459 protein-coding genes, 22 tRNA genes, 3 rRNA genes, 1 other RNA gene, 2 pseudogenes, 4 riboswitches and 7 other annotated features (2 of these 498 running past the window's edge) are annotated in these 461,373 nt (G+C 46.4%); of the genes and pseudogenes, 375 read left to right on the top strand and 112 right to left on the bottom strand.

Annotated features, from left to right (window positions below):
• Window positions 1-500 carry the beginning of a malate sensor histidine kinase MalK gene (gene malK, locus M1E03_RS04875; RefSeq protein ID WP_023856146.1) on the bottom strand. Its footprint begins 1,102 nt before the window's first position, so the window shows 500 of its 1,602 coding nt (coding positions 1-500); it begins with the start codon at window positions 498-500; the stop codon falls past the left edge of the window.
• A gap of 187 nt (window positions 501-687) precedes the next feature.
• On the opposite strand from malK, the gene M1E03_RS04880 reads away from it, so the two are divergent.
• On the top strand, window positions 688-1,245 hold the full coding sequence (locus M1E03_RS04880) for a YufK family protein (protein ID WP_020452777.1): 558 nt from the start codon (window positions 688-690) through the stop codon (window positions 1,243-1,245).
• Between the two features lie 50 nt (window positions 1,246-1,295).
• Here the strand turns inward: M1E03_RS04880 and M1E03_RS04885 are convergent, their stop codons facing one another.
• From M1E03_RS04885 to M1E03_RS04895, 3 genes and pseudogenes are all read right to left on the bottom strand, one after another.
• Window positions 1,296-1,694, bottom strand: coding sequence for a thiol-disulfide oxidoreductase DCC family protein (locus M1E03_RS04885; protein ID WP_033155026.1), 399 nt, complete (start codon window positions 1,692-1,694; stop codon window positions 1,296-1,298).
• A gap of 31 nt (window positions 1,695-1,725) precedes the next feature.
• Window positions 1,726-3,561, bottom strand: coding sequence for a transglycosylase domain-containing protein (locus M1E03_RS04890; protein ID WP_052252271.1), 1,836 nt, complete (start codon window positions 3,559-3,561; stop codon window positions 1,726-1,728).
• A gap of 132 nt (window positions 3,562-3,693) precedes the next feature.
• Window positions 3,694-4,873, bottom strand: a pseudogene (locus tag M1E03_RS04895) (MFS transporter).
• Window positions 4,874-5,225: 352 nt separating this feature from the next.
• Here M1E03_RS04895 and kapD point away from each other — a divergent pair.
• Window positions 5,226-5,801, top strand: coding sequence for a 3'-5' exonuclease KapD (gene kapD / locus M1E03_RS04900; protein ID WP_373926117.1), 576 nt, complete (start codon window positions 5,226-5,228; stop codon window positions 5,799-5,801).
• 27 nt (window positions 5,802-5,828) lie between these two features.
• Here kapD and M1E03_RS04905 read toward each other — a convergent pair whose 3' ends face one another.
• The gene (locus M1E03_RS04905) at window positions 5,829-6,218 is read right to left on the bottom strand and encodes a kinase-associated lipoprotein B (RefSeq protein WP_023856140.1); all 390 of its coding nucleotides are present in this window, start codon (window positions 6,216-6,218) and stop codon (window positions 5,829-5,831) included.
• A gap of 67 nt (window positions 6,219-6,285) precedes the next feature.
• Between M1E03_RS04905 and M1E03_RS04910 the strand changes: the two genes are divergently transcribed.
• Window positions 6,286-6,486 (top strand): hypothetical protein, encoded by a 201-nt coding sequence (locus tag M1E03_RS04910; protein WP_020452772.1) that lies wholly within the window; start codon window positions 6,286-6,288, stop codon window positions 6,484-6,486.
• 26 nt (window positions 6,487-6,512) lie between these two features.
• On the opposite strand, the gene M1E03_RS04915 is transcribed toward M1E03_RS04910, so the two are convergent.
• Window positions 6,513-7,676: a MalY/PatB family protein gene (locus M1E03_RS04915; protein WP_458110703.1), complete on the bottom strand. Its 1,164-nt coding sequence runs from the start codon at window positions 7,674-7,676 to the stop codon at window positions 6,513-6,515.
• A 106-nt stretch (window positions 7,677-7,782) separates the two neighbouring features.
• Here M1E03_RS04915 and M1E03_RS04920 point away from each other — a divergent pair, with 106 nt between their 5' ends.
• Both M1E03_RS04920 and M1E03_RS04925 read left to right on the top strand, forming a co-directional pair.
• A complete protein-coding gene (locus tag M1E03_RS04920) occupies window positions 7,783-8,280 on the top strand; it encodes a hypothetical protein (protein ID WP_035337575.1) in 498 nt (165 codons plus the stop codon).
• A gap of 79 nt (window positions 8,281-8,359) precedes the next feature.
• Entirely contained in the window at window positions 8,360-8,614 is a 255-nt protein-coding gene (locus tag M1E03_RS04925) for a DUF1871 family protein (RefSeq protein WP_023856137.1), read from the top strand.
• A gap of 39 nt (window positions 8,615-8,653) precedes the next feature.
• On the opposite strand, the gene M1E03_RS04930 is transcribed toward M1E03_RS04925, so the two are convergent.
• Complete coding sequence (locus M1E03_RS04930) at window positions 8,654-9,475, bottom strand: alpha/beta fold hydrolase (RefSeq protein WP_023856136.1); 822 nt, start codon at window positions 9,473-9,475, stop codon at window positions 8,654-8,656.
• A gap of 204 nt (window positions 9,476-9,679) precedes the next feature.
• Here M1E03_RS04930 and M1E03_RS04935 point away from each other — a divergent pair, with 204 nt between their 5' ends.
• The 3 genes from M1E03_RS04935 to yugI all read left to right on the top strand — a co-directional run bounded on the left by M1E03_RS04935 (window position 9,680) and on the right by yugI (window position 11,946).
• Window positions 9,680-10,180 carry an Lrp/AsnC family transcriptional regulator gene (locus tag M1E03_RS04935; protein ID WP_003184796.1) on the top strand — a complete coding sequence of 167 codons (501 nt, stop codon included), beginning with the start codon at window positions 9,680-9,682 and terminating at the stop codon, window positions 10,178-10,180.
• Window positions 10,181-11,353 carry an aminotransferase gene (locus tag M1E03_RS04940; protein ID WP_020452766.1) on the top strand — a complete coding sequence of 391 codons (1,173 nt, stop codon included), beginning with the start codon at window positions 10,181-10,183 and terminating at the stop codon, window positions 11,351-11,353. It begins immediately after the preceding gene.
• Between the two features lie 203 nt (window positions 11,354-11,556).
• Window positions 11,557-11,946 (top strand): S1 domain-containing post-transcriptional regulator GSP13, encoded by a 390-nt coding sequence (yugI, locus tag M1E03_RS04945; protein ID WP_020452765.1) that lies wholly within the window; start codon window positions 11,557-11,559, stop codon window positions 11,944-11,946.
• 32 nt (window positions 11,947-11,978) lie between these two features.
• Here yugI and M1E03_RS04950 read toward each other — a convergent pair whose 3' ends face one another.
• On the bottom strand, window positions 11,979-12,215 hold the full coding sequence (locus M1E03_RS04950) for a DUF378 domain-containing protein (protein WP_020452764.1): 237 nt from the start codon (window positions 12,213-12,215) through the stop codon (window positions 11,979-11,981).
• Window positions 12,216-12,356: 141 nt separating this feature from the next.
• Here M1E03_RS04950 and M1E03_RS04955 point away from each other — a divergent pair, with 141 nt between their 5' ends.
• Both M1E03_RS04955 and M1E03_RS04960 read left to right on the top strand, forming a co-directional pair.
• A complete protein-coding gene (locus M1E03_RS04955) occupies window positions 12,357-13,520 on the top strand; it encodes an iron-containing alcohol dehydrogenase (RefSeq protein WP_065643714.1) in 1,164 nt (387 codons plus the stop codon).
• Between the two features lie 289 nt (window positions 13,521-13,809).
• Window positions 13,810-15,162, top strand: a complete 1,353-nt coding sequence (locus tag M1E03_RS04960; protein ID WP_020452762.1) for a glucose-6-phosphate isomerase — start codon at window positions 13,810-13,812, stop codon at window positions 15,160-15,162.
• A 21-nt stretch (window positions 15,163-15,183) separates the two neighbouring features.
• On the opposite strand, the gene M1E03_RS04965 is transcribed toward M1E03_RS04960, so the two are convergent.
• A complete protein-coding gene (locus M1E03_RS04965; RefSeq protein ID WP_020452761.1) occupies window positions 15,184-15,711 on the bottom strand; it encodes a GNAT family N-acetyltransferase in 528 nt (175 codons plus the stop codon).
• A gap of 74 nt (window positions 15,712-15,785) precedes the next feature.
• Window positions 15,786-16,262, bottom strand: a complete 477-nt coding sequence (locus M1E03_RS04970) for a TspO/MBR family protein (RefSeq protein ID WP_020452760.1) — start codon at window positions 16,260-16,262, stop codon at window positions 15,786-15,788.
• Between the two features lie 116 nt (window positions 16,263-16,378).
• On the opposite strand from M1E03_RS04970, the gene M1E03_RS04975 reads away from it, so the two are divergent.
• On the top strand, window positions 16,379-16,945 hold the full coding sequence (locus tag M1E03_RS04975) for a DUF421 domain-containing protein (protein ID WP_020452759.1): 567 nt from the start codon (window positions 16,379-16,381) through the stop codon (window positions 16,943-16,945).
• A gap of 36 nt (window positions 16,946-16,981) precedes the next feature.
• Complete coding sequence (locus tag M1E03_RS04980) at window positions 16,982-17,386, top strand: YugN-like family protein (protein WP_020452758.1); 405 nt, start codon at window positions 16,982-16,984, stop codon at window positions 17,384-17,386.
• Here the strand turns inward: M1E03_RS04980 and M1E03_RS04985 are convergent.
• Together M1E03_RS04985 and M1E03_RS04990 are read right to left on the bottom strand one after the other, a co-directional pair.
• On the bottom strand, window positions 17,383-18,366 hold the full coding sequence (locus M1E03_RS04985; RefSeq protein WP_020452757.1) for a potassium channel family protein: 984 nt from the start codon (window positions 18,364-18,366) through the stop codon (window positions 17,383-17,385). The two genes, M1E03_RS04980 and M1E03_RS04985, sit on opposite strands and share 4 nt — an antisense overlap.
• Window positions 18,363-18,617, bottom strand: coding sequence for a membrane-integrating protein MstX (locus M1E03_RS04990; RefSeq protein WP_020452756.1), 255 nt, complete (start codon window positions 18,615-18,617; stop codon window positions 18,363-18,365). Before M1E03_RS04990 ends, M1E03_RS04985 begins: the two co-directional genes overlap by 4 nt.
• Before the next feature lie 182 nt (window positions 18,618-18,799).
• Here M1E03_RS04990 and M1E03_RS04995 point away from each other — a divergent pair, with 182 nt between their 5' ends.
• The 4 genes from M1E03_RS04995 (at window position 18,800) to M1E03_RS05010 (ending at window position 22,105) form a co-directional block, all read left to right on the top strand.
• Window positions 18,800-19,024 carry a hypothetical protein gene (locus M1E03_RS04995; RefSeq protein WP_023856126.1) on the top strand — a complete coding sequence of 75 codons (225 nt, stop codon included), beginning with the start codon at window positions 18,800-18,802 and terminating at the stop codon, window positions 19,022-19,024.
• A gap of 98 nt (window positions 19,025-19,122) precedes the next feature.
• The gene (locus M1E03_RS05000; RefSeq protein WP_023856125.1) at window positions 19,123-19,797 is read left to right on the top strand and encodes a zinc metallopeptidase; all 675 of its coding nucleotides are present in this window, start codon (window positions 19,123-19,125) and stop codon (window positions 19,795-19,797) included.
• Between the two features lie 50 nt (window positions 19,798-19,847).
• Window positions 19,848-21,137: a hemolysin family protein gene (locus tag M1E03_RS05005; RefSeq protein ID WP_020452754.1), complete on the top strand. Its 1,290-nt coding sequence runs from the start codon at window positions 19,848-19,850 to the stop codon at window positions 21,135-21,137.
• A 182-nt stretch (window positions 21,138-21,319) separates the two neighbouring features.
• The gene (locus tag M1E03_RS05010) at window positions 21,320-22,105 is read left to right on the top strand and encodes a GH12 family glycosyl hydrolase domain-containing protein (RefSeq protein ID WP_020452753.1); all 786 of its coding nucleotides are present in this window, start codon (window positions 21,320-21,322) and stop codon (window positions 22,103-22,105) included.
• Window positions 22,106-22,187: 82 nt separating this feature from the next.
• Here the strand turns inward: M1E03_RS05010 and M1E03_RS05015 are convergent, their stop codons facing one another.
• Window positions 22,188-22,862, bottom strand: coding sequence for a YqeB family protein (locus M1E03_RS05015; protein WP_458110704.1), 675 nt, complete (start codon window positions 22,860-22,862; stop codon window positions 22,188-22,190).
• Entirely contained in the window at window positions 22,859-23,449 is a 591-nt protein-coding gene (locus M1E03_RS05020; RefSeq protein WP_016886099.1) for a TetR/AcrR family transcriptional regulator, read from the bottom strand. Before M1E03_RS05020 ends, M1E03_RS05015 begins: the two co-directional genes overlap by 4 nt.
• A 286-nt stretch (window positions 23,450-23,735) precedes the next feature.
• Here M1E03_RS05020 and M1E03_RS05025 point away from each other — a divergent pair, with 286 nt between their 5' ends.
• Genes M1E03_RS05025 through M1E03_RS05035 form a run of 3 tightly spaced genes read left to right on the top strand, consistent with a single transcriptional unit; the run spans window position 23,736 to window position 26,928 of the window.
• Window positions 23,736-25,418, top strand: coding sequence for a glycoside hydrolase family 13 protein (locus M1E03_RS05025; RefSeq protein ID WP_145930037.1), 1,683 nt, complete (start codon window positions 23,736-23,738; stop codon window positions 25,416-25,418).
• A 38-nt stretch (window positions 25,419-25,456) separates the two neighbouring features.
• Window positions 25,457-25,858, top strand: coding sequence for a secondary thiamine-phosphate synthase enzyme YjbQ (locus M1E03_RS05030; RefSeq protein ID WP_025809701.1), 402 nt, complete (start codon window positions 25,457-25,459; stop codon window positions 25,856-25,858).
• 14 nt (window positions 25,859-25,872) lie between these two features.
• The gene (locus M1E03_RS05035) at window positions 25,873-26,928 is read left to right on the top strand and encodes a nitronate monooxygenase (RefSeq protein WP_035337568.1); all 1,056 of its coding nucleotides are present in this window, start codon (window positions 25,873-25,875) and stop codon (window positions 26,926-26,928) included.
• On the opposite strand, the gene M1E03_RS05040 is transcribed toward M1E03_RS05035, so the two are convergent.
• The gene (locus tag M1E03_RS05040; protein WP_020452748.1) at window positions 26,908-27,645 is read right to left on the bottom strand and encodes a protein-glutamine gamma-glutamyltransferase; all 738 of its coding nucleotides are present in this window, start codon (window positions 27,643-27,645) and stop codon (window positions 26,908-26,910) included. The two genes, M1E03_RS05035 and M1E03_RS05040, sit on opposite strands and share 21 nt — an antisense overlap.
• A gap of 152 nt (window positions 27,646-27,797) precedes the next feature.
• Between M1E03_RS05040 and tlpB (M1E03_RS05045) the strand changes: the two genes are divergently transcribed.
• From tlpB (M1E03_RS05045) to M1E03_RS05060, 4 genes are all read left to right on the top strand, one after another.
• The gene (tlpB, locus tag M1E03_RS05045) at window positions 27,798-29,759 is read left to right on the top strand and encodes a methyl-accepting chemotaxis protein TlpB (RefSeq protein WP_438367174.1); all 1,962 of its coding nucleotides are present in this window, start codon (window positions 27,798-27,800) and stop codon (window positions 29,757-29,759) included.
• 144 nt (window positions 29,760-29,903) lie between these two features.
• Window positions 29,904-31,889, top strand: a complete 1,986-nt coding sequence (tlpB, locus tag M1E03_RS05050) for a methyl-accepting chemotaxis protein TlpB (protein ID WP_023856119.1) — start codon at window positions 29,904-29,906, stop codon at window positions 31,887-31,889.
• A gap of 133 nt (window positions 31,890-32,022) precedes the next feature.
• Window positions 32,023-34,005, top strand: a complete 1,983-nt coding sequence (gene tlpB, locus M1E03_RS05055) for a methyl-accepting chemotaxis protein TlpB (RefSeq protein WP_020452745.1) — start codon at window positions 32,023-32,025, stop codon at window positions 34,003-34,005.
• Between the two features lie 131 nt (window positions 34,006-34,136).
• Complete coding sequence (locus M1E03_RS05060) at window positions 34,137-34,661, top strand: type 1 glutamine amidotransferase domain-containing protein (protein ID WP_025809689.1); 525 nt, start codon at window positions 34,137-34,139, stop codon at window positions 34,659-34,661.
• Between the two features lie 44 nt (window positions 34,662-34,705).
• Here the strand turns inward: M1E03_RS05060 and M1E03_RS05065 are convergent, their stop codons facing one another.
• A complete protein-coding gene (locus M1E03_RS05065) occupies window positions 34,706-35,692 on the bottom strand; it encodes a Gfo/Idh/MocA family protein (RefSeq protein WP_145654511.1) in 987 nt (328 codons plus the stop codon).
• A 212-nt stretch (window positions 35,693-35,904) separates the two neighbouring features.
• Here M1E03_RS05065 and M1E03_RS05070 point away from each other — a divergent pair, with 212 nt between their 5' ends.
• From M1E03_RS05070 to M1E03_RS05080, 3 genes are all read left to right on the top strand, one after another.
• A complete protein-coding gene (locus tag M1E03_RS05070; protein ID WP_020452742.1) occupies window positions 35,905-37,050 on the top strand; it encodes an AI-2E family transporter in 1,146 nt (381 codons plus the stop codon).
• Between the two features lie 82 nt (window positions 37,051-37,132).
• The gene (locus M1E03_RS05075; protein WP_268489610.1) at window positions 37,133-37,963 is read left to right on the top strand and encodes an undecaprenyl-diphosphate phosphatase; all 831 of its coding nucleotides are present in this window, start codon (window positions 37,133-37,135) and stop codon (window positions 37,961-37,963) included.
• Window positions 37,964-38,089: 126 nt separating this feature from the next.
• Window positions 38,090-38,905 (top strand): metallophosphoesterase, encoded by an 816-nt coding sequence (locus tag M1E03_RS05080; protein ID WP_020452740.1) that lies wholly within the window; start codon window positions 38,090-38,092, stop codon window positions 38,903-38,905.
• Window positions 38,906-38,950: 45 nt separating this feature from the next.
• Here M1E03_RS05080 and M1E03_RS05085 read toward each other — a convergent pair whose 3' ends face one another.
• Window positions 38,951-39,499: a YkoP family protein gene (locus M1E03_RS05085; protein ID WP_458110705.1), complete on the bottom strand. Its 549-nt coding sequence runs from the start codon at window positions 39,497-39,499 to the stop codon at window positions 38,951-38,953.
• Between the two features lie 99 nt (window positions 39,500-39,598).
• Here M1E03_RS05085 and M1E03_RS05090 point away from each other — a divergent pair, with 99 nt between their 5' ends.
• Both M1E03_RS05090 and M1E03_RS05095 read left to right on the top strand, forming a co-directional pair.
• Complete coding sequence (locus M1E03_RS05090; RefSeq protein WP_065643706.1) at window positions 39,599-40,732, top strand: MGDG synthase family glycosyltransferase; 1,134 nt, start codon at window positions 39,599-39,601, stop codon at window positions 40,730-40,732.
• Window positions 40,733-40,748: 16 nt separating this feature from the next.
• Window positions 40,749-42,230: an alkaline phosphatase family protein gene (locus M1E03_RS05095; RefSeq protein WP_458110706.1), complete on the top strand. Its 1,482-nt coding sequence runs from the start codon at window positions 40,749-40,751 to the stop codon at window positions 42,228-42,230.
• A 20-nt stretch (window positions 42,231-42,250) separates the two neighbouring features.
• Here the strand turns inward: M1E03_RS05095 and M1E03_RS05100 are convergent, their stop codons facing one another.
• Together M1E03_RS05100 and M1E03_RS05105 are read right to left on the bottom strand one after the other, a co-directional pair.
• On the bottom strand, window positions 42,251-42,424 hold the full coding sequence (locus M1E03_RS05100; protein WP_020452736.1) for a hypothetical protein: 174 nt from the start codon (window positions 42,422-42,424) through the stop codon (window positions 42,251-42,253).
• Between the two features lie 22 nt (window positions 42,425-42,446).
• Window positions 42,447-42,656: a zinc ribbon domain-containing protein gene (locus tag M1E03_RS05105; RefSeq protein ID WP_003184724.1), complete on the bottom strand. Its 210-nt coding sequence runs from the start codon at window positions 42,654-42,656 to the stop codon at window positions 42,447-42,449.
• 293 nt (window positions 42,657-42,949) lie between these two features.
• Between M1E03_RS05105 and M1E03_RS05110 the strand changes: the two genes are divergently transcribed.
• From M1E03_RS05110 to M1E03_RS05195, 18 genes and pseudogenes are all read left to right on the top strand, one after another.
• Window positions 42,950-43,309 carry a hypothetical protein gene (locus M1E03_RS05110; protein ID WP_023856112.1) on the top strand — a complete coding sequence of 120 codons (360 nt, stop codon included), beginning with the start codon at window positions 42,950-42,952 and terminating at the stop codon, window positions 43,307-43,309.
• Between the two features lie 18 nt (window positions 43,310-43,327).
• Window positions 43,328-43,678 carry a WXG100 family type VII secretion target gene (locus tag M1E03_RS05115; RefSeq protein ID WP_020452734.1) on the top strand — a complete coding sequence of 117 codons (351 nt, stop codon included), beginning with the start codon at window positions 43,328-43,330 and terminating at the stop codon, window positions 43,676-43,678.
• 17 nt (window positions 43,679-43,695) lie between these two features.
• On the top strand, window positions 43,696-44,403 hold the full coding sequence (locus M1E03_RS05120) for a DUF5081 family protein (RefSeq protein WP_095292424.1): 708 nt from the start codon (window positions 43,696-43,698) through the stop codon (window positions 44,401-44,403).
• Window positions 44,400-44,723, top strand: coding sequence for a hypothetical protein (locus tag M1E03_RS05125; protein ID WP_003184717.1), 324 nt, complete (start codon window positions 44,400-44,402; stop codon window positions 44,721-44,723). Before M1E03_RS05120 ends, M1E03_RS05125 begins: the two co-directional genes overlap by 4 nt.
• A gap of 19 nt (window positions 44,724-44,742) precedes the next feature.
• Complete coding sequence (locus M1E03_RS05130) at window positions 44,743-45,042, top strand: hypothetical protein (protein WP_458110708.1); 300 nt, start codon at window positions 44,743-44,745, stop codon at window positions 45,040-45,042.
• A gap of 17 nt (window positions 45,043-45,059) precedes the next feature.
• Window positions 45,060-46,418 carry a glycohydrolase toxin TNT-related protein gene (locus M1E03_RS05135; RefSeq protein ID WP_458110709.1) on the top strand — a complete coding sequence of 453 codons (1,359 nt, stop codon included), beginning with the start codon at window positions 45,060-45,062 and terminating at the stop codon, window positions 46,416-46,418.
• Complete coding sequence (locus M1E03_RS05140) at window positions 46,411-47,034, top strand: hypothetical protein (protein ID WP_195536930.1); 624 nt, start codon at window positions 46,411-46,413, stop codon at window positions 47,032-47,034. Before M1E03_RS05135 ends, M1E03_RS05140 begins: the two co-directional genes overlap by 8 nt.
• 105 nt (window positions 47,035-47,139) lie before the next feature.
• A complete protein-coding gene (locus tag M1E03_RS05145; protein ID WP_458110710.1) occupies window positions 47,140-48,126 on the top strand; it encodes an ADP-ribosylglycohydrolase family protein in 987 nt (328 codons plus the stop codon).
• Between the two features lie 113 nt (window positions 48,127-48,239).
• A tRNA-Ala gene (locus M1E03_RS05150) sits at window positions 48,240-48,312 on the top strand.
• A gap of 492 nt (window positions 48,313-48,804) precedes the next feature.
• A complete protein-coding gene (locus M1E03_RS05155) occupies window positions 48,805-49,638 on the top strand; it encodes a hypothetical protein (RefSeq protein WP_128823097.1) in 834 nt (277 codons plus the stop codon).
• Between the two features lie 81 nt (window positions 49,639-49,719).
• Complete coding sequence (locus M1E03_RS05160) at window positions 49,720-49,989, top strand: hemolysin XhlA family protein (protein ID WP_128823099.1); 270 nt, start codon at window positions 49,720-49,722, stop codon at window positions 49,987-49,989.
• 15 nt (window positions 49,990-50,004) lie between these two features.
• On the top strand, window positions 50,005-50,268 hold the full coding sequence (locus tag M1E03_RS05165) for a phage holin (protein ID WP_128823101.1): 264 nt from the start codon (window positions 50,005-50,007) through the stop codon (window positions 50,266-50,268).
• Between the two features lie 40 nt (window positions 50,269-50,308).
• Window positions 50,309-51,365: pseudogene (locus M1E03_RS05170) on the top strand (peptidoglycan recognition protein family protein).
• Window positions 51,366-51,770: 405 nt separating this feature from the next.
• Window positions 51,771-52,154: a DUF6941 family protein gene (locus tag M1E03_RS05175; RefSeq protein WP_128823103.1), complete on the top strand. Its 384-nt coding sequence runs from the start codon at window positions 51,771-51,773 to the stop codon at window positions 52,152-52,154.
• Entirely contained in the window at window positions 52,147-52,689 is a 543-nt protein-coding gene (locus tag M1E03_RS05180; protein ID WP_128823105.1) for a hypothetical protein, read from the top strand. Before M1E03_RS05175 ends, M1E03_RS05180 begins: the two co-directional genes overlap by 8 nt.
• Window positions 52,690-52,704: 15 nt before the next feature.
• Entirely contained in the window at window positions 52,705-53,292 is a 588-nt protein-coding gene (locus tag M1E03_RS05185; RefSeq protein WP_411221067.1) for a hypothetical protein, read from the top strand.
• Window positions 53,293-53,788: 496 nt separating this feature from the next.
• Window positions 53,789-54,271 carry a hypothetical protein gene (locus tag M1E03_RS05190; RefSeq protein WP_243456921.1) on the top strand — a complete coding sequence of 161 codons (483 nt, stop codon included), beginning with the start codon at window positions 53,789-53,791 and terminating at the stop codon, window positions 54,269-54,271.
• A gap of 96 nt (window positions 54,272-54,367) precedes the next feature.
• A complete protein-coding gene (locus M1E03_RS05195; protein ID WP_243456966.1) occupies window positions 54,368-54,736 on the top strand; it encodes a hypothetical protein in 369 nt (122 codons plus the stop codon).
• A gap of 797 nt (window positions 54,737-55,533) precedes the next feature.
• On the opposite strand, the gene M1E03_RS05200 is transcribed toward M1E03_RS05195, so the two are convergent.
• Window positions 55,534-56,715, bottom strand: a complete 1,182-nt coding sequence (locus M1E03_RS05200) for an oxalate decarboxylase family bicupin (protein WP_458110711.1) — start codon at window positions 56,713-56,715, stop codon at window positions 55,534-55,536.
• A 324-nt stretch (window positions 56,716-57,039) separates the two neighbouring features.
• On the opposite strand from M1E03_RS05200, the gene alr reads away from it, so the two are divergent.
• Complete coding sequence (alr, locus tag M1E03_RS05205) at window positions 57,040-58,221, top strand: alanine racemase (RefSeq protein WP_020452719.1); 1,182 nt, start codon at window positions 57,040-57,042, stop codon at window positions 58,219-58,221.
• A gap of 176 nt (window positions 58,222-58,397) precedes the next feature.
• Window positions 58,398-59,315 (top strand): class I SAM-dependent methyltransferase, encoded by a 918-nt coding sequence (locus M1E03_RS05210; protein ID WP_023856015.1) that lies wholly within the window; start codon window positions 58,398-58,400, stop codon window positions 59,313-59,315.
• Between the two features lie 44 nt (window positions 59,316-59,359).
• Here M1E03_RS05210 and M1E03_RS05215 read toward each other — a convergent pair whose 3' ends face one another.
• Together M1E03_RS05215 and cudC are read right to left on the bottom strand one after the other, a co-directional pair.
• On the bottom strand, window positions 59,360-60,988 hold the full coding sequence (locus M1E03_RS05215) for a sodium:solute symporter family protein (RefSeq protein ID WP_458110712.1): 1,629 nt from the start codon (window positions 60,986-60,988) through the stop codon (window positions 59,360-59,362).
• Between the two features lie 120 nt (window positions 60,989-61,108).
• Window positions 61,109-61,663 carry a choline uptake/conversion transcriptional regulator CudC gene (gene cudC / locus M1E03_RS05220; protein ID WP_095292430.1) on the bottom strand — a complete coding sequence of 185 codons (555 nt, stop codon included), beginning with the start codon at window positions 61,661-61,663 and terminating at the stop codon, window positions 61,109-61,111.
• A 321-nt stretch (window positions 61,664-61,984) separates the two neighbouring features.
• On the opposite strand from cudC, the gene betB reads away from it, so the two are divergent.
• From betB to M1E03_RS05235, 3 genes are all read left to right on the top strand, one after another.
• Window positions 61,985-63,457 carry a betaine-aldehyde dehydrogenase gene (gene betB / locus M1E03_RS05225; RefSeq protein WP_020452715.1) on the top strand — a complete coding sequence of 491 codons (1,473 nt, stop codon included), beginning with the start codon at window positions 61,985-61,987 and terminating at the stop codon, window positions 63,455-63,457.
• 17 nt (window positions 63,458-63,474) lie between these two features.
• Window positions 63,475-64,683: an iron-containing alcohol dehydrogenase gene (locus M1E03_RS05230; protein ID WP_020452714.1), complete on the top strand. Its 1,209-nt coding sequence runs from the start codon at window positions 63,475-63,477 to the stop codon at window positions 64,681-64,683.
• A 109-nt stretch (window positions 64,684-64,792) separates the two neighbouring features.
• Entirely contained in the window at window positions 64,793-65,374 is a 582-nt protein-coding gene (locus M1E03_RS05235; RefSeq protein ID WP_020452713.1) for an MOSC domain-containing protein, read from the top strand.
• A 45-nt stretch (window positions 65,375-65,419) separates the two neighbouring features.
• Here M1E03_RS05235 and M1E03_RS05240 read toward each other — a convergent pair whose 3' ends face one another.
• Window positions 65,420-65,905, bottom strand: a complete 486-nt coding sequence (locus tag M1E03_RS05240; RefSeq protein ID WP_458110713.1) for a DinB family protein — start codon at window positions 65,903-65,905, stop codon at window positions 65,420-65,422.
• A 116-nt stretch (window positions 65,906-66,021) separates the two neighbouring features.
• On the opposite strand from M1E03_RS05240, the gene M1E03_RS05245 reads away from it, so the two are divergent.
• Window positions 66,022-66,936, top strand: coding sequence for a DMT family transporter (locus M1E03_RS05245; RefSeq protein ID WP_020452711.1), 915 nt, complete (start codon window positions 66,022-66,024; stop codon window positions 66,934-66,936).
• Between the two features lie 10 nt (window positions 66,937-66,946).
• On the opposite strand, the gene M1E03_RS05250 is transcribed toward M1E03_RS05245, so the two are convergent.
• The 6 genes from M1E03_RS05250 to M1E03_RS05275 form a co-directional block, all read right to left on the bottom strand.
• Window positions 66,947-68,266 (bottom strand): TrkH family potassium uptake protein, encoded by a 1,320-nt coding sequence (locus M1E03_RS05250; protein ID WP_026580030.1) that lies wholly within the window; start codon window positions 68,264-68,266, stop codon window positions 66,947-66,949.
• A gap of 2 nt (window positions 68,267-68,268) precedes the next feature.
• On the bottom strand, window positions 68,269-68,925 hold the full coding sequence (locus tag M1E03_RS05255) for a potassium channel family protein (RefSeq protein ID WP_020452710.1): 657 nt from the start codon (window positions 68,923-68,925) through the stop codon (window positions 68,269-68,271).
• A 123-nt stretch (window positions 68,926-69,048) separates the two neighbouring features.
• Window positions 69,049-69,696 (bottom strand): pyroglutamyl-peptidase I, encoded by a 648-nt coding sequence (pcp, locus tag M1E03_RS05260; RefSeq protein WP_020452709.1) that lies wholly within the window; start codon window positions 69,694-69,696, stop codon window positions 69,049-69,051.
• Window positions 69,697-69,775: 79 nt separating this feature from the next.
• Window positions 69,776-69,904 (bottom strand): hypothetical protein, encoded by a 129-nt coding sequence (locus M1E03_RS05265; protein ID WP_023856006.1) that lies wholly within the window; start codon window positions 69,902-69,904, stop codon window positions 69,776-69,778.
• A gap of 1 nt (window position 69,905) precedes the next feature.
• A complete protein-coding gene (locus M1E03_RS05270; RefSeq protein ID WP_020452708.1) occupies window positions 69,906-71,018 on the bottom strand; it encodes a response regulator aspartate phosphatase in 1,113 nt (370 codons plus the stop codon).
• Window positions 71,019-71,142: 124 nt separating this feature from the next.
• On the bottom strand, window positions 71,143-71,331 hold the full coding sequence (locus tag M1E03_RS05275) for a hypothetical protein (protein ID WP_003184678.1): 189 nt from the start codon (window positions 71,329-71,331) through the stop codon (window positions 71,143-71,145).
• A 179-nt stretch (window positions 71,332-71,510) separates the two neighbouring features.
• Here M1E03_RS05275 and M1E03_RS05280 point away from each other — a divergent pair, with 179 nt between their 5' ends.
• Together M1E03_RS05280 and M1E03_RS05285 are read left to right on the top strand one after the other, a co-directional pair.
• Window positions 71,511-72,506, top strand: a complete 996-nt coding sequence (locus M1E03_RS05280) for a processed acidic surface protein (RefSeq protein ID WP_020452707.1) — start codon at window positions 71,511-71,513, stop codon at window positions 72,504-72,506.
• 106 nt (window positions 72,507-72,612) lie between these two features.
• Complete coding sequence (locus tag M1E03_RS05285; RefSeq protein WP_101561539.1) at window positions 72,613-73,170, top strand: class D sortase; 558 nt, start codon at window positions 72,613-72,615, stop codon at window positions 73,168-73,170.
• A gap of 41 nt (window positions 73,171-73,211) precedes the next feature.
• Here M1E03_RS05285 and thiT read toward each other — a convergent pair whose 3' ends face one another.
• A complete protein-coding gene (gene thiT / locus M1E03_RS05290; protein WP_101561540.1) occupies window positions 73,212-73,796 on the bottom strand; it encodes an energy-coupled thiamine transporter ThiT in 585 nt (194 codons plus the stop codon).
• Between the two features lie 111 nt (window positions 73,797-73,907).
• Window positions 73,908-74,007, bottom strand: a riboswitch (TPP riboswitch).
• A gap of 161 nt (window positions 74,008-74,168) precedes the next feature.
• Between thiT and M1E03_RS05295 the strand changes: the two genes are divergently transcribed.
• From M1E03_RS05295 to M1E03_RS05435, 29 genes are all read left to right on the top strand, one after another.
• Window positions 74,169-75,269 carry a GntR family transcriptional regulator gene (locus M1E03_RS05295; protein ID WP_023856004.1) on the top strand — a complete coding sequence of 367 codons (1,101 nt, stop codon included), beginning with the start codon at window positions 74,169-74,171 and terminating at the stop codon, window positions 75,267-75,269.
• A 538-nt stretch (window positions 75,270-75,807) separates the two neighbouring features.
• A 16S ribosomal RNA gene (locus M1E03_RS05300) occupies window positions 75,808-77,357 on the top strand.
• 232 nt (window positions 77,358-77,589) lie between these two features.
• A 23S ribosomal RNA gene (locus tag M1E03_RS05305) occupies window positions 77,590-80,519 on the top strand.
• Window positions 80,520-80,652: 133 nt separating this feature from the next.
• Window positions 80,653-80,768, top strand: a 5S ribosomal RNA gene (rrf, locus tag M1E03_RS05310).
• The 16S, 23S and 5S rRNA genes sit together here, the layout of an rRNA operon.
• Before the next feature lie 699 nt (window positions 80,769-81,467).
• Window positions 81,468-81,543, top strand: a tRNA-Val gene (locus M1E03_RS05315).
• A 15-nt stretch (window positions 81,544-81,558) separates the two neighbouring features.
• Window positions 81,559-81,634, top strand: a tRNA-Thr gene (locus M1E03_RS05320).
• A gap of 81 nt (window positions 81,635-81,715) precedes the next feature.
• Window positions 81,716-81,791: transfer RNA gene (locus M1E03_RS05325), tRNA-Lys, on the top strand.
• A gap of 7 nt (window positions 81,792-81,798) precedes the next feature.
• Window positions 81,799-81,883: transfer RNA gene (locus tag M1E03_RS05330), tRNA-Leu, on the top strand.
• Between the two features lie 15 nt (window positions 81,884-81,898).
• A tRNA-Gly gene (locus M1E03_RS05335) sits at window positions 81,899-81,970 on the top strand.
• 11 nt (window positions 81,971-81,981) lie between these two features.
• Window positions 81,982-82,058, top strand: a tRNA-Arg gene (locus M1E03_RS05340).
• A gap of 8 nt (window positions 82,059-82,066) precedes the next feature.
• Window positions 82,067-82,143: transfer RNA gene (locus M1E03_RS05345), tRNA-Pro, on the top strand.
• A gap of 6 nt (window positions 82,144-82,149) precedes the next feature.
• A tRNA-Ala gene (locus M1E03_RS05350) sits at window positions 82,150-82,222 on the top strand.
• 25 nt (window positions 82,223-82,247) lie between these two features.
• Window positions 82,248-82,321: transfer RNA gene (locus M1E03_RS05355), tRNA-Met, on the top strand.
• A gap of 5 nt (window positions 82,322-82,326) precedes the next feature.
• Window positions 82,327-82,403 (top strand) — tRNA-Ile (locus M1E03_RS05360).
• 7 nt (window positions 82,404-82,410) lie between these two features.
• Window positions 82,411-82,503, top strand: a tRNA-Ser gene (locus tag M1E03_RS05365).
• A 26-nt stretch (window positions 82,504-82,529) separates the two neighbouring features.
• Window positions 82,530-82,606, top strand: a tRNA-Met gene (locus M1E03_RS05370).
• A gap of 22 nt (window positions 82,607-82,628) precedes the next feature.
• Window positions 82,629-82,705, top strand: a tRNA-Asp gene (locus M1E03_RS05375).
• A 9-nt stretch (window positions 82,706-82,714) separates the two neighbouring features.
• Window positions 82,715-82,790, top strand: a tRNA-Phe gene (locus M1E03_RS05380).
• Window positions 82,791-82,812: 22 nt separating this feature from the next.
• A tRNA-His gene (locus tag M1E03_RS05385) sits at window positions 82,813-82,888 on the top strand.
• Between the two features lie 8 nt (window positions 82,889-82,896).
• Window positions 82,897-82,970: transfer RNA gene (locus M1E03_RS05390), tRNA-Gly, on the top strand.
• A 12-nt stretch (window positions 82,971-82,982) separates the two neighbouring features.
• Window positions 82,983-83,059 (top strand) — tRNA-Ile (locus tag M1E03_RS05395).
• 6 nt (window positions 83,060-83,065) lie between these two features.
• A tRNA-Asn gene (locus M1E03_RS05400) sits at window positions 83,066-83,140 on the top strand.
• A 1-nt stretch (window position 83,141) separates the two neighbouring features.
• Window positions 83,142-83,232: transfer RNA gene (locus M1E03_RS05405), tRNA-Ser, on the top strand.
• Window positions 83,233-83,244: 12 nt separating this feature from the next.
• Window positions 83,245-83,316: transfer RNA gene (locus M1E03_RS05410), tRNA-Glu, on the top strand.
• A 184-nt stretch (window positions 83,317-83,500) separates the two neighbouring features.
• The gene (glgB, locus tag M1E03_RS05415) at window positions 83,501-85,384 is read left to right on the top strand and encodes a 1,4-alpha-glucan branching enzyme (protein WP_128823588.1); all 1,884 of its coding nucleotides are present in this window, start codon (window positions 83,501-83,503) and stop codon (window positions 85,382-85,384) included.
• Entirely contained in the window at window positions 85,381-86,520 is a 1,140-nt protein-coding gene (locus M1E03_RS05420; RefSeq protein ID WP_039072936.1) for a glucose-1-phosphate adenylyltransferase, read from the top strand. Before glgB ends, M1E03_RS05420 begins: the two co-directional genes overlap by 4 nt.
• A 26-nt stretch (window positions 86,521-86,546) precedes the next feature.
• Window positions 86,547-87,575: a GlgC family sugar phosphate nucleotidyltransferase gene (locus M1E03_RS05425; RefSeq protein ID WP_128823586.1), complete on the top strand. Its 1,029-nt coding sequence runs from the start codon at window positions 86,547-86,549 to the stop codon at window positions 87,573-87,575.
• Entirely contained in the window at window positions 87,572-89,053 is a 1,482-nt protein-coding gene (glgA, locus tag M1E03_RS05430; protein ID WP_020452700.1) for a glycogen synthase GlgA, read from the top strand. Before M1E03_RS05425 ends, glgA begins: the two co-directional genes overlap by 4 nt.
• On the top strand, window positions 89,014-91,419 hold the full coding sequence (locus tag M1E03_RS05435; RefSeq protein WP_128823582.1) for a glycogen/starch/alpha-glucan phosphorylase: 2,406 nt from the start codon (window positions 89,014-89,016) through the stop codon (window positions 91,417-91,419). Before glgA ends, M1E03_RS05435 begins: the two co-directional genes overlap by 40 nt.
• A gap of 27 nt (window positions 91,420-91,446) precedes the next feature.
• On the opposite strand, the gene M1E03_RS05440 is transcribed toward M1E03_RS05435, so the two are convergent.
• On the bottom strand, window positions 91,447-92,199 hold the full coding sequence (locus M1E03_RS05440; protein WP_023855810.1) for a TraR/DksA C4-type zinc finger protein: 753 nt from the start codon (window positions 92,197-92,199) through the stop codon (window positions 91,447-91,449).
• A gap of 108 nt (window positions 92,200-92,307) precedes the next feature.
• Window positions 92,308-93,240 carry a 1,4-dihydroxy-2-naphthoate polyprenyltransferase gene (locus M1E03_RS05445; protein WP_128823580.1) on the bottom strand — a complete coding sequence of 311 codons (933 nt, stop codon included), beginning with the start codon at window positions 93,238-93,240 and terminating at the stop codon, window positions 92,308-92,310.
• 268 nt (window positions 93,241-93,508) lie between these two features.
• On the opposite strand from M1E03_RS05445, the gene M1E03_RS05450 reads away from it, so the two are divergent.
• From M1E03_RS05450 to menC, 6 genes are all read left to right on the top strand, one after another.
• Window positions 93,509-94,933 carry an isochorismate synthase gene (locus tag M1E03_RS05450; RefSeq protein WP_075212792.1) on the top strand — a complete coding sequence of 475 codons (1,425 nt, stop codon included), beginning with the start codon at window positions 93,509-93,511 and terminating at the stop codon, window positions 94,931-94,933.
• A complete protein-coding gene (gene menD / locus M1E03_RS05455; protein ID WP_212791729.1) occupies window positions 94,930-96,672 on the top strand; it encodes a 2-succinyl-5-enolpyruvyl-6-hydroxy-3-cyclohexene-1-carboxylic-acid synthase in 1,743 nt (580 codons plus the stop codon). Before M1E03_RS05450 ends, menD begins: the two co-directional genes overlap by 4 nt.
• The gene (menH, locus tag M1E03_RS05460) at window positions 96,660-97,481 is read left to right on the top strand and encodes a 2-succinyl-6-hydroxy-2,4-cyclohexadiene-1-carboxylate synthase (protein ID WP_025810960.1); all 822 of its coding nucleotides are present in this window, start codon (window positions 96,660-96,662) and stop codon (window positions 97,479-97,481) included. Before menD ends, menH begins: the two co-directional genes overlap by 13 nt.
• Window positions 97,482-97,494: 13 nt before the next feature.
• On the top strand, window positions 97,495-98,313 hold the full coding sequence (gene menB, locus M1E03_RS05465) for a 1,4-dihydroxy-2-naphthoyl-CoA synthase (RefSeq protein WP_020452693.1): 819 nt from the start codon (window positions 97,495-97,497) through the stop codon (window positions 98,311-98,313).
• Between the two features lie 77 nt (window positions 98,314-98,390).
• Window positions 98,391-99,827: an o-succinylbenzoate--CoA ligase gene (locus M1E03_RS05470; protein WP_025810961.1), complete on the top strand. Its 1,437-nt coding sequence runs from the start codon at window positions 98,391-98,393 to the stop codon at window positions 99,825-99,827.
• Between the two features lie 12 nt (window positions 99,828-99,839).
• On the top strand, window positions 99,840-100,949 hold the full coding sequence (gene menC / locus M1E03_RS05475) for an o-succinylbenzoate synthase (protein ID WP_020452691.1): 1,110 nt from the start codon (window positions 99,840-99,842) through the stop codon (window positions 100,947-100,949).
• A gap of 161 nt (window positions 100,950-101,110) precedes the next feature.
• Here the strand turns inward: menC and M1E03_RS05480 are convergent, their stop codons facing one another.
• The 4 genes from M1E03_RS05480 to M1E03_RS05495 are packed head-to-tail and all read right to left on the bottom strand — an operon-like array spanning window position 101,111 to window position 103,941.
• Window positions 101,111-101,302, bottom strand: a complete 192-nt coding sequence (locus M1E03_RS05480) for a hypothetical protein (RefSeq protein ID WP_020452690.1) — start codon at window positions 101,300-101,302, stop codon at window positions 101,111-101,113.
• 26 nt (window positions 101,303-101,328) lie between these two features.
• The gene (locus M1E03_RS05485; RefSeq protein WP_075212789.1) at window positions 101,329-101,490 is read right to left on the bottom strand and encodes a DUF1540 domain-containing protein; all 162 of its coding nucleotides are present in this window, start codon (window positions 101,488-101,490) and stop codon (window positions 101,329-101,331) included.
• Between the two features lie 44 nt (window positions 101,491-101,534).
• Entirely contained in the window at window positions 101,535-102,578 is a 1,044-nt protein-coding gene (locus tag M1E03_RS05490; RefSeq protein WP_025810962.1) for a cytochrome d ubiquinol oxidase subunit II, read from the bottom strand.
• A gap of 37 nt (window positions 102,579-102,615) precedes the next feature.
• Window positions 102,616-103,941, bottom strand: coding sequence for a cytochrome ubiquinol oxidase subunit I (locus tag M1E03_RS05495; protein ID WP_023855818.1), 1,326 nt, complete (start codon window positions 103,939-103,941; stop codon window positions 102,616-102,618).
• A 192-nt stretch (window positions 103,942-104,133) separates the two neighbouring features.
• On the opposite strand from M1E03_RS05495, the gene M1E03_RS05500 reads away from it, so the two are divergent.
• Window positions 104,134-104,379, top strand: a complete 246-nt coding sequence (locus M1E03_RS05500; protein WP_003184624.1) for a type B 50S ribosomal protein L31 — start codon at window positions 104,134-104,136, stop codon at window positions 104,377-104,379.
• 82 nt (window positions 104,380-104,461) lie between these two features.
• Here the strand turns inward: M1E03_RS05500 and M1E03_RS05505 are convergent, their stop codons facing one another.
• Together M1E03_RS05505 and M1E03_RS05510 are read right to left on the bottom strand one after the other, a co-directional pair.
• Window positions 104,462-105,493, bottom strand: a complete 1,032-nt coding sequence (locus M1E03_RS05505; RefSeq protein ID WP_103750254.1) for a metal ABC transporter substrate-binding protein — start codon at window positions 105,491-105,493, stop codon at window positions 104,462-104,464.
• A 98-nt stretch (window positions 105,494-105,591) separates the two neighbouring features.
• Window positions 105,592-106,773, bottom strand: coding sequence for a GTP-binding protein (locus tag M1E03_RS05510; protein WP_103750253.1), 1,182 nt, complete (start codon window positions 106,771-106,773; stop codon window positions 105,592-105,594).
• 125 nt (window positions 106,774-106,898) lie between these two features.
• Here M1E03_RS05510 and M1E03_RS05515 point away from each other — a divergent pair, with 125 nt between their 5' ends.
• Window positions 106,899-107,468, top strand: a complete 570-nt coding sequence (locus tag M1E03_RS05515) for a beta-class carbonic anhydrase (protein WP_020452684.1) — start codon at window positions 106,899-106,901, stop codon at window positions 107,466-107,468.
• On the opposite strand, the gene yidD is transcribed toward M1E03_RS05515, so the two are convergent.
• Complete coding sequence (yidD, locus tag M1E03_RS05520) at window positions 107,465-107,692, bottom strand: membrane protein insertion efficiency factor YidD (protein WP_020452683.1); 228 nt, start codon at window positions 107,690-107,692, stop codon at window positions 107,465-107,467. The genes M1E03_RS05515 and yidD overlap by 4 nt on opposite strands.
• Before the next feature lie 137 nt (window positions 107,693-107,829).
• On the opposite strand from yidD, the gene M1E03_RS05525 reads away from it, so the two are divergent.
• Window positions 107,830-108,303, top strand: a complete 474-nt coding sequence (locus tag M1E03_RS05525) for an S-ribosylhomocysteine lyase (RefSeq protein ID WP_020452682.1) — start codon at window positions 107,830-107,832, stop codon at window positions 108,301-108,303.
• Between the two features lie 132 nt (window positions 108,304-108,435).
• On the top strand, window positions 108,436-108,879 hold the full coding sequence (locus tag M1E03_RS05530) for a FixH family protein (RefSeq protein ID WP_026579028.1): 444 nt from the start codon (window positions 108,436-108,438) through the stop codon (window positions 108,877-108,879).
• Here M1E03_RS05530 and ytzI read toward each other — a convergent pair.
• Window positions 108,873-109,016: a YtzI protein gene (gene ytzI / locus M1E03_RS05535; RefSeq protein WP_075212786.1), complete on the bottom strand. Its 144-nt coding sequence runs from the start codon at window positions 109,014-109,016 to the stop codon at window positions 108,873-108,875. The two genes, M1E03_RS05530 and ytzI, sit on opposite strands and share 7 nt — an antisense overlap.
• A 133-nt stretch (window positions 109,017-109,149) precedes the next feature.
• Between ytzI and M1E03_RS05540 the strand changes: the two genes are divergently transcribed.
• From M1E03_RS05540 to ytkD, 4 genes are all read left to right on the top strand, one after another.
• Window positions 109,150-109,587, top strand: a complete 438-nt coding sequence (locus M1E03_RS05540) for a Dps family protein (RefSeq protein ID WP_026579029.1) — start codon at window positions 109,150-109,152, stop codon at window positions 109,585-109,587.
• Window positions 109,588-109,736: 149 nt separating this feature from the next.
• Window positions 109,737-110,141 carry a phage holin family protein gene (locus tag M1E03_RS05545; protein ID WP_020452679.1) on the top strand — a complete coding sequence of 135 codons (405 nt, stop codon included), beginning with the start codon at window positions 109,737-109,739 and terminating at the stop codon, window positions 110,139-110,141.
• Between the two features lie 47 nt (window positions 110,142-110,188).
• Window positions 110,189-110,512, top strand: a complete 324-nt coding sequence (locus M1E03_RS05550; RefSeq protein ID WP_020452678.1) for a hypothetical protein — start codon at window positions 110,189-110,191, stop codon at window positions 110,510-110,512.
• A gap of 180 nt (window positions 110,513-110,692) precedes the next feature.
• Entirely contained in the window at window positions 110,693-111,169 is a 477-nt protein-coding gene (ytkD, locus tag M1E03_RS05555; protein WP_039072935.1) for an RNA deprotection pyrophosphohydrolase, read from the top strand.
• Window positions 111,170-111,199: 30 nt separating this feature from the next.
• Here ytkD and M1E03_RS05560 read toward each other — a convergent pair whose 3' ends face one another.
• The 3 genes from M1E03_RS05560 to M1E03_RS05570 are packed head-to-tail and all read right to left on the bottom strand — an operon-like array spanning window position 111,200 to window position 113,744.
• Window positions 111,200-112,024, bottom strand: a complete 825-nt coding sequence (locus tag M1E03_RS05560) for an ABC transporter permease (RefSeq protein ID WP_031304951.1) — start codon at window positions 112,022-112,024, stop codon at window positions 111,200-111,202.
• Window positions 112,011-112,775, bottom strand: a complete 765-nt coding sequence (locus M1E03_RS05565) for an ABC transporter ATP-binding protein (RefSeq protein WP_020452675.1) — start codon at window positions 112,773-112,775, stop codon at window positions 112,011-112,013. The genes M1E03_RS05560 and M1E03_RS05565 overlap by 14 nt, the downstream gene beginning before the upstream one ends.
• Before the next feature lie 12 nt (window positions 112,776-112,787).
• Window positions 112,788-113,744, bottom strand: coding sequence for an ABC transporter substrate-binding protein (locus tag M1E03_RS05570; protein ID WP_043054601.1), 957 nt, complete (start codon window positions 113,742-113,744; stop codon window positions 112,788-112,790).
• A 145-nt stretch (window positions 113,745-113,889) separates the two neighbouring features.
• Here M1E03_RS05570 and M1E03_RS05575 point away from each other — a divergent pair, with 145 nt between their 5' ends.
• Both M1E03_RS05575 and M1E03_RS05580 read left to right on the top strand, forming a co-directional pair.
• Entirely contained in the window at window positions 113,890-114,714 is an 825-nt protein-coding gene (locus M1E03_RS05575; RefSeq protein ID WP_458110714.1) for an alpha/beta hydrolase family protein, read from the top strand.
• Window positions 114,715-114,957, top strand: coding sequence for a DUF2584 domain-containing protein (locus M1E03_RS05580; RefSeq protein ID WP_009329422.1), 243 nt, complete (start codon window positions 114,715-114,717; stop codon window positions 114,955-114,957).
• Between the two features lie 40 nt (window positions 114,958-114,997).
• Here the strand turns inward: M1E03_RS05580 and M1E03_RS05585 are convergent, their stop codons facing one another.
• Together M1E03_RS05585 and pckA are read right to left on the bottom strand one after the other, a co-directional pair.
• Window positions 114,998-116,182: a dicarboxylate/amino acid:cation symporter gene (locus tag M1E03_RS05585; protein WP_020452671.1), complete on the bottom strand. Its 1,185-nt coding sequence runs from the start codon at window positions 116,180-116,182 to the stop codon at window positions 114,998-115,000.
• Between the two features lie 250 nt (window positions 116,183-116,432).
• On the bottom strand, window positions 116,433-118,016 hold the full coding sequence (gene pckA, locus M1E03_RS05590; RefSeq protein WP_458110715.1) for a phosphoenolpyruvate carboxykinase (ATP): 1,584 nt from the start codon (window positions 118,014-118,016) through the stop codon (window positions 116,433-116,435).
• A gap of 194 nt (window positions 118,017-118,210) precedes the next feature.
• Window positions 118,211-118,348, top strand: a riboswitch (SAM riboswitch).
• A 390-nt stretch (window positions 118,349-118,738) separates the two neighbouring features.
• Here pckA and metK point away from each other — a divergent pair.
• Window positions 118,739-119,941: a methionine adenosyltransferase gene (gene metK, locus M1E03_RS05595; RefSeq protein WP_003184586.1), complete on the top strand. Its 1,203-nt coding sequence runs from the start codon at window positions 118,739-118,741 to the stop codon at window positions 119,939-119,941.
• Window positions 119,942-120,085: 144 nt separating this feature from the next.
• A complete protein-coding gene (gene asnB / locus M1E03_RS05600) occupies window positions 120,086-121,984 on the top strand; it encodes an asparagine synthase (glutamine-hydrolyzing) (protein ID WP_023855828.1) in 1,899 nt (632 codons plus the stop codon).
• Window positions 121,985-122,025: 41 nt separating this feature from the next.
• Here asnB and M1E03_RS05605 read toward each other — a convergent pair whose 3' ends face one another.
• The 3 genes from M1E03_RS05605 to M1E03_RS05615 form a co-directional block, all read right to left on the bottom strand.
• On the bottom strand, window positions 122,026-123,162 hold the full coding sequence (locus tag M1E03_RS05605) for a glycosyltransferase family 4 protein (protein WP_026579033.1): 1,137 nt from the start codon (window positions 123,160-123,162) through the stop codon (window positions 122,026-122,028).
• 59 nt (window positions 123,163-123,221) lie between these two features.
• Window positions 123,222-123,746 carry a phosphatase PAP2 family protein gene (locus M1E03_RS05610; protein WP_026579034.1) on the bottom strand — a complete coding sequence of 175 codons (525 nt, stop codon included), beginning with the start codon at window positions 123,744-123,746 and terminating at the stop codon, window positions 123,222-123,224.
• A gap of 174 nt (window positions 123,747-123,920) precedes the next feature.
• Entirely contained in the window at window positions 123,921-124,439 is a 519-nt protein-coding gene (locus M1E03_RS05615; protein WP_020452666.1) for a gamma carbonic anhydrase, read from the bottom strand.
• Window positions 124,440-124,482: 43 nt separating this feature from the next.
• Here M1E03_RS05615 and M1E03_RS05620 point away from each other — a divergent pair, with 43 nt between their 5' ends.
• A complete protein-coding gene (locus M1E03_RS05620) occupies window positions 124,483-125,262 on the top strand; it encodes an alpha/beta hydrolase (protein ID WP_023855831.1) in 780 nt (259 codons plus the stop codon).
• A 14-nt stretch (window positions 125,263-125,276) separates the two neighbouring features.
• Window positions 125,277-126,356, top strand: a complete 1,080-nt coding sequence (locus M1E03_RS05625; protein ID WP_020452664.1) for a tetraprenyl-beta-curcumene synthase family protein — start codon at window positions 125,277-125,279, stop codon at window positions 126,354-126,356.
• Between the two features lie 40 nt (window positions 126,357-126,396).
• Here the strand turns inward: M1E03_RS05625 and gltP are convergent, their stop codons facing one another.
• The 3 genes from gltP to M1E03_RS05640 all read right to left on the bottom strand — a co-directional run bounded on the left by gltP (window position 126,397) and on the right by M1E03_RS05640 (window position 129,363).
• The gene (gltP, locus tag M1E03_RS05630) at window positions 126,397-127,647 is read right to left on the bottom strand and encodes a glutamate-aspartate/proton symporter GltP (protein WP_458110716.1); all 1,251 of its coding nucleotides are present in this window, start codon (window positions 127,645-127,647) and stop codon (window positions 126,397-126,399) included.
• A 166-nt stretch (window positions 127,648-127,813) separates the two neighbouring features.
• Window positions 127,814-128,398: a class I SAM-dependent methyltransferase gene (locus M1E03_RS05635; RefSeq protein WP_212110561.1), complete on the bottom strand. Its 585-nt coding sequence runs from the start codon at window positions 128,396-128,398 to the stop codon at window positions 127,814-127,816.
• Window positions 128,395-129,363, bottom strand: a complete 969-nt coding sequence (locus M1E03_RS05640) for a TIGR01212 family radical SAM protein (protein WP_212110562.1) — start codon at window positions 129,361-129,363, stop codon at window positions 128,395-128,397. Before M1E03_RS05640 ends, M1E03_RS05635 begins: the two co-directional genes overlap by 4 nt.
• Before the next feature lie 152 nt (window positions 129,364-129,515).
• On the opposite strand from M1E03_RS05640, the gene M1E03_RS05645 reads away from it, so the two are divergent.
• The 7 genes from M1E03_RS05645 (at window position 129,516) to M1E03_RS05675 (ending at window position 134,367) form a co-directional block, all read left to right on the top strand.
• Entirely contained in the window at window positions 129,516-129,788 is a 273-nt protein-coding gene (locus M1E03_RS05645; RefSeq protein ID WP_146873345.1) for a YtzC family protein, read from the top strand.
• Between the two features lie 126 nt (window positions 129,789-129,914).
• Complete coding sequence (locus M1E03_RS05650; RefSeq protein ID WP_256164402.1) at window positions 129,915-130,043, top strand: hypothetical protein; 129 nt, start codon at window positions 129,915-129,917, stop codon at window positions 130,041-130,043.
• Between the two features lie 41 nt (window positions 130,044-130,084).
• Window positions 130,085-130,477, top strand: a complete 393-nt coding sequence (locus tag M1E03_RS05655) for a GntR family transcriptional regulator (protein ID WP_128823572.1) — start codon at window positions 130,085-130,087, stop codon at window positions 130,475-130,477.
• Window positions 130,470-131,348: an ATP-binding cassette domain-containing protein gene (locus tag M1E03_RS05660; RefSeq protein WP_146873347.1), complete on the top strand. Its 879-nt coding sequence runs from the start codon at window positions 130,470-130,472 to the stop codon at window positions 131,346-131,348. The genes M1E03_RS05655 and M1E03_RS05660 overlap by 8 nt, the downstream gene beginning before the upstream one ends.
• Window positions 131,342-132,322 carry an ABC transporter permease subunit gene (locus M1E03_RS05665; RefSeq protein WP_128823570.1) on the top strand — a complete coding sequence of 327 codons (981 nt, stop codon included), beginning with the start codon at window positions 131,342-131,344 and terminating at the stop codon, window positions 132,320-132,322. Before M1E03_RS05660 ends, M1E03_RS05665 begins: the two co-directional genes overlap by 7 nt.
• Before the next feature lie 25 nt (window positions 132,323-132,347).
• A complete protein-coding gene (locus M1E03_RS05670; RefSeq protein ID WP_035338160.1) occupies window positions 132,348-133,046 on the top strand; it encodes an ABC transporter ATP-binding protein in 699 nt (232 codons plus the stop codon).
• Window positions 133,036-134,367, top strand: a complete 1,332-nt coding sequence (locus M1E03_RS05675; protein ID WP_026579037.1) for an ABC transporter permease — start codon at window positions 133,036-133,038, stop codon at window positions 134,365-134,367. Before M1E03_RS05670 ends, M1E03_RS05675 begins: the two co-directional genes overlap by 11 nt.
• 28 nt (window positions 134,368-134,395) lie before the next feature.
• On the opposite strand, the gene M1E03_RS05680 is transcribed toward M1E03_RS05675, so the two are convergent.
• Complete coding sequence (locus M1E03_RS05680; RefSeq protein ID WP_020452656.1) at window positions 134,396-135,076, bottom strand: sunset domain-containing protein; 681 nt, start codon at window positions 135,074-135,076, stop codon at window positions 134,396-134,398.
• 131 nt (window positions 135,077-135,207) lie between these two features.
• Window positions 135,208-135,315, top strand: a riboswitch (SAM riboswitch).
• Between the two features lie 56 nt (window positions 135,316-135,371).
• Between M1E03_RS05680 and M1E03_RS05685 the strand changes: the two genes are divergently transcribed.
• The 5 genes from M1E03_RS05685 (at window position 135,372) to M1E03_RS05705 (ending at window position 141,640) form a co-directional block, all read left to right on the top strand.
• The gene (locus M1E03_RS05685) at window positions 135,372-136,196 is read left to right on the top strand and encodes a MetQ/NlpA family ABC transporter substrate-binding protein (RefSeq protein ID WP_458110717.1); all 825 of its coding nucleotides are present in this window, start codon (window positions 135,372-135,374) and stop codon (window positions 136,194-136,196) included.
• A 120-nt stretch (window positions 136,197-136,316) separates the two neighbouring features.
• A complete protein-coding gene (locus M1E03_RS05690; RefSeq protein ID WP_020452654.1) occupies window positions 136,317-137,498 on the top strand; it encodes an MDR family MFS transporter in 1,182 nt (393 codons plus the stop codon).
• A gap of 220 nt (window positions 137,499-137,718) precedes the next feature.
• Window positions 137,719-138,048, top strand: coding sequence for a DUF4257 domain-containing protein (locus M1E03_RS05695; RefSeq protein WP_016885609.1), 330 nt, complete (start codon window positions 137,719-137,721; stop codon window positions 138,046-138,048).
• Between the two features lie 102 nt (window positions 138,049-138,150).
• Window positions 138,151-138,357 (top strand) — a binding site (T-box leader).
• A gap of 112 nt (window positions 138,358-138,469) precedes the next feature.
• A complete protein-coding gene (gene leuS / locus M1E03_RS05700) occupies window positions 138,470-140,884 on the top strand; it encodes a leucine--tRNA ligase (RefSeq protein WP_020452653.1) in 2,415 nt (804 codons plus the stop codon).
• A gap of 348 nt (window positions 140,885-141,232) precedes the next feature.
• Window positions 141,233-141,640: a VOC family protein gene (locus M1E03_RS05705; protein WP_458110792.1), complete on the top strand. Its 408-nt coding sequence runs from the start codon at window positions 141,233-141,235 to the stop codon at window positions 141,638-141,640.
• A gap of 11 nt (window positions 141,641-141,651) precedes the next feature.
• Here M1E03_RS05705 and M1E03_RS05710 read toward each other — a convergent pair whose 3' ends face one another.
• Window positions 141,652-142,545 carry a LysR family transcriptional regulator gene (locus M1E03_RS05710; RefSeq protein WP_020452651.1) on the bottom strand — a complete coding sequence of 298 codons (894 nt, stop codon included), beginning with the start codon at window positions 142,543-142,545 and terminating at the stop codon, window positions 141,652-141,654.
• Window positions 142,546-142,671: 126 nt separating this feature from the next.
• Between M1E03_RS05710 and M1E03_RS05715 the strand changes: the two genes are divergently transcribed.
• The 5 genes from M1E03_RS05715 to M1E03_RS05735 all read left to right on the top strand — a co-directional run bounded on the left by M1E03_RS05715 (window position 142,672) and on the right by M1E03_RS05735 (window position 148,167).
• Window positions 142,672-143,922: an APC family permease gene (locus M1E03_RS05715; protein WP_095290793.1), complete on the top strand. Its 1,251-nt coding sequence runs from the start codon at window positions 142,672-142,674 to the stop codon at window positions 143,920-143,922.
• 32 nt (window positions 143,923-143,954) lie between these two features.
• The gene (locus tag M1E03_RS05720) at window positions 143,955-144,842 is read left to right on the top strand and encodes a dienelactone hydrolase family protein (RefSeq protein WP_023855844.1); all 888 of its coding nucleotides are present in this window, start codon (window positions 143,955-143,957) and stop codon (window positions 144,840-144,842) included.
• Window positions 144,843-144,860: 18 nt separating this feature from the next.
• Complete coding sequence (locus tag M1E03_RS05725; RefSeq protein WP_458110718.1) at window positions 144,861-145,625, top strand: NAD-dependent epimerase/dehydratase family protein; 765 nt, start codon at window positions 144,861-144,863, stop codon at window positions 145,623-145,625.
• A gap of 141 nt (window positions 145,626-145,766) precedes the next feature.
• Window positions 145,767-146,645: a carbohydrate ABC transporter permease gene (locus tag M1E03_RS05730; protein ID WP_020452647.1), complete on the top strand. Its 879-nt coding sequence runs from the start codon at window positions 145,767-145,769 to the stop codon at window positions 146,643-146,645.
• A 16-nt stretch (window positions 146,646-146,661) separates the two neighbouring features.
• Window positions 146,662-148,167, top strand: a complete 1,506-nt coding sequence (locus tag M1E03_RS05735) for an extracellular solute-binding protein (protein ID WP_023855847.1) — start codon at window positions 146,662-146,664, stop codon at window positions 148,165-148,167.
• A gap of 31 nt (window positions 148,168-148,198) precedes the next feature.
• Here the strand turns inward: M1E03_RS05735 and M1E03_RS05740 are convergent, their stop codons facing one another.
• Window positions 148,199-150,508, bottom strand: a complete 2,310-nt coding sequence (locus M1E03_RS05740) for a helix-turn-helix domain-containing protein (protein WP_026579047.1) — start codon at window positions 150,506-150,508, stop codon at window positions 148,199-148,201.
• A 215-nt stretch (window positions 150,509-150,723) separates the two neighbouring features.
• Between M1E03_RS05740 and M1E03_RS05745 the strand changes: the two genes are divergently transcribed.
• From M1E03_RS05745 to M1E03_RS05790, 10 genes are all read left to right on the top strand, one after another.
• Window positions 150,724-151,689 carry an ABC transporter permease gene (locus M1E03_RS05745; protein ID WP_020452644.1) on the top strand — a complete coding sequence of 322 codons (966 nt, stop codon included), beginning with the start codon at window positions 150,724-150,726 and terminating at the stop codon, window positions 151,687-151,689.
• 28 nt (window positions 151,690-151,717) lie between these two features.
• Window positions 151,718-152,839: a glycoside hydrolase family 105 protein gene (locus M1E03_RS05750; RefSeq protein ID WP_368679372.1), complete on the top strand. Its 1,122-nt coding sequence runs from the start codon at window positions 151,718-151,720 to the stop codon at window positions 152,837-152,839.
• Window positions 152,836-153,324, top strand: a complete 489-nt coding sequence (locus tag M1E03_RS05755; protein WP_039072929.1) for a hypothetical protein — start codon at window positions 152,836-152,838, stop codon at window positions 153,322-153,324. The genes M1E03_RS05750 and M1E03_RS05755 overlap by 4 nt, the downstream gene beginning before the upstream one ends.
• A gap of 21 nt (window positions 153,325-153,345) precedes the next feature.
• The gene (locus M1E03_RS05760) at window positions 153,346-154,623 is read left to right on the top strand and encodes a Gfo/Idh/MocA family oxidoreductase (protein WP_095290797.1); all 1,278 of its coding nucleotides are present in this window, start codon (window positions 153,346-153,348) and stop codon (window positions 154,621-154,623) included.
• A gap of 13 nt (window positions 154,624-154,636) precedes the next feature.
• On the top strand, window positions 154,637-155,284 hold the full coding sequence (locus M1E03_RS05765; protein ID WP_023855529.1) for a YesL family protein: 648 nt from the start codon (window positions 154,637-154,639) through the stop codon (window positions 155,282-155,284).
• A 37-nt stretch (window positions 155,285-155,321) separates the two neighbouring features.
• The gene (locus M1E03_RS05770) at window positions 155,322-155,681 is read left to right on the top strand and encodes a DnaJ family domain-containing protein (protein WP_023855528.1); all 360 of its coding nucleotides are present in this window, start codon (window positions 155,322-155,324) and stop codon (window positions 155,679-155,681) included.
• A 104-nt stretch (window positions 155,682-155,785) separates the two neighbouring features.
• On the top strand, window positions 155,786-156,904 hold the full coding sequence (locus M1E03_RS05775; protein WP_195536458.1) for a response regulator aspartate phosphatase: 1,119 nt from the start codon (window positions 155,786-155,788) through the stop codon (window positions 156,902-156,904).
• On the top strand, window positions 156,901-157,035 hold the full coding sequence (locus M1E03_RS05780; protein WP_023855526.1) for a hypothetical protein: 135 nt from the start codon (window positions 156,901-156,903) through the stop codon (window positions 157,033-157,035). The genes M1E03_RS05775 and M1E03_RS05780 overlap by 4 nt, the downstream gene beginning before the upstream one ends.
• Before the next feature lie 82 nt (window positions 157,036-157,117).
• Window positions 157,118-157,432 carry a rhodanese-like domain-containing protein gene (locus M1E03_RS05785; protein WP_020452637.1) on the top strand — a complete coding sequence of 105 codons (315 nt, stop codon included), beginning with the start codon at window positions 157,118-157,120 and terminating at the stop codon, window positions 157,430-157,432.
• A gap of 165 nt (window positions 157,433-157,597) precedes the next feature.
• Window positions 157,598-157,780: a sporulation protein Cse60 gene (locus tag M1E03_RS05790; protein WP_003184510.1), complete on the top strand. Its 183-nt coding sequence runs from the start codon at window positions 157,598-157,600 to the stop codon at window positions 157,778-157,780.
• Between the two features lie 69 nt (window positions 157,781-157,849).
• Here the strand turns inward: M1E03_RS05790 and M1E03_RS05795 are convergent, their stop codons facing one another.
• From M1E03_RS05795 to M1E03_RS05805, 3 genes are all read right to left on the bottom strand, one after another.
• Window positions 157,850-158,371, bottom strand: coding sequence for a hypothetical protein (locus M1E03_RS05795; protein ID WP_103750243.1), 522 nt, complete (start codon window positions 158,369-158,371; stop codon window positions 157,850-157,852).
• A gap of 166 nt (window positions 158,372-158,537) precedes the next feature.
• The gene (gene opuD / locus M1E03_RS05800) at window positions 158,538-160,073 is read right to left on the bottom strand and encodes a glycine betaine transporter OpuD (RefSeq protein ID WP_283931703.1); all 1,536 of its coding nucleotides are present in this window, start codon (window positions 160,071-160,073) and stop codon (window positions 158,538-158,540) included.
• 230 nt (window positions 160,074-160,303) lie between these two features.
• Window positions 160,304-161,578 (bottom strand): BaiN/RdsA family NAD(P)/FAD-dependent oxidoreductase, encoded by a 1,275-nt coding sequence (locus tag M1E03_RS05805; RefSeq protein WP_105981151.1) that lies wholly within the window; start codon window positions 161,576-161,578, stop codon window positions 160,304-160,306.
• 234 nt (window positions 161,579-161,812) lie between these two features.
• Here M1E03_RS05805 and M1E03_RS05810 point away from each other — a divergent pair, with 234 nt between their 5' ends.
• Both M1E03_RS05810 and M1E03_RS05815 read left to right on the top strand, forming a co-directional pair.
• Complete coding sequence (locus tag M1E03_RS05810) at window positions 161,813-163,441, top strand: putative polysaccharide biosynthesis protein (RefSeq protein ID WP_020452634.1); 1,629 nt, start codon at window positions 161,813-161,815, stop codon at window positions 163,439-163,441.
• Window positions 163,442-163,481: 40 nt separating this feature from the next.
• Window positions 163,482-164,204, top strand: coding sequence for a pseudouridine synthase (locus M1E03_RS05815; RefSeq protein ID WP_020452633.1), 723 nt, complete (start codon window positions 163,482-163,484; stop codon window positions 164,202-164,204).
• A gap of 122 nt (window positions 164,205-164,326) precedes the next feature.
• Here M1E03_RS05815 and M1E03_RS05820 read toward each other — a convergent pair whose 3' ends face one another.
• Window positions 164,327-164,548, bottom strand: a complete 222-nt coding sequence (locus tag M1E03_RS05820) for a DeoR family transcriptional regulator (RefSeq protein WP_003184500.1) — start codon at window positions 164,546-164,548, stop codon at window positions 164,327-164,329.
• 271 nt (window positions 164,549-164,819) lie between these two features.
• Between M1E03_RS05820 and M1E03_RS05825 the strand changes: the two genes are divergently transcribed.
• Both M1E03_RS05825 and M1E03_RS05830 read left to right on the top strand, forming a co-directional pair.
• The gene (locus M1E03_RS05825; RefSeq protein WP_020452632.1) at window positions 164,820-165,527 is read left to right on the top strand and encodes an ABC transporter ATP-binding protein; all 708 of its coding nucleotides are present in this window, start codon (window positions 164,820-164,822) and stop codon (window positions 165,525-165,527) included.
• Entirely contained in the window at window positions 165,524-166,684 is a 1,161-nt protein-coding gene (locus M1E03_RS05830; protein ID WP_103750242.1) for an ABC transporter permease, read from the top strand. Before M1E03_RS05825 ends, M1E03_RS05830 begins: the two co-directional genes overlap by 4 nt.
• A 20-nt stretch (window positions 166,685-166,704) precedes the next feature.
• On the opposite strand, the gene M1E03_RS05835 is transcribed toward M1E03_RS05830, so the two are convergent.
• On the bottom strand, window positions 166,705-168,012 hold the full coding sequence (locus tag M1E03_RS05835) for an NCS2 family permease (RefSeq protein ID WP_458110793.1): 1,308 nt from the start codon (window positions 168,010-168,012) through the stop codon (window positions 166,705-166,707).
• A gap of 107 nt (window positions 168,013-168,119) precedes the next feature.
• Here M1E03_RS05835 and pepV point away from each other — a divergent pair, with 107 nt between their 5' ends.
• From pepV to M1E03_RS05850, 3 genes are all read left to right on the top strand, one after another.
• The gene (pepV, locus tag M1E03_RS05840) at window positions 168,120-169,511 is read left to right on the top strand and encodes a dipeptidase PepV (RefSeq protein ID WP_197407200.1); all 1,392 of its coding nucleotides are present in this window, start codon (window positions 168,120-168,122) and stop codon (window positions 169,509-169,511) included.
• A gap of 16 nt (window positions 169,512-169,527) precedes the next feature.
• Entirely contained in the window at window positions 169,528-170,001 is a 474-nt protein-coding gene (locus M1E03_RS05845; RefSeq protein WP_197407199.1) for a DUF2691 family protein, read from the top strand.
• Between the two features lie 100 nt (window positions 170,002-170,101).
• Window positions 170,102-170,341 carry a hypothetical protein gene (locus tag M1E03_RS05850; protein WP_231692465.1) on the top strand — a complete coding sequence of 80 codons (240 nt, stop codon included), beginning with the start codon at window positions 170,102-170,104 and terminating at the stop codon, window positions 170,339-170,341.
• 91 nt (window positions 170,342-170,432) lie between these two features.
• On the opposite strand, the gene cysK is transcribed toward M1E03_RS05850, so the two are convergent.
• Window positions 170,433-171,365 carry a cysteine synthase A gene (gene cysK, locus M1E03_RS05855; RefSeq protein WP_197407198.1) on the bottom strand — a complete coding sequence of 311 codons (933 nt, stop codon included), beginning with the start codon at window positions 171,363-171,365 and terminating at the stop codon, window positions 170,433-170,435.
• 139 nt (window positions 171,366-171,504) lie between these two features.
• Here cysK and thpR point away from each other — a divergent pair, with 139 nt between their 5' ends.
• The 5 genes from thpR to M1E03_RS05880 all read left to right on the top strand — a co-directional run bounded on the left by thpR (window position 171,505) and on the right by M1E03_RS05880 (window position 177,159).
• On the top strand, window positions 171,505-172,110 hold the full coding sequence (thpR, locus tag M1E03_RS05860) for an RNA 2',3'-cyclic phosphodiesterase (protein WP_075212772.1): 606 nt from the start codon (window positions 171,505-171,507) through the stop codon (window positions 172,108-172,110).
• Window positions 172,094-173,035: a hypothetical protein gene (locus M1E03_RS05865; protein ID WP_026579059.1), complete on the top strand. Its 942-nt coding sequence runs from the start codon at window positions 172,094-172,096 to the stop codon at window positions 173,033-173,035. The genes thpR and M1E03_RS05865 overlap by 17 nt, the downstream gene beginning before the upstream one ends.
• A gap of 52 nt (window positions 173,036-173,087) precedes the next feature.
• Window positions 173,088-174,008: a YegS/Rv2252/BmrU family lipid kinase gene (locus M1E03_RS05870; RefSeq protein ID WP_103750239.1), complete on the top strand. Its 921-nt coding sequence runs from the start codon at window positions 173,088-173,090 to the stop codon at window positions 174,006-174,008.
• A gap of 26 nt (window positions 174,009-174,034) precedes the next feature.
• Window positions 174,035-176,167 (top strand): type I pullulanase, encoded by a 2,133-nt coding sequence (gene pulA / locus M1E03_RS05875; protein WP_103750238.1) that lies wholly within the window; start codon window positions 174,035-174,037, stop codon window positions 176,165-176,167.
• A 188-nt stretch (window positions 176,168-176,355) separates the two neighbouring features.
• A complete protein-coding gene (locus M1E03_RS05880) occupies window positions 176,356-177,159 on the top strand; it encodes a phosphotransferase family protein (RefSeq protein ID WP_020452621.1) in 804 nt (267 codons plus the stop codon).
• Here the strand turns inward: M1E03_RS05880 and M1E03_RS05885 are convergent.
• A complete protein-coding gene (locus M1E03_RS05885) occupies window positions 177,154-177,432 on the bottom strand; it encodes a YtzH-like family protein (RefSeq protein ID WP_020452620.1) in 279 nt (92 codons plus the stop codon). The two genes, M1E03_RS05880 and M1E03_RS05885, sit on opposite strands and share 6 nt — an antisense overlap.
• 180 nt (window positions 177,433-177,612) lie before the next feature.
• On the opposite strand from M1E03_RS05885, the gene trmB reads away from it, so the two are divergent.
• From trmB to M1E03_RS05900, 3 genes are all read left to right on the top strand, one after another.
• On the top strand, window positions 177,613-178,254 hold the full coding sequence (gene trmB, locus M1E03_RS05890; RefSeq protein ID WP_023855521.1) for a tRNA (guanosine(46)-N7)-methyltransferase TrmB: 642 nt from the start codon (window positions 177,613-177,615) through the stop codon (window positions 178,252-178,254).
• Between the two features lie 91 nt (window positions 178,255-178,345).
• A complete protein-coding gene (locus M1E03_RS05895; protein ID WP_023855520.1) occupies window positions 178,346-179,191 on the top strand; it encodes a YtnP family quorum-quenching lactonase in 846 nt (281 codons plus the stop codon).
• A gap of 73 nt (window positions 179,192-179,264) precedes the next feature.
• Window positions 179,265-180,962 carry an NAD-dependent malic enzyme gene (locus tag M1E03_RS05900; RefSeq protein ID WP_458110719.1) on the top strand — a complete coding sequence of 566 codons (1,698 nt, stop codon included), beginning with the start codon at window positions 179,265-179,267 and terminating at the stop codon, window positions 180,960-180,962.
• A 35-nt stretch (window positions 180,963-180,997) separates the two neighbouring features.
• Here the strand turns inward: M1E03_RS05900 and M1E03_RS05905 are convergent, their stop codons facing one another.
• Window positions 180,998-181,312 (bottom strand): PepSY domain-containing protein, encoded by a 315-nt coding sequence (locus M1E03_RS05905; protein ID WP_020452616.1) that lies wholly within the window; start codon window positions 181,310-181,312, stop codon window positions 180,998-181,000.
• A gap of 136 nt (window positions 181,313-181,448) precedes the next feature.
• Here M1E03_RS05905 and M1E03_RS05910 point away from each other — a divergent pair, with 136 nt between their 5' ends.
• Complete coding sequence (locus tag M1E03_RS05910) at window positions 181,449-182,522, top strand: M42 family metallopeptidase (protein WP_103750237.1); 1,074 nt, start codon at window positions 181,449-181,451, stop codon at window positions 182,520-182,522.
• Window positions 182,523-182,574: 52 nt separating this feature from the next.
• On the opposite strand, the gene M1E03_RS05915 is transcribed toward M1E03_RS05910, so the two are convergent.
• Window positions 182,575-183,021 carry a YtoQ family protein gene (locus M1E03_RS05915; RefSeq protein ID WP_020452614.1) on the bottom strand — a complete coding sequence of 149 codons (447 nt, stop codon included), beginning with the start codon at window positions 183,019-183,021 and terminating at the stop codon, window positions 182,575-182,577.
• Window positions 183,022-183,311: 290 nt separating this feature from the next.
• Between M1E03_RS05915 and M1E03_RS05920 the strand changes: the two genes are divergently transcribed.
• From M1E03_RS05920 to motS, 13 genes are all read left to right on the top strand, one after another.
• Complete coding sequence (locus M1E03_RS05920) at window positions 183,312-183,632, top strand: thioredoxin family protein (RefSeq protein WP_003184462.1); 321 nt, start codon at window positions 183,312-183,314, stop codon at window positions 183,630-183,632.
• Between the two features lie 19 nt (window positions 183,633-183,651).
• Complete coding sequence (locus M1E03_RS05925) at window positions 183,652-184,461, top strand: DUF1444 domain-containing protein (protein WP_020452613.1); 810 nt, start codon at window positions 183,652-183,654, stop codon at window positions 184,459-184,461.
• Between the two features lie 18 nt (window positions 184,462-184,479).
• The gene (gene ytpR, locus M1E03_RS05930; RefSeq protein WP_020452612.1) at window positions 184,480-185,085 is read left to right on the top strand and encodes a YtpR family tRNA-binding protein; all 606 of its coding nucleotides are present in this window, start codon (window positions 184,480-184,482) and stop codon (window positions 185,083-185,085) included.
• Window positions 185,086-185,269: 184 nt separating this feature from the next.
• Complete coding sequence (locus M1E03_RS05935; protein WP_105981148.1) at window positions 185,270-188,176, top strand: DNA translocase FtsK; 2,907 nt, start codon at window positions 185,270-185,272, stop codon at window positions 188,174-188,176.
• A gap of 265 nt (window positions 188,177-188,441) precedes the next feature.
• Window positions 188,442-189,740: a UDP-N-acetylmuramate--L-alanine ligase gene (murC, locus tag M1E03_RS05940; RefSeq protein WP_023855512.1), complete on the top strand. Its 1,299-nt coding sequence runs from the start codon at window positions 188,442-188,444 to the stop codon at window positions 189,738-189,740.
• Between the two features lie 167 nt (window positions 189,741-189,907).
• Window positions 189,908-190,330, top strand: a complete 423-nt coding sequence (locus M1E03_RS05945; RefSeq protein ID WP_020452609.1) for a DUF948 domain-containing protein — start codon at window positions 189,908-189,910, stop codon at window positions 190,328-190,330.
• Window positions 190,331-190,333: 3 nt separating this feature from the next.
• On the top strand, window positions 190,334-190,750 hold the full coding sequence (locus M1E03_RS05950; protein ID WP_020452608.1) for a YtxH domain-containing protein: 417 nt from the start codon (window positions 190,334-190,336) through the stop codon (window positions 190,748-190,750).
• A 20-nt stretch (window positions 190,751-190,770) separates the two neighbouring features.
• Entirely contained in the window at window positions 190,771-191,097 is a 327-nt protein-coding gene (ytxJ, locus tag M1E03_RS05955; RefSeq protein WP_020452607.1) for a bacillithiol system redox-active protein YtxJ, read from the top strand.
• A gap of 149 nt (window positions 191,098-191,246) precedes the next feature.
• Window positions 191,247-191,822: a hypothetical protein gene (locus M1E03_RS05960; RefSeq protein WP_234026546.1), complete on the top strand. Its 576-nt coding sequence runs from the start codon at window positions 191,247-191,249 to the stop codon at window positions 191,820-191,822.
• Between the two features lie 211 nt (window positions 191,823-192,033).
• Entirely contained in the window at window positions 192,034-193,110 is a 1,077-nt protein-coding gene (locus tag M1E03_RS05965) for a bifunctional 3-deoxy-7-phosphoheptulonate synthase/chorismate mutase (protein WP_003184447.1), read from the top strand.
• Between the two features lie 315 nt (window positions 193,111-193,425).
• Window positions 193,426-194,427, top strand: coding sequence for a catabolite control protein A (ccpA, locus tag M1E03_RS05970; protein ID WP_020452605.1), 1,002 nt, complete (start codon window positions 193,426-193,428; stop codon window positions 194,425-194,427).
• A gap of 95 nt (window positions 194,428-194,522) precedes the next feature.
• The gene (gene motP / locus M1E03_RS05975) at window positions 194,523-195,341 is read left to right on the top strand and encodes a flagellar motor protein MotP (RefSeq protein WP_020452604.1); all 819 of its coding nucleotides are present in this window, start codon (window positions 194,523-194,525) and stop codon (window positions 195,339-195,341) included.
• Window positions 195,331-196,023 carry a flagellar motor protein MotS gene (gene motS, locus M1E03_RS05980; RefSeq protein ID WP_144499106.1) on the top strand — a complete coding sequence of 231 codons (693 nt, stop codon included), beginning with the start codon at window positions 195,331-195,333 and terminating at the stop codon, window positions 196,021-196,023. The genes motP and motS overlap by 11 nt, the downstream gene beginning before the upstream one ends.
• Window positions 196,024-196,086: 63 nt before the next feature.
• Here motS and M1E03_RS05985 read toward each other — a convergent pair whose 3' ends face one another.
• Genes M1E03_RS05985 through M1E03_RS05995 form a run of 3 tightly spaced genes read right to left on the bottom strand, consistent with a single transcriptional unit; the run spans window position 196,087 to window position 198,542 of the window.
• Window positions 196,087-197,247 carry an acetoin utilization protein AcuC gene (locus M1E03_RS05985; RefSeq protein WP_095323542.1) on the bottom strand — a complete coding sequence of 387 codons (1,161 nt, stop codon included), beginning with the start codon at window positions 197,245-197,247 and terminating at the stop codon, window positions 196,087-196,089.
• A complete protein-coding gene (locus M1E03_RS05990; RefSeq protein ID WP_458110720.1) occupies window positions 197,244-197,888 on the bottom strand; it encodes an acetoin utilization AcuB family protein in 645 nt (214 codons plus the stop codon). Before M1E03_RS05990 ends, M1E03_RS05985 begins: the two co-directional genes overlap by 4 nt.
• Before the next feature lie 21 nt (window positions 197,889-197,909).
• Entirely contained in the window at window positions 197,910-198,542 is a 633-nt protein-coding gene (locus M1E03_RS05995) for a GNAT family N-acetyltransferase (protein WP_458110721.1), read from the bottom strand.
• 155 nt (window positions 198,543-198,697) lie between these two features.
• Here M1E03_RS05995 and acsA point away from each other — a divergent pair, with 155 nt between their 5' ends.
• From acsA to M1E03_RS06020, 5 genes are all read left to right on the top strand, one after another.
• Window positions 198,698-200,416, top strand: coding sequence for an acetate--CoA ligase (gene acsA / locus M1E03_RS06000; RefSeq protein ID WP_458110722.1), 1,719 nt, complete (start codon window positions 198,698-198,700; stop codon window positions 200,414-200,416).
• Window positions 200,417-200,469: 53 nt separating this feature from the next.
• Window positions 200,470-200,710, top strand: a binding site (T-box leader).
• Window positions 200,711-200,758: 48 nt separating this feature from the next.
• A complete protein-coding gene (gene tyrS / locus M1E03_RS06005; protein WP_023855507.1) occupies window positions 200,759-202,024 on the top strand; it encodes a tyrosine--tRNA ligase in 1,266 nt (421 codons plus the stop codon).
• A 131-nt stretch (window positions 202,025-202,155) separates the two neighbouring features.
• On the top strand, window positions 202,156-202,302 hold the full coding sequence (locus M1E03_RS06010) for a hypothetical protein (protein ID WP_165395385.1): 147 nt from the start codon (window positions 202,156-202,158) through the stop codon (window positions 202,300-202,302).
• A 23-nt stretch (window positions 202,303-202,325) separates the two neighbouring features.
• Window positions 202,326-202,568, top strand: coding sequence for a hypothetical protein (locus M1E03_RS06015; protein WP_458110723.1), 243 nt, complete (start codon window positions 202,326-202,328; stop codon window positions 202,566-202,568).
• A gap of 465 nt (window positions 202,569-203,033) precedes the next feature.
• Entirely contained in the window at window positions 203,034-203,471 is a 438-nt protein-coding gene (locus tag M1E03_RS06020) for a DUF805 domain-containing protein (RefSeq protein WP_026579070.1), read from the top strand.
• Window positions 203,472-203,746: 275 nt separating this feature from the next.
• Here the strand turns inward: M1E03_RS06020 and M1E03_RS06025 are convergent, their stop codons facing one another.
• The gene (locus M1E03_RS06025) at window positions 203,747-203,977 is read right to left on the bottom strand and encodes a hypothetical protein (protein ID WP_065643623.1); all 231 of its coding nucleotides are present in this window, start codon (window positions 203,975-203,977) and stop codon (window positions 203,747-203,749) included.
• 109 nt (window positions 203,978-204,086) lie between these two features.
• Here M1E03_RS06025 and M1E03_RS06030 point away from each other — a divergent pair, with 109 nt between their 5' ends.
• The gene (locus M1E03_RS06030; protein ID WP_261379712.1) at window positions 204,087-204,212 is read left to right on the top strand and encodes a hypothetical protein; all 126 of its coding nucleotides are present in this window, start codon (window positions 204,087-204,089) and stop codon (window positions 204,210-204,212) included.
• 61 nt (window positions 204,213-204,273) lie between these two features.
• On the opposite strand, the gene rpsD is transcribed toward M1E03_RS06030, so the two are convergent.
• A complete protein-coding gene (gene rpsD, locus M1E03_RS06035; protein WP_020452596.1) occupies window positions 204,274-204,876 on the bottom strand; it encodes a 30S ribosomal protein S4 in 603 nt (200 codons plus the stop codon).
• A 331-nt stretch (window positions 204,877-205,207) separates the two neighbouring features.
• Between rpsD and M1E03_RS06040 the strand changes: the two genes are divergently transcribed.
• Window positions 205,208-206,908, top strand: coding sequence for a sensor domain-containing diguanylate cyclase (locus M1E03_RS06040; RefSeq protein ID WP_145645871.1), 1,701 nt, complete (start codon window positions 205,208-205,210; stop codon window positions 206,906-206,908).
• A 13-nt stretch (window positions 206,909-206,921) separates the two neighbouring features.
• On the opposite strand, the gene M1E03_RS06045 is transcribed toward M1E03_RS06040, so the two are convergent.
• Window positions 206,922-207,416 carry a GAF domain-containing protein gene (locus M1E03_RS06045; RefSeq protein ID WP_020452594.1) on the bottom strand — a complete coding sequence of 165 codons (495 nt, stop codon included), beginning with the start codon at window positions 207,414-207,416 and terminating at the stop codon, window positions 206,922-206,924.
• Between the two features lie 129 nt (window positions 207,417-207,545).
• On the opposite strand from M1E03_RS06045, the gene refZ reads away from it, so the two are divergent.
• Entirely contained in the window at window positions 207,546-208,184 is a 639-nt protein-coding gene (refZ, locus tag M1E03_RS06050) for a forespore capture DNA-binding protein RefZ (protein ID WP_020452593.1), read from the top strand.
• On the opposite strand, the gene hisJ is transcribed toward refZ, so the two are convergent.
• Window positions 208,177-208,989: a histidinol-phosphatase HisJ gene (hisJ, locus tag M1E03_RS06055; protein WP_020452592.1), complete on the bottom strand. Its 813-nt coding sequence runs from the start codon at window positions 208,987-208,989 to the stop codon at window positions 208,177-208,179. The genes refZ and hisJ overlap by 8 nt on opposite strands.
• 186 nt (window positions 208,990-209,175) lie before the next feature.
• Between hisJ and ezrA the strand changes: the two genes are divergently transcribed.
• On the top strand, window positions 209,176-210,870 hold the full coding sequence (gene ezrA, locus M1E03_RS06060; RefSeq protein WP_458110724.1) for a septation ring formation regulator EzrA: 1,695 nt from the start codon (window positions 209,176-209,178) through the stop codon (window positions 210,868-210,870).
• A 107-nt stretch (window positions 210,871-210,977) separates the two neighbouring features.
• Here ezrA and brnQ read toward each other — a convergent pair whose 3' ends face one another.
• Complete coding sequence (brnQ, locus tag M1E03_RS06065) at window positions 210,978-212,315, bottom strand: branched-chain amino acid transport system II carrier protein (protein WP_020452590.1); 1,338 nt, start codon at window positions 212,313-212,315, stop codon at window positions 210,978-210,980.
• 194 nt (window positions 212,316-212,509) lie between these two features.
• Here brnQ and M1E03_RS06070 point away from each other — a divergent pair, with 194 nt between their 5' ends.
• The 6 genes from M1E03_RS06070 to M1E03_RS06095 all read left to right on the top strand — a co-directional run bounded on the left by M1E03_RS06070 (window position 212,510) and on the right by M1E03_RS06095 (window position 217,634).
• Window positions 212,510-213,655 carry a cysteine desulfurase family protein gene (locus M1E03_RS06070; RefSeq protein ID WP_458110725.1) on the top strand — a complete coding sequence of 382 codons (1,146 nt, stop codon included), beginning with the start codon at window positions 212,510-212,512 and terminating at the stop codon, window positions 213,653-213,655.
• Between the two features lie 7 nt (window positions 213,656-213,662).
• A complete protein-coding gene (gene thiI / locus M1E03_RS06075) occupies window positions 213,663-214,868 on the top strand; it encodes a tRNA uracil 4-sulfurtransferase ThiI (RefSeq protein WP_023855502.1) in 1,206 nt (401 codons plus the stop codon).
• A gap of 111 nt (window positions 214,869-214,979) precedes the next feature.
• Window positions 214,980-215,192 (top strand): alpha/beta-type small acid-soluble spore protein, encoded by a 213-nt coding sequence (locus M1E03_RS06080; protein WP_003184396.1) that lies wholly within the window; start codon window positions 214,980-214,982, stop codon window positions 215,190-215,192.
• A 133-nt stretch (window positions 215,193-215,325) separates the two neighbouring features.
• Complete coding sequence (gene mbcS, locus M1E03_RS06085) at window positions 215,326-216,924, top strand: acyl-CoA synthetase MbcS (protein ID WP_458110794.1); 1,599 nt, start codon at window positions 215,326-215,328, stop codon at window positions 216,922-216,924.
• A 25-nt stretch (window positions 216,925-216,949) separates the two neighbouring features.
• A complete protein-coding gene (locus M1E03_RS06090) occupies window positions 216,950-217,378 on the top strand; it encodes a MarR family winged helix-turn-helix transcriptional regulator (protein WP_128823554.1) in 429 nt (142 codons plus the stop codon).
• 124 nt (window positions 217,379-217,502) lie between these two features.
• Window positions 217,503-217,634 carry a hypothetical protein gene (locus M1E03_RS06095; RefSeq protein WP_023855500.1) on the top strand — a complete coding sequence of 44 codons (132 nt, stop codon included), beginning with the start codon at window positions 217,503-217,505 and terminating at the stop codon, window positions 217,632-217,634.
• 17 nt (window positions 217,635-217,651) lie between these two features.
• On the opposite strand, the gene M1E03_RS06100 is transcribed toward M1E03_RS06095, so the two are convergent.
• The gene (locus M1E03_RS06100) at window positions 217,652-218,449 is read right to left on the bottom strand and encodes an NAD kinase (RefSeq protein WP_020452585.1); all 798 of its coding nucleotides are present in this window, start codon (window positions 218,447-218,449) and stop codon (window positions 217,652-217,654) included.
• Window positions 218,450-218,642: 193 nt separating this feature from the next.
• On the opposite strand from M1E03_RS06100, the gene sppA reads away from it, so the two are divergent.
• From sppA to M1E03_RS06175, 15 genes are all read left to right on the top strand, one after another.
• Window positions 218,643-219,650, top strand: a complete 1,008-nt coding sequence (gene sppA, locus M1E03_RS06105) for a signal peptide peptidase SppA (protein ID WP_079289271.1) — start codon at window positions 218,643-218,645, stop codon at window positions 219,648-219,650.
• Between the two features lie 15 nt (window positions 219,651-219,665).
• The gene (locus M1E03_RS06110) at window positions 219,666-220,184 is read left to right on the top strand and encodes an RDD family protein (protein ID WP_026579078.1); all 519 of its coding nucleotides are present in this window, start codon (window positions 219,666-219,668) and stop codon (window positions 220,182-220,184) included.
• A gap of 119 nt (window positions 220,185-220,303) precedes the next feature.
• Complete coding sequence (locus M1E03_RS06115) at window positions 220,304-220,987, top strand: DUF2953 domain-containing protein (RefSeq protein WP_020452582.1); 684 nt, start codon at window positions 220,304-220,306, stop codon at window positions 220,985-220,987.
• A 12-nt stretch (window positions 220,988-220,999) separates the two neighbouring features.
• A complete protein-coding gene (ytfJ, locus tag M1E03_RS06120) occupies window positions 221,000-221,458 on the top strand; it encodes a GerW family sporulation protein (protein WP_020452581.1) in 459 nt (152 codons plus the stop codon).
• 137 nt (window positions 221,459-221,595) lie between these two features.
• Window positions 221,596-222,099 (top strand): thiol peroxidase, encoded by a 504-nt coding sequence (gene tpx, locus M1E03_RS06125; RefSeq protein WP_023855499.1) that lies wholly within the window; start codon window positions 221,596-221,598, stop codon window positions 222,097-222,099.
• Between the two features lie 85 nt (window positions 222,100-222,184).
• Entirely contained in the window at window positions 222,185-223,171 is a 987-nt protein-coding gene (locus tag M1E03_RS06130) for a class I SAM-dependent methyltransferase (protein ID WP_020452579.1), read from the top strand.
• A 229-nt stretch (window positions 223,172-223,400) separates the two neighbouring features.
• Window positions 223,401-224,588 carry an acetate kinase gene (locus M1E03_RS06135; RefSeq protein WP_020452578.1) on the top strand — a complete coding sequence of 396 codons (1,188 nt, stop codon included), beginning with the start codon at window positions 223,401-223,403 and terminating at the stop codon, window positions 224,586-224,588.
• A gap of 98 nt (window positions 224,589-224,686) precedes the next feature.
• Window positions 224,687-225,205 (top strand): MogA/MoaB family molybdenum cofactor biosynthesis protein, encoded by a 519-nt coding sequence (locus tag M1E03_RS06140; protein WP_023855497.1) that lies wholly within the window; start codon window positions 224,687-224,689, stop codon window positions 225,203-225,205.
• 193 nt (window positions 225,206-225,398) lie between these two features.
• Window positions 225,399-226,610 carry an argininosuccinate synthase gene (locus M1E03_RS06145; RefSeq protein ID WP_020452576.1) on the top strand — a complete coding sequence of 404 codons (1,212 nt, stop codon included), beginning with the start codon at window positions 225,399-225,401 and terminating at the stop codon, window positions 226,608-226,610.
• Window positions 226,607-227,986, top strand: coding sequence for an argininosuccinate lyase (argH, locus tag M1E03_RS06150; protein WP_020452575.1), 1,380 nt, complete (start codon window positions 226,607-226,609; stop codon window positions 227,984-227,986). Before M1E03_RS06145 ends, argH begins: the two co-directional genes overlap by 4 nt.
• Window positions 227,987-228,060: 74 nt before the next feature.
• Window positions 228,061-228,204: a hypothetical protein gene (locus M1E03_RS06155; RefSeq protein WP_020452574.1), complete on the top strand. Its 144-nt coding sequence runs from the start codon at window positions 228,061-228,063 to the stop codon at window positions 228,202-228,204.
• A 165-nt stretch (window positions 228,205-228,369) separates the two neighbouring features.
• Window positions 228,370-229,131 (top strand): SDR family oxidoreductase, encoded by a 762-nt coding sequence (locus M1E03_RS06160; RefSeq protein ID WP_023855495.1) that lies wholly within the window; start codon window positions 228,370-228,372, stop codon window positions 229,129-229,131.
• Between the two features lie 32 nt (window positions 229,132-229,163).
• Entirely contained in the window at window positions 229,164-229,850 is a 687-nt protein-coding gene (locus M1E03_RS06165; protein WP_020452572.1) for a metal-dependent hydrolase, read from the top strand.
• Window positions 229,851-229,967: 117 nt separating this feature from the next.
• Window positions 229,968-230,525 carry a PadR family transcriptional regulator gene (locus tag M1E03_RS06170; protein ID WP_020452571.1) on the top strand — a complete coding sequence of 186 codons (558 nt, stop codon included), beginning with the start codon at window positions 229,968-229,970 and terminating at the stop codon, window positions 230,523-230,525.
• 92 nt (window positions 230,526-230,617) lie between these two features.
• Window positions 230,618-231,940, top strand: a complete 1,323-nt coding sequence (locus M1E03_RS06175) for a DRTGG domain-containing protein (protein WP_458110795.1) — start codon at window positions 230,618-230,620, stop codon at window positions 231,938-231,940.
• Window positions 231,941-231,968: 28 nt separating this feature from the next.
• Here M1E03_RS06175 and M1E03_RS06180 read toward each other — a convergent pair whose 3' ends face one another.
• Entirely contained in the window at window positions 231,969-232,271 is a 303-nt protein-coding gene (locus M1E03_RS06180) for a YtpI family protein (RefSeq protein WP_020452569.1), read from the bottom strand.
• Window positions 232,272-232,417: 146 nt separating this feature from the next.
• On the opposite strand from M1E03_RS06180, the gene M1E03_RS06185 reads away from it, so the two are divergent.
• Window positions 232,418-233,362, top strand: a complete 945-nt coding sequence (locus tag M1E03_RS06185; RefSeq protein ID WP_020452568.1) for a DHH family phosphoesterase — start codon at window positions 232,418-232,420, stop codon at window positions 233,360-233,362.
• A 113-nt stretch (window positions 233,363-233,475) separates the two neighbouring features.
• Here M1E03_RS06185 and M1E03_RS06190 read toward each other — a convergent pair whose 3' ends face one another.
• The 3 genes from M1E03_RS06190 to M1E03_RS06200 all read right to left on the bottom strand — a co-directional run bounded on the left by M1E03_RS06190 (window position 233,476) and on the right by M1E03_RS06200 (window position 234,608).
• Window positions 233,476-233,655, bottom strand: coding sequence for a hypothetical protein (locus M1E03_RS06190; protein WP_020452567.1), 180 nt, complete (start codon window positions 233,653-233,655; stop codon window positions 233,476-233,478).
• 111 nt (window positions 233,656-233,766) lie between these two features.
• Window positions 233,767-234,270, bottom strand: a complete 504-nt coding sequence (ytrI, locus tag M1E03_RS06195; protein ID WP_020452566.1) for a sporulation membrane protein YtrI — start codon at window positions 234,268-234,270, stop codon at window positions 233,767-233,769.
• Window positions 234,267-234,608: a YtrH family sporulation protein gene (locus M1E03_RS06200; protein WP_003184343.1), complete on the bottom strand. Its 342-nt coding sequence runs from the start codon at window positions 234,606-234,608 to the stop codon at window positions 234,267-234,269. The genes ytrI and M1E03_RS06200 overlap by 4 nt, the downstream gene beginning before the upstream one ends.
• Before the next feature lie 139 nt (window positions 234,609-234,747).
• Here M1E03_RS06200 and dnaE point away from each other — a divergent pair, with 139 nt between their 5' ends.
• The 7 genes from dnaE (at window position 234,748) to M1E03_RS06235 (ending at window position 245,135) form a co-directional block, all read left to right on the top strand.
• A complete protein-coding gene (gene dnaE, locus M1E03_RS06205) occupies window positions 234,748-238,092 on the top strand; it encodes a DNA polymerase III subunit alpha (RefSeq protein WP_020452565.1) in 3,345 nt (1,114 codons plus the stop codon).
• Between the two features lie 142 nt (window positions 238,093-238,234).
• The gene (locus tag M1E03_RS06210) at window positions 238,235-239,470 is read left to right on the top strand and encodes an NAD(P)-dependent malic enzyme (RefSeq protein WP_020452564.1); all 1,236 of its coding nucleotides are present in this window, start codon (window positions 238,235-238,237) and stop codon (window positions 239,468-239,470) included.
• Between the two features lie 362 nt (window positions 239,471-239,832).
• Window positions 239,833-240,708: an acetyl-CoA carboxylase, carboxyltransferase subunit beta gene (gene accD / locus M1E03_RS06215; protein WP_020452563.1), complete on the top strand. Its 876-nt coding sequence runs from the start codon at window positions 239,833-239,835 to the stop codon at window positions 240,706-240,708.
• Complete coding sequence (gene accA, locus M1E03_RS06220) at window positions 240,693-241,670, top strand: acetyl-CoA carboxylase carboxyl transferase subunit alpha (RefSeq protein WP_020452562.1); 978 nt, start codon at window positions 240,693-240,695, stop codon at window positions 241,668-241,670. The genes accD and accA overlap by 16 nt, the downstream gene beginning before the upstream one ends.
• Before the next feature lie 242 nt (window positions 241,671-241,912).
• Window positions 241,913-242,872, top strand: coding sequence for a 6-phosphofructokinase (gene pfkA / locus M1E03_RS06225; protein WP_020452561.1), 960 nt, complete (start codon window positions 241,913-241,915; stop codon window positions 242,870-242,872).
• A gap of 24 nt (window positions 242,873-242,896) precedes the next feature.
• Window positions 242,897-244,654: a pyruvate kinase gene (gene pyk, locus M1E03_RS06230; RefSeq protein ID WP_020452560.1), complete on the top strand. Its 1,758-nt coding sequence runs from the start codon at window positions 242,897-242,899 to the stop codon at window positions 244,652-244,654.
• Window positions 244,655-244,748: 94 nt separating this feature from the next.
• The gene (locus M1E03_RS06235; RefSeq protein ID WP_020452559.1) at window positions 244,749-245,135 is read left to right on the top strand and encodes an FxsA family protein; all 387 of its coding nucleotides are present in this window, start codon (window positions 244,749-244,751) and stop codon (window positions 245,133-245,135) included.
• 42 nt (window positions 245,136-245,177) lie between these two features.
• On the opposite strand, the gene ytvI is transcribed toward M1E03_RS06235, so the two are convergent.
• Window positions 245,178-246,293 (bottom strand): sporulation integral membrane protein YtvI, encoded by a 1,116-nt coding sequence (gene ytvI / locus M1E03_RS06240; RefSeq protein WP_020452558.1) that lies wholly within the window; start codon window positions 246,291-246,293, stop codon window positions 245,178-245,180.
• Window positions 246,294-246,394: 101 nt separating this feature from the next.
• Here ytvI and M1E03_RS06245 point away from each other — a divergent pair, with 101 nt between their 5' ends.
• On the top strand, window positions 246,395-246,859 hold the full coding sequence (locus M1E03_RS06245; protein WP_020452557.1) for a DUF441 domain-containing protein: 465 nt from the start codon (window positions 246,395-246,397) through the stop codon (window positions 246,857-246,859).
• Between the two features lie 665 nt (window positions 246,860-247,524).
• On the opposite strand, the gene bglS is transcribed toward M1E03_RS06245, so the two are convergent.
• On the bottom strand, window positions 247,525-248,256 hold the full coding sequence (gene bglS / locus M1E03_RS06250; RefSeq protein WP_025811000.1) for a beta-glucanase: 732 nt from the start codon (window positions 248,254-248,256) through the stop codon (window positions 247,525-247,527).
• A gap of 626 nt (window positions 248,257-248,882) precedes the next feature.
• On the opposite strand from bglS, the gene citZ reads away from it, so the two are divergent.
• The 9 genes from citZ (at window position 248,883) to coaE (ending at window position 260,432) form a co-directional block, all read left to right on the top strand.
• Window positions 248,883-250,001 carry a citrate synthase gene (citZ, locus tag M1E03_RS06255; RefSeq protein ID WP_026579085.1) on the top strand — a complete coding sequence of 373 codons (1,119 nt, stop codon included), beginning with the start codon at window positions 248,883-248,885 and terminating at the stop codon, window positions 249,999-250,001.
• 166 nt (window positions 250,002-250,167) lie between these two features.
• A complete protein-coding gene (gene icd, locus M1E03_RS06260) occupies window positions 250,168-251,439 on the top strand; it encodes an NADP-dependent isocitrate dehydrogenase (protein WP_023855485.1) in 1,272 nt (423 codons plus the stop codon).
• A 47-nt stretch (window positions 251,440-251,486) separates the two neighbouring features.
• A complete protein-coding gene (mdh, locus tag M1E03_RS06265; protein WP_020452553.1) occupies window positions 251,487-252,425 on the top strand; it encodes a malate dehydrogenase in 939 nt (312 codons plus the stop codon).
• Window positions 252,426-252,754: 329 nt separating this feature from the next.
• A complete protein-coding gene (locus tag M1E03_RS06270) occupies window positions 252,755-253,477 on the top strand; it encodes a response regulator transcription factor (RefSeq protein WP_020452552.1) in 723 nt (240 codons plus the stop codon).
• On the top strand, window positions 253,470-255,215 hold the full coding sequence (gene pnpS, locus M1E03_RS06275; RefSeq protein ID WP_216919799.1) for a two-component system histidine kinase PnpS: 1,746 nt from the start codon (window positions 253,470-253,472) through the stop codon (window positions 255,213-255,215). Before M1E03_RS06270 ends, pnpS begins: the two co-directional genes overlap by 8 nt.
• A 255-nt stretch (window positions 255,216-255,470) precedes the next feature.
• Window positions 255,471-258,110, top strand: a complete 2,640-nt coding sequence (gene polA / locus M1E03_RS06280; protein WP_145930148.1) for a DNA polymerase I — start codon at window positions 255,471-255,473, stop codon at window positions 258,108-258,110.
• A gap of 18 nt (window positions 258,111-258,128) precedes the next feature.
• Window positions 258,129-258,956 carry a DNA-formamidopyrimidine glycosylase gene (gene mutM / locus M1E03_RS06285; RefSeq protein ID WP_023855481.1) on the top strand — a complete coding sequence of 276 codons (828 nt, stop codon included), beginning with the start codon at window positions 258,129-258,131 and terminating at the stop codon, window positions 258,954-258,956.
• Window positions 258,957-259,176: 220 nt separating this feature from the next.
• Complete coding sequence (ytaF, locus tag M1E03_RS06290; RefSeq protein ID WP_009329359.1) at window positions 259,177-259,809, top strand: sporulation membrane protein YtaF; 633 nt, start codon at window positions 259,177-259,179, stop codon at window positions 259,807-259,809.
• A gap of 17 nt (window positions 259,810-259,826) precedes the next feature.
• Window positions 259,827-260,432 (top strand): dephospho-CoA kinase, encoded by a 606-nt coding sequence (gene coaE / locus M1E03_RS06295; RefSeq protein WP_145930149.1) that lies wholly within the window; start codon window positions 259,827-259,829, stop codon window positions 260,430-260,432.
• Window positions 260,433-260,457: 25 nt separating this feature from the next.
• On the opposite strand, the gene M1E03_RS06300 is transcribed toward coaE, so the two are convergent.
• A complete protein-coding gene (locus M1E03_RS06300) occupies window positions 260,458-261,942 on the bottom strand; it encodes a pectate lyase family protein (RefSeq protein ID WP_195536473.1) in 1,485 nt (494 codons plus the stop codon).
• 253 nt (window positions 261,943-262,195) lie between these two features.
• On the opposite strand from M1E03_RS06300, the gene M1E03_RS06305 reads away from it, so the two are divergent.
• From M1E03_RS06305 to thrS, 9 genes are all read left to right on the top strand, one after another.
• Window positions 262,196-263,218, top strand: a complete 1,023-nt coding sequence (locus tag M1E03_RS06305; RefSeq protein WP_020452546.1) for a glyceraldehyde-3-phosphate dehydrogenase — start codon at window positions 262,196-262,198, stop codon at window positions 263,216-263,218.
• Between the two features lie 235 nt (window positions 263,219-263,453).
• Window positions 263,454-263,840: an adenosylmethionine decarboxylase gene (speD, locus tag M1E03_RS06310; RefSeq protein WP_020452545.1), complete on the top strand. Its 387-nt coding sequence runs from the start codon at window positions 263,454-263,456 to the stop codon at window positions 263,838-263,840.
• Window positions 263,841-264,025: 185 nt separating this feature from the next.
• Window positions 264,026-264,418 carry a cytosolic protein gene (locus tag M1E03_RS06315; RefSeq protein WP_145654332.1) on the top strand — a complete coding sequence of 131 codons (393 nt, stop codon included), beginning with the start codon at window positions 264,026-264,028 and terminating at the stop codon, window positions 264,416-264,418.
• Window positions 264,419-264,434: 16 nt separating this feature from the next.
• A complete protein-coding gene (gene nrdR, locus M1E03_RS06320) occupies window positions 264,435-264,893 on the top strand; it encodes a transcriptional regulator NrdR (protein ID WP_020452543.1) in 459 nt (152 codons plus the stop codon).
• Between the two features lie 116 nt (window positions 264,894-265,009).
• Window positions 265,010-266,434 (top strand): replication initiation and membrane attachment family protein, encoded by a 1,425-nt coding sequence (locus M1E03_RS06325; RefSeq protein ID WP_023855478.1) that lies wholly within the window; start codon window positions 265,010-265,012, stop codon window positions 266,432-266,434.
• Between the two features lie 15 nt (window positions 266,435-266,449).
• Entirely contained in the window at window positions 266,450-267,382 is a 933-nt protein-coding gene (gene dnaI, locus M1E03_RS06330) for a primosomal protein DnaI (protein ID WP_458110796.1), read from the top strand.
• A 38-nt stretch (window positions 267,383-267,420) separates the two neighbouring features.
• Window positions 267,421-268,053 carry a TVP38/TMEM64 family protein gene (locus M1E03_RS06335; RefSeq protein ID WP_026579089.1) on the top strand — a complete coding sequence of 211 codons (633 nt, stop codon included), beginning with the start codon at window positions 267,421-267,423 and terminating at the stop codon, window positions 268,051-268,053.
• Window positions 268,054-268,130: 77 nt separating this feature from the next.
• The gene (gene ytxC, locus M1E03_RS06340; RefSeq protein ID WP_020452539.1) at window positions 268,131-268,973 is read left to right on the top strand and encodes a putative sporulation protein YtxC; all 843 of its coding nucleotides are present in this window, start codon (window positions 268,131-268,133) and stop codon (window positions 268,971-268,973) included.
• A gap of 343 nt (window positions 268,974-269,316) precedes the next feature.
• A complete protein-coding gene (thrS, locus tag M1E03_RS06345; protein ID WP_020452538.1) occupies window positions 269,317-271,248 on the top strand; it encodes a threonine--tRNA ligase in 1,932 nt (643 codons plus the stop codon).
• Between the two features lie 31 nt (window positions 271,249-271,279).
• Here the strand turns inward: thrS and M1E03_RS06350 are convergent, their stop codons facing one another.
• Window positions 271,280-272,092, bottom strand: coding sequence for an HAD family hydrolase (locus M1E03_RS06350; RefSeq protein WP_268050686.1), 813 nt, complete (start codon window positions 272,090-272,092; stop codon window positions 271,280-271,282).
• A 259-nt stretch (window positions 272,093-272,351) separates the two neighbouring features.
• On the opposite strand from M1E03_RS06350, the gene M1E03_RS06355 reads away from it, so the two are divergent.
• The 3 genes from M1E03_RS06355 (at window position 272,352) to M1E03_RS06365 (ending at window position 275,187) form a co-directional block, all read left to right on the top strand.
• Window positions 272,352-272,579: a DUF3923 family protein gene (locus tag M1E03_RS06355; RefSeq protein WP_095290822.1), complete on the top strand. Its 228-nt coding sequence runs from the start codon at window positions 272,352-272,354 to the stop codon at window positions 272,577-272,579.
• Window positions 272,580-272,705: 126 nt separating this feature from the next.
• Window positions 272,706-274,490, top strand: a complete 1,785-nt coding sequence (locus M1E03_RS06360) for a sensor histidine kinase (RefSeq protein WP_020452535.1) — start codon at window positions 272,706-272,708, stop codon at window positions 274,488-274,490.
• Complete coding sequence (locus M1E03_RS06365) at window positions 274,465-275,187, top strand: LytR/AlgR family response regulator transcription factor (RefSeq protein WP_020452534.1); 723 nt, start codon at window positions 274,465-274,467, stop codon at window positions 275,185-275,187. Before M1E03_RS06360 ends, M1E03_RS06365 begins: the two co-directional genes overlap by 26 nt.
• A 50-nt stretch (window positions 275,188-275,237) precedes the next feature.
• Here M1E03_RS06365 and M1E03_RS06370 read toward each other — a convergent pair whose 3' ends face one another.
• Window positions 275,238-276,788 carry an alkaline phosphatase D family protein gene (locus M1E03_RS06370; RefSeq protein WP_429673770.1) on the bottom strand — a complete coding sequence of 517 codons (1,551 nt, stop codon included), beginning with the start codon at window positions 276,786-276,788 and terminating at the stop codon, window positions 275,238-275,240.
• A gap of 240 nt (window positions 276,789-277,028) precedes the next feature.
• On the opposite strand from M1E03_RS06370, the gene lrgA reads away from it, so the two are divergent.
• The 6 genes from lrgA (at window position 277,029) to M1E03_RS06400 (ending at window position 280,001) form a co-directional block, all read left to right on the top strand.
• Window positions 277,029-277,442 (top strand): antiholin-like murein hydrolase modulator LrgA, encoded by a 414-nt coding sequence (lrgA, locus tag M1E03_RS06375; RefSeq protein WP_105980081.1) that lies wholly within the window; start codon window positions 277,029-277,031, stop codon window positions 277,440-277,442.
• Window positions 277,443-277,465: 23 nt separating this feature from the next.
• Window positions 277,466-278,149, top strand: a complete 684-nt coding sequence (lrgB, locus tag M1E03_RS06380) for an antiholin-like protein LrgB (RefSeq protein ID WP_075212766.1) — start codon at window positions 277,466-277,468, stop codon at window positions 278,147-278,149.
• A 135-nt stretch (window positions 278,150-278,284) separates the two neighbouring features.
• Window positions 278,285-278,417 (top strand) — a sequence feature (ribosomal protein L20 leader region).
• Between the two features lie 67 nt (window positions 278,418-278,484).
• Entirely contained in the window at window positions 278,485-279,003 is a 519-nt protein-coding gene (gene infC / locus M1E03_RS06385; RefSeq protein WP_145654358.1) for a translation initiation factor IF-3, read from the top strand.
• A 17-nt stretch (window positions 279,004-279,020) separates the two neighbouring features.
• A complete protein-coding gene (gene rpmI, locus M1E03_RS06390) occupies window positions 279,021-279,221 on the top strand; it encodes a 50S ribosomal protein L35 (RefSeq protein WP_003184267.1) in 201 nt (66 codons plus the stop codon).
• Between the two features lie 32 nt (window positions 279,222-279,253).
• Window positions 279,254-279,613, top strand: coding sequence for a 50S ribosomal protein L20 (gene rplT, locus M1E03_RS06395; protein ID WP_003184266.1), 360 nt, complete (start codon window positions 279,254-279,256; stop codon window positions 279,611-279,613).
• A gap of 124 nt (window positions 279,614-279,737) precedes the next feature.
• A complete protein-coding gene (locus M1E03_RS06400) occupies window positions 279,738-280,001 on the top strand; it encodes a DUF1294 domain-containing protein (RefSeq protein WP_020452529.1) in 264 nt (87 codons plus the stop codon).
• Between the two features lie 15 nt (window positions 280,002-280,016).
• Here the strand turns inward: M1E03_RS06400 and M1E03_RS06405 are convergent, their stop codons facing one another.
• Entirely contained in the window at window positions 280,017-280,418 is a 402-nt protein-coding gene (locus M1E03_RS06405; protein WP_023855473.1) for a hypothetical protein, read from the bottom strand.
• A gap of 173 nt (window positions 280,419-280,591) precedes the next feature.
• On the opposite strand from M1E03_RS06405, the gene M1E03_RS06410 reads away from it, so the two are divergent.
• From M1E03_RS06410 to M1E03_RS06460, 11 genes are all read left to right on the top strand, one after another.
• Window positions 280,592-281,677 carry a M42 family metallopeptidase gene (locus tag M1E03_RS06410; protein WP_020452527.1) on the top strand — a complete coding sequence of 362 codons (1,086 nt, stop codon included), beginning with the start codon at window positions 280,592-280,594 and terminating at the stop codon, window positions 281,675-281,677.
• A gap of 151 nt (window positions 281,678-281,828) precedes the next feature.
• The gene (locus M1E03_RS06415; RefSeq protein ID WP_035338196.1) at window positions 281,829-282,791 is read left to right on the top strand and encodes a glycoside hydrolase family 43 protein; all 963 of its coding nucleotides are present in this window, start codon (window positions 281,829-281,831) and stop codon (window positions 282,789-282,791) included.
• 259 nt (window positions 282,792-283,050) lie between these two features.
• Window positions 283,051-284,532 (top strand): L-arabinose isomerase, encoded by a 1,482-nt coding sequence (araA, locus tag M1E03_RS06420; protein WP_065643641.1) that lies wholly within the window; start codon window positions 283,051-283,053, stop codon window positions 284,530-284,532.
• A gap of 14 nt (window positions 284,533-284,546) precedes the next feature.
• Window positions 284,547-286,238: a ribulokinase gene (araB, locus tag M1E03_RS06425; RefSeq protein WP_041817285.1), complete on the top strand. Its 1,692-nt coding sequence runs from the start codon at window positions 284,547-284,549 to the stop codon at window positions 286,236-286,238.
• Window positions 286,239-286,253: 15 nt separating this feature from the next.
• A complete protein-coding gene (araD, locus tag M1E03_RS06430; protein ID WP_020452523.1) occupies window positions 286,254-286,940 on the top strand; it encodes an L-ribulose-5-phosphate 4-epimerase in 687 nt (228 codons plus the stop codon).
• A gap of 16 nt (window positions 286,941-286,956) precedes the next feature.
• The gene (locus tag M1E03_RS06435) at window positions 286,957-288,162 is read left to right on the top strand and encodes a sn-glycerol-1-phosphate dehydrogenase (RefSeq protein WP_095290827.1); all 1,206 of its coding nucleotides are present in this window, start codon (window positions 286,957-286,959) and stop codon (window positions 288,160-288,162) included.
• A 23-nt stretch (window positions 288,163-288,185) separates the two neighbouring features.
• Complete coding sequence (locus tag M1E03_RS06440; protein WP_095291053.1) at window positions 288,186-289,463, top strand: ABC transporter substrate-binding protein; 1,278 nt, start codon at window positions 288,186-288,188, stop codon at window positions 289,461-289,463.
• 30 nt (window positions 289,464-289,493) lie between these two features.
• Window positions 289,494-290,438, top strand: a complete 945-nt coding sequence (locus M1E03_RS06445; RefSeq protein WP_020452520.1) for a carbohydrate ABC transporter permease — start codon at window positions 289,494-289,496, stop codon at window positions 290,436-290,438.
• Window positions 290,438-291,280, top strand: coding sequence for a carbohydrate ABC transporter permease (locus tag M1E03_RS06450; protein WP_020452519.1), 843 nt, complete (start codon window positions 290,438-290,440; stop codon window positions 291,278-291,280). Before M1E03_RS06445 ends, M1E03_RS06450 begins: the two co-directional genes overlap by 1 nt.
• Window positions 291,281-291,315: 35 nt before the next feature.
• Entirely contained in the window at window positions 291,316-292,824 is a 1,509-nt protein-coding gene (gene arfA / locus M1E03_RS06455; protein WP_105980089.1) for an arabinosylfuranosidase ArfA, read from the top strand.
• A gap of 91 nt (window positions 292,825-292,915) precedes the next feature.
• On the top strand, window positions 292,916-293,194 hold the full coding sequence (locus M1E03_RS06460) for a hypothetical protein (protein ID WP_020452517.1): 279 nt from the start codon (window positions 292,916-292,918) through the stop codon (window positions 293,192-293,194).
• Window positions 293,195-293,320: 126 nt separating this feature from the next.
• Here M1E03_RS06460 and M1E03_RS06465 read toward each other — a convergent pair whose 3' ends face one another.
• Genes M1E03_RS06465 through M1E03_RS06475 form a run of 3 tightly spaced genes read right to left on the bottom strand, consistent with a single transcriptional unit; the run spans window position 293,321 to window position 295,839 of the window.
• Complete coding sequence (locus M1E03_RS06465; RefSeq protein ID WP_195257981.1) at window positions 293,321-294,769, bottom strand: PH domain-containing protein; 1,449 nt, start codon at window positions 294,767-294,769, stop codon at window positions 293,321-293,323.
• A complete protein-coding gene (locus tag M1E03_RS06470) occupies window positions 294,756-295,235 on the bottom strand; it encodes a PH domain-containing protein (protein WP_103750227.1) in 480 nt (159 codons plus the stop codon). Before M1E03_RS06470 ends, M1E03_RS06465 begins: the two co-directional genes overlap by 14 nt.
• A gap of 10 nt (window positions 295,236-295,245) precedes the next feature.
• Complete coding sequence (locus M1E03_RS06475; protein WP_023855462.1) at window positions 295,246-295,839, bottom strand: TetR/AcrR family transcriptional regulator; 594 nt, start codon at window positions 295,837-295,839, stop codon at window positions 295,246-295,248.
• Window positions 295,840-296,038: 199 nt separating this feature from the next.
• Here M1E03_RS06475 and cstA point away from each other — a divergent pair, with 199 nt between their 5' ends.
• Complete coding sequence (cstA, locus tag M1E03_RS06480; protein ID WP_020452513.1) at window positions 296,039-297,835, top strand: carbon starvation protein CstA; 1,797 nt, start codon at window positions 296,039-296,041, stop codon at window positions 297,833-297,835.
• Window positions 297,836-297,866: 31 nt separating this feature from the next.
• Here cstA and sspI read toward each other — a convergent pair whose 3' ends face one another.
• Window positions 297,867-298,079 carry a small acid-soluble spore protein SspI gene (gene sspI, locus M1E03_RS06485; RefSeq protein WP_023855460.1) on the bottom strand — a complete coding sequence of 71 codons (213 nt, stop codon included), beginning with the start codon at window positions 298,077-298,079 and terminating at the stop codon, window positions 297,867-297,869.
• A 118-nt stretch (window positions 298,080-298,197) separates the two neighbouring features.
• Between sspI and M1E03_RS06490 the strand changes: the two genes are divergently transcribed.
• The 3 genes from M1E03_RS06490 to pheT all read left to right on the top strand — a co-directional run bounded on the left by M1E03_RS06490 (window position 298,198) and on the right by pheT (window position 302,771).
• A complete protein-coding gene (locus M1E03_RS06490) occupies window positions 298,198-298,944 on the top strand; it encodes a TrmH family RNA methyltransferase (protein WP_041817275.1) in 747 nt (248 codons plus the stop codon).
• A 362-nt stretch (window positions 298,945-299,306) separates the two neighbouring features.
• The gene (pheS, locus tag M1E03_RS06495; RefSeq protein WP_003184229.1) at window positions 299,307-300,341 is read left to right on the top strand and encodes a phenylalanine--tRNA ligase subunit alpha; all 1,035 of its coding nucleotides are present in this window, start codon (window positions 299,307-299,309) and stop codon (window positions 300,339-300,341) included.
• A 15-nt stretch (window positions 300,342-300,356) separates the two neighbouring features.
• Window positions 300,357-302,771 (top strand): phenylalanine--tRNA ligase subunit beta, encoded by a 2,415-nt coding sequence (pheT, locus tag M1E03_RS06500; protein WP_429673773.1) that lies wholly within the window; start codon window positions 300,357-300,359, stop codon window positions 302,769-302,771.
• Between the two features lie 293 nt (window positions 302,772-303,064).
• Here the strand turns inward: pheT and M1E03_RS06505 are convergent, their stop codons facing one another.
• From M1E03_RS06505 to rnhC, 4 genes are all read right to left on the bottom strand, one after another.
• Window positions 303,065-303,865: a zinc-dependent metalloprotease gene (locus M1E03_RS06505; protein ID WP_020452509.1), complete on the bottom strand. Its 801-nt coding sequence runs from the start codon at window positions 303,863-303,865 to the stop codon at window positions 303,065-303,067.
• Between the two features lie 383 nt (window positions 303,866-304,248).
• The gene (locus M1E03_RS06510) at window positions 304,249-305,052 is read right to left on the bottom strand and encodes a hypothetical protein (RefSeq protein WP_095290830.1); all 804 of its coding nucleotides are present in this window, start codon (window positions 305,050-305,052) and stop codon (window positions 304,249-304,251) included.
• 25 nt (window positions 305,053-305,077) lie between these two features.
• Entirely contained in the window at window positions 305,078-305,677 is a 600-nt protein-coding gene (locus M1E03_RS06515; protein WP_095290831.1) for a hypothetical protein, read from the bottom strand.
• A gap of 384 nt (window positions 305,678-306,061) precedes the next feature.
• The gene (gene rnhC, locus M1E03_RS06520) at window positions 306,062-307,003 is read right to left on the bottom strand and encodes a ribonuclease HIII (protein ID WP_205802142.1); all 942 of its coding nucleotides are present in this window, start codon (window positions 307,001-307,003) and stop codon (window positions 306,062-306,064) included.
• A gap of 151 nt (window positions 307,004-307,154) precedes the next feature.
• On the opposite strand from rnhC, the gene zapA reads away from it, so the two are divergent.
• The 13 genes from zapA to M1E03_RS06585 all read left to right on the top strand — a co-directional run bounded on the left by zapA (window position 307,155) and on the right by M1E03_RS06585 (window position 321,920).
• Window positions 307,155-307,412 (top strand): cell division protein ZapA, encoded by a 258-nt coding sequence (gene zapA / locus M1E03_RS06525; RefSeq protein ID WP_020452506.1) that lies wholly within the window; start codon window positions 307,155-307,157, stop codon window positions 307,410-307,412.
• A gap of 8 nt (window positions 307,413-307,420) precedes the next feature.
• Window positions 307,421-307,957, top strand: coding sequence for a CvpA family protein (locus M1E03_RS06530; RefSeq protein WP_429673777.1), 537 nt, complete (start codon window positions 307,421-307,423; stop codon window positions 307,955-307,957).
• A gap of 143 nt (window positions 307,958-308,100) precedes the next feature.
• Complete coding sequence (polX, locus tag M1E03_RS06535) at window positions 308,101-309,816, top strand: DNA polymerase/3'-5' exonuclease PolX (protein WP_429673778.1); 1,716 nt, start codon at window positions 308,101-308,103, stop codon at window positions 309,814-309,816.
• Between the two features lie 16 nt (window positions 309,817-309,832).
• Window positions 309,833-312,190: an endonuclease MutS2 gene (locus M1E03_RS06540; protein ID WP_429673779.1), complete on the top strand. Its 2,358-nt coding sequence runs from the start codon at window positions 309,833-309,835 to the stop codon at window positions 312,188-312,190.
• Window positions 312,191-312,208: 18 nt separating this feature from the next.
• Entirely contained in the window at window positions 312,209-312,613 is a 405-nt protein-coding gene (locus M1E03_RS06545) for a DUF350 domain-containing protein (RefSeq protein ID WP_026579111.1), read from the top strand.
• Between the two features lie 207 nt (window positions 312,614-312,820).
• Window positions 312,821-314,500 (top strand): long-chain-fatty-acid--CoA ligase, encoded by a 1,680-nt coding sequence (locus M1E03_RS06550; protein ID WP_020452502.1) that lies wholly within the window; start codon window positions 312,821-312,823, stop codon window positions 314,498-314,500.
• A 141-nt stretch (window positions 314,501-314,641) separates the two neighbouring features.
• Window positions 314,642-315,244, top strand: a complete 603-nt coding sequence (locus tag M1E03_RS06555; RefSeq protein WP_065643649.1) for a TetR/AcrR family transcriptional regulator — start codon at window positions 314,642-314,644, stop codon at window positions 315,242-315,244.
• Window position 315,245: 1 nt separating this feature from the next.
• Entirely contained in the window at window positions 315,246-316,022 is a 777-nt protein-coding gene (locus tag M1E03_RS06560; protein ID WP_020452500.1) for an enoyl-CoA hydratase, read from the top strand.
• Window positions 316,023-316,053: 31 nt separating this feature from the next.
• The gene (locus M1E03_RS06565; RefSeq protein WP_020452499.1) at window positions 316,054-316,827 is read left to right on the top strand and encodes an electron transfer flavoprotein subunit beta/FixA family protein; all 774 of its coding nucleotides are present in this window, start codon (window positions 316,054-316,056) and stop codon (window positions 316,825-316,827) included.
• 49 nt (window positions 316,828-316,876) lie between these two features.
• Entirely contained in the window at window positions 316,877-317,854 is a 978-nt protein-coding gene (locus tag M1E03_RS06570) for an electron transfer flavoprotein subunit alpha/FixB family protein (RefSeq protein ID WP_020452498.1), read from the top strand.
• A 212-nt stretch (window positions 317,855-318,066) separates the two neighbouring features.
• Window positions 318,067-318,381: a thioredoxin gene (gene trxA, locus M1E03_RS06575; RefSeq protein ID WP_020452497.1), complete on the top strand. Its 315-nt coding sequence runs from the start codon at window positions 318,067-318,069 to the stop codon at window positions 318,379-318,381.
• Between the two features lie 145 nt (window positions 318,382-318,526).
• Window positions 318,527-320,299 carry an excinuclease ABC subunit UvrC gene (uvrC, locus tag M1E03_RS06580; protein WP_023855450.1) on the top strand — a complete coding sequence of 591 codons (1,773 nt, stop codon included), beginning with the start codon at window positions 318,527-318,529 and terminating at the stop codon, window positions 320,297-320,299.
• A gap of 64 nt (window positions 320,300-320,363) precedes the next feature.
• A riboswitch (Lysine riboswitch) is annotated at window positions 320,364-320,544 on the top strand.
• Between the two features lie 146 nt (window positions 320,545-320,690).
• Window positions 320,691-321,920 carry an aspartate kinase gene (locus tag M1E03_RS06585; RefSeq protein ID WP_458110726.1) on the top strand — a complete coding sequence of 410 codons (1,230 nt, stop codon included), beginning with the start codon at window positions 320,691-320,693 and terminating at the stop codon, window positions 321,918-321,920.
• Window positions 321,921-321,965: 45 nt separating this feature from the next.
• On the opposite strand, the gene M1E03_RS06590 is transcribed toward M1E03_RS06585, so the two are convergent.
• Entirely contained in the window at window positions 321,966-322,409 is a 444-nt protein-coding gene (locus M1E03_RS06590) for a YslB family protein (RefSeq protein ID WP_020452494.1), read from the bottom strand.
• A 301-nt stretch (window positions 322,410-322,710) separates the two neighbouring features.
• Here M1E03_RS06590 and M1E03_RS06595 point away from each other — a divergent pair, with 301 nt between their 5' ends.
• From M1E03_RS06595 to M1E03_RS06660, 14 genes are all read left to right on the top strand, one after another.
• Window positions 322,711-323,319 carry a succinate dehydrogenase cytochrome b558 subunit gene (locus tag M1E03_RS06595; RefSeq protein ID WP_023855447.1) on the top strand — a complete coding sequence of 203 codons (609 nt, stop codon included), beginning with the start codon at window positions 322,711-322,713 and terminating at the stop codon, window positions 323,317-323,319.
• A gap of 33 nt (window positions 323,320-323,352) precedes the next feature.
• Complete coding sequence (gene sdhA, locus M1E03_RS06600) at window positions 323,353-325,116, top strand: succinate dehydrogenase flavoprotein subunit (protein ID WP_020452492.1); 1,764 nt, start codon at window positions 323,353-323,355, stop codon at window positions 325,114-325,116.
• Entirely contained in the window at window positions 325,113-325,877 is a 765-nt protein-coding gene (gene sdhB, locus M1E03_RS06605; protein WP_020452491.1) for a succinate dehydrogenase iron-sulfur subunit, read from the top strand. The genes sdhA and sdhB overlap by 4 nt, the downstream gene beginning before the upstream one ends.
• Before the next feature lie 63 nt (window positions 325,878-325,940).
• Window positions 325,941-326,411: an acyl-CoA thioesterase gene (locus tag M1E03_RS06610; protein ID WP_039072903.1), complete on the top strand. Its 471-nt coding sequence runs from the start codon at window positions 325,941-325,943 to the stop codon at window positions 326,409-326,411.
• 17 nt (window positions 326,412-326,428) lie between these two features.
• On the top strand, window positions 326,429-327,127 hold the full coding sequence (locus M1E03_RS06615) for an SDR family NAD(P)-dependent oxidoreductase (RefSeq protein ID WP_429673780.1): 699 nt from the start codon (window positions 326,429-326,431) through the stop codon (window positions 327,125-327,127).
• Between the two features lie 175 nt (window positions 327,128-327,302).
• Window positions 327,303-327,527, top strand: coding sequence for a spore germination transcription factor GerE (gene gerE / locus M1E03_RS06620; RefSeq protein ID WP_003184172.1), 225 nt, complete (start codon window positions 327,303-327,305; stop codon window positions 327,525-327,527).
• 161 nt (window positions 327,528-327,688) lie between these two features.
• Window positions 327,689-328,132, top strand: coding sequence for a MarR family winged helix-turn-helix transcriptional regulator (locus M1E03_RS06625; RefSeq protein WP_003184148.1), 444 nt, complete (start codon window positions 327,689-327,691; stop codon window positions 328,130-328,132).
• A gap of 7 nt (window positions 328,133-328,139) precedes the next feature.
• The gene (gene racE, locus M1E03_RS06630; protein ID WP_096748267.1) at window positions 328,140-328,958 is read left to right on the top strand and encodes a glutamate racemase; all 819 of its coding nucleotides are present in this window, start codon (window positions 328,140-328,142) and stop codon (window positions 328,956-328,958) included.
• A gap of 152 nt (window positions 328,959-329,110) precedes the next feature.
• On the top strand, window positions 329,111-330,220 hold the full coding sequence (locus tag M1E03_RS06635) for a GerMN domain-containing protein (RefSeq protein WP_039072902.1): 1,110 nt from the start codon (window positions 329,111-329,113) through the stop codon (window positions 330,218-330,220).
• Window positions 330,221-330,345: 125 nt separating this feature from the next.
• Window positions 330,346-331,086, top strand: a complete 741-nt coding sequence (rph, locus tag M1E03_RS06640) for a ribonuclease PH (protein ID WP_020452486.1) — start codon at window positions 330,346-330,348, stop codon at window positions 331,084-331,086.
• A gap of 22 nt (window positions 331,087-331,108) precedes the next feature.
• Window positions 331,109-331,699 carry an XTP/dITP diphosphatase gene (locus M1E03_RS06645; RefSeq protein ID WP_020452485.1) on the top strand — a complete coding sequence of 197 codons (591 nt, stop codon included), beginning with the start codon at window positions 331,109-331,111 and terminating at the stop codon, window positions 331,697-331,699.
• A 16-nt stretch (window positions 331,700-331,715) separates the two neighbouring features.
• A complete protein-coding gene (locus M1E03_RS06650) occupies window positions 331,716-332,237 on the top strand; it encodes a YfcE family phosphodiesterase (protein WP_025811025.1) in 522 nt (173 codons plus the stop codon).
• Between the two features lie 119 nt (window positions 332,238-332,356).
• A tRNA-Arg gene (locus M1E03_RS06655) sits at window positions 332,357-332,430 on the top strand.
• Between the two features lie 369 nt (window positions 332,431-332,799).
• Window positions 332,800-333,291 carry a hypothetical protein gene (locus M1E03_RS06660; RefSeq protein ID WP_031304790.1) on the top strand — a complete coding sequence of 164 codons (492 nt, stop codon included), beginning with the start codon at window positions 332,800-332,802 and terminating at the stop codon, window positions 333,289-333,291.
• Between the two features lie 44 nt (window positions 333,292-333,335).
• Here the strand turns inward: M1E03_RS06660 and M1E03_RS06665 are convergent, their stop codons facing one another.
• Window positions 333,336-333,590, bottom strand: a complete 255-nt coding sequence (locus M1E03_RS06665; protein WP_020452482.1) for a hypothetical protein — start codon at window positions 333,588-333,590, stop codon at window positions 333,336-333,338.
• A gap of 398 nt (window positions 333,591-333,988) precedes the next feature.
• Between M1E03_RS06665 and gdhA the strand changes: the two genes are divergently transcribed.
• Window positions 333,989-335,371, top strand: a complete 1,383-nt coding sequence (gene gdhA / locus M1E03_RS06670) for an NADP-specific glutamate dehydrogenase (protein ID WP_023855439.1) — start codon at window positions 333,989-333,991, stop codon at window positions 335,369-335,371.
• Window positions 335,372-335,415: 44 nt separating this feature from the next.
• Here gdhA and M1E03_RS06675 read toward each other — a convergent pair whose 3' ends face one another.
• The gene (locus tag M1E03_RS06675) at window positions 335,416-335,643 is read right to left on the bottom strand and encodes a hypothetical protein (RefSeq protein WP_228119622.1); all 228 of its coding nucleotides are present in this window, start codon (window positions 335,641-335,643) and stop codon (window positions 335,416-335,418) included.
• A 455-nt stretch (window positions 335,644-336,098) separates the two neighbouring features.
• On the opposite strand from M1E03_RS06675, the gene ilvE reads away from it, so the two are divergent.
• The 14 genes from ilvE (at window position 336,099) to yihA (ending at window position 354,609) form a co-directional block, all read left to right on the top strand.
• Window positions 336,099-337,013, top strand: a complete 915-nt coding sequence (ilvE, locus tag M1E03_RS06680) for a branched-chain-amino-acid transaminase (RefSeq protein WP_023855438.1) — start codon at window positions 336,099-336,101, stop codon at window positions 337,011-337,013.
• A 4-nt stretch (window positions 337,014-337,017) separates the two neighbouring features.
• Window positions 337,018-337,279 (top strand) — a binding site (T-box leader).
• A gap of 157 nt (window positions 337,280-337,436) precedes the next feature.
• Window positions 337,437-339,161, top strand: a complete 1,725-nt coding sequence (gene ilvB, locus M1E03_RS06685) for an acetolactate synthase large subunit (protein ID WP_020452478.1) — start codon at window positions 337,437-337,439, stop codon at window positions 339,159-339,161.
• Complete coding sequence (gene ilvN, locus M1E03_RS06690; RefSeq protein ID WP_020452477.1) at window positions 339,158-339,676, top strand: acetolactate synthase small subunit; 519 nt, start codon at window positions 339,158-339,160, stop codon at window positions 339,674-339,676. Before ilvB ends, ilvN begins: the two co-directional genes overlap by 4 nt.
• Window positions 339,677-339,699: 23 nt before the next feature.
• Window positions 339,700-340,728 carry a ketol-acid reductoisomerase gene (gene ilvC, locus M1E03_RS06695; RefSeq protein WP_020452476.1) on the top strand — a complete coding sequence of 343 codons (1,029 nt, stop codon included), beginning with the start codon at window positions 339,700-339,702 and terminating at the stop codon, window positions 340,726-340,728.
• Complete coding sequence (locus tag M1E03_RS06700; protein WP_023855436.1) at window positions 340,715-342,271, top strand: 2-isopropylmalate synthase; 1,557 nt, start codon at window positions 340,715-340,717, stop codon at window positions 342,269-342,271. The genes ilvC and M1E03_RS06700 overlap by 14 nt, the downstream gene beginning before the upstream one ends.
• A gap of 27 nt (window positions 342,272-342,298) precedes the next feature.
• Window positions 342,299-343,411 (top strand): 3-isopropylmalate dehydrogenase, encoded by a 1,113-nt coding sequence (leuB, locus tag M1E03_RS06705; RefSeq protein WP_023855435.1) that lies wholly within the window; start codon window positions 342,299-342,301, stop codon window positions 343,409-343,411.
• A gap of 33 nt (window positions 343,412-343,444) precedes the next feature.
• Window positions 343,445-344,863 (top strand): 3-isopropylmalate dehydratase large subunit, encoded by a 1,419-nt coding sequence (gene leuC, locus M1E03_RS06710; protein ID WP_079289277.1) that lies wholly within the window; start codon window positions 343,445-343,447, stop codon window positions 344,861-344,863.
• A gap of 12 nt (window positions 344,864-344,875) precedes the next feature.
• Window positions 344,876-345,475: a 3-isopropylmalate dehydratase small subunit gene (leuD, locus tag M1E03_RS06715; RefSeq protein WP_035338217.1), complete on the top strand. Its 600-nt coding sequence runs from the start codon at window positions 344,876-344,878 to the stop codon at window positions 345,473-345,475.
• Window positions 345,476-345,604: 129 nt separating this feature from the next.
• A complete protein-coding gene (gene ddcA / locus M1E03_RS06720) occupies window positions 345,605-346,612 on the top strand; it encodes a DNA damage checkpoint antagonist DdcA (RefSeq protein ID WP_023855434.1) in 1,008 nt (335 codons plus the stop codon).
• A 226-nt stretch (window positions 346,613-346,838) separates the two neighbouring features.
• Window positions 346,839-348,113, top strand: a complete 1,275-nt coding sequence (tig, locus tag M1E03_RS06725; RefSeq protein WP_020452470.1) for a trigger factor — start codon at window positions 346,839-346,841, stop codon at window positions 348,111-348,113.
• Window positions 348,114-348,381: 268 nt separating this feature from the next.
• Window positions 348,382-349,647, top strand: a complete 1,266-nt coding sequence (gene clpX / locus M1E03_RS06730) for an ATP-dependent protease ATP-binding subunit ClpX (protein ID WP_145654320.1) — start codon at window positions 348,382-348,384, stop codon at window positions 349,645-349,647.
• A gap of 181 nt (window positions 349,648-349,828) precedes the next feature.
• Complete coding sequence (lonB, locus tag M1E03_RS06735; RefSeq protein ID WP_020452469.1) at window positions 349,829-351,484, top strand: ATP-dependent protease LonB; 1,656 nt, start codon at window positions 349,829-349,831, stop codon at window positions 351,482-351,484.
• Window positions 351,485-351,700: 216 nt separating this feature from the next.
• Window positions 351,701-354,025: an endopeptidase La gene (gene lon / locus M1E03_RS06740; protein ID WP_020452468.1), complete on the top strand. Its 2,325-nt coding sequence runs from the start codon at window positions 351,701-351,703 to the stop codon at window positions 354,023-354,025.
• Window positions 354,022-354,609, top strand: coding sequence for a ribosome biogenesis GTP-binding protein YihA/YsxC (yihA, locus tag M1E03_RS06745; RefSeq protein WP_025811037.1), 588 nt, complete (start codon window positions 354,022-354,024; stop codon window positions 354,607-354,609). The genes lon and yihA overlap by 4 nt, the downstream gene beginning before the upstream one ends.
• A 48-nt stretch (window positions 354,610-354,657) precedes the next feature.
• On the opposite strand, the gene M1E03_RS06750 is transcribed toward yihA, so the two are convergent.
• Window positions 354,658-355,143 carry a hypothetical protein gene (locus M1E03_RS06750; RefSeq protein WP_020452466.1) on the bottom strand — a complete coding sequence of 162 codons (486 nt, stop codon included), beginning with the start codon at window positions 355,141-355,143 and terminating at the stop codon, window positions 354,658-354,660.
• Window positions 355,144-355,331: 188 nt separating this feature from the next.
• Here M1E03_RS06750 and hemA point away from each other — a divergent pair, with 188 nt between their 5' ends.
• From hemA to ysxE, 8 genes are all read left to right on the top strand, one after another.
• Entirely contained in the window at window positions 355,332-356,693 is a 1,362-nt protein-coding gene (gene hemA, locus M1E03_RS06755) for a glutamyl-tRNA reductase (protein ID WP_020452465.1), read from the top strand.
• A gap of 5 nt (window positions 356,694-356,698) precedes the next feature.
• On the top strand, window positions 356,699-357,529 hold the full coding sequence (locus M1E03_RS06760; RefSeq protein WP_020452464.1) for a cytochrome c biogenesis protein: 831 nt from the start codon (window positions 356,699-356,701) through the stop codon (window positions 357,527-357,529).
• Between the two features lie 39 nt (window positions 357,530-357,568).
• Window positions 357,569-358,510 carry a hydroxymethylbilane synthase gene (gene hemC, locus M1E03_RS06765; protein ID WP_020452463.1) on the top strand — a complete coding sequence of 314 codons (942 nt, stop codon included), beginning with the start codon at window positions 357,569-357,571 and terminating at the stop codon, window positions 358,508-358,510.
• Entirely contained in the window at window positions 358,500-359,291 is a 792-nt protein-coding gene (locus M1E03_RS06770) for a uroporphyrinogen-III synthase (protein ID WP_026579130.1), read from the top strand. Before hemC ends, M1E03_RS06770 begins: the two co-directional genes overlap by 11 nt.
• Before the next feature lie 3 nt (window positions 359,292-359,294).
• Complete coding sequence (gene hemB, locus M1E03_RS06775) at window positions 359,295-360,269, top strand: porphobilinogen synthase (protein ID WP_020452461.1); 975 nt, start codon at window positions 359,295-359,297, stop codon at window positions 360,267-360,269.
• Window positions 360,270-360,294: 25 nt separating this feature from the next.
• A complete protein-coding gene (gene hemL, locus M1E03_RS06780) occupies window positions 360,295-361,590 on the top strand; it encodes a glutamate-1-semialdehyde 2,1-aminomutase (protein WP_161517346.1) in 1,296 nt (431 codons plus the stop codon).
• Window positions 361,591-361,738: 148 nt separating this feature from the next.
• Window positions 361,739-363,328 carry a LysM peptidoglycan-binding domain-containing protein gene (locus M1E03_RS06785; protein ID WP_458110727.1) on the top strand — a complete coding sequence of 530 codons (1,590 nt, stop codon included), beginning with the start codon at window positions 361,739-361,741 and terminating at the stop codon, window positions 363,326-363,328.
• 27 nt (window positions 363,329-363,355) lie between these two features.
• Window positions 363,356-364,378: a spore coat protein YsxE gene (ysxE, locus tag M1E03_RS06790; protein ID WP_262723585.1), complete on the top strand. Its 1,023-nt coding sequence runs from the start codon at window positions 363,356-363,358 to the stop codon at window positions 364,376-364,378.
• A gap of 18 nt (window positions 364,379-364,396) precedes the next feature.
• Here the strand turns inward: ysxE and M1E03_RS06795 are convergent, their stop codons facing one another.
• Complete coding sequence (locus M1E03_RS06795) at window positions 364,397-364,588, bottom strand: hypothetical protein (protein WP_020452457.1); 192 nt, start codon at window positions 364,586-364,588, stop codon at window positions 364,397-364,399.
• A gap of 167 nt (window positions 364,589-364,755) precedes the next feature.
• Window positions 364,756-364,988 (top strand) — a binding site (T-box leader).
• 60 nt (window positions 364,989-365,048) lie between these two features.
• Between M1E03_RS06795 and M1E03_RS06800 the strand changes: the two genes are divergently transcribed.
• From M1E03_RS06800 to minD, 11 genes are all read left to right on the top strand, one after another.
• Entirely contained in the window at window positions 365,049-367,691 is a 2,643-nt protein-coding gene (locus M1E03_RS06800; protein WP_101561158.1) for a valine--tRNA ligase, read from the top strand.
• Between the two features lie 81 nt (window positions 367,692-367,772).
• Entirely contained in the window at window positions 367,773-369,071 is a 1,299-nt protein-coding gene (locus tag M1E03_RS06805; protein ID WP_023855426.1) for a bifunctional folylpolyglutamate synthase/dihydrofolate synthase, read from the top strand.
• A 152-nt stretch (window positions 369,072-369,223) separates the two neighbouring features.
• Entirely contained in the window at window positions 369,224-369,973 is a 750-nt protein-coding gene (locus M1E03_RS06810; protein ID WP_458110728.1) for a prepilin peptidase, read from the top strand.
• Window positions 369,974-370,178: 205 nt separating this feature from the next.
• Window positions 370,179-371,213, top strand: a complete 1,035-nt coding sequence (locus M1E03_RS06815; protein ID WP_026579135.1) for an SPOR domain-containing protein — start codon at window positions 370,179-370,181, stop codon at window positions 371,211-371,213.
• A gap of 150 nt (window positions 371,214-371,363) precedes the next feature.
• Entirely contained in the window at window positions 371,364-371,936 is a 573-nt protein-coding gene (locus M1E03_RS06820) for a Maf family protein (protein WP_020452452.1), read from the top strand.
• Between the two features lie 54 nt (window positions 371,937-371,990).
• On the top strand, window positions 371,991-372,665 hold the full coding sequence (gene radC / locus M1E03_RS06825; RefSeq protein ID WP_020452451.1) for a RadC family protein: 675 nt from the start codon (window positions 371,991-371,993) through the stop codon (window positions 372,663-372,665).
• An 87-nt stretch (window positions 372,666-372,752) separates the two neighbouring features.
• Window positions 372,753-373,763, top strand: coding sequence for a rod shape-determining protein (locus M1E03_RS06830; protein WP_003184042.1), 1,011 nt, complete (start codon window positions 372,753-372,755; stop codon window positions 373,761-373,763).
• Between the two features lie 30 nt (window positions 373,764-373,793).
• Window positions 373,794-374,702 carry a rod shape-determining protein MreC gene (gene mreC, locus M1E03_RS06835; RefSeq protein ID WP_020452450.1) on the top strand — a complete coding sequence of 303 codons (909 nt, stop codon included), beginning with the start codon at window positions 373,794-373,796 and terminating at the stop codon, window positions 374,700-374,702.
• On the top strand, window positions 374,699-375,217 hold the full coding sequence (mreD, locus tag M1E03_RS06840; protein ID WP_020452449.1) for a rod shape-determining protein MreD: 519 nt from the start codon (window positions 374,699-374,701) through the stop codon (window positions 375,215-375,217). Before mreC ends, mreD begins: the two co-directional genes overlap by 4 nt.
• 53 nt (window positions 375,218-375,270) lie before the next feature.
• On the top strand, window positions 375,271-375,951 hold the full coding sequence (minC, locus tag M1E03_RS06845) for a septum site-determining protein MinC (RefSeq protein WP_023855422.1): 681 nt from the start codon (window positions 375,271-375,273) through the stop codon (window positions 375,949-375,951).
• 2 nt (window positions 375,952-375,953) lie between these two features.
• On the top strand, window positions 375,954-376,760 hold the full coding sequence (gene minD / locus M1E03_RS06850; RefSeq protein ID WP_020452447.1) for a septum site-determining protein MinD: 807 nt from the start codon (window positions 375,954-375,956) through the stop codon (window positions 376,758-376,760).
• 46 nt (window positions 376,761-376,806) lie between these two features.
• On the opposite strand, the gene M1E03_RS06855 is transcribed toward minD, so the two are convergent.
• Window positions 376,807-377,130 (bottom strand): ArsR/SmtB family transcription factor, encoded by a 324-nt coding sequence (locus M1E03_RS06855; RefSeq protein WP_023855421.1) that lies wholly within the window; start codon window positions 377,128-377,130, stop codon window positions 376,807-376,809.
• The gene (locus M1E03_RS06860; protein WP_149169228.1) at window positions 377,130-377,558 is read right to left on the bottom strand and encodes an SRPBCC family protein; all 429 of its coding nucleotides are present in this window, start codon (window positions 377,556-377,558) and stop codon (window positions 377,130-377,132) included. Before M1E03_RS06860 ends, M1E03_RS06855 begins: the two co-directional genes overlap by 1 nt.
• Window positions 377,559-377,703: 145 nt before the next feature.
• On the opposite strand from M1E03_RS06860, the gene M1E03_RS06865 reads away from it, so the two are divergent.
• The 9 genes from M1E03_RS06865 to pheA all read left to right on the top strand — a co-directional run bounded on the left by M1E03_RS06865 (window position 377,704) and on the right by pheA (window position 384,035).
• Window positions 377,704-378,495 carry a peptidoglycan DD-metalloendopeptidase family protein gene (locus M1E03_RS06865; RefSeq protein WP_025811044.1) on the top strand — a complete coding sequence of 264 codons (792 nt, stop codon included), beginning with the start codon at window positions 377,704-377,706 and terminating at the stop codon, window positions 378,493-378,495.
• Window positions 378,488-379,354: a M50 family metallopeptidase gene (locus M1E03_RS06870; RefSeq protein ID WP_020452443.1), complete on the top strand. Its 867-nt coding sequence runs from the start codon at window positions 378,488-378,490 to the stop codon at window positions 379,352-379,354. Before M1E03_RS06865 ends, M1E03_RS06870 begins: the two co-directional genes overlap by 8 nt.
• A gap of 73 nt (window positions 379,355-379,427) precedes the next feature.
• Window positions 379,428-379,502: a sequence feature (ribosomal protein L21 leader region), on the top strand.
• Window positions 379,503-379,514: 12 nt separating this feature from the next.
• Entirely contained in the window at window positions 379,515-379,823 is a 309-nt protein-coding gene (gene rplU / locus M1E03_RS06875; RefSeq protein ID WP_003184027.1) for a 50S ribosomal protein L21, read from the top strand.
• A gap of 12 nt (window positions 379,824-379,835) precedes the next feature.
• On the top strand, window positions 379,836-380,177 hold the full coding sequence (locus tag M1E03_RS06880; RefSeq protein ID WP_020452442.1) for a ribosomal-processing cysteine protease Prp: 342 nt from the start codon (window positions 379,836-379,838) through the stop codon (window positions 380,175-380,177).
• A gap of 12 nt (window positions 380,178-380,189) precedes the next feature.
• Window positions 380,190-380,471, top strand: a complete 282-nt coding sequence (gene rpmA / locus M1E03_RS06885) for a 50S ribosomal protein L27 (RefSeq protein ID WP_003184023.1) — start codon at window positions 380,190-380,192, stop codon at window positions 380,469-380,471.
• Between the two features lie 226 nt (window positions 380,472-380,697).
• Window positions 380,698-381,276, top strand: a complete 579-nt coding sequence (locus tag M1E03_RS06890; protein ID WP_020452441.1) for a sporulation initiation phosphotransferase B — start codon at window positions 380,698-380,700, stop codon at window positions 381,274-381,276.
• A 32-nt stretch (window positions 381,277-381,308) separates the two neighbouring features.
• Entirely contained in the window at window positions 381,309-382,595 is a 1,287-nt protein-coding gene (gene obgE, locus M1E03_RS06895) for a GTPase ObgE (protein WP_020452440.1), read from the top strand.
• A 117-nt stretch (window positions 382,596-382,712) separates the two neighbouring features.
• Window positions 382,713-383,156: an ACT domain-containing protein gene (locus M1E03_RS06900; protein WP_023855415.1), complete on the top strand. Its 444-nt coding sequence runs from the start codon at window positions 382,713-382,715 to the stop codon at window positions 383,154-383,156.
• Window positions 383,157-383,183: 27 nt separating this feature from the next.
• On the top strand, window positions 383,184-384,035 hold the full coding sequence (pheA, locus tag M1E03_RS06905; RefSeq protein ID WP_025811045.1) for a prephenate dehydratase: 852 nt from the start codon (window positions 383,184-383,186) through the stop codon (window positions 384,033-384,035).
• Between the two features lie 41 nt (window positions 384,036-384,076).
• Here the strand turns inward: pheA and M1E03_RS06910 are convergent, their stop codons facing one another.
• Together M1E03_RS06910 and M1E03_RS06915 are read right to left on the bottom strand one after the other, a co-directional pair.
• On the bottom strand, window positions 384,077-384,619 hold the full coding sequence (locus M1E03_RS06910; protein ID WP_020452437.1) for a transcription repressor NadR: 543 nt from the start codon (window positions 384,617-384,619) through the stop codon (window positions 384,077-384,079).
• Window positions 384,588-385,766 carry an IscS subfamily cysteine desulfurase gene (locus M1E03_RS06915; protein WP_123032350.1) on the bottom strand — a complete coding sequence of 393 codons (1,179 nt, stop codon included), beginning with the start codon at window positions 385,764-385,766 and terminating at the stop codon, window positions 384,588-384,590. Before M1E03_RS06915 ends, M1E03_RS06910 begins: the two co-directional genes overlap by 32 nt.
• A 100-nt stretch (window positions 385,767-385,866) precedes the next feature.
• Here M1E03_RS06915 and nadB point away from each other — a divergent pair, with 100 nt between their 5' ends.
• From nadB to M1E03_RS06950, 7 genes are all read left to right on the top strand, one after another.
• The gene (nadB, locus tag M1E03_RS06920; RefSeq protein WP_458110729.1) at window positions 385,867-387,441 is read left to right on the top strand and encodes an L-aspartate oxidase; all 1,575 of its coding nucleotides are present in this window, start codon (window positions 385,867-385,869) and stop codon (window positions 387,439-387,441) included.
• The gene (gene nadC, locus M1E03_RS06925) at window positions 387,422-388,261 is read left to right on the top strand and encodes a carboxylating nicotinate-nucleotide diphosphorylase (RefSeq protein WP_328038245.1); all 840 of its coding nucleotides are present in this window, start codon (window positions 387,422-387,424) and stop codon (window positions 388,259-388,261) included. Before nadB ends, nadC begins: the two co-directional genes overlap by 20 nt.
• 21 nt (window positions 388,262-388,282) lie before the next feature.
• The gene (gene nadA, locus M1E03_RS06930; RefSeq protein ID WP_025811048.1) at window positions 388,283-389,392 is read left to right on the top strand and encodes a quinolinate synthase NadA; all 1,110 of its coding nucleotides are present in this window, start codon (window positions 388,283-388,285) and stop codon (window positions 389,390-389,392) included.
• A gap of 115 nt (window positions 389,393-389,507) precedes the next feature.
• Window positions 389,508-390,560 (top strand): SafA/ExsA family spore coat assembly protein, encoded by a 1,053-nt coding sequence (gene safA, locus M1E03_RS06935; RefSeq protein WP_458110730.1) that lies wholly within the window; start codon window positions 389,508-389,510, stop codon window positions 390,558-390,560.
• Window positions 390,561-390,732: 172 nt separating this feature from the next.
• Window positions 390,733-391,368 carry a YhcN/YlaJ family sporulation lipoprotein gene (locus tag M1E03_RS06940; protein ID WP_023855407.1) on the top strand — a complete coding sequence of 212 codons (636 nt, stop codon included), beginning with the start codon at window positions 390,733-390,735 and terminating at the stop codon, window positions 391,366-391,368.
• A 124-nt stretch (window positions 391,369-391,492) separates the two neighbouring features.
• Window positions 391,493-392,215: a YebC/PmpR family DNA-binding transcriptional regulator gene (locus M1E03_RS06945; protein WP_328056280.1), complete on the top strand. Its 723-nt coding sequence runs from the start codon at window positions 391,493-391,495 to the stop codon at window positions 392,213-392,215.
• Window positions 392,216-392,353: 138 nt separating this feature from the next.
• Entirely contained in the window at window positions 392,354-392,680 is a 327-nt protein-coding gene (locus tag M1E03_RS06950) for a hypothetical protein (protein WP_023855405.1), read from the top strand.
• Between the two features lie 89 nt (window positions 392,681-392,769).
• Here the strand turns inward: M1E03_RS06950 and M1E03_RS06955 are convergent, their stop codons facing one another.
• Window positions 392,770-392,949 carry a hypothetical protein gene (locus M1E03_RS06955; RefSeq protein ID WP_003183993.1) on the bottom strand — a complete coding sequence of 60 codons (180 nt, stop codon included), beginning with the start codon at window positions 392,947-392,949 and terminating at the stop codon, window positions 392,770-392,772.
• A 403-nt stretch (window positions 392,950-393,352) separates the two neighbouring features.
• Here M1E03_RS06955 and M1E03_RS06960 point away from each other — a divergent pair, with 403 nt between their 5' ends.
• From M1E03_RS06960 to M1E03_RS06970, 3 genes are all read left to right on the top strand, one after another.
• Window positions 393,353-394,063, top strand: a complete 711-nt coding sequence (locus M1E03_RS06960; RefSeq protein ID WP_023855404.1) for a poly-gamma-glutamate hydrolase family protein — start codon at window positions 393,353-393,355, stop codon at window positions 394,061-394,063.
• Between the two features lie 59 nt (window positions 394,064-394,122).
• Entirely contained in the window at window positions 394,123-394,587 is a 465-nt protein-coding gene (locus M1E03_RS06965; RefSeq protein ID WP_026579142.1) for a DinB family protein, read from the top strand.
• A 108-nt stretch (window positions 394,588-394,695) separates the two neighbouring features.
• The gene (locus M1E03_RS06970; protein ID WP_023855402.1) at window positions 394,696-394,875 is read left to right on the top strand and encodes a small acid-soluble spore protein H; all 180 of its coding nucleotides are present in this window, start codon (window positions 394,696-394,698) and stop codon (window positions 394,873-394,875) included.
• Between the two features lie 81 nt (window positions 394,876-394,956).
• On the opposite strand, the gene M1E03_RS06975 is transcribed toward M1E03_RS06970, so the two are convergent.
• Window positions 394,957-395,079: a hypothetical protein gene (locus M1E03_RS06975; RefSeq protein ID WP_023855401.1), complete on the bottom strand. Its 123-nt coding sequence runs from the start codon at window positions 395,077-395,079 to the stop codon at window positions 394,957-394,959.
• A gap of 70 nt (window positions 395,080-395,149) precedes the next feature.
• Entirely contained in the window at window positions 395,150-395,797 is a 648-nt protein-coding gene (locus M1E03_RS06980) for a protein kinase family protein (protein WP_020452425.1), read from the bottom strand.
• A gap of 231 nt (window positions 395,798-396,028) precedes the next feature.
• Here M1E03_RS06980 and M1E03_RS06985 point away from each other — a divergent pair, with 231 nt between their 5' ends.
• From M1E03_RS06985 to yajC, 7 genes are all read left to right on the top strand, one after another.
• Window positions 396,029-396,550, top strand: a complete 522-nt coding sequence (locus tag M1E03_RS06985) for an intercompartmental signaling factor BofC (RefSeq protein ID WP_023855400.1) — start codon at window positions 396,029-396,031, stop codon at window positions 396,548-396,550.
• 123 nt (window positions 396,551-396,673) lie between these two features.
• A complete protein-coding gene (gene ruvA, locus M1E03_RS06990; protein WP_023855399.1) occupies window positions 396,674-397,279 on the top strand; it encodes a Holliday junction branch migration protein RuvA in 606 nt (201 codons plus the stop codon).
• A gap of 9 nt (window positions 397,280-397,288) precedes the next feature.
• A complete protein-coding gene (ruvB, locus tag M1E03_RS06995; RefSeq protein WP_023855398.1) occupies window positions 397,289-398,293 on the top strand; it encodes a Holliday junction branch migration DNA helicase RuvB in 1,005 nt (334 codons plus the stop codon).
• Window positions 398,286-398,486: a DUF2905 domain-containing protein gene (locus M1E03_RS07000; RefSeq protein WP_003183984.1), complete on the top strand. Its 201-nt coding sequence runs from the start codon at window positions 398,286-398,288 to the stop codon at window positions 398,484-398,486. Before ruvB ends, M1E03_RS07000 begins: the two co-directional genes overlap by 8 nt.
• Window positions 398,487-398,526: 40 nt before the next feature.
• Complete coding sequence (queA, locus tag M1E03_RS07005; protein WP_026579143.1) at window positions 398,527-399,555, top strand: tRNA preQ1(34) S-adenosylmethionine ribosyltransferase-isomerase QueA; 1,029 nt, start codon at window positions 398,527-398,529, stop codon at window positions 399,553-399,555.
• Between the two features lie 28 nt (window positions 399,556-399,583).
• Complete coding sequence (gene tgt / locus M1E03_RS07010; protein WP_458110731.1) at window positions 399,584-400,729, top strand: tRNA guanosine(34) transglycosylase Tgt; 1,146 nt, start codon at window positions 399,584-399,586, stop codon at window positions 400,727-400,729.
• A 46-nt stretch (window positions 400,730-400,775) separates the two neighbouring features.
• Window positions 400,776-401,039, top strand: a complete 264-nt coding sequence (gene yajC / locus M1E03_RS07015) for a preprotein translocase subunit YajC (RefSeq protein ID WP_085959518.1) — start codon at window positions 400,776-400,778, stop codon at window positions 401,037-401,039.
• A gap of 175 nt (window positions 401,040-401,214) precedes the next feature.
• On the opposite strand, the gene M1E03_RS07020 is transcribed toward yajC, so the two are convergent.
• A complete protein-coding gene (locus tag M1E03_RS07020) occupies window positions 401,215-401,598 on the bottom strand; it encodes a TIGR04086 family membrane protein (protein ID WP_020452418.1) in 384 nt (127 codons plus the stop codon).
• Between the two features lie 155 nt (window positions 401,599-401,753).
• On the opposite strand from M1E03_RS07020, the gene M1E03_RS07025 reads away from it, so the two are divergent.
• Window positions 401,754-402,404, top strand: coding sequence for a DUF421 domain-containing protein (locus M1E03_RS07025; protein ID WP_101561152.1), 651 nt, complete (start codon window positions 401,754-401,756; stop codon window positions 402,402-402,404).
• A 9-nt stretch (window positions 402,405-402,413) separates the two neighbouring features.
• On the opposite strand, the gene spoVB is transcribed toward M1E03_RS07025, so the two are convergent.
• Window positions 402,414-403,967, bottom strand: a complete 1,554-nt coding sequence (gene spoVB, locus M1E03_RS07030; protein WP_026579144.1) for a stage V sporulation protein B — start codon at window positions 403,965-403,967, stop codon at window positions 402,414-402,416.
• A 117-nt stretch (window positions 403,968-404,084) separates the two neighbouring features.
• Here spoVB and M1E03_RS07035 point away from each other — a divergent pair, with 117 nt between their 5' ends.
• The 7 genes from M1E03_RS07035 to dtd all read left to right on the top strand — a co-directional run bounded on the left by M1E03_RS07035 (window position 404,085) and on the right by dtd (window position 412,866).
• Window positions 404,085-404,381 (top strand): post-transcriptional regulator, encoded by a 297-nt coding sequence (locus tag M1E03_RS07035; protein WP_023855396.1) that lies wholly within the window; start codon window positions 404,085-404,087, stop codon window positions 404,379-404,381.
• Between the two features lie 36 nt (window positions 404,382-404,417).
• On the top strand, window positions 404,418-406,643 hold the full coding sequence (secDF, locus tag M1E03_RS07040; RefSeq protein ID WP_026579145.1) for a protein translocase subunit SecDF: 2,226 nt from the start codon (window positions 404,418-404,420) through the stop codon (window positions 406,641-406,643).
• 151 nt (window positions 406,644-406,794) lie between these two features.
• Window positions 406,795-407,088 carry a LapA family protein gene (locus M1E03_RS07045; protein WP_023855393.1) on the top strand — a complete coding sequence of 98 codons (294 nt, stop codon included), beginning with the start codon at window positions 406,795-406,797 and terminating at the stop codon, window positions 407,086-407,088.
• Window positions 407,089-407,159: 71 nt separating this feature from the next.
• On the top strand, window positions 407,160-409,508 hold the full coding sequence (recJ, locus tag M1E03_RS07050) for a single-stranded-DNA-specific exonuclease RecJ (RefSeq protein ID WP_026579146.1): 2,349 nt from the start codon (window positions 407,160-407,162) through the stop codon (window positions 409,506-409,508).
• A 17-nt stretch (window positions 409,509-409,525) separates the two neighbouring features.
• The gene (locus M1E03_RS07055; RefSeq protein WP_023855391.1) at window positions 409,526-410,038 is read left to right on the top strand and encodes an adenine phosphoribosyltransferase; all 513 of its coding nucleotides are present in this window, start codon (window positions 409,526-409,528) and stop codon (window positions 410,036-410,038) included.
• 169 nt (window positions 410,039-410,207) lie between these two features.
• On the top strand, window positions 410,208-412,409 hold the full coding sequence (locus tag M1E03_RS07060) for a RelA/SpoT family protein (RefSeq protein ID WP_023855390.1): 2,202 nt from the start codon (window positions 410,208-410,210) through the stop codon (window positions 412,407-412,409).
• A 13-nt stretch (window positions 412,410-412,422) separates the two neighbouring features.
• On the top strand, window positions 412,423-412,866 hold the full coding sequence (gene dtd / locus M1E03_RS07065; RefSeq protein ID WP_035338452.1) for a D-aminoacyl-tRNA deacylase: 444 nt from the start codon (window positions 412,423-412,425) through the stop codon (window positions 412,864-412,866).
• A gap of 27 nt (window positions 412,867-412,893) precedes the next feature.
• Here the strand turns inward: dtd and M1E03_RS07070 are convergent, their stop codons facing one another.
• Window positions 412,894-414,465 carry an SH3 domain-containing protein gene (locus M1E03_RS07070; RefSeq protein WP_035338449.1) on the bottom strand — a complete coding sequence of 524 codons (1,572 nt, stop codon included), beginning with the start codon at window positions 414,463-414,465 and terminating at the stop codon, window positions 412,894-412,896.
• A 142-nt stretch (window positions 414,466-414,607) separates the two neighbouring features.
• On the opposite strand from M1E03_RS07070, the gene M1E03_RS07075 reads away from it, so the two are divergent.
• From M1E03_RS07075 to M1E03_RS07095, 5 genes are all read left to right on the top strand, one after another.
• Window positions 414,608-414,772, top strand: coding sequence for a YrzK family protein (locus tag M1E03_RS07075; protein WP_023855388.1), 165 nt, complete (start codon window positions 414,608-414,610; stop codon window positions 414,770-414,772).
• Between the two features lie 54 nt (window positions 414,773-414,826).
• Window positions 414,827-415,066, top strand: a binding site (T-box leader).
• An 80-nt stretch (window positions 415,067-415,146) separates the two neighbouring features.
• Window positions 415,147-416,421 (top strand): histidine--tRNA ligase, encoded by a 1,275-nt coding sequence (hisS, locus tag M1E03_RS07080; RefSeq protein WP_023855387.1) that lies wholly within the window; start codon window positions 415,147-415,149, stop codon window positions 416,419-416,421.
• Between the two features lie 14 nt (window positions 416,422-416,435).
• The gene (gene aspS, locus M1E03_RS07085) at window positions 416,436-418,214 is read left to right on the top strand and encodes an aspartate--tRNA ligase (protein ID WP_023855386.1); all 1,779 of its coding nucleotides are present in this window, start codon (window positions 416,436-416,438) and stop codon (window positions 418,212-418,214) included.
• Window positions 418,215-418,282: 68 nt separating this feature from the next.
• A non-coding RNA gene (gene ssrS / locus M1E03_RS07090) (6S RNA) lies at window positions 418,283-418,479 on the top strand.
• 154 nt (window positions 418,480-418,633) lie between these two features.
• Entirely contained in the window at window positions 418,634-419,398 is a 765-nt protein-coding gene (locus M1E03_RS07095) for a tRNA threonylcarbamoyladenosine dehydratase (RefSeq protein WP_025811059.1), read from the top strand.
• A gap of 145 nt (window positions 419,399-419,543) precedes the next feature.
• Here M1E03_RS07095 and M1E03_RS07100 read toward each other — a convergent pair whose 3' ends face one another.
• The gene (locus M1E03_RS07100) at window positions 419,544-420,809 is read right to left on the bottom strand and encodes a replication-associated recombination protein A (protein ID WP_023855383.1); all 1,266 of its coding nucleotides are present in this window, start codon (window positions 420,807-420,809) and stop codon (window positions 419,544-419,546) included.
• Window positions 420,810-421,316: 507 nt separating this feature from the next.
• Between M1E03_RS07100 and cymR the strand changes: the two genes are divergently transcribed.
• The 21 genes from cymR to M1E03_RS07205 all read left to right on the top strand — a co-directional run bounded on the left by cymR (window position 421,317) and on the right by M1E03_RS07205 (window position 441,658).
• On the top strand, window positions 421,317-421,733 hold the full coding sequence (gene cymR / locus M1E03_RS07105) for a cysteine metabolism transcriptional regulator CymR (RefSeq protein WP_023855382.1): 417 nt from the start codon (window positions 421,317-421,319) through the stop codon (window positions 421,731-421,733).
• Between the two features lie 20 nt (window positions 421,734-421,753).
• Window positions 421,754-422,893: a cysteine desulfurase family protein gene (locus M1E03_RS07110; protein WP_079289161.1), complete on the top strand. Its 1,140-nt coding sequence runs from the start codon at window positions 421,754-421,756 to the stop codon at window positions 422,891-422,893.
• Window positions 422,894-422,998: 105 nt separating this feature from the next.
• Window positions 422,999-424,117: a tRNA 2-thiouridine(34) synthase MnmA gene (gene mnmA, locus M1E03_RS07115; protein ID WP_039072892.1), complete on the top strand. Its 1,119-nt coding sequence runs from the start codon at window positions 422,999-423,001 to the stop codon at window positions 424,115-424,117.
• 94 nt (window positions 424,118-424,211) lie between these two features.
• Window positions 424,212-424,862 carry a tetratricopeptide repeat protein gene (locus M1E03_RS07120; RefSeq protein ID WP_025811062.1) on the top strand — a complete coding sequence of 217 codons (651 nt, stop codon included), beginning with the start codon at window positions 424,212-424,214 and terminating at the stop codon, window positions 424,860-424,862.
• Between the two features lie 51 nt (window positions 424,863-424,913).
• Complete coding sequence (gene recD2, locus M1E03_RS07125; protein ID WP_458110797.1) at window positions 424,914-427,310, top strand: SF1B family DNA helicase RecD2; 2,397 nt, start codon at window positions 424,914-424,916, stop codon at window positions 427,308-427,310.
• Between the two features lie 88 nt (window positions 427,311-427,398).
• A complete protein-coding gene (locus tag M1E03_RS07130) occupies window positions 427,399-427,863 on the top strand; it encodes a PRC-barrel domain-containing protein (protein WP_023855377.1) in 465 nt (154 codons plus the stop codon).
• Window positions 427,864-427,878: 15 nt separating this feature from the next.
• On the top strand, window positions 427,879-428,070 hold the full coding sequence (locus tag M1E03_RS07135) for a hypothetical protein (RefSeq protein WP_016885531.1): 192 nt from the start codon (window positions 427,879-427,881) through the stop codon (window positions 428,068-428,070).
• Window positions 428,071-428,085: 15 nt separating this feature from the next.
• Window positions 428,086-428,217, top strand: a complete 132-nt coding sequence (locus M1E03_RS07140) for a YrzQ family protein (protein WP_003183926.1) — start codon at window positions 428,086-428,088, stop codon at window positions 428,215-428,217.
• 87 nt (window positions 428,218-428,304) lie between these two features.
• Window positions 428,305-429,363, top strand: coding sequence for an AI-2E family transporter (locus M1E03_RS07145; protein ID WP_023855376.1), 1,059 nt, complete (start codon window positions 428,305-428,307; stop codon window positions 429,361-429,363).
• A gap of 347 nt (window positions 429,364-429,710) precedes the next feature.
• Window positions 429,711-432,347 carry an alanine--tRNA ligase gene (alaS, locus tag M1E03_RS07150; RefSeq protein WP_103749538.1) on the top strand — a complete coding sequence of 879 codons (2,637 nt, stop codon included), beginning with the start codon at window positions 429,711-429,713 and terminating at the stop codon, window positions 432,345-432,347.
• Between the two features lie 83 nt (window positions 432,348-432,430).
• The gene (locus M1E03_RS07155; protein ID WP_003183920.1) at window positions 432,431-432,697 is read left to right on the top strand and encodes an IreB family regulatory phosphoprotein; all 267 of its coding nucleotides are present in this window, start codon (window positions 432,431-432,433) and stop codon (window positions 432,695-432,697) included.
• 6 nt (window positions 432,698-432,703) lie between these two features.
• Window positions 432,704-433,123: a Holliday junction resolvase RuvX gene (gene ruvX / locus M1E03_RS07160; protein ID WP_003183918.1), complete on the top strand. Its 420-nt coding sequence runs from the start codon at window positions 432,704-432,706 to the stop codon at window positions 433,121-433,123.
• A gap of 10 nt (window positions 433,124-433,133) precedes the next feature.
• On the top strand, window positions 433,134-433,418 hold the full coding sequence (locus M1E03_RS07165; protein ID WP_016885528.1) for a DUF1292 domain-containing protein: 285 nt from the start codon (window positions 433,134-433,136) through the stop codon (window positions 433,416-433,418).
• A 194-nt stretch (window positions 433,419-433,612) separates the two neighbouring features.
• Window positions 433,613-434,725: an endolytic transglycosylase MltG gene (gene mltG, locus M1E03_RS07170; protein ID WP_016885527.1), complete on the top strand. Its 1,113-nt coding sequence runs from the start codon at window positions 433,613-433,615 to the stop codon at window positions 434,723-434,725.
• Window positions 434,726-434,871: 146 nt separating this feature from the next.
• Window positions 434,872-435,534 carry an O-methyltransferase gene (locus tag M1E03_RS07175; protein WP_020452393.1) on the top strand — a complete coding sequence of 221 codons (663 nt, stop codon included), beginning with the start codon at window positions 434,872-434,874 and terminating at the stop codon, window positions 435,532-435,534.
• The gene (locus M1E03_RS07180) at window positions 435,531-436,460 is read left to right on the top strand and encodes a peptidase U32 family protein (protein ID WP_023855373.1); all 930 of its coding nucleotides are present in this window, start codon (window positions 435,531-435,533) and stop codon (window positions 436,458-436,460) included. Before M1E03_RS07175 ends, M1E03_RS07180 begins: the two co-directional genes overlap by 4 nt.
• A 14-nt stretch (window positions 436,461-436,474) precedes the next feature.
• The gene (locus M1E03_RS07185) at window positions 436,475-437,743 is read left to right on the top strand and encodes a peptidase U32 family protein (protein WP_020452391.1); all 1,269 of its coding nucleotides are present in this window, start codon (window positions 436,475-436,477) and stop codon (window positions 437,741-437,743) included.
• A 4-nt stretch (window positions 437,744-437,747) separates the two neighbouring features.
• Window positions 437,748-438,383: a uridine kinase gene (gene udk / locus M1E03_RS07190; RefSeq protein ID WP_020452390.1), complete on the top strand. Its 636-nt coding sequence runs from the start codon at window positions 437,748-437,750 to the stop codon at window positions 438,381-438,383.
• 238 nt (window positions 438,384-438,621) lie between these two features.
• A complete protein-coding gene (gene greA / locus M1E03_RS07195) occupies window positions 438,622-439,098 on the top strand; it encodes a transcription elongation factor GreA (protein ID WP_020452389.1) in 477 nt (158 codons plus the stop codon).
• 54 nt (window positions 439,099-439,152) lie between these two features.
• A complete protein-coding gene (locus tag M1E03_RS07200) occupies window positions 439,153-440,907 on the top strand; it encodes a peptidoglycan D,D-transpeptidase FtsI family protein (RefSeq protein ID WP_023855372.1) in 1,755 nt (584 codons plus the stop codon).
• Window positions 440,908-440,965: 58 nt separating this feature from the next.
• Window positions 440,966-441,658, top strand: a complete 693-nt coding sequence (locus M1E03_RS07205; protein WP_020452387.1) for a YrrS family protein — start codon at window positions 440,966-440,968, stop codon at window positions 441,656-441,658.
• A gap of 39 nt (window positions 441,659-441,697) precedes the next feature.
• Here M1E03_RS07205 and M1E03_RS07210 read toward each other — a convergent pair whose 3' ends face one another.
• Entirely contained in the window at window positions 441,698-441,901 is a 204-nt protein-coding gene (locus M1E03_RS07210; RefSeq protein WP_023855370.1) for a YrzA family protein, read from the bottom strand.
• 189 nt (window positions 441,902-442,090) lie between these two features.
• Between M1E03_RS07210 and M1E03_RS07215 the strand changes: the two genes are divergently transcribed.
• From M1E03_RS07215 to M1E03_RS07245, 7 genes are all read left to right on the top strand, one after another.
• A complete protein-coding gene (locus M1E03_RS07215) occupies window positions 442,091-442,732 on the top strand; it encodes a class I SAM-dependent DNA methyltransferase (protein WP_023855369.1) in 642 nt (213 codons plus the stop codon).
• Window positions 442,733-442,753: 21 nt separating this feature from the next.
• Window positions 442,754-443,449: a 5'-methylthioadenosine/S-adenosylhomocysteine nucleosidase gene (mtnN, locus tag M1E03_RS07220; RefSeq protein ID WP_020452384.1), complete on the top strand. Its 696-nt coding sequence runs from the start codon at window positions 442,754-442,756 to the stop codon at window positions 443,447-443,449.
• A gap of 51 nt (window positions 443,450-443,500) precedes the next feature.
• Window positions 443,501-444,424 (top strand): PLP-dependent cysteine synthase family protein, encoded by a 924-nt coding sequence (locus M1E03_RS07225; protein WP_020452383.1) that lies wholly within the window; start codon window positions 443,501-443,503, stop codon window positions 444,422-444,424.
• A gap of 1 nt (window position 444,425) precedes the next feature.
• Window positions 444,426-445,568 carry a bifunctional cystathionine gamma-lyase/homocysteine desulfhydrase gene (locus M1E03_RS07230; RefSeq protein ID WP_025811067.1) on the top strand — a complete coding sequence of 381 codons (1,143 nt, stop codon included), beginning with the start codon at window positions 444,426-444,428 and terminating at the stop codon, window positions 445,566-445,568.
• Window positions 445,569-445,655: 87 nt separating this feature from the next.
• Complete coding sequence (locus tag M1E03_RS07235) at window positions 445,656-445,889, top strand: YrhC family protein (RefSeq protein ID WP_011198155.1); 234 nt, start codon at window positions 445,656-445,658, stop codon at window positions 445,887-445,889.
• 405 nt (window positions 445,890-446,294) lie between these two features.
• Window positions 446,295-446,444, top strand: coding sequence for a YrzI family small protein (locus M1E03_RS07240; protein WP_020452381.1), 150 nt, complete (start codon window positions 446,295-446,297; stop codon window positions 446,442-446,444).
• A 172-nt stretch (window positions 446,445-446,616) separates the two neighbouring features.
• A complete protein-coding gene (locus M1E03_RS07245; protein ID WP_164468297.1) occupies window positions 446,617-446,766 on the top strand; it encodes a hypothetical protein in 150 nt (49 codons plus the stop codon).
• A gap of 96 nt (window positions 446,767-446,862) precedes the next feature.
• Here M1E03_RS07245 and M1E03_RS07250 read toward each other — a convergent pair whose 3' ends face one another.
• Entirely contained in the window at window positions 446,863-447,012 is a 150-nt protein-coding gene (locus tag M1E03_RS07250) for a YjcZ family sporulation protein (protein ID WP_003183876.1), read from the bottom strand.
• 281 nt (window positions 447,013-447,293) lie between these two features.
• On the opposite strand from M1E03_RS07250, the gene M1E03_RS07255 reads away from it, so the two are divergent.
• The 4 genes from M1E03_RS07255 (at window position 447,294) to M1E03_RS07270 (ending at window position 455,311) form a co-directional block, all read left to right on the top strand.
• The gene (locus tag M1E03_RS07255) at window positions 447,294-447,899 is read left to right on the top strand and encodes a class I SAM-dependent methyltransferase (protein ID WP_025811068.1); all 606 of its coding nucleotides are present in this window, start codon (window positions 447,294-447,296) and stop codon (window positions 447,897-447,899) included.
• Between the two features lie 170 nt (window positions 447,900-448,069).
• Window positions 448,070-451,213 carry a S8 family peptidase gene (locus M1E03_RS07260; protein ID WP_224146137.1) on the top strand — a complete coding sequence of 1,048 codons (3,144 nt, stop codon included), beginning with the start codon at window positions 448,070-448,072 and terminating at the stop codon, window positions 451,211-451,213.
• Between the two features lie 264 nt (window positions 451,214-451,477).
• Entirely contained in the window at window positions 451,478-452,053 is a 576-nt protein-coding gene (locus M1E03_RS07265; protein ID WP_023855364.1) for a TetR/AcrR family transcriptional regulator, read from the top strand.
• Between the two features lie 33 nt (window positions 452,054-452,086).
• Window positions 452,087-455,311, top strand: coding sequence for a bifunctional cytochrome P450/NADPH--P450 reductase (locus M1E03_RS07270; RefSeq protein WP_212110629.1), 3,225 nt, complete (start codon window positions 452,087-452,089; stop codon window positions 455,309-455,311).
• 24 nt (window positions 455,312-455,335) lie between these two features.
• Here the strand turns inward: M1E03_RS07270 and M1E03_RS07275 are convergent, their stop codons facing one another.
• Window positions 455,336-455,719: a YoqO family protein gene (locus M1E03_RS07275; protein ID WP_039072889.1), complete on the bottom strand. Its 384-nt coding sequence runs from the start codon at window positions 455,717-455,719 to the stop codon at window positions 455,336-455,338.
• A gap of 146 nt (window positions 455,720-455,865) precedes the next feature.
• Complete coding sequence (locus tag M1E03_RS07280) at window positions 455,866-457,083, bottom strand: MFS transporter (RefSeq protein ID WP_458110732.1); 1,218 nt, start codon at window positions 457,081-457,083, stop codon at window positions 455,866-455,868.
• 120 nt (window positions 457,084-457,203) lie between these two features.
• On the opposite strand from M1E03_RS07280, the gene M1E03_RS07285 reads away from it, so the two are divergent.
• Complete coding sequence (locus tag M1E03_RS07285; RefSeq protein ID WP_059231416.1) at window positions 457,204-458,103, top strand: LysR family transcriptional regulator; 900 nt, start codon at window positions 457,204-457,206, stop codon at window positions 458,101-458,103.
• A gap of 77 nt (window positions 458,104-458,180) precedes the next feature.
• Entirely contained in the window at window positions 458,181-459,134 is a 954-nt protein-coding gene (locus M1E03_RS07290; protein ID WP_020452372.1) for an iron-hydroxamate ABC transporter substrate-binding protein, read from the top strand.
• Window positions 459,135-459,176: 42 nt separating this feature from the next.
• On the opposite strand, the gene M1E03_RS07295 is transcribed toward M1E03_RS07290, so the two are convergent.
• Window positions 459,177-460,121, bottom strand: coding sequence for a cupin domain-containing protein (locus M1E03_RS07295; protein ID WP_059231413.1), 945 nt, complete (start codon window positions 460,119-460,121; stop codon window positions 459,177-459,179).
• A gap of 104 nt (window positions 460,122-460,225) precedes the next feature.
• Here M1E03_RS07295 and M1E03_RS07300 point away from each other — a divergent pair, with 104 nt between their 5' ends.
• Complete coding sequence (locus M1E03_RS07300; RefSeq protein ID WP_145608328.1) at window positions 460,226-461,053, top strand: uroporphyrinogen-III synthase; 828 nt, start codon at window positions 460,226-460,228, stop codon at window positions 461,051-461,053.
• A gap of 300 nt (window positions 461,054-461,353) precedes the next feature.
• Here the strand turns inward: M1E03_RS07300 and M1E03_RS07305 are convergent, their stop codons facing one another.
• Window positions 461,354-461,373: the final stretch of a peptidase E gene (locus M1E03_RS07305; protein ID WP_025811075.1), read on the bottom strand. It continues 646 nt past the right edge of the window; the window shows 20 of its 666 coding nt (coding positions 647-666); its start codon lies beyond the right edge, outside the window — the gene reads right to left on this strand; it ends in the stop codon at window positions 461,354-461,356.

Raw genomic sequence — 461,373 nt, forward strand, 5'->3', positions numbered from 1 at the left:
TGCTGGGTGATCTGCTCAATCTCGTTAAGGGTGATTCCGACCGCTACCGCTCCGACCTGGCTGCCCGTTTTATTATAGATGGGAACAAAAGCCCTCAGTGATTCACCGAGCGTGCCTTTTGCCGTACTAATGTGGCGGCGGCCTTTCAGCACTTCTTTTTCGTCCCCGCCGGCAAATTTCTTTCCGATTTTATTCGGATCCGGGTGGGTTTTACGGATGCTGTTCATATCCATGACAACGACGAATTCAGTCTCGGTGATTTTTTGAACGCGGGCGGTGTATGTTCGGAGCTCATCGTATTCGCCGCTTTCCAGCGATTGCGCCGTAATCGGAGCTTCGGCGACCATCTCCGCCGTCTGCAGGGCAATCTGCTGCTCCTGCTCCCGAATGTTCCTTGCGGTCTCGGACCCGACCATAAAAAACGCGATCAATAAAGAAATCAAAACGACGACGCAGACAAATATCGTTAATCGTGTCTGCAGTTTTAATGTTTTTTTCAACGGCGATTCCTCGCGATCTATTGATTAGTCAACACATAATACTTTACAAGTAAATGGCGAATTTGTGAAGAATCCTGCCCCTTTCTGCCGCGAACAGCAGAAATTAAAAATATGGAAAATATTCTTGTCAACAGGTCCTAAGTCGTACATAATGAATGAGGAACATATCAGAAAGGGACTTTTTTTTATGAAAAATACGTATGTAACAGGCTTTTTTCCTTTTATCGCAATTCTTCTTTTCAGTTCATCTCTTGCGATTTCTTCCGTTATCTATGCCATGGGGATACTGTCTTCTCTCGGCATTTACAAAGGAATGCTCGAATTTTTCTCTGAGAGCGGCATCCGGATGGCTTTGTTTGCTGTGTTTACGCTGATTTTTTTCATGGTATTTTCCGCTTTGAAGCTGATTGCCAATACAGTGACAGAGCTTGCCCTCTTATTTTTCGCCAAAGATCCTGAAGGAGCGAACCTGAGGAAAATCAGGGTCGGTTCTGCCGTGTATCTGGGAGCAAGCCTTTTATCCTTTATTTTTGTCCAATATGCCGCTGGAATTGCAGCGCTTTTTTTACTCGCAACACTCGTATATTTAATTTTTATTGTTTATGCGATCCACAGCACGCTTTCATTTATGTCATTAATCGGCTTTATTATGTTTGAGCTGCTGTTTTGGTTTACGTTTTTAATCGGCACGGTGTATATCGTCATCAAGCTATATAACAGCGTCATGGCGAGCCTGCCCGTTTGAGCCATGCAAAAAACCGGAGCGCGGACGTTTGTCCGGCGGCTCCGGTTTTTTTATGACAAAAATCGTTTTCTGATCTCAGGACCGGGAATGGTGCACTCGCTTTTTTGCCCAAACCATTTGTAACGGTTTTTCGCAATCACGCTGTAGATGGCGTCCCGTAGCGGTCTGGGAATGATCAAGAGGGCGGAAGCGGCCCGCCAAAGACCAGGAAGGCTTTTCACCACATGCAAGGCCGCGGTTGATTTCTGATATACCCGTCCGTTTTCGATCAAAATAAAGCTGTCAAAATGATCGGAGGGGAGCTGATATTGCTTGAGCAGCTTCCCCCCGGCATCAGATTGCAGGGAAGCGAATGAAAATAAGCCTTCTGGATCATGCTTGATGATGAATTGAACGGCTCCGTCGCAAAAGTTGCACACGCCGTCAAACAGAACGATTCGCTCAGGCATATCAGCCACTTTCAGCCACCCCTTTTTTGATTTAAGATGCGTATGCAAGCGTTCCTCTCCAGATTAAAAGTTGAGGTCCCGCGTGATGCAGATACTCGACATTGCCTTTTGCCTCTTTTCCGACCCATACACTCATTGTGTACGTATCCGTCAATCCGACAAACCAAAGGTCTCTGTACCCGTTGGATGTTCCGGTTTTGCCTCCTACATATCCGCCGCTGAAATTCGCTTTTTTCCCGGTTCCTTCTTTGACAACCGCTGATAAGAGCTGACGCATTTGGTTGTTTGTCCGCATGCTGAATACTTGCTGCGGTTTGTCTTTCCATTTGTAAAGCGTTTTGCCTTTTAAGTCCGTCACCTTTGTGATGGCATGGCTGGATGTATAGCTGCCGTTATTGCCGAAAGTCGTATAGGCATCGGCCATCTCCAGCGGTGAGAAGCCCCATGTAAATCCGCCCAGTGCAGCAGGAAGACGGTAGTCATTTTGAACGATTTTATCAAATCCGAACGGTTTTAAATAGCTGAATCCTTTTTGCACGCCGACCCGGTTCAGCATTCGTACGGCCGGTGTATTATACGAATTTTTAAAGGCTGTCTTGATCGACACGGTTCCGTATGTTCTTTCGTTGAAGTTGTTCGGACAGTATTCTTTGCTGCAAAATTTGCTTGCGTCAATCATGCTGCCTGCCGTCGCACCCGTTTCTTCAATGTACGGCCCGTAGTCAAGGAGCGGTTTAATCGATGATCCCGGCTGCCTGTATGCCTGGAATGCCAGGTTGTAATCATACTTTTTATAGTTTTTCCCGCCGGACATGGCGACGATTTGATGGGTTTGGTGGTTGATCACCACCGCTCCGCCTTGTACGCCTTCATAAGGGAGGCGATTATTCACTTGCTGGACGACCCGGTTTTGCATCCCGGTATCGAGCGCCGTATAAATTTTGATCCCGCTCGTCGTGAGGGAGCTGATGCGGTTAGACAGCTCTTTTTCGATTTTTTTCTTTTCTTCTTTTGTTTTTGCCTTTTTCAGCCGTTCGTCAAACCCTTCCGAAGCAGACACCAATTTGGTGAATTCCTCGTTGACATAAGTCGTATAGTCGGGATAAGCGTCTTTCTTTTCTTTTACATGAAGCGTAATTTTTTGCTTTACGGCTTTGCTGTATTCTTTTTCAGTGATCACGCCCGCTTTTTTCAGCCCTTCAAGCAGCCGCTTTTGGCGGGTTTTTGTGTAGTCAAAATGTTTCAAAGGATCATATAATGTAGGGTTATTAGGGATCGCGCAAATAAACGCCGTTTCGGCAAGGTTGAGAGATTTCAAAGGCTTGCTGAAATAGAAATAAGACGCGGATCCAATTCCGTAGACCCCATGATTAAAATAGATCGTGTTTAAATATTTCTCAAAAATTTCTTCTTTTGAAAGCTTTTTTTCCAGCTGATAGGAATACAGGAGCTCTGTGAACTTGCGGTCGAAGGTTCGTTCATGGTTCAAATACAAGTTTCTCGAAAGCTGCTGTGTAATCGTGCTGGCTCCCTGATCAATGCCGCCTTTTTTGACATTGGCTGCGGCGGCCCGGGCCATTCCGATAAAATCAAAGCCTTTATGCTGAAAGAAATGCCGATCCTCTGAAGTGAGAAACAGCTGCTTCACATGATCAGGGATATTTTTATAGGGGACAAATACCCGGTTTTGGTGATCTGAAACAATTTCTGAAATCAGGGCGCCGTCCCTGTCATACATGTAGCTGTTTTGTACAAGGCCGATATCTTTTATATTGATCTTCTCATCGAGCACCTGATCGAGAGGCTTCATATCCTGAGCTTCCCGGCCGGAGGCCATTAAGGTAAAGACAAATATAGGAATTAACATCAACAGAAAAATCCATCCAAAAAATGAACGCAACTTTGTCACTCTCTTTTCGCTAAATTCTAGCCATATCGTACCATTCTTTTTCGATATCGAGAAGGATAATTTGATAGATTGGCAGTTTTTTATCCGATTTCAGCTTGCTTTTGCCTCTGATTTTTTTTGCTGGGACCTTTGGAATATCAGAAGGCATGCTCCGCCGAAAAAGAGGACGGCAGTTGCGTAAAAAGCGGAAGAAATTCCGAAAAAGCTGGAAAGAACGCCGCCGAGCACCGGGCCGATGACATTGCCCAAAAATCTGAAACTTACATTATAGCCAAGCACTTCCCCTTGAATAGGCCCCGGAGATTCAACTCGGATTAAGGCGGTGATGCAGGGAATCATCCCGCCAAGCGCGATTCCGAACAGAAAGCGGAAGAACACAAGCATTTCATACTGAGATGTAAGTCCTTGCGGGATAACGCAAACCGCGGCAGCCAGCGCGAGAATCATCAATATTTTTCCATGGCCGAACCGATCGCCTAAGACGCCCCATTTTCTCGCGGCGAGAAGGCTTCCAAGGCCGGTTGCAGAAAAAGCCAGCCCTGAGAAAAATGCGAGATTGTCAGTTCCGTGCAGCTCGCTGACATATAAGGCAAGCAGCGGCTGAACACTGAAGTTTCCCACTTGAATCACAGCGGTGAGGATCATCGCCGTAATCAGCGGGCGCTGGTGCAAAATCGTCTGCAGCACCTGCTTTCTCGTATACCCGGCGGAGGCATCGCGCTTCGCCTTCAAAGGACGTTCACGCACTCCGATAAACACGAGGAAAACGGCGCTGTAAATGGCAAATGCCGTAATGAAAAACGTATATGTAAAACCGACGCGATCGGCGAGCAGACCGCCGAGCAAGGGGCCGAATAACCCTCCTGAGACCGTGCCCATCTGCAGCGTGCCGAGCACTTTGCCAGCCGTTTTTTTTCGGCGTCTGAGCCGAAATCATGGCAAGGGAAGTGGGAATGAACCCGGTTACGAGCCCCATCGCCATTCTCAAAAAAAACAGTTCGTATACGGAAGAGACAAGGGACATGAGAAGAATGCAAGTGCCGATGCCGGTGCCCGTGATCAAGAGGATTTTTTTATAGCCGTGTTTATCTCCGAACCTTCCCCAAAAAGGAGAAACCAAAAAGGCCATCAAAAATGTGACGCCGAAAACGTATCCGCTCCATTTTGCCGTAAATCCGTCCGAATAGCTGCCGAGCGTTTCGATATAGAGGGAAAGAAACGGCAGAACCATTGTAGAGCTTGCGGCCACGAAAAAATTCGCGAACCACATGATCACAAGGTTTTTCTTATAAACAGAGATGCGAATCACCTTCTTAAAAAGTTTGAATTTCCTTCATTATAAATGAAATGTGGAAGCTGTATGGAATCGCTGCTCATTGGAAAAATGAAAATTGGGTATTTGAAGGAATTTTCAACATTTTCAGAAATTAAAACCTTAAATATAGAAATATAATGATATAATAAGAGAAATATGAACGTACTTTGGAAAACATTCAGAAGGCTTTAGGCTTGGACGATTTCCATCCGCTGCGCTACATCCATAAGTTTTTTATATTGAGATAGAAAGGCAGGTGTGAAAGTTGGAAGCGAGCACCTTACTGATTATTGATTTTGAATTTACAATGCCTGAGGGAAAGTATCACCCGCAAAATTTTTTCCCGGAAATCATAGAAGCAGGGATTGTAAAGGCGGTTCATGATGAGGTGGTTGAGACATTTTCAAGCTATATTAAGCCGAAGAAGTTCCCTAAATTAACGAGGCGCTGCAAAAAATTTCTCAGCATTACGCAGGAACAGGTTGACCAAGGCATCACGTTTAACGCGTTGATTGAAAAGCTGCGGGAGCTTGATCCTGACCAAAACAGCGCCATCATTACATGGGGAAACATGGATATGAAAGTGCTGAAGCAAAATTGCATGTTCAACCATGTTCCGTTTCCGTTTAAAGGAGAGATGAGGGATCTTTCCATGGAGTACAAGGAATTCTTTGGTGACAAAACATTGACGAATTTGTGGAAAGCAGCGGAAGAGTACGGCGATTCAGGAACGGGAAAACAGCATAAAGCGCTAGACGACGCGATGACAACGTATAAGCTGTTTCGGCTCGTAGAACGGGATAAGAAGTATTTGGAAAATCCGAAACCGACGACGATCGGCGAACGGGTTGATCTTTCAAAAGTTTTTCCGCACGCCACATAAATAACCCAATCTGGCGAACAGATTGGGTTATTTGTGCGGGAAATATTCATTTTCAAGCGCATGAATAAGTTCAAGCGATTTTGCCGCGTATTCGGACGAATCGTTTTGCAGATCCGTTTTTAAACGGTTTAAAGCTGAGCGGAGCGAATCCGCATAATCCGGTACAGCTTCATCGAACGGCTTCACCATACGATGCGGGATATTTGTCTGTTCACCGAAAGCGAGCGCTTTTCGTTCATGAAAAAAAGGGACGTCTGCCTTGTTGGGATGGTGAAGATCGCCTTGCTTCGGGTGGGTCAGCACGGCGAGGATTTTGACAAGGTAGTGCATCGGTTTAACATCCGTAATTTCGCCGATGTAGACGCCTGTCTTATAAAAGCCCTTTACACGATCGCCGACTTGAAATTGGTTGTTCACTGCATCTGCCTCCTAATGGTATCATAATAAATAAATGGTAAAAAAATCATTTCAGGGAGGAAGAAAAATGGCGCCGTTTCTGATTCAGTTTATGCTCTATTTTCCTGAAGACAAAAGAGAATATATCCCTTCTTTTATTACGCTGGCCGTTTTCTTTATCATCGCAATTGTTGTATTCCGGCTGATCATTAAACATTCCAAAAAAGAAGCTGAAAAAGCGGAAAAGCTGGAAAGAGAATTGAATGAAACCATCCACAAGCGCTCTTAGAAGCGCCCGTTTTTCAGCCGGAACGCTTATGAAAAAGCGGTCTTCAGACGTCTGAGCCCGTCTTTTACAACAGAGAGCGAACATCCGACATTCATTCTGACGAATCCTTCTCCGCCCGGTCCGTACTTTGGTCCCGGCTCCAGAATCAGCTTTCCTTTATGAAGGAGAAGCCGTTTGATGTCCTGATCCGTCAATCCGAGCTTGCGGCAGTCAAGCCATGCCAAGTAAGAGGCGTCTGGCTCCATCATGCGGACCTCGGGCAGCTCCTCTGCTAAAAAGCGGCGGACTTCTTCCATATTTCGTTCGATGTAAGGGATAAGCTGATCGAGCCACGGTTCGCCTTTTGAATAGGCCGCTTCGATTGCTGCAACTGCAAATGTATTTAAAGAATGCAGTCCCTGGCGCTGCATAACTTTTGCAAAGGCGGTTCTCTTCGCCTTGTCGGGTATGATGATGGCTGAGGCCTGCAACCCGGCCAAGTTAAACGTTTTGCTCGGTGCAATACATGTGATCGAAATATCCGCGAATTCCGGAGATAAAGAGGCGAACGGCGTATGGTTCAGTCCGTTCAGCATCAGGTCTGAATGGATTTCGTCGGAAACAACTGTGACACCGTGTTTAAGGCAGAGTTCGCCCAGCGTTGTCAGCTCTTCTTTCGACCATGAACGTCCGGAAGGATTGTGCGGATTGCAAAGAATGAACATCTTCACATCCGGTTCCCCAAGCTTTTTTTCAAGGTCGGAAAAATCCATTTCATAGCGGCCGTCTTTTTCGATTAATGGATTGTGTAACACAACCCGTCCGTTTTTTTCAACAATATCAAAGAACGGCGTATATACAGGCGGCTGTACGACCACCCGCTCGCCGGGCTCTGTGTACGCCTGCACCGCTTGGGCTAGCGCTGTTACAATGCCCGGGCTGAAAGTGATAAACCCCGGTTCAGTATTCCATCCGTGCCGGCGGCTGAGCCAATCGGTGACAGCTTCGTTCGTGCCCGCGCTTGCAGATGTATAGCCGAAAACCCCGTGCTCCAAGCGCTGCTGAAGAGCGTCGATAACGGGCTGGGGGGCGCGGAAATCCATATCAGCCACCCACATTGGAAGCGCGTAATCTACACCGAATAATTCCTGTGTTAAGTCCCACTTCACAGACTGGGTCCCGCGTCTGTTATGTTCTGTATTAAAATCCATGATCTCACCTCATGTCTTTTTCATATGTTATACATTAACTGTGATAAGGATAGATTGCAATGTTTTAACCATGAAAGCTTTTATAAAGTAAAGGGAGTGGCATCCGATGGAATGGAGCAGCATGCTAGAGTGGGCTTTTCAGCGTCATCTCAACCCTATGAGCTGGTATATTCGCCCGGTCTTTCTCGTGGCGCTTGCGTATTTTTGCTATAGGCGGACTTGGAAAGGCGTCATCGTTACTTTTTTGCTGATGACGAGCAGCATGTTTTGGTTTCCCGTCCCCGAGCGGATCAATCCGGAGATGCAGGCTGTTTTGGATTACGAGCAGATGCTTTTGTCCAACCCGCTTTCTGCCGTGCTCACGCTCGCTTTTATGATGGGGTTTCTCGTGTTGATTGGCGCGGCATTTTGGAAGCGCTCCTTAGGGTGGGGACTTGCGGTATTGAATGTGACGCTGATCGGCAAGGTTGTGCTGTCAGTGATGCTGACGGGGGAAAACGGCTGGGCGCCCCTCGGAAATACCATGTTCGGATTGATTCTCGTCAACGGCATCGGGCTGCTGCTGATCGCCTGGCGGAGGAAGCGGAGACAAGCCGGCCGATAGCCTGGTGCTTTCCTTATCGACAAGCCGGCGCGTTATGATACAATAGCTTTTGAAACATTACAATGAAGCGGTGATCATGATGAAAGAAAGTCAGGCAGCAGCACAAATCATCCACATCATAAAGGAATGGGATCCGTTTCAAGCCGGACCCGATTTTTATGAAACGGAAGCGGCCGAGATTGTTCAGGCCGTCTACACGGAAAACGACGCAGAGCGGCTGGGCGAAGCTATCCAGTCCGTTTTTGAAGTATCATTTGATCAGACGCTGCCGCTGGCAAAATGCAAACAGCTGGCTGAACGGCTCCTTGCGATCAAAGACAGCAGTTCGTGCTGATCAAAATTTAAAAACCGCCAAACGGCGGTTTTTTTATATTCATGTCAAAATGAAATCGGCAATTTTGTCTGATACATAATCCGGATTTTCTTCGGGGACGAGGTGGCCGGTTTCCCGCAAGGAATAGAAAATGGAATTGGGCAAATCCTGATGAAGCCTTTTGCCGATCTGTACAGGGACAACGCGGTCCTCTTCGCCCCAGATTAAGAGGGAAGGCGTCTCGATTTTCTTCAAATCGTCCGGTAATAAATCGCCTTCCCGGTGTCTGATGAGACGCGCGAGCGCCCTGAAAATTTGATCGTCAAGAAACGGTTTCAGGTAGCCATTGATCATCTCCTGATCGATCAGAGATCTGTCGTAGACAACATTCATGAGATTTTTCAGGACGCCTTGTTTTGACAGCCAGCGCTTGATGTACAAATAAAAATAAGGAATATGGCTCCCGAAAATGAGCGGGCGGGGGGAACGCTTTAAATAGCCTGAGCTGCACAGCAGGACGACTTTTTTGAACAGTTCAGGCCTTTCCTTTATCGCATAAAGTGAAATCTGGCCGCCCATCGAATGTCCGACAAGCACGGCGTCTCTAATCCTCAGCCTTTCGATCAGTTCGATGACCACCCTGGCCATGTTTTGATAGGTATACACAAAGGTGCTGGATTTTTCTGATTGGCCGAAGGGAGGCAGGTCAACGGCGACTAAATTAAACTCATCCTTCAGAAGAGGAATGATTTTTCTGTAGCAAAACGAGGAAGAAAGAAAGCCGTGTATTAAAACGAGCGATTGCCTGCCCGGATTCTCGTAATGCTCATAATATATATTGACCCCTTGAATGGTTTCAATAGAAGGTTTTGTTAACAGCATGATCCAAATCACTCCGAATGTTTTTCTTTCATGTTCAAACAATCTGGCTGCATGTTGTCGCCTAAGTCCTGAGTACGTTATTTATCGTACCCGAAAAAATTTTTTTCACGCTTTGATTTCGCTTTTTTTACCGCCTTACATTCGTTCAAAAACGTGCTATAATATTCAGAAGATTTCTTGACATATAAAAGGTGTGATAACGAGATGAAGCTAACAGAAAAAGAAACAGAAATATTGGAAATATTAGAGGAAAACAGCCGCCTCGAACCTGAAACCATTGCTAAAATGGCGAACATTTCACAGGAAGAAACAAAAGCGATTATCGAAAAGCTTGAAAAAGAAAAGGTCATCATCGATTATTCGGCAATGATCGACTGGCGAAAAGTCGACGGCCATGAAGGCGTTACAGCGATGATCGATGTGAAGGTAACACCGAAGCGCGGCGTCGGATTTGACGAAGTGGCCGAGCGGATTTATCGTTTTCAGGAAGTTGAATCCGTTTACTTGATGTCAGGCGTATATGATCTGTCTGTTGTCATCCGCGGCAGAACGATGTCGGATATTTCGCATTTCGTGTCCGAAAAATTATCGACGCTCGAATCGGTCGTGTCGACAACCACCCACTTTATTTTAAAGAAATACAAGCATGACGGTAAAGTTTTTGACTCCGGTGATGATGACAAAAGAATCGTGGTGTCTCCTTAAATGAGGACAACTTATATTTCTAAAGCAGCCCAGCAAATCAAACCGTCGGGCATCCGCAAATTTTTTGATCTTGCGTCCACAATGGAAGGCGTGATTTCATTGGGCGTCGGAGAGCCCGATTTTGTAACGGCGTGGAATGTCAGGGAAGCGAGCATCCTTTCCCTTGAACAGGGCTACACGTCATATACGGCAAACGCGGGTCTTCTTTCTTTGCGGAAAGAGATCAGCGCTTATCTGAATAAACGCTTTCATCTGGATTATGCTCCTGATGACGAGCTGATTGTCACAGTCGGAGCAAGCCAGGCGCTTGATATTGCGGTCAGGGCGATCCTTGATCCCGGAGAAGAAGTGCTGATTCCCGAGCCTTGTTTTGTCGCTTATGAAGCGCTTGTTTCTTTGGCGGGGGGAAAAGCGGTTCACATTCACACGAACGCAGAACGCGGATTTAAAGCGAGCGCAGCCGATTTTGAAGCCGTTCTGACTGAACGTACGAAGGCCATTATCCTTTGCACGCCGTCTAATCCGACAGGCTCTGTGTATACAAAAAAAGAACTGGAAGAGATCGCGGCTTTTGCTGAACAGCATGACCTGATTGTAATAGCGGATGAAATATACGCCGAGCTGACATACGATGAAGCGTATACAAGCTTTGCGGAAATCGCCGGAATGAAGAAGCGGACGATATTGATATCGGGTTTTTCGAAAGGGTTTGCCATGACAGGCTGGCGCCTTGGATATGTCGCAGCTCCTGCATATTTAAGGGACCCTATGCTGAAAATTCACCAGTACTCGATGATGTGCGCGCCAAGCATGGCTCAATTTGCGGCGGAGGAAGCCCTTAAAAACGGTCTCGAAGACGTCGAAAAGATGAAAAAAAGCTATCGCCGCCGAAGGAATGTGTTTGTGGATTCACTGAACGAAATCGGGCTTGACTGTCATCAGCCGGGGGGCGCTTTTTACGCGTTTCCGTCCGTTAAAAAAACGGGCATGAGTTCAGAACAGTTTGCTGAGGAGCTTCTCATCGCAGAAAAAGTCGCCGTCGTCCCGGGCAATGTTTTCGGGCCGAGCGGCGAAGGCTATATCAGATGTTCTTACGCTTCCTCGCTTGAACAGCTTCAGGAAGCGCTCGTCAGAATGAAACGCTTTGTCCAGAAGACCGGTGCAGTTCAATAAAAAAATGCGCACCTAAAAGGTCCGCATCAACATAAGGGGGGGAATACTAGAAAGCCTTAGTTGTTCTTTAGTATTCCCCTTTCAGCTCGGTTTTAAACATACAATGCTTAAAAAAGTTTTTTTGCTTAATAAAGACTTGTATGATATAATTTTTTATTGCGTATAAAAAGAGTTAAATTCATATGATTTAGGAGTTGTTAGTTATGACAGCAAAATTTGAAGTAGGCAGTGTTTACACTGGAAAAGTGACTGGATTACAGGCGTACGGAGCGTTTGTTGCATTAGATGAAGAAACACAGGGACTTGTGCATATTTCTGAAGTAACACACGGTTTCGTTAAAGATATTAATGAGCACTTGGCGATCGGTGATGAGGTGCAAGTGAAGGTTCTTTCTGTAGATGAGGAAAAAGGCAAAATCAGCCTTTCTATCCGCGCTACACAGGCAGCTCCTGAACGAAAAGAAAGCAAGCCTAGAAGACAAAAGGCTGTTCAAGCCGAAGATACAGCTGCTCCACAAGGATTCAACACGTTAAAAGACAAACTTGAAGAGTGGATCGAGCAGTCCAACAGAAAAGATCTTATTAAGAAGTAAATGAAAAAACTCCGGCAAAAGCCGGAGTTTTTTTATCGCATTTCCGGCTGCTTGGCGTCTTCGCCAGCAGTCTCTTCAGCCGGTCTAAATAAAAGTCCGAGGTTGATCAGACCTGCAATTCCGACAAGCGCGTAAACGGTCCGGGCTAAAGCGGATCCTTGACCGCCAAAAATGGCTGCAACCAAGTCAAATTGAAAAAATCCTATCAGTCCCCAATTGATTGCTCCAATGATTGTTAATACCAATGCAATACGTTGAAGTGCATTCATTTGTTTTTCCTCCTTTTTGAAGTCCTATATTTCACATTTATAGATTGCGACGGATTTGGAAACATTATACGCCTGAGGAGCAGATCGCTTTACAGGGCATTCGGCGATTTCCCATAATAGTAAATAAAGGAGGAGATGTAGATGGATAATTTTACATATTGGAATCCCACGAAGCTGATATTCGGCCGGGGAGAAGTTGAAAAGCTGGCAGAAGAGGTGAAACACTACGGCCGCAATGTCCTGCTCGTATACGGAGGAGGCAGCATTAAACGAAATGGTTTATACGATCAAGTGATTTCAATTCTTGAAAAGGCAGGCGCGACCGTCCATGAACTGCCCGGTGTCGAACCGAATCCGCGTGTTGCCACTGTGAATAAAGGAGTCGCGATCTGCAAAGAGAACGATATTGACTTTCTATTGGCAGTCGGCGGCGGAAGCGTCATCGATTGTACGAAAGCGATCGCCGCCGGAGCGAAATACGACGGCGATGCATGGGATATTGTGACAAAAAAACATATTCCTGCTGATGCGCTGCCGTTTGGAACGGTTTTAACGTTGGCAGCAACAGGATCGGAAATGAACTCGGGATCTGTGATCACAAATTGGGAAACCAATGAAAAATACGGCTGGGGAAGCCCGCTCGTATTCCCTAAATTTTCAATTCTTGATCCGGTCAACACATTTACCGTTCCAAAAGACCACACGATTTACGGCATTGTCGACATGATGTCCCACGTGTTTGAGCAATATTTTCACCATACCGAAAATACTCCTTATCAGGACCGGATGTGCGAATCCCTGCTCAAAACGGTGATTGAAACAGCTCCTAAGCTCATTGAAGACCTTGAAAACTATGAGCTGCGCGAAACGATTCTCTATACAGGCACCATTGCGCTGAACGGTATGCTATCAATGGGCGCACGCGGAGACTGGGCGACGCACAATATCGAGCACGCTGTTTCGGCCGTCTACGATATTCCGCATGCGGGAGGGCTTGCGATCCTGTTCCCGAATTGGATGAAGCACACGCTTTCCGAAAATGTCGGCCGCTTTAAACAGCTTGCCGTACGCGTTTTTGACGTAGATGAAACAGGAAAAACCGATCGTGAAGTGGCGCTTGTTGGAATCGAGAAGCTGTCTAAATTCTGGACCAGCCTTGGCGCGCCAAATCGTCTTGCTGATTATGACATCACAGATGAGAAGCTGGATCTGATTGCCGACAAAGCGATGGCAAACGGCGAATTCGGCCGCTTTAAAACGCTGAATAAAGACGATGTTCTGTCTATTTTGAAGGCTTCTTTATAAGATTTCTTGACGGCTCAAGGAGGACCGCCATACCTTGAGCCGTTGTTCATTTGTTATCTTTTTGACAAAACTGCGCGTGGCGGCTGAAAAACATGCATTTTTGCGCGCCTGCCTCCATCCTCCTTTTTTTCGTCACTTGATTTAACGAAGGAGTTCATATAAAGTGAAAAGGGAAGAGGCTGTCGCCGAAAATCGACATGTTTTAAAACCCTTTGGCCCGCACTCTCATGAAAATGAAAGCGCTGGCGGGTATATGGAAGAAAACAGCTAGTACTGGAGGTTTAATAATATGACGCATGTCCGTTTTGACTACTCAAGAGCATTGCCATTCTTTAAAGAACATGAACTTACATATCTGCGTGACTTCGTGAAAGTCGCCCACCATACCATTCACGAAAAAACAGGTGCAGGCAGCGACTTTTTAGGATGGGTGGATCTTCCGACTGACTACGACAAAGAAGAATTCGCCCGCATTAAAAAATGCGCTGAAAAAATTCAAAATGATTCCGATGTTTTGCTGGTTGTTGGAATTGGCGGTTCATACCTCGGCGCAAGAGCGGCGATCGAAATGCTGAATCATTCATTTTACAATGTGCTGCCGAAAGAAAAGCGTAAAACGCCGCAAGTGATTTTCATCGGCAACAACATCAGCTCTTCTTACATGAGAGACGTGATGGATCTTCTTGAAGACGCTGATTTTTCAATCAACGTGATTTCTAAATCAGGCACAACGACAGAACCGGCGATTGCTTTCCGGATCTTCCGCAAGCTTCTTGAAGAAAAGTATGGAAAAGAAGAAGCGAAACGCCGCATTTATGCAACAACTGATAAAGAGCGGGGCGCATTAAAAACGCTTGCTAATGAGGAAGGCTTTGAATCATTTATCATTCCTGACGATGTCGGTGGCCGCTTTTCTGTGCTCACAGCGGTCGGCTTGCTTCCAATCGCAGTCAGCGGAGCCGATATCGATGAAATGATGAAGGGCGCCCGCGATGCGAGCAAAGACTTCTCCACATCAGAGCTTGAAGACAATCCGGCTTACCAATACGCGGTCGTCAGAAATGTCCTTTATAACAAAGGCAAAACGATTGAAATGCTGATCAACTACGAGCCGGGCCTTCAGTACTTCGCAGAATGGTGGAAGCAGCTCTTTGGCGAAAGTGAAGGAAAAGACGAAAAAGGCATTTATCCATCTTCAGCCAACTTCTCGACGGATCTTCACTCTCTTGGACAATACGTACAAGAAGGAAGAAGAGACATGTTCGAAACGGTGCTGAACGTTGAAAAGCCGAGACATGAGCTGACAATCGAAGAAGCGGACAATGATCTTGACGGCTTAAACTACCTTGCCGGCAAAACGGTCGACTTCGTCAATAAAAAAGCGTTCCAAGGCACAATGCTCGCGCACACAGACGGTAATGTGCCGAACCTGATCGTGAACGTACCTGAAATGAACGCTTACACGTTCGGCTACCTCGTGTACTTCTTTGAAAAGGCCTGCGCAATGAGCGGATACCTGCTCGGCGTCAACCCGTTTGACCAGCCTGGAGTGGAAGCGTACAAAGTCAATATGTTCGCTCTCCTCGGCAAGCCTGGCTTCGAAGAGAAAAAAGCAGAGCTTGAGAAACGTTTGGATCAATAAACGAAAAAACAGCCTCCGGACTTATTGTCCAGGAGGCTGTTTTAATTCATATGACGGATGCTGAAGTCCAGTAGACGGATAAAATTCGTCATGAGTGTAGACGAATCCCAATTTTTCCAGTCGTTTTTGTGAAGCTGTATTTTCAGGGTGATGTCCCGCAAACAGCTTTTTTGCCCGGATTTTGTTAAATGCGTATTCAATCATGGCCTCAGCCGCTTCAGATGCATAACCTTTCCCCCAAGCCGAACGGACGAGATGAAAACCAAGCTCGTACACATCATTTTCCGGGTCATAGGGGCGAAGTCCGCAACATCCGATGAATTCGTTGTTTCCTGTTTTAAATATCGGGAAGTATTGCACACCGTGTGTTTTGTATTGTTCGATCTCAAGCAGCAAACGATTTCTTATTTCGCTATCGGTCATAATTCCGTCTGCTGTCAGATATTTGGCCACATCTCGATTTCCCCACAATGTCTTTGCCAAATTCAAATTCTCTTTAGCCCATAAAGAAAAGCCGATGCGTGTTGTTTGCAGAAAGCAGTGCTTCATTCCATTCTGGTCCCCCTTGTAAGGCAGCTGTTCACCTTATTTTAACACGGCAATAGCCGGCGGGGCCCGTTAACCTAATGATTCATCCCGTAAATCGCAAACGCGAGATAAGTCGCGAAAAAACTCCACAACACATAAGGGACAAGGAGAAGTGCTGCTCTTTTATGAATGCGAAGTGTAATCAAGGCGAGCGCAAGAGCGGTCAAGGCTACGAAAAAGGAGTCGGCCGAGGCAGCAAGTACGTTTTTTTCCGTGAATTGAAAATAGCTGAATGCCTGGTTAAACAAATAGTTAATGATCAGCATGATCCAAAATGGCGCCGCTGCTTTTCTCAGATCATATGTGGCATACACAAGCGCCGCCGCTAATGAAATGAAGGCGAACAGCACGCTCCAGATGGTTCCGATCAAACGGCCTGACGGTGTCCAATCCGGTTTGTTTAATGACTCATACCATTCACGATCTACGGGAAATAAAACGCCCGCGAGTGAAAACAGTGCATATGTAACGAGAAACACGATCACAGCCGCTACTATTTTTTCCTTCTTCAATAGAAGTCCCTCCTCATAGTAAGCTCATACCTTTGTCTTTCCCTATTCGTTTAAATATACTCATACCGCACAAGCTTCTGATCCATACTAAAAAATAAAACGGGTGAAGTGACATCATGTTATTTGTATTGGAAACGTTGTTTCTCATCTTAACGGGTATTATTCTGCTGAGAATTTCGGGGAGAAAATCAATTTCACAGATGACAATAGCCACCACCGTCGTCATGATTTCCATCGGAACGATCATTGTTCAGCCGATCATTGAAGACAGCATTTTTAAAACGGTGGCAGCTGCATCGATCTTTATCATCGTCCTTCTGTTGATCGAGTATTTGAAAATGAAATTTGATTTTTTTGAAAGCCTGATTGCGGGGAAAGCCGTTGTATTAATCGAAAACGGCGAGCTTCAGAAGCAGAACCTAAAAAAGCACCGCCTGACTGTCGACCAGCTGGAAATGAGGCTCAGGACACAGGGGATTTCAAAATTATCGGACGTGAAAAACGTAACGCTCGAATCAAACGGCCAGATTGGCTACGAGTTATCGGATGATGCAAAGCCTTTTACTATGGGAGAGTATAAAAAATTCCTCCGCATGCAAAACAACCTGCAGCAGCCGGAGGACAATCTGTTTAAGGAAATCAATGAAGGGCACCTGCACGAACCTGATAAACAATTGCGCTAGGGCCCAGAAGTATAAAAACGAAAAAGGAGTTTTTTTATGATAAGCTTACCTTCTGAACTGGAAAACCGGTCGTTTTCTCTTTATCATCTCGAACAGACGCTTAAGCCTCTCGGTTATGTAATCAGCGGCGGCTGGGAATATGACCGCGGCTTTTTTGACTATAAAATTGATGATGAGGAAGGATACTTATTTTTGCGGATTCCGTTTGAAGCGGAGGACGGACAGCTTGATTCGCAAAATGCGACGGTCAAGCTCGGTACACCGTTTTTGCTTCGCCACGTCTATCAGGAAGCGCTGGACGACTACGTCGTTCAGGGGAATTTTCGCGCATCTTTTGACCAGTTTGCTGAACCGAAAGAAAAAGACGCCGATATTCCCGGCGTCTATGAAAAGCTTGGCCAATCGTATGTAAAAGAACTCGAAAAGGCGCTTCTTTCCTAAAGTGACAGCAGCTGGTCTGTCGGCTGAAGCTTGTACGAAAATGAAGGAGACAGCACAGGCCCGTCTTTTTGGTGAATACCGATGACGAAAATGTCTTCCTTCATGAAATGGTGAATCACTTCTTGAAAAGACGCACCTTCCATCGTCTTCGGAAGCGGAACCCGATGGACTTTGAAATGAATATCGGCTTCCTTAAATAGCGGATCAGGAAGCTGATTTTTAATGAGAAAATGCTGCAGCATTGCTGTTTTTAAAAGGTCCGCCGTACTGATGATTTGGTTCGCTCCGGCGCGCTCGGCATTTTTTTTCTGCTTTTCCGTCAAGATTTCTACAACGCAATACACCGACGGGTTCAAGCCTTTAACAGCCAGCAATGTTAAGACCGACTGCATATCTGCAGATATTTCGCTTTTATGCTGATCGGCGGTAATAAAGACGATTTCAGCTTCTTCAATATTGGCTTTTTGCAGTGTGGCATCATCCGCAGCGGGTCCTCTGATGAAATGAATGTTTTCCATCAGGGGGCCTTCCTTTAGTGTTTCATCAATGAGCACGATCGTTTTGTTTGAATCGGCGGCCTGGAGCGTCCTCATCAGCTTGTTGGATTTCTCGTTCCAGCCGATCAGGATCATATGTCCCTTGCCTCTGTAGTTGACCTTGCCTTCGGCGTAGCGCTGCTGCTTGCTAAAAGCGGCCGTCGCCATCGTTGCAAAATAGGCCGTGACAAACGCTGCCCCTATTAAAATAAGGAGCATGCCGACGGTTTTGCCGAGTGCGGTTTTAGGGACAAAATCGCCATATCCGACTGAGGACACGGTGATCAGCGCCCACCATACGCCTTCAAAAACGTTTGAAAACTGCTGCGGCTCGACGAATGTGATCAGCTGACCGAAAAGGATGATCAATAAAAGGATAATGATTGCGATGCGGACATATATCGGCCACCTCAGCCATGCGATAAATACACGGTTTGATTTCATGTTTCTTCACCGTCTTTCCGCAGGGAAAATGATAAAATCTCTTTGATGATTGCATTTAACTTTTGATTGGTGCTTACTTTCCCGTGCTGTTCAATGGCTTGTCTGATCATTTCTGCCGTTTCTTCTTCAAATTCGATCAGCTGCTCGTCTTTTTCCGATTCGTTATAGAGAAGAATGAATGCATCAAGCCCTTCATTCATTTTATCAATCGCCGTGCTTAACTGTTCTTTTTCCTGATCCGTTACTTTCACCGTGTCACCACCCGATCTCTCCTTTTTATTCAGTATATCCCTATTTTACAAAAATTTTTCAGGTAAAAATAAACCTTCGATAACCGACAATAACCGGTAGAGCTGAAGATTTTTACTGGGGCGTCATATCGGTTCCCGTCCTTCCATACACTTTTTATAAACGGATGAGGGATGGGAGCGGAATGTCCTGTTTAATGAGGCTCTTTTTCATACTGGTCGGAGTCCAGCTGATGGCGGCGGCATCCATTCAATTCATTTTTGATTTAAACGCCGTTTATCATTCCTCTGATGAGGTATTCTGGAGGGAGTTTTTCAAGGAGCTGTCCACAAGGCCGCCTTTCTACATCATGGTGTCAGGAATGGTGCTGATCTTTATCGGGGTTTGTTTACCGCGAAGAAAAAGGTAGTGCACTTTTCTGTACAAAAGGAAATCCCTCGGGATAAAATATATTTACAATTAAAATTTTAAACGACTTATCACAAGAGGGAAGATGATTGCATGAGCATGATTTTTTACTTGTTAACATTTGCTGCATTAGGTTTATCGATTTGGGCACAATTTAAAGTAAAGAGCAACTTTGAAAAATATTCAAAAGTAGAGGCGTCAAGCGGGAGAACTGGAGCCGAAGTGGCCAGACAGATTCTCGACCAAAACGGCCTTTACGATATCCCGGTTGAACCGGTAAGAGGAACCTTGACAGACCATTATGACCCGACAGCACGCGTTGTGCGCCTGTCCGAACCCGTATATTACGGCCGTTCAATTGCAGCGGTTTCCGTTGCTTCCCATGAATGCGGACATGCCCTGCAGCATCAGGAATCATACGGCGCACTTGTTTTGAGGCATAAGATGTTTCCGATCGTGAACTTTTCTTCGGGAGTGGCGCCGTTTTTGTTTATCGGCGGAATGCTGCTCGGAAGCCTGAATCTGATCGGACTCGGCATCATTTTGTTTTCGGCGGCCGTATTCTTTCAGCTTGTGACACTGCCTGTTGAATTTAACGCAAGCTCCCGGGCAAAAAGGATCATCGTTTCAGAAGGAATGATCCGCAACACGGAAGAAAGAGGCGTCAGCAAGGTGCTGGATGCCGCGGCTCTGACATATGTTGCTGCAGCGCTTGTTTCGCTGTTTGAGCTGCTGCGCTTCGTCGCAATTTTCCTGTCCGGTCGTAATGACTAACCATTCGTCTTAAGGAGGTGGCCCCTTACCATATTTGGTAAGGGCTTTTTTTGAATATCCTGAATCTCATACTCGTCATACTTTTAATTGCAGCTACGGCTTTTTTCGTTGTCGCCGAATTTGCGATCGTCAAAATCCGCGGCACAAAAATCGATCAGCTTGTTGAAAGCGGGGATAAGCGCGCGATTGCGGCCAAAAGAGTGGTGACAAATCTTGATGAATATTTGTCTGCCTGCCAGCTCGGCATTACCATCACCGCATTAGGGCTCGGCTGGCTCGGAGAATCGACATTCGAAAGGATCATCCATCCGCTTTTTGAACTATTTGGCCTGCCTGAATCCGTTTTAAGAGTGGCTTCGATTGTTACCGCCTTTGTCATCATTACATTTTTGCACGTTGTGGTCGGCGAGCTTGCGCCAAAAACGATTGCGATTCAAAAAGCGGAAGCCGTCAGCTTATGGACGGCGAAGCCGCTCATTTTGTTTTATAAAATCATGTTCCCGTTTATCAAACTGCTGAATGGCTCGGCCCGGCTGTTAACGAAGCTGTTCGGGTTCCATTCGGTTAAAGAGCATGAAGTGGCAATCAGTGAGGAAGAGCTGCGGCTTATGCTGTCTGAAAGCTATAAAAAAGGAGAAATCAACCAGTCTGAGTATAAATACGTCAACAAAATTTTTGAATTTGACAACAGACTGGCCCGGGAAATCATGGTGCCGAGAACGGAGATGGCTACCTTGTTGGCCGATCAATCCATAAAAGAAGCGATTGAAACCGTCATTAATGAACGCTATACGAGATATCCGGTCATTAAGGATGATAAAGATCATATTATCGGAATTGTCAACAGCAAGGATTTGTTTAAATCGTATTTTCTCGACGAGACGATTCCTTTAACGGACTTAATGAGGCCTGTCATCAGGGTGATTGAGAACATACCGATCCAGGAGCTCTTGATTCGCATGCAGAAGGAACGGATTCATATGGCTATTCTTGTTGATGAGTACGGTGGAACGGCAGGACTGGTTACGGTTGAAGACATATTGGAGGAAATCGTCGGGGAAATCAGGGATGAGTTTGATCAGGACGAAATGCCGCACATTATAAAAAAAGGCGAACACCATTATATTATGGACGGAAAGGCTTTAATCGACGAAGTGAATGACCTCCTTCATATCGCGATTGAAAACGAAGAAGTCGATACGATTGCCGGCTGGCTTCTGACGCAAAAGATGGAGCTGAAAAACGGTGACATCCTCAAAACTGAGGGATGCGAATTTAAAATTCTTGATGCTGAAGATCATCATATCCGTTTCATTGAAGTGAAAAAAACGGAATTTTAAAAAGACAGCTGCGGGCGACCGCGGCTGTTTTTTAGTTCGATGGCCGTTCTTTATTTCAATAAAATGGATATCTTTTCAAAGATAAGAGGATATATCTATGGAAATTCATGACTTTTTACGAATGTACTCCGTTTCGTTCTTTTTTATAATAGGGTGTATAAATATGAGGAGGTTTTCAATACGTGAGAAACAACCATTTGCTAAAAGCTATCCTGCTATGGGGAGCTGTATGTATCATGCTGCTGACGGGGCCGCTCTCAGCGCTTGCTGCTTCGTCATCAAACCCGTCGGATAAATTGTATTTTAAAAACAAAAAATACTACATATTCAACAATGTTTGGGGAGCCGACCAGGTCAGCGGCTGGTGGCAGACCATTTATCATAACAATGATTCAGACATGGGCTGGGTATGGAATTGGCCGAGCAATACAAGCACAGTAAAAGCTTATCCGTCGATCGTCAGCGGCTGGCATTGGACTGAAGGCTATACTGCGGGCAGCGGCTTCCCGACCCGATTGTCAGATCAAAAAAACATCAACACGAAAGTCAGCTATTCGATCAGTGCGAACGGCACGTACAATGCCGCATATGACATTTGGCTCCACAATACAAACAAGGCAAGCTGGGGTTCGGCTCCAACCGATGAGATTATGATCTGGCTCAATAACACAAATGCCGGACCTGCCGGTTCTTATGTCGAAACTGTTTCGATCGGCGGGCACAATTGGAAAGTATATAAAGGCTATATTGATGCTGGAAGCGGCAAAGGATGGAACGTGTTTTCATTTGTCAGAACGGCAAACACCCAACGTGCGAACCTGAATGTTCGGGATTTCACGAATTATCTTGCCGACTCCAAACATTGGCTTTCCAAAACAAAGTATGTCAGCAGTGTGGAATTCGGGACGGAAGTTTTCGGAGGCACAGGACAAATTAATATTTCCAATTGGGACGTAACAGTCCGCTGATGGATTCACACCGCTCTTTCACAAAAAGAGCGGTGTTTAATTTATTCCTAATGTTCTTTTTTAGGCGTTCGCAACTGAAATATTACGATACCATCCTTACGTATTGCCGTTTATCTTCATCCTGTATAACCACTCCAAGCTTTGCCAGGTCTTTGCGCAGAATTTTTGCTTCTTCATGTTTATTATCCAGTAAAGCTCGTTCTCTGGCTAAAAGTAGCGTATTGATATGCGAGGGAAAATCGGGGTGATCCGCAACCCAGCGTTGATACTCATTCTTAAAAGGATCTTCGTCTGCCCATTTATAGCCGTGATGTTTAAAAGCACTTTCTGCAAGGGCTCTCTTTGATTCAAGTTGTTCACGGTACAATTCAGTACCCTTATGATCAAGAACAACAAGATCCTTATTCTCAAGATAAACTGCAGAAATGTCTTTTTTCTCAATCACTTCTTCTTTCTCTTTAAACAACAGCTTCACATTTTGATCAGAGATGAACACCTGAAGAATTTCAGTGAAAATATATTGTGAAAAAAATAGGCCGGCAACGATTCCGATAACTGCAGCGATAATTGAAACCCAGAAATTGTTTAGTGATGTGATAAATTCCAAAGGCCCTTTAAAAGGAACGATTGGAATGGTCAATACCCAATCGGCTATAACAGGCAAAAACCATCCAAGAACAGCTCCTAAAACCGGTGGAATGATCCAATATAAGGTTTTCTCTATTTTAGATAATCCAATAATCGTTCCCTGATTCAAAATCTTTCACTGCCTTTCATCACATGACTGACTGCTGTTTCCCATATTTTTTTATAATCCATCTCGATTCCTAAAATCATAAAGTTACCCAAATTATCAATGATCAGGGCAAGGGAGTGTGCATTCACTTTGGTGTTTTTAGAAGAGATGACACCGAGTTCGACACCGTAAGAAAGCAAAGCTTCAAAACCTTCTAAGAATTGTTCCATGATAGATTTAAGCTTTTTCTCATATCTTGGTTTTTGTGCTGCACTTAAAACAAACTCGTGTACCACTTTTAAAGCAGGAGAGTTATGTTTATACTCTTCAAAATAGCGTATGCCGTCTGTTATTAATCGTTTTTTAAAGTTCTCCTTCGTGTACTCATTGATTGAAAAAAATTCAGAGAAATTGTGATCATCAAATACAATGTGAAATAGATAATCCACCAGCTCTTCTTTAGAAGGGAAATAATAGTAAATAGCCGGTTTAGAAATGCCGACTTCCGATGCAATCATTGAAAGGCTCGTGCCTTTTAGGCCGTGTTGGGCAATAAGAGTAAATGCTGCTTCAACAATCGCATCTTGGGTGTTCATTTTCTTTTTCATTGAAATCATCCTTAGCATAATCTGTATATTTATTTTACTTACCGATAGGTAAAAAAGCAACTGTAATTTATGCTTTACATATTCTGTATTAACAGATGCTCCGTTTCAAAAGGATTAAAGCTTCTTTCACCTACTCTTGCCATCACCCTTGCTGCCTTCAAAGGATTTATAAGCCGCAAAGCATATTTAGTATTGAGAAACGTATAATCGTTGGTATATCAAAGTTTATAGGATGTTTATGTTCGGAGTCTAAAAATATTTTATTCATACAACAAGGGGTGTTTGAATGACAAGGGCATGGTGGAAAGAGGCTGTCATATATCAAGTGTATCCGCGCAGTTTTATGGATTCGAACGGGGATGGAATCGGAGATATCAACGGGATCAGAGAGAAGCTTCCGTATATCAGGGAGCTCGGGGCAGATGCCATTTGGATTTGTCCGGTCTTTGATTCTCCCAATGCCGATAACGGTTATGACATCAGGGATTATCAAAGCATTATGCCGGAATTTGGCACGATGGACGACTTTGACGCTCTGCTGACTGAAGCGCATCAGCTCGGAATGAAACTGATCATCGATCTCGTCATCAATCATACGAGCGATGAACATCCATGGTTTATCGAATCAAGGGCAGAGCGGAATTCCGGGAAGCGGGACTGGTATATTTGGCAAGACGGAAAGGACGGGAGCGAACCGAACAACTGGGAAAGCATATTCGGCGGCTCAGCCTGGACTTATGACGAAAAAACAGAGCAATATTATCTGCACCTGTTTCACGAAAAGCAACCGGATCTGAATTGGGAAAACAGTGACATGCGAAGCGCTCTTTATGACATGATCAACTGGTGGCTTCAAAAAGGAATCGACGGGTTCAGGGTTGACGCGATTTCACACATTAAGAAAAAAGAAGGACTTCCGGATCTGCCGAATCCGGAAGGGCTCTCTTTTGTGCCTTCATTTGCTTATCATATGAATGTCGACGGGATTATAGCGTTATTGCAGGAACTAAAAGAAAATACGTTCGCCGGGTATCCCCATATCATGACAGTCGGCGAAGCAAACGGTGTCAGCGCTGAAGAAGCGGAGGACTGGGTTGGAGAATCAAACGGGATATTCAGCATGATTTTCCAATTTGAACACCTCGGTCTTTGGGGGATTGAAGGCGGAGAACTCGATCTCCCCGAACTCAAGCGGATATTGTCAAACTGGCAATCGGCTCTTGAGGGGAAAGGGTGGAACGCGCTTTTTATCGAAAATCATGATCAACCCCGGGCCGTTTCAGTCTGGGGAGATGACGGGAAATACAGAGTAGACAGCGCCAAGGCCTTAGCTGCGATGTATTTTTTGATGAAAGGCACCCCGTTTATTTATCAAGGGCAGGAAATCGGAATGACAAACGCGATTTTCTTCGATATAGATGATTATGATGACGTATCGATTAAAAATGATTACCGGATTCAAAAAGAAAAGGGCCGCTCACACGAAGACATCATGAAGGCGGTTTGGAAAAAGAGCAGGGATCACGCCCGCACGCCGATGCAATGGACGGATCGGCCAAATGCCGGCTTTACTAAAGGAGAACCGTGGCTCTGCATGAACGAAAATTACAAGCTGATCAATACGGTTCATCAGCAGCATGACCCCCGGTCAGTCTATCATTTTTATAAACGGTTGATCGCGATCAGAAAGCGGTATGACGTCTTCATCGACGGATCATATGAACTGCTCTTGCCTGAGGACCGGCAGATTTTCGCATACTTGCGAAAGCTTCGGGAAGAAACGGCCATCGTGATCGTCAACCTTAGCGCGCGCCAGGCGTTTTACCATCATCCCGCATACCCGTTATGTACGGACGGACTGCTGCTGTCAAATGCTGATATCAACGCGCACAAGTACCTTACATCTTTTGTGATGAAGCCTTATGAGGCGCGCGTTTACATGATCAGACAGGAAATCGGCGATTTATAACGAATAGAGAAAGGGTGCCAGGAAAGGAGCGGATTCGTATGTTGAAAAAAATACAGATTCAAACAAACCGGCGCGATGAAATGCTTGATATTACAAATGACGTCCAAAGATTCATTTCAGAAAATGGCGTTTCCAGCGGCACTGTTGTTGTCTACTGTCCGCATACAACGGCAGGCATTACGATTAATGAAAATGCCGACCCCGATGTTAAACGCGATATGCTGAGACGGTTCGATGAAGTGTATCCGTGGGAACATGAGCTTGACCGCCATATGGAAGGGAATACCGCGGCGCATTTGAAAGCGAGCACGGTCGGGGCATCGCAACATATGATCATTGAAGGGGGCTGGCTTGTCCTCGGGACTTGGCAGGGCATATATTTTTGCGAGTTCGACGGCCCGAGGCACCGGACATGCTATTTTAAAATCACAGCCGATTGAAAGGAGAAAATAAAATGAATCAGTTCATGGAACGTCTCTCTTTATCAAAGCCTGTGATCCAGGCGCCGATGGCGGGTGGACCGACAACACCAAGGCTCGCCGCCGCCGTATCAGATTGCGGCGGCTTAGGCAGCCTTGCATCCGGCTATTTGACGCCGGAAGTTCTTCAACGACAGATTCTGGAGACTAAAAAGCTGACATCAGCCGGGTTTCAAGTCAACCTCTTCATTCCGGAAAAACGGGAAAACGTCAGACGGGAAGAATATGAAGGGTGGAAAGAGAAGATACCTTATGCGCGTTCGGCTTCACCCGTGCCAGAAGAGAAACACGATTGGGACGATTTTTACGAGAAAATCGAAATCATTTTAAGGGAAGGGGTCAGCGCCGTTTCATTTACGTTTGGCCCGCCGCCGGCCGATGCCGTCAAAGAACTGAAAGACCGAAATTGCTGTTTAATGGGCACCGCCGTTTCGGTTGAAGAAGCCTTGATGCTTGAAGAATTGGGGATGGATGTCATCGTTGTTCAAGGAAGTGAAGCTGGCGGCCACAGGGGTGCCTTTTTGAAAACGAAGGGAGAACCCGCTGTCGGCTCGATGGCTTTAATTCCCCAAGCGGCAGATCATGTGTCGGTTCCGATTATTGCAGCGGGCGGCATTTTTGACAAAAGAGGTGTTGCGGCAGCTTTTGCCCTCGGCGCACAGGGCGTTCAAATCGGCACCGCTTTTTTGACGTGCGAAGAAAGCGGAACACACCCTGCATACAAACAAAAATTGCTCGAAGCGGTTGAAACAGACACAAGGCTGACCCGTTTGTTCTCAGGGAAGCCGGCAAGAGGCATCGTCAATCAATGGATGGAAGACAGGCGCCCGGACGAAGTTGAAGCGCTGCCTTATCCTCTGCAAAATACGCTGACGCAGCCGATGAGAAAACAGGCGAAGCTTGAAGGGAATCCGGACGGCATGTCATTGTGGTCCGGGCAGGGCGTGCGGGCCTCCGTCCGGCTAACGACGGTGAAGGAGCTGATGGATCAGCTTGCGCCTGCCGATGTGCTATCTGATCATTTGTATTAATGCAGGAATATCAACCCGTGTCACTTGAGAAAGCAGATAGGCGGACGTCTGTGCATGAGGCTTTCTCAGCCCGTTCAGTTTTTCAATGATCGTTTCGCCGCTTAAGATCCCCAGACCGTGTGCCGCATAGAGATTATTTTCAAGTAAAATAGCGTTTTCTCCGCGCCACTGCGGTCTTTCGGGATCGAATTCAGGGTTCTTGAAATACAGGCAGTCTCCCGGAAGGTAGTCGTTCCCCTTATCCGTATAGATCGGCAGCCGCTCATAATGCCAATCGTATAAAATGATTCTTTGATAATTCCGGTCAAATGTCTGATCGCCGATCGTTTTGAGGAGCGCCATATAAAAAATGATGACAATCGCAGTTGCGCACTCAAAAGCATAAAGAGAGCCGCTTTCGAAAATATTTCGAATCGCCTTTGAAGCCGGCGCTCTGTACTTCAACTCCAAAGCCCCCTCAGGCGTCACCCTCCAAAACTCTTCATTCCCGTATGTCTTTGAAAAGGTGGCAAACTTTGCTCCGCTGTTGATCAGCTCTCTGGCTGATTCGACGGTATGCACTCTGAATCTCAGCTCAAATAACAGTTCTGAGATTGAACCGTATCTATATCTGGACGGCATGGCCAGCATCCGGTTGGCAATGTCTCTTTGCGTCTGACTGACATTCAGTTTTTCGATATCCTCAGGACGGAGCCAGTAGCCCGAAACACTTATCATAGGATACACCCTTTTCCCTTTTTTATTAGCGTATGCCTGATGCTTGGGCAGGAAAACGGTCTAATTTTCCGCTTTTTTTACTTAAAAAATAGACCCCGTCTCCGATAAAAGTAGAGAAAGGGGAATCACACATGAAAAAGCTTTTAAATTGGATGAAACGGCCTTCTATTTCTAAAAAATTAATTTTTTCATTTATATTCATTTTAACAATTCCGATCTTGGTTCTTTCGGCTACTTCATATTTTACGGCCAGCAGCACGCTTGAGGATGAGATTTTGAGAAGTGCGAAAGACAATATCGATGAACTGAACGACATCATTCAGCAAGATATCGGCAGCAAGGAGACTTCTATTGCGTATTTCAGCGAATGGATTGATCAAAAAGCGTACAAAGAGAAAGGGCAGACCGCCATTAAACAGCGGTTTGAGCAATTTGCAAAACAAAATCCCGACGTCGAACTCGTATTCACCGGTTCGGAGGATAGCGTTTACGCACAATATCCGAATGCTCCATTGCCTGACGGGTATGACCCGGTAGAACGCGACTGGTACAAACAGGCTGTCCAGGAAAAAGGGAAAACGATTGTAACTGAACCTTATGAGTCTGCATCAACAGGCCATATGGTCGTCACGATCGCCAAGCAGAACAAAGACGGATCAGGCGTAGTCGCCCTTGACTTAAACATTGACAAGCTGATCAAATCGGCAAACAGCATCAGCATCGGAAAAACCGGCTATGCATTCATCATCGGCGAAGGGAAAACGTATGTCGCCCATCCGAAAATGAAAGCCGGCACAGAAGCAGAAGCCGATCTGACAGAGCAGATGTTCAGCAAAGAGAGCGGCTTGTTCACATTTAATGAAAAAGGCAAAGAAAAGAAAACGGTCTTCACGACAAATAAACTAACCGGCTGGAAAATCGGCGGAGAGATGAATACAGCAGAGATTAAAGACGCTGCACAGCCTGTGCTTCACATGGCAGTCATGACATTGGCAGGCGCGATTATTCTGGGCGGCATTCTTGTTTACTTTATTGTCCGCGCGATCAGCAAGCCTTTAAATCAACTTGTCTCTTCTGCAAAAAGCATTAGTGAAGGAGATCTGACACAAAAAATCGATGTCCGCTCCAGAGACGAATTCGGACAGCTGGGCGCAAGCTTCAACGAAATGGCTGACTCATTGCGTTCGCTGATCAGCACAATTCAGGAATCGGTCGACAATGTGGCATCTTCATCAGAGCAGCTGACGGCAAGCGCCGACCAGACAAGTAAAGCGACGGAGCACATTACATTAGCCATCGAGCGGTTCTCAAGCGGCGCTGAAAGTCAAAATGAAAAAGTCGAAGCGAGCTCACAGCGGCTCAGCCAAATGAATGACAAGCTGAATGAAATCGCAGGCGTATCGGAATCGATTACAGAATCCTCGGGTAAATCGACGGAAATTGCCGAAACAGGCGGAGAGCTCGTCCAACAAACCGTCGGGCAGATGAATTCGATCAACAAGTCCGTCAGACAGGCCGAACAGGTTGTCAAAGGGCTAGAAGCGAAATCGAAAGATATCACCGCGATCCTGCGCGTCATAAACGGAATCGCTGATCAAACGAATTTACTGGCGCTGAACGCCGCCATCGAGGCAGCGCGGGCCGGCGAATCAGGCAGAGGATTCTCGGTTGTCGCTGAAGAAGTCAGAAAGCTTGCGGCCCAATCAGCAGGATCGGCAAAAGAAATCGAAGAGTTGATTCAGGATATCGTCAAGGAAATCGAACATTCGCTCAACATGTTCAAATCGGTCAACCAAGAAGTACAGTCAGGGCTCGAAATTACGGAAGAAACGGAAACGAGTTTTAAACATATTTACGACATGACGAACGAAATCGCAGGCAAGCTGCAGACGATGAACGCCGCCGTAGAGCATTTGTCAACAGGTTCTCACGAAATATCCGACGCGGTCGAAGAGATCGCCGACGTATCGCGCGAAAGCTCCGCCGGCATTCAAGACATCGCTGCTTCAGCGGAAGAACAGCTGGCTTCAATGGAAGAAATCAGCTCATCCGCTGCGACGCTCGAACAAATGGCTGAAGAACTGCGCGACTTAACGAAAAAGTTTACAATTTGATGAAAAGAGACTGCTGGTCAGTCTCTTTTCTCAGCTCTTTTTTAAGAATCTTCAGAAATACTTTTTAAAGTTTTTTAATATGCAAAAGTAAATGAAAGCTCCGATATTAGTTTCATAATCTAGAAGCTAAAGGAGTTATATCAAATGAAAAAGGTATTGGACTGGCTTAAACGTCCGTCTATCTCAAAAAGGCTGTTTTTCAGCTTTATATTGGTTTTAACTTTGCCGATTTTGGCCTTATCCTATAGTGCGTACCAAACGGCGGGAAGCTCTCTTGAAACGGAAATCATGAGAAGCGCGCGCGATAATGTCGAACAGCTGAATGAGATCATAGACCAGAATATCGGAAAGAAAGAGCAGGCCGTCTCTTTTTTCAGCGGCTGGGTGAATGAAAAGCTTTATCAAGAAAAAGGGAACGCATCACTTGTCGAGAGATTCGAGCAGTACGCCAAGCTGAACCAGGATGTGGAAGCGATCTACACAGGTTCAAAAGACGGCAAGTTCATCCGCTATCCCGCTGAAAAAATGGCGAAAGATTATAACCCGGCGGATAGGGACTGGTATAAGCAAGCCGTTGAAAATAAAGGAAAAGTGATCATCACAAACCCTTATAAAACGGCGTCAACCGGAACGATGGTCGTTACGATTGCAAAGCAGACGGAGGACGGCTCAGGGGTTGTTGCCGTTAACATGAAAATCGATGAACTTATCAAAGCGACAGAACGCGTCAACATCGGAAAAAGCGGCTTTGCGTTTATCTCAAGCAATGATAAAAAATATGTCGCTCATCCGAAGATCGAAGCCGGAACCGAAGGCAAAGGCGACTGGGTTACAAAAATGTACGGCAGTGAAAAAGGTGATTTTCAATATACATTTGAAGGAAAAGAAAAGAGAATGGCCTTTACGACGAACAAGCTGACCGGCTGGAAAATCGGCGGAACGATGTTCACGGATGAGATATCAGAGGCTGCTCAGCCTGTCTTCCACATGGCGATCATCATTTTGGCAGCCGCGATCGTGCTCGGCGGGATTCTCATCTACTTCATTATCCGCGGAATCAGCAAGCCGTTAAGCGAGCTCGTGTCATCCGCAAAGAGCATCAGCGGCGGCGACTTGACACAAAAAATCGCAGTCCGTTCAAAAGACGAATTCGGTCAGCTCGGTACAAGCTTTAATGAAATGGCCGAATCGCTGCGCTCTTTAATCAGCGTCATTCAATCATCAGTTGACAATGTAGCTTCTTCATCTGAAGAGCTTCATGCCAGCGCAGAGCAGACAAGCAAAGCGACTGAGCATATTACAATGGCCATTGAACAGTTTTCTGACGGTAATGAAAGCCAGAAAGAAAAAGTCGAAGCAAGCTCGCATCAGCTGAATGAAATGAACGACGGGTTATATGACATGTCAAAAACTTCAGCCGCGATTACTGATGCGTCGCTGAAATCGACTGAGATTGCAGGCAAAGGGGAAGAGCTTGTTCAAAAGACGGTCGGCCAAATGAACTCGATCGATCGGTCTGTCAAGCAAGCGGAAGCGGTCGTCAAAGGGCTCGAAGCCAAATCAAAAGACATCACAAGCATTTTGCGTGTGATTAACGGAATCGCCGATCAAACGAATCTGCTCGCGCTCAATGCAGCGATCGAAGCGGCAAGGGCCGGGGAATCGGGCCGCGGCTTCTCGGTAGTGGCTGAAGAAGTCAGGAAGCTCGCCGCACAATCCGCCGGTTCGGCGAAGGAAATTGAACATTTAATTCAGGAAATCGTCAAGGAAATCGACAACTCCCTGAACATGTTCAAATCGGTCAATCATGAAGTACAGTCAGGACTTCGAATCACAGATGAAACAGAGACAAGCTTCAAAACGATTTACGATATGACCAATGATATCGCAGGCAAGCTGCAGACGATGAATGCCGCTGTCGAACAATTGACGCAAGGTTCCCGCCAAGTCGCGGGCGCGGTCGAAGAAATCGCTGATGTATCGAAAGAAAGTTCGGCAAGCATTCAGGACATCGCCGCTTCAGCCGAGGAACAGCTCGCTTCTATGGAAGAGATCAGCGCATCTTCCACCACATTGGCGGAGCTGGCTGAAGAACTGCGTGATTTGACACGGAAATTTAAGATTGAATAGCTTTAAAACATCCGGTTTTCCTCCGGATGTTTTTTTAGTTATTTTAGACTATAAAAAGTTATAAAACGCGTATAAAAACTTTTAAAAGAATCCGATATTAGAAATATAACAGAAAAGAGGAGTCAACAATTCTATGGAAAATATTATAAATTGGGTGAAACGTCCCTCCATTGCAAAGAAATTAATTCTTTCATTCTTGCTTATTTTAACCGTTCCAATCATCGTCCTCTCCTATAGCGCGTATCAAACGGCAAGCAGTACGCTTGACGGAGAAATCATGGACAATGCGCGCGAAAACGTTAATCAGCTGAACGAAATCATCAATCAGAATATCAGCCAGAAAACAAATGCCATGTCCTATTTCAGCGGGTTCATTAAAGAAAACTCTTTTAAAGGAAAAGAAAGTGACGCTTTAAAAGTGAAATTCGAACAGTTCGCCAAGCTCCATCCCGATGTTGAAGGGATCTTTACCGGATCAAAGGACGGAAAGTTCATCCGCTACCCGGATCAGGAAATGCCGAGCGGATATAATCCGGTAGAGCGGGACTGGTATAAAAAAGCCGCCGAACACAAGGGCGAAGTCATTATTACAGACCCTTACAAAACGGCGTCAACCGGAACGATGGTTATCACCATCGCCAAGATGCATGAAGACGGATCCGGCGTGGTCGCCGTCAATATGAAAATCGAAGAGCTCATTAAAGCGACAGAACGCGTGACCATCGGGAAAAAAGGCTTTGCCTTTATCACCAGCGCCGATAAAAAGTTTGTCGCCCACCCGAAACATGATGCGGGCTCAGACATCGAAGGCAGCTGGGTTGAAAAAGTATACGCCAATGACAAAGGAACAATCAAATATACGTCTGACGGCGAAAAGCAGATGGCATTCGCGACCAATAAACTGACCGGCTGGAAAATCGGCGGAACCATGTATATCACTGAACTAAAAGAAGCGTCACAGCCTGTGTTGAATGCAGCTTTGATTACGTTGGGCGTCAGCATCATCATCGGTGTGCTTCTGATGATTTTCATCATCAGGTCGATCACAGGTCCGCTCCGCGAACTCGTTTCCTCTGCGAAAAGCATCAGCGGAGGCGACTTGACACAAAAAATCACTGTCCGTTCAAAAGATGAAATCGGACAGCTCGGATCAAGCTTCAACGAAATGGCCGAATCGCTGAGCTCTTTAATCAGCGTCATTCAGACATCAGTTGAAAACGTCGCTTCTTCGTCAGAGCAGCTGACCGCGAGCGCGGATCAGACAAGCAAGGCGACAGAACATATTACATCTGCGATCGAACAATTTTCAAACGGAAACGAAAGCCAAAACGAGAAAGTGGAAGTCAGTGCGCAGCAGCTGGCTGACATGAACAGCCAATTGCATGAAATGTCCAAAGTTTCAGCATCGATTACAGAATCATCCATTCAATCGACGGACATTGCCGGTACAGGCGGAGAGCTTGTTCAAAAAACGGTCGGACAAATGAATTCCATCGATCATTCCGTTAAACAGGCAGAATCCGTCGTGAAAGGACTTGAAAGCAAGTCGAAAGACATTACGGCAATCCTGCGGGTGATCAACGGCATCGCAGATCAGACGAATTTGCTCGCGTTGAACGCTGCAATTGAAGCCGCAAGAGCCGGTGAAGCCGGGAGAGGGTTTTCAGTAGTGGCTGAAGAAGTGCGCAAACTGGCTGAGCAATCCGCCTCATCGGCAAAAGAAATCGAAGCGCTCATTCAGGAAATCGTCAATGAGATCGGAAAGTCGCTGGACATGTTCCAGGACGTCAACCGTGAAGTACAGTCGGGACTTACCATCACAGATGAAACAGATACAAGCTTTAAGCAGATTTATGACATGACAAACGAAATCGCGGGCAAGCTGCAGACGATGAATGCGGCAGTTGAAGAGCTGTCAGAAGGGTCACAGCATGTCGCGGGAGCGGTTGAAGAAATTGCAGACGTATCGCGTGAAAGCTCAGGAAGCATTCAAGACATCGCCGCTTCGGCTGAAGAACAGCTCGCTTCAATGGAAGAAATCAGTTCTTCTGCGGCTACACTTGAACAAATGGCTGAAGAACTGCGCGATTTGACGAAAAAATTTAAGATTGACTAAACATCAGGCTGCCGGCGATCCGGTAGCCTTTTACGCGGGAAAAGCATTTTTAAAAAGTGACGGGGAAGGGGATAAATAGGTTTAAACAGACTGCCATCTATCGTACACTGGTTGTACAGGAGGGATAAATCATGCGACTTGAAGGCAAGAAAGTGATCGCGCTTGTCAGCGATGACTTCGAAGATTTAGAACTGTGGTATCCAGTTTTAAGGCTGAGGGAAGAAGGTGCGATCGTACACCTCATTGGTGAAAAAGCGGATCATGAATATAAGGGCAAATACGGTGTACCTGCTGTCTCTGATTATGAGCTGAAAAGTGTGAACATTGAGGAATACGACGCAGTACTGGTTCCGGGAGGCTGGGCGCCTGACAAGCTCAGAAGATATCCCGAGGTACTGGAGATGATTCGGTGGTTCAACGAAAGGAAGAAGCCCATCGGGCAAATCTGCCATGCCGGCTGGGTGCTGATTTCCGCAGGAATATTGGAAGGCAGGAAGGTCACAAGCACACCTGGGATCAAAGACGATATGGAAAATGCCGGAGCGGTATGGGTAAATGAAGCAGCGGTCGTCGACGGTCATATCGTGTCAAGCCGCCGCCCGCCGGACCTGCCGATCTATGTCAAAGCCTTTGCCGATCTTTTGGCGCAATCCTAAAACAAATGAGCCGCCCGTTCATTCGAATCGAGGCGGCTCATTTGTTATTTTTGATCAGCGGGGAAAACGAGACCGATCTGTTTGCGGGCTTCATCCATGACCGCCAAGGTGTTGATAGAGCGTTCAAATGTGTTAAGCGAAGACTCGATCCGCCCTTGTTTAATTAAATGAATGAATTCCTCTGTTTCATAAAACATGGCCGGTTTGTCATCCGGCAGCGTAAGATGTTCAACCCGTCCGTCCCGATAGCGGATGTCGACTTTTTCAGGTCGGTGGATTTTATCGATGACGATAGAGCCTTCTTCCCCTTGAATTTCAGCAGGAGTGAAGGAATTGGAGATTTTCGAGTGCATCAAAACAGCTTCGTGCTCCTTGTATTTTAACAGCACTGTTCCTTCACCGTCCGCCCCCGACTCAAGGATCAGCCCGTTTGCTTTTACTTCGAGGGGCTTGCCGAACAGGACGATCGCGGGATGGACGCAATAGACGCCGATATCCATCAGGGAACCGTTCGATAAAGCCGGGTTAAATGCGTTTAAGATGGTTCCGTTTCTATAGGCGTCATAGCGGGAAGAGTATTGACAGTAGCTTGCTGTAAAACGGCGGACTTTGCCGATTTTGTGCAGGTTGCGTTCGATGTTTTTAAAATTCGGAAGAAATGTCGTTTTCATCGCTTCCATAAATGTCACGCGGTGTTCCTGCGCTGTTTTTACCATTTCTTCCGCTTCTTTGACATGGGACGCAAGCGGTTTTTCGCACAGGACGTGCTTTCCGCTTTTCATGAATGTGACGGCCTGTTCTTTATGTAAAGAGTTGGGACTTGCGATATATACCGCATCAATAACATCGCTCACAGCCATTTCGCCGATATCGGTAAAAACCGCCTCTGCCCCGTATTTTTGCGCGAATTCACGTCCGCGCTCCCCGCTCCTTGAATATACCGCGGTTAATTGAAAATCGCCGACCAAACGGGCCGCTTCAAGAAACCGGTCGGTGATCCAATTTGTTCCGACTACCCCGAACCGTATCATGCTATTTTCCCCTTTCGCTGTAGGATATGTTTATTATACAGTGTTTTCTTTTGCCGGCGAAAGGCAAAAAGCCGGAAACACCGGCGTATATGTATATCATCAATAAACGTTTGCAAGCGGAAAAAAAGACCAATAGCAATGGTTTTATTTTTAGTATGAGGAGTAATAGTGTACAATTTAATGTATAAAACCAATGTTAATGGAGGATCGCCATGGACTCTTTGAATATGTGGGGCGGCAGATTTAAGAAGTTTTTTTTAGACAATAAATTCGTTTTGTTTCTGCTCGTTCTGCTCTTGATCGGATTGAACATCCTTGTATTTACAAAAGCATCGTTTATTTTCACGCCTTTCATCGTCCTTGTGGAAACCATCGCTCTGCCTGTCGTACTGACAGGTGTCGTTTATTATTTGTTAAATCCGATCGTTGATTTTCTAGAGCGGAAAAATGTGAAAAGGATTTATTCGATTCTTCTTCTCTATATCGTGATCATCGGTCTGATCACGATTTTGATCGTCTCCGTTATCCCGCTGTTAAGGGAACAGATCACAAGCCTTGTCGATAATTTCCCAAGGTATGTCCACATTGTGGAAGACCAAATTAAACAGCTGATCGGAAGCCAGTTTTTTAATCAGGTCCAGCAGACGCTGAACATCAATCTGACCGATTTGGCAAGCAAATTATCCGATCAGGCCACCACAATTTTAAACAGCACATTTACCGGAGTGGGAACGTTCATAGGCGCTGTTACAGAAGTCGTGATTTCAATTGTGACCGTGCCGTTTATCCTGTTTTACTTATTGAAAGATGGTAAAAAACTGCCGCTCTTTATTTTGAAGCTCGTACCGGTCCGCTTGCGGGAACAGACGTATGTGATGATGTCCGAGATGAATCACCGGCTCAGTTCGTATATCAGGGGGCAGATCATCGTCAGCTTCTGTATCGGCTGCCTATTGTTTATCGGATATATGATCATCGGTCTTGATTACGCTTCCTTATTGGCCCTTGTGGCGGCGTGTACGAGCATCGTTCCGTATCTCGGACCGACGATTGCGATCACGCCGGCAATCATTATTGCCCTGGTTACTTCCCCGTTTATGCTTGTGAAGCTGATCATCGTTTGGACTGTGGTGCAGCTGTTTGAAGGAAAATTTATTTCGCCGCAAATTATGGGAAAAAACCTGCACATCCATCCGGTAACGATCATCTTTGTGCTGCTGACGGCAGCCAAGCTGTTCGGCGTGATCGGCGTCATTCTCGCCATCCCCGGATACGCGGTCATCAAAGTGGTGGTCACGCATTTGTTTGAATGGTTTAAACAGCGTTCACACCTTTATGAAAAAAACGAAGAAGTCTGAATCCCGCTTGCATAATCGGCTTTTAAAGGCGATATAAATAGTTTATTAGAGGACAAGTTTTATGAAGCGAAAGGAATGACATATGAACATTTGGGATATTTTTGTCGCCATCATACTCGGAATTGTTGAAGGATTAACAGAATATGCCCCTGTTTCGTCAACAGGGCATATGATCATTGTTGACGACGTCTGGCTGAAATCGAAAGAACTGCTCACGCCTGAGGCGGCGAATACCTTTAAAGTCGTGATTCAGCTCGGCTCCATCCTCGCTGTCGCCATCGTATTTAAAGACCGGATTCTCAACCTCTTAGGTGTGAAGAAAAACATGACGGAAGAGCAGAAATCGGGAAACCGCCTTTCCATTGCCCAAATCGCTGTAGGACTTGTTCCCGCCGCTGTGCTCGGCTTTTTATTCGAAGACTATATTGATCAGTACCTGTTTTCCGTACACACCGTTGCGGTCGGTCTCATCGCCGGCGCGGTGCTGATGCTCGCGGCCGACTGGATTAACCGGCGCACGGAGACGACAGATTCGGTAGACCGGATGACGTATAAGCAGGCGCTCGGTATGGGGCTGTTTCAATGTCTGGCGCTCTGGCCGGGCTTCTCGCGCTCGGGTTCGACGATTTCGGGCGGTGTTATTCTTGGCTTGAACCACAGAGCGGCCGCCGATTTCACCTTCATCATGGCGATTCCGATCATGATGGGAGCCAGCCTGCTCTCTTTAATTAAAAACTGGGCATATTTAAGTGCAGACCTGTTTCCTTTCTTTATTACAGGGTTTATCAGCGCTTTTATTGTCGCTCTTTTTGTCGTCCGCTTTTTCCTCAGGCTGATCAATAAGATCAAGCTTGTCCCGTTTGCCATCTATCGCATCGTTTTAGGGCTTCTTCTGTTCATTTTGTTTCTGTAAAATTACGAACCGATTTCCAGCTGGAAATCGGTTTTTATTATAGGTAAAAAGAATGATATTCTATTATTTCCCACTATAAAACTGCCTGCCAACTTACTATACTAGTAAGAGGGAGGAGATATTGAAATGTTTATTATCGCATGTCTATTGATTATCTTAGGTTTAATGCCTATTTTTTATAAAGCGAACCACAATACAAAAGATGTGAAAGTCAACACGATTTCGGTCGAGCGCGTCCAGGCTCCCGCTTTAAAGAAAAAGCTGAACATTCTTCATCTGTCTGATCTTCATTTAGAAAACATTTCGATTTCACCTGAACAGATTCTTGAACTTGCCAATAAAAAACGAGTGGATCTCATTGCTTTAACAGGAGATTTTCTTGATAGGAAACGAAATATACCAAAGCTTGCAAACTACTTAAAAGCTTTGCAAAAACTAAAGCCGGCATACGGGATGTACGCTGTATTCGGCAACCATGACTACGTATTGAAAGGTGAACACTTTCGGAAGCTGAAACGTGTGCTGGAAGATAACGGATGCATCACCCTTCGAAATCAGCATGTCTCGATTGAAGTGGAAGGTGAGGCACTCAACATTATCGGGATTGATGATTACAGCACGAAGCGAAGCGATATTGCCGCTTCATATAAAGAGCTGAAGGAAGGGTACAACCTTGTATTGACGCATGATCCGAACGTTGTGCTTGATATGCAGGAATTTCACTTTGACTATCTTCTGTCAGGGCACTTTCACGGCGGTCAGATTCATTGGCCGAAGCCTTATCATCTTCTGAAGATGGGAAAGCTTGTGCGAATGAATATGATTAAAGGTCTTCACTATCATCATGACAAACCGTTTTATATCAGCGAGGGATTGGGCCAGACGGGAGCGAATATCCGCATTGGAAGCCGTCCGGAAATGACGTTCCATCACATTTCATAAAAAGAAGAGGCTGTTCCTGTTTTGAGGGATCAGTCTCTTTTTTTGTTATTTCTGCAGATAGGACTTGAACAATTTTTCTTTCGAGATAAACAAATATTGGGAAGGAGGAATTTTACGAAGAGAAAATTGCTTTGTTGTTAAATATAAAATCGGAATCTGCGTCAGTTTTTTAAAGACTCTGTAAAACTGGTTTGCGGGCTCAACGGCTTCAAAACCGAGCCTTTCAACGCCTTTATGCAGTGTCGTAATGCCGATGATGCCTTTGATTTGGTCTGTCCGGTGATGGTTTTTAACATATTCGGCCAGGATCGGCATTGAAAAGTACGCCTTTTGATAAATGAGGATGCCTCTTCTGACAGCGCTCTCAATATTTTGAAGCTCTTTGACCAGCTTAATATTATGCAGATGAATTTTGATCAGAACATCGTTCTTCTTAATAACCGTCCCATCGTTTAACACCACATCGATCCCTTTGTACCTTGTGAGACGGACGCGAAAAATGCTCGATTTCGTTTGATCAATGAGTGTCAGTCTTGAAAAAAAATAATAAAACGGGTCAATTACACTCCAAATCGACAAAAAACAGTTTCTCAAGTCGCCACTTTCCTTTCCTGAAAAAATACACTTATATTTTGGCTGGATATTTGAAAAATATAAATGGAAAACATTTTTCTTCTGAAATGGAGGATGGAGATGACAAAGATTCTGATTTTCCCTTTTTTAAGCATTTCCACCGGTCATCATCACGTTGCCGATTCACTGCAGGCAGAACTGCTTCTCAAATCCCATCAATGTGAAAAAATCGACATTTTTTCACATGCTTATCGGCGGCTTGAAAAAGCCTCTTCTGCGGCGTATTTGTCATGGATTCAGTATTTTCCGAAAGTCTACAGCTCGGTCTATCATCTCCTGGCGTGCGGGCGCCATCAAACCGCAAAGCGCCACCTCTTGTACGAGCTGATCTTTTTGAAGGATATGCAGCAGATCATTGCGGAAAAAAAGCCTGATATCGTGTTCTGTACGCATGCATTGCCCTCCTATTTGCTGAACCGCTTAAAAGGCCGATTTCCCGACATGAAAGTGGTCAATGTCTATACCGATTTTTTCGTCAACCGAATTTGGGGAAGAGAAAAGATTGATTATCATTTTGCGCCGATCAAAGACATCAAAGAACAGCTGATCGCAGAAGGCGTTGATGAAGAGAAGATTTTTTTGACCGGAATACCCGTGCATCGTTCCTATAAAATGGAGAGAAAGCCTGGGCAGAACGGGGACAAAAAAGCGGTGTGCAACATCCTCATAACCGGCGGAAGCATGGGGGTGGGCGGCATTTTTAAGCTTGTGCAGGAGCTGTCGCCGAATGGGGATGTCGCATACCAAATACTATGCGGAAAAAACCGAAAGCTCTACCGGTATGTTCATGATTTAAACAATCCATACATTACAGCGCTGCCTTATATCGAAAGCAAAGCAGAAATGAACCGTTTATACGAGGAGGCGTCGGGCATCATAACGAAGCCCGGCGGCGTCACGATCAGCGAGTGCATTGAAAAACAGCTTCCGGTATTTATCTACCATGCGCTGCCCGGACAGGAAGAGATGAATCTCGATATTCTGAAAAAGAAAAACCTTGTCATTGAACTGAATCAACAAAAACAGGAGCCGATTGAACAGCAGCTGCTCTCCTTTTTCCGTTCGGAAGAAGACATCAGACGCTATCAAATGAGCGTTGGTCAATATTTGCGTGAAAAATCGGACCGGGATATCAGCGACATTTTAGACGGGATCATTCATAACCGGAGCGGTTTAGGGAATGCTCACGTATAAGGAAGGAGGAAGAACGATGTCTGAGAGCCGCAAGAAATCAGTCGTCATGTTGCTGATTGATTCATTAATGGATGAACCGCTTCAAGAAGCCGTGAAAACCGGACAGGCTCCTGGTCTGCGATATTTTCTGGAAAACGGGCGCTATGTCCCTGATATGATCAGCCCTTTTCCGACGATGTCCGTCAATGTTGACAGCACATTGCTTACAGGGGCGAGCAGCAACCGCCATAAAGTTCCGGGTCTTGTGTGGTACAACGCGAAGGAAAAACGGATCATCAATTATGGCAGCCATATTCGAGAGCTTCTGAAATTAGGCATCAAACAATCCTCCAGAGACGTCTTTTACAATTTGAATCAGGTTCATTTAAGCCAACAGGTGAAGACGCTTCACGAAGAGCTTGATGAAAAAGGAATTGAAACGTGCTCGATCAATGCACTTTTGCACAGGGGGAGCCGGGACGGCTATTTACAGGTTCCTTTTCTTTTTTCAATGATTTCCGGGTTAAACCAATCAGTCAAAATCAACACGTCCCAGCTGTTCTCGTACGGCGGTTTTTCCAAAGTGAATCCGGCAAACCTCTCGCTTTTCAAAAAATTCGGCTTTAATGACCGGTTTTCTGCGAATGAATTGGTTCATCTGATCAAAACAAACAAAGTGCCGCCTCTTACACTCGTCTATTTTCCCGATCTCGACCAGCACGTACATAAACACGGGAGAAACGACGCAGCAGGGGTCGCGAAAGCAGACCGGCATGTTCAAAAGATTTTAGACAGCTTTCCGTCATGGGAAGCCGCTTTAAAAGATCACATTTGGATCGTGATGGGGGATAACGGACAGGCCTGGATCAGCGGCAATAAAAAAGAAGCATTGATTGATTTGAGAAGTCTTCTGGACGCCTTTCGCATTGTGAAATTAAAGAAAGGCGTGGCGGACGATGACGACATCGTTCTTGCCGTTAACGAAAGAATGGCGTTCATCTATTCGCTCGATAAAGCGAAGCTTCCGTTCGCGAGGATCGCGGATATTCTGCAACAGGACGAGAGGATCGACATCATCGGCTGGAAAAATGAAACGGATTCAATTGAGGTCGTTTCGGGGGAGCAGCACGGGAAGCTCACATTTCGGCCGGGAGGCAAATACACGGATGAATTTGGACAAACGTGGACGCTGGAAGGGGATGTAAACATTCTCGATTTGACGGTCGAGCAAAGCAGCATGACATACGGAAAGTTTCCCGATGCGCTGGCCAGACTGTACACTTCATTTTTTTCGCATGAAGGCGACTTTTTGATCGCCAATGCAAAGCCTGGATACGAATTTATCGGCGAAGGGTCGCCGACGCACGTCGGAGGAGCCAGCCACGGTGCATTGCACAAGCAGGACTCCCTCGTATCCATGATCATCACCGGAACCGATACAAAGCCGGCATACAATCGCCTTGTCGACGTGAAAGAATGGATTCTCGATTTAGTCAAATCACTGGGAACGGGGCAATGACTAACCCCCTCTCCCAGTGATTATGACGGCTGTCTGATGCCTTTGACAAATGCTGCAAGCGCCGAAGCGATCATCACGAATAGTGAGACTGTTTTTATGATCGCCTGTAAGAGTGCATGTTCTACGACGATATTGGAGTGCACACATAAAGCCAAAATAAATATGGCAATCAATAATCCGTATTTTTCTCTCATAACCGTTTCTCCTTTCGGGCCGTCATCCTCCAAAGAACAGGTCGAGAATGTTTCCGGCGGTTGAAGATTGTTTGTTGTACAGTTCCGAATACCCGCAGTTTTTGCAATAAACGACGAGAAAACGGTTATGCTGCACATCGAACAATTTTGACAGGCCGGTGCCGGTCGTCGCGATTTCTTTTTGCCCCGCATCTGTGCTTCCGCACTTGATACATCCTTTATGTTCACGCATAGCGCTTCTCCTTTCATGATGTAAAATCCAACCAACTTCATTATAATGGAATGTTCTTCAAAAGAAAATATTTCTCAGGAAATGACCGGTCGGAAAAGAGGGGAAAACAGACTGATCCTTTTTACTTATAAAAATCTCTAGAAGACCGGTTATTTTATTTTTTCGTCGAAAAAAACAATCCTTTTAACCTATTCATTCGCCTAGGACCATCCTGTAAGATAAACCTATTACAATATCATCCACTACAGGAAAATAGTTTTTATTGACTAGGATAAATGAAAGGGGCAGCTGCTTTGAGCGAAGGTTTTTGGGATTCAGTAGGCAACTTTTTGCACATATCCTACACGGAAAATGAACGAAAACGCGACGAGTATAAAAATTTATACGACTTTTTATCTGATAAAGAAAGCGATGTTAAGACGAAATTAGCAGAAGTTGATGCAAGTTTGAAAGCATACAACAGCAATCTCCCGGACTTGAAAATCCCTTCCCACGAATTTGAGGATACACGCCATGAAAAGGATGCCAAGCTGAAGGAATTGGTCAAGCATTTTAAAGATATGGTCGATGACATTCAAAGCGCCAAGTCGAAGGCGAAAAGCAAGTGGGAGTATTATAAAGCAAAAGCTGAAGCTGAAGAGAAAAAGGCGTAGAGGAGGAACAGCCGAGTCATGGACGGATATGGATACTACAACTATCAAGCGGCCAATCCGAAAGTAAGCGGAGAGACTGTGAAAATTTCACATAATGGAACAATAAAAGCGCATTCCCATGCGAAAGCGATCGAAAAACATGTTGGCGACTCGCTGAAAAAAGCAAAGGAATTGAAAGCGTATGTTGAAAGCGGAAAATGGAGCGGAAAAACCCGCGACGCATTTTTAAGCTACCTTGAGCTGATTATCGAATTGAATGCCGATATGAAAGACGCCTTGAAAGATCATACGGCTGCATTAGATGCACTGCAAATGCACATCGACGATTTTTCAAAGCTCAGTGAAGTGCAGGAAATCAAAAACTTATAACAGGGAAGGAGAATGACATGCAGGTGAAAGCAGATACGCTGTCGGCGGCAGAACTTTATGTTTTAGCAGGAGCAGCCGGAGTTACCTACATATTCGGTCTTCCGGAACGCGAACAGCTGGCCTTGGCTGAGCCGGATTGTGCAGTAAAAGCAAAAGAGAGCCTGATTGAAAAAGGCATCCTTTTAAAGGAAGGCAAGCTGACCAAGACCGCTTTTTTTCTGATTAAGCTGCTGAAGCAATATCAAGAAAGCGAAGAATTCGTGCGCTTTAATAACGTCATGTGCGCATTTTTGCCGAACGATGAGGAGCGCGTTGTCGCTCTGACTGAAAGAAGCCGGGGCAAAGGCTACACATTAGATTATTTGGAAAAGCGCGAAGTTTATTTATCGCTTATTTCCAACGTGTCATTTTTAGTAAGAGAGCCGCGTGATCAAGACCTCGCTTTTTTGACAAAACCGATGAGCGCCGCTGAAAAAGCCGAAGTCAGGGCAATGGATCTTGATCAAAAAGAAGTTCTTGCTGTGGAAACGTTCAAGCTTGCCTCGCAGCAAAAACCGGCAGACACCGGTTTCCAGACGACAACACTTTACTTTACAAAAGGCGAAGATTTCATCTCGGTTGATCCTTTAAATGATCGATATGAATGGATCAGCCTTTATATTATGAACAACCGGATCTATGACGCACTGCACATCAATTTCAGAGCAGGGAGGGCGATGCTATGAATGCAGAAGGCGGAGCAGGAGGCGGCGGTACAAACATCCATCTCGAGTTTGAAGAAATGATCACCATTTCCAATAAGCTGAAAAGCATCTGCGATATTTATACAGAAGGGGTTCAGAAAGAAATCAAAAACCTTTCAGAATCCGATTTTTATAAAGCCGGACAGGCATCAAAAGCGATTGAAAGCTACGCGGATATTCTCGGGAAGACGATGGAGCTGTTTGATAATTACTGTATAGCTTCCCACATTGTCAGTTATGCGATGGAGAAAATGTATGAAACAGATAAAGAGCTTCAAAAACTCTACAAGATTCAGAAATAGAAATGAGGCGATCATCTAAATGGATGTGAAATACGTACCGGAAGAATGGCAGGGCATGAAAGACGGGCTCGATGCGCCGACGGGCGGACCATATGGCGGCGGTATGAAAGCCGGCCTTATCAAACTCAACGATCTCTTGGAAGATATCGAATCCAAAATCAAAGACAAGGACAGCGACAGGGCGATCAGCTTTACCCACACAAGCAAAAAAAGCAAGATCGAGGAACTGTTTAAGGATTATCAAAAGCTGGCTGACTTTTGCATGAAAGCCGGCAGTTTGGTGGAAGATCACATTGACAGCCCTTTTTATAAAAAATAGACGCGTTCGCCGAAAAAATGCGCGGACTGACGATACATAATTACACGACCGCGAACCGGATCGGCTCCAAGGAAACCACTTACGTCGGATACGGCATGTCCAAACAAGCGGTCGAAACCGACAAAGCGAAAGTGAGCGTAAATGATATCTTCAAAGACTCGGAATCGTTTGATCACGTACTGAGCAAAGAATTTGAAGAATTCCAGATCAACCACCCCGACATCGAATTATCGTATGAAGAATACATGAAAGCGATTGCCTCTTCCCGCGGATTTGAATACGAATCAATCGGAGATGTCCAAAAGAATCAGGAATTGTGGCGGGATCTTCTGGCCGGTGCAGGCATCATCGTGCTCACCATCTTTTGTGCACCGGCAGGTCTCACGGTGGCCGTCGCCTACGGAGGAGCCAATATTTCGAGCGCCGCAACCGGAAAAGACTGGATGACACAACGGGAGTTAAACACAGACGAAAGGTTTGAAAGAGGCGTGTTCGGCGCCCTTGACATCATCCCGGGGGCAGCCGCGGCAAAAGGTACATTTAAAAGCGCAGCCACAATCGGCCAAATTTCAAGCAAAACAGAACATATGGTACAATCTTTTAAAGACAGCAAAAACATCTGGGCGAACCGCATGAAGGTGAATGGGCTGAAAGCTCAAGACCGACTCAACGACGCAGGCTTCGCCATCAAAAAACAATTCGCCAAAAGCGCCGACGCTTTGAGCGATATTGCCCGCGGTGCAGAAGCAGGAGCCGGCGGCACCCTCGTCCGAAAAGGGTCCAATTACTCCGCCCACGTCAACGACGCCCATAAAGCGTCGAAAGCGAAGATGCAGGATTCGATTCAGCGGGTTGAGAAGGAGATTGAGGCTGGGACCGGAAAAGCCGTTAAAGAAATAAGTAAAGCAGATAAGGCAAAACTGGAAGGCTGGTCTTATCCTCCAAGTGAAGAGAAATATTTAAAATACAAAGAAGTTTACGATAATCCCAAATACTATAATCAAGAGACTGGAGACATCAATTGGCCGCCAAATAACGGATTTGATGGTGAACCTGTGAAAATGAAATTGCAGAAAGGCATGCTGATTGACAGATTTGGAGGACCAGGAGGGAGCTTCTTTTCTCCAGAAGGAATTCCTTATGAACAAAGAGCTCTGGCGTTACATAGTGACGAGGTAGATTACTATGTTTACGAGGTAATAAGGCCTTTGGAAGTAGATGGAGGGAAAATAGCTCCATGGTTTGACAGGCCAGGTGGCGGAACTCAATATATTAAATACCACGAAAATGGAGAAGCATATTCTATAAATGAATTAATAGATGAAGGTTATATAAGAGAAGTTTCAGTTAGAAAAGGTGGTTTGAAAAATGAATGATTTGCTAAAAGAAAAGCTTGGTGAGAATTATGCAGTTATAAGTCAATTTAAAGATAATAAAATAAGGGTTCATCAAAAAGCTAAAGATCATATTTATCAAGAAACATTTGTTGAACTTCAAGAAAACACGGAAAACAATATATATTATTTAATATTAAATCAAAGAGGGAATGAATTTATTAAAGAGCAATTTGATAATAAAGAAGAGGGAATTTGTGCACTCGGTATTTATGCGGTTTCAATTTTAGGTGATCGTATTCGAGATATTGAAACACAAGATAAAATATTAGAGTTAGAAGATAATGAAATAAAATCTTTAAATAACTTATTAGATTTGAAAATTGGTGAGAATTTTTTTTCAATTTTTAAAGAAAAAAAGATTTCTGTTAACTTAGAACAAACAAAAAATGGATTATATAATATTTTTTATATGACTCCTGACTTCAAAAAAGTTTATTTAATTAAAGATAGAGAAGCTCCAAGTGCATTTCTTGTATTGTATAACTTTTCCTTGAAATTAAAAGAAGTTATCTCTCTTTTAAATCTATGGAAAAACGATTTCAATATAAATATGCAGTTTGAAGAGAAGATAAGAAGATTGATTTTAGGAAAATAATATTTGATGTATAATTATTTTTAAATGAATATGATTTAAAACTAAAACGCATGGAAATCGATCTCCATGCGTTTTCAAGATGAATCAACAAAGCGGGTGTGCCAAATGAAAAGAAGAATAATATCGTTTCAGTGGAACGATGATAACCATATCTCACAATTTAAAAAAAGACTGTACTCCACTATCCTTGGCGGGGTTATCGGTGATGCGCTGGGCGTCCCTGTGGAATTTAAAGCTAGAAACTTAAATATCACTGGAATGATAGGGTACGGGACTTATAATCAACCGCCTGGGACATGGTCAGATGATACATCACTCACTTTGTGTTTAATGGAGAATCTGATCGAAGAAAAAGATGAGACCGAATTGATGAAAAAGTTTGCTGCGTATCGGGAAGGGTACTGGACTCCATACGGCAGCATGTTTGATATTGGCAGAGCGACTGATGATGCAATCGAGCGCTTCAAAAGGGGCGTTCCAATTGAACAATGCGGCGGAGCGTCTGAGTTTGATAATGGAAACGGAGCATTGATGAGAATATCTCCGTTGGCTTTTATGCTATGGAACGAATCAAATTTTTCAAAAAGACAAGCTGAGATCGAAAGGTGGGCATTTATTACACATCGTCATCCCCGATCTACGCTGGGATGTATTATTTATATAGAATTCTTAATAAACTTGTTTGATCATTCTCCTAAAGAGGCGTATAAACAAGCAGTCCATTCTTGTGTGGAGAATTTGAGAGGAACCGAGTATGAAAATGAGTTTTCTTCGTATAAGAGGATACTCAATGATGACATTGCGAGTGTTAAAAGAGAAGACATCATGTCAGACGGCTATGTCGTGCATTCTTTAGAAGCGGCATTGTGGTGTTTCCTCAATTCAAAGCGCTATTCTGATGCTGTATTGGAAGCAGTGAACCTGGGGGAAGACACAGATACAATTGCCTTTATTACAGGTACGATGGCTGGAATGTATGATCAAATGGAAAGCATCCCGGAAGAATGGATCACTGCCTTGGCAAGGAAAGAAGACATTCTGGATTTGTCTGAAAGGTTCACTCAGTTCTGCTTTGAAAAATCAAAGCAATAGCTTGTCTATATGAAAAAGAAAATGCCGGCTGACAAAGCATTTTCTTTTTCACATCAAAAACCACTTGCTTTTCTCCAAAATTCCATCTATAATAAATCATGTCTCAAATATACGGGGCATTAGCTCAGCTGGGAGAGCGCTACACTGGCAGTGTAGAGGTCAGCGGTTCGAGCCCGCTATGCTCCATCTTGCGAATAAACAGCGCTATATCAACGATGACTAAACGGTGACTTACACGATGACTAAACGCAGTGTAACGCACCTAATTTTGACAGTGTAGCGCATCGATTATCAATCGTCTTCTAAACGAATTTAGGAGGCGATTTTTTTATGCATTGAGAACGGCGGAAGGGTAAACGAGTTAAAAACGGAAGGTCTTTAACGAAGACTAAACGCAGTGGTATTTATTCGATAACAACGATGTTTGAAAAACTATGCGACGCAAAGAGAGCGGAAAATAGGGCTCCCGAAACAATCGATCGGTATATGCGTGCCTGTCGTGATTTACTTGAGTACGCGAAGATGATCGGTGTAGGCGATGATATACGAGATATCGATGTTGACTTTGCTCGCGGATTCGTATCATGGCTCCTGCATGAGCGTGTATCTATGGGCGCGTGCTTCATCCATTCGATTAGCCAGATTAAAGAGATATACAAAACCAGAGGAGGATGAACATTGGCAAAATACAATTTTTTGTTTCCGTTGGATGCTGATTCAAGACCAGGTGCGGTGAAACCATTTCGGGAGGGGGATACGGATTTTACAGTTCCTAATATGGATGTCAGCGGCAGTGCAGAGCTGTTGACCAATCTGCCTCTTAAAGCTACAGAGGTTTATAACCAATATGGCCAGGACCGGCTGGGAGATGTACTTATTTCTAAAGTAAGGGGCCATGCTTTTGCAGATAAAGCCGGGTCATTATATGTAGAAGAAAGTGACGACGGGAATTCTTGGGCCACAGTGAAATCTATCGATGTATCAGAACATGCTTTAGGTGACACAGGATGGGTTTATTTATCTAAAAGGTATTATCGTTTCCGATATGTCAACGGCAACTTGGAACAGGCTGATTTTGCCCTATACCAATCACTTGGATCCGGGGAACAGGATGTACGGGTTTCAGGAGGATTCGAGGCTCCTTCTTTAGACATTCCAGCTGATGGCCTCCCTGTAAAAGCACTGAAAACTATTACTTCAGAAAGCTTTTTAGAAGAGCAAGTTATCAAAGCTGGAGAGTCTATCTATCTTAATATCGATGCGGCAGGTCATCAGCTTGGGCTTGCGATTTATCTATATGAAAAGACGAATCTGAGTGTTCGGATGACTTACATTATCCCGGGAACAAGCAACTATACACTCAAGGGTTATGAAGATGTCATTGTATTAGAAAATAATGACCGGGACGCTCAGAAGGTTGATCTATTAGCTGCCTCTCCGCGGCTTATGTTGACCAATAACGGAGAAACAGACGTGAAAATTAAAAACCTTGTGGTTACTCATTTCTTGTAAGATCACACCGTAAAAAAAACGGTGTCTTTATTTTGCCTCGGAGGAGGTGAAAACGATGTGAGAACGGGAGGATTTAGGGAGATGTCGCAAACAAACGAATACGAAGTATTCCAGAAAGAGATCAGAGAGATCAAGGCGGATCAAAAAACGCTTGAGAAGCGTGTCAGTACCCTGGAAAGAACATCAGAACGCCATGATCAGCAGATTATATCTATCAATGAAAAGCTGAACAAGATCGAGGAAAACACAACTTGGATCAAGCGCAGCATCACCGGCGCGATCATTACAGCGGTCAGCACTGGCATCATCGGCGGCGCAATCGCTGTATTTTATAATCTACTGCAGAAATAAAGAGGTAAACACAATATGAAAAGCTTAGACAAAGGCACGGTCATCAGGACGGTGCTTCTTTTTATTGCATTGGTAAACCAGACATTGATCATGTTTGGAAAGTCAGCTTTGCCGATTAGTGAGGACCAGGTCAATACGCTGGCCGACTCTTTGTATTTGGCCGGCTCTACGATTTTTACAATCGTCACGACGTTGGTCGCTTGGTATAAAAACAACTATGTCACCGGTAAAGGTAAGCAGCAAAAAGAAGTTCTAAAACAAAAAGGATTAACAAAATGAGGTTGTCGGCGGGCAGCCTTTTTAAATTGGAGGGGTTCAAATGGTTAAAGTCGTGAAAAATTTTGTGAAAGTCAATCAATATACTCGGCCAGGGTTGAAGTTGGCAGGAGTGAAAGCGATCGTTATACACTGGACGGCTACTCCCGGCGCATCGGCTCTGAATGAGCGGAATTATTTCAATGGCACGTGTATCGCTGATAAACGTTATGCGTCAGCCCATTATTTTGTGGACCGTAAAGAAGCGCAGCACATCATCCCTGAAAATGAAGTCGCATACCATGCACATGATAAAAACCGCTGTTATGTGAGTTTCCTTAAACCGAACGCTAACACAAAGTCAATCAGTGTTGAAATGTGTGTCGAAAAAGACGGCAAGATTCACAGTGAAACGGTTCAGAATGCAGCTGAATTGGTCACCGATCTGTGCAAGCGTCACGGCCTTTCTAGAGACAAGATCGGGCGGCACTATGATGTGAGAACAAAAACTGTCCGGCTCCGTGGGTGAGCGATTCCAGCCAGCTGGCGGCATTCAGGAAAAAAGTTAATGCTCTGCTTGGGAATAAAACTGTGTCTAAGACAACATCCTCCACGAGCCAGTCAAGCAAATCCACAGGGATCATTCTGAAAAAAGGGTCGTCCGGTTCGAAGGTCAAGGCGCTACAGAAACGCTTGATTGCCGCTGGCTGAAATATGGAGCAGATGGGTCTTACGGAGATGAAACGGTGCAAGCTGTCAAAGCGTTACAAAAGAAAGCGGGTATCGTGGTTGATGGAATTTACGGACCGGCTACAGAAAGGCGCTTGTAGCTATTGAAGCGAAAAAGAAAAAGCCTTCCTCAAGCAGCAAAAAATCATCCTACCCGCTGCCGTCTGGCATCTATAAGGTAAAAAGCCCGCTGATGAGAGGGACTGCCGTCCGGCAGATTCAGGAGGCTCTATTTCTATCCGGACAAAGGGGCAAAGAATAACGGCATAGATGGCTACTACGGGCCGAAAACAGCGAACGCGGTCAAACGGTTCCAGCTGATGCACGGGCTGTCTGCCGACGGAATTTACGGGCCAAAAACGAAAGCGAAATTAGAATCATTATTGAAATGAGGCCTACATCCATTAAGACGATACAAGCATGGAATGGCATCAAGAATTCAAACAAGATCTATGCTGGACAAAAAATCCGTGTAAAATAAAACTTCCTGAGGTCTCTTCGCATGTTAGAGGCCTCTGTTTTGTCATACGTTTGCCACCTATAGATGAAGGAGGATTTGTATGCTTTAGTGGATCCAAACTGCATTAATACGAGCAATTTGATCTTTTTATGTTTAATTTTGTCCAAGATAAGGTTATAATCATCTTAAATAATCTAAATCATTTCTAATTCGTTTTTAAATGTTTGTGAATGCTTCTCAATAATCTTGAATAATTCTAAACGATTCCAAGTGATTCTAGATAATCACATTTTTGAACATACAGAACAAATACTTCATGTGAAAGGGGGAACCGGGTATGCCAAGCATTTCTTCATTTATATATTGTTACAGTAATTCAGAAAAAAAGATGATTACTTTTGTCGAACCAGATTTTATACCCGGAAACTTTACTTTTAATGCGGACTTTTCAATTGTTGACCTTAATCCAAGTCAAACATACACTTTGAGAATTGATTTTAAGGGCCCCGAGGATGAAGTCATTTTTAAAACAGATGACCAACAGATTCAGAGTCCTGACGAAGCAAAAGAAAAGAAACGTATAGGTGTATTAATTAACTTTGAATTTAAAAACGTGCCTTTGAAGACAGAGGGGTTATACAAAACTTCTGTGTACTTGGACAACGTATTATTAGGGACATTTGCGATACCCGTAATGAGAGGAAGTGATCAAAATGAGTAATATTACAATGACTCAAATTCCACTCGAAGATAGAAAAACTAAAAATAGCCGAAGGTTTGTATTGGCCGCAATAGTCGCGGGCATATCTGCAACTAACGGGATAAACGTAACATATGATTATAATTTTAGTTACAACAAAGAAACGGATAATACAAATTTAGCCCACATTAAACGCTTTTCTTTTGCATATGATAATGCGGAACGAGGGTTACCTTTAAATTCTCCAATAAAGGAGGATGAATTTGTTTTGGATAAAATACAGTTTTCTGCAGATTTTGAAAATCAAAAAATATTTTCATTTAAAGAGCCTCTAAATCGTACAAAGTCTGTAGATGATTTTAATGAGGTCAGCTCGGAGAATTTTACACAAGTCGAGTACAGTTCTCCGTCACAATCATTAAATAAAGAAAAGGCTTTTTCCTTTAATAAACCAATGGTATTTACTAAAGACAATTCAAAATTTGACGAGGTTCTTCCTGATAATTTCTCGAAAATTGAATTATCAACAGAAAAAGAGGACGATGGTACGGTATAATAGGGGGAGTAGCAATTGCAATTGGATTTTCCTTGGTACAAAATAAAAAATAAAGATGAAGATATAACACAGGGGGACATTATATTATCATGTCCTGTTCCTGTCATTGATTATGATGAAGACTATCCTTATTTCAAACCTCAATATATGTTACAAGATGTAATAGTTATGACCCAAGCATGTGATTTGGAAAATAATAAAGTTAGAAACGTTACTTTATGTAAAATTGGTTCATTAGAAAAGCAGGTAAAAGAACATTTTGACTATCGGAATAAAGATAATAAAGGTTATAATTATGAAACGATAAGTCCAAGATCAAAATTTAAATATGCTAAAGAAATAATACAAGGTAAATATTTAGATTTATATTTCCTTAATAAATTTGATAATGGACAATACAAGGTTCCGTATAGATTAGTTTATTTAAGAGATTCATATAAAATACCTGTTCATTCCCTTAAGAAGTTTATTGAGTCCAAAGAAGATTCGGAAATATTAAGTTTATTGCCACCATATAGAGAGCATTTATCTCAACATTTTAGCTTTAATTTTTCAAGAATTGGGTTACCTGTTAATATTGCCTTGTCTGAAGAAGAGTTTTAAGCCCACCAAATAGGTGAGCTTTTTATTTTGCCTCTACATCCAACAACATCCTCAAATTTAATTAGATGGGTATCTCCTTTTGAATCCACAATATGAAACTTTGTACATCTGATTTAGTGGCAATTTGTAAATTCGTCCTTCCTAAAAAAACATTGCATGCAATGTTAAGTAAGAAAATCAAGTCAAGACATTGTCGATATGACTCGGAAGGAGTACAATAAATAAGAACAGGTGACAAACTGTGTGTTTAAATGTATAAAGAATTTATATCAAGTAAGTAGATTGAGAGCTTGTTTTTTCCTTATCCTTTTCATAGCTTATTTTTCCTCTGAATTCTTTTTAGATAGGGTTCATTAGTGTTCCTTTTTGTTTTGTCAAAAGATATTTATAGGAATCAAACCTTAAAATTACCTTAAAATTCAAATGTAACAATGGAAAAGTCTTCTTATAAATGTATAATAAATGTGTTTAATACATAATAAGGAGATGTTTTATATTGTTTAAATTTGTTAGGAAACCTCTTATTTTTATGATGATTTTCACTTTTAGTTTTACTGTTTTTTCAACTACTATGAGTCAATCAGCCCAAGCGGCTTCAAGTGAATGGGTAGGTATAAGCGGTGATTATAAAGCTCGTTTTGATAGTCCACATGAACCTAAAACTGGTAAGTGGCATGTTCATGTTTATAAAGGGAAGAAGGAAATAGGTAGTTTAAATATGGATGGTTCAGTACATGATAAAAGAAAAGGTGGATTCTCAAAAGTACCGAAGTCTATAGTTAAAAAACTAAAAGGAAAATCACAGTGGAAAAAGTACGAAAAGAAACAAAAGAAGGTTGCTGAAGCTCGTAAAAAAGTTCAAGGAAAACCTCTGTGGCAGATAGCTCTTGATCCATCAGCTATTTTCGCATTAGTTGCAGCACTTGGAATGACTATTGGTAAATTCACAGTATGGCAATGGTCAAAAATTTTTGCTTAGGGTAAACTAATCAAGAAGAAGGAGATTCGTGGAATGGGACTTTTAAATACTAGTTTTAAACGATTGTTAAGATTACGAGAAATTGAATTTTACCAAGTGGAATTGAGTGACGATGAAAGATGTTGTTATTTATTGATTTATGACAAAGGTTTATCAGATGTTGATAAAGGATTGCGTAATTTTGATGAAGGTAATTTGATTAATGCTTATATCATAACAAATTTTGAATTACCTGATCCGGCCTATCAAGATGTGCTATATTTTGTTGATGATATGTTAGGAATGAAACACAATTGTACACATTACATAGATACTTTATATGTTAAGGAAGAATTTGATTTTGATTTTCCTTTTGATATGCTTGCTATTCGTAAATATGTACAAGAAATACTTTCTTTATTGGGAATTGATAAAGAGCTTCCAGACTTTAAAGAGACTGCTTTTAATTATTTATCGCAAGATTAATATCCAGGTGTGATTAAGTTTTGAAAAACAATCGTTTAAATTTATTGTTAAGTTTCTTTTTACTAATAATCGTCCTCAGTGTAGGGATTTTTTTGAGAAGTAAAGGGGTTCCTCAATATGGATTGGAATTTTCTGTTTATTCATTAGGGCAATTAATCCCCCTCTTTTCTTCTTTATCATTATCTTTTGGATAAAAATTATAACGTTAAAGAGTAGGACATTCATCCTACTCTTTTTCTTATAGAACTTCCTCCATAATGGACAGCTGATGTAGTTTTGTGTATAGACAGAATTCAAATATTTACTTTCCGTAAATATGAAAAAATCGCTAATCCAGAAAGATTACCGGGAATATTAATGGTCAAAAAAAGCCCAACAGGGTGGCAAATACGATTATTTTTCCTTTTTTTGATTTGTCTAAACGTGTTGAGCTTCAATGAAACCCATTATATAATGGGCTTCGCCTTTTAAACCTTTTTCAAAATTTTTAATGACCTGTTTCATGTTAAGGAAAAAGTCAAAGGTACGAGTTTGTTTGGAAGCCTTAAATCAACACGATGATTTGATGAGTTTGTTTCGATGTAATAAAAAGAAAATTGTTGGCGAATTGTTGTCCAACTCTGCCAACAATTATCGTTTTCATTCAGAAGTCATCAGAAGTAAAATTCAATAGCCCTTAAAATAAAAGGGATGGTCAGAATCGAACATATTTGTTCAGAAGATGTCAACTACACTGGCAGTGTACAAGGGTTTTTTTGTTGCCTTTTTTACGCGATCCATTTTTGCGGATGGATAGCCTATCTGTCCGTACGGTATTTGACGACTGGCCATTTTTCTTTTCGCAGAGCGTTCATCAGCTCTGGTCCTACATGCAAATGCTCTTCAATCAGCTCTCTTGGAGTCAGCGCCATCCACTGATTTAATGAAATGTCTGCAAAGCGGCTGCTTTTGAATATTTCTAAAAACCACAGGCTTTCGCTGCCTGTATTTTGAATGTAATGTCCCATGGCAAACGGGACATATCCGACATCCCCCGCCCGGTAATTAAAGGTGCGGGCAGTCCCGTTTGCCGCAAATACTGTCATTCGCCCGGTTCCTGAGATATAGTACTGCCATTCATCGTTGTTCGGGTGCCAATGCATTTCCCTCATTCCGCCGGGCTTGACTTCGACGAGTGCGGCGGCGATCGTTGTCGAAATTGGAAAGTTTGAAGAATCAACAATTCGCACCGTTCCGCCGGGTGTTACGATAGGTTTTTGTGCAAACAACCTGTAAGCGAAGCTTTTTGGTACGGTTCCATACGGGTCGGGCACTTTTTGGTTTTCGAGCGGTCCCGGCGCTTTTGCTTGGAAGATGTATCGCTGTTTGTCGGGGATGCGGGCGAAGGCGCTTTCGTGTACACCGAAATTCGCGGCCAGAATATCTTTCGGTGTGTGTGCGAACCAATCTGTAATCGTGAAGGTATCGAACTCGGAGAAGTTCCCGTCGTCAAAAACGAGGAGAAATTCGCAGCCGTCCTCAAGCCCTTGAATCGAGTGCGGTATTCCGGCGGGAAAGAACCACAAATCCCCGGGGCCGACATCGGCGATAAAGTTTCGGCCGTCCTGATCGACGGCGGTAATGCGCGCATGGCCCAAAATCATGTAAGCCCATTCCGATTGCTTATGCCAATGCAGCTCGCGCACCCCGCCTGGCGTCAGCCGCATGTTGACGCCGGTAATGGTCGTTGATACCGGCAGCTCCCGGACAGTTATTTCGCGCGACCAGCCGCCATGATTTAACTGCATATGTGTGTCTGAAAAAGAAAACTTTAAATTGGGGATTGCTCCGGCATCTGTTTTTGGAGGAACGAACATGTCGGGATTCTCTAAATCCCGCATCACGTCGCGGGGCCCAAAATCAGTCGCGCCCGCACCATCGTGTCTTATTGGATGAGGCACGCGATTGTACCAAGCTGGAGTCCCGGCTGTTCTTTTCATGTAAAAAGCTCCCTTCACAGGTCGTGTATACCGAAATTTATGACAGGGACGCTTAAAATATATCAAATCGAAAAAAATCGGAGCCTTATTAAGACGCTTTTAAAAAAACTAGATGGACAGATTTGCATTTCCTTTGGCAGCAGAAGAAAACCTTCGATTTAAAGTCTGCACGGCACGGGCTCCTGCTGTTTGCCTTCCACCGCTAACGATTACTGACTGAATGATTTCGCCCGAAGCTGAATAAGAATGAGATAGAAAGCATCCGGGCAATTTTCGAACGGCTACATGAATGAATACTATGTGACAAGAAAGAAGGGAGCGTTGATGAAAAAGCTTTGCCGGGAAGTCTGGGTAGAGGTAAACCTTGATGCGATTAAAAAAAATTTACGCGCATTTCGGCGGCATATTCCGAAGAGGAGCAAGATTATGGCTGTCGTAAAAGCGAACGCTTATGGTCACGGCTCGGTGGAAGTGGCACGCCATGCACTGGAAAACGGCGCGAGTGAGCTCGCCGTTGCCTCGGTGGAGGAAGCGGTCGTTTTGCGAAAAGCGGGGATTGACGCACCGATCCTTGTGCTCGGTTTCACCCCGCTTAGCTGTGTGAAAGAAGCGGCAGCTTGGAATATATCGTTATCAGCATTTCAAGTTGACTGGATTAAAGAAGCGAACGAGATATTGGAAACAGAAGCAACCCCTGACCGGCTGTCTGTTCATATCAATGTGGATACCGGCATGGGGCGTTTAGGTGTACGCACAAAAGAAAGGCTTTTAGCAATTGTGGAAGCGCTGGCGGCAAGTGAAAACCTCAGATGGGAAGGGATTTTTACGCATTTTTCCACAGCTGACGAACCGGATACTGAGCTAACCATGATTCAACACGAAAAGTTTATCAGCTTTCTCCGCTTTCTGAAAGAACAAGGCTTTAAGCTGCCTACGGTGCATATGAACAACACGGCCGCGGCGATCGCTTTTCCGGAATTCAGCGCTGATATGATTCGCTTAGGTATCGGAATGTATGGATTATATCCTTCCGATTATATCAGGCAGCTCAATCTCGTTAAGCTTGTGCCTGCACTAAGCTTGAAGGCGCGCATCGCTTATGTGAAAACCATGTTGACAGAACCGCGGACCGTTAGTTATGGCGCTACATATGTTGCGGAGCGCGGGGAAGTGATTGCCACGATTCCGGTCGGCTATGCTGACGGTTATTCCCGTGAACTTTCCAATCGCGGATTTATTCTACACCGCGGAAGACGGGTGCCGGTGGCGGGAAGAGTAACAATGGACATGATAATGGTCAGTCTGGGAGAGAGCGAAGGTAAACAAGGAGAGGAAGTCGTGATTTACGGCCGGCAAAAGGGAGCTGAAATTTCCGTTGATGAAGTTGCGGAAATGCTTGATACGATCAATTATGAAGTGGTATCTACAATAAGCTGGCGCGTCCCCCGCTTTTATATAAGAGACGGCAAGATTTTTAAAAAGTCGACCCCGCTGTTATACGTATAGTTTTCCCATACTCACAGGCTGTTTTCTCGATCATTGATAAAATAGGAAAAGTGCAAATTCTTGACAAAAAAATTTATTTATGCTATAATTTACTAATTGAATATTGGTGTGTATAATAGGATTCTCCTGGCCGGGAGAATCCTATTTTTTTTGCGTTTGATGAAGGAGTGTACGACATGAAAAAAGATGAATCAAGTGTAACGTCTCTTATTTCGGCTTTTGGCAGAGCTTATCACAGCCAATATGATGAACCAAAAATTTTTGATGACAATCTAGCCAAAACGCTCATTTCCCAACAAGAATTTTCTGATATTAAAAACAGTTTCATTCAAGGTATACAGTTCTTCAACAAAGATATAGCGGAAAAATACGAGGGAGACGATGAAGAAATATTAAAATGGGTCACACAAATTCAGCTCTCTCCGACGCCGCTCGCGCGTGCCGCATATTGCGAAAGCGTGCTGCACCATGAGATTCGGTTTGGAGCAGAACAATACGTGATTCTTGGGGCAGGGCTGGATACTTTTTGTTTTCGGAACCTAGAGTTAAAAGGCAAAATTGATATCTTTGAAATTGACCATCCAGCGACACAAAAATGGAAAAAGGAAAGGCTGGACAAAGCCGGTTTTCACATCCCGGCCCACCTTCATTTTATTCCTTTGGACTTTGCCAAGGCATTTTCTTATCAAGAATTGGCTGATAAGGGTTTTCATTTTAACAAAAAAACGTTCTTTAGCTTTTTGGGCGTTTCCTACTACTTAACAAAGGAAGAAACCGAAAAATTGCTGAGACAATTAATGGCTGATCTTCCTTCAGGAAGTTCGATCGTTTTTGATTATGCGGATGAAAACCTGTTCAAAGAAAAAGGTTTCTCCAACAGGGTGGAAAATATGGTGAAAATGGCAGCGGCAGGCGGAGAACCGATGAAGTCATGCTATTCGTATCAGGAAATCCAGCATATGCTGGAGCAATCCGGACTGCTCGTTTATGAGCATTTGTCACCGTCAGATATTCAAGAGCGTTATTTTAAAAATCGAAAAGATGATCTGTCAGCCTTTGAAACGATTCACTACATTCATGCCGTGAAAAATTAAACACGAATCAAGAAAAACGCCCGGGGCCGGGCGTTTTTCCTATTTTAAGCCGTGCGATCGCCTTTCTGTTTTTCTTGGGGGAGTACAAGCTGTTTAGGAGGGCATTTGCGCTGCGTCAATTCGGACACAGCGAAGATCGTCATAAATGCTGTAACCGCAGCCAGCGTCCGGAAAGGAAAGAGGACTGTGCCGTCTTCAATCATCGGATACGGCAGAAGCGGCGGGATGCCGAATGCGGGTTCACCGCCGCCCAGCCTCAGAATGACCGCAACTGCAAATCCGGAAATTGACCCGTACAGGTTTGCTCTTTTATAAAAGAGGGCCATTGTTAACTGGGGAAAAAGAATGCAATAAACTAAATCCGATGCCAAATACCATAAAGTATAAACGCTTTTGACATTCAGCGCGATGATCGCTGCTCCCGCGCCGAACAAAATGATTGAGCGTTTGACGACTTTTTGCAGCTGTTTTTGGGTGGCCTTCGGCTTGATCAGCGGACGGTAAATATTCCATGCGGCCATTGATGATGCCGATAGAATCGATGAGTCCATGCTTGACATAACGGCAGCTGCAATTGCACCCAAACCGAGGCCAGCGATAATTCCCGGCGTTAAATACGCAAGCGTTTGCGGCAAAATCATCGCCGGGTTATCCGGAGCGCTCGCTCCGAACAGGCTCCAATCCGCACTGTTTCCGGCAGCTCCGATGATCACGCACGGAATGGCGGCAATGATACAGATCACTCCGGCAATAATCGACTGCCACATGGCGGCGTTTTCCGATTTTGCCGAAAGAACGCGCTGAAAGTACACCTGCCATGCGATACCACCGAAAATTAAGAGGAGCGCATTATCCCACCAGTTCCAAAACAGGTTTCCCCATTCAGGATTTTTCCAGCCGTCCAACGGCGGAAACAGATTGGCGCTGCTGCCGAAATCGTGCCTGTAATTTGCCCATACGATATCGAATGAACCGACATTTGACAATACAAATGGGACGACTAAAAACAGCCCGAGCAAAATGATGATCATTTGGAAGACATCTGTGAAAGCGACTGCCCACATGCCTCCGGCCACCGTATAAGCGATGGCGATCATCGCCGAAAGAATAATCGACGTTTGGAAATCGATATTCAGAATCATTCCGAAAGTCGTGCCCAATGCCGTTAAGATCGCGGCGCTCCAAAACAATTCTCCTAACAGCGCCGGTATATATAAAACACCGGCCATCCGCTTACCGAAGCGCTGTTCGAGAGGATCGATAATGGTCATAAATTGATGACGGCGCATTTTTCTGGCGAAGAAAATACCGCCGATAATCAGGCTTAATGCGTAGCCCCAGGGTGCCTGGGCCCAGATGAGACCGTCGCTGTAAGCCGATTCGGCCGTTCCGTTAATATATCCGCCGCCGACCCATGTTGCGGCCATTGTCACCATTCCGACTAAAAACGGCATGCTCCTTTTTGCCACGATCATATCAGAAAAAGAATTTGATTTCTTTGCTGCGTAAAAAGCGCCTAAATAATAGGTGAAAGCAAAGAATATCATCATCGAGATAAAGCCGCCCCAATGAATGTCTGCATTCGAAATGCCGATATACGTGAGTAAGCCTCCCGCAAACAATACAAAAATACCTAATTTGATCCAGTTTTTTTTCTTCTCAGCATAATTCATGTATGCACATCGCCTCCGGTGATAATTTTTCGAATTTTCTTGAAATTAAAATGTGAAAAAAGGTTTTGCGCCACTCTGGGAAGTATGCAAACTGCTGACTTCAGAGCGGATAAAACCTTTTTATTCCTTGTTATCAATCGGTATAAACTCAAAAATCTCTCCGGATTGGACAGATTTCGCGAGTCTCAGCAGCCAGTCATAATACGGTTTTGACTGTTCCAACTGGTCATAAAGAGTTCTCGCTTCTTCTTTTATACTTTCGTCAAGCCCATCGCTTTCGACGATGTCCCCCAATGCTTTTTGAGCGTCTTGAATGGCCATGAGATTCACTTTGACTTCCCTTTCCCATTTTTGCGGGAAAAAGCTTGTGAAAAATTTGAAGAAATCCTTTTCAGCAACAAAGCTGTGTTTTCTTCTTCCTCTATGGAATGTCTTTTTGACGACGTTTAAGTCTTGGAGTTTTTTTACGCTTGTGCTCATGCTGGGCTTGCTCATTTGCAGTTCTTCCCGCATTTCGTCCAGTGTCATTTCATCCGAAAGGTACATGGTTCCGTACAAAATACCCGCACTCCGGGTAATGCCGTACAGATCCATCGTTTCTGCGATTGAATCAATGACAAGATCTTTTGCCTGTGCGATCGCTTCTTTTGCTGAAAGATCACGGGGATTGTCCATTACTTGCCTCCTTTCACAGGAGCGGAACATCAGCATTGCAGATTCAATGCCCCGGAAAAACGGGGATTAATCTGAAATCCGCGTTAAGTTTGTTAAGTTATTTCTGTATGTTCTTTATCTTAACGAAAGAAATTCAAATGTCAAAATCAAAATTTTTTTTCAAATGGCCTCAGCCCGTGTGAGTACTGCGTTCATATAAAATTCAAAAAAAATAATCAGCCTGATTTTCTTTGACACAAAAAATGGCACATGATAAATTCAAAGTGTTCAAAACGTTAAATTTTTATTTAACAAACTTTGCGTAATGAGGAGGCTGCTTTTATGAGTCAAACACTTTTCATTGACGGAAAGTGGGTGGGCGCCAAAAAAGGCGAAACCCGCCAAATTATCAACCCTTACAATCAAGAGCATATTGAAACCGTCAGTGAAGGAGACAGAGAAGACGCTGTTCGGGCGATTGCCGCAGCGCGCCGCGCCTTTGACGACGGCGAGTGGGCGAATACGCCGGGTCTTGAACGAGGCAACATCGTATTAAAGATCGCCGAACTGATCAGACGCGACCACGAAGAGCTGGCAGAGCTTGAATCGCTTGACACCGGCAAGACGCTTGAAGAAAGCAGAGCCGATATGGATGATATTGCAAACGTATTTCAATATTATGCAGGGCTTGCGGATAAAGATGGCGGAGAAGTCATTTCTTCACCGATTCCCGATTCTAAAAGCGAAATTGTCAGGGAGCCGGTCGGTGTCTGCGGGCAGATCACCCCATGGAATTATCCGCTCCTGCAGGCAAGCTGGAAAATCGCTCCGGCTTTGGCGGCGGGCAACACAATCGTTGTCAAACCAAGTGAAATCACACCGTTGACAACCATTAAGATCTTCAAGCTGATGGAAGAAGCCGGTGTGCCTAAAGGGGTTGCCAACCTTGTTCTCGGCCCCGGGGCCACTGTCGGTGATGAACTTGCCAGAAATACAGACGTCGACTTAATTTCTTTCACCGGCGGAATTGAAACCGGAAAGAAAATCATGCAGGCTGCAAGTACGAATGTGAAAAAAATTGCGCTTGAGCTTGGCGGGAAAAATCCGAATATTGTGTTTAAAGACGCAGATTTTGACGTAGCGGTTGACCAGGCGCTGAATGCGGTATTCTTCCACGCAGGACAGGTTTGCTCCGCGGGTGCTCGTCTTCTCGTTGAAAAATCCATTCATGACGAGTTTGTCGCAGAGCTTGTCAAACGTGCGAAAAAAATCAAGCTCGGCAACGGATTCCACGAGGAGACACAGAGCGGTCCGCTCATTTCAGCTGAACACCGCAGCAAAGTTGAAAAATATGTGGAAATCGGCCTGCAAGAAGGCGCCAAGTTGGAAACAGGCGGAAAGCGTCCGGAGGACCCTGAACTTGCAAATGGATTCTTCTATCTGCCGACGATCTTCTCGGGCTGTACATCAGATATGAGAATCGTTCAGGAAGAAGTATTCGGTCCTGTATTAACAGTTGAATCATTCAAAACAGAAGAAGAAGTGGTCTCACTTGCAAATGATACGATTTACGGCTTAGCCGGCGCCGTTTGGTCAAAAGACATCGAAAAAGCGGAACGCGTCGCTTCCAAACTGCGCATGGGAACCGTCTGGATCAATGATTTCCACCCGTATTTCGCACAAGCGCCTTGGGGAGGTTACAAGCAGTCAGGCATCGGCCGCGAGCTTGGCCGCATGGGCCTTGAAGAATACACGGAAGTGAAGCACGTCTACCGCAATACGAAACCGGCGGCTGTCAATTGGTTTAAAGCATAAGAAGGAGGAAATGATTCATGACTTTAAATATGAAAGTAGAAGCGATGAACAAATTCCACACGTTTGAAATCCCGACCGTCATTAAGCACGGAATCGGAGCCGTTAAACATGTGGGCGAAGAAGTGAAAAAACTTGGCGTTTCAAAAGCGCTGCTTGTCACAGACCCCGGCATCTACAAAGCAGGTGTAACAAACCCGGTCGTTGAATCCCTTCAGGAAGCAGGCGTTGAAGTTGTCGTCTTTAATAAAGTCGAGCCGAATCCGCCTGTCCGTCTTGTCGCTGAAGGTTCCAAACTGTATGCTGAAGAAAACTGCGACGGCCTTGTAGCAGTCGGCGGCGGAAGCTCAATGGATACGGCGAAAGCGATCGGAGTCGAAGCCACTCATGAAGGCTCGGTTCTTGACTATGAAGCGGCAGAAGGAAAGAAGCCTCTTGAAAACCGGATTCCTCCGCTTACAACGATCCCGACGACTGCCGGAACCGGTTCAGAAGTTACACAATGGGCGGTTATCACAGATGAAGAGCGTGAATTTAAATTCAATACGGGCGGCCCGCTGATTGCTGCTCACTTGACAGTTATCGATCCTGAATTGCATGTATCAATGCCTCCGCACGTCACAGCGATGACCGGCGTTGACGCTTTGGCTCACGCCATCGAGTGCTATACGATGAAATTTGCTCAGCCGATAACTGACGCGGTGGCCCTTCTTGCCATCGAATACGGCGCACATTACATCCGCAGAGCGTTTGCCGATGGGGAAGATCTTGAAGCGAGATACGGCATGGCGCAGGCGGCTATGCTTGCAGGCCTTTCTTACGGAAGCGAATCTGCAGGCGCTGCTCACGCGATGAGCCAGACGCTCGGAGGAATCATTCCTGTCGCGCACGGCCAATGTGTGGCGGCGATGATGGGTCCTGTAATGGAATACAACTGGAAAGGCTACCCTGAAAAATTTGCCCGCATTGCAAAAGCGTTCGGCATTGACACAAGCGGCATGTCTACAGTGGAAGCGGCTAAAGCTGCAGTGAACTGGATGTATCAGCTTGTGGAAGACTTGGAGATTCCTAGTCTTGAAGAGCAAGGCGTATCACCTGACATGATCGACCGCCTTTCAAAAGAAGCGATGAAAGATCCGCAAACGGTCGGAAACCCGAGAGACCTGAACGAAAAAGCGTACAATTGGATTTACAAACGCTGCTTTAATCTAACCCCGAAAACTGTATAAAGAAATGCATGAAGCCCGCTGTGTGAACGCACAGCGGGCTTTCTCAATTTGAGAAAAAAAGGGATGCATTGTAAAATAAATCACATCTTGAAAAAAGGGGATGGGTTGAATGTGGAAAAAGCACACGGCTGTTGCAGAGAACGTATACATAGCGGACACACCGTCATTTGTGACAGAGAAACAAGAAAAGATTGTGATTGATTACGGGGGAATACCGGGTGATCTGCATTTTGGACTGACGAAAAAAGCGGGAGCAAGGGAGCCGATGTATAAAAGAGGGACGGAGATTTTCAACAGGAGGCAGATTTCAATTGTCTCGGTCGAAGAGTGTCTTGAGATTGCCGGACGGCTGAACGTTCCTGCGGTCCTTCCGGAATGGCTCGGGGCTAATATCGCATTAAGCGGACTGCCTGATTTAACTTCATTAAGAGAAGGAAGCAGAATCGTTTTTCCAAGCGGCGCCTCTCTGTTGAGCGAGGGTGAGAACGAGCCGTGCATTCAGCCCGGAGAAGTCATTCAGGAGCAGTTTCCCGACAAACCGAAGCTTGCTTCGCGCTTTGTGCGCCATGCGATCGGAAGAAGGGGAATCGTCTGCGTCGTCGAACGCCCCGGCTTGATCCATCAAGGCGACCAGGCAGAAGTGTGGGCGTATTCGCCTGCTGCCACGAAAGACGCCAGGTCGTTTGCCTGAGCGGATGAAAAGCCCCGGGCCTCTAAAGCCGGGGCTTTCCGTGTATTATAATAGTTTCTGTTTGATTTCCTTGATCTGTTTAATATGTCTTCTTTCATGATGGCCGATGAAGTCGAGCCACTGTCTGACCGTAAGCTCTTCGAAAACCGGATGCGGCAGCACCCTTTGAAAATCTTCATCATGAAAGGCGGCGATGACTGAAGTTAATTGTGTTCTGACATTGTCGAGCTCAGCTTTGAGGGTTAAAGCATCCGCCGTTTTTCTTTCAGGCTCTGCATATGTGGGCGCCTTTCGCTTGGAGCTTCTGTCTTCCGACTGATGCACCGGTTTATCTTCGATTGTTTTGACCGGTGCATGCTTGATTTGTTCCTTTAGGATTTGAAGTGCCATCAGGTCGATTTTTTTCAGGTGGTCGATCACTTCTTGAATGCTCCATTCGTCCTCCGAGGGCCTTTTATTCAGCGTTTCGTCTGACAGGCCTTGAATCTCGCTCCAAAGTTCTTTTCTCGCTTCATTAAAAATGCTCATCATATCCCCTCCTGTTTTTACTGTACCATATCGCAGGCTGGTAAAATAACCAAAAAACACTCGATTTTCGCATCGCCATCGGATATGCTTAAGAAAAATGAATAGAAGGAAGGATTTATTTGAGAACAACATTGTACCCGTATATCGCATTAGTGGTCGGGGTGCTGGCTGTGTCTTCCTCCGCCATCTTTGTCAGACTGTCAACGGCTGACGCTGGAATCATCGCTTTTTATCGTCTCTTTTTTTCCGCTTTGCTGATCTTTCCTTTTTTCTGGGGAAAAAGAAAAGAAGTCTTGAGTTTTTCGAAAAAGGACTGGCTGTTTTCAGCGGCAGCGGGGTTCTTTTTGGCATTTCATTTTATTTTATGGTTTCGTTCGCTTGAATACACCTCAGTGGCGAGCTCGGTTGTTCTTGTGACGCTGCAGCCGATTTTTTCTTTTATCGGTACATACTTTTTATTTAAAGAAAGAGTGTCGTTCGCTGGAATCATCAGTGCGCTTCTCGCGATCGGCGGAAGCGCGTACATCAGCTGGGGGGATTTCAAAGTAAGCGGCCAGGCGCTCTACGGCGACATTCTTGCACTATTGGCGTGTGCGCTTGTGACGGCATATTTGCTGTTTGGCCAGCATGTCAGAAAACGCCACAGTTTGACCGTTTACACGTTTATTGTGTATGGAATCAGCGCCATCACTTTATGCCTGTACTGTCTGTTTTCGGGCGCCGCCTTTTTTTCTTATCCTGCGTCAGATTGGGGGTATTTCTTTCTGCTTGCCGTCATTCCGACTTTGCTCGGGCACTCGCTGTTTAACTGGGTGCTGAAATGGCTGAGCACAAATATGATTTCTGTGGCGATTTTATTTGAACCTGTCGGAGCGGTTGCGCTGGCGTATTGGATTTTAGACGAATCCGTCATGATGACGCAGGTGATCGGCGGAGCGGTCATTTTTTCAGGTATTATCTTGTTCATGGCCTCGCAAAGCATGAGGAAAAACACCGTCCCGTCCGTGAAAGGGAAAACACATAAGGCGCTTTAAAGTTTGCACCTTATCCGGTCAAAATATCTTCGCTTGAATAGCGGATGTTTTCCTGTTCAGGTCTGGCCAGGGAAAACGCCAATGTGAGCGGTCCGAGTTTTCCGAGAAACATAATGAAAATAATCAGTATCTTTCCGACAGGGGTCAGGTCAGCCGTAATCCCCATTGACAGGCCGACCGTGCCGAAGGCTGATACGACTTCAAACAAAATCGCCAAAAACGGCTTAGGTTCTGTCATATTTAAAATAAAGACAGCCGCTAAAATCAACAGCACACTGATAGTCGAAATAGCGAGCGAACGAATGATCAATTGGTCTTTCAGCGTTTTTTTTGCTATCGAAATATGTTTTTTGCCTTTTAAAAAAGTGATAACCGACAGGAGAATGACAAGAAACGTCGTCAGCTTGATTCCTCCGCCGGTGGATGCACTCCCCGCTCCGACAAACATAAGAAGGAGCAAAAGTGTGATCGTGCTTTCGTGCAGGCTTCCGATATCTGTCGTGTTAAACCCGGCTGTTCGCGGGGTCACGGCCTGAAAATAGGCGCCCCAAAGTTTTTCAGCTGGCGGAAGCATGCCGAGCGTTTTTTGATTTTGATACTCCAGCAGAAAAATAAAGATCATGGCTGACAAATTGATGATAAACGTACCGTATATCATCAATTTCGAATGAAGGCTTAACTTTTTCAAGCTCCGCTTATGCCATAGATCAGACAATACGGTAAACCCTATCCCGCCGATGATAAACAAAAAACTGATCACCAAGTTGACGAGCGGATCGCTTTTATACCGTATTAAACTGTCCGGCCAAATGGAAAATCCCGCATTGTTAAAGGCGGAAACCGCGTGGAACAGGCTGTAGTAGACACCGCGTGCGAAACCGTATTCAGGAACCCATTTGACAGCCAGTATGACCATGGCCAGCATTTCAATTGCGAAGGAGTAAATAAACAAACTCTTGATGAGCTTAATGATCCCGCCTAAAGAAGTTTGATTGAGAGACTGTTGAATCAACAGCCGTTCTTTCAGGCCGATTTTTTTCCCGAGCATGATAAAAATGAGCACTGCAAATGACATGATGCCGAGTCCCCCGATCTGGATGAGAACGAGGATCATGAGCTGACCGAACAACGTATAATCCGTGCCTGTATCAACGACGGCTAGGCCGGTAACAGTCATCGCCGATGTCGATGTAAAAAGCGTATCAATCCAGCCTATGGGTTTAGACGTCGCTGCCGGGGTCTTCAATAAAAGAGTTCCTAATATGATGAAAAATAAAAACACCAGCACGAGCAGTTGGGACGGGCTTAATTGAATCTGTTTAAACTTCACGGTTAATCGCCCTTTTTTTCAAAGGTCTCAATATCTTTGTTTTGCCCGATCACAATCAAAATATCGTTTTCGTATATCAAGTCATCAGCGCTCGGTGCGATGATGAAATGCCCGTCTCTTTTTATGCCGACGATGTTGCAGCCGAAGTTGGCGCGTACATCGATATCCCCCAGGCTTCTTTTGTCCAGCTTTTTTGTTGCCACAATTTCGACGATGCTGTAATTTGGCGACAGCTCAACAAAATCGATCATCTTTTCCGAGGTGATATGGCTGGCTATCCGCTTGGCCATATCTTTTTCGGGATGAATGATACGATGGACGCCGATTTTATGGAGAACCTTTTGGTGATAGTCATTTTGCGCTTTCGTCCATACTTTGGGAACGCCCATTTCAATCAGCAAAAGCGAAGTCAGAATGCTTGCTTCAATGTCATCGCCGAATGATACAAAGGCGTGATCGATGTTGCGTATTCCGATTTGTTTCAATGTATTTTCATCAACGGCATTGGCGCAAATGGTGTAGGTTGCATAAGCAGAATATTCGTTTACTTTTTCTTCGGATTTGTCGATGCCTAAAACTTCCGCCCCTTTTGCGTGGAAGGCTTTGACAAGACTGCCGCCGAACTGACCGAGCCCGAAAACGGCATAAGATTTCTGCATCCGTGTTCACCCTTTTATCTGTTTTTCTTATAGTGTTTACTTTTTTAAAAGAAAAACACACAGGGATGTACAAGAATCCGGAAGTGTGCGAATCCGGAGAGCCGCCTTGAGGCGGCTTCGGTTTCAGCTGAGCGAGCCTCCGGTTTCGCGAATGTCTTTTTCGTGAAGGGCAGAGACGACGGCGGCTAGCCTCAGCCCTTCGACGATCGTTTCAAGGCTGAGGCTCGGCTCGTGCTTATCGACTGTTTGTTCGGGGAGATACGGAATGTGGATGAACCCTCCGCGGATGTTTGCCGAGGTGCGGTCTATACGGTGCATTAACTGGTAAAAAAGATGGTTGCATACGAATGTTCCAGCTGAATTAGAGACGGAGGCCGGGATTCCGTTTTTTCTCAACTCTTTCACAACGAGTTTGATCGGAAGCGCGGACCAGTAAGCTGCAGGCCCGTCTGCCGCGATCGGTTCATCGATCGGTTCCCGTTTTTCATTATCCGGAATGCGGGCGTCATCGATGTTGATTGCGATGCGTTCCGGAGTAATGTGAGCCCGGCCGCCTGCTTGTCCTACACAAATGACGATATCGGGATGGTGCTTTTCGATCGCTTTTTCCAAAACGGCCGCTGAATGATGAAAAACGGTCGGGATCTGCTCCGCCACGATAGAGACGCCTTCGACTTTTTCTCCGTTCAGCCGTTTTACAGCTTCCCAAGACGGATTGACCGTTTCTCCCCCGAAGGGGTCAAAACCTGTCAGCAGTACTTTCTTTCCCATATCGATCCCTCCTGAATATGAATATAAAGTGCAAAATACCCATTCAGAAGATGTCTGAATGGGTATTTTTTAAAATATTTTATGCTCCTGATCCCCGGGATGCCAGAAGTACCTGATCTCCTTGAGAAGCCGCTTCCGGTGCATGGTTTACGAATGAAAAGCTGATAACTGCGCCTAATACAACTGCTGTTAATAATACTTTTTTCATTTTATTCTCCTCCTCTTCCAGCGAGCTTGCTCGCCTTGTCTGTTTTAATGTAAAAGTATATGGCTTCTTCATATAACTTTTCTCGCCTGTAGTAATTCGCTACATCCATCAATAATTCCTCCAAATCTACCCAGGCTTTTTCATTTTCTAACTGGTGAACATAGTCCTTGATTATTTCCAGTTTATTCTGTGTATCAGAATATAATGTATATAAAATTTTGAATTTCAATTCGAAAATTTCGCTGTTCATTTCCCGGGATTTTTTAAAGCCCACTTCGATCCATTTAAATGCTTGTTTGTGTGCGTTGGTTTTGAAAAGAGACCTTGTGTTTTCATAAACGCAAAGAAGGTAAGCATACTTGGCTTTCGTTTCAAAATCTTTGATTGCAAAAGCTTTATTGTAATACTTTAGCGCTTCCTCCTGCTTGTCTTCCTTACTCTTCAAAAAGCCCATATTATAGTAGGTACACGGTAAAAGGAATTGGTCGCCGATTTTTTCGGTTTTTTCGATCGCTTCTTTTAATAATACTTCACTTTCGGAGAACTTAAATTGGTCAATATAATTGAGCCCGATCAGCATTTTGCAGTTGATGACCCGCTTGGCATACCCGTCATACCCTTGAAAGATGCCGGAGGCAATGTTGATGTGATGAATCGACAGCCATGTCGCTTTTAAGTTGTAATACAAAACACCGATTTTATAATGAAATTCAGCTTTTTCAATTTCATTTTGAATGACGCTCAGTCTTTTTTCCGCTATTCTGAAAAAATTGAGCGCTTCTGTATGGTTTTGCTTGTAGTCCTCATAAATCCCTTTAAACAGGTAAAAATAATAATTCAGCTTGTCGTCCGTACTTTTTGGATCTTTGTCTTGAAAACTGATGGCCTCCAATTTTTCGGTGGAAGATTGGGAGATATCTTCAAGAAGGAGCCTTAAGCGAAAATCGAGCATTTGATAATAGAGTAGAACGTCATGATCTTCTTCCATTTTTTCAATTGCTTTATCTATGTCATCTTTCATTTCGATTGAGCCTGAAATGTCTCTTTTTTTCATCAGTATGTACCAGTCGTTGAGCATATTGGCGACTTCTTGTGAAGCCACGGCTTTGGCCATTCTCTTCCCTCCAATCTTTGTGAATTTTTTGTAAATTGAAGTTCTATTAATCATAGCATAAACTGCTGCCGTCTGTGAATAACGCTGAAATGCAAGTTCGCCGGTGAAAAGTTCATTTCTGAAATTAAATCGTCATTTTCCAAAAAAAGTGCGCGAAAAAAGCGAAAACCGCGCCAAGCGGAATACAGGAGATCATTGCGGTTCCGTTGACCAGCCCGTCAGCTCCGCTTATTTTCAGGGCTTCCCGGTAGCCTATTAAAAAGTGGATGATCGATAGGACGTAACATAAGAGCATCATATAGTAAGGGTTCATTTGCATACCTCCTCTATTCGCTTTACTATATTACATTCAATAGAGGCGAAGATTATGCCTGTTTAAACAGGAAAAAGAACAAAATATTATAGACGAAAAGATTTTCAATTACAATACATGTTTTTAAAAATATTTCCACTATAATCAAAATGAAAGATAAATTTAGGGGGTCATAAGAAATGAAAAAAAGGCTGATGTCACTATTGGTCTGCATCCTGGTTTTAGTGCCGGCAGCTGGTGCTTTTGCCGCGCCGAAACAGGCCGAGCTTCAAGAGTATCTTGAAGAAATAGGAATGACAGAAAAAGAATTGGAAGCTTATTTACAGGATACATATGATGAAAGTTTAAAAGATTTTGAGTCGGTGGAAGAGTTGAAAGATTTTTTAGGGGAAAGACTGACTAATCAACTTTTGGCATCCTATTTAAAAGAATACGGATTGAGCGAAAAAGAAGCGGCTGACCTTTTTGTTGAAAATGGCTATATGGAAAGCGGCCAAAACATTCTCGACGTGTTTATGTTTGAATACGAATTGGACGATGCGCTTTTCACTGTGACATATGAAGAAGACGATTTTCAGATCGGGAACCTGTTTCAAGAATTGGGTGTGGATGATCAGGAGTGGGAAAGGCTCGTGAATCATCTCCGAAAGGTGCGCGATAAAAATCCAAACCTTGAAAATGATTTGATGGCTCTTGGAGAACGTCTTGAAGCGGTAGCCGATTTCGAGTCTGTATCAGAGCTCTCAGCTCAGGATATCGCTGAAATGCTATCCATTTTAAACGATCTTCAGAAGACGCTTGAAGTGAAAACAAAATACTATCTTGTTAAAGACGGAAAGAAAAAAGAAGTGTCTTTGACAACGCTTGTCAGCGCGGAAGATCTGAAGGGAGCAAGCCTTCTGGTGGAAGTATACGATCTGCAAGGCAACTTCATTTTGGATGTATTGCTGACGCCTGACATGATCGGATCTGATTTAATTCATGATACAGGGTCAAAAGTGAAGCAAACCCAAACGGCTGTCAAACATGATTCAAAGCCATCTCATGTGAAAAAGACGGTTAAAGGTGCAAAGCTTCCAAAGACAGCCGGGCATTACGCGGAATGGTCGATCTTAGGCGCCGTTCTGATGTTTGGCGGATTCTTCATGATCAGAAGGCTTCGCAAAGCGGCTTAACATGTCACTTCCCATTCTAATTATGTAGAGAATGGGAAGTTTTTATAAGGAGTGAAAGGAAATTAAGGCACATCGAAAAAAAATCATCTGGCTCGCAGCTATTGTGATGGTTGTGTGCGGCGCTTATTTTACAACAACGAATGTGTTCAAGTTAATGCACGGCTACGCTCTTTTTTCATTTCAGCAGATGAAAGAAGAAGAAAAGCCTGAAAGACCTCCGATTCAGACGGCGAAAAAAGAAAAAACGGTGATTGATCAAACATTTGAAACCGGGGAGAAAATCGGCGATCTTGTCATTCCGAAAATCAATGCAAGGATTCCTATATATCACGGGACAGATGAAGACGAGCTGCAAAAAGGCGTGGGCCATTTCGCTGGTTCCGTTCTGCCTGGAGAAGATGACAACTCGGTTTTATCAGGCCACCGGGATACGGTTTTCCGAAAACTCGGCCGAGTGGGGAAGGGCGATCAGTTAATTGTTGAAGCTTCCTACGGAACTTTTACATACAAAGTGAAAAAGGTGCGGATCGTGGATGCGGATGACCGGACGGTGATTGTACCAAAGCCGAGAGCAACATTGACGGTTTCCACCTGCTATCCTTTTGACTTTATCGGTTCAGCACCGGAGCGGTATATATTGGTCGCAGATTTGATTAAATCATAAAAAAACAGCGGAATCTCAGGCGAGTCCGCTGTTTTTTTATGCTATCTCATGTCTGATCTGTTTTCCAGGAGTTTTGGCGCGGTTAGCAGCAGTAAACAAAGGACAATTGTGCAGACAATGAAAGACGGAAGCATATATGTTCCATTATATACCAAGGAATAAATCCATACCGGAGTGCCTTCAGGCGCATAGTTTCCAAAAAAGACAGCGCCGCTGATGACATGAGCGAGAAATTTCAGTCCGCTTCCGAGAAAGACGGCCAGCGTAACATAGAAAATGATCTTTCCTTTTTGTTTCTCGATTGAAGCGTTTCTGATCGATCCGGCAAAAAAGCCGCCGATACCCGCGGCCGTAGGCGCGATAAAATAATCAAGAAGAAGCTGCAGAGGATGATAAACGTAAAATCCTCCAGTGACAAACTGAAGCAATCCGGCTAAAAACCCGGTTGCCAGCCCTGCCTTCAGCCCCCATCTAAAGGAAATCAGGAAGATCGGAATCATCATGACTGCGATTGAACCGCCTTGAGGCATTTTTAAAAACATTCCGGACACCATATCAAGTATAAGTGCTATTCCTGTCATAAACGCAATTTCAATCAGCTGTACAAGTTGTTTAGATTGATTCATCATAACCCTCACTTTTGATGAACAAAGGGATACTGGACTTCTTTCCCAATAAAAAAAGCAATGCGGGGAAGGAGTAGGAAAGTTTTCCACGCACTGCTTTGGATGCAATTAGAAATGACTTTGCCACATCCCTACGCCAGCGTTAACTAACAGGTTCAAAGGGTCAGAACGGTCGTTCACTCTCAGCCTCGAGGCTCCCCTTGTGGTCATCAAGTTATTTAGTTATATTCTACTATACTAAAAAAAGAAACGGACGACAAGCTGATTTTTCGAAAAATTTTGCTTAATTTCTCCAATATGTAGCAATGCAAACATCTTTTCCTTTATAATAGAACGTATTCGTACGTACAAGATCAGTAAAGGGTTGATCTGATGAGTGAACCTACAAAATACAGCATGGTGAAAAATAAAATTAAATCGTGGATATATGAAGGCAAAGTGAAGCCGGGGGAAAAAATTCATTCGGAAAACGAATTGATGAAAATATTTGATGTAAGCAGGCACACGATCCGGCAAGCGATTGGCGACCTTGTTCATGAAGGGCTTTTATACAGAGAGCAGGGCTCAGGGACGTATTGCTCTCACCGTCTTCAGCTTTCTGAAAAAGGAAGGGAAAGAAATAAGATGATCGGGGTTATTACGACTTACCTTTCAGATTACATTTTTCCTTCTATTATAAGAGGAATCGAATCGTCACTGTCCAGCGAAGGATACACCCTTGTCGTCGCGAGCACCAATAATGACATTGAAAAAGAAAAACAATGCCTTGTGAATATGCTCGATAAAAAAATTGCTGGGTTGATCGTGGAGCCGACGAAAACAGGAAGCTTTAACCCGAATTTAAGTTACTATCTGACGCTTGAACAACATCATATTCCGTATTTGATGATCAACCAATTTTATCAGGAGCTAAATCCGCCCCATTTCATTTTGGATGATGAACACGGCGGCTTTATCGCCACTGAGCATTTGATTAAACTCGGCCATGAAAAAGTGTTCGGTTTCTTTAAACAGGACGATATGCAGGGCGCCAACCGGATGAAAGGATTTATCCGTGCTTTCAGAGAAAACGGCTTGTCGTTTTACCCTGAAATGGTCGTGACGTACACAACAGAGAACAAAAAACAAAAAACGATAGCTGAAGCCAGGAAGCGGCTTTCTTCATCAGACCGTCCGACTGCCATATTCTGCTATAATGACGAGATAGCGCTTTTGGTGTTGGATGTCGTGAGGGAATTCGGTTTGAAAGTGCCGGAAGACATTTCGATTGTCGGATATGACAACTCACATTTGAGCGAGGCATCTGAAGTGAAGCTGACGTCAGTCACTCATCCGAAAATGCAGATGGGGATTGAGGCGGCAAAATGGATGATTGCCAAAGTTGAGGGACGCAACACGAATCAGCTTGAACATTCCACCGTCTACAAACCTGAACTGGTTGTCAGACATTCGACCGCCAAGCTGAAAAGGTAGGCTGCACAATCTTTATCCGCCAACCAGCGTGAATGAAAATGAGAAGAATATATATTCTGTTACAAAGCTCCGGAATGAGGAGCTTTTTATTCAAGTAAAAGCTGATAACGGAGAGTTTAATGTCATCCTCGAAGCTTTGGACCATGTGCAGCTTTAGTAAATCAATTTTTAAAGACCGCTGTATACTTTTATATAGAAGAAAGCAGTAAGAAGAAATAAATGCTGTCAACTGCCTGAGGTCGAGATGATCAGGAATCATCTGAGTCCAAATCATTTGATTATTATTTTTTTAAAAAAGCTATTGTGAAAAACGAAAATAGATGTTATATTAGTATCCGCCCCTAAAAAGGAGGCTTTATAAAAACAACTTCGAAAATCTTTTGAAAAAAGTTGTTGACATTCACGATGATAGAATGTTATATTAGTAAAGTCGCTTCTTCGAGAGGCGGAAATGATCTTTGAAAACTAAACAAGACAAAACGTACCTGTTAATTCATTAAATAAATCGCACACATGTTGTGCGTAGTCATTATCAAACTTCATGGAGAGTTTGATCCTGGCTCAGGACGAACGCTGGCGGCGTGCCTAATACATGCAAGTCGAGCGGACAGATGGGAGCTTGCTCCCTGATGTCAGCGGCGGACGGGTGAGTAACACGTGGGTAACCTGCCTGTAAGACTGGGATAACTCCGGGAAACCGGGGCTAATACCGGATGCTTGATTGAACCGCATGGTTCAATTATAAAAGGTGGCTTTTAGCTACCACTTACAGATGGACCCGCGGCGCATTAGCTAGTTGGTGAGGTAACGGCTCACCAAGGCGACGATGCGTAGCCGACCTGAGAGGGTGATCGGCCACACTGGGACTGAGACACGGCCCAGACTCCTACGGGAGGCAGCAGTAGGGAATCTTCCGCAATGGACGAAAGTCTGACGGAGCAACGCCGCGTGAGTGATGAAGGTTTTCGGATCGTAAAACTCTGTTGTTAGGGAAGAACAAGTACCGTTCGAATAGGGCGGTACCTTGACGGTACCTAACCAGAAAGCCACGGCTAACTACGTGCCAGCAGCCGCGGTAATACGTAGGTGGCAAGCGTTGTCCGGAATTATTGGGCGTAAAGCGCGCGCAGGCGGTTTCTTAAGTCTGATGTGAAAGCCCCCGGCTCAACCGGGGAGGGTCATTGGAAACTGGGGAACTTGAGTGCAGAAGAGGAGAGTGGAATTCCACGTGTAGCGGTGAAATGCGTAGAGATGTGGAGGAACACCAGTGGCGAAGGCGACTCTCTGGTCTGTAACTGACGCTGAGGCGCGAAAGCGTGGGGAGCGAACAGGATTAGATACCCTGGTAGTCCACGCCGTAAACGATGAGTGCTAAGTGTTAGAGGGTTTCCGCCCTTTAGTGCTGCAGCAAACGCATTAAGCACTCCGCCTGGGGAGTACGGTCGCAAGACTGAAACTCAAAGGAATTGACGGGGGCCCGCACAAGCGGTGGAGCATGTGGTTTAATTCGAAGCAACGCGAAGAACCTTACCAGGTCTTGACATCCTCTGACAACCCTAGAGATAGGGCTTCCCCTTCGGGGGCAGAGTGACAGGTGGTGCATGGTTGTCGTCAGCTCGTGTCGTGAGATGTTGGGTTAAGTCCCGCAACGAGCGCAACCCTTGATCTTAGTTGCCAGCATTCAGTTGGGCACTCTAAGGTGACTGCCGGTGACAAACCGGAGGAAGGTGGGGATGACGTCAAATCATCATGCCCCTTATGACCTGGGCTACACACGTGCTACAATGGACAGAACAAAGGGCAGCGAAGCCGCGAGGCTAAGCCAATCCCACAAATCTGTTCTCAGTTCGGATCGCAGTCTGCAACTCGACTGCGTGAAGCTGGAATCGCTAGTAATCGCGGATCAGCATGCCGCGGTGAATACGTTCCCGGGCCTTGTACACACCGCCCGTCACACCACGAGAGTTTGTAACACCCGAAGTCGGTGAGGTAACCTTTTGGAGCCAGCCGCCGAAGGTGGGACAGATGATTGGGGTGAAGTCGTAACAAGGTAGCCGTATCGGAAGGTGCGGCTGGATCACCTCCTTTCTAAGGATATTATACGGAATATAAGACCTTGCGGTCTTATAGACAGGTGCGTTTAGATCTTGTTTAGTTTTGAAGGATCATTCCTTCAGACATAGGAGCACCTGCTAAATGCGCCACATCCTGTGGCAACGCATGTGTTAGCACATCCTATGCGTTGTTCTTTGAAAACTAGATAACAGTAGACATCACATTCAATTAGTAAGCAAGATATCACGTAGTGATTCTTTTTAACGGTTAAGTTAGAAAGGGCGCACGGTGGATGCCTTGGCACTAGGAGCCGATGAAGGACGGGACGAACACCGATATGCTTCGGGGAGCTGTAAGCAAGCTTTGATCCGGAGATTTCCGAATGGGGAAACCCACTGCTCGTAATGGAGCAGTATCCATATCTGAATTCATAGGATATGAGAAGGCAGACCCGGGGAACTGAAACATCTAAGTACCCGGAGGAAGAGAAAGCAAATGCGATTCCCTGAGTAGCGGCGAGCGAAACGGGAACAGCCCAAACCAAGAGGCTTGCCTCTTGGGGTTGTAGGACACTCTGTACGGAGTTACAAAAGAACGAGGTAGATGAAGAGGCCTGGAAAGGCCCGCCATAGGAGGTAACAGCCCTGTAGTCAAAACTTCGTTCTCTCCTGAGTGGATCCTGAGTACGGCGGAACACGTGAAATTCCGTCGGAATCCGGGAGGACCATCTCCCAAGGCTAAATACTCCCTAGTGACCGATAGTGAACCAGTACCGTGAGGGAAAGGTGAAAAGCACCCCGGAAGGGGAGTGAAAGAGATCCTGAAACCGTGTGCCTACAAGTAGTCAGAGCCCGTTAATGGGTGATGGCGTGCCTTTTGTAGAATGAACCGGCGAGTTACGATCCCGTGCAAGGTTAAGTTTGAAAAGACGGAGCCGCAGCGAAAGCGAGTCTGAATAGGGCGCATGAGTACGTGGTCGTAGACCCGAAACCAGGTGATCTACCCATGTCCAGGGTGAAGTTCAGGTAACACTGAATGGAGGCCCGAACCCACGCACGTTGAAAAGTGCGGGGATGAGGTGTGGGTAGGGGTGAAATGCCAATCGAACCTGGAGATAGCTGGTTCTCTCCGAAATAGCTTTAGGGCTAGCCTCAAGGTAAGAGTCTTGGAGGTAGAGCACTGATTGGACTAGGGGCCCCTACCGGGTTACCGAATTCAGTCAAACTCCGAATGCCAAAGACTTATCCTTGGGAGTCAGACTGCGAGTGATAAGATCCGTAGTCGAAAGGGAAACAGCCCAGACCGCCAGCTAAGGTCCCAAAGTATACGTTAAGTGGAAAAGGATGTGGAGTTGCTTAGACAACCAGGATGTTGGCTTAGAAGCAGCCACCATTTAAAGAGTGCGTAATAGCTCACTGGTCGAGTGACTCTGCGCCGAAAATGTACCGGGGCTAAACGTATCACCGAAGCTGCGGACTGTTCTTACGAACAGTGGTAGGAGAGCGTTCTAAGGGCTGTGAAGCGAGACCGGAAGGACTCGTGGAGCGCTTAGAAGTGAGAATGCCGGTATGAGTAGCGAAAGAGGGGTGAGAATCCCCTCCACCGAATGCCTAAGGTTTCCTGAGGAAGGCTCGTCCGCTCAGGGTTAGTCGGGACCTAAGCCGAGGCCGAAAGGCGTAGGCGATGGACAACAGGTTGATATTCCTGTACCACCTCCTCACCATTTGAGCAATGGGGGGACGCAGGAGGATAGGGTAAGCGCGGTATTGGATATCCGCGTCCAAGCAGTTAGGCTGGGAAATAGGCAAATCCGTTTCCCATAAGGCTGAGCTGTGATGGCGAGCGAAATATAGTAGCGAAGTTCCTGATTCCACACTGCCAAGAAAAGCCTCTAGCGAGGTGAGAGGTGCCCGTACCGCAAACCGACACAGGTAGGCGAGGAGAGAATCCTAAGGTGATCGAGAGAACTCTCGTTAAGGAACTCGGCAAAATGACCCCGTAACTTCGGGAGAAGGGGTGCTCTGTTAGGGTGCAAGCCCGAGAGAGCCGCAGTGAATAGGCCCAGGCGACTGTTTAGCAAAAACACAGGTCTCTGCGAAGCCGTAAGGCGAAGTATAGGGGCTGACGCCTGCCCGGTGCTGGAAGGTTAAGAGGAGCGCTTAGCGTAAGCGAAGGTGCGAATTGAAGCCCCAGTAAACGGCGGCCGTAACTATAACGGTCCTAAGGTAGCGAAATTCCTTGTCGGGTAAGTTCCGACCCGCACGAAAGGCGCAACGATCTGGGCACTGTCTCAACGAGAGACTCGGTGAAATTATAGTACCTGTGAAGATGCAGGTTACCCGCGACAGGACGGAAAGACCCCGTGGAGCTTTACTGCAGCCTGATATTGAATGTTGGTACAGCTTGTACAGGATAGGTAGGAGCCTTGGAAACCGGAGCGCCAGCTTCGGTGGAGGCATCGGTGGGATACTACCCTGGCTGTATTGACCTTCTAACCCGCCGCCCTTATCGGGCGGGGAGACAGTGTCAGGTGGGCAGTTTGACTGGGGCGGTCGCCTCCTAAAAGGTAACGGAGGCGCCCAAAGGTTCCCTCAGAATGGTTGGAAATCATTCGCAGAGTGTAAAGGCACAAGGGAGCTTGACTGCGAGACCTACAAGTCGAGCAGGGACGAAAGTCGGGCTTAGTGATCCGGTGGTTCCGCATGGAAGGGCCATCGCTCAACGGATAAAAGCTACCCCGGGGATAACAGGCTTATCTCCCCCAAGAGTCCACATCGACGGGGAGGTTTGGCACCTCGATGTCGGCTCATCGCATCCTGGGGCTGTAGTCGGTCCCAAGGGTTGGGCTGTTCGCCCATTAAAGCGGTACGCGAGCTGGGTTCAGAACGTCGTGAGACAGTTCGGTCCCTATCCGTCGCGGGCGCAGGAAATTTGAGAGGAGCTGTCCTTAGTACGAGAGGACCGGGATGGACGCACCGCTGGTGTACCAGTTGTTCTGCCAAGGGCATCGCTGGGTAGCTATGTGCGGACGGGATAAGTGCTGAAAGCATCTAAGCATGAAGCCCCCCTCAAGATGAGATTTCCCATTCCGCAAGGAAGTAAGATCCCTGAAAGATGATCAGGTTGATAGGTCTGAGGTGGAAGTGTGGCGACACATGGAGCTGACAGATACTAATCGATCGAGGACTTAACCTAAATGTTTGTGAATCGTCTGACCGTTATCTAGTTTTGAGAGAATGCTCTCAGAAAGCCAAAGGCAAGGAAACTCGGCTAAAGGCCCTCACATCCTGTGAGGAACGCCCAGTACCTTCGTCCTGAAGGCAAATAGTTTGGTGGCGATAGCGAAGAGGTCACACCCGTTCCCATGCCGAACACGGAAGTTAAGCTCTTCAGCGCCGATGGTAGTTGGGGGCTTCCCCCTGTGAGAGTAGGACGCCGCCAAGCACTTAAAAAGACCAGCTGATATCAGCTGGTCTTTTTTATTGATATAGCGCTTTTAACCCTTCAGTGATGCGCGAAACTGCGAAACAATAGGCAAACTTGCTTTCACCTCTTCAGGCTCGCGATCTGGCGGTTCAGTGCGAATTCCATAGGGAAATAGCGAAATATGGAGTCAATCAACACATGGGCATGTATAAGATCAGTGATGTAAGGCAGTGAAACTCATGCAAATAGAGGAGCAAAAGATGGATGTTCCGGAAAAGGGATTTTGAGGTATTGAGGCAGTTTTAAAATTGACAAATGAAGGCATATATTTTGAGCCGTACAACACTCATTTTCAAAACACGCCGCTTGGTATTAAGAGTTGGGATAGAGAGAGTCGAGAAGCCAAATACATTGCTTATCGCTCGAAAAGGACTTAAAATTGTTTTGAAAAATCAATTCGAATACAAATTTGCTATGGGGAAAAGACAGGAATTCACGGAGCGTCTGAAGAACCTATTATAAGCAGTACATAGGGATAAATGTTGCTCTGAAGCTTTTGATGCAATATACGGATTAAGCGGAACGATGTGTGCACATTCGTCTTGTTATGATAGAATAAACTGAAAATAAAATTTTTTTAATATAGCCTTTACAAATGGGTGTATTCCCGTATATAATAGTCCTTGTCAGATCGAGAGTTACTCCAACAACTGACGAGGAGGATTAGCTCAGCTGGGAGAGCATCTGCCTTACAAGCAGAGGGTCGGCGGTTCGATCCCGTCATCCTCCACCATTCATTTTGGAATGGGCCGGTGTAGCTCAATTGGTAGAGCAACTGAATCGTAATCAGTAGGTTGGGGGTTCAAGTCCTCTTGCCGGCACCACGATTTTATGATACAATATAAAAGTTGCTGAAAAAAGACAGATAGCTTTCGAAAAAGTCTTCAGCTTTAATTGCAGTATTGGAGCCATTAGCTCAGTTGGTAGAGCATCTGACTTTTAATCAGAGGGTCGAAGGTTCGAGTCCTTCATGGCTCACCATTTTCATGCGGATGTGGCGGAATTGGCAGACGCGCTAGAATCAGGCTCTAGTGTCTTTTAAAGACGTGGGGGTTCAAGTCCCTTCATCCGCATTGCCAATCTATTTTGCGGAAGTAGTTCAGTGGTAGAACACCACCTTGCCAAGGTGGGGGTCGCGGGTTCGAATCCCGTCTTCCGCTTGATCATATATGCGCCCGTAGCTCAATTGGATAGAGCGTTTGACTACGGATCAAAAGGTTAGGGGTTCGACTCCTCTCGGGCGCGCCATTATATAACGGGAAGTAGCTCAGCTTGGTAGAGCACATGGTTTGGGACCATGGGGTCGCAGGTTCGAATCCTGTCTTCCCGACCATTATTTGGGGCCTTAGCTCAGCTGGGAGAGCGCCTGCTTTGCACGCAGGAGGTCAGCGGTTCGATCCCGCTAGGCTCCACTTTGTTATCTTTAATATTCACCATGGCGGTGTAGCTCAGCTGGCTAGAGCGTACGGTTCATACCCGTGAGGTCGGGGGTTCGATTCCCTCCGCCGCTATTAAAGGACCTTTAGCTCAGTTGGTTAGAGCAGACGGCTCATAACCGTCCGGTCGTAGGTTCGAGTCCTACAAGGTCCACCATTGTTACGGAGGAATACCCAAGTCTGGCTGAAGGGATCGGTCTTGAAAACCGACAGGGGTGTCAAAGCCCGCGGGGGTTCGAATCCCTCTTCCTCCGCCATATATCTATATTATTGTTTTGATCATCGCGGGGTGGAGCAGTTCGGTAGCTCGTCGGGCTCATAACCCGAAGGTCGCAGGTTCAAATCCTGCCCCCGCAACCAAATTTAAATTCATTGCCAAAATGGTCCGGTAGTTCAGTTGGTTAGAATGCCTGCCTGTCACGCAGGAGGTCGCGGGTTCGAGTCCCGTCCGGACCGCCATTTAATAAAGGCTCGGTAGCTCAGTTGGTAGAGCAACGGACTGAAAATCCGTGTGTCGGCGGTTCGATTCCGTCCCGAGCCACCATTTTACAATTTTATATATTGCGGCGGTTGTGGCGAAGTGGTTAACGCACCAGATTGTGGCTCTGGCATTCGTGGGTTCGATTCCCATCAACCGCCCCATGCGAAATGCGGGTGTAGTTTAGTGGTAAAACCTCAGCCTTCCAAGCTGATGTCGTGGGTTCGATTCCCATCACCCGCTCCATTTGTATATCATGGGCCTGTAGCTCAGCTGGTTAGAGCGCACGCCTGATAAGCGTGAGGTCGATGGTTCGAGTCCATTCAGGCCCACCATGATATTCCGCAGTAGCTCAGTGGTAGAGCTATCGGCTGTTAACCGATCGGTCGCAGGTTCGAATCCTGCCTGCGGAGCCATGGAGAAGTACTCAAGTGGCTGAAGAGGCGCCCCTGCTAAGGGTGTAGGTCGCGTAAGCGGCGCGAGGGTTCAAATCCCTCCTTCTCCGCCATTTTTTTAATAAGGCCCGTTGGTCAAGTGGTTAAGACACCGCCCTTTCACGGCGGTAACACGGGTTCGAATCCCGTACGGGTCATCATGTTAAACTCTGCATCATTATGATGCGGAGTTTTTTTATGCCTGTATGACTTCAGTCAATGTTCAAAAAGGATATTGTTGAACTTTGTCAATAAAAAGAAGCGCTTTCATAAAAGGGATCAAGCCATATTATGCGAATAAAAGAGTAATCTTTAAATATAGTGGCAGAAAGGATGAAATCAATGGCTGGTGTGAGTGCCTCGGATATTAAAGCGCATCTCTTTCATGAAGGTCGGCTTTATGAATGCTACAGATTTTTCGGCGCTCATCAAATGGAACAGGACGGCCGCCAAGGTTTTCGCTTCTGTGTTTGGGCCCCTCATGCGAAGGAAGTTCGAATCGCCGGAACGTTTAACGGCTGGTCCGGTGCCCGGCATCAAATGGAGAAGCGTCATCAGGAAGGCATATGGGAACTGTTTATCCCCGGCATAGGAGAAGGGGAGCTGTATAAATATGAAATGATCACAGCCGCAAATGAAACAAAATTGAAGGCCGATCCCTATGCTTTTTTTTCTGAAGTCAGGCCGAAAACGGCATCGATCACTTATCAATTGGCCGGATACCCATGGGGCGACCGAAAGTGGCAAAAGAAAAAGAAACAAAAAAACGTATATGAAAAACCGATTTCCATCTACGAGCTTCATGTCGGTTCGTGGAAAAAGAAAGCGGATGGGCGTTTTTTCACATACCGGGAACTGAGCGAAACAGTCATTCCTTACGTTAAAGAACACGGATTCACACATATCGAGCTGATGCCGTTGACAGAGCACCCGTTTGACCGTTCATGGGGCTATCAGACAACGGGGTACTACAGTCCGACGAGCAGATATGGCGAACCGCATGACTTGATGTATTTTATCGATCAGTGCCATCAGCATGAGATCGGCGTTATTATGGATTGGGTTCCCGGCCATTTCTGCAAAGATGACCACGGCTTGTATTTGTTTGACGGTATGCCGCTGTATGAATATTCACATGAGCATGACAGGGAAAATTGGGAATGGGGGACCGCCAATTTTGACCTCGGAAAACGAGAAGTTCGCAGTTTTTTAATCTCGAATGCGTTGTATTGGATCGAGATGTATCATATAGATGGATTTCGAGTCGATGCAGTTGCAAACCTCCTGTATTGGCCAAACCGTCCTCAGGCTGAAGCGAACGGCTTTGCCGTCGAATTTATTCAAACTTTAAATGAACAGGTTTTTGCAAAAGATCCCCACTTTTTAATGATTGCTGAGGACTCCACAGACTGGCCGCTTGTGACGCATCCGACCTATGCAGGCGGTCTCGGGTTTAATTATAAGTGGAATATGGGTTGGATGAACGATGTATTAACCTATATGGAAGCTTCCCCAGAACAAAGAAAACACCTGCATCATCTTGTTTCATTCTCCTTAATGTATGCCTACTCAGAAAATTACATCCTGCCGTTCTCCCATGATGAAGTGGTATACGGCAAAAAGTCTCTGCTTCATAAGATGCCCGGCGATTACTGGCAGAAATTCGCCCAGTACCGCCTGCTGATCAGTTATTTTACGCTACACCCGGGAAAAAAACTTCTCTTTATGGGCGGTGAGTTTGCTCAATTTGATGAATGGAAAGACGAAGAAGAGCTCGATTGGTTCTTGGACGATTTTGACATGCACCGCAAGGCCCGGATGTTTACAAAGGAGGCTCTTCACCTCTACAAAAAAAGCCGTATTCTGTATGAAAATGATCATCGGCAGCAAGGATTCGAGTGGATTGACGTCAACAATGCGGAACAGTCGATTGTATCGTTTATCCGCTATGGAAAACAGCCCGGTGAAGCGCTAATTATCGTCTGCAATTTTACGCCTTCCGTTTATCACGAATATCAGGTCGGCGTCCCTTTTCAAACCGAATATATCGAAGTGCTTAACAGCGATGATGCAAAATACGGAGGTTCACACCAAATCAACCCGAAACGCCTTCAAGCAAAAGCAGGCGTTCTGCACGGCAAACCATACAGCATCAGCATGACAGTCCCTCCGCTGGGAGCTGCGGTTTTCAGAGCAGTCAAAAAGAGAGGAGCGAAAAAGGGATGAAAGAACAATGTGTGGCTATGCTTTTGGCTGGCGGCAAGGGAAGCAGGCTGAATGCCTTAACGAAAAACCTCGCAAAACCGGCCGTTCCATTTGGCGGCAAGTACAGAATCATCGATTTTGCCCTCAGCAACTGCGCCAACTCGGGAATTCATCATGTCGGTGTGCTGACTCAATACCAACCGCTTTTATTAAACTCATATATCGGCATCGGCGAGCCATGGGATCTTGACCGCAATGACGGCGGGGTCTCCATTTTGTCCCCTTATGCAGAAGCGTCAGAAGTGAAGTGGTACAAAGGAACGGCAAGCGCGATTTATGAAAACCGCCATTTTTTAAAAGAGCTTCAGCCTGAACATGTACTCATCCTATCAGGAGATCATATCTACAAAATGGATTACGGAAAAATGCTCGAATACCACGTGGAGAAACAGGCTGACGCCACCATTGCCGTCATCGAAGTGAGCTGGGCAGAAGCCGGCCGTTTCGGTATCCTTCATACGAATGACAAGATGGAGATTACAAGCTTCGAGGAAAAGCCGAAATACCCGAAGAGCAACTTGGCATCGATGGGTGTCTACGTTTTCAAATGGAGCGTGCTTGAAGAGGCGCTTGAACGCGATGAAAAAAAATCCGGCTCAAGCCACGATTTCGGTAAAGATATCATACCGGCTCTTCTCGAGGAAAAGAAGCAGCTGAACGCTTATCCGTTTAAAGGGTACTGGAAGGATGTCGGTACGGTCAGAAGTTTATGGGAAGCTAATATGGATCTGCTTGGAGATCATCCTCCACTTGACCTGTTCGAACGGAACTGGCGGATTTATTCCGTCGCTCCGAACCTACCGCCGCAGTTTGTTGCCGAGCAGGCGGACATCAAAGAATCGCTCATTAGCGAAGGGTGCGCCGTATATGGGGCTGTCATCCGTTCGGTTATCTTTCAGCGCGTTGCAATCGGCAGACATTCCGCAATCAAACGTTCAGTCGTGATGCATGACGTTTCAATTGGAGAGCATGTTGAGATCGAAAATGCTATTGTATCGGCAGGAATACGAATTCCGGACGGTTTTCACGCGAAGGCGGAAGATGGCGAAGTCCTGCTGATCACAGAGGAATATGTCAAAAAACATAAGGTTGTTTAAACAACACGGAGAGGCGGATGGTGCCAATGAATAAACAAATGCTGGGGATTATTGATGCAGCTGTCAACCAGCACTCTCTTCAGGATTTAACGGCCGGACGTTCGATCGGAGCCGTTCCGTTTGCAGGAAGGTACCGGCTGATCGATTTTGCGTTGTCAGGCATGGTTCATGCAGGCATTCGGAGTGTCGCTGTATTTTCCAAGTCTCCGTACCGTTCCTTGATGGATCATTTAGGATCGGGAAAAGAGTGGGATTTAAACAGGAGAAGGGACGGTCTTTTCTTTCTTCCGTCTTCGATTCCCTATGACGAGCATGTCGGGCTTGGTTCGTTTCGGCAATTTGCCGAGCATCTCGATTATTTTCAAAGAAGCACTCAGCCATATGCTGCTGTGGCAAACAGCTATACGGTCTGTCACATTCCTTTTCAAGAAGTGCTCAAACAGCACCTTGAATCCGGGTGTGATCTGACTGAAGTTTGTCAAGAAGGAAAACCTTTAGGTTTGTATGTCACGAAAAAAAGTCTGTTGAGGGAGATGGTTGAAGGGCATTGCGCCGGAGGAGCGCAATCTTTTGAGGAAGTCTGCCGGAAAGAGCGTGGTTCGCTATCCGTCAACAGCTATGAGCATTCGGGGTATACCGCCGTGATCGACTCTCCTGAAAGCTACCTTTTTCATAGTTTGAACCTCATCCAGCCTGTGTTTCGGGAGCAAGTCTTTCATATGAGCCAGCCTGTCTACACAAAAATAAAAAACGATCCTCCAGTAAAATACGCTAAAAACAGCAGGGTAAAGCAATCGATTATCGCTAACGGCTGCGTCATCGAAGGCGAGGTTGAAAATTCGGTCTTGTTCAGAGGAGTTCACGTAGGAAAAGGAACGACCATTAAAAACAGCGTGATTATGCAAAAAACAAGGATTGGAGAAAACTGCCGACTGGAGCACGTCATCTGCGACAAGGATGTCAAAGTCGGCCATCATATCGAAATGTCCGGCACTATGAGCCTCCCTTTCATCATAAAAAAAGGAGCCGTACAAGGAGCGCTGATGAACTCTTGAAAGTCTTATTCGCTGTCTCTGAATGTGTGCCGTTTGTTAAATCAGGCGGGCTCGCCGATGTCGCCGGTGCGCTCCCGAAAGAACTCGCCCTTTTAGGAATAGAAACGGCTGTCATGATGCCGAAATACAGCTTGATTGCGGAAGATTTCAGAAGAAGGATGGTTAAAACGGCTGAATGCGAAGTTCGCGTCGGGTGGCGCAGGCAGTTTTGCGGCATTGAACACCTTGAACATGACGGAATTTCTTATTATTTTCTAGATCATGAGTATTATTTTAACCGGGATTCCCTCTACGGCCATTATGATGATGGAGAACGGTTTGCTTTTTTCTCGCGGGCCGTTTTGGAAGCATTATACGCGCTGAATTTTGATGCTGATGTCATCCATACCCATGATTGGCACGCAGGGATGATCAATTATTTATTAAAAGAGGAATATCAAAAAAAACCGTTCTATCAGCGCATGAAAAGCGTATTCACCATTCATAACCTTCAATTTCAGGGAATTTTTCCGAAGGAAGCGGTCCATGACTTGCTCGGCCTTGACATTTCCCACTTCACAACGGAAAAGCTCGAGTTTTATGGACACATCAATTATATGAAAGGCGGCATTATTGCCGCTGATCAGGTGACAACGGTCAGTCCGACGTACAGCAATGAAATTTTGACTCCATACTACGGCGAGCGGCTTGAAGGGGTGCTGGCAGACAAGAAGGATGTGCTGACCGGCATTTTAAACGGGATTGATGATGAGCTGTACGACCCTTTAAATGATCCTCACATCGATTATCATTACGATGCCGTCAACCGTGACGGAAAACGGAAAAATAAAGCTGTGATCCAGAAGACATTCGGTCTGCCGGTGAATGAAGACATTCCGCTCATCAGCATGGTGACAAGGCTGACGAAGCAAAAAGGCATCGATTTGATCAAGCGGGTATTGCACGAACTGTTTCAAGAAGAAGACATGCAGCTGCTCGTTTTAGGAACCGGAGAAGCGGAATATGAAAATTATTTTCGCTATATGGAGCAGGCTTTTCCGGAGCGGTGCAAGGCGTATATCGGTTTTCATGAACCGCTCAGCCGCAAGATTTATGCCGGCAGCGATCTTTTCCTGATGCCTTCAAAATTCGAGCCGTGCGGTCTTGGGCAGCTGATTGCCCTTAGATACGGAGCGGTTCCGGTTGTCAGGGAAACAGGCGGGCTTCACGATACAGTGACCGCTTACCAGGAAACAAACGGTGAAGGCAACGGTTTTACGTTCGCCCATTTTAACGCCCATGATATGAAGTATACGATTAAAAGAGCACTGTCTATATATCACCGGAAAGAAGAATGGGGCAGTATCGTTCAAAAAGCCATGACACATGATGTCAGCTGGGCTTTGTCAGCCCGTCAGTATCAGCAGTTATACAGCCGGGAGATAAAGGGGGAAGCGCCATGTTCTCGTGTAAAGAAAGCTTTAAACAATGCTTTTTGAAGCGTCTTGAACGGTTGTGCGGAAAAAGCTTTCGGGACTCTTCTACGCTTGACCAGTATCAGACGCTCGGCATCATGGTCAGGGAACATATCAGCGCAAACTGGATCAGGACCAATGAAAGGAGCCGCTCCAACCAAAATAAACAGACCTATTATTTATCGATTGAATTTCTTCTGGGCAGACTGCTCGGCCAAAACCTGCTCAACCTCGGCGTCCGTGAAGTTGTCCAAGAAGGTCTTTCCGAGCTTGGCATTTGTCTTGAAGACATCGAAGAGGCCGAAATGGATGCAGGCCTTGGCAATGGCGGATTGGGCAGGCTCGCGGCGTGCTTTTTGGATTCACTGGCTTCGCTCGACCTTCCCGGGCATGGGATGGGGATTCGCTACAAGCATGGCTTTTTCGAACAAAAAATCGTTGACGGTCATCAAGTCGAACTGCCTGAACAATGGCTCAAACATGGGTACGTCTGGGAAATCCGCAACGCCGATCAGGCTGTTTGTGTTCGTTTCGGCGGGCGGGTCAAGATGGCGCAGGAAGGAGGGCGCCTCCGCTTTTGGCAGGAAGAAGCGGAAGTGATGACAGCCGTGCCTTACGACATTCCGATCATCGGCTATGAGACCGAGACGGTCAATACCCTCCGGCTGTGGAATGCGGAGCCTTGCTCGCTCCATCATGAACCGAATATTTTGAAGTATAAGCGCGAGACAGAAGCTGTATCTGAATGCCTGTATCCGGATGACACGCATGACGAAGGCAAGATTCTCCGTTTGAAACAGCAATATTTTTTAGTATCGGCAAGCCTGCAAAGCATTGTGAAATGCTATAAGAAAAATCACCCGTCACTCCATGATTTTCATCAAAAAGTTGCGATCCATATCAATGACACCCACCCCGCTCTGGCTGTGCCGGAATTGATGAGAATTTTGCTTGATGAAGAAAAAATGACGTGGGATGAAGCGTGGCATGTTACCGTACATACGATTTCATATACGAATCATACGACGCTTGCCGAAGCGCTGGAAGAATGGAGGATCGATTTAATTCAACCGCTTCTGCCGAGAATTTTTATGATCATTGAGGAGATCAATGAGCGGTTTTGCGGCTGGCTGTGGGAAAAATACCCGGGTGAATGGGGAAGGATCGAAAAGCTAGCCGTCATCGCCCACGGCGAAGTGAAAATGGCCCATCTGGCGATCGTCGGCAGCTACAGTGTTAACGGCGTAGCCAACATTCATTCAACCATATTAAAAGAGCGGGAAATGAACGACTTTTATTCTGTATTCCCTTTTAAATTCAATAATAAAACGAATGGCATCTCACATAGAAGGTGGCTGTTAAAGGCAAATCCGCCGCTGGCGAACTTGATAACTGAAGCGATAGGAGACAGGTGGCTGAAAGAACCGGAAAGCCTCTTGGATCTTCGTCCGTTTGCGCACGATTCCGCGTTTCTTGAAGCGTTTCAGCGCATCAAAAGGGAACGAAAGCAGCTTTTGGCAGACATGGTGAAAGGCAGCATCGGATTCGCCATTAATCCTGACAGCATCTTCGATGTTCAAGTCAAGCGTCTCCACGCTTATAAGCGCCAGCTTTTAAATGTGCTCCATATCATGTACTTGTACAACAGGCTGAAGGAAGACAAAGGCTTTGCCATTTATCCGCAAACATTTATTTTCGGGGCAAAAGCATCGCCGACTTATCATTATGCCAAAAAGGTCATTAAACTGATCCATTCAGTCGCAGATAAAATCAATCATGATCCGGATGTCAGACAATCGATCAATGTCATCTTTCTGGAAAATTACCGGGTATCAACCGCCGAGCGTATCTTTCCGGCGTCAGATGTCAGCGAGCAAATATCTGCGGCAAGCAAAGAAGCCTCCGGTACAGGAAACATGAAGTTCATGATCAATGGGGCTTTGACGATCGGCACGCATGACGGCGCCAATATTGAAATGCTTGAGAGGGTGGGGCACGAGTGTATTTACACGTTCGGTTTAAAGGCGGATGAAGTGCTGAACTACACTGAAAAAGGCGGCTATCTGTCAAGGGAATACTATCAGCATGATGCAAGGATCAGACAGACGGCCGATCAGCTGATCAATGGTTTTTTCGAAGGGGAAGCCGGCGAATTTGAGCCGATTTATGACTCGCTGATCGCTTATAATGATGAATACTTTGTTTTAAAAGATTTTGCTTCTTATATTGAAGCGCAGGAACGGATTCAAAAAGACTACTTGAATAAGCGTCTTTGGGCCGAAAAAGCCGTCACAAACATCGCGCATGCCGGATATTTTTCAAGTGACCGCACGATCAGGGAGTATGCGGAAGACATTTGGGAAATTGAGCCGTATCACCGCCGAATTTAAAAACGCTAAGCCCCTGACCCGCGGGGCTTAGTCTTCTTCAGTATAAGGATCCTTTTCATAAGCCGGGAGATCACCGAAAGAGGTCATGATGCCTTCTTCATCAAGAAGGTCTTCATATTTTTCGTGTTCTTTCGTCGGGTAGACGGTTACTTCTTTTCCGGTAATGTCTGTTGCGGCATAGTTTTCGTAATCTTCGACATATCCGAGCGGCTCTTCATATTCCATGTACATCTGGCTGTATGAAAGCGGCGGAACGGCCAGATCCTGAGGTGTTTCAGAATTGCCGTAGCGTTCGACGTCCTGGTAAGCGTCTTCTGAATCGTATGCGACGTTTTCGTCGTCTTCGTCTTTTTCAAAATGTCCGAACGGGGGGTTCAGCACTTCTTCTTCAATCGGACGGTCTTTTGAAACGGAGACGGTTGACGAATGTTCGCTGCACGTCGTTGCGGTTGGCAGTACGGACAGCCTTTCATACGGAATATCCTTTCCGCATACCTCACAGCGGCCGTATGTTCCTTTTTCGATCAAAGCCAGAGCATGTTCGATATCGTGCAAATGCTCTCTTTCATGTTCAAAAAGAGCAAGATCTTTTTCGCGTTCGTACAGTTCTGTACCTTCATCTCCTGGATGGTTGTCATAAGCCGAAAGATCGCCCGTCGAGTTGAACGGATGCGTCACATCGATGCCAAAATGTCCATTTTCTTTAAAGCGGCTGACGATCTGTTCTTTCCCGGCTTTCAGTTCATTTTCGAGTTTTGTCAACTGTTCTTTTGTTAGCACATGCATCGCCTCGTTTCTTTAAAGTGCTCGCGTTTTTAGTATGAACGAATTCAAACAGAACTTTCTTGTAAATAAAAGCAAAAAAAAAGAGCCATAAAGGCTCCTTTTTTAAAAAATATACTGAATGAGCAGGGCAATGGCGAGCAAAAGGCCGAAAAAGGTGTTCGTCTGCGCCGTTGATTTCATGGCGACCATCAGATCCGCCGGTTTTTCTTTTTCCTTGAACTCCTGGATGGCTTTAATCGGCTTCGGCAGGCTTAATAGAACAATGCAGCTCCACAGAGAAACGATCTCAAAGCCGATGTATATACCGATCAATATATAGGAAACAGCAAAAACCCAGCTCAAAATCTGCACGGCATTTTTTCTTCCAGCCAAAATCGGCAGCGTCTTCCTTCCGTTTTCTTTATCTCCGACCATATCGCGGATATTATTGGAAAGATTGATGCCTCCGACTAAAATCGTAATCGGAAGGGAGATCAGAAAGACGTTCCAAGTCAACCCGCCAGTCTGAATATAATATGAAATCAGAATGATGACCATTCCCATAAAAACGCCCGACATAATTTCACCGAACGGCGTATAGGAGATTGGAAACGGTCCGCCCGTATAAAGATAGCCGACGGCCATGCATATCAATCCGATCAACGCAAGCCACCAGCTTGAAGAAGCGCAGATGTACAGGCCGAGTAAAACGGCTGCTCCAAACAGTCCGTATGCCAGGTATAATACCGTCTTTGGCTTCATTCCATAGCGGACGATAGCACCGCCGATGCCGACCGAGTTTTCATTATCAAGTCCTCGTACAAAATCAAAATACTCATTGAATAAGTTCGTTCCGATTTGAATTAATATTGATGCGGCCAGCATAGCTAAAAACAGCCAGATATCAATTTTTCCCGATTCAAGGGACATTACGGTCCCGAGCGTTACAGGGACAAAGGCTGCTGTCAGTGTATGGGGTCTTGTTAACATCCACCATACGCGCCATTTTTCCGGCTTTATTTCAGAAACACTCCCTGAAAGTGATTGATGCTGCATATAGTATGACTCCTTTAGTTTTAATACGTACACGTCCATACTAAGTTTAGAAAAAGTTAAAAAAGGTGTCAATATAATGGGTGATATTGTTAGAAAAAAAGCGGCCGTCCAGCAATTCAAAAATATTAAATGACCTTGTCTTTTTCAATCGGCCGATTACGTTTATAATAGGTAAGGGCAGTTGTTAATAAAGTGTCGTTTTGTTGACACATACCGTTCACAGGTGTATGGTTATAAAAGCATTTTACGGATTTTGGAGGAATGTATCATGGTGACAACAGTGCAGCGCACTTTCCTAAGGGAAGCGCCTGAAGCATTAAACATCGTCAAAAAAGTCAACCATGCTGTTTTAATAAGTTATTCCAGAAAAATTGAGAGCATAGATGCTCTTTCCTTTTTCATAAATGGGGAAGAACAATTTGCCGGGAAACGGTTCTTCTGGTCTGATCCCGACGGCGGACTGACGCTTGTCGGATTGGGAAAGGAAATTTCGGTTTCCACAGACCTGAAGGATGCCGGACGTTATCAGGCTGTACATGAAAAATGGGAGCGCTTAAAAGAGAAAACCTTTCACTTCCACGAAGATCAATGCACGAGTCAGGCAGCGGTGGGGCCATTGCTGTTTGGCGGTTTTTCATTTGATCCGCTGGAAGATCGCAAGCAGCATTGGAACGGCTACCAGGAAGGCGCTTTTTTTATTCCTACCGCTATGCTGACACAGGACGGAGAGGAAACGTTCATTACGGTCAATAGATGGAAGGCTCCTGAAGAGGATGTGCGCAAAGTACTTGAAGAAATAAAGGGCGCTGCTTCACAGCTGATCAAGGCGGACGCTTCCCGTTATCCCGAAAACGGTCATGCGCGATTTACCGCCAAGGAGGAGCTTGATGTTCCTGAATGGCTTGAAGCGGTCCGGCGGGCGACTGACGACATTAAAAACGGGAAGTACGATAAAGTTGTGCTCGCCAGAGAGATCCTTTTAACGTTCGACCAGCCAGTCGAACTTCACAGAGTATTATTCAATCTGATGTCTGAACAAAAAACGAGCTATATATTCGCTATTGAAGAAAACGGCAAAAGTTTTGTCGGCGCGTCACCTGAACGACTGGTCAAAAAAGACGGAGACAACGTGCTGTCGACCTGCCTTGCCGGTTCAATCAAGAGAGGCGAAAGTGAGCAGGAGGACCGGATGCTCGGTCTTGAGCTGTTAAACGATGAAAAAAACCTTATCGAACACGACATTGTCGTCAATATGATTCATCATGCGCTATTGTCAAATTGCAGCAATATCAAAAAGCCGGCTAAGCCGGGACTGTACAAAACAAAAAATGTGCAGCATTTGTATACGCCGATTGTCGGCAAAATGAATGCGGAGTCCTCGCTTTTTGATTTAATCGAGAAGCTTCATCCAACTCCTGCACTTGGAGGAGCGCCTCAGCAAAAAGCGATTGAGGTCATCAGAGTGTTGGAGCCGATGTCAAGGGGCTGGTATGCGGCACCGGCGGGCTGGATCGACATGTCCGGCAATGGGGAATTTGCGGTGGCGATCAGGTCAGGACTTATCGATTCAAAAGAGGCCAGAATTTTTGCCGGCTGCGGGGTTGTGGCTGATTCCGATCCTCATATGGAATACGAAGAAACGCAAATTAAGATGAAGCCGATGCTGTCTGCACTTGGAGGCGATATCCGTTGACTGAAAATCCAATTACAAAATATATAGGGAATTTTATTGATGAGCTTTCTCTTGCAGGCGTGACAGAAGCGGTCATCTGCCCGGGATCAAGATCGACGCCCCTTGCGATTTTGGCCGCGAGTCATCCGGACATCAATGTTCATATTCATGTGGATGAAAGATCCGCTGCGTTTTTTGCAATGGGCATGGCAAAAGCTATGCGGAAGCCTATCGCATTGATCTGTACATCCGGAACAGCTGCGGCGAATTTCTACCCGGCTGTGATCGAAGCTCATTATTCAAGAATACCGCTTATCATCTTAACGGCTGATCGGCCGCATGAACTGAGAGAAGTAGGAGCACCTCAGGCGATTGATCAGCAATTCTTATTCGGAAACTTTGTTAAGTTTTTCACAGACTCGGCTTTGCCTGACAGTCATCCCGAAATGCTGGCGTACATCCGTTCTTTGGCAGCACGCGCAGCCGGAGAAGCCAAAAAAGCGCCGCGCGGACCCGTGCATATCAACTTTCCGCTGAGAGAGCCGCTCATGCCGAACCTTGAGGATGACCCGTTTCAAAGGTTGAGAAACGGCAGTCATGTGGCGGTTGAAAGCGGCCGCTTTCGTGCTGACCGGCATCAGCTTGAAGCGCTGAGCGCTCTGATCAAAGAGACGGAAAAAGGCATGATCGTCTGCGGAGAGCTGCAAGATGATAACGCCAAAGCACATATTGTATCTCTCTCTCAGGCAGCGGGGTATCCGATTTTGGCTGACCCGCTTTCAAACTTGAGAAACGGCAGCCATTCAAAAGAAACCATCATCGATGGATACGATTCATTATTGAAAGAAGAACAGCTGAAACGGGAGCTCATGCCTGAGCTAGTCATCCGCTTCGGCGCGATGCCGGTTTCAAAGCCGCTTTTTCAGCTGCTAAAGCAAAATCCGAGCATCAGGCAAATCGTTGTTGACCCAGATGGAGGGTGGCGCGATCCGACTCAGCTCAGTGCACATATGCTGCATTGCGCGGAAGAAGAGATTGCGGCTGCTGTGGCTTCCGCTGTCCATTCAGAAAAAAGATCAGACAGCTGGCTGGAGAAATGGCGGTTTGCCAACAGCCGCTTCCGAGCTCTTTTAAGAAATCTTGAAGCTGAGGATCTTACCTTTGAAGGAAATATCTACCGGAACCTGCAGCATTTGATTCCGGAAAACAGTTCTCTGTTTGTCGGAAACAGCATGCCGATCCGCGATGCGGATACATTTTTTGAAAATCAGGAGCGATCATTTCGGATTTTCGCCAATAGAGGGGCAAACGGGATTGACGGCGTTGTCTCGACTGCGCTGGGCATATATGCCGCAACGAAAGAACCGGTAACTCTTGTCATTGGCGATCTGTCTTTTTATCACGATTTAAACGGCCTTCTTGTCAGCAAAACGCTCGACATTCCGCTGACTGTCGTTCTCGTCAACAATGACGGCGGCGGCATTTTCTCATTTCTTCCCCAATCTGCTGAAGAAAGGTACTTCGAGCTCTTGTTCGGAACGCCGACGGGGCTCGAATTCGAGCATGCCGCCAAGCTGTATGGGGGACGCTATGTATGCCCTGAGTCATCCGCTCATTTTGCCGATGCGTATTTGTCCTCCGTCAACCGCCGCGGCTTGGATATCATTGAGGTGAAAACGAAGCGCGATGATCGTGTAGAGCAGCATCGCCGAATGCTTGATTCCGCAATGTATGAAATAAGAAAAGAGTGGCCGTTTTGAAATTAACACTGAAAGACGGCGTTTCCTATAAAATAGAAGACAATGGCCTGTCTGCGGAAAAAACGGCGGTGTTTTTGCATGGCTTTACAGGAAGTGCGGCAACATGGGACGGGATAGACGGCTATTTTCAGGGGCTGCGTCTGATCAAGCTGAACCTGCTCGGACACGGCGGAACAGACTCGCCGGCAGACAGCAGCCGCTACACAACAGAGAAGCAGGCAGCCGATCTGATCGAGATTTTTGATCAGTTAAATGTGAAACAGGCTTACCTCATCGGTTATTCAATGGGCGGCCGGCTTGCCTTATCAGTGGCGATGATTCATCCGGAGCGTGTGTCCGGTCTTGTGCTGGAAAGCAGTTCTCCAGGGCTTGATTCGCCGGAAGAAAGAAAAATGCGCAGGGAGCAGGACAGCCGGCTCAGCAGACGGATACTTGAAGAAGGAATCGAGTCTTTCGTAGATTATTGGGAAGGCATTCCGCTGTTTGCATCTCAGCTGTCAATGGACCCTTCGAAAAGAAAAAAAGTGCGTGAAGAACGTCTGAACAACAATCCGGTCGGGCTTCGAGGCAGCTTAATCGGAATGGGAACCGGATCCCAGCCGTCCTGGTGGAACAGATTGAGCGGAATCGATGATCCGGTGCTTCTCATTGCGGGGAGCCTGGATCGGAAATTTATCGCGATCAATGAAAGCATGGCAAAGCGAATTCCAACCGCCCGCCTCGAGATTGTTGAACATACCGGTCATGCGGTTCATGTGGAAGAGCCCGATTTTTTTGGTAAAATAGTAAGTGAATTTATTTTAAAATAGGAGGTACACATCTATGACTGTAGAATGGAAAAGCGAACGTCAATACGAAGATGTATTATATGAAACATATAACGGCATCGCCAAAATCACGATCAATCGCCCTGAGGTACATAACGCATTTCGTCCAAAAACGGTTTCGGAACTGATCGATGCGTTTGCATATGCGCGGGATGATGCCAATATCGGTGTCATTATCCTTGCAGGGGCCGGCGATAAAGCGTTTTGTTCAGGAGGAGACCAGAAGGTAAGAGGACACGGCGGCTATGTTGGCGAAGACGAGATTCCACGTCTGAACGTTCTTGATCTTCAGCGGCTGATCCGCGTCATTCCGAAGCCTGTTGTTGCGATGGTGTCAGGCTATGCGATCGGCGGCGGCCATGTGCTCCACATCGTATGCGATTTGACGATTGCTGCAGACAACGCAATTTTCGGACAAACAGGGCCGAAAGTCGGCAGCTTTGATGCAGGCTACGGATCAGGCTATCTGGCGCGTATCGTCGGTCATAAAAAAGCGCGTGAAATCTGGTATCTGTGCCGTCAATACAACGCTCAGGAAGCTAAGGAAATGGGCCTTGTCAATACGGTTGTACCGCTTGAAAAGCTTGAAGAAGAAACGATTCAATGGTGTGAAGAAATGCTTGAGAAAAGCCCGACAGCACTCAGATTTCTTAAAGCGGCCTTTAATGCCGACACGGACGGGCTTGCAGGCATCCAGCAGTTTGCCGGAGATGCGACACTGCTTTATTACACAACAGATGAAGCGAAAGAAGGCCGCGATGCGTTTAAAGAAAAACGCCGTCCAGATTTCGGACAGTTCCCGCGTTTTCCTTAAAAGACGGAAGAGAGAAACAGCTTAGTGCGACTGAGCTGTTTCTTTTATCATTCAAGATATTTTTTGGAGATGATGATATGCTGATGGACCATCCGAATTGGCTTAAACAGCGAGCAGAGCTGACTCCTGACAGGATGGCTGTGATTCAGGGGGATCACAAGCTGACTTTTAATCAATTGTTTCATGAAGCAAAAAAAACGGCCGGGCAGCTGAAGAGCTTTGGTCTGAGGAAAGGGGATACAGCGGCTGTACTTCTCACCAACCGGCTAGAGATGGTTATCGCCGTCCATGCCTGTTTTATTCTCGGAGTTCGCATCGTTTTGCTGAATACGAAGCTGTCAATGGCCGAACGAACATATCAAATTGAACACTCGGAAGCAAAGCTATTGCTTACAGAACAGCCTTTCCTGGAAGAGCATAGAGAGGGCAAGCCGGCCCGCGCTGTTGACATTGAAGACGTTCAAAACGCCGCCGGCCCTCCGGTTACGGAAATCGAGAGCATTCATTTGGACGATGCAGCCACAATTATGTATACGTCCGGAACGACAGGACGGCCGAAAGGGGTTATGCAGACATTTGCCAACCATTATTTCAGCGCGGTTTCATCCGCTTTGAATTTGGGGCTCCAAGAACACGATCGCTGGCTGATCGCCTTGCCGCTTTTCCACATCAGCGGCTTATCGGCTCTTTTTAAATCGGTCATTTACGGAATGACAGTTGTTTTACATCAAAGGTTTGACGCGGAAGAAGTTCTCCGTTCGATCAAAGACAATCAAGTAACGATTGCATCGGTCGTTCAGACGATGCTGTCAAGGCTTGCGGCAAAAGTCGACAGCTGCCCCGAATCATTAAGGTGCCTGTTACTGGGCGGAGGGCCTGCTCCGCTTTCTCTCCTTGAGGAATGCAAAAGAAAGAGGCTGCCTGTCGTACAGTCATACGGAATGACTGAAACGTGCTCACAGATTGCCACCCTCGCCCCAGAATACTCGATTGAAAAGCTCGGTTCAGCCGGCAAGCCGCTGTTTGCATCAAGCATTAAAATCGAAAAGAACGGCACGGAATGCCAACCCGGAGAACATGGAGAAATAACCGTAAAAGGGCCGACCGTTATGAAGGGCTACTTAAAAAATGAGGCGGCAGACAAAGCCTCATTCAATGATGGCTGGTTTAAAACCGGTGATATCGGGTATCTTGACGTTGACGGATTTTTATACGTGCTGGACAGGCGTTCAGACTTAATCATATCAGGGGGAGAAAACATCTATCCGGCTGAAGTCGAGGCCGTTCTTCTGTCACACCCCAAAGTTGCGGAAGCGGGGGTAAAAGGGGTCGATGACAAAACTTGGGGAAAGGTTCCCCACGCCTATCTTGTCGCCGCCAGCCCTGTTGATGAAGAGGAGCTGAGCGACTTTTGCAAAGAACGGCTTGCTTCCTATAAAGTGCCTAAAGCCTTTCATTTTGTCGGCAAGCTGCCGAGAAATGCTTCGAATAAACTGATGAGACATCAATTGTAGAAGGAGAGCGCCATGATTCAAATCAAACAGCTGACATTGTACCATCTCAGCATGCGGCTGAAAAAGCCTTTTAAATCAAGCTTGGAAACCTTTCAGGATCGCAAGTTTATCATCATAGAAGCTGCTGACCGGGAAGGGGTGACAGGCTGGGGGGAAGTATCCGCTTTTTCATCTCCGTGGTACACAGAAGAAACAACGGAGACATGTTACCACATGCTAAAAGATTTTTTGATTCCGGCTGTGCTGCGCGAATCATTCACACACCCTTCAGAAGTGCCCGAGACGCTTCGCGGATTCAAAGGCAACAGAATGGCAAAGGCCGGCCTTGAAGCCGCCTTTTGGGACATTTACGCCAGGAAAAAAGGGATCTCTTTAAGAGAGGCGCTGGGCGGAGTAAAAACAGAAGTTCCTGCCGGGGTCGTCGTCGGTCTTGCTCCATTGGATGATATGCTTGAGGAAATTGAACAATATGTAAAAGAAGGTTATCAAAGAATAAAAATCAAAATTCAGCCGGGGCAGGATATAGAGCTTTTAAAGGAAATACGCCGGCATTTTCCGAAGGTGCCGCTGATGGCGGATGCCAACTCTTCTTATGAATTAAAAGACATCAGCCGGATTAAAGAGCTTGACGCATTTAAATTAATGATGATCGAACAGCCTTTGGCGGATGATGATATCGTAGACCACCGCCATCTGCAAAAACATATCAAAACATCAATTTGTCTTGACGAAAGCATCCGTTCTGCTGATGATGCGCGAAAGGCAATCGAGCTCGGCAGCTGCAAAATTATCAATATTAAGCCGTCCCGAGTCGGCGGTTTGACAGAAGCTCTGAAAATCCATGACATCTGCAAAGAACATCAAATGCCTGTCTGGTGCGGCGGCATGTTTGAAACCGGTATTTCAAGAGCACACAATCTTGCGCTGAGTTCTCTTCCGCAGTTTTTGATTCCCGGGGATCTTTCTTCATCCTCAAGGTATTGGGAAGAGGATATCGTAAAACCGGAAATCCGCATCGAAGGCGGTTATATTCAGGTTCCAAGCCGACCGGGAATGGGCTTTGAAGTGGATACTCATGTTTTAAGAAAGAATTCATCTAAAATAGATGTTTTCAAACAGTAAAGGCTGTTATAAACGCTGATTTCCAGATTTTCAAGCTTTGTTAAATGGACGGCCTCTCATGTATAGTAAAGCTGTACATTATTCCCTTCTCGTTTGGACCGGCTTTCAAGCCGGTTTTTTTAAAAATATGAAAAGAGCTGCCTTTATGACAGCCCTTTCCTTTAATCGCCCAAAAGCAAATCTTCGTGTACGATCTGTCCGATCAGCCGGTCCGCTTGATCCGGCAGCCCGTCCAGACATCCGTATTCATAATCCCATAAGTTCATGAAGGAGCAGGCGGCTTTTTGAAATGCGGTTTCGTCCGCCCCGTGGATTTCCTGATAAAAAGCCTGTAGCAGCGACTCTTTATTCATGACTGTCCCTCCTTCATTCATCCGCTTTAATGATGTTCAGGTTTAAATGTTTTACAATCCGTTTCTTTGCTATTAGAAGCTTTTTCACCTTCAGCATGGCTGACGACATAAATGGCGTCGGCTGTACACTTGTTTCCCTGGCCCCAATAGGTGCAGTTGCTGACTTCACACAGTATTTTTTGTTCCATATCATATTGGCCCCCTTTAAAAGTTGTACACATTTAGCTTAACCTTATTCATGCTGTTTGATGTACCTCTTGTCCTTCATGAACAATTTCCAGAAATAATAAAAGCCGGGGAATAAAATAATAAAACCGACGATATAGGAGATGAACAGCGCCCTGAATGTCTCCGGCGCGGTGAAGCCTGATTGAATCGTGACATCAGGATAGACCATGTAAGGAAGGTGCGCTCTCCCGTACACATAGCTCGCCGTAAAATACTGCAGTGTAATGGCGATGACGGCGAGGCGAGGCTTTCCCTGCCGGTCGCTGTTATGTCTGTTTGGCAGAAACAAAGCCGCAAATGCGACGAGAAACAGCAAAAACGATAAAATCAGCCACGGAAGCCCGTCCATCATTTTTGTATAAAGCCAGCGGGCTTCCGTCCTCATGGTCATCATGATGCTGAATGACATAAGCAAAGCGAGCGGGCCGGTGATTAAAGCGTTTCGGCGGTAGACCTGATACGCGTCTTTTTCTCCGGCTACATTTGAAAAATCAGCCAGCAGCAATGAAGACAGAAACAGCGTGCTGAAAATGGCAAAGCCCATAAAAGAATAGGCATGAGGGCTTAAAAACAAATTAATAAAATCCAATTGGTGGTTTCCGTCTACCTGATATACGAAGTTGCCGTGTGTCACGGGCAAGACAAGGATTAAAACAGCCGGAATGATAAAGCCGCTGATCCCTGAAACGTAAGTCAACGCCCTTTCATAATCTTTTGCAGCGTGCGAAAAGACCAAAAATCCGCTTCGAATCGCCAAAAGCAATAAAATAATGCTGCCGGGAAGCAAAAGCACCGTTCCCAGCACAAAAGTGCCGCCCGGGAAAAAGCTGAAAAGGGCCACGACGATTCCGACGATGAAAACATTGGTCACTTCCCAGGTCGGGGAAAGGTAGCGGTTTGCAATATTGGTTGCTTTCAGCTGTTTTTTGTTCATATAGATCATCGACCAAAATCCCGCTCCAAAATCCATTGACGCCATCACAGCGTAGATAAATATAAATCCCCAGACGATCGAAATAGCCAGCAGGGCATCTGTTGTTCCATCCAGTTGCATCATATGACTTCCCTTCTGTTTTTTTGTGCATTCAGCTGCTTTTTAAATCTTCTTCGACAGGGTGGCGTTTAAAGTAATATTGCAATACGAACACCACCGCTGCTCCTAAAATGATGTAGACGATAAAGAACAAAAGAAACAATATGCCGATCGAGCCGGAGGATGTCACTACTTCGGACGTTTTCTGCATATGGTAAATAACCCAAGGCTGCCTTCCGGTGCAAGCGAAAACCCAGCCCAATTCGATTGCAAGCAAAGCGAGCGGGCCGCCGGTTATAAACACGGCCAGCATCCAGCGGGGAAAGCGGTCTTTTTTCATGACTTTTCTCCAAATAAAACCGACAGCGGCATAAACAATTAAAAGGCTGCCGATAAAAACCATGCCGTTGAACAAAGTATGAATGAACAGAGGAGGCCACTCATCCCTTGGAAAGTCATTCAGTCCTTTTACAACGGTGTCAAAGCGGTTGTCGGCCAAAAAGCTTAAAGCCCAAGGAATCTCAATCGCCCATTTGACCGATTGCGTCTTTTCATCAGTAAATCCGCCGATCGCAAGTGGAGCGTGGGACTGAGTTTCAAAAAGCCCTTCTGCGCCCGCCAGTTTTTCAGGCTGGTAGCGGTGAAGAAGCTGTGCGGATTCGTGACCGCTCAGAGCCGTGACCAGAGAAAACGCTCCTCCGACAATCAGCCCGAGCAGCAGCGCTTTTCTATGAAGGGCGTAGACTTTTTCATCACCGCGGTTTCGGAGCATTTTGTAAGCGGCTATCGTCGCAATAATAAACGCGCCCGTCATAAAAGCGGAGACGACAACGTGTCCTGCTGTAGCCACAAAACTTTTGTTGAAGAACGCCGTCCACGGCTGAACATCTGTAATTTCGCCGTTTACGATTTTGAAGCCTTCAGGCGTTCCCTGGAAAGCGTGCACATTTGTAATTAAGATGGCTGATGCGGCTGCTCCGATAACGATAAAAATGACAGCTGTAATTCTCATAAGAGGAGTCAGCCGATCGGCTGCGTAAACATAAATGGACATAAATAAAGCCTCAATAAAAAAAGCGTAGATTTCAATTTGAAATGGGAGGGACATGACTTTCCCGATCACTTCCATGAATCCCGGCCAAAGCAAGGCGAGCTGCGTTCCGGCAATGGTTCCGGTCGGTATGGCGACCCCGAGCAACACGGCCTGTGCCTTCGTCCATCTTTTTGCCATAATGGCGTAGTGGGGATCTTTCGTTCTTTGATAGATCAGCTCGGCCAGCAAAATCATTAAAGGAATTCCGACACCGAGCGAGGCGAAAATAATATGGAACCCCATCGTTGTTCCGAAAAGGCTTCTTGCAAAAATCAAGTCATTCATCCGGAAAACCACCTTTCATTTACACCATTTTGCTTTTTATTGTTTACCGCCTTTTTTAGATTATTCTTCCTGTGAGCGGTTAAAATGGATAAGGTGATCAAAACATGGCAAATGAACATTCATTTTTGACACAAACATATGAAAGGTATATAATAAAACGTAATTATTACGTTTTGTTAGGAGGAATGGCATATGAAACCAAATATTCATCCGAAAACTTATCAAGTGATCTTTCAGGATGTAAACAGCGGGTACCGTTTTTTAAGCCGCTCAACTAAAACTTCCGATGAGACGGCCGAGTGGGAAGACGGCAAGACGTATCCCGTTATAAAAGTTGAAGTAAGCTCAGACACCCATCCGTTTTATACCGGAAGACAGAAATTCAACGAAAGAGGCGGAAGGGTCGAACAGTTCAAGAAAAGATTTAATATGGATTAAATGAAAAAGACCGGATGTTTCCGGTCTTTTTTCGTCCATATAAAAAAAACAAGCGCATGAGGTCTCATGCGCTTGATCTTTGTTATTTGTTTGATAAAGCTTTTTTCAAGACGGTCAGGTTTTCTTTCATGATGGTAGTATAATCTTTGCCGCTTTCAATGTCTTCTTTTGTTACAGATTCAAGGTTTTTCATCGTCAGACTTTCGGCTCCGATTTCTTTTTTGATGATCTCGGAGATTTTGCTGCTGACATTGCTTTCAAAAATGACGTATTTAATATTATGTTCTTTCGCTGTTTTAACAATGTTTTCAAGCTGCTTTTGTGAAGGTTCCTCAGTAGGCGAAAGGCCGAGAACGCTTATTTGTTTAATGCCGTAGCGTTTTTCCCAGTAGCCGTAGGCGGCATGTGAGACGAGAATTTCTTTTTTATCAGCTTTGTCAACGGTTTGTTTAAAGTCTTTGTCAAGCTGCTCCAAATCTTTTTTTAGAGACTCATAGTTTTTCGTAAACGTTTTTTCGTGTTCCGGATCTAATTTTACGAGTTGGTCTTTAATGTTTTCGGCCATTTTTTCAGCAAGGACAGGATCAAGCCATACGTGCGGGTCATGATCTCCATGGTCGTGATGATGATCATGGCCTTCGGCTTCTCCGTGTTCATGTTCTTCTTCGTGAGCATGCTCATCGTGGTCACCATGTTCTTCTTCATGTGCATGGTCATCGTGTTCGCCTTCTTCTTCACGTGACAGAAGGTCAATGCCCTCTCCGGCTTTGACAATTTTGACGTTGCTGTTTTTTAATGTGTTTACAGCTTTGTCTGCGAATCCTTCTACACCGACTCCAGAGTATATAAAGGCATCCGAGTCGGAAATTTCCGCCATCGTTTTTGAGCTTGGCTCGTAAGTGTGCGCTTCAACGTTTGGTGGGTAAACACTTTTGACGTTCACATATTCTCCGCCGACCTTTTTGGCGAAGTCTTCAAGCGGATAAATGGTTGTATAGATATCCAGCGTGTCTTTATTTTCTTTTTGTTCACCGGAAGTGCCATTGCTTGAACAACCGGCTGCTAATCCGGCAGCAAGAATGAATGCAGATGCTAATCCGAATGTTTTTTTCATGGTATTTCTCCTCTCAATGTAAAACTGTAATGGTTCCGATTTAATGGTCCTGTATCATTGTATCGTAATAATTACGATTTGAAAAGAGGAAATGATAGTTAAATATACTCAGGCAGTGAATCATGGAAGGCCGACCAGTCTGAATTCATTTCTTTATCTGTAAGAAGGGTCTGATCCAGGGAGCGGATCACGTCTTCCTGATTCATGTCAATGCCGATAAAAACGATTTCCGTTTTCCGGTCTCCGTATGTTTCATCCCAGTCCGTTTTTAAATGGGGATCCTCTTCAAACGCGAGCTTTTGTTCTTCCTCGGGAGACGCTGCAATCCAGGGGCCTGCGCTTTGGAACATCAGAGAAGAGCCTGCCTGGGACAGAAGGCCTGCTGTGTCATTTCGAGAAGCAAGCCAGAAGAAGCCTTTTGCTCTGATAATATGAGGCGGCCAGTTTTCAAGCCAGCGCTTCAGTCTTTCAGGATGGAAAGGCCTTTGTTTTTGATAGACGAAGGAAGAAATTCCGAATTCCTCTGTTTCAGGTGTGTGCTCTTCATTCAGTTCTTTGATCCACCCCGCTGATTGACTCGATTTTTCAAAATCGAACGATTTCGTATTCATGATGGCCGAAATCGGCACTTTTGCGAATGTCGAGGAAATGATTCTGCAGTCCGGATTCAGTTTTGTCAGAGACCAGAAAAGCTTTTCTTGCTCTTTTTTATTGAGTAAATCAGTTTTATTCAAAATGAGGACATCGGCAAATTCGATTTGCTCAATTAAAAGATCGGCCACTTCACGGCTGTCTGTTTCATCTGCCGCCTGTTTCCGTTCCAAAAGGCTTTCCCCCGAAGCGAAGTCCTCAAAAAAACGGCTGCCGTCGACGACGGTGACCATTGTATCAAGCCTGCAATATTTGCTTAAATCAATATCCAGCTCCTCATCTTTGTAAGTAAAGGTTTGGGCCACGGGAATCGGCTCGCTGATACCGGAAGATTCGATGAGAATATAATCGATTCCGCCGTTCTCCGCCAGCTTTTGGACTTCGATGAGCAGATCGTCTCTCAGCGTACAGCAAATGCAGCCGTTCTGCATTTCGACAAGCTTTTCATCCGTGCGGATAAGATCCCCTTTTTTCACGAGGGAGCCGTCGATATTAATTTCACTCATGTCATTGACGATCACGGCGATTTTCATGCCGTGCGCTTCATGCAGGACATGCTGCAGCAGCGTCGTTTTCCCGGACCCGAGATAGCCGCTTAAAACAGTGACAGGAATCAGGTTTTGCGTCATGTTTTCACTTCCTTTAAAACGTAATTATTTCGATTTGCACAATGGAAATCTTACTTGACTTATGAAAAAAATACAAGAAATATGTTATATTTAGATATAAAAAGCGTTTAGAAAGGAAATGAGCCATGAAACTTTTGGAGAACATTCTACAGTTCAATCAACAGTTTGTTGAGCGGCAGGACTATCAAAAATACCAAACAAGCAAGTTTCCCGATAAGAGAATGGTGATTCTGTCTTGCATGGACACAAGGCTTGTCGAGCTGCTTCCTCATGCCATGAATATGCGGAACGGGGACGTGAAGATCGTTAAGAGCGCGGGTGCACTCGTGGCTCATCCTTTCGGGAGTATTATGCGGAGCATTCTCGTTGCGGTATACGAACTGAACGCTGATGAAGTATGCGTGATCGGCCACCATGACTGCGGAATGAGCAAGCTGAGCTGCGACAGCTTTTTGGATAAAGTCGTTAAGCGAGGCATTCCAAAAGAACGGATTGAGACGCTTGAGTACTCCGGCGTCGATTTTGAACAATGGCTGAAAAGCTTTGATTCTGTAGAGGACAGCGTCAGGGATAGTGTAAGCGTGATTCGAAACCATCCGCTGATGCCGGAGGAAGTACCTGTTCACGGACTTGTCATCAATCCGGAAACAGGCAGACTGGATCTTATTGTCAACGGATATCCGGAAGAACGTTAATCCTTTTGCTTTTTTTCCGGAACGGGATCTATCCCGCCGGGATGGAACGGATGGCATTTCAGAATCCGCTTAATGGTGAGCCACCCGCCTTTACATGCGCCGTGCTTTTCGATCGCTTCACGGCCGTAATTGGAGCATGTCGGATAAAAACGGCATGTCGGCGGAAGAGCCGGTGATATCCATTTTTGATAAAAGCGGATGAGCAGCAGGAATAAGGTTTTCATGTTTTTCGCACCTTTTTTGTTTTGACCTTATTATAATATAAGCAAAAAACTCATAAAAAGGAAAAGCATTGACCTGAAAACTTATCGGTAAAGTATGATATAATACAAAAAGACCGATTAGAGGGGAGAGAGGAACCATGCCTTCAGTTGAAAGTTTTGAACTTGACCATAATGCAGTAAAAGCGCCTTACGTCAGACACTGCGGCGTCCATAAAGTGGGATCGGACGGCGTCGTCAACAAGTTTGACATCCGTTTTTGCCAGCCGAATAAACAGGCGATGAAACCTGATACAATTCATACTTTGGAGCATCTTCTTGCATTTACGATCCGCACGTATGCGGAAAAATATGACCACTTTGATATTATCGACATTTCGCCGATGGGCTGCCAAACAGGCTATTACCTGGTGGTGAGCGGTGAACCGAAAGTGGAAGAAATCGTTGATTTGCTTGAGGATACGTTCAAAGAAGCCGTTGAAGTGACTGAAATTCCGGCGGCTAACGAAAAACAGTGCGGCCAGGCAAAGCTTCACGATCTAGAGGGCGCAAAGCGCATGATGCGTTTTTGGCTTTCGCAAAATAAAGAAGATCTGCTCAAAGTGTTTGGATAAAACGTTTGAAAAAAAACCGGCTCAGAAAAGAGCCGGTTTTCATTTTTTGTTCACAAAGAAAATAATGCCATATATCCCTGAACTTTGCTACACTTTATATTGTAATACATATCATAGAAAAAGGGTGATAGGATGCGTTTGGGAAAATGGTTTATTCTCTTATGTTTAGCTGTCGGTCTTTCAGCCTGCAGCCAGGGGGACAAGCAGGCGGCATCGGATGAGGAGCCCAAAGTGCTGACGGCAAAACTGGCGGCTCCAGAAGCGGCGGCCAAAAATGAAAAGGCTGTCATAAAAGCGACCGTGAGCTATGGGGACGAGCCTGTTGCAGATGCCGATGATGTGGAGTTTGAATGCTGGAAGGCCGGGAGCAAGGAAGATAGCGAGCTAATCAAAGCGAAGAATGAAGGAAAAGGCGTATACAGCATTGAAAAAGCGTTTCCTGAAGATGGCCATTACAAAGTTCAAGTCCATGTCACGGCGAAAAAACAGCATACAATGCCGGTTGCAGACATTAAGGTAGGGAAAGCAACGGATGTGACTGAAGAAGATGAAAAAGAAGAAGCCCACCATCACTGATGAGGCTGTTCTTTTTCCCGCGACGGAAGGGGATCGACTTCATGCTTGTAGTCATAAGCTTTTGATGTTGTGACAAGCGATACGGCCAGAACGGCGCCTGTAATCAGAATTCCTACAATAATCCAAAAGAGGATCATCACTTACCTCCGAATAGCTTTTTCCAACAGTTTACCATATCAGGCAAAGAAAATCATGATAAAGAGTAAAAGAAATGTTTCCTGCACAAGCTAAACGGGTAAATCAAAAGTAAACGAAAAGGAGGACGACCTTATGTCTGAAAAATTGAAAGCAACCGTCAACAAACAAGTCGCAAACTGGACCGTTCTATATGTAAAGCTACATAATTATCATTGGTATGTGAAAGGGAAAGATTTCTTTACGCTGCATGAAAAATTTGAGGAACTTTACACAGAAGCTGCAGAGCATATCGATGATTTGGCTGAACGCCTTTTGGCTATACAGGGCTCCCCGGTCGGAACGATGAAGGAATGCCTGGAAATATCCGCGATTAAAGAAGCGGACGGAAGCGAGTCTGCTGAACAAATGGTGCAAAATATTTATAATGACTTTTTAACGGTGGCTGAGGAGCTGAAAAGCGGAATGGAGCTTGCCGATGAAGTCAATGATGAAACGACGGGAGACATGCTGCTCGCGATTCATCAATCGATCGAAAAACACAACTGGATGCTGAAAGCCTACTTAGGGTAAGAATAGCTCGGGCAATGCCTGAGCTTTTTTTATTTTCGTTCTTTTTAAAGCCTTTTTTAGAAATTGTCAAACAATTCATCCAAGCCTTTCAAAGTCTTTTTTCATAGGATAAGCTATGAAAAGTCTTTTTTGAAAGGATGTTGAAGCATATGTTTAAGGACTTAAGCATCTTTTCGCTCTTTACAATCGGTTTATCAGCCATCGGATTTTTGTTTGGCCGAATCGAATATTTATTTATGATCTTAATAACGCTCATGGGAATTGAATTTGTCAGCAAAAGCTTGAACGAATGTGTGGAAGATCGCTTTACAATGAAGAGGCTGTTTACAAGGCTGGCGAAAAAATTGGTGACGCTCTTTCTTATATCCGTTGCCCACCTTTTTGATCAGATGCTGCAAACAGGCAGTTCGATCCGCGATTTTTCTATTATGTTTTATATTTTATATGAAGCGTTTCAAATCATAAGCACGGCTCATTCGTTAGGAATCCCCGTGCCGCAGATGTTATTGGATATTTTAAATACCATAAAGGAAAAACTCCGGGGAAAGCCGTAACATTTTAACACAACTGGTCATACTAACACGAAAAAGGATGATTGGCCTTGGAAAAAAGGACATACTATGTTTCGGTGCAAGATGGAATGATTTCACAGAGCTCAGACGCTTCCCCGTGGGAATTTCAAATTTCAGCGACAGATGATGACATCATTATATTAAGGGAATATTTTGATCAGCTGTATTCAGAAGACTGGATAAACTTTTTCAGAGCTCACGTGCCGGCAGTCGAATACCATTATGACAGTGCAAATGACAAAATGGACGAACTGCGCAAAGACATTTACTCGATGCTTTACCGTCTGGGCAATGAAGAAACCAAGTCGTTTATCAGTGAAAACGGCCTTGCCGAACTCAATTCAGCAGATTAAACGAAGCACCATCAAGCACGGAGTTACCCAGCCTTGCCGCCTTCTCACTCAGAAATGGACACTGAAGTTCCCGAGGGAACGATAAAATTACTGAGCTGAACTGGACAAAAACTCTACCGAAAGAACCAATATATGATATGATGAGTGGAAGAAGCAAGGAAACGGATAAGAGGGATTAGGATGTACGAATTTAAAGATTTTTACCGTAATACGGTTCAGCTTTCTTTTGAAAAGGAACCTTTTTCAAAAGAACCAAAGCATGTATGGGTGATCTGCCGTTACGAAGATCAATGGCTGTTGACAAATCATAAAGACAGGGGCCGTGAATTCCCAGGCGGCAAAGTCGAACGAAGCGAAAATGCTGAGGAAGCGGCTTTGCGGGAAGTAAAGGAAGAAACAGGCGCTGTCGTAAGAAAGCTGACCTATCTCGGACAATATAAAGTTCTTGGCAGAGAGAAAGTGATCGTCAAAAATATTTATTTTGCCGATATCGAAAAGATCGAAAAACAGCAGACATACTATGAGACAAATGGCCCTGTTTTGCTGAAGAGCCTCCCGAAAGATATCGCTAAAAACAGAAATTACAGTTTTATAATGAAAGATTCCGTCCTGACGATCAGTCTTGAAAAGCTGAAAAAGACCGGCATCATCAAATAAAAAGCCCTGCATTTGCAGGGTTTTTTCATGTTATACTCTGCCTTTCATCCACTTTCTTTCCAACAGCTCGACACCCTGATACATCAATGTTGCAAAGACGGCGATGATCAGGAGGCTCAGCATGACGAGGTTGAAATTAAAGACTTGAAAGCCGTAGATGATCATATAGCCGAGGCCTTGAGCCGACACTAAAAATTCTCCTACGATGACGCCGACCCAGCTTAAGCCGACATTGACCTTCAGTGTAGATATGATTGTCGGAATGGAAGCGGGCAGAATGACTTCTTTGAAAATCTCGCGTTTCGTTGCACCGAATGTTTTCATGACTTTTAAATAATTTTCATCGATTTCTTGAAAGGACGTGTAGACGACGATTGTCGTAATGATAACGCTGATGATGGCGCCCATTGCAATAATACTCGTCAAGCTGGGGCCGATCGCCACGATGAGAATGGGGCCTAGCGCCACTTTCGGCATCGCATTTAAGACGACAAGATACGGATCCAATATTTTGGAGAGCCTCGGGAACCACCATAGGAGGGCGGCCAGAAAAGTTCCAAGCAATGTTCCGGCCAGAAAGCCGAGGATGGTTTCAAATACGGTGACACCGATATGCCCCGGCAATGATCCGTCTCCCATCTTTTCGAGGAAAAGCGCCCAGACGGCTGAAGGAGAGCTGAAGATCAGCGGATCGATCCACGCCAGACGGCTTGCGGTTTCCCACAGTGAAAAGAAAACGATGAAAATCACGATTTGATAAAAGCGGACCCGCCTTTTTTCGGCTTGCTGCTCCTTTAAAAAATCCTCATGAAGGAAGTCAATTTTTGATTTCAGATGTTTGTTATTCAAGGTCATTGAGCTCCTTCCATATGTTCTGAAAGAGGGGCTGAAATTCCGGTTCCTGTCTCGCTTCAAACGGTGTCAGCTTCCTGATCGCTTCAGGAACGGCAAATGTTTTATGGATGGTGCCCGGCTGCTTTGAAAATAGCAATATCCGATCGCTCATCGCGATCGCTTCACCGATATCATGAGTCACGAGCACCGCTGTTTTTTGATACGTCTTTAACGTGTTGAACACCAAATCTTCGAGGTTTAGTTTTGTCTGATAGTCAAGGGCTGAAAAAGGTTCATCAAGCAGGAGGATATCGGGGTCGACAGCGAGTGTGCGGGCAAGCGCCGCCCTTTGTCTCATACCGCCTGAGAGCTCTTTTGGATACTTTTTTTCAACCTCGTAAAGCCCGAATTTTTTCAGCAGGCCGAGAGCGGTCTCCTTTGTTTCCGGTCCGAATTTTTTGGAAATATGCAAACCGATTAAGACGTTTTCCTCAATGGTTTTCCAGGGAAATAAATAATCCTGCTGGAGCATATAACCGATGTGCCGATCCTCTTCGTCAGGCGTGCGCCCTTCCACCAAGATGCGTCCTTCCGTGGGGGAAACGATGCCGGCGATGATCGATAAAAGTGTTGTTTTGCCGCATCCGCTTGGGCCGAGAAACGAAACAAATTCGCCCTTTTCGACTTCAATGCTGACGTTTTCCAGCGCTGCTGTTTTTTCCTTTAATGAAAAGTAAGTATGTGTGACATCCTGAACTTGCAAAAAAGACACTGCGGCCACCTCCTAGTGATTTTTTGTGACCTTTTCGGCGATCCTTGTATTGACCAGCTCTTGATGAGGGGTGCGCTTCGGCAGCTCGCCGGCTTCATCCATGATGGTTTGAAGCTGGTTCCATTCTTTTTCAGCCAAAACAGGCTCAAGGGCAAAAGACCGTTGTTGTTTATACCGTTCGATTGAAGATTCAATGATTGAAAGCTCGGTATCTTTAAAATAATCTTGAATGCTTTCGGCAGCTTCTTTTGCAGAGTGCGTCTCTACCCACTGCTGGGCTTTGTAAACCGCGCGGGTGAACTTTTCGACCGCTTCTTCGTTTTTTGTTAAGTAGCTTTGTTTAGCCATGAATGTCGTATATGGAATTCGGCCCGATTCTTTTCCGAAGGAGGCGACAATGCGGCCGATGCCTTCTCTTTCAAAAATGGAGGCCTGGGGTTCAAATAATTGAACATAATCGCCTGTACCAGATGCAAAGCTGTTTGCGATATTCGCGAAATCAATCGTTTGGATCAGGTCCACATCCTTTTTGGGATCAATGCCTTTCTGTTTCAGGACAAATTCGCCCGCCATCTGCGGCATTCCGCCTTTGCGCTGGCCAAGGAACGTTTTGTTTTTCAAATCATCCCAGCTGAAATGCCCCGCATCGTTCCTGGCGACGAGGAATGTTCCGTCCGTCTGGGTAAGCTGTGCAAAATTAATCACCGGATCGCTTGCGCCCTGGGCATTCACGTATATTGACGTTTCCGAGCCGACAAGCGCAATATCGGCACCGTTTGACAGAAGGGCAGTCATCGTTTTATCTCCACCCCATGTCGTTTTCAGTTCAACATCAAGGCCTTCTTCTTTAAACAAACCTTCAGACAAGGCGATATATAAAGGCGTATAGAAAACGGAACGGGTCACTTCCGCGAGACGGATCTTTTCGGGCTTTTGACCGCCGCATGACGCGAGGATAAACAGCATCATAATGAAGGATAATATGGTAAAAAAGAAACGCTTCAAACCGATTTCCCTCCTTTGATTTCGGTTATTTTCGGCATAAAATAGTTTATGTTATATACTAAACAGGTGTGAGGGGCAGCTGCGGATTAAAAAAGAGGTGACGTGACGAATGTGGTTAGAAAAAAGAAGGTTTCCATCGCCGAACAAAAAGGTGCGTCTGTTTTCCGTCACATACCTTTCACAAGGACTCAAGGTTAAGGGGCTCTTGGCGGAACCGGCCGCTCCCGGACATTATGACGGATTTTTGTATTTGCGCGGCGGAATTAAAAACGTCGGGATTGTCAGACCGGGCCGAATCGTCCAGTTCGCTTCACAGGGCTTTGTCGTTCTTGCTCCGTTTTACAGAGGCAATCAAGGAGGAGAAGGCGATGAAGACTTTGCGGGTGATGACCGGGAAGATGCTTTTGCCGCTTTTCGTCTTCTGCAGAAGCATGACCTGGTAAAAGATGGACGCGTACACATTTTTGGCTTTTCCCGCGGCGGGATCATGGGTATCTTAACGGCAATCGAAATGAAAGAAGCTGCAGCTTCGTTTGTGTCTTGGGGCGGTGTCAGCGATATGGTTATGACCTATCGCGAACGCAAAGATTTGCGGCGGATGATGAAGCGGGTCATCGGCGGGACGCCTGAAAAGGTTCCTGAAGCGTACGAATGGAGGACGCCTTTTGACGAGCTGGAGAAGATCGAAGCGCCCGTGCTTTTGATCCACGGAGCAAACGATGAAAATGTCTCCATCGAGCATGCGCGGCGTCTAGAACGCGAACTTCTGCAAAGAAACAAGTCTGTGGATACGTGGTATTTCAGTCGATATACCCACTATTTTCCTCCGCGGGAAAATAGGCGGATTGTAAGAGAATTGTCTCAATGGATGAAAAGCCGGCCTTGGACAAGTTATGGTAAACTAAAAGAAAAGAGAAAAGGAGGGGGACTTTAGGTGGGAATGCCAGTTGAATTTAATACAATGATTGTGACAAAAGGAAAAGAAACACGGGTTGAGGAAAATGTGTTTACACTTGAAAAAGAAGGTTATCGGGTTTACCCTCTTCATGTGCCGCTTGAAGTCAGAAAGACTAAGCGGGGCGACATTACCGGCACCGCGCAGGCGGAGCGCCTTGAATGGTCAGACGGACGGACTCATTTAACATACAGGCTCGTATCATTAAATTCGACGAATTAAAGAAAGCCAAGGCGCGGATAGCGTCCTTGGCTTTTCTGTATTATGCAGGCACATCTTCCTCTTTTCCGATTCCTTTTTTGGAAGTCAGCCTGTGAATCAGCATGGTGAGAGCGCCGTCTCCTGTCACGTTCGTTGCTGTACCCAAGCTGTCCTGAGCAAGGTAAAGTGCGATCATCAATGATACGCTGGTTTCATTAAAGCCGAGCATCGACTGCAGCAGTCCGGCCGCGGCCATAACGGCACCCCCCGGGGCACCGGGCGCTGCGACCATTGTGACGCCAAGCATTAAAATGAACGGCATCATGATCGAAAAAGTCGGTGTTTGACCGTTTAGAATCATTACGCCCATTGCACAGCTCGTCAGTGTAATCGTGCTACCTGACAAATGAATATTGGCCAGGAGCGGAACGGCGAAGTCAGCCACTTTTTGGCTTGCTCCCGTTTTTCTGACTTGTCTCAACGTGACGGGAATCGTTGCCGCTGACGATTGTGTGCCGAGCGCAGTGAAGTATGCCGGCGCCACGATTTTCAACAGCGACAGCGGATTTCTGCCGTTTGCAGCGCCCGCAACGGAGTACTGAATCAAAAGTATGACGAGGTGAAGCACGATAATCATCACGAAAACTTTAGCAAATACGGATAAGATTGTCTGCACCTGACCGCCGAACGTCATATTGGTGAAAATACCGAAAATATGAACAGGCAGTAACGGAATAATAATATATGATATCAGCTTTTCAACGATCGTTTGAAATTCATCGAATGCGTTTTTTAATGTTTTTCCGGGCAGATAAGCGATTCCGATTCCCATGATGAAAGCAAAAATCAGTGCGCTCATCACGCTCATAAACGGCGTCATTTCAATGGTGAAAAATCCTGCTTGCAAAACTTCTTCCGGATTTTTAAATTCCTGCAGCTGATGGCCGGAAATGATCGCGGGGAGAAGATTTGATCCGACAAGGTACGCCAGGAGGCCGGCAAAAATGGTTGACGTGTAGGCGATACCTGCTGTAATGCCAAGGATTTTTCCGGCGCCGCGGCCGATTTGTCCGATGCCGGGAATAATAAAAGCGATAATAATAAAAGGAATGACGAATTTAATGAAGTTTCCAAAAATATCATTGAAAGTAGCGGCTGTTTTGACAAACCAAAGCGGAGCAAAGCTTCCGACGATAACACCAAGAACAATTGCCGTCATAATTCTCGGCAGTAATCCAAATTTCATAGATGTGTCCTCCTGATATATACAAATGTTTTTATCATATTATCATATGAAAGATTTCTTTTGTTAAAAATAAAAAAAGTCTGTATTTTCAAATAATAACAGCCGCGAATTGGAAGCGTTTTATCACAGGCCGTGCTTGATTGTCGTTTTAATCATTGTCCAGAAAATGGCATCGGCCGCTGACAGGCGAAGCGGATTTTTAATAAACTGCAGCAGCGCAGAATACCTGCGCTGCTGCAAGCGGGTTGAGTTATACGAGCGGTCCTCCGGCTTTTTCAATGTTTTCGGTATTAGAGAATTTTTTGAAATTCTTTTTGAATGCATTCGCCAAGTGGATCGCTTTTTCCTCGTAATCGTTTTCATCTGTCCAAGTTTTAGCCGGGTCAAGCACTTGATCAGGCACACCCGGAACATGGACCGGTGAATGAAGTCCGAAAATGCGGTCAGTCTTCATTTCGGCGTTATCCAGTTCTCCTTCTATCGCAGCCTGAACCATCGCTCTCGTATAAGCGAGGCTCATTCTTTCCCCTGTTCCGTATCCGCCGCCGGTCCAGCCTGTATTGACGAGAAAGACGCTGACGCCGTGTTCATCGATTTTTCTTCCGAGCATTTCAGCGTACACATGTGCAGGGAGCGGAAGGAACGGGGAACCGAAGCAGGTCGAGAATGTGGCTTCAGGAGCGGTGATCCCGCGTTCGGTGCCGGCGAGCTTGCTTGTATATCCGCTCAGGAAATGATACATGGCTTGTTCTTTCGTTAACTTGCTGATCGGAGGAAGCACGCCGAAAGCATCTGCCGTCAGAAATACAATGGTCTGCGGGTGTGCTGCGATGCTCGGCTTGACGATGTTGTCAATCGCATCAATCGGGTAAGCCGCTCTCGTGTTTTCCGTATAGAATGCGTCGGAATAGTCCGGCTCCCCGGTTTTGCCGTCAACCACGACATTTTCAAGAACGGAACCGAAGCGGATCGCATTGTAAATCTGCGGTTCTTTTTCTTTGCTTAAGTTAATGCACTTGGCGTAGCAGCCTCCTTCAATGTTGAAAACGCCTGTGCTGGACCAGCCGTGTTCGTCGTCACCGATCAGCTTCCGTTTCGGATCGGCGGAAAGCGTCGTTTTTCCTGTGCCTGACAATCCGAAGAAGAGAGCTGTTCCGCCTTCCTCGCCAATGTTTGCCGAACAGTGCATCGGTAAAATGTTTTGTTCAGGAAGAAGATAATTCATAATAGAAAAAATCGATTTTTTCATCTCGCCGGCATATTCGGTGCCTCCGATTAAAATCGTACGCTTTTCAAACGACACGATGATAAATGTTTCAGATCTGGTCCCGTCAATGAGCGGATCGGCTTTGAAATGCGGAGCGGAAAGAATCGTAAACGGCTGTTCTTCAGGTTTTTTATCATGTTCTTCAGGTCTGATGAACAACTGTCTTGCAAACAGGTTGTGCCAGGCGAACTCGTTGACAACTGTAATCGGAAGCCGGTATTTTTCGTCTGCTCCTGCAAACCCTTCAAATACATACAATTCATCGCGTTCCTTTAAATAGCTGAGCACTTTTGTGTACAGCCGGTCAAAGGCGGATTCTGAAATCGGCTGGTTTACTGCGCCCCAATCGATTTTGTCCTTTGTGCTCGCTTCTTCCACAATGAATTTGTCTTTTGGCGAGCGGCCGGTGTATGTACCGGTTGTAGCCCGCACGGCTCCGGAAGATGTTAAGACTCCTTCTTTGCGTTCAAGGACTTTTTCAACCAAAAGGGGAACGGATAAGTTCAGCTGAACGTTTTCGCCCATTAATAACGTTTGTAAGTCAGTTGTTAAATCTACAGAATTCATAAAAAACCTTCCTTTGCGTGTTTTTTAATGTGTATAACATTAATGTAGAATTAGTATAACACATTTACTCTTATAGTCTATACCGTTTCTTCATTTTTCGTTCGGGTTTTTTCTCGAAAGACAAGTTTAAATTTATTGCGGCCGATATTGACATAACAAGCCATTTTAAGATAAGATATTTCATTGAGCGGATACTCTTATCCCGAGCTGGTGGAGGGACAGGCCCAATGAAACCCAGCAACCGGTTTCTCTTATTAATGGAAAAAAACAGTTTCTGAGACAACTACGGTGCTAACCTGATGCAAGGTGTTCAATACCTTGAGCGATAAGAGTGAAAGGCACGCAATACCAGACCCTTTCCTCAGCGAATAGGAAAAGGTTTTTTTATTGCATAAATTGAGATCCAAAAATTGCTAAAAAAACTGCCTTCAGGAGGAAGGTACTCGGCGTTTTTCACAGGACGTGAAAGGTTTTAGCCGAGTATCAAGCAGGAGGAAGGTACTGGGCGTTTTTCACAGGACGTGAAAGGTCTAGCCGGGCAGCCAGTCAGGAAAAATTCTATTAAGAGGAATTTTGACTTAGAATCTCGTCAAGAATAGCATATGGAAATTGTTTCAAAACGAGAGCGTATGAAGCCCGAGTATCGTCATATAATCAAGAGGGACGAGATCCGTATCATACTTAAGATCACGGCTGATCTTCATATACAGGAGGAAACATAAATGAGCAAAAACCGTCGGTTATTTACATCAGAGTCAGTTACGGAGGGACATCCGGACAAAATTTGCGACCAGATTTCGGATAGTATATTAGACGAAATTTTAAAGAAAGATCCGAATGCCCGCGTTGCCTGTGAAACATCTGTGACAACCGGATTGGTGCTGGTAAGCGGTGAAATCACGACGTCCACTTACGTCGATATTCCGAAAACAGTCCGCGAAACGATTAAAGAAATTGGCTACACACGTGCAAAATACGGTTTTGATGCCGAAACTTGCGCGGTCTTAACGTCTATAGATGAACAGTCGCCAGATATTGCAATGGGAGTCGACCAGGCGCTTGAAGCGCGTGAAGGAGCAATGAGCGACGCTGAAATTGAAGCGATCGGAGCCGGAGACCAAGGTTTAATGTTCGGTTTTGCCTGCAACGAAACAAAGGAACTTATGCCTCTGCCGATTTCGCTTGCTCATAAATTGTCTCGCCGTTTGACAGAAGTCCGCAAAGAGGAAATTCTGCCGTATCTTCGTCCGGACGGAAAGACACAGGTAACTGTTGAGTATGATGAGAACAACAAGCCGATTCGCATCGATACAATTGTCATTTCGACTCAGCATCACCCTGAGATTTCGCTTGAACAAATTCAGCGCAATCTGAAAGAGCATGTCATCAACCCGGTAGTGCCAAAAGAGCTGATCGATGAAAACACGAAGTACTTCATTAATCCTACGGGCCGTTTTGTTATCGGAGGACCGCAGGGGGATGCCGGTTTAACAGGACGCAAAATCATCGTTGACACCTATGGCGGATATGCCCGTCACGGCGGCGGAGCGTTTTCCGGTAAGGATGCGACAAAGGTTGATAGATCTGCAGCTTATGCTGCGAGATATGTAGCGAAAAATATCGTCGCCGCAGGCCTTGCTGATTCCTGTGAAGTGCAGCTTGCCTACGCGATCGGTGTCGCACAGCCGGTATCCATTTCAATCGATACATTCGGTACAGGCAAAGCCAGTGAAGAAACATTGATCGAAGTGGTTCGCAAAAACTTTGATCTAAGACCTGCCGGCATTATTAAAATGCTCGATCTTCGCCGTCCGATTTACAAACAAACGGCAGCTTACGGACATTTCGGCCGCCTCGACCTCGATCTGCCTTGGGAGCGCACAGACAAAGCAGATCAGCTGAAGAAAGATGCATTAGGAGAATAACAACCGCATAGCCGCTTTCATAAGCGGCTTTGTTTTTCGATGGCAAAAAGCGGGCGGATGTGAAACGTTTTTCTTTAAACACTTGTCTAATCAAGAAGCAGACTTTGATTTCTGCACGAAATTTAAAAAATCGGAGGCAATACTATGTGTGGATTTGTAGGGGTATTCAATCATCGCCCATCATCCGAGACAGCAGCCCAGGAAGAACTGATTAAACAAATGAATGAAATGATTGTACACCGCGGTCCGGACGATGATGGGTACTATCATGATGAGCATGTAGGCTTCGGATTTAGAAGGCTCAGCATCATCGATGTGGAAAACGGAGGACAGCCTCTGTCTTATGAAGATGATTCCTATTGGATTATTTTTAATGGAGAAATCTATAACTATATAGAACTGAAAGACGAACTTATTTCAAAAGGATACGAGTTCAAAACCGATTCAGATACGGAAGTTTTGCTTGCGACTTACCGCCACTACAAACAGGAAGCTGCTTCCAAGCTGCGCGGAATGTTTGCTTTTTTAATCTGGGATAAAAAAGAACAGCTCCTATACGGAGCGCGCGATCCGTTCGGCATTAAGCCGCTCTATTTTACGAAAACGGACGGCCATGTTTATTTTGCGTCAGAAAGAAAGAGCCTGATGGCTGTTGATGCCGATTTGGAATTGAATGAAAAAGCGCTTCAGCAGTATACGTCATTCCAATTTGTACCAGAGCCTGAGACGCTTGACAAAAAGGTGCAAAAAGTAGAACCGGGCCATCAGTTTACTGTCCGCCCGGGCGAGGATATTCAATTTAAAACATACTGGAAAGTTCAATTCAAGCCTGTTCAGACCGAAGAAGACAAGCTTGTTCAGGAAGTAAGAGACGCGATCTTTGATTCCGTAAAAGTCCATATGCGAAGCGATGTGCCTGTAGGTTCCTTCCTTTCCGGAGGCATCGACTCTTCTTTTATCGTGTCGGTGGCGAAGCAATTTCATCCCAACTTAAAAACGTTCTCTGTCGGCTTTGAACATGAAGGCTTCAGCGAAGTTGACGTTGCGAAAGAAACCGCTGATAGGGTCGGCGTGGAGAACTTCAGCGCGATCATTTCCCCTGAAGAATATATGAACGAGCTTCCAAAGATCGTCTGGCATCTGGATGATCCGTTGGCAGACCCTGCTGCAATTCCTTTGTATTTTGTCGCGAAGGAAGCGAAGAAGCAAGTTACGGTTGTTTTGTCCGGAGAAGGAGCAGATGAGCTGTTCGGCGGTTACAATATTTACCGGGAGCCGCTTTCATTAAAGCCGTTTGAACGAATTCCGTCCCCGCTGAAAAAGATGCTTCTGCACGTAGCTTCAGCGATGCCGGAAGGAATGAAAGGGAAAAGCTTTTTAATGAGGGGCTGTACACCTCTTGAAGAGAGATATATCGGCAACGCAAAGATTTTTGAAGAAGGCATGAAATCAAAACTTCTTCGCCAGTATGACAGCAACCTCTCTTACTGTGACGTGACAAAGCCATATTTTGAAGAAAGCAAGTCCTACAGCGAAATTAACAAAATGCAGTATGTCGATATCCACACATGGATGCGCGGTGACATTTTGCTGAAGGCCGACAAAATGACGATGGCCAATTCACTGGAACTCCGCGTTCCGTTTTTGGACAAAGTCGTATTTGAAGCGGCTTCCAAAATTCCGGAAGAGCTGAAAACGAAAAACGGCACGACAAAATATCTGCTTAGAAAAGCGGCGGAAGGCATCGTTCCAGATCATGTCTTAAACCGCAAAAAGCTAGGGTTCCCTGTGCCGATCCGCCACTGGCTGAAAAACGAAATGCATGACTGGGCCGTGAACATCATTAAAGAGAGCGAGACAGACGCATATATCCATAAAGATTACGTGCTTCAGCTTCTTGAAGACCACTGCGCCAACAAAGCGGATAACAGCCGCAAAATCTGGACGGTTCTCATCTTTATGATCTGGCACAGCATTTTCGTTGAAAAGCGCTTTGTACCGGAAGAACTGAACCATCAGCCAAAAGAAGTCATTATCGTTTAAGTCAAAAAAGAAGGTTTTCGTTAATCGAAAACCTTCTTTTTTTATGCCGGTTTTTCAGCTGATAAATCTGCTAGCACACGTTCACATTCGGAGAAGAGATTGTCAAAAATCACTTCCCACGACTGGGTAAGGGCATAGCTTCTCGCATCGTATGACATCCGTTTTTTTAACGGCACATTGGAGAGGACGCGCAATATATTTTCGGTGAATGCATCCGGATTTCCAGGTTCGGAAAGAAAACCGTTTCTTCCGTTTTGTATAAAGTCTTTCAGGCCGCCGGAATCTGCCCCGATAACAGGCGTCCCGCAGGCGAGCGCTTCAAGCGCGGAATTTCCGAAGGTTTCCGTCGGAGAAGGAAAGACGAACAAATCTGAGCTTGCATAAATGCTTGCCAGCTCTTCTCCTTTGACATAGCCGGCAAAAGTCATATTGAGGGGAGCCCGCTTCTCAAGCTCTTTTTTTAACGGGCCGTCTCCCGCGATCAGCCAGTGGACGCCATCTTTCAAATTGGGGTGACTTGCGATCTTGAGCAGCGTCTCCAAATCTTTCTCAGGTGCAAGCCTTCCGACATAGCTGAGGATATAGGTTTCCTTTATGCCGTATCGCTTGCGGATGTGTTCGGTTTGATGCGCCGGACTGAACAGCGAGCAGTCCACGCCGCGCTTCCAGATGGAGAGGTTCCTGAATTGTTTGGCTTTGAGCTGCATAAACGTTTCGCGCGAAGGGACAAAAATTCTTCGAAAATCTTTATGAAACCAGTGCATATATTTCCATAATAGTTTGGAAAACATTTGAAGATCATAATATGAAAGGTACTGGTCAAAATCGGTATGGTAAGAGCCTACGACAGGGATGTTCCATTTCTTCGCAAGCTTGAGCCCTGCTAGGCCGATATTAAAAGGAGTCGCGATGTGAATGAGATCGGGATTGAATTCGCGGAGTTCTGATTTCATTTTGATGAGATTAGGAAGAGCGATTCTGCACTCGGGGTATAAGAAGAACGGCATGCTCGTAAAACGGCGGATGCGGCTCGAAAATTGTGTTTCATGCGTGCTTTCCGGCGCAAATACTTTATAGGACATCCCGTTTTTTTCAAGATAATCCGTATACCTTTTCAGCGTTCTGGCGCATCCGTTCACATCCGGTGTAAAAGTGTCCGTAAATATCGCAATTTTCATCGTTTCCCCTCCTGTTTGTGATGTGAAAAATCAGTGACGCTTTGGAAGAAACGGCCGGCTTAGAAGACCAGCGCCGACAAAGTTCCGACTGATATCCCGAGGGCCGTGCCTGCCAGAACATCCGAAGGATAATGAAGACCGAGATAAATTCTGGAGAGTCCCACACTGATGCCTACCGGAATTAATAAAAGCGCGAGTATCGGAAAGAATATCATTAGCGGTGTAATGATGGAAAATGCCGCGGTCGTATGGCCGGATGGAAAAGAATGATCCTTGAGCGGATTTTGCAAAACCTGTGTTTCCTTTAGCGTTAAATACGGCCGCTTTCTTGGATACAGCTTTTTGATCAGCATGACTTGAAGGTGGCTGACCAAAAGTGCAATGGCGCTGGCGATCCCCGCTGTACGAACACTTCCGGATCCGAACAGCAAGAGAGACAGGCAAGCGGAAATCGTGCAGAATGCCCCTCCCAGATGTGTTGAGGAACGAAAGTAACGGTTTAGTGCTTTTTGGTGAAATAAGCTGTTCATACCGAGGAAGACCCGGCATTCAAAGTTGTAGATGCCGACCATCAGTTTATTCAAATGTCATAACCCCCTTTACATGAATGGCTGCTTCATGTTTATTGTAAAAAATGAATGTTTAGCAAATGATAAGTATTTGTAAAGATTTCGGAAAAGAAAAAAGCCGCAGACGCGTGCGGCCGAAAAGGTTATTGCTTAAATTATCGGTGAAAAAATGGTAAAGTTGTAGCAAAGCTAATCTTTTTTTTGCAAGGATTTGTAGTATTGTCCTTTTTCAATATATTCTTTGCGAATTCTTTCCATTTCCTGTTTATCCTTGTCAGTTAACGGGCGGATGACTTTAGCGGGCCTGCCGAATGCGAGGTGCCCGGCCGGGATCTTTTTGCCAGGCGGGACAAGACTGCCTGCCCCGATAAAAGCGCCTTCCCCGACTTCCGCTTCGTCAAGAATAACCGACCCCATTCCGATAAGGGCATGCTTTCGTATCACGGAGCTGTGCAGTGTAACCTGATGGCCTACCGTCACACCGTCTTCAATCACAAGAGGGCGCTCAGGGCTTTGGTGCAGGCAGGAAAGGTCTTGAATGTTCACGCCTTTTCCGATCCTGACCGGGGCGACATCGCCGCGGATAACCGAAGAGAACCAGATGCTTGATTGCTCTCCGATTGTTACATCTCCGGTGATGACCGCGTTGTCGGCGATAAACGCCGTTTCATGAATAACGGGTTCCGTTTTTTTATAAGGGTAGATCATAGGTTTCATCCTTTCATTTATAAAATTGTGTGAGGTGGTCAGCATGTGGTGCATGGAAGCGGAAAGACCTGTTGCTTCAATCGTCATCATTCACGGTGCATGTGAGCATCACGGGCGGTATAAATGGCTGTCCGAAATGTGGCGTTCATCCGGGTTTAATGTCGTCATGGGGGATTTGCCCGGACAGGGAACTTCGACAAGAGAAAGAGGACATATACGCTCGTTTCAAGAATATATTGATGAAGTGGACAAATGGGTCGCCAGGGCGAAAGCATTTGAACTGCCTGTATTTATGCTCGGGCACAGCATGGGCGGCCTGATCGCGATCGAGTGGTTTAAGCAGCAGCAAAGCGGCATTGCCGGTCTCATTTTATCATCCCCTTGTCTCGGGCTGCAATTAAAGCCGAACAAATTTTTGGACTGGATTTCCAAAGGGCTCAACGTTTTGGCTCCGTCCATGCGGTTTGAATCCGGGATCACGCCTGATAAAGCGACGAGAAACAAAGAAGTCATCGAAATGGACATCAACGATTCATTATATATCACAAAAGTTTCTGTCAGATGGTATCAAGAAATGTTAAAAGCGTTGAAAAGCGCGATGGAGCCGACGGACGCCTTTCTCAACATCCCGCTCTTTGTCATGCAGGCGGGCACAGACTGGCTTGTCGACAAAAAAATGGTCGTCAAGTGGTTTAACGAGCTTGCTTCTCACAATAAGACGTACAGGGAATGGGAGGGCTTATACCACGAAATTTTTAATGAGCCTGAGCGGGAAGACGTTTTTAAAGCGGCCAGAGCGTTTGTGGAACAGTATATGACATAATGGAGGTGCATTCTTTGGCAGTACCGGAGCATCCTTTTGGATTAATGGCTAAAGTATACAGAGAAGTTTTTCCCCTTGTTCATCAGGAGTTGGACAAGTGGAAACGAAAAGCTGAAACGATTCAAAATCCCGAGCTGAAAACGCAGGCGAAAGCCAGCATCAGGGATAAAACCTTTCACTGTGAAGGCGGCGGCATTATGGCCCTCCTTTCAGGCGACAAAATCGAGCAGTCGATCCGGTTTATTACGGCGTATCAGACGATAAGCGACTATCTCGACAATCTATGCGACCGGAGCACCTCGCTTGACCCGGATGATTTTTCCATGCTTCATCAGTCAATGAAAGACGCGCTGACCGTCGGGGCTGAATTGAAGAACTATTACCGGTTCAGGGAAGACCAGGATGATCAAGGCTATTTGCACGACTTAGTGAAAACGTGCCAAGACGTGCTTGCGGAAATTGAGAACTATGATTTGATCAAGCAGCACCTGCTTGAGCTTTGCAGCTATTACTGCGATCTGCAAGTTCATAAACACGTTGTGGAGCATGAGCGTGTCCCCCGGCTCGAAGCGTGGTTTGAGAATTATAGATCGGCCTTGCCGAAAATGGAATGGTACGAGTTCTCAGCCTGTGCGGGTTCAACGCTCGGCATCTTCTGCCTCGTATCGTATTCCGTCCGTTCCGATTTTACTGAATCGATGGCCGGAAAGATCCGCGACAGCTATTTTCCGTACATACAGGGACTGCACATCCTGCTCGATTATTTAATTGACCAGGAGGAAGACTTAATCGGCGGAGATTTGAATTTCTGCACGTATTACCCATCACATTCAGATATGATGGAAAGGCTCGAATATTTCATTGAAATGGCGGATGAACATTTGCGCGGGATTCCGCACGAAAACTTTCACCGTTTGATCAACAGAGGTCTTCTGGGTGTTTATTTATCAGACGATAAGGTCGCGGGTCAAAAGGAAATCGGCCGGCTGGCGAAGCGCCTTATTAAAGCGAGCGGAAAAACTTCCTACTTCTTCTATATCAACGGAAGGGCCTACCGCAAAATTCAAAAAATGCCGTGGATGAAAAGCTCGTAAAGAAAAGCTCAAACCGTTCATCGGCTTGAGCTTTTGCTGTTTACAAGCTTTCCATCCGGTATTGTTTTTCAAGTACAAAACGCTTATTATACCGGAAGCTTTTTTCCCATTTTGAAACAACGATGCAGGCGACAGCATGACCCGGCACGTTCACGCCTGTTCGCGCCATGTCCATCACGCGGTCCACTCCCGCGATAATCGCGACTCCTTCAGCGGGAAGGCCGACTGCGTTGGCGGTAGCCAGAAGGACGACGAGCGAGCCAGATGGAACGGCGGCGATCCCTTTGCTTGTCATCACTAGCACGAGCATCATGAGCAATTGCTGTGAAATGCTCATGTCTATATTGAAAGCCTGCACCAAAAAGATACAAGCGACAGATAAATATAGGCTGGAGCCGTCACAATTCAGCGATAAGCCTGAAGGAACCACAAAGGAAACGACCCGTTTTGGGCAGCCGTATTTCTCCATGCGGTCCATCAGCTGCGGCAAGACTGTTTCTGTGCTCGTAGTGGAGAACGCGATCAGAAACAAATCCCAAATCATTTTCAGGACTTCGAAGTATTTAATTTTAAAAATAAGACCGACGATCGGAAATAAAACAAAAAGAACGAGAAACAGTCCGAGAAAAACAGTGCCGACTAATTTTAACATAGGAAGCAGGAGTTCGATGCCGTATTGCCCGACGGATGCGGCCATAAGAGCAAGCACGCCGATAGGGGCTGTGACCATAACCATCTGCGTCAGTTTGAACATGATATTGGCAACAGACTCAAAAAATTTCATGACAGGCTCTGAGGCTTTGCCGATCCCGGCAGCTGCGACGCCGAACAATATCGCAAAGAAGATCACGGCAAGCAAATCATTTCTGGCCATGACGTCAACGATGTTGGTAGGAATAATATCGAGGATCATTTGTTTAAGATCGACCACTTTTTCCGTGTAGCCTGAGAGCTCGCCGATATCTTTTTTGGCCAAATGGGAGAGGTCAAGGCCGACGCCGGGCTTTAGCACATTAGCCAAAAGCAGCCCGAGTCCGAGCACGAACGTCGTAATCACTTCAAACCAAATAATCGTCTTGATGCCGAGACTGCCCATTTTTTTCATGCTTCCGCTTCCGGCCGCTCCGATGACGATTGTAGAAAAAACGATCGGAACGACGATCATTTTAATCAAGCGGATAAATCCGTCTCCGACGGGGCGCAGCGCCATTCCGAAATCAGGGAAAAAGTGTCCGATCACTGCTCCAATGGCGAGTGCGATCAAAATTTGATAAGCGATAAATTTTTTCAAAGCGAAATCCCTCCGTATTTTACATGAGTTTTCAATAATTTCGTGACAAAGAGTGAAACACCTTTTCTTTTTAGAAAATTGCGAAAAATTTCTTATATTTTATTTTGATATCGCTTACATTATGTTTGGATGAAAAAAATCCTCCTAATGGAGGATTTTCAAGATATCATTTTTGAGCCGCTATTTTCTTTTCAATCGCAATGATAAAAGGCGGATCGTTTCGCTGGTTTAAATATTGGTAACAGAGGGCGCGGGCAGTATCTTGGTCGAGTGATGTGCAAAATTCGAGCAGGGCGTCCTTTTCCCGCTTTCCTTCGAGATGGCCATGGTAGACGACCAGAACGATCAGCCCCTCATGTTTCAGGATTTTGAGAAGCTGCTTGATGCTGGCGATGGTTGAATCGCTTTTTGTCGTCACCGATTTGTCGCTTCCCGGAAGATACCCGAGGTTAAACACGGCTGCTGCCACCTTGCCTGAGATGTCGTCAGGAAGCGAAGTGATGAGCTCATCATGGCTTTTTTGAATCAATGTCACCCGGTCTTTGTACTCGTTTCCAAGTCTTTCGGCAGTATTCATAAGAGCTGTTTCTTGAATATCAAAGGCATAGACATGTCCGTTTTCACCGACAAGTTCTGCTAAAAAATACGTATCATGTCCGTTTCCCATTGTCGCATCAATGACGATGTCTCCTTCGCCTGCGGCTGTTTTCAGCAGTTCTTTCGCATACGGGAGGATCTTCTTGAGCTTCATGTGGCGATGCCTTCTTTCTCTTTGTTGAACCATTTCCCCTGATAGCTGCCGCGCCTTTCCAGTTCTCCATTGATGGCATTTAAGACTTCCCATTTATTGACGCTCCACATCGGTCCGACCATCAATTCGATCGGTCCGTCACCCGTAATCCGGTGAATGATCATTTCCGGCGGAAGAATTTCAAGCTGATCGCAAACAAGCTGGACATAATCATCTTGCGAAAGGAACGTTAATTTTCCTTTTTCATACTGCTTCACCATTGGCGTTCCCTTTAACAGGTGAAGCAGATGGATTTTAATCCCCTGCACATCCAAATCGGCGACCGCTTTTGCGGTTTTCATCATCATGCCGCGGTCTTCGAGAGGCAGCCCGTTAATGATGTGAGAGCAGACGCGGATACCGTGTTTCCTCAGCTTGTTCACGCCTTCCACATAGCAGTCGAAATCATGGGCGCGGTTGATCAAATCAGCCGTCCGTTCATGAACGGTCTGAAGGCCGAGTTCCACCCAGAGGTATGTTCGTTCATTAAGCTCGGCAAGATATTCGACAACATCGTCAGGAAGACAGTCCGGCCGGGTTGCGATTGAAAGGCCGACTACGCCGTCGAGGCCGAGGACCGTTTCGTATTTTTCGCGAAGAACGCTGACAGGAGCGTGCGTATTCGTAAATGCTTGAAAGTACGCCATGTATTTGCCGTCTTTCCATTTTTCATGCATTCTGTCGCGGACTTCATTAAATTGGGTCAGCAGATCGTCGGCTCGGTTTCCCGCAAAGTCTCCGCTCCCTGCGGCGCTGCAAAATGTGCATCCGCCGTGTGCGACCGTGCCGTCGCGATTCGGGCAGTCAAAGCCTCCGTCAAGGGCGACTTTAAACACTTTATGACCGAAATGATTTCGTAAATGATAATTCCATGTATGATATCGTTTTTCACTGTTCGTATATGGAAAAGGGTTGTTTTGATGCAAACAAAAGGACCTCCTTTTAGTATTACGCATCCTAAAATTGTAGCAAATAAACACGATAAGAACAAACCGATTCCCAATTATTTTCTTCAATGATCACGGCTGTGATGGCCAAACTAATCACGATGGATTTTTCCATTAAGGAGGGGTTTTCTTTGGCTACAAGACAATCCGTCGGAGAGCACATCCAAAGAAGCGAAGATGCTTATGATTATGCTTTATCTCAATTTGAAACTGCGAGCAGGCAGGAACATTACAATGAGACAGAGTACAGCGATGCGCAGCTGATGCTTGAAAACGCGGTCAATGAATTAAACAAGCTTTCGCTGTTTGCCAATGAGCAACAAAGGGAGGAAATTCACCGCCAAAGGCTTCAGCTGCAAACCCTTCAAAACAATATGATTCTGCAGAGATCGTATGAAAGATGAACCCTTTTTGAAAGGGTTCATTTTTTTGAAAAAAAGTGATTGACAAAAAAGGACGATGTATTTAATGTATTAGGTGTACTATATCGAGTAATACAATTAACACACACATGTAAAGGAGCAATTCTCATGAGTGATAAACATAAAAAAGTAACGCCGATGGTGGTCGTGGCGTTTATCATTGCCTGTTCGTTCTTGTTTGTTCTTGCGAAGCTGGGCTTTATAATTCAAGAAAATTTGGGATACGTGTTTTTTTAAAAGTGAATGACCTGAGATTGAACGAGAAAGAAGGGAGATAGATGATTCAAATCGATCCGAGAAGCTCAACCCCGATCTATGAGCAGATCATCCAGCAGATGAAAGAGCTTTGCTTAAAAGGGATAATCAAGCCTGGAGATAAACTTCCTTCTGTCAGAGAGCTTGCAACTATTATCATTGCGAACCCGAACACTGTCAGCAAAGCCTATAAAGAACTTGAACGGGAAGGAATTATTGAAACGTTGAGGGGGAGAGGAACGTATATTTCAGAAAACGCGAAAGTTACGCTTGATGAAGGGAAGATTGCGATGATTAAAGAGCAGTTAAAGCAGCTGATCATCGATGCGCATTACGCTGGGATCGACACTAAAAAGCTGCAGGAGTGGATGGCGGAAATCGCCGAAGAAGTGAGAGGAGGCGAAGTGAATGATTGAGCTCAAATCTGTGTCAAAAACAATTGAGGGAAAACAAATACTCAAAAACATCTCCTTTAAGCTTGAGGAAGGAGAGATTTTCGGACTGCTCGGCAGAAACGGCTCAGGGAAAACAACGCTTCTCCGCCTGATTCAGCAAATCCTGCTGCCTGATGACGGAGACATCTACTTCGGCAGCGTCAAGGTGAAGGACCATCCGCTCGTCAAGCGCAATATTGTCTATATGCCCGTTCAAAACACCTATTTCGAAAAATACAATTACAAACAGCTCGTCAATATTTTGCGTAACATTTATCCTGACTTTGATGTTACATATGCGAATGAATTAATGAACCGCTACGATATTCCCGAAACAAAAAAGTACAGGGAATTGTCTACAGGATTGAAAAAGCAAATGTCGCTGATTTTGTCATTTGCGATCCGGCCGGCGGTCATCCTGCTTGATGAGCCGACAGACGGCATTGATGCCGTCACAAGACAAGATGTTCTCCAGCTGATGGTCGATGAAGTGGCTGAAAACAACACGACGATTCTCATCACATCCCACCGGCTTGAGGATATTGAAAGAATGTGCAACCGAATCGGTTTTCTCGAAGACAATACATTGTCGAACATCATGGATCTTGATGAACTGAAAGGCGATTTTATTAAAATCCAAATGGCATTTGAAGAAGATGTCAATTTGAAAATCAGGGAAAGGGAAATCCCTGTTTTGGATCACACCGGCGTGTTTTATACGGTGTTGATTCCGAAAGCAGACGATGTGAGCAAACAATTTCTAAAAAGTTTGTCTCCGAAAGTTTGGAACGAGCTTCCGGTCAGTCTTGAGGAAGTATTCATCGCGAAGTATGGAGGTAAGCGAAGATGGTAGACCGCGGACTTTTATATAAAGAGTGGAAACAGCATTTCTGGATTTTTTTAGTTGTGTTTGCAGCGGTGATGCTGAGTGAACCGTTTTCGATTTTAAATGATTATTTTCAGTATCAAGGATGTCTTGCGGAACAGAAAAAATTTCCCGATATAGAGTGCGTTTTATATAAAGATTATGAGATAAGCGGGGTCATGAGAATGTTCTGGATTGGCGGAGTCGCGCTTGCACTCAGCCAGATCGGGTTTGAACGGAGCAGAGGAACGCTTGATTTCACACTCGGGCTCCCTTATAGGCGAGGCATCATTTTCAATACGAAATATTTCTTGGGTATTACAATTCTTTTAACAGCCCAGCTATTATCTTACTTGTTATCTTATGCCTTAGTTGTTTTGTATAAGGTTGACGTCGTCAACTTTCACGAGTATTTTATCGGATCGGTCATATTCTGCTTTATGGTCTACTCGCTTGTCATGGCGGCGGGCGCGATGACCGGCAATCCGCTGGCCCAGATGATTGTTGCTTTTTCAACGTCGATTCTGCCTTATTTGCTGATCGGCCTTCCGATGGCAAACTTGCAGATTATCATGAGTTTCTTTGGGGTTAATTCTGCTTTATTTTCTCAGGATTCATATTTTTTAAATTATATAACGCCGATTGTGTACCTCGACGGTTTCGGCGTCCATAACGGCGGCTTGGCCTTTACGCTGTTGATTCCGCTGGTCATGGGGATCTTGTTTTATATAATCGGCTATTTTTGCTTTATCAAACAGCAGCTTGAACGGAACGGACATTTTTTTCTCTGGAGAAAAATGGATCGCCCGATTCAAATTCTCGTGATTTTATTTGGCATCTGGGGATTCGGCGCAGCCACTTCTTCTAGCCTGTTCAGCTATATCTTCGGTATGTTGATCGGTTCGGCAGTCGGATTCTTAATCAGTTACTTCTTGATTTTCAAAAAAATAAAACAGCTGTAATCCATAATGGAGAGGAGATTTACAAATGATCAGTGTAGAGCATATTCACCACTCATTTAAAGTCGGTAAAAAGGGGAGGGAAAATGAAATTAAAGTGTTAAAGGATGTCTCGCTTACCGTTGAAAAAGGCGAAATCGCCTGCATTGTCGGACGGAGCGGTTCCGGAAAATCGACGCTGTTGAACTTGATTTCCGGCTATATCGCCCCGACAAAAGGTAAGATCGTCATTGACGGTACGGATGTCACAAAGTACAGCGAAAAAGAATGGGCGGCATTCAGGCTTGAACATTTCGGCTTCATCTTTCAAAGTTTTCAGCTGATTCCGAGCTTGACGACTTACGAAAACATCGAACTGCCTCTGACTTTAAAAGGTGTTCATCCGTCTGAGCGGAAGCAGCGCGTCAATGAGATGCTTCACCGCGTCGGCCTTGAAAACCACGCTGGACACTATCCGAATGAGCTTTCAGGCGGACAGCAGCAGCGCGTCAGCATCGCCCGCGCTTTGATTTTGAATCCGTCAATCATTTTAGCCGACGAGCCGACCGGAAGCCTGGACTCCGAAACAGAACAAGAAATCCTCGAATTCATTCGGCAGCTGAACAGGGAGCGCGGTATTACATTCGTCATCATCACGCACGATGACGAGGTGGCATCGATCGCCAAAACGAAATTTCAGTTATCTGACGGCGTGTTAGAGAAAGGGGAAGAGACTGTTGAAGTTTAAGGATCAGTTGAAGTTCATTAGAAGAAATATGAAGAAAAACCGCCTGCGTGTATTCATGACCATTCTCGCAACAACGGTGGCCTGCGCATTCTTAATCGTGCTCGCATCGGTCGGGTTCGGCCTGCAAAAATCGCTGACTGAACAGCTGATGAAAGAGCAAATCGTGACTGAGATAAATGTTGTCGGAAAAGAAGGGCAAAGCGATCAGAAAGTTCAAAAGAAAGACTTGAAAGAATTCGAAAATCGCAAAGATGTGTCCGCGATTATCGAGCGCACGCAGGTGTTCGCACCTGCTGAAGCAAAGTTGGGCAACAGGACAAACAATCAAATGTCGAATATCACGATTACTGACATGGCCGCTGAACAAAAAGCCAATATCAAACTCGATCGCGGCCGCGTAGCGAAAACACCGAATGAAATCGTCGTCGGCTACCATTTTGGGAAGAATCTCTGGACGAAAAAAGAAGCCCAAGATTATGAAAAACAGATGGAAAATAATGCTGAGGAAGTAAAAGAACCAAAAGGATACGCAGAAGATATTCTCGGCAAAACAATTGAATTAAAGATCTCAAAAATGGATGAAAAAACAGGAGAAGAAGGGAAAGCGAAAACATATGATCTGAAAGTTGTCGGAGTGACGAAAAAACCTTCTTATGAATGGGCAAGCGATTCAACAGTCTATGTCAGCAACGACATGCAAAAAGACATCACCGGATTTCTGAAGGCGGACAAAGACAACGGCACGATCGAAAAAAAGCTTTCGGTTTACGCGGATAATTTTGAACATGTCGGACAGCTGACAACAGATTTGGAGGATGAAGGCTACTACGTCGATTCAATAACGAAAAAACTCGAAAGCATCAATCTTTTTTTCATGGCTTTTAAAATCGGTCTGATCTTTGTCGGAGTCATTGCCGTTTTGATTTCAGCGATCGGCATTTTCAACACGATGACAATGGCGGTTACAGAGCGGACGCAGGAGATCGGCATTATGAAAGCGATCGGGGCGAGCCCGAACGTGATCCGGAAAATGTTCCTGCTGGAAAGCGCCTATATCGGCATCTTAGGATCTGTTTTAGGTGTTATCATTTCATACGGTGTCAGCTTTTTAGTGAACAAGATTATACCACCTATTTTATCATCGGTTTCAGAAGGAGGAGCGAGTGCGGCAGACTTCAGCATCACCTTCTCGTACATTCCGGTCAGTCTTGTCCTTATCGCGACCTTGATCAGTGCAGGCGTCGCCATTCTTTCAGGCCTGAACCCGGCCATTAAAGCGACAAGAACGAACGTGCTGACAGCATTAAGAAGAGAGCTTTAAGAAAAAAGCCGGCGGTATGCCGGCTTTTTTAACGTTTCGGAGGTCTGTACCCCGCATCACGCGCCTCCTGTTCTGTGCAGAACCAGCGGGCGACGTTTTTCGTGCGGTCATAATATGTACTTCCTGGTGTATGATAAATATGGTTGACGCTTCCTTTGATTTTGCACTCTTGTTTGCTTTCACCGCTGTTTTTCTTAGGGGAGGGCGCGCTGTGTGACGTTCCGGCCTGAGCGGTGGCGTTCTTTTCTTTTACAGTGGCTTCGGTACTGCCGCTTTTTTCTTCAGCCTTAGCCAGTTTTTCTGACAGCGATTTTGTTTTTTTCGTAAGCGAGTCTTTTTCTTTTGTCAGTTTTTCGTTTTCTTTTTTTAATGTGTCATTCTCCGTTTTGGCTGCCTTCAGTTTTTCGTTTGCTTGATTGAGCTGCTGCTTTAATGCGGTTTGCTCCTTTTGTACAGCGCTGTGTTCAGTTTTCAGTTCCTGAAGCTCGGTTGTCAGGTCCTCTGTTTTTGTCTCATCGACGGCATATGTTTCCTCACTGTAATAAGGCGCAGAGATGATCAGGAGGAGAAGTCCGCCTGCAAAACAAGGATAAAAGAGTTTTCTGGAAAACCTTTTGCCTGGAGAAAAGATTCTTCTGATCAAATGAAATACAAGGTAGCAGATGGAAAAAATAAAGGATAAAAACCCGATCAGCATGATAGATTCCATGATTCGTCTCCTTTCGTGTTTGATAACTATATTTTAGCTTAAAAAGAAAAAAATGTTTATACCAAAAAACTTCTTGCAAATCTAAATATTCAAACTTAAAATAAAGAAATCATTTAAAAAACTGAATATGCAGCTTATAAAGAGAGATGGAGGGACTGGCCCGGCGAAATCTCAGCAACCTGCAGCAGAGCAAGGTGCTAAATCCAGCAGAATGTCAGGCGCATTCTGAAAGATAAGTTGAACAACTCTTTCAGGCGCTGAAAGAGTTTTTTTTATTTTGGAGGAGGAGATATACATGAACAAGATATTAAAATGGACTTCCGTGCTGGGACTGGCCTTGAGCATGGCGCTTCTGACCGCATGCGGAAACAATGCCGAAAGCGATGGTAAAACGATCAAAATAGGCGCTACTGCAGGACCGTATTACGATATGGTCAAAAAAGCGATTCAGCCTGAACTTGAGAAAAAAGGCTACAAAGTTGAAGTGGTCGAATTCACCGACTATGTACAGCCGAACACGGCGTTAAGCGAAGGCGAACTCGACGCCAATTTGTTTCAACATGAGGTTTTTATGAAATCATACAATCAAGAAAACAATAAACATCTTGCTGCACTCATTTCTGTGCCGACCGCTCCGATGGGTCTCTATTCTGCCAAATATAACGACTTGAACGATGTCAAAAACGGGGCGGAAGTGGCTGTTCCAAACGATCCGGCCAATGCCGCCAGGGCATTTTTAACGCTCCAGGATCAGGGGCTGATTCGGCTGAAAAGCGATGTCGACACATTGAAAGCCTCTGTGCGGGATATTGCGGAAAATCCGAAAAAGCTGACATTTAAACAGCTTGAATCTGCCAATCTTCCAAGAGCGGTCGATGACCTGGATATCGCGGCTGTCCCGGGTAATTTCGCTCTCTCCGCTAATATGAAGTTGCAGGACGCGCTGGCGCTTGAGAACATGCCTGACCGCTACCGCAATCAAGTGGTAGTGGATGAAAAAAACAAAGACAAGCCATTCGCCAAAGATCTCAAAGAAGCGGTAAAATCCAAAGCTTTCGAAGATGCGATCGATCGGGAATTCGCCGGTTTCGGAAAGCCAAAATGGATGACGCAATCATAAAAAAATTCCCCCTTTAAAAAGGGGGTTTTTTATGTTGAAAATCGAAATCGTGTCAATTGAAAAAAATGGGCAAAACGAATAGAATCTAGAGGAAATGCTAAAGAGAAAGAAGGAAACGCTATGCCGCGCACATTATGGCTATTGGTCATCGGAATGTTTATCAATGTCACAGGGGCATCTTTTTTATGGCCGCTGAATACCATCTATATCCATCAGCATTTGGGAAAGTCGCTGACAGCGGCCGGATTTGTGCTGATGCTGAACTCAGGGGCAAATGTGCTGGGCAACCTGTTCGGGGGATATCTATTCGATAAAATCGGCGGATTTAAAACCGTCGTACTTGGAATTGTGATCACGTTTGCGAGCCTTTCAGGCCTCGTCTTTTTTCACGAGTGGTTCCAATACATTCTTTTCTTAACACTGGCCGGTTTTGGATCAGGGATCGTGTTTCCGGCATGCTATGCAATGGCCGGCTCGGTTTGGCCGGAAGGCGGCAGAAAGCCGTTCAATGCTGTATACGTGGCGCAAAATGCAGGGGTGGCAGTTGGTTCAGCGCTCGGCGGAATTGTCGCGTCTTTTTCATTTACGTATGTTTTTCTGGCGAATGCGATGCTATATGCCGTCTTTTTCATGATTGCGATTTTCGGATTTAGACGCATTCGGTCTGAAAAAGCCATGCAGTCTTCTGTTTTGGATCATGCCGATTCAGTCAGCGGGAAATCTAGATTCTCCGCGCTTTTGGTTATATGTACGGGCTACCTGCTCGGCTGGGTCGCTTATTCGCAATGGTCCTCGACCATCGCTTCACACACCCAGGAGCTGGGGATATCTCTTGGGCAGTACAGCGTACTTTGGACAGTGAACGGGGCGCTCATTGTTTTCGGTCAGCCGCTGATCGGTTTTTTTGTGAAACGGTTTGCCGAATCGCTGAAAAACCAAATCGTGATCGGATTTGTCATTTTTATGATGGCATACGGAATTTTGTTTGGCGCTGAACGGTTTCCGGCGTTTCTTGCCGCGATGGTTGTGCTGACCATTGGCGAAATGCTTGTATGGCCGGCTGTGCCGACAATCGCCAACCGTCTCGCTCCGAGGGGAAAAGAAGGGTTTTATCAAGGGTTTGTCAACAGTATGGCGACCGGCGGAAGAATGATCGGGCCGCTTTTTGGCGGAATGCTGGTTGATTATTTCAATATGCAGCTTTTGCTTGCGGTTCTGCTCGTATTGCTGCTGTTCGCAATAGGAACGGCGTTTTTATACGACAGGAAGGAAAAGCAGCTCTCCGCTCAATCAGATGCATAAGTGGTATAGAAAAAATAGGTAATTGTAATTATATGAAAATGAATCGAAGGAATCAAGATTATCAACCAAATCTTCACATATAATGGAAGAAACAAGCTTTTTTTCTTCTCAGACAGAACACATTTTCTGTATGGTAGTATCGAATATCATCGCAAGGGGTCTAGGGGGGCTGCTCGATGGCCTGAAGTCGCTTGACTAAACTAAGGGCTTTAGGAAGGTGATGAAGATGCTGCATCAAGTTTTGGTTGCTTGTTTGATTGGAGGGATTATGGGGGTTCTCGGGCACGTTAAAAAAAGAGGGCGCCTCGAGAAACCGAGAACAACGAAACGATTCATTTACCTTGGATTTTTTGAAGATATTCTTGTCGGAATGGTTGCTTCTATTTTGCTTGTTTTATCTGCGGAACCTGATTCTGGAATTCAGCTTGTCGTGTTATCGATCATTGCCGGCTACGGCGGTGAAGCTGTATTGAGAAGCTTTGACTTTGTCAGAGAACAGCAGGCAAATGTACAGAACTCCGAACGGCAAAACAAATCTCCACACGATTAAGATCCTCACTCTTACCCTTTTTTCAGCACATTCCCATTGTATACAAACCTGCTTGCACTTATGAACAGAATTCTATAAAATACAGATAAGATTACGGTTACGGCAAGAACAGTGAAGAGGAGCAGTAAGAAGCCCATTTTGTTTCAGAGAGTTGACGGCTGGTGAAAGTCAATCAAATGAGCTTCCGAACTCGCCTCAGAGTTGCAGCAGTGATGAGCTGCTGCCGCGTATCTGCGTTACAGATATCAAGTGAGTGTGCCGCATGCACACTAACAAGGGTGGTACCGCGGGAAATCTCTCGTCCCTTCTTAGGGATGGGAGAGTTTTTTTGATTTTAGAATAATCTGAATATAACGCTGCCAGTCCCGTCCATACTTGAATACAAAGAAGCCGTACTCATATTCAAAGGAGGTTTTTACAATTGAGTTTTGACCATCAAACAATCGAGAAAAAGTGGCAGGACTATTGGCTTAAAAATAAAACGTTCGCCACGCGTGAAGATAAATCCAAACCGAAATTTTATGCATTGGACATGTTTCCGTATCCGTCAGGCGCAGGCCTTCACGTCGGACACCCTGAAGGCTATACGGCAACTGACATTTTGTCCCGCATGAAACGGATGCAAGGGTACAATGTCCTCCATCCGATGGGCTGGGATGCATTCGGGCTTCCTGCGGAACAATATGCGCTGGATACGGGAAACGATCCTGCCGTCTTTACCGAACAGAACATTGACAACTTCCGCCGCCAGATCAGAGCGCTCGGCTTTTCGTATGACTGGGACAGAGAAGTCAATACAACAGATCCGGACTACTATAAATGGACGCAGTGGATTTTCTTAAAGCTTTACGAAAAAGGTCTCGCTTATGTAGATGAAGTCCCTGTAAACTGGTGTCCTGCGCTTGGAACCGTTCTTGCCAATGAAGAAGTCATCGACGGCAAAAGCGAACGCGGCGGCCATCCTGTAGAACGCCGTCCAATGAAGCAGTGGATGCTGAAGATTACCGCTTATGCCGACCGTCTCCTTGAAGATCTGGAAGAACTCGACTGGCCGGAAAGCATCAAAGAGATGCAGCGCAACTGGATCGGCCGTTCCGAAGGGGCGCATGTTCATTTTGCGGTCGACGGCACAGACGAAATGTTTACGGTTTTCACAACGCGGCCTGATACATTATTCGGTGCCACATATGCCGTTTTGGCTCCGGAGCACGATTTGGTTCAAAAAATCACGACGCCTGAACAGCAAGACGCGGTCGACGCCTATATCGAAGAAGTTCAATCAAAGAGCGACTTGGAGCGGACAGACCTTGCCAAAACAAAGACAGGCGTCTTCACAGGTGCTTATGCCGTCAATCCGGCAAACGGGGAAAAAATTCCGGTATGGATCGCGGACTATGTCTTGGCTACATACGGAACCGGAGCGGTCATGGCCGTCCCTGCCCATGATGAGCGGGACCACGAATTCGCATCAGCATTCGGGCTGCCGATCAAAGAAGTCGTCAAAGGCGGAGATGTTGAGAAAGAAGCTTATACAGGCGACGGCGAACACATCCATTCAGATTTTCTGAACGGCCTTGATAAAGCGGCTGCGATCGAAAAAATGATTCAGTGGCTTGAGGAAAACGGGAAGGGCGAGAAAAAGGTAACATACCGCCTCCGCGACTGGCTGTTCAGCCGTCAGCGCTACTGGGGCGAGCCGATCCCGGTCATCCATTGGGAAGACGGCACATCGACTCCGGTTCCTGAAGAAGAGCTGCCGCTGATCTTGCCGAAAACGTCGGAAATCAAACCGAGCGGAACGGGTGAGTCCCCTCTTGCGAACATTAAAGAATGGGTGGAAGTGACAGACCCTGAAACAGGCAAAAAGGGAAGACGCGAAACGAATACGATGCCGCAATGGGCGGGAAGCTGCTGGTACTTCCTGCGCTACATCGATCCGAAAAACCCGAACGAACTGGCTTCCCCTGAAAAATTACAGGAATGGCTTCCTGTCGATATGTATATCGGAGGTGCGGAACACGCCGTTCTTCACTTATTGTATGCGCGCTTCTGGCATAAATTCCTTTATGACATCGGGGTCGTTCCGACGAAAGAGCCGTTCAAACAGCTTTATAACCAAGGAATGATTCTTGGTGAAAACAACGAAAAAATGAGCAAATCCAAAGGCAATGTCGTCAATCCGGACGAAATAGTGGAGACTCATGGTGCGGACACGCTCCGGCTGTACGAAATGTTCATGGGGCCTTTGGATGCATCGATCGCCTGGTCAACGACAGGACTTGACGGCGCCCGCCGCTTCCTTGACCGCGTATGGCGTCTGTTCATCGATGACAATGGCGGGTTAAACGAGAAGATCGTTGAAGGAGCCGGCGAAACGCTTGAGCGCGTCTACCACGAAACGGTCATGAAAGTAACAGACCATTTCGAAGGTCTGCGCTTCAATACAGGTATTTCTCAGCTGATGGTCTTCATCAATGAAGCATATAAAGCTGATCAGCTTCCGAAAGAATACATGGAAGGCTTCGTGAAATTGCTGTCTCCTGTTGCGCCTCACTTGGCTGAAGAGCTGTGGAGCCGACTTGGACATGAGGAAACGATCACGTATGAAGCATGGCCTGTCTATGATGAAGCAAAGCTCGTTGATGACGAAGTCGAAATCGTCGTTCAGCTGAACGGAAAGGTGAAAGCGAAGCTGAACGTTCCAGCCGACGCCGACAAAGAACAGCTTGAAGAGCTGGCGAAAAACAATGAAAAAGTAAAAGAACAGCTCGAAGGAAAAACGATCAGAAAAGTGATTGCTGTACCTGGAAAGCTTGTAAATATTGTCGCAAATTAATGGAAAAGCCCCTTCAATCTGAAGGGGCTTTTCAGCGTGCCGACAAACCCGCGCATTCGTTGGCAGGCCTGCTAAGCCGGTGCTTACGATAGGAGGAAAGATCAGGCGGCTAACCGCCTAACACCGCCGTCACCACATCCTGTGGAAGACCGCTCCGATGCTCGGCTTTCCCAGACTGCAAGAATTGCGGGACAAAGGATGACAAAATCCCAAAACTAAAAGCCGTTTTGGGATTTTTTTAATAATCTGAAAGCCCTGTCATTCCGCCGAAAGGATGAAAATATTTCAGCCTTTCGCTTCGTTTCAAATGATCCGTGACCGCTTAAAATGGGAAAAAAGGAGATGATGATGATGCATTTTTCCGATTTTTCCGCCGTACAGGTCAGAATCGCCCGGCCTACAGACCGTTTTGACGAAATCGTTGCGTTTTACGAAAAGGGGCTCGGCCTGAAAAAGCTTGGCGGTTTTTCCGGACATCAAGGGTATCATGGCGTCATGTTCGGCCTGCCGAATGTCCAATATCACCTTGAATTCACCTCCCATATCGGAGGCAGCCCTTGTCCGGCACCGACCAAAGACAATCTGCTCGTCTTTTATATTCCTGATCAGAAGGAAATCAAGAGTATTTTAAAAAGGCTCGCTGACATGGGCCATCACGAAGTGCCGCCTGAAAATCTGTATTGGAAGGACAAAGGAGCAACAGTGGAAGATCCGGACGGCTGGCGGATCGTGCTGATGAATACCGAAGGCATTTAGATATAGGAACGTTATGCCTGTGCCCAGTCTCTTGCTTTCGTGCGGACGATATCTGTAAAAGCCGCCATTGCAGGAGAAAGCCATTTGTTTTTATGATAAGCCATTTGAGTGGAAAACAGGGCGTCGCGGACAAGCGTGCCCTGAAGCTTTCCTTCTTCGATATCAGTGCGCGTTGTGATCAAAGGAAGAAGGGATACGCCCAAACCGCACATCACGCACTGTTTAATCGCTTCGACACTCCAAAATTCCATCGTATGGTCGGCAATGACTCCCCTTTGACGTAAATACTCCTCAAAAAAATCACGGTAGCTGCAGCCGTGCTCCGTATATAAAAACGTTTCATTTGCGGTAAAAGTCAAATCATCAAGGGCCTTTTGTCCTGCCGGGTGTTCCTTTGGAAAGATGAACACCATCGGCTCATTGACCAGCTTTTCAACATGAAGGTCGTTTTCTTTCCGATCGTTGTCCAAAAGAAAAGCGACATCGATTTTTCCCTGCTTCAATTCATCTCTCAGCTGCCAGCACGTGGAAGACTTTAATGTGACCGTGACCTGCGGATATTTGTTAGTAAATTCGTGAAGAATGGCAGGCAATCTGTAAACCGTTAAAGATTCCGAGGCGCCGATGATCAAGTTTCCCGACGGCTCCTGGTCGTTTTCCGGAATGTGCCTCGCTTTTTCATACAGTTCGACCATTTCTGCGGCATAAGGGAGAAGGTGTTTTCCTGCTTCTGTCAGCATCATTTTTTTCCCCAGCCTGTAGAACAGCGGCTTTCTTAATTCTTGTTCGATTGCTTGAACGTGCGAAGTCACAGTGGACTGCGCATATCCCAAATAATCGGCAGCACGGGTAAAACCGCCGATATCCACGATGGTTTTGAATGTTTTCAAATGTCGGATCTCCATCTCGTCCATCTCCCTTTTATTTTATATCGAAAAATTCGAAGTTGCAGATCGATAATATCTATTTTACTGATGAATTAAACAAGATTACAATCATTTTAAACGACTTTGCGAAAGGATTGTATCAGTATGAGAGAAAAAAAGCTTGGCCCTTTATTATTAAGCGGGCTGATGACGGGGCCTATTTTAGGGTCGGGAATCATTCTGCTGCCGCCGATGATTCATCAGACAGCGGGGGACTATGCGATTTTTGCATGGCTGTTGATGTTGGGAATCGGTTTTTTATTTGCCTGGATTTTTGCCAGATTGAGCGTCGAGTATCCGAATGATGCCGGGATTGCTTATGCGGCTGAAAAAGCGTTCGGTTCCCGTGTTAAAAAGTTGGCAGTCTTTTATTTTATCATGGCTGCGAGCTTCGGCCCCGCCGCCGTATTAATGACGGCCGGCGAATATATTCACTCTCTTGCGGCCGGCACGGCATTTCCTGCTGAACTGTACGGCTTCATTTTTTTTATCTTTTGTATGGTAGTCCTTTGCTTTAATCTTTCATTTGTCGGCATGGTTGCACTCATTTTTTCCACTGCCGCGGCCCTCATTCTGTTTGGAAGCAGCGCAGCTTCTGTGCCTTACTTTCGTGAGGGGCCGCTCGTAGACGGAACATTTCAGTTTGCCGATTTTGGCCGCGGATTGCTGCTGCTGTTCTGGGCATTAGTCGGATGGGAAATCGTCGGCAACTACAGCATGGAAGTGAAAAACCGCGGGAAAACGATTCCCCGGGCCGTCGTGATCAGCAGTCTGACGGTAACGCTCATATATGTGGCGACTGCGGCAGCTGTTCAATGGATTGATCCGGGGTTCTTCGCAAACGGACAATTGAAGCTGGCGATGATGCTGACGCCGTTGTTCGGATCTTTTGCATTGCCGGTGATCGCTGTGCTCACCGCTGTTCTCTGCATGTGCGCTTATTTTCAGGTGACAGGCGGAGCAGCCAGGCTGGTGGCATCGCAGGCCGGCGGGCTGTTTGCCCGCAGATCAAGGGGAAATCAGCCGATGGCAGCACTGGGGCTTATGTTTTTCATTCATACCGTCGTTTTTGTCTGCCTGATGTTTCACTTTCTTAATGTTGAGACACTGGTCCTGATCGCAAACGCCTTTTTCATCTGCAACTCGCTGTGCGGTCTTGCCGCTGCTTACAAGCTGCTGTCCGGTCGCGTTTACAAAATAGGCTGCCTCTTTCTCATGGGGTGCTTCTCGCTGCTTCTTTTGTTTTCATCACCCTGGATATTACTGTTTATCATGCTGACCAGCGCCTTGTTTGTGGTGAACTTCCGTCAACTTATCATCTGGAAAAAGGTAAAACGCCCTTTCAAATCGTATTAATGAATCAAACGGAAAAAAGAAAGGGGAACACGATGCGCAGTCAACTTTTCAAACTGCTCGGCGATTTGCCGGAGAAAAAAAGCATTGATGTGAGCACTCTTAAAATTGAAGAAAAGTCATCTTTTATTCTTGAAACGCTTTTGCTTGATTTAAACGGAATTGAAGCGGTACCGGCCTATTTTGCAAAACCGAAACAGATGAACGGCAAGCGGCCGGCCGTGCTTTACTGTCATTCACACGGAGGACGTTACGAAAGGGGAAAGGAGGAGCTGATTGAAGGAGCGGATTACTTGCAAACGCCGCCGTTCGCCGAGGAATTGACGGCCTTGGGATTTTCCGTGCTTGCGATTGACCATTGGGCTTTCGGAGACAGGCGGGGCAAAACGGAGAGTGAGATATTTAAAGAAATGCTTTGGACAGGACGGGTGATGTGGGGAATGATGGTCTTCGACAGCATCAGAGCCATCGATTACCTGAGCATGCGTGAGGACACAGACGAAAGCCGCATCGCTTCACTCGGCATGTCGATGGGTGGTCTGATGGCCTGGTGGACTGCTGCATTGGATGAACGGGTCAGCGTATGCGTTGATATATGCGCGCAGGTGGACAGCGAAACATTAATCAAGACGCAGAATTTGGACCGTCACAATCTCTATTCGTATGTTCCAGGGCTGGTCAAGCACTTTTCAACCGCTCAAATCGAAAGCCTGATCGCTCCAAGGCCCCATTTAAGCCTGGTCGGAACCGCAGATAAACTAACGCCAGTTCAAGGAATTGACCTCATTGAAGAAAAGCTGTCCGATGTGTATAAAGAAAAAGGCGCCGGTGAACGCTATGAAGTGTTTCGCTCTCATTCAGGGCACTTCGAGACAGCCGGAATGAGGCATAAAGCGATCGGTTTCTTAAAAACATGGCTGTAAAACAGGAGGTGAATCACTGTGAAAAAGGTGACGATCATCGGAGGGAACGGCACGGTCGGACGCGTGTTAGCGGGCGGATTGGCAGGCGAAGGATACGAGGTGACAGTGCTGGATTTAAAAGAACCGGATGAAAAGCCGGCTGTCCGGTTTGTCCGGGTGGATGCGGCAGATTACAATGAAGTCGTGAAAAGCATTCCTCTGAATACGGATGCGGTGATCAACCTTTTGGCTGTCAAGCCTACAGGCGATTTGCTTGACCGGCGGGAGTTTGAGAAAATGACGGATATCTTTTTTAAAGCGACATATACGATTTTGCGGGCGGCGGCGGAGCTCGGCGTGCCGAAGGTGGTATTTGCAAGCAGCAACCATGTGACAGATGTGTATGAAAAGAACGGCGATTCTCTGCTGGGGAGGAAGATCAACACGGATGACTACCCGCAGTCCAAAAGCTTGTACGGCTTGCTAAAATTGGCGTCCGAAAATCTCGGCTATCTTTTCTCGCACCAATCAGACGCCAAGGTTTCCGTGATCAATCTGCGGATCGGGACAGCCGCTGAAAATGAGCAAGAAACGCTGCGCGCAAAACCGAGGAGCAAAAAAACGCTGTTATCCCACCCCGACCTCGTTCAAATCTTTAAAGCCGCAATCGAATCCGTCAAAACATACGGTACATATTATGCTGTCAGCGACAATAAGGGGCGGCCGTGGTCGATCGATTCCGCCATTCGGGAACTGTGGTTCAAGCCGAAAGTCAGCACCTCAGACATCCTTGATGAAGACTGACGTATCATCTTCTAAGGTGATGATCTTTTTCTCCGCTTTTCTGATCCTGCTTAAAAAATGATTATAGACGCTCTCCTTTCTGTTTGCTACATTTTAGACACGATATCGTAATATTTTGACAGCGCTTACAAGGAGGGGGAAATGACGATCAGGCATTCTGCTGGAAGCCGCGTGTTTGACATATTGAATTATTCATTTTTAACAGGGTTCGGATTGGTTTGTGTGCTGCCGTTCATTCATGTTATCGCAGCCTCTTTTGCGACAGTTGAGGAGGTCATTTCGAAAAAGTTTATCTTAATACCGACGACTTTTTCGCTGGATGCGTACAGGTATATTTTTTCAACTGACATTGTGTACAGAAGCTTAATCATTTCTATTCTTGTCACAGCCGCAGGGACGGCGGTCAGCATGTTTCTATCCTCTTTAATGGCATACGGGTTATCGAGAAAGGAGCTGATGGGAAGGCGCGTCCTCATGTTCTTGGTCGTGTTCACGATGCTGTTCAGCGGAGGGATGATCCCGACCTTTCTCGTTGTAAAATCGCTCGGCTTGCTCGATACCTATTGGTCTCTGATTCTTCCGACGGCCATCAATGCGTTTAACTTGATCATTTTAAAGAACTTTTTTCAAAACATACCGTCAAGCCTCGAGGAATCCGCCAAAATCGACGGCTGCAATGACATCGGAATTTTCTTCCGCATCATTCTTCCGTTGTCTTTGCCGGCGATTGCGACAATTTCGCTGTTTTACGCCGTCACCTATTGGAATACGTACATGCAAGCGATTCTGTACTTGAGCGATGCGACAAAATGGCCGATACAAGTTTTGCTTCGCCAGATTGTCATCGTATCAAGCGGTATGCAAGGGGATATGACGGAGATGGGGGCAGCCGCGGCGCCGCCGGAACAAACGATCAAAATGGCGGTCATTGTCGTTGCAACCATACCGGTGCTGCTCGTGTATCCGTTTATTCAAAAGCACTTTGCAAAAGGCGCTCTTTTAGGGTCAATTAAAGGATAAAAACGGAGGGGACAATATGGGGAAAAAATGGCTGATAGCGATTTTTGCGTTCGCGCTTTTGGCCGGCGGACTGTTTGGCTGTTCGAAAAGCGGAGCAGATCAGGCTTCTACAAAGGATGAGAAAGTCGATCTGAACTCGCCTTTGGATTTGAGCTGGATGGTAATCCTTTATCATCAGCAGCCGCCGAAGGATACAGCGATTAAAAAAATCGAGGAGCTCACCAATACAAAGCTCGATTTAATGTGGGTGCCTGATGCAGTAAAAGAAGACCGCTTAAACTCAGCGCTCGCCGCCGGAAACCTGCCGAAAGTCGTCACCATTCAGGACATTAAAAATTCATCTGTCATGAATGCGTTCAGATCGGGGATGTTTTGGGAGGTTGGTCCTTATTTAAAGGATTATCCGAATTTAAGCAAGATGAACAAGCTGATCAATAAAAACGCTTCAATCGACGGAAAGCTTTACGGCATCTACAGGGAGCGCCCGTTATCAAGACAGGGGGTTGTCATCCGTAAAGACTGGCTTGACAACCTTGGGCTCGATATACCAAAGACGGTTGATGAACTTTACGAAACAGCGAAGGCATTTACAGAAAAAGATCCTGACCAAAACGGAAAGAACGATACGATCGGCTTTACCGACAGAAACGATTTGATCTACGGCGCCTTTAAAACATTGGGGTCCTATATGGGCATGCCGACTGACTGGGAGGAAAAAGACGGCAAGTTCACGCCTGACTTCATGACAAAAGAGTACATGGATACGATGAAATATATGAAAAAACTGTATGATGAAGGGCTGATCAACAAAGACTTCCCGGTTACGAGCAAAACGCAGCAGCAGGAGATGTTTTCACAAGGGAAAGCCGGCATTTATGTCGGAAATATGGTCGATGCCGTCAATTTAAGAGACCAGTCTGTCGATGATAAAATGGAGCTTGAGATCATCAATCGGATCAAAGGACCGGACGGAAAGGAACGCGTCTGGGCATCAGGCGGGCATAACGGAATCTTTGCCTTCCCGAAAACAAGCGTCAAAACAGAAAAAGAGCTGAAGAGGATCCTGGCCTTTTTCGACCGGATCGCCGAAGAGGATGTTTACAGCCTGATGACTTACGGGATCGAAGGGGTTCACTATAAAAAAGAAGGGGAAAAACAATTCAAACGAATTGATGAAAAACTGAAAGACTGGCAGGCGGAAATTCAGCCGCTCGTCTCTCTCGTCGGCATTGATAAACAATATTTGAAAAATACGGGAGATCCGCTCCGCACAAAATATGAAGAGCTGACAGAGGACAATAATGAGATCATCGTCTCAAATCCGGCCGAAAGTTTGTACTCACCGGCCGCATCTGAAAGAGGCGATGAACTGCAAAAGATCATTGACGATGCCACATATCAATTCATCCTCGGCAAAACGGATGAAAGCCAGTTCGAGAAAGCGGTTGAAAAATGGCGGACGAACGGCGGAGATCAAGTAATAGAAGAATATGAAGAGTCATTTAAAAAAGCAGAAAAATAGAAGGCAATCCCGGGAAGCCGGGATTGTCTTTTTATGCCGAATGAGTTTTCAGCTCGCGGTATTTGCCGGGCGTGATTCCTTCCAGCTTTTTAAATGAGCGGATGAAATTCTGCGGATTTTTGTATTTCAGTTTTTCAGAAATTTCTTTTACGGACAGCGTCGTTTCTGTCAACCAGTTTTTCGCGACATGATGCCTGTAGGATGACAAGTATTCGCTGAACGATATTTTCATTTCTTTCCTGAAGATGCTGCTTAAATAGTTGGGGTTGTAATGAAGCCTTCCTGCGATCGATTCGAGCGTCAAGTCCGTGTCGAATTCCTGCTGGATAATATGGACGATTTTTTCTGAGATGTTTTTGTATTGTGATTCTTCTCTGATGCTGAGGGTATCGATCATTTTGACGATGATCTGCGCGTTCAGCCAACTTTCGATCTCCTCGATGGTCGTCAGCTCAAAGACGTCGTCGTACAGCATCGTATTTTCGTTCGGTTCAAAAATTTCGATTCCAAGCAAATGCATAAATTCAATCAAGTTGTTCAAGAGCCTTGCAATCGCTACCTGGCAGTGATGCGGATTCATGTTTTCAGAACAAATCGATTCAAGGAGAAGGTGAAGCTGTTCGGCCGCTTGTTTACGGTTGCACGTTTTAATAGCTTCAAACAGTTCATTTTGGATCTGCTTTGGAAACTGGGTTAAAAACGCTTTGTTACGGTCAAGATGCTCATAGAAAATCACCGCGTGTTTTCCTGATTTCAGACGGTATGTCAGCGCTTCAAGCCCTTCCAAATAAGCGCGCTTCGACATTGCAAGGCTTGTAAACGGCTGGCTGATGCCGATGCTGACGAACAATCCAAGTTCCTCATGAATTTTATCCCTGATGGATGATGCTGTATGCTCCAAGTCCTCCTGAAACCTGTCCAGCGGCTGTCCGCGGTTCAGCATGATGATGGTCTGCGTTTTATCAATGACAACCGGCGGGAGGCGCTTATTCTTGGGCACAGATCGTTCGACAAGGCTGTTGATCGCAAACAGCAGGACATCAAGATCCTTTTTATCATATGATGTGTCTTTCAATGTATCAATTTGCAAGGCAAAAACGGACAGGTGGCTCCAATCTTCAGGGAAGCCGAGCCCTGTAAAGCGGTCTTTGATTTCTTCTTCGCTCAGCTTGCCGAGCAAAAGCCTTGTTAAAAAATACTGCTTCAGCTGGGTGACCTGCTGTTCGACGCGCACCTTCAGATCATGGTTTTTATTTTTCATCTCTTTAATATTCCGTTCAATCAGTTCAAATTCGTTTTTCGGTTTCTCCTGGCCTGAAGCGGCCCCCGCAGAAAAGCCTGAGACGGATTCGTACAAAACCTTGATTGGCCTGTAAAAATGACGAGAACCAAACCAGGAAAACAGGTATGAAAGCGCTAACAAAATGACGCAGATCGTAAACGTAAACCAGCCGATTGATGCCGTCTGCTGATAGAGTTCCGGAATGGTCGTTAACGAAATGTATATCCAATTATTGTAATCTGATTTCTGGTATGTAATGTTATAGGCGGTGTCGTTGACTGTTGTATCAAACTGGCCGTTTTTTTCCTGATGCCGGCGGATTGTTTTGAAATAATCGTCTTGTTTGATCGATTGCCCAATCATTGACGGGTCTGAGTGAAGGATGATCCGTCCGTTGTCATCAAGCACCATCATGCTGTTTGTTTTTGAATGATGCGGCATGCGCTTGACAAGCGAACAAGAAGGAATACTTGCGATCGCAAGGCCTCTGTTTTCCATGCTGTTCAGCGGAAGCTGTTTGACCAGATTGACGTTGTACAGGCAGTTGCCCGAAGCCCCTTCTTTTGTGGCGACAAGGTCGTTGTTTTTTTCAAGCACCCAGCTGGAGCGGCTTTTTAAGGCGTTGTAAAGCGAGATCGTGATGGCTTGTTTTCCTTGATCTAAAGGATATAAACCGGAATTGTTGATATACCACTTTTTTTCTTGGCTGATCAGCGTGATATCCGACAGATCGGTATCGAATGTCTGCAGTTCGTTTAATTCCTTGTTGATTTGGTTATACAGCTGAAAGCGTTCTGGTGTAATGGTGCGGCTGAGTGTCTGAATTAAAGGATAGGAACGGACGTAATTGGTGAAGGAATGGTCAACCGTTTTTAAAATATGCTCGATATTTAGCTGTGTCTGGCCAACGGTTTGGAGCTTTTCGTTTGTAACGTTTTGTTCAATGGTTTCCGCTGATCTCTGATAGGAAAAAAAGCCGACGATGATGACCGGAATGGTGCTCAGAACGAGAAAGAAGGTCACCAGCTTATAGTAAAACTTATATTGTTTTCTCTTCATAAATTCCCCCCCAACAAATCTTCGTTTGAGTTGTTCATATATAATTAATTCGACTTTTGTGTGAATTTGTCAATAATCATTTTCTAACCATCGTTTCATTTTATTAGGTTTTGCCGGCTGCCGGGCGAGGTGCGGCCGATGTGATGATATGATTGTAGATTTATTTTTTCATGGTGGGATAAAGTGAAAGCAAACATCACGAAGGGAGGTCGTTTATGAAAGCAGCCGATGTCCAGACCGGAAAAAATCCGGCCCATATTGTTGAAAAAAAACGAAAGACGCGTTTTTGGGAAAAGCTTCTCCAGCAAAAATATTTATATTTGATGATTCTGCCGGGACTGATTTATTTTTTGCTTTTTAAGTATGTGCCGATGTGGGGGATTGTCATAGCGTTTCAGGATTACCAGCCGTTTCTCGGCATAACGGGGAGCGAATGGGTGGGTTTTAAGCATTTTGAAAGGCTGTTCACCGAACCGACGTTTTTTATGCTTCTGAAGAATACATTGATTTTGTTTTTCCTCAACCTTGTTGTATTCTTTCCGATACCGATTATTTTGGCGCTTTTATTGAATGAAGTCAGAGTCGCATTGTTCAAAAAGTTTGTCCAGACGCTGATCTATATTCCGCATTTTATGTCATGGGTCATTGTGGTATCGCTTTCATTCGTTCTGTTGACGGTTGACGGAGGATTGATCAATGAGATCATCGCCTACTTCGGCGGAGAAAAGATCAACTTTTTGCTGAATGAAAGCTGGTTCAGGCCGATGTACATTCTCCAGGTCATCTGGAGGGAAGCCGGCTGGTCGACGATCATTTATTTGGCGGCGATTACCGCTGTCGATCCGCAGCTTTACGAAGCGGCGAAAATGGACGGGGCCAATCGCCTGAGGAGGATGTGGCATGTCACACTACCTGCGATCAGAAGCGTCATCGTTGTTTTACTTATTTTGAAAATCGGCGATACGCTCGAACTCGGCTTTGAGCATGTGTATCTGCTTTTAAATGCAACGAACCGCGAAGTGGCCGAGATCTTTGATACGTATGTATACACGGCCGGATTAAAGCAGGGGCAGTTCAGCTACAGTACAGCCGTCGGTTTATTTAAAGCAGCTGTCGGTCTCATTCTTGTCATATTTGCAAACAGGATGGCGAAGAAGTTTGGAGAAGAAGGAATATATTAATATTTTTTGATGAAAGGAATTGAATGACATGAATCAATCTCTCATCACAAAAACGCCTCTTTACATTGCCGAAGAAGCGGCCAAAACAATAATGAAAGCGTATACACCAAAGGAGCTGCCGCCGGCCGGACGCTGGCACTACCATCAGGGTGTATTTCTGTGCGGCTTGATTCGCCTCTGGGAAGAAACGGGGAAAGAAGCATATTTCAACTATGTAAAAGAATACGCCAATGAGCTCATTGACGGCTGCGGGAATTTTTATTTCAGGAGGGATGAACTGGACGCCATACAAGCCGGACTTATCCTTTATCCTTTGTATGATGAAACGGGCGATGAACGCTACCGTAAAGCCGCCAAAAAGCTGAAGGGCCTTTTTGATACGCTGAATCAAACAGAAGAAGGCGGGTTTTGGCATAAAGATAAATACCCTTACCAAATGTGGCTTGACGGGTTGTACATGGGAGGGCCTTTCGCACTTAAGTATGCAAGAGCGTTCAATGAGCCTGAAATGTACGATATGGTCATCCTCGAAGAAAAACTGATGAGAAAACATACGAAAGACTGTCGGACGGGATTGTATTATCATGCGTGGGACGAAAAGAGGGAAATGCCCTGGGCCGACCCCGTTTCAGGCTGTTCTCCCGAATTTTGGGGAAGGTCAATCGGCTGGTACGCGCTTGCACTGAGCGATATGATCGAACTGCTCCCGCAGGGGCATGACACGAGACAGGAGTGGACCCGGGTGCTTCAAGAGATGGTCAAAAGCATTGCCAATTTTCAAGATGAACGCACAGGGTTATGGCACCAGGTTGTCGATAAAGGCGGACTTCCGGACAATTGGCTTGAAAGCTCCTGCTCGTGTTTATATATGTACGCGATGACGAAAGGAGCTCGCATGGGCTATATCGATTCATCATATATTGATAGAGCCGCAAAGGCTTTCAAAGGACTCGTCGAAGAGAAAATCGAGCTGAGCGCAAAAGAAGGCTTGCTTTTAAAAGATATTTGCGTCGGAACTTCTGCAGGGACATACGATTATTATGTCGGGCGGGAAAAAAGCACCAACGATCTTCACGGTGTCGGCGCATTGATCATGGCTCTTGTAGAACTTGAAAAGACCGGCCGCTTTTCCCGCGAGGCAGCGAAGTGAAGAACTTCGCTTTCTCCGTCCTTCTATTTGCAGCAGTGCTTCTTTTTTCCTCATGCGGACAGGATGGGGGCCGGGGAACAGACGTATTGATCTTTTCGGATGCACCGGCTGAAATAAAGGAAAACGTCCAGCGCGCAGCCGGGAAAGAACAGCTCAACATCACCGTTTTCCCGGCTGCACCGGAAAAACTTCTAGTTGAAATTGCGGCGAAAGAAGGAGATCTGTTTATCGTTCCAGAAGACATGTTTAAACCTTTTTACGATCCTGAAGGACTTCAGCCATTGAAAGTTGCTTCGAAAGAAAAAGAGCCATACAGCGCTCCGGGCAAAAACGGGGACGTACAGCTGTATGCGGCTGTCATTGAAAAAGGAGAAAAACGTTTGAACGGCTATACGTTTCAGCTGAATACAGACATGGCAGCTTTCATACCGGTCTATGCGAAGAAAACCCCTGAAGCGATGGAACTCATCGAAGCGCTTCGCTGAAAATGAAAGGGGGAGGAACCGATGAAAACATATGCGATATGCGGTCTGAGCGGCCGCGCTTTTAACATGTTTATCGAGCCTCTAGTGGGAAAATACGGGGAAGAACACCGCATCGCCGCGCTCCTGGACAGCGATCCGCTAAGGGAAGAAGTCTGCAAAGACAGGTTTCCGGCGCTTCGTCCTGTCCCGTTTTTCAAGGAGAAAGCGTTTACCGAAATGCTTGATAAAATCAAGCCGGACGCCATTATTGTAGCAGGCCGTGATGATACGCATGTCCGCTATATATTAGGCGCTTTACAGGCGAATATCGATGTGGTCACTGAAAAGCCGATGGTGACAACGGCACGGGATGCGGCAGCCGTATTAAAAGCCGAAGCCGCGAGCAAAGGAAAAGTGACCGTTACGTTTAATTACCGCTGCAATCCGTACCACCGCAAGATCAAAGAGCTGATACTTGAAGGAAAGCTCGGCAAGATTACGTCGGTTGACTTGAACTGGTACATCGATACGTATCACGGCGCAAGCTATTTTAAACGCTGGAACAGGATGAGAGCATACTCCGGCGGGCTTTCCGTCCATAAGTCAACCCATCATTTCGACCTTGTCAATTGGTGGCTTGATCAAACGCCTCGCGAGGTTTTTGCCTATGGAGGCCTGTACTACTACGGACCCGGCGGCGAAATGAATCCTGAAAAAGGGGAAAAACGCTATTGCGGAACATGCCATGTCAAGAAGAATTGCCGCTATTATATGAGGTGGCAGGCAGGCGACCCGCAGGACGATCATGTCAAGACCAACGAAAGCCAGCATCTGCTCTATACCGATTACAGGCCTGACGCGTGTATTTTCGATGAAGAAATCGATATCGAGGACACGTATGCAGCCGTTTTGAAATACGACAAAGGGGCGCTGCTGAATTACTCCGTCCATTTTTCAGCCCCGTATGAAGGCTACCGGCTTGCAATCAACGGGACAAAGGGAAGGCTTGAAACGCAGGAATATCATGCGCCGGCAAGGGTTCCATTTGAAGTTCCCGAACAGACCATCGATTATTATCCGCTGTTTGAATCGAAAGAAACGATTCGCGTCGTCAGGCAGCCCGGCGGGCATGGCGGAGGAGATCCGCTGCTTTTGGAAGAGCTGTTTGGCGGAGGAGACCCGTTGAGGAATTACGACATTCTGGCCGGTGCCGAAGCAGGCGCCTATTCAATTGCAGCCGGCGAGGCATTATGGCGCTCCATCAAAGAAAAAAAGCCGATGGGAATCAGTGAACTTCTGTATACCCGGCAATATACATAAAGGGGGGGAATTCGTGGAACAAAGCGTCTCCATGGGAAGGGTGCTGAGTTTTTGTGAATGGGTGCTGAAGTTTTTTTACGCCAATCTGCTGTGGTTTGTTTTTACGCTGCTCGGCCTTGGCGTCTTCGGGTTTATGCCGGCGACGACTGCATTGTTTTCCGTGATGAGAAAATGGATTATGGGCAAAACCGATATTCCGATATGTAAAACGTTTTGGCAGGCGTACCGCGGCGAGTTTTTTCGTTCCAACGTCATCGGTCTTATTCTGGCGGCAGTTGGCATCATCATTTATGTTGACCTTGCTTTTATTTATCCGGAGCATTTCCTATTGCACGTTCTCCGGTTCGTCATTATGATTTTTGGGTTTTTGTTTTTAATTATGCTGTTTTATATGTTCCCGCTGCTCGCCCATTTCGATTGGAAGAAGCGGATGTATTTTAAGTTTTCGCTGATTCTGGGCATATCGTATTTACAGTATACATTAACAATGATGGCGGTTGCTGCCGTGCTTTATATCGCTTTTGCCTTTCTGCCCGGAATTGTTCCTTTTTTCAGCGTCAGCCTGCTCAGCTATGCGGTCATGTGGCTGGCATATCAAGTATTGAAAAAAGCGGAGGCCGTAGAACAGAGGGGAACTGTCGTAACGACAAGACACACCTGAACCTTTGCTTCAGGTGTGATGAGAGGAGATGGCCCACATGAGTGAAGAATTTGAAAAACGATATCTTCACTGGATTGATCAAGCTGTAAAGGAAAGCGAAAAGAAAGACGACTTCAAGTCCCTCCCCGGTTTTGGAAGACCGCTCAGCAAAGAGGCGCTCGAAGGGGATGCGCTTTCGTCAACTCTTAAAAACGCCCGTTATCTGCCGGAGTGGCTGAAGCTGCAAAAGGAAATTAAACAAGAGATTGAAAAAGCGATCAAATCGAATCAGCGCGAAGCGCTGATCGATGCCATCAACCTAAAAATTAAAAAATACAACCTCACCTGTCCGAACCAATTCCAAAAAGGCCTTGTTTCAGCCAAAAACCTCGAAAGCCAGCTCAAATATTGGAGCTGATGCCACTCCTTGCACTTATTCATAAAAATAATTGCCAATAACAATTATTTTCTGTAAAATAAAGTTAATAAATGTAATTTTTGTGTTTTTAAAAAGAAGAAAGGATGAATGAAGAAGTGGAAGCGAAAGCGGCATACGAAAAAGCGGCCGGGCTCTTGAATCAGTGGTACACCATGATCAAGCGCCATGAAGCGCTCCAGGCTGTATCTTTGAGATACGAGATCCGAAACCTGCTCTCTAAAATGGAGAAAAACAGAGATTTGGAGCTCTATTTTCAGCTTTTGGACTACCGCTGCAAATTGATGATGGAGCAGTTTGCAGAATCAGCCGAGCTCTTCCGGAAGATTAAAAGGCAGAAGGAAACGGTTAAGAACGCGGATGACATCATTCAGTACTATTTTTTCTTTTTTTCAGGCATGTATGAGTTTTATGAGAAAAACTATCTTGAGGCGATCAGCTGTTACAAAAAAGCGGAAATGAAGCTGCATAAACTGACCGATGAAATTGAAAAAGCGGAATTTTACTATAAGATCGCAACTGCCTACTACCAAATAGATGATCATTTCAGATCGTTGAACTACTCCGAAAAAGCGCTCTCACTTTTCAGCAAGCATAAAGAATACATAGACAAAACGATCGGGTGCGAAATGATTCTCGGGTCGGTTCAGTTTGAACTGTTCCGCATCAAACAAGCCGAGGAACACTACGGCCGGGCGCTTGATCAGGCCGTTTCCCTCCAAAACCGGCGAATCATCGGGCTGATCTATCATAATATGGGTCTGAACTACGCCAAATGCAGCATGCCGCTTTTGGCGGAGGAACACTTTAGAAAAGCTCTTTCAATCGGTGTCCATGAGCAATCGGTCTTTGGCATTAACACCCTTTTTGAGCTGTCCCACCTCATGTACAAAAACGGTTCTCCCGAAGAAGCGAGACGTCTCTGCAAAGAGGGATTTACCAGAGCGGCGGAACAAGGGGAGGATGAATACGCGGCGAAATTCAGGCTGATTTTCGCCCTGTATGATGCGGGCCATCCGCTCGATATTGAACTTTCGCTTGAATACATGAGCGATAAACGGCTATGGCCTCATGTTGCCGAACTGACAAAAGATATAGCCGATTACTACATGAAGTCCGGCGACTATGAAAAAAGCGCGCTTTACCTGGAAAAATCGCAGCATGCCAAGAATCAAATATATAAAATGAAGGAGGGGCTCATATGAAAAAATCCATTTGTTTTTTCACCGTCATGCTTGTTTGTCTGATAGGGGGAAGCTTCACAGCCGATTCTGCAGCACAGGACGGATCGTTCCAGACATTGGGAAAATCAGTGTTTCCTGACAGTGGACGATAGAGAAAACCTGCTGAAATAGAAATTGCCTCCCGACTTTTGCTATAATAGTCTCACCTAAAGGCAATTGAAGGGAGCAGTAACGATGACGATAAAAGAGATTTCGGCTGATGAACTGAAAGACAGGCTTGCAAAAGGAGAAACGCTGAACATTATTGACGTCAGAGAAGATGAAGAAGTGGCTGAAGGAATGATCCCTGAAGCCGTTCACATTAAAATGGGGGATATTCCTGAAAAACTCGATGTCTTCCAAAAGGAGCAGCCTTATATTTTTGTCTGCCGATCAGGCAAGCGCAGCGAAAATGTCTGCCTCTATTTGCAGGATAAAGGCTTTGATGTCACCAATATGGTCGGCGGCATGCTCGAATGGACCGGAAACACAAAGCCGAAAACAAAATAAGCGGGTCCGGCTTCTTATCTGTACAGATAAGAAGTTTTTTATTTATCACATGTCAGGAAACGCTCGGAGCCTCCTGCCGGCGACCTTCAAGGTTCTTTCGATCAGGATTTTAAGCATAACTTCGGCTGTGTGCGAATACCTTTCATTATAGAAAGGAGAGAGCGTATGCTGAAGGTAGCCGTATTTGATGAAGAACACGAAAAAGATTTGCAGCATGAGATCAATGAATTCTTAAAAAAGCTGTCGGAAGACCAGCTGGTCGATATAAAATATGACGTATCAGCCGCATGCGATCCTCAAGGCGAACAGCTTTACTGTTTTTCTGCGTTAATTTTATACAGGACATAAAAAATCCAAAATCGATTTTTACCCCTTAAGTGAAATAGGGGCTACTCGTAAGCCCCTATTTGTTATTAATTAGTTCTCTATTGAAAAACTTCCACCTTGCGCTGAAACAGTATCATTCCAGAATATATAAAGTTTAGGCTTTATATATGTAGGATAAAGTGCTTTTGTTACATAAAATTGGGTACTCCACTTTTGTTTAACTTTTTCACCTTTAAAATAAGGATTAGCAGTACCTGTGTCCATATAACTTCCATTTCCTTTTTCGTCAAATAAAGCAACATAGGTATTAGCGTAATTCATTCCAGAATTAAAATTGACACTCCAATTGAGTTTAAGTGATTCAACCACGGCAGTATCTGGAATGCTGTCAAGATTAGTTAGATCCCAGTAACCTTTCTGTGACCATGTGTTTTTTCCTGAGTATCCATAAATTGTTTCTGGATCGCTAGGACCAGCGTTAGTAAATGTTGAAGCAAAACTAATGTTTGGCAAAATAAAAAATAAAGCTACTGTTGCTAGTGAAATAAAACTAATTAATTTTTTCAATTTATACCCACACTCCCTTAAATTTTTTAATATGAGATTTTCCAATTTGCACCTCCTTCAGTTTCCTTATCGGTAATATCTAGGAGGTTATTTAGCGTTAAAAAGAAAAAAGTTGATGATTTTCATTCAATTCGAATAAAAAGTGCTATCAGCATACTGCTGATAGCACTTTTTATAACCATAAGTCAAATTTATTTACTGTTCCTCTTAATTATGCTTTTTTCACCCTTGGGCTTCTTGGCTTCTGGAATTTCTCAGCCTGTTTAATTTCTTTCCGCTCTTGTGACAGAGATTTATACAACGATACAAGCATGAAAATCACGACGACTGAGAACGGCAGTGCGGCCAGGATGGCGGTGTTTTGCAGGGCCGATAGTCCGCCTGAATACAGAAGCGCTGCAGCCATTGCTGACTGAATGATACCCCATGATATCTTGACCGAATTCGCAGGGTTCAGTGAACCGTAAGTCGTTTGCATGCCGAGAACAAATGTTGCCGAGTCTGCGGAAGTGATAAAGAATACGGCAATGAGCACCAAGGCAACGATAGATGTAATCATCGCCAGCGGATAGTGGTGAAACATGCCAAACAGCATCGTGTCTGAAGACAGTTTTGCAATGTTAAAAGTCCCTTTTTGCTGAAGATCCATCGCTGAAACCCCGAAAATTGAGAACCATAGAAACGCCAGCACAGTAGGGGCAAACAATACGGCAATCAAAAATTCCCTGATTGTGCGCCCCCTTGATACGCGGGCGATGAAAATACCGACAAACGGCGACCAGGAGATCCACCAAGCCCAGTAGAAAATCGTCCATGAATTGATCCATTCACGGCTGTCCGGATCATTAGGCGCAAGGCGGAAGCTCATTTGCACCACGTTGGAGATATACGTTCCGATCGTGTCCGTAAACGAGTTCATAATCAACACTGTCGGTCCCACGAACAGCATAAAGATCATCAGGATGCCGGCCAGCACCATGTTCGTATTGCTCAAGTACTTGATGCCTTTTCCGATACCGCTCCATGCGGAAACTAAGAACAGCACGGTAACGACTGCAATAATTGCCAGCTGCACTTGAAAGCTGTTCGGTACTCCGAATAGATAATGGAGTCCGCCGTTGATCTGCGTGGCGCCGATTCCGAGACTAGTCGCTACACCGACGACGGTTGCGAAGACAGCGATGCAGTCAATCCCTTTTCCAAGCGGTCCGTTGACTTTGTCGCCGAAGACCGGAAACAGCGTCGCGCTGATCAAGCCAGGCGCGTCTTTTCTGAATTTAAAGTACGCGATGCAAAGAGCAACGATCGCATAGATCGCCCATGCATGCAATCCCCAGTGGAAAAATGTATACCTCAGAGAATCTCTGAAGGCCTGGGCTGTTTCTGTTTCACCTGATGGAGAGCTAATGGCAAAATGGCTGATCGGTTCAGCCGCGCCATAAAATACGAGACCAATGCCCATACCTGCGCTAAAAAGCATGGCAAACCAAGATAATCGAGAGAATTCAGGTTTTTCTTCAGGTTTCCCTAATTTGATCTTTCCGATCGGACTGAAGATCAAAAAGATGCTGAATGCGACAAACAGAGAAACCACCAATAAATAATACCATCCTAGTGTGTTCGTAACATAACCTTGAATCGAAGTCGTTAACGCCTGAAGGTTATCAGGAGCAACGATTCCCCATAATACAGCTGCTGCTGTGATAACAATCACAATCCAAAAAACGCTTGAAATATTTTTCAAAATCATCCTCACCCTCTAATCATTTTTCGTCCTTACTCCCATCATTATGTTTAGTATGAGTTGCACATATAAAATTCATTCTCTCTCAGGAAGTTTGACCTAGCTTCCCCTATTACCCCACAATCAGGTGAAACAAAACTCTTTAACCGTAACATACTTTTCAAAAAAGGCACAAGTCTCAGCACTGCGCTGAAACTCTGCCATTCCACATTTGTCAAGGGTTTGGAGCAATTTTATTTTTTTCTTCGGCAAAGTGAAAATTCGCCTGCATTCATGCCTGCAAGTCTGCCTGTGACAAGCGCGGATGTGATATTGTACCCGCCCGTATAGCCGTGAATATCGAGGATTTCCCCGCAGAAATAAAGCCCCTCCTTTTTTTTGGACGCCATTTTTTTAGGGTCGATTTCTTTTACGGAAACCCCTCCGCCGGTCACAAAGGCTTTGTCAAGCGAAAGAGTGCCGTTCACGTTGACGGTAAACTCTTTACAGTCTTTGACGAAAGCTCTGAAACGGTCTTTGGAAAGGGATGAAAACGTTTCAGAAGGATCAATCTTGTTGCGCTCAAGAAGAAACAGCAGATACCTTTCCTGCATCCAAGGCTTCAGCATGTTTTTGAGTGATTTTTTCGGAGCGTCCTTTAATTCTTTATGCATGTTTTGAAAAAGCTGTTCTTCATGAATATCAGGGAACAAGTCGATTTTCAGCCTGACGTTTTCCTGCTTTTTCAACTCTTTAACGACAAATTGGCTGCACCTGAGGACAGCGGGCCCAGAAAGTCCAAAATGGGTAAAAATCATATCCATTTGGTGGGTGATGACCGGTTTTCCTTTTTTGTTCAATACGCTGAGAGCGACGTTTCTCAATGATAGGCCTTGCAATGTTTTCTGCTTGATAAAAGGCTCGTCAGACGTAACCGGAACTTCTGTCGGGAACAGTTCCGTAATCGTATGGCCGGCTTTTTCCGCCCATTCATAGCCGTCTCCGGTCGATCCTGTATGCGGGACACTTTTCCCGCCGACAGCGATAACGACAGAGCCCGCTCCAATTTCTTCGCCGCTGCCTGTCACGATCCCGCACGCTTTTTCTTCATTGTATAGGACTGTTTTCACTTTTTCGTTTGTCCGCACGCTTACATGAAGCTGTTCAAGCCTTGTTAAAAGTGCATCCACTACGCTCTGCGCCTTGTCGGAGACAGGAAACATTCTTCCGTGATCTTCCTCTTTCAGCTTGACGCCCAGGCGCTCAAAAAATTTGATGATGTCCTCGTTGTTAAATTCAGAAAAAGCGCTGTACAAAAAGCGTCCGTTTCCGGGAATATGCCGGATGATCTCATCAACCGGCAAGCGGTTCGTCACATTGCACCGTCCGCCTCCCGAAATGGCCAGCTTGCGGCCGAGTTTGTTTCCTTTGTCAATCAAAAGAACGTCCGCCCCCTGTTCACCGGCCGCGATGGCGGCCATCAGCCCGGAGGGGCCTCCGCCGATGACGATGACATCAAAATACTTCATACCAATATCCTCAACTTTCCTGTCTTGTAGAGCCTGCATTCTGTGCAGGCGGGAGGGATTTCATCAGATAATATCCGCGCTCCATCTTCTTATTATAACGAAAGATCGGCTGGATGAAAAAACGTTAAAACATGGGGATGTTAAAATTTAGCCATGTTATTATTACCTGAGTAATGCGCCTGTATGTTAAAATAGAAAAGTTGAATCTATTGAAGAAAAATGGTGATTGGGAACATGTCAAGCAAACTGTTAAGAGGCACCTTTGTATTAACGCTTGGTACCTATATTTCAAGGATCCTCGGAATGATTTACTTGATTCCGTTCGGAGCCATGGTCGGTGCCACCGGCGGTGCCCTGTTCCAGTACGGTTATAATCAATATACGATTTTTTTAAGCATTGCGACCATGGGATTTCCGGCGGCCGTGTCCAAATTTGTTTCAAAATATAACTCGATGGGCGATTATGAAACAACGAGAAGGATGCTGCGCGCCGGAATGTCGATGATGCTCGTCACAGGCATCATTGCTTTCTCCATTCTATATTTGTCTGCCCCGTTTTTTGCGGAGATGGCCCTCGGCGGAACAGAAAACAACGGGCTGACGATTGAACATGTCGTGTATGTCATTCGCATGGTCAGTCTCGCTTTACTTGTTGTGCCGATCCTGGCGCTGATCAGAGGCTTTTTCCAAGGTCACCAGATGATGGGGCCGACAGCCGTTTCACAGGTCGTTGAACAAATTGCCAGAATCGTCTTTCTATTAACGGCTACTTATTTGGTGATCAAAGTATTAGACGGCGGGCTTGTCGTAGCTGTCGGCTATGCGACTTTTGCGGCTTTGATCGGCGCATTCGCGGGGCTGTTCACGCTTTATTTTTCCTGGCAGAAAAGAAAAGGGGCGCTTTTGGCGCTGAAGCCGAACCTGGTTCCTTCCGCCAATATTACGTATCGGCAGATGTTTAAGGAGCTGTTCAGCTATGCCGCCCCATACATCTTTGTCGGATTGGCGATACCGCTTTACCAGTACATTGATACGAATACGTTTAATAAAGCGATGATTGCAGCCGGCTATCAAAACATCAGCCAGGATTTGATGGCGATCGTGACGCTGTACGTGCCAAAGCTTGTGATGATACCGGTATCTCTCGCGACGGCATTCGGCCTGACATTGATCCCGGCGGTGACTGAAAACTTTACCAACAAAGATTTCCCTGCTTTAAATAAACAGATTGATCAGGCGATGCAGATCATTCTTTTTATCGTTCTTCCTGCATCAGTCGGTATGGCTCTTTTATCGGGTCCGGTTTACACGTTCTTTTACGGCTCGGAAAGCCTGCTCCCTGAAATGGGACGAGATATTTTGTTCTGGTACGCGCCCGTGGCGCTGTTATTCTCGCTCTTCACCGTCAACGCTGCGATTTTGCAGGGGGTGAACAAGCAGAAATTTGCGGTTGTCAGCCTGATGATCGGGATTGTAATCAAAATCGGGCTTAACGTTCCGCTCATCAAGCTGTTTCAAGGAAGCGGATCGATTTTGGCAACGGCGCTCGGCTATTCAGCGTCACTCCTGTACGGATTTATTATGATTAAACGTCATGCCGGCTATTCGTATCGCAAACTGTTTAAACGGTTTTTGCTGATGCTGATCCTGACGGCGGTCATGGGCATCATGTTGCTGCTTGTTCAGGCGCTACTCAGTCTGTTTATTTCATATGAAGGCGGGCAGATCAAATCTGCTGTCGTCATTTTCATCACAACCGCGGTCGGCGGATCGGTTTATCTGTACTTGGCTTACCGTGTGAAACTGCTCGAAAAAATGTTCGGTCAGCGGTTGAATCGCTTTTTCAAAAGAAAGGCCTCCTAAAAAGGGCTTTTCTTTTTATGTAAAAAAAGGGAGTGTCTTCATGAGATTGGATAAACTGTTGTCAAACAGCGGCTACGGTTCGAGAAAAGAAGTCAAAAAAATGCTGAAAAACGGGGCGGTACGCGTGAATGATCAACTGATCAAAGACGCAAAAGAGCATGTAGACCCGGAATCAGACGACATCACGGTTTACGGCGAACCCGTCGTTTATCAGGAATTTATTTACTTGATGATGAACAAGCCGCAAGGCGTGCTGTCAGCGACAGAAGACAGCCGCCAGGAAACGGTTGTTGATTTGCTCGATCCGGAGCTGTTGAGGTTTGAGCCGTTTCCGGTCGGAAGGCTTGACAAGGATACCGAGGGGCTGCTGCTTTTAACGAATGACGGCCAGTTGGCACACCAGCTTTTATCGCCGAAAAAACACGTGCCTAAAACGTATGAAGTACATGTCGATAAGCCTATTGATCAGGCGGCTCTCGATCAGCTTGAAAAAGGGGTCGATATCGGTGAAGGATATGTCACAAAACCGGCTGAAGCGTCGCTTTTGGCAAGCAAAAACGGCGTGGAACGTCTGCTTTTGACAATAACGGAAGGAAAATTTCATCAGGTTAAAAGAATGCTGAAGGCGGTCGGCCGTGACGTCATCTATTTAAAGCGGCTGAAAATGGGGGATGTCGATCTTGATGGAGAGCTTTTGCCGGGGGAATACAGAGAGCTCTCTGAGCACGAGCTTGCCGCATTGCAAAACAAAAAGACACTCTGATTCGTCGAGTGCCTGTAGAGCTGGTTTATGGGGCATCAAACTTCATCGGGTTTGATGCTTTTTATGTTTGATGGCTGTCCTATATGATATTCAGCGCTAAAGTTCAATTTTTCAGAATATTACTATGAGGAGATTTTCACTTTTTTTCTTGTAGTCTCCCATTTGCCTCTGCTGGGGCTGTGTACTAGATCGTTGTATGCCAACACATTCAGATCACGCTGGATTGTTCTCGGTGTAGTGCCAAATTCATCAACCAGTTCCTGGGTTGTAACGAGTCCTTTTTCTTGAATGAACATGTATACTGATTTGATCCTGGTTAGCATTCGGTTTGTTGAAGGTTTCAAACAACCACTCCCTATCGTATGATCGAATGGACTTGACTACCACAACTTACGACTCCAAAATGCAGCATGGACGGTTAGCGACCATTTCTTGAAAATGATCAATAAATATTATACACGATCTCTTTGCCAAATATCCAGAAAAAAGCCGGAGCCAAATTAATGAAAAAATGAAAATCGTGAGCAGAACATGCAGTACGATCACGTTTTTTTGCCAAAAAAATTTTAAACTTTTTCTAGCTTCATACGTAGTAAAAGAGAGGTGGTAAAGATAATGAAATTAAAAGTGCATATTGAGAAATCCGGTTATGAAGAAAAGGAATCGGCGATCGAAAATATATCGTTTACTGTGGGGGAAGGCGAGCTTGTCGGATTAATCGGACCGAATGGAGCGGGGAAAAGCACGACAATTAAAACGATACTCGGTTTAACAAGGCATATGGCCGGACAGGTTGAATGGGCTGAAACGTCAAACTATGCATACATACCTGAACAGCCCAGTTTTTACGACGAATTGACTTTATGGGAGCATATCACGGCTTTAGGGACGTTTTTGCAGGAGGACGAGTCCTCGTTTTTGCCGAGGGCGAATCGGCTCATCGAGCGATTCTCGCTGGAGCATGCGCTTCATGATTATCCGGGGAGCTTTTCGAAAGGGATGCAGCAAAAGCTGATGCTGATCCATGCTTTTCTCATGCAGCCTGATCTATATATTATCGATGAACCGTTTATCGGGCTCGACCCGATCGCAAGCCGCCTCTTTTTGGATATGCTGAAAGAAGAGCAGAAGCGGGGAGCGGGTATTTTGCTTTGTACGCATGTGCTGGATACCGCCGAGAAGATCTGTGACCGTTTTTTGCTGATTTCAAATGGCCGTCTGATGCTGGAAGGTACGCTCGAAGAGCTGCAGGAGAAAACCGGCCTTTCGGGTGGCTCGCTGCTTGACTGCTTTTACTTTGCTGTAAAAGGTGCTCCCGCATGAGCGGCCGGGCTCTGTTTATCAGCAGGCTGAAAGCGGACTGTCTTTATCAGCTCCGGATCATCAAACTGGTCATCGATTGGACGGTTGCGCTGTATATTGTACTGCCTGCGGCTGGAATCGGCGTTTATCAATATATCAAATGGCTGAATGGAGGGTCGTTTGATAACGGATGGCAGGCCGGATTGATTGTGCTTGCTCCGGCCGTTTTTACGCTGTTTGGGTCTGTGAGGACATTTTTAATGGAAGCTGATCAGCTTTATTTGTTGCAAAAAAAGACACTCGTGCTGGACATGAAAAGGTGCGGCTATTTATATTGTCTGTTTATCCAGTTTTGCAAATGGCTGTTGGCGGCGGCCGTGTTTACTCCTCTGTTCGTCAGACAATTTGGGATTGAACTGCCCGCTTGTCTCGCCGTATTCTTTTTTTATTTCTGTCTCAATTCCTTGATCACCGTCTTGAAGAGGCGGAACATCGGATGGCAGTACAAGCTGAAACACCGGGTGCTGAACGCCGGACTGATCTTTTTCGTGTGGCTGTCGGCTTGTGCAGTTGTTTTGTTGTTTTCCTGGCCGGTTGTACTCTTGAGCGGCATGGTGCTGTCTGTGGCCGCGCTGAAGACCGCCGGCGGCACTCTCGGCAACATGTATCTATTTTATGAAGAGGTTGAATTTGATAACAGAAGAAAGCTGAGACTCACAAAATTTTTCCTGTCGCTGAACCTGGATGGAAGCGTGCCGAAGCAGGGGAAACGAGGGGCAAAAAGGCCGCGGCTGTTCTTTAAAAAATCTCGGAACATCTTTAAAGCCCGTACAGTGCAAAATGGCCTTAAGGAAATCTTTTTTAAAGTGATGCTGCGCCATCCGGACTATAAAAGACAGGTTATTCAAATGATCGGCATTTTTACGGCGCTGATCATGGTTGGACCGATCTGGATGAAAGCGGGCGCTCTCCTGGTTTTTGCCTTCGCTTATCGAAGTCTGTTGTCCGTCCATTTTGACAAGGTGATGGAACGCGTTTTTTTGCTGGGGGCAGACAAAGAAAGCGACGCTTTTTATGAAGCCAGGCGGAATTCCATTGACTGGTTTTTCTATCCGGGGTTGATCTGGTGCTGCCTCGTCATCGCGCTCAGCCTGATGCTGAAAACCCCGTCTTTTTAAAAAAGACGGGGTTCAGTTGTTTAATGCCCTTCCAAAAAGAAGAGGTGTATGAAAAAGAGAACGGCAAACACGAAGACAAGCGGATGAATTTCGCGCCATTTGCCTTTCGCGGCTTTGACAATCGGATAAGAAATAAACCCGAGGGAAATGCCTGTCGCAATAGATGATGTCAGCGGCATTGTCAAAATGACGAGAAAGGCCGGGAATGCTTCGTCAAGCTCTTTCCAGCGAATGTTGGTGACAGCGCCGATCATCATGCTTCCTACAATGATCAATGCCGGCGATGTAATCGCTGAGATCCCGGAGACCGCGCTCACAAGCGGGCTGAAAAACAGCGCCGCTCCGAAAAGCACAGCGACTGTAAAAGACGTAAGCCCTGTTCTTCCGCCTGCGGCCACCCCTGCGGATGATTCGATATAAGCGGTCGTCGGGCTTGTCCCGAACATTGCGCCGATCGTCGTCGCTGTCGAATCGGCAAGAAGGGCTTTTCTTGCATTCGGCAGTTTGTTGTTTTTCATGAGTCCGGCTTGTTCGGCGACACCGATCATCGTTCCTGTCGTATCAAAAATCGTGACGAGCAGGAACGAGAAGACAACCGAATAAAGGCCGTAGTGGACGACATCTCCAAAAGCGGCGAAAGGGTTTGTGACGATCAGTTTTTCCGGCAGATGAGGCATTGACAGAATCCCTTTGGTAAACTCAAGCTGGCCGGTAAAAAAGGCGATCAGGCCGGTTAAGATCATACCGAAAAATAGAGCGCCGTTCACATTCATGACCATCAAAACGACGGAGAAAGCCAAGCCGATTAGTGCCAGGATCACTCCGGGCGAGTGCAGATTGCCGAGTCCGACCAAATTGGATTCATTGGCGGTAATGATTCCGGCTCCTCTCAGACCGACAAAAGCGATAAACAAGCCGATTCCGGTGGTAATCCCGTATTTTAGATTAGCCGGAATGGCTTCGATCAGTTGTTTTCTAAGAGGTGTTAGCGATAAGATAATAAAGAGGATACCGGCCGCGAAAACAGCGCTGAACGCTGTCTGGTAAGAAATTTCGCCGTTGGACGAGCCGACGACTGACACTGCAAAATACGCATTCAGCCCCATCCCGGGTGCAATCGCGATCGGAAAGTTGGCGGAAAGCGCCATCCAAAGCGTTCCGACGACGGCAGCAATGATTGTGGCAGTGAACACTTGATCAAACGGGACGCCTGTACCGGATAGGATACTAGGGTTGACCACGACGATATAAACCATTGTAAAGAAGGTTGTAATACCGGCGAGGATTTCTTTTTTGACTGTGGTTTGGTTTTCTTTTATGTTAAACATCATTTCCTCCAATAACGAACATTATAGCAAAACAATATCTATATTATTCGTTATCGGGTGTTTTTGCAAGGGTTTTTGGCTAAACTGAAAAAAGAAGGGGCGAAATTATGAACTGGGAACAGGAAGTGTCAAAAAGACGGAATGAGATCGTAGAGGATATTCAAGGTTTTTTAAAAATCAACAGCGTCCTTGATGAAGAGACGGCGGGTCCGGGTCGGCCGTTTGGAAAAGGAATTCAAGAATGCCTGACAGCGCTTTTGAATAAAGGGGAAGAAAGCGGATTTACGGTCAAAAATCTTGACGGGTATGCAGGCCATATCGAATGGGGGAAAGGCGAGGAGATCATCGGCGTGCTTTGCCATATTGATGTCGTTCCGCCCGGAGATGGCTGGACGAGCGATCCGTTTGCTGCAGAAATTAGAGACGGCCGCATCTATGCAAGGGGAGCGCTTGATGATAAAGGGCCGACAATGGCCGCGTATCATGCATTAAAAATTGTCAAAGACTCCGGCCTCCCATTATCAAAGCGAATCAGAATGATTATCGGCACTGATGAAGAAAGCGACTGGCGCTGTGTGGAGCATTATTTTAAACACGAAGAGATGCCTTCGGTCGGTTTTGCGCCTGATGCTGATTTTCCGATTATCTATGCGGAAAAAGGCCTGATTGACGCGGCTTTAAAAATTGAAACTGATCAAGCGGAAACAGGTGCGGACTTAACATTGGAGACTTTCCGATCCGGCCGGCGTCTGAACATGGTGCCTGATGACGCCGAAGCCGTCCTAGAGGGGTCTGCCCCATCAGGTTTTGAAGAGTCATTTGTCCGGTTTGTAAAAGAAAAGCGCGCAGAAGGGCGTATTCTTCAAGAAGACGGCAGACTGACATTAACCGTGTACGGCAAATCAGCTCACGCCATGGAGCCTAATAACGGTGTCAATGCCGGCCTCATTTTGTCCGAGTTTTTACATACCCAATCCCTTGACAGAGCCGGGCTCCAGTTTGTTCAAACGGTTAGCGGGGCTTTTGCCGGAGATACGAGAGGGAAAAAAATCGGCATCGGCTGCCGCGATGACATCAGCGGAGAGCTGACGTTGAATGTCGGCCGGCTGCAGTATGAACAGGAAAAAGGCGGAGAAGCCCATATTAACATCCGCTATCCTGTGACTGAAGAGAGCGATCGGGTGAAATCCGGGCTTTCGCAAATAAAGGGCGCCCGGCTGGTGAGCTTTAAAGACAGCAAGCCCCATCATGTAGCAAAAGACCATGAGCTGATCCAAACGCTGCAGCGGGTCTATGAGGAGCAGACAGGGGAAACGGCACAATTAATTTCGATCGGAGGGGCGACATATGCACGGTCACTGGAAGCCGGCGTGGCATTTGGACCGCTGTTTCCAGGCCGTCCCGACGTTGCCCATCAGAAAGACGAGTATATGGAAATTGATGATCTGCTGAAGGCTGTATCGATTTATGCACAGGCCATTTATGAATTGGCGAAGTAGCAAAGAGAGTGATGACATGAGTCATAAGCGAGGCGTTTTATTTGAAATCCCGAACGGGTACGGGCGCTTTCTTCTCGATATGCTGAAGCCGGTTGAACCGGCCGATTTCAATTGGCTGCTTGCCGATGGCGAATGCTATCTCGTAGAAAACGGTGAATTTTCAGATGAAAATCTTTTTCCTCAAGATCCGCAGGTGATGACAGGAGAAGCATTTAAAAAAAGGCTGGAAGACGCAAGGTACTATCTCATCTTCGCCGATCTGAAGGCTTTTCCGAAGGATGGCCATCCTGAAGATGTCAGCACATATGAATCATATATGAAAAGCAGCTGCGAGCTGATTGTGCTTACAGCCGATTCGAGTTTTGTCACGATATACTGCAAAGATCAAAAAAAACTGGAGCTTCTATATCAAAATGCAAAGGACTGCGGTTTCAAGCGGATTGAATATATAACGGATCACAACGATGCCAGGACAGGAATGCATGTGTAGCATAACGAAGACGGCCGCTCTCTAGAGCGGCTTTTTTGCTGTTAAACATTGCTGTTTTCAGGAGAGGGGCTTTTTGAAGCAGGAAAAGGAATAGCTGCATGTGAGGAAACGGTTTTATGCATTTTATTTTTTGTTCTTTTTCGGTTACGGGCGTTTTATCCGCTTCTTTCCGTATCGGCAGACCCTCGAATTCGTTGTCAGGCCTGCTAAGTCGGTGCTCACGAACAAAAGAGAAACGGCGGCTAACGGAGCAGGCGTCGTCCTGCCTGAACACTGCCGTCATCACAACCAGCTCCAATGCTCGGCCTTCCTAGACTGCAAGGGTTGCGGTTCACGCTAAAAAGATGGAAAAATCCCAAAACGTCTCTTAGCTTTGGGATTTTTTCAACAATCTGAGCCTGATTTCACAACAGAAACCAGGCTTTTCTCTCTTAATCAAATTGAAATAAATCGCTTGATAAATAGCGTTCTCCTGTATCGGCTGTCATACATACGACCACTTTGTCGGGAGGGAGCTTCTTAGCTGTTTCAACAGCGGCGAAGCAAGCGGCCCCAGAAGAAGGGCCGACAAGGATTCCTTCTTCCCGCGCCAATCTGCGCGTTATCTCATAGGCTTCTTCGTCCTTGATCTTTAAGATTTCGTCATAGACGCTTTCGTTTAAAATGTTTGGAATAAATCCCGGACTTGTCCCGACAAGCTTGTGCTTTCCCGGTTTGCCCCCGGATAAAACAGGCGACCCTGCAGGTTCTGCCACATGAACGGTTATCCCCGGAAATAACGCTTTCAGCTTTTCGCCTGTTCCGGTAATCGTTCCCCCTGTTCCTGCTGTTGCAACAAATGCGGCAAGCGGTTTGCCGATTTCTTCTATTGCCCGGGCAATTTCCAGAGCGGTTGATCTCCGGTGAGCCTCCGGATTGGCTTCATTATCAAACTGCATCGGAATAAAGCTGCCCGGAATTTCCCGAGCAAGCTCCTGCGCTTTTTTGATGCTGCCCGGCATCCTTTCATCCCCCGGCGTCAGGACGACCTCAGCTCCGTACGCTTTCAGAAGGTTGATCCGCTCTTTTGTCATCGTATCAGGCATAACAAGAATGGCTTTGTAGCCTCTTGCCGCAGCGTTCATCGCAAGGCCGATGCCGGTGTTTCCGCTCGTCGGTTCGATGATGGTTGAACCCGGTTTCAGCAGGCCTTTTTCTTCGGCATCCACAATCATTTGGTAGGCCGCGCGGTCTTTCACGCTTCCGCTCGGATTAAAAGATTCAAGCTTGATATAAACTTGGGCTGCGTTTTCGGGCTGAACGCGGTTCAACTTGACAAGGGGCGTTTCCCCGATTAATTCTGCAATATTGTGAACGGCTTTCACGGCTGTGCACCCTTTCCAAAAAACATGATTCTGTCATTATCCTATCATAAGGCCTCGGAAAGTGGAAAATAGAGAGGTTATAAGTCCTTATATTTTTTGTTAAAATATAGAGAAGACGAATGAGGAGGAAGCCATACATATGTCAGTCAAACCGCATTACTTTATTGGAATTCCAATTCCGGCGGAGCTTAGTGAGCCGCTTTATCGAACAGTCAGCAGCCGTCCGGAATTTTCTTTTCATAGATGGGTGCATCCTTTGGACTACCACATCACCCTCGTGTTCCTCGGCTCCGCTGAAGAAGAGCAGCTGGCTATGCTTGCTGACAGCCTCAAGCTGATCTCCGCTGAGACGGCTCCGTTTCAGATTGCCTTGAAACGTTTCGGAACCTTCGGCAAGCCGTCGGAGCCGAGAATTCTTCATGTGGAACCGGAATACTCAGACGCTCTCTTTCACGTGAGGGAACGGGTGAAGCATGCTGCAGATGCGGCGGGATTTGAAATTGAAAAACGGCCTTTTCATCCACATATGACGGTCGCCAGAAAGTGGAATGGATCGGCCTCTTTTAACGGCCGCCTGGAGCCTCTTGAAGACGCGGTGTCTTTTACGGCCGGGCATTTCACCATCTTTCAAACTCATTTAGACAGGCTTCCCAAATATGAGCATCAAGCCGTTTTCCATTTCGGTGAACGGCCGGCTGCAGAAAAGCAGGATTCGGAGATGAACGCAGATGGCACAGATTATTAAAATACAGGACTGCATTTCAAGGTATGAACAGGATCCTTATCATTATATCAACCAGTTTATCCGCTTGAAAAAGCAGCGCTGGCAGTCAATTAAAGAGATAGCTGAGAAAAAGAAAGACAGCCTTCATTACGATAAAGAAGCCGCCGATGATGAAGCGGTCGGAAAAAGAAAGAAGACATTTACATTAAAGAGAAAAAAAGAAGCATCCGATATTAATAAAGGAAAAGAAGCCGATGAATGGTTTAACGGACTGGATGGAGAAACGGATGAAAGCTTGATTGCAAGAATTCCTGCGGCAGGGGAGGAACTCGTGTCGTTTTTCAAAGAATACGTGTACGAGTTTCAGCTGAAATGGGCAAGCTCGACAATCTCTGACATATCCAGGCTTTCCCGGGAAATAAAAAGCGATAAAATCCTGCACATTTTGGCACAGCAGCTGCCGGATTCATATTTCATCATGTATCGGCCGGTGCTGCAGGTGAATCAGGCTGCGGTAGAGCTCAGCGTCTTGATTCTCACACCTCTTGAGATCTACTGTATATCATTTCTCGAAGGCGAGAAGGACAGCGCATTTATCGGTTCCAAAGATCGTTTTTGGAAAGAAAAAACGGTAAGGGGAAGGGAACGGTCACTGTTAAATCCGGCTGTTGAGCTTCTCAGGACAGGCACGGTTCTTTCCGGCTTGTTAAAGGGATCGGGGATTGAACTGCCTGTGCGCAAAGTCGTTGTCAGCCGGACATCGTATATCGATTATCCGGAACCTCCTTACGGTATCAGCATTTGCGACAAAAGACACTGGAAAGAGTGGCTGGAGAAGCAGCAAAAGAACTTCGCCCCGATTAAAAGCCAGCAGCTGAAAACGGCGAAAATTCTGTTGTCGCACGGCGTCTCCGACTCGATGCGGAGACAGGAATGGCTGAGCTGACCGCCAGAACGTTATCCCGGCTTTTTCATACTATAAAATGGAGAATGGAATCATGAGCGATTGGTATATCATCATAAATCCAAAGGCGGGAAATGCGACGGCCTTCAGAGTATGGAAATCATTGCAGAAAGACCTTCAAAAGGCAAATATATCGTACCGCTCATTTATGACCCAGCATCCCGGGCATGCTGAAGTGTTGGCAAGGCAAATATCAACGATGCAGGATGACAGGCTGAAGCGTCTGCTGGTGATCGGCGGGGACGGAACCGTCCATGAAGTGCTCAACGGCTTAGTCAGCTTGCGGGACATTCAGCTGAGCGTCATCCCGTCGGGCTTAAATAATGATTTTAAACGCGGCTTTGCCGTGAAAAAATCGAATGTCATTAAAGAAATGAAGCGAAAAGGGCAATCGCTGACCCGGACCTATGCCCTCGGAAGCTTTCATACGAAAGACAGTGAAAACGAACTTTATTTTGCCAATCATCTCAGCCTGGGATTTGATGCCTGCGCCGTCAAAAAGATGACTGCTTTGCCGAAATGGACAGCTGCTCTCAGGCTGAGTCATTTGATTCAGCCGCTGATTTTCTTTGTTACGGCGTTTACGTTTAAACCGTTTGTTCTTTCGTATGAGAATGGGGATGACAAGCGTACGTTTAAAAAAATCTGGTTTGCGTCGGTTTCAAATCACCCCTACTATGGCGGAGACATGAAGATTGCACCGAACGCGAATCCGCGGGATGAGTTTTTAGATGTGATCATTATTGAAGACCGCTCCGTATTGAAAAAAGCCGGCCTCTTGTTTGCAATGATATTCGGCAAACACATCGGTAAAAACGGTGTTACGGCGTTTAAGACGAAAGAAATTTATTTTCATACGAATGAGCGGGTGCTCTTTCAAGCGGATGGAGAGGTGATCGGCTGGGCGCCCGTTTTCATCAAAACAGGGACCGAATCTCTTCGGTTAAGAGCATAAATCTTTCGAATGAAGGAGAGACTGAGATGCCGGGTATCAGCCGCCCCTTTGAAGCTTATCTCGATGAAATGAGAACGATCACTGTTTTAGTTCCGAAGAGCCGCGCCTCAAGCTGCAGCCCCCCTTTTCTGCTTGAAGATGATCAAGGAGGGAAGATAGAGCTTTCGGTAAAAGCGACGGAGGAGCTTGAGGAGAAATTCAAGTATGTTCTCGAAAGCAGCCGCCCCGTTCCATTCGGAAGAGTTCATAAAGTATGCTGTGAAGAAAGCGTCTGGACAGACCTGCAAATTGGTTCTGTTACGCGAAGTGCGGCGTTTGACAAGGCTTTTTTTTATGACGGCCGTCTCGGTGCTTTTTATTCAAAAGAGCGTACTTTATTTAAGGTATGGGCGCCGACCGCGAGTACGGCAGCGATCAAGCTGGAGAGCCCTGATTCGCTTCAAACAAATACTTTTCAAATGATGCGCAGAGAAAAGGGTGTTTTTGAGGTAACGATCGAAGGCGATCTGAACGGCTGGTCCTATTTATATAAGCTTTATGTAAACGGGACGCCGTTATTGACAGTCGATCCTTATGCGAAAGCTGTTACGGTAAACGGGGAAAAGGGCGTTGTAATAGATCCTGAGGAAGTCAAAGTGGAAAAATACCGTGCGCCAAGCCTTCACAGTCCGTGTGATGCGGTTATATATGAGGTTCACATCCGCGATTTTTCGATTCATGAAGACAGCGGTATGCGCCATAAAGGCAAATATCTTGCTTTCACAGAGGACGGAACTGAAACGTCCGGCGGCTTCTCAACGGGAATTGCCTATTTGAAAGAGCTCGGCGTCACCCATATCGAGGTTCTGCCCTTTCACGATTTTGCCGGAGTTGACGAGCTGTCTCCGGACCAATCCTATAATTGGGGCTATAACCCCCTTCATTTTAATGCGCCTGAAGGAAGCTATTCGCTCGATCCGCAGAACCCCAAAAGCAGAATCACCGAGCTGAAAACGATGATTCAGACGCTGCACAAACACGGCTTCTCCGTGATCATGGATGCCGTATATAATCATGTGTACAAGAGGGAAACATCCCCTTTTGAAAAAACGGTTCCCGGGTATTTTTTCAGACATAATGAATACGGTTTTCCAGCCGACGGAACAGGCGTCGGAAATGACATTGCATCTGAGCGGCTGATGGTGCGAAAATATATTCTCGATTCTGTCCGCTATTGGCTTGAAGAATATGATGTCGACGGAATTCGTTTTGATTTAATGGGCATTCTTGATATTGAAACCGTCCGCCAAATTAGTAAGCTTGCCGAGAATGTGAAGCCGGACGCGCTCCTGTTCGGAGAAGGCTGGGATTTAAATACCCCGCTTGAAAGCGGGCAAAAAGCAACATTGCAAAATGCCGGGAAAGTTCCGGCGGTCGGCTTTTTTAATGATCGGTTCAGAAACGCAGTCAAAGGGAGTACATTTGAGCTCGGTGACCGCGGATATGCTTTAGGGGACACTGGAAAAAAAGCTGAGCTTCAACATGGAATTGCCGGCTCACCGGGATTCTTGCTGCCGCCACAGTCAATCAATTATGCGGAGTGCCATGACAATCATACGTTTTGGGATAAGATGGCCTTCTGTTCGGAAGAAGATGCCTGCACAAAACGGCTCAGACAAAGGCTCGCGCTGTCGATCGTCCTGCTTTCGCAAGGCGTTCCATTTCTTCATGCCGGGCAGGAATTTTGCCGAACAAAGAATGGGGACAGCAACAGCTACAGGTCGGGAGATGGCATCAACAGGCTCGATTGGGAAAAGCGGGCGGAGCTTTGCGAGGACGTCGAATATGTGCGCCAGCTGATCAGGCTGCGGAGAAGCCATCCCGCTTTTCGTCTGCAAAAAGAGGAGGAAGTCAAGGAACATCTTTCTTTTATGAGCGGTACAGGAGAAGTGACGGCCTACAAGCTGAAGAACATTGCAGCATTTGATCCCTGGAACGAAATCATAGTGGTGCATTGTCCGTCTGCAAAAAAGGAAACGCTTGAGCTGCCCGCCCAGAAACAGTACTTGCTGCACTGCGATCCTTTTACGTTCTTCAATGGGAAGGTTCAAGCGGAAAAAAGGCTTCGGCTGAACGGCATCGGAACCTATGTTCTATACGAACCAAAAGGGATTTTTTAGTTTTGCTTGACGAAGTTTGGCGTCTAGCGCTAAAATTTAAAAGACGGCTATTGTTTAGCACAAATGACTCTCAATAGCCGTCTTTTTATTTGAATATAAAGAGACGACAATACAAGCGGTTTGCTGCCCGCTCTAGGGAGCAGATGCTTTTTAAAATCTTTTAATGAAATGATGGGTTGAAAATCGATATGAACTGGTTGGGACAATTACTAGGTAGCGAATGGGAGATTTCCCCCGCAGGAGGAGCTACAGGAGACGCATATTATGCAGAACATAATGGACAGCAGCTTTTTTTAAAGCGCAACAGCTCTCCTTTTTTGGCTGTCCTGTCCGCGGAAGGAATTGTTCCTAAGCTCGTTTGGACAAAACGAATGGAAAACGGGGATGTGATTACAGCACAGCACTGGCTCAAGGGAAGAGAACTGAAGCCGAAGGATATGAACAGCCAGGCGGTGGCTGAGATGCTTCGGAAAATTCACAGCTCCAAAGAGCTTTTAGACATGCTGAAGAGACTCGGCAAGCAGCCTTTTCAGCCAAGCTCTGTAATCACTCAATTGAAGCAGTTTATCCAGGCCCGGCAATATCCGATACCGCAGCTTGACCAAGCCCTTTTGTATCTGGAGCACCATCTCGATGATGTACAGTCCGGAGAAAAGGTCGTCTGTCACTGCGATGTGAATCATAACAATTGGCTTCTTACAGATCAGAACCAGCTTTATTTAATCGATTGGGATGGAGCGATGATTGCAGACCCCGCGATCGATCTGGGGCCGCTTCTTTATCATTACGTTGAAGAGCGGGAATGGGGAAGCTGGCTCGAACGCTACGGCTCTTCGTTAACGGACAATCTCAGGCTGAGAATGGCCTGGTACGTATTGGCGGAAAAAGCAATGACAACACTCTGGCAAGAAGCGAAAGGCAATCAGGAAGGCTTTCACCAAGGGCTGGAACAGCTTCACGCATTAATGAAGCGTCTCGCCGGAGCTTCATGAAAATGAGCCGATATCTTCCACCCATTGTGTGAGATGATCCTGGTGTTCCTGAATGTGGCTGTTGATTGAAGCGGACGATTTTCCCCTCTGGCTGTACAAATAAATGTCTTCGAGGACGCCTTTTAGGCCGGCGTCAAGATTCGTATTTGCCATTAAAGACTTGATAATCCGCTCCATCTGTTCGCACTCAGCGACGGTTCCGGTGCAGTCTGCCTGATGGTCTGAGAGAATATCTTTTAATAGATGAATCTGATTTTGCTGATTTAAGCCCATAATATTGGCACTTCCCTTCATTCTCGGAGTATATGGATTAAAATGTTCAGAAAGCTGTAATTTATACGCGAAAGACCCGGAGGCCGATCTTCGGTCTTTTTTGCTTTGGAAGAGGCCTTGCGGGATTCCGGGATTTCATGGTATGTTGTAAGACGATATAACAAATAGAGGTGTAAGTACATGCGAATGCGTCACAAGCCTTGGGCGGATGACTACCTGGCTGAAAACTCTCATATTGTGATCAGCGAGCCGTCTCAATGTAAAGGGAAATGGCATTCCATTTTTGGAAATGACAACCCGATCCACATCGAAGTAGGAACCGGAAAAGGGCAATTTATTTCAGGAATGGCCCTGCAAAATCCGGATGTAAACTATATCGGAATCGAATTATTTAAAAGCGTCATCGTAACCGCTGTTGATAAAGTAAAGCAGACAGAGGCGCCGAATGTAAAGCTTTTGAACATTAATGCCAATATGCTTTCAGACGTTTTTGCAGATGGGGAGGTCGACCGGGTCTATTTGAATTTTTCCGACCCGTGGCCGAAAAAACGCCATGCAAAGCGCCGTCTGACCAATCAAGCGTTCTTGAAAAAGTATGAGCAGGTGCTCGGAGGCAAGGGAGCGATTCATTTCAAAACCGATAACCGCGGGTTATTTGAGTACTCCCTTACCAGTTTTTCCGAATACGGACTCGTTTTGACGTTCGTCAGCCTTGACCTGCATCAAAGCGATTTTCAAGGAAACGTGATGACCGAATACGAAGAAAAGTTCGCCGCTAAAGGCCAGCCGATCTACAGAGTAGAAGCTGAATGGCGAACATAAAAAACAGACTGCTTCCGGCGGTCTGTTTTTTTGCTTTCAAATGAAGCTTCGGGTTGCGTTTTTTGCTACGATAGGAGAAGGAGGGATGATCATGGAAACTTTAACAATCGGACGAATCAAGCTGACATGGCTGAACGGAGGCGTCACACACATGGACGGAGGCGCCATGTTCGGCGTTGTGCCCAAGCCGCTTTGGTCTAAAAAGTATGACGTCAATGAGAAAAATCAGATCGAACTGAGAACAGACCCTATACTTGTTCAGAAAGACGGCACAAATTTGCTGATCGATTCCGGTATCGGACGCGGCAAACTGACGGATAAGCAGAAACGAAATTACGGGGTCACCGAAGAATCGTCAATTGCTGACTCGTTAAAAGCACTCGGGCTCTCAACGGAAGATATCAACGCCGTTCTGATGACACATCTCCATTTTGACCATGCATGCGGATTGACGCGATATGAGGGAGAAAGCCTTGTTTCCGTGTTTCCGAATGCAGCGATTTACACGTCTGCGATCGAATGGGAAGAGATGAGAAATCCGAATATCCGCTCCAAAAATACATATTGGAAAGAAAACTGGGAAGCAGTTCAGCATCAAGTGAGGACCTTCGATGAGAAGCTCGAAGTTTTGCCGGGAATTACGATGCATCATACAGGCGGCCACAGCGACGGTCATTCCGTGATCGTTCTTGAGGATGCCGGCGAAACGGCCCTTCATATGGCTGATATTATGCCGACGCATGCCCATCAGAATCCTCTCTGGGTGCTGGCGTACGACGATTATCCGATGACATCGATTGCGGCGAAGCAAGCATGGCAGGCGAAAGCCGCCGAGAAAAACGCCTGGTACATTTTTTACCATGACGCCATTTATAGGGCATTAAAATGGGATGAAAACGGCGAGATTGCAGAGTCAGTAAAGAGAGAAAGGCGCTAAGCTATTTTGGTGAATGGTTTGCTTTGTAGTTATCCATCCTAAGGATAACTAACTTTTGAAAGGAAGACGACGGGTGAGCCACAATAATCTGAATGAACAAGTGATCGAGACGCAATTAAGAGGATTTGAAGTCCTTGCAACGCCCCTGCTGAACAAAGGGGTTGCCTTCCCTCCGGAGGAAAGGGAAGCTCTCGGCTTGACAGGATTGCTTCCTCCCAAGGTGCTGACGCTTGAAGAACAGGCAAAACGGGCGTATAAACAGTTCCAATCACAACCTGATGGCTTGAGCAAAAACGTCTATTTAACGGCGCTTCATGACCGAAATGAAGTGCTGTTCTACAGGCTTCTGAACGACCATATGACAGAAATGCTGCCGATTGTTTATACCCCGACTGTCGGAACGGCAATCCAGCAATACAGCCATGAATACAGAAAGCCGCGGGGGCTGTTTTTGTCGGTTAATGACCCTGAAGGCATGAAAACGGCATTTGAAAATCTGGCCGCTAAAAAAAGCCGGATCGATTTGATTGTGGCCACTGATGCTGAAGGGATTCTCGGAATCGGGGATTGGGGAGTCGGAGGCATCGCCATTTCGATCGGAAAGCTTGCCGTTTATACTGCGGCTGCGGGCATCGATCCTAACAAGGTCCTTCCCGTTGTCATTGATGCGGGGACGAACCAGGAAAGGCTTCTCAATGATCCGCTTTATGTCGGGAATCAGCATTCAAGAATCAGAGGCGAGCGTTATGAATCGTTTATTGATCAATACGTTCAAATCGCAACCGAGACGTTTCCGGGCGTTTTGCTGCATTGGGAAGATTTCGGAACGCAAAATGCACGTCAGATTTTAAAAAAATACAAAGACAAAATTTGCACCTTTAACGACGACATTCAAGGCACAGGAGCAGTCACCCTTGCAGCGGTGCTTGCGGCCGTCAAAATATCGAAAATGCCCCTAAAAGATCATAAAGTGGTCATATTCGGAGCGGGGACGGCCGGGATCGGCAACGCAGAGCAAATTCGCGCCGCTCTTGTTCAAGAGGGGGTGTCGGAAGAGGAATCATACCGCCGTTTTTGGTGTGTTGACCGGAACGGTTTGCTGACAGATGATATGAACGACTTGCAGGACATTCAAAAGCCGTATGCACGGCCTGCCGACGAGGTCAAAGACTTTAGCCGGAACGGCCCGGGGGATACAATCGATCTGCTTGAGGTGGTAAAACAAGTGCAGCCTACCATTTTGATTGGAACCTCTACTGTATCGGGCGCATTTACAGAAGAAATCGTAAAAGAAATGGCAAAGCATGTGAAACGGCCGGCTATATTTCCGATGTCCAATCCGACGCCGTTATCTGAAGCAAGACCAGAAGATTTGATCAAATGGACGGAAGGGCGGGCGCTCGTCGCCACAGGAAGCCCGTTTGCGCCTGTCGATTACAACGGCACCCGTTATGCGATCGGCCAGGCGAACAATGCCTTTGTATTCCCCGGTCTCGGTCTCGGAACGCTCGTATCAAAAGCAAGGCTGATTACGGACAACATGTTTTACGCCAGCGCAGCTGCGATCGCGGGTATGGTTGACATCGGACGGCCCGGCGCAGCGCTCCTTCCGGAGGTTGAGGATTTGCGCACGGTTTCCGCAACAGTGGCAACGGCTGTCATTAAAGCAGCCATAAAAGACGGAGTTGCAGAAAATGAGCCGGGCGATGTGATTCAAGCTGTACAGGATGCGATGTGGCATCCGGTCTACCGGCCGATTCGCGCCATATAAAAAATGCGGCCATTTCAGGCCGCATTTTTTTGATGCTATGCTGCGGTATCAATCACATCTACGATCATGCCTGTCTTCGCATCAACCATGACTTCGTACTGTTCAAGCTCTCCGAAAGCAGAACGTGTAATGCCTGTTTTGTACACCATGACGGTTTCGCCGTTTACGGTATAGGCTTCCGGAACGGTATATATCCATGAACCGTCGATCGGGCCTCTCTGTTTAAAAGCGGACTTGACGATGCGCAGCGCTTTTTCAGAAGAAATGTAAGGCTGCATGACATATTGTTTGACAACAACGGCCGCGGCAATGCCGATGCCGGCCCCAAGAAGAAAATGGCGCAGTTTCATCTTTTCAGCACCTCCAAAGCTTGTTTTTTTCATTATACAGAACATGTCCGTCCGTGTTAAGGATGGGCTCTCTTCTGGAAACACATCGCACACTTATGTAAAATGTAGAGAGATACATAAGAAAAGAGGGAAACAGATGAATCAGGAAATGAGAACGCTTTTTCAAACGTTGACGGAGCTCCCCGGCGCCCCGGGAAATGAACATCTAGTCCGCCGTTTCATGAAAAAAGAGCTTGAAAAATATGCTGATGAGATCCTCCAGGACAGACTGGGAAGCGTGTTCGGCGTTAAACATGGACCTGAAGACAGTCCGAAAATTATGGTGGCCGGCCATATGGATGAAGTGGGATTTATGGTGACATCAATCACTGACAACGGACTGCTTCGGTTTCAAACACTGGGCGGCTGGTGGAGCCAGGTTTTATTGGCTCAGCGGGTGGAAATCCATACGGACAACGGGCCGATCCCCGGCGTCATCGCGAGCACGCCTCCTCATCTTTTAACAGATGAGCAGAGGAGACGTCCAATGGATATCAAAAACATGATGATTGATATTGGTGCGGATGACAGGGAAGATGCCGAACGCATCGGTGTCAAACCAGGCCAGCAAATCGTGCCGATCTGTCCGTTTACCCCGATGGCAAATGAAAAGAAGATCATGGCGAAAGCATGGGATAACCGCTACGGCTGCGGACTCAGCATTGAGTTGCTGAAAGAACTGCAAGGAGCAGAACTTCCGAACACGCTTTACTCAGGCGCGACCGTTCAGGAAGAGCTCGGCACAAGAGGTGCGCAAACTGCGGCCAATATGATACAGCCTGACTTGTTTTTCGCGCTTGACGCAAGTCCGGCAAACGATGCGAGCGGCGACAAAAATCAATTTGGCCAGCTCGGCAAAGGGGTGTTGTTAAGGATTTTCGACCGGACGATGGTGACGCACAGCGAAATGAGAAATTTTGTGCTGGATACGGCAGAGACTCATGACATCCCGTATCAATATTTTGTTTCCCCTGGAGGAACCGATGCCGGTCGTGTTCACATCTCAAATGAAGGCGTTCCTTCGGCCGTGATCGGCATTTGTTCAAGATATATCCATACATCTGCTTCCATTATCCACGTTGATGACTACCTTGCTGCAAAAGAATTGCTGCTCAAGCTTGTCAAAGCTTGCGACAGTTCTGCCGTACAATCGATTTTGCGAAATGATTGAACAAAGAGACCCTGTGCCGCTTTACGCACAGGGTCTCTTTTTGATGATACAGCTACCGGCTTTCAAATACGTACGACAACGATTTAATCGCCTGATTGACAGTTTCTACGGTAATGTTCGCTTTGTTTGACAGTTCTTTTAACGGATGATGGAGTGACTCAGGACGGATGATGATCAGCGGCTTGCCTTTGGCAATCGCGTATGAAGCATCCATCGCCGTGTTCCATTGCTTGTATTTTTCCCCGAAAAGAGCGATGACCACATCCGCTTTGTTCATTAAAACGGAAGTTCGAAAATTATTCAAATCCGAGGCTGCATCATCTTTCGCGATCGAATCAGCCTGCTTGCCCATAATTTCTTCACCGATGTTGTCGGAGCGGTCGTGATTTTCCATCGGTCCGACAAACGTGATCGGCAGCTTGAGCGATTTTGCTTTTTCCTTCACTTCTTCACGCCAATTGCTATGTATTTCTCCGGCAAGATAAACGATAAATTCCATACATACTCCTCCTGACTGTCATGGGATCACGGCGCAAGGCGCCTTAACGGATATTTTTACCCTATTACTTACCATGTTAAACGAGAATGGCTTGATAAAGCAAAAAAATTATGCTTATGATATGAAAGAGGATCGGATCGTTAAGATTTTCCCTTTTTAAAACGGGTAAGATACATAAAGAATCGTTCATCTTTTAAAAAAGCAGGTGGACAGCAAAAGGCTGGATATGGAGCCGGTTGTCTGGTATGATCCGAATGGATGATAAGAACATATATTGGAGGCGTTGAGTGATGAAAACGATCGAGACGAATGAAGAACTGCAAAAAGTTGTGAAAGACGATTTATCCTTGTTGATGTTTTCGGCTGACTGGTGCCCGGACTGCCGTTTTGTAGAACCGTTTTTGCCCGAGCTTGAGGCGAACTATCCGGAATTTACATTCTATTATGTTGACCGTGACAAATTTATTGATACGTGCGCGGAGTGGGACATTTTCGGAATCCCGAGCTTCCTCGTATTTAAAGAAGGAAACGAAATCAGCCGCTTTGTCAGCAAAGACCGAAAAACGAAAGAGGAAATCGAGCAATTTTTGACAGATTCCCTGAATAAGTAGCCGAAAGGAGAGTTCCTCTATGAAAATGACGTCAAGGAAACTTTCCGATATATTAAAAAAACGTTTGCAAAATGACAACTGGTCCTTTCATTTCGATAGGGAAAAAGACACCTTGAGAATCGAGGATAAAAATACAGGAAAAGGCATTACACTCGAACTCCCGGGGATCATCGCCAAATGGGAGCAGAAAAAAGATGATGCGATTGACGAAGTCGTCTATTATACTGAGGAAGCACTCAATGCCATGAAAGGCCAGTCGCAGGAAATGGAAGGGCGGGAAAGTCTCATCTATCCCGTCATCCGCTCGACTTCCTTTCCCGAGAAATCCAGCGCAGGCGTTCCCTTGATTTTTGACGGCCACACGGCTGAAACACGAATATACTACGCGCTCGACCTTGGAAACACATACCGGCTGATCGACGAAAAAATGCTGGAAAAAGAGGGCTGGACAAAGGAAAGGATTCGGGAAACGGCTTCCTTTAACCTTCGCTCGCTCCAAACCGTTGTCAAAGAAGACGCAGTCGCCGGCAATCACTTCTACTTTTTCAGAGCAAATGACGGCTATGACGCCAGCAGGGTGTTGAACGAATCGATTCTCGCAGAGTATGAGAAAAGCGCGGAAGGGACACTGGCGGTGTCAATCCCGCACCAGGATGTGCTGATTATTGCCGACATCCGCAACAATGCTGGATACGATATTCTCGGGCAAATGTCGATGAGCTTTTTTGCAAACGGAACAGTGCCGATCACTGCGCTTTCTTTCCTTTATGAGGATGGAAAGCTTGAACCGATCTTTATTCTGGCTAAAAACCGCCCTAAAAAGAAATGATAGAAAGGAATTTTTCTCATGAACGCATTTTATAATCCAGAAGGCGTAGGCGATACGCTGCTCATCTCATTGAACGATATTCCGCGCGAAGAGATCGCTTTTGAGCGCTGCGGAGACGTCGTGAAAATTTTTCATAAAGACACAAAGGAAACAGGAGGCTATAACATTTTTAATGTCTCCTCATATTTAAGCATTGAGGAAAGCGGAGCTGTTGCGCTTTCCGAATCCTTTGTCCAGGATGTGAATGAAATTCTGGTCCGCAACGGTTTGAAAGATGAGCTGACCGTCGATCTTTCTCCGAAGTTTGTAGTCGGATATGTCGAAGAAAAAGAAAAGCATCCGAATGCCGATAAACTGAGTGTCTGCAAAGTGAATGCAGGGAGCGAGACGCTGCAAATCGTCTGCGGAGCTCCTAATGTTGAAGCCGGCCAAAAAGTCGTCGTAGCCAAAGTTGGAGCCGTGATGCCGAGCGGTATGATTATTAAAGATGCGGAACTTCGCGGAGTGGCGTCAAGCGGTATGATTTGTTCTGCCAAGGAACTGAACCTCCCAGACGCGCCGAAGGAAAAAGGCATTCTTGTCCTTGATGACAGCCGTAAAGCAGGAGAAGCTTTTACATTTTAACGGCATAAAATGAACAAAACTTTCGAATAGATGTAAAAAAGAAGCCGCTGGGTAGACAAACTTGGCGGCTTTTTTATTCGGAGGGCGGACACATGAGAAGGACTTGTCCTTTTCTGGGTGGGGAAGCAGTGGTATACTTAAAACCGTCCCCGAAAAATTTAAGGGAGTTAGAGAGTGATGATTCATGAGCTGGTTTAATAAAATGTTCAGCCTGTTTTTAGGCGATGATGAAGATAATGAAAAACAAAAAAAGCACATAGAAGAGTTTGAGGCGGATTCATTTATAGAGAAAGAAGAAGAAATGCCGCAAATTTCCGACGCAAAAGTCGTATATGAATATCCAAAAGGGAAATTCCGCTTTCCGGTTATACCTGATCAAAACTCGCGGCCGCGGGAAAAGGATGACAGCCGCGAACAAAGGACCCGCCGCCCGGCAGGCCGGCACACAGCTTCTCAGCCGAAACCCGGAAATTCCTATCATCATGAAGAGAAAGCGGCGAAAAAACCCTTTAGGCCGTCCGTCATCCCGTCACCGGTTTACGGCTTTCATGAACAGAAAAGAGCCAAACCGGAAAATTATACATATCGTGCAAACAAACAAATGGAAGCGCGTGTCACGCTGTTTAACGAAGAAATTGAAAAAGAGCAGAAGGTTGCCGGAAATAAGCAGCCGGTACGAGAAGAACCTTCCTTGCAAACTGAAAAGAACGGCCGTCCGCTGACTAAAAGCGAGAGTCGCAATCCGACATGGCGAGCCGAATTTGAAGATGTCCCGCATATGTCGGAGGAAACGGATTTCCGCCGAGAGCAAATCACAGAAGGTGGCGAAGCCGCTGAAGAAAAAGTGCTGCGGTATGAATCCGAACGAACGGAAACCCCTGTCTCAACACATACTCCGGAAGAAACGGAAATCCGCCAAGAGCGAATGACAGAAGATTCTGGGCTCGCCGAAGAGAAAGCGCTGCGGCATGAATCCGAACGAACGGAAACCTCTGTCTCAACGCATACTCCGGAAGAAACGGAAATCCGCCAAGAGCGAATGACAGAAGGCGGCGGGCTTGCCGAAGAGAAAGCGCTGCGGTATGAAGCTGAAGAAGAGACAGCCACCGCATCATGGAACATAACGGAAGAAGAAGCAATTCCCGCCGAGCAAACGCCGGAACAAATCGAAAAGCTTTTGGATCAGATCGAGGAAACCGGAGAAGAGAAGGAAACTGCAGAGGATGCAGAAACCATCGTAGAAGAACATGGGGAGACTAACGGCTCGGACGAAATGCTGCCTGACCCGGAAGCTTCAATTCCAGAAAAGCAGTACACTGGCCGCAGTTCTGAAGTATCCGACCAGAGCGATGGTCCTTCCGATAACAAAAACCGGACAGATTCCAACACGCCGGCTGACGCTCGTGAAGAAACAAGCGGAAGCAGCCAGGCTGGCTGGAGACATGAGCATGCATCATTTTCACCGGAACCGGAAGAGACAGCGTCAAGCGCGGGTGAACCCGAAAACAGCGAACAGGACCGGGAGAGTACAGGGACAGTTGAGGGGCGGCCTGAGGCTCCGCGGAAACGGGAAACAGGAGCTGCTCCGGGATCGAAGAAAGGCTCTGTTCCGTTTAATGTCATGATGCTTGCATCAGATAAACAAAAAGAAAAAGCGCCTCAAGGATATCAGTTCCCGAATATGTCTTTGCTTGATGTGCCTCCGGCGCAAAAGCAGGATGATCAGGCCTGGATACACGAGCAGCGCGAGCTGTTGGACGTCACGCTTGAGAACTTCAATGTCAAAGCAAATGTCGTTCATGTCACCCAGGGGCCTTCTGTGACAAGATTTGAGGTGCATCCTGAACCCGGAGTGAAAGTAAACAAAATTACAAATCTGTCAGATGATATTAAACTCAGCCTGTCAGCGAAAGATATTCGGATCGAAGCGCCGATTCCGGGAAAAAATACGATCGGAATTGAAGTGCCGAATCTGCATAGTAAAATGGTTTATTTGCGCGAAATGATCAGAAGTTCGGAATTCAGAACGAATCCGTCCCCTCTGACCGCAGCCCTCGGACTCGACATTTCCGGAAAGCCCGTCGTGGCAGATCTGAAAAAAATGCCCCACGGGTTGATTGCCGGGGCTACGGGATCAGGGAAAAGCGTATGCATCAACACGATCTTAGTCAGTCTGCTGTTCAAATCGGCGCCGAGGGATGTCAAGCTTCTGCTTATCGATCCTAAGATGGTGGAGCTTGCTCCGTATAATAAAATTCCTCATCTCGTCAGTCCTGTCATCACAGATGCCAAAGCGGCAACTGCTGCATTAAAATGGGTTGTCGAAGAAATGGAGCGGCGCTATGAATTATTTGCCCATTCCGGTGTTCGGGAAATTGAACGATTTAATGAAAAAGTCCGGGAACAGAACATGGGTGAAAAACTTCCTTATCTTGTTGTCGTGATTGATGAACTTGCCGACTTAATGATGGTCGCTCCGAATGAAGTGGAAGAAAGCATCTGCCGAATCGCACAAAAAGCAAGAGCGTGCGGCATCCATCTTCTGATCGCGACGCAGCGGCCTTCAGTTGATGTCATTACCGGCTTGATTAAAGCCAATATACCAACAAGAATAGCGTTTTCTGTATCAAGCGCCGTCGATTCAAGAACGATTATCGATATGGCGGGAGCTGAAAAGCTGCTTGGAAAAGGGGATATGCTGTTCCTGGAGAACGGTTCAGGCAAACCGGTCCGCCTGCAGGGTAACTTTGTTTCCGACCGGGAGATTGACCGTGTCGTTTCACATGTCAGACGGCAGCAGGAGCCGAACTATTTATTTGAACAAGAACAATTGGTCAGACAAAATCCGGCCGGATTTGATCAGGATGAACTGTTTCTGGAAGCGTGCGAATTTGCCGTGGAACAAAACAGCGCCAGCACTTCAAGCCTGCAGCGACGCTTTCGCATCGGCTATAACAGAGCTGCCAGATTAATCGATATGATGGAAAGGGAAGGCATGATTTCTGAGGCGAAAGGAAGTAAGCCGAGAGAAGTCCTGATTACAAAGGCCGAGCTGGAACAGTTAATAGAAAGTAGTTCACTTTTCGGCTAAACATGGTATGATAGCAGATGGGCGTGTTTTTTTTAGAGCGCCGCATATTAAAGCGCCGGCAGCGGCGTTTTAATCCGTTTTTAAGAGCACTTCCGTGAAAGGGTTCAAAAAAATCCTTTACGCAGGAGGTTTATTCACTCTTGAAAATGTCTGATACTGAATATAATGATGACTTTGAAGAAAACGATGCGGCCGAGCTTAGGTTGCAAATTGAAATAAGCGTCATATACTGGGAAGCAGATAGACGTTTGTTGGAGGTACAATTATGACTGTTTATCATTTTGTCGGAATAAAAGGGACAGGTATGAGTCCGCTTGCCCAAATTCTCCATGATAATGGATATAATGTCCAAGGATCGGATATCGAAAAGTACATTTTTACACAAACCGCTTTAGAGGAGAGAAATATCCCGATATATCCGTTTGATCCGGAAAATATCAAGCCGGGAATGATTGTTATTGCCGGAAATGCTTTTCCCGACACCCATCCTGAAATTGAAAAAGCGCGAGCCGAAGGCCTGCAAGTCGTGCGGTATCATAAATTCCTCGGTGACTATCTGAAGAAATTTACGAGTATTGCCGTGACAGGGGCACATGGCAAAACGTCAACGACGGGTCTTTTATCCCATGTCATCCAGAAAGCAAAACCGACATCTTATCTGATTGGAGACGGGACTGGAAAAGGCTGCGAAAACAGCGAGTACTTTGTGCTTGAAGCCTGTGAATACAGAAGGCATTTTCTGAGCTATCAGCCTGATTATGCGATCATGACAAATATTGATTTTGATCATCCCGATTATTTCGCGAATATCGATGATGTATTTGACGCATTTCAAACGATGGCATTACAGGTGAACAAGGGAATTATCGCATGCGGCGACGACGAATATTTGATGAAAATCCATGCGAACGTTCCAGTCGTATACTACGGCTTTGCCGAGGAAAACGATTTTCAGGCGAGAAATGTCATCAAAAATACCGAGGGCACAACGTTCGATGTTTTCGTCAGGAACACATTCTACGATACCTTCTATATACCGGCATACGGCAGCCATAACGTTCTGAACGCTTTGGCCGTTATTGCACTCTGCCATTATGAACAGGTCGATGTCGATATCATTAAAGAAGGATTGCAAACCTTTGGCGGCGTTAAACGCAGATTTAACGAAAAACATGCCGGCAGCCAAGTGTTGATTGACGATTATGCCCATCATCCGACTGAAATCACGGTGACGATTGAAGCAGCCAGACAGAAGTATCCGGAACGGGACATTGTCGCAGTATTTCAACCGCATACATTTACGCGTACGCAGTCGTTCCTGAATGAGTTTGCCGAAAGCCTCAAGAAAGCCGATTACGTATATCTTTGCGATATATTCGGATCTGCCCGGGAAAATGCAGGAAAGCTGACGATCGGCGATTTGCAGGAGAAAATCCCGCAGGCGAAGCTGATCGATGAAAATGACACATCGATTTTAAAGGAGCATGAAAATGCAGTGTTAATTTTCATGGGCGCAGGTGACATTCAAAAGTATTTAAAAGCATATGAAAATGTATTAGCATAATGAGAAAAAGGCAGTGTGAGTCAATCCGCTGCTTTTTTGTACATATGGAGCCGGGAGTTTCTGTTAAAGGAATTTTCCTGTGCGTGTAGAAAAAGTAAATATAAAGGTTTACGATTTAAACAATTGGGTATACATCAATTGTAAGACCTTAGCTCGAGGAGGATAAGATGATTATTATTCTATATTTAAGCGCCGCACTCATTGCTGTCAGCTTTCTTATTCTGGTTATCTATTTATCAAAAACATTAAAATCGCTTCAAGTCACACTCAATCATGTTGCCGCAACGCTGGAAGGTGTTGAAGGACAAATGAAAGGCATCACAGCTGAAACAACGGAGCTCCTGAATAAGACGAACCGGCTAGCTGATGATATTCAGGAAAAATCTTTGAAGCTGAATACGGTCGTGGATGCCGTTCAGGAAGTCGGCACATCGGTCAGGCAGTTTAACAGCTCCATTCAGCAGGTTTCAGAGTCCGTCACATCAGCCGCAGAGCAAAACCGTGAAAAAATTTCTCAAGTTGTCAGCTGGAGCAATGCAGCTTTGGAAATTTGGAATAGATGGAAACAAAAGAAGATGAAGGAGGAATAATTTATGAGTAAAGATGGAATGAATACTAAAGATTTTTTAATCGGCACATTTGTAGGCGGAATCATCGGGGCAGCCGCAGCTTTATTTTTAGCACCGAAGTCAGGGAAAGAGCTTCGCGATGACCTCGGAAATCAGGCTGTCGTTTTAAAAGATAAGACCGGAAAGCTCACAAGCGAAGCGAGGGAGAGAGGTTCTGAGTACGTCAGCATCGCCAAAGAGAAGACATCTTCGATTTCACAGCTTGTTGCCGACCAGTCTTCACAGATCATGGATAAAGTCAAAGACTTGCGAAACAAAGGTGCTGAAAAAGCTGATGAACTAAAGGAAGAAGCATCGACTAAAATCGAAGAACAGGCTGAAGAAGCCAAAAATGAAATAGAAGATGAAGCAAGGGAAACAGCGGATACCGTCCAGAAATAATGGAGGAAAGGGAGATCACCGTGTCGAAACAGCTCATTCAAACAGAGGATGAATTTAAAAAGCTTGCAGAAAACAACGATACATTTATCTTTTTGAAACATAGTGTGACATGCCCGATCAGCAGGCGCGCGTTTGAAGAATTTGAATCATTCGCCAATCAGCATGAAGACATACCGGCTTATTATTTAAAAGTGCAGGAAAGCCGACCGCTGTCAAACTATATCGCTGAGCAGTACGGAATTAAACACGAAAGTCCTCAAGCCTTCATTTTTACAAACGGGAACGTGAAATGGCACGCCTCCCATTCGCAAATTACAGCTCAAGCACTTGCGGAAAACAGCAGATAATCCGCAGGTAAAAACGGCCAAGACGTATAGCGTTTTGGCCGTTTTCTATGTTGTTATGATGCTTTTGCCTCATGGAAATGCCTTTTTAGGAAAATGTATCGTTTGATCCATGGTTGTACGTTATAATTAATAAAACAGGAGGTGATGAGTTGAACACTGAATTAAAGGACATGCTTCAATCCGTTCTAAAAGAAGAATTGAGTCCGATCAATCAGCGTCTTGATGGAATCGACAAGCGCTTAGACAAAATCGACGCACGCTTCGTTGAGGTCGACAAGCGCTTCGATGAAGTGGATGCACGCTTCGCTGAGATCGACAAGCGCTTCGATGAAGTGGATGCACGCTTCGCTGAGATCGACAAGCGCTTCGATGAAGTGGACGCACGCTTCGTTGAGATAGACAAGCGCTTCGATGAAGTGGACGCACGCTTCGTTGGAGTAGATAAGCGTTTTAACGCAATCGACAAGCGCTTCAAAGAAATAGACGGGCGCTTAAACAAAGTAGAAAACCGCTTAAACGCAATGGACAAGCGGCTGAATCGGCTTGAAACAGATATAGATGAACTGAAAAGAGGACAGGAGAGGCTCCCGAAAACGATCATCGAGAACATCGGACAATTTACGGAGAACATTGTCGAACATGCCGATGATAAGGCGGCTGCCTTGAATGACAGGGTTTTTAGCGTCGAAACCGCAATACAGAGAATATACAGGTTATCAAGTTAAAGAATCAAACAAGATTCTTTTTTTTTATTCTTCCGACAAACACCCGCACAGCAAGGGATAAACTGCATATAATGCTTTATCGCTTAAAAGCGTTTTGGTAATAAAGAATTTTTTCGTGACATTTTAAGAAACATTGTTTATAATAAACCCTAATCAATTGAATCATTCTTATTCTCATAGAGGGTGAAGTTAAAAAGAAAGGATGGATAACATGAGCAACACTGAACTTGATTTGCTGAGGCAGCAGGCGAATGAATTAAACTTGCAAATATTAAAGCTGATTAATGAGCGAGGAAGAATCGTTCAGGAGATTGGAAAAGCGAAGGAAGCGCAAGGCATCAACCGCTACGATCCAGTCAGAGAAAGAGCGATGCTGAACGAAATTATTGAAAATAATGACGGACCGTTTGAAAACTCGACGATCCAGCATATTTTCAAAGAGATTTTCAAAGCTGGACTTGAGCTTCAGGAAGACGATCACAGCAAAGCACTGCTCGTTTCCCGCAAGAAAAAGCCTGAAAATACGATCGTTGATTTGAAAGGCGAAAAGATCGGCGACGGAGAACAAAGATTTATCGTCGGTCCGTGTGCGGTTGAAAGCTATGAGCAAGTAGCCGAAGTTGCAGCCGCAGCTAAAAAGCAAGGCTTGAAACTGCTTCGCGGCGGAGCCTTCAAACCCCGTACAAGCCCGTACGACTTCCAAGGCCTCGGTGTTGAAGGCCTGCAAATCTTAAAGCGTGTTGCTGATGAGTATGATCTTGCCGTCATCAGTGAGATCGTGAATCCGCAGCATATTGAAGAAGCCATTGATTACATTGATGTTATCCAAATCGGCGCCCGCAACATGCAAAACTTCGAGCTCTTAAAAGCCGCCGGTTCAGTGAAGAAGCCGGTTCTGCTGAAGCGCGGACTTGCCGCAACGCTGAAGGAATTCATCAATGCAGCGGAGTACATCATGTCACAGGGCAATGATCAAATCATCCTTTGCGAACGCGGAATCAGAACGTATGAGACAGCGACTAGAAATACGCTTGATATCTCAGCTGTGCCGATCCTGAAGCAGGAAACTCACCTTCCTGTATTCGTGGATGTCACTCATTCTACCGGACGCCGCGACTTGCTGCTTCCGACAGCAAAAGCAGCGCTTGCGATCGGAGCTGACGGCGTCATGGCCGAAGTTCACCCTGATCCTTCTGTCGCGCTTTCCGACTCTGCTCAGCAAATGGATATCCCGACATTTGAAAAATGGTTAAATGAACTGAAGCCGCTCGTTCAAGTAAAAGCATAAGATTCGTTTATGGACCGCTTTCGAGCGGTCCTTTTTTTAGTTGTCATCAAAAATTGTCGAAAAAATGTCTTATTTTTAATTAAAAAGCTGTTTATTCTTATTTAAATTAATTATAAAAATAAAGGGAACGTTTTCATATTAGGTAAAACCGTGTATAATTTCAGAGAGCCCCTTTTGTTTTGGCAGGTTATGAAAAATAATGTAAACTTGAGTTCTGTTTATTTTACATAAAGTTTTACATTTTGACATTTCTCTACATGAAAATGTTTATGCTATAGGAAAAGAAAAGTGTACCCAGTTGAAGGAGTGGTAAAAATGAGTAATGTGACAATATATGATGTAGCACGCGAAGCAAATGTAAGTATGGCAACCGTTTCCAGGGTTGTGAACGGAAATCCGAACGTCAAGCCGACGACGAGAAAGAAGGTGCTTGAAGCCATCGAGCGTCTTGGCTATCGTCCAAATGCCGTGGCAAGGGGCCTTGCAAGCAAAAAGACGACGACTGTCGGCGTGATCATTCCCGATATTTCCAGCATCTTTTATTCAGAGCTGGCGAGGGGAATCGAAGATATCGCAACGATGTACAAGTACAATATTATTTTGAGCAACTCCGACCAGAATATGGACAAAGAACTTCATCTTTTGAATACGATGCTGGGAAAACAAGTTGACGGTATCGTCTTTATGAGCGGAAATGTCACTGAAGAGCATGTGGAGGAGTTTAAGCGGTCACCAGTTCCGATCGTGCTTGCGGCATCTGTTGAAGAAAAAGGGGAAACGCCGTCCGTTGCGATCGATTATGAACAGGCGATTTATGATGCGGCTACCATGCTGATTGAAAAAGGCCATAAGCGCCTTGCGTTTGTATCAGGACCTATGACTGAGCCGGTCAATCAAGCGAAAAAACTTCAAGGCTTTAAAAGAGCGCTTGAGGATAAGGGGCTGACATTTAAAGAAGAGTATGTCGCAGAAGGCGATTATACGTACGATTCAGGAATGGAAGCGCTGGAGGCGCTAATGAAGCTGGATGAAAAACCGACGGCCGTCCTGTCAGCGACAGACGAAATGGCACTCGGCGTTATTCACGCAGCACAGGATAAAGGACTGGCTATTCCGGATGACCTTGAAGTGATCGGCTTTGACAATACAAGGCTTTCATTAATGGTTCGACCGCAGCTGTCGACTGTCGTCCAGCCGACGTATGATATCGGTGCCGTAGCGATGAGACTTCTGACAAAGCTGATGAACAAAGAGGAAGTCGAAGAGCATATTGTCCAGCTGCCGCATCGCATTGAACTCAGACAATCAACAAAATGATCATGATTAAATAAACGAGAAAGAAAGCAAGTGTTCACAGCTTTTTTCGTGAATTGCTTGCTTTCTTTTCCTTGAGCTGGAGAGATTATGAAAAAATGAAACGATTTGATTATCTGACACCGGTCGGTTTGATTTTGGGTATTTTCATTTTAGTAATCGGCGTTGTCTCTGGAGCGGGGCTTTCCGGTTTTTATTCGTTTATCGATTTGACGTCTTTCTTTATCGTGACGGGCGGATTGTGTGCAGCTGTTTTCATCAGCTTTTCCCCGAAAGATTTAAAAAGAGCGCCGGCTGTGCTGAAGCAGGTCTTTATTTCGGAAGAAGACGATGTACGCGACTTGGTCAAAACCTTTGTCAGCCTGTCTGAACAGGCGCGCAAACAAGGAATTTTATCATTGGACGCCAATATCAATGAAATGAAAGACCCGTTTTTGAAAAAAGGTCTGCTTCTTGCCATCGACGGATGGGACGAGGAGACGATCCGTAATGTGATGAACTCGGAAATCGCCGCGATGGAAGAAAGGCACAGAAAGGGAAGAAGAATCTTTGAAAAAGCGGGGGAATTTGCCCCTGCATGGGGAATGATCGGAACCCTTGTCGGACTCGTCATGATGCTCAAAAACCTGAACAAGCCGGAAACGCTCGGTCCGAATATGGCGATCGCCCTTTTGACGACGCTTTACGGATCCCTTTTAGCCAACATGCTGTTTATACCGATCGCCGCAAAGCTTGAAGAAAAGACTGAGAATGAAATCTTTAAGAAGCAGGTCATGATCGAAGGCATCATCGGCATCCAGTCGGGAAGAAATCCGCGAAATCTGGAAAGCCAGCTTGTCGTTTTCAGTTCAAAAGAAGAATGGGCAAAAAAGCGGGCGGATCATATAAAACAAAAGGACAGGGCTCATGAAGCTTAGACATGAACGAAGAAAGCGCGAGCAGGGTCGCAAATCGTCAAACTGGATCATCACGTTTTCGGATTTGATTACGCTCATCCTCGTGTTCTTTATTTTACTGTTTTCGATGTCGCAAATCGATTTAAACAAATTTAAAGCAGCAGTCGGTTCATTTCAAGACAGGGCCGACGACAAATCCGCCGCAGAGCTGAAAAAAGAAAACGCGGACGATCAGAAGGCTGAAAAAACGGCTAAAAGCCAAGAAGATTTATTAAAGAAAATCAACGACTATATTGAAAAAAATGAACTGTCAAGTTTGATAGCGGCCAAGCGTGATGAACGGGGCATCATCCTCGTCCTTCAGGAAGCGGTTTTGTTTGATTCGGGAAAAGCGGATCTGAAAGACCAGGCTCACCCGCTTTTGCATAAAATCGCCGTCCTTCTCAAATCAGTGTCCAACCCGATCCGTGTGGAGGGGCATACGGACAGCCGCCCGATTTCGACTTACCGTTTTCCATCCAATTGGGAGCTTTCTGCGGCAAGGGCGAGCACTGTGATCGGCTACTTTACGTCGAAAGAAAAGCTCGACTCTTCACGTTTTCTTGCCATCGGTTATGCCGATACAAAACCGGTCAAGGACAACCGCACAGAGAGCCATATGAAGGAAAATAGGCGCGTCGAAATTGTCATCGCAAAAAAATAAATGAGAAGAAAGCAAGGTCTTGCATAAAAGCAAGGCCTTTTCTGTACGCCGGGATTTTTTGCATTAAGTGGCGCGCTTGGCAGAGCGAATCGGATAAAGAGCTTTGGCAACGGTTTGGGCGTTTTTTTCCGTTATTTCGGATTTTCTTGGAATCGGAGGATACAAATCTGCCGGGTCGGACCAGTTGGCAGGAAGTCGGACAGATGCCTGCTTCCCCCACTTTTTCAGCCATTTTTCAGGCATCTTATCCTCAGGTTTCATTCCTTTCATTTCAAGCCAGATTCTTGCCCATGCCCTCGGTACGACGCGCCAAATGTCGTACCCGCCTCCGCCGACAGCGATCCATCTTCCGTTGCAATAGGTGTGTGCAAGTTCGTGAGCGAGCTTTGGAATCTCTTCGTAAATCTTCATCGTCGTGCACAAGTGTGTCAGCGGATCGTAGTAATGCGCGTCAGCTCCGTTTTGCGACAAAATAACGTCCGGTTTGAAAAACTCGGCTATTTCAGAAACAGCCGTCCGGTAGGATTCAAGAAAAGACTCATCTTCTGTGAAGGCATCGAGCGGGATATTAAAAGCGTAGCCGTAGCCTTCGCCATGACCTCTTTCCTGTACTTGCCCCGTTCCCGGGAAAAGGTAGCGGCCGGTTTCATGAATCGAGACGGTACACACGGAAGGATCATCATAGAACGTAAACTGCACCCCGTCGCCGTGATGGGCGTCCGTATCAATATATAAAACCTTCGCATGATATTTTTTCTGCAAATATCGTATCACAACTGAACTGTCGTTATAGACGCAAAATCCTGAAGCTCTTCCTCTGAATCCGTGGTGAAGCCCGCCTCCGAGATTGAGGGCGTGTCTTGCTTTGCCCGTCATGACATAGTCTGCAGCTGTCAGTGTTCCGCCCACCAAAAGGGAGGCGGCTTCGTGCATCCCGGCAAAGACAGGGGTATCTTCTGTTCCAAGCCCGTAGTTTTCGCTTTCGGCTGCCGGGAGTTTTCCCGCCCCTGCAAGCTGGACGGCCTTGATATAATCGCCTGTGTGAACAAGGCCGAGCTCGGCTTCTGTCGCTATGCGCGGAGCAATCGTTTCTCCCGGTTCAAATGCGCCGACCGTATTCAAAAGATCGTATGTTACATAGACTCGCAGCTGATTAAACGGGTGATCTTGATGAAATTGATAGGTTTGGTAAGAGGGAGAAAAAATAAATACGCTGTCCTTCATGGCAAATCCCTTTGAACAGCCGGCCAAAGAACCTGATACCCTTTGGACTTCACGTCTTTGATGATAGAGGCGGGATTCATCGTTTGAACGCGAAACACGAGTATTTTCGAATCATCTTCATCACCGGGATATACGAGCACGCTCAATATGGCGATTTGGCGCCTGCTGAAAATGGCGCTGATATCAGCGAGGCTACGGGCGATATGATTGGTTTTGATTTCGATTTGGGAGCCTGGAAAATGGGCTCCTGTCAGCTGGACGAACGTATGCAGCAAATCGGATTTTGTCACAATGCCGACAAGCTTCCCGTTTTTTACGATCGGGAGGCAGCCGATTTCGTGTTCGAAAAAAACAGCTGATATTTCTTCGGCAAAATCAAGCGGGTGACCGGTGATCACTTCTTTTGACATAATCAGTTCCACCGGCTTTTTTAAATCTTCGTCAGATCTGTTTTGGGCAAAAATACTCGGACTTGCTGTTTTGACGTCCCTGTCCGTGACAATGCCTATGACCGTTCCCCGTTCATTGATGACGGGAAGGTGTTTAATATGAAATGTTCGCATGCGTTTGATCGCTTCTTCAATCGTATCCGTTCTGGAAAGTGTCACAACATCCCGTTTCATGATTTTTTCAACAATCATATTCAGGTCCCCTTTGCTCCCTTAATACATAAAACGATTGTGGAATCTGAGTCTGTCAAAACGCTCGATCGACTCCTGACTGACCTCTTTTCCGATGCGGGCCATTAAACAGTTGGCGGGATGGGAGCTGATTTCCGGATCGTCTGTCGCAAACCAGACAAGCCCTCCGGCATTCATCATTTTCTTCATCATCTTTCTGTATTCCCAAACATCTTTATTAGTCCCCTTTAGATCCCAATGCCAGTAATATTCAGTCGTGATGATGATATATTTTTCCATCTGCGGATCCATCATGCTGACCGCAAGCAGCGTCTTCCCGACAGAGTGACCCCTGAACGCCGGAATGACTTCGATGGCTCCAAGCTCAATTAAATTTTCCATGTTTCCTTCAGACCATCTTTCAAGCGGGTCTGGATAAACATATGTCACATAGCCGACAATGGTTTGCCGGAAACGGGCGATGATGATCCGTCCTTCGGGAAGCCCTGCGATTTCGATTAATGCTTCATGTTGTTTTTGAGATGGGCGAAAGGCTGTAAGCTCGTTGTGAAATTCATATTGTGCGAGTTTTTCGGGACTGATAGGGCCCTCTATCAGCACGGAGCCTTTCTCTGTCTGCAATTCTTTGGCATGATAAGTTTTGTGATGCTCCACGTATCCACCGCCTTACATCTTAGTTGAAGTCTTTTATACATAACATACCAAAATATTAAGCGTTTTCATAGGATGGAAGAGTATTTTTTAAAAATTGAGAAAATAAAAAATCTATACTATAATATATTTTGATGAGCGAACAAAGGGGGATGGGCATGGAATTGAAAGCGTTGCCAGCAGAAAAGGGAAACTACAACTTGAAAGACTATGATGAAGCATACCGGACATTTGACTGGAAGGATTCCGAAAAACATTTTTCATGGCACAAAACGGGAAAAATCAATGCAGCTTATGAAGCGATCGACCGCCACGCTGAGTCAAATTTGAAAAATAAAGTGGCATTTTACTACAAAGATCCGGTCCGCGAAGAAAAGTACACCTTCAGAGAGATGAAAAATGAAACGAATAAAGCCGGGAATGTCTTAAAGCAGCATGCCAATGTGGGAAAGGGAGACCGTGTGTTTGTTTTTATGCCGAGATCACCCGAGCTTTATTTTATTCTTCTCGGCGCTGTCAAATTGGGAGCGATCGTCGGGCCGTTGTTTGAAGCATTTATGGAAGGCGCTGTCAAAGACAGGCTTTTAAACAGCGGAGCGAAGGTTATCGTGACGACGCCGGAATTGCTTGAACGGGTGCCGGCCGGCGAACTTCCGGATCTTGAATCAATCATTGTCGTTGGAGAAGGCGTAAAGGAAGAAGGGGCTGTCATCGATTATTACGCGAAAGCGGCTGAAGCAGATACTGATCTTGAGATTGAATGGATGGATCAGGAAGACGGGATGCTGCTTCACTATACATCGGGTTCGACCGGCGCGCCAAAAGGGGTTCTCCACGTCCACAAAGCAATGATTCAGCATTATCAAACAGCCAAATGGGTTCTTGATCTGCACGACGATGACATTTATTGGTGCACGGCTGATCCAGGCTGGGTTACCGGAACGGTCTACGGGATCTTCGGTCCATGGCTGAATGGAGCAACGAATGTTGTCGTAGGCGGCAGATTCAGTCCCGAAGCATGGTACGAAACGATTGAAAAAATGGAAGTGACGGTATGGTACAGCGCGCCAACGGCTTTTCGGATGCTGATGGGTGCTGGCGACGATCTCGTAAACAAATATAATCTGAGCTCATTACGGCATATTTTAAGCGTAGGGGAGCCGTTAAATCCTGAAGTCATCAGATGGGGGCATAAAGTCTTCAGCAACCGGATTCATGATACATGGTGGATGACCGAAACAGGAGCGCAGCTCATCTGCAATTACCCGTGCATGGAAATTAAACCGGGATCGATGGGCAAGCCGATTCCAGGCGTAGAGGCTGCAATCGTCGATCACCAGGGAAATGAACTGCCTCCTTACAGAATGGGAAATCTCGCCATTAAAAAAGGCTGGCCGTCGATGATGCATTCAATCTGGAACAATCCTGAAAAATACAGCTCCTATTTTATGCCGGGGGATTGGTATGTGTCAGGAGATTCCGCCTACATGGATGAAGACGGATACTTCTGGTTCCAGGGAAGGATCGACGATGTCATCATGACATCGGGCGAGCGCGTCGGCCCGTTTGAAGTCGAAAGCAAGCTTATTGAACATCAAGCTGTCGCTGAAGCAGGCGTCATCGGCAAACCGGATCCCGTCCGCGGTGAAATTATTAAAGCATTTATCGCCTTGAGGGACGGTTATGAACCGTCAGATTCGTTAAAAGAAGAAATCAGGCAGTTCGTGAAACAAGGTTTGGCCGCACACGCCGCGCCAAGGGAAATCGAATTCAAGGATAAACTGCCGAAAACAAGAAGCGGAAAGATCATGAGACGCGTCCTGAAAGCTTGGGAGCTGAACCTTCCGGCAGGCGATCTCTCATCGATGGAAGACTGATGTCTCATTGACAATGCAAAAATATTATGTTAAAAAAGATTTAGTCGAATATTCAAAAGGTGAAGACTGAGATCAGTAAAACGCATCCTTCCCTGTCTTAGAGAGCTGATGGCCGGTGAAAATCAGCACATATGGATGGTTTGAATTACACTCACGAACCGCTTTTGCGAAAAAAGTCTCCCGGGCTTTGTGTAGCAGAAGAACGGAAGCTTTTCCGTTATCATTGAGAGTGAAAAGAGCGCGGCCATGCGTTCTTTTAAGCAGGGTGGTACCGCGATTTTTATCGTCCCTTCGTTTTTGCGAAGGGGCGTTTTATTTTTGGAAAAAAGGAGCTAAATGATGATGACACACTTACTTGATGATTTGTCCTTCAGGGGACTGATTCAGCAGCAAACCGATGAAGCAGGCTTGAGAGAACTGCTGGATAAAGAAAAAATCAGCTTATACTCCGGATTTGATCCGACAGCTGACAGTCTGCATATCGGACACCTGTTGCCGATATTAATGCTTCGCCGCTTTCAGCTGGCCGGACATCGTCCGATTGCGCTCGTAGGCGGAGCGACGGGCCTGATCGGCGATCCGAGCGGAAAGAAAGCGGAGCGCACGCTGAACAATGAAGAAATCGTCCGCGAATGGTCGCAGAAAATCAAAAACCAGCTTTCGCGTTTCCTGGATTTTGAAGCTGAAAAAAATCCGGCGATTATGGCGAACAACTATGACTGGATCGGCAAAATGAACGTCATTGATTTCCTGCGCGATGTCGGCAAAAACTTTGGAATCAATTACATGCTTGCCAAAGATACGGTAAGCTCCAGAATCGAGACGGGCATATCTTATACTGAATTCAGCTACATGATCCTACAGTCTCTCGATTTCTTGAATTTGTACAGAAACCAGGAATGCAAGCTGCAGATCGGCGGAAGTGACCAGTGGGGCAATATCACGTCAGGCCTCGAGCTCATCCGCAAATCTGAAGAGAATGCAAAAGCTTTCGGATTGACGATTCCGCTTGTGACAAAAGCAGACGGCACGAAGTTCGGAAAAACGGAAGGCGGCGCGATCTGGCTTGATAAAGAGAAGACATCGGCATATGAGTTTTATCAGTTCTGGATCAATACCGACGACAGGGATGTCGTGAAATACTTAAAATACTTCACTTTCTTGTCCAAAGAAGAAATTGAAGATCTCGCTGAAAAAGCAGAGACGGCGCCTGAAAAACGCGAAGCGCAAAAGCGCCTCGCCGAAGAAGTGACCGTTCTTGTACACGGCCGTGAAGCGTTTGAGCAGGCTGTCAACATCTCAAAAGCACTCTTCAGCGGAGATATTAAACAGCTGACTGCTGAAGAAGTGAAGGTCGGCTTTAAAGGGGTTCCTTCCATGGAACTTGAGAAAGCGGATGAACTGCCTCTTGTTGAGGTGCTCGTCCAATCCAAGCTGTCTCCGTCTAAACGCCAGGCGCGCGAAGATATCACAAACGGCGCGGTATACGTTAACGGCGAGCGCCGCACCGATGTTGCGGACGTCCTCACCGGCGACGACCGCATCGAAGGACAGTTTACCGTCATTCGCCGCGGTAAAAAGAAATACTTCCTGCTGACTTATAAATAATCAAAAAGCTCTTGCCAAACGGCAAGGGTTTTTTTGTGTCCGTATGTTTCATGTATGTTCATTCAGGAAATGTCAAAAATATAGATGTAATAGGTAGAGCATTTTCATCGTTGAAGAGGGAGGAATGTAGCATGAACCTGTTCATTGCGGCGAAAGAAAAGTTTATGGAAGATTACAACAAGCAGCTGGAAACGGAACGAAAACAAGAGGCGCAGCAGTCAGCTGACGGATACAATCAATTGAATCAGACGGAAAATGCAGCAAAGTGGCTGAAGTAGAGGGTCTTTAGGGCCCCCTTGGTATGAAGGTGTTCCGCGAAGAAATTTCCGCGCATCAGCCGGACATCATAGCCGTTAACGAAGGGTACAATCAATACTTTGAAGCCGGGTCTCCCGTCATCATGAAAGAAGATAGTGCTGGATCAAGCCGACCCATTGATTTCCAGACATATGCACGGGAAGAATTGAAGAGCTTCATACAGGAAAAAGGAATGTCCTCTCCTCTCGTATGCCTGTGCCGGATGATGGAATATATGACAGATTAAAGCCGTAAAAAACAGACAGTGAATTTCTGTCTGTTTTTTTGGCTTCTTCTTCGAGAACAAAGAACAATGCCTCCGGCGGGATTCGAACCCGCACTCCTCTCGTAAGCATAGGCTAGGGGAGAACACGCTTCCCTACGGACTTTCACCGACAGGAATTCCACCTGTCTCAGCTATTTGCTTTTCGGTGCTTCTGAAACCCTTGCCTTGCGACCCGTTCCTACAATGTTTTACGGCGCTCTTCCCTTCTAGAGCTACAGAGGCGAAATGGATGATTCATATTATACAGAAGCAATGGTGAAATGAGAACTGAAATTTTGAAAAGGCACAAGCTCAAATTCCAATTAAAAAAATGTTCCTCTAAGATGACTTGGGAGCATCCTTCAAATAAATGGTTGATAATGATATTTTATGGTATAATTCATATGTTTTTCGCAAATTTATAGATTTGACAATGGAGGAACTTGTATGAAGTGGTTTTGGAAAGGCTTGAGGAATTATGCGAATTTTGAAGGGAGAGCAAGACGAAAGGAATATTGGTTGTTTCATTTGTTTAACGGTATCATATGTTTTATTTTATTTATCTTAACAGTAATGATCGTAAGTTTATTTATTTCAGGAATCATGACAGCGGAAGGATATGATGGATATCAAGTAGGATATATCATCGGGTATGGCGGTGGATTCCTCGGGTACGTCCTGATCTTAATTTATCAGTTGGCTGTTTTGGTGCCTTCTTTGGCTGTCAATGTCCGCAGGCTGCATGATACCGGAAGAAGCGGCTGGTGGATTTTAATTGGCTTGTTGCCGATTATCGGTGCTGTCATTCTGCTGATTTTTTACTGTCAGGCTGGCGAAACAAAAGAAAATCAATATGGACCAGATCCAAAAGTAAATGTATCGTAAATTGCACCCCAATTGTTAGACAATCATCTGGCGATTGGGGTTTTTTATAGTCTGAAGAAGACCGAAGGGGAACGACTGTTAACTTGATTTTTAATGAGAGATGCCCGTATTTCCGAAGATTGTTTGGCATATCAATTTCAGTGACGATTCAAGATGGTTTTGAGATACCGGAGACAGTCAAATGGGCGAGGCTAAAACAAAAGCAGTCACTGAAGTTCATGCCCCTCGTATCGCGGGACGGATCTTAGCCCTCATCGAAGCCTTCCGGGAGTTTTTTATAAATAAATCGCACACCATCCCGCTAACACCCCCATCACAAAGCAGTCGTTGCTGTCCATTTTCTTACCGTGTTTAACAAAGACATTCAAAGCCCAATTCAATTTAGTGCCATCTTCAGTCTTTGCAACCCATTTTTTGCTGATATTGTAGTACATGACTTTGAAAATGGCGAATGCAGCTAAACAGAACAAGTAGAACAAGAGAAACTTACCAAAAAACATAAGCATTTGTTGGTCACTCCTCCGTTTTCATTCTTTAACCAACGATTTGATTTTACCGAATATATGCATAAGAGAAAAGGAGACGTTTGTCATATCTTGCTTGTGAGGAGGTATCTTGCAAGAAAGATCATCTATTAAAAACTTGACGCTTATGAGCTGGGTCCGTTTTATTCCCGGCTTATCAACAGCCCGCAATCTCCCCGAATCAACGGTGGAAGAAGAATACAACAAAAAACCCTAGAATCGCTGATATATCAACAATTCCAGGGTTTTTGCCAATGCTCTTTAAAGAGCATTTTCTATTAACGAGAGTAGAATTCAACGATCAATGCTTCGTTGATCTCAGCAGGAAGCTCAGAACGCTCTGGAAGGCGAGTTAGTGAACCTTCAAGCTTTTCAGCGTCAAAAGTCAGGTATTCAGGAACGAAGTTGTTCACTTCAACCGCTTCTTTAACTGCAGAAAGGTTTTGAGATTTTTCACGAAGTGAAATCGTTTGGCCAGGTTTAACTTGGTAAGACGGAATGTCAACGCGGCTTCCGTCAACAAGAATGTGACCGTGGTTTACCAATTGGCGTGCTTGGCGGCGAGTGCGCGCTAGGCCAAGACGGTAAACGATGTTGTCAAGACGTGCTTCAAGAAGAATCATGAAGTTTTCACCGTGTTTACCAGCCATTTTCGCAGCTTTGTCAAAAAGGTTGCGGAATTGGCGTTCGTTCACACCGTACATATGGCGAAGCTTTTGCTTTTCTTGCAATTGCAAACCATATTCTGATAGTTTTTTACGCTGTCCCGGACCGTGAGGACCTGGTGCGTAAGGACGTTTTTCTAATTCTTTACCCGTACCGCTCAAAGAGATGCCTAAACGGCGGGATAATTTCCAGCTTGGACCTGTATAGCGAGCCATAATGTGACTCCTCCTTTGGTTTTATTTTTGTGAAAATAAAACCCATCTGTTCAATTCAGCCATGTCCATTTTGTTTTCATGTATCCTCGCTCCAGCAGCAAAGAGTTACACGATACACCTTAATAGATAAGGAACAAAATGAAACACAGAAGCAGAACAAAAAGGCTGCATTATTTCACACAAAGAAGATTATATAATGTCCGCTGTGCAAAGTCAACCATTCATGGACTGTCCCAAAGAGCCTGAATCATCAATAAGTATAAAGTCCTGTTTTTTATGATATAATCAGGAAAATAAAATACATAAAACGGATTTTTTTAAGGTGATGACCATGAACAAACAAACTGAAGACCTATATCTGTCTTTTCATCAGAAGCTGTTCCAATTTCTTTTAAAAAAGCCGGCCGTCTCGTACGATGACTCTGTTGCCTGGCTAAAAGCGGCAGCAGAGTCATTTTTTTCGTTTATATCTCTTACATTGCGTCCTTCTTCAAGACCGCAGGGAGCGAACGGCCAAAGCGGCCAGATCAGCCGAGTTAATGATTATTATATCATTATAACAATAGAAGAAAACAGCAAATATATAGAACTTTTGTGTCAAAAGAATCATAAAGTACCAGAACGTCTTGCTGAATCCATCCGCCTGTTTTTAATGCATTGTCTGAAACTTGATGCATTATTTCATGAGGAGCTCAATAAAACAAAGATTTATGAAAAGACGGCGCTGCTGCATGAGCTGATGGATCAGGAGCAGGTGCTCAAGACAATGGTTGAAAGTTTAAGGGATGTTTTTCCTTTTTTGGCATATTGTCTTTTCTTGTCATACGACGAGGACCAATACATCAGCCTTCCTGCGATAGAGTTAGATGTGCAAAGCGAATCGACCGATTCTTTCGCCTTGGAGGCATACTTATCAGGACAGGCGAAGAGCAAAAATGAATCGGAAGTTTACATTCCGATTAAAGGCCGGCAGGGAACGTATGGCGTTTTGAAGGCTTTTGGACCAGGGGCTGCCGATACGGCAGCGGATATATGCATTATTTCGAATGCGGCAGGGAAAGCATTTGAAAATTCCCGGCTTTACGAACAGTCGCAGAATATGATTTCAAATTTGGAGCTGATTAATGAAACATCGCATCAGCTGAACCGGACGAAACGCCTCCCTGATATGATGAAGAGTTTGTCCGAAAGGCTGATCAGTTCATTTGGCGCCGAAGAGGTGGGCTTTTTTTATAAAAATCATTTGGACGAGGAAACCCTGCTGCCGGGAAGCACCAGTTTTTTTCAGACGGATGCGGCCCTTCCATATATCCGCTATGTTAAAGAAAAGATTTCAGAGGAAAACGGGGTATTTGTCGGAAACGGTTCTTCGTTTTTTGGAAATGACGGTTATGCTTCATTAATGGGCGTTCCGATGCTGGAGAATAATGAAAACAAAGGATTTGTCATCGTATTGAAAAAAAACGTCTGCTCTTTTTCATTTGAAATGTTTAAGCTGTTTCAGACGCTGATCAGGCATTCCACGCTCGCCGTGTCGAATTTGATGCTGCGCGACCGGCTGAAGTATCTTGTTCAAACAGACCGTTTGACAGAGCTTTACTCGAGAAGCTATTTCGATGAAAAAATCGGGTACAGTATGAAAGCGGATGAGAGCGGCGTACTCGTATTGATTGATATCGATGATTTTAAACAGATTAACGATACGTACGGCCATCAGAAAGGCGATGATATTCTCATTCAAGTCGCCAGGGTGATCCAGCGAAACATCCGCGACCAGGACGTCGCAGCAAGGTGGGGAGGAGAAGAGCTTGCGGTATACTTGCCGAAAGCAGGGCTGAACACCGGTAAAATGCTTGCTGAGAGGCTGATTACGCTTGTCAGGGAATGCACTGATCCAAAGGTGACGATTTCGTGCGGGGTATCCAATTGGTCTCAAGATCGTCCGAAATCTTTAACCTGCCTTTTTAAAGAGGCGGATGTCGCGCTGTACAATGCAAAGCGAAACGGGAAAAACAGGTTTATGACACATTAAAAAAGAGCCGGATTTACCGGCTCTTTTCGCTTAAACGCTCTCCAAGCATCTCTGTGAACTTTTTCAAATAATACTCATCTGTTTCATCGAAGCGGTTTTTAATCGGGCTGTCGATATCGAGCACCCCGATGATGTTCCCGTCAACTTCAAGCGGAACTACGATTTCGGATTGGGATGCCGCATCACACGCAATGTGTCCGGGGAACGCGTTCACATCTTCAACGCGCTCGACCCGGCCGTTTGTATAAGCGGTGCCGCAGACGCCTTTCCCGAACGGGATTCTTACGCATGCAGGAAGTCCCTGGAACGGCCCGAGCACAAGCTCGCCGTCTTTGGCAAAATAAAAACCCGCCCAGTTGATGTCTTCCAATGATTGATATAAAAGAGCGGAGGCGTTTGCTGTATTGGCGATCATATCAGGTTCGCCTTCTGTCAGCGCATCGATCTGTTTGAGGAGAAGCTCGTATTTTTTTTCTTTGCTGCCTTCTGTTTTTTCGACATGAAACATGATAATTTCCCTCGCTTTTTCTTTGAAATGGCAAAAACACGCTTGCCGTGATGCTATTTGTCGAGCACTTTTTACAGGAACAATTCCGCTTGAAGTGGAATTGTTTTAAGTAAGAAGGGGTGAAACAAGATGGGATCAAACGCTATTTCAACCACGAAGGACAGGATCATCGAATCTGCCGTGGAGCTGTTCAACCAAAAAGGTTTTTCAGGAACATCCGTCCGCGAAATTGCCCGAGCAGCCAATGTCAATGTCGCCCACATCTCCTATTATTTTAATGGAAAAGGCGGTTTAATGGAGCATTTGATATCCCGTTTTTATGAAGGCTATTTAAGAGTCCTTGAAAAGGGTTATGAACGCCTTCCGGATGCAGGTGCAACGGATTGCCTTCTTCAATTGGTTTTTGATATTCTATCGTATCAGCATGAGCACCGTCAATTAACTCGGTTTGTTTATCGCGAAGTCACGATTGATTCCACACTGAATCGCGAAGTGATGTCGACATATTTAACAAAAGAAAAGTACATTCTCCACCTGATCATTGAAAAGGGAAATGAGGACAATGAATTTTCCCGTTTTCCCCTTTCCCATTTTATGATTCAGCTGAAGTCGCTTTTAATGATGCCTTATCTGCAGCCTCAATATATTTCAGAAGTGCTGTATGTACAGCCGCACGAGCCGTACTTTTATCAGGCGTATTACAAGGAAGTCAAAACATGGCTTCTCAGTCTGTTGTACAGAGAAGGTCGGCAAGCCGCCGTTATTTAGCCAAGCGGCTCTCAAAATGTTCGTAACCAAATCCGGCATCCTCTGCTTGGTGGGCATCAGACCCAAAGACAAGCGGGATGTTTTTTTGTTCCGCTTCTTTTATCATCCATTCTTCCATATAGACGTCGCCTGCATAAGGCTTGCGGAGGCCGGACGTATTAAAGTCAAGTTCGTATCCGCGCTTTGCGGCTTCATCCAAACAGGAGGAGACCGATTTTCTGACGCTTTCTGACATCGAATACGGAAACAGCTTCACAAATTTTTTCGCAAGCGTAATGTGGCCGATTCGTTTTGGCTTAAATGCTCCCAGCGGTGATACAATGGAAGAATAAATTTCGTCATAATAGGCGAGATAGACCTGTTCTGTGCTGCCGTAGCAGCCGATCAGCTGCTGAAACGCTTTTTCATCGTAGTCAAGGCAGATGTGCGATGATCCGGCCGGCAAAAAATGAACGGAAAGAATGCTGTCGTCAAGATGCGTGCCGTATTGATCGAGAAAAGCTTTCGTTTCGTGTTCAAAGGTGCGGATATAATCGACTTCAAGACCGATTAAAACGTCGAGCTGTCCTTTGTACTCTTCCTTCAGTTCGGTCAGCCGTTCAATATAGCGGTCCAGCTCGGAGATCGGCATGGCGCTGTCTTTCTCCGGGGTCGGATCCATGAATGAAGGCGGAAGCGGCGCATGCTCGGTGAAGGATACGGATCGGAAGCCTTTTTTGCATAATTCTTCTATATAATATCTGAATTCGTCTTTTGATCCGTGCGGACAAAAGGGAGAATGAACATGACCGTCTCGTTTCAGCATGATGTCACCCCGTAAAAAAATAGTCAGATGTTGTCACTTTGATGTAAAAAAATTAAAAATTCTGCTCAAAAAATGTTGGTTACATGGTATCATAAGAACAATGAAAACGATAGTTTAACTTCATTTTTACATAACAATTTCAAATACATACCCTGACAGAACAGATAAACAGCAAGGGGGCTCATTATGGAGTTTGTCATTGGCTTACTGGCGTTATTTTTAATCTTATTCGCTACGGGCTACTTATTCAGAAAAAATATATATAAAGAGATCGACCGTTTAGAAGCTTGGAAAATCGAAATCATGAACCGATCGATCGTGGAAGAGATGTCAAAAATCAAGCATCTGAAAATGACGGGGCAGACTGAGGAATTCTTTGAAAGGTGGCGCCGGGAATGGGATGAAATCGTCACCTCGCATATGCCCAAAGTCGAAGAGCTTCTGTTTGAAGCCGAGGATTGCGCCGACAAATACCGTTTTCAAAAATCGAAACAGGTGCTCGCGCATATTGAGAATCTTTTATCAGCGGCTGAATCCAACATTGAAGACATCTTAAAGGAAATCGCCGATCTTGTCTCGAGCGAAGAGCAGAACCGCAAAGAAATCGAAGAGGTAAAAGAACGGTATACAAAAGTGCGGAAAAACCTTTTGGCATACAGTCACCTGTACGGAGACCTCTATGAGAAAATTGAAACCGACCTCGATACCGTGTGGGAAGGCATTAAACAGTTTGAAGAGGAAACAGAAGGCGGAAATTATATAGAAGCCAGAAAGGTGCTGCTCGCCCAAGACCGTTTGCTTGAAGAGCTTCAATCATACATAGACGATGTGCCGAAACTGCTTGCAAGCTGCAAGCAGACCGTTCCGCAGGAACTCGCCAAATTGAAAGCCGGCTATCAGGAAATGATCGATAAAGGGTACAAGCTCGATCATATTCAAGTGGAGAAGGAGCTCGAAAACCTTTTGAAAGAATTGAAGCGTGCTGAAGGTGCGCTTTTGGACGAACTTGATTTAGAAGAAGCCGCCGCAATCGTGCAGATGATTGATGAAACGATCCAAACGCTGTATAACCAGCTTGAGCATGAAGTCGAAGCAGGGAAGGAAATTTTTGGGAAAGTGCCTGAGCTTGCCGCTGCATTGGAAAAGCTTGAAGCCTCCAAAAAGGATACCGAAGCTGAAACCGAACTCGTCAAGAAAGGCTACAGACTGACAACCGGAGAACTGGAGAAACAGCAGTCATACGAAAAGCGCCTTGAAATGATCGAAAAGCAGTTCGAACAAGTGAAAGAAAGGCTTGATCAGAAACATGTCGCCTACTCGCTGTTAAAGGAAGAGCTTGCGGATATCGAAAAGCAGATGGAAGCCGCTCAACGGGAGCATGACGAATACAGGGACATGCTGCAAATGCTGAGAAAAGAAGAGCTTCAGGCAAGAGAGCTTCTCAAGCAATTAAAGCAGACGATCAAGGATACGGCGCGGAGCCTGGAGAAAAGCAATGTTCCAGGGATTCCGGAAGCCATAACCGAAAAGATCCGGCAGTCGCAGACGACTGTGCAGAAAGTGACAGAACAGCTGAATGAGCTGCCGCTGAACATGGATGCGGTGAACGAACGCCTTCAAGAGGCGGAACAGCTTGTCACAGAAGTGAAAACAAAGACGGATGAACTGGTTGAAATGGTTTTGCTGATCGAACGCATCATCCAATATGGCAACCGCTTCAGAAGCCAGGACCGGATTCTTTCCGAACAGCTCAAAGAAGCAGAAAAAAGTTTTTATGCATATCAGTATGAAGAGGCTTACGACATTGCCGCCAGAGCGGTCGAAAAAGCGTCGCCGGGAGCAGTTGCCCGGCTTGCAGCGGACGCGAAGCAGCCTGAATAGAGCAAAAACCCGGCACGTGAAAAGGCGTGTCGGGTTTTTTTGTCTATAGCTGCAATGAAAAATAAAAAAACCGGCCCTGTTTAAAAACAGAGCCGGTTTTTCAAAGATCAGCTGACTTTCTTTAATTTGTCTTTCGGCGAAGCGATGAAAAATGTCACAATGTAACCGATCACCGCGCCGATAACAGCCGGAATGACCCAGCCGACACCCATGCTGAACAGCGGGATGTTCGCTTTTAAGATATCGTTTACCGGACCCAGCGGAATTTTCGCCGCGTTTAATCCGTCGATGATGCTTAAAATTCCAGTCGGGATAAGGGCACCGATATAGACTTCGCGTCGTTCAGCAAACAGCTTGTCAATGAAAGAGAGCAAAACGACGACGATCGCAAGCGGATAAATCGCCGACAGAATCGGAACTGAAAACGAGATGATTTCTGTCAGTCCGAAATTGGCAATCACAAGGCTGAAAAGCGTCACGATGATGACAACAGCTTTGTAAGAGAGCTTCGGAATCAGCTTTGAAAAATACTCTCCGCAAGAGGAAACGAGTCCGACGCTCGTCGTCAGGCAGGCGAACAAGATCGCGATACCGAGCACGGCATTTCCAAGCGAGCCGAATAAATACGCGGAAGCTTTGGACAATATTTCGCCGCCGTTGTTGAGCGAACCGACGGTTTCAACACTTGTCGCCCCTAAATAAGCGAGAGAAACATAAACGAGTCCGAGACCGACTGCAGCGACGATCCCCGCTTTGATGCATGAAGCGGCGATTGACTTTGGATTTGTAACGCCGCGGTCTTTAATCGCGGTAATAACGACAATTCCAAATACGATTGAAGCGATCGCATCCATCGTTTTATATCCTTCTAAAAATCCGACAAACAGAGGTGCGGATTGATAGGCCTCTGTCACAGAGCCGATGCTGCCCATCGGGGTGATAAACGCTTTGATGACTAATATTGCGATTACAGTCAATAATATCGGTGTTAAAATTTTACCGATGCGGTCAACAAGCTTGCTTGGGTTTAAAGCCAGGAAATAAGTGATTCCGAAAAATATCAGGGTAAAGATAAACAGATAAAGACTTGATGAATGTTTCCCTAAAAACGGCTCCACCGCTATCACGTATGAAACATTTCCTGTCCTCGGAATAGCAAACAAAGGTCCGATCGTCAAATAAATGCTGACGATTAATATCGTGCCGAAGACCGGATGGGCTTTGTCAGCTAGGCCTTTTGCACTCCCTTTTAGAGCAACCGCGATGACGCCGAGCAGCGGAAGACCGACGCCTGTCAGCAAGAATCCGATGATAGCCGGCCAAACATTCTCTCCGGCAGCTTGACCGAGCTGGGGAGGAAAAATCATATTTCCCGCTCCGAAAAAGAGGGCGAACAGCATAAGTCCAATCGCCGTCGTTTCCTTAGCGGATAGTGAAGTTTTCATTAAAAAGAACCTCCTGGTTTGTTGTTTAAATTTTCTGTCAATTTATTTTCGTGATATAATATGACAAAAGTCCAAAGACTATTATATTTTAAAAATCAGAGAAGTCAAACATTTATTTTTAATTTTCAATTACAAGTTGATATGATAACATATACAGTCATGAAAAAGAACGTTCATTTTTAAAGGAGTAGATCATGATTTATCTTGATAATAGTTCAACAACAAAACCATATCCTGAATTATTACAAATTTATGAACAAGTAAATCAGCGCTTCTTCGGCAACCCGTCGTCACTGCACCGCCACGGCATTGAAGCGGATCAATTGCTTTCAGAAGCGCGGAAACAGATCAAAACGGCGCTTTCGCTAAAAAGTCATGATATCGTGTTTACGTCCGGGGCTTCAGAAGCCAACAACATGGCGCTGAAAGGCATTGCTTTGGCCCATATGCAAAAAGGAAAACATATCATTGCTTCCTCCATTGAACATCCGTCTGTGACGGAATCTTTGGAGCAGCTGAAGACAGCCTTCGGCTTTGAGGTTACATATCTTCCTGTCGACAGCCGCGGATTTGTTTCGCTTGAAGATCTGAAACAAGCGCTCCGCAAAGACACGATTCTGGTGAGCATCATGCACGTCAACAATGAAACAGGTGTCATCCAGCCTGTGGAAGACATCGGCAAAATCGTAAAAGAAAACACAAGGGCATACTTTCACGTTGATCACGTTCAAGGCATTAACAAGGTTCCGCTGGACATCTCCGGGGCGATCATTGACCTTTGTACGATATCGGGCCATAAATTTCACGGCTTAAAAGGAACAGGAGCGCTCATTCTGAACGAACGGATTTCGCTTTTTCCTTTGATTTCCGGAGGAGAACAGCAGAACAACAGGCGTGCCGGAACTGAAAATACCGCCGGCGCTGTTACGCTTGCAAAAGCGATCAATATGTCAAAACAGGATTATAACCATTATATAGAAGAAATAAAGGCGGCAAAATTGGCTTTTATCAAGGAGCTAAAAGAGCTAAAAGGTGTTATATTAAATACGCCGGAAGAAAACAGCGCGCCGCATATCATTAATTTTTCCGTGCCGGGATTGAAGGCCGAGGTCCTTTTGCATATGCTAGAAGAGCGGGGTATTTTCGTATCGACGACATCAGCATGCTCTTCAAAACAGCATAAGCCGAGCAAGGTGCTTTTAGCAATGGGAAAAGGTGAAGATGCAGCGGCAAGCAGCATCAGAATCAGCATGACATACCGGGACAATCAGGAGATTGTCGGCCCGTTTATGACGGCCTTAAAAGAAAGTTTACACAAACTAAAAGGAATTATGAGGTAGAGACACAATGAATGAAGACTATATTTTAATCAGATTTGGCGAAATTTCAACAAAAGGAAAGAACAGAAAGCTTTTTGTCGATCGCCTGAAAAGAAATATCAAAATGGTCTTGCGCGATTTCCGCAACGTCCGTTATGAGTCAACACGTGACAGGATGACCCTCGTATTAAACGGAGAAGACGCGGAAGCCGTAATGGCCCGTCTGAAAAACGTTTTCGGCATCCAATCGTTCAGTCTTGCCGTGAAGTGCCGGACAGATCTGGAAAGCATTAAAGAGACGGCGCTCGCGTCTGTTCAAGAACAATACAAGCCCGGAGATACCTTTAAAGTATCGACGAAAAGGGCTTACAAGCAGTTTGAATTAAATACAAATGAGATGAATGCCGAAATCGGCGGACACATTTTGCGCAACACCGATGATCTTACCGTTGACGTTCATTCCCCGGACATCCATTTGCGGATCGAAATTCGGGAAGATGCTACGTATTTGACATTCCGGGATGAAAAAGGTGCGGGCGGACTGCCGGTCGGAAGCGGAGGAAAAGCGATGCTTATGATATCCGGCGGAATTGACAGCCCTGTTGCCGGGTTCTATGCCATGAAGCGCGGGCTTGAGATCGAAGCTGTTCACTTTTTCAGCCCGCCATATACAAGCGAACGGGCCAAGCAAAAAGTGATTGATCTCACTAAACGCCTTACGGCTTTCGGCGGAGACATCAAGCTTCATATCGTTCCGTTTACGAAAACCCAAGAGCTCATTCAAAAGCAGATTCCCGAAAACTATTCCATGACGGCGACCAGAAGGCTGATGCTGCAGATCGCCGACAAACTGCGCGAACGACATAACGCGCTTGCCGTTTTTACAGGAGAAAGCCTCGGCCAGGTGGCAAGCCAGACGCTCGAAAGCATGTATGCCATCAACGCGGTCACGAGCACGCCGGTTTTGCGCCCTTTAATCGGCATGGATAAGACGGAAATCATCGAAAAAGCGAAGGAAATCGATACGTACGATATCAGCATACGTCCGTACGAAGACTGCTGCACGATCTTCACGCCTTCTGCGCCGAAAACGCGTCCGAAAAAAGAAAAAATCGAACACTTTGAAAGCTACACAGATTTCGAACCGCTCATCAACGAAGCTGTAGAGAACACAGAAACGATTGTTTTGAGCAGCAAAGCGGAAACGAAAGATCAATTTGCGGACTTTTTCTAAAGGAATATTCGAACAAACGCCTTTGTCTGTTTTTGCATACAATTACCAAACATTCTTTGTATGAAGTCATGTGTTTTTACACAATCTATACTCACAAGGAGGTGAGAACACATGGCTCAAAACAACAGACAAAGCAGTTCTAACCAACTATTGGTTCCTGGTGCTGCTCAAGCTATCGACCAAATGAAATTCGAAATCGCTTCTGAATTTGGCGTTAACCTTGGAGCAGAAACTACTTCTCGTGCAAACGGTTCAGTTGGAGGAGAAATCACTAAGCGTTTAGTTTCTTTCGCTCAACAGCAAATGGGTGGAACACAACAATAATTAAAATTAAAAAGCAATGGATAATGGGTGGGGTTTAATCCCCACTCTTTTTTATGTTCTGCAAAATAGGCATTTCGGAATACAATTGTATGAAAGGATTATGTATAATAAAAAGATGGCACAAGACAAGGAGATGGATGGGTTGAGAAGAGAAGATTTGATTGCGCCGGAGAAGTATAACGCGGTTGATGAAATTGAAAAATTTAAATCTTCCCGTGATAAAACCGCTTTGATCTGGGAAGATGAATCAGGACGTCAAGTGTCTTGGACTTATGAAAAATTAATTGAAAGGGCTTACAAAATCGGCGGCATATTGACCCGTTCTGGACTGGAAAAAGGTGACAAGCTTATCGTGATGATGCCGCGGATTCCGGAGACGTATGCCGTCTACATGGCCATTTTAAAAGCCGGAATGGTGGTCATCCCATGTTCCGAAATGCTCCGGGCGAAAGACTTGGATTACAGGATCAAGCATGCCGGCGTCAAAGGAGCCGTCGTATATTCAGCATTTCTTGATGCTTTTCTAGATGTTCAAGCAAAAGATGAGCTGTCGTTATTTGCCGTCGGAGAAAGCAGAGAAGGGTGGATCAACCTGCTTGAAGAAATGAATCAGGCCGTTGCCGCGGATTTTCAAGCGGCTGATACCTCTCGCGATGACATCGCATTTTTATCTTACACATCAGGCACGACCGGTCAGCCAAAAGGAGTTGTACATACACACGGCTGGGCTTATGCTCACTTAAGAACAACAGCTTCCGCATGGCTTGACATTTCAGAAGGGGATCTCGTCTGGGCAACAGCGGGGCCGGGCTGGCAAAAATGGGTATGGAGCCCGTTTTTAGCAGTGCTCGGCAGCGGTGCAGCCGGCTTTATCTATCACGGGAAATTTACGCCGGAAACGTATTTGCAGCTGATTGAGCGCCATCAAATCAATGTGCTATGCTGTACGCCGACAGAATATCGATTCATGGCGAAAGTCAATGATTTGTCCCGCTTTGACCTGTCTTCGCTGCACAGCGCTGTTTCGGCCGGGGAGCCGTTGAACAGGGAAGTCATTGATACATTTAAAAAGCATTTTCATATTGATGTGCGGGACGGATACGGACAAACGGAAAGCACGCTGTTGGTGGGGATTTTAAAAGGAATGAAAATCAAGCCTGGAAGCATGGGAAAACCGACGTCTGGAAACCTGGTTGATATTATAGACGGGAATGGAAAGAGCTGTCCGCCGGGCGTAACGGGCGATATCGCCGTCCACTTAAGCACGCCGGCACTCTTTAAAGAATATTACAAAGATCAAGAACGAACGCTCCGCCAAAGAAGAGGAGATTACTTTATAACAGGGGATAAGGCGCGAAAGGATGAAGACGGCTATTTCTGGTTTGAAAGCCGCAATGACGATGTGATCATCAGTTCAGGATATACAATCGGCCCGTTTGAAGTTGAAGATGCACTGATCAAGCATCCTGAGGTCAAAGAATGTGCTGTTGTGGCAAGCCCTGACGAAATCAGGGGATCGATCGTGAAAGCATATGTTGTCTTAAAGGATCGATCCCGCGGAAATGAACAACTGACAAAGGAATTGCAAAACCATGTAAAAGCCATGACGGCCCCTTATAAATACCCCCGGGAGATAGAATTCATCGAAGAACTGCCGAAAACGCCATCGGCGAAAATTAAGCGCTTTGAACTAAGACAACGGGAAATCGTTCTTAAAACAAAAGCTGAATAACCACACAAGAGGGGGGGAATATCCTTTGGGGCATGACTCACTCCGAAACATCGAGAAAGAAATCGCGCTTTTAGTCCGTCTGACGACGGCCTACAGTCCGCGGTTCGGAAGTCTGGACCGCTCGGAATATCTGCTGTTAAGCGAGCTTGATAAGCAAAGTCCTCTTGCCATCAACTCGCTGGCTGAAACCTTAATGCTGAATCTTTCGACAGCGAGCAGACAGGTTGCAGCATTGGAACGGAAAAAGCTCATCAGGCGTTTTCCCGATCCCAACAACGGCCGGATCAGCCTTGTAGAAATGACTTCGGAGGGCATTGATACTCTGAAAAAAGTGCAAAAGGCTCGCTTTCATGTATACACGGAGGTTCTTCAAGACTGGACAAAAGAAGAACTGAGCACATTGGAAACTCATTTGATCAGACTGAATCAGGATTTTAAAAAGTGGAGCAAATAATCGGCTAAAGGCTGTTGGTCAGACGATCACCAGCCTTTTTCTTTTTAATCTGTTGATTTATAGAAAAAAGGATGCGTAATACAACTTGTAATACGATATATAAAAACCGGAAGGAGGAGCACTTTTGAGGCAATCCGATGTGTCGATATTAAATTCGTCCGCCAAAGTGCTTGCTACCCGGCATGAATGCGGAAATGAAAATTTCGTGATAAACAACCGCAAAAAAGAGCAGGAAGAACATCCCGCTCTTTATTAATGAAAGGGTTTTCAAAATTATAGAAATGTGCGCCTTACTTTTTCCCAAAATGAATTGTCTTTTAATTTAATGGTTTTGATCATCTTGCCCGAGAGGCTGACTTCGACTTCTTTTACATGCATCGTACTGAAGGCTTCGTTATCAAGGCCGATGATCGGATAGTCGTTCCCGTCTTGGACGATTTTTAATGTCAGCTTTCGATCCGCACTTAAAATAAACGGAGATCCGAGTGTTCTGTATGTGTTGTTGTTCAATGAAGCGAGCTCTGTCACCTGTATGCATGGAAGCAGCGGATCAACGACGGCCCCTTCAACCGATTTGTTATACGCGGTGCTTCCGGTCGGAGTGGACACGATCATTCCGTCCCCGCGGAATGTTTCAAAGTGAAGATCATCAATATAAACGTCCATCACAAATGTTTTAATAATGCTTGAACGGATGGATACCTCATTCAGACATTGAAAGCTTGTCCCGTCAACGGTTACATCGATCAGCGGATATTTTCTGACCTCGATTTGTTCAGAGTTTGTCGCTTCAATCATTTTATCGGTATCATGTATATTAAAATCCGCATACAAATGAGCTTTCCCCTTTTTGGCCACGCCTACGTACAGGCAGTCATCCCTGAAATTCGTCTTTCGAACCGCCTGCAAAAATGTCCCGTCGCCGCCGATGCTTGCGATAATATTGGCTTCATTGTGGTGGTGAACGACGCGAAATCCGTGTTCTTCTGCAAGGTGTTTCAGTTTTTTGCACTGCTCGTCGGTTTCTTCGCTTTTTTTGTAAAAGAAATAAATGTTCCGGCGGTCTGTCACAATCATTCTCCCCTTTGTCTGTTAAGTTTAGATTTTTCTGCCATCTAACATGTATGTTAAAATGACCTGTGACCCTTAGTTTACCATGTCCAAAAACTTCTTGTATATGAAGCGGCATCATACTGAACTTTTTCTCTTCATATACGTACTAAGACATGCAGCTTTTTTTATTCAAAGGAGGAGAACAGACAAAATGAATGCGAAAAGATGGATCGCACTTGTCATCGCGCTGGGCGTTTTTGCGTTATCTGCGGTGGTGAGCCTTTTGCTAGCAGTATTTGACACGATGGGGAATGACGGAAAGATGCAGTTTGGCCTTAATGACACCCAGGAAGAAACGGTGCTTGAAGAAGGAAACAGCTCAAGAAAAATCGCCGTGCTTGAAGTGAACGGAACGATTTCCGACAATGGCGGCGCTTCTGGCTTGTTCAGCTCTGAAGGCTATAACCACAGATCGTTTTTGCAAATGCTTGAAAAAGCAAAAGACGACTCTGCTGTAAAGGGCATTATTCTGCGCGTCAATTCTCCGGGTGGCGGAGTATACGAAAGCGCCGAAATACATAAGAAGCTTGAAGAGATCAAAAAAGATACGAAAAAACCGATTTACGTATCAATGGGCTCGATGGCTGCATCTGGAGGCTATTACATTTCAACGCCTGCCGACAAAATCTTTGCAGCGCCGGACACGCTGACGGGTTCACTAGGGGTCATCATGGAAAGCCTTAACTACAGCAAGCTTGCAGAAAAGCTTGGATTGAAAACGGAAACGATCAAAAGCGGTGAGTTTAAAGACATCATGTCACCGACGCGCGATATGACGAAAAAAGAAAGAGAAATCATGCAGTCAATGGTCGATGACGCGTACGAAGGATTTGTCGATGTTATAGCCGAAGGACGCAGCATGTCCGAAAATGACGTGAAAAAAATTGCCGACGGACGCGTTTATGACGGCCGCCAGGCGAAACAGAACCATCTCATTGATGAGCTCGGCTACTATGAGGATGCGGTCAAAGCGATGAAAAAAGACCACAAAAACCTTGCCGGAGCGTCTGTTGTCAGCTATGAAGAATCGGCCGGCCTTGCGTCGCTCTTTTCGATGACTGCAAATAAGATGTTTAAAAGCGAAGCCGATTTCTTAAACATTAAAGAATCAATTTCTCAATCCGGCGCACCGAGACTCATGTATTTATACGCTAAATAGGAGGGGACCGAAAAAATGGATGTGACTTATGATGGAAAGGATCATAATGAATTATCACCGGACGCCGGTGTTTCCAGGGAAGAATCGGCCCCGCATGTAGAGCATGCATATGCCGGTTTTTGGATCAGGCTGTTTGCCTTTCTGCTCGACGGGATTGTTGTCGGCAGCATCAACAAATTAGCGGTTTCACCTGTTTTCAGCCTGCTGAATCTCCCTAAAGAATCAGGGTTTTTCACCTTTTCGCTTTATTCTTTTGTGACGGCGGCAGTATTTTTCGCTTATTTCGTCCTGATGACGAAGTATTTCGGACAGACGTTGGGCAAGATGGTATTCGGGCTGAAGGTCGTGTCGCTTGTCCCGGAAAAAGGGCTGACATGGGATGTGATCTTGTTTAGGGAGCTTATCGGCCGCTATATCAACAGTTTGTATATTACGTATCTCGTTGCTGCATTTTCGCCAAAGAAACAGGGGATTCACGATTTCTTTGCGGACACGGCGGTTATTCATGAAAAGCTGTATCGAAAAAAAGACTGAGCGTATCAAACCCGGCTGCTGAAAGACAGCCGGGTTTTTTTGCTGCCTGGAATAAGCTCCGTCTATGTTTATTTTTCAAATTTCTTCCTATAATGATTAGTATAAGAGGAAGTGAAATCATGATTTACATATGGATTGCGGGAGTATTCCTTCTTTTGGCAGCGTTAATGATGATGAAAATCCGCATCGCGATCGAATATCTTCATACAGACGATGACGACCGGCTGACCTTTAAAGTTCGAACAGGTTTTGGGCTTCTGCGCTTCAAAAAGGAAATTCCGGTGATTAAAATCAATCAGCAGGATATGACCGTTGATGTAAAAGAACAGACGAATACGGCTCTAAAAAACGATAAAAAGAGGAGAAAAGTCGGCTATCGGGAAGTGTTCGATAATACGAAGCAAATCAAAAAATTGGTGGAACAGGTCATCAATCTGCAGCCGCTTATCCGCCGATTTATGAAGCGGATTCACATCACGAAGCTCGAATGGACCTCAGTCCTCGGCTTTCCTGATGCCGCTTTAACCGGAATCGTCACGGGAGGCGCCTGGTCTCTGAAAGCCGGCACAATGGCTCTCTTGCATCAGATTTTTTGCTTTGACAGCCAGCCGGAATACGAAGTGATTCCAGTCTTTAACAGCCGCTCCTCTAAAACGCATCTGACATGTATATTCCATTTTCGCGTTGGCCATGCTATAACCGCAGCTTTTAGAATCGTGATGAACTGGAAAGGGAAAATGCGCGGCTTATTTAAGCTGCCAAAAAATCTGTCAGGTTCAACAAAGAATGATTCATCAGTATAGGAGGAATGGAATATGGCTGAACATCCAATTCAAGGTTTGATGAAAACCGCAATGGAAAATTTAAAGGAAATGATCGATGTCAATACCATTATCGGAGATCCTGTAGAAACACCTGACGGCAGCGTCATCCTAACCGTCTCCAGAGTGGGATTCGGTTTTGCGGCTGGCGGAAGCGAGTTCGGCGGAAATAAACCGGCCGAATCCAAAGCGAGCGATGGAGATCGTGAACGAAAAGAATCGAAGCTCCCGTTTGGCGGGGGAAGCGGGGGAGGCGTATCGATTACGCCGATTGCTTTTTTGATTGTCGGATCATCAGGCGTTAAAATCCTGCATTTGGATGAAAACACGCACGTCATCGATAAGATTTTAGACGCAGCCCCGCAAACGATCGAACGGATTCAGCATATGTTTAAGAAAAACGATAAGCAAAAGCAAAATATGAACCGCCAAAACCAGACGCCTCCATTTTAAAAGCTTCGGCTTTCCGGCCACAGAAGTTAACTGTTCCTGCAGCAGTTAACTTTTTTTGTCTCGGCCGGACTTAAGCTTTGCAGTTTGTCCTAAACTCTTTTATAGTAGAGTCATACATAAATGAAGGAGGAATGATGATGGCTTCAATTACATTTAAAGGAAACCCGGTGACACTGGTAGGTTCAGAAGTGAAAGTCGGAGACCAGGCGCCTGATTTCACTGTTTTGTCCAATTCGCTTGAGGAAGTCACGCTTCAAGACATTAAAGGCAAACCAGCTGTTATTTCGGTGATTCCGTCTATCGATACAGGTGTTTGTGACGCGCAGACCCGCCGCTTTAACGAAGAAGCCGCAGGCCTCGGTTCAGTGAAAGTGTATACGATCAGCGCGGATCTGCCGTTTGCACAGGCTCGCTGGTGCGGAGCAAACGGAATTGAAAATGTGGAAACATTGTCAGATCATAGGGAAATGTCTTTTGGGGAAGCATTCGGGCTTTACATTAAAGAATTGAGATTGCTTGCCCGCGCCGTATTTGTGTTAGATGAAAACGGAAAAGTCGTCTACACTGAATACGTCAGCGAAGCGACAAACCACCCGGACTATGACAAAGCCATCGAAGCTGCCAAATCACTCGTTAAGTAAATTCAACTCATAAAAGGGCTCCAGGTGATCATCTTGCCGGAGCTCTTTTCATGGCTTTGATTTTTTGATAAGGAGAGACATCATCATGCAAAACTATCCAGTCGAAACGATTTATGAATGGCTTGACAAAGGAGCGGAAATCATCGCACGTGACCTGCAGATCCCTTACATAGAAGGATTGGCGGAAGCAGGAGAGGCATTCTTTACAGGGTCCGCGGACCGCGGGCTTTCCGAAAAAGCCGAACAAAAGGTGAAGGATCTGCTCGGCCGTGCGCGTTTTTCAGAATGCAGCCATGAGGCGATCCGAAAAGCCTTCCAGCTTGCCATCTTGAAAGGCCAGAAAGATATTCCCCATCCGAACCGGCAGATGACGCCCGATACAATCGGTTTATTTATCGGATATCTGGTGAACAAATTCATCGGACCCAAAAAAGAATTGACGCTGTTTGATCCGGCGGTCGGCACTGGAAACCTGCTGCTTGCCGTCTTGAACCAGCTGGCCGGTGAAGCCGGAAAAGCGTTCGGCTCAGAGATTGATGACGTTCTGATCAAGCTCGCCTATGTCCAGGCAAACCTGCAGGAAAAGGAAATCGAGCTTTTTAACCAGGACAGCCTGCAGCCGATTTTTATGGAGCCTGCCGATGCGGTCATTTGCGATCTTCCCGTCGGATATTATCCTGATGACGAAAGCGCGCGCGCTTTCGAATTAAAGGCAGATGAAGGCCATTCTTTTTCACACCATTTGTTTATTGAACAAAGCTTGACCTATACGAAACCGGGCGGCTATTTATTTTTTATGATTCCGAACCAATTGTTCGAAAGCAGCCAAAGCGAAAAGCTGCGTACCTTTTTAAAGGACAATGCGTATATTAATGCAGTGCTTCAGCTTCCGCTGTCGATTTTCAAAGATGAGGCACACGCGAAGAGCATTTTGGTTTTACAAAAGCATGGCGAACAGGCGAAAGCGCCTAAACAAGTTCTGCTTGCACAAGTTCCATCATTCGCCAATCAGGATGCGATGCTGAAAATGACAGCCAAACTCGACAACTGGTTTCAAGCTGAAAAAAGATAAGCAGATCAGAGAAGATATATTCTCTGATCTGTTTTTATATTCAGAAAATAATAATTTCTTTGTGAAAGCGTTAACATGTCGGATCGTGACTTGAAATGCACTCTTTTGAGTGTTTAAATGAGAAAGGCAGATATTTTTTGAATTTACTAAGAACGATTTTATACATATTTTTTATGATCCGGGTTGAACATAATGTCACCGGACTATAGGTAAAAAGGAGCGTCATTTTATGTCCAAAATTATTGCAATCAATGCTGGAAGCTCATCATTGAAATTTCAACTGTTCGAAATGCCCAGCGAAAAAGTACTAACAAAAGGCCTTGTTGAGCGAATCGGGCTGGATAACGGCATCTTCACGATTTCCGTCAACGACGAAAAAAAGACCGAAACAACAGATATCCCGGACCACTCCGTAGCCGTAAAAATGCTGCTGGATAAACTTACAAAATTCGGCATTATCAAAGATTTAAATGAAATCGACGGAATCGGACACCGCGTCGTACACGGCGGCGAAAAGTTCAGCGACTCCGTTTTATTGACGGATGAAATGATCCATGAGATCGAGGAGATTTCAGAACTCGCACCGCTTCATAACCCGGCTAATATTGTCGGAATTAAAGCGTTTAAAGAAGTACTTCCAAATGTTCCTGCCGTGGCTGTTTTTGATACGGCATTCCACCAAACAATGCCGGAACAATCTTATCTGTACAGTCTGCCATACGAATACTATGAGAAATTCGGCATCCGTAAATACGGTTTCCATGGCACATCTCATAAATATGTGACTGAACGCGCGGCAGAGCTGCTCGGCCGTCCGATTGAAGAACTTCGCCTGATTTCCTGCCACCTTGGAAACGGCGCGAGCATCGCAGCTGTTGAAGGCGGCAAATCAATCGATACATCAATGGGCTTCACACCGCTTGCAGGTGTAGCGATGGGTACGCGTTCAGGAAACATCGATCCTGCGCTTATCCCGTTCATTATGGAAAAAACGGGTCAAACAGCCGACGAAGTCCTGAACACACTCAATAAAAAGAGCGGTCTTTTAGGTATTTCCGGATTCTCAAGCGATTTGCGCGATATTGTCGAAGCAACTAAAGAAGGCAATGAACGTGCGGAAACAGCCCTTGAAGTATTCGCAAGCAGAATTCATAAATACATCGGTTCTTATGCAGCGAGAATGAGCGGAGTAGACGCGATCATTTTCACTGCCGGCATCGGGGAAAACAGCGTTGAAGTCAGAGAGCGCGTTCTTCATGGTTTGGAATTCATGGGTGTCTATTGGGATCCTGCGTTGAATAACGTCCGTGGAAAAGAAGCGTTTATCAGCTATCCGCATTCACCTGTAAAAGTCCTCGTCATCCCGACGAATGAAGAAGTGATGATTGCAAGAGACGTCGTTAGACTGGCTCACTAAAAATAAAAAAACAGCCTTCTCTTTACAAGGAAGGCTGTTTTTTTATGCATCTTCCCCTTTATAATGAAAAAAGACTGTATAAAGGAGGCTATTTAGCCATGAGTGTTGAGGAACATAAAAAAGAAGCGCCGGACCGCGTCAACTGCAAAGTTATTACTGTCAGCGATACAAGAACGGAAGACACAGATAAAAGCGGCCGGCTTATGAAAGAGTTTTTAGCGGAAGACGGTCATGAGATCGTTTCCTATGAGATTGTAAAGGATGAAAAGGAAATGATTCAAAAAGCTGTGCTGGAAGGCTGTCTTGATGACCGGATCGATGCCATCCTATTAAACGGAGGGACGGGCATTGCCTCTAGAGATGTAACAATCGAGTCGATCGTTCCTCTTTTTTCGAAAGAAATTCCGGGATTTGGGGAGATATTCCGCATGCTGAGTTATACAGAGGATATCGGAGCGGCTGCGATCCTTTCAAGAGCTGCAGCGGGTGTTATTCAAAACAAAGCCGTGTTTGCAACACCGGGTTCAAGCGGGGCGGTTAAGCTTGCAATGTCAAAGCTGATTGTGCCTGAGCTTGCCCATGTCATCAGAGAACTGAGAAAAGATATGAAAAAATAAAGCCGGAAAGCCCTCCGGCTGAACGCTGAATATGCACTGAACTTCATTCATAAAAAATGAATGAAGTTTTTTTTATAAAAAGGTTGAAAAAACCAGACTTCCTTGTTAAAGTGTATACATATTAAATGTATTTTTATTAAATAAAACTTATTTTTATACAAAAAGAGCACCGAGATGAGAGGAGTTTTTCAAAATGACGCAAAAGAAAAAAGTGGTTTTAGCATATTCAGGAGGACTTGATACTTCTGTCGCGATAAAATGGCTGCAGGAACAGGGATATGATGTAGTGGCCTGCTGCCTTGACGTCGGGGAGGGAAAGGATCTCGCATTTGTTCAGCAAAAAGCGCTTCAAGTCGGGGCTTCTAATTCATATGTTATCGATGCAAAAGAAGAATTTGCGAAAGAGTTTGCACTGACCGCCCTCCAGGCCCATACGCTTTATGAAGGAAAGTACCCGCTTGTATCAGCTCTGTCCAGACCGCTGATCGCCAAAAAGCTGGTCGAAGTGGCTGAAAAAGAGAACGCCCAAGCCGTGGCTCACGGCTGCACAGGCAAAGGAAATGACCAAGTGCGCTTCGAGGTGTCCATTAAATCGCTCAATCCGGATTTAGAGGTACTGGCACCTGTGCGCGAATGGAAATGGTCGCGCGACGAAGAGATCGCGTATGCAGAAAAGCACGGCATTCCGATTCCGATCAATCTTGACAGCCCGTATTCAATTGACCAGAACCTGTGGGGCAGAAGCAATGAATGCGGAGTTCTGGAAGATCCATGGGCGGCGCCTCCTGAAGGGGCTTATGATTTGACGAAGCCGCTTGAAAAAACACCGGATACCCCCGATGTGATCGAAATCGCTTTTGAAGAGGGCATTCCGGTTTCAATTGACGGCGCTCATTACTCGCTGTCAGACTTGATTTTAAAGCTGAATGAACTGGCGGGCGCGCATGGAGTGGGGCGCATCGACCATGTTGAAAACCGCCTTGTCGGCATCAAATCACGCGAAGTGTACGAATGCCCGGGCGCGATGACTTTGATTAAGGCGCACAAAGAGCTTGAAGATTTGACATTAGTAAAAGAAGTGGCGCATTTCAAACCTCTGATCGAACAAAAAATGGCTGAAGTGATCTATAACGGCCTGTGGTTTTCTCCGCTTAAAGACGCGCTTTCCGGTTTCTTGAAAGAAACGCAGAAGCATGTCACGGGCGTCGTCCGCGTCAAGCTGTTCAAAGGCCATGCGATCGTTGAAGGGCGTAAATCCGAATACTCCCTGTATGATGAAAAACTGGCGACGTATACAAAAGACGATGCGTTCGATCATCACGCTGCCGTCGGCTTTATCGAGCTGTGGGGACTGCCGACGAAAGTAAACAGCATCGTCCAAAAAAAGGAGCAGATTAAAGCATGAAAAAGCTGTGGGGAGGCCGGTTCCAAAAAACACCGGAAAAATGGGTCGATGAGTTCGGCGCATCGATCCACTTTGACAAAACGCTCGTGAAAGAAGATATCGCAGGGTCTCTCGCTCATGCTTCCATGCTTGAAAAATGCGGCATTTTAACCGAAGCAGAAGCGGTCAAAATAAAAGAAGGCCTGACATCCCTTTTGCACAAAGCGGAAAAAAACGAACTCGATTTTTCAGTCGATTACGAAGACATTCACCTCAACCTTGAAAAAATGCTCATTGACGAAATCGGGCCGCTCGGCGGAAAGCTTCATACGGCCAGAAGCCGAAACGACCAGGTGGCGACGGATATGCACCTGTATTTAAAAGGGCACACAGAGCATATCATTGAGCTGATTACGGCTTTTCAACACGTGCTTATCGAAAAAGCGGAAGAACATGTGGAGACGATACTGCCGGGATACACCCATCTGCAGCGGGCGCAGCCGATCTCGTTCGCGCATCATTTGCTCGCTTACTTCTGGATGCTTGAGCGCGATAAAGAACGCTATCATGATTCATTCAAGCGGATTAACAAGTCCCCCCTTGGATGCGGGGCGCTCGCAGGAACGACATTTCCGATCGACCGTGAATATTCAGCAGGTCTGCTCGGGTTTGACTCGATATATGAAAACAGCTTGGACGGCGTCAGCGACAGGGATTTCATCCTTGAATTTTTAAGCGCGAGCAGCATTTTGATGATGCATCTGTCAAGATTCTCCGAAGAAATCATTCTTTGGTGTTCGCAGGAATTTAAATTCATTGAGCTTGATGACACTTATGCTACGGGGAGCAGCATGATGCCGCAAAAGAAAAACCCGGACATGGCAGAGCTTATCCGCGGGAAAACCGGACGCGTATACGGTGATCTGATCGGCCTCCTGACGATTATGAAAGGGCTCCCGTTAGCGTACAATAAAGATTTGCAGGAAGACAAAGAAGGTATGTTTGATACTGTGAAAACGGTCGAAGGAAGCCTTGAGATTTTTGCCGGCATGACGAAAACGATGACAGTGAACAAAAATATGATGAAAAAAGCAACGGAGCAGGATTTTTCAAATGCCACCGAACTTGCCGACTATCTGGCGAAAAAGGGCATGCCGTTCAGAGAGGCGCACGAAGTCGTCGGGAAGCTTGTCTACACTTGTATCGAAAAAGGCATTTATCTCAGCGGCCTGCCGTTTGAAGAGTTCGAAAAGGCAAGCGAACTGTTTGAAGAAGACGTCTACATCGTGCTCGACCCGCACCATGCCGTCGAAAAAAGGATGAGTGAAGGCGGGACGGGATTCAAAAAGGTGGAAGAAGCCATTCAAAAGGCGAAGCATTGTTTGAACAATTTTTAACACTTCCCGATTCGATTCATAACTGTGCGGCTTCATACGCAAAATAGATTTGTGAATCGAAAAGGGGTGTGGCAATGAAACAAGATCAGTCAAAACACGCATACATGTATGATGCCGACGGCGATAAAGAAACCGTTCAGCAAATCTCTGATGCCTATTTCAGCGGATTTGTCGCGCACGATGACGCACAGCCGTTAGCTGATGCAGATAAACAATAGAAAGCTGGAGCCCGTAACAGCGGGCTTCAGCTTTCTTCTGTCCAGCGGCGATTGCAAATTTCCCGATGCTCCACATGTGATATACTCTGGCTTTTGTAGTAAAGTATAGGTAGATACATGCAATCATTTGCGAATACCGAGAACCAATGCCTGGGAGGGAAAGATGTGCGCCATGCGTTAATTACTGCCGGTTCAAAAGGTTTGGGGCGTAAAGTGACGGAAGCCCTGCTTGAAAAAGGCTACTCAGTGACGGTGAATTACAGGCAGGACGAAGAAGCTGTCAGCCGCCTCAAAGAAAAATGGCGGTCATCCCTTGACCGTTTACAGTTTGTAAAGGGAGATGTCACCAAGAAAGAAGACCTGCTCCGGATGGTGAATGCCGCACTTGAGCGATTTGGAAAAATTGATCTTCTGATCAATAATGCCGGCCCATACATATTTGAACGAAAAAAGCTTGCAGATTATACTGATGATGAATGGTATGACATGCTTGAAGGCAACTTAAGCTCTGTCTTCCATCTGTTTAAAGCGGTTGTTCCGGTGATGAGGCGCCAGCGGTTCGGCCGCATCATCACATACGGATTTCAGGGGGCAGACCATGCGCCGGGCTGGCTGCATCGTTCCGCTTTTGGAGCGGCGAAAGTGGGGCTGGCTTCTTTAACAAAAACGATCGCCATTGAAGAAGCGGGCTCCGGCATCACAGCCAACATGGTTTGTCCAGGCAACATCGTCGGGGATATGAAAGAGGCTTCGATTTCAGAAGCGAGGGCGTCACTTGATGAGGAAACGCCGATCGGCAGGTCGGGAACCGGTGAAGATATCGCAAGGATCATCACTTTTCTATGCGATGAACATTCCGACTACATTACGGGAACAGTCATTGAAGCGACAGGCGGCTTGAATGTGATTAACCGTCATTCTCTTTAGACGTGCGAAATTAAAAAACAGGGGTGGATATGATGAAAGTGACATATCATGGTCATTCAGTGGTAACAGTTGAAACGGGAAATCATCAATTGATCTTCGATCCGTTTATTACAGGAAATTCTTTAACCGATTTAAAGCCGGAAGAGGTTAAAGCGGATGTTATTTTGCTGACCCACGGTCATAACGATCATGTCGGCGATACCGTCGAAATCGCCAAGCGAAATCATTCGCTCGTTGTAGCTCCGAATGAACTCGCGGTCTATCTGGGATGGAAAGGCCTGAATGTCCATCCGATGCATATCGGCGGCTCCCATCAGTTCGATTTTGGCCAAGTCAAGCTGACGCAGGCTTTCCACGGATCGGCTTATACGGAAGAAGACAGCCAAAAGATCGTCTATACCGGCATGCCGGCGGGGATCCTCTTGACTGTGGAAGGAAGGACGATTTTTCATGCAGGAGACACCGGGCTTTTCTCAGATATGAAGCTGATCGGTGAATTAAATCATATCGACCTCGCTTTCCTGCCGATCGGCGATAATTTTACGATGGGCCCGGAGGATGCCAAACTGGCCGCAGAATGGCTCAGGGCGAAACAGGTTGTACCGGTTCACTACTCGACGTTCCCCGTCATCGAACAGGACCCGCATGCATTTGCGGACAGCCTTCCCGGCGGCGTCGGAAAAGTGCTTGAGGTCGGTGAGTCAATCGAATTTAAATAAACTTGTTTTTAGAGGACCCGAATCCGGGTCCTTTTTTCGGTTGAACCGGTTATATGTCTATCAAAACATGTTAATGATGATATAATATAGGAATCGGATTGTTCTTGGGAGGATATTATGAGGGTATTGAAATACGCGATTTTGGGGCTCCTTGATCACGGGAGTTTGAGCGGCTACGATATGACAAGCCGCTTTAAAGCCGAATTGGGCCAATTTTGGAGCGCCAAGCACAGTCAGATTTATCCCGAGCTGAAAAAGCTGACGGATGAAGGATTTATCGAATATGAAACGGTGATCCAAGGCTCAAAATTAGAAAAGAAAATGTATTCCATCACAGAGGCCGGAAAGCGTGAACTTCACGGATGGCTTACGGAATTCAAACCGGTCCCCGATACGGTAAAAGATGAATTTATGCTGAAAGCTTATTTTATCTCTTCGATGGAACGTGATGAAGCGAAAAGGCTTTTTGCCGATCAGCTTCAAAAGCGGGAGGAGAAAGCCGTTTTTTTAAAAAATAAGCTCGAAGAATTGAAGCGCGAAGCGGGTGAATCGATAACTTTCCGCTCGCCTCATTTCGGCCATTACCTTGTATTGACCCGGGCGCTGGAGCGGGAAAACGGCTATTGCTCATGGCTTGAAAAAGCGCTTCTTCTGATGGAGAATGATCGCTCTTAGACGGACATGATGTTGCGAAGGCGGATTGCGGTTCAATTGCACAACCATTTATAATAAATATATCTAGCAGTCAGAGGATGAAGGTGAAACGATTGGCGACAAAACACGAACAGATTTTAAAATATATTGATTCTTTGTCCGTCGGCGAAAAAATCTCCGTCAGGCGGATTGCGAAGGAAATGAAAGTCAGTGAAGGAACTGCTTACAGAGCGATAAAAGAAGCCGAGAATAAAGGGTTTGTCAGCACGATCGAAAGGGTCGGAACGATCAGGATCGAGCAAAAGAAAAAAGAGAATATTGAAAAACTGACATACGCTGAAGTGGTCAATGTCATTGACGGCCATGTGCTTGGCGGAAAAGCAGGGCTTCATAAAACGCTCAACAAATTCGTCATCGGAGCGATGAAGCTTGATGCGATGATGAGATATACCGGGGCGGGCAACCTGCTGATTGTCGGCAACCGAATCGATGCGCACCGCCAGGCTTTGGAAGCGGGTGCTGCCGTGCTGGTGACCGGCGGTTTTGATACGGAGCCGAAGATTATTGAGCTTGCCGACAGGCTCGAGCTCCCGGTCATTTCTACAAGCTATGACACGTTTACTGTAGCCGCGATGATCAACAGGGCGATTTATGACCAGCTCATCAAAAAAGAGGTCGTGCTTGTCGAGGATATTTTGACCCCTTTGGAAAAAACGGTCTGCTTATCCCCTCATGAAAAGCTCGAAAGATGGTATGAGAAAAACTTTGAAACGGGGCATGGACGTTTTCCCATCGTTGACGAGCAGATGAAAATCCACGGCATTTTAACTTCAAAAGATGTTGCCGGATATGACCGCTCTGTATTGATTGAAAAAGTCATGACGAAAAACCCGATTACAGTAATCGGCAAAACGTCAGTCGCTTCAGCGGCGCAGATGATGGTCTGGGAAGGAATCGAAGTGCTTCCCGTCGTTGACGAGCGGCAAAAGCTGATCGGCATGATCAGCAGGCAGGACGTATTAAAGGCGCTTCAAATGATTCAGAAGCAGCCTCAGGTCGGCGAAAAACTCGATGACATTGTGACAGGCGGTTTCAAAGAATCGGACAATGACAAAAACAAGCCGGATCCGGTTTATCAATACGAAGTAACGCCGCAAATGACAAACCACTTGGGAACGATTTCCTACGGCGTGTTTACGACGATTTTGACCGAAGCTGCAAACCGTTTTTTGCGGTCGCACAAAAAAGGCGAACTCGTGATAGAGAGCATGACGATTTATTTTTTAAAGCCTGTGCAAATGGAGTCTGTCATTGAAATAAAACCGAACATTCTCGAAGCCGGGAGAAAGTTCGGAAAAATGGATATAGAAGTTTTTCACCAGGGTGCTCTCGTCGGCAAAGCGATGATGATGGTTCAGCTGATGGAAAGAAGCTAAGGGACGCGGCCAGTGTCCCTCTTTTCGCTTATGCGTTTTCCCGTTCGTTTTCTTTCGCAAGCAAAGGGACATAGTGCTTATAGGCTCTGTAGCCGGCCCACATGCTCCCGAGCCCGGTCAGCATAAAAATAACGCCGATGACGACAGCAAGCGTGCCGCGGTTTAAAAGCAGCTGATTGGCGCCGAAGAACATGATAAACAGGCCCAGACTCATGCTTGACTTGGCCGAATAGTATTCCCGTTCAATCGCTTTTTTGGTGCGCACATACCTTACTTTGAAGTACCCATAAGCTATCGCTGAAAACACAATGAAAAAAACAAAAAACGGCATAATCGACATCCTCCATTGTAAGTTTTACAAACCCATTGTATACATAATCGGGTTCGCTTTCTACAATAAAAAGTCATAACTTTCACTTTCCACCAACAACAGATTATGATTTAATGGTTAAAAACAAAGTAAAGAAGGGGCGCGTCATGAAAAAAGAAATCATCAGAACCATATCATTATATGACACGATCATTATACATAGACATGTGAGACCGGATCCCGATGCCTACGGATCCCAATGCGGCCTTGCGGAAATCCTGAGGGCAACCTATCCTGAAAAAAATATTTTCGCGGTCGGAACGCCCGAGCCTTCCCTCGCTTTTTTGTACACCCCGGATATGATTGAAGACCCGGTGTATGAAAATGCACTTGTCATCGTCTGTGACACGGCCAATCAAGCGAGAATTTCCGATTCGCGCTACAACATGGGCGACAAGCTGATCAAAATCGACCATCATCCGAATGAAGACCAATACGGCGACCTTTTATGGGTGGATACGAATGCGAGCTCGACGAGCGAGATGATTTACGAACTGTATTTAGCGGGTAAAGAACAAGCGGGATGGACGCTTCCGACAAAGGGTGCCGAACTGATCTATGCCGGCATTGTGGGGGATACAGGGCGCTTCTTATTTCCGAACACGACAAAAAAGACATTGAAATATGCCGGAGAGCTGATTGAGTATCCTTTTAATTCTCAGGCGCTTTTTAATCAATTGTATGAGACGAAATTAAATGTTGTGAGGCTGAACGGTTACATTTACCAGAATGTTTCTCTGTCCGAAAACGGTGTGGCGTCGGTATTCATCACCCGTGACATTTTGCATCAATACAATATTACGCCGTCTGAAGCTTCACAGCTTGTCAGCACGCTCGGCAATATTTCAGGAATCAAAGCATGGGTGTTTTTTGTGGAGGAAGCCGACCAGATCAGGGTAAGGCTTCGTTCAAAGGGGCCGATTGTCAATGAAGTCGCTAAAAAATACAACGGCGGAGGCCATCCGCTCGCAGCCGGTGCTTCCATCTATGACTGGAAAGACACCGATCTTGTCATCGCTGACTTGGAGCGCATATGCAAAGAAAACAAATAAGAGGGGAAGTCCCTCTTTTTTTGTGCAGTTCAACTGCAAGCGTTTTCATTATATTTTGCGAAAAAGTAAGCAGCAAAGTGTAAGCAGATCATTTTACGCATCACAGCTGCTGCTTATTCAGGTATAAACCATGATCCGATATCTGTTACATCCTCATAAACATGGATGTTTTGGGCTCTTAACTCTCTTTTGATAAGGGACGCGAGACTTTCGGTTTCCGCATAAGCCGAGTAGCCCAGCTTGATCCGGTTGACTTTATCTCTTGCCAGCTGATGGTAACTGTAAATGTACATTCTGCTTTCCTCCCTTTTTAAAAAAACTTACATATCGCTTACTGTCAGTTTAAATTAAAATATGGAAAAAAGCGACGAATGCATGTAAATCGTAAAAAAAAATCCATAATTTTATTCGGAAAAAGAGATTTTGATTTCAACGGAAAGCCGTGTATAAATCGTCAGTTCGGTGACTTTCGCTTTGTACGTTTTATCGTTTATCGTATACTCTTTATTTTCAATCGTCCGCTTTAAAAGCTCCTTCGTCCGGTAGACGCTTTCGATATCCTTTGTGATGACATCCGAAATATTATCCCGGATACGCTCTTCAAAGTTCATCATGTCGGGCTGTGACAATTTGTATTGCTTGCCGTTGATCAGCTTGACGTCGACGCTTTGAATCAGCAGTTTTCTTTTATTGTCTTCATTCAGCTTATGAAGGTCCTCCCGGTAAATGGTGATCTGGTCATTTAAATCATTGATGCGCTCTTTCTGTTCTCTTATCAAGACGACCTGCTTCTCCTGAAAGGTGCCGTATGTAAACAGGAACACGACCCAGCTGATGATGGCTCCGCACATCATTCCCGCAAAAAAACGCTGCCAACCCGGTTTTTTATAATAAGGAGGGATTCTCATGAGGAAATATGCTCCTGTGTGAGCCAATTGATGATCAGATAACCGGTCTGCGCTCCTCCCATCGCCGAAAGAATCAGGAGAAGCTGTTTTACGATGTCTCTCGTATTGCCTTCGATAATGCCCCTTTCAAAGCTGTAGACCGCGTCAAACGTGCCGCCGATTGCCGCAACCAGCGCCCAGATTTTTAGACGGTTTGCGAGGCTTGTAATAATCGTTAAAGGCGGCTGTCCCGACAGATAGGCGCCGATCCCTCCGATTAAGCAACCGCCGAGAAGCACTCCTAGCGCAATAAAATAACAGCTGATAAAGTTTGGAAAAAAGGGCTGTTCAGGATCCATTCCGATCACCTCACCTTATCACACTATATGGATAAAGAAAGACAAGTATGATTGTTGATCAAAGAAAGAACATTTGTTTCTCATTCGATCCCATCATATAATGAAAAGAGACGGCTCGAAAAAGGAAGGGGTGACAGAAATGCCTTTTGTTCACCTGCAAGTACACAGCGGTTACAGCTTATTAAACAGCGCCGCTTCCGTAGAGGACCTCACGGCCAAAGCCAAAGAGCTGGGCTACAGCGCAATGGCGCTGACGGATGATGAGGTCATGTACGGGGCGGTGGAATTTTATAAATCATGCAAAAAACGCGGCATCAAGCCGATTATCGGGCTTACAGCCTCAGTTTTAACAGATGAAAAAGAACAGCTTTCATATCCGCTCGTTCTTTTGGCGAAAACAAACAAAGGCTACCAAAACCTGCTGAAAATCAGCAGCGTGTTGCAGTCGAAATCAAAAACCGGCATCAAAGAAAAATGGCTCAAAAGTTATCATGAAGGGCTCATTGCGCTGACAACGGGCGGGACAAGCCATGTTGAAGCGCTGTTGAAAGAAGGGCTGATTGAAGAGGCGAAGAACGCCGCCCTCCGCTGTCTTTCGATCTTCGGAGAGGGCAGCTTTTATTTGTCGTATCAGCCGTACAAGGGCGACCCGCTTCTTTCTGAACGCATTCTGGAGCTCAGCGAACATACGGGAATTCCGATTGCCGCAACCGGCGATGTACGCTACATCGAAAAAGAGGATGCGGCAGCTTATACGTGTTTAAAAGCGATTAAAGCGGGCGAGAAGCTGAACGAAGACATGAAGGCCGAAGGAGATCTGCATCTTGAGCTCAAGCCGCCCGCTGAAATGCTTGACATTTACAGGGATCGTCCGGACGCGTTGGAGAATACAGTCAAAATCGCGGATCTGTGCCAGGTGGACCTGAGCCTTGGCCAGACGCGCCTGCCGAAATATCCGGCGCCTTTCGGCAAGAATGCTGACGATTATTTGGCTGAGCTTTGCTTTCTCGGACTGGAAAAACGGTTCGATGCCGCTCCGAGGGAGTATGTCGAACGGCTTGAGTATGAGCTGAAAGTGATTCGCGACATGGCGTTCAGCGACTATTTTTTGATCGTCTGGGATTTCATGAAGTTTGCCCACGACAACGGCATTATCACAGGGCCGGGGCGGGGGTCGGCGGCCGGCTCTCTCGTCGCTTATACGCTGTTTATCACAGATGTCGATCCGATCAAGCACAAATTGCTGTTTGAACGGTTTTTAAATCCGGAGCGCATCAGCATGCCCGATATCGATATCGATTTTCCCGATACGAGAAGGGATGAAGTCATCCAATACGTGAAAAATAAATACGGGGCACTGCACGTAGCGCAAATTATCACGTTTGGTACATTGGCCGCAAAAGCGGCGCTCCGGGACGTCGGCAGGGTGATGGGCATCAGTCCGAAAGAAGCCGACCAGCTGGCGAAATTGATTCCGTCCAAACCTGGAGTGACGCTGAAAGAGGCGAGAGCTCTTTCTGTTGAACTGGACAAGCGCCTGAACGGGTCCAAGAAGCTTCAGGACATATTTAAAACGGCTCAGAAAATCGAAGGGCTTCCGCGGCATACGTCAATTCATGCGGCGGGCGTCGTGTTGAGCGAGGAGCCGCTGACGAATATCATACCGATACAGGAAGGACATGACGGTGTATATTTAACGCAATATTCGATGGGCTATCTCGAAGACTTGGGACTATTGAAAATGGATTTTCTCGGCTTGCGCAATTTAACGCTCATTGAATCGATCAAAACGCTGATCGAAAAAAGCGAGCGGGTCACCATCGATTTTTCGGCGATTCCCTATGAAGATGAACAGACGTTTAAGCTGCTGTCAGAAGGAGATACGACAGGTATTTTCCAGCTCGAATCAGCCGGCATGAGAAACGTTTTAAAAAGGCTCAAGCCATCAAGCCTTGAAGACATTGTCGCTGTCAATGCCTTGTACCGCCCGGGCCCGATGGAAAATATCCCGCTGTATATCGAACGAAAGCACGGACGGGTTGCCGTGTCTTATCCGCACGAGGATTTGGCCGAGATTTTGAAAGATACATACGGCGTGATCGTTTATCAGGAACAGATCATGATGATCGCATCGCGGATGGCGGGTTTCAGGCTTGGAGAAGCCGATCTTTTGCGAAGGGCGGTCGGCAAAAAAAACAAGGAAATTCTCGATACAGAGAGAAATCATTTTATTAGTGGATGCTTGAAAAAAGGGTATTCCGTACAAGCGGCTAATGAAGTATACGATCTGATTGTAAAATTCGCCAATTACGGTTTTAACCGGAGTCATGCGGTTGCATACAGCATGATCGGCTACCAGCTCGCTTATTTAAAAGCGCATTACCCCCTCTACTTTATGTGCGGCCTCTTGACGAGTGCGATCGGAAATGAGGAAAAGCTTGCTCAGTACATCTATGAAGCGAAAGGGAAAGGGCTGCATGTTTTAGGTCCTTCCATTAATAAGAGCGGCTATCCGTTCGTCGTGGAAAACGGGGCGCTGCGCTACAGTTTAAGGGCTGTTAAAGGCGTCGGGATTTCGGCTGTGAAAGAAATCTACAGGGCGAGAAAAGAAAAGCCGTTCGCAGATTTGTTTGACTTTTGTGTCAGGACTTCTGTGAAAAGCGTGAACCGGAAAACGATTGAAGCTTTAATTTTTGCCGGAGCAATGGATGAATTCGGTGAAAACCGGGCCACTTTGCTCGCTTCTGTCGATGTCGCGCTGGAGCATGCCGAATTGTTTGCAGGAGACAATGATCAGCTCGGCTTCTTTCTCGATGAAGGCTTGACAATTAAGCCGAAGTACGCCGAGACGGAAGAAATGCCGCTCGTCGACCTGCTGGCACACGAGAAGGAGACGCTCGGCATTTACTTTTCTGACCATCCGTTGAGCGTTCACCGCAAGAAGCTGGACCGTGCAGGTGCGCTGCCGATTATTCAGCTGCTCGCCTCCAGCCGTAAAAAGGCGGCTTTGGGCGGACTTTTGACGAAGATGAAGACGATCCGTACAAAAACGGGACAGACGATGGCTTTTCTGGAGCTGAGCGATGAAAGCGGGGAAATCGAAGCGGTTGTTTTTCCTGAACAGTTCAGACAGCTTTCCCCGATCCTGGAAGAAGGCGTATCGCTTTTTGCAGAAGGACGTCTTGAGACAAGGAATGAAAAGCGCCAGCTGATCATCGCCGGGGCATCGCTTGTCGAATCGCTTCATGCTAAAAAGCAGCCGTCCGTCTATATTAAAGTGGAGGAAAGTCAGCACACCCACGATATCTTTAAGAAAATCAGCAGCATCCTGCTTGAACACAAAGGGGAAACGCCGGTCTGCGTCTATTATGAAAAACGGAAACAAACGATGCAGCTGCCGGAAAGCTACAACATCAAGGCTGACCACGCTGCCCTCTACAGGCTGAAAAGCGTTGTAGGTGAGAAAAATGTCGTGCTCAGATAGCAGGTATTTTGAGCATTATTGATCAAAAAAGCGGTCAATTGTGTTATCATTTTTAAGATTCTAGGGTTCGTCTTACAAGAATCTTAAGCAGAAAACGAAGCAAAGTTTTTGGCAAAATTCCCTTGAAGGAGTGTTTGTTAACATGTCATTGAAAGAAAAAGCGCTGCATATGCACAAAGTAAACCAGGGCAAATTGGAATCAAAATCAAAAGTGCAGGTTCGCAATGCGGATGATTTAAGCCTTGCATATTCTCCGGGTGTGGCTGAGCCCTGCAAAGCGATTTACGATGATAACAGCAAAGTATACGATTATACAATGAAGGGAAACATGGTAGCAGTCGTCTCGGACGGAACGGCAGTGCTCGGTCTCGGCAATATCGGCCCTGAAGCCGCCCTTCCGGTTATGGAAGGAAAAGCGGTTCTTTTCAAAAGCTTTGCCGGTGTGGACGCATTCCCAATCTGTTTAAATACATCTGATGTCGACAAAATTGTTGAGACGGTCAAGCTGCTTGAGCCGACATTCGGCGGCGTCAATCTTGAAGACATTGCAGCGCCGAACTGTTTTGTCATTGAAGAACGCCTCAAAAAAGAAACAAAAATCCCGGTGTTTCACGATGACCAGCACGGTACTGCAATCGTTACGGTAGCCGGTCTCGTCAATGCGCTTAAGCTGTCTGGCAAATCGATGTCTTCCGTCAAAGTCGTGGCAAACGGCGCCGGGGCAGCGGGAATTGCCATTATCAAGCTTCTTTATCATTTCGGCGTGCGCGATATCATCATGTGCGACACGAAAGGCGCGATTTACGAAGGCCGTCCGAACGGCATGAACGCTGTTAAAGATGAAGTCGCAAAATATACGAACAAAAACCGCATAGACGGATCGCTCAAAGATGTGATCAAAGACGCCGATGTCTTTATCGGAGTTTCCGTCGAAGGCGCTTTGACAAAAGAAATGGTTGAAAGCATGGCTGACAAACCGATCATCTTCGCCATGGCGAATCCAAATCCTGAAATCATGCCTGCTGAAGCGCATGAAGCCGGAGCAAGCGTCGTTGGAACGGGACGCTCTGACTTCCCTAACCAAGTGAACAACGTTCTCGCATTCCCCGGCATCTTCCGCGGGGCGCTCGACGTCCGCGCGACACATATTAACGAAGAAATGAAAATCGCCGCGGTTGAGGCGATCGCATCACTCGTTTCCGACGAAGAGCTGAGCCCCGAATATGTCATTCCGGCTCCGTTCGATCCAAGGGTCGCACCGGCCGTTGCCAAAGCGGTAGCGAAAGCCGCGATGGAAACAGGTGTTGCACGAATCGATGTCGATCCTGAAGAAGTCGCTGAAAAGACAAGAAAGCTTGCAGTAATTGAAGGAAAATAAAACTCCATTTTTGTGATCAGCGCGTGATTGCTCTGGCCTAAAGAGCCGTCACGCGCTGTTTCTCGAATATGATGTACAGTTTTTCCTCTTATTGGGGACACTTGTAAGGGAATATGCGGGCTGTAAAAAATTTTTTCAAATCGCTTTTCCGGACTTTTGTATCCGCTCTCAAGGCTGATATATCAATTTGTCAGTCTCTAACCGCATCAAGTGCGATTCGGCTGTTTGCCGGTCAAAAATGTCGAATTGAGGATGACACCGTTTGACAAAAAAAGTACAATAGTTTCGGTATAGTGATGTTCTAGTCTATAAACAGGACAGGCATACATGAAGAAAACCCTTCAGAAAAGGGAGGTAATCTTTTGTTAAAAGATATATTCAGCAAAAAGAAAAAAAAATACGCTTCCGTTCCCGCGGAATCAGCAAAGCAAGATGTACCGGAAGGGATCATGACAAAATGCCCGGATTGCAAAAAAATCATGCTCACAAAAGAGCTGGATAAAAACTTAAGGGTCTGCATGAACTGCGGTTACCATCTTCAAATGAACGCGAAGCAGCGTATAAAAAGCCTGCTGGACGATGGCTCCTTTGAAGAATTCAATCAGGATATGATGTCTGAAAACCCGCTGGAATTCCCAGGATACCTTGAGAAACTGCAAAAAGACCGGGAAAAAACATCGCTGAATGAAGCGGTTGTCACCGGAAAAGGGACGGTTGACGGATCTCCGGCAGTCGTTGCCGTGATGGATTCATCTTTCAGAATGGGAAGCATGGGGTCTGTCGTAGGCGAAAAAATTACGCTGGCGATCGAAAAGGCAAGAGAAGAAAAAGTGCCTTTCATTATTTTTACCGCATCAGGCGGTGCGAGAATGCAGGAAGGCCTTCTCAGCTTGATGCAAATGGCTAAAACAAGCTCCGCTTTAAAGCTGTTCAGTGAAGAGCAGGGCTTGATCATTTCGGTGATGACACATCCGACAACAGGCGGTGTATCCGCAAGCTTTGCATCTCTCGGCGATTACAACCTTGCCGAGCCGGGCGCGCTGATTGGCTTTGCCGGAAGAAGAATTATCGAACAAACCATCCGTGAAGAACTGCCTGAGGATTTTCAGACTGCGGAATTTCTGTTAAAGCACGGACAGCTTGATTCCGTCGTTCACAGAGCAGACATGAAAAAAACGCTCGGCAGCATTTTGAAAATGCACCAAACTGGAGGTGATCTCGAGTGGCTGGAGAATTAGAATTTGAAAAACCGGTGGTCGAACTGCGTGAAAAGATCGCCGAATTGAAAAGGTTCACACAGGATTCCGATATGGATTTAAGCTCTGAAATTACGAAGCTTGAAGCTCGTCTTGAAAGGCTTGAAGAAGACATTTATACAAATCTGAAAGCCTGGGACAGAGTCCAGATTGCAAGGCATCCGAACCGTCCGACAACGCTCGATTATATCGAACATCTCTTTACCGATTTTTTTGAATGCCACGGAGATCGATATTTCGGTGATGATGAAGCGATTGTCGGCGGAATTGCCAAATTCCGGGGCCTTCCTGTGACAGTGATCGGCCAACAGCGCGGCAAGGATACAAAAGAAAACATCCGCCGCAACTTCGGAATGCCGCATCCGGAAGGCTACCGCAAAGCGCTCAGGCTGATGAAGCAGGCCGATAAATTTAACAGGCCGATCATCTGCTTTATTGATACAAAAGGAGCATACCCTGGAAAAGCAGCTGAAGAGCGGGGGCAAAGCGAAGCAATTGCCAAGAATCTTTTTGAAATGGCGGGACTCTCTGTGCCGGTCATCTCGATCGTCATCGGGGAAGGCGGCAGCGGGGGAGCGCTTGCGCTCGGCGTCGCAAACCGCTTATTGATGCTGGAAAACTCAACTTATTCGGTGATCTCTCCCGAGGGAGCGGCTGCTATCCTCTGGAAGGATTCAGGACTCGCGAAAAAAGCGGCAGAAACAATGAAAATCACCGCTCCGGACCTTAAAGAATTGGATATTATAGATCATGTTATAAAAGAAGTAAGAGGTGGAGCACACCGCGATGTAGAGCAGCAGGCCGCCTACATCGATGAAGCGCTGAAAAGAGAGCTTAAATCCTTGCTGAAACTGGATAAGAACGAGCTGATTCAACAAAGATATAACAAGTATAAATCAATTGGAAAAATTTCGACTGAAAACCAATTTGTTGGGATAAAATAAATAAACGTGAGGCCTTTGGCTCACGTTTATTTTTTATGGATAAAGGTGAAAAGTGAAAGGATTGTGTCTTTCACCCGCGATTTTTCAAAGAGTTTGCTTAAAATTTATTTAAAAACTTTTTGTTTAATTGTATAATGAGTAAGGTTTTATAGGGATTTTCGGAAAATTTTCATCCCTTTTTCATTGTTTTAGCGGCAATGAACGTGTTAAGGTAAATTATATATGTTTTCGAGGTGAAAAAGATGAAACGTATCGGAGTATTGACGAGCGGCGGAGATTCCCCGGGAATGAACGCGGCGGTCCGCGCGGTTGTCAGGAAAGCAATCTACCATGACGTAGAAGTATACGGAATTTACAACGGGTATTCAGGTTTAATCAGCGGAAAAATAGAAAAGCTTGAAATCGGTTCTGTCGGAGATATCATTCACCGCGGAGGAACGAAGCTATATACAGCAAGGTGTCCTGAGTTTAAAACGGTAGAAGGACGGGAAAAAGGAATAGCGAATTTAAAAAAATATGGTATAGAAGGATTAGTCGTCATTGGCGGAGACGGTTCTTATATGGGAGCGAAAAAGCTGACAGAACACGGTTTTCCTTGTGTCGGAGTGCCGGGAACAATCGACAATGACATCCCTGGAACAGATTTGACGATCGGATTTGATACGGCGTTAAATACCGTTATCGATGCCATCGATAAAATCAGGGATACAGCTACATCCCACGAACGTACATACGTGATTGAAGTAATGGGCCGCCATGCCGGGGACATTGCTTTATGGTCAGGTTTGGCAGGAGGCGCGGAATCCATTTTGATCCCTGAAGCTGACTACGATATGGAAGAAATTATTGCGAGGCTGAAAAGAGGGCATGAGCGCGGCAAAAAACACAGCATCATCATTGTGGCGGAAGGCGTCGGAAGCGGCGTTGAATTCGGCAAAAGAATTGAAGAAGCCACAAATCTCGAAACTAGAGTATCGGTGCTTGGACATATCCAGCGCGGCGGTTCTCCGACTGCAGCAGACCGTGTATTGGCAAGCCGTCTAGGGGCATTTGCGGTTGAACTGCTTCTTGAAGGAAAAGGCGGACGCTGTGTCGGAATTCAAAATAACCAGCTTGTGCATCATGATATCATTGAAATACTCGATCATAAACATACAATTGATCAAAGCATGTACCGCTTGTCTCAAGAACTGTCAATCTAGTGTAAAACCCGAGGAGGAAGCAATATGAGAAAGACTAAAATAGTTTGTACAATTGGGCCGGCCAGCGAAACTGTTGAAAAGCTCACCCAGCTGATGGAAGCCGGAATGAACGTGGCGCGCTTGAACTTTTCCCATGGAGATTTCGAAGAGCACGGCGCAAGAATTAAAAACATTCGCGAAGCAGCCGGCAAGCTGGGAAAAGATATCGGTATCCTTCTTGATACGAAAGGTCCGGAAATCCGCACGCACACAATGGAAGGCGGTTCAATCGAACTGGAAGCGGGTTCTCAGCTGATCGTGTCAATGGAAGAAGTCATCGGTACGCCTGAAAAAATCTCAGTTACATATGATGGGTTGATTCACGATGTATCAATTGGTTCAACGATTTTGCTTGACGATGGACTGATCGGACTTGAAGTCACTGATGTCAACAAGGACAAGCGTGAAATCGTCACGAAAGTAATGAACAGCGGAACGCTGAAAAACAAAAAAGGCGTGAATGTGCCGGGCGTCAGCGTCAATCTTCCGGGAATTACGGAAAAAGACGCTAACGACATTGTGTTCGGTATCGAGCAGGGTGTTGATTTTATCGCGGCATCTTTTGTGCGCCGTCCGTCGGATGTTCTTGAAATCCGCGAACTTCTTGAAGAGCACAATGCGGCAGATATTCAAATCATTCCAAAAATCGAAAACCAGGAAGGCGTTGACAACATCGATGCCATTCTTGAAGTATCAGACGGTCTGATGGTCGCACGTGGAGACCTTGGTGTTGAAATCCCTGCTGAAGAAGTGCCGCTCGTTCAAAAAGAACTGATCAAAAAATGCAATGCGCTTGGCAAGCCTGTTATCACGGCTACCCAAATGCTCGACAGCATGCAGCGCAATCCGCGTCCGACACGCGCGGAAGCGAGCGACGTTGCCAATGCGATCTTTGACGGAACTGACGCGATTATGCTTTCAGGTGAAACTGCTGCGGGAAATTACCCTGTTGAAGCCGTTCAGACGATGCACAATATCGCTTCCCGTTCAGAAGAAGCGCTCAACCATAAAAAGATCCTTTCTGCACGAAGCAAGCAAGTCAGCATGTCAATTACAGATGCCATCGGCCAGTCTGTGGCGCATACGGCAATCAACCTTGACGTGAATGCCATCGTCACACCGACAGAAAGCGGTCATACGGCGAGAATGATTTCCAAATATCGCCCGCAGGCGCCGATTGTCGCAGTTACGGTAAATGATGCGGTTTCAAGAAAGCTGTCTCTTGTCTTCGGTGTTTTCGCAACAAGCGGACAAAACCACAGCTCGACTGACGAAATGCTTGAAAAAGCAGTGCAAAAATCTCTCGACACAGGCATCGTACGCCACGGCGACTTGATCGTTATCACGGCCGGAGCTGTCGGTGAAGCCGGCACAACAAACTTGATGAAAGTGTATGTTGTCGGAGACGTGGTCGCAAAAGGCCAGGGAATCGGACGCAAATCCGCGTTTGGTGAAGTGGTCATCGCTCAAAATGCACAAGAAGCGGATAAAAAAATGAAAGATGGCGCCGTTTTGGTTACAAAAAGCACGGATCGTGACATGATGGCGTCCCTTGAAAAAGCGGCTGCGCTGATTACTGAAGAAGGCGGTTTAACCAGCCACGCGGCAGTCGTAGGCTTGAGCCTCGGCATCCCTGTCATCGTCGGAATGGAAAATGCGACTTCCATTCTCAAAGAGGGAGAAGACATTACGGTCGACTCCGCCCGCGGAGCTGTTTACAAAGGACGTGCAAGCGTACTTTAATCGCTTATTGAAGAAGAAGGGAAGCTTTCCCTTCTTTTTTTGCAGGCGACAGGGCGGCCGTTCGCTTCCATATTAGAATTATGAGGTGAAGACAATGAAGTTTTTCTTATTATTTCTCGTCATTTTTCCAGCGAGTGAAATCGGTCTGTTCCTCTTGTCCGCTAATTGGATCGGTGTCTTGCCGACCGTTTTGCTGATCATCTTGACGGGATTTCTCGGGGCCGCTCTCGCCAAAAAACAAGGAATCGAAGTTTACTACAAAGTTCAGCGCGATCTTCAGTATGGAAAAATGCCTGGGGATGCGATTTTGGACGGGCTTTGTATTTTCATAGGCGGCATGCTGCTTTTGCTGCCCGGCTTTTTATCGGATATCATCGGTTTACTGCTGCTGCTGCCGGCAACGCGCAGCCGTTTCAAACCGTTCATATCCCGCAAGCTGAAGAGGATGTCTGAAGGCAGGCGGATTAACATCATCAAATAACCCGATAAGCGGCGGCCCGCATTGGAAAAAGCAGGCTGCCGCTTATTTTTCATTTCCTTTAATAAACTGCCATACGTCTTTAAAAATACCTGTTGTAAAGAGAGCCTGAATGAGAACGAGAAGGGCGGGGCCCATGATCAATCCGAGAAAGCCAAACAATTTGAAACCGGCAAACAGCGCGATCAATGTTCCCAAAGGGTGAAGTCCGATTGACCGGCTCAAAATCTTCGGTTCGGCCAGCTGCCTGAAGACGAGCACGACGATGTACAGGACTCCGAGGCCGATCGCGAGCGGCAGCTGCTTGGATGCTGCTAAATAGACGATCCACGGCACAAATACAGACCCCGCTCCCAAATACGGCAGCAGGTCGACCAGCCCGATGAGAAAAGCGATGGCGACAGCATGATTAACCTTCAACACAGAAAGCCCGATCAACACCAGCACCATCGTCATCGCCACAAGGGTAAGCTGGGCCTTCACAAAGCCTGCCAGCGCTCTTTTCAATTCCGCATAGACAGCCGCTGCACCCGAGATCAGCCGATCAGGAAGAACAGACCGCGCCTTGTTTTGTATTTTATGCAAATCTTTGCTGATAAAAAAAGTGGCTAGGAGCGAAAAGATCAGCACGGCCGCCATATTCGGCAGAAAGGCGAAAAAGAGGGGCACCATCTCAAGAATTTTTGAAAGAAACAAAGCGGTGCCTGATGCGAGTTCACTGCCCAAATTTTGGACCTGTGTAATGATCGATTCCTGCTGGGCGGCTTCGAGCCCGTCAAAAAAAGCGGCAAGCTGATTATACAGCGGCATGATTTGATTCGTAAAAAAAGATTCGATATAAAGAGCGGCTTTATTAAACTGGACGGGGAGTATTTTAGCCAAATGAGCCGTTCCAGAGACAATCTCGGCAACGACCAGGGTCAAAAAGCCGGCTCCGGCGATCAAAAAGCCGCATAGCACGATGCCGACATTAACGCCTCTCGGGAGCCCGGTCCGCTTATCGAGCCATTCCACAAAAGGGTTGATCATGATGGCGAGAATAAGCGCAATCACAAAAGGATAGGTTAACGGAAAAGAGTAGTAGCCGACCGCTCCGCAAGCAGCGGTCAAAAACAGCACATACACTGCCCGAAGCGCAGCTGTGAGATAGGATTGATTCAATTCTGCATCCTCCTGATATTAGAAAGCATGTCCTTATTTCATTTTATTCTTGAGTCCTGTTATTATGAGAAAGGTCATAAAAAAATGGAGTTGAATACAGCATGTTTACTCAAGCTAATTTATTTTTGATCCTGCTTTTGGCCATCGCATTAATCGCGAAAAATCAGTCGTTGATCATCGCGGTATCCGTCCTGCTTTTGATCAAGCTGACCGGCCTCGATCAAAAGCTGTTTCCGGCCATCCAATCCAAAGGGATTAACTGGGGAGTTACCGTTATTACAATAGCGGTCCTTGTGCCGATTGCCACTGGAGAGATCGGCTTTAAACAGCTTGGCGAAGCGATGAAATCATATTACGCATGGATCGCACTCGGGGCGGGCATTCTCGTAGCATTGATCGCCAAAAACGGGATCACATTGCTCGCGGAAGACCCGCATATCACCACCGCTCTTGTATTTGGAACGATTTTAGCGGTCGCTTTATTCAAAGGCGTTGCCGTCGGCCCGCTCATCGGTGCCGGGATCGCCTATCTTGTCATGCAGGCCGTCCAGCATTTTACATCTTAGAAATGCGGGCCAGCTCCCCCTGTTTCAGGGGGTTTTTTAGTTTGAAAAAAACGTTCGCAACTAAAAATAAACATACATAACGCAGTTAAAACTCCTAAAAATCTGTAAATAGAAGTCAGCTGGTGCAAAAAAATATGGCCCTCTATAAAAGAGGGCTCAGTTTGTCAAAAACCTGTGTGGGGAAATATGACCGTTTATTTCGAATTTGTGGGTTTTTATTTGTGGAGTCTTCAGCAGGTAAGCTTGGATAAAAAGAAAAAATGATCTATCGTCTCTTTCGGGCTGAAACGCTTGCATCAGTTATCGCATCCTTTATTATGATGGCTGTCGAATTGCGAGTGCTGTTCAGTGCCGGATATTTTTTCTGCTAACTGAGACGCCGGATATGATTGCGGCGCGGACGGCAGCAAGTGATTTTAGTGAACGAAAAAGAAAAATTGCTAGAAAACAGAAAGAAATTGAAGAAACCATCAAAAAATTGAAGGATATGAAGATGTCATTTTCACAAAAGAAAGAGAACTAAAGAAGCAAAAAAAGCAAACCCAGGAAGAGGGCTGTCATCATCTCGATAAGATTGTATAAAAGACTAATCATGCCAACAACTTCTCATTACAATCATAAGAGCCTGGTTAGGTTGAGGCTGCAGGCTCTTATCATTTTTGACATTATTTTTTTGTATAACGCACCCAGTCGTAATGAGCGTATAGAGGTGTTACACCATTGTAGGAACCGAGCCAGTCATCGACACCAATACCATTCCACAAGTTCATCATGATCTTTCCTGGCGTAGTCGGAATTTGGCTCGTCGCGGTATGTTTTAATTGCCCATCGACATACCATTTAATCGAGTTTGGCTGCCAATCGAACGCATACGTATGATAGGCATTGGATGCATCAAATCCGAGATCCACAAGCTTCTCATGGTTTCCTACACCATTCGTATAGTAGTTAAACTGAACCTTTGTTGTGTCTTTTCCTAAAAATTCGATATCAATCTCATCCCAAGGAGTTCCATCTGTTGGACCTGTGTAAGTGAAGAACGATGAAACGATCCCTACGTTTTTAGCTGGTTTCATTCTGACTTCATAAAGTCCATATCCATATGTTTGAACAGAGCGATTTTCCCCGCAGTCAAACTTGTTATAAGATGGACTTGTTAGCCCCAAACGCATTTCACCTAATGATGTCATTGATACGTTATTTGCACGCCAAGTGCAGTTGAACACACCTCCATTCGAATAACCATTTGCTTTCTGCCATACACCGGAGTTATAGCTGTTAAAAGGGTCAAAAAACGATCCGCCTGCTTGAGCCGAGGCAGTAGAAGTGACTGCAGACAAACTCAAAAACAATCCGGTGACAAGAAGCAGCAACACTCGTTTCATACGATAAGGCATGTGGCATTCCCCTTTCTTTGAAAACGTTTTCTTTATCGATCATACCTGATTCTTTTAAAAGGGAACATCAGTCAAAATAATGATAATAACTTTTCATTCATAAAAACTCCCCCCGTTTGTTTTAAAACGGATGAAGGGGATTTGCTGTAAAGTAACAAGTAAAAGATTTTATCTCTTTTTCTTTTGTTTATAAATTTATTATAGGTGAAAATCATAAACCGATTAGTATGAAAGAACTGGAGGAATACGTCTGTCCACTTTTAATAAAAATCCCTTCCCAAAACCTCCCTCAAATAGATACAGAAGAATACATGATTCTACAAAGCTGTCGATTGATAATAAATAACTACGAACCCTTGATTTATAAGGCTTTGAAAGCATTTTTGATCAAAAACCTACAAATTTATCAGATTATTGTTTATAATATAAATATGCTTAATCTTTATTAAGCATATCGGAGTATCGAACGGTATATAGAAACGCACGATTGTTTTATTTGAAAAACGATTTAATGTAAGCATTTTCTTTTTGGATTGAAGAAGATGTATACAACATGCGTTGTTTTTGCTCCTAGGTTTTGGTTTAATTTTAAAAGGGGAAATTTTTTAAAAAAGGGAGAGATGAGTATGACAGCAACACGCGGCCTTGAAGGGGTAGTCGCCACTACATCATCAGTAAGTTCAATTATTGATGATACTCTTACATATGTAGGGTATAACATCGATGATTTGACAGAAAAAGCTAGCTTTGAAGAAGTTGTTTATCTGCTTTGGCATTTAAAGCTGCCGAACAAAGAGGAGCTCGCAGAGCTTAAAAAACAGCTTTCTGAAAATGCCGGTATCCCCAAAGAAGTGATTGACCATTTCAAATCCTACTCGAATGGAAAAGTCCACCCGATGGCAGCTCTTCGGACAGCCGTTTCTTTACTCGGACTGTTTGACGAAGAAGCAGATCAAATGGATGCGGAAGCAAACTACAGAAAAGCGGTGCGTCTCCAAGCGAAGATGCCTGCGCTTGTCGCTGCTTTTTCAAGAATCCGCAAAGGGCTCGAGCCGATTGAGCCGAATCCGGAACTCGGTTTTGCCGCCAACTTTCTCTACATGCTGAATGGAAAAGAACCTTCACCTGTTGAAGTGGAAGCGTTTGACAAAGCCTTGATTCTGCATGCGGATCATGAGCTGAACGCATCTACGTTCACAGCCAGAGTATGCGTCGCGACGCTTTCAGACGTCTACTCAGGGATCACGGCCGCAATCGGGGCCTTGAAAGGTCCGCTTCACGGCGGAGCAAACGAAGCAGTTATGAAAATGCTTTCAGAGATTGGCGAGGTTGAAAACGTAGATTCATATATTCACGCCAAGCTTGAAAAGAAAGTAAAGATCATGGGGTTCGGCCACCGCGTATACCGCCAGGGCGATCCCCGCGCAAAACATTTGAAGGAAATGAGCAGACGTTTGACGAATTTAACGGGTGAAAGCAAATGGTATGAGATTTCAGAGCGGACTGAGGAAATCGTCACGTCTCAGAAAAAGCTGCCGCCAAACGTAGACTTTTATTCTGCGTCGGTTTATCATAGCTTAGGAATCGACCATGATCTGTTCACGCCGATTTTTGCGATCAGCAGGGTATCAGGCTGGCTCGCTCACATTCTCGAACAGTATGAAAATAACCGACTGATTCGTCCGCGGGCTGATTACACCGGCCCTGACATGCAGACGTTCATTCCGATTGAAGACAGAAGCTGACCGTTTGAAAGGAGGCTGTTCGAGCTTTGTTCGGCCGGCCTCTTAACGGCTTTCTTAGGAAACAACGATTTCATGAATCTATGAAAAAACATGTTTGTCCCCCGCCAAACGGGGGAAACAAATGTTTTTCTATATTGAAGAATTACATATTATGGGAGGTTTTATTGTGGCACAAGGCGAAAAAATTACAGTCTCCGGCGGAGTATTAAACGTTCCAAACAACCCGGTTATCCCGTTTATTGAAGGGGACGGAACAGGTCCTGATATTTGGAGAGCGGCTTCAAGGGTTCTTGAAGCGGCTGTGGAGAAAGCGTATAACGGCGAAAAGGAAATCACTTGGAAAGAAGTCTACGCCGGGGAAAAAGCGTACAACAAAACAGGCGAATGGCTTCCTGAAGAAACGCTTGATACGATCCGCGAATACCTGATCGCGATTAAAGGTCCTTTAACAACTCCTGTAGGCGGCGGAATCCGCTCATTAAACGTAGCGCTAAGACAAGAGCTTGACCTGTTTACATGCCTGCGTCCTGTCCGCTATTTCACAGGCGTTCCTTCACCGGTTAAGCGCCCTGAAGATACGGATATGGTCATCTTCCGCGAAAATACTGAAGATATCTATGCCGGCATCGAATACGCGAAAGGCTCTGAAGAAGTTCAAAAGCTGATTTCATTCCTGAAAAACGAGCTTGGCGTTAACAAAATCCGTTTCCCTGAAACATCAGGCATCGGTATCAAGCCGGTTTCTGAAGAAGGAACGTCAAGGCTTGTCAGAGCTGCGATCGAGTATGCAATCGAGCACGGCCGCAAATCTGTAACGCTCGTCCATAAAGGAAACATCATGAAATTCACGGAAGGCGCCTTTAAAAACTGGGGCTATGAAGTGGCTGAAAAAGAATTCGGCGATAAAGTATTCACATGGGCCGAATACGACCGCATCGCTGAAAAAGACGGCAAAGACGCTGCAAACAAAGCGCAAAGCGAAGCTGAAGCGGCCGGCAAAATCATCATCAAAGACAGCATCGCTGACATCTTCCTTCAGCAGATCCTGACCCGCCCTGCCGAGTTTGATGTTGTGGCGACAATGAACCTGAACGGGGACTACATTTCAGATGCGCTTGCTGCCCAAGTCGGCGGAATCGGCATCGCTCCTGGAGCAAACATCAACTATGAGACAGGACACGCCATCTTTGAAGCGACACATGGTACAGCTCCAAAATATGCTGGCCTAGACAAAGTAAACCCGTCTTCAGTCATCCTATCCGGCGTGCTGCTTCTTGAGCATTTGGGCTGGAATGAAGCTGCCGACCTTGTGATTAAATCTATGGAGAAAACAATCGCATCCAAAGTCGTCACATACGATTTCGCTCGTTTGATGGACGGCGCGACTGAAGTTAAATGCTCTGAATTCGGTGATGAGCTTATCAAAAATATGTCTTAAACGGCTGTTTTGGGGTAAAACAACAACAATTAAAAGGGGTAGAAAACATGGGAAAGAAGCGAAATAAAGTATCTGTCATCGGAGCGGGCTTTACAGGTGCAACAACTGCGTTTTTAACGGCTCAAAAAGAATTGGCTGACGTCGTGCTAGTCGACATTCCGCAGCTTGAAAACCCTACAAAAGGGAAAGCGCTCGATATGCTGGAAGCGAGCCCTGTCCAAGGATTTGACGCGAATATTACAGGAACGGCAAACTACGAAGATACGGCCGGCTCAGATATCGTCGTCATCACGGCGGGAATCGCAAGAAAGCCGGGAATGAGCCGGGACGACCTCGTGGCTACAAATGAAAAGATCATGAGGAGCGTAACGAAGGAAGTTGTTAAATACTCACCTGATTGTATCATCGTCGTTCTGACAAACCCTGTGGATGCGATGACATACGCCGTCTATAAAGAATCGGGCTTCCCGAAAGAGCGGGTCATCGGCCAGTCGGGAGTTTTGGATACGGCAAGATTCAGAACGTTTGTCGCTCAGGAGCTCAACCTTTCCGTCAAAGACATTACAGGTTTTGTACTGGGCGGACACGGGGACGATATGGTTCCGCTCGTTCGCTACTCTTATGCAGGCGGCATTCCGCTTGAAACGCTTCTTCCGAAAGACCGGATCGATGCGATTGTTGAAAGAACGAGAAAAGGCGGGGGAGAAATTGTCAACCTGTTAGGAAACGGAAGTGCGTATTATGCGCCTGCCGCTTCCCTGACAGAAATGGTTGAAGCAATCTTAAAAGACCAGCGCCGCGTGCTGCCGACTATTGCCTACCTTGAAGGCGAATACGGCTATGAAGGCATTTACCTCGGCGTTCCGACGATTATCGGCGGAAACGGTCTTGAACAGATCATTGAACTTGAACTGACTGAAACAGAAAGAAGTCAGCTTGATCGATCCGTTGAATCAGTCAAAAACGTCATGAAAGTATTATCATAATGAAAACAGCAGGAAGGCTTTATACAAGCCTTCCTGTTTTTGAATGCGATCTTTTTTTACATAAAACCATATGAAAATCAAGACATAAACACGGGCTGTCAGCATATACCTAATCATAATCATCTGCCCGGACATTTTCATTCTTTTTTCTGGAAGCATTCCATCGCTTAAAACAGCGGTTTATTGCCGAAAAAGAGAGATTTTATGCAAAACACTGAAAAATCAAATTGTCGAACGGATAGGCTTTCGTTAAAATAGGAGTGAAAACGTTTATTTAACAAAAGATAGAGAAAGAGATGTCGGGGAAATCTGAAGCCTGGAGGCATGTCATGAGCAAAAAGATATTAGTTGTAGATGATGAGGAATCGATTGTTACCCTTCTAAAATATAACCTTGAACGGTCGGGCTATCATGTGGTGACGGCCATGGACGGAGAGGCCGGCTTATTAAAGGCGATTGAAGAGAAGCCGGATCTGATCGTGCTCGATCTGATGCTTCCTAAAATGGACGGCATTGAAGTATGCAAGGAACTCAGACAGAAGAAGCTGATGTATCCGATTTTGATGCTGACCGCTAAGGATGATGAATTTGATAAGGTGCTCGGTCTCGAGCTGGGTGCCGATGACTATATGACGAAGCCGTTCAGCCCGAGAGAGGTGACGGCAAGGGTCAAAGCGATTTTAAGAAGAACACAGACGCTGTCCGTTCATCCGGAGGAGACGGAAGAACCGGATGCAGGCGAGCTGATCATAGGCGAATTGAAAATACTGCCAGAACATTATGAGGTTTACTTTCAAAACGAACGCCTCGAGCTAACGCCTAAGGAATTCGAACTCCTTTTATATTTGGGAAGGCATAAAGGGAGGGTGCTGACGAGAGACCTTCTCCTCAACGCTGTCTGGAACTACGACTTCGCGGGGGATACGCGCATCGTCGATGTCCATATCAGCCATCTTCGCGATAAGATCGAAAAAAATACGAAAAAACCGGAATACATTAAAACAATCAGAGGTCTTGGCTACAAAATGGAGGAGCCGAAGCTGAATGATTAAATTCCGGACCCGGCTTTTAGCTGCCCTGCTGACGCTTTTGATTCTCGTATTTGCTTCACTCGGTTTTCTGCTCGTTCACTTGTTTCACTCCTCATACGATGCCAAACTGAGCAGCCATATTGAAAAAGAAGCCGCTTTGGTCGCTTCATTGGCAAATCGTGAAAACATGAAGTCTTCGGAGCAAGGAGCCATTTTAGAGAAGGCAAGCCGTGAACTGGACAGTCATGTATCGCTGGTTGATACAAAAGGTCAGGTTCTTTTTCATTTTGGGGGCCGTGCAGAAGATCAATCCGTTATCAAAGAAGCGCTTGAGTCGGATTTAAACGGTGAAGGAGGAGGCTTCAGAATCAATCCGGATGACGAGTCCGTTTACCGTTACGTGCAGCCGCTGAAAGAAGACGGGAATGTGAATGGATATATTCTGATCAGCACTCCTGTCGATTCATTGCAAGATATCAATCAAAAGATCTGGATTCTCCTCGGCGTGAGCCTTGGAACGGCCTTTTTAATCATCGCCGGGCTTGGGGCGAGAATAACCTCTCAATATACGAATCCGATTGAGTCTGCGACACAAGTAGCGATTGAGCTTGCCAAAGGAAACTATAAAGCAAGAACTTTCAACGAAGATGAAACGATGCTGAGCCAGTCCATCAATATGCTGGCGCAGAACCTGCAGGACATGACAAGAGCACAGGAAATGCAGCGCGACCGTCTGCAAACCGTCATCGAAAATATCGACTCCGGTCTGATCTTAATCGATGGAAAGGGTTATATTCACCTTGTGAACCGCGCTTATCAAAAGCAATTTCACGTAGAAGCCGATCAGCTTCTTTACCATTTCTATCACGAAGTGCTCGAACACGAAGAAATCATTAATCTAATTGAAGAAATTTTTATGACGGAAACAAAGGTCCGCAAAATGTTTAAACTGCCGATCAAAATTGAAAGAAGGTATTTTGAAGTCGACGGAGTTCCAATTATCGGCATCAATGATGAGTGGAAAGGCATCGTTCTCGTGTTCCATGATATGACGGAAAGAAAGCAGCTTGAAGAAATGAGGAAGGACTTTGTCGCCAATGTCTCCCACGAGCTGAAAACGCCGATTACATCGATCAAAGGGTTCACCGAGACGCTTTTAGACGGAGCGATGAACGAAAGGGAGACGCTGCTGCAATTTCTATCGATCATCTTAAAAGAGAGCAGCCGTCTGCAAACGTTGATCCAGGACCTGTTGGATCTGTCGAAAATCGAACAGCAGAACTTCACCTTGAATATTCAAAATTGCAATATAGGTGAAATCCTCGCTGAAATTGGGATGCTTTTGAAGAATAAAGCGGAGGAAAAAGGAATCACCTTGACCCTGGAAAAGCCGGAGATGCCAGCCGTTGCTTCTGGGGATCCGCACAGACTAAAGCAGATCTTTTTAAATTTGGTGAACAATGCCCTCACATATACGCCTGAAGATGGAAACGTAACGATTTCGGCTGATGTACTGGAAAATGCAGTGCAAGTCAAAGTGAAGGATACGGGCATCGGGATCAAGCGGTCCGAAATCCCGAGAATATTCGAACGCTTCTACCGGATCGATAAAGACAGGAGCAGAAATTCAGGAGGAACCGGTCTCGGCCTTGCGATCGTCAAGCATTTAGTCGAAGCCCATGACGGTGAAATCGACGTCGAAAGCGAGCGGGGGAAAGGCACCGAATTCACGGTCCGCTTAAAACGCGCATCCGAGTAGCTTCATTTAGCAAACTTTACAAAGGCTTAACAACTTTTATATATATGGTTAAAACTTGGCTGATAGGATCATTAGTGAACCCCTTCATCCAAGGAGCCATATGGACGGACGCGATCAACAGCGCGTCCCTTTTTTTATTTTTCTGCGAAATCACTCTCATTTTCCTTTCAAAATGAACTTTGCTAAAATAAAATAAGCAAATATGATCACGAAGTTGAATGGAAGCTGACGAATCGGCTCCTTAGGAGGATAAAGATGACTGAAAGAAAAAAACTAGTATTGGTTGACGGAAACAGCCTGGCTTACCGCGCGTTTTTCGCTCTGCCTCTTCTCAGCAATGAAAAAGGGATACATACAAACGCTGTGTACGGTTTTACCACGATCTTAATGAAGATGCTTGAAGAAGAAAAACCGACCCACATGCTCGTTGCTTTTGATGCGGGGAAAACGACATTCAGACATAAAACGTTTAAAGAATATAAAGGCGGCAGACAAAAAACGCCGCCCGAGCTGTCCGAGCAGCTGCCGTTTATCCGCGAGCTCCTCGACGCCTATCAAATCTCAAGGTATGAGCTTGAAAACTACGAGGCCGATGATATTATCGGCACCCTTGCCAAGTCAGCGGAAAAAGACGGATTTGAAGTGAAGATTTTTTCAGGCGACAAAGACCTGACACAGCTGGCTACAGAAGGAACGACGGTCGCCATCACGAAAAAGGGCATTACAGATGTTGAATACTATACGCCGGAACATGTCCGGGAAAAGTACGGACTTACACCTGAACAAATCATTGACATGAAAGGGCTGATGGGAGACTCATCAGACAACATTCCAGGTGTGCCGGGCGTCGGCGAAAAGACGGCGATCAAGCTTTTGAAACAGTTCCATACAGTAGAGGAGCTGCTGTCGTCAATAGACGAAGTCAGCGGAAAAAAACTGAAAGAAAAGCTTGAAGAATTTAAAGAACAGGCATTGATGAGCAAAGAGCTTGCGACAATTACGACAGAAGCGCCGCTTGAAGTCACCCTCGATTCCCTCGGATACGAAGGTTTTGACAGGGAAGCGGTCGTCAAGATTTTTAAAGATCTCGGTTTTAACTCTTTGCTCGAAAGGATTGGCGAAGAGCCGGGAGAAAAAGAAGAAGAACAGTTTGAAGAGATCAACGTCACGATCAAAACAGACATCACGGATGATTTGTTTGCGTCACCGGCTTCACTCGTTGTCGAACAGCTCGGCGACAATTATCATGAGGCGCCGATTCTCAGTTTTTCGATCGTCAACGAACATGGCGCTTTCTTCATCCCGGAAGAGACGGCCGTTCAGTCGGACCGTTTTAAAGAGTGGGCCGAAGACGAGTCGAAAAAGAAATGGGTGTTTGATGCAAAACGCGCGGCGGTCGCTTTGCGCTGGCGGGGCATCGAACTGAAAGGCGCAGAATTTGACGTTCTCCTTGCGGCCTATATCATCAATCCGGGACACGCCTACGACGATGTTGCAAGCGTTGCGAAAGAACACCAATTACACATTGTCGCGGCAGATGAAGCGGTCTACGGAAAAGGCGCGAAACAGGCGGTGCCGGATGAGAAGGAGCTTGCAGACCATTTAGCCAGAAAAGCGAAGGCGATATCGCTGCTCCGCGAAAAGCTCCTTGATGAATTGGAGAAAAACGAGCAGCTCGATCTGTTTGAAGCGCTCGAAATGCCCCTCGCCCACATTCTCGGTGAGATGGAATCGATCGGTGTCCAAGTCGATGTCGACAGATTGAAAAAAATGGGGGAAGAACTGTCCGCCAAATTAGCGGAATACGAGAAGAAAATCCACGAGTCAGCAGGTGAAACGTTCAATATCAATTCTCCAAAGCAGCTCGGTGTGATTTTGTTTGAAAAACTCGGGCTGCCTGCCGTCAAAAAAACAAAAACGGGCTATTCGACTTCAGCCGATGTGCTGGAAAAACTGCGCGACAAACACGTCATTATCGAAGATATTCTGCACTACAGACAGATCGGCAAGCTCCAGTCCACATACGTCGAAGGGCTTTTAAAAGTAATCAAAAAAGACAGCCATAAAGTGCATACCCGCTTTAATCAAGCTTTAACACAGACGGGAAGGCTCAGCTCAACCGATCCCAATCTGCAAAATATACCGATCCGTCTTGAGGAAGGCCGCAAAATCCGGCAGGCGTTTGTCCCTTCGCAAAAAGGCTGGCTCATATTCGCTGCGGATTACTCCCAAATCGAATTGAGGGTTCTCGCCCACATTTCAAAGGATAAAAATTTGATTGAAGCGTTCACGAACGATATGGACGTTCACACGAAAACGGCGATGGATGTTTTTCATGTATCAGAAGAAGAAGTCACCCCTGCGATGAGGAGGCAGGCGAAAGCCGTCAATTTCGGAATCGTCTACGGAATCAGCGACTACGGCTTGTCGCAAAACCTGGGAATTACAAGAAAGGAAGCGGCCGCGTTTATTGAGCGCTATTTCCACAGCTTCCAGGGAGTTAAAGAATACATGGAAGAAACCGTTCAAGAAGCGAAACAGAGGGGCTATGTGACGACTCTTTTAAGCCGGAGGCGGTATATACCGGAATTGACGAGTCGGAATTTCAATCTGCGCAGCTTTGCCGAACGGACGGCAATGAACACGCCGATCCAGGGAAGCGCCGCAGATATCATTAAAAAAGCGATGATCGACATGGCGGACAAGCTGAAAGAAAAAAATCTCCAGGCAAAACTGCTGCTACAGGTTCACGACGAATTGATTTTTGAAGCGCCTGAAGATGAAATCAAAGTGCTTGAAAAACTGGTTCCGGAAGTAATGGAACATGCATTGGAGCTCGATGTTCCGCTGAAAGTGGACTGCGCTTCAGGGCCTTCATGGTACGATGCAAAATAGAGAAAAGGAAGTGATGATGTGCCGGAATTACCAGAAGTCGAAACGGTCCGGCGCACTCTTGCCGGGCTTGTAAGAGGGAAAACGATCGATGCGGTTGATGTCAGATGGACAAAAATCATAAAACGTCCGGAGGAGCCTGAGGAATTCGCAAGGCTCCTGGCCGGTCAGACGATTCAGTCGATCGGAAGAAGGGGAAAATTCCTGTTGTTTCATCTTGATGATTGTGTCATGGTTTCCCATTTGAGAATGGAAGGAAAGTACGGGCTTCATCAAAACGATGAACCCCTTGATAAACATGTGCACGTCATTTTCAGGTTCACGGACGGAAGCGAGCTGCGCTACCGGGATGTCAGAAAGTTCGGCACGATGCATTTGTTTAAGCCGGGAGAAGAACTGACGGAGCTGCCTCTCAGGCAGCTCGGTCCCGAACCTTTCAGCGAGGAATTTACAGCCGGTTACTTAAGAGAGCGCCTGAAGAAAACAAACCGCTCAGTGAAAACCGCACTGCTCGATCAGCGGACAGTGGTCGGGCTGGGCAATATTTATGTCGACGAGGCTTTATTCAGAGCCGGTATCCATCCCGAGACAACAGCGAACAAGCTCACAAAAAAACAGACGGTTCTTCTTCATGAAGAGATCGTTCAAACGTTAAAGGAAGCTGTTGAAGCAGGGGGAAGCACAGTCAGATCTTACATCAATTCACAAGGTGAAATCGGCATGTTCCAGCTCAAACTTTTCGTTTACGGCCGGAAAGATGAACCTTGTAAAAAGTGCGGATCTCCAATTGAAAAAACAGTCGTTGGCGGAAGGGGCACGCATTTTTGCATAAAGTGCCAGAAAAAATGACAATCGCATAAAAGGGACAACAGCAAGCCGTATCATGGTTCAAGCTGTCGATGCATACGCTCCATATAGCTGTTAAAAGCAAGCTTTAAGGTGTGATGTTTCTTTTTCGGGTAAACAACACACGGATGGTTTTCTTCTTTCATATATATAAGAAGCCTAGAAAGCTGCCTTTAGGCTGCATGACTTAACCGCTCGCATCAACAGAAAGGAAGAGCCTGATATGATGTTTGCATCTTTCTTGCTGCTGGCATTTGCCGTCAGCTTGGACAGTTTTTCAGTCGGATTTACTTACGGATTGCGAAAGTTGAAAATCCCATTTAAAGCGATTTTGATTATTGCTTTTTGCTCTGGTGCCGTGATGTATATTGCCATGATGATCGGAACCCTTTTGGCGAAATTCCTGCCCGTTGTCGTAACAGAAAGGCTCGGAGCCGTCATATTAATGGGGATCGGCGCATGGGTGCTGTATCAGTTTTTCAGGCCGGAGAAAGAACAGGATCTCGTCTTCTCTGAAAAAACGCTCATCAACCTTGAATTGAAATCGCTCGGAATCGTGATACACATTTTAAGAAAACCGACAAGCGCCGACATTGATAAATCAGGAATCATTACCGGTATAGAAGCTTTCCTTCTCGGTTTCGCCCTCTCTATTGACGCGTTCGGAGCAGGGATCGGCGCGGCTGCGCTCGGCTTTTCCCCTGTACCGATGAGCATTACGGTAGGCATCATGAGCTCATTGTTCGTATTTTGCGGAATACAGGCGGGGCGATTTTTATCGAAATGGAACTGGATGGATAAACTGACCTTTCTTCCCGGTATATTGCTGATTATGATCGGCATCTGGAAACTGTAAGAAGGAGGTGCAGGCCTTTGACATTGGTCATCGGGTTGACCGGAGGGATTGCCAGCGGCAAAAGTACTGTCGCGCAAATGTTCCAGCAGTGCGGCATCACAGTCGTCGATGCGGACGTGATCGCGAAAGAGGCCGTTGAACAAGGGATGCCCGCTTATCACAAAATCGCAGAGACATTTGGTCAAGGCGTGCTGCTTGAAACAGGCGGTATCGACCGGAGAAAACTTGGAGAAATTGTTTTTACTAACGAAGAAAAGAGGATGCAGTTAAATGCGATCGTCCATCCGGAAGTGAGAAAAATGATGATCAAACAGCGCGACGAAGCCATCCGGGCCGGTGAACGGTTTGTTGTTCTCGATATTCCGCTTTTATATGAAAGCGGGCTTGAACATTTGACAGATAAAGTGATCGTCGTCTGGGTGCCGATGGAGCTTCAGCTTGAGCGGCTGATGAAAAGAAACCGGCTCACTGAAGACGAGGCGCTGAACAGAATTCACGCCCAGCATTCTCTTGACGAAAAAAAGAAAAAGGCAGACGCGGTGATCGATAACAGCGGCAGTCTGAAAGATACAGAAGTGCAGCTTCATCAGCTGCTTGATACATGGTCAAATATTGAAAAGTGAGCGCGAAATTGCGCTCACTTTTTTATTAGTCGTTTTTAAACTGGCTGTAATTCGCATAATACAGCGCGGTGCGTTGTGCACCTGCATACCGTTCGGCAAAAGCTTTGGCATTGCCTGCCTTCATCGTCCGATAGCTGTAGTTGGATGAAGGTTTCCAGCTTGTTTCAGGCGATTTCTGTCCTTTTATCGCCGGATATGATCCGACATCTTTAAATGAGCCGTCTCCGTAATCATCAAGTATGCCTTTCTCGCTGCCCGTACCGAAGTAATTGGCTTCAGAATAAATTTTGGCCAATGTCGTTATCGTGAAGCCTAGATGGTAATTGTTGATATAATTGTTTTTCACATGAAAATGGCCGTAACGCATCAACCCGGGCGCCCTGACATAGAGATTCTCAAAGCGGTTGTGGCTGATTGTCATCCGCGGATATCCATTATATATACTGTGGTATTGCTTGTCATCTTGAGGCCAGCCGAGAATCAAGCCGTACCTGTGGTCTGTGAATGTGCTGTGAGACAGTGTGACGTAATCGGCTTTAGCGCCGATGTATAAGAGCTTGTCGAGATCGTGACCGTTTGCTGAATAGCTGTGGCCCTGGAATGTGACATGGTCAATCCAGTAATTCCTCGAATCTGTAATGTAAACAGGGATGTCGTTGTTTTCATTTATGAATGCATCATGTGCAATGATCAGATTTTTGAAAATCACGTTGCCTGAGTCCGTTTTTGTTTTAAAGTAAATGTTGTTCAGCTTATGTTTTTCATACGAGCCGATGATTGTTTTATTGGCACCCACCGTCAATACCGTTTTGGCTGAAGCGCCGATATTGCTGGAGACGACAATGGTGCGGGGCGTTGAACCTCCAATATTGGCTTTCAGTTCGCCCAGATTGTTGACATAGACGACTTTTCCAAGCAGGCCGCCGGTTGTGCCTGTTTTCTGCTTGCCATTCGTTTCCTTTGCATAGCCCGCGAAACCTTCGAGCCCGTCGCTTGGAAGCTTCCACTTTTGGACGGAGCCGCCTGTATATTTGGCAAGCTTCACTCCGTTGCCGTCCAGTGTCAGGGCAAGGCTGTTGTTTTGCGCACTGACGATTTTATACGTGATAAAGTCTCCGTTTCCGTCTTTGTCAGCCCCGATAATATTCCACAACTCTTCTTTTCGTGAATTGTCATAGTAGACTACAGCGGGATTATTGTTTGACAACGCGTAATGGGAAGGGATGATAATTTTGCCGTTATCCATATTTCTGATTTTGAACTGTTTGCCGTCAGACGTATCCAGCCTCCATCTTTCTGCTTTTTCCCCGCTCATCTGTTTTGCTGTTAGCGGTGCATTATCTTGATTCCCGGCGGGCGTGATGTTTATGCCTGATAAGCTTTCCAGCCTGATCATCTGTTTCGGATAATCTTCGTTCGCCGCGGAAGCGGCTGCTGTTCCTATAAAAAAATAAATGCCGGCCGCAGCCAAAAAAGAAATGATAAAATATATGTTTTTGGTCAGTTTCATGGTTGTCCTTTCTTGAAGACACTGCCTTCTGTCGTGTGAAAATTTGGCGCCGTTGGAAATTGTAGCACTAAAGATGTATTTGAAATATATGCTTTAATGCCGATTTTTTCTAGTTCTTTGTTCATTGTTTCACAAAAACCGCGTAAATTTGCTGTAAAAGAAACAAATGGTATGGCTAATTAAAAATAATGTGTTATACTTATTTTGAATAAATCATGATGTGGAATGACATAAAATAAGGGGTGCATATTTGATGAAAGTGAAAGTTGCGATAAACGGATTCGGCCGGATCGGCAGAATGGTGTTTAGAAAAGCGATGCTTGATGAACAGATTGACATTGCAGTGATCAATGCGAGCTACCCTCCGGAAACGCTCGCTCATTTAATAAAGTATGACACAAATCACGGCCGATATGAGCTTGATGTAAACGCTGGAGACGATTGCCTGTTCGTTAACGGTAAAAAGGTCATGCTGACCAATCAGAGGGACCCTAAACTTCTTCCGTGGGCGCAATACGGAATCGACATCGTCGTAGAAGCGACGGGGAAATTTAACGCGAAGGAAAAAGCGGAAGCTCATATTGAAGCCGGCGCGAAAAAAGTTATTTTGACAGCGCCGGGGAAAAATGAAGACATCACAATCGTGATGGGCGTCAATGAACGCGAATTTGATGCGGAGCGTCATACGATTATTTCAAACGCTTCCTGTACGACGAATTGTCTCGCTCCTGTCGCAAAAGTGCTTGATGATGCATTTGGCATTGAAAACGGCCTGGTGACCACTGTTCACGCATTTACAAATGATCAAAAAAATATTGATAATCCGCACAAAGACTTGAGAAGGGCGCGCGCCTGCGGTTCTTCGATCATTCCGACAACGACAGGCGCCGCGAAAGCGCTGTCACTTGTCATGCCACATTTAAAAGGAAGAATGCACGGCCTGGCCCTGCGCGTTCCCGTCTCAAATGTGTCACTCGTTGACCTTGTGGCTGATTTAAAAAGCGATGCGACGGCAGAAGATATTAATGAAGCGTTCCGAATGGCGGCGGCAGGCTCGATGTCCGGGATCCTCGATGTATGCGATGAACCGCTTGTCTCATCCGATTTTAATACGAATCCATACTCGGCGGTGATCGACAGCCTTTCAACAATGGTGCTTGAGAACAGAAAGGTGAAAGTGCTCGCATGGTATGACAACGAATGGGGATATTCGTGCAGGGTTGTCGATTTAATCAGATACGTGGCTTCAAGAATGAAACACCCTTCGGCTGTATAAAATAAGAGCATGGACGGATAAAAAATAAATACCCCTTAACCATCAAATGATAAAACCGCCTTGCAAAAAATATTCAAACAAAGTATACTATTTTTCGTGAACTTCTAGTTCGTGAGCGCTTCGGCATTACTTAAAGGGTTAGGACCTCTCCGGACTAACTTTCCCCCGTGGTAAATGACCGGTTCAGTTGCTTGGAAATTCACTTTTCTAATTCTTGTTAAGGGGGGTCCATGCTATGGAAACAATGGGGCGTCACGTTATCTCCGAACTGTGGGGATGCGATTTTGATAAGCTGAATGACATGGATTTTATTGAAAAAACGTTTGTAAATGCGGCACTGAAGTCAGGTGCTGAGGTACGTGAGGTAGCCTTTCATAAGTTTGCACCTCAAGGTGTAAGCGGGGTTGTGATCATTTCTGAATCTCACTTGACCATTCACAGTTTTCCTGAACACGGATATGCCAGCATTGATGTTTATACTTGCGGAGATTTAGATCCGAACGTAGCTGCCGATTATATCGCAGAAGAATTAAGAGCAGAAACAAGAGAGAACATTGAAATACCGAGAGGCATGGGACCTGTTCAGGTGAAACAGGCCAACGCCAAAGCACAGGCACTTTAATGCCGATAGAGGAGCTGGATGAAAAAGCGGACACCGCTTTTAAAATCCGCTCCTTTTTCTTTCCTCTCGCGACAATCCCCGAAACATATTCTCCCCGGCATTCTCTTGCCCTAATTTGTTTTCCCTTGGAAATCAACCATTTTTTTAATAAAATATAGAGAAGAAAGACAAAGGGGACAGGGGATATGAGTCTTTTTCAAAACATTCACCGGTTTTTTTCTACACACGCCGAAACGTCTGACCGCCATCCTTCGGACGAGCTGAAGAGCCGCTATTATAAAGCGGCGTCAAAAGAAACGCTCAATGCTGTAAAGGAAGTGCTGGAAGGCCTTGACGGCTGTAAGGTGACATCGGTGTCGGAAGAAAGAGGAGAAATCAGCGCCGAGGTGAAAAAAACGAGAAAAGCTTTTGTGGTGGCGACAGTCGTGTCGATTCGCCCTTTTGATACAGCGGTGGATTTTAATGTGTCAACGGAAACGTTTTTGCCGACCGATTTTGGCTACAGCCGCGGGCTTGTCTCGACGCTATACAGCGAACTGGACGGAAAGCTGCAGAAATCTGTACATTCAAACAATTGAATAGGGAGCTGAAAAAATGAAATGTCCAGCATGTCAGCATAACGGGACGAGGGTTTTGGACTCCCGTCCCGTTGACGAAGGCAGATCGATTCGCAGAAGACGCGAATGCGAATCATGCAACTATCGATTTACTACATTTGAAAAAGTGGAAGAAATTCCGCTCATCGTCGTAAAAAAAGAAGGAATCCGGGAAGAATTCAGCCGCGAGAAGATGCTCCGCGGTTTGATCAAAGCGTGCGAAAAACGCCCTGTCGCCTTAAAGCAACTTGAGGATATTTGCTTTGAAATTGAAAAAGAGCTTAGAAATCAAGGCGTTGCTGAAGTGAAAAGCGATATGATCGGAGAAATGGTGATGGACCGGCTTGCGAAAATCGACGAAGTCGCATACGTCCGGTTTGCTTCAGTATACCGCCAATTTAAAGATATTAACGTATTTATCGACGAGCTGAAAGACTTAATAAAGAAAGAACGGTAAAGAGCTGTAAATTAATCCAGCTCTTTTCTCATGATAAAACCACGGTCGTGTGACATGAAGGCCTGAAAAAGGTGTAAAATGAGGACAAGAAACAAAGTGGAAGGTTGACAAAAGATATGAGTAATTATTGGAAAGACTTGCTTCCTGTCGATCCGTACGTTGTCAAAAGCTGCGGATTGCTTCAGGACTTGGACCGGCAAATTGTCACGCTATTGTATCAGCCTCTAATCGGCTCTTTTTCATTCAGCTTGTTTCTCACGCTGTGGGGGGAACTGGAGCAAAACAGAGTCTGGGGGAAAAGCTCGACTCACAGACAGCTGATGGCGGCGATGCAGACCAACCTGAAGACGATTCACTCAGAGAAGGAAAAGCTTGAGGGAATCGGACTGTTGAAAACTTATATGAAAGAAACGGAAGACGAGCGTTTGTTTATATATGAATTGATTCCGCCGCTCAGACCGGATGAGTTCTTTCAGGACGGCATGCTGAATGTCTTCTTGTACAACCGCGTCGGAAAAGCGAGGTTTCAGCAGCTGAAAGAATACTTTTCCCACCCGTCTGTTCCCGAAGAAGCACGGGATATCACCCGTTCTTTCAACGAAGTTTTTGCATCTGTCCAGCCGAGCGAATGGAAGATGTCTGACGATATGATCGAAGCGATGGAGCTTCGCGAAGATCGTGAATGGATGAAAGAAGGGAATGGCAAACCGGCGGCGGTCACAGACGACGCCTTTGACTTTCAACTGTTTCTCGCCGGTTTATCCGACACGCTTATTCCGAGAAAAGCGCTGTCAGACCAAGTGAAGGAAACGATTAAAAAGCTCGCCTTTCTCTACGGGATCGAACCGCTTCAGATGCAAAACGTCGTCATGTCAGCCGTTGATGAGCACGATACGATCACGACAGAAGCGCTCAGAAAAGCGGCGAGCGACTGGTATCAGATCGAGCGCAGCGGCCCGCTTCCGGAGCTCGTCGACAAAGTGCAGCCGATGAATCTCCGCGAACAGCCGAATCAACAGTCGTCAACGAACGCCAAGGAAGACAATTTGATCGCTTTGCTTGAGCAGGTATCGCCGAAAAAGCTGCTGCAGGATATCGGCGGCGGAGCGGAACCATCCAAAGCCGATCTGAAAATTATAGAAGAAATAATGCTTGACCAAAAATTAGAGCCCGGCGTCATCAATGTTCTGATTTATTATGTCATGCTGAAAACCGATATGAAGCTTTCGAAAAATTACACCCAAAAAATAGCTTCTCACTGGGCCAGAAAAAACGTTCGCACGGTTAGAGAGGCTATGAAGCTTGCGAAAGAAGAAAACCGCCAATATCTTGAATGGGCGGAAGGGAAGAAAAAGCCTTCCCGGAACAAGAAAGTCATCAGGGAAGAAAAGCTGCCTGACTGGCTTCGGGAAAGTGACGAAGCCGACAGTAAACCGCTCGAAACAGAGCCGGCCGGTTCCGTAACGAGAGAAGGCTTTGACCAACAGAAGCAGAAGCTGCTCGAAGAAATAAAAAAACTGAAAAACCATTCCGCTCTTTAATGTGAGGTGAAGATGATGGAGCCGATTAAACGCGCTTTGCAAGGCGTGACGACGAGACCCGATTTTCAAAAACGCCTTGAAGATATGAAAGAAAAAGTGCTCTCTGACAAGGATGTTCAGGAGTTTTTAAACAGCCGCCAGTCAGAAGTGGATCAAGGAATGATCGACAGGAGCCTAAACAAGCTTTATGAATTTACACAGCAAAGCAAAGCATGCCAAGACTGCTCGAGTCTGAAAGAGTGCAAAAACCTGATTCAAGGTTATCATCCAAAGCTTGTGATGAACGGAAAAACGATCGATGTTCAATATGACAGGTGTCCGGAAAAAAAGGCAGCGGACGAGAGGGAAAGACAGCGGTCGCTGATTAAAAGCATCTATATTCAACAGGATCTCTTGAATGCTACGTTTGCCGATATTGACGGAGATGATCCGAGCAGATTAAAGGTCCTTCAGCTTGTGACAGGCTTTTTGCATGACTATAACGAAACGGGAAAGGGAAAAGGCATCTACGTCTACGGGAAGTTCGGGGTCGGAAAAACCTTTATGCTGGCCGCCATCGCCAACGAGCTTGCGGCAAAGGACCATCCATCCATTCTCGTCTATGTCCCCGAATTTGTCAGGGAACTGAAAAATGCGATACACGATCAGTCGCTTGAAGAAAAGCTTGAGATGGTCAAGTCTACGCCGATTCTAATGCTCGATGATATCGGTGCGGAGTCCATGTCAAGCTGGGTGAGGGATGAGGTGCTTGGCGCCATCCTTCAGCACAGAATGTCTCATCAGCTGCCGACGTTTTTCTCTTCCAACTTTGACCCTGATGAACTGAAACACCATTTCACCTATTCGCAAAGGGGCGAAAAAGAAGAGGTGAAAGCGGCAAGGCTGATGGAGAGGGTGCTGTATTTAGCGACACCTGTCCGGCTGGACGGGAAAAACCGACGTCAGTAATCACATGATCCCGAGCTTCAATTACGGAGATGAAGAAGATGCAAAAAAGAACCTTGGCCAAATGGACGGTTATCGCCGTAATCGCGGCGGCCGGACTATGGTTGAATGCGAAATATCTGAATCTGAGCCCCGCTCATATAAGAGAAGGCGTCTTATCCTTCGGGATTTTCGCCCCGCTCATCTATATCGGATTATTGATGATCCGGCCGTTTTTGCTGCTACCTGCTTCCGTTTTCGCCGTCAGCGGGGGCCTCGCATTCGGTCCGCTGTTTGGCTCTTTGTATTCTTTTATCGGTGCGGCGGGCGGTGCATTTTTGTCATTCGCTGTTGCATACAGGCTCGGCGGAAACCTTCAGCACATGCCGCTGAAGCTTGACAGCCTGCGGACGCTTTTGCGGAAAAACGGCTTTTTCTGCATTCTGCTCTTGAGGCTCGCGCCGATTCATTTTGACGCGGTTAGCTATGCGGCAGGCGTGTCAAAAGTGAAGCCCCTGTCGTTTGCCCTGGCGACGGCTGCGGGCATCATTCCGGGCACCGTTATTTTAAATGTGCTCGGGTCAAGCCTCTTGACCGGCGACATCATAGCAATTGCAGCTACAGCGGCAATTTACTTGATATTCATTACCGTGCCTCTTTTGTTCAGAAAAAAAGTGCAGGCGCTCCTCGATTAAGGGCTCATCCTTTTTTTACGTCTATTTTATTTGTCACCCCCATATACATGTATCAGATGTTGTTAGGGGGGACAAACATGCTTGAAATTACATTTGAAGATGATTATGATACAGCCGCGTTTTTGCATCTCCTTCGCAATGCGGATGCGAACCGGCATATCAAGATTCACGAAGCACCAGGGAAGATCGGAATTGAAAAGACCCATTCCTCTGTCAGTATTCAGGCCTATATTGAGCCGGTTCTGACGAGATTTTTTACAGAATGCAAAGAAGACGAATACATGCTTTCGGTTATTGAAGGCGATTATTACTTTTTGGACCGGGATGAACAGCAGCAGATTCTTCAACTGGCCCACAGCATTATGGAGGGCGAACTTGAAGGGCTTCCTCTCAACAAGGACGACACCCCTCGCGAACATTACATCATTCAGGAGCTCCAAACGATTTGTCTTGAGGAAAACGTCTTTTCCATTCGGTCTTTTATGACATTTCGCCTCGGGAGGTATTATGAACGCCTCAGGTCTTATGTGGAGGCGGCAATTGACGAGTATAAAATGGAACAGGAATATCAGACATTCATTCAATCGCTGAGAGACTACGTCATGTCGAAAGAGCCGATGCTTGACCATGTCCGCATTGTGCACGACGGTTATTTTGTATTGTGGGAATTAAAGTATATTTCTGAACGGGAACAAAAAAAATACATAGACAGGCGGTTCGTAAGAGAACACCCGATGTATATTGATTCCCATCTCCTGGCTCCGCTCGTATCGATTGCGCCGGAAAAAATAGACCTCTATACAGAAGACCGGGAACACGCCATGGTTCAGACCATTCAAAATATTTTTCAGGAGCGCGTACGGATTCTTTCGCTTGACGCCTTTCATCCGCGAGAAAACATTTTGGAAGAGCATTCTTGATTTTGTGTGAAAAACGATTTATAATACGATGTAAACTTAAAGATATTATGTATCGATAAGGACATGAAAAGATGAACACCGGTTTGACAGAGAGGGAGACCACGGCTGAAAGTCTCTTAAGCCAAGGAGCATTTTTTTACCGCCTTTGAACATCAGTTGTGAACGGCAATGTGTCTAGTAATGACTGACGGGACTTCCCGTTACAGAACCGAAAGCCGAGAGCGCGACGGGTTTTTTGCGTTTTCGGGAAAAAGGGTGGAACCACGAATTCCGTTTATTAATCCTCGTCCCTTTCATAGGGGGACGGGGATTTTTTATTTTGTAAAAAAAAGGAGTGACTAGGATGTCAGATATGGTAAAAATCAAATTTCCTGACGGAGCGGTTAAGGAGTTTGCAAAAACGACGACAACAGAAGATATCGCGGCATCAATCAGTCCCGGCTTAAAGAAAAAATCAATAGCGGGGAAATTAAACGGCAAAGAAATCGATCTGCGCGCACCGATCCTTGAGGACGGCGCCATCGAAATCATTACAGAAGGCAGCGAAGAAGCGCTTGAAATCATGCGCCACAGTACTGCACACTTAATGGCCCAGGCGATCAAGCGCCTGTATAAAAACGTGAAGCTTGGCGTGGGTCCGGTCATTGAAAACGGCTTCTACTACGATGTGGATATGGAAGAAGCGCTGACTCCGGAAGACCTTCCGAAGATTGAGAAGGAAATGAAAAAAATCGTTGGCGAAAATCTGCCGATCGTAAGAAAAGAAGTCAGCCGTGAGGAAGCCAGAGCCCGGTTTGCCGAAATCGGCGATGATTTGAAATTGGAACTGCTTGATGCGATTCCGGAAGGTGAAACGGTATCGATCTATGAACAAGGCGAATTCTTCGATTTGTGCCGCGGTGTTCACGTTCCTTCGACAGGAAAAATCAAGGAGTTCAAACTGCTGAGCCTTGCGGGAGCATACTGGCGCGGAGACAGCAACAACAAGATGCTCCAGCGCATTTATGGTACGGCTTTCTTCAAAAAAGCGGAGCTTGATGAGCATCTTCGCCTCCTTGAGGAAGCAAAAGAACGCGACCACAGAAAGCTCGGAAAAGAACTGAAGCTGTTTGCGATTTCGCAAAAGGTAGGGCAAGGGCTGCCGCTTTGGCTGCCAAAGGGTGCAACCATCAGACGCGTCATCGAGCGCTATATCGTTGACAAAGAGCTTGCGCTCGGCTATGAGCACGTGTATACACCTGTCCTTGGCAGCAAAGAACTTTACGAAACGTCAGGGCATTGGGATCATTATCAAGACACAATGTTCCCTCCGATTGAAATGGACAATGAAACATTGACGCTTCGACCGATGAACTGTCCGCATCATATGATGATTTATAAAAACGACATTCACAGCTACCGTGAACTGCCGATCCGGATCGCGGAGCTCGGAACGATGCACCGCTACGAAATGTCAGGCGCTCTCTCAGGTCTGCAGCGTGTTCGCGGGATGACTTTGAATGACGCGCACATTTTCGTCCGTCCCGATCAAATTAAGGAAGAGTTCATCCGCACTGTCCGCCTGATTCAGGAAGTGTATGAAGACTTCGGCCTTGAGCAGTACTCATTCCGCTTGTCTTACCGCGACCCTGAAGATACAGAGAAATATTACGATGACGATGAAATGTGGAACAGAGCGCAATCGATGCTGAAGGAAGCGATGGACGAGATCGGACACGATTATTACGAAGCCGAAGGGGAAGCGGCGTTCTACGGACCGAAGCTTGACGTTCAGGTCAAAACAGCAATCGGAAAAGAGGAAACACTGTCAACTGTACAGCTGGACTTCCTTCTTCCTGAAAAATTTGATCTGACATATGTCGGAGAAGACGGAAAACCTCATCGTCCGGTCGTCATTCACAGAGGTGTCGTTTCCACAATGGAACGGTTTGTCGCTTTCTTAATTGAGGAGCATAAAGGCGCATTGCCGACATGGCTTGCCCCTGTTCAGTTCCAGGTCATCCCTGTATCGCCGTCCGTGCATCTTGACTACGCCAAAAAAGTTCAAGAGCGCCTGCAGCGTGAAGGACTTCGCGTTGAAGTCGATATCCGTGACGAGAAAATCGGCTATAAAATCCGTGAAGCACAGATGCAAAAAATCCCGTACATGCTTGTCGTCGGCGACCAGGAAGTTGAAAACGAAGCCGTCAACGTCCGCAAATACGGAGAGCAAAAATCAGAAACAGTTGCCTTTGCAGACTTCATTAAAAAAGCCGTTGCAGAAGCAAAGAAATAAACGAGAAAAAAGCATGATTCCCGCTCGGGAGTCATGCTTTTTTGCTTAGTTTATCGGCTGTTTTTCCGCGGAGGATATCGAACAGTTCGCTCAAATGGCTGATTTCGTGATCGGGTGTAAGGTCAGTTTCATTCTTTTTGCCTTTGCGGTTGACCCAGACGGTTTGAATGCCCGCTCTGGAAGCCCCGAGAATGTCGGTGTTCAAGTTGTCTCCGACCATCACGGCATCATCCTTTGTCATGCCGAGGAGGTTGAGGCAGTGTTCAAATATGCTTGGATCAGGCTTTCCTTTTCCGAATTCACCGGAAATGACGATTTCATTAAAATAAGGAGCAAGTTCCGGTACGCCTGCCAACTTTTCTTTCTGCAGGCTCGGATCGCCGTTTGTCAGCAAAAGAAGCTCTACTTTTCCTTTCAGTTCATCTAAAACGGCAAATGTTTCTTCATACACGAAAGGGCTCTTTCGGCGCACTGCGGCGAAATATTCGCCGAGTTCTTCCCCGAAGGCGGGATTGTCGATGCCAAACGCCTTCAATCCGTTTGTCCATGCGTTTTTTCTGTATTCAGGAACAATTTTGTTCAGTTTTTGAAAGCCTTCGCTGATCGGCTCGCTGAAGTTTGACCACAGGCCTTCAAATGGGTTGATGCCGATCATGACGGTGTATGGATATGTTTCATAAGACGTGTAAAGCTTTCGCGCTGCTTCGCGGACCGCTACTTCAAATTCTTCCGCATGGATTCCGTATTTTTCTTCAGCTTTAAGACACGTTTTGGAAAATGCTGTGCTGACGCTTTTTTCATCCCAGAGCAATGTATCGTCTAAATCAAAAAATACGGCTTTCATGATCTTCTCCTCTGCCATTAATTTATAGAATTCTCTTATTTATTTTACAATAGATCAAATGGATGTGAAAGAAATGAATTTAAGAATGTGATGTAATGCAGTGTCAAAGTGTGAAAGCTTCTCGAATATGATAGAATGAAACGGGTTTCTATTGTTTGGTAATGCAGGGGATTTTTAAGATGCATCTTATGTTCGTGATAACGGGCTCACATGCGGACAGAAGAAGCAGATACAGTGTAGAAATGGAAGGAATGGTTTTGTGAAAAAACGATGGATATTTTGGTGGATTTGCAACTTATTTTGGATGGCCGTTTTTGTAATGGGGACGGCTCTCGTGTGGCTGAGAGATGTTGATGGCGCCGGTGTTACTCAAACGCCTGAGCTTAAATTAATAGCGTTTATCGTTTTATTGATTGCATTTATATTTCCATTCATTATTCAAGTTGTGTGGCTGATTGTTAATTTGAAAACGGGTAGCAGCAAATAAGGTAAAGGCAGCAATTGTTTGCTGCCTTTTTTATTTTGTAAAGCATGCCGCGTCAAAGTGTGAATAAAGAGAGGTATGATAGAATAAGAGCAAATTCCGATACAGAAAGAAAGCAAGGGGAAGTACATGATTCAACTCATGATCATGATGCTGGAGAGAGTGGGGATCATCGTTATCCTGGGCTTTATGTTGGCCCATATGAAGGTGTTCCGTCAGCACCTCCAGCATCCGGAAGGGTATAAGGGAAAAGGGGTTCTCATCTTCATTTTTTCCCTGTTCAGCATCATCAGCAACTATACAGGCATTGAAATCCGGGAACATAAGATTTTGAACAATGATTGGATTTTTGCGATCGATCCGTCAAGCTCGATTGCCAATACGAGAATTCTCGGTGTCGAAATCGGCGGTCTGATCGGAGGGCCGTTTGTCGGAGCGGGTGTCGGGCTATTGTCAGGCATTCACCGTTTTTCACTGGGAGGGACGACAGCTTTGAGCTGTGCGGTTTCTTCACTGCTGGCTGGCGTCATCGCCGGTTATATCGGCAGCTTTTTCAGGAAACGGCATCAGATGGTGACACCAAGGGTAGCCGCTCTGGCGGGTATTTGTATGGAGGGTCTGCAGATGCTGATGATTCTCGTACTTGCAAAACCGCAGGCTGAGGCTATTGCGCTTGTTCAGATGATCGGCATTCCGATGATGATTGTCAACGGGACGGGCAGCTTTATTTTTCTATCGATCATTCAGTCTATTATCCGCAAAGAGGAACAGGCGCGGGCCGTTCAGACCCATAAGGTGTTTTCGATAGCGGATCAGACGCTTCCTTTTTTCCGCCGGGGACTGAATGAGGATTCCTGCAAAAGCGCCGCTCTCATTATTCACCGGATGACGGGGACGGATGCCGTATCGATTACGGACAGAGAGAACATTCTCGCTCATGTCGGAGATGGAGCAGATCATCATATTCCTTCGAAAAATCTGATCACCGGTTTATCGAAAAAAGTCATTCAAACCGGAAAGGTCATGAAAGTGAAGTCGCGCGATGAAATCGAGTGTGCGCACCGTTCCTGTCCGCTGCAGGCGGCGATCGTACTGCCGCTCTTCTCCAACCGCGAAACAATCGGCACGCTGAAGCTGTACTTTAAGCATCCGTCCGGTCTTAACCGTGTGACGGAAGAGCTCGCCGAAGGGCTTGCCATGCTTTTTTCCACTCAGCTAGAACTCGGTGAGGCTGAGCTGCAAAGCAAGCTTTTGAAAGATGCCGAAATCAAGGCGCTTCAAGCGCAGGTCAATCCGCACTTTTTATTTAATGCCATCCATACGATTTCTGCTCTGTGCAGGACAGATCCCGAAAAAACGCGGAAACTCCTCCTGCAGTTGAGCGTTTATTTTCGTTCCAATCTGCAGGGAGCCAGGCAGCTGATGATTCCGCTCTCAAAAGAGCTGAACCACCTGGAAGCCTATTTATCATTGGAGCAGGCCCGGTTCCCTGGCAAGTATCATATTGATTTTCATATCGAGGACGGTCTTGAAAGCATGGAAATTCCTCCATTTATATTGCAGCTGCTTGTTGAAAACGCGCTTCGCCATGCATTCCCGAGAAAACAAAAGGTATGCACGGTAAAAGTATGCGCTGTGAGAGAGCAGGACGGCGTTTTGATGAAGGTGTCAGACAACGGCAGGGGAATTGATCCCGAGCTGCTTGGACAGCTGGGACAGGCGCCCGCACCTTCAAAAGAAGGGAACGGGACGGCGCTTTACAATGTGAATCAGCGGCTTACCGGTTTGTTCGGGCACCAGGCTGCCCTCGAGCTTGCCAGCGAACCTGATAGAGGAACAGAGATATCCTTTAAGATTCCTTTTCAAACCGAAAGAGAGGGGAACAGAGATGCTCAAGGTATTAATCGTGGATGATGAAATGTTTGCGCGAGACGAGCTTAGATATTTATTAGAGCAGACCGAAGAAGTGGTTGCGGTCGATGAAGCTGAACATATCGAAGAAGCGTTTGACAAAATGGCGGATCACAAACCCGATATTCTTTTCTTGGACATCGATTTGTCTGGGGAGAACGGTTTTGACATTGCGAAGCGGCTGAAAAAAATGTCGGCGCCTCCGGCTGTCGTTTTTGCGACCGCTTATGATGAATATGCGCTGAAAGCATTTGAAGTGGATGCGGTCGATTATTTGACAAAGCCGTTTGATGAGGAGCGAATCAGACAGACGATTCAAAAATATAAAAGGATGCGTCCCGGCCATCAGGAGGGGCAGCAGCTTGCGGGCCGTCACAGGCTGGCTCTCAGCATTGACGAAGCGATCGTCATTCTCGATCCGGACGAAATCGTATACGCCGGGTTAGAAGACGGACACGTCACAGTGAAAACCTTTGATCAGGCATACACGGTTCACGATACATTAGTCGTTCTCGAACAAAAGCTTTCACAGACGGCGTTGATCAGGGTGCATAGAAGCTTTCTCGCAAATATGGATCATATTAAAGAAGTCAAACCCTGGTTCAATTCGACATACAACCTCCTGATGAAAGACGGCTCCACGATTCCTGTCAGCCGTACATACGCGAAAGAGCTGAAAAAACGGCTGCATATGGTGTAAAAAATGATCAGCGGCGGTGAAAGACTGAATTCGTCATTCACCGCCGTTTTTTAGCGCTGAAGCCCGGGCCGTCCCGCTTCTATGGAGAATGTGGCATAAGTTGAGACTGGGGCGCCGGGCCGTGTGATATAAGGAAGAACCTGAAAGTCGGCTTCAAGCTGCCGGGGCGTCAAGCGGCAGCGAACATAACCGCGCTGCGCATTGTACAGTTTGACATGCGGGTTTCCGAGCCAGATCGGCGCCAATGAATCGGTCTCGCTGCCGTCAGCGTCTGAAGATATCGAAGTTGTGATCAGCTCGGTTCCGATTGTCGCTGAGCCCGCATCGTCGAAGTTCTCCTTTAAGTCGGCAGCGGCATGTCTGTGAATATCTCCTGTCAGCACAACGGGGTTTTGGATGCCGTATACCTTGTATGCGGAAAAAAGCCTGTCGCGGCAAGCGGGAAAACCGTCCCACTGGTCTGTGCTGTACTCAACTCCGGGGCCTGTATCGCGGTCGATTTGAGCCAGGACGACTTGCTGGACTAAAAAGTTCCACACCGTGTCAGACCGGCTCAAGCCGTTAAAAAGCCAGCGCTCCTGGTCAAATCCGAGTATGGAGCGTGACGGCTCAAGCCGTTCGGCCTCATTTGCCGGAAAATTATTGCGGTACTGCCGGGTGTCCAGAACATTGAATTCAGCCAGGTTTCCATAGCGGAACCGCCTGTACATCAGCATGTCAGGCCCATTTGGAATCGATGTGCTGCGGATCGGGATATTTTCGTAGAAAGCTTGGTACGCCGCTGCGCGCTGCCGGAGAAAATCGTCCGGAGATGTGTTGTATTGGGAATGGATGCCGGCATAATTGTTTTCGACCTCATGGTCATCCATCGTCACAACCCAGGGAGCCAGCGCATGAATGGCCTGGAGGTCCGGGTCTGTCTTAAAAAGAGAATATCTGAGTCTGTATTGGCTGAGCGTGACGGTTTTTGCGTTATGGGCAGCAGATAAAGTCACATCGCGGAAAAGATTTTTAGCATTAATGGCATATTCGTAAATATAGTCTCCGAGGAAAAAAACAACGTCCGGATGGTCTTCGGCCATATGCCGGTAAGCTGTAAAATATCCGTGGTACCAAGCTTGGCACGAGGCGAGAGCGAACGACATTCCCTTGATGTCGGCGTGCGGGGAAGGCGCTGTTTTTGTACGGCCTGTCCGGCTGATTTCCCGTCCCGCTTTAAACCGGTACCAATAATAGCTTCCCGGCTTTAAGCCGTTCACTTCAACATGAACGGAGTGGGCGAGCTCAGCGAGCGCTGAGACGGTCCCGCGCTTCACCACTTTGCGGAAATGTTCATCTTCGGCTACTTCCCACTGAACAGGGACGGCTCTGCCGGGCATTCCCCCTAAACCGTCTTCGGCAAGCGGATCGGGGGCAAGCCTCGTCCAAATGACAACCCCGTCGGGATGCGGGTCACCTGAAGCCACTCCAAGCTTGAATGGATAATCTGCAAATCGGGGCGCGCCGGCGGCGATCGAAGCGTCTTCAGGCATCAGGCCGCGTCTTGCTAAAGATGCGAATTCGCCAGCCGGAACAAAGCGCCCTCCTCTTGAATGGTTCATGAGTCAGAGCCTCCTCATCAATCGTTTTCTCATTAACCACTATACGATCTGTTTTGCTCCATTAGCACATTCTGGAATTTAAATAATTGTGAAGAATGTGCAAAGCCGGAAGAATAATTTGCATTTCAGCGTCCCGTTTCTGCAATTGAAGGGCGGTATCCGGCAAGTTACTTTGAAAACGCTTTTTTGGCCGGGGCCTTTTTATATAATGAACCCAACACAGCCAAAGAGGTGAACGAAATGAAGGGGAAAAAAGAATATGGCTTTTTAACTCAGGCATTTATTTTTGCTGTTATGATGTTTGTTTCAAACGGAATCGCCGCGATTCTGCCCATCCCGATTCCTCCGTCTGTCATCGGCTTGGTGATGTTGTTTGCATTGCTGTGTGCGAACGTGCTGAAGCTGGAACAAGTCGAATCGCTTGGCACGGCGCTCACTTCGCTGATCGGTTTTTTATTCGTTCCGTCGGGTATATCAGTGATGAACTCGCTCGGTGTCATGGAGAAATACGGGCTGCCGATCGTCCTCGTGATTTTCCTGGCCACCGTCATTCTGCTTGCAGCGACAGGCTTGTTTTCACAGTTCATCCTGTCTGCAAGCAAAAAGGACCGTCAGGACAACCGGGTTGAATCAGCCAAAAAAACAGCTTCTTGAATCGATAGGAGGTTATTAACGCTATGACACCTTATTTCGGTATCGTCGTTTCACTGGCCGCATTTGGCATCGGCACTTTTTTATTTAAAAAATCAAATGGTTTTTTCTTGTTCACGCCTCTGTTTGTCGCGATGATTCTTGGGATTGCATTTTTAAAAATCGGCGGTTTTTCATATGAGGACTACAAGAGCGGCGGAGACATCATTAAGTTCTTTTTGGAGCCCGCCACGATTGCGTTCGCCATTCCTTTATACAAACAGGTGGAAAGCTTGAAAAAATATTGGCTGCAAATCCTTGGCGCCATTATTGCGGGCTCTGTCTGCTCGGTTGCTGTCGTCTATCTGATCGCAAACGCGCTCCATCTTGACGGAGCCGTCATGAAAAGCATGCTGCCTCAGGCCGCCACGACCGCGATTGCGCTTCCTTTATCAAAAGGAATCGGCGGCATTCAAGATATCACGGCCTTCGCCGTCATCTTTAACGCAGTGATCGTCTATGCGCTTGGCGCGCTTTTTTTGAAGATCTTCAAAGTGCAGCATCCGATCGCCAAAGGGTTGGCGCTCGGAACATCAGGACATGCCCTCGGCGTCGCCGTCGGAATTGAAATGGGGGAAGTCGAAGCGGCAATGGCGAGTATTGCAGTTGTCGTCGTCGGCGTCGTGACCGTGTTTGTCGTTCCGTTATGTGTCCAAATGATCGGCGGATAGAGCCGGTGAAAGAAAAATAAAAAAATAGCATTGCTATTTCAAATGTGTCCTGATATAATAGCAAATGTTGTGATAAATTTTATATCTTGACTTGCAGGATTTGTTTATGTAAGATGGATAATGAATTGAATATATATCAACAAGCAGAAGCACCCGCTTCTCACCTGATTGACACATTCTTGTAGTTGGCAGGTTAAACGTACATTTCTTATTTTTCTATGCAATGTTCGCAGTGTGGGTGTTTCGATGCCCGCACTTTTTGTTTGCCTGTGGAATGCAAAGAAACGGTCAAAATGAGTTGTGAAATCAATTCAAAGATTCTATGGAGGTGGCTCATTATTAGCAAAGATCAATTGGTTAATGAGGGTATCCGTGCGCGTGAAGTTCGTTTGATCGGACAAAATGGCGATCAGCTTGGGATCAAATCCCGCCAGGAAGCACTGGAAATTGCGGGTCGCGCAAATCTTGACCTTGTGTTGGTTGCAGCGAATGCAAAACCGCCTGTATGCCGGATCATGGACTACGGAAAGTACAGATTCGAGCAGCAGAAGAAGGAAAAGGAAGCACGCAAAAATCAAAAAATCATTAACTTAAAAGAAGTTCGGCTGAGCCCTGGTATTGAAGAACATGATTTCAATACAAAGCTTCGCAACGCCATCAAGTTCCTGGAAAAAGGGGACAAAGTGAAAGCGTCCATCCGCTTTAAAGGCCGTGCGATCACGCACAAAGAAATCGGACAGCGCGTGCTGGACCGTTTCTCAGAAGCCTGCGCGGAAGTGGCGAATGTTGAAACGAAGCCGAAAATGGACGGCCGCAGCATGTTCTTGGTGCTCGCGCCTAAAACTGAAAAGTAATTAAGGAGGAAACATCCATGCCAAAAATGAAAACTCACCGCGGATCTGCGAAACGTTTTAAAAAGACAGGTTCCGGGAAACTGAAACGTTCTCATGCATATACAAGTCACTTGTTCGCAAATAAATCTCAAAAACAAAAGCGCAAGCTTCGCAAAAGCGCAGTCGTAAGCGCCGGCGATTTCAAACGCATCAAGCAGCAGCTTGCCAACATTAAGTAATTCGGAAAAGGTATAATTAGGAGGGAAATCTAATGCCAAGAGTAAAAGGCGGAACTGTTACACGCAAACGTCGTAAAAAGGTTCTCAAATTAGCAAAAGGTTATTTTGGTTCAAAACATACATTATATAAAGTAGCTAACCAGCAGGTTATGAAATCAGGAAACTACGCTTTCCGTGACCGTCGTCAGAAAAAACGCGATTTCCGCAAACTGTGGATCACTCGTATCAATGCTGCAGCACGCATGAACGGTCTTTCTTACAGCCGTTTGATGCACGGTCTTAAGCTTTCCGGTATCGAAGTAAACCGCAAAATGCTTGCTGACCTTGCTGTAAATGATTTGAACGCATTCAATCAGCTTGCAGACGCTGCTAAAGCGCAATTGAATAAATAATTGAAAAAGGCCGGAACCCGGCCTTTTTCTTTTGTTGTTAGAAGCTACTCGCGCGGGATGTGAAACGGTTCGTGAGACCGGCCGCCGCAAGCCCCCAACCGCGAAACAAGGAGAAATGAACAATATGACTCTCATATGGATTTACGCGATCCTCATAAACGGATACGGCTTTTTCTTAATGAAAGCAGACAAGCAAAAAGCGGTCACTGGGAAATGGAGGGTATCTGAGCGCCGCATCTGGCTCGTTGCGGCCGCTTTCGGATCCGCAGGCGTCTGGTTCGGGATGATGCGGTTCAGACATAAGACAAAACACCTTTCCTTCAGGCTTGGCATTCCTTTTTTGCTGGCCGTGCAAGCCGTTTTGACCTATTTTTATATGATGAATTAAAAAAGCAGATGAGGCTTATTGCTCTTCTGCTTTTTTGTTTCTCCACTTTTGAATGTTCGAATCCCAGTCGATTTTGCAATCGGGATAGTGGGCTTTAATGTTTTCTTCCAATTCTGCGAAGTCTTCTTCCGTGAAAGAGCTGAGCTTTTCTTCAGGCGCTTCCGTCCATACAAAAATCGTATGGATGAACAGCGGATGGTCTTTTGAAGGAATGTGTTTTTCTCCTTCGAAAAGCACGCCTTTAAATGTCAACTTGAGATTTTTGCGTGCATTTTTCTGTTCGTCCAAAAAATAAAAGTGTTTTTTGGCCTGTGCTGATTTCAGCCTTCTGTCCGGACTCCCCAAAAATTGAACGGCCCTGTACACGACGTAAACCAAAAGCGCCAGCAAAGCCAGTCTCAATATGATGACAATCATGTTAAAACAGAACCTCCCTTGAACGTAATTTTGAGTATATCCCAATATATACGAACCAGTTCCCGCAAGGTTTCATTTTTTAACCAAAAAAGCTGTACAGAATATTGGTCGTATTGAAAAGGGATGTTTCTGTATAATAGTAAATGAGGGTTAATTAAGGAGGCTGTATAGAGATGGCAAAGCTTGATGAAACATTGACGATGCTAAAGGAATTAACAGATGCAAAAGGAATTCCTGCAAATGAAAAAGAGCCCAGACAAGTCATGAAATCGTACATAGAACCGTTTGCCGACGAGGTTACGACAGACAGACTGGGAAGCTTAATCGCTAAAAAGACCGGACAGGCTGACGGACCGAAGATTATGATTGCCGGCCATCTTGATGAGGTCGGTTTTATGGTTACGCGGATCGATGACAGGGGTTATCTCCGCTTTCAGACGGTTGGAGGCTGGTGGAGCCAGGTCATGCTGGCGCAGCGTGTGACGGTCGTGACGAAGAAAGGCGACATCACCGGTATCATCGGTTCAAAACCTCCTCATGTCCTGTCTCAGGAGGCAAGAAAAAAATCGGTGGATATTAAAGATATGTTTATCGATATCGGAGCGTCGAACAGAGAGGAAGCGATGGAGTGGGGCGTTCTTCCGGGAGACCAGGTCGTTCCTTACTTTGAATTTACGGTGATGAATAATGAAAAAATGCTGCTTGCCAAAGCATGGGACAACCGTATCGGCTGCGCGATCGCGATCGATGTGCTGAAAAACCTGAAAGGAGCGGATCACCCGAATGTCGTCTACGGCGTCGGAACCGTACAGGAAGAAGTCGGACTGAGAGGCGCGAAAACCGCCGCGCATACGATCAAGCCTGATATTGCTTTCGGTGTTGACGTGGGAATCGCGGGTGATACACCGGGTATTACGGAAAAAGAGTCGACAAGCAAAATGGGAAAAGGCCCGCAGATCATCCTTTATGACGCTTCAATGGTGTCTCATAAAGGGCTTCGCGACTTTGTCACGAATGTAGCAGATGAAGCCGGCATTCCGTATCAATTTGACGCCCTCTCAGGCGGAGGAACAGATTCGGGCTCGATCCACCTTACCGCGAACGGAGTGCCTGCTCTGTCGATCACGATCGCGACAAGGTATATCCATACGCACGCGGCCATGCTTCACCGGGATGACTATGAACATGCGGTAAAATTAATTACCGAAGTGATTAAACGATTGGATAAAGAGACGGTTCAAAATATTACGTTTGACTGATGAAAGATGGGGCTGACAGGCTTATTTTATAAGCTGTCAGCTTTTTTTGTAATGTCAAAGACAGCGTTTACATATATAAACATTGTTCGAAAAATTGACAAAGAAAGGGAGGCATTGTTTTTTCATTTACAAGAACAGGAGTGTGAACTGAATGAAAAAAGTGTTGCGGAGAATGTCTTTGACAGGATTGATGTTCGGACTGCTGCTGGCTTTTTTGATGCCTGAATCAGGCAAGGCTGCGTTTTGGGACACAAAGGGGGACAATTTCATCCATGACCCTTCCATCATTAAAGAGGGAAATACGTGGTATACATTTGGAACCGGGCTCGGTACAGGGCTGCGTGTCATTAAGTCAACCGACGGCAGAAACTGGAGTGCTGCCCCGAGTATTTTTCCAGCTCCATTGTCCTGGTGGAAGATGTACGTACCAAATCATGAACCGCATCAGTGGGCGCCGGATATCAGCTACTATAACGGCCGGTATTGGCTGTATTACTCTGTATCGTCTTTCGGTTCAAACACATCAGCGATAGGACTCGCATCGACAGACCGGATTTCATCCGGCAAATGGCGGGATGACGGGCTGGTCATCAGATCGACATCCGGTGATCAGTTTAATGCCATTGACCCTGATCTGGTTATTGACAAAGACGGGAATCCATGGCTCTCATTCGGTTCCTTTTGGACCGGCATCAAGCTGACAAGGCTTGATAAAAACACGATGAAGCCGACGGGAAGTCTGTATTCGATCGCCTCAAGGCCGAATAACGGCGGAGCGGTTGAAGCGCCGAACATTACCTACAAAGACGGCTACTATTACTTATTTGTCTCGTTTGACAGCTGCTGTAAAGGGGTGAACAGCACATATAAAATAGCGTACGGCCGTTCAACGAGCATTACGGGACCCTATTATGATAAAAGCGGCAAAAATATGATGAACGGCGGAGGGACGATCCTGGATTCCGGCAATGACCGCTGGAAAGGGCCGGGACATCAGGATGTTCTGAACAACTCGATCCTTGTCAGACACGCTTATGACGCGTTGGACAATGGTGTATCGAAGCTGCTCATCAACGACTTGTACTGGGATTCCCAAGGGTGGCCGACTTATTAACAGATGACGGGCGATTTTTCCGCCCGTTTTTTTGTTCTGAAATCTGTCAAAAAAAATAAAAAACACACTGGAAATTAAATTGACAGTTTTTTTCAAAATGATATAATGAAGTTGTTCGTACAAATATGTTTTTGAGTTTAGTTGTACGTACATATAGTCGCGATAAGTTTGAGAATAAGGTATATCCATATTTTTTTGTAAGCGTTTTAATAGTTTGCTAATCTTTACACAGAAACCTTAAAGAAGAGGAGGAAGCTATTTGATTCAAAAAAAGACGCATGTATTTTGGTTTGTGACAGGCAGCCAGCATTTATATGGAGAAAAGGCCGTACAAGAGGTGGAAGAGCATTCCAAAATAATCTGCAACGGATTAAATGACGGACATTTAAGGTTTCAAGTCAAGTACAAAGCGGTGGCCACTTCGCTGGACGGCGTCAGAAAACTGTTTGAAGAGGCGAACCGGGACGAGGAGTGCGCGGGCATCATTACCTGGATGCATACGTTTTCACCGGCGAAAATGTGGATTCCGGGCCTGTCCGAGCTGAATAAGCCGCTGCTCCATTTTCATACCCAATTTAACCGGGACATTCCGTGGGATAGAATCGACATGGATTTCATGAATATTAATCAGTCTGCACACGGCGACCGCGAATACGGCTTTATCGGAGCTAGATTGGGCATTCCGCGAAAAGTCATTGCCGGGTATTGGGAAGATAGAGACGTCAAACACTCGATCGACAAATGGATGAGCGCAGCGGTCGCATATATTGAGAGCCGTCATATCAAAGTCGCCCGATTTGGGGACAACATGCGCAATGTGGCGGTAACAGAAGGAGATAAGATTGAAGCGCAGATTCAGCTTGGCTGGTCTGTCGACGGATATGGAATCGGCGACCTCGTCACAGAGATCAATACTGTATCAGAACAAAGTCTGAACGAGCTCATCTCCGAATATGAGGAGCTTTATGAGTGGCCGGAAGGCGAAGAGGCAAGGGAATCCGTCAAAGAGCAGGCGCGGATCGAGCTTGGATTAAAGCGCTTTCTTTCGAATGGGGGCTATACGGCCTTTACGACAACCTTTGAAGACCTCCACGGTATGAAGCAGCTTCCAGGTTTGGCCGTTCAGCGCCTGATGGCCGAAGGCTACGGTTTCGGAGGAGAAGGAGATTGGAAAACGGCTGCGCTCGTCAGGATGATGAAAGTGATGGCCGGCGGAAAAGAAACGTCATTTATGGAGGATTACACGTACCATTTTGAACCGGGCAATGAAATGATTCTCGGCTCCCACATGCTTGAAGTGTGCCCGTCGATTGCCGATCACAAACCGAGAATTGAAGTCCATCCGCTGTCAATGGGTGCAAAGGACGATCCGGCGCGGCTCGTGTTCGACGGAATTGCAGGCCCTGCGGTCAATGTCTCTCTCATCGATTTGGGCGGCCGTTTCAGGCTTGTCATCAATGAAGTGGAAGCTGAGAAGGTTCCGCATGATATGCCGAATCTTCCGGTGGCGCGCGTACTTTGGAAGCCGCAGCCGTCTTTGAGAACATCGGCTGAAGCGTGGATTTTGGCTGGCGGTGCGCACCATACATGCCTTTCGTATCAGCTGACAGCCGAGCAGATGCTCGATTGGGCCGAAATGTCAGGCATTGAAGCGGTGTTGATCAATCGCGATACGACGATATTAAATCTTCGCAATGAACTTAAATGGAGTGAAGCTGCATATCGGCTTCGCAAGTTTTAAGGGGGTGAAGGCTTATCCCTTACACAATCGGAGTTGACTTTGGAACATTGTCAGGACGCGCTGTTCTCGTCGATGTCCGGACAGGTGAGGAAATCGCGACAGCTGTCAAAGAGTACACACACGGGGTGATAGACCGGGAGCTTCCCGTCTCAAAGCGGAAACTTCCGCGGGACTGGGCGCTCCAGCATCCGGCTGATTACATTGAAGTGCTGGAGGAAACAATTCCGAGCCTTTTAAAGCAGTCGAAAGCGGATCCGAAAGAAATCATCGGCATCGGAATCGATTTCACGGCTTGCACGATTTTGCCCGTTGACGAGAACGGCACTCCTCTTTGCATGAGGGAAGAGTATGCGTCAGAACCGCACAGCTATGTCAAGCTTTGGAAGCACCATGCTGCACAGGAGCAGGCGAATCGCTTGAATCAAATCGCGGAAGAAAGAAATGAACCTTTTCTTCAAACATACGGCGGGAAAATTTCTTCCGAGTGGCTCGTTCCAAAAGTGATGCAAATCGTGGAAGAAGCGCCTGTTATTTATGATGCTGCAGCCGAGATTATGGAAGCGGCCGACTGGATCGTCTATATGCTGTGCGGAACTAGAAAGCGCAACAATTGTACAGCGGGTTATAAAGCGATTTGGAACAATAAAAGCGGCTATCCTTCCGATGATTTCTTCGCAAGCCTGCATCCGAAGCTGAAAAATATCGTTCGCGAAAAATTAACAGAGGATATTTATTCTGTAGGTGAAAAAGCGGGCGGACTGACTGAAGAAATGGCCGGGAAGACAGGGCTTCTGGCTGGTACGGCGGTCGCTGTCGCAAATGTTGATGCGCATGTGTCAGTTCCGGCGGTCGGCATCACAGAGCCGGGCAAGATGCTGATGATCATGGGAACGTCTACCTGCCATATGCTGCTCGGTGAAGATGTCAGAATGGTGCCGGGAATGTGCGGCGTCGTTGAAGACGGGATTCTGCCAGGCTATGTTGGCTATGAAGCGGGCCAATCGTGCGTCGGCGACCATTTTCATTGGCTGATTCAACACTTTGTACCAGAAGCGTATATGAAAGAAGCTGAAGCCGAAGGGATTTCTATATTCGAACTGCTGTCTCAAAAGGCTGACCGTCTCCAAATCGGCGAAAGCGGTTTGCTTGCATTGGATTGGTGGAACGGAAACCGTTCAACACTCGTTGATGCCGATCTGACAGGCATGCTGCTCGGTATGACGCTTGCCACTAAGCCTGAAGAGATATACCGTGCATTGGTTGAAGCGACTGCTTACGGGACGAGGATCATTATTGAAACGTTTAGACAAAGCGGCGTGCCGATCGAGGAGCTATATGCCGCAGGAGGAATCGCCGAAAAAAATCCGTTTATCATGCAGATTTACGCGGATGTCACCAACATGGAAATCAAAATATCCGGATCTCCGCAGGCGCCGGCTTTAGGTTCCGCGATATTCGGAGCGCTCGCGGCCGGAAGCGTGAACGGCGGTTATGACCATATCGAAGAAGCAGTCGCACATATGGGCAAGATCAAGGATCAAACGTACAAACCAATTCCTGAAAACGTTGCCTTATACGATCGGCTTTATACGGAATACAAGGAACTTTACACGTACTTCGGAAAGCAAAACAACGTGATGAAACGCCTTAAAAAATTGAAAAACATCCAGTCCATTAGTTCTGACACCGGTAAAGCGATGGCTTAAAGGGAGGAGAAAACTGTGCTGGAATCTTTGAAAGAACAAGTATTAAAAGCGAATTTGCAACTTGAAGAATACCGGCTTGTCACCTTTACATGGGGAAATGTCAGCGGTATTGACCGGGAGAATGAGCTGGTCGTCATCAAACCGAGCGGTGTCAAATACAGCGATTTGAAAGCCGAAGATTTAGTGGTTCTGAATATGGACGGCGAGATTGTAGAAGGGGATCTGAAGCCGTCTTCCGATACGCCGACACACCTCTATCTTTACCGGCAGTTTCAGTCGATCGGCGGGATCGTCCATACGCATTCTCCGTGGGCGACAAGCTGGGCGCAGTCAGGGAAGGATATTCCGTCACTCGGAACGACTCATGCCGACTATTACCACGGTGACATTCCGTGTACAAGAGAAATGAATCCTGAGGAGATCAGAGGTCAATACGAGTTGAATACAGGAAAAGTGATTGCCGAGACGTTCCGGCATCTGGACCCCCTGGCGATGCCCGGCGTTCTCGTGAACAATCACGGGCCGTTTTGCTGGGGGAAAGACGCCTTGGCGGCCGTACACAATGCTGTCGTCTTGGAAGAAGTCGCGAAGATGGCGTACCGCTCCCTGATGCTGAATCCGTCTCTTGAGCCGATTAAGAGCGCTTTGCAGGATAAGCACTATTTTCGCAAGCACGGGGCAGACGCGTATTACGGCCAATAGAGGAGGGAAGCTGTCAATGAAAGATTTGATCTCTTATGTGAAAGACACTTTGGGTGCGTGCGAATGCGGAGCCGTTCATCATCCGCTTACAGTCGAAAAAATCGCGATCGGCGGCAAAGCTGTTGAGCAAGAATTGCCCGCTTTCGTGAAATCGGCTTCCTATAAAAAAGCCGCTGTCATTTATGATGAAACGACCGGACGGATAGCCGGTAAGCGGATTGCGGCTCTTCTTGAAGAAACGGCTGAAACAGTTCAGGTTCTGCTGGAAGCTAATGAAGCGGGCGATGTGACGGCGGATGAGCAAACATTGGTGAGTGCATTGATCGGTGTACCGATTGATGCGGATGTACTAATTGCAGCCGGAGCGGGCACGATTCACGACATCGTCAGGTTTTGCGCCTATCAGCGCGGCATCCCGTTTATTTCAGTTCCTACGGCTCCGTCGGTTGACGGTTTTACTTCAGCCGGCGCACCGCTGATTTTAAAAGGAAAGAAACAGACGGTTCAAACGACAGCGCCGATCGCGCTTTTTGCCGATTTGGAGCTCTTGTGTCAAGCGCCACAGAACATGATAGCCGCAGGTTTTGGCGATATGCTCGGCAAGGAGACGTCGCTTGCGGATTGGGAAATTTCCCGCCTGCTTGCCGATGAGCCGTATTGCCCGGCCGCCAGCCGGCTCACGAGGGAAGCGCTTGATCAATGCCTTGACCGAAAAGATGACATCGCTGCCAAGACGCGTGATGGGATTAAGAAATTGATGGAATCACTGATCCTTTCTGGTCTTGTCATGCTGGTTCTCGACCATTCAAGGCCGGCTTCCGGCGGCGAGCATCATCTTTCCCACTACCTTGAAATGAAAGCGTTGGAGAACAATAAGCGGCAAGTGCTCCACGGTGCTAAAGTCGGCTGCAGCGCCATCATGCTGACTGACATTTACCGATCTCTTATCGGTACAAGCCTGGGTGATCAACACGCTGAGCAAGCGATTCGCTCCGTTTATGAAAAGCTTCCTGACGGTAAGAAAATGGCAGAGTGGATGAGGCGTATCGGCGGGCCTGTATCTTTCAAAGAACTCGATGTTGAAGAAGAGCTGGTGAGAGAAGCGCTCGCATACGCCCATCAGCTCAGAGACCGGTATACAGGACTGAAAATCATCAATCAATACGGCCTTTTGCCGGGGCTTTTAGGCAAAGGACCAGGCGTGAAAGGGGTTAAAATGTGAAAAGGTTCCTTTCATCTATCTTTATGGTCACGGTCGCTGCATGTCTGCTTTTATCGGGGTGCAAGGCAAGTCCAGCCTCTGATCAAGCGGACGGCACCGAATTGACATTTTGGACATTCAACGGCCTTCATGAACAGTTTTATGCTGAGATGGTGAAAGAATGGAACAAAAAGTATCCCGAGCGAAAAATCAAATTAAATACAGTGGTGTATCCGTATGGACAGATGCATGACAATTTATCAATCTCGCTTTTAGCCGGGAAAGGGGTTCCAGATATTGCCGATGTTGAGCTGGGGCGCTATTCGAACTTTTTGAAGGGCTCTGACATTCCTCTTACAGATTTAACGCCGCTTGTGGATGGCGACCGCGACAAGTTTGTTGAAGCGAGGCTGACGCTCTACAGCAAGAACGGCAAGCTTTACGGACTTGACACACATGTCGGAACAACCGTGATGTATTACAACATGGAAATGATGAATAAAGCAGGCGTTGATCCGGACGACATCAAAACATGGGAAGATTACAGGGAAGCGGGCAAAAAGGTCGTCAAAGCTCTCGGAAAGCCGATGACAACGATTGAAACGACCGATCCGAATTCATTTCTGCCGCTGGTTTCCCAGCAGGGATCCGGTTACTTTGATGAGCAGGGGCGTTTGACATTAAACAATGAGACAAACGTAAAAACGCTCGAATTTTTAAAGACTTTAATTGAGAAAGACAAAATTGCCGTCACAACGCCCGGAGGTAATCATCACAGTGAAGAATACTACGGGTTTATGAACCAAGGCGGCGCGGCGTCTGTCTTAATGCCGATCTGGTATATGGGCCGTTTTTTGGATTATATGCCTGACTTGAAAGGGAAAATCGCGATCAGACCGTTGCCGGCATGGGAAGAAGGGGGAGACCGTTCAGCGGGAATGGGCGGAACGGCCACCGTGATTCCAAAACAGGCGAAAGAGGTCGATCTGGCCAAGGATTTCTTGAAATTTGCCAAAGCATCGAAAGAAGGCAACATCAAGCTGTGGACCGTGCTCGGATTCGATCCGCTCAGATGGGATGTGTGGGACTCGGACGAATTGAAAAAACCAAATCAATATACAGAATACTTTCAAAACGGACAACACATCTTTTCCGTGCTTCTTGACATAAAGGATGAGATCAATCCGCTTTACCTTACTGAGGATTATGCGAAGACTTCTGATCTCGTCAACAGAAACGTCCTGTACGAAGCGCTCAAAACGAAGAGCAAAACACCGAAAGAAGCATTGGACAAAGCAGCAGCTGAAGTGAAAGGGCAATAGTCTTTCATTACTGTAAAGCGAGGCGATAACTTGAAGACTGTTAAAACAGATACAGTGCATTCGTTTCCGCCGGTGAGCAGAAAAAGAAAGATCAGACGATTATTATATTCAGCAAAAGCCGCACCCTACATTTTCACAGCACCTTTTGTACTCTCCTTCTGCATATTTTTTCTTTATCCGCTTATCAGCGTCGTCATCATGAGCTTTCAAAGCATTCTCCCCGGGGAAGTCCGCTTCATCGGGACGGAGAACTATCAAGCATTAAACAATCCTACATTTTATACCGCACTATTCAACACCGTAAAATACACCTTTTGGACATTGCTGATTTTAATACCTGTTCCTCTTATTCTGGCAGTCTTTTTAGATTCTAAACTCGTAAAGTTTAAAAACGTGTTCAAATCGGCTTTATTCATCCCGGCTCTGACGTCAACCATTGTGGCGGGGATTATTTTCAGGCTGATTTTTGGAGAAATGGATACATCGCTGGCGAATTCGATATTGGCTAAGTTTGGAGCTTCGCCGTACAACTGGCTGAACAACGAACATACCGGCATGTTTTTAATGGTGATGCTCGCATCCTGGAGATGGATGGGAATCAATGTCCTGTACTTTTTGGCGGGCTTGCAGAACGTTCCGAAAGAATTATATGAAGCTGCCGAAATCGACGGCGCAGGCACGTTCAAGAAGTTTTACCATATTACGCTTCCGTTTTTAAAGCCCGTCAGCGTCTACGTGCTGACGATCAGCATCATCGGCGGCTTCCGGATGTTTGAAGAAAGCTATGTGCTGTGGCAAAACAACTCTCCGGGCAACATCGGCCTGACGATGGTCGGATACATTTATCAGCAGGGGCTTGCCTACAACAACATGGGCTACGGCTCGGCGCTCGGCATCGTGCTCTTGATCATCATTTTCATCTGCAGCCTCATTTCATTAAAGCTGTCTGGATCTTTTAAAAAGGAGGGCTATTAATGCGTCCTGCCAGAGGCCTCAACATTGCGAAAGTTGCTCTGTTTCTGCTGTTTGCGATACTAAGCTTTTTGTTTGTGTTTCCGCTTTTCTGCCTTGTGCTCGGCTCGCTCAAACCATCTTCGGAATTGTTGCGCTTCGGCTTGAATTTAAAGCTGAGCCCTGAAATCCTGAGCCTTGACAATTACACATACTTGTTTAACGGAGGAAGCATTTATTTTCAATGGTTTTCGAACAGCTTGATTCTCGTGGTGATATCCACCGTGCTGACGCTCTTGTTTTCTTCAATGGTCGGATACGGGCTTGCCGTCTACGACTTTAAAGGAAAAAATCTCTTGTTTGTAGCTGTGCTCCTGATCATGATGGTGCCGATCGAAATTCTCATGCTGCCTTTATTTAAAATGACGGTTTCTCTTCATATTGTCGACACATACGCCGGTGTGATTCTGCCGTTTATCGTCTCGCCTGTCGCCGTGTTTTTCTTTAGACAGTATGCGCTCGGCCTGCCGAGAGATTTGCTTGATTCCGCGAGAATGGACGGCTGCACAGAGTTCGGCATTTACTTCAGGATTATGGCGCCCTTGATGAAGCCGGCATTTGGAGCGATGATCATTCTTCAATCCTTAAACAGCTGGAACAACTTCTTATGGCCGCTGATCGTTTTGCGATCGAAAGAAATGTTTACGCTCCCAATCGGACTGTCCGCTTTGCTCAGTCCGTACGGGAACAATTATGACATGTTGATTTCGGGTTCTGTGCTGGCGATTCTGCCCGTGATTCTCATTTTCCTGTTCTTCCAGAAGTACTTTATATCAGGTTTGACGGCGGGCGGAATTAAAGGCTGATCCACTATATATCATCTTGAAAGGAATGATTTAACATGACTGCACACAAAGCGAAGATGACGATTGACAAGGAATATAAGGTGGCAGAGGTTGATAAGCGAATTTACGGATCCTTTATCGAGCATCTCGGCAGAGCCGTTTACGAAGGCATTTATGAGCCCGATCATCCTGAAGCTGACGAATCTGGCTTTCGAAAGGACGTTATTAAATTGGTCAGTGAACTGAAGGTTCCGTTTATCAGGTATCCGGGCGGAAATTTTGTCTCAGGTTATAACTGGGAGGACGGGGTCGGTCCTGTCGAACAGCGGCCGACAAGACTTGATTTGGCGTGGGCGACAACCGAGCCGAACTTAATCGGTACGAACGAATTTATGGATTGGGCAAAGCTTGTCGGGGCAGAGGTGAATATGGCCGTCAACCTCGGAACGAGAGGAATTGATGCCGCACGCAACCTGGTAGAATATTGCAACCATCCGTCAGGATCGTACTACAGCGACTTGAGAAAATCCCACGGATATAAGGAACCGCATAAAATTAAAACATGGTGCCTCGGCAATGAAATGGACGGTCCATGGCAAATCGGCCATAAAACTGCAGCCGAATACGGAAGACTTGCCGCTGAAGCCGCGAAGGTGATGAAATGGACGGACCCGTCGATCGAGCTCGTCGCCTGCGGAAGTTCGGGAAGCGGAATGCCGACATTCATCGACTGGGAAACGACCGTGCTTGACCATACGTACGAACATGTCGAGTACATCTCGCTTCACTCGTATTACGGCAACCGTGACAATGACCTTCCAAACTATTTGGCGAGATCGCTGGACATGGATCACTTTATCAAAACGGTCATCTCAGTCTGCGACTATATGAAAGCGAAAAAGAAAAGCAAGAAAACGATTCACCTTTCATATGATGAGTGGAATGTCTGGTATCACTCGAATGAAAAAGACAAAGAAGCTGAACGCTGGGCGAAAGCGCCGCACCTTCTTGAAGACATCTACAACTTTGAGGATGCGCTTCTCGTCGGCTGTATGCTGATTACGATGCTCAAGCATGCCGACCGCGTGAAAATCGCCTGTCTGGCTCAGCTTGTCAATGTCATCGCGCCGATTATGACAGACAAAGGCGGAGAAGCGTGGCGTCAGACCATTTTCTATCCGTTTATGCACGCTTCCGTCTACGGCAGAGGAACGGTATTGCAGACGGCGGTATCGTCTCCGAAGTATGATGCGAAAGACTTTACGGATGTGCCGTACCTGGAGTCCGTGTCTGTTTTCAATGAAGAAGCCGAAGAATTAACCGTTTTTGCCGTCAACCGCGCAACTGACGCCGGCCTTGAAATGGAAGCCGATATGAGAAGCTTTGAAGGGTACAGTGTCTCTGAGCACATCGTTCTGGAACACGAAGATCATAAAGCGACGAATGAAAAAGACCGCAACAACGTCGTTCCGCACAGCGGCGGAGACGCCAAAGTATGTGACGGCAGGCTGACGGCTCACCTTCCGAAACTTTCCTGGAATGTGATCAGAATGAAAAAAAGATGATCTAAAAAATCCGGCCGCTGTGCCGGTTTTTTTAGGTGTGAAAAGGTGTGCGCATTTATGTCGGAGAATACTATAAAACAGGAGGGGGGATATGATGAAGTCGTTTTTTTCGGCTGCATATTGCTTTTTGATGTACGCATTTATAGCATACCTTTGGCTTCTGTTTATCACGGCGGTCCTTGATCGGACCCGATTTCTCAATCACTCATTTTTAGAGGCGGGCGTCATCTTGATCGGCACCATATTGTTTTTTTCGCTGTCTCACCATCTCTCAGCTTCACTTGTCAAAACAAACATCAATCGAATCGGAGGGATCGCCGCTTTCTGTCTAGTCATGGCCGTTCATTTTTTTATTGTTCCGTTATGCTGACAGAAAAAAGGCGGATATCCGATGATACCCGCCAATTACGCCTTAAAAAAGGCAGCAGATGAAGCATGTGTCTATTTTATTCTTATTATTCCTATTAGTCAACTGGGTTTTGGGTGGTTTTGAAAATTATTCCTTTGTTTTAAGGGCATGTTGATAAAGATCTGCTGCACTCTCTATTGGAATGTGGCTGATCGAAAACTTCATATTTTCTTTTCCTGAGGCAACGGCCAGCTTAATTGATGCTAAGTTTTTTCTCTCTTGCATAAATGTTTGGCTCAATGATGCCCATTGAATGCGTCCGCGTTTCATAATTGCCGTTTTCCGGGATAAAATTCCGTATTGCAAAGTTAAAAAACGGCTGCTTTGATTCCAGCCAATCATCCGATACCCTATCCACCCCAGGCTGAATAATCCGAGCGGCAGAACTGCAGCCAGATTGTGATAGTCGGAAGGTACAAACAGCCATATCGGTATGGCAAAAAGACAGCCGGCTATAAATGGCATAACCATATAGTGAATTTTCGCTTCCTTTGTGAGCGTGTGCAGATGGCCTCCTTTGCGGTAACCGGTAAACGGTTCAAGCATGGATTCGGCCTTTTCTTTTTTAACAAAAGGAAGTAGGGTGACGGTTTTACTGCTTTGCTCATTTGAACGATTGCGAATCACAACAGCTTTGATTTCTGCATACCCCAAGAATCGGTGAATCGGACGCTCAATGATGAGAATGGCCTGTATCCGGTCTTGTCCGATCGTTCGTTTTTTCTTTTCAAACAGGCCCTGCTCAATCTCAATTTCTCCTTTGCTATTTTTCCTTAATGTGAATTGAAAATCACTTGCAAATGTGAGTAATAGCGAAAGCGCGAATGATAGAATAGCCATCAAGACCACCGTGATCATGATCCAGTTGGGGCCGAACCAGCCGGATAAGGAGGTGAACAAAGTGTCCCTGTCTCCTTCTTTCGATATATCGATATATTTTAGCAATCCCAGTAATAACAGCGTAAACACAATTCCGACTTTAGGCGATAGCAGGCTGTGTAAAATGAGGTTACTTTTAGATAATTGAAACATGGAGTCTTCAGCATGTTCGCTCGGCCTGTCTTTTGCTTCTGTTTTTAAAGCCGTCCGAATGCGCTGTTCTTCTTCTTTTGAAATGCAGCTGAGTGTGATGCCGGATTCTTCTCCTCCGGCAAGTTCAATTGTCAAAGTCCGGGTGGAAAATAAATGATCATATACACGAATCGCAGAATCAATTGATTGTATACGATCCGGCTGCACCCATCTTTTCTTGACGACAAGCAAACCGGATTCAACATATATCGCTTTCTCATGTATTTGGTAGGTAAATGACCGCCATTTTAATACACCAATCACGAAAAACGACATGATAAGGCATGAGCCTAAAGTGATATTGATGAGGAAAGCGGGAATGTCACCGCCCAGTTTATGAATACATAATACGAGCAGTGGAAATAACCAAATAAAGGAAAAGGATTCTTTGATCGCTGTAGCGATAAAGTAAAGGACGGAAACCGGATGGAGACGATGTTTGATCAATGTGTCAGACTTGTTCATCGCATAACCTCGCATAGGCTTCAATTTCTTTGCGGATCGAATCGGCTGTTCCTTCGGCCAATCCCAGAATGTCGTGGCTGCCGGCTGCCGTTGATAAAGTCACTGTATATAAATTGTACTTTTTTAAAATAGGACCTTGTTTTGCTTCGACATGCTGGACTTTCCCCATAGGAATTAATACTTTTCGTCTGAAAATGATCCCTTTATGGATTTGAATACTTACTTCACTTAGGCGGTATCGCCACAAGTGATATTTCCACTTCGGCAAAAGATAAAGTTCAAACGGTACCGAGGCAACAGCTAAACATAATGTGACAGCCAATATCCATTTTGGCCAGCCGAATGTGATAGTAAAGTATAGCAATGCCAGAATCATGGATGCATACACACATAAAGTGATCACACCTTCAAGCTTCCGTACGGCAACAATTTTCCCGTCCAATTTTTTAAATTCACCAGTGTTCACGATAGCCTCCCTATTTAGTTATTTTTCTTGTTGCATAATCGAACGTATCGACAATTTCTGATATCATGTCTTCCTTATCTGATATATCTTGATTTGCGATTTTGGTCCCAAGAGAATCGATGACGCTTCGGACGGTTCTGGCCATAATGTGCGGGGAAAACTGCCTGAAACTCCCTTCTGTTTCCTGTCCCCACTTAAAAATTTCAACTAATGGCTCATATATTGATTCATCTTCATTCTGGTAAAACAGCTCGCCGGTTTCTGTTCGTAGGTTGGATACCACCTCAATGATTGCGGTCACGTAAGCTCGGTGTTCATACATGAATCTGAGATTTGATTCAATGTATGCGCGCAGTGTCGCCGGCGCACTGTCTGAACCATCCATGAATTTTTCCATATAAGGTGCTGCAAGTCCGTAGCAATACTCAACAACAGCCTTCATAAGCTGCATTTTATTTGGAAAATGATATGTAACGACTCCTTTGCTGATTCCCCCCTTTTTCGCGATATTGCCGATCGAGGCATTCGCATAGCCTTCTTCCACAAGCACTTGAATAGCGTCTTCAATAATTTGCAGTCGTCTTTTTTGTGATTTCGTATTCATGACTCAATTTTAGTACGATCGTGCTAAAGTGTCAATAAGAATATGAAATCAAACTGAGAGGTCCGGGTGCTCGTCTATAACAAAAGGAAGCTGTCATAAAAAGCGAAGATGGAGGTCGTGTCTTTTTTCGAAAAAAGATGATTGCGCTTACAAAAAATATGAGATATGTTAAAAAAGAAACAAAGGGGGGAGGAATTGGATGAATGCAATAACAATTGTGATCGCTTCCATCTGTATTTTGGCGATCGCCTATCGTTTGTACGGAACATTTATGATGGTGAAAGTGTTGAAGGTTGATGATGACAAGCCGACTCCTGCCCATCTCCAGAAAGACGGCAAAGATTATGTGCCGACGAACAAATGGGTGTCTTTCGGCCACCACTTTGCGGCCATCGCAGCCGCGGGGCCGCTTGTCGGGCCGATCTTGGCGGCGCAGTTCGGCTACTTGCCGGGGCTGTTGTGGCTCTTGATCGGAGCGGTGATCGGGGGAGCCGTGCATGATATTGTCGTTTTATTTGCGTCCATGCGGAGGAAGGGAAAGTCGCTTTCAGAAGTGGCGAAAGAAGAGCTCGGGCCTGTTGCGGGATTTTGCACGGGGCTTGCGATGCTGTTTATTATTACGATCACGATGGCGGGGCTGTCGATGGTCGTGCTTCATGCGCTTGAACGCAATCCCTGGGGGACGTTCGCCGTTGCGATTACAATTCCGATCGCGATGGGGGTCGGTTTATTTTATAAAAAGACAGGCAACTTAAAATTAGCGTCAACCGGCGGATTTATTTTACTGATGGCCGGTGTCTTCATCGGACCGTCCATCGCGGAAACGCCGCTTGGAGACGCCTTGACGCTTGATACGAAAACGCTTGCTGTCGCACTTCCTGTCTATGCATTTTTTGCAGCTGCGCTCCCTGTATGGCTGCTGCTCGCGCCGCGCGATTATTTGAGCAGCTTCATGAAGATCGGGGTGTTTATCGCTTTGATTGCCGGGGTGTTCGTCGTCAATCCGGCGATTCCGTTTCCGGCGTTTACCGAGTTTACGGGCGGAGGGGGACCTGTATCACCTGGTCCGGTTTGGCCGTTTATTTCAATTACGATCGCCTGCGGTGCGATTTCCGGCTTCCATGCGTTTGTCGGTTCAGGCACGACGCCGAAAATGCTTGATAAGTGGAGCGATATGAAATTCGTCGGCTTTGGGGCGATGCTCGTTGAGTGTCTTGTCGGCATCATGGCGCTGATCGCGGCAACGGCATTGCAGCCGGGCGATTATTTTGCCATCAACAGTTCGCCTGAAGTCTTTCGGACGCTTGGCATGAATGTCGTCCACCTGCCTGAACTCAGCCGCGAAATCGGTCTCGATCTTGAAGGAAGAACAGGCGGAGCTGTTACCCTTGCCGTCGGCATGGCTTATATTTTTACGGATATTCCGTTTTTCAGCCATTTGGCCTCTTACTTTTTTCAATTTGTCATCATGTTTGAAGCCGTCTTTATTTTAACGGCGATTGATGCCGGTACAAGGGTGGCGCGTTATTTGATTCAAGACTTTTTCGGAGAAGTGTACAAACCGCTGAAAAAAACGGACTGGCTTCCGGGTTCGGTCGCAGCGAGCGCCGTTGCCTGTTTCATGTGGGGGTATTTGCTGTATTCAGGCGACATCAGCTCGATTTGGGCGCTGTTTGGCGTATCCAACCAGCTGATGGCATCCGTCGGTTTAATTATCGGCGCGACGGTCATTTTAAAAATAGCGGACAAACGGCGTTATATGCTGACATGTCTCATTCCGCTCGCTTATTTGTACGTAACGGTCAACTATGCGGGATACTGGATGATCAAAAACGTTTATTTTAATGCGGAAGCTGCCGGTTTCAGCGTTTTAAACGGCATTTTATCAATTATTATGCTGCTGCTGGGGCTGGTGATCATGGCGGCTGCCATTAAAAAGTGGACGGAGATTTGGCGCGATCCGGCATTGCGGATGGAGCCTTCTATTCCAGGATGAAAATAAACCGGGGCCGTTTCAGGCCGCCGGTTTATTTCGTTTTTAATCCTTGTTCCAATGTCTCAAGCATTTCAGTTTTATCCGATTCAGTTGCGTGCTGCCAGATGACCTCGAACAACACACCTAATCCCGGAAGCATTTTTTCTTCACCGCTTTGGATCGCATCGACGATCGTGTGCTCAAGCTCTTCTTGCGAGTTTCCTGATACATTGGCAATAACGGCATGGCGCAAATTCAAATCCATCTTTTTTCACTCCATTTCATCAAATCTGATTTTCTATATTCTGCCTCGCTTTCGGGTTTATTATGTATCATTGATGAGATATAATGTGACTATTGCGAGACAAAGGAGTCAAAACGATTTGAAACGAATTGAATCAGCCAAAAATCAAAAAGTGAAGGATTGGAAAAAACTTCATACGAAAAAAGAGCGGACAAAAACCAATACTTTCTTAATAGAAGGCGAGCATCTCGTTGAGGAAGCGCTGAAGACACCGGGTGTTGTGAAAGAAATCATGGTCCGAGACGAAGCGGATTTCCCGGCCGCGCTTGCTGAGTCTGTTGCCCGCTATATTTTGAGCGACGATGCTTTCTCGGCGATTGCCGAAACAGAGACACCCCAGGCTGTCGCCGCTGTATGCCGAATGCCTGAAAGTGGACCTTTTCAATACGAAAAGCTGCTGCTTGCGGATGCTGTGCAAGATCCGGGCAATTTAGGGACGATCATCCGGACGGCAGACGCGGCGGGGATCGATGCCGTTGTGATCGGACAAGGCACTGTCGACCCCTACAATGCCAAAACGCTCAGATCGGCTCAAGGTTCGCATTTTCACATTCCGATTTTAAAACGCGAGCTTTCGGAGCTGATTGAAGAGCTAAAGGGAAAAAGCGTCCCGGTTTACGGCACAGCGCTGCAGGATGCCGTGCCATTTAGAGAAGCGGAGCCGTCGCAGTCATTTGCGCTTTTGATCGGAAACGAAGGATCTGGGGTCGATCCGGATCTCCTCGCACAGACCGACCAAAATCTGTACGTTCCGATCTACGGAAAAGCGGAGTCGCTGAATGTGGCGGCCGCAGCCGCGGTCCTTCTTTATCATCTCCACGGATAACCGGTTGCACAGGATCATGTAATTCACTATAATGAATGTAATATGTTTAAAAACAGTGATAGAGGCTCCGTTTTTTCACATGTCGCCATTTAGGGAGAAAATGCCTTAGACTGCAAGCATTTTTATGGCAGGCCGGAAAAACGCTTCACCTCTTGAGTTGTCACCGGGACCGCGTCTCTCGAGGGATGTGTAAAGGTGAACCGGATTCATTCCGTTATGCCAATGAAGTAAGCAGCAAAGCTTTTTTGCTTTGTTTTAAAAAAGGGTGGTACCACGGCCACGATTCGTCCCTTTCATTATGAAAGGGGCTTTTTTTATTGCCTAAAATAACAGGTTGCTACATAAAAGGAGGAGTTTTTAAGATGCAGGAAGAGCTGAAACGGCTTGAGAAAGAAGCGGTTGAAAAAGTGGAAGCCGCTGGTTCATTAAAAGAAGTCAACGATGTCCGCGTTGCGTACCTGGGAAAAAAGGGACCGATCACGGAAGTGCTTCGGGGAATGGGAAAGCTGTCCGCTGAAGAAAGGCCGAAAATGGGCGCCTTGGCGAACGAAGTAAGAGAAAAAATCGCCGCGGCGATTGCCGAAAAAAATGCCCGCCTAGAGGAAGAAGAGGTGAAAAGGAAGCTGAAAGAACAGACGATTGACGTGACGCTTCCGGGAAGCCCTGTAAAAACAGGAGCGAGGCATCCGCTGACGATCGTTATTGAAGAAATCGAAGACTTGTTTATCAGCATGGGATATTCGGTGGAAGAGGGTCCTGAAGTAGAAACCGACTACTATAACTTCGAAGCGCTCAACCTTCCGAAAGAGCATCCGGCCCGCGATATGCAAGACAGCTTTTATATTACGGAAGATACGCTGATGAGAACGCAGACGTCTCCCGTCCAGACGCGCACGATGGAAAAGCATAAAGGCAAAGGCCCTGTCAAAATCATCTGCCCCGGCAAAGTATACCGCCGCGACAACGATGATGCGACACACTCCCATCAGTTTATGCAGATTGAAGGGCTCTGCGTTGACCGCGATATCAGCATGAGCGACTTAAAAGGAACGCTTGAAACGGTCGCGAAAAAGATGTTCGGCGAAGAGCGCGAAATCAGACTGCGTCCAAGCTTCTTCCCGTTTACAGAGCCGTCTGTCGAAGTCGATGTTTCCTGCTTTAAATGCGGAGGCAAAGGCTGCTCCGTTTGTAAACAAACGGGCTGGATCGAAATTCTCGGCGCTGGAATGGTGCATCCGAACGTGCTCGAAATGGCCGGATTCGATTCCAAACAATATCAGGGATTTGCATTTGGAATGGGTGTTGAACGGATCGCGATGCTGAAATACGGCATTGACGACATTCGTCATTTCTATACGAACGATGTCAGATTTTTATCTCAATTTAAACAGGCTTAAAGAGGAGGACGCGTGATGTTTGTTTCATATAAATGGCTGCAGGAATACGTGGATTTAGATGGGATGACTCCCGAGATTCTCGCTGAAAAGATTACGAGAAGCGGAATTGAAGTGGAAGGCATCGAATATAAGGGAGAAGGAATGAAAGGCGTTGTCATCGGACATGTGCTGGAGCGCGAACAGCATCCGAACGCCGACAAGTTGAATAAATGCCTCGTCGATATCGGCGAAGAAGAGCCTGTCCAGATCATCTGCGGGGCTCCGAACGTGGACAGAGGGCAAAAAGTAGCCGTCGCCACGGTTGGTGCGGTATTGCCCGGCAATTTTAAAATCAAAAAAGCGAAGCTTCGCGGGGAAGTGTCTAACGGCATGATCTGCTCTTTGCAGGAGCTTGGCATTCAAGGCAAGCTTGTGCCGAAAGAATATGCGGAAGGCATCTTCGTCTTCCCGGGCGATGCGGAAACCGGTGCGGACGCTCTTCAAAGCCTGGCGCTCGACGATGCGGTTCTCGAACTGGGACTGACGCCAAACCGCGCCGACGCCATGAACATGCTCGGCGTTGCCTATGAAGTGGCTGCGATTCTCGGCCGCGAAGTCAAGCTTCCTGAGACGGCTTATCAGGCAGGCGCCGAAAAAGCGGCGGACTATATTTCCGTCAAAATTGAAGATACAGAAGCCAATCCTTTGTACGCGGCAAAAATCATTAAAAACGTCAAAATCGGCCCGTCGCCGCTTTGGATGCAGACGAAGCTAATCAATGCCGGCATCAGACCGCACAACAATGTCGTCGATATTACGAACTTTGTTCTGCTCGAATACGGTCAGCCGCTGCACGCGTTTGACTATGACCGCTTTGGCTCAAAAGAGGTCGTCATCCGCAAAGCGTACGAAAATGAAACGATAACGACGCTTGATGAACAAGAAAGAACATTGACGCTTGAGCATCTTGTCATCACAAACGGTTCTCTTCCGCAGGCAGTCGCAGGCGTAATGGGCGGAGCGGACTCCGAAGTCCGCGAAGATACGGCGACAGTGCTGCTTGAGGCCGCGTATTTTAACGGTCAGACCGTTCGCAAAGCATCAAAGGATCTCGGTCTTCGCAGCGAATCAAGCGTCCGCTTTGAAAAGGGCATCGATCCTGCACGGGTGCGCCTCGCTGCAGAACGCGCGGCAGATTTGATCAGCCGGTATGCCGGAGGAACCGTCTTAGAAGGTACGGTTGAAGAAAACCACCTTGATATCAAAGAGAATGTCATCCGCCTTTCTGTTGATAAAGTGACGAAGGTTCTCGGCATGTCCATCAGTAAAGAAGAAATGGTCAACATTTTTGAAAGGCTCGGCTTTGCCGTTGAAGACGCTGAACGGGAACTGGTCGTGACGGTTCCGTCAAGAAGAGGCGATATTGCGATTGAAGAAGATTTGATCGAAGAGGTCGCAAGACTGTACGGATATGACAACATTCCGTCGACACTGCCGGAAGTAACAGGCTTTGCGGGCGGACTGACACCTTATCAGGACAAGCGCAGAAAAGTAAGACGCTTTCTGGAAGGAGCAGGCCTTTCCCAGGCGATCACATACTCATTAACAAACGATAAAAAAGCAATGGCTTACGCATTGGAAAAATCGTTTAAAACGATCCTTTCGCTGCCGATGAGCGAGGAAAGAAGCGTGCTGAGGCACAGTCTGCTTCCTAATCTGCTTGATTCGGTCGCATACAACCTGGCCCGGCAGTCAGATTCTGCGGCTTTTTATGAGGTCGGTTCAGTTTTCTTGAAAGCCGAAGAACATACGAAACCGGTCGAAAAAGAACACGTCGCCGGAGCCGTGACAGGCCTGTGGCATAAAAACCTCTGGCAGGGCGAGAAAAAGCCGGTTGATTTCTTCGTCGTAAAAGGCATCGTCGAGGGTCTGTTGGAAAAGCTCGGCATCACCGAAGGCATCGAATTCGCTCAATCTGAAAGAAAAGAGCTTCATCCTGGGCGGACGGCCAATATTTTGCATAACGGCTCATTAGTCGGCTTCATCGGCCAGCTGCATCCGTCAGTTGAAAAAGAGCTGGATCTGGGCGACACGTATGTGTTTGAACTGGACCTGCACGAGCTCCTTCGATTGGATGTACCGGAGATCACGTATACACCAATTCCGAAGTATCCTTCTGTTACTCGGGATATCGCGCTTGTTGTAAACAAAGAAACAGCGGCCGGTCAGCTTGAGGACGTCATCAAAACAGCAGGCGGCAAATGGCTGAAAGAAGTCCATGTCTTTGACGTCTACGAAGGCGAGCACATGGAAGAAGGCAAGAAATCTGTCGCCTTCAGCCTGCAATATTTGAATCCTGAACAGACATTGACTGAAGAAGAAGTGACAAAAGTTCACGACCAGGTGCTGAAAGCACTGGAGGATGCGTATCAGGCTGTATTGAGAGGATAACCGGTTCCCAGCCCAATTGAGGCTGCCCGGCTGCAGTACAAAAAAAGCGTCTCCGCTTTATGCGGAGACGCTTCAGCGTGTCGACAAACCCTCGCATTCGTTGTCAGGTCTGCGCGTCGGTGCTCACGAATTCCAACATTCGCTCCGCTCCGATGCTCGGCCTTCCTAGACTGCAAAGGTTTTCAATCACGCTGAAAAGATGACAAAATCCCAAAACAAAAAGCCAAAGCCGTTTTGGGATTTTGTCAACAATCTGAGGCGTCTCCGCTTTATGCGGAGACGCCTTTTTATAACTATTGATACCAAACTTTATTTTTCTCGATCAGGCTGTTGTGTTCCGCATCCCAGACATCGACGGTGTATGCGTAATCGTAGTTCATAATGCAACGGATGCCGCTTCCTTGCGGATCATGCTCCACCCCGAAATTATGGGAAAATTCGTGTCTTTGTGCTTTTGCCGTATTTTCCGTTCCCAGGTCGAACGTGACGCTGAAAGCAGGACCGTCCGGTTTAACAGGGTATTGAAAAGCGATGCCGCCCGCTTCAAAATTGTCGTTGGCTGTAAAGCCGGCTACGAATTTATAAGGCCGTCCTTCGAATTTGTCCGCCAGGTTGTCAAGAATGTCAGAGGCATTGCTTCCGGAAGAACTCCATGGGGCAACAGCTTCCACGACAAAATCAATATCGTGGTCGCGGTTAAACATTTCGTCCGCCTCTTCAACGATGTTGACGATTCTCGTTTTCCAGTCTTTGTGTTTCTGCCGGTACTGCTTATCAGCCACCGCGAGGACACTTATCTTTTGCTTGCCCGTGCTTGCCTGAGTCGAAAATTTACCGTTGTTTACATTCTTTTTAAATGTGATCGTACTCGTTTCATTTCCTTTCTCATCCAGCACTTTTGTTTTCGTTGTTTTTTCAATGTGAACTTTGCCTGTTAAATCTTTATAACCTTCCTTAGGTTTAGGCAATGCTTCCTTATAAATCCCTTTTGCTTCATGAGTATGCTTATGACCGCCCGTTTCCGCGACTCCGGCCGCCCCAGGTATTAAACTTGCAGAAAGCAATAAAGTAAAGAATAAAGACCGTTTTTTCATTTGAAAAATTTCCTCCTTAGTTTTTAACAGACTAAAGATTCGTCCAGTTAACTAAGAATTCCTGCTAACCATCCAAAATGAGGAAGATTTATATAGGTTTATTCGGCATTCCCTTTTAATTACCGTCTATGGTCATGTGAATCTTTCTTTTTTCAGGTCTTTTAACCCTGATATCTGGGTTTTAAAAAAAGTAATCTTTGAAAACGTCAAAATGTTCGGTCAAACGAGAGAAAAATTTGAGTTTTACAAAAACTTGCGGCTATCGTAATTGAAATGGCAGCGATCAAAGAAAGACTCTGGGGGTATGTATCAGCTGTTTTTTAGAGGATAAAGAAAAAGCCGTCCCGAACCATAATAGCCAGAGACCGGCTTTTTTGCAGTAACTATGGACGCTTCAGCATCCGTTCGATTTTTTCTACATCGGAGTCTAAAGCTCCGTACAGTACACCGGGCAAGCTGTATTGATGAGGCTTCCCTGCTGCAGTGTAACGTAAAACAGGAGTGACCGTATAAAAATCATATTCCCCTGTCATATCAAAAGCCGGGACGACGATGTGTTTGCTTTGTTTAGCTTGGATGGCGGTCCTCTTGTCAAATGAATACGTCATGACGCCGTTTAGATCGGTGATCTTTTCAAGGGAGATATCTTTTGCCAGGTTGTTTTTCAGCCGAACGTCCAAGGACGGTTTTGGATATCCTGCAGTATACTGGCCGGCAGGCGACAGGTCACCGCTTCGAACATTATGATCGTTTTGAAGGGTAATCTTTCCGATTTGAAATGCTTCTGCATCACGTCCGTTAAAAGATATCAGCAGCTGATCAGCTTTTTCCAGTTTATCGCTTGAGATTCGGACGTCAACGATGATGTTGACGAGCGTATAGCCTTTATGGCGAATCCCTGTTTCAACCTTGTAATCGCTGATTTGAATATGATCGTTATCAAAAGCGAGCGACGTAACCGTATCACCGCTTATCGGAATGCCGGTGTTTGCTTTTTGCAGGCCGAAAATGTTAAACGACATCGTCTCGTCTTCCATCGCATAGCTGATATAGTTTTGAGCAAAGAAAAGCCCGTTTTCTTTATTTTCGCTGGCCTCTGTAAAATTCGCCTTGTTGAAGAAAATAAAGAGAGAAAATGCCAGAGCTGCGCATATGGAGAGCGTGATGATCCATTTTATTTTTGACATGGTGACTCCTTTACCTCTTTATATTTTATTTATAGATAACTTGCAAGTATGTATCTTTACGCGGAGCATAGTGGTAAGCATACTTTGTACTTATAAGGGAGTTTCCTAAATAATTTCTTACTCTTACATACCGTTTGTTGTAATCACTATAGAATGCAAGTTTACTATATTTCTTACTATTAGCGGGAATTGTGATTGCAACTGAATAAGAAGTGGTTACTGTATTAGAAACCCCTAACTGACTTGATATCCCTTTGGCGCTAATCCCCACATTAGATGATACAGTGGAGCTGGCAGATTGAGTTTTACTCCAGGTATAGCTAGAGGCTTTTGCCCAAGAAGAGGTTAAAAACCTTACACGTTTTTTTACCTTGGTAGGGCCCTTTATTGTCTTCACTACGTATCTGTTATTAACACAAGCTATGCAACTAACCTGAAAATCACTGCTTGCCGTTGCGGGCTCTAAAACTCCTTCGATTTTAACAGACTCACCAAGTTCGTAATATTCGGAATTTTCATCAAGCACTTCAGTAAATTCTTCTTCAGCAGAGGCCTGATACAGAGGGAAAAGATTAATAGTAAGAAGCATCGTGATGCAAACTACCCAAAAACGAGACTTTTGCATGGCTACCAACTCCTGTATACATATTCAAATACAGAAAAAATATACCATTTTCTTCAAAGGGAGTACAGACCGTTTTTCTGATTTTTCAATTTATTTAAAAGTGTTTAACATGAAGAGAGAATATTTTATCTTCTAACGATGGAATATTCACTGTTTGAAAATGGATACAGATAGGGAGAATTAGTTAAAAACTATAATATTGGTTTCCCGTAGGTTTTCGATATACAGAAATTCTTTTTCTTGATATCAAACGAAACTTTATCCCTCGGTTACAGGAGATATGGTATATGGAATTCAATTTAGACAGCGCATTCAAATGAAAAAATGTTTAAGGTCATGTAAAGCGACGGGACCTCCGACAGCCGGAAGTCCCCCTTTTAATGCTTATCGCCTCGACGCAATCCGCTTCGCCTTCTGCGTATTTGCAAAGTGCAGCTTTGTAAATACCCTCAATGCGCCTTCGCCGTGTTTCTTGATCAGCTTTGCCGCCGCTTCATCGACGAGCGGACCCGCTCCTTTCGGGAGCGTCATCCCGGCTTCTTTCGAAAGCTTATCCATCTCCATTAAAAATGAATAGCGTGCGATGATCGAAGCCGCTGCAACTGAAAGATGGATGCCTTCCGCTTTTGTGCTGAAATATGTACGTTCTTTGATGGCGTTTTTGCCGGCCAGGTGTTTAAAATAGACGGCAGGTTCTGCGAACTGGTCAATTAAAATCGCTTCAGGCCGGGTTCCGTCCAATTTTTTGAGAAGGTTGCCGATCGCCTGGTTGTGGAGAAGGGCCTTCATTTTTCCCTGGCTCATCCCTTTTTCCTGCATTTCATTATACTTTTCATTTCTTAAGACGAGCAGGCTGTAAGGAACTGTCTTGATTAAGTCGCGCGCGATCTGAACGATTTGCGGATCTTTTAAGTTTTTTGAATCTTTAACACCGAGTTCCTTTAACAGCGGCAGCTTTACCTTGTCAGCGTATACGCACGCGACGGTGATCGGACCGAAATAATCGCCTGTCCCGACTTCATCGGAGCCGATCACAGACATGGAACCGATGCCTTCAGGCGGCTGATAGACGGACGGGATGCTTTTTTTGGATGCGGGCTTTTTGGCAGCCGGTGTTTCAGCATCCGCCGTCCAGCGCTCCGCTTCCTTTTCCGCGTTTTTTCCTTGGAACAGCACCTTCCCCGACCGGTATGCTGTAATGGTGCAGCCCTGTGGTTTGGCCTGGAAAACCGCGCCCTGTACGGAAAGGGAAGTCATGTGAGGCCCGTAGTGGCTTTGCATCCGTTCAATAACAGACGGGGGAACTTTTAAAACAGAATGTGACACGTTCTAATCTCCTTTATTAGCTGCTTAAACAGGCTAAATCATTGTTTTTATAAGTGTATCATAACAGCGGAGGGCTCGTCTTTCCATTCAATCTCTAAACATGTTATGATATAAACTAGGATTCTCGCATAATTGGAATGGAGGAGAAACGTTGTCTGATGGTCAAAAAACGAAAACAACAGTTGACATCTACGGTCAGCAATTCACAATTATCGGCGATGAGAGCAAGAGCCATATGAGGCACGTTGCCTCGATTGTGGATGATAAAATGAGAGAAATCAACGAAAAAAATCCGTATCTTGATATAAATAAACTGGCCGTTTTGACGGCTGTAAATGTGGTTCACGATTATTTGAAGCTGAAGGAAGAGCTTGAGAGATTAAAAGGACAAATTAAAGAAAAGGATTGAACATCACGATGCTAGATATCATCATTATCATTTTGCTTTTGTCCGGTTTGTTTATTGGAATCAAAAGAGGGTTTATCCGCCAGTTTATCCGTTTGGTTACGTTTATCGCAGCGATCGCTGTGGCCGCAACCTATTACGGCGACCTTGCACCTAAGCTCGGCTGGATTCCGTCTCCCGACTTTACGGGCGGCCAGTCTGCGCTGGCGTTTGTAAACGGAAGCCTTGAAGGCGCTTATTACAATATGATTGCGTTTTTGATTCTCTTTTTCCTGACGATTATCCTTTTGAGAATTGCCGCATCGTTTCTGGATGCCGTTGCAAGCATACCGGTTCTCAAACAGATCAACCAAGTACTTGGAGCCGTGCTCGGTTTTGCGGAGATCTATCTGTTCGTGTTTGTCGTTCTGTTCATCGGAACGCTTCTGCCGATCGATGTTCTGCAAAACATGATGGCCGGTTCGGTGATGGCTGATTTGATCATTCATAAAACACCGTTTTTATCAAACATGTTAAACAATCTGCTGCATCAGTACGGATCTTTGTAAAAACTTCTCTGTTTGTAGGGAAGTTTTTTTTCGGGGCTCTTGGGAACCCCGGAAACTGTCGAATAGGCCTGTTTGTTGTAGGATCAGCCAAAAATTTGTATGATTGAAGCAGGATGAACGAGGGGAAACAAGAGGTGAACAACATGCATAAAAAAGATATCATCAAATTGCTTGAAACGATTGCGATATATATGGAACTAAAAGGGGATAACCCGTTTAAAATCTCCGCTTTCAGAAAGGCTGCGGCAGCTCTTGAACAAGACGACCGGAGCCTCTCGGAAATCGATGATATGATGTCCCTGTCCGGGATCGGCAAAGGCACGTATGCCGTCATCAAGGAATATATGGACACGGGAGCGTCCGGTACGCTGGAACGATTAAAGGAAGAGGTTCCGGAAGGACTTGTCCCGCTTTTGAAGCTGCCGGGCCTCGGCGGCAAAAAAATCGCCAAGCTCTATCAGGAGCTCGGTGTCTGTGATGCGGCGTCTTTAAAAGAGGCATGCGAACAGCAAAAGGTTCAGGGGCTTGCCGGATTCGGCAAAAAAACGGAAGAAAAAATCCTGCAGGCTTTAGGTGAAGCGGGGAAACGCCCTGAACGGTACCCGATCGCGGTCGCTTTGACTGTCGCCGGCATCATCGAAGAGCAGCTTGAAGGGCTCCAGGGCCTCATCAAGTTTTCGCGGGCCGGAAGCCTGCGCCGTGCCAAAGAAACGGTGAAAGACCTCGATTACATTATGGCTGTCACTGATCCGGAACTTGTCAGGGAAGGACTCCTGAAGCTTTCGAACATCAAGGAGGTCATTGCCGCAGGAGATACGAAAGTGTCTCTCACATTTGCCTTTGAATACGAAATCAGTGCGGATTTCCGGCTGGTGACGGAGGAACAGTTCCCAACGACGCTCCATCATTTTACCGGATCAAAAGACCACAATATTAAAATGCGCCAGCTTGCCAAAGAAAAAGGCGAAAGAATCAGTGAATACGGCGTCGAAACCGTTGAAACTGGAGAAATTAAAACCTTCTCAAGCGAACAAGAGTTTTTCGCCCATTTCGGGCTTCCGTTTATTCCGCCCGAACTGAGGGAGACAGGAAGAGAAGTCGAGGACTACCGCGATGACATCGGACTCGTTTCCGCCGAGGATATTCAAGGAGACCTTCATATGCACTCGGCTTGGAGCGACGGTGCTTTTTCGATCAGGGAAATGGCGGAAGCCTGCATGGCAAAAGGGTACCGCTATATGGCGATCACAGACCATTCCCAGTATTTAAAAGTGGCAGGCGGTTTGACGCCTGAGCGCCTGCGCATGCAGGCGAAGGAAATTGATGAACTGAATAAGGAATTGACCGATTTTCATATTTTTAAAGGCGTGGAAATGGACATCCTGCCTGACGGAACGCTAGATTATGACGATGAGCTGCTGGCGGAAATGGACCTTGTCATTGCTTCGATCCATTCAAGCTTTTCACAGCCGCAGCATGTCATCATGAAGCGGCTTGAAACCGCACTGATGAATCAGCACGTTGACATTATCGCTCATCCGACCGGCCGTCTGATCGGAAGAAGGGCGGGTTATGAAGTCGATATTGACCAGCTGATCGAGCTTGCGAAGAAAACGAATACCGCCTTGGAACTGAACGCAAATCCAGCGCGGCTCGATCTCAGGATGGAACACTTGATGAAAGCGAATGCTGCCGGAGTGACACTCGTTATTAATACGGATGCCCACAACACAGCGATGCTTGACGATATGAAAACGGGCGTTACGGCAGCGAGAAAAGGATGGACGCCAAAGGCCAATGTATTAAATACCCGCTCCTTTGAAGAAGTCCAGGCATTTTTGTCGCGCCATCGATCTTAAGGAGGTTTAATGGACGTTGCAGCAAAAAGCGCTATCAGCACTTGAATTTCATAAAGTAAAAGAACAGCTCACAGAGCATGCGGCATCTTCTTTAGGGAAGGAAATGCTTTTGGAACTCAAACCTTCCCGTTCGCTCGAAGAAGTCAAAAAGCTGCAGGAAGAAGTCGATGAAGCAGGAACCGTCCTGCGTTTAAAAGGAAACGCCCCTTTCGGCGGCCTTACCGACATTAGAAAAGCGTTAAGAAGGGCGGAAATCGGCAGCATTTTAAGCCCGGCGGAATTGACCGAAATATCGGGTCTGCTATACGCAGCAAAACAGATGAAGCATTTTCTCGAAGGCCTGTTCGAAGACGGGGTTGAGATTCCTTGTCTTCACCAATATGCAGAAAAGCTCATTCCGCTTTCCGAATTGGAAAGAGACATCAATTCGTGCATCGATGATCATGGAGAAGTGCTAGACCATGCATCTGAGACGTTAAGGGGAATCAGGACGCAGCTGCGGACGCTTGAATCAAGAATCAGGGACCGGCTGGAATCAATGTTGCGTTCTTCATCTGCGCAAAAAATGCTGTCGGATACGATCATCACAATTCGCAACGACCGCTTCGTTATCCCTGTTAAACAGGAGTACAGATCAAGCTACGGAGGAATCGTGCACGATCAGTCGTCTTCCGGCGCGACATTGTTTATCGAGCCTCAGGCGATTGTCGATATGAACAATGCGCTTCGCCAGGCGAAAGTAAACGAAAAACAGGAGATTGAACGGATTTTGCGCGTCCTGACAGAAAAGACGGCAGAGCACACAAATGAACTCTTTCACGATGTCAAAGTGCTTCAGACGCTGGACTTTATTTTTGCAAAAGCAAAATACGCAAAAGCGACAAAAGGGGTTAAACCGGCTGTCAACGCTGACGGCTATGTCCGCCTGATTCAAGCCCGCCACCCGCTTTTGCCCCTGGATGAAGTCGTTCCGAATGATATTGAGCTCGGCGGAGAATATACGACAATTGTCATCACGGGCCCGAACACGGGCGGTAAAACGGTGACGCTTAAAACGCTCGGGCTTTTGACCATTATGGCGCAGTCGGGATTGCACGTACCGGCGGAAGAAGGATCAGAAACCGCCATATTTGATCAAGTATTTGCCGATATCGGCGATGAACAGTCAATCGAACAAAGCTTAAGTACGTTCTCGTCACATATGGTCAACATCGTCGATATTTTGAAAGACATGACGGAAAACAGCCTTGTGCTTTTTGACGAGCTCGGCGCCGGGACAGACCCGCAGGAAGGCGCGGCCCTTGCGATCAGCATCCTTGACGAGGTGTGCCAGACTGGCGCGCGCGTCATTGCCACGACTCATTACCCTGAGCTGAAGGCATACGGCTACAATCGCGAAAATGTCATTAATGCAAGCGTCGAATTTGATATCGATACACTGTCACCAACCTACAAGCTGTTAATCGGAGTGCCCGGCCGAAGCAATGCGTTCGAAATTTCGAAGCGCCTCGGGCTGCCTGATTACCTGATCGGCCGCGCAAAAGCGGAGATGACGGCCGAACATAATGAAGTTGATACGATGATCGCATCGCTGGAAGACAGCAAAAAGCGCGCCGAGGCGGAGCTGAACGAGACAGAAGCCATCCGCGCGGAGGCTGAAGCCCTTCACCGCGACCTCCAGCAGCAGATCAGCGAATGGCAGGAGAAAAAAGACAGGCTCTATGAAGAAGCGGAGCAAAAAGCCGCTGAAAAAGTCAAAGAAGCGATGAAAGAAGCAGACGAGATCATCCAGTCGCTCCGCATGATCAAGGAAGACCATAAAGCATTTAAAGACCATGAGCTGATCGAGGCGAAAAAACGCCTTGAAGAAGCGGTGCCTTCGTTTGAAAAAGCGAAAAAGCCGGCTCAGAAAAAAACGGACAAGCGCGAATTAAAACCGGGCGATGAAGTCAAGGTTTTAACCTTTGGCCAAAAAGGAACGCTGCTCGAAAAAACGGGTGCGGCCGAATGGAATGTTCAAATCGGCATTCTGAAAATGAAGGTTAAGGAAAAGGATCTGGAATTCCTGAAATCGGCACCTGAACCCGAAAAACAAAAAACGATCGCCGCCGTCAAAGGAAAAGATTATCACGTCTCGCTCGAACTCGACCTTAGGGGGGAGCGGTATGAAAATGCGCTTCACCGGGTTGAAAAATACTTGGATGATGCGGTGCTTGCGGGCTATCCAAGAGTCTCGATCATCCACGGAAAAGGAACCGGCGCCCTCCGAAAAGGCGTTCAGGACCTCTTGAAATCCCACCGCAATGTGAAAAACTCCCGGTTCGGCGAAGCGGGAGAGGGAGGATCAGGCGTCACCATTGTCGAATTAAAATAAAAAAGGGAGTCTAGAAGGATGAAAGAGTTTTGGGAGAACGACCTTGTAGAAATTGCCGCGTACTACAGCGTTTCCGTTTTGTGTCTTGTGATATTTTTATCTGTGTTTGAACTCGTCACCACCTATAAAAATTGGGAGGAGATTCAAAAAGGAAACATGGCGGTCGCGATGGCAACAGGCGGAAAAATTTTAGGCATCGCCAACGTGCTGCAAAAATCGATCAGCCAGCATAATTCCCTGCTGCAAATGATGGGGTGGGGGCTGTTCGGTTTTATCCTGCTTTTGATCGGCTACTTCATTTTTGAATTTCTGACGCCGCGCTTTAAAATTGACAAGGAGATTGAAAACGACAACCGCGCAGTCGGCTTCATTTCATTCGTCATTTCAGTCGGCCTGTCATTTGTCGTGGCTTCGGGTATCTAAAGGGGATCAACATGGAGAAATTAGCGAAAGTCCTGTTTTTCACAGCTGGGGTATTTGTGGTTATCGGCCTGATTTATATGATCTTTTATGCTTGAAAAAGGTGTCCTTTAAAAGGGCGCCTTTTTAAAAAGAAAAAATATCATTACTTTCTGAATATTGTTTTGATATACTGAAATCAAGAATATATTGTTTAAAAGGGGGGAGCTTATGCCGACTGAAAAACCGTGGCTGCGTCATTATCCCGAACAAATTCCTCACGAGCTGCAATTTGAAGATCAAACACTCCATTCCATCCTGCAACAATCCGCCCAACAGTTTTCTGAAAAAACAGCGATTCATTTTCTCGGAAAAAAATGTTCGTACCGGCAAGTTTATGAGGACGCTTTAAAAATGGCAGATTACCTGCTGTCACTCGGCATTCAAAAAGGAGACAGAGTCTCGATCATGCTGCCGAACTGCCCGCAGGCGGTTATCGCGTATTACGGCGTTCTTTTCTCCGGCGGCATCGTCGTCCAGACAAATCCGCTGTATACGGAAAGGGAGCTTGAACATCTGCTTCATGACAGCGGGGCAACCATCATCATTACGCTTGACATGCTGTACCCGGCGGCATATAAAATGAAAGCGCTGTCAAATATCCGGCACATCATTGCGACAAGCATAAAAGATTACCTGCCTTTCCCTAAAAATCTGCTGTACCCAATCGTGCAAAAAAAAGAGAATCAAATGTCGGTTGAGATCAATGAAAATGAGACGACACACCTCTTCCGAACCATCATGAAACGCCCCGTTCCAAGCGGTCCGCCGGGGATTGAAATCGATCCGGCCCACGACATTGCCGTCCTGCAGTATACCGGAGGCACGACAGGCACGCCAAAAGGCGTCATGCTCAGCCACCGCAACATACTAGCCAATATGGAGATGTGCGATGCCTGGTTTTATCAATTGAATAAAGGGGAGGAGAAGGTGCTGGGGATCGTCCCGTTTTTTCACGTCTACGGAATGACGGCCGTCTTGAATTTCACGATCAGGCAGGGATATGAAATGATTCTGCTGCCGAGATTTGACGCGCGCGCAGCGCTGAAAACGATCGATAAAGAAAAGCCGACGATATTTCCGGGGGCACCGACGATATATATCGCCCTGTTGAACCATCCTGATCTTCACCAATTTGATCTGTCGTCAATTAAGAGCTGTTTGAGCGGATCTGCAGCGCTTCCTGTTGAAGTCAAACAGCAGTTTGAAAAGGTAACGGGCGGAAGGCTTGTCGAAGGTTACGGAATGTCTGAAACCTCGCCCGTCACTCACGCCAATTTTATTTGGGATTTGAATAAAGCGGGCAGTATCGGCTGTCCTTGGCCTGGTACAGACGCGGCTATCTATTCGGAAGAAACCGGCGGTTTTCTCGGACCTTATGAGCATGGAGAAATCGCCGTCAAAGGACCGCAGGTGATGAAGGGCTACTGGAACAATGATGAAGAAACCGCTCAAAGTCTAAGGGACGGCTGGTTTTTTACAGGAGACATCGGCTACATGGATAAAGACGGCTTCTTTTATATTGTCGACCGCAAAAAAGACGTGATCATTGCCGGGGGATACAACATTTACCCGCGTGAAATCGAAGAGGTGCTCTATGAGCACGAAGCCGTTCAGGAGGCGGTTGTTGCCGGCATCCCTGATGAATACAGAGGAGAAACGGTTAAGGCTTTTATAGTGCTGAAAGATCATGTTACAATAACAGAGAAGGAATTGGACGAATATGCCAGATCGCGTCTGGCTCCTTATAAAGTGCCGAAAGTATACGAGTTCAGGGACGAACTGCCGAAAACGGCAGTCGGGAAGATTTTAAGAAGAGCGCTCGTTCAAGAAGAAAAAACCGGCGTCTGAAAAAGCGAAGTCTGCCGTCGATTTTGACGGCATGCTTTTGTGGTGCGATTTGAGTTTAGCTTCTTGACAAAGCGTCCATTTTTATTTACGATAAACTCATGAATGAGTATTCATTCATTAATTTGAAAGGAACGAAGCCAATTGAAACAAAAGAGACCAAAGTATATGCAGATTATCGACGCAGCTGTCATTGTGATTGCAGAAAACGGATACCATCAGGCGCAGGTTTCGAAAATCGCCAAGCAGGCCGGAGTGGCGGACGGCACCATTTATCTTTATTTTAAAAACAAAGAAGATATTCTCATCTCGCTATTCAAAGAGAAAATGGGACAGTTTATCGAGCAGATGAACGAAGAAATGGCAGCGACTAATTCGGCGACAGAAAAGCTCTCGCTGTTCATCAAAAAGCACTTTGAACTGCTCAGCAGCGATCGCCACCTCGCGATTGTCACCCAGCTTGAGCTGAGGCAGTCGAATCTTGAGCTGAGGCTGAAAATCAATGAGATTCTCAAAGGGTACTTGACGATCCTGGAAGACATCATCACCGAAGGAAAAGAAGCGGGAGAATTTAAGAACACGCTTGATGTCCGCCTGGCGAAGCAGATGATTTTCGGTACGGTGGATGAGACGGTTACAACCTGGGTGATGAATGATCAAAAATACGATCTGCCAAAGCTGGCAGACAGCATTCATGAATTGCTGATCCATGGGTTCGGCAGCCAAAAGACGAAGGAGGAGAAATAAAATGGCAGCATTAACATACGCCGTAGACGACTATATCGCAACCATTACGATTCAGCACCCGCCGGCAAATGCGCTATCGACGCAAGTGCTTGAAGACCTTTCCGCATGTCTTGAGGAGCTTTCAGAACGTCAGGATGTCAGAAGCGTCGTGATTCACGGGGAAGGAAGATTTTTCTCGGCAGGCGCTGACATTAAAGAGTTTACATCATTGATGGACGGGTCTGATTATGCAAATTTGGCTGATAAAGGCCAGCAGATTTTCGAAAAAGTAGAATCTTTTCCAAAGCCCGTGATCGCCGCGATTCACGGAGCTGCTCTTGGAGGAGGTCTGGAGCTTGCGATGGCATGCCACATCCGGATTGCCGAGGAGAGCGCTAAGCTCGGCCTTCCCGAACTGAATCTCGGAATCATTCCCGGCTTTGCGGGAACGCAGCGCCTTCCGAAGTATGTGGGCACCGCCAAAGCGCTTGAAATGATCGGGACATCAGAGCCGATATCCGGCAAGGAAGCTTTTGAATACGGCCTTGTCACGATTTTGGCGGCGAATGAAGAAGAAGTGCTGCAAAAGGCACAAGAGCTCGCGCGAAAATTCGCTGAAAAAAGTCCGCAGACGATGGCTTATGTCATTGAACTCCTGAATTCGAGCAAAGTGTATTCGTATGAAGGCGGCCTCAAGCTGGAAGGAAAATACTTCGGCGAAGTGTTCCAATCGGAGGATGCGAAGGAAGGGATTCAGGCATTTCTTGAAAAGCGGAAGCCGCATTTTAAAGGGAAATAACAAACGTGAAAACAAAGGGGATGAATAGAACATGAACATTTATGTCTTAATGAAGCGCACGTTTGATACAGAGGAGAAAATTCAGATTGAACAAGGGGAAATCAGCACGGATGGAGCGGAATTCATCATTAACCCGTACGATGAGTACGCCATTGAAGAAGCGCTTCAGCTGAAGGAGAAGCACGGCGGTGAGATTACGGTTGTCACAGTCGGCGAGGAAGAAGCTGAAAAAGAACTCAGGACGGCTCTGGCGATGGGGTGCGACAAAGCCGTTTTGATCAACATTGAAGACGATCTGGAAGAAGCGGACCAATATACGGCGTCAGCCATCCTATACAACTATTTGAAAGACCGCGAGTATGACATGATACTCGGCGGGAATGTGGCGATCGACGGGGGATCGGGACAGGTGGCGCCTCGTTTGGCCGAGCTGCTCGGCATCCCTTGTATCACGACGATTACAAAGCTGACGGTAAACGGCGGAGATGTTGAAGCGGAACGCGACGCCGAGGGTGACCTTGAAGTGATCCAAACGTCGCTTCCAATCGTAGCGACTGCACAGCAGGGGTTGAACGAACCGCGTTATCCGTCACTTCCGGGAATCATGAAGGCGAAGAAAAAGCCTCTTGAGGAGCTTGAACTTGATGATCTGGACATCGACGAGGAAGACGTGGCCGCCAAAACAAAAACGATCGAACGGTTCCTGCCTCCGAAAAAAGAAGCCGGGAAAATCCTTGAAGGGGAGCCGGAACAGCAGGCGGCAGACCTTGTATCACTGCTGAGAAGCGAAGCAAAGGTCGTTTGAAGCCGAAGGGAGCAAAAACACGGTCATTAAAATACAGGGGGAAATGGACATGAGCAAAAAAGTTATCGTATTGGGAGAGTTCAGGGACGGTTCGTTGAGAAATGTGACATTCGAAGCGATAGCCGCAGGAAAAACGGTTGCCGAAGGGGGAGAGGTGATCGGTGTTCTCTTCGGTGAAAGCGTTTCAAGCAATGCGGCACAACTGATCCATTACGGCGCTGACAGAGTGCTTACAGCCGAAAACCCGCTCTTGAAAAACTATACGTCTGACGGCTATGTTCAAGCCTTTATGCCGATCATTGAGCGCGAAAGTCCGGACGTGATCATTTTCGGCCATACGTCAATGGGCAAAGACTTGTCGCCGAAGCTTGCAGCCCGTATGGGAACAGGGCTGATATCAGATGCCGTCAACGTCGAAGTAGCCGGCGGCAACATCGTGTTTACAAGACCGATCTACTCAGGCAAAGCGTTTGAGCGGATCATTTCCGAAGATGAAACGATTTTTGCAACGATCAGACCGAATAATATTGCCCCGCTCGACAAAGATGAGACGCGAACGGGAGCGGTCGAAAGCATCGAAGCGGATATTCGGGACATCAGAACGGTTATCAAGGACATTGTCAAAAAAACGTCCGAAGGCGTCGATTTGTCTGAAGCGAAAATCATCGTAGCCGGCGGCCGCGGCGTCAAAAGCGAGGAAGGCTTTAAACCGCTGCAGGAGCTTGCCGACGTACTGGGCGGCGCGGTCGGCGCTTCAAGGGGAGCCTGTGACGCAGACTACTGCGACTATTCGCTTCAAATCGGCCAGACCGGCAAAGTCGTAACTCCAGACTTATATATCGCCTGCGGCATTTCAGGAGCGATTCAGCACCTCGCAGGGATGTCAAACAGCAAAATCATCGTTGCCATCAACAAAGATCCGGAAGCCGACATCTTTAAAATTGCCGACTACGGGATCGTCGGCGACTTATTTGAAATCGTTCCGCTGCTCACGGAAGAATTTAAAAAGCTGAGCGTCAGTACTTGATCAAAAGCCGGCCTGAAATGGCCGGCTTTTTACATAGGCACATTTCCGCCTTTTGCAAAATAACATGGAATAAGGACATTTTTAGAAAGGCTAAAATCCCGATGTGTAAAACTGCGCAGATAGGGAAATGTATAATCAAGCATTATGTTAGCGTGAACCAAAGGGAGATGCTATACTAAAAAGCATAATTTCACAATTGGAGGAATGAAAGAATGGCTATCGTAAAAGCAACTGATCAAACATTCTCATCTGAAACAAGTGAAGGCGTAGTTCTTGCCGACTTCTGGGCTCCTTGGTGCGGACCTTGCAAAATGATCGCGCCGGTACTTGAAGAGCTTGATCAAGAAATGGGAGACAAACTGAAAATCGTAAAAATCGATGTTGACGAAAACCAAGAAACTGCCGGCAAATACGGCGTGATGAGCATCCCGACTCTCCTCATACTAAAAGACGGCGAAGTGGTTGAAACATCTGTCGGCTTTAAACCGAAAGAAGCCCTTGAAGAACTGGTCAACAAACATTTGTAAAATAGAAACCTGTGAAAAAGGCGATTCCAAAGGGATCGCTTTTTTCTTACAACGCCCCGTCTTCCTTCTCCAATTGTAGCGAACGTACGGTCGGTCATGGTAAACTGAAATGAAGAAAAAACGCCGAAACAAGGAAGGATTTTTGATGAACAAAAAAATCAAAGAAAAGCTGGCCCTTCTCCCGGATCAGCCTGGCTGCTACTTGATGAAAGACAGGCAGGATACCGTCATCTACGTCGGGAAAGCGAAAATCTTAAAAAACAGGGTCCGCTCCTATTTCAGCGGGTCCCATGATGCCAAAACACAGCGTCTTGTCAGTGAAATTGAAGATTTTGAATACATTGTCACCTCCTCGAACATCGAAGCGCTCATTCTTGAAATGAATTTAATCAAAAAGTACGACCCGAAATATAACGTGATGCTGAAAGATGATAAAAGCTACCCGTTTATTAAAATCACGAACGAGCGGCATCCGAAGCTGATTGTCACGAGGAAGGTCAAAAAAGACAAAGGCCGCTATTTCGGGCCGTATCCCAATGTCCAGGCTGCGAGGGAAACAAAAAAGCTGCTGGACCGCCTCTATCCGCTCAGAAAGTGCGCCAAACTGCCGGACCGCGTCTGTTTGTACTATCATCTCGGACAATGTCTGGCGCCATGCGTATATGATGTGTCTGAGGAGACAAACCGACAGCTCACAGAAGAAATCACCCGCTTTTTAAAGGGCGGATACAATGAAGTCAAGAAAGAACTTGAAGCAAAAATGCTCGAAGCCTCGGAAAACCTGCAGTTCGAACGGGCGAAAGAATTCCGCGATCAAATGGCCCATATCGAGTCAACGATGGAAAAACAGAAAATGATGCTGAATGACATGGTTGACCGCGATGTATTTGCCTATTCGTATGACAAGGGCTGGATGTGCGTCCAGGTCTTCTTTATCAGGCAGGGCAAATTGATTGAAAGAGATGTCAGCATGTTTCCTTTATACAGGGAAGCAGACGAGGAGTTTTTGACGTTCATCGGGCAATTTTACTCAAAAAACAACCATTTTCTCCCAAGGGAAATTTTGGTTCCGGACAGCGTCGATAAGGACATGATTGAGGAGCTTTTGGACGTGAACGTGCGCCAGCCGAAAAGGGGAGCGAAGAAAGACCTGCTGCTCCTTGCCCATAAAAATGCAAAGCTCGCTTTGAAAGAGAAGTTTTCGCTCATTGAACGGGACGAAGAGCGGACGATCGGCGCGATTGAAAAGCTCGGCAAAGCACTGGGCATCTACACGCCGTACCGAATTGAAGCGTTTGATAATTCAAATATTCAAGGAACGGACCCCGTTTCGGCGATGGTCGTCTTTCTCGACGGAAAACCGCATAAAAAAGAGTACCGCAAATATAAGATTAAGACGGTTGAAGGCCCTGACGACTACGGGTCAATGCGCGAAGTCATCAGAAGAAGATATACAAGGGTGCTGAAAGAGAATCTGCCGCTGCCTGATTTAGTATTGATCGACGGCGGAAAAGGCCAGGTGTCTGCCGCCCTTGACGTTTTGGAAAATGAATTGGGGCTCGATGTCCCTGTTGCCGGTCTGGTGAAAGATGATAAACACAGAACTTCCAACCTTTTGATCGGCGACCCCCTTGAGATCGTCCAGCTTGAGCGGAACAGCCAGGAATTTTACCTGCTTCAGCGCATTCAGGATGAAGTGCACAGGTTTGCGATCAGCTTCCACAGGCAGCTCAGGGGAAAAAGCGCATTTCAATCGGTGCTCGACGGCATACCGGGCGTCGGCGAACAGCGGAAAAAACTGCTGTTAAAACATTTCGGTTCCGTTAAGAAAATGAAGGAAGCGAGCGCCGAAGATATCCGCAAGCTCGGCATCCCCCTGAAGACGGCGCAGCTGATTGAAGAGGCTCTGAAAAAATAATGTTGAACTTTTAAAAAGAATCTGATAGAATTTGTACTAATTTCATAATAAGATCGTGTGATATGGTGAAGATAGAGGTGCGAACTTCAAGAGTAGGCTTGATGAGGAAGATGGATTCCGATGAAAAAAGCTGAAAGGGGAGCGTCGCCGAAGCGGGGAAAAAATCCATTCGTTTTTCCTGCTGGCTTTACATTGAATAAATGTAAGGCTGTCAAGAAATCATTTCTTGGAGGGCTATCTCGTTGTTAAAATCATCGGCATTTTGTTGGTTAAAGCAATGAGGGAATTTCTCTCATTGCTTTTTTTGTACGAAAAAACGTACAGCCCGCCGGTCAAGTTTTCCTCTTCATACATAAACAAGCACGAACGAAAACAAAAAGGGTGGTATTTGATGGGTCTCATCGTCCAAAAATTTGGCGGAACTTCAGTAGGATCAGTGGAAAAAATATTGAATGTCGCAAACCGTGTCATCGAAGAAAAACAGCGCGGTCATGATGTTGTCGTCGTCGTTTCAGCGATGGGCAAATCGACGGATTCCCTCGTCGCGCTTGCTAAGGAAATTACCGAGCAGCCGGGCAGCAGGGAAATGGATATGCTGCTGACAACAGGAGAACAGGTGACAATTTCGCTGTTGACAATGGCTTTGCAGAACAAGGGGTATGATGCGGTTTCCTATACAGGCTGGCAGGCCGGCATCGAAACCGAAAATATTCACGGCAACGCAAGAATTACGAACATTGATACAGGCAAGCTGAAAGAGCGTCTGAATGAAGGGAAAATCGCCGTTGTCGCCGGATTCCAGGGGACGACAGCGGAAGGTGAAATCACAACGCTCGGCAGAGGCGGATCAGATACGACAGCCGTTGCCCTCGCAGCTGCCCTGAAAGCCGATAAATGCGACATTTACACCGATGTACCGGGGGTTTTCACAACCGATCCCCGCTATGTGAAAACAGCGCGGAAGCTGGCCGGAATCTCCTACGATGAAATGCTTGAGCTTGCCAATCTTGGAGCAGGCGTCCTGCACCCGAGAGCTGTTGAGTTCGCGAAAAACTATCAGGTACCTTTGGAAGTCCGTTCAAGCACCGAAAAAGAAGCCGGCACATTAATCGAGGAGGAATCATCAATGGAACAGAATTTAATCGTAAGAGGCATTGCATTTGAAGATCAGATCACACGCGTGACCGTATGCGGCCTGGCGAGCGGCTTGACGACGCTGTCAACGATTTTTACAACGCTCGCTAAACAGAACATCAACGTTGACATCATCATTCAATCAGTGACAAGCACAAGCCAAACGTCGATTTCTTTCTCCGTGAAAACGGAAGACTTAAAACGGACGGTCGAAGTTCTCGAAGAATACAAAGACGCGCTCGACTATGAACAGATTGAAACGGAAAACAGGCTGGCCAAAGTCTCGATCGTCGGTTCAGGCATGATCTCCAACCCGGGAGTAGCAGCGGAAATGTTCGCTGTGCTGGCGGAAAAAAACATCCAGGTCAAAATGGTCAGCACATCCGAAATCAAAATTTCGACTGTCGTCAACGAAGGCGATATGGTGAAAGCCGTTGAAGCGCTGCATGATGCTTTTGAACTGTCAAAGCAGACAGCAGTCATTTAAAAAGAAAAAGGCGGGACTTTTGCAGTCTCCGCCTTTTTTGCATAGTTATGCCGGGTCTTTCAAATCCCATTTTACAGTTAAAACAACTTTTCCGGCTCTTTTTTTCACTTGTTCATACGATTCGGCAATTTGTTCGTTCATCAGCTGGATTTGCTCGGCGATAAATCCGGCTTCGAGCTGAAAGCAGGGTTCCTTTTGATATTTGAGGCGGTTTGAGACCAGCGGGCCTTCGAGCTCAAACTCAAGCTCCTGTTTTTTTGAATGGGCGATCGTAAGCGTTCCCCAGCCTGCATCCAGAAAGAAAGCGGGAAGATCCTCCCTGGATTCAAGCGGGAACTTGCGGGCGAGCTTTTTTCCCGCCCAGTACATCATATCTGCGTAGTCTTGTCCCAGCATATCGGGAAGCAGCACTTCCCTGATCAACTCATAGCCATATGCGGAGACTTCCAGCTCTTTTAATTGCGCTAAGTTTGCTTCATATTTGTTCATATCCAATGTCTCCCCTCTTTTCTCCGTTTATTATAGCTTAAATGGGGTGAAAGATTACAGCGGGGACATGCAATTAGGAAGAAAAAAATCTGATATATTTATATTTTGATAAAATAAAATTTTCTAAAATATGATTAAATTTTAGAAAATTTCAATTTATGTACGCGTTTTCTTGACGCCTATTTCTCATAGGAGTAAAATGAAATTGTCATAAAAACTTAACAAAGTGCGATATTTGAAACAGGACGGGGGATAGGAGACCTTTCATTTTTACTGCACTTTTCAACTAGGGGGTAAAGCAATGGCCGGGAACAGAGAGTTTGTTTATCGAAGACTGCATTCTTTGCTTGGCGTCATACCGGTAGGCATATTTTTAATCCAGCATTTGGTTGTCAACCATTTTGCGGCAAGCGGAGAGGAGGCGTTTAATAACGCCGCTCACTTTATGGAAAACCTGCCGTTCAGGTACGTCTTGGAAATCTTCGTGATTTTCCTTCCGCTGATTTATCATGCTGTTTATGGAGTATACATAGCTTTTACAGCGAAAAACAATGCGAACAGATTCGGCTTTTTTAGAAACTGGATGTTCGTTCTGCAGCGGATTACAGGAATCGTTACCTTGATTTTTGTCAGCTGGCACGTGTGGCAAACACGGATTGCCGCCCAAATGGGGGCAGAAGTAAACTTTGACATGATGGCTGATATTTTGAGCTCCCCGATCATGCTCGGCTTTTACATTGTAGGTGTCCTCTCAACAATCTTCCACTTTTCAAACGGTTTATGGTCGTTTGCTGTCACTTGGGGAATCACCGTTTCTCCTCGCTCACAGCGAATCGCCACGTTTGTGACAATGGGAGTCTTTGTTGTGTTGTCCTATGTAGGGCTGAGAGCGATTTTGGCATTTGTGTAAAAGAACTAGATTACTAGAGGGAGTGGGGCAGGCATGAGCAATTCAAGCATCATCGTTGTCGGCGGAGGACTTGCGGGTCTGATGGCGACCATTAAAGCTGCGGAAGCAGGAACAAATGTAAAACTATTTTCGATCGTTCCCGTTAAGCGCTCACATTCCGTATGTGCGCAGGGCGGAATCAACGGAGCGGTCAATACAAAAGGTGAAGGCGACTCCCCTTGGGAGCATTTTGACGATACCGTTTACGGAGGCGACTTTCTGGCCAACCAGCCGCCGGTCAAAGCGATGTGTGATGCGGCGCCGTCGATTATTCATTTGCTTGACCGCATGGGCGTCATGTTTAACAGAACACCTGAAGGGCTGCTTGACTTCCGGCGCTTCGGGGGAACTCAGCATCACAGAACGGCATATGCGGGGGCGACGACCGGACAGCAGCTCTTGTACGCGCTGGATGAGCAGGTTCGCCGCTTTGAAGTAGAAGGGCTTGTTTCGAAATATGAAGGCTGGGAGTTTCTCGGAGCCGTTCTTGATGATGACAATGCGTGCCGGGGCATCGTCGCCCAAAATCTGACGACGATGGAAATCGAGTCGTTCCGTTCAGACGCAGTCATCATGGCGACCGGGGGACCGGGCATCATCTTTGGAAAATCGACGAACTCGATGATCAATACCGGATCAGCCGCTTCGATCGTTTACCAGCAGGGCGCTTACTATGCGAACGGAGAATTCATCCAGATCCACCCGACCGCCATTCCGGGAGACGACAAGCTCCGTCTGATGAGCGAATCGGCGCGCGGTGAAGGCGGACGAGTCTGGACGTATAAAGACGGCAAGCCTTGGTATTTCCTCGAAGAGAAATATCCGGCATACGGAAACCTTGTGCCGCGGGATATTGCGACGCGTGAAATATTTGATGTATGCGTCAGACAAAAGCTCGGCATCAACGGCGAAAACATGGTATATCTCGATCTTTCCCACAAAGATCCGAAGGAATTGGACATCAAGTTGGGCGGAATCATTGAAATCTATGAAAAATTCATGGGTGACGATCCGCGCAAGCTGCCGATGAAGATTTTCCCTGCAGTCCACTACTCAATGGGCGGACTCTGGGTCGACTACAATCAGATGACCAACATTCCAGGACTGTTTGCCGCAGGGGAATGCGATTATTCAATGCACGGCGGAAACCGCCTGGGCGCGAACTCGCTCTTGTCAGCCATTTACGGCGGCATGGTGGCAGGTCCGAAAGCCGTTGAATATATTCAAGGTCTTGAAACATCCGCAGAAGATCTGTCTTCTTCCGTTTTCGACAGCTGCGTCAAAAAGGAAGAAGAAAAGTGGGCTGACATTATGAAAATGGACGGCAATGAAAATGCATATGTCCTTCATAAAGAGCTCGGCGAATGGATGACAGATAACGTGACGGTTGTGCGCCACAATGACAAGCTGCTGAAAACGGATGAAAAAATCCAAGAGCTTGCCGAGCGCTACCAAAACATCAATATCAACGATACGGCAAAATGGAGCAACCAGGGCGCCGTATTCACACGCCAGCTGCACAACATGCTGCAATTGGCACGGGTGATCACGCTCGGTGCATACAACCGGAATGAGAGCCGCGGCGCCCATTATAAACCGGATTTCCCTGAACGTAATGACGAGGAATGGCTGAAAACAACAATGGCGAAACATGCAGGCGATTTTGAAGCCCCGAAATTCCATTATGAGGATGTCGATGTTTCATTAATCGCACCGCGTAAACGGGATTACTCGAAGAAAAAGGTGGCGAAATCATGAGTGAAAATAAGACAATCAAGTTTATCATCACTCGTCAGGATACATCGGATTCTAGTCCTTACCAGGAAGAGTTTGAAATTCCATACCGTCCGAATATGAACGTCATTTCCGCTTTGATGGAAATCAGAAGGAACCCGGTAAATACGAAAGGGGAAAAAACGTCGCCGATTGCTTGGGATATGAACTGTCTCGAGGAAGTGTGCGGCGCTTGCTCGATGGTGATCAACGGCAAGCCGAGACAGTCCTGTACAGCCCTGATCGACCAGCTTGAGCAGCCGATCCGCCTTGAACCGATGAAAACATTCCCGGTTGTCCGCGACCTTCAAGTGGACCGGAGCCGCATGTTTGATTCATTGAAGAAAGTCAAAGCATGGGTACCGATCGACGGCACATATGACCTCGGACCGGGACCGAGAATGCCGGAAAGAAGACGCCAGTGGGCGTATGAGCTGTCAAAATGCATGACTTGCGGCGTATGTCTTGAAGCTTGTCCAAACGTGAACGATAAAACAAACTTTATGGGACCTGCACCGCTCTCGCAAGTCCGCTTATTCAATAGCCATCCGACAGGCGCGATGAACAAATCGGAACGACTTGAAGCGATTATGGGAGACGGCGGACTGGCCGAATGCGGAAATTCGCAAAACTGCGTGCAGTCATGTCCGAAAGGCATCCCGCTCACAACCTCAATCGCTGCATTAAACAGGGATACGACCGTTCAGGCGTTTAAAAACTTCTTCGGAAGCGACAACACGGAATAACACGAAAAAACGCACCTCTTCAAGCCGAAGAGGTGTTTTTATGACCAAAGGGGATGAAAAACAATGAAGCTGCCGGGATATATTGAAGAACCGTTTGACACATGGTGTCAGTCATTTTCTTTTTTTGATGAAGTATCCGTCCGTTTTTCAGAAACGGACATGTTCGGTCATATGAACAATGTCACACCGTTTGTCTATTTCGAGGAATCGAGGATTTCCTATTTCAAGCACCTGGGCGTCATGGACCGCCTTTCAGACGGGAAGAGCGCGGCCATTCCCGTCGTGGCGAGCCAGCAATGCGATTATTTTCAGCAGGTCATGCTTCATGAACATTTGAAAATCGGCGTCAAAACAGCATCTGTCGGCAACGCTTCCCTCACCCTCCACTATGCGGCGAAAAATGGGGAAGGCGGCCTTTGCTTTACAGGGGTGGCGGTTATGGTGCAAATTGCGAAAGATACGGGTAAACCGGTGAAATGGACAGATGAACAAAAAGCAAAACTGCTTGGCAATCACTCATTTCCTGAGAAATAATTGACAGGGAGAGGAAAATGAAAAAAGCGATGATCATCGGCGCGAGTTCCGGAATTGGCAAGGCGCTTGCCAAGCAGCTGTCAGCCGCAGGAGTTGAGGTCGGTCTTGCTGCAAGAAGGTATGAACTGCTAGCCGAATTGCGCGACGACCTCCCTGGACCTTCATACATTAAAAAGATCGATACAGCCGACAGCGAACGCTCGCCTATACTGTTGAAAGAACTGCTTGATGAGATGAATTGGGCAGATGCAGTCTTCATCTGTTCAGGTGTTGGATATTTGGAAAGCGAAATGGATTGGAGCAAAGAAAAGGAAACGATCGATGTCAATATGACAGGATTTGTGTCCTGCTCGAACGTGTTGATGGAGCATTTTATCAAAAATGGGAAAGGGCATTTAGTCGGCATTTCATCCATTGCCGCGCTGAGAGGAAACGGAGGGGCCGTCACCTACGCCGCTTCAAAAGCATTCGTTTCTAATTACTTAAAAGGGCTCCGTCAAAAAGTGAAAAAACTTGGGTATGATGGAATCGTGGTCACCGAAATTCAGCCGGGCTTTGTGGACACGGCTCTTGCAAAAGGTGATCACCTGTTTTGGACGGCTTCGCCCGAAAAAGCGGCTGCACAAATCATCAGTGCTGTGCAGAAAAAGAAAACGCACGCATATATTACGAAAAGATGGCGGCTGATCGCCTGGATAATAAAATGTCTTCCTTAGAAGTTCAGCCCTGAAACGATGCCTGTGTCATGATCTGAAAAATAGGTGTTTGAGGGAACCCTTTTCTCCGTCAGAAACGTCACCGACCTTGCGTATGTTTCATATGATATCACGACTATATCGAAACCCATTCGTTTCAGATCAGCTCTCACCTTAGCAAGGAGGGTTACAATACTTGAAGGAGAAAGAGTTTCAATCAAAGCCGCTGCTAACAAAAAGAGAAAGAGAAGTGTTCGAATTGCTCGTTCAAGACAAGACAACAAAGGAAATCGCAAGCGAGCTCTTTATAAGTGAAAAGACTGTACGTAATCACATTTCCAATGCGATGCAAAAATTGGGAGTGAAAGGCCGTTCGCAAGCTGTTGTTGAACTTCTTCGAATGGGTGAGCTAGAGCTCTAAATTGAGCCGGTGTTCCTTCTTGTAACAAGAAGGGAACCGGTTATTTGTTTTGAGGTGCAATTTGTATATTCATGTTGAAGTCTTGCAATTTGTGTAGAAAAGAAGGAAAATAGACTCAAGTGTTTTGAAAACAAAACAACGAGTCGAGCGAGGTAGAGAAAATGAATTCGAATGCTTCTTTGAATCACATAGCGGATATTGAAAAATCACTCCGCCATATTGCGGGCATCATCAAACAAAAAGGAAGAGAAATTCTCACCCAATATACTATTACCCCTCCCCAGTTTGTCGGTCTTCAATGGCTGTATGAATACGGGGATATGACGATCGGCGAGTTATCACAAAAGATGTACTTGGCGTGCAGCACCACGACGGATTTAATTGACCGAATGGAGAAAAACAACCTCGTTGAACGGGTGAAAGATCCGTCCGACAGGCGCGTAGTCCGCATTCATCTTCTCTCGGAAGGAGAGCGGATCATCCAGGAGGTCATTCAAAAAAGGCAGGACTATTTGGAAGACATGTTAGAGGCGTTTTCCGAGGAAGAAACAGCCGCATTTGAAAAATTATTAATTAAACTTCAGCAGGAAATGAACAGAAAATGAGGCGATTTTGTTGGATCAACCGATAGGAGTCATCGATTCGGGAGTCGGCGGTTTAACCGTTGCAAAAGAAATCATGAGGCAGCTGCCGAAAGAAAAAATTATATATCTTGGAGATACGAAAAGGTGTCCGTACGGACCCCGGGACAGAAAAGAAGTCCTGTCATATACATGGGAAATGACAAATTATTTGTTATCCCGCCACCATATTAAAATGCTCGTGATCGCCTGCAATACAGCGACGGCCATCGCACTTGAAGAAATCAGCAGAGAAGTCGCGATCCCGGTCATCGGCGTTGTGCAGCCCGGAGCCAGAACCGCGATTAAAGTGACGGAGAACCAGCGAATCGGCGTGATCGGAACAGAAAACACGATCAAAAGCGGCGCATATGAAGAAGCGCTTCTTTCGCTGAACGGAGATTTAACGGTAGAAAATCTGGCTTGCCCGATGTTTGTCCCGTTTGTGGAAAGCGGTAAATTTTTGGATGAGACGGCTGATGAAATCGTCAGGTCGTCACTGCACCCGCTCAGGGATTCATCAATCGATACACTGATTCTCGGATGCACGCATTATCCGATTTTAAAAGAGCCGATTCAGCGCTATATGGGAGAGCGCGTCAACATCATTTCCTCCGGAGATGAAACGGCCAGGGAAGTCAGCACGATCTTGTCATACAATAGTTTATTAAGCAAAACGGGTGAACCGCCGGAACACTTGTTTTTAACAACCGGGGAGCGCGCCCGCTTCACAAAAATTGCAAATGATTGGTTTGGATACGAAGTGAAAAATGTGGAAAGCATTTCTCTTCAGGAAACCGCTATAAAATAAAGCTGCCGCACAAGCAAACGGCAGCTTTTTTCATGAGCCTTTTCTTTAAAAGAAAAGGTTTTTTGTATTCAGAGGGATTTTTTTAAAAAGCGGTCTAATTCAAAAACGGGCTCGTATACATAATAGTACAAACTGCCTTAGGAGGGAAAAGTATGCTGAAAAAAGGAATGAAAGGAATCGCGGTTTCGGTTACGGCCTCCGCGCTGCTTCTTTCCGGGTGCGGAATATTTCAGTCAGATCAAGCCTCAGAGGAGATAGATCCGCCGCAGGACATCACATATGTAAAAGAGGAGAAGGAGCAAGACAAAACAGACAAAACCAAAGATAAAACAGAAGACAAAGGCAGCAAAACGACAAGCGACGATAAAGCGGCTCAAACGAGCGATACGGTCATGAGAGAGCTTTATCTCATTGATAAGAACGGCTATGTGACAGCGCAGACGCTGCCGCTGCCAAAGCAGGAAGGTACGGCTAAACAAGCGCTTGAATACCTCGTTGAAGGCGGCCCTGTTTCAAACATCATGCCAAACGGATTCAGAGCCGTGCTGCCGGCGGATACAGCGGTCAATGTTGATATTAAAGAAGACGGAACAGCGATCGCTGACTTTTCAAATGAATTTAAAAACTATAAAGCAGAAGACGAGCAAAAAATCGTACAGGCGATTACATGGACGTTAACACAGTTTAACTCGATTGATAAAGTGAAGATCCGCATGAACGGCCATGATTTGAAAGAAATGCCTGTTAACGGCACGCCGATTTCAGAAGATCTCAGCCGCGAGGACGGCATCAACCTCGATACGGCGGGTGTGACCGATATAACAGCGACACAGCCGGTCACCGTCTATTATTTGGCTGAATCGGACAAAGGCACATACTATGTTCCTGTAACGAAACGGACGTCTGCAAAAGAAAAAGACCAGGTGACGGCGGCGATTAAAGAGCTGACGGAAGGACCGGGCAATAAAAGCGGCCTGCTTTCCGATTTCCAGGGCGATGTCAAGCTTGAAAACGAGCCGAAGATTGAAGACGGCCATGTGACTCTCGACTTTAACGAAGCGATCTACGGGAGCGCCGACGGCGAGAAGAAAGTGATATCGGATGAAGTGTTAAATAGTATTGTGCTGACATTAACCGAACTGCCTGATGTGAAAAGTGTGTCGGTTACTGTGAACGGAAAATCCGAGCTCGTCAATGAAAAAGGAGAAAAGCTTTCCAAGCCGGTTTCAAGACCGAGCAAGGTGAACACAGGTAGTTTTTAAGCAGAGATTTTTGATATACTATAAAAAAAGAGGTAAGCGATTAAAGCTGCCTCTTTCTTTATTCAGCTTTTTGGAAGAGCAGAATGATTGTGAAAGGTTTATGTACATACAATCGGAGGTAAAAAATGAGATACGATGGAAGAGAAAACAATGAACTGCGCCCTGTCACAATGGACCTCGACTTCATTACGCATCCCGAGGGATCGGTCCTGATCACAGTCGGCGGGACAAAGGTGATATGCAACGCGTCTGTGGAAGACCGCGTACCGCCCTTTTTGAGAGGAGAAGGGAAGGGCTGGATCACCGCGGAATACAGCATGCTGCCGCGGGCCACGAACCAAAGGACGATCAGGGAATCGTCAAAAGGGAAAATCTCCGGGCGGACGATGGAAATTCAGCGGCTGATCGGACGAGCTTTGCGGGCGGTCGTTGATTTGGAAAAGCTCGGTGAGCGGACGATCTGGATCGACTGCGACGTCATTCAGGCTGACGGAGGCACGAGAACCGCGTCGATCACCGGAGCATTTACGGCCATGGCGCTTGCCGTCGGAAGACTTGTCGAAAAAGGCACGCTGAAGGCGATGCCGATCACTGACTTTTTGGCTGCCACTTCAGTGGGAATCGATAAGGAAAAAGGATTAATCCTTGATTTGAACTACCAGGAAGATTCTGCGGCAGAGGTGGATATGAACGTCGTCATGACAGGAGAAGGCCGCTTTGTCGAACTTCAGGGAACAGGAGAGGAAGCGACATTCTCAAGAAGTGAATTGGACGGGCTTTTAGAACTGGCTGAAAAAGGGATCGCCGAACTCATCGAAAAGCAGAAAGAAGTGCTCGGCGACGTTGCATCAGCCATTCAACAATAACATGAGAAAGGCTTGATACACGATGAAAGAAGTCATCATTGCCACGAAAAACGAAGGAAAAGTCAGGGAATTCAAAGCGATGCTCGAACCGAGAGGCTACGATGTCAAATCTCTACTGGACATCGGCTATACGCCCGAAATCGAAGAAACCGGGCAGACGTTTGAAGAAAACGCGGTGATTAAAGCGGAAACGATTTCGAAAGAAACCGGTAAAATCGTAATTGCCGATGACTCAGGCCTGTCTGTCGACTACCTCGGCGGCAGCCCCGGCGTATACTCGGCCCGCTATGCAGGAGAAGAGAAAAACGATCTCGCCAACCTGAAAAAGCTATTGAAAGAGCTTGAAGGGGTGGAAAAAGAAGACCGCTCCGCGAGGTTCAGATGCGCGCTCGCATTATGCATTCCAGGACAGGAAACGAAAACGGTCGAAGGTTCTGTGGAAGGATACATTACCGAAGAACCGCGCGGCACAAACGGCTTCGGCTACGACCCGGTTTTTCTCGTCAAAGACAAAGATCAAACGATGGCCGAGCTCTCAAGCGGCGAAAAGAACAAAATCAGCCACAGAGCGGAAGCACTGAAAAAACTGTCCGCTCTATTGGACCAAGCGTAAAGGAGGAGGGCCGATCATGAAGGTTCTGATTGTCAGTGACAGCCACGGCCTTGAAGACGAACTGGAAATGATCGCTGAGCGGCACGGGAAGGAAACAGATCTCATGATCCATTGCGGGGATTCCGAATTGGATCCTTCCCATCCCGCGCTTTCCTCTTACTTAACGGTAAAAGGAAACTGCGATTTTTACGGGGAGTTTAAAGACGAAGTTGTCGTTCCCGTCGGATCAAAAAAGCTTTTTTTCACACACGGGCATTTATACGGCATTAAACAGTCGCTTTTAAATGTATACTACCGCGCTGAAGAACTCGGCGCCGATATCATCTGTTTCGGCCATTCCCACATCGCGGGAAGCGAACTGATGGACGGAAAACTGCTGATCAACCCCGGCAGCATCCGCCTTCCGCGGGTGCGGAAAGAAAAAACTTATGCTATACTGAACATTGACAAAGACAATGCAACGGTCCGCTTTTACGACTTGGACGGCCGGGAAGTCGAAAGCCTGACGAACCATGTCCAACTGCCAGCACATTCATGAGGAAGAATTTTTTTCTTCCTCGTGAAGAAAAAAATTCTAAAAAGTTGTTGACTTTATGTCCCGATCCGCATATAATAAATCTTGTCGCTGATAGTTAAAGCGAAACAAAACAACATCATGTCCCAGTAGCTCAGCAGGATAGAGCAACGGCCTTCTAAGCCGTCGGTCGGGAGTTCGAATCTCTCCTGGGACGTCTCTGAAAAAAGCCTCAAACTTCTTGGTATACAAGGGTTTGAGGTTTTTTTATTTGATGGGAACTTCTGCTCTATTTTTGGTTTGAAAATATGTTTTGGGAGTGGATTGGGAGCGGATTTAAAACTCCATTATTTATTGGATATCCTATTAAAATATACACTCCATTTTTTTATTTATAACAACTTCTGAGGTACCTAATCCTCTTTCTATACTTCTTCCAAGAACATCTCCATTTGTATCTTGAGGTGAGAGTAGTTCTCTGAATGGCCTTTTTCTTCAAATAACAACACCCTAAAAATTCCCTTTCATCATTTCGAACAAAATGAAAAAGATAAAGGGTGTGATCAATTTTAAGGAGGATGTTGTCATGACAAAACAACAGCAAAACCAGCAGCAAAAACAAAAGCAACAAAAACAAAAGCATGAGCAGCTGCTCGGAGTGAACATCACGGATACCGAACTTGCTCAGGAATTCGGAAATATCCAGCAGCAGCTTGCCCAGCTGGAGCAAACTGTTAATCAAATGGGGTCACAGCAGCAGGGCCAAAGCGGCCAGCAGAGCTCTCAATTGAGCCAGGGAATCAATCAGCTGAAGCAGCAAATTCAGCAATTCAGCTCCCAATCTCAGCAGCAAATGCAGCAGACGGATCAGCAAATTCAGCAAAGCATTCAGCAGGCTGTTCAGCAGCTGAATCAGGCTCTTCAAGGAATCCAGACAAACCAGGCCATGAACCAAATGAGCCAGGCACTTCAGCAGGCGCAGCAGTCATTTAACCAGCAAGGACAGCAAGGTCAACAGGGTCAGCAAAACCAACAAAACCAGCAGCACAATCAAAATTTCCAGCAGCCCCTCCAATAAAAAAGCTTAAAAGAGCCGTTTAGCACGGCTCTTTTTTATATCGGTCATTCCTCGTTTTGATCCTTTTCGTCATGGGTTGGATGCGCCCCGGGGTACTGTCGCGGCATTCCTTGGTGGAGGTTGCGGAATTCATATGTGAAATTGCTGTAGTACTGCTGACCTTCCTTCCATGGCGTGTTTTTGTTTTCAACAGGCTTGTCTTTGCCCTGGGCAGCTCCATACGCTCCTTCAGGAAATTCTTCTGCCGTTAAAAAGTTTCTTTGTGTTTCAACGTTTGACAGTTCTTTTTTGTCGTCCATCAGATCACCCCTGTTTTAGTTTTATTGTTGCCATGAAAAAGAAGAGCTATGTGTTTTCGTTTTGTGCAGTAGGATTCATTTTAAGAACGGGAGAAGATGCTCATTTTCTGCCGAGAGTACAACGGGCAAATGCGCCGATCGCAACGAAAAGCACAGAAAAAACCTTTCGGATGTTATGGTATTTTATGGTTTGTTGGTTCTTTTCTCCTCAGCATTTAAGAACGGTTCTTCTATCTTAATACCCGTCTATTCTCGCTTTTTGTTATACATCTCAATTCAGCAATGGTTTAATCTGTTTTTCAGATTGATGTAAATGGGGCATTGGTTGTAAAATTTACCATGTAGAAAATCTTACAACGTTCGTTCTGCTTTTATTTTAGAAAGGGAGCTGAAGAAAGATGCATACGCTAGAAAAAATGGAGCAAACAAATGTTCAGATGGCGAGAGATTATGTGACAAAAGCATACGAGACAGTGCGGCAGCGAAATCTTCACGAAAGCGAATTTCTTCAAGCTGTAAAAGAAATTTTCGATTCCCTCGTCCCTGTATTGGCAAGACATCCAAAGTATATCGAACACCGCATTCTTGAAAGGATTGCAGAGCCTGAACGGATGATCACCTTCAGGGTGCCGTGGGTCGATGATGAAGGCAATATCCAGGTTAACAGGGGATACCGGGTTCAATTTAACAGCGCAATCGGTCCGTATAAAGGCGGCATCCGTTTTCATCCTTCTGTAAATGCGAGCATTATTAAATTTTTGGGCTTCGAACAAATTTTTAAAAATTCTTTGACCGGCCAGCCAATCGGCGGCGGAAAAGGCGGGGCTGATTTTGATCCGAAGGGCAAGTCTGACAGGGAGATCATGAGTTTTACGCAAAGCTTCATGAATGAACTGTACAGACATATCGGACCGGACACGGATATCCCTGCCGGTGATATTGGTGTCGGAGCTAGGGAAGTCGGGTTTATGTTCGGACAGTATAAAAAGATTCGGGGCCGCTATGATGCAGGTGTGTTAACAGGCAAAGGCCTTGAATACGGGGGCAGTTTGACGAGGAAAGAAGCGACAGGGTACGGTCTGGTTTATTTCGTAGAAGAAATGCTGAAGGATCAGGGGCTGCGTTTTGAAAACAGCACCGTTGTCGTCTCCGGTTCAGGCAATGTGGCGCTGTATGCGATGGAAAAAGCCGCTCAATTCGGCGCAAAAGTAGTGGCCTGCAGTGATTCTGACGGCTATGTCTATGACGAAAAAGGCATCAGCCTTGAGACGGTGAAGCGGCTTAAAGAAAGCGGGAACGGAAGGATTCGCGAGTATGTCAGCGAGCATCCGGAAGCACACTATTTCGAAGGATGCTCCGGCATTTGGTCTATTCCGTGCGATATCGCGCTTCCGTGCGCGACCCAGAACGAAATTGACGAAGAGGCGGCCGGAGTGCTCATTTCAAATGGGGTCAAAGCCGTCGGAGAAGGGGCGAATATGCCGTCTGAAGAGGGCGCCGTCAAACGCTTTTTGGATGCGGGGATTCTTTTCGGGCCGGCTAAGGCTGCAAATGCCGGCGGTGTGGCCGTTTCAGCGCTCGAAATGGCGCAGAACAGCGCACGGCTCCACTGGACGGCGGAAGAAACGGATGAGAAGCTCAGAACGATCATGACCGATATTTACAAGAGAAGCGTTGAAGCGGCTTCAGAATACGGACGTCCCGGCAATCTGCTTGACGGCTGCAATATAGCCGGATTTATTAAAGTGGCGGATGCGATGATCGCTCAGGGAGTCGTTTAACCGTAAAAAGAGAGAGCAAAATGCTCTCTCTTTTTTGTGCTTTGTTAATCTTCTCTGAATCCACCGGTAAAGCCGTGCACAGCGGGAACGGAAATTCCCGGATAGCTGATGCCGAATCCGAGAGTCGGAGTTGTGAACACTCCGCCGTACGGATAATAGGTATAGGGCCCGTGTGCTGAAGGATTATAGACATAAGTAGTCGGATAACCGAAGTATCCCGGGTATTGGCGCACGCGGGGATCAGAGTATGGAGGAAAGGTGCGGTACATCATATTCACCCGTTTCTATTTGGATTAACAGCAGTTTATGTAAAAAATCGTAAAATGGAGTCTGTACACAAATGTGGTAAAAAATCTAACCTTCCGGGATGAAATTTTAAAAAGTTGTCAGTCATAAAATCTAACAAAACTGTATAAAACACCAGTTTTTTTATGTAATCTTTATAGATTGCATAAAAAATTTCAAATTGTTTTTCAATTTTGCATTTCCTTTTATATCAATCATGTAAGCGTATACAAGTAGATTGATTAATCGAAATTGTCTAATAATTTTAAAAAATACGGTTGACACTGCATGTAAAGGGGCGTAATATGAGTTCAAACAAAAGAACAAATCACTTGAAAACTTTTCATCTTTCCCGGGAATGACAGCGGGAATACGGGTTCCCGCATCATCGATTTTTAACCGTTTAAAGCGTTCATTTACAACAGAAAGGTGTGCTAGAGGGATGGGGGACCAGAAAGACCAGTGGATCTTCCTAAACGACAAACTCGTTAAAAAAGAAGACGCTAAAATATCAGTCTATGATCACGGATTTTTATACGGGGACGGCGTGTTTGAAGGGATCAGGGTATACGACGGCAACATCTTCAGAATGAAAGAGCACATGGACCGCCTCTACGATTCTGCGAGATCGATCATGCTGGAGATTCCATATCAGCAGGAAGAACTGACACAGCACGTTCTCAAAACAGTCGAAAAAAACGGGCTTAAAGACGCTTACATCCGCTTGGTCGTTTCAAGAGGAGCAGGTGACCTCGGACTCGATCCAAACAATTGTTCACACCCGAGTGTCATTATAATTGTCGAACCATTGGCAATATTCCCGAAACACTTATATGAAACGGGAATTGACATCGTTACGGTTCCAACAAGAAGAAACAGACCTGATGTGCTGAGCCCTAAAGTGAAATCGCTGAACTATTTAAACAATATTCTTGTCCGGATCGAGGCGCACATGGCGGGCGTGACAGAAGCGCTCATGCTCAATGATCAAGGCTATGTCGCCGAAGGTTCTGCGGATAACGTATTTATTTATAAAAGCGGAAAGCTTTTGACGCCTCCGGGCTATATCGGAGCGCTTGAAGGAATCACCCGGAATGCCATCATCGAAATAGCGCAGGAGCTCGGCTATGAAGTGAAGGAAGAGCCGTTTACCCGCCATGACGTATACACAGCCGACGAAGTGTTTTTAACCGGAACGGCTGCAGAAGTCATCGCGGTCGTTAAAGTTGACGGCCGCAAGATCGGGGACGGCAAACCGGGAGTCCACACAAACCGGATGCTTGAAAAGTTCCGCGAGCGCGTCGTCCGTGAAGGGATAAAAGTCAGCCTCGAAGATCAAAGCTTAAGTGTCAGTTGAATAAAGACAAACGTTGAAGAGGATAAGTAACAGCGGAAACGCCGCCTGCAGAGAGCCGGGATTGCTGGAAACCGGTGACGGCCTCCGCTTGTGAACTCCCCTCTGAGTGTCAGCCTGAACGACTTCCAAGTTTAGTAAGGCTGGCCGGGTGAACGTCACGAAGGTTCACTCGTTATTAAACCGGATAAGCGATTATCCATAAGGCGGCTTTCGAAAGCCGCGAACAAGGGTGGTACCGCGGAAAGAAAAGCCTTTTCGCCCCTTTGGCCTGCAAGGTGTGCAGCGTCAACAGTGGGCGGGAAGGCTTTTTTTAGCTGCAAAAGCAGATTGGAAACATGCTTTGCGGCATATATACATGAATTATTTTTAAAAAAACCACGTGAATGAACAGTGATGATGATCACTTGATAAGGAGGAAGAAAAATGGGGACGAATGTACAGTTGGATGCTGAAAATGCCCAATGTACACAAACAATGGCAGGGGCGTCAATGCTGATTGAGGCTTTAAAAAAGGAAAATGTCGAAGTGATCTACGGGTATCCCGGCGGTGCGGTCCTGTCGATTTATGACAAACTCTACGGATCGGGGATGTTTCATGTACTGACGCGCCATGAACAAGGCGCTATCCACGCAGCCGAAGGATATGCGAGGATTTCGGGGAAACCGGGTGTCGTCATCGCCACATCCGGTCCGGGAGCGACCAACCTTGTAACGGGTCTGGCCGACGCGATGATCGATTCATTGCCTCTCGTCGTATTCACCGGTCAGGTTGCGACCTCGGTTATCGGATCTGACGCATTTCAAGAAGCTGATGTCATCGGAATTACGATGCCGATTACAAAGCACAGCTACCAGGTTCGCCATGCAGAAGATCTGCCGAGAATTATTAAAGAAGCATTTCATATCGCAACAACAGGAAGACCGGGCCCCGTTTTAATCGATATTCCTAAAGACATCGCCGTTGTAGAAGGAGAATTCCGCTACGACCATGAGATTCACCTTCCTGGCTATCAGCCGACGAAGGAACCGAATTATCTGCAGATCAGAAAGCTTGTGGAAGCGGTCAGTGCAGCGAAAAAGCCGGTAATTTTAGCGGGCGCGGGCGTCTTGCACGGGAAAGCGTCAGAAGAATTAAAAAATTATGTCGAACAGCAGCAAATTCCGGTGGCGCATACGCTGTTAGGCTTGGGAGGATTTCCAGCCGACCATCCGCTTTTCCTCGGGATGGCCGGAATGCACGGAACGTATGCGGCCAACATGGCTCTGTATGAAAGCGATCTGTTAATCAGCATCGGTGCGAGATTCGATGATCGGGTCACAGGGAACTTGAAGCATTTTGCAAAATATGCGAAAGTCGCTCACATTGACATCGATCCGGCTGAAATTGGCAAAATCGTTCATACGCACATTCCGGTTGTCGGCGACAGCAAGCTTGTACTGACAGAGCTGATCAAGCAAAACGGCAAACCGAGCGATTCCGATGAATGGAAAAAGCAGCTTGCTGACTGGAAAAACGAATATCCGCTCTGGTATGAAGAGAATGAAGCAGAAGGATTCAAACCGCAGAAGCTGATCGAATATATCCACCGCTATACAAAAGGCGAAGCTATTTTAACGACGGACGTCGGACAGCATCAAATGTGGGCCGCGCAATTTTATCAGTTCCAAAAAGCCGACAGGTGGGTCACTTCCGGCGGGCTCGGCACGATGGGCTTCGGACTTCCGGCGGCAATCGGGGCACAGCTTGCGGATAAGGATGCGACAGTTGTATCGATACTCGGCGACGGAGGATTCCAGATGACACTGCAGGAGCTGTCCGTCATTCGCGATCTGAACCTTCCGATCAAAGTCGTGGTCTTAAACAACCGCTGCCTCGGAATGGTCCGGCAATGGCAGGAGATCTTTTACGATGAGCGCTATTCACACTCCAAGTTCGCATCACAGCCTGATTTTATCAAGCTGTCTGAAGCATACGGCATCAAAGGTGTCCGAATCACATCTGAAAAAGAAGCGGAAGAAAAGCTGGAAGCGGCGCTAACGTCGAATGAACCGGTGGTCATCGATGTTCAGGTTGCACAAGCTGAAAAAGTATTTCCAATGGTTGCGCCTGGAAAAGGGCTGCACGAAATGGTGGGGGTGAAACCTTGAAAAGAATCATCACGCTGACGGTTTTGAATCAAAGCGGCGTCTTAAACAGAATTACAGGGTTGTTTACAAAACGGCATTACAACATTGAAAGCATTACCGTCGGCCACACCGAAACAGCGGGGATTTCCAGGATCACGTTTGTCGTGCATGTGGCAGATGAAAAAGAAACGGAACAGCTGACAAAACAATTAAACAAACAGATTGATGTACTGAAAGTCACGGATATTACAAATCAATCGATCGTCCAAAGAGAGCTGGCATTAATCAGGGTGGTTTCCCCTCCGTCGAGCAGGGCGGAAATAAACGGCGTCATTGAACCGTTTCGGGCGACTGTCGTCGATGTCGCAAAAGACAGCGTCGTGATTCAAGTGACGGGGGAATCAAGCAAGATCGAAGCCCTGATCGAACTGTTGAAACCATACGGGATTAAAGAGGTTGCCAGAACAGGCACCACGGCCTTTGCGAGGGGAACCCAGCAAAAGCCGTCCTCTATTAAAACAATATCTATTGTATAAAACATAAAAAGGGAGAGATTGAAATGGTAAAAGTATATTATAACGGTGATATCAAAGAAAACGTATTGGCAGGCAAAAAAGTAGCGGTAATCGGATACGGCTCTCAAGGCCATGCGCACGCACTGAACCTGAAAGAAAGCGGAGTGGACGTCATTGTCGGCGTCAGAAAAGGGAAATCCTTTGCTAAAGCAGAGGAAGACGGCCATCAAGTTTTCACGGTAAGAGAAGCGGCAGAACAGGCCGACATCGTTATGGTGCTTCTTCCGGATGAACAGCAGCAAAAAGTGTATGAAGCGGAAATTAAAGACGGACTTCAAGCGGGCAATTCACTCGTATTCGCCCACGGATTCAACGTTCATTTCCATCAGATCGTGCCTCCGGCAGATGTTGACGTATTCCTTGTCGCTCCTAAAGGACCGGGACATCTTGTCAGAAGAACGTTTGAACAAGGTGCAGGGGTTCCGGCGCTGTTTGCGATCTATCAGGATGTCACAGGGGAAGCGAAAGACAAAGCCCTTGCTTATGCTAAAGCGATCGGCGGAGCAAGAGCCGGTGTTCTTGAAACAACATTTAAAGAAGAAACTGAAACCGATCTTTTCGGTGAACAGGCGGTGCTGTGCGGAGGATTGACTTCCCTTGTCAAAGCAGGATTCGAAACGCTGACAGAAGCGGGCTATCAGCCTGAACTCGCATACTTCGAGTGTCTGCACGAGCTGAAGCTCATCGTCGACTTGATGTATGAAGAAGGTTTAGCAGGCATGAGATATTCGATTTCAGACACAGCGCAGTGGGGAGATTTCGTATCAGGCCCGCGCGTCGTCGATGAGAAGGTAAAAGCATCAATGAAAGAAGTATTGAAAGACATCCAAAACGGTACATTCGCGAAAGAATGGATCGTCGAAAACCAAGTCAACCGTCCGCGTTTCAACGCCATCAATACAAGCGAAAACGAACACGAAATCGAAGTGGTCGGAAGAAAGCTTCGCGAAATGATGCCGTTTGTCAAGCAGGGCAAGAAGAAGGAAGCGGTGGTAGCCGGTGCGAAAAATTAACTTTTTTGATACGACACTCCGTGACGGTGAGCAGTCGCCGGGCGTTAATTTAAACACGCAGGAGAAGCTGGCGATCGCCCAGCAGCTTGAAAAACTCGGGGTCAACATTATGGAAGCGGGTTTCCCCGCTTCATCCCCCGGGGATTTCAACGCAGTAAAAGAAATCGCAAGGACGATTAAAAACTGTTCGGTAACGGGGCTTGCCCGCTCTGTCAAAGGAGATATCGATTCGGCGTGGGAAGCGCTCAAAGACGGGGCTGAACCAAGGCTTCACATTTTTATCGCCACTTCTGACATCCATTTAAAATATAAGCTGAAAAAAACGCGCGAACAGGTTCTGGAACAGGCGGTCGCAATGGTGAAATACGCCAAAGAACGCTTCCCGATCGTCCAGTGGTCTGCCGAAGATGCGTGCCGGACCGACCTTCCGTTTTTAGCCGAGATCGTCAGCGAAGTGATCGCCGCGGGAGCGGACGTCGTCAATCTTCCGGATACGGTCGGTTATTTAGCGCCCGCCGAGTACGGAAATATCTTCCGCTATATTAAAGAAAATGCCCGCAATGCTGACAAAGTCACGCTTTCAGCCCATTGCCACGATGATTTAGGCATGGCTGTCGCCAACTCTTTGGCTGCGATTGAAAACGGAGCGGATCAAGTCGAATCGGTCATCAACGGCATAGGCGAAAGAGCGGGGAACGCCTCTCTGGAAGAAATCGCCGTCGCCCTCTATCTCCGAAAAGATTTCTACCAGGCGGAATCAACGATTCAGCTGAATGAGATTAAGCGGACAAGTGATTTAGTGAGCAAACTGACCGGCATGGCCGTGCCGCGGAACAAAGCGGTCGTCGGCGATAATGCCTTTGCCCACGAATCAGGCATTCACCAGGACGGCTTCTTAAAAGAAAAAACAACATATGAAATTATTTCTCCGGAGCTTGTCGGCGTAAAAACGGATGCGCTTGTCCTCGGAAAGCATTCAGGGCGCCACGCATTTAAAGATAAGCTGCAAAACCTCGGATTCCAGTTTGGAGAAGAAGAAGTCAATAAATTTTTTAACATCTTTAAAGAACTTACCGGCAAGAAAAAGGAATTTACGGATGAAGATCTCATCTCGCTGATTCTCGAGGAGAAAACGGCAGACCGCAAAATCGGCTATGAATTTATTTCGCTGCAGGTTCATTACGGCACCTCGCAGGTTCCGACAGCAACGGTTTCCCTTAAAGATCAGGAAACGGATCAGATCATCCAGGAAGCGGCGACCGGAGCGGGAAGTGTTGAAGCGGTGTACAACACGCTGAAGCGCTGTATGGATAAAGAAGTCCAGCTCCTTGATTACCGGATTCAATCCAATCGCAAGGGACAGGATGCATTCGCGCAAGTATACGTCAGGGTGATGATCGACGGAAAAGAATCCGGAGGACGCGGAGTCGCCCAGGATGTTCTCGAAGCATCTGCCAAAGCTTACTTGAACGCAGTGAACCGCTATCTCGTATTGAAGACGAATACGGAAGGATTGTCAAAACAGGCGGCTGTAGGATCATAACAGTAATAAGGAAGGAGTTTGTTGAATTTGAAAAAACGAATCGCACTTTTGCCCGGTGACGGAATTGGTCCCGAAGTATTGGACGCGGCTGTTGATGTGCTGAAAAGCGTTGCTGAACATTATCAGCATGAATTCGAATTTGAATACGGCCTGATCGGCGGAGCGGCAATTGATGAGGCGGGAGCGCCGCTTCCCGAGGAAACTGTCGCCGCTTGCAAAGCTGCGGACGCCATTTTGCTCGGAGCAGTAGGCGGGCCGAAATGGGATCAAAATCCTTCTGAGCTGAGGCCTGAAAAAGGGCTGCTCGCCATCCGCAAGCAGCTCGATCTTTTTGCCAATCTGCGGCCTGTTAAAGTATTTGAAAGCCTTGCGGGGGCTTCTCCGTTAAAAGCTGAATATATCGAAGGTGTTGACTTTGTCATCGTTCGCGAGCTGACGGGCGGCCTGTATTTCGGAAAGCCTAGCGAGCAGTACGTCAATCAGAACGGCGAGGAAGAAGCCGTTGACACGCTGTTTTATAAAAAGTCGGAAATGGAAAGGGTCATCAGGGAGGCCTTCCAAATGGCGCAGAGACGAAAAGGCAAAGTGACCTCTGTTGATAAAGCGAACGTCCTTGAGTCAAGCAAACTATGGCGCAAGACGGCGGAAGAAGTAGCGAAAGAGTTTCCTGACGTCAAGCTTGAGCACATGCTCGTCGACAATGCAGCGATGCAGCTCATTTATGCGCCTGGACAGTTTGACATTATCGTGACTGAAAACATGTTCGGCGATATTTTAAGCGATGAAGCATCGATGCTGACCGGGTCGCTCGGCATGCTGCCGTCGGCAAGCTTATCAAGCTCCGGACTTCATCTATATGAACCTGTCCACGGCTCGGCCCCTGATATCGCGGGACAGAACATTGCCAATCCGCTTGCGGCGATCTTGTCCGCGGCTATGATGCTCAGGACGTCATTCGGTCTTGAAGCTGAAGCGAAAGCTGTTGAACACGCAGTTGATCAAGTTCTCCGGGCAGGTAAGCGGACGAAGGACCTGGCAAAAGGATCGGAACATTCCACGACTCAATCGATTACAGGGGAAGTAAAAGCTGCGCTGGCAGACGACAATGCCATTTCAAACATCATGACCGCTTACGTTTAAGGAAAATGGATATTGGTAGAGGGAGGAAGAAAGATGATGCCTCGAACGATCATCGAAAAAATTTGGGATCAACACGTGATTAAAAAAGGTGAAGGGAAGCCTGACCTTCTCTATATCGATCTGCATCTGATACACGAGGTAACGTCACCCCAGGCCTTTGAAGGCCTAAGGCAAAAGAATAGAAAAGTCAGACGGCCTCAAAATACGTTTGCCACAATGGACCACAACATTCCGACTGTCAATCGGTTTGAGATTAAAGATGATGTCGCCAAACGGCAGGTCAGTGCGCTCGAACGGAATTGCGAAGAATTCGGCATCCGCCTCGCAGACTTGTCAAGCGTCAACCAGGGGATCGTCCATGTCATCGGGCCTGAACTGGGGCTGACGCTGCCGGGCAAAACGATCGTTTGCGGAGACAGTCATACATCTACACACGGAGCGTTTGGTGCGCTCGCTTTCGGAATCGGAACGAGCGAGGTGGAGCACGTCTTGTCGACGCAGACGCTTTGGCAGCAAAAACCGAAGACGCTGGAAATCCGCGTTGACGGCAAACTGCAAAAAGGAGTGACGGCTAAAGACGTCATTCTGGCGGTCATCGGAAAATACGGGGTTAAATTCGGTGCGGGTTATGTCATTGAATATACCGGCGAAGTATTCCGAAACATGTCGATGGACGAACGGATGACGGTGTGCAACATGTCAATCGAAGCTGGGGCAAGAGCAGGATTGATTGCACCGGATGAAACAACATTTGAATATGTCAAAACGAAAAAATATGCGCCAAAAGGCGAAGAGTTTGAGAAAGCTGTAGAAGAGTGGAAGAATCTGAGAACCGATCCGGGGGCGGTCTACGACCGGACGATCGTGATGGACGGAAGCGCGATTTCACCGATGGTGACGTGGGGCATCAACCCTGGCATGGTGCTGCCGGTTGATGAAGCGATTCCGGGCCCTGAGGCCTTCTCTCAGGAAGACGATAAAAAAGAAGCGCAGCGCGCATATGAATATATGGGTCTTGAACCATATAAAAAAATCGAGGACATTACAATCGAGCACGTCTTTATCGGTTCATGCACCAACTCGCGCATGACAGATCTTCGCCAGGCTGCTGAAATGATAAAAGGCCAAAAAGTCGCCGACGGCGTCAGAGCGATCGTCGTTCCCGGCTCGCAAAGCGTCAAAATTCAAGCTGAAAATGAAGGGCTTCACCAGATTTTCATCGAAGCGGGTTTTGAATGGAGAGAATCGGGATGCAGCATGTGTTTGAGCATGAACAACGATGTTGTCCCTGAAGGAGAGCGCTGTGCTTCCACTTCCAACCGCAATTTTGAAGGCAGACAGGGCAAAGGGGCCAGGACGCATCTCGTCAGCCCGGCGATGGCCGCGATGGCCGCGATTCACGGACGCTTTGTCGATGTCAGAAAATATTACCAAGAGACAACAGCTGTATAGAGGAGTGACAAGATGGAGCCATTAAAGACCCATACCGGAATAGCAGCGGTGCTAAACAGAATCAACGTAGACACGGACCAGATCATTCCGAAGCAATTTTTAAAGAGGATCGAAAGAACGGGATACGGCCGCTTTGCTTTCTTTGACTGGAGGTATTTGGATAACGGCGATCCAAACCCTGATTTTGAGCTGAACCGGCCGGAATACAAAGGCGCTTCGATTTTAATCGCCGGCGAAAACTTCGGCTGCGGCTCTTCAAGGGAACACGCCCCATGGGCGCTAGACGACTACGGATTTAAAATCATTATCGCGCCGTCTTTTGCCGATATCTTTCACCAGAACTGTTTCAAAAACGGCATGCTGCCGATCCGCCTTCCTTACGAGACGTGGAAAGTGCTTGCTGAACAGTATGAACATCAGTCTTTGCTGATGACTGTCGATCTTGAAAAACAGACGATAACAGACCACGCCGGGCAGCAGATTGCCTTTGAGGTCGATCCGCATTGGAAAGAGATGCTGCTGAACGGGTACGATGAAATTTCTTTAACATTGCTCCTTGAAGAAGAAATCGAACAATTTGAGAAACAGAGAAGTTCTTGGCTGCAAGCATAAAAAAGCTGTCCGATGTAGATCGGAGGCTTTTTTTGCTGAAGGCAGCATACTGCCGCCGGTTCTTTCTTGTGTTTAGCGGGCCGGGTTGATACACTTGTTAAAAAATAAGTGCCTGAAAGGAACTTAGAAATGAAGCATGACAAGAAAAACTCGAAGATCATCCCGTTCCCGAACGTTAAGGAGCGTTTAGTGCACAAAGGGATGGCCGCGCTTAAAGAAAAGAATTACCATGAAGCGCTCAGGCTGTTTTCTGAAGCGAAGCGCTATGATGACGAGGAATCGGATATTTATCTGGGAATGGCCATCTGCCTGCTGGAAATCGGCGAGCTTGAAGAAGCGAAAGGCATCTGTGAAAAAATGCTGAAAGAAGGCCACGGCCATTATTTTACCGTTTTACAAGTCTATATGACGATTTTAATCCAGCTCAGACAATACGAAAAAGTAAAAGAAACGATTGAAGCTGTACTCGAAGAAAATAAGCTGCCTCCTGAAAGCGCGGAACAGTTTTATAAACTGCTTGATTTCAGCCGCAAGATGACGGAAGACCCCGGACCTGAGGATATCACCGAAGACCTTCCCGAGACGGAGGAGGTTGATCAGGAAAGGCTTTTGAATGACACGGAAGAGCAGGTTAAGCTTCTTCACGGACTGAAGGACCGCAATCTGACAAGCTATATCGGCTTGTTGAAAACAATTTTGCAAAATCCGAGCGCGCATCCTGTCGTAAAAACGATGATTCTCCAGCTTTTGGCCGAGTCAGACCATGAAAAGCCGACACTTGTCGCAAAATTTGGCGATTCGATGACAATTAATCCGACAGAGACAGTCAAGCCGGATGATATGCCGATATTAAAGCATGTTCTGAGCGTGCTGGATGATACGCTGGGGAATGAAAATCCCACGCTGTACCAAGCGGTCGAAGAGCTGTGGAGAAGGCATATTTACGTCCTCTATCCGTTTCAGCCGAAATACTCAAACCGCGAGCTCTGGGCTGCTGCGCTGCATAAAGTCGGATACGAAATGCACGGGATCGACATCGATAAAGAGGAGCTTCATATTCTCTATGAATTCAATGACAGACAGCTTGACGAGGCCTGCGCGCTCATCAAAGACATAGAAGAAATTTCTTATTTGTAAATGTTGAAAGCAGCGGGCATTGTGTTATAATATAGTGGTTGCATTTGTGAAAAACGGAAGTTGATCCGTTTGCCGCTTAAAGTTCATTATTTATCTTTGTATACATAATGATGGCTGTCAGAAACACATGAGCTGCACACAGTCGGCAGCTTGCGATGGACGTAGCCGTTTGTTTGTTTTAAAATGGAAAACCGACACAACCTGAATAGATTTTGGAGGGAAACACATGTCAGTAAAATGGGAAAAGCAAGAAGGAAACGAAGGCGTTTTAACGGTTGAGGTAGATGCCGATACCTTTAATAAAGCCCTTGATGATGCATTTAAAAAAGTCGTAAAGCAAGTATCCATTCCTGGATTCCGCAAAGGGAAAGTACCGCGCGGTTTGTTTGAACAGCGTTTTGGTGTTGAGGCGCTTTATCAGGATGCGCTGGACATCCTGCTTCCTGTCGAGTATCCGAAAGCGGTAGAGGAAGCGGGCATTGAGCCTGTTGATCGCCCGGAAATCGATGTGGAAAAAATCGAAAAAGGCGAAAACCTGATCTTCACTGCGAAGGTAACGGTTAAGCCTGAAGTGAAACTTGGCGAATACAAAGGCCTTGGCATTGAAAAAGACGATACTGCCGTAACGGATGAAGACGTTCAAAATGAACTGAAGTCTCTTCAAGAGCGCCAGGCTGAACTCGTTGTAAAAGAAGACGGCAAAGTGGAAGAAGGGGACACTGTTGTTCTTGACTTCGAAGGATTCGTAGACGGCGAAGCGTTCGAAGGCGGAAAAGCGGAAAACTATTCCCTTGAAGTCGGTTCAGGCTCTTTCATTCCAGGTTTTGAAGATCAGCTTGTCGGACTTGAAGCCGGTGCTGAAAAAGACGTAGAAGTAACATTCCCTGAGGAATACCATGCGGAAGAGCTTGCGGGCAAACCTGCCGTATTCAAAGTGAAAATCCACGAAATCAAAGCGAAGGAGCTTCCTGAGCTTAATGACGAGTTTGCGAAAGATGTCGATGAGGAAGTTGAAACGCTTGCCGAGCTGACTGAAAAAACGAAAAAACGTCTCGAGGAAGCAAAAGAAAACGAAGCGGACGCTAAACTTCGCGAAGAGCTTGTCGTAAAAGCAGCTGAAAACGCTGAAGCTGACATTCCTCAAGCGATGATCGACACAGAGCTTGACCGCATGATGAAAGAATTCGAACAGCGTCTGCAAATGCAAGGCATGAACCTTGAGCTTTACTTCCAATTCTCAGGACAGGATGAAAACGCGCTGAAAGAGCAAATGAAAGAGGATGCTGAAAAACGCGTGAAATCCAACCTGACACTGGAAGCGATCGCCAAAGCTGAAAACCTTCAAGTCACTGACGAAGAAGTCGAAGAAGAGCTTTCTAAAATGGCTGAAGCGTACAACATGCCTGTTGAAAACATCAAACAAGCAATCGGTTCTACAGAAGGAATGAAAGAGGACTTAAAAGTTCGCAAAGCAATTGATTTTCTTGTAGAAAACCGTTAATATGTTTCATAATCATACTTTATATAAAACAGGGCGCGAATGTTTCGTGCCTTGTTTTATACAATTTTGACTTATCATCTTTTCTTTGGGAAAGGATAGATAATGTCGTTTTGATCAACATACATATTGAATATGCCGAACGGCAAACACAACGTTATCGCCTTTTTGGAAAGTGTGGTAAAATGCAATACATAATGGAACGAATGTTTTCAAGCGATGTTTCTTTTAACGAAGAAACAGGAATGACAAGGATATAAGGGGTGAAAGAATGTTTAAATTCAACGAGGAAAAAGGACAATTAAAATGCTCGTTTTGCGGAAAAACACAAGATCAGGTACGCAAGCTTGTCGCCGGACCAGGCGTATATATATGTGACGAGTGCATCGAACTTTGCACTGAAATTGTAGAAGAGGAACTCGGCTCTGAAGAAGAAGTGGAGTTCAAAGATGTCCCAAAACCAAAGGAAATCCGCGAGATTCTTGATGAATACGTCATCGGCCAGGACCAGGCAAAAAAATCCCTTGCCGTGGCCGTCTACAATCATTACAAGCGGATCAATTCGAACAGCAAAGTCGATGATGTCGAGCTGTCAAAAAGTAATATTTCCATGATCGGACCGACTGGAAGCGGAAAAACGCTTCTTGCTCAAACACTAGCCCGCATCCTGAATGTGCCGTTTGCCATTGCAGATGCCACTTCGCTTACTGAAGCAGGCTATGTCGGTGAAGATGTGGAGAACATTTTGCTTAAGCTGATTCAGGCTGCTGACTACGATGTTGAAAAAGCGGAAAAAGGCATTATCTACATCGATGAAATCGATAAAGTGGCCAGAAAGTCCGAGAACCCTTCAATTACACGCGATGTATCAGGTGAAGGCGTTCAGCAGGCTCTGCTTAAAATTCTTGAAGGTACGGTTGCAAGCGTTCCTCCACAAGGCGGAAGAAAGCATCCTCATCAAGAGTTCATCCAGATTGACACAACCAACATCCTGTTCATTTGCGGCGGAGCTTTTGACGGAATCGAGCAAATCATCAAGCGCCGTCTCGGTCAAAAGGTCATCGGCTTCGGCTCTGACAACAAGCATGAAGATCATGAAAAAGAAGCGCTTCTTTCCAAAGTGCTTCCGGAAGACTTGCTTCGCTTCGGTCTGATCCCTGAATTCATCGGCCGTCTCCCGATCATCGCAAGCCTTGAACCACTCGATGAAAAAGCGCTGGTTGAAATTTTAACAAAACCGAAAAACGCACTTGTTAAACAATATAGAAAAATGCTTGAGCTGGATGATGTGGAGCTTGTATTTGAAGACGAAGCGCTCACAGAAATCGCTAAAAAAGCAATTGAACGTAAAACAGGAGCACGCGGACTTCGTTCCATTATCGAAGGAATCATGCTCGACGTGATGTTCGATCTGCCGTCACGCGAGGATATTGAAAAATGCGTGATTACAGGCAAAACCGTCACTGACGGCGAACCGCCGCGTCTCATTATGAAAGACGGCACGGTCGTCAATAAAGACAAAAAAACTTCAGCATAATGCAGAGAACCTCCTAGCCAAAGGAGGTTCTTTTTTTGCATTTGGAAACCGTCGCCATACAGAAAAAAGTGACGGTTCGAAAAGCAAAATTATCCCTTTCTGTACGTTTATTCCCTCCGTGATCAGGAAATACTATCTGACATACTTAAAGATACGAAACCATTTCAGGAGGGACCATCAGTTGAGCTGGACGAGCATTGCACTTTTTGTACAACTATTTTTCGGGATCATCATCGGATTATATTTTTGGAATCTGCTCAAGAATCAAAGAACCCAAAAGGTTACGATAGACAGAGAGTCCAAAAAAGAGATGGAACAGCTCCGGAAAATGAGATCAATCCATTTATCAGAACCGTTATCAGAAAAGGTGAGGCCGACAGCTTTTAAAGACATCGTCGGCCAAGAGGACGGCATTAAAGCACTGAAAGCCGCCCTTTGCGGACCAAATCCGCAGCATGTCATTATTTACGGCCCTCCAGGTGTGGGGAAAACCGCAGCTGCAAGGCTTGTCCTCGAAGAAGCGAAAAAGAACAAGCGCTCACCGTTCCAGGAACATTCCGTCTTTGTCGAGCTTGACGCGACAACGGCCCGCTTCGACGAGCGGGGAATCGCCGACCCGTTGATCGGATCGGTCCACGATCCGATTTATCAGGGTGCCGGAGCGATGGGGCAGGCCGGAATTCCTCAGCCAAAGCAGGGAGCCGTTACGCATGCGCACGGCGGGGTATTATTCATCGACGAAATTGGAGAGCTTCATCCGATTCAAATGAATAAAATGCTGAAGGTGCTTGAAGATCGGAAAGTGTTTTTGGAAAGCGCCTATTACAGTGAAGAAAACACGCAAATCCCCAAACACATCCACGACATTTTTCAAAACGGGCTGCCGGCGGATTTCAGACTGATCGGCGCGACGACGAGGATGCCTGACGAAATCCCGCCAGCGATTCGGTCGAGATGTCTAGAAGTGTTCTTCCGCGACCTTGAAAAGCAAGAATTAAAAACGGTCGCCAAAAAAGCGGCTGATAAGATTGAGAAGAAAGTCGCAGAGGAAGGACTTGACCTGTTGACGCGGTATGCGAGAAACGGCCGCGAAGTCGTCAATATGATGCAAATCGCCGCCGGAATGGCTTTGACTGAAGAGCGTGACGAGGTGACGGTTGAAGATATCGAATGGGTGATCCATTCGAGCCAGCTGACACCGAAATACGAACAAAAAATCGCCTCCAAACCGCAGGTCGGCATCGTCAACGGACTTGCCGTCCACGGCCCTAACAGCGGTTCGCTGCTCGAAATTGAAGTCACAGTCAACAAGGCTGCTGATAAGGGATCGATTAATATCACAGGCATCGCAGAAGAAGAGAATATCGGCAACCAGTCAAAATCGATCCGACGGAAAAGCATGGCGAAAGGGTCGGTCGAAAATGTCATGACTGTATTGCGGACAATGGGAGTAAAAGCTTCGGATTATGATATTCACGTGAATTTCCCCGGCGGTATCCCGGTTGACGGACCATCTGCAGGAATTGCCATGGCGGCGGGCATTTTCTCCGCCATTCATAAGGTTCCGATAGACCATACTGTCGCCATGACGGGGGAAATCAGCCTGAACGGCCGGGTAAAGCCGATCGGCGGCGTGATTCCGAAAATCAAAGCGGCCAAGCATGCGGGGGCAAAAACTGTTATTATTCCGCACGAAAATGTCCAGTCGATTTTAAAGCGGATAGAAGGCGTACATATCATTCCCGTCAAAACCTTGCAGGAAGTGCTGGACCTTGCATTGGTCAACCCTCCTTCAGAAATGCCTGACGGCGCTCAGATGAAAAGAGAATCCGTATAAATCCCCATCATTTCAGATGGGGATTTTTTTCGGGCCGGTTTTCTCCGACAGGCGCCGGCATGTTTTCTTAGCGGAGGACATCTTTTCCTTTTTCAGAACTGAAAGAAAGGGTATACTACAGGAGACCCTTTTTATTTCGCCGGGCTTACAATTGTACAGGGATAAAAAAAGTATATTATAATGGTTCATACTAAAGTTACGGAGGTGTCAGTCAAAATGGCAGATGAAACGAAACGAAACATCCCGCTCCTCCCTTTAAGAGGTTTACTCGTCTATCCGACGATGGTTTTGCACCTTGACGTCGGGCGTGAAAAGTCGGTTCAGGCGCTTGAACAGGCGATGATGAATGACCATATGATTTTTTTGGCAACACAAAAGGACATATCCATAGACGAACCGGATGAAGACGAGATTTTTACATTCGGAACCTATACAAAAATCAAGCAGATGCTCAAGCTGCCGAACGGAACGATCCGCGTTTTGGTGGAGGGGCTGCAGCGCGCCCGCATTCTTGAGTACCATGATTTAGATGAATATACGTCTGTAAAAATCGAACGAATCGATGAAGAGACTGAAAAAGATGTTGAAGATGAAGCACTCATGCGCACATTGCTTGACCACTTCGATCAATACATAAAGATTTCGAAAAAAATATCGGCTGAAACATTTGCCGCTGTGACAGATATTGAAGAGCCGGGAAGAATGGCCGATATCGTCGCCTCCCACCTGCCGCTTAAGTTGAAAGACAAGCAGGAAGTGCTGGAAACGATCGATGTCAAAGCCAGATTAAACAAAGTGATCGACCTGATTCACAACGAAAAAGAAGTCCTTGAGATTGAAAAGAAGATCGGGCAGCGCGTCAAGCGTTCAATGGAAAGAACGCAAAAGGAGTATTACCTGCGCGAGCAGATGAAAGCCATCCAAAAAGAGCTTGGCGATAAAGAAGGAAAAACGGGCGAGGTCCAAAAGCTGACTGAGAAAATCGAACAGGCCGGCATGCCTGACAATGTGAAAGAAACCGCGTTTAAAGAGCTAAACCGGTACGAAAAAATTCCGTCAAGCTCAGCTGAAAGTTCTGTCATCCGCAATTATATTGAATGGCTTATTTCCCTCCCATGGAATGATGCAACAGAAGACAGGCTTGATTTAAATCTCGCCAGTCAAATTCTTGATGAAGAACATCACGGCCTTGAAAAAGTGAAAGAACGGGTTCTCGAATATTTGGCAGTCCAAAAGCTGACCCGCTCGTTAAAAGGACCGATCTTATGCTTGGCCGGACCTCCGGGTGTCGGAAAAACCTCGCTGGCCAAATCGATCGCCAAATCGCTCGGACGCAAATTTGTCCGCATTTCCCTTGGCGGCGTGAGGGATGAATCCGAAATCCGCGGCCACCGCCGCACATATGTAGGCGCCATGCCGGGCCGCATTATTCAGGGGATGAAAAAAGCAGGCAAGAACAATCCCGTGTTCCTTTTGGACGAGATTGACAAAATGGCTTCGGATTTCAGAGGAGATCCTGCTTCAGCGATGCTGGAAGTGCTCGATCCTGAACAAAACCATACGTTCAGCGACCATTATATTGAAGAGACGTTTGATTTATCAAAGGTTTTGTTTATTGCGACCGCGAACAACCTGGCCACAATCCCGGGTCCGCTCAGAGACCGTATGGAGATCATCACGATCGCCGGCTATACGGAAGTGGAAAAGGTCGAAATCGTCAAAGACCATCTGCTTCCAAAACAGCTGAAAGAACACGGTCTGAAAAAATCCAATCTGCAAATACGGGAGCAGGCTGTCCTTGATGTTATTCGCTATTATACAAGGGAAGCCGGCGTCAGAAGTCTTGAACGCCAAATCGCAGCGATATGCAGAAAAGCGGCGAAGCTGATCGTATCAGGGGAAAGAAAAAGAATTACGGTCACGGACAAAAACCTTGAAGACTATTTAGGAAAAAGAATGTTCAGGTACGGACAGGCTGAGCTCGACGATCAGATCGGCGTTGTCACAGGTCTCGCTTACACGACGGTCGGCGGAGATACGCTGTCCATCGAAGTGTCTCTTTCCCCCGGGAAAGGCAAGCTCATTTTAACCGGAAAGCTCGGCGATGTCATGAGAGAGTCGGCACAAGCCGCATTCAGCTATGTCCGTTCAAAAGCGGAAGAGTTAAACATCAATCCTGATTTTCATGAAAAACACGATATTCACATTCACGTGCCGGAAGGGGCCGTTCCGAAGGACGGGCCATCCGCGGGGATCACAATGGCGACAGCTCTTGTTTCGGCGCTGACGGGCCGACCTGTTTCACGAAATGTCGGCATGACCGGCGAAATCACGTTAAGAGGCCGCGTCCTTCCGATCGGCGGCTTGAAGGAAAAGGCGCTCGGCGCACACCGTGCCGGCTTAAAGACTGTCATTATGCCGAAAGATAATGAAAAAGACATTGAGGACATTCCAAACAGCGTGCGGGAAGGCTTAACCTTCATTCCTGTCGCTCACCTGGACGAAGTTCTAAAGCATGCGCTAGTAGGAGAAGAGAAATGAAAGTAACGAAATCAGAGATTGTCATCAGTGCGGTGAAACCCGAGCAGTACCCTGAAGGGGGGCTGCCGGAAATCGCCCTTGCCGGGAGATCTAATGTCGGAAAATCGTCATTTATCAATACAATGATCAACCGTAAAAACTTAGCGAGGACATCATCAAAGCCGGGCAAAACACAGACATTAAACTTTTATATCATTAACGATGTCCTTCACTTTGTCGATGTGCCCGGTTACGGATTTGCGAAAGTCTCCAAAACGGAGCGCGAGGCTTGGGGCCGTATGATAGAGACGTATTTGACATCCCGCGAAGAACTGAAAGCGGTCGTCCAAATCGTCGACCTCAGGCATGCTCCTTCACAGGATGATGTCATCATGTACGACTTTTTAAAGCATTATGAAATTCCTGTGATCGTGATTGCGACAAAAGCGGATAAAATCCCTAAAGGTAAATGGGAAAAGCATGCCAAAGTCGTCAAAGAGACGCTCAATATAGAAAAAGAAGACCAGCTCATCTTGTTTTCCTCCGAGACGAAAAAGGGTAAACAAGAAGCGTGGTCGGCGATCGAGCAAATGATCGCGAGATAAAAGAAAAAGCACTTGCGGGATTGATGCAAGTGCTTTTTCTTGAATAAACTATTTTCTTTTTAAGAATAATAAAAGCAGACTAACCGCGATAAAAGCGGCCGGCCAATAAGCTTCTACATATGCCGTCTCGATATTCGCCGTCTTCAGCCAGGCGGCAATCTGCCGGAAAAAATAAAGATAGAGGGCGACTGCGATCATCAGCAGACTCTCATATTGATATTCTTTCGTCTTAAACGATTTGACAAGAAGCGCCGCACCGAGGATCAGCACGATGACCGCAAAATCATCCGCGCGGCTGAAATAGTCCTCTTTAAATGTGAAATAAACGCCGATCGCTGTCATAAAGAGCCCTGCAAAGGAATGGGCGGAATCGGCTTCCTTCTGCCCCTGATAAAAAAGAGCCAGCCCGATGAGCCCCGCAAGTACAGACCATTCTTCCTGTCCGTCAAACAGGCTGATCCGGCCCGACCGCAGAAAGGCGTAGACAGCCACGGCTATCAACAGCAATGGAAGCAAAACAGATTTCTTTTTCAAAGTATCACCTTCTTGATGTAGTGAAAGAAATAGAAACACATTTTCTACTATATCACATCAATTTTTTAAAATCTGTTCACATTTTGGGAAGAGAAAATAGTGAATATATGTTATAATCGTTTTGAATAATAAATTCTATATTATAATCATTCTAATTTAGATAGATGTTGGGGGTGCAAGCAAGAGTTATGCATATACTTGTCGTGGGATTGGATTACAAATCAGCCCCTGTTGATATACGTGAAAAGTTAACCTTTCAGCCGGATGAGCTGGGGCAGGCGATGTCGCAATTGAAAGAAGAAAAAAGCATACTTGAGAATATCATCGTGTCGACATGCAACCGGACAGAGCTGTATGCAGTCGTTGATCAGCTGCACACCGGACGTTATTATATGAAAATGTTTTTGGCGAACTGGTTCGGACTAAGCAAAGAGGACATTTCGCCTTACTTGAAGTTTTATGAAAACGACGGAGCCGTTGAACATTTGTTCCGCGTATCGTGCGGATTGGATTCGATGGTTATTGGAGAAACGCAGATTTTAGGCCAAGTGCGTACAAGTTTTAAGCTGGCTCAGGAAGAGAAGACAATTGGTACCGTTTTCAACTATTTGTTTAAGCAGGCTGTCACCGTCGCGAAGCGCTGCCATGCCGAAACGGACATTGCTTCAAATGCTGTATCCGTAAGCTATGCAGCCGTCGAGCTTGCCAGGAAAATCTTCGGCGACCTTTCCGATAAACACGTGCTGATTCTCGGCGCGGGCAAAATGGGAGAGCTTGCGGTTCAAAACCTGCACGGCCACGGAATCGGACAGGTTACCGTGATCAACAGAACATTTTCAAAAGCGAAGGAGCTTGCCGGCCGTTTTTCAGGCGCGGCGAAAAGCTTAAATGAGCTGCAATGCGCTTTAATGGAAGCCGACATTCTCATCAGTTCAACGGGCGCAAGCGGCTATGTCGTCACAAAAGAGATGATCGAACATGTCAATAAGCTTCGCAAAGGATGTCCGCTTTTTATGGTGGATATTGCCGTGCCGCGGGATCTTGACCCGGCTCTCAGCGATGTGGAAGGCGTCTTTCTGTACGATATTGACGATCTTGAAGGGATCGTGGAAGAAAATCTGAAGGAGCGTCAGGCCGTTGCTGAAGAAGTGGAGCTGATTATTGAAGCTGAGATCGTCGCTTTTAAACAATGGCTGAATACGCTCGGCGTCGTGCCGGTCATCTCTGCTCTCAGGGAAAAAGCTTTGACAATCCAGGCGGAAACGATGCAGAGCATCGAACGGAAGCTCCCTCACTTGAGCACAAGAGAGAAAAAACTTTTAAACAAGCATACGAAAAGCATTATCAACCAGCTCTTGCGCGACCCGATTTTAAAAGTGAAGGAGTTTGCGTCAGAAGCTGATGCCGAAGAAAAGCTTGCGCTGTTTACGCAGATTTTTGATATTGAAGAAGCGGCTTTTCCTGACGGAGAGAATCAAGACGAACGCCAGCCGGTTCATGCGTTTAAGCGGCAAAACCAGCAGGGTTTGACTTCTATCGCGAGCGAGTGACAGACATGACAGACACATTGTTAGCAAGGCTTAACGAAGTTACAATCGTGTTGTACGCGCTCACCGTCCTCTTTTATTTTATAGACTTTTTACAGCACAACCGGAAGGCGGGAAAAGCGGCCTTCTGGTTGCTTTCTATTGTCTGGATTCTGCAGACGGTATACCTTTTTTATTTCATGCAGTACACAGATCAGTTTCCTGTTTTGAATAATGCACAGGGGCTTTATTTTTACGCGTGGGTGCTTGTCACGCTGTCTCTCGTTTTGACGAAGCTTTTGAAAGTGGAATTTCTCGTTTTTTTCACCAATCTCATCGGCTTTTCAATGGCGGCGATCCACACGTTTACACCGACGGCCCAGCAGTCGGCGGAGCTTTCGGGAAGGCTCGTGTCCGAGCTCTTGATCATCCACATTACAATGGCGATTCTTTCGTATGGAGCGTTTTCATTGTCGTTTGTCTTTTCCGTGCTGTATCTTTTTCAGTACCGTTTATTGAAAAAGAAAAAGTGGGGGAAATGGCTCTTACGAATCGAAGATTTGCCAAAACTTGATCATATGGCTTATGTCCTTAATCTCATCGGCGTTCCCATGCTTTTGCTGAGTCTGATTCTGGGGATTATCTGGTCGTATGTATCGCTTGAAACCCTGTACTGGGCGGATCCGAAAGTGCTCGGATCGATCGTGCTGCTTTTTTTATACGGATACTATTTATTTATCAGGATTGTCAAAGAGCTGCAGGGAAGGATTGCGGCCATGTGGAATACCGCGTCTTTTCTTGTTCTTTTAATCAATTTCTTTTTGCTCGGCAGCTTTTCGCAATTTCATTGGTTTAGTTAGTTAAAACGGTTGCCCGTGACGGATTGGGAGGAAGAAAACATGAGAAACATCATTGTAGGCTCAAGAAGAAGCAAATTGGCGATGACCCAGACAAAATGGGTGATCAAAAAGCTGGAGGAATTAAATCCGGATTTCACGTTTGAAATAAAGGAAATCGTTACAAAAGGCGACCGGATCTTGGATGTTACGCTGTCAAAGGTCGGCGGGAAAGGCCTGTTCGTCAAAGAAATCGAACAGGCGATGCTTTCCGGGGAAATTGATATGGCCGTTCACAGCATGAAGGACATGCCGTCGGCGCTTCCCGAAGGGCTGGTGGTCGGCTGCATTCCAAAACGGGAAGATGCCAGGGACGTTCTCATTTCAAAAAGCCGTCAAAAGCTGGCCGACCTGAAACAAGGTGCGGTTATCGGCACGAGCAGCCTCAGAAGAAGCGCGCAGCTTTTGCAAATGCGTCCCGACCTTGAGATCAAGTGGATCAGGGGAAATATCGATACAAGGTTAAAAAAACTTGAAACCGAAGATTACGACGCGATTATTTTAGCAGCGGCAGGCCTGTCAAGAATGGGCTGGAAGGACGATGTCGTCACCGAATTTCTTGATCCAGAGAGCTGCCTTCCCGCCGTTGGGCAAGGCGCGTTGGCGATCGAGTGCAGAGGCTCGGATGAGGAGCTGCTGTCCCTCTTTTCGCGCCTGAACGACCGCTACACACAGCTGACCGTCACGGCCGAGCGCGCTTTTCTTCATGCGATGGAAGGCGGCTGCCAAGTGCCAATCGCCGGATTTGCGACGATGGACGAAGACGGCGTCATCGAACTGACCGGTCTTGTGGCATCGCCTGACGGAAAAACCGCATACAGAGAAACAGTAAAAGGAAAAGATCCGGAGGCTGTCGGCAGAGAATGCGCGGCGGTCATGTCGGAAAAAGGAGCAAAGGCACTGATTGACCGTGTGAAACAGGAGCTGGAAGACAATGAAGCATGATCTTCCTTTACAGGGAAAGAAAGTGCTCGTCACCCGCAATAAAGCCCAAGCCCAATCCTTCAGGGAAAAGGTGGAGGCTTTAGGCGGAGAAGCTGTTTTAACGTCATTGATTTCGTTTCGGCCCGCCCTCCCGCGAGAACAGGCCCAGCGCTTTCGAGCAGATCTTGAAAGCGCGGACTGGCTTGTTTTTACAAGCGTGAACGGGGCAAAATTCTTTTTTTCTTATTTGAAGAACGCCGGGTTCAGCGTTCCTTTCGCATCAAAGGCCAAGGTTGCCGCTGTCGGTGAAAAAACGGCCAGGTATTTGCGCGACAGGGGTCTTTCTGTCGATCTGATGCCTGAGTTATACGTGGCTGAACATTTGGCGGAGGCACTGAAGCGAAATGCCGGCCGTCATGATAAAGTTGCCGTTTTAAAAGGGAATTTATCCCGGGACGTCATCAAGAAAACCCTCACTCCGCTCGGAATTCAAGTTTCGGAATGGATTTTGTATGAAACCGTTCGCGATGAAAAGGGAATTCTGGAGCTTAAGGAAGCAGCAAAACACGCGTCTTTTGATTTTGTGACATTTACCAGCTCCTCGACGGTACATACATTCATGTCCATTTTGAAAGAGGAGAGCAGAACGTGGGCCGAAAAGAACGGTACGGCTTTTATTACGATCGGGCCTATGACAAAGAAGGCGCTGTCGGACTACGGAATTCCTTCATATATGCCGGACGTCTATACAATCGACGGAATGCTGCGTGAAATATGCCGCATTTCAAGAAAGGGAGAATGACAAATGGAAGCATCATTTCAAAGACACCGCCGCCTGCGGACGACAGCAGGTATGCGAAAATTGGTAAGAGAAACCGAGTTAAGAGCATCTGACTTCATTTATCCGATATTTGTAACCGAGGAAGAGAACGTTAAAAGCGAAGTTCCGTCCATGCCGGGCGTATACCAGCTGTCTTTGGACCGGCTGAAAGAGGAAATGGAGGAAGTCGCAGGCCTCGGCATTCAATCTGTGATCGTCTTCGGCGTGCCTGAACACAAAGATGATGTGGGAAGCGGAGCCTATCACAACCACGGCATCGTTCAAAAAGCGATTGCACAAATTAAACAAGACTTTCCTGAGCTTGTCGTTATCGCAGATACATGCCTATGCGAGTACACGGACCACGGTCACTGCGGCCTTGTGGAAAACGGTGAAATACTAAATGACGAATCGCTCGTTCTTTTGGCAAAAACCGCTGTCAGCCAAGCCCGTGCAGGCGCTGACATTATTGCGCCTTCAAACATGATGGACGGTTTCGTTGCCGCCATCAGGGATGCGCTTGATCAGGAAGGATTTACAAATGTGCCGATCATGTCGTACGCTGTAAAATATGCGAGCGCGTTTTACGGCCCGTTCCGCGATGCCGCGGGAAGCAGTCCGCAGTTCGGCGACCGCAAGACGTACCAAATGGATTATGCCAACCGCAGGGAGGCTCTCCGGGAGGCAAAATCCGATGTGGAAGAAGGCGCCGATTTCCTGATCGTCAAGCCGACGCTTTCATATCTTGATATCGTCAGAGAAGTGAAAAACGAATTTAACCTGCCTGTTGTCGGATACAATGTAAGCGGGGAGTATGCGATGGTCAAAGCCGCGGCCCAAAACGGCTGGATTGAAGAAAAAGCTCTTGTTCTCGAAATGCTGACAAGCATGAAGCGGGCGGGCGCTGATTTGATCATTACGTACTTTGCAAAAGATGCGGCAAAATGGATTTCGGAATAAGAATTTGAACTGGGGGTTTTAGAGGATGCGGAGCTATGAGAAGTCTAAAGCGGCATTCGAAGACGCGCAACGAGTCATGCCTGGCGGGGTGAACAGCCCGGTCAGAGCCTTTAAATCAGTGAACATGGACCCGATTTTTATGGAACGGGGAAAAGGATCAAAAATCTATGATATTGACGGAAACGAATACATCGATTATGTCTTGTCATGGGGACCGCTTATTTTAGGACACAGCAATGAAAAAGTGGTGAAAGAAATTCAAAAGACGGCAGAACACGGGACAAGCTTCGGTGCACCGACAGAACTGGAAACCGAGCTTGCCGAGCTTGTCATCGACCGCGTTCCTTCCATAGAAATCGTTCGGATGGTGAGCTCCGGTACGGAGGCGACGATGAGCGCCTTGCGGCTGGCGCGCGGTTACACAGGCCGTAACAAAATCGTGAAATTTGAAGGCTGCTACCATGGACACGGTGATTCCCTGCTGATTAAAGCGGGCTCTGGAGTAGCAACGCTCGGCCTCCCTGACAGTCCCGGAGTTCCGGAAAGCATTGCAAAAAACACGATTACCGTTCCTTACAATGATCTGGAAAGCATGAAGCTTGTCTTTCAGGAATTCGGAGAGGACATTGCCGGCGTTATCGTTGAACCTGTCGCGGGCAATATGGGTGTTGTACCTCCGGTTAAAGGGTTCCTCGAAGGGCTTCGCGAGCTGACTGAGACGCATGGCGCTCTGCTGATTTTTGATGAAGTAATGACAGGCTTCAGGGTGGGCTACAACTGTGCGCAAGGCTATTTCAGAGTGACGCCTGATTTGACTTGCCTCGGAAAAGTGATCGGCGGCGGTCTTCCTGTCGGCGCTTATGGAGGAAAGGCGGAAATCATGGAGAAAATTGCGCCGAGCGGTCCGATCTATCAGGCCGGCACGCTGTCCGGCAACCCGCTTGCCATGACAGCCGGACTCGAAACATTGAAACAGCTGACTCCTGAATCCTACCAGGAATTCTCCCGCAAAGCAGACCGTTTGGAAAAAGGAATTTCTGAAGCTGCCGAGAAAAATGGCATTCCGTGTACATTTAATCGAGCGGGGTCTATGATCGGCTTTTTCTTCACAAATGAACCGGTCATCAATTATGATACAGCGAAACAGTCTGATCTCGGACTGTTTGCCGAATATTATAAAGGGATGGCCGATGAAGGCGTGTTTCTCCCGCCTTCACAGTTTGAAGGGCTGTTCTTGTCAACCGCTCATACGGATGACGACATTGAGCATACGATTCAAGCTGCTGAACGCGTATTCGAAAGAATCAGCCGCTCCAGATAAAGAAAAGGGCTGCCGGACATTGCCGGCGGCTCTTTTTTGCATGGTGCCGGTAACGGCTTATGATTTTTCTGTTCATATTCTCCCTGCTTTTCTCATACATCTTTACTGACATCTAATTTTAAAAATTAGGTGAAGGGAGGATATCAGTTTGCCGCAAAACAATCGTTTGCAATTTTCTGTAGAAGAGTCAATCTGTTTTCAAAAAGGACAGGAAGTATCCGAATTATTATCGATTTCATTGGATCCTGACATTACCGTTCAGGAAGTAAATGATTATGTATCCATACGAGGGTCATTAGAGCTGACAGGCGAATACAACATAGATCAAACCCGGGAATATGCAGAGCTGCCTGCGACAAGCCGATTTGTGGAAGATGTAAAGCTGAAAGGGGACGGCAGCGCAGAGCTGACGCATTGTTTCCCAGTGGATATCACCATCCCGAAAGACAAGGTCAATCATTTAAACGACGTATTTGTTTTTATTGACGCTTTCGATTATCAGCTGACAGATGCGAGAATGCTGACGATTCAAGCTGATTTGGCGATTGAAGGCCTCTTGAATGTAAGCGGTGAAGCCGGAGAAGAAGAACCGCGTACTATGCCTGCGGCCGTCCAGCCGGAAGAGGAGCTTGAGCCTGCCTTCAGATCACCTTCAAACGACGAAGAACAGGGTAAAGAGGAAGAATTTTTGATTCAGCTTGACAGATCTTATGAAGAGCAGGACGAAGAACAGCCGTATGAAGAAGCAGAAGAAACTGATACCGATGCGGAAGCGGTTCCGATTTACCAGTCGTTTCTCGGAGACGATACAGAGGAAACAAAGCCGTTTTTTACAGCGTCTTTGTCTGCGGCAGAGCGGACGAAGCGTGAAATGGAAAATCCAAAAGACGCCGCTCTTGAACATCCGGAAGAAGAATATGAGCTGAAAAGGGAGAAAGTAGAAGCAAAACCGGAAGAATATGAGCTGAAAAGGGAGAAAGTAGAAGCAAAGCCGGAAGAATATGAGCTGAAAAGGGAGAAAGTAGAAGCAAAACCGGAAGAATATGAGCTGAAAAGGGAGAAAGTAGAAGCAAAGCCGGAAGAATATGAGCTGAAAGAGGAGAAAGAAGCAAAGCCGGAAGAACACGAGCTAATTAGGGAGAAAGTGGAAGCAAAGCCGGAAGAATATGAGCTGAAAGAGGAGAAAGAAGCAAAGCCGGAAGAATACGAGTTAAAAAGGGAAGAAGCGGAAGCAGAGCCGGAGCCGCTCCAAAGGGCTTATCAAACTCATGATGACCCGAAAGAAACCCCGTTCTACGGTGTTCCGCCTCTTTTGGAGGAAGACCAGAATGACAGGGAGCCTGAGACGTTTGAAGTTGAAGTGACACAGAAAGCAGAAGCGATTGATGAAGAAGAGGAAGCCGGACATACCATTGAAATCCCTGAATATTCGTTTCATGAGCAGACGGAGCCTGAAGAAGAAAGAGATGAGATGCCGGCAGCAGACGACCAGGAAGTGTCAGCTAAGGAGAATGACAATGCTCTCTATTTGACAAAGCTGTTTACAAAACAGGGAGAGGAGGAGTTTACTCGAATGAGGATGTGCATCGTTCAGCAAAACGATACCATTGATCTTTTGTGCGAGCGCTATGATATTAATGTCCAGCAGCTCATCCGGATGAATTCCCTTTCCCTTGACGAGGAATTAAAAGAGGGACAGATCCTTTATATACCGGATTATCAAAATAGCCATGCCTAATGCATTGATAAAAATGTGGTGAAGCCGATGGAAGGCATCCAGTCTGTTTTAAATGAGTACGGTCTTACGCCTGAATATATGGAATCGGTCAGTCCAAAGGTATGGAAAGTGTATACGGATCACGGTGTATTCGCCCTGAAAAAATTGGCGGCTTCAAGAAACGCCCGCTTCACAGAACAGATGATCATGCTGGAGGAAAAAGGCTACAGGCAGTTTGTCCCCGTCTATCGAAACCGCACGGGCGAATTTTTAACGCAAGCCGGAGAAGATGTCTGTTATCTCATGCCTTGGCTTACCCTTGAAAGAGAGGAAGAGCTTGACCAAAAACACGAATATATGTTTAAAGAAATCGCTCTTCTTCACCAGCGAACGGAAAAAGAGCTCGGTGTGAGGCGGGAAGAAATACTCGGGCACTATGAACGGACAAAACGGAAATGGGAACAGCAAAAACAGAAATATGAAGAATTCATCTCAAGAGCGGAAAACGAATGGTATATGTCCCCGTTCCAGCTTCAGGCAGCCATGTATTTCAAAGAGACGATATCAGCTGCAGACTTTGCGCTTGCCCGCCTTGAAGAGTGGTATGAGACCATGAAAGACAAAGAGTCTTCGAGAATGGTTTTAAACCACGGGCAGCTGTCCGTCCGGCATTTTCTCTATAACGATACCGGAACGGGTTACTTTACGAACTTTGAGAAAGCGGGACACGGGCCCCCAGCGAACGATCTCATCGTATTTTTCACAAGAATGTTTAAGACGAATCCCGTGATGTGCACGGAATGTGTAAACTGGTTTTATACGTATCACAATGTCTATCCTTTGCGGGAGGAAGAAATCAGCTTATTCCTCAGCTATATGGCTTACCCCGGGCCTGTATACGGTGTGCTGAACCGCTACGACCTTGAGAAGGGGCCCGGAGAAAAAGAAGCCTGTACAATGCTTTTGAAGGCGTACTGGCAAATGAAAAACGCCGAACCGCTTGTGATGAACATTCACGAGACGGAAGAAAACAGAAAACTGCAGGAAGAAACAGAGTCCCCATCATCATGATGCGGACTTTTTTCGTGCTTATATCCAGTCAAGGTGAAAGGCGCACGCAAGGAATATGAGAATGCCCAAAAGGAGGACATCAAATGTGGTCGGAAAGATGATCGTGCGTATGCCCTGGAAGATCGTGATCGGGAGGACGACTTGAACAGCAACAAGCCTGACTTGCTTCAGCCACGGCTGGAATGAATGTGTGTTGAATTTTTTTCGCATCTTATGCCTCCTCTCCTTATCGTTACAGCATCATATGAGGAAAAGGAGCTTGTGTGCATGGCCCAGTATCGTATAAAACAAGAGAAAAACGGAAAAGATGATTGACGAAAATGAAAAAGATTTAGTAATATAAGAAAAAGAAAAAGTACGTGCTGAAAAGTCAATGATCACCCGCTTTGAATGGGAAGAGTACAAAAACAGACGCTTGCAGAGAGGGAAGCCGGTTCGCTGAAAGGCTCCCAGTCAGTCTTTTTTGGAAGGTCGCCCAGGAGCGCAATTTCTCGAACAAAAAGTAGAGAAATTCGGGAAAGTCCCGTTATCCCATTTAAGTGCGTGAATGCGTTTTTTTCGCATTCATGAAAAAAGGTGGTACCGCGAGAGAGTTCTCTTCGTCCTTTTAACAGGATCGAGAGGGCTCTTTTTTATTGTTCAGCCGTTTAATACTGTTGGAGGTTTGAAAATGGATAATCAAGAACTGACGATGCCGACAAAATACGATCCGTCTGCAGTTGAAAAAGACAGATACGACTATTGGGTGAACGGCAAATTTTTTGAAGCGAAAAACGACCCTGAAAAAGAACCGTACACCGTTGTCATTCCCCCGCCGAATGTGACGGGTAAGCTGCACTTGGGGCATGCTTGGGATTCCACCTTGCAGGATATCGTGACAAGAATGAAACGGATGCAGGGCTATGACGTGCTCTGGCTGCCGGGTATGGATCACGCCGGTATTGCAACTCAGGCAAAAGTAGAAGCGAAGCTTCGCGAAGAAGGAAAAACGCGCTATGATCTCGGCCGCGAAAAATTCCTTGAAGAAACATGGAAATGGAAAGAGGAATATGCCGATTTTATTCGCAGCCAATGGGCGAAAATCGGGCTTGGCCTTGACTATTCAAGGGAGCGTTTCACCCTTGATGAAGGGCTTTCTAAAGCGGTTCGCGAAGTATTTGTGAAGCTATATGAAAAAGGGCTGATTTACCGCGGAGAATATATCATTAACTGGGACCCGGCCACTAAAACGGCTCTGTCTGACATCGAAGTCATCTATAAAGACGTACAAGGCGCGTTCTATCATATGCGCTATCCGTTGAAAGACGGTTCAGGCTCGATTGAAATTGCGACGACCCGTCCGGAAACGATGCTCGGCGATACAGCGGTTGCGGTACATCCGGAAGACGAGCGGTACAAACACCTAATCGGAAAAACGGTTATTCTGCCGATCACAGGAAGAGAAATTCCGATTGTCGGAGACGACTACGTCGATATGGAATTCGGCTCAGGTGCCGTCAAAATTACACCTGCCCATGATCCGAACGACTTTGAAATCGGAAACCGCCACAACCTTGAACGCATTCTCGTTATGAATGAAGACGGCACAATGAATGACAAGGCGCTTCAATATAAAGGCATGGACCGTTTTGAATGCCGCAAGCAGATCGTGAAAGATCTTCAGGAAGAGGGCGTGCTGTTCAAGATTGAAGAACATACGCATTCGGTCGGCCACAGCGAACGCAGCGGAGCAGTCGTTGAGCCGTATTTGTCAACGCAGTGGTTCGTGCAAATGCAGCCGCTTGCCGATGCCGCCATCGAATTGCAAAAAAGCGAAGGAAAAGTCAACTTCGTCCCTGACCGTTTTGAAAAAACGTATCTGCACTGGATGGAAAATATCCGCGACTGGTGCATTTCCCGCCAGCTTTGGTGGGGCCACCGTATTCCTGCGTGGTACCATAAAGAAACGAGGGAAATCTATGTGGGAGCTGAAGCTCCTGAAGATGCCGAAAACTGGGAGCAGGACAAAGACGTTCTTGACACATGGTTCAGTTCCGCTCTTTGGCCGTTTTCAACGATGGGCTGGCCGGATATCGATGAGGAAGATTTCAAGCGTTACTATCCGACGAACGTCCTTGTCACAGGATACGATATCATTTTCTTCTGGGTATCCAGAATGATCTTCCAAGGTATCGAATTTACCGGAGAACGTCCGTTTAAAGATGTTTTGATCCACGGGCTTATCCGCGATGACCAGGGCCGCAAAATGAGCAAATCGCTCGGAAACGGCGTCGATCCGATGGATGTGATCGATAAGTACGGAGCGGATTCGCTGCGCTACTTCCTTGCGACGGGAAGCTCTCCAGGGCAGGATTTACGCTTCAGCTTTGAAAAAGTGGAGTCAACATGGAATTTTGCGAACAAGATTTGGAACGCATCAAGGTTCGCCCTGATGAACATGGACGGCATGACATACGAAGAGCTTGATCTGTCAGGAGAAAAATCAGTTGCCGATAAGTGGATTTTAACAAGGTTGAACGAAACGATTGAAACTGTGACACAGCTGGCTGACAAGTACGAATTCGGCGAGGTTGGCCGCCATCTCTACAATTTTATCTGGGATGATTTCTGCGACTGGTACATCGAAATGGCTAAACTTCCGCTTTACGGTGAAGATGAAGCGGCGAAAAAGACGACCCGCTCTATTTTAGCGTATGTGCTGGATCAAACGATGCGCCTGTTGCATCCGTTTATGCCTTTCCTGACGGAGGAGATCTGGCAGCATCTTCCTCACGAAGGGGAATCCATTACAGTCGCCAAGTGGCCTGAAGCTGTTAAAGAATATACGGACACCGAAGCAGCGGCGGATATGAAGCTTCTCGTTGAAGTCATCCGCGCTGTACGGAACATCCGGAGCGAAGTCAACACGCCGCTTAGCAAGCAGATTGAGCTTTATATTAAAACAAGCACGCCGGAAATCGCCGAACGACTTGAAGAAAACCGTTCGTACGTGGAACGCTTTACGAATCCGAGCCTTCTTCAAATCGGAACGGATATTCAGGCGGTCGATAAAGCGATGACCGCTGTCGTATCCGGCGCCGAGCTGATTTTGCCGCTCGAAGGTCTGATTAACATTGAGGAAGAAATCAGCCGCCTGCAAAAAGAACTCGATAAGCTGACGAAGGAAGTTGAACGGGTTCAAAAGAAATTAAGCAACGAAGGATTTATGAAAAAGGCGCCTGCACATGTCATTGAAGAAGAGCGGGCGAAAGAAGCCGATTATACGGCAAAACGTGAAGCTGTAGAAAAAAGGATTGCCGAATTGAAAAATTAATCAACGAAAAAAGGAGGTGTTTTCCAGGTCTTTCTAAAGATGCTGGAAAACACCTTCATCAATTGAAGGGAAGGAATTCGCTTGTTCAAAACGTTTGATGAAGCACTCAGCTGGATTAACGGAAGGCTTAAATTCGGCGTGAAGCCGGGTTTGGAACGAATGGAATGGCTGCTGAGAAAGCTCGGGCACCCCGAGAAAAAGCTTAATGCGATTCATGTCGCCGGAACAAACGGAAAAGGTTCAACGATCGCTTTTCTCCGTACGGTATTAAATGAAGCCGGTTATACAGCAGGCACCTTCACATCACCGTATATCATTACCTTTAACGAACGGATCAGCGTTGACGGCGCACCGATCTCGGACGACGAATGGACGGCGCTCTTTAATGAGGTCGGGCCTCTCGTCCTTGAGCTTGAAAAAACCGAATTCGGAGCAGCCACCGAATTTGAAATTATTACGGCATGCGCATTTTTATATTTTGCTAAATACCGGCGCACCGATTTTGTTATTTTTGAAACGGGATTAGGCGGCCGTTTGGATTCGACAAACGTCGTGAAGCCGATGTTAACGGTCATCACTTCGATCGGCCATGACCATATGGCAATATTAGGCGGCACGCTGAAAGAGATTGCCGCAGAAAAGGCGGGAATCATCAAACACGGCGTTCCTGTTATCACAGCCGTTCATCAGCGTGAAGCAGCTGAAGTGATAAAGCGAAAGGCGATGGAGACAGAATCTGCTTTTATATCCCTTCATGAGGATTGCGAGCTGTCCGGAGAGCGTTCACTGCCCGATGGAGAGCAGTTTTCACTGAAAACACCGTTACATCGTTATGAAAGAATTGAAACAAGCCTGATCGGCACCCATCAGCGGCAAAACGCGTCTTTGGCCATACTTGCGGCCGAATGGCTGACAGCCGAAAAACATGCGGCCATCAGCGAAGAAGAGCTGAAACGCGGCATTCATAAGGCGGGATGGCCCGGCCGGTTTGAGAAGGTATTGAACAGGCCTCTCGTTTATATCGACGGCGCTCATAACAAAGAAGGGGTAGAGCGGCTGGCCGAGACGATCACGTCCCACTTCGACGGGCGGAATATTCACGTATGCTTCAGTGCTCTCAAAGATAAGCCGTACAGAGACATGATCCGCAAAATCGAGTCGTTTGCGTCATCGATTCACTTCACATCTTTTGATTTTCCGAGAGCGGAATCCGCTCAAAAGCTGTTTGAGCAAAGTACCGCTGTTCATAAAACATGTGATGAAGACATCGGCTCTGTTTTCCGCTATATCGAAGAACAAGCTGAAGATGAAAAAGCGGTGGTCATTGTTACCGGGTCGCTTTACTTTATTTCCGCTGTCAGGGCAGTTTTAACTGAATAAAAAACATAAAAATGCGCTTTTGGCCATCGGCTGACTGCGCATTTTTATGTTTTATGAAAAGCGGAGGCGCTTCATATTTGCTAAAATAACAGCCTCAGGAAGCCGTTTTTTCCCATGAAGCGGTTAAATTTGATTGTGCGAGGCTGATAGTGATGTTCATCTTTTACCTTTTTACGACGGGGTTAGTGCTCGGTTCCTTTTTTAGTTCAGCCGGGCGACGCATCCCTGAAAAGATATCATTGATTGCTCCGCGTTCCCTCTGCCGGGCTTGCAAAAGAAAGCTGGGCCTCGCGGAGCTGATACCTGTTTTGTCCTATTTGATGCAGCGGGGGAGGTGCAAGGGGTGTCAAACCCCGATATCGATTGTGTATCCGGCAGTTGAGCTCTCCGCCGCCATCCTGTTTGCGTTTGCCGGTATGCAGGTTGGGCATCAGGGGGAGCTGGTGATTGTGCTTGCTCTTATTTCCCTGCTTTTGATCGTCTTTGTATCTGATGTGACACATATGGTCATTCCGGATGCTGTGCTTTGTTTTTTCCTGATTGTCTTTGCTGTCGGACGGTTTCTTGTTCCCCTCGAGCCGTGGCATTCCGGTTTAAGCGGTGCGTTTGCCGGCGGCATGCTTCCGCTCTTGACGCTGCTTTTGACGAAAGGAGGGATCGGCTGGGGGGACGTAAAGCTGTTTGCGGTGCTCGGCATAGCGCTCGGCAGCCGCCTCCTCATTCTCGCTTTTTTCCTTTCGGCAGCCGCAGGAACGGTGCTTGGTCTGATTGCATTGCTGGCAGGAAAGCTAAAGAAAAATGAACCTATGCCGTTTGCTCCCGCGATTCTGATCGGGACGCTGATAAGCTGTTTCTATGGCAATCCAATGATCGAGTGGTATCTTCAAATGGCACGGTGGTGAAAAATTTGACGAAACCTTTTTGGGCAAGACGACAAAAGTCTTGTTCTTTTTTTTTGAGGCTGTGATAAAGTGTGGACAATAAGAGGGACAGCCTTTGGGAGAACTCCTCCTTCCTTCTGGCTTCCCTCTGCCGATCGTATAGAGAGCGGCCAATCTGCCGCCTAATCTCAATATAAAACAATAAACGGAAAGCGAGGGAAGCCACATGAAAAAACGGAAGAGCAAGAAAAACTCAGCTAAAAAAGTGCCCCAGGAAGACCCGCTTAAAGTGATGATCAATGGCAGAGAAGAGACCATCTACGGAAATGAAAAAGAGTTTTCCAACAGAAATGAAGAAAAGAAGTTCACCTTTTCAAACTGGGAAGAAAAGAGAAAGGCGGAACGGGAAATATCGGCTTCAAAAGAGGACGGCGCACCTGAAACAGATGAATTTACATGGACGCCTCCAGACGAAGAAGAAACCGTGTACAAAGACGATCCCAAAGTGGTGGCGCCTTATCAAAAGAAAAACGAGGCTAAAAACAACCGAAAAGCGAAAATGTCCCTTACGTTTCCTTTGAAGCGCTTTGCTGCAACCATTATCTTTGCTGTGTTGCTCGGCACGGGACTCGGGCTGTTCGCGCTGAATCTCGCAACCCATAAAGAAGGAGTGCCGGCATCCGGCAGCCTGGGTGCGGATGCGGAAAACGGACAGGCGGTAAAAGCCGGTGACTCAGGTGCCGAAGAGAAAAAGAGCGGACAAAAAAATAGCGGACAAGCGGGAGAATCTTTTCACAGCTTTGCCGTTCAGGCCGGCAAGTTTTCATCTAAAGAAGGAGCGGAGACGCTGGCCTCTCAAATCGCAGACAAGGGGTATGCCGCCGTTTCGATTGCCAAAGACGACGGATTTTATGTGATCGCCGGAATAACAGGGGAAAAACAGATGACATCTGAAATTGGCAAAATATTAATCGAAAACGATTTTGAAGCGTGGGGCGGAAAAGAGCTTCCGGTTGCACTCGAGCCCGGTTTGCTAGAGCCTTTTAAAGAAGCGGCCGAGCTGTCGGCAAAAGCGATTCTCGGCGCGGAGGTTACATCTCAAAACATAGCTGATGTCAAAGCTGAACTTGACGGCGCCAAATCAAAAGGAGAATCTGAAGAGGTAAAGAAGAGCATACTGGAAGCCGTCAACCTGCTTGAGAAACCGACCGCAGCCAACGGCTGGAAAAGCCAGCAGTTATTGCTGAGCCAAATAAAATAAAAAAACCAGCAGAGGCGCTGGTTTTTTTATTTTCACGATTTTTGTTATTAAAAAGTTACTTTTCTGAAATTGTGGCGGCGGCGTTCTTTTGGTAGGATAAAACAGGTATCTTTTTTTCCTATGCAAAAACCTTTGAAAGGATGTCTTCTTATGACCCGACAGCTCATATTGGCTTCACAATCACCCCGCAGAAAGGAACTCCTCGATCTTCTTCAGATTCCGTACAGCATCGTTACGAGCAACGCGGAAGAAAAATTAATTCGAAACTTTTCACCAGCAGAAAACGTCAAATGGTTGGCGGAACAAAAAGTGCGTGCAGTAGCCGAACAATATCCTGATGCCGTCGTGCTTGGCGCCGACACCATTGTTCTTTATGACGGGGCTTATTTGGGCAAGCCCAAAGATGCCGAAGATGCAAAAAGGATGCTGAGCATGCTTTCGGGACAGACCCATTCAGTGCTTACCGGCGTCTGCATTAAGGACGGCGAGAGATGCGAAACATTTTTTGAAGAAACCGAAGTCTTTTTTTGGCCTCTTGAAGAAAAGGAAATCAGCGCTTACATCGCTACAGGAGAGCCGTTTGATAAAGCCGGTTCATACGGAATACAAGGAAAAGGCGCGCTTTTTGTCAAACAGATAAAGGGAGACTATTATACAGTTGTGGGTCTTCCGATTTCCAAAACGATGAGAATGCTGAAAACGTTCGATCTTCACTCCTTTTGATAAACCGAACGAGAAGGGAATCAAAAGGGAGGGTTTATCATAAGCGATCTGCCGTTGAAATTAAAGGATTTTCCTGATGAAGAAAGGCCGCGGGAGCGCCTTCTCAACACAGGCGCCGAAAGTTTGTCAAACCATGAACTGCTCGCGATACTGCTCAGAACCGGGACGAAAAAAGAATCGGTTCTTCAGCTTTCAAGCCGGCTGCTTCAAACGTTTGACGGCCTCCGTTTGTTAAAAGAAGCATCCGCTGAGGAGCTTTCAAGCATTTCCGGGATCGGCCGCGCCAAAGCCGTGCAGATTTTGGCGGCGCTCGAACTTGGCCGGCGCATTCACAGCCTTGCCTGCAAAGACCGTTATGTGATCCGTTTTCCCGAAGATGCGGCCAATTTTTTAATGGGGGATATGCGCTTTCTGTCTCAGGAGCACTTCGTATGCCTGTATCTGAACACGAAAAACCAGGTGATCCACAAGCGAACAATTTTTATAGGAAGCTTGAACTCTTCAATCGTCCATCCGAGGGAAGTGTTTAAGGAAGCTTTAAAGCGCTCCGCAGCCTCATTCATCTGCGTCCACAATCATCCGTCCGGAGATCCGGCTCCAAGCCGCGAAGACATAGAAGTTACACAGCGCCTTCACGAGTCCGGACAGCTGCTTGGAATCGAATTGCTCGATCATATCATCATCGGTGATCAAAAATTTGTGAGCTTAAAAGAAAAAGGATATTTGTAACACTTTTTTTTTCATTAAATTAAGCTATAATAGAATTTATGGGTTTTTGCTTAGGAATATTGTTTTAAGAAAGGAAGATACATACAAATGTTTGGAATTGGTGCGAGAGACCTTGGAATAGATTTAGGAACGGCGAATACGCTTGTTTTTGTGAAAGGTAAAGGAATTGTCGTCAGGGAGCCTTCCGTCGTTGCGCTGCAAACAGATACAAAGCAGATCGTTGCAGTCGGAAACGATGCGAAAAACATGATCGGACGTACGCCCGGCAATGTCGTCGCCCTCCGCCCGATGAAAGATGGCGTAATCGCTGATTATGAAACAACAGCGACAATGATGAAACATTATATTAGCAAAGCTGTTAAAAACAAAGGCTTATTTGCGAGAAAGCCTTATGTCATGGTTTGTGTCCCGTCGGGAATTACGGCGGTTGAGCAGCGTGCGGTAATCGACGCTACGCGCCAGGCCGGGGCGAGAGATGCATATCCGATTGAAGAACCGTTTGCAGCGGCGATCGGAGCCAATCTTCCTGTTTGGGAACCGACTGGAAGCATGGTGGTCGACATCGGCGGCGGAACGACCGAAGTCGCGATTATTTCCCTCGGCGGCATCGTCACATCCCAGTCTATTCGCGTTGCCGGTGATGAAATGGATGAAGCAATCATTACTTATATTAGAAAAACATATAACTTGATGATCGGTGACCGTACTGCGGAAGCGATCAAACTTGAAATCGGTTCTGCCGAAGCTTCTGAAAACGGAGAAAGCATGGAAATCCGCGGCCGCGATCTTTTAACAGGTCTGCCGAAAACGATTGAAATCACTGAAAAAGAAATTACAGCGGCGCTTCGCGACACTGTGACTGCAATTGTCGATGCCGTAAAAAATACGCTTGAAAAAACTCCGCCTGAACTCGCGGCTGATATTATGGACCGCGGAATCGTCCTGACAGGAGGCGGTGCGCTGCTGCGCCACTTGGACAAAGTCATCAGCGAAGAAACGAAAATGCCGGTTTTAATTGCGGAAGACCCTCTTGACTGTGTAGCGATCGGAACAGGTAAAGCTCTCGAGCAAATTCATCTATTTAAAGGCAAAAATTAAGGACACAGGGAATAGAAGAGGTGTATAATCATGCCGCAGTTTTTTACGAATAAACGGTTGATGCTTTTACTCCTTTGTATCATCATTTTAGTGGCAATGATTGGATTTTCGTTAAAGAATGACCGGAATGCAACTTGGCCCGAAAAATTTATTGGCGATACAACTGGTGTATTCCAGACGATTTTTCATACGCCCGCTCAATTTTTTGCGGGCTTCTTTGAAAATATCGAAGACTTAAAAAATACGTACAGCGAAAATGAGCGCCTGCGGAAAAAGCTCGACGGCCAGACGCAATACGAGGCAAAGCTGCAAGAGCTTGAAAATGAAAATAAGTCTTTAAGAAAAGAGCTCGGCCATTTGAAATCAATTAAAGACTACACGCCGATTCTGGCGACTGTAATCGCCAGAAATCCCGATAAGTATGAGTGGTGGAACCTGATCACGATTAACAAAGGTTCTAAGCACGGCGTCGAAAAGGATATGGCGGTCACAGATGAAAACGGCAACTTGATCGGGAAAATCAAAAGCACTAAAGTGAACAATTTCACTTCCACCGTCCAGCTTTTAAGCGCAACAGACAGAAACAACAGAATTTCTACGGTTATCGCTGCAAATAAAGGCAAGAAAACGGTCAACGGAATCATCAACGGCTACGACTCTGAGAAAAAGGCGCTGTCAATGGAAATCATTGAGCCTGATGAAGACAGGGAAGTGAAAAAAGGAGACCTCGTCGAAACTTCCGGTGCGGGCGGCGTTTTTCCGAAAGGCCTGACAATCGGAAAAGTGACAGAGGTTGAACCCGATTCCTACGGCTTGACAAAAATCGCTTATGTAGAGCCGGCGGCCGATATGTATAACCTTGATAACGTGATCGTCGTCGACAGAACGCTTGATACGGTGGATGTCAACAAGATGGACGATGAGGAGGAAGGTTCGTGAAACGCTTCCTTCTTCCCGTCGTGATGATGTTTGTTTTAGTATCTGACAGCGTCTACGCGGATTTTGTCAACCTGCCTTTTGTGACGGAAGAACAGCAGCTCATCCCGCGTTTTCTGCTGCTTGTCTTAGTTTTTATGACGGCTTATGTCAATCAGCCTTTTGCCATTACATATGGATTTATTTTCGGACTGTTATATGATATTAATTACACCGACCTTTTAGGTGTATATATGTTCGGTTTTGCCGGTATTTGCTATTTATCGTCAAAAGCATTCAAAGTATTGCAGACAAACGCGCTGGTCGTCATTTTTATTTCGCTGCTCGCCGTCTGTGTTCTTGAATTTTACCAATATGGCGTGCAGATGCTGATACGTCCGGAAATCATGCCGTTCCATCAATTTGTGCTCGGCAGGCTCCTGCCTACGCTTGGGCTGAACGCCGTTGGCGGCCTTTTGCTCATTTACCCGTTCAAATGGTTTTTTACCAGTCTTAAGAAAGAGCTGAGGAATGAGTAAAAGAGGATTTTATGAGCCGATGTCGAAAAGAGTATGATGTTGAGGTGAACACCGTGAAGACCCAAAAGCAGCAATACGTAACAATTAAAGGAACGAAAAATGGATTGACGCTTCATCTTGATGACACATGCTCTTTTGAAGAATTATTGTACGGTCTTCAGGATATGCTGTCACTCGAACATTATATGGATGGAAAAGGCCAGAAAATCAGTGTGCTCGTTAAGCTCGGCCACCGTTATGTGACCGAGGAGCAAGAACAGATCTTGACCGATGTGATCACTGAGAAACAAAATCTGTTCATCCACTCCATTGAAAGTGAAGTCATGACCAAAGATGAAGCAAACCGTTTAAAAGCGGAAAGCGAAATTATTTCTGTCGCTAAAATTGTCCGTTCAGGGCAAGTCCTCGAAACGGAGGGTGATTTGCTTCTGATTGGGGATGTGAATCCGGGAGGAATGGTGAAGGCCGGAGGGAATATTTTCATCCTCGGCTCATTAAGAGGGATTGCCCACGCCGGTTTTAATGGAAATAAACGAGCTGTTATTGCGGCTTCGGATATGAGACCGACTCAATTGCGTATCAATCATGTGCTCAATCGCTCCCCAGACCACATCCAAGAAGGGAACGACATGGAATGTGCTTATTTAGATGAAAATGAGAATATGGTCATTGACCGCCTTCAGCAATTAGCTCATTTAAGACCTAGTTTAACAAGGCTTGAGGGAGGAATGTAAAATTGGGTGAAGCTATCGTAATAACCTCGGGGAAAGGCGGAGTAGGCAAAACGACGACATCCGCAAATCTTGGCACCGCCTTGGCCATTTTGGGAAAACGGGTATGTCTCGTTGACACGGATATCGGCCTGCGCAATCTTGATGTCGTCATGGGCCTTGAAAATAGAATCATATATGATTTGGTAGATGTCGTTGAGGAGCGATGCAAAATCCATCAGGCGCTTGTGAAAGATAAACGCTTCGATGATTTGCTTTATTTGCTCCCGGCCGCCCAGACAAGCGATAAGTCGGCTGTTCTTCCCGAGCAGATGGTCAAGCTTGTCCAGCAGCTCAAACAAGACTTCGACTACATTGTCATCGACTGCCCTGCAGGGATTGAGCAAGGTTATAAAAATGCGGTCTCGGGCGCTGACAAAGCGATTGTCGTGACGACACCGGAAATCTCCGCTGTTCGTGACGCCGACCGGATCATCGGCCTGCTTGAAAAAGAAGAAAATATTGAGCCGCCGAGACTTGTCGTCAACCGGATCCGCAACCACTTAATGAAAAACGGCGATACGCTGGATGTTGATGAAGTCATTCAGCACTTGTCGATCGAACTGATCGGTATTGTTGCGGATGATGACGAAGTGATTAAAGCTTCCAATAACGGGGAGCCTGTCGTCATGGATCCGAACAATAAAGCTTCAATCGCATACCGGAACATCGCCCGCCGCGTGCTGGGCGAATCTGTGCCTTTACAGTCGTTTGAAGAAGAAAATAAAGGCGTTTTCGCAAAGATTAAATCATTTTTCGGCGTACGCGCTTAACTTGCAAAAAAGCAATCTCCAAAACGAGATTGCTTTTTTTGCAGTTTCATTGATCGTTTTCGACTTTGTGCTTTAACAAGGAAAGCTTATTGTCCCAATACATGTCGAAGTAGGCGAGCCACTGCTGCAGCTCCGCGAGAGGTTCGGGATGAAGCCTGTACAGTTTTTCTCTGCCCGCTTTTCTTCCGCTGACAAGTCCGGCTTCTGACAAAATTCTCAGATGCTTTGAAACAGCCGTTCGGCTCATCGGGAAATGAGTGCTGATATCTGTTACAGGCAATTCCCTCCCGGCGAGGAGCTTCAGCATCTTTCGCCGTGAGGGATCGGAAACGGCTTGGAACACATCATGTTTTACGGCCGATGATGTCACTAGCCTTCAACTGCCTGACGCAGCTTTTGATTGACGATCGCTTCCCAGCCGCCATTCATCCGATTGCGGACATCCGCTTGTTTTTCTCCCGCTTTTGCAACCGTTTCTTCCGGCGCGCCCCATCCTGAATGAATCAGGGTAAATTCGGTTTTTTCTGCAGACAGCTCTTTCAATTCAAATGTGACGATCCAGCCAGACGTATCCCAGCTGAAAGCGAGTCGATGTGGCGCTTCAAGCTCGATCACTTTGCAAGGGGAGGGGCCGAACGGAGACTGCAAGGTGAATTCACAGCCGATCTCCGGACGGAAATCATTTGGCATAAACCAGGCGGCGATGCCTTCGCTGGTGGCGACGGCCTCCCACACTTTTTCTATCGATGCGTGAAAAACAGCCTGTTTATGTATATCAGGTAATTGTTGATTGCTCATAATAGACCTCCTAGAAAAAAGTAAAACCAAAAGGTTTCCTATCTATTATATGAAACCTTTTGGTTTTATGTCAATATACCGTCATAAACGCCTGGGACAAGACATATCATTGAACAAACGAACCTGAATGTAAAGGATGAGGGTTATGAGTCATAGAGCAGATGAGATTCGAAAAAGAATGGCCAGGAAAAGAAAGCGGAAAGCGCCGGATAAACAGCCCTTTTCGTCAGGCGGCAAAAAGCTGCCGGTCAAGCCGCCTGCATGGACAGCCTTTTCGGAAGATGAAAAGGCCGGAGACTTCCCTCCGCCTGAGGGAAGCTCCCTGCTGATAAATGGGAAGCACCCTCTTGTCAAAGCGGATGCGCTCATCGTGAAATGTCTTCTGTCGGCATGTCTTGTCCTTGTGTCCGCTATTGCCTACAAAGGCCAGTTTGAACCCGCAAACCAAATCAAACCGGTCATCAGCCAGGTGTTTACTGAAGAGTTCCAATTTGCGGCTCTCCAGAATTGGTATGAATCCAAGTTTGGCGATCCCCTCGCATTCTTTCAACCGAAAGGTGAAAAACCATCCGGTCAGGTCGAGGTGAATCAAGATCTCGCTGTTCCTGCCATGGGAAAGGTTCAGGAGAAATTCTCAGGCCAGGGCATTAAGGTAGAAACAGAAGACGAAACGATCCGCAGCATGAAGGAAGGCTATGTCATTGAAGTGGACAAAAATCCGGAAACGGGCCTGACGGTGGTTTTGCAGCATGCGGACAACAGCTATACCTACTACGGCCAGCTGAAAAAAGCGGATGTCGCTTTATACGATTTTATAGATAAAGGAACGAAGCTCGGAACGATTAAGCAGGATAAAAATCAAAAAGGCGTCTATTACTTTGCGATCAAACAAGGAGAGGAATTTGTTGATCCGATACAGGTGATCACATTTGAATAAATGGACGGAGCTCTTCACCAAGCTTCACATTCACCCGCTGCTGTGGCTTGTCATGGCGATCGGTATCATGACAGGACATATTAAAGCGCTGTTTTGTTTAATGATCGTTATTTTGATCCACGAGCTTGGCCACGCTGCTGCTGCCGTTTATTTTTCATGGAGAATTAAAGGCATTTTCCTGCTGCCTTTTGGGGGAACGCTTGAAGTCGATGAACATGGCAACAGACCGTTAAAGGAAGAGCTGGCCGTCATCGCCGCGGGGCCTGTTCAGCATATCTGGCTTCAATTTGCTGCATGGCTTTTGGCGGTCAATTCGCTCGTCAGCCCTCATATATTTGAAACGTTTACCTTTTACAATCTGACCATCCTCTTGATTAATCTGTTTCCGGTTTGGCCGCTTGACGGCGGGAAGCTGCTGTTTTTGCTGTTTTCAAAACACCTTCCGTATCAGAAAGCACAGCGGGTGATGCTGGCTGTGTCGTGCTTTTGCTGTACTGTTTTAATCGCGGCAATTCTGTTGGTTTCCCCGTCACAGCTGAGCGCTTGGGTGCTCCTCGTATTTTTGGCTGCATCTCTTTACCAGGAATATCGCAATCGCCATTACGTCCATATTCGTTTTTTGCTTGAGCGCTATTACGGAAAGGAGAGGGAAGTGCGACGCCTCGCCCCGATCACGGTGTGCGCTGAACAGCAGATTTATGAGGTCATGCTCCTGTTTAAACGAGGCTGCAAACACCCGATCATTATTGAGAAGGACGGACAAAAACTGAGCCAGCTTGATGAAAACGAAGTTCTCCACGCTTATTTTACAGACAAGCGCACGACTTCCTCAATGGAAGATCTGCTTTTGGTTTATTGACCGTCCATCCTTCTAAAAGACATTGACACACGAGCTCTTTTCTGGTATATTTTTTAATGTTATGGATGTAGCACCCGTGCTACAACCGCTCAGCACAGGTGTTAAGTGCTTTCTTAGCCCCCTGTGATTGGCGAGTCTTAGTTTATTAGGAGGTGCAGAGATGTACGCAATTATTCAAACAGGCGGAAAACAAATCAAAGTTGAAGAAGGCCAAACTGTATACGTCGAAAAGCTTGCTGCTGAAGCCGGCGAAACAGTTACTTTTGACAACGTATTGTTTGTCGGCGGTGAAAATGTTAAAGTTGGCAGCCCTACGGTTGAAGGCGCTACGGTAACAGGCAAAGTTGAAAAACAAGGCCGTGCGAAAAAAATTACCGTATTCAAGTACAAGCCGAAGAAAAACCAACATAAAAAACAAGGTCATCGTCAACCTTACACTAAAGTTGTAATCGAAAAAATCAACGCTTAAGGCGTGTATGATATGATTCATGCAAAGGTTACCAGAGCCCGATCGAACAAAGACATCTTAGGCTTTGAAATGTCGGGACATGCGAATTTTGCTGAACATGGTCAGGATCTCGTTTGTGCAGGGGCATCGGCGGTCGCCTTTGGAGCTGTCAATGCCGTCATGAAGCTGACGGGCATTGAGCCGGTCATTGACCTCGGGGAAGACGGCGGATTTTTATCTTTCGGATTCCCGGACGGTACGGATCGGGAGGCTTTTGAAAAGGCGCAGCTCCTTCTCGAAGGCATGATCGTCTCCCTTGAAACGATCGAACGAGACTACAAAGGTTACTTAAAAGTAACGACGAACAAAATATAGGAGGTGAGCTACATGCTAAGATTAGATCTTCAGTTTTTTGCATCTAAAAAAGGAGTAGGTTCAACGAAGAACGGACGTGACTCTGAGGCGAAGCGCCTAGGTGCTAAACGTGCAGACGGTCAATTCGTATCTGGCGGTTCCATCCTTTATCGTCAGCGCGGAACAAAAATCTATCCAGGTGAAAACGTTGGGCGCGGCGGAGATGACACTCTATATGCAAAAGTCGACGGAACTGTTAAATTCGAACGTTTCGGCCGTAACCGCAAAAAAGTGAGCGTATATCCTGTAGCCTAACCTTTAAACGAAACTCCGGTCGTTCTGACCGGAGTTTTTTACATACAGCACCGTGACTTGCTGAAAAACACCTTCCCGCCCCCTGGACAAGGCCGGGTTTCCGCTCTGATTCTGCTTCTTTAAAGTATATAAACGTGTTTCATTTATACTGCCTTCTCTGTTATAATTCAAAGTACAAACTGAATCAGACTCCTAAAATAGAGAACAAACGATTGGGAGTGCAAAAATGGAAGAAACTTCGAAAAAACAAGAAAAGACGATGGACGATAAGGCTTTGACCCATGAGCTTATTCATCTGCTCAGCCATTCAAGGCACGACTGGATGAATAAACTGCAATTGATTAAAGGAAACTTAACATTAAAAAAGTATGACCGCGTATTTGAAATTATTGATGAAGTGGTCATCGAAGCTCAGCATGAATCAAAGCTTTCAAACCTTAAAATCCCGCGTGCGGCGTATGAGCTGCTTACATTTAACTGGATGGCCCATTCGCTGACGCTTGAATATGAGGTGATCGGTCAGGTCAGAGATTTGTCAGCTTATGAAGAGAAGCTCGTCGTTTTCGTCAGAAAGCTGTTTGGGACTTTTGAGGATGCCGTTTTGAAAGGCGGCGACAATCATCTGACGATCACGCTGCAGACGGACGGTCCGGACGACCGGCTCGTCATCTTTCTGGATTTCCACGGCGTATTCACAAAGCTGACCGGTATCAAAGACTTTCATCATTCACTGGCTGATTTTTATGAAATCAAGCGGCTTGATGTAACAGACCGTGAGTGCATCGCTGAAATTCATATCAAGTAAAGCGGTTTTTTAGGAATAGAACGGAGGACATTATGTTTGTTGATCAGGTAAAAATATACGTAAAAGGCGGAGACGGAGGCAACGGAATGGTTGCTTTCCGCCGCGAAAAATATGTGCCAAAAGGAGGCCCTGCCGGAGGTGACGGCGGAAAAGGCGGAGACGTCGTTTTCAAAGTTGACGAAGGCCTCAGCACGCTGATGGATTTTAGGTATCAAAGACATTTTAAGGCGACGCGCGGAGAACACGGCATGTCTAAAAACCAGCACGGCCGAAATGCAGAAGACATGGTTGTAAAAGTCCCGCCCGGCACGGTTGTCATTGACGATGATACAAAGCAGGTCATCGCTGATCTAACGGAGCACGGACAGGAAGCCGTCATCGCAAAAGGAGGACGCGGCGGACGAGGCAATACCCGTTTTGCGACGCCTGCCAACCCGGCGCCGCAGCTTTCTGAAAACGGCGAACCCGGCAAGGAGCGCTATATCGTTCTCGAGCTGAAAGTTTTGGCCGATGTCGGTCTTGTCGGTTTCCCAAGCGTTGGAAAATCAACACTCCTGTCTGTCGTGTCTTCGGCCAAGCCGAAAATTGCCGATTACCATTTTACAACGCTGAATCCGAATCTCGGAATGGTCGAAACGGAAGACGGCCGCAGCTTTGTAATGGCGGATCTTCCGGGACTGATTGAGGGGGCGCACGAAGGGGTTGGCCTCGGACACCAATTCCTCAGACATATCGAAAGAACGCGCGTCATCGTGCACGTGATCGACATGTCGGGTCTTGAAGGGCGCGACCCGTATGAAGATTATGTGACCATCAATAAAGAGCTTGAACAGTATAATCTGAGGCTGACAGAACGTCCTCAAATTATTGTCGCCAATAAAATGGATATGCCGGATGCGGAAGAAAATCTGAAGGCATTCAAAGAAAAGCTTACAGATGATTATCCTGTTTTTCCAATCAGCGCGTTGACCAGACAAGGATTGAGGGATCTGCTGTTTGAGATTGCCGACCGTTTGGAAACGACGCCGGAATTCCCGCTCTACGACGAAGAAGACATGACTGAAAACAGAGTCATGTATAAGCTTGAGGATGAGGAAGCGCCGTTTGAGATCAGCCGTGATCCTGACGGCACCTTTGTGCTCAGCGGAGCCAAGCTTGAACGCTTATTTAAAATGACGGATTTTTCAAGAGACGAGTCTGTTAAGCGTTTCGCCAGACAGCTTCGCGGAATGGGCGTTGATGACGCGCTTCGGGCCCGCGGTGCAAAAGACGGAGATACGATCCGTCTTCTCGAATTTGAATTTGAATTTATCGACTGATCATACCGGAGAGTTTGCCAGGCAAGCTCTCCGACTTTTAGCTGAAAGGAACGCCTTTCCTTTCGCTTGCTGGATCAATGTAAAGGAATCAGGGTTTTTAAAAGGAGAGAAAAGTCTGTGAAAGAGGAGACCTTTTATCTTGTCAGGGAAGACGTGCTGCCGGAGGCAATGCGGAAAACACTTGAGGTCAAAAAGCTGATTGAGCGGAAAAAAGCGGAATCTGTAGCTGAAGCCGTCCAAAAGGTAGATTTGAGCCGAAGCGCTTTTTACAAGTACAGAGATGCGGTTTTTCCTTTTTATACGATGGTCAAGGAACAGATTATCACGCTTTTTTTTCATTTGGAGGACCGCTCGGGAACGCTGTCCCATCTGCTCCAAGTGGTGGCTGAATCGGGCTGCAACGTGCTGTCGATTCACCAGACCATCCCTCTTCAAGGAAGAGCGAATGTCACGCTGTCCGTCAGTACGAGAGGAATGGATGGAAATATCGATTTGCTGATGAACAAATTAAGAAAGCTGGAATTCGTAGAAAAGGTCGAAATACTAGGTTCGGGCGCTTAAAGGGAGAGAATGTCATATATCATGAGTATGAGAGTAGGTTATTTAGGTCCAGAAGCAACATTTACGCACCTTGCCGTCTGCTCCTGCTTTTCAGATGCAGACCAGCAAGCATTTAACACAATACCCGCCTGTATGGATGCGGCGATGAACGGCGAGATTGATCTGGCTGTCGTCCCGCTTGAAAATGCAATTGAAGGATCGGTGAATCTGACAATAGACTACTTAATCCACGAACAGCCCCTTTATATTGTCGGAGAAATCACCGCTCCCATCCGTCAGCATTTACTTGTGCATCCTGCAAGAAAAGAGGCTTGGGAAGACATTCAGAAAGTTTATTCCCATTCCCATGCGATCGCGCAATGTCATAAATTTTTGCACAGCCGGTTCCGCTCCATTCCGTTTGAATATGCGACATCCACCGGTGCAGCTGCAAAATACGTGAGTGAACATCCGGACGAGAACATCGGCGTGATTGCCAATGAAATGGCAGCCGCTACGTATGGATTAGACATCGTCAAAAGAGATGTGCATGACTATGAATACAATCACACGAGATTTGTGATGCTTCATCCGGATCACGAGGCATCTCCGCCGGTCAATCCGCACTTGACGGGAAGGCCGAAAACGACTTTGCTGGTAACCCTTCCTTCGGACAGATCAGGGGCTCTCCACCAGGTGCTGTCGGCTTTCGCCTGGAGAAATTTGAATCTTTCTAAAATTGAATCGCGGCCGACAAAAACCGGTCTCGGCAATTATTTTTTCATTATTGATATTGAAATGGCACTGGACGATGTGCTGATTCCAGGTGCGATAGCTGAGCTTGAAGCTTTGGGCTGCAAGGTGAAAATGCTCGGAGCCTACAATGCGTATACATTATAAAGAAAGGTCCTTTGCGTTGATGACGGCAAAGGACCTTTTCTTTATTCGGGAATAAGGATGCCCGCTTTTTGCAGGGCGTCGCAAGCTTGTTCGATCTTCTCTTCGTCATCTGCCTCCAATGTGTGCAGATGGGTGCCGTTTGTCAGTTGAGACAGATAAGCGGCGTTTGTCGAAGAGATTTTTTTGACGAAGTCCGAGACTTCTTTTCTTGTGCTGACTCTGATCGAAGCTGTTAAGTCGCCGTAGACAGGATGTTCAATCGTTACATCTTTCACCGTTACGCCAAAGTCGACGATCAGATTCAGCTCTTCTTCCGTTTTTTCCGGCTCATGGTCGCAAGCGATGAGCCGCTGAACCGGCTGTTTTTTGCCGAGAACTGACTGCAAATACACGTATCCTTGGCTTGTTGCGATGATCGGTTCGTTTTTTGCTTTTAATAAAGAAATGTCCTGTACGATGACCTGCCGTGAAACAGATGCTCTTTTCGCCAGTTCGCTTCCTGTCAGCGGAGCCTCAGACTCCTTCAGCCAGGCAAGAAGCTGCTGGCGCCGCTCAGCGCCCGTAAGTTTTAATCCGTCTGTCAATCCGATGGTCTCCTTTCTCATGCATCATATCTTCAAAAACGTCCAACAGCTGATCAACATGTTCGCTTGTCGTATCGCATCCGAACGAAATTCGGACGAATTGAAGCGCGAGCTCCCTTGGGACTAAAAGGGCTTTCATCGTATTCGACGGCTCATGATAGCCGGCTGAACACGCGCTTCCGGTAGAAATGCAAATTCCTCTCCGATTACATTCCAGCATAGTATATTGTCCTTCAAAGGAATGAAAAAAACAACCTATAATATGCGGCAGAACATGCGAATTTGCCGAATCGGGCACAGCGAGGGAGACGGGAAGCTTCCGGGCTTTTGCCTTTTCCAGAAAACGGGCGCGCAGCTCCTGATGTTTAAGATGCGCGGCATCCATACGCTTTATTGTCAACTCGGCAGCGGTAATGAAAGCGCCGATTCCAGGGACATTGACGGTGCCGCTCTTCAATCCGTTTTCATGTAAAGTGCCCGGGTAGACGGGTTTCCAGTTCACACCAGGCTGAATATAGACCGCTCCAACTCCTTTTGGTCCGTATACTTTATGGCTTGAAAAAGATAAGGCATCAGCGCCGAGCTCATCAATGCCGACCGGAATCTTGGCAAAGGTCTGTACGCAGTCGCTGTGCAGGAGCACGTCCCGCTTATGCAAGTAAGCCGAAAGCTTTGCCAGGGGCTGGATGACGCCTGTTTCTGAGTTGGCATGCTGAATTGAGACAAGACCTGTATCAGGACGGAGGTGCCGTTCCAGTATCTCTGTTGTGATGATGCCTGAAGCATTCGGTTTCATCAAGTCGACTTCAAAGCCCAGTATCTCAAGATGCCGCTTCAAAATGTGGATCGACTGATGTTCCATTTCTGTCATTAAAAAGTGCTGCTTTCCGGCGGGGAGTCCATTTAAGATGGAGTGAATCGCCAAAAAATTGGCTTCGGTGCCGCCGCTCGTAAAATAAACGCCTTCTTCTTCCCCGGATAAAAGTTCCGCCATCTTTTGGCGGCAGTAGCGCAGAATACTTTCGGCTTTCCCTCCCGCATCGTGCAGACTGCTCGAATTTCCGTACACGTCTGTGCTCAGTTTTTGAAACGCGTCCAAGGCTTCTTTTGCCGCCGGTGTCGTTGCTGCATAATCAAGATAAATCACGGCTCTTGTCTCCCATTCTTTATAAAAAATACTTGAGTTTATTTTATCGATATGTAAATATAGGTGTCAAGACACATGTAAATTTACAGGAGGGGTCGACATGTCTCATCAGACGATAATTGTTGTCGGAGCAGGTGCCGCTGCGCTGTCTTTTGCTGCATCCATTCCGCCGTCTTACGAAGTGATTGTGATGACAAAAGCATCTGTAAAAGACAGCAATTCAACCCTCGCTCAGGGAGGAATTGCCTCGGCTGTATTGCCTCGCGATTCCTGGTCAGCTCATGCGGACGACACATTATATGCCGGATGCGGCCACAATCAAATCGAAGCGGTTCAAGATGCCATTAAAGACGGCCAGCGCCTTGTTGATGAGCTGATTCTTCAGCATTTCCCTTTTGATACTGACGAATCCGGAAAGCTCAGCCTCGGCAAAGAAGGCGCACATTCGATGAACAGAATTTTGCATGCCGGGGGAGACGCTACGGGGCAGGCGCTGATCCGGCACTTAATCGGAAGGCTCGGTCCTCACGTCATACTGAAAGAATACGAAACGGCGGCGGATTTATGGATGGAAGACGGACGCTGTGCGGGCGTCTGGACGAAAGACCGCCAGGGAAAGACTTTTCTCAGGAAAGCCGATTTTGTTGTGCTGGCGGCAGGAGGCTGCGGAAGTCTATTTCAAATCAACACGAATAACCGTTCTGTGACAAGCGATGCGATTTCTTTGGCATATCGGGCAGGAGCCGAGCTCGCAGATTTGGAATTCGTTCAATTTCACCCTACATTGCTCGTCAAAGACGGGCGCGCACACGGGCTTGTTTCAGAAGCTGTGCGCGGAGAAGGAGCTGTCTTGGTTGATGAAAACGGCCAGCGGGTGATGGAAGGGATTCACCACATGCAGGATTTAGCGCCGCGGGACATCGTATCTCGTGCGATTCACGAAAAGCTTGCCTGTGGAAGCAGCGTATTTTTGGATATTACCCGCATATCAGACTTTAAAAGCCGCTTCCCTACGATTTCCTCTCTTTGCGAAAAAGCCGGAATTTCCATTGAAGAAGGCCGGCTTCCGGTTTCACCGGGCATGCATTTTTTAATGGGGGGCGTTTCTGTGAACAGATGGGGGGAAACGGCGGTTCCACACCTTTATGTGATTGGGGAAGCTGCATGCACCGGCTTTCACGGTGCCAACCGTCTGGCAAGCAATTCTCTCTTGGAATGCATCGTCTTCGGAAGGAGAGCGGCGGAACGGATACAAGCTTATCAAAAACCTGAGCCTGTCAGAGGACAATCTCCTCTGCCTGAGGATGTGACATATTCTGTTCCCCTGACAGATGTGAAGGATATTCAAAAACACATGACAGATCATGTGGCGATCGTGCGAACGGAGGATGAATTGACGAAGGCGAAAGAATGGCTTGAGCGAGTGCCTTTTCAAATCATGAATGTGAAAGAAATCACAAAAGAACAGCTTGAATTAGCTTATTTATGGCAGACCGCCAAGCAGATGACGGCCTCGGCATTGCTTCGTACAGAAAGCAGAGGCGGCCATTATCGTTCGGATCGCCCGGCGCCTGATGATAAAAACTGGCATGGCAAGCAAATCGTTCACACAAAAGGCGGGATCAAGATAAGACAAAACGAAGGGATTGTGAAATATGCAGCGGCTCATACTTAGGAACATGCTTAAAGAATTTTTCAAGGAAGATATCGGCTGGGGGGATTTCACTTCTGAAGCCGTTTTCGATGCCAATCTTCAATGCGAAGCGGTCATCACAGCGAAGGATGACGGATTGTTTGCAGGAGAATTAGTGATTTTCGAAGGCTTTCGGCTGCTCGATGAAACGATCGCCGTGCAAATGCTGAAAACAGATAGCGAAGCGGTCCATAAAGGAGAAACGATCGCGCGGCTCAAAGGCCGTGCAGCTTCTCTCATGACCGGCGAACGGGTCGTGCTGAATCTCATTCAAAGAATGTCGGGGATCGCCACTTTAACAAAGCAGTCCGTTATCAGGCTGAATGATCCGAATATCGCGATTTGCGATACGAGAAAGACGACGCCGGGCCTGCGCATTCTTGAAAAATACGCGGTCAAAACCGGCGGGGGCTGCAATCACCGCTTTGGTTTGGACGGCGGCATCATGATTAAAGACAACCACATTGCCGCCTGCGGCTCGATTTCAAAAGCGGTTGAAAAAGCACGGGCAGCGTGCGGCCATATGGTCAAAATCGAGGTGGAGATCGAGTCTGAACAAGAGCTTCAAGAAGCGATTGAGGCTGAAGCCGATATCATTATGTTTGACAATTGTCCTCCTGACAAGGTGAAAGCATTTGCGGAAATGACACCCGCAGGCATTATGACGGAAGCTTCAGGCGGAATTTCATTTGAAAATCTCCCCGCATACAGGGGAACAGGGGTGCACTGTATTTCATTGGGCTACTTGACCCATTCGGCGAAAAGCCTTGATATCAGCATGAATGTCGATCTGAAAAAATAAGCGGGATTGGAGAGGTGACAGATGTCTATTTTAAACTTGATTCATGACAGGAACGCCGGCATGATGCCGGAGCTGTATAAAGAATTGACCGAAGAAGAAATGGCCGGAAGAATTTTGAATATCAAAAAGAAATTCGGAGAAAGGCTGTTTATCCCGGGGCATCACTACCAAAAAGACGAAGTGATCCAATTTGCGGACGCGACGGGAGATTCGCTTCAGCTGGCGCAAGTCGCCCAAAAAAATAAAAAAGCGGAATATATCGTGTTCTGTGGCGTACATTTTATGGCAGAAACAGCCGATATGCTTACTTCCGACGAACAGATTGTCGTTTTGCCGGACATGCGCGCAGGCTGTTCGATGGCCGATATGGCCAACATGCAGCAGACGAATCGCGCCTGGGAAGAGCTTGCAGAGCTGTTTGACGATACCATCATTCCCCTCACATATGTCAATTCGACAGCGGAAATCAAAGCTTTTGTAGGAAGAAACGGGGGAGCGTCCGTGACATCCTCAAATGCGGCCCGCATGTTGACATGGGCGCTATCGCAAAAGGAGAGAATTTTATTTCTTCCGGATCAGCACTTGGGACGAAACACGGCATTTGACCTCGGCATTCCCCTCAGCAGAATGGCGGTGTGGGATCCCATCGAAGAAAAACTTGAGTATAACGGCGATTATGAAGACATAAAAATCATTTTGTGGAAGGGGCATTGCTCTGTTCACGAAAAATTTACCGCGGCGAATATCAAAAGTGTTAAAGAACGGGATTCGGACATTAATGTTATCGTTCATCCGGAATGCACCCATGAAGTCGTCGCGCTCAGCGATTTCAGCGGGTCTACAAAAAAAATCATCGATACGATTAATGAAGCAAAACCGGGGAGCAAATGGGCGATTGGAACAGAGATGAACCTTGTTTCGCGCATCATTCAAGAACATCCTGATAAACAAATCGAATCCCTTAATCCAGATATGTGCCCTTGTTTGACAATGAACAGAATCGACATGCCGCATTTGCTGTGGTCGCTGGAGCAGATTGACAAAGGTGAACTGACAGGCGTGATCAAAGTTGATCAAGATATCGCAAAAGATGCCATTCTTGCGCTGAATCGGATGTTAACGATCCGTTAAATGTTTGGAGAACAAGTTTTTATCATAACCCCTCCGCTATGCGCATAAATTTGTGGAGAAGCATATTTGTTATTCTCATCTGTTCGTTCACGTTTTTGCATAGGAGGGGAAAACGTTGAAAATTCATATTGTCCAAAAGGGCGATTCTCTGGAAAAAATCGCGGAAAGATATGAAGTGGACTTTGAAGAACTGAAAAAGCTGAATTCGCAGCTGAGCAATCCAGATTTGATCATGCCGGGCATGAAAATCAAAGTACCGTCAGGGGGAGTGCCGGTCAAAAAAGAAGAACAGCTCAATATGAGAAAAGAGTTACCGAAAAAACAGCAGGAACATCCATTTGCAAAAGAAAAACCGAAAGGTAAGCTTGATGTTGAAGATATAAAACCGAAAGAAAAGCCTTCGGTTCCTTATGTTCCGCCTGTCCCGAACATCGGGCAGTCAAGTTTGCCTGAAGGCGACATTTCAAATTTGTATCAAAGCGTCAATCAGCTTCATCAGCCGTACGCACCTCCAAAACCTTATGAACATCAAGAGAAAGGCCCCAACATGTATAATCCATGGACAAATGAGGAGGAGAATCATATGGAAAATGTCAATTATCCGAATGTTCCGCAGCCGCCGAATGTCGGTGCAGCAGGTGATGAAAATAAGCAGTTTCACGGCATGCCAAATGTAGCTGCTGCCGGATATCATCACCATCACCATCCGCATCCTTATCCGTTCTATCCTGGAGGCTGCTGGATTCCTGTTTCACCGGTGCTGCCTGGATCGGGCTTATGCCACCCTTGGTATCCATATCCTGCTCAAATGCCTTACATGCCTCAGCCTAGCTATGTATCTCCTGCTGAATATGACGGTGATGACAACATGGGGCATGACAATGCCGGTCATCACGGATATCATCATCAGCCGATGACTGCTCCGGCATATGCGCCTTATCAGCCGTTTCCGGGATATGCATCGCCAAACGTCGGTCACGATCCCAATATGGCACACGGCAAAGAAGATGACTGCGGGTGCGGGCCAGGCCAATTCCCGGGAGGTTTTCAGGGTGCAGCGCCATATGGACAGATGCCGCAAATGGGAGCTCCGTACGGTATGGGCGGATACGGACAGCAGCCCGCAGGCGGACAGATGTTTAACAGACCGGAAGATGAAGAAGACTGATTCGGAATGGGACGATGATCTATCGTTCCTTTTTTATTGTGGGCCGCTATAAACACTTTCATGCTTTTTCACGGGACTGTCTATAACTGTCAAGGGTAACTCTTCACATCTCGCACATCCTAAAAAGGAGCGCAATGCTCAAATTCAGCGGTTTTCACGGGGGGTATTACCATTGGACAGCAAGCTGAAAGTGTTTTCGGGTATTTTGCTTTTGACAGCTGGTCTATCTGCCTGCGGAACGAACGACGCTATAGATAATGGAAACAATACGCGTCCGATCGGATATTATTCAAATGATGCAGATCGTAATAACGGTCTTGATAATGACGGTCCTGTTACAGAAATGCTTGAAAACATGAACGGGAGAAACGGTGCAACGAACGTGAACAATCGAGCGGGCAACGGCAATCCCGTTCCAACAGGCGATGGAACTTTCAGCCGGGGAGACATGAATTATCACAATCATTTGGTGAACACGGCGGACACGGGCTATAACAGACCGGAAAACCGTAAAATCTCCAGGAATATCACTGGACGCGTCAACAAGTTGAATTATGTTGACGAGAGTCAGGCCGTCGTAACGAATGAAACGGTCATCATCGCGGTACGGTCAGATAAACAGCTGACAAATAATGAGAGAACTCAAATTAGAAAAGCAGCCAAAACGTTTGCTGGAGACCGGACCGTTCAAGTTGTCGAGGACGACGGCGCATTTACAAGGCTGCGCGAAATGAACGACGACCCTCAGAACATTAGGGATCGCGGAGACACGACGAATAACAATTTGAACCGCTTGCGCAACCAATAAGCAGGGAATTGCCGGGGATTCCCCGGCAATTTTTTTGTAAGCGTTCGGCCGATTTCTTTACAAAAACGGGGAAAACCGTATAAAGTGTACATAGAGACGAGAATTTTTTTGGAGGTAGAAAGATATGGCTGGCCATTCTAAATGGAAAAATATTCAGAGAAGAAAAAATGCCCAAGATGCTAAACGCGGCAAAATTTTCATGAAGCTTGCCAAAGAAATATATGTAGCCGCAAAAGAAGGGGGACCCGATCCCGAATCTAACGCAAGTCTGCGTCTCGTCATCGATAAAGCCAAAAATGCAAACATGCCAAACGACAACATCGACCGCGCCATCAAAAAAGCTTCCGGCAGCCAGGGTGGAAAAAGCTACGAGGAAATTACGTATGAGGGCTACGGCCCAAGCGGTGTGGCTGTCATGGTCAAATGTTTGACAGATAATAAAAACCGGACGGCGACAAACGTCAGAACCGCTTTCAGCAAAAACGGCGGCAGCTTGGGGGAAACAGGATGTGTTTCTTATATGTTCGACCGGAAAGGATATATTGCAATCGAGCGTGAAGATCTTGAGATAGATGAAGAGGAGTTTATGCTTGAGGTCATTGATGCCGGTGCCGAGGAGCTCGAAACGAGCGAAGAGCTGTTCGAGATTTATACAGAGCCCGAACAGTTTGAAGAAGTAAAGAAAAACTTGGAGGAGCGCGGCTACGAAACGGCGACAGCCGAAATGACAATGGTTCCGCAAACCTATGCAGAGGTCGATGAAACACTTCAGGAAAAAGTCGAAAAACTCATTGACGCACTTGAAGATGATGACGATGTGCAGGAAGTGTATACGAACGTTCATTAAAGGACGCCGCACCAGGTTCGCGGCGTTTTTTTATGCATTCAACCATTTAGCAGCCGTATCAAGCTGCTGCGGAATCAAGATTTGATTTTTCATCATATATTGTGAAGGAATCTGTCATCATGAGAGGAGGTTCTATAAATGGCTGAACAGCGCGAAAATGAGAAGCCTTTCACGGCTATAGACGCGGGTGCGCAAGATCAGGAAACCGCTCAAGTCATCGAAAAAATCAACAGCTTTATCACGGGATTTGGTCAATCCATCAATGAGCTGGTTCAGAAAAACAGCGGCATCGATCTGAGAGAGGCCGACCTCACAAAAAGTGAAAATGCAGAGATGAATCAAGCGGTCCAAAATATCATCAGCGAATACATTCAAAATATCAACAGCCTGAATGCTGATCTTAGCGGAAAGATCGGTGAATCGATCAACGGCATCGTCACAAACAAAGATCAAAAAGATGTTTAAGCATTTGACAGCATGACGTGTATTGCCGGCAAAGCTCCATTCAGCCTTGTCGGCAAGTTTTTTTATACATATGAGAATGTACTGTAACGCTAAATGCTTTTTTTCATGCCGCAGCGCCGGCATTCACGCAAAAACTGCCCGTTTTTTACAGAGCTTTTAAAAAGGGTGTAATCGCAATTGTCGCACCGTCCGTGGCGGACATCCGGATATTGATTGTAATCATAAACTTTTGTCAGGTCGTAGCCTTTTGTTTCATATTCTGTTTCCATGTTTTATCACCTGCATTTTTATTGTCGGTAATAGGATAACAGAACGGGGATGAAAAGAAAATATAACATCAGCAGCCGGCAGACGCGGCAGATGTTACTTTTATCAAACCGTATACCCCGTTTCTGATAGAACGCCTTATTCTCAAGCGGGATAGGCTGTAGGGAAAGTCGTGCAACAAGAGACGCCTATTCTTATGAGATTTTTTTCTTAAAATTTATCGATCTTTTAAACTAATGAAAAAGCATCATTTTATTTAAATTTTTATTTTTTATCAAACTTATTCATAATTGAACGCGTCATGTCTAAAGCGTAAAATAACTGTGTCACAAAAAAGCCAAATATACAATGAGGCTTGGAGGACATGCTTAGAAATCGAAAGGTAGTGTAAAAGGGGAATAATCAATGAAGAAAAAAGTACTCATCTACTTGGTGATCGCAGCAGTGATGATAAATGGCGCATACAGGTGGTTCGAAAAAACAACCCGGGAGAACTTTCAGATCCAGGCCGGGGACAGATACATGAATTTCAAGGAATTGCAGGAACACGAAAAAAGCGGTTATGACATTGAGTACCACGAAAAAGCGGGAAGCGACTGTTTAATTTTTTCGCCTCATGGAGGAAGAATAGAAGGCGGAGTAAGCGAGCTTGTCAGAGCTTTCAAAGATGATTATTCAACTTATTTATTCGAAGGAAAAAAGGATGAGAACAACTCGGATCTTCATATTACAAGCACAAACTTTGACGAGCCTCTGGCATTGCAGAAAATAAAAGAACACCGCTATACCATCGCATTCCACGGCTATTCCGGCGACCGCCCGCACACGCTTGTGGGAGGAACGGACAGGAAGCTGGCAAAAGCCATCGTCAAATCTCTGAAAAAGTCTGACTTTTCCGCAGAATTGGTCAAAGTGGACGGGAAATTTGCCGGAACTGCCGAGGAAAACATCAATAATGAAAGCCAGTCAGGAATGAGCGTGCAGCTTGAAATCAGCACGGCTCAAAGGAAAGAGTTTTTCGAAGACTTTTCCTATAAAGAGAGGGAGGAAACAAAAACGAGAACATTCCGCAAATATGTCAAGGCGGTCCGAAGGGTGCTGCAGGACAGATGCTGAAAATGGAAACTCGTGTTATTCTGTGTATGAACTGCTAAAACACGAAGGAGGAATAAAAAATGGAACGAAAAGACCGCATCGTTCAGGAATTTATGTCCCACCGCCTGGTGACAGAAGAACTGATTCAAAAGATTGATGAAAAACATCTCGATTACAAACCGACTGAAACGTCGATGCCAGCGAAGGAACTTGTCACGCATATGCTGCAATCTTTCTATGCCTTTGCTTCGGCGGCAAAAGAAGGAAACGGAGAGTCTTTTAAAAAGAAGCCGGAAGAAACAGGGTCAAGCCTGAGCGAGCTCGCCAAAACGTATACAGAAAAAACAAAAAAGCTGCTTGAATCTTTTACGGATGAAGAATTGGATCGTGAGGTCGATTTGACCGGCGTCTTCGGACGGAAAGTAGCCGGCGAACAGCTGCTGCAGCTAGCGATCGGACACGAAATTCATCACAAAGGCAATCTGTTTGTTTATGTGCGTGAAATGGGACACACGGATCTGCCTTTGTACGTAAAAATTCATTGATTACGGGAGCCTGAAGATCACCCCTCCTTGAAAGAAAACCGGCTCAAAAGGAATACGAAAGCAGCCGGGTGTACACATTATGAGTAAAAGCAAAAGGAGGGTGTCAGCATGAATACGCATCGTGCCCAGGAAATCGTCGAATCACCCGACATGGTTGATGTTACTTATAACGGCAGGCCGATTTATATTCAGCATGTCAACGAACAAAATGAAACCGCAAGAATTTTTCCGCTCGGCCAGCCGGAGAACGAGCAGGAAGTACCGCTCGCAAATTTGAAAGAGCATTAAAAAGCAACCCCTTCAAATGAAGGGGTTTTGTATTTGTCTTATCACTCGGCCATCAAAAAAAACACCCGAAAGCCCGAGTGTTTAATTTATGATTTTTGCAAGTCCTCTTACTGCCAGCCTCAGCACATAAAACAACGGCTCAAGCAAATCAACGAGATAAAGATAATCCCATTTATCATCATTTCGTTTCTTCTTTTTCTTCAACAGCTGTTTCTCCCTTCCTGACTTTAATGGGGTTATTTCATATACGGGCGCGCCTTCTTTAAGTTTCAAATTACGGGTGAAATTTGTTTTTTCTGGCGGCCCATTGTTTCTGAAGCCAGTTTTTTTTATAAAGATAAGCGATCAATTCCATCCACAGCTTAGGAAGCCTTTGCGGGAAACGGCTTTTTTTATAAATGGTTTGATAGGCTGTTTTTAAGTCATCCCACTGTCTGCATTCTTTCGTCTGCAAAAACCTGGCCACATCGATGACTTTGATTGTCCCAGCCGGCGTCAGTATCAGGTTTCTGAGGTGGATATCGGATGGATTCAATCCTTTCCGCTTCGCATCGTTCAATGCGCGGTCGACCTCGCAGATCATGTCATCATCGATCGGAATGCCTTTGTTTAAACACTCATAAAAAGTGTATCCTTTAATATACTCCATTAAAATATATGATGGCCCTGTTTCATATATATCAGGATAATAATTCGAATCAGAAAGCTTTTTGTAAATCTCCGCTTCCCTTGCGGCAATGTTCTTAAATTCGGGAAAAAAGACTTTAAGAGCCATTTCCCTGCCCTCTTCAGTCAGCTTAAAAACGTATGCGCTCCTGCCTTTCCCGATCAACTCTAAGTCATCGGGTTTTTGGATAAGTTTATTGAACTTTTTTTTCGTATTATACTTTACGGCCTCTGCATAGGTTTGCGCCTTTTTCACGCCGAACTCACCTTCTTTTTAAGGGCTGGTCAAACGAAAAACTCTCTATAATGTTGTTTATACATGAGAACGAGGGGTTTTGCACCTTAAATGCTTTTGAGTTCTTCATATTGGTTTAAAAATGTAACATTCGTAAACCGGTTGTCATCTAATTGCTTTTTTAGATTAATTTTTAAAAGCGTTGGTCAAACTATGGATATGATCGTTAAGGCAAAAAAGAAGGTGATATTGATGAACAGCCAAAGCAAGTTCAAAATCGGTTTATTGCTTATTGGAAGTCTGCTGGCCGCGCTCAGCTTTCACCTGGAGGCCCTGGCCGAAAAGCCGGCTAAAGTTCAAATCCAGCTTGAAAAGGTTTATCTGGACGGGGACGTTGGAATCGAAAATAAAGTAGAGGCCGCTCGAACACTGGAAGACTTTAAAGCTGCTTATAAAGGGTGGCAGCTCATCGATCAGAAAAAGGGGTTTATTCTGTTTCGCAAACAGGTGGACGACATTTCTCCCCTCAGCAAAACAAACGGTTATATCGGAGTGACGGAAGACGGCGTGATTTCGACTTTTCACGGCCGCCCGGGCATATTATCAGAGCCGATTCAATCGTTTTTTCAGATTGATATAAAGCGCCTGGAAAGCCGGATGGCGGATGATTTGCGCAAAGGGATCCCATACCGCACGAAAAAGGAATTTGAACATGTCATTGAAGCCGTAAAATCATCCGGAAGCCAACATCATGTAAAAGATATGAAGACATGACGCTGTTATGTCTTTTTTCAGCTGCAGACAGAAGCCATTTTTAGCGAACATATGTTAACTTTTTCATTCTAGCTTTGCCTGTTTTGTGTTACAATGAAGAGCAGTCAAAGAGGTGAATGAACGTTGATCGAATTCGTAAAAGGGACGATTGATTATGTATCGCCCCAATATATTGTCATTGAAAACGGCGGGATCGGCTATCAGATCTTTACGCCAAATCCGTTTATTTATAAGAAAAACAGCAACGAAACAATCTATACATACCATTATGTAAGAGAAGATACGAATGCGCTGTACGGCTTTTCGACAAGGGAAGAAAAAATGCTGTTTACGAAAATGCTGAATGTTACGGGAATCGGCCCGAAAGGAGCGCTTGCGATCCTCGCTTCCGGCGATCCGGGAGCGGTGATTGAAGCGATCGAGAATGAGGATGAAGCGTTTCTCGTCAAGTTCCCCGGCGTAGGCAAAAAAACGGCAAGGCAGATCATCCTTGATCTGAAAGGGAAGCTTGCGGACGCCGTTCCTGAAATCGCGGCCGATCTGTTTAACCATGAAGAGCGGGAGCAAATTCATGAAGCGGAAACGGCTCTTGAGGAGGCGCTTGAAGCATTAAGAGCGCTCGGCTATTCCGACCGGGAAATTAAAAAAGTCCAGCCTCATTTGAAAAAGGAAGAGGCGCTTTCGACGGATCAATACGTTAAAAAAGCATTGCAAAAATTGTTAAAGTAAGGTGATATCATGGATGAGCGGCTTGTATCAAGTGAACTAGACAACCATGAATCAGCGATCGAGCAAAGTCTGCGTCCGCAAAGACTGGCTCAGTATATCGGCCAGGAAAAAGTGAAAGACAACCTCAAGGTATTCATTGAAGCTGCGAAAATGCGGGAAGAAACGCTTGACCATGTCTTGTTGTACGGGCCGCCGGGATTGGGAAAAACGACGCTCGCTGCGATCATCGCCAACGAAATGGGAGTCAATCTCAGAACGACGTCAGGTCCGGCGATCGAGCGCCCCGGCGATTTGGCGGCGATATTAACGGCTCTGGAGCCAGGTGACGTTTTATTTATTGACGAGATCCACCGTCTGCACCGTTCGATCGAAGAGGTGCTGTATCCTGCGATGGAAGATTTCTGCCTTGATATCGTGATCGGCAAAGGGCCGTCGGCGCGTTCTGTGAGGCTCGATCTTCCTCCTTTTACCCTTGTCGGCGCGACCACAAGGGTCGGGCTTTTAACCGCGCCTCTCAGGGACAGGTTCGGCGTTCTGTCAAGGCTTGAGTATTACACGCGTGACGAGCTTTCAGACATCGTGATCAGAACGGCGGAGCTGTTTGAGGTTGACATCGATTCGCTCTCGGCTCTCGAAATCGCGAGACGGTCAAGAGGGACGCCGCGGATTGCCAACAGGCTTTTGAGGAGGGTCAGAGATTTTGCCCAGGTGCTTGGAAACAGCTCCATCACGGAGGAAGTGGCGGTGGATGCGCTTGAACGCCTCCAGGTTGATAAACTCGGGCTTGATCATATCGACCGCAAGCTTTTAATGGGCATGATCGAAAAATTTGGCGGCGGTCCAGTCGGCATCGATACGATTTCGGCTACCATCGGTGAGGAGTCTCACACGATCGAGGATGTGTATGAGCCGTATCTTCTTCAAATCGGTTTTATTCAAAGAACGCCGCGGGGGCGCATCGTAACCCCTGATGTATACAGCCACTTTAAAATGGAGGTTCCGAACCGTGACTGAATTTCCAAAGATTTTAATGGTGCTGGGCGCCGTCATTTTTGGCATCGGTTTATTCATGCAAGTCATCGGCAGGCTCCCCGGCGATATTTTTGTAAAAAAGGGAAACGTGACATTTTTCTTTCCGGTTGTTACATGCATTGTCATCAGCATCATTCTGTCCGTGGTGTTTTCGTTTTTCGGACGAATGAAATGACGCGACATTCAAGTCTATAGATAGAGTAAGGTGAAAAAAGATGAAAGTAGAATTATTCGATTTTGACTTGCCTGAACGCCTTATCGCACAGGTTCCTTTAAAAGAGCGGGATGCGTCCAGGCTGATGGTGCTGGATAAAAAAACAGGAGAAATCACTCACAGCACGTTTAAGCACGTGATTGATTTTCTGAACGCGGGCGATTGCATCGTGTTGAATGATACGAGGGTGCTACCGGCCCGCTTGTACGGAGTCAAGGAAGAGACGGGCGCAAAGGTTGAAGTTCTTCTGTTAAAACAGGAGGAAGGGGACGTATGGGAAACGCTTGTCAAGCCCGCAAAGCGGGTCAAGCGCGGAACCGTTCTTTCGTTTGGAGACGGCCGTCTAACGGCGGTCTGCACAGAAGAGCTCGAGCACGGCGGAAGAAAAATTGAATTCCGCTATGAAGGAATTTTTTACGAGGTGCTCGAATCGCTCGGCGAAATGCCTCTGCCTCCTTATATTAAAGAACAGCTCGATGACAGAGAGCGCTATCAGACGGTTTACTCAAAGAAACAAGGATCGGCGGCTGCGCCGACGGCCGGGCTGCATTTTACGGAAGAGATTCTGGATGCGCTCAGGAAAAAAGGCGTGCATATTGCGTTTATTACCCTTCACGTCGGGCTCGGGACATTCCGGCCTGTCAGTGCGGAAAATGTAGAGGAACACGATATGCATGCCGAGTTTTATGAAATGTCGGAAGAAACGGCAGCATTGTTAAACCGCGTCAGACAGGAAGGCGGAAAAATCATTTCCGTCGGCACGACATCGACGAGGACGCTTGAGACCATCGCTTCCGAACATGACGGCCGCTTCCGGGAAGCGAGAGGCTGGACATCGATTTTTATTTATCCAGGCTACACATTCCGGGCGATTGACGGGATGATTACCAATTTTCATCTTCCGAAATCGTCCCTCATTATGCTTGTCAGCGCGCTCGCAGGCAGAGAGCATGTGCTTTCTGCCTACCGCGCCGCAGTGGAACACGAATACCGCTTCTTCAGCTTCGGAGATGCCATGTTGATCAAATAAAATTCAAAAAGATTGGAGGGCTCATAATTTGTCGCAGCAACCGATACGCTATGAGTTCATAAAAGCATGTAAACAAACAGGAGCAAGGCTGGGGAGAGTGCACACCCCGCACGGCTCATTTGAAACGCCGGTGTTTATGCCCGTAGGAACGCTCGCCACCGTTAAAACGATGGCGCCGGAAGAGCTGAAAGAAATGGGTGCAGGCATTATTTTAAGCAATACGTACCACCTTTGGCTGAGACTGGGCCATGACATCGTCAAAGAGGCGGGGGGCCTTCATCAGTTTATGAATTGGGACCGCGCCATTTTGACGGATTCAGGCGGCTTTCAGGTGTTTTCCCTGAGCGAGTTCCGCAAAATCGAAGAGGAAGGCGTTCATTTCCGCAATCATTTAAACGGAGACAAGCTGTTTTTATCTCCTGAAAAAGCGATGGACATCCAAAACGCCCTCGGATCAGATATTATGATGGCGTTTGACGAATGCCCGCCGTACCCGGCAGAGTACGATTATATGAAGAGGTCTGTTGAACGGACGAGCCGCTGGGCGGAAAGGTGCCTGAAAGCTCACAAACGCCCTGACGAGCAAGGGCTTTTCGGAATCGTTCAAGGCGGAGAGTACGAAAACTTGAGAAAACAAAGTGCGAAAGACTTGATTTCACTGGATTTTCCGGGATATGCTATAGGTGGACTATCCGTCGGAGAGCCGAAAGACGTGATGAACCGTGTGCTGGAGTTTACAACTCCGCTGCTTCCTGCGGATAAACCGCGCTATTTAATGGGGGTCGGCTCACCGGACTCTCTGATTGACGGAGCCATCCGCGGAGTGGATATGTTCGATTGCGTGCTGCCGACAAGGATAGCGAGAAACGGTACGCTCATGACGAGCGAAGGGCGTCTCGTCGTGAAAAATGCCAAATATGAAAGAGATTTCAGACCGATCGACGAGCAGTGCGACTGCTATACGTGCCGCAATTACTCGCGCGCTTATATCAGACATTTAATCCGCTGTAACGAAACGTTTGGAATTCGTTTAACTTCTTATCATAATCTTTATTTTCTGTTAAAATTAATGGGGCAAGTCAGAGATGCCATTCGTGAAGATCGTTTAGGTGATTTCCGGGAAGAGTTTTTTGAGCGCTACGGTTTTAATAAACCAAATGCTAAAAGTTTCTGACACATAAACGAAGAAAGCGATAAAGCCATTTGAAAGGGGTGAAAAAATAATGGAGATGCTTGGAACATTACTTCCGATTATTTTAATGTTTGCGGTTCTTTATTTCCTTTTGATCCGTCCGCAGCAAAAGCAGCAGAAGGCTGTCCGCCAGATGCAGGAGGAGCTGAAAAAAGGAGATAAGGTCGTAACGATCGGCGGCCTGCACGGCATCGTTGATTCAATTGACGAAAGCAAGGTTGTCATCAAAACAGGCGACAATACCCGTCTGACATTCGACCGCCGCGCGATCAGAGAGGCGTCAGCAGAATAGCCGAAAGGCTGATACATAAGCATCGGAAATCAGACTGTCGCAGGACGTGAAAACGGCGCTAGCGCCGTTCCTTATGTCTTGATGAAGCCGCAGTTGTTCCTGATGTGACATGGCATAAAAGAAGCCTGATGGGCATGAGAAAAGGGAGCGGTCATCCGCTCCCTTTTTGCTGTCTTTATGCACGGCTCCCCTGCAGATTGACCCCGAAAATCCCGCCCAGCATGCTGACTCCCAAAAAACCGGAATGATAGAGCAGCTGCTTCAAATTGAAGGCTTCGCCAAAGCCGAGATATTGAAACAAAAGCACCGTAAGAGAGAAGCAAAGCGCTGTCAACCCTCCGCTCAGCCACCCTTTTTCCTTCGATTTGCCTCCCGCAATAAAACCGCCGATGAACAAGGTAATAAAAGAAATGGCGGTAATAAACCAGCTGAATGAACTTTCGGTTAATGATGTGAAGGTGAGGAGCAGCGAAATGACCAGGCTTCCCGCAAACATCAAAGCGAAAATAACCGCCAAGCTGTATAAAATCCCTTTGCCGACTTGTTTTGGTTCGTTCATCACGATCCTCCTTTCAATATAGACGGGCTCGTCTTTTTAAATGTATTCTGCACGTTTGGCAAATAGACTAGCTCCCCCGACCTTTTATACATAAAAGCCTCAATTTTACAAAGGCTATGTTTATGATCATGATAGGCGGAAGGAGGCGGGCGGTAATGGATGAAATTTTAGCTCTTACGTTTCGGACGGTCGTTTTGTATTTCATCATCTTTATTTTGTTTCGCTTGATGGGAAAGAGGGAAATAGGCGAGCTGAGCATATTGGATCTTGTCGTTTTTATTATGATGGCCGAAATCGCGGTTTTGGCCATTGAAAATCTCGATGACCACCTTCTCCATACGATCATTCCAATTCTCGTTTTGACGCTGATCCAGGTTATATTTGCATATCTGTCATTGAAAAATCAAAAAATCCGCCGGCTTCTCGATGGGAAACCGACGATTATCATAGACCGCGGAAAAATTGATGAACACGCCATGAGGACACAGCGCTATAATTACGATGATTTGATGACACAGCTGAGAGATAAGAATGTGGAACGAATCGGGGATGTTTCATATGCGATTTTGGAGCCGACCGGGAAGCTTTCAGTGTTTACAAAAGACGGGCCAAACAAAATGATCGAACTGCCGTTGATTGTTGACGGAAGGGTTCAAAAAGAACAATTGGAAAAGATCGGGAAAGACCGGGAGTGGCTTGAGCAAAAGCTTGAAAAAAGAGGACACCGCGATCTTTCCAAAATTTCTTATTGCACATATAATAAAGGTTCTTTTTTTATTGACATAAAGGATGAATTTAAACCTTAAAGCGAGAGCTTACGAAATCCAGCGGCCGAACAGCGGAAACCGCTGGATTTCTTCTTTTTTGACCAGCTTGAAGGCGACCAGAAGGAAGACGTAAAGAAAGCTTGTAACCGCGACACACAAAAGCAGGCGCATCGGCTCGGACTGGTCTAAAAAAAGGTGTTCTTTCATCAGAAGGCTTCCCCACCCTGATATCAAAATGACGCCGAAGGATACGATATATTCTTTCAGGTTAATGCTGATGGGAAGCACTTTGCTGACGGTTGCGGCGTGCAGCAGGGTGACGAGGATGATCCCCGTCAAAATCGCCAGCGCAGCCCCCATAATGCCAAGTGAAGGCCGTGAAGCGAGAACAAAAATGAGACCTGTTTTCACAACGGCGCCGACCAGGCTGTTCATCATTGCCGCGCCGGCCAGGTTTAAAGCCTGCAGGACGGCCTGCAGCGGACCTTGGAAATAGTAAAATAAAAAGAATGGAGCCATGATTTTCACATAAATCGCAGCATTTGACGACCCGTACATCACGCTGACCAGCTCATCCGCGTACGAAAACAAAATGACCGCCGATATTCCGCCGCTTAAAAGGCAAAGCCTCATCGCCTGCTCAAGCCTGTATTCCACGACTTGCATTTTTTTCTGTTCGATTCCTTCGCTGATGGCTGGAACGAGCGCCGTAGACAGAGAATATGTGATAAAGCTCGGGAGGGTGAGAAGCGTCAGGGCAAAGCCGGTCAACTCTCCGTACTGGCTCGTTGCGGCGGAAGCGGCGACCCCTGCTATTGCAAGGCTTTGCGCTACGACAATCGGTTCAAAAAACCATGACAGGTTGCCGATAAAACGGCTGCCCGTTGTTGGGAGCGAGACGCTCATCAGCTCGAAAAACGTGGTTCGTCCAGATTTCAGCGATTGGAAAAAACGTTTTCTGATGCGGATTTTCTTTTTGTATTTAAAGGCGACGAACAAATAAAGGAGTGAAGCCAACTCGCCAAACACGGATGACAGCATCGCGCCCGCAGCCGCATATTCGATGCCGAGCGGAAGGAATGCCGTCGTGCATACGGCGACAAGCGATATCCGGACAATTTGTTCGAGAACCTGGGACACGGCAAGCGGCCTCATATTTTGCTTTCCTTGAAAATAGCCCCTCAGCACGCTGGAAACAGCAATGATCGGAACGACCGGTGTAACCGCCAAAAGCGGATAAAGCGTTCTTTTGTCTGTGAGCAGCGTGTCGGCCATCAGCGGGGCGTAGATGAGAAACACCGGAGTAATGACGGCGCTGAGCGTCCCGGTAATTGCAAGAGACATCACTAAAATCTGCTTTGTCTTTCTGTGGTCTCCGCGCGCTTCCGCTTCAGCAACCAACTTGCTGATGGCGACAGGTAGGCCGAACTGGGTGAGGGTGACCGCCAGAAAAAAAGTCGGAGCCGCCATCATATAAAGCCCGACACCTTCACCTCCGATGAACCTTGCGATGACAATCCGGTTGATAAAGCCGAGCATTCTCGTAATCAAACCTGCCGCTATTAAAATGAGCGTTCCTTTTAAAAACGTCTGCTTCGTCATTTCTAGAGTCCCCTGCCTTCTCAAACAACCTTTAATCATATACAATAAGATATGCGCATACATCGTCCAAGCATGACAAGTCTCTCTGAAAAAATGTGAAAGGAGCGTGGCTTTGGCATGGGCAAACATCCGGCTGATCTGTACAAGGATCATTTAAAACCCTTTCTTCACAGCAAGACGGAAGAGTTCAGGATACTCGGTTATGACGATATTGAAATAGAGGAATTGTGGTCATACTTATTGAATAAGAAATGGAAGAAAAAGAAGGATGTTCAAATTCATCAGCTCGCCGGTGATATTTTATCTGTGAAAATTGGCGAATTTATGAACTATGCAACCGTAGAATCGTTTAAAACGTCTAATTTACTCGACAGCAAAGAAGGGCAGAATATGCTCGATGAGCTGCTGAGGTAGCCGTAGATTTTGGTTGATTTAAGGAGGAAATACATAATGAAAAAAGGACGCTTGATTGCGTTTTTCCTTACCGTTCTCTTGATCGGTACGGGACTGGGAATGTTCACGAAGCCGGCTGCAGACAGCATCAGCCTCGGCCTTGACCTTCAGGGCGGTTTTGAGGTTCTGTATGAAGTCCAGCCTGCCAAACAGGGCGACAAAATTGACAGGGACGCCCTCATCAGTACGGTTGAAGCACTGAACCGCCGGGCGAATGTGTTGGGCGTCAGCGAACCGAACATTCAAATCGAAGGAAACAACCGGATCAGGGTTCAGCTTGCCGGCGTCGACAACCAGAACAGGGCGCGGGAAATCTTATCCACACAGGCTCAGCTTACGTTCAGGGATACGAATGACAAAGAGCTTTTGAACGGTTCAGATCTTGTCGAAAACGGTGCTAAACAGTCGTTCAAGCAGGACACAAATGAGCCGATCGTGACGATCAAGCTGAAGGATGCCGATAAATTCGGCGAAGTGACAAAGAAAGTGCTCGATATGAAGCCGAACAACCAGCTCGTCATCTGGCTTGATTACAAAAAAGGCGACTCCTTTAAAAAAGAATCGCAAAAAGCGGATCATAAATACATCTCCGCTCCGAATGTCAGCCAGGTGCTGAACACGTCAGACGTAATGATTGAAGGAAACTTTACGATTCAGGAAGCAAAAGATATGGCGAGCATTTTAAATGCGGGCGCTCTTCCTGTCAAACTCGTTGAAAAGTATTCGACATCCGTCGGCGCGCAGTTTGGGGAGCAGGCTTTGAATGATACCGTGTTTGCGGGAATCGTCGGTATTGCTATTATTTTCTTATTTATGCTTCTTTATTATCGCTTGCCTGGTTTTGTCGCGGTCATTACGCTTTCTGTCTATATCTACATTACACTGCAGATCTTTGACTGGATGAATGCGGTTCTGACCCTTCCGGGGATCGCGGCTCTTATTTTGGGTGTCGGGATGGCGGTTGACGCAAACATCATTACGTACGAACGCATAAAAGAAGAGCTGAAGCTCGGCAAATCGGTACGCTCGGCTTTTAAAGCAGGAAACAGAAGATCATTTGCAACGATCTTTGATGCCAATATTACGACGATGCTTGCCGGAATCGTGCTTTTCATATTTGGTACGAGCTCTGTCAAAGGCTTCGCGACCATGCTGATCCTATCCATTTTGACAAGCTTTATTACAGCTGTCTTCCTGTCGCGCTTCCTGCTCGGCCTGCTGGTCGAAAGCCGCTGGCTTGACCGGAAAAAAGGCTGGTTTGGAGTGCGCAAAAAAGACATCCTGGACATCAGCAAGACAGACGAAAATACTGAGCCTCCGACTCCGTTTACCAAATGGGATTTCGTCGGTAAGCGTAAATGGTTCTTCGTATTTTCCGGGATTATTTTGGCTGCGGGAATTGTCATTCTGCTTGTTTTCAGGCTGAACCTTGGCATCGATTTCTCCAGCGGATCAAGGATCGAAGTGCAAAGCGACCACAAGCTGACGAGCGAAGAGCTGAAAAAAGACTTTGAAGAGGTCGGGTTGACAGCCGATTCAATCGTTCTTTCGGGTGATGATCAAAAACACGGCGTCGCCAGATTTGTCGGCGTTCCGGATCAGAAAAAAATTGCCGAAGTGAAGGATTATTTTAAAGATAAATACGGCTCGGAGCCGAACGTCAGCACAGTATCACCGACCGTCGGAAAAGAGCTGGCGAGAAACGCCCTCTATGCGGTGGCCGTCGCGGCTCTCGGGATCATCTTGTATGTTTCGATCCGCTTTGAATATAAGATGGCAATTGCGGCGATCGCTTCGTTGCTGTACGATGCATTCTTCATCATCGCGGTCTTCAGCATTACAAGGCTCGAGGTGGATATTACGTTTATCGCAGCCGTGCTGACGATTATCGGTTATTCGATCAACGATACGATCGTAACGTTTGACAGAATCAGGGAACAGGTGAAAAAGCGCAAGCCGAAGAGCTTCAGCGATTTATCGCATATTGTGAATCTGAGCTTGCAGCAAACGTTCACTCGTTCGATTAATACGGTGCTGACCGTCGTCATTGTGGTCATTGCGCTCCTCATTTTTGGCGCAGCATCGATTACGAACTTCTCTGTCGCGCTGTTAATCGGGCTGTTGAGTGGAGTGTATTCATCGCTCTACATCGCAGCTCAAGTATGGCTTGTCTGGAAAGGGCGCGATCTGAAAAAGCCGAAGCGCAAGCCTGCAGGAGAATAAATCGAGGACTGCCCGTACTGCCGGGCGGTCCTTTTTTGGTTTGAAAGAAAAAAGTTGTTTTGGCGGCTTTCTATCGATCTTCTTTTTGTTTAAAATGGGAGCAGAGCGGGAAAATAACGCTAGAAAACGACGCGAATGGAGAGAGTATCTCATGAACAAACAATGGACGTTAATCTCTGCACTTATTTTTACATTAATTGTTGCAGTTTTCGCGGTCATTAATGTCGAACCGGTGAAGGTTGATTTTCTTTTTGGAACGGCAGAATGGCCTTTGATCCTGGTCATTTTGGTATCGGTATTGATGGGGGCGCTCATTATCGGCTCGGCCGGCGCTTTCCAGATCATGCGGCTGAAAAAAGAGCTGAAGGCGCTCAAGAGAGAAGAACGGGTAAAGTATCCTGAACTTGAAGCCGAATCGGCGGCCCCTGAAAATCAGAAAGACTAGAAAGATTGCACGAAATAAATTGAATCCCCTCATGCTGCTCTAGTATAATAGTGTGGTTGAGGGGTGAATTTATGTTAGCGTCAAAAATGCGTTGGGACGTGCAAACGCCCGACAAAGAAAAGGTGGAGCAGCTCGCCGGAAGATTAGGCATTACTCCCCTTGCCGCCTCATTGCTTGTCATGAGAGGTTACGATACAGCCGACAAAGCATCTTCATTTTTAAATGGCAAGGATGCAGTTTTTCACGATCCTTATCTGCTGAAAGATATGGAAAAAGCTGTACAGCGAATCAAACAGGCAATTTCAGATCAAGAAAAGATTATGATTTACGGCGATTATGATGCGGACGGTGTGACAAGCACGACTGTCCTTTTGCAAATGTTGAAAAAATGTTCAGCACAAGCCGATTTTTATATACCTGACCGCTTTAAAGAAGGGTACGGCCCGAACGAAGCGGCCTTTCGCGGGATCAAAGAATCAGGCTATTCATTGATCATCACAGTTGATACAGGCATTGCCGCCGTTCATGAAGCTGAAGTCGCTAAAGAGCTTGGCGTCGATTTGATCATTACGGATCACCATGAGCCGGGACCCGTTTTGCCGGATGCCTATGCGATCATTCATCCGAAGCAGCCGGGCTGCGGCTATCCATTTAAAGAGCTTGCCGGCGTCGGTGTCGCATTTAAGCTAGCCCACGCTTTGAACGGAGAGCTCCCGGAAGATTTGCTCGACCTTTGTGCGATCGGCACGATTGCCGACCTTGTGCCGCTTCATGATGAAAACAGGCAGATTGCCAAGCGCGGCATGGAACAGTTCAGGAGAACGAAGCGCCCCGGATTAAAGGCGCTGACCAAAATTGCCGGAGCGGAGATACATAGTGCGGATGAAGAGACCATCGGTTTTCAAATTGCGCCCCGCTTAAACGCGGTCGGCAGAATTGAACAGGCTGACCCGGCCGTTTACCTCCTGAACACAAAAGACGAAACAGAAGCGGAAGAGCTGGCCGAAGATATCAACGCCTTGAACAAGGAGCGCCAAAAAATCGTCAATCAGATGACAGAGGAAGCCGTTCAGATGATCGAGGAGGAAGGGCTTGACCGGCCGGTGATCGTCGCGGCGCGGCCGGGCTGGAATCCCGGTGTCGTCGGAATCGTGGCTTCAAAGCTTGTCGAGCGGTATTACAGGCCCGCCATCGTTCTCGGTATCGATGAAGAAAAAGGCATTGCCAAAGGATCTGCGCGCAGCATCAAAGGATTTGATTTATTTCAAAATCTCTCGGAGTGCCGGGATATTCTCCCGCACTTCGGCGGGCACCCGATGGCAGCCGGAATGACACTCAACCTGGAAGATGTTTCGGCACTAAGGGAGAGAATCAACCGTCAGGCTGAAGCGGTTCTGACCGAGGAAGATTTTATTCCCGTTCAAGACGTCGATTTGTGCTGCCGGCTCGAAGATATCACGGTTGACAGCATTGCCGAAATGAACATGCTGGCGCCGTTCGGCACGGGAAATCCGAAGCCCTTCGTCCTTGTCAGCGACGTTAAAATTGATGATTCCAGGAAAATCGGCGCCAACAAGAATCACTTGAAGCTTGTGCTGGCAGACGGCGAGAACAAGCTTGATTGCATCGGATTTTATAAAGGCGCTATCGAAGACGGGATCGTTCCTGGAGCAAAGATCTCGATTGTCGGGGAACTGTCAATTAACGAGTGGAATAACAGAAAAAAACCGCAGCTGATGATCAAAGATGCGGCCGTCAATGAATGGCAGCTGTTTGATCTGCGGGGAAAACGGTCATGGGAAGAAAAAATATTGCAGCTGGATCCTGCGAAACGGGCGTGCATCTGCTTCCGTGAGGAAACCAAAGCGAAGCTTGCGGGGACAGGCCTTGAAGAAGAGCTGACCGTCATCAGCGGTCCTGAAGATGCAGAGCGTCTCGTCCTTGAGAGCCGCTATGCGGTATTTATAGATATTCCGCCGTCGCTCGACATCTTTGACCAAGTGATAAAAGGCAAAAAACTGGAGCGCATTTATCTGATTTTTTATCAATCAGACGAACATTTTTTCTCAACATTTCCAACTAGGGAATATTTTAAATGGTACTATGCTTTCCTCCTGAAAAGAGGTTCTTTTGACTTGCCGAAATACGGCGGGGAGCTTGCCAGGCATAAAGGCTGGACAAAAGACACAATTGATTTTATGACAAAGGTGTTTTTTGAGCTCGGTTTTGTTACAATAGAGAATGGTGTTTTATCTGTTGTTTATCATGCCGAAAAGCGCGATCTGACAGATTCTGAAACCTACCGGGAAAAACAGCGCCTGATTGAATTGGAGCAAAAGCTCATTTATTCTTCGGCGGATGAGCTTAAACAGTGGCTGGATAAGCGGATGGCGGAAAACGCCGTCGCTTATAAAGTATGAGGAGGACATGAAGACAGATGGATTTGAAGAAGTATGTGACAATTGTGCCGGACTACCCGAAGGAAGGCGTACAATTTAAAGATATTACAACATTGATGGACAAAGGTGACGTCTATCGCTACGCGACAGATCAAATTGTAACGTATGCGAAAGAAAAAGAGATCGATCTTGTCGTTGGACCTGAAGCGAGAGGATTTATCATCGGCTGCCCTGTCGCATATTCGCTTGGGGTAGGATTTGCGCCTGTCCGCAAAGAAGGCAAACTGCCGCGTGAAGTCATCAAAGTCGACTACGGATTGGAATATGGAAAAGATGTCCTGACCATCCATAAAGATGCCATTAAACCGGGGCAGCGCGTCTTGATCACTGACGACCTGCTTGCAACCGGCGGGACGATCGAAGCAACGATCAAGCTGGTTGAAGAGCTTGGCGGCGTCGTAGCCGGAATCGCTTTCCTGATCGAACTGACATATCTTGAAGGAAGAAATAAACTGGACGGATATGATATTTTAACCTTGATGCAATACTAAACAAATTTTATACTATAAAAAGCACTCATAAAAAGCGGGTGCTTTTTTTCCTATTCATATAGTATTCCGGGGCCGGCAAAAGTCCTTTTGAATTTCTTCTCTTTACATCTGTGACATTTTTCTTGATAATAATTACAATACAGTTTTCAATTATAAAAAAGGTGATTCCATGGCGAACGAACAAGTATTAACCGCTGAGCAAGTCATTGAGAAGGCGAAAAGTTACCTTTCCGATGAACATGTTGCTTTTATAAAAAAGGCTTATCAGTACGCGGAAGACGCACATCGCGAACAATACCGCAAATCGGGCGAGCCGTATATTATCCATCCGATCCAGGTTGCGGGTATCCTCGTCGATTTGGAAATGGACCCCGCCACAATAGCGGGAGGATTTCTCCATGATGTGGTGGAAGATACGAGCGTAACGCTTGAAGATTTAAAGGAAGCATTCAACGAAGAAGTTGCGATGCTTGTCGACGGCGTCACGAAGCTTGGGAAAATTAAATATAAATCACAGGAAGAACAGCAGGCAGAAAATCATCGGAAAATGTTTGTGGCTATGGCTCAGGACATCCGCGTCATTTTGATCAAGCTGGCGGACCGCCTTCACAACATGAGAACCTTGAAGCACCTGCCGCAGGAAAAGCAGCGCAGAATTTCAAATGAGACGCTTGAAATATTTGCTCCGCTGGCTCATCGCCTTGGGATTTCAAAAATAAAGTGGGAGCTTGAGGATACCGCTTTACGCTATTTAAATCCGCAGCAATATTACCGGATCGTCAATTTGATGAAGAAAAAGCGGGCCGAAAGGGAATTGTACGTCGAAGAGGTCGTAAACGAAGTGAAAAGCCGCGTCGAAGAGGTCAATATTAAAGCGGACTTTTCCGGCCGGCCGAAGCATATTTACAGCATCTACAGAAAGATGGCGATGCAAAACAAGCAATTCAATGAAATTTACGACTTGCTCGCAGTCCGGATCCTCGTCAACAGCATCAAGGACTGCTACGCGGTTCTAGGCATCATTCATACATGCTGGAAGCCGATGCCGGGCAGATTTAAAGACTATATCGCAATGCCGAAGCCGAACATGTACCAGTCCCTCCACACCACCGTCATCGGGCCGAAGGGGGATCCGCTGGAAGTCCAGATCAGGACGTTTGAAATGCACGAAATTGCGGAATACGGAATCGCGGCCCACTGGGCTTACAAAGAAGGCAAAAATGTCAATGAAGATTCAAGCTTTGATAAAAAGCTTTCCTGGTTCCGCGAAATTTTGGAATTTCAAAATGAGTCGAGCGATGCCGAAGAATTTATGGAATCTCTAAAAATCGATTTGTTTTCTGACATGGTGTTCGTTTTTACGCCGAAAGGGGACGTCATTGAATTGCCGTCAGGCTCTGTGCCGATCGACTTTTCGTACCGGATCCATTCAGAAATAGGCAATAAAACGATCGGGGCGAAAGTAAACGGAAAAATGGTCACGCTTGATTACAAGCTGCGCACAGGGGATATCGTAGAAATTCTAACATCCAAGCATTCGTACGGTCCGAGCCAGGACTGGATCAACCTTGCGCAGACATCTCAGGCTAAGCATAAAATCCGCCAGTTCTTTAAAAAGCAGCGCAGAGAGGAAAACGTCGAAAAAGGCAGAGAACTGGTTGAAAAAGAAATTAAAAACCTGGACTTTGAAGTGAAGGACGTCTTAACTGTCGAGAATCTGCAGAAAGTCGCCGACAAGTTCAATTTTGCCAATGAAGAAGACATGTATGCCGCAGTCGGCTATAACGGCATTACAGCCGCTCAAGTTGCAAACCGTCTGACGGAAAAAGAACGGAAAATCAGAGATCAGGAAGAACAGGTGAAAAGCGTTCAAGATGTAACACCTGAACCGAAACCTTACCAAGGGAAAAAACGCGAAGCGGGTGTTCGCGTCAAAGGCGTTGACAACCTTCTGATCAGACTGTCAAAATGCTGCAACCCCGTTCCGGGAGATCCGATCGTCGGATTCATTACAAAAGGCCGTGGTGTATCCGTCCATCGCGAGGACTGCCCGAATGTTTTAACAAATGAAGCGCTCGACCGGCTGATTCAAGTAGAATGGGAGCATGAGCCGCAGACGCAGCGGAGAAAAGAATATAACGTCGAAATCGAAATTCTCGGCTATGACCGCCGCGGCCTTCTTAATGAAGTTCTTCAGGCCGTTAATGAGACAAAAACAAATATTTCATCTGTGTCAGGTAAATCGGACCGCAATAAAGTGGCGACGATCCATATGGCCATCTTCATTCAAAATATTAATCATTTGCATAAAGTGGTTGAACGGATCAAACAGATCAAAGATATCTACTCCGTGCGCAGGGTGATGAATTAGGAGGAAAAGCGTCATGAGATTAGTTGTTCAGCGCGTCACAGATGCAAGCGTTTCGGTAGGAGGCGAGACTGTCGGTCAAATCGGCCTCGGCTTGATGGTGCTTGTCGGCGTGACGCATGAGGATACGAGCGAAGATGCCGCATATTTAGCAGAAAAGCTAGTCAATCTGCGGATTTTTGAAGATGAAGGCGAAAAGATGAACCTGTCGCTTTTAGATGTCGGAGGCTCCGTTTTATCGGTTTCTCAGTTTACCTTGTACGGCGACACGAAAAAAGGAAGGCGGCCGAATTTTACAAAAGCGGCAAAACCCGATCAGGCGCTTCAATTATACGAGGAGTGGAACAGCATGCTTCGCGCGAAAGGCGTTGCTGTCGAAACGGGAAGATTTGGCGAAATGATGAATGTCAAGCTGACAAATTCGGGTCCCGTCACCTTTATTATGGATTCGAAAGCATAAAAAAGCTCCCATTTGGGAGCTTTTTTATTAGTTAAAATAGTTTTCTAAGCCGCTTCTAATGCCGTCTGTCACTCTTTCTCTATAAGCGTTCGTGCTGACAACCGCTTCTTCTTGAGGATGGCTCAAGTAGCCGAGTTCAAACAATGCGGCGGGCTGTTTATTTTCTCTTAATACGAAGTAGTCCCCGAATAATACGCCGCGGCTAGGCAGAGGCGAGTGTTTTTCGATCTCGGACTGAACGTCTGCTGCGAGCTTCCGGTCTTTTGACGGGCTGTAGTAATAGGCGGTATTTCCCCTTACGGACGCGTTTGCAAAACTATCATAATGAATGCTGATAAAAGCGTCGGCGTTTCGGTAATGAGAGGTCGCGACCCGCGACTGAAGGCTGACGAAAGAATCGTCATTCCGCGTCATATAGACGTTGACGCCATCGGCTCTCAGTTTCGCGGCAAGAAGCGTTGCTGTTTTGATGGTCAGCCGTTTTTCGAGCGTCCCCCGCGTTCCGATTGTCCCGCTGTCATGTCCGCCGTGTCCGGCATCGATGACAACCGTTTTATTTTTGATTGTGCCGCTCGCGCTTGACCGCTTTGCCAAAGGCGGTGCTGCGCTTTTCGAATCTCCGGCTGAGCCAGACTGGTCAGCGGTCTGAACGACCCAGTTTGCCACATAGGCGGAATCGCCGTTTGACAGTTTGATTTCATACCAGTCGCCTTTTGCAGAGACGATCGGGTAAGACTCGCCTTTCCCTGCGCGCTTGACGATCGCTGAGGATGTCGAAGGCCCGCTTCTAACATTTGTGCCTTCATACACGATGGTGGCCTGCTGTTTTGACCCGGAGCCGCTGCTTGTTTCCGAAGTTCCGCTTTTCTGTTTGGGTCCTTCGAGAATATAGTGGCTTGCGACCCAGCCCTTTTGACCATTAAATTCGATTTCATACCAGCCGTGCTGTTCGTTTAAAATCGTCACACTTGCATTCCGTTGAAGCGACGCAATAATCCGTCCTTGATGGGAAGCTGTGCTTCTGACATTTAAGGTGGATACGCCGACCGTTCCTGATTTTGTTGATGAAGCGCGTGATGAAGACGATTGAGACTGTTTTGCTCCTGAACCTTGATTGACATAGTCTGAATGGACCCAGCCAGTGATGTTCTGATAGGAAATCTTCACCCAGTTTCCGTCGGTCTTTAGCAGGTCAGCCTGTTCTCCTTCAGGGAATACGCCTTGGACTTCATATGAAGTGCCGGGGCCTTTTCTGATTCTCAGGTTTGCTTCGGAAGATGTGACTTTTCCCTCCGCTGAATCAGAGCCGTTGGAGACTTGGCTTTTTTTCTTGATCAGCCAGGATACAACCCATCCTTTTTGTCCGCCGTTCAGCTGGATCTGGACCCAATCCCCGCGCTCTTCAAGAATCGGATAGCTTTCATTCCGGCTGACGACGCTGACGATTTCATGGCTCAGTCCGGGTCCGCTCCTGACATTGATTTCATCGGTGGCAATCACGGCTTCCCCGATGGCTGCAGAAGCTGTGTTTGACGATGTATAAAAGGCTGCTTGTGCTGCCAGCATCATCGATAGGATCAATACTGTTCTTTTTTTCATATTGTTACCCATCTCCTCCTTTCGGTAAAAAACTTGGAACACTACTTCTTCTTCTATATCGTATATTCCTTGCCGTTTTTTTAATAAAATGAAAATGATTTGTTTATACTATAGAAAAAAGATATCAAAAGGATGTTGTTGTGTGAGGTATAATCAAAGAATGGGCAGAGCGATCCATGAGCAAGATGCAAATCTGCATCTAAAGGATCATGCGGATCCGGAGCAAGCCGGCTTTATGGAAGAAACGGCGACTGAGCTGGGGCTCGCGTCCAAAGAATCAATTCAGAATAAAAAGAACCGCAAATAGGGTTGACATGCACACTTAACACTCGTATTATAATATAAATTAGTGTACATATGAGTTGAACTGAAGATGGAGAATAGTAGGCAAGAGTACGTGAAAAGAGAGGAACCGCCCTGGGCTGAAAGCGGTCTGCACGGTATCTTGACCGAATGAACACTCCGAAGGTTTCCCGCTGAAAGCCCGGCAGAACTTGCGAGCAATTAGGCGGCGGACGTGAACCTGCGTTAAAGGCATGAGCGGGAACGGGTTGATCGTTCCAACTAGGGTGGCACCACGGGTATAACTCTCGTCCCTACTATTGGTTTTATAGTAGGTTCGGGGGTTTTTTTATTTCCATAAATGAAAAAAAGCATTTAAGTCATGAGGAGGATTTAAAAATGGGATTTAATATTCCAAGGGGAACACAAGATATTCTCCCAGGAGAATCGGAACGCTGGCAATACGTCGAAAAGATTGCGAGAGAAACGTGTCATGCGTATCAATATAAAGAAATCCGGACACCTATTTTTGAACATACAGAACTATTTTCCCGCGGGGTGGGAGAATCGACCGATATCGTACAAAAGGAAATGTACACATTCGCTGACAAAAAAGGAAGAAGCCTGACGCTTCGTCCTGAAGGCACTGCATCTGCAGTACGCTCTTTTGTGGAAAACAAACTTTTTGCTAATCCGGTTCAGCCGACGAAACTTTACTACATCGGACCGATGTTCCGCTATGAAAGGCCGCAGACAGGCCGCTACCGCCAATTTTATCAATTCGGCATCGAAGCGATCGGTTCGAACGATCCGGCGATTGACGCGGAAGTCATTGCCTTGGCGATGAGCGTATACCGGAAAGCGGGTCTCAGCAATCTGAAGCTGGTCATTAACAGCCTCGGCGACAAAGAGAGCCGAACCGCTCACAGAGAAGCGCTGATCCGCCACTTTGAGCCGAGGATCGACGAGTTTTGTTCAGACTGTCAAAAACGGCTCCGACAAAATCCGCTGCGGATTCTGGACTGTAAAAAAGACAGGGATCATGAACTGCTGAAAACCGCTCCTTCTATTCTTGACTACTTAAATGAAGAATCCAAAGCCTATTTTGCGAAAGTGCAGCAATATCTGACCGACATCGGCATTGCGTTTGAGGTCGATCCGAACCTGGTGAGAGGTCTTGACTATTACAATCACACAGCTTTTGAAATCATGAGCAATGCCGAAGGTTTCGGAGCGATTACGACGCTTGCTGGCGGAGGGCGCTATGACGGCCTTACCGAGGAGTTCGGCGGACCGAAAGCGCCGGGCATCGGCTTTGCAATGAGTATCGAACGTCTTCTCGCCGCACTTGACGCGGAAAATGTGAAAGTCGGAGCGGATGAAGGCATTGACTGCTATATCGTGACACTTGGCGACAAAGCCAAAGACTATTCTGTATCCCTCCTTTATAAATTGAGAGAAGCAGGAATTTCCGCCGAAATCGACTATGAACAGAAAAAAATGAAAGGCCAGTTTAAATCCGCCGACCGTCTCAATGCGAAATATATCGCTGTTTTGGGCGAGGATGAACTGAGCCAAAATCAAATGAATGTCAAAGATGCGAAAACAGGAGATCAACAGGCCATCGGCCTTGATGAATTCATCCATTTCTTGAAAACAAACACTGAAAGTTAAAGGAGAGGACCGCTTTGTTTGGACGAACATATTATTGTGGCGAAATAACGGAGAAGGCGATCGGAGAATCCGTCGTTTTAAAAGGATGGGTTCAAAAAAGACGCGATCTCGGAGGCTTGATTTTTATTGATTTGAGAGACCGCACCGGCATTGTGCAGGTTGTATTTAATCCCGACGTTTCCAAAGACGCCCTTGAAACAGCTGAAAGCATCCGCAGCGAATATGTGCTTGACATTACAGGAAAAGTCGTTGCCCGTGAAGAAGCAACAGTCAATCCGAACTTGAAAACCGGGAGAATCGAAATCCAGGCGGAATCGGTCAATGTGCTGAGTGCGGCCAAAACGCCGCCTTTTGCGATCAGCGACCAGGCTTCAGAAGTGTCTGAAGACATCAGGTTGAAGCACCGCTATCTCGACTTGCGCCGACCGGAGATGTTCAACACCTTAAAAATGCGGCATAACGTTACAAAAGCCGTCCGCAGCTTCCTTGATGACAACGGCTTTATCGATATTGAAACACCGGTGTTGACAAAAAAAACGCCTGAAGGAGCGCGCGACTATCTCGTGCCGAGCCGCGTCCATGAAGGAGAATTTTACGCGCTGCCGCAGTCTCCGCAGCTTTTCAAACAGCTGTTGATGGTGTCCGGCTTTGACCGCTATTATCAAATCGCCCGCTGCTTCAGGGACGAAGATTTGCGCGCCGACCGCCAGCCGGAGTTTACGCAGATCGATATCGAAATGTCATTTATGAACCAGGAAGACATCATGAAGCTCGCTGAAGAAATGATGGCGAAAGTCATGCTCGAAACGCACGGTGTGGACATTTCTCTGCCGCTGCCGAGAATGTCATATCAGGATGCGATGAACCTTTACGGATCCGACAAACCGGATACCCGCTTTGACATGCTTTTGACCGATGTATCAGAAAACGTAAAGGATTCCGATTTTAAAGTGTTTGCGTCAGCTGTGGCAAACGGAGGCGCGGTTAAAGCGATAAACGTTAAAGGCGCTGCATCTAAATATTCGCGGAAAGACATTGACGCACTCGGCGAATTCGCCGCAAACTACGGGGCGAAAGGGCTGGCATGGCTGAAAGCCGAAGCGGACGGACTGAAAGGCCCGATTGCGAAGTTCTTCCAGGACGAAAAACAGCAGGTGCTCATTGAAGCGCTTGACGCGAAGGAAGGGGACCTCATCCTCTTTGTCGCAGACCGGCTGGAAGTCGCCAATGACGCGCTCGGCGCGCTGCGCTTAAAGCTCGGAAAAGAATTGAATCTGATCGATGAAAGCTTGTTCAACTTTTTATGGGTCGTTGATTGGCCGCTTCTTGAGTATGATTCAGAAGAAGGACGTTTCTATGCGGCACACCACCCGTTCACGATGCCTGTCCGGGAAGACCTTGATCTGGTCGACACGAATCCGGAAGACATGAAAGCGCAAGCCTATGATCTTGTCTTAAACGGCTATGAGCTGGGCGGCGGATCAATCCGTATTTTTGAAAAAGATGTTCAGGAGAAAATGTTTGCGCTTTTGGGTCTATCTGAGGAAGAGACGAAAGAGCAGTTCGGCTTCCTGCTTGAAGCGTTTGAATACGGGGCTCCCCCGCACGGCGGAATCGCGCTCGGCCTTGACCGGCTTGTGATGCTGCTCAGCGGCCGCACCAACCTGAGAGATACGATCGCATTCCCGAAAACGGCAAGCGCAAGCTGTTTGTTGATGGAAGCACCTAGCGAAGTGGACAGCGCCCAGCTCGATGAGCTGCACCTGTCAATCAACCGCAAAGTTCGACAGTAAATTGTAAAATATACGGCTGTACATCCCATTGAAAATCAAAGGGACGTATGATATCATTTTTAACAAATAAAGTCCTGATGTGTTTGTTGTACACCTAGTTTTGACCGAACATTTTTTTACTTGGGAGTTCGACGTTTCCAAATGGAGCAAATGCCTCTTATCACTCGTGTGCTCAGGAGGACTTGCAAAGTTTGGAACAGAACACCCACCTGCCGAGAGCGGGATCAAAACGAAGGAATACGACAACGGCACAATCGGGACTTTTTTTGTGCTTGAAAAGGCCTTTTTCGGCCATACATAGGATAATCTATGAGGCGAAGCGAAAAAATATGACGGGAAAATGAAATAGACCGCTTGTTTAATCACCCGATTATGATAAGATACTATCGGTAACTGTTAATAAAGATGGAGTGAGATTCTTGTTACATCAGTTTTCACGCAATGAATTAGCGATTGGAAAAGAAGGTTTAAATATTTTAAAAAACAGCACGGTCGCCGTTTTGGGCGTCGGCGGGGTCGGCTCTTTCGCCGCGGAAGCGCTCGCCCGTTCTGGTGTCGGCAGAATCGTGATGGTCGATAAAGACGATGTTGACATCACCAATGTCAACCGTCAGCTGCCGGCTTTACTTTCAACGGTAGGACAGCCGAAAGTTGACTTAATGAAAGCGAGAATCGCCGATATTAATCCTGAGTGTGATGTCATCGCTTTAAAAATGTTCTATACCGAAGAGACGTATGAACAGTTTTTTGCTTATGAACCGGATTATGTAATCGACGCGTCAGATACGATTCATTATAAAATTCACTTAATGAAAGAGTGCCTGAAGCGGGACATCAACATCATTTCAAGCATGGGAGCGGCCAATAAAACAGATCCAACAAGGTTCCAAGTGGCCGATATTTCAAAAACCCACACCGATCCGATTGCAAAAGTCATCCGGACGAGGCTTCGCAAGGAAGGCATTACGAAAGGCATTAAAGTCGTCTTTTCTGACGAAAGCCCGATCGTGATCCGCGAAGACGTACGCCAAATCGTCGGAAATGACGAAGCGAAAATTCGCAAAGCGCAGATGCCGCCGTCTTCGAATGCTTTTGTTCCGTCAGTCGCAGGCTTGATCATGGGCGGCCATGTGATCATGGAGCTTTTGAAAGATATCCCGATCAAAAGGGTGAAAGATAAGTAATACAAAAATGACGGCAACGGTGCTGTCGTTTAAGATTGTTGACAAAATCTCAAAACTAAAAGCCGTTTTGGGATTTTGTCATCCTTTAAAGCCAGTGTAAGAATAAACAGCCTGTTCCCCATATGAAAAGGGAACAGGCTGTTTATTATTTTTGTTTCATCAGCTTGTCATATACTTGTTTCAGCGCGAGCTCAAATTTTCCTGTCTGCTTCGGCTGATAGTAAACTTTGTTTTTCAGCGGATCAGGCAGGTACTGCTGTTTGACCCAGCCGTTCTCGTAATTGTGCGGATATTTGTATTCGACGCCTCTGCCAAGCTCTGCGGCTCCTTTATAATGGGCGTCTTTTAAATGGTTCGGCACATCGCCGATCTTTCCGGAGCGGACGTCTGACAGCGCTTCGTCAACCGCAAGGATCGCCGAGTTTGATTTAGGAGACAGGCAAAGCTCGATCACGGCGTTGGCGAGCGGAATCCTTGCCTCCGGAAATCCGATTCGTTCCGCCGTTTGAATAGCTTGAAGCGTTCTTCCTCCAGCCTGCGGACTCGCCAGGCCGATATCTTCATAGGCGATAACAAGCAGCCTCCGTGCAAGGCTTTCCAAATCCCCCGCTTCAATGAGCCTTGCCAGATAATGAAGTGCCGCATTGACGTCAGAGCCTCTGATCGATTTTTGGAAAGCGGAAATGACATCATAATGCGCGTCTCCATCTTTGTCGTGGACAAAGCTTTTTTTCTGCAGGCATTCTTCTGCGATTTCCAATGTAATGCGGATGGTTCCTTCGCTGTTTTCCTTTGTGGACAATACGGCAAGCTCGAGCGCATTCAAAGCGGAGCGGACATCGCCGCCGCAGCCGCGGGCCATATGGTCAAGGGCTTCATCGTCGAGGGCAACATCATACGAACCGAGGCCTCTGTGTTCATCCTCAAGTGCCCGTTTAATGGCCGCTTTGATTTGTTCAGAGTCTAATGGCTGCAGCTCGAAAATCTGCGTTCTGCTTCTGATCGCCGGATTGATCGCATGGTACGGGTTGGCTGTCGTCGCCCCGATCATAATAATCATGCCGTTTTCCAAATACGGAAGGAGAAAGTCCTGCTTGCCTTTGTCAAGCCGGTGCACTTCATCAAGGATTAAGATGACCTGCCCCGACATTTTGGCTTCGGCGGCAACGGCTTCCATGTCCTTTTTATTATTGATGACAGCGTTCAGCTTTCGGAAAGCGATGCTTGTGCTGCCGGCAATCGCCGTGGCGATCGACGTTTTGCCGATGCCCGGGGGGCCGTACAGAATCATCGATGAGAGGTGTTTGGCCTGCACCATCCGATGAATGATCTTTCCTTCTCCGACCAGATGATCCTGGCCGAGAACCTCTTCGATTTTTGTAGGGCGCATTCGAAATGCGAGTGGTTTCATGATTGATCTCTCCCGAATGTATTCTTTTTATAGAGTAACGGAAAAAAGACGATTAGAAAAGAAATGAATATGGCAAGCTGAATATAGGGCCGAAAATGAAAGTTTATATAAAGTGTGCTATAATAACCTGTAATCTATCAGAAGGGCAAGGCTGGAACCTTGCCTTAACCGAGTTTTTAATATATAACAGATGCTTAAAAACCAACAGCCGGCTTGCACCGGTAATTTCATTTGGAGAACGGCTTATGCCTTGTTAGGATGTGCCGGACGCCTCCTGCGTCCGAACGGGACTCGGCTGCGTGCTTTTTCCTCCTTCGAGGAACGCCGAGTGCTTCGTCTTGGTGAGAAAGGAGACTCGGCTAAAGGCTTTCGCGTCCTGCGAGGAACGCCGAGTAGCTTTGTCCTGGTGAGAAAAGGAGACTCGGCTAAGAGCTTTCGCGTCCTGCGAAAAACGCCGAGTACCTTCGTCCTGAAGGCATGATTTATTATAGGTTAGAGGTGTTTATTTTGAAAATATCAACTAAAGGCAGATACGGGCTGACGATTATGATTGAGCTTGCTAAAAAGCATGGGGAAGGCCCGACTTCTTTGAAAAGTATTGCTCAGACAAACGATTTATCGGAACATTATTTGGAACAGCTTGTTTCACCTTTGCGGAACGCAGGGCTTGTGAAAAGCATCCGCGGCGCGTACGGCGGCTATATTCTGGGTGACGAGCCTGAGGCGATTACGGCGGGCGATATCATTCGCGTTCTGGAAGGACCGATCAGCCCGGTGGAAGTACTTGAAAATGAGGAGCCGGCAAAGCGCGAGCTGTGGATCAAGATTCGCGACGCTGTCAAGGAAGTGCTGGACTCCACGACGCTTGAAGACTTGGCCAGCTATACAGAGGGCGAGCAAGAAGCGTATATGTTTTACATTTAAGATCGAGGTGTAATGGTAGGATGGAACGGATTTACTTAGACCATGCAGCGACTTCTCCGACTGACCCACGGGTAGTGGAAAAAATGCTGCCTTACTTAACGGAAAACTTCGGAAACCCTTCAAGCATTCATTCCTTTGGGAGGGAGAGCCGAAAATGGCTTGACGGCACGAGGGAGATGATCGCTCGGGAAATCGGAGCGCATCCCAATGAAATCGTTTTTACGAGCGGGGGAACCGAAGCCGACAATATGGCGATTCTCGGAACCGCGCTGGCGAGAGAGCAGCAGGGCCGCCACATCATCACGACAAAGATCGAGCACCACGCCGTTCTGCATACGTGCAACAGGCTTGAAGAAATGGGATTTGACATCACATATCTTGATGTCGACGAAAGCGGAAGAATCTCCGCTGAGCAGGTGAAAGACGCGCTGCGGGACGATACCATCCTGGTGACGGTAATGTATGGAAACAATGAAGTGGGAACGATTCAGCCGATAGATGAGATCGGCGATCTGCTAAAAGACCATCGGGCGCTGTTTCATACAGATGCGGTACAAGCCTTCGGCTTTTTGCCGATTGATGTGCAAAAAAGCCGCATCGATATGATGTCAGTCTCCGGACATAAACTGAACGGGCCGAAGGGGACAGGCTTCTTATACGTCAACGAAAAGGTGAAGCTCAGCCAGCTGCTTTTCGGAGGAGAGCAGGAACGCAAACGCCGGGCGGGAACGGAAAATGTCCCGGGAATCGCGGGACTCGGTGAAGCCGTTTTGCTGTCAGGTCAGGAAAGAGAAGAAAAATCGGCGCTTTACCGCCGGTTTAAAGACATCGTCATTCGTACGCTGAAAGCAGATGGCGTCTCCTTCGATGTGAACGGCAGCAGAGAGCACAGCCTGCCGCATATTTTAAATCTGTATTTTCCGGGAGTATCTGTTGAATCGCTGCTCGTTAATCTCGATATGGCGGGAATTGCAGTATCGAGCGGATCGGCGTGCACGGCCGGATCTGTGCTTCCGTCTCATGTTCTCTCCGCCATGTTTGGCGAGGAAGATGACCGGCTGACGTCATCCATACGGATCAGCTTCGGCTTTGGCAATACAGAGGAGCAGGTGGAGCGGGCCGCGAAAGAACTTGCGGCAATTGTTCAGCGCCTGTCATAAGTGCCGGGAAGCGACGCTCCGAGCTAAAGATTCGCATCTTGCCCGAAAATGATGATATGATCTGAAAGGACAAGTTTTTGAATTGATTTATTGGAGTTGATGAAAATGACGAAGCGGCCTGAAGATACACGGGTGGTCGTCGGAATGTCCGGAGGCGTTGATTCCTCTGTGGCGGCTTTGCTTTTGAAAGAGCAGGGCTATGATGTCATCGGAATTTTTATGAAAAACTGGGATGACACAGATGAGAACGGTTTTTGCACAGCGACGGAAGATTACGAAGATGTTATAAAGGTATGTAATCAAATCGGAATTCCGTACTATGCGGTAAATTTTGAAAAGCAGTATTGGGAAAAGGTTTTTCAATATTTCCTTGATGAATATAAAGCGGGCAGAACGCCGAACCCGGATGTGATGTGCAACAAAGAGATTAAATTTAAAGCCTTTTTGGAGCACGCTTTGTCGCTTGGAGCCGATTATTTGGCCACCGGCCACTATGCGCGGGTCGACCGTACGGACGGACGTGTTAAAATGCTCAGAGGGCTGGACGAAAATAAAGATCAGACCTATTTTCTTAACCAGCTGACAGAAGAGCAGTTAAGCAAAGTGCTGTTTCCGATCGGCGAGCTTCAAAAAAGCCGCGTCAGGGAAATCGCAAAAGAAGCGGGGCTTGCGACAGCTTCCAAAAAAGACAGCACAGGCATCTGCTTTATCGGAGAACGGAACTTCAAAACGTTTCTCAGCCAGTACCTTCCAGCACAGCCGGGAGATATGCGGACGATGGAAGGCGAATTCAAAGGCCGCCACGACGGTTTAATGTACTATACGATCGGACAAAGGCACGGCCTCGGCATCGGCGGAAGCGGAGACCCTTGGTTCGTCGTCGGTAAAGACCTTGAAAAAAACATCTTGTATGTTGACCAAGGATTCGACAATCCGCTTCTTTTCTCCGATAAGATCACGGCGACAAACGTAAGCTTTGTGCATGACGGCGTCTTCGGCGGTGAAGAAGAGCTCAACTGCACGGCCAAATTCCGCTATCGCCAAGCCGATCACGAAGTCACTGTCAGAATGACCGGGACAGATGAAGCAGAGGTCGTCTTTAAAGAGCCGGTCCGCGCCGTTACGCCGGGACAAGCGGTTGTCTTTTACAGAGGTGAAGAATGCCTAGGCGGCGGAACGATTGATGATGTGTTTAAAGACGGACAACAACTTTGGTATGTATAAAACCGGGGCTCTGGATAACACCCCGGAGCTTCTCGAACGGCTGCCGGCAATGTCGGCGGCCTTTTTAAAATAGTTCGTGAAAGGGAGAGGGCTTTTGGATTACAATCAAATTGGAATAGATGCTATGCAAAAAGGCGACTTTGAAAAAGCCGCAGAAGCCTTTACAAAGGCAATTGATGAAAACAGCGGCGATCCGGTGCCTTATATCAACTTTGCCAATCTGCTTTCGGCAGTCGGGGAACTGGACAGGGCGCTTAAGTTTTACGACCGGGCGGCTGCTTTGGACGAGAAAGCGGGAGCAGCTTATTATGGAGCCGGGAATGTCTATGTCATGAAAGAACGGTATCAAGAAGCGAAGGACATGTTTGAAAAAGCGCATCGGACGGGCATGGAAAACAGCGACTTATATTATATGCTCGGGACGACGCTTGTGAAGCTTGAGCAGCCGAAGCTCGCGATGCCGTATTTGCAAAGGGCCGCTGAGCTGAACGATACGGATGTCGAAGCCCGTTTTCAATACGCAATGTGCCTTGCCAATGAAGGGATGCTGGACGAAGCGATCACGGAGTTTTCAAATGTAACAGAGCGCGATCCGTCCCATGCAGATGCTTTTTATAATTTAGGCGTTGCCTATGCGTTTAAGGAAGATCGGGAAACCGCGCTTGCCATGCTGAACAAGGCGCTGGACATTCAGCCGGACCATATGCTCAGCATTCGCGCCAAGCAGCTTTTGGAAGAAGCTTGATTGATCAAGGGCCGTCATAACGGATTTTGAATGGAGAGGGGGAGAACAGTGATGCAGCGCCATAACCCGGACCAAATTGAAATGGAAGAAGCTTCATTTGTAAAAGGAACGGTTGCGGCTGTCATTTATCATAATGAAACAAACCTGTATACCGTATTAAAGGTAAAAGTGGAAGAAACATCGGAGTCTTTTGAAGACAAAACCGTTTCTGTCACCGGTTACTTTCCTTTGATCCATGAAGACGATATCTACACTTTTTACGGAAAAACCGCCTCCCATCCGAAATTTGGCCTGCAATTTCAAGCGGATCATTTTAAAAAAGAAGTGCCGACAACGAAAGAAGGCGTGATCCAATACTTGGCCAGCGATTTATTTGAAGGAATCGGCAAAAAAACGGCCGAGGAAATTGTTAATAAGCTTGGGGAAGGTGCGATCAACAAAATTTTAAGCAACGGCGCCGTCCTGTATGATGTTCCGAAGCTCTCCAAAAAAAAGGCGGATAAGCTTGCCGCTGCCCTGCAGCAGCATCAGGGGCTCGAACAGATTATGATCTCCTTGAGCGAATTCGGCTTCGGCCCCCAGCTGTCCATGAAAATTTATCAGGCGTATGAAGCGGAAACGCTTGATAAAATCCGCGAAAATCCGTACCAGCTTGTCAAGGATGTCGAAGGAATCGGCTTTATCAAGGCGGACGAACTGGGCGGCAGAATGGGGATCTCAGGCAAACATGAAGAGCGGATCAAGGCGGCGATTTTATACACGGTTGAAGCGACATGCCTTCAAGAAGGGCATACATACATAGACACGAGACAGCTCATCATCGAGACGCAAAAACTGTTAAACCAGTCTGCAGGTGATGAAAAAGTAACCGAGATGGATGTGGCGGACGCGATCATTTCTTTAGGGGAGCAAAAAGAGCTGTTCATTGAAGATGAAAGGTGTTATTATCCGTCCCTTTACTACGCTGAACAAAGCTTTGCCAAAAGGGTGCAGAAAATCGCCGGACAGACCGAATACGATGACCAGTTTCCCGAATCGGAATTCCTGCTCGCTTTAGGGGAGCTTGAAGAACGGATGAAAGTGCAGTACGCGCCAAGTCAAAAAGAAGCGATTCAAAAAGCGCTGATGTCGCCGATGCTGCTTTTGACAGGCGGACCGGGAACCGGGAAAACGACCGTCATTAGGGGAATCGTCGAGTTGTACAGTGAGCTGCACGGCTTAAGCTTAAATCCGGCTGATTACAAAAAGGATGAAACGTTTCCGTTTGTGCTCGCAGCACCGACCGGCCGGGCCGCTAAGCGGATGAGCGAGTCGACCGGGTTGCCGGCCGTAACGATTCACAGGCTTCTCGGCTGGAATGGAGCCGAAGGATTTACGCACGATGAAGACAATCCGATTGACGGACGGCTGCTCATCATTGATGAAACGAGCATGCTTGATATATGGCTCGCCAACCAATTGTTCAAGGCGATTCCCGACCGGATTCAGGTCATCATGGTCGGAGATGAAGACCAGCTTCCGTCCGTCGGTCCCGGACAGGTGCTGAGGGATCTTTTGGCATCGAATGTCATTCCTTCTGTCAGATTAACCGATATTTACAGGCAGGCTGAAGGCTCTTCCATCGTTGAACTGGCGCATGAAATGAAACAAGGAAAGCTTCCGGAAAACTTGACCGCGCCGACAAAAGACCGTTCTTTCATTCGCTGCCGCCAGCAGCAGATTAAAGAAGTCGTCGAAAAAGTCGTCAAAAACGCGCTGCAAAAAGGGTATTCGGCCAGGGATATTCAGATTTTGGCTCCGATGTACAGGGGAGCAGCCGGTATCAACGAGTTAAACGCGCTTTTGCAGGGCATCCTGAATCCCCCGAAGCCGAAAGGCAGGGAAATGAAGTACGGCGATGTCGTGTACCGTACCGGGGATAAAGTGCTTCAGCTCGTCAACCAGCCGGAACACAACGTGTTTAACGGTGATATGGGTGAGATCGTCTCGATTTTTTATGCAAAAGAAAATACGGAAAAAGAAGATATGGCCGTCGTCTCTTTCGACGGGAATGAAATCACCTTTACAAAAAAAGATTTTAACCAATTTACGCACGCCTATTGCTGTTCAATCCACAAATCGCAGGGCAGCGAATTTCCGATCGTCATCCTTCCGGTTGTCAAAAGCTATTACCGGATGCTGAGAAGGAACTTGCTTTACACGGCCATCACAAGAAGCAAGAAATTCCTGATTTTGTGCGGGGAAGAGGAGGCCCTTGAATGGGGCGTGAAAAATAAGGAATCATCGGAAAGGCAGACATCGCTTAAAAGAAGGCTTCAGCAGGCGGCGCATGAAGAGGATGAAGAGCTCATGGCGCTGCAAAAAGAGCTGCCTTTTAGCGTCTATGACGCCAATATCGGGATGGAAGGCATTACACCTTTTGATTTTATGGAAAAGGAAGCAGAATAAGTGTTTTTCATGGAATCCATTTCATCGTATGAGTCGCGTCGCAACAGCAGATCATAAGAATGTTCGTAAAAAGGTGGTTGATCACACTTTGAGAACATGCAATGAGCTGGAAGGACTCAATGTTTACGACAGACAATCTTCTCTCCCGCTTGGGGTGGTAACAGATATCTGTTTTTCCAATGAAGGGACATGTCTCGGATTGATTATGGAAGAGAAGCGGCGCTTTTACAATCCTCGTTCGCTTCTTCCGCTTCCCGCTGTCACCGAAATCGGACGTGACAGCGTATATGTTGATTTCACCGAATTCAAGCCGATGCAAATTCCGAAGCAGAGTCTTTCTTATGACCAGATGAAACAAAAAATGGTCAAAAACGGAGCAGGAGATACGCTGGGCATGCTGGAAGATGTATACTTTTCTTCCGACACGGGCATAATCGTAGCATATGAACTATCAGACGGTTTTTTTGCCGATTTGTCAGGCGACAAAAAGCAGATTCACTCATCTGGGGAACCGCTTGAAGTAGGCAGAAGCACAATCGTCTTGAACGAATAAGAGGTGTGTGTTCAAATGCTCGTTTGCCCGAATTGCAAAAGCAAAAACATCGGCAAAATCGGTGTAAATCAATATTACTGCTGGGGATGCTTTATTGAGCTGACCCTTTCAAAAGGAAAAATTTCGACTCATCAAGTCGAAGAGGACGGAACATTGAGCAGCCTGGACGATCTGTTTTCAGATGACGAACGAACGATTAACCTTTGAATGGAGGTTAGAAAGTTGAATCGTACAATGACTTCTCTCATTTCTTTAGGAGCCGGGGCTTTGATGTACTACATGGCGTCTCAGAACGATATGATGAACAAGCGAAACATGAGAAAGCTGAGAAGACGCGTCATGAAAATGTTTTAAGCAGAAGGGATACCCTTAAAAGGGTGTCCCTTTTTTCTTCGGGAATAATTACAAGCAGAAATCAAAAGCTAACAAGGGGTGAAAAAAATGCTGAAAAAACCGCTGCAGCTTTTAATGTGGGTCTCGATCTTCATGCTTTTGCTATTAACCGTCTATATCTTTTTGCAGCTGAGAATGATTTGGGAGCCTGTCTGCGTGCTGCTGAAGTCGATTCTGATCCCGCTTGTAATTGCGGTTTTTATCACCTATCTGCTTTTGCCTGTCGTTGAAAAGATACACCGGGCCGGCGTGCCGAGAACATTGAGTATTTTGCTGATTTATGTTCTGTTTTTTGCCGGTCTCGGCTACGCCTTTTACAAAGGGGTGCCGATCCTTATTAAACAGCTGACAGAGCTATCAGAGGGAATTCCGTTTCTTGCCGCATCTTACGAAAGCATGCTGGATCAGCTGCATCATCATACAGACGGCTGGCCCGACGGCATGCACGACAGGATCGACAGGTTCGTCAATCAGACGGAGGAATTCGTAGCAAGCTGGGTAGAACGGACGATCAGAAGCATCCGGTTCGTTTTTGATTATATGCTCGTGGCGGCGATTATTCCTTTTTTAGTATTCTACATGGTGAAAGATATTGATACGATGAAGAAGGCGGTATGGTATTTGACGCCTTCTTCATGGAGGGCGAGAGGCAGCGAATTCATCCGCGATGTCGATGATTCTCTTGGAGACTACATCAGAGGCCAGCTTTTTGTCTGTCTTGTCATCGGCTTGGGAGCGAGCCTGTCATTTTGGTTTTTTGACCTGCCCTATCCGCTGATCCTCGGCCTTGTCATCGGCGCGACAAATGTCATCCCGTATTTCGGTCCCGTCATCGGCGCGATTCCCGCCGTTATGGTAGCTGCCGCTTTATCGACGAGGCTCGTTTTCGTGGTGATCATTACGATTTTGGTGCTGCAGTTTATCGAAGGCAATATTCTCGGCCCTCTTGTCGTCGGCAAAAGCCTGCATATGCATCCCGTCGTCATTATGCTTGGATTGCTGGCGGGCGGGGAGCTTGCCGGCATCATCGGCATGATTCTGGCTGTGCCTGTCATGGCCGTTATCAAAGTGATGCTCGTCCATTTTTTAGCGGCAAGAAAAGCGTGAGCGGCAGAAGTTTGACATAACGGCTTCCGTTGTCTATAATTTCGAAATAGACATACATACGTATCTCGATTGACGGATCCGAGTATACTGAAGCCCTGTTTTATAGAGAGAAGCTCCATTGCGGTGAAAGAGCTTTAACAGAAGATCAGTAGAAGCTAATCCTGAGTGCAGGCGAAAACCTGCCGTCTTCATCCGGCGTTATTCGGATATCAAGGTGATGGGCGTTTTGTTACGCCCATAATCAGGGTGGTACCGCGAGAGGAGCTCTCGTCCCTGTGTAAACGTTGTTTGCATAGGGCGGGGGCTTTTTAATTTGCATGTGCATCATTTAAAGGAGGAAAAAAATAATGAAGACATTGACATCCGCACAAGTGCGCCAAATGTTTTTAGATTTTTTTAAAGAAAAAGGGCATGCCGTTGAACCGAGCGCCTCTCTTATTCCGCATGAAGATCCCTCCCTGCTTTGGATCAACAGCGGAGTTGCGACGCTGAAAAAATATTTTGACGGACGGGTTGTGCCGGAGAATCCGCGCATCTGCAACGCTCAAAAATCAATCAGGACGAACGATATTGAAAATGTCGGGAAAACAGCCCGCCACCATACGTTCTTTGAAATGCTCGGGAACTTTTCGATCGGCGATTATTTCAAAGAAGAAGCGATCGAGTGGGCATGGGAATTTTTAACCGATCAAAAATGGATCGGCTTCGATCCCGAACGGCTGTCAGTCACGGTCCATCCGGAAGATGACGAAGCGTATGAATTATGGTCAAAAAAAATCGGCGTTCCTGAGGAACGGATCATCAGACTGGAAGGAAACTTCTGGGATATCGGCGAAGGCCCGAGCGGACCGAATACCGAAATTTTCTATGACCGCGGTGAAGATTATGGAAATGACCCGTCTGATCCGGAACTTTACCCGGGTGGGGAGAACGAGCGTTACCTTGAAGTATGGAATCTTGTGTTCTCCGAGTTCAACCACAATCCTGACGGAACATACACACCGCTTCCGAAGAAAAACATCGATACGGGGATGGGCCTTGAACGGATGGTATCTGTTATTCAAGATGCCAAGACGAACTATGATACGGATTTGTTTATGCCGATCATCAAGGCGACAGAAGCCATTTCAGGAGAAAAGTACGGCACATCTGCTGAAAAAGATACGGCATTTAAGGTTGTGGCCGACCATATTCGAACGGCTGCGTTTGCGGTCGGCGACGGAGCGCTTCCGTCAAACGAGGGGCGCGGCTATGTCATCAGAAGGCTGCTTCGCCGCGCTGTCCGCTATGCGAAGTCCATCAATATTAACAGTCCGTTTATGTATGAGCTCGTGCCGGTAGTTGCCGACATCATGGCCGCATTCTACGGCGAAGTCAAAGAAAAAGCGGACTTTATCGCGAAAGTCATCAAAACAGAGGAAGAACGCTTCCATGAAACATTGCACGAGGGCTTGGTGATTCTCTCAGAAGTGATTCAAAAGGAAAAAGCAAAAGGAAACCGCATCATTTCCGGGGAAGATGTCTTTAAACTGTATGATACGTATGGATTCCCTGTTGAACTGACCGAAGAATACGCCGAAGATGAAGGCATGGAAGTCGATCATGACGGATTTGAGCGCGAGATGGACAAGCAGCGCGAACGGGCCCGGCAGGCGCGCCAGGACGTCGGCAGCATGCAGGTTCAAGGCGGCGCTCTCCGCGATATCATGACAAAAAGCGAATTCATCGGCTATTCCGATATCAAAACGGAAACGAAAATCGCCGAGCTTCTTCAAGACGGGGAACTTGCCGACCTCGTTCAAGAAGGCAAGAAAGTTCAGTTTATCCTGGAAAAAACCCCGTTCTATGCTGAAAGCGGCGGGCAAATCGGTGATAGAGGCTGGGTTAAAAGCGGGGATGCCGCGATTCGCGTCACAGACGTTAAAAAAGCGCCGAACGGCCAGAACCTGCATGAAGGGATCGTGGAAAGCGGCGCAATTAAAAGAGGCATGAGCGTGACCGCAGAAGTCACGGAGCGGCTCAGAAAAGACATCGTCAAAAACCATACCGCGACACATTTGCTTCATCAGGCGCTGAAAGATGTGCTCGGTACGCATGTCAACCAGGCCGGCTCGCTAGTCACTGACAGCCGTCTGCGTTTTGACTTCTCTCACTTTGGACAGGTGACTAAGGAAGAACTCGAACAAATAGAAACAAAAGTGAACGAGAAAATTTGGGCATCGATTCCTGTGCAAATCGACTTAAAACCGATTGATGAAGCGAAAGCGATGGGAGCCATGGCGCTGTTTGGCGAAAAATACGGAGACATCGTCCGCGTCGTTCAAGTTGGCGACTACAGCATCGAGCTGTGCGGAGGCTGCCACGTGAGAAACACGGCTGAAATCGGTCTCTTTAAGATCGTGTCCGAATCAGGCATCGGGGCCGGCACCCGCAGAATCGAAGCGGTAACTGGGCAGGGCGCTTATGAAGAGATGAACGCCAAACTGGAGCTTCTCGAGCAGGCGGCAGAAGTCCTGAAAACCAATGTGAAGGAAGTGCCGAAACGGATCGAGGCGCTCCAGTCTGATCTGAAAGAAGCTCAGAGAGAAAACGAATCTTTATTGGCGAAACTGGGAAATAAAGAAGCCGGAGAGATTTTAGAAAAAGTAAAAGAAATTGACGGAATCAAACTGCTCGCAGAAAAAGTGAATGCCAAAGATATGAATCACCTGCGCACAATGGTTGACGATCTGAAGGCGAAACTGGGCTCAGCCGTCATCGTTCTCGGGGCGGTTCAAAACGAAAAAGTGAATATTTCCGCCGGAGTTACAAAAGATTTAATAGAGCGGGGTTTCCACGCAGGCAAGCTTGTCAAGCAAGTCGCAGAAGCATGCGGAGGCGGCGGAGGCGGCCGTCCAGACATGGCGCAGGCGGGAGGAAAACAGCCTGAGCGGCTTGCTGAAGCATTAGCATCTGCGGAAGAATGGGTAAAATCCGTTTTATAAATAGCCGTTGTGGTGTAGAATGGTGATTAGAAGGTAATCAGGCTGAAACTTTGCCTGCGAATTTGGGAAAGAGGTGCAAAACGGTGAGCTCATTTGATAAGACGATGAAATTTAACTTTTCCGACGATTCGATGGAAACCAATGTAAATGAAGTGCTGATAACCGTCCATGATGCGCTTCAGGAAAAAGGCTACAACCCGATCAACCAAATTGTCGGATACCTGCTATCAGGAGATCCCGCTTACATTCCAAGGCATCGAGATGCACGTAACCTGATTCGGAAAATAGAAAGAGACGAGATAATCGAAGAATTGGTTAAATCGTACTTAGAACAGCATAAAGAGGCGTAAACAAGCATGCGAATATTAGGTCTGGATTTAGGTTCGAAAACGCTCGGCGTAGCGTTGAGCGATGAAATGGGCTGGACGGCTCAAGGGATAGAAACGATTAAAATCGACGAGGCGGGCGGTGACTACGGCTTGAACCGCCTCGCCGAATTGACGAAAGACTATGTCATTGACAAGATTGTACTCGGTTTTCCCAAAAACATGAATGGAACCGTCGGCCCGAGGGGGGAGGCGAGCCAGAAGTTCGCGGAAGTGCTTGAAGAAACGTTTCAAGTTCCCGTCGTGCTTTGGGACGAGCGCCTCTCGACAATGGCGGCCGAAAGAATGCTGATTTCAGCAGATGTAAGCAGGCAGAAAAGAAAAAAAGTAATAGATAAAATGGCGGCCGTGATGATCCTTCAAGGATATCTCGACAGCCTAAACTCATGAGGTGAATAAGATGGAACACGGAGAAAAAAACATTACGATTGTAGACGACAAAGGAAACGAACAGCTGTGTGAAGTGCTCTTCACATTTGACAGCGATCAGTTTAACAAGTCATACGTGCTTTATTATCCGGTTGAAGCACAGGATGAGGAAGAGATCGAGATCCATGCTTCAAGCTTCGTACCGAATGAAGCCGGAGAAGACGGCGAACTGATGCCGATTGAAACAGAAGAAGAGTGGGATATGATCGAAGAGACGCTGAACACGTTTTTAGCGGATGAAGACGAAGAAGAATAAAGCAGCGGCTGAACCGCTTGACAAAATCCTAAAACTTAAACCGTTTTAGGATTTTGTCATTTTTTAAATGGGCATCTGCAATCATTTGCGCCCTGCTGCCGACAGGCGGCTTTTTTTATTAAAACATTTTGTAATAAATTGCCGAATGATAACGAATCATGTAGTATATACCATGGGAGGAGAGGAGGACACCAATGTTTGAAGATCAGACAAAGAAACCGTTTATAAAAAGACTCCTTAAACATAAAATAAAGTTTTGGCTGACTGTGGTCGCGGTTCTGCTGATTTTAACCGCAGGCGCTGTTTCGCTCTACGTCAAATCGGCGCTCGAACCGGTCGATAAAAATAATGCAAAAACGGTCAGCGTCTATATTCCGGAAGGATCGACCGTTACGTCCATCGCCGCCAAACTGAAAAAAGAGGACCTAATTAAAAACGAAAAAGTATTTATCGCTTATGTGAAATTTAAAAATGCCTCCGGCTTTCAAGCGGGGAACTTTCAGCTCAGCCAGTCGATGGATGCGGCCGGCATGGTCAAAAAGCTGACGAGCGCTTCGCATGTACCGGCATTTAAAATTACCGTTCCTGAAGGAAGACAGCTCCAGGAAATCGCAGCTATCATCGCCGGACAAACCAACTACTCGGCAGCGGACATTATGAAAAAGCTGGATGACCGCGAATTCATCAGCCGATTAAAACAGAAGTATCCGAAACTGATCACCGATGACGTGCTAAACAAGAATATCAAGCATCCGCTTGAAGGATACCTGTATCCTGCGACATATCCGTTTTACGACCCTGAGACGAAGCTGGACGCAATCATCGAAGCGATGATCAAACAAACAGATCAGCTGGCTGAAAAGTATGAAAAGCAGATGAAAGACAAAAAGATGTCCGTCCACAAAGCCTTGACGATGGCTTCGTTAATTGAAGAAGAAGCTACCGAAAAAGCGGACCGGCACAAAATCTCAAGCGTCTTTTACAACCGCATCAGCAAAAACATGCCATTGCAAACGGATCCGACCGTTTTATACGCGCTTGGGGAGCATAAAAACCGTGTCATGTACAAAGACCTTGAAGCGGATTCCCCGTATAATACGTACAAACATGCCGGTCTACCGCCTGGGCCGATTGCTAACGCGGGAGAGAGCTCCTGGGAAGCGGCATTAAATCCGGAGCGAACAGACTATGTTTATTTCCTTGCAAAGAAAAATGGGGAAGTCGTCTTTACAAAAACGCTTGAAGAACACAATAAAGCAAAAGCAAAATACATTACGAACACACAGGACGAGGAAAAAGGAGAGTGAAAATTACTCTCCTTTTATTCGCAAATACAACGGTTTTATGATAAAATATATCGGGTTGTTTATTGAGAAAAGACAGTCGACTGCTTTAGGAGAGTGCTGCACATCTGACCTAAGGCTCTTTTTTATGAAAGGGAGGCCATCTGCCCGTGAAGATTGGACACGAAGAATTGACCGGCTATCTTGAAAAGCTGCTGAAGCAAAGGCCGGCTGAAATTATGAAACTGGAGGCCTATGCCGAAAAGCATGGCGTGCCCATTATGGAACCGACAGGAATCGAAGTGCTCCTGCAGCTTCTTTCACTCAAAAATCCGAAAAAAATTCTTGAAATCGGTACCGCCATCGGTTATTCGGCGATTCGGATGGCACTTGCCCTTCCCGAAGCTGAAATCTTTACGATCGAGCGCGATGAAGACAGGTATCGGGAAGCGTTGAAAAACATCCGGTCATTCCAGCTTGAAAACAGAATTCACGTGTTCTTCGGCGATGCGCTCAGCGAATCGGATGCCGTTCAATCGATGGCTCCTTATGATGCGCTTTTTATCGATGCCGCAAAAGGCCAGTATCAGAAGTTTTTCAGTATATATGAAAAAATGCTCGCCGATGACGGCATCATTTTTACTGACAATGTCCTTTTCAAAGGCCTTGTCGCATCAGATTACAATCAGATCGAAAACAAGCGCATCAAAAAGCTTGTATCGAAAATAGATCATTACAATCATTGGCTGATGGAGCATCCTGACTACCACACGGCGATCCTGCCTGTGGGCGACGGATTGGCCGTCAGTCAAAAAAGAGGTGAACGGATATGAAAAAGCCTGAACTGCTTGTGACGCCGACGGCTGTTTCGGATATTAAGCCTTTGGCAGAGGCGGGCGCCGATGCGTTTATCATCGGTGAACAAAGGTTCGGTCTGCGTTTAGCCGGGGAGTTTTCCAGAGAGGAAGTAAAAGAAGCCATCATTCAGGCTCATCAAAAAGGCGCAAAAGTATATGTTGCCGTGAATGCGATTTTTCACAATGACCGGGTGCCAGAACTGAATGACTACCTTTCTTTCTTGGCAGAGGCAGGCGCCGATGCGGTTGTCTTCGGCGATCCCGCTGTACTTATGGCTGCACGGGAATCAGCGCCGAATATGAAACTTCACTGGAATACGGAAACGACCGCAACCAACCATTATTCCTGCAACTATTGGGGGCGAAAGGGCGCGAAGCGCGCGGTGCTCGCAAGAGAGCTCAACATGGACAGCATCGTTGAGATTAAAGAGAAAGCAGAAGTCGAGATCGAAATTCAGGTTCACGGCATGACATGTATGTTCCAGTCAAAGCGCTCCTTGATCGGCAACTATTTTGAATACCAGGGAAAAGTCATGGATATCGAAGGAAAGAAAAAAGAAAAAGGCATGTATCTTCATGATAAAGAACGCGGTAACAAATATCCGATTTTCGAAGACGAAAACGGCACGCACATCATGAGTCCGAATGACGTCTGCATCATTGATGAGCTTGAGGATTTAATCGATGCCGGCGTCGATTCATTTAAAATTGAAGGGATTTTAAAATCGGTCGAATACATGACTGAGGTAACGGCCATGTACCGCGAAGCCATCGATCTTTGCATCGCAGACAGAGAAGCATACGAAGACAAGAAAGAAGAATGGATCGAGCGGATTGAACAGCTGCAGCCTGCAAACCGCAGCATCGATACCGGATTCTTTTTCAAAGAAACAGTATACTAAAAGGAGGGATAGCCATGTCTGCAGTAAAAGATAAAATTTCCAAAATCGTTGATGGAAAACGCGTCATTACGAAAAAGCCAGAACTTCTTGCTCCGGCGGGAAATTTGGAAAAACTGAAAATCGCTGTCCACTATGGCGCAGACGCTGTATTTATCGGCGGACGTGAATATGGACTCCGCTCAAACGCAGATAACTTTTCAATTGAAGAAATGGCTGAAGGTGTCGAATTTGCGAAAAAATACGGCGCAAGAATTTATGTGACGACAAACATTTTTGCGCATGAAGAAAATATCGACGGGCTAGAAGACTATTTGCGCGACCTCGAGGGAGCAGGCGTGTCAGGCATTATCGTCGCTGATCCCCTGATCATTGAAACATGCCGCAGGGTCGCGCCGAAGCTGGAAGTGCATTTGAGCACCCAGCAGTCCCTTTCAAACTGGAAAGCCGTTCAGTTCTGGAAGGAAGAAGGCCTTGAGCGGGTCGTGCTCGCGCGCGAAACGAGCGCACTTGAGATCAGAGAAATGAAAGAAAAAGTGGATATTGAAATCGAAACATTCATACATGGTGCGATGTGCATCGCTTATTCCGGCCGCTGCGTGCTCAGCAACCATATGACGGCCAGAGACTCTAACCGCGGAGGCTGCTGCCAGTCATGCCGATGGGACTATGATTTGTATCAGACGGACGGGGCGAATGCACTGCCGCTATATGAAGAAGGCGATGCACCGTTTGCGATGAGCCCGAAAGATCTGAAGCTGATCGAATCGATTCCGCAAATGATTGAAATGGGTATTGACAGCCTGAAAATCGAAGGCCGGATGAAATCGATCCACTACATTGCGACAGTCGTCAGTGTGTATAGAAAAGTGATCGATTCTTATTGCGCTGACCCCGAAAATTTCGTCATCAAAGAAGAATGGCTGAAAGAACTGGACAAATGCGCCAATAGAGACACGGCGCCTGCTTTCTTTGAAGGAACCCCCGGATATGAAGAGCAGATGTTCGGCGTTCACGGCAAAAAGACAACATACGACTTTGCCGGACTTGTCCTTGATTATGATGAAGAGACAAAAATGGTTACGCTCCAGCAGCGGAACTTCTTTAAAACCGGAGATGAAGTCGAATTTTTCGGTCCGGAAATCGAAAATTTCACATGCAAAATTGACACGATATGGGACGAAAAAGGCAATGTGCTTGATGCAGCCCGCCATCCCCTGCAGATCGTCAAATTTAAAGTGGACAACAAGATATATCCTAGCAACATGATGAGAAAGGGGCAGTAATGGCATGGGGAAAAAACCGGTAGTTATCGGCATAGCGGGAGGCTCCGGATCTGGAAAAACGAGCGTCACCAGATCCATTTATGAACAGTTTAAAGGTCATTCGATCTTGATGCTGGAACAGGATTTATATTATAAAGATCAGAGCCATCTGCCGTTTGAAGAGCGGCTGAACACGAACTACGACCATCCGCTTGCATTTGATAATGACTATTTGATCGAGCATTTAAACGAATTGCTTGCCTACAAGCCGATCAAAAAGCCGATTTACGATTACAAGCTGCATACGCGTTCAGAGGAAGTCGTGCACGTCGATCCGAAAGATGTTATTATTTTGGAAGGAATCCTTGTCCTCGAGGATGAAAGGCTCCGCGACTTAATGGACATCAAGCTGTATGTCGATACGGATGCCGACCTGCGGATCATCAGAAGGATGGTCAGAGACATAAAAGAAAGAGGACGTTCGATCGATTCTGTCATCGAGCAGTACATCTCAGTCGTCAGACCGATGCATAACCAGTTTGTCGAACCGACGAAACGCTATGCCGATATCATTATTCCGGAGGGCGGACAAAACCGCGTCGCCATCGACCTGATGGTAACAAAAATACAAACTATTCTTGAACAAAACGCGATTTTATAATAACATAGCATAGACAAACACAACTCTGACCATATTATGTATAGAAATTGAAGGGTTCTCATCCTGAGCCCTTCTTTAACTGTATAAGCACCATTTACCGGAGCCTTCCATCCGGTTTATATGATACTTTACAAATATGGGAGAGAAGAAGGGGACAAGGGTTGTCCTCATTCTTGTATATTCAAGTCTATACCTCACATACAAGTGATGAGGAACCAACTAGAAGGAGTGAAGGAACATGGCACAAGAGAAAGTATTTCCTATGACAGAAACGGGAAAGAAAAAACTGGAAGAAGAACTTGAGTATTTGAAAACGGTTAAACGTAAAGAAGTTGTTGAACGTATTAAAGTGGCAAGAAGCTTCGGAGACCTCTCCGAAAACTCCGAATACGATTCAGCAAAAGAAGAACAAGCTTTTGTAGAAGGGCGCATCACAACCCTTGACAATATGATCCGCAACGCAAAGATCATCGAAGACGATGGTGCCAACTCAGATATCGTCGGCCTCGGAAAAACCGTTACATTTACGGAGCTTCCTGACGGTGAAGAAGAATCTTATACCATTGTGGGCAGCGCGGAAGCCGACCCGTTTGAAGGAAAAATCTCGAACGATTCCCCAATCGCGAAAAGCCTTCTCGGCAAACAGGTCGGGGACGAAGTGACCGTTCAAACACCGGGCGGCGAAATGCTTGTAAAGATTGTGAAAATTTCATAAAATTTGTTTAGCAAACGATGACCTCGTCCACAATGTGGATGAGGTGTTTTTATTATGAAATGGCAAAAGCGCATGAAGTGGGTGTCGATTATCATTTCGGCTGCCCTGTTATTTCTGCTGATCAGGCTCGCTGAAATTCAACTGTTTTTTACCGAATCCTTTTCTAAACGGAATGTGAACTTAATCCAGGAAAGCGTCAAACAGCGCACTGAGGAAGTTCGGATTTCAGACGGGAGAGGATCTTTTTTAGATCGGAACGGCGAACATTTGTCCGTCAGCCAAAAACCGGCCATCGTCTTATTTCCTTTTTTAAAACATCAGCCATGGCCGGCCGAAGAAGCAGCCGAAATTTTAAACATGACAAAAGATGAGCTCGAGAATAAGCTTGAGCATGCGAAAAAACCTGTGATTCTTACAAAACATGAAGGAGCGTCCATTTCAAAGACGGCTCTCGAAAAAATCAATAAACTGAAATATCCCGGCGTTTACGGCGTATACATAGAAGAAACAGAAAAGAACAGGCTGGCTTCGCATACGCTCGGTATGACCAATCAAGACCCGGACCTTCTCCGACGAAAATATCCCGATAAAGAGGGCCTCTCCATCAGCACGAAAATCGGCACCTTCGGCATGGAGCGGACATTTGATGAATTCCTGCTGCCTGAACAAGATACAAAACTGTTGTATCATGTGGACGGATTGGGAAACCCTTTGTTCGGTATGGACGTCAAATATACGGCAGATGCAAATCCGTTTTACCCGCTGCAAGTCAAAACAACGATCGACAAAAAGGTTCAGCGGGCAATGGAAGATGTATTGGCTGACCATCAGCTTGATAAAGGCGGAGCGGTTCTGATTGACATCGAGACGAACGGCGTGGCGGCGATTGCGAGCAAGCCCGATCTCAACATGGCATCGCAAAAAACAAGGCAAAACTATATGCTGACACCGGTATATCCCGGCTCGGTTTTTAAAACCGTGATTGCCGCGGCAGCGATCGAAAACGGCATGGACCATCCGTCAAAAACCTTTAACTGCAATTTGAACCTGTACGGTGAGGCCGGAGAAGACAAAGGGAAGCTCAGCTTGGAAGACAGTTTTGCGGAAAGCTGCAACTACACGTTTACAAATCTTGCTGGGCAGCTCGTTGAAAAAAACAGCTCCGTGATCGAAGATACCGCCGCAAAGCTTGGGCTGACCGGACGGGTCGGCTGGGAAGGGAAGCTGTATCATGAAGATGAGTTCAGACAGTTTCATCATGAAACTGCCGGATCAATCTGGGGGGATGAAAAGGACAAAAAAGTCAAAAAAGCTGTAGCCCAGACCGCCATCGGCCAAAAAAATGTGAAGCTGACCCCGTTGGAAATCGCCAACATGATGGCGACCATTGCAAGAGGCGGAGAGAAAAAACAAGTCAAGATCGCAGACCAGATCGAATATAAAAACGGAACATTGATGACGGCTTTTAAAGATCACAAGCTCCCCGGAGAGAAAATCGATCAGTATACCGCGCAAAAGCTGCAGAAACTGCTCAGAAAAGTCGTCACGTCTGAAAAGGGGACAGGCCGGCGCTTCAGAGATCTTCCGTACGAAGTAGCGGGCAAATCGGGCACAGCTCAGACAGGCCGGACGGCAGATGACAAAAAATCGCTCTATCATAAATGGTTCGCAGGTTATTTTCCGGCGGACAAACCGAAATATGCGCTCGTCGTCGTCCATATGGATACGCCGGGTAGCAAGGCTGCGACAAATGCCGTATTTTATGATATTGTTAAAAAAGTATATGAAATTGAAAAGAACCAGACATAGAAGAATGCCTCAGGTGATGATAAAATAGAAAGCGAGGCAAGAGGGAAAAAGGAGTGCAATGAACTTGAGCGAAACAAGGGAATCTCGTTTTGAAAATCGTGATAAGCGCAGGAAAGCGAATCTTGTGCTTAACATTTTAATAGGCATCGTATTGGTATTAATCGTTGTCGTCGCCAGCAGTCTGATGATGAACAGCCCGAAGGAGCAGGCGCAGCAAGATGCTTCGAAAAACGATTCTGAACAGACGACAGAAGCACCTGCTTCCGACAATAAGAAACAAACGTCTGACGAAGATGTAAAAGATGAGGACAAAGGAAAAAGCGATTCTGCCGACAAAGAAGACAGCGATTCCGACTCGGACAAGGATAAAGACTCTGCTTCAGACGAGGACAAATCAACATCAGATGATCCGTTTGAAGGAGCCGAAGTGAAAGAAGGCGGTTCAAGCGCCAATGTTGAAAAAACGATCATCAATCCTGACTGGAAGCCTGTCGGCACACAACAGAGCGGACAGCATACCGCAACATATGATTCGTCTTCACAAGACTGGAAAGAAATGCTTGAAGCCATTTCATATGCGACAGGGGTTTCCCAGGATAACATGACGTTGATCTGGCTCGGAAACAACGGCAGCCCGCAAGATGCGAAAGGAACCATTCAGGCGAAGGACACCGGCGTCAAATATCAGGTAGCCATTACTTGGGTTGACGGGAAAGGCTGGAAGCCGACAAAAGTTGAACAGTTGAAGTAAAGAAAAAAGCGTCCGGTTTTAACAACCGGGCGCTTTTTTTTATGATTCGGCTTTAAAATGCACGACTGCGCTGTAGTGGATCCGTCCGTCAATGACCGCCGTCTGATGGGAAACCGAATGGACCCTCAGCAAAAGCGCCTGGTTGTTTTCAATCTGCTGACTGATCTTTTTTTCAAGCTCCTCTAAGCTCAGCGCCTCAAAAAACTCAATTTTATCTTTGATCAGATCGAGCCCGAAGTTCATAAACCAATCCTCCATTCGTTTCAAGTCATTTTTTATTAAAGCAAAGAAGCGTCCGGGTGACAAGGGAAATATAACCAAGCCTTTTTTGTACCCAAAACGAATGACTTGTGGTAGGATAAGAACTAATCAACCAAATAAATCATACTATACTTATAGGAATTGTAAAAATAGATGGAGAGTGACGATAAAATGGGAAGAGAGTTCATTCCTTTATTTGAGAACTGGGCAAATTCTTATGATGATACAGTAGTTGGCCGCGATCTTCAGTACAAAGAAGTGTTTCGCAACTACGACGGCATTCTGGATGATGTCGTCAGCCGCTCCGGGCATAAAGTTCTTGAATTCGGCGTCGGCACTGGCAATCTGACTGCAAAATTGCTGGCAGCCGGAAAGGGAGTCACAGGTGTAGAACCTTCAAAAGCAATGAGGGAAATTGCCGAGGCAAAGCTAGCGGAGAATGCAGTGATCGTTGACGGAGACTTTCTCGACTTTCCGGAACCGCCGTTTTCTCCCGACACGATTGTCAGTTCCTATGCGTTTCACCACCTGACAAACGAAGAGAAACGGGAGGCTGTGAAGCGATATGGAAAAATGCTCGGAAAGCATGGTAAAATAGTGTTTGCTGATACCGTCTTCAAGGATCGGGAAGCCTTCTCTGCCGCTGTTAAAAAAGCGAAGGAAAAAGGGTTCCTGCAATTGGCGGAAGACCTTGAAACGGAACATTATCCGACGCTTTCGGAAATGGAAATGATCTTTACCTCAGAACAATTCAGTATCGCCTTTCAAAAGCATAATGATTTTGTCTGGGTAATGGAAGCGGCAAAATTGTAATTTGAAGGGAAGTTTTAAGATATGAAAATCGCAGTTATCGGAGCAATGGAAGAAGAAGTCACGATTTTGCGAAGCAAGCTCGAACAGACGAACCAAGAAGTCATCGCAAACTGTGAATTTACCAGCGGATTTTATGAAGGAAAAGAAGTCGTACTTTTAAAGTCCGGCATCGGCAAAGTCAATGCAGCCATGAGCACGACGATTCTGCTCGACCGCTTTAAACCGGACGTTGTCATCAACACCGGATCAGCCGGCGGCTTCCATCATTCGCTTAATGTCGGAGACATCGTCATCTCGACCGAAGTCCGCCATCATGATGTCGATGTCACGGCATTTGATTATGAATATGGACAGGTTCCGAATCTGCCGGCCGCATACAAGGCCGACAGTACATTGATCCAAGCGGCGGAAGCCGAAGCGTCTGAACTGGGACACATTCAGGTTGTCAAAGGAACGATTGCAACAGGCGACTCCTTTATGAGCGATCCTGACCGCGTGGCATTCATCCGCGGCAAGTTTGCAGATCTTTACGCGGTTGAAATGGAAGCGGCTGCTGTCGCACAGGTTTCCTATCAATTTAATACGCCGTTCGTTGTCATCAGGGCGCTTTCAGACATCGCCGGAAAAGAGTCTGAAATTTCATTTGACCAATTTTTGGAGCAGGCTGCCAAGCATTCGACAGATCTTGTGCTCCGCATGATCAAAAGAATCAATTAAAAACAGGGGGGAGCCCCCCTCTGTTTTGCACCTCTTGAAGGAGGAAGGAACATGAATGTGATCAAGGACATCACCCAATTGATCGGTAAAACGCCGCTTCTGCAGATTTTGAATTTTCATATCCCCAGCGGTGTTAACATATATGCAAAGCTTGAAATGATGAATCCGGGAGGCAGCATTAAAGACCGGCTCGGAGAAGTGATGATTGCTGAAGCCGTCGATTCGGGAAAGCTGAAACCCGGTGGAACGGTTATTGAGGCGACAGCAGGCAATACGGGAATCGGCCTTGCCCTCGCCGCCAGAAAGCACAGGATTAGACCCGTTTTTTGCGTGCCCGAGCATTTCAGCATGGAAAAACAGTCGATCATGAAAGCGCTCGGCGCTCGAATTGTTCATACCCCCAGAAGTGCCGGAATGAAGGGTGCGATTGAAAAGGCACTTGAACTTGAGAAGGAGATTCCTGATTCTTATTGCATTTTGCAGTTTAAAAACCCAGTAAATCCATTGGCTTACTATAAAACGATCGCCCCGGAAATATGGGATGATCTAGAGGGCCGGATTGACGTCTTCGTCGCCGGTGCGGGATCAGGCGGGACATTTGCGGGAACAGCCAAGTTTCTAAAAGAAAAAAATCCGTCCATTAAAACGGTTATTGTTGAACCTGAAGGCTCGATTTTAAACGGAGGAGAACCGCACGGACATAAAACCGAAGGAATCGGAATGGAATTCATTCCGGAATATATGGACGAAAGCCATTTCGATGAGATTTACACCGTGCTTGACGAAGAGGCGTTCCGGCTTGTAAAAGAAGCCGCTGAAAAGGAAGGGCTTCTGATCGGAAGCTCATCAGGCGCCGCGTTGTTTGCCGCGTTGAAAGAAGCCGAAAAAGCGAAAGCCGGCACAAACATTGTGACAATTTTCCCCGACAGCAGCGACCGCTATTTAAGCAAAAAAATTTACGAAGGAGGAATATAAGATGAAGCCAAAAACGAAAATGATCCACGGCGGCATTACAGGAGACGAAAAAACAGGAGCGGTATCGGTTCCTATTTACCAAGTCAGCACGTACAAACAGCCGCGCGCCGGACAGCATACAGGATACGAATATTCCCGGACGGGAAATCCGACAAGAACGGCGCTCGAATCCTTGATCGCGGATGTTGAAGGCGGTAAAGCAGGCTACGCTTTCGGCTCTGGGATGGCAGCGATCACAGCGGTCATGATGCTTTTTAAAAGCGGCGATCACATCGTGTTGACAGATGATGTATACGGCGGCACATACCGCGTGATGACAAAGGTGATGAATCGCATCGGCATTGAAGCGACCTTCAGTGATACGAGCAGCATTGAAGACATCGAAAAAGCGATCAAGCCGAATACAAAAGCGATTTATGTTGAGACGCCGACAAATCCTTTATTGAAAATCACGGACATCAAGAAAGCCGCTGAAACAGCGAAAAAGCACGGCCTGTTGCTGATTGTCGACAACACCTTCTACACACCGTACTTTCAAAACCCAATCTCGTTGGGAGCCGATATCGTCCTTCACAGCGCGACGAAGTACTTGGGCGGACACAGCGATGTCGTCGGCGGACTGGTTGTGACAGCCTCGAAGGAACTCGCAGAAGAGATCCATTTCATTCAAAATTCTACAGGCGGGATTCTCGGGCCTCAGGATTCCTGGCTCTTAATGAGGGGGATGAAAACCCTTGGCTTGAGAATGGAAGCGCATGAGCAAAATGCCAGGAAAATTGCAGCTTTTTTAGATGATCATCCGGCCGTCAAAAAGGTTTATTATCCAGGGCTGCCGTCCCATCCGGGACATGAGCTTGCCAAGCGGCAAAGCACGGGCTTCGGCGGCATGATCTCGTTTGATATCGGAAAAGAAGAGAACGTGGACATTGTCCTTGGCCGTCTGAAATGGTTTACGATTGCCGAAAGCCTTGGCGCGGTTGAAAGCCTGATTTCAGTGCCGGCGCGCATGACTCACGCTTCGATCCCGCGTGAACGCCGGCTGGAGCTTGGCATTACAGACGGATTGATCCGCATTTCCGCCGGGGTAGAAGATATTGACGATCTGTTGGAAGACTTGCAGCAAGCGCTGGCCCCGATTTCTTAAAATGGCTGAATTTACATGTCTGGTCATCTGTCAATCTATGTTATCCTGAATCATATCCATTATGAAACAAAAGCAGGTGATCATGACATGCAGAAGAAAAAAGTCAAATCGCTGATGGAAGACTATAAGCAGTTTGCTTTTACGCTTCTCAGCGTAAGCGCATTTTTATATATCGGATCGGTCATTCCCGGACAAGGTTTGGAAACCGGCCAAAAGATGACAATGATGCTCGCGACATGCGGCTTTTTGGGAGGAGCCTTCTATTGTGTGAAGCGCTCGCTTAAATATAAAAGACAATTAGATGAGATGGAAGAATCGTAAGCGGAGAGACTCAGAGAGGGGCTCTCCGCTTTTTTTGTTTGATTAATCCGTCCATTTATTAAAAAAACGGTTTACAAACAGGAATTTGATGGATATACTTACAAAGTAAACAAAAAGCAAAGGAGGTTGATGAACATGAAACCAGCACTGACTACATACATTAGACTTTGTGAACGCCAATATCATGATTCATCAAACCTGTGGGAGAGATTGTGCACTTCCTTAACCGATGCTTTTTCAGCACAGCCGGTCCGTTAGGAAGTTAGGCATAATCATACGCTGCTCCTCCCGCAAGATAAAGACTCGATTCGTTTTTATCTGGCGGTTTTTGTTTGCGCCCGCAGGTTTGTCAGATAATCTGCGGGCTGTTTTTGTTTTTAGCGAACTTGAAAGGAGGTGAGCGATGTGACAATAAATCTATTCTTCTTAACACTAACCATTCAGAGACGATTTAAAAGTCCGGAAGAGTACGAGCGAGAATACGAAATCGAACAAATGTACAACGAAATGAAAGACCTGCAGCTGAAATATCTTTACATGAACAGCCAGCGCTAGCTTAAAGCGCGAAAAAAAATAAAGGAGGAGATCAAGATGATGCATAGAAGGGAACTGTTGGCACATTACACTCGGGAGAAGGACCAGGTTTAGCCGGGGCTGAAACGAGTTCCGCATCTCCGCTTTTCTGCATAATATGAAGCAAGCAATTCAATGAATGCGGGTGAAAAGCATGCAGAAAAACGGCAGAATGCCTTTTATCGGCCACGGGTATACATCAATGCCTCATTCTTTCAAGCACGGATACGGTAATCCGTACCGGCGCCAAAGAATGGAGATGGCGCGCCAATTCGGGTATTGGCCGCATTATTGGTATTATTGAGAAAGAGCAGAAAACGTTTGTTTTCTGCTCTTTTTCATGTGGACAAACTGAATGGCAAAATAAAAAGGGGGGATTTAAAGCCCCCCTCCTGTTCATTTAGCAGACGTAACAAGCGCCGATGATAATTAACAGAATGAATAGAACCACAACAAGCGCGAATCCGCCTCCATAGCCGTATCCGCCGCCGTATCCGCCAGGGTAGCCACCCCAGCCGCCGCAGCATCCGCCGCCGTAACCAAAGCCCATAAATAGCACCACCTTTTAGTGAAAATTCCATATATACTATGCATGGGTTTGAGTTGTGGAAAGGGCGGATAGACCAATTCATTAAAAAAACAGTTTTCTTAAAGCGAAACATTTTCAAAGCTGAAGCCGTCTAGTTATGGAATGTAACAAAAGAATGCAGTTATTTTTGCTAATGCTTTTAATATTCGGTTTATTGACCGATATGAGTGGTGAAAGGCCCGTTTGAACGATTTGCAACCTGAAAAACCGGGCTAATTAGATATTAAAGCAGGTGTTATAACGTGTTTGAACAATGGCTTGGAAAACAATTGCGGAGCCCGAGAGGCATTTTGTCGAAATGGGTCGCGTCATATATGGAAAACGGAAATCATGATATAAACGAATGGACCATCAATTTAATGGATGTCTGTCCGCATGAGCGCATCCTTGAAATCGGAACGGGAAGCGGAGCGGCGCTTTATCAGATCGCGGAGATGCTTGAAAGCGGCAAAGCCTGCGGCATAGACGCTTCAAAAAGCATGGTCAAGCAAGGGATGCGGCGAATCCGTCATATGAAAGAAGAAGGAAAAGCCGAATTGAAGCTCGGCCATGCCGAAAACATTCCTTATCCGGACCGTTCTTTTCATAAAGTATATTCAGTCCACACCCTTTATTTTTGGACGGATTTCAAACAAGCATTAAAAGAAATTTACCGTGTTTTACAGGTTGACGGCACGCTGTTTCTCGCCGTCCATCTGGAAGGGCAAATGAAAAAATCGAAAAAAACAAAAGGCTTTTCCTTATACTCAGAAGAGCAAATCAAGCAACTGCTTGAAGAAAGCCATTTCAGAGACATCACGGTACATATGAACGAAAATGACTGCTGCATTTCTGCGGTAAAATCGTGAGCTTTGTACGATCATCCCTTTCATACGAGAGGGATTTTTTATGTTTGATAGAGTTGAAACCAGATCTTAAATATCATATTTTTGATTTTTAAAGAAAAGTATTCCAATAACATAGCAAACATGGTTTAATATCAAAGTGAACGTTTTTACTATATTTTCCGGAGGTATTTATGAACAAAAGGATCGTGAAAAGTTCAATTGTTTTCTTTCTCCTTGTTGCATTGATTTTTGGCCAGCTGCCTCTACCGAAGACTATGGCGGCCGAAGACAGCGTTCCGATTAACGAAACCACACTGACCGGCGCGTCCCCAGTTGTAGCGTCATTTCAAAGCGATGATGAGGTGCATTGGTATAAAATCAATCCTTCAAATCAGGAAATCGCAAACCACACGCATTTCCGCGTTAAACTGAAATCAGATGCAGAGCTGAACATTTCCGTTTACTCCAGCCTGGAAAACGCAGCTGATCACCAAACGTTTGACAGATACAACGGCTACTCCTATGAAAATAATCCCGCTTTAATCGATTTTCCGATTGCCTGGAAAGGTCCTTACTACATAAAAGTAGAAAATCACCATGATGAGGAAAACGAAACCACTTCAATTACAGATATTTCTTACACCATCAGCTATGAAGGCGTCACCCTGCCTCCGGCAAACCAGGAGGCGGAAGAAGAGTGTCCTGCAGAATTAAGCGTCTCCGAAAGGGAAACCGGCAAGGGCATATTAAAACAGTTAAGAACGATCAGGGATGAAGTTCTTTCAAAAACTGAAAAAGGAAAAGAGCTGTCTTCCCTTTACTATAAAGCAGCTCCATTCATCAGCGCAAAAATGCTCTTTAACAAATCGATGAGAGACAGTGTCTACAAAGACTTGGTGCAGCTGAAGCCGCTGTTTTCCGATGTCGCAAAAAACGGAAAAGAGAGCGCATACACCATTACGAATGATAATCAAAAAGCGATCAGCCGTCTGTACGAAACATCGCGCGAGTCCGTTCCCGAGTCGCTGAAAAAACAGCTGGATCAAGTGGCAAAAGACATCGGCATCGAACAATTAACAGGCAGCAAAGTATCGGCTGTGCTGGAGAAAGCGGGGATGGCGACAGCTACATCAAGCGCCCCTGAAAAACGCTATATTGTAAAATTGAAAGACGGCAAAAAACTGGGTTCTTTCAAATCTAAAGCCCAATCTTCCGGCGTCAAGGCATTAGAACCACTTGGTAAAAGTAAAACGAAATTTAAAGATATGTACGTTGTGGAAATGAAGGAAAGCCGTTCAGCCGGATTCAAAGCGGCGGCAAAGCAATATCAGACGGCAGCAGCCAAGATTGCCAAGATGCCTGAAGTGGAATTCGTCGAACAGGTTCAGCAATATGAAGCACTGTCAGCGGACACCCAGTATCCATATCAATGGTCGCTCAAAAATAACGGCAAAAACCGTGCTGCGAATGCAGACATACAATTTGAACAGCTTCAAAAACTGATGAAAGGCAAAAAGCTGAGAGATACAGTAATCGCCGTTGTCGATACGGGTGTTGATCATACGCTTGCCGATTTAAGCGGCAGCGTCAAAAAAGACGAAGGCTATAACTATATCAGCCGCACCGCGGACGCGATGGATGACAATGGCCACGGCACACACGTGTCAGGCATCATCGCAGCTGCGCAAGACAACCATTTTTCAATGGCGGGAATCAATGCCTATGCCAAAATCCTGCCTGTCAAAGTGCTGGATTCTTCAGGAAGCGGAGATACGGAACAGATTGCCAACGGCATCATCTATGCTGCCGACCACGGTGCAAAAGTCATTAATTTAAGCCTTGGCGGACCATACAGCAGGGTGATGGAATATGCGCTCAAATACGCGGCGTCCAAAAATGTGACGATCGTTGCCGCCACCGGCAATGACGGAGTGTCGGAGATTTCGTACCCGGCATCTTCGAAATATACGCTTTCAGTCGGGGCGACCAATAACCTCGATCTCGTCTCGGACTATTCCAATTATGGAAAAGGTCTCGATATGGTGGCGCCGGGAACCGATATTCCAAGCCTCGTTCCGGACGGAAATGTCACTTATATGAGCGGAACATCCATGGCGGCGCCGCATGTTGCAGCTGCAGCAGGACTTCTTTTGTCACAGAATCCATCTTTGAAACCAAAGCAAGTCGCAAAGCTATTGACCGAGACGACAGCAGATGTGGCATTTGAAGAACAGGATAATCCCAACCCGGACTATGATCTGGATGTAGAACCGGCTGCTCAAATCCCTGGTTATGATTTCGTTTCCGGGTGGGGGAGGCTGAATGTTTATCACGCAGCCAGCGTTTTTGAGCTGAACATGAAGGTTCATCCCGTTTTAAACCGTCATACGGCAGTGACAGGCACAGCCAAAAGCGGTGTGGCGGTCAAAATCTTGCGAGGGAAGCAAGTATTGGGCACGGGAACAGCTGGAAAATCAGGCGCGTTTTCAGTGAAAATTCCGGCCCAGAAGGCGGGGCAAGTTCTTCATGTCGCGGCATCGGGTTATCAGGCGGAAGCCTCGCTCAGAACCGTCGTGGAAAAAGCGCCGAAAAACCCTTCCGTCAAACGCATCACGAACAAAGATACTGCCGTAACGGGGAAAACGGCAGCCGGCTACACGATCAAAGTGAAAAACGCGTCCAAAAAAGTGATCGCGCAAGGCAAAGCGGATGCATCCGGAGCGTTTAAAGTGAACATCAATAAGCAAAAAGAATATGCCGTTTTGTATGTCTCCGCATCTGCTGATGACTACAGAGAAAGCGGCGATGTTAAAATGACGGTTGCTGATGTCATCCCGCCAGGCGCCCCGAAAGTTTATCCGGTTTCCGATAAAAGTACGGTGATTCAGGGAAAAACAGAAGCAAACGCGCAAGTCAGCGCAAAAGTAAAAGGAAAGACGATCGCTTCCGGTAAAGCGAACGGAAAAGGTGAATACAAGCTGAAAATCAGCAGGCAAAAAGCCGGAACGGTCATCAGTGTAACAGCAAAGGATAAAGCCGGGAATGTCAGCAAAGCGAAAGCCGTCACTGTGCTTGACAAAACTCCCCCGCCCGCGCCAAAAGTGAATACGGTAACAAACAAGAGCACGGCCGTTAAGGGGAAAGCAGAGGCAAACGCCGCCATCACCGTCAAAGCAGGAAAGAAAACGCTTGGAACCGGCAAGGCCGATAAAAAAGGCGCGTTTTCCGTTAAAATAAAAAAACAAAAGGCAAACACTGTTTTAGCGGTCACTGCAAAAGATAAAGCCGGCAATACGAGCAAAGCGAGCATATTAAAAGTCAAAAAAGGAAAATAATCCGATGGCAGAGGGAACTGATGACATATCAGTTCCTCTTTTTTAATCGAAATTAATATATAAGAATACTATTAAACAGCCGCACTGCCTCCATTCGATTTATGAATTTCAACTCATGTCAACAGTTGGGTCTATTCTCCCTTTTTTTGTTTTCTTTTAAAAAATTTTATATTAAAAAAGGAATTTTCGAGTGTTCTGTCAAAAAGTGAATGTATTGGAAAAGCGGAATGAACGTTCATTCCGCTGGCTTGGAGGGCAAAATCAATGGAATCGGAAAGCAAATATCAGAAGATTATCGAGGCTTCGCTCGTCCTTTTCGCAGACCGTGGCTTTGACGCCGCAACCATTCCGATGATTGCCGAGAAGGCAAACGTCGGTGCAGGCACCATCTACCGCTACTTTGACAGCAAGGAAGACCTTGTGAACGTCTTGTTCCAAGACAGTGTGAAGAGATTTAAAGAAAAGATTGAGGAGGACTATCCTGAAGATTCAGCAGGGATAAAAAAACAATTTCAGCATATTTTCCGCTGCCTTTTCGAGTTTTCTCAGGAAAATGTCCATGCGCTTTATTTTTTGGAAATTGACAAAACCTCTCATTACCTGACAGAGAAAAGCCGTGAAGTCTTAAACGAACTGCTGGATTTCGTCTATTTATTTTTTGAAAAAGGGAAAGCGGCCGGCGTGATTCGCCCCTTGCCTTCTCACATCTTGTCGGCTGTGGTATTCGGGGCGTTCGTTCATATTCAGAAATTGGTAAGGGCCGGGGAAATCGAAGATCCTACCGGACTGATCAAAGAGATTGAAGAATGTTCCTGGCATGCTGTCAAACATCATGGATGAAAAGCTTTTTTCAAAACAGAAAGGATGATTTTCATGAACACGTTAAATGGAATTCCAATCCCTAAAACTTACGGACTGCTCGGCAACCTGCCTTTGCTTGACAAAAACAAGGTCTCCCAGTCTCTTTGGAAAATCGCGGATGAGATGGGGCCTATCTTTCAATTTAAGTTTGCAGATGCGATTGGGGTATTTGTGTCCAGCCATGAACTGGTTAAAGAAGTCTCTGACGAATCCCGGTTTGACAAAAACATGGGGAAGGGGCTATTGAAAGTTCGCGAGTTCAGCGGAGACGGGCTGTTTACGAGCTGGACGAAGGAACCCAATTGGCGGAAAGCCCACAATATCCTTCTGCCGAGCTTCAGCCAAAAAGCGATGAAGGGATACCATCCCATGATGCAGGACATCGCCGTCCAGCTCATCCAAAAATGGTCCCGTCTCAATCCGGATGAAAGTATTGACGTACCGGATGATATGACGCGGCTGACGCTGGATACGATCGGCTTATGCGGATTTAACTACCGCTTTAACAGCTTCTACCGCGAAGGGCAGCATCCGTTTATCGAGAGCATGGTCCGGGGTTTGAGCGAAGCGATGAGACAGACGAAGCGCTTTCCGCTGCAGGATAAGCTGATGGTCCAAACGAAGCGTCAGTTTGACAGCGATGTTGAGTCGATGTTTTCTCTTGTTGACCGGATCATCGCTGACCGGAAGCAGGCCGGCAGCGAAAGCGGAAATGACCTTTTATCGCTTATGCTTCATGCGAAAGACCCTGAGACCGGCGAAAAACTGGATGATGAGAATATCCGCTATCAAATCATTACGTTTTTGATCGCAGGGCACGAGACGACGAGCGGTTTATTATCGTTTGCGATCTATCTGCTCCTGAAGCATCCGGATAAGCTTAAGAAAGCGTATGAAGAAGCGGACCGCGTGCTGACCGATCCCGTTCCTTCCTACAAACAGGTTCAGCAGCTGAAATACATTCGAATGATTTTGAATGAATCGATAAGGCTTTGGCCGACGGCGCCGGCTTTTTCTCTTTACGCAAAAGACGAAACGGTTATCGGGGGAAAATACTTGATTCCGAAAGGCCAGAGCGTCACAGTGCTCATCCCAAAACTGCACAGGGATCAAAGCGTCTGGGGAGAAGATGCCGAGGCGTTCCGGCCTGAACGGTTCGAGCAGATGGACAGCATTCCGGCGCACGCATACAAACCGTTTGGCAACGGCCAAAGGGCATGCATCGGCATGCAGTTCGCCCTTCACGAAGCGACGCTTGTGCTCGGCATGATTCTTCAGTACTTTGATCTTGAAGATCATGCAAACTATCAATTGAAGATCAAAGAATCGCTGACATTAAAACCGGATGGCTTCACAATCAGGGTAAGGCCGAGGAAAAAAGAAGCAATGATGGTGACGCCGGGTGCTCAACCTGAAGAGAACAAGCGGCAGGAAGAAAAGCCTTCCGCACCGGCTGCGGAAAATACGCACGGAACCCCTCTCCTTGTGCTCTACGGTTCAAATCTCGGCACAGCCGAAGAGGTTGCAAAGGAGCTTGCTGAAGAAGCGCGTGAGCAAGGATATCGAAGCCGGACGGCGGAGCTTGATCAATATTCAGGCGACCTCCCGGCAGAAGGGGCTGTTATCATTGTGACGGCTTCCTATAACGGAAACCCGCCTGATTGCGCAAGGGAATTTGTCCATTGGCTTGAGCATGATCAGACAGGCGATTTGCACGGTGTCAAATATGCGGTATTCGGCTGCGGTAACCGGAGCTGGGCCAGCACCTACCAGCGGATTCCGCGCCTGATTGACAGCGCATTGGAAAAAAGAGGCGCCCAAAGGCTGCACAAGCTTGGAGAAGGGGATGCAGGCGATGATTTTGAAGGACAGTTTGAGTCATGGAAAAACGATCTGTGGCCGCTTTTAAGAACCGAATTTTCATTGTCCGAACCCGAGCCGAATCAAACAGAAACAGACAGACAAGCCATATCTGTCGAGTTTGTAAGCGCACCTGCGGCTTCGCCGCTGGCTAAAGCTTATCAAGTGTTTACAGCGAAAATATCGGCAAACCGGGAACTGCAGTGTGAAGAGAGCGGGAGAAGCACGAGGCATATTGAAATATCGCTTCCTGAAGGTACCGCATATCAGGAGGGAGACCATCTCGGGGTGCTTCCGCAAAACAGCGAGGTGCTGATTGAACGCGTTTTTCAGCGGTTTGGGCTGAACGGAAATGAACAAATTATGATCAGCGGCCGGAGTCAAGCATCACATTTGCCTTTGGAGCGGCCCGTTCATGTCAAGGATCTTTTTCAACATTGTGTCGAGTTGCAGGAACCGGCTGCAAGGGCCCAGATTCGCGAGTTGGCGGCACATACTGTATGTCCGCCTCATCAGCGCGAGCTTGAAGATTTGCTGAAAGATGACGTCTATAAGAATCAAGTGTTGAAAAAACGGCTGACAATGCTTGACCTGCTTGAGCAATACCCGGCCTGTGAACTGCCGTTCGCCCGCTTTCTGGCGCTTCTGCCTCCGCTAAAACCGAGGTATTACTCGATTTCCAGTTCGCCGCAGATTAACCCTCGGCAAACAAGCATCACCGTCTCTGTCGTAAGCGGACCGGCATTGAGCGGCCGCGGGCAATATAAGGGGGTTGCATCGAACTATCTCGCAGGCCTTGAGCCGAAAGATGCGATTTCTTGTTTCATCAGGGAGCCCCAGTCAGGCTTCAGGCTTCCTGAAGATCCTGAAACACCGATGATCATGGTCGGACCGGGCACCGGAATCGCACCTTACCGCGGATTTCTTCAGGCGCGCCGCATCCAGCGCGAAACCGGGATAAAGCTCGGTGAAGCGCATTTGTACTTCGGCTGCCGCCGTCCGAATGAAGATTTTCTGTATCGAGACGAATTGGAGCAAGCGGAAAAGGACGGAATCGTCCATTTGCATACAGCGTTTTCCAGGCTTGAAGGCCGTCCGAAAACATATGTGCAAGATTTGCTCAGAGAGGATGCAGACATGCTGATTCACTTGTTGAACAAAGGCGGCCGCCTGTATGTGTGCGGAGACGGAAGCCGCATGGCTCCCGCTGTTGAACAAGCTTTGTGCGAGGCATATCGGATTGTACAGGGAGCGCGTCAGGAAGAGTCGGAAAGCTGGCTGTCCGCACTTTTGGAAGAAGGGCGCTATGTAAAGGATGTGTGGGACGGCGGCGTTTCTCAACATAACGTGAATGCGGACCACATCGCAAGAACGTAAAACAAAAAGAGGCATTCTGAATTATCAGGATGCCTCTTTTTTAGAGTTTGTGATTTTTCCATTGATATAGATGAAAAGGTTTAATCCCAAGAACCAAACGAGCAAAATATATCCCCATTTTGCCGGCGTCTCCCAGCCCTCGAAAAAAGGCAGAGAATCAATGAATGTTTGCCCTTTCATGATGACAAACACCAATAACGCCACAGAGGTGACGAGAGCGAGCCCTTGTAAAATGAGCGTTTTTGCACTTCGTTTTTTCAAATCTCCCCATACGTACATCAGTACGAACACCAGGGAGACCATTGAGATGATATCATTCGCTGTGCCGTTTATTTTGAGCCCAAACCTGAGAAAAAGATTCAAACATGCAGATGCCAAAAATCCGTTAAATCCAATTGTTTTAAGCAAGATGATTCCCCCTCAAACCATTATAGAGGGAGATAAAGGAAAAGCCAACATGACAGGCTGCATTTATTCATTCTAAAAACGGCTGATCTTCAGGAGGAATCGTCATGCTGGCTTTGGTTTAAATATCGGCATGCGGTGAAGAAAGTTTAGCTTTTATTTCGGATCTGTGTATCGTCTTGCCGGCTGTTCCTTTTGGCTTCGGCAAAGAAAATTGCCGGATAAGCGGCCAAAAGCAGCAAGGTAATGAAGGCGACGATTCCCGGCCATTTAAAATGAGTCCAGAAGAAGCCTCCGAAAGACCCTGCTAAGCTTGAGCCGAGATAATAGCTCAGCAAATAAAGGGAGGAAGCTTGAACGCGCTGTTCGCCGGCCGTCTGCCCGACCCAGGAGCTTGCGATCGAATGCGAGCCGAAAAATCCGAATGTAAAGACAGCGATTCCGGCGATTTTCAGAGAAAGCTGAGGCAGAAGCGTAAGCAATGCGCCTCCCGCGATAATGGCAATCCCGATTTTCAGCATCAGCGGGCTGCCAAAACGGTCGGCTTTCTTTCCCATATAAACGGAACTGATTGCCCCTGCCAAATAAACGATAAAGATGAACCCGATGACAGTTTGAGAGAGTCTGTACGGAGGGCCCATCAATTGAAATCCGATATAATTGAACAGCGTAACAAAGCTTCCCATTAATAGAAATCCGAGTGAAATAATCGACAGCAGCCGTTTGTTCATCAAGACGGCAGAGTAGGCGAGGCTCGCCTTTTTCATGCTCGTTTTTCGCTTAGCGGAGTGCTGTGGCCGGGGCAGCAAAATCCAAAACAAATAGCTTAATAGCACTGATAATCCCCCGATGATTCCAAGCGCTGCACGCCAGCTGAACAAGTCTGTCAAAAGGCCGGTCAAAAGCCTTCCGCTCATTCCTCCAAGGCTTGTGCCGCTAATGTATAACCCCATCATTTTCCCGAGCCCTCGCGGATCAAATTCCTCTCCGACATAAGTCATGGCGATCGCGGGTACGCCTGCAAGGAAAAAGCCAAGCAGCCCTCTCATCACCAAGAGCGCCGCGAAGTTCGGACTAAAGGCGGTCAAGAGGCCGAGCACAGATGTCGCAAACAGGGATATTGCCATAATCGTCTTCCGGCCGAATCCGTCAGATAAAGCTGCTGCCGTGAGTAATGCAAAAGCCAATATACCTGTTGAAATGGATAAAGTTAAGCTTGCAGCTGCCGCCGATATGCCGAATTCCTCCGCAAACAGAGGCATGAGCGGCTGTGTGGTGTAAAGCGTGGCAAATGTCACAAAACCGCTGATGAATAAAGCGATGCTTGCTTTTTGATAATCTTTCGTATGCGGCTGTATGTAAGTCATGGTAGCTCCTCTTTTCCAGAATGACAATCTATGTTTCATGGTACGCTTTCATTTGTGATGTGTCTAATTTATAATATCTATCAACATCATGCATTCTAGTTATGAAGGAGCGGATGAGCATTGGAACTCTATCAAATTGACCATTTTATTGCCGTGAGCAGGCATAAACATTTTACAAAAGCCGCCCTGGAACAAAGGATTTCCCAGCCGGCTTTGAGCAGGTCGATCAAAAAGCTTGAAGAAGAATTGGGCGTCCCGCTGTTTATTCGAAAAACAAAATCGATCCGCCTAACAAAGTACGGCGAGCAGTTCCTCATCAAAGCGAAACAGGCCCGCCTTGCTCTTGACGAAGGCGTCCAGCAAATCAGGGAAAGCGTCAATCCGAATGCCGGGGAAATCTCGGTATCTTTTTTGCATACGCTTGGTTCACGCCTGATGCCGCAGCTGATTGCCGGTTTTAAAAAGAAGTACCCGAATGTTGCGTTCCGTCTGTATCAGGCTGCAAATGAACATCTTCAGCATATGGTGGAGACGGGCGAGGCTGATATATGTCTCAGCTCACCACCCCTTCCAAACGAACTTCTTGAATGGACGGTGCTGGATACTGAACCGCTTTACCTGGTGCTTCCCGCCGACCACCCGCTCGCAAATCGGAAAGAAGTCGCGATCAGATCCATTGCCCATGAGGACTTTGTCGGTTTTAAGCCGGGTTATGGTCTTCGATATGTGTTTGATCAAATGTGCCGGGAACTGTCCATCAGCCCGAAGCTTGCGTTTGAAGGGGAAGAAGTGTCGACGATTTTGGGCCTTGTGTCAGCAGGGCTCGGTGCGGCGATCCTGCCGAAAACGGCGGAACATATCCATTCTCCGGTGGCATTTTGCCGAGTGTCAGACTACCGTTCTGAGAGGACGATCGGTCTCGCCGTTTTGAAAGACTATTATTTATCGCCGGCGGCACGCAACTTTAAAGAATTTGTCATCGAATACTATCGACGGAATGAGCGGCCTGATCAGCCGTAAAGCAAATAAAGACTTCTCATGGTGACAATTATCCTGTATATTGATAATGATAATCATTATCAATCGGAGGGTTGAACATGACGAAAAAGCAGTATTCTTATATATTGACCGTTTTACTCGCATTTTCTGTTTTTCTTTCAGGCTGTCAAAGCGGCCAAAAACAGACGGCATCAAAGAACGAAGCGAAAACAAGAGTGGTGAAAACAATCAACGGAAATGTCACTGTACCGGCCAATCCGAAGCGCGTCGTTACGATAGGATATGCCGGGACAATGCTTGCATTCGGAATCAAGCCGCTTGGAGAAACAGGGAAATATCTTGAAAGTCCCTATATTAAAGATCATATTTCAGAAATAAAGAATATCGGGGGAAAAGACGGTTTTTCAGTATCTGTGGAAAAGATTCTTAAGCTTAAACCCGATTTGATCGTATCGATGACAAACGATAAAAAAGAATATGAAAAGCTCTCAAAAATCGCTCCGACTGTCGTTTATCCGTTCGGCACGTTTAAAGATGCACGCGATGAAATGAAAACGTTTGGCAAGCTGCTCGGCAAGGAAAAGGAGGCTCGGGAGTGGACGAAAACGTTTAATCAAAAAATGAAAGCCGCCCGCGCGAAAATCAAAGATGCATCTGTACAAGGTGAAACGTTCTCTTTAATCGGCGCATATGCAAAATCTGTGTATGTCTACGGGGCCTACGGGTATCGGGGCGGAGAAGCGATCTATACGCAGCTGGGACTGACGCCGCCTGAATCTGTTAAAAAGGATGCCATTGATACAGCTGACGGATATAAAGCCATATCTTTCGAAGTTCTGCCGAAATATGCCGGAGACTACATATTTGTCGATGAATCATACAACGGAAAGCTTGATCAGGACAATCCGGTTTGGAAGTCGCTTGACGCGGTGAAAAAAGGCAAGGTCTTTTTCCTCGATCCGGACAGGTTCTGGCCGTATGATCCAAACGCTGTTCAGGCGCAGGCCGAAGAAATCGCGGACATGATTTCCAAGAAAGCGAAAAACGAATAGAAAAGCGGGGAGCCGAAAAGAATGATCCGGCTTCCCGCTTTTTCATTTTTCATAATGCTGAAATTGAATATCCAGTGTCCGGAGGTATGTTTGCAGGCCCGCATCTTGGATGGGGATGATATAGGCCGCTTCACCTGACTCATTATGGTGGGAATGCCATAATCCCGGCGGTGTAATGAAGGCTTTTCCGGTTACCCAGTCAATCCGTTTCGGATCGATGATTTCCTTTGTGGCCGGATCGATTTTGCTTCCGACTAATGTGTACGTCCCTGGTGCGGCATAGGCGACAAAATCGAGAGCCACCGACTTGTGGCTGTGGGGCGCTTGATTGGAGCCGGGAGGCACGATGCCGAACATCGCCCACAATACATGGGTGATCGTCAGCGTTTGATCGAATATATCATTGTTTAAAAGAACGGAAATACGGTTTCGGAAACGGGCGTCAGGAGCGGCGGCCGCTTCAGCCAATTTTGCTTTTGCCTGTTCAGCGGTGTAGATGGTTGGTTGAAAGCGGGATTCCGACGGCTTTACGCCCATATAATGCAGGAGAGGTGAATCGGTGATGTAATAAATGGCTGCATCTTCTGCTGCGGTATGCTGGCTGCTTGAACCGGCAGGCAAAGTCAAAAAATCGCCTTTCTGCCAGTGAATCGTATCTTCGCCCGCTTCGGTACGCCCTGCGCCGCTGACAATGTAATATAGTTCGCTTGTCGCGCGGGGGGCGGTGTGAATCGTGTCGCCCGAACGAATCTTGATGAAGTGGGCGAGAAGGGAAGGGCTTGAAGCGGGATATTCCGTCTTCAGTTCTTCTGAGATGTCCAGCGGGATGATCCGCGTTTCACCTGTTTCATACAATTCAGGTCCGAACTCTTTCACAGGAATCGGACTGATTATTCCGCTTCCAATCGGGTCAGAGGCAGTGGTATACTCGAAAAAACGGGCATGTTTCGTCAAATGCTCGGCTCGGGTTTCAAATTGAGAATGCATTGAAAAACCTCCTGTTATTTTTTGATAATTCAATCATATCTCATTTGGAAGATGATAGTAAACCATTACATTGATAGAAACAGATACGGAAAAGAGGGATTGGATTGGGAAAAGGATTGAACGGCAGAAGAATTGCCATCGGAGCATCGCGAAAAACGGATGAAATGAGCACATTAATCAAAAAGCAAGGCGGGGTTCCCGTCGTACGTTCCCTTCAGGGTACCGTGTTTTTGGCCGAAAAAGAAGTAGGTCCTGATTTGCGAGCCTTTGTTGAAACGGGAGCCGACTGGGTGATTTTTACGACAGGAATCGGGACGGAGACGCTTGTCAACCTAGCTGATAAACTGGGGATCGGTGAGCGCTATTTACAAGCGATCCGCGGGGCGAAGGCGGCATCGAGAGGCTACAAAACAATCGCCGCATTAAAAAAGCTCGGCATTACGCCGGTTGCGGCGGATGAAGACGGCACCACCAAAGGACTGATCGACTCGCTTCAATCCCATGATTTTTCCGGGAAACGGGTGATGGTACAGCTTCACGGCGAAAACGCACCGTCACTGCTTCAGTTTTTGGAAGAGAAAGGTGCAGCTGTTTTTCCGCTTCTGCCGTATCGCCATGTTGCACCGGACCGGGAAACCGTCGCTTTATTGTGCAGCGAGGTCATCAACCGTGAAGTGGATGCGGTTTGCTTTACAACAGCCGTCCAAGTCCGCTCGCTTTTTCATTTTGCGAAAGAAAACGACTATGCGGAGAAAATGGTCCAATCTTTTCAAGACAGCGTGTTGGCAGCCGCTGTCGGAAAAGTGACGGCAGAAGCTTTAAGAGAAGAAGGAGTTGAACGCCTGCTCGCTCCCGGCCTCGAACGAATGGGAGCGATGATTGTGGAGCTGGCCCGGTTTTATGAAACGGAAGAGGAAATCAAAACACAGTAAGTGCGAAGGAAATCAGCAGATTGGGGCGTGAGAGTCTCCTTGAGAGGCGCTGTCATGTATGCAGACCCAAAAGGAAAAAAGCCGCAGACACAGCTTGCCGTGCGGCTATCATTTTCTGGGCCGTGATACTTTTTGTGCATCATGCTTTTGAATATGTTGATCGTGAGCCGTTGATGTCAAATTTTTCTGTTTTGCTGGGTTTGAGTCTCACCGTGTTTTTTGACGGAAAGCCTGGTCAAACGGCTTGCAGCCGCAAAAACAAGAAAAACGCTTCGCCGATGAGCCGAAGCGTTTTTTGCTTTATAAAACAAATTGATCTG

The sequence above is a fragment of the Bacillus sp. PK6-013 genome (genome assembly GCF_054161445.1).

Bases quoted from the DNA above. Each gene is read 5' to 3' on its own strand.
- M1E03_RS06130 (WP_020452579.1), top strand. From the start codon at position 222,185: ATGCAAAACTATCCAGTCGAAACGATTTATGAATGGCTTGACAAAGGA.
- M1E03_RS06325 (WP_023855478.1), top strand. From the start codon at position 265,010: ATGAGTAATTATTGGAAAGACTTGCTTCCTGTCGATCCGTACGTTGTC.
- M1E03_RS05885 (WP_020452620.1), bottom strand. From the start codon at position 177,432: ATGGGCTTAAATCAGCAAAATCAGATTCATCTATTAAAAGATATTCTC.
- M1E03_RS06570 (WP_020452498.1), top strand. From the start codon at position 316,877: ATGAGCAAAAAAGTTATCGTATTGGGAGAGTTCAGGGACGGTTCGTTG.
- M1E03_RS07245 (WP_164468297.1), top strand. From the start codon at position 446,617: ATGCAGAAAAACGGCAGAATGCCTTTTATCGGCCACGGGTATACATCA.
- tpx (WP_023855499.1), top strand. From the start codon at position 221,596: ATGGCTTCAATTACATTTAAAGGAAACCCGGTGACACTGGTAGGTTCA.
- M1E03_RS05935 (WP_105981148.1), top strand. From the start codon at position 185,270: ATGAGCTGGTTTAATAAAATGTTCAGCCTGTTTTTAGGCGATGATGAA.
- M1E03_RS05915 (WP_020452614.1), bottom strand. From the start codon at position 183,021: ATGGAATTTATCGTTTATCTTGCCGGAGAAATACATAGCAATTGGCGT.
- M1E03_RS07235 (WP_011198155.1), top strand. From the start codon at position 445,656: ATGCAGAAGAAAAAAGTCAAATCGCTGATGGAAGACTATAAGCAGTTT.
- M1E03_RS06795 (WP_020452457.1), bottom strand. From the start codon at position 364,588: ATGCGAAAAAAATTCAACACACATTCATTCCAGCCGTGGCTGAAGCAA.
- M1E03_RS05680 (WP_020452656.1), bottom strand. From the start codon at position 135,076: ATGGAATCTATCATGCTGATCGGGTTTTTATCCTTTATTTTTTCCATC.
- asnB (WP_023855828.1), top strand. From the start codon at position 120,086: ATGTGTGGATTTGTAGGGGTATTCAATCATCGCCCATCATCCGAGACA.
- betB (WP_020452715.1), top strand. From the start codon at position 61,985: ATGAGTCAAACACTTTTCATTGACGGAAAGTGGGTGGGCGCCAAAAAA.
- ccpA (WP_020452605.1), top strand. From the start codon at position 193,426: ATGAGTAATGTGACAATATATGATGTAGCACGCGAAGCAAATGTAAGT.
- M1E03_RS05545 (WP_020452679.1), top strand. From the start codon at position 109,737: ATGTTTAAGGACTTAAGCATCTTTTCGCTCTTTACAATCGGTTTATCA.
- M1E03_RS06405 (WP_023855473.1), bottom strand. From the start codon at position 280,418: ATGATTGTCATCATATTGAGACTGGCTTTGCTGGCGCTTTTGGTTTAC.
- tyrS (WP_023855507.1), top strand. From the start codon at position 200,759: ATGACACACTTACTTGATGATTTGTCCTTCAGGGGACTGATTCAGCAG.
- M1E03_RS05505 (WP_103750254.1), bottom strand. From the start codon at position 105,493: ATGAAAAAAACATTCGGATTAGCATCTGCATTCATTCTTGCTGCCGGA.
- M1E03_RS05825 (WP_020452632.1), top strand. From the start codon at position 164,820: ATGAAATTAAAAGTGCATATTGAGAAATCCGGTTATGAAGAAAAGGAA.
- sspI (WP_023855460.1), bottom strand. From the start codon at position 298,079: ATGGATTTGAATTTGCGCCATGCCGTTATTGCCAATGTATCAGGAAAC.
- M1E03_RS06010 (WP_165395385.1), top strand. From the start codon at position 202,156: ATGAACCTGTTCATTGCGGCGAAAGAAAAGTTTATGGAAGATTACAAC.
- yihA (WP_025811037.1), top strand. From the start codon at position 354,022: ATGAAAGTAACGAAATCAGAGATTGTCATCAGTGCGGTGAAACCCGAG.
- M1E03_RS06300 (WP_195536473.1), bottom strand. From the start codon at position 261,942: ATGAAACTGACCAAAAACATATATTTTATCATTTCTTTTTTGGCTGCG.
- M1E03_RS06190 (WP_020452567.1), bottom strand. From the start codon at position 233,655: ATGTACATTTACAGTTACCATCAGCTGGCAAGAGATAAAGTCAACCGG.
- sdhA (WP_020452492.1), top strand. From the start codon at position 323,353: ATGAGCAATTCAAGCATCATCGTTGTCGGCGGAGGACTTGCGGGTCTG.
- M1E03_RS04975 (WP_020452759.1), top strand. From the start codon at position 16,379: ATGTTATTTGTATTGGAAACGTTGTTTCTCATCTTAACGGGTATTATT.
- ytkD (WP_039072935.1), top strand. From the start codon at position 110,693: ATGTACGAATTTAAAGATTTTTACCGTAATACGGTTCAGCTTTCTTTT.
- M1E03_RS05125 (WP_003184717.1), top strand. From the start codon at position 44,400: ATGAATGCAGAAGGCGGAGCAGGAGGCGGCGGTACAAACATCCATCTC.
- yugI (WP_020452765.1), top strand. From the start codon at position 11,557: ATGACAGCAAAATTTGAAGTAGGCAGTGTTTACACTGGAAAAGTGACT.
- M1E03_RS04980 (WP_020452758.1), top strand. From the start codon at position 16,982: ATGATAAGCTTACCTTCTGAACTGGAAAACCGGTCGTTTTCTCTTTAT.
- M1E03_RS06830 (WP_003184042.1), top strand. From the start codon at position 372,753: ATGTTTGGAATTGGTGCGAGAGACCTTGGAATAGATTTAGGAACGGCG.
- M1E03_RS05035 (WP_035337568.1), top strand. From the start codon at position 25,873: ATGAATCAGTTCATGGAACGTCTCTCTTTATCAAAGCCTGTGATCCAG.
- mdh (WP_020452553.1), top strand. From the start codon at position 251,487: ATGGGAAAGAAGCGAAATAAAGTATCTGTCATCGGAGCGGGCTTTACA.
- M1E03_RS07265 (WP_023855364.1), top strand. From the start codon at position 451,478: ATGGAATCGGAAAGCAAATATCAGAAGATTATCGAGGCTTCGCTCGTC.
- acsA (WP_458110722.1), top strand. From the start codon at position 198,698: ATGGAATTGAAAGCGTTGCCAGCAGAAAAGGGAAACTACAACTTGAAA.
- M1E03_RS06970 (WP_023855402.1), top strand. From the start codon at position 394,696: ATGAATACGCATCGTGCCCAGGAAATCGTCGAATCACCCGACATGGTT.
- M1E03_RS06080 (WP_003184396.1), top strand. From the start codon at position 214,980: ATGGCTCAAAACAACAGACAAAGCAGTTCTAACCAACTATTGGTTCCT.
- M1E03_RS05615 (WP_020452666.1), bottom strand. From the start codon at position 124,439: ATGATCTACCCTTATAAAAAAACGGAACCCGTTATTCATGAAACGGCG.
- M1E03_RS06615 (WP_429673780.1), top strand. From the start codon at position 326,429: ATGAAAAAAGCGATGATCATCGGCGCGAGTTCCGGAATTGGCAAGGCG.
- lrgB (WP_075212766.1), top strand. From the start codon at position 277,466: ATGACACCTTATTTCGGTATCGTCGTTTCACTGGCCGCATTTGGCATC.
- M1E03_RS06440 (WP_095291053.1), top strand. From the start codon at position 288,186: ATGGTCACGGTCGCTGCATGTCTGCTTTTATCGGGGTGCAAGGCAAGT.
- obgE (WP_020452440.1), top strand. From the start codon at position 381,309: ATGTTTGTTGATCAGGTAAAAATATACGTAAAAGGCGGAGACGGAGGC.
- ytxC (WP_020452539.1), top strand. From the start codon at position 268,131: ATGCTTGAAATTACATTTGAAGATGATTATGATACAGCCGCGTTTTTG.
- M1E03_RS05515 (WP_020452684.1), top strand. From the start codon at position 106,899: ATGAAACTTTTGGAGAACATTCTACAGTTCAATCAACAGTTTGTTGAG.
- M1E03_RS05255 (WP_020452710.1), bottom strand. From the start codon at position 68,925: ATGCAGAAATCTTATGCCGTTTTCGGGCTCGGTCAGTTCGGCGGCAGT.
- M1E03_RS05265 (WP_023856006.1), bottom strand. From the start codon at position 69,904: ATGAAAAAAGTATTATTAACAGCAGTTGTATTAGGCGCAGTTATCAGC.
- polA (WP_145930148.1), top strand. From the start codon at position 255,471: ATGACTGAAAGAAAAAAACTAGTATTGGTTGACGGAAACAGCCTGGCT.
- M1E03_RS07100 (WP_023855383.1), bottom strand. From the start codon at position 420,809: ATGAAACCACTCGCATTTCGAATGCGCCCTACAAAAATCGAAGAGGTT.
- mbcS (WP_458110794.1), top strand. From the start codon at position 215,326: ATGGATGGGTTGAGAAGAGAAGATTTGATTGCGCCGGAGAAGTATAAC.
- M1E03_RS05200 (WP_458110711.1), bottom strand. From the start codon at position 56,715: ATGAAAAGAACAGCCGGGACTCCAGCTTGGTACAATCGCGTGCCTCAT.
- ezrA (WP_458110724.1), top strand. From the start codon at position 209,176: ATGGAGTTTGTCATTGGCTTACTGGCGTTATTTTTAATCTTATTCGCT.
- dtd (WP_035338452.1), top strand. From the start codon at position 412,423: ATGAGATTAGTTGTTCAGCGCGTCACAGATGCAAGCGTTTCGGTAGGA.
- M1E03_RS05790 (WP_003184510.1), top strand. From the start codon at position 157,598: ATGCTGAAGGTAGCCGTATTTGATGAAGAACACGAAAAAGATTTGCAG.
- M1E03_RS05435 (WP_128823582.1), top strand. From the start codon at position 89,014: ATGTTCTCGTGTAAAGAAAGCTTTAAACAATGCTTTTTGAAGCGTCTT.
- M1E03_RS06890 (WP_020452441.1), top strand. From the start codon at position 380,698: ATGGAAGAAACTTCGAAAAAACAAGAAAAGACGATGGACGATAAGGCT.
- M1E03_RS04940 (WP_020452766.1), top strand. From the start codon at position 10,181: ATGAGGACAACTTATATTTCTAAAGCAGCCCAGCAAATCAAACCGTCG.
- M1E03_RS04960 (WP_020452762.1), top strand. From the start codon at position 13,810: ATGACGCATGTCCGTTTTGACTACTCAAGAGCATTGCCATTCTTTAAA.
- arfA (WP_105980089.1), top strand. From the start codon at position 291,316: ATGACTGCACACAAAGCGAAGATGACGATTGACAAGGAATATAAGGTG.
- ilvE (WP_023855438.1), top strand. From the start codon at position 336,099: ATGGGGGACCAGAAAGACCAGTGGATCTTCCTAAACGACAAACTCGTT.
- M1E03_RS06505 (WP_020452509.1), bottom strand. From the start codon at position 303,865: ATGAAAAAACGGTCTTTATTCTTTACTTTATTGCTTTCTGCAAGTTTA.
- M1E03_RS06565 (WP_020452499.1), top strand. From the start codon at position 316,054: ATGAACATTTATGTCTTAATGAAGCGCACGTTTGATACAGAGGAGAAA.
- M1E03_RS06770 (WP_026579130.1), top strand. From the start codon at position 358,500: ATGAAGCATGATCTTCCTTTACAGGGAAAGAAAGTGCTCGTCACCCGC.
- M1E03_RS07225 (WP_020452383.1), top strand. From the start codon at position 443,501: ATGAATGTGATCAAGGACATCACCCAATTGATCGGTAAAACGCCGCTT.
- M1E03_RS05760 (WP_095290797.1), top strand. From the start codon at position 153,346: ATGAAAACATATGCGATATGCGGTCTGAGCGGCCGCGCTTTTAACATG.
- M1E03_RS06140 (WP_023855497.1), top strand. From the start codon at position 224,687: ATGAGTGTTGAGGAACATAAAAAAGAAGCGCCGGACCGCGTCAACTGC.
- thpR (WP_075212772.1), top strand. From the start codon at position 171,505: ATGTCAGTCAAACCGCATTACTTTATTGGAATTCCAATTCCGGCGGAG.
- M1E03_RS06185 (WP_020452568.1), top strand. From the start codon at position 232,418: ATGAAAAAAGAAATCATCAGAACCATATCATTATATGACACGATCATT.
- M1E03_RS05090 (WP_065643706.1), top strand. From the start codon at position 39,599: ATGACAAAGATTCTGATTTTCCCTTTTTTAAGCATTTCCACCGGTCAT.
- M1E03_RS06515 (WP_095290831.1), bottom strand. From the start codon at position 305,677: ATGCAAAAGTCTCGTTTTTGGGTAGTTTGCATCACGATGCTTCTTACT.
- M1E03_RS05120 (WP_095292424.1), top strand. From the start codon at position 43,696: ATGCAGGTGAAAGCAGATACGCTGTCGGCGGCAGAACTTTATGTTTTA.
- M1E03_RS07025 (WP_101561152.1), top strand. From the start codon at position 401,754: ATGGATGAAATTTTAGCTCTTACGTTTCGGACGGTCGTTTTGTATTTC.
- M1E03_RS06675 (WP_228119622.1), bottom strand. From the start codon at position 335,643: ATGATGTACCGCACCTTTCCTCCATACTCTGATCCCCGCGTGCGCCAA.
- M1E03_RS07295 (WP_059231413.1), bottom strand. From the start codon at position 460,121: ATGCATTCTCAATTTGAAACCCGAGCCGAGCATTTGACGAAACATGCC.
- M1E03_RS05040 (WP_020452748.1), bottom strand. From the start codon at position 27,645: ATGATAAGTGTTTCGGGCTACTGGCTCCGTCCTGAGGATATCGAAAAA.
- M1E03_RS06200 (WP_003184343.1), bottom strand. From the start codon at position 234,608: ATGGATCCTGAACAGCCCTTTTTTCCAAACTTTATCAGCTGTTATTTT.
- ytzI (WP_075212786.1), bottom strand. From the start codon at position 109,016: ATGATCCTCTTTTGGATTATTGTAGGAATTCTGATTACAGGCGCCGTT.
- M1E03_RS05175 (WP_128823103.1), top strand. From the start codon at position 51,771: ATGCCAAGCATTTCTTCATTTATATATTGTTACAGTAATTCAGAAAAA.
- M1E03_RS06305 (WP_020452546.1), top strand. From the start codon at position 262,196: ATGAAAGTGAAAGTTGCGATAAACGGATTCGGCCGGATCGGCAGAATG.
- M1E03_RS06860 (WP_149169228.1), bottom strand. From the start codon at position 377,558: ATGAGCAATCAACAATTACCTGATATACATAAACAGGCTGTTTTTCAC.
- M1E03_RS07270 (WP_212110629.1), top strand. From the start codon at position 452,087: ATGAACACGTTAAATGGAATTCCAATCCCTAAAACTTACGGACTGCTC.
- M1E03_RS06020 (WP_026579070.1), top strand. From the start codon at position 203,034: ATGAAGTGGTTTTGGAAAGGCTTGAGGAATTATGCGAATTTTGAAGGG.
- greA (WP_020452389.1), top strand. From the start codon at position 438,622: ATGGCACAAGAGAAAGTATTTCCTATGACAGAAACGGGAAAGAAAAAA.
- tlpB (WP_438367174.1), top strand. From the start codon at position 27,798: ATGAAACGGCCTTCTATTTCTAAAAAATTAATTTTTTCATTTATATTC.
- M1E03_RS07110 (WP_079289161.1), top strand. From the start codon at position 421,754: ATGGAACGGATTTACTTAGACCATGCAGCGACTTCTCCGACTGACCCA.
- mtnN (WP_020452384.1), top strand. From the start codon at position 442,754: ATGAAAATCGCAGTTATCGGAGCAATGGAAGAAGAAGTCACGATTTTG.
- leuD (WP_035338217.1), top strand. From the start codon at position 344,876: ATGGAGCCATTAAAGACCCATACCGGAATAGCAGCGGTGCTAAACAGA.
- M1E03_RS06865 (WP_025811044.1), top strand. From the start codon at position 377,704: ATGAGTCATAGAGCAGATGAGATTCGAAAAAGAATGGCCAGGAAAAGA.
- ysxE (WP_262723585.1), top strand. From the start codon at position 363,356: ATGGAAGGCATCCAGTCTGTTTTAAATGAGTACGGTCTTACGCCTGAA.
- M1E03_RS05770 (WP_023855528.1), top strand. From the start codon at position 155,322: ATGAGTGAAGAATTTGAAAAACGATATCTTCACTGGATTGATCAAGCT.
- M1E03_RS07200 (WP_023855372.1), top strand. From the start codon at position 439,153: ATGAAATGGCAAAAGCGCATGAAGTGGGTGTCGATTATCATTTCGGCT.
- M1E03_RS05745 (WP_020452644.1), top strand. From the start codon at position 150,724: ATGAAAGCAGCCGATGTCCAGACCGGAAAAAATCCGGCCCATATTGTT.
- rpmI (WP_003184267.1), top strand. From the start codon at position 279,021: ATGCCAAAAATGAAAACTCACCGCGGATCTGCGAAACGTTTTAAAAAG.
- pcp (WP_020452709.1), bottom strand. From the start codon at position 69,696: ATGGGAAAGAAAGTACTGCTGACAGGTTTTGACCCCTTCGGGGGAGAA.
- ruvX (WP_003183918.1), top strand. From the start codon at position 432,704: ATGCGAATATTAGGTCTGGATTTAGGTTCGAAAACGCTCGGCGTAGCG.
- M1E03_RS06410 (WP_020452527.1), top strand. From the start codon at position 280,592: ATGGCAAAGCTTGATGAAACATTGACGATGCTAAAGGAATTAACAGAT.
- M1E03_RS06270 (WP_020452552.1), top strand. From the start codon at position 252,755: ATGAGCAAAAAGATATTAGTTGTAGATGATGAGGAATCGATTGTTACC.
- nadB (WP_458110729.1), top strand. From the start codon at position 385,867: ATGTCTCATCAGACGATAATTGTTGTCGGAGCAGGTGCCGCTGCGCTG.
- M1E03_RS07035 (WP_023855396.1), top strand. From the start codon at position 404,085: ATGGGCAAACATCCGGCTGATCTGTACAAGGATCATTTAAAACCCTTT.
- mnmA (WP_039072892.1), top strand. From the start codon at position 422,999: ATGACGAAGCGGCCTGAAGATACACGGGTGGTCGTCGGAATGTCCGGA.
- M1E03_RS04920 (WP_035337575.1), top strand. From the start codon at position 7,783: ATGGAATGGAGCAGCATGCTAGAGTGGGCTTTTCAGCGTCATCTCAAC.
- M1E03_RS05540 (WP_026579029.1), top strand. From the start codon at position 109,150: ATGTCTGAAAAATTGAAAGCAACCGTCAACAAACAAGTCGCAAACTGG.
- M1E03_RS06550 (WP_020452502.1), top strand. From the start codon at position 312,821: ATGCCGACTGAAAAACCGTGGCTGCGTCATTATCCCGAACAAATTCCT.
- M1E03_RS05570 (WP_043054601.1), bottom strand. From the start codon at position 113,744: ATGATGCTGTTTATCCTCGCGTCATGCGGCGGTCAAAAGCCCGAAAAG.
- M1E03_RS06650 (WP_025811025.1), top strand. From the start codon at position 331,716: ATGAAGGTTCTGATTGTCAGTGACAGCCACGGCCTTGAAGACGAACTG.
- thrS (WP_020452538.1), top strand. From the start codon at position 269,317: ATGTCAGATATGGTAAAAATCAAATTTCCTGACGGAGCGGTTAAGGAG.
- M1E03_RS06180 (WP_020452569.1), bottom strand. From the start codon at position 232,271: ATGCCGTTTTTTGTTTTTTTCATTGTGTTTTCAGCGATAGCTTATGGG.
- dnaI (WP_458110796.1), top strand. From the start codon at position 266,450: ATGGAGCCGATTAAACGCGCTTTGCAAGGCGTGACGACGAGACCCGAT.
- M1E03_RS06110 (WP_026579078.1), top strand. From the start codon at position 219,666: ATGGATGTGACTTATGATGGAAAGGATCATAATGAATTATCACCGGAC.
- M1E03_RS05070 (WP_020452742.1), top strand. From the start codon at position 35,905: ATGGACTCTTTGAATATGTGGGGCGGCAGATTTAAGAAGTTTTTTTTA.
- M1E03_RS05295 (WP_023856004.1), top strand. From the start codon at position 74,169: ATGAGTGAACCTACAAAATACAGCATGGTGAAAAATAAAATTAAATCG.
- M1E03_RS06530 (WP_429673777.1), top strand. From the start codon at position 307,421: ATGCTAGATATCATCATTATCATTTTGCTTTTGTCCGGTTTGTTTATT.
- M1E03_RS06810 (WP_458110728.1), top strand. From the start codon at position 369,224: ATGTTCATCTTTTACCTTTTTACGACGGGGTTAGTGCTCGGTTCCTTT.
- M1E03_RS05705 (WP_458110792.1), top strand. From the start codon at position 141,233: ATGATGCATTTTTCCGATTTTTCCGCCGTACAGGTCAGAATCGCCCGG.
- M1E03_RS06370 (WP_429673770.1), bottom strand. From the start codon at position 276,788: ATGAACCATTCAAGAGGAGGGCGCTTTGTTCCGGCTGGCGAATTCGCA.
- alr (WP_020452719.1), top strand. From the start codon at position 57,040: ATGAAAAAGCTTTGCCGGGAAGTCTGGGTAGAGGTAAACCTTGATGCG.
- M1E03_RS05285 (WP_101561539.1), top strand. From the start codon at position 72,613: ATGGTTGTGTGCGGCGCTTATTTTACAACAACGAATGTGTTCAAGTTA.
- M1E03_RS05240 (WP_458110713.1), bottom strand. From the start codon at position 65,905: ATGATGAGCATTTTTAATGAAGCGAGAAAAGAACTTTGGAGCGAGATT.
- argH (WP_020452575.1), top strand. From the start codon at position 226,607: ATGAAAAAGCTGTGGGGAGGCCGGTTCCAAAAAACACCGGAAAAATGG.
- kapD (WP_373926117.1), top strand. From the start codon at position 5,226: ATGCCTGAGGGAAAGTATCACCCGCAAAATTTTTTCCCGGAAATCATA.
- M1E03_RS05210 (WP_023856015.1), top strand. From the start codon at position 58,398: ATGAAAAAAGATGAATCAAGTGTAACGTCTCTTATTTCGGCTTTTGGC.
- ytrI (WP_020452566.1), bottom strand. From the start codon at position 234,270: ATGAGAATCCCTCCTTATTATAAAAAACCGGGTTGGCAGCGTTTTTTT.
- dnaE (WP_020452565.1), top strand. From the start codon at position 234,748: ATGCCTTTTGTTCACCTGCAAGTACACAGCGGTTACAGCTTATTAAAC.
- M1E03_RS06590 (WP_020452494.1), bottom strand. From the start codon at position 322,409: ATGAACAAATATGAAGCAAACTTAGCGCAATTAAAAGAGCTGGAAGTC.
- hisJ (WP_020452592.1), bottom strand. From the start codon at position 208,989: ATGCTGAAACGAGACGGTCATGTTCATTCTCCCTTTTGTCCGCACGGA.
- menB (WP_020452693.1), top strand. From the start codon at position 97,495: ATGACTGTAGAATGGAAAAGCGAACGTCAATACGAAGATGTATTATAT.
- bglS (WP_025811000.1), bottom strand. From the start codon at position 248,256: ATGCCTTATCGTATGAAACGAGTGTTGCTGCTTCTTGTCACCGGATTG.
- M1E03_RS05160 (WP_128823099.1), top strand. From the start codon at position 49,720: ATGTCGCAAACAAACGAATACGAAGTATTCCAGAAAGAGATCAGAGAG.
- glgB (WP_128823588.1), top strand. From the start codon at position 83,501: ATGGCTGGTGTGAGTGCCTCGGATATTAAAGCGCATCTCTTTCATGAA.
- lrgA (WP_105980081.1), top strand. From the start codon at position 277,029: ATGAAGGGGAAAAAAGAATATGGCTTTTTAACTCAGGCATTTATTTTT.
- M1E03_RS04910 (WP_020452772.1), top strand. From the start codon at position 6,286: ATGGCGCCGTTTCTGATTCAGTTTATGCTCTATTTTCCTGAAGACAAA.
- M1E03_RS05530 (WP_026579028.1), top strand. From the start codon at position 108,436: ATGCGTTTGGGAAAATGGTTTATTCTCTTATGTTTAGCTGTCGGTCTT.
- M1E03_RS04880 (WP_020452777.1), top strand. From the start codon at position 688: ATGAAAAATACGTATGTAACAGGCTTTTTTCCTTTTATCGCAATTCTT.
- citZ (WP_026579085.1), top strand. From the start codon at position 248,883: ATGACAGCAACACGCGGCCTTGAAGGGGTAGTCGCCACTACATCATCA.
- M1E03_RS05665 (WP_128823570.1), top strand. From the start codon at position 131,342: ATGGTAGACCGCGGACTTTTATATAAAGAGTGGAAACAGCATTTCTGG.
- leuC (WP_079289277.1), top strand. From the start codon at position 343,445: ATGATGCCTCGAACGATCATCGAAAAAATTTGGGATCAACACGTGATT.
- metK (WP_003184586.1), top strand. From the start codon at position 118,739: ATGAGCAAAAACCGTCGGTTATTTACATCAGAGTCAGTTACGGAGGGA.
- M1E03_RS05880 (WP_020452621.1), top strand. From the start codon at position 176,356: ATGAACTGGTTGGGACAATTACTAGGTAGCGAATGGGAGATTTCCCCC.
- M1E03_RS05145 (WP_458110710.1), top strand. From the start codon at position 47,140: ATGAAAAGAAGAATAATATCGTTTCAGTGGAACGATGATAACCATATC.
- M1E03_RS05020 (WP_016886099.1), bottom strand. From the start codon at position 23,449: ATGAAAAAGAAAATGAACACCCAAGATGCGATTGTTGAAGCAGCATTT.
- tlpB (WP_020452745.1), top strand. From the start codon at position 32,023: ATGGAAAATATTATAAATTGGGTGAAACGTCCCTCCATTGCAAAGAAA.
- M1E03_RS05100 (WP_020452736.1), bottom strand. From the start codon at position 42,424: ATGAGAGAAAAATACGGATTATTGATTGCCATATTTATTTTGGCTTTA.
- M1E03_RS06965 (WP_026579142.1), top strand. From the start codon at position 394,123: ATGGAACGAAAAGACCGCATCGTTCAGGAATTTATGTCCCACCGCCTG.
- M1E03_RS05990 (WP_458110720.1), bottom strand. From the start codon at position 197,888: ATGATTGTTGAAAAAATCATGAAACGGGATGTTGTGACACTTTCCAGA.
- M1E03_RS05485 (WP_075212789.1), bottom strand. From the start codon at position 101,490: ATGGAACAAAAAATACTGTGTGAAGTCAGCAACTGCACCTATTGGGGC.
- M1E03_RS06335 (WP_026579089.1), top strand. From the start codon at position 267,421: ATGCAAAAAAGAACCTTGGCCAAATGGACGGTTATCGCCGTAATCGCG.
- M1E03_RS06360 (WP_020452535.1), top strand. From the start codon at position 272,706: ATGATTCAACTCATGATCATGATGCTGGAGAGAGTGGGGATCATCGTT.
- M1E03_RS07180 (WP_023855373.1), top strand. From the start codon at position 435,531: ATGAAAAAGCCTGAACTGCTTGTGACGCCGACGGCTGTTTCGGATATT.
- M1E03_RS05985 (WP_095323542.1), bottom strand. From the start codon at position 197,247: ATGAAGGACAGCGTATTTATTTTTTCTCCCTCTTACCAAACCTATCAA.
- M1E03_RS06450 (WP_020452519.1), top strand. From the start codon at position 290,438: ATGCGTCCTGCCAGAGGCCTCAACATTGCGAAAGTTGCTCTGTTTCTG.
- M1E03_RS06145 (WP_020452576.1), top strand. From the start codon at position 225,399: ATGACGCAAAAGAAAAAAGTGGTTTTAGCATATTCAGGAGGACTTGAT.
- M1E03_RS05905 (WP_020452616.1), bottom strand. From the start codon at position 181,312: ATGAAACTGCGCCATTTTCTTCTTGGGGCCGGCATCGGCATTGCCGCG.
- M1E03_RS05105 (WP_003184724.1), bottom strand. From the start codon at position 42,656: ATGCGTGAACATAAAGGATGTATCAAGTGCGGAAGCACAGATGCGGGG.
- ilvB (WP_020452478.1), top strand. From the start codon at position 337,437: ATGGGGACGAATGTACAGTTGGATGCTGAAAATGCCCAATGTACACAA.
- M1E03_RS05140 (WP_195536930.1), top strand. From the start codon at position 46,411: ATGAATGATTTGCTAAAAGAAAAGCTTGGTGAGAATTATGCAGTTATA.
- ilvC (WP_020452476.1), top strand. From the start codon at position 339,700: ATGGTAAAAGTATATTATAACGGTGATATCAAAGAAAACGTATTGGCA.
- M1E03_RS05560 (WP_031304951.1), bottom strand. From the start codon at position 112,024: ATGACCTTGAATAACAAACATCTGAAATCAAAAATTGACTTCCTTCAT.
- M1E03_RS06660 (WP_031304790.1), top strand. From the start codon at position 332,800: ATGACAAAACAACAGCAAAACCAGCAGCAAAAACAAAAGCAACAAAAA.
- M1E03_RS05060 (WP_025809689.1), top strand. From the start codon at position 34,137: ATGCGACTTGAAGGCAAGAAAGTGATCGCGCTTGTCAGCGATGACTTC.
- M1E03_RS07185 (WP_020452391.1), top strand. From the start codon at position 436,475: ATGTCTGCAGTAAAAGATAAAATTTCCAAAATCGTTGATGGAAAACGC.
- brnQ (WP_020452590.1), bottom strand. From the start codon at position 212,315: ATGAAAACTTCACTATCCGCTAAGGAAACGACGGCGATTGGACTTATG.
- M1E03_RS06210 (WP_020452564.1), top strand. From the start codon at position 238,235: ATGTCATTGAAAGAAAAAGCGCTGCATATGCACAAAGTAAACCAGGGC.
- M1E03_RS05030 (WP_025809701.1), top strand. From the start codon at position 25,457: ATGTTGAAAAAAATACAGATTCAAACAAACCGGCGCGATGAAATGCTT.
- M1E03_RS05780 (WP_023855526.1), top strand. From the start codon at position 156,901: ATGAAAAAATCCATTTGTTTTTTCACCGTCATGCTTGTTTGTCTGATA.
- rph (WP_020452486.1), top strand. From the start codon at position 330,346: ATGAGATACGATGGAAGAGAAAACAATGAACTGCGCCCTGTCACAATG.
- M1E03_RS05710 (WP_020452651.1), bottom strand. From the start codon at position 142,545: ATGGAGATCCGACATTTGAAAACATTCAAAACCATCGTGGATATCGGC.
- M1E03_RS05270 (WP_020452708.1), bottom strand. From the start codon at position 71,018: ATGGCCAAAGCCGTGGCTTCACAAGAAGTCGCCAATATGCTCAACGAC.
- M1E03_RS06610 (WP_039072903.1), top strand. From the start codon at position 325,941: ATGAAGCTGCCGGGATATATTGAAGAACCGTTTGACACATGGTGTCAG.
- M1E03_RS07205 (WP_020452387.1), top strand. From the start codon at position 440,966: ATGAACTTGAGCGAAACAAGGGAATCTCGTTTTGAAAATCGTGATAAG.
- M1E03_RS05870 (WP_103750239.1), top strand. From the start codon at position 173,088: ATGAGCGATTGGTATATCATCATAAATCCAAAGGCGGGAAATGCGACG.
- M1E03_RS05655 (WP_128823572.1), top strand. From the start codon at position 130,085: ATGATTCAAATCGATCCGAGAAGCTCAACCCCGATCTATGAGCAGATC.
- M1E03_RS07165 (WP_016885528.1), top strand. From the start codon at position 433,134: ATGGAACACGGAGAAAAAAACATTACGATTGTAGACGACAAAGGAAAC.
- M1E03_RS06070 (WP_458110725.1), top strand. From the start codon at position 212,510: ATGATTTATCTTGATAATAGTTCAACAACAAAACCATATCCTGAATTA.
- M1E03_RS05115 (WP_020452734.1), top strand. From the start codon at position 43,328: ATGGACGGATATGGATACTACAACTATCAAGCGGCCAATCCGAAAGTA.
- hisS (WP_023855387.1), top strand. From the start codon at position 415,147: ATGGGATTTAATATTCCAAGGGGAACACAAGATATTCTCCCAGGAGAA.
- M1E03_RS05495 (WP_023855818.1), bottom strand. From the start codon at position 103,941: ATGAATGACTTGATTTTTGCAAGAAGCCTTTTCGGAACAACGATGGGG.
- M1E03_RS05650 (WP_256164402.1), top strand. From the start codon at position 129,915: ATGAGTGATAAACATAAAAAAGTAACGCCGATGGTGGTCGTGGCGTTT.
- refZ (WP_020452593.1), top strand. From the start codon at position 207,546: ATGGGATCAAACGCTATTTCAACCACGAAGGACAGGATCATCGAATCT.
- M1E03_RS05510 (WP_103750253.1), bottom strand. From the start codon at position 106,773: ATGACGCAAAACCTGATTCCTGTCACTGTTTTAAGCGGCTATCTCGGG.
- trxA (WP_020452497.1), top strand. From the start codon at position 318,067: ATGGCTATCGTAAAAGCAACTGATCAAACATTCTCATCTGAAACAAGT.
- M1E03_RS04930 (WP_023856136.1), bottom strand. From the start codon at position 9,475: ATGCTGTTAACAAAACCTTCTATTGAAACCATTCAAGGGGTCAATATA.
- M1E03_RS05635 (WP_212110561.1), bottom strand. From the start codon at position 128,398: ATGAAGCTCAAGAAGATCCTCCCGTATGCGAAAGAACTGCTGAAAACA.
- M1E03_RS05910 (WP_103750237.1), top strand. From the start codon at position 181,449: ATGAATCAGGAAATGAGAACGCTTTTTCAAACGTTGACGGAGCTCCCC.
- M1E03_RS05730 (WP_020452647.1), top strand. From the start codon at position 145,767: ATGACGATCAGGCATTCTGCTGGAAGCCGCGTGTTTGACATATTGAAT.
- M1E03_RS05080 (WP_020452740.1), top strand. From the start codon at position 38,090: ATGTTTATTATCGCATGTCTATTGATTATCTTAGGTTTAATGCCTATT.
- M1E03_RS05065 (WP_145654511.1), bottom strand. From the start codon at position 35,692: ATGATACGGTTCGGGGTAGTCGGAACAAATTGGATCACCGACCGGTTT.
- M1E03_RS06985 (WP_023855400.1), top strand. From the start codon at position 396,029: ATGAACAGCCAAAGCAAGTTCAAAATCGGTTTATTGCTTATTGGAAGT.
- M1E03_RS07280 (WP_458110732.1), bottom strand. From the start codon at position 457,083: ATGACTTACATACAGCCGCATACGAAAGATTATCAAAAAGCAAGCATC.
- yidD (WP_020452683.1), bottom strand. From the start codon at position 107,692: ATGAAAACCTTATTCCTGCTGCTCATCCGCTTTTATCAAAAATGGATA.
- M1E03_RS06815 (WP_026579135.1), top strand. From the start codon at position 370,179: ATGAAAAAACGGAAGAGCAAGAAAAACTCAGCTAAAAAAGTGCCCCAG.
- tlpB (WP_023856119.1), top strand. From the start codon at position 29,904: ATGAAAAAGGTATTGGACTGGCTTAAACGTCCGTCTATCTCAAAAAGG.
- M1E03_RS06350 (WP_268050686.1), bottom strand. From the start codon at position 272,092: ATGAAAGCCGTATTTTTTGATTTAGACGATACATTGCTCTGGGATGAA.
- M1E03_RS05230 (WP_020452714.1), top strand. From the start codon at position 63,475: ATGACTTTAAATATGAAAGTAGAAGCGATGAACAAATTCCACACGTTT.
- M1E03_RS04965 (WP_020452761.1), bottom strand. From the start codon at position 15,711: ATGAAGCACTGCTTTCTGCAAACAACACGCATCGGCTTTTCTTTATGG.
- M1E03_RS05950 (WP_020452608.1), top strand. From the start codon at position 190,334: ATGAGTAAAGATGGAATGAATACTAAAGATTTTTTAATCGGCACATTT.
- M1E03_RS05865 (WP_026579059.1), top strand. From the start codon at position 172,094: ATGGCACAGATTATTAAAATACAGGACTGCATTTCAAGGTATGAACAG.
- recJ (WP_026579146.1), top strand. From the start codon at position 407,160: ATGTTAGCGTCAAAAATGCGTTGGGACGTGCAAACGCCCGACAAAGAA.
- M1E03_RS06435 (WP_095290827.1), top strand. From the start codon at position 286,957: ATGAAAGATTTGATCTCTTATGTGAAAGACACTTTGGGTGCGTGCGAA.
- M1E03_RS05480 (WP_020452690.1), bottom strand. From the start codon at position 101,302: ATGAATAAAGAGTCGCTGCTACAGGCTTTTTATCAGGAAATCCACGGG.
- M1E03_RS05215 (WP_458110712.1), bottom strand. From the start codon at position 60,988: ATGAATTATGCTGAGAAGAAAAAAAACTGGATCAAATTAGGTATTTTT.
- M1E03_RS05135 (WP_458110709.1), top strand. From the start codon at position 45,060: ATGCGCGGACTGACGATACATAATTACACGACCGCGAACCGGATCGGC.
- M1E03_RS05740 (WP_026579047.1), bottom strand. From the start codon at position 150,508: ATGAAGAGAAAACAATATAAGTTTTACTATAAGCTGGTGACCTTCTTT.
- M1E03_RS05690 (WP_020452654.1), top strand. From the start codon at position 136,317: ATGCCGCGCACATTATGGCTATTGGTCATCGGAATGTTTATCAATGTC.
- ytfJ (WP_020452581.1), top strand. From the start codon at position 221,000: ATGGCTGAACATCCAATTCAAGGTTTGATGAAAACCGCAATGGAAAAT.
- pepV (WP_197407200.1), top strand. From the start codon at position 168,120: ATGAACTGGGAACAGGAAGTGTCAAAAAGACGGAATGAGATCGTAGAG.
- nadC (WP_328038245.1), top strand. From the start codon at position 387,422: ATGCAGCGGCTCATACTTAGGAACATGCTTAAAGAATTTTTCAAGGAA.
- M1E03_RS04885 (WP_033155026.1), bottom strand. From the start codon at position 1,694: ATGCCTGAGCGAATCGTTCTGTTTGACGGCGTGTGCAACTTTTGCGAC.
- M1E03_RS05670 (WP_035338160.1), top strand. From the start codon at position 132,348: ATGATCAGTGTAGAGCATATTCACCACTCATTTAAAGTCGGTAAAAAG.
- M1E03_RS06760 (WP_020452464.1), top strand. From the start codon at position 356,699: ATGACAGACACATTGTTAGCAAGGCTTAACGAAGTTACAATCGTGTTG.
- M1E03_RS04950 (WP_020452764.1), bottom strand. From the start codon at position 12,215: ATGAATGCACTTCAACGTATTGCATTGGTATTAACAATCATTGGAGCA.
- spoVB (WP_026579144.1), bottom strand. From the start codon at position 403,967: ATGACGAAGCAGACGTTTTTAAAAGGAACGCTCATTTTAATAGCGGCA.
- M1E03_RS07145 (WP_023855376.1), top strand. From the start codon at position 428,305: ATGCTGAAAAAACCGCTGCAGCTTTTAATGTGGGTCTCGATCTTCATG.
- clpX (WP_145654320.1), top strand. From the start codon at position 348,382: ATGTTTAAATTCAACGAGGAAAAAGGACAATTAAAATGCTCGTTTTGC.
- M1E03_RS05000 (WP_023856125.1), top strand. From the start codon at position 19,123: ATGATTTTTTACTTGTTAACATTTGCTGCATTAGGTTTATCGATTTGG.
- M1E03_RS06960 (WP_023855404.1), top strand. From the start codon at position 393,353: ATGAAGAAAAAAGTACTCATCTACTTGGTGATCGCAGCAGTGATGATA.
- M1E03_RS06155 (WP_020452574.1), top strand. From the start codon at position 228,061: ATGAAACAAGATCAGTCAAAACACGCATACATGTATGATGCCGACGGC.
- cudC (WP_095292430.1), bottom strand. From the start codon at position 61,663: ATGGACAATCCCCGTGATCTTTCAGCAAAAGAAGCGATCGCACAGGCA.
- motP (WP_020452604.1), top strand. From the start codon at position 194,523: ATGAAACGATTTGATTATCTGACACCGGTCGGTTTGATTTTGGGTATT.
- rplU (WP_003184027.1), top strand. From the start codon at position 379,515: ATGTACGCAATTATTCAAACAGGCGGAAAACAAATCAAAGTTGAAGAA.
- M1E03_RS05130 (WP_458110708.1), top strand. From the start codon at position 44,743: ATGGATGTGAAATACGTACCGGAAGAATGGCAGGGCATGAAAGACGGG.
- pfkA (WP_020452561.1), top strand. From the start codon at position 241,913: ATGAAACGTATCGGAGTATTGACGAGCGGCGGAGATTCCCCGGGAATG.
- M1E03_RS05525 (WP_020452682.1), top strand. From the start codon at position 107,830: ATGCCTTCAGTTGAAAGTTTTGAACTTGACCATAATGCAGTAAAAGCG.
- pnpS (WP_216919799.1), top strand. From the start codon at position 253,470: ATGATTAAATTCCGGACCCGGCTTTTAGCTGCCCTGCTGACGCTTTTG.
- M1E03_RS06560 (WP_020452500.1), top strand. From the start codon at position 315,246: ATGGCAGCATTAACATACGCCGTAGACGACTATATCGCAACCATTACG.
- M1E03_RS05735 (WP_023855847.1), top strand. From the start codon at position 146,662: ATGGGGAAAAAATGGCTGATAGCGATTTTTGCGTTCGCGCTTTTGGCC.
- M1E03_RS05280 (WP_020452707.1), top strand. From the start codon at position 71,511: ATGAAAAAAAGGCTGATGTCACTATTGGTCTGCATCCTGGTTTTAGTG.
- M1E03_RS06040 (WP_145645871.1), top strand. From the start codon at position 205,208: ATGAACAAACAAACTGAAGACCTATATCTGTCTTTTCATCAGAAGCTG.
- M1E03_RS05835 (WP_458110793.1), bottom strand. From the start codon at position 168,012: ATGTTTAACATAAAAGAAAACCAAACCACAGTCAAAAAAGAAATCCTC.
- rplT (WP_003184266.1), top strand. From the start codon at position 279,254: ATGCCAAGAGTAAAAGGCGGAACTGTTACACGCAAACGTCGTAAAAAG.
- uvrC (WP_023855450.1), top strand. From the start codon at position 318,527: ATGAACAAAAAAATCAAAGAAAAGCTGGCCCTTCTCCCGGATCAGCCT.
- pulA (WP_103750238.1), top strand. From the start codon at position 174,035: ATGCCGGGTATCAGCCGCCCCTTTGAAGCTTATCTCGATGAAATGAGA.
- recD2 (WP_458110797.1), top strand. From the start codon at position 424,914: ATGCAGCGCCATAACCCGGACCAAATTGAAATGGAAGAAGCTTCATTT.
- alaS (WP_103749538.1), top strand. From the start codon at position 429,711: ATGAAGACATTGACATCCGCACAAGTGCGCCAAATGTTTTTAGATTTT.
- hemB (WP_020452461.1), top strand. From the start codon at position 359,295: ATGGAAGCATCATTTCAAAGACACCGCCGCCTGCGGACGACAGCAGGT.
- tig (WP_020452470.1), top strand. From the start codon at position 346,839: ATGTCAGTAAAATGGGAAAAGCAAGAAGGAAACGAAGGCGTTTTAACG.
- udk (WP_020452390.1), top strand. From the start codon at position 437,748: ATGGGGAAAAAACCGGTAGTTATCGGCATAGCGGGAGGCTCCGGATCT.
- M1E03_RS05575 (WP_458110714.1), top strand. From the start codon at position 113,890: ATGTGGTTAGAAAAAAGAAGGTTTCCATCGCCGAACAAAAAGGTGCGT.
- gdhA (WP_023855439.1), top strand. From the start codon at position 333,989: ATGCATACGCTAGAAAAAATGGAGCAAACAAATGTTCAGATGGCGAGA.
- M1E03_RS05685 (WP_458110717.1), top strand. From the start codon at position 135,372: ATGAACAAGATATTAAAATGGACTTCCGTGCTGGGACTGGCCTTGAGC.
- M1E03_RS07070 (WP_035338449.1), bottom strand. From the start codon at position 414,465: ATGAAAAAAAGAACAGTATTGATCCTATCGATGATGCTGGCAGCACAA.
- cstA (WP_020452513.1), top strand. From the start codon at position 296,039: ATGAATGCAATAACAATTGTGATCGCTTCCATCTGTATTTTGGCGATC.
- M1E03_RS05720 (WP_023855844.1), top strand. From the start codon at position 143,955: ATGCGCAGTCAACTTTTCAAACTGCTCGGCGATTTGCCGGAGAAAAAA.
- M1E03_RS05715 (WP_095290793.1), top strand. From the start codon at position 142,672: ATGAGAGAAAAAAAGCTTGGCCCTTTATTATTAAGCGGGCTGATGACG.
- M1E03_RS05965 (WP_003184447.1), top strand. From the start codon at position 192,034: ATGAGCAACACTGAACTTGATTTGCTGAGGCAGCAGGCGAATGAATTA.
- ddcA (WP_023855434.1), top strand. From the start codon at position 345,605: ATGAAGCATGACAAGAAAAACTCGAAGATCATCCCGTTCCCGAACGTT.
- ytpR (WP_020452612.1), top strand. From the start codon at position 184,480: ATGAACGCATTTTATAATCCAGAAGGCGTAGGCGATACGCTGCTCATC.
- rpmA (WP_003184023.1), top strand. From the start codon at position 380,190: ATGCTAAGATTAGATCTTCAGTTTTTTGCATCTAAAAAAGGAGTAGGT.
- M1E03_RS04955 (WP_065643714.1), top strand. From the start codon at position 12,357: ATGGATAATTTTACATATTGGAATCCCACGAAGCTGATATTCGGCCGG.
- pheS (WP_003184229.1), top strand. From the start codon at position 299,307: ATGCAGGAAGAGCTGAAACGGCTTGAGAAAGAAGCGGTTGAAAAAGTG.
- M1E03_RS05425 (WP_128823586.1), top strand. From the start codon at position 86,547: ATGAATAAACAAATGCTGGGGATTATTGATGCAGCTGTCAACCAGCAC.
- M1E03_RS07020 (WP_020452418.1), bottom strand. From the start codon at position 401,598: ATGAACGAACCAAAACAAGTCGGCAAAGGGATTTTATACAGCTTGGCG.
- M1E03_RS06315 (WP_145654332.1), top strand. From the start codon at position 264,026: ATGAGTCTTTTTCAAAACATTCACCGGTTTTTTTCTACACACGCCGAA.
- M1E03_RS04985 (WP_020452757.1), bottom strand. From the start codon at position 18,366: ATGAAATCAAACCGTGTATTTATCGCATGGCTGAGGTGGCCGATATAT.
- M1E03_RS05945 (WP_020452609.1), top strand. From the start codon at position 189,908: ATGATTATTATTCTATATTTAAGCGCCGCACTCATTGCTGTCAGCTTT.
- M1E03_RS06365 (WP_020452534.1), top strand. From the start codon at position 274,465: ATGCTCAAGGTATTAATCGTGGATGATGAAATGTTTGCGCGAGACGAG.
- M1E03_RS07055 (WP_023855391.1), top strand. From the start codon at position 409,526: ATGGATTTGAAGAAGTATGTGACAATTGTGCCGGACTACCCGAAGGAA.
- pheT (WP_429673773.1), top strand. From the start codon at position 300,357: ATGTTTGTTTCATATAAATGGCTGCAGGAATACGTGGATTTAGATGGG.
- M1E03_RS07135 (WP_016885531.1), top strand. From the start codon at position 427,879: ATGCTCGTTTGCCCGAATTGCAAAAGCAAAAACATCGGCAAAATCGGT.
- motS (WP_144499106.1), top strand. From the start codon at position 195,331: ATGAAGCTTAGACATGAACGAAGAAAGCGCGAGCAGGGTCGCAAATCG.
- pckA (WP_458110715.1), bottom strand. From the start codon at position 118,016: ATGAATTCTGTAGATTTAACAACTGACTTACAAACGTTATTAATGGGC.
- M1E03_RS06800 (WP_101561158.1), top strand. From the start codon at position 365,049: ATGGATAATCAAGAACTGACGATGCCGACAAAATACGATCCGTCTGCA.
- M1E03_RS05165 (WP_128823101.1), top strand. From the start codon at position 50,005: ATGAAAAGCTTAGACAAAGGCACGGTCATCAGGACGGTGCTTCTTTTT.
- M1E03_RS07250 (WP_003183876.1), bottom strand. From the start codon at position 447,012: ATGGGCTTTGGTTACGGCGGCGGATGCTGCGGCGGCTGGGGTGGCTAC.
- M1E03_RS05830 (WP_103750242.1), top strand. From the start codon at position 165,524: ATGAGCGGCCGGGCTCTGTTTATCAGCAGGCTGAAAGCGGACTGTCTT.
- thiI (WP_023855502.1), top strand. From the start codon at position 213,663: ATGAATGAAGACTATATTTTAATCAGATTTGGCGAAATTTCAACAAAA.
- M1E03_RS06400 (WP_020452529.1), top strand. From the start codon at position 279,738: ATGACTCTCATATGGATTTACGCGATCCTCATAAACGGATACGGCTTT.
- M1E03_RS07290 (WP_020452372.1), top strand. From the start codon at position 458,181: ATGACGAAAAAGCAGTATTCTTATATATTGACCGTTTTACTCGCATTT.
- M1E03_RS07045 (WP_023855393.1), top strand. From the start codon at position 406,795: ATGAACAAACAATGGACGTTAATCTCTGCACTTATTTTTACATTAATT.
- M1E03_RS06465 (WP_195257981.1), bottom strand. From the start codon at position 294,769: ATGAACAAGTCTGACACATTGATCAAACATCGTCTCCATCCGGTTTCC.
- rpsD (WP_020452596.1), bottom strand. From the start codon at position 204,876: ATGGCTCGCTATACAGGTCCAAGCTGGAAATTATCCCGCCGTTTAGGC.
- M1E03_RS06015 (WP_458110723.1), top strand. From the start codon at position 202,326: ATGAAGGTGTTCCGCGAAGAAATTTCCGCGCATCAGCCGGACATCATA.
- menC (WP_020452691.1), top strand. From the start codon at position 99,840: ATGATTCAAATCAAACAGCTGACATTGTACCATCTCAGCATGCGGCTG.
- M1E03_RS06115 (WP_020452582.1), top strand. From the start codon at position 220,304: ATGATTTACATATGGATTGCGGGAGTATTCCTTCTTTTGGCAGCGTTA.
- M1E03_RS05500 (WP_003184624.1), top strand. From the start codon at position 104,134: ATGAAACCAAATATTCATCCGAAAACTTATCAAGTGATCTTTCAGGAT.
- M1E03_RS06235 (WP_020452559.1), top strand. From the start codon at position 244,749: ATGAAGTTTTTCTTATTATTTCTCGTCATTTTTCCAGCGAGTGAAATC.
- M1E03_RS07260 (WP_224146137.1), top strand. From the start codon at position 448,070: ATGAACAAAAGGATCGTGAAAAGTTCAATTGTTTTCTTTCTCCTTGTT.
- M1E03_RS05075 (WP_268489610.1), top strand. From the start codon at position 37,133: ATGAACATTTGGGATATTTTTGTCGCCATCATACTCGGAATTGTTGAA.
- secDF (WP_026579145.1), top strand. From the start codon at position 404,418: ATGAAAAAAGGACGCTTGATTGCGTTTTTCCTTACCGTTCTCTTGATC.
- M1E03_RS06025 (WP_065643623.1), bottom strand. From the start codon at position 203,977: ATGCTTATGTTTTTTGGTAAGTTTCTCTTGTTCTACTTGTTCTGTTTA.
- pheA (WP_025811045.1), top strand. From the start codon at position 383,184: ATGAGAGTAGGTTATTTAGGTCCAGAAGCAACATTTACGCACCTTGCC.
- M1E03_RS06625 (WP_003184148.1), top strand. From the start codon at position 327,689: ATGAATTCGAATGCTTCTTTGAATCACATAGCGGATATTGAAAAATCA.
- M1E03_RS05775 (WP_195536458.1), top strand. From the start codon at position 155,786: ATGAATGAAGAAGTGGAAGCGAAAGCGGCATACGAAAAAGCGGCCGGG.
- hemL (WP_161517346.1), top strand. From the start codon at position 360,295: ATGCGGAGCTATGAGAAGTCTAAAGCGGCATTCGAAGACGCGCAACGA.
- sdhB (WP_020452491.1), top strand. From the start codon at position 325,113: ATGAGTGAAAATAAGACAATCAAGTTTATCATCACTCGTCAGGATACA.
- ytaF (WP_009329359.1), top strand. From the start codon at position 259,177: ATGATGTTTGCATCTTTCTTGCTGCTGGCATTTGCCGTCAGCTTGGAC.
- M1E03_RS05450 (WP_075212792.1), top strand. From the start codon at position 93,509: ATGGTGACAACAGTGCAGCGCACTTTCCTAAGGGAAGCGCCTGAAGCA.
- mltG (WP_016885527.1), top strand. From the start codon at position 433,613: ATGTTTGAAGATCAGACAAAGAAACCGTTTATAAAAAGACTCCTTAAA.
- M1E03_RS06955 (WP_003183993.1), bottom strand. From the start codon at position 392,949: ATGGAAACAGAATATGAAACAAAAGGCTACGACCTGACAAAAGTTTAT.
- M1E03_RS06170 (WP_020452571.1), top strand. From the start codon at position 229,968: ATGAGGGTATTGAAATACGCGATTTTGGGGCTCCTTGATCACGGGAGT.
- sppA (WP_079289271.1), top strand. From the start codon at position 218,643: ATGAATGCGAAAAGATGGATCGCACTTGTCATCGCGCTGGGCGTTTTT.
- M1E03_RS05235 (WP_020452713.1), top strand. From the start codon at position 64,793: ATGTGGAAAAAGCACACGGCTGTTGCAGAGAACGTATACATAGCGGAC.
- M1E03_RS06595 (WP_023855447.1), top strand. From the start codon at position 322,711: ATGGCCGGGAACAGAGAGTTTGTTTATCGAAGACTGCATTCTTTGCTT.
- M1E03_RS06950 (WP_023855405.1), top strand. From the start codon at position 392,354: ATGGCTGAACAGCGCGAAAATGAGAAGCCTTTCACGGCTATAGACGCG.
- M1E03_RS05925 (WP_020452613.1), top strand. From the start codon at position 183,652: ATGAAAATGACGTCAAGGAAACTTTCCGATATATTAAAAAAACGTTTG.
- M1E03_RS06510 (WP_095290830.1), bottom strand. From the start codon at position 305,052: ATGTCAAAAATAAAATGGATCATCACGCTCTCCATATGCGCAGCTCTG.
- mreC (WP_020452450.1), top strand. From the start codon at position 373,794: ATGCCGCAGTTTTTTACGAATAAACGGTTGATGCTTTTACTCCTTTGT.
- pyk (WP_020452560.1), top strand. From the start codon at position 242,897: ATGAGAAAGACTAAAATAGTTTGTACAATTGGGCCGGCCAGCGAAACT.
- M1E03_RS04890 (WP_052252271.1), bottom strand. From the start codon at position 3,561: ATGTTAATTCCTATATTTGTCTTTACCTTAATGGCCTCCGGCCGGGAA.
- M1E03_RS05180 (WP_128823105.1), top strand. From the start codon at position 52,147: ATGAGTAATATTACAATGACTCAAATTCCACTCGAAGATAGAAAAACT.
- M1E03_RS06635 (WP_039072902.1), top strand. From the start codon at position 329,111: ATGCTGAAAAAAGGAATGAAAGGAATCGCGGTTTCGGTTACGGCCTCC.
- M1E03_RS06460 (WP_020452517.1), top strand. From the start codon at position 292,916: ATGATGAAGTCGTTTTTTTCGGCTGCATATTGCTTTTTGATGTACGCA.
- M1E03_RS05785 (WP_020452637.1), top strand. From the start codon at position 157,118: ATGACGATAAAAGAGATTTCGGCTGATGAACTGAAAGACAGGCTTGCA.
- M1E03_RS06415 (WP_035338196.1), top strand. From the start codon at position 281,829: ATGAAAAAAGTGTTGCGGAGAATGTCTTTGACAGGATTGATGTTCGGA.
- M1E03_RS05095 (WP_458110706.1), top strand. From the start codon at position 40,749: ATGTCTGAGAGCCGCAAGAAATCAGTCGTCATGTTGCTGATTGATTCA.
- M1E03_RS06945 (WP_328056280.1), top strand. From the start codon at position 391,493: ATGGCTGGCCATTCTAAATGGAAAAATATTCAGAGAAGAAAAAATGCC.
- M1E03_RS05585 (WP_020452671.1), bottom strand. From the start codon at position 116,182: ATGAAATTTGGATTACTGCCGAGAATTATGACGGCAATTGTTCTTGGT.
- M1E03_RS05275 (WP_003184678.1), bottom strand. From the start codon at position 71,331: ATGAACCCTTACTATATGATGCTCTTATGTTACGTCCTATCGATCATC.
- M1E03_RS04995 (WP_023856126.1), top strand. From the start codon at position 18,800: ATGTCCTGTTTAATGAGGCTCTTTTTCATACTGGTCGGAGTCCAGCTG.
- M1E03_RS06165 (WP_020452572.1), top strand. From the start codon at position 229,164: ATGAAAGTGACATATCATGGTCATTCAGTGGTAACAGTTGAAACGGGA.
- M1E03_RS06045 (WP_020452594.1), bottom strand. From the start codon at position 207,416: ATGTTTCATGTCGAAAAAACAGAAGGCAGCAAAGAAAAAAAATACGAG.
- M1E03_RS06135 (WP_020452578.1), top strand. From the start codon at position 223,401: ATGTCCAAAATTATTGCAATCAATGCTGGAAGCTCATCATTGAAATTT.
- M1E03_RS05815 (WP_020452633.1), top strand. From the start codon at position 163,482: ATGAGATTGGATAAACTGTTGTCAAACAGCGGCTACGGTTCGAGAAAA.
- murC (WP_023855512.1), top strand. From the start codon at position 188,442: ATGACTGTTTATCATTTTGTCGGAATAAAAGGGACAGGTATGAGTCCG.
- M1E03_RS06665 (WP_020452482.1), bottom strand. From the start codon at position 333,590: ATGGACGACAAAAAAGAACTGTCAAACGTTGAAACACAAAGAAACTTT.
- lon (WP_020452468.1), top strand. From the start codon at position 351,701: ATGGCAGATGAAACGAAACGAAACATCCCGCTCCTCCCTTTAAGAGGT.
- M1E03_RS05420 (WP_039072936.1), top strand. From the start codon at position 85,381: ATGAAAGAACAATGTGTGGCTATGCTTTTGGCTGGCGGCAAGGGAAGC.
- M1E03_RS07210 (WP_023855370.1), bottom strand. From the start codon at position 441,901: ATGAACTTCGGGCTCGATCTGATCAAAGATAAAATTGAGTTTTTTGAG.
- trmB (WP_023855521.1), top strand. From the start codon at position 177,613: ATGCGAATGCGTCACAAGCCTTGGGCGGATGACTACCTGGCTGAAAAC.
- M1E03_RS05605 (WP_026579033.1), bottom strand. From the start codon at position 123,162: ATGAAAATTGCGATATTTACGGACACTTTTACACCGGATGTGAACGGA.
- M1E03_RS05695 (WP_016885609.1), top strand. From the start codon at position 137,719: ATGAAGATGCTGCATCAAGTTTTGGTTGCTTGTTTGATTGGAGGGATT.
- M1E03_RS05470 (WP_025810961.1), top strand. From the start codon at position 98,391: ATGCTGATGGACCATCCGAATTGGCTTAAACAGCGAGCAGAGCTGACT.
- M1E03_RS05025 (WP_145930037.1), top strand. From the start codon at position 23,736: ATGACAAGGGCATGGTGGAAAGAGGCTGTCATATATCAAGTGTATCCG.
- M1E03_RS05845 (WP_197407199.1), top strand. From the start codon at position 169,528: ATGAGTCATAAGCGAGGCGTTTTATTTGAAATCCCGAACGGGTACGGG.
- M1E03_RS07060 (WP_023855390.1), top strand. From the start codon at position 410,208: ATGGCGAACGAACAAGTATTAACCGCTGAGCAAGTCATTGAGAAGGCG.
- M1E03_RS06880 (WP_020452442.1), top strand. From the start codon at position 379,836: ATGATTCATGCAAAGGTTACCAGAGCCCGATCGAACAAAGACATCTTA.
- hemA (WP_020452465.1), top strand. From the start codon at position 355,332: ATGCATATACTTGTCGTGGGATTGGATTACAAATCAGCCCCTGTTGAT.
- M1E03_RS05660 (WP_146873347.1), top strand. From the start codon at position 130,470: ATGATTGAGCTCAAATCTGTGTCAAAAACAATTGAGGGAAAACAAATA.
- M1E03_RS05895 (WP_023855520.1), top strand. From the start codon at position 178,346: ATGGAAACTTTAACAATCGGACGAATCAAGCTGACATGGCTGAACGGA.
- nadA (WP_025811048.1), top strand. From the start codon at position 388,283: ATGTCTATTTTAAACTTGATTCATGACAGGAACGCCGGCATGATGCCG.
- M1E03_RS06545 (WP_026579111.1), top strand. From the start codon at position 312,209: ATGAAAGAGTTTTGGGAGAACGACCTTGTAGAAATTGCCGCGTACTAC.
- M1E03_RS04915 (WP_458110703.1), bottom strand. From the start codon at position 7,676: ATGGATTTTAATACAGAACATAACAGACGCGGGACCCAGTCTGTGAAG.
- M1E03_RS06645 (WP_020452485.1), top strand. From the start codon at position 331,109: ATGAAAGAAGTCATCATTGCCACGAAAAACGAAGGAAAAGTCAGGGAA.
- M1E03_RS07230 (WP_025811067.1), top strand. From the start codon at position 444,426: ATGAAGCCAAAAACGAAAATGATCCACGGCGGCATTACAGGAGACGAA.
- M1E03_RS05810 (WP_020452634.1), top strand. From the start codon at position 161,813: ATGTCAAGCAAACTGTTAAGAGGCACCTTTGTATTAACGCTTGGTACC.
- M1E03_RS06245 (WP_020452557.1), top strand. From the start codon at position 246,395: ATGTTTACTCAAGCTAATTTATTTTTGATCCTGCTTTTGGCCATCGCA.
- M1E03_RS06475 (WP_023855462.1), bottom strand. From the start codon at position 295,839: ATGAATACGAAATCACAAAAAAGACGACTGCAAATTATTGAAGACGCT.
- nrdR (WP_020452543.1), top strand. From the start codon at position 264,435: ATGAAATGTCCAGCATGTCAGCATAACGGGACGAGGGTTTTGGACTCC.
- M1E03_RS04935 (WP_003184796.1), top strand. From the start codon at position 9,680: ATGAAGCTAACAGAAAAAGAAACAGAAATATTGGAAATATTAGAGGAA.
- M1E03_RS05445 (WP_128823580.1), bottom strand. From the start codon at position 93,240: ATGCAGCATCAATCACTTTCAGGGAGTGTTTCTGAAATAAAGCCGGAA.
- hemC (WP_020452463.1), top strand. From the start codon at position 357,569: ATGAGAAACATCATTGTAGGCTCAAGAAGAAGCAAATTGGCGATGACC.
- M1E03_RS07215 (WP_023855369.1), top strand. From the start codon at position 442,091: ATGGGAAGAGAGTTCATTCCTTTATTTGAGAACTGGGCAAATTCTTAT.
- M1E03_RS05750 (WP_368679372.1), top strand. From the start codon at position 151,718: ATGAATCAATCTCTCATCACAAAAACGCCTCTTTACATTGCCGAAGAA.
- M1E03_RS05620 (WP_023855831.1), top strand. From the start codon at position 124,483: ATGTGGTGCATGGAAGCGGAAAGACCTGTTGCTTCAATCGTCATCATT.
- M1E03_RS06585 (WP_458110726.1), top strand. From the start codon at position 320,691: ATGGGTCTCATCGTCCAAAAATTTGGCGGAACTTCAGTAGGATCAGTG.
- M1E03_RS04925 (WP_023856137.1), top strand. From the start codon at position 8,360: ATGAAAGAAAGTCAGGCAGCAGCACAAATCATCCACATCATAAAGGAA.
- thiT (WP_101561540.1), bottom strand. From the start codon at position 73,796: ATGAATCAATCTAAACAACTTGTACAGCTGATTGAAATTGCGTTTATG.
- M1E03_RS05920 (WP_003184462.1), top strand. From the start codon at position 183,312: ATGAAAACGATCGAGACGAATGAAGAACTGCAAAAAGTTGTGAAAGAC.
- polX (WP_429673778.1), top strand. From the start codon at position 308,101: ATGCATAAAAAAGATATCATCAAATTGCTTGAAACGATTGCGATATAT.
- M1E03_RS06820 (WP_020452452.1), top strand. From the start codon at position 371,364: ATGACCCGACAGCTCATATTGGCTTCACAATCACCCCGCAGAAAGGAA.
- queA (WP_026579143.1), top strand. From the start codon at position 398,527: ATGAAAGTAGAATTATTCGATTTTGACTTGCCTGAACGCCTTATCGCA.
- speD (WP_020452545.1), top strand. From the start codon at position 263,454: ATGGAAACAATGGGGCGTCACGTTATCTCCGAACTGTGGGGATGCGAT.
- ruvB (WP_023855398.1), top strand. From the start codon at position 397,289: ATGGATGAGCGGCTTGTATCAAGTGAACTAGACAACCATGAATCAGCG.
- M1E03_RS05805 (WP_105981151.1), bottom strand. From the start codon at position 161,578: ATGAAGTATTTTGATGTCATCGTCATCGGCGGAGGCCCCTCCGGGCTG.